This window comes from Shewanella sediminis HAW-EB3 (genome assembly GCF_000018025.1).
Lineage (GTDB): Bacteria > Pseudomonadota > Gammaproteobacteria > Enterobacterales > Shewanellaceae > Shewanella > Shewanella sediminis.
In genome coordinates this window covers 1960827-2422199 of the sequence record NC_009831.1, presented here as the reverse complement: position 1 = coordinate 2422199, position 461373 = coordinate 1960827, and the positions used below count along the sequence as shown (strand labels likewise).

Below are 461373 nucleotides of genomic sequence, written 5' to 3'. Positions count from 1 at the left end.
ATATCATTGGCCGTCGTCTCTTTATCGAAATCGATAACAACATCGGTGTCTATGAGTCGAGCCTTACCAAACGGTGCCTTACGCGTGATATAGCACAAGTTATTACTGCAATAGCTCATCAAATGTTCGCCATCACTTAAGATCATATTGAACACACCTAAGGCACGAATTTCATCGGCTAGCTTGGCTATATAATGATAAACGAGTGTAATATCCTCCGGCTCGTTATCGCCAAATTTTTCGACAACTTTCTCTAATAACCAGCAAAAAGCGAGCTCACTATCGGTATCACCGACCGGCTGATACCTTGAAACCTTAAATTTATCCTGGTATTCACTCAGCTGACCGTTATGCGCGTAGGTCCAATACCTTCCCCATAATTCACGGGTAAAGGGATGAGTATTCTCAAGGGATACACACCCACGATTAGCCTGCCGAATATGGCTCACCACCACTTCACTCTTTATTGGGTAGGATTGGATCAGCTTCGCAATTTGAGATTCGCTACTTGGGCAGGCATCTTTGAAGGTACGACTTCCCTTTCCCTCATAAAAGGTGATCCCCCAACCATCGACATGAGGGCCTGTGACACCACCTCTTTGAGCCAGGCCGGTAAAGCTAAAAACAATATCTGTCGGCACATTGGCACTCATCGCCAGTAGTTCACACATTCATACGCCCTATTCATCACTATCTATAATAATTCTAGTTTAACTACATGAAGCTAAAAGTGGAATCCTGCCATAAAACAAATTTTTTAAACGTTTGTTTGAAATATTACTTGTATTAAGTCACACATAGGGTTAAATTTTATGCGACACAGGTCTGACCACAACCTATAATTGTGATTATGATCAATAAAACATTTGGCCTTTGGTCAATATTCAGGTCGCATTTTAAGGAGAATAACAGTGACTACCCTACTTTGGATCCTTGCGATGCTTTTTACATTAGGCGCCTTAGCCTATTTAAGAGTATCTCTGCTTACATCAAGCATCATCGCCGCAGTCGTCATGACTGTAGGTTCAGCAACTGAAGTGATTAGTCCCCTTATGTGGATTATCTTTTTAGCTATCGCGCTCCCCCTAAACATTAGTGCATTTCGAAAAAACTATCTAACAAGACCTCTGTTAAAACTCTACCGTGGCATCATGCCTGAGATGTCTTCTACCGAAAAAGAAGCGATCGAAGCGGGCACAACATGGTGGGATGCGGATCTTTTTGCAGGTAAGCCTGATTGGAAGAAACTTCATAATTACCCTACGGCCAGATTGAGTGCCGAAGAGCAAGCTTTCCTGGATGGTCCGGTCGAAGAAGTCTGCAAAATGGTCAATCAACATCAGGTATCCCATCAACTTGGTGATCTACCTGAAGAAGTTTGGCAATATCTGAAAGATCACGGCTTCTTCGCAATGATCATTAAGAAAAAGTACGGCGGCCTTCAGTATTCTGCCTACGCTCAATCTCGCGTACTTCAAAAGTTAGCAGGTGTCAGCAGTGAATTGGCTTCAACGGTTGGCGTACCGAACTCTTTAGGTCCGGGCGAGCTTCTACAGCACTACGGTACTCCAGCCCAGCAAGACCATTATCTGCCAAGACTGGCTAAAGGTCTGGAAGTTCCTTGTTTTGCCTTAACGAGCCCGGAAGCGGGTAGTGATGCCGGTGCCATTCCTGACTTAGGTATCGTCTGTAAAGGTGAGTGGGAAGGCGAAGACGTTCTAGGTATGAGAATTACCTGGAACAAGCGTTACATCACCCTTGCACCCTCTGCGACAGTACTTGGACTGGCATTTAAACTGCAAGATCCTGATCACCTGATGGGTGATAAAGAGGAACTTGGGATCACCTGTGCTCTTATTCCAACAAATATTAAAGGGGTAGAAACGGGTCGTCGTCACTTGCCTCTTAACTGTATGTTCCAAAACGGTCCGACCACAGGTAAAGACGTATTTGTCCCGTTGAGCTTTATCATCGGCGGTCCGGAAATGGCCGGTCAAGGCTGGCGCATGCTGGTTGAATGCCTATCGGTTGGTCGTGGAATCACTCTTCCTTCGAACTCTGCCGGTGGAGTTAAAACCGCCGCCGTAGCGACCGGAGCTTACGCCCGAATTCGTCGTCAATTTAAACTACCTATCGGTAAACTCGAAGGTATCGAAGAGCCAATGGCTCGGATCGGTGGTAACGCATACCTGATGGATGCGGTAACAACCTTAACCACTACGGGTATCGATTTAGGCGAAAAGCCTTCGGTGATATCAGCCATCGTTAAGTTCCACCTAACTGATAGAATGCAGAAGTGTGTCATCGATGCGATGGATATCCATGGTGGTAAAGGCGTATGTTTAGGCCCGAATAACTATCTGGGCCGTGGCTACCAGGCTGCACCAATTGCAATCACAGTTGAGGGCGCGAACATCTTGACCCGCTCACTGATCATCTATGGCCAAGGGGCGATTCGTTGTCACCCTTATGTATTGGCAGAGATGGAGTCGGCATTTGATTCTGATAGCAATAGAGGTCTGACCGACTTTGATTCGGCTCTGTTCGGGCATATCGGATTCACAATCAGTAATCTGGTTCGCAGTTTCTGGCTGGGTCTGACCTCCAGCCGTTTCTCAAATTCACCGTATTCTGATAAGACAAAACGTTACTATCAACATATGAATCGTTTCAGTGCAAATCTGGCTCTGCTCTCTGACTTAGCCATGGCAACACTGGGGGGTGGATTGAAGCGTAAGGAGCGGATCTCGGCACGACTCGGCGATCTATTGAGCCAGTTATATCTGGCATCGGCTACCCTTAAGCGTTATCAAGATGAAGGACGTCAAACAGAAGACTTGGCGCTTGTACAATGGGCCGTAGAGGATTGTCTGTATAAGCTTCAAGATTCTCTCGATGACCTTTTAGATAACTTCCCTATGGGTCTGGGTCATGTTTTACGCCTGATTATCTTCCCATTTGGTCGCCCGCTGAAACGCCCGAGTGACGTGTTAGATCATAAAGTCGCTAAGATTATGCAAACACCTTGTGCGAGTCGAGACCGTCTGGGTAAAGGTCAATTCTGGACCGCATGTGAAAATAATGCCGTTGGTATTCAGGAGCAGACATTTAAAGACATTCTCGCTTGTGAGCCTCTGTATGACAAAGTGTGTAAAGCAGCCGGTAAACGTCTTCCATTCATGTGGCTGGACAAGTTAGCAGCCGAAGGTAAAGCACTTGGTGTCTTGAGCGAAGATGATGTGGCCTTGCTTGAGCGTGCAGAGATTGGACGAATGAAATCGATTAACGTCGATGACTTCGACCCCGACGAGTTACGAGCATTCACTATCACCAGCCCAAGCCATGAGCAAGCAGCTTAACCGTTAATGGCATGCAATAAGATGTGATAAGTAAATGAATTGAAGGAGGCGAAAGCCTCCTTTTTTTACTTTCGAATAAAGCCCATAAGGTTTTATACTGAGTTCACGGCAACCTCTCGACGTCACACTAAACGCTAATCCTTTGAATCGCTCTCAGCTTCATCCAGACTCTCCGATAACTTATCCTGCTCCCTAGCCAACGCCTGTGCCTCGACTGGTAAGAGACTGATCAACTCGATTCCGCTTGATAGCCGGGTATCCGAAGCGGTAAATATATGCACTTTCGTCCCCTCCAGATAGATAAGCGGCATGGCACTGTCTCCATAGCGGGTGCAAAAATCATTAAAGCTGAAGTTATCGGTAATATTGGTACTCTTAATCACTGCCCCTTTGGACATTAGACTCGCCAATTTAGCGTAAGAAACGGACTCACCAAATAAACAAAGCCTTTTCATATAGCTTTCGGATAGTTGGTGCCTCGCGCTTGTCTCTTCAGCGTTACTCAATCCGTATACTTTTTCACTACCAAGCAGATCTTGATAATGAAAACTCACCAGAGGATTGAGCTGCCGATAGGGAGAGATAACCAACAGGCGCCCTATTCCTGTCATATCGAGAAAATTCGTCGCATGCTCCGATGCGGGGTTTCCGAAATAGACGGGAATGTTGTCCATACGAGCCAATCTGATGTTGTTCCAGTTATTATCCGCCAGGATAACGCTAACCTGTTTAGATTTTAGAACTTTTGCCAGCTCCCTTGAGAACTGCGCAGCACCAAAAATCAATAAACCTTCGGAAGAGCCGGCATTGACTCCCAGATATCTGGCCCAGATCCCCGCAGTTAAACTTTGAATGACCACAGTTCCTATGATAATTAAAAATACCAAAGGCACAATTAACCCCGCTCCTTCGACCCCTAACCCTTCGAGCTTAATGGCGAAGAGCGAAGAAACGGCCGCCGCGACGATGCCCCGGGGTGCCATCCAACTTAAAAACCACTTATCAGCTCGACTTAAAGACGTGCCTATTCCGCAGCACCAGACACTCAGGGGGCGAGCAATAAACATTACAATCGCCAATACCCCTACTCCCTCCCATCCCAGACTTAACAGGGCATGAGAGTCCAGGCGAGCAGCCAGCAAAATAAATAACGCGGAGATAAGCAGAACCGTTAGCGTCTCTTTAAACTCGATGATATCGGCAATATCGACTCCTCTCATATTGGCTAAGAAGATGCCCATAACGGTGACACTCAGTAACCCGGACTCCTCCTGCAACAAATTAGAGCCGACGAACACGCCCAACATAATGGTCAATACCGCGGTATTCTTCAGATAGTGAGGCAGAAGGTTTTGCCTTAAGATCTGTCCGACAAAGTACCCGGCCAATGCGCCTAAACCTAAGCCGACCCCAAGCATATAGCCGAGTGCATAGATCATATGTGTAGTCGGATCGGCGGCCACGGCGATATATTCAAAAACCAATACGGCAAGGAGTGCACCTATGGGATCGATAATGATCCCCTCCCAGCGTAAAATGCTTGCCAGTTGTGACTTTGGCTTAACACTTCGAAGCATAGGCACGATAACCGTCGGACCGGTAACAACCACCAGGGCACCAAATAACATGGCCATCGTCCAACTAAAGCCTAAAAGCAGGTGAGTTGCGCCTCCAATACAGAGCCAGGTGATCAGCGCACCTATCGATACCAGGTGGGTGACCATACGGCCATGGTCTTTTATCTCTTTAAAGTTCAGCGTTAATGCGCCTTCGAAGAGAATGACGGCAACACCTAAAGAGATAATCGGGAAAAGCAGTTCACCGAAAAGCTCATCGGGATCCAGTACACCGAGCACAGGCCCCATGATTAAACCACATAACAGGAGAGGCAAAATCGCAGGTAATCGCATTTTCCAGCCTACCCACTGGCAAACAAGAGATAACACACCTACCAGTCCCAGCATGGCTGTGATCTGTTCGACCATATAATTCTTCCTCAAGAGGTGCCATCAGTTTCACTGTTACAAACGCAACCTCATCTGTCGAACAACCGCACCACAAGCATCTGAAAACTCAACCGAGAATGCTCTACTTAGCAGGCCTATTGACTTAAAAGCTGTAAATAACAGATTAGTTTTGATGAATGACATGAGTATGGCTCAAATTTGAGCTATGGATAGAAGAAACAGCCTATGCGCGTGATAATAAAATGATTTATAGTGTTTAATCCTTATTCACTATACGAACAACAACATGAATAGTAGAAATATCTTGTTAATGACGTTCTTTTCAACGTTATTTTTAACGGCATGCGGGCAACAAGTATCAAAAGTGCCAGCCACAGAAGTGAACCTAGATAATGCTCATCGCCATATAAAAATACTGGCTTCCGATGAATTTGCGGGTCGAGGACCACTGACTGAAGGGGAAAGAGTCACCATTGATTATTTGGCGAAACAATATCGCGAAATAGGATTAACCGGGGGCAATAAAGGAAGTTTCTTCCAAACCGTCCCCATGGCCAAGCTCACCTCAGATCAGTCCATGCTTTTAACCATTGGTGATCTTGAGTTTCAGGCGGGAAAAGATTTCACCGCCCGTACTCAGCAGATGAATACAGATATCAAACTCAATGATTCGCAGGTGGTATTTGTTGGGTACGGCATCAATGCCCCTGAATATCAGTGGAATGATTATCGTGACATTGACGTAACAGATAAAACGGTCATTGTTTTAGTCAATGATCCAGGCTTCGCGACACAAGACGATAATCTATTTACCGGCAACGCCATGACCTATTATGGACGTTGGACCTATAAGTATGAGGAAGCGGCCAGACAAGGGGCAAAAGCGGTATTGATAGTCCATGAAACAGCCCCTGCCGCCTATCCATGGAGTGTTGTAGAGAGCTCAAACACTGGCAGCAAATACACCTTAGTAGACGATGAGAATAACAAGAGTAAGCTGCCAATCATGGGCTGGTTACAGCATGAAGCCACGAAACAGGTTTTTGCTCAAGCGGGTCTGGATTTTGACACATTAAAACACCAGGCTATCAGCCGTAACTTTAAGCCTATTCCTTTTAAGCAAACTGCCAGGTTAAACCTGACAACGGCCATTGAACATGCAGAGTCAAACAATGTTCTTGCGTTAATTAAAGGCAGCAAAAGGCCCGATGAAACCATTATCGTCAGTGCCCATTGGGATCATTTTGGTACACAACAAACACCTGAGGGTCCCAAAATTTATAATGGCGCCATCGATAATGCCACCGGTGTGGCGGGCACACTGGAAATTGCACGCATACTGATGGAGCGCCACAAAATTAAGCCGTTTGAGCGTTCAATTCTCTTTGCCAATTTTACCGCAGAGGAAACGGGCATGATTGGGTCCGAACTCTTTGCTCGTGGCACCGTTTTACCCACTAAAAACATCGTAGGCTTACTGAATATCGATGGTATGAACGCCTTAGACGGAGTCGACTATGTATTACAATATGGCAAAAACATGTCAGAACTTGAGGGGTATCTGCAAAAGGCGGCCAGTAAACAGCAACGACACGTTAAGCTCGATCCAAGACCGCAAAACGGCCTCTTCTTTCGTTCCGACCACTTCTCATTAGCTAAACAAGGAGTTCCAGGTTTACTGTTTATGAGTCTGGGGGATACCGATCCTGACTATATCAGTCACAGATACCATAAAGAGGCCGACGACTATTCAGTTTCCTGGTCATTAGGTGGCATGCAACAGGAGATCGCCTTGATTGTCGATATCGCCAGTGAGCTGGCGACCAACGATGATTGGCCTAAGTGGAAAGCCGATTCTGACTTTAAGAAGCGCAGAGCCGAAGACATGAGCAAGATGTAATTTCATCTCATAAAACACCGCTATTCCCCCTCGTTCACCGGATTAAATCCTGAGCATTCGAGGGGGACTTATTGGTATTCACTAGCTGATATTTTGTTGACTGAGTAAACCAGGTATCGCGGTTAAAAATGCATTGACGGACTCTCTTGCGGACCCGCTGTGATAAATCGCATAAATATCCGCTGAAATGGTCTCTTTTAACGGAATAAAACACACATTTTGCCATTGATGTTGACGGTAACTTTGAGGAACAATCGACACCATAGTGCTCGTTGCCACAACCGCCATTAACGTCGTCGGTTCAATGACCTCCTGAGTCACCTTAGGGTAAAAGCCAGACTCTAAAAGTACCTCAATAATCATATCGGTGGATGCAGAGTTTGTACGGTCAATAAAGACAAACTCTTCATTAATAAGCTCATCCAAACTGAGACTTTGTTTCCTTTTCAATGGGTGCTCATCGGACACCAATACACACATGGGTTCTGCGTATAAAAGTTTTGCACTGAGTGGGTGAATATTTTGTGTATCAGCAAATCGAGCCAAGCCGATATCGATACGATGCTCGATTAACGCTTGTTTCTGCTTCTGTGGCGCCAACTCAATAAAATTAAAGGTATATTCCGGGTAACTCTTTTTGAACTCTCTCAGGGCTGCCCCGAAACCGGCCCAAAATATCGAGCTCATTAACCCTATGTTGATCGTGTTATCCAGCTCCCGGCCAGCCTGAGTCACCTTATTGATCGAGTCACGAAACAGTTCAAACAGTAGTGCACACTCCTGCTGCAATAACAGACCAACTTCAGTGAGCTGAACATGGCGGGTCGTACGCTCAAACAAGATCACATCCAGCACAGACTCCAGCTCTTTTATTTGAGCACTCAAGGGCGATTTTGAGATATTAAGCTGTTCTGCGGCTTGTCCAAAATGCATACATTGAGACACAGCATAAAAGTAACGAAGCATTTTCAATGTTATACGCCCATTTAGTACATTTTCATTAATATCCATTATCCGGTTCCCTGCGTTTAGACGCCTAGATTGTACGCCTAATCAGGATAATAGGGTGGAATTTAGTGATTAATTGAGAATAAAGCTTGGGGTAAATTAAACCTAAGATAATTATTCGGAAAGGAAGAGACCATGAAGACAGATCCTGTAGACAATGCACTAGCCACCATTTCAGCCCTTAAACCAAATTTCAGACCTAAAGCTGCATTCATCTTAGGCTCCGGCCTGGGGATCCTTGCGGACGAACTGGAAGAGAGAGTCTGCATCGCCTATGAAGAGCTTGATGGCTTCCCTATCAGCACTGTCGAAGGTCACTCCGGCGAGTTAGTCTTGGGGAGAATGAATGGTATCGACGTTGTTTGCATGAAAGGCCGCGGCCATTACTACGAACATCAAAGCATGAAAGTCATGACAAATCCGGTGCGAACTTTTAAACGTTTAGGTTGCGAACTGCTAATCGTTACTAATGCCGCCGGGTCTTTACGCCCCGAGAGTATCGACGTCGGCTCCCTCGTCATTTTCAATGACCACATCAATACCATGCCAGGAACCCCCATGACTGGTCGTAATGATGACACCTATGGCCCACGTTTTTTCAGTTTAGCGAATGCTTATGATAAATCCTTACGCATGGAAGCATTGGAGGTGGCCAAAAAAGAGAATATTCATGCCAATGAAGGGGTATTTGTCTCCTACAGTGGTCCGAATTTCGAAACCCCTGCCGAAATACGCATGATGCAGATCATAGGCGGAGACGTGGTCGGAATGTCTGTGGTACCTGAGGTCATATCTGCAGCCCACTGTAACCTTCCCGTGCTGGCTATCTGTGCTATTACTAATATGGCCGAGGGCTTAGGAGATGTCGCCCTGTCTCATGAACAAACACTCAAGTGTGCGAAGTTAGCACAGGATGACTTTATCAACCTAATCAAGGCATTTATGGCAAATCATTTTTGAGGCTAATACCAATTGGTATAACCTCCATGAATGAAGTGTATCAATGCCGGGAGCATTAATTGTCGAAGGACAAAAACTTGTTTACTTGTCGGGTCTCAAGTTTCAAATATCTTTTTTGATTGCTTCATTGGGCTAAAATAGGTACTGGCCCACGTACTAAGTACCATAGCTTCATATTTATCTATCACCTGCCGTGGGCTTTAAGTGCAAACACTTCTGTGACACAGCACCCTCTTTATTAACGGAAAGGGTCCCTATAGCTTCGGCCGTGACTTCCGTGTCACGGACGGTCACAGCCGCGTTTGCACCTGAGTGTATATTTCTTCGATTTAAAGTTTTCTGTTGTAACTCGTATCTGGACATTTCCAATTTAGCCAAAACAATCGAACCTCAATCGAAGAAAGAAATTAACCCAGTGCAGATGAGGCTGCGGACGTTGATGGCATGGATGCCATCGTCGAGCCCACAGGGACTGTGCTTGCGGCGTTTCGCAGAAGTATTTGCACATCACCCGCCGGGCAGGCGTTAGATAGATATGAAGATACGACCTTCAAGCACACGACTAAATACCAGTAATATAATAGAAAATGTAATCAGTCTTCATTCGAAGGCTAGCGAACTTTAGGGCAGAAATGAGTCAGTATATCTCTACCGGTTTGCGTTTTGAACGATAAAAGTGACAATCGTTTATCTAAATGATCATACTTTATTGTCTGCCTACATTAGCGGCACAACGAACAACGACGTGCATGGAAGCACTCAAGTCACCAAGGCCGTCATGAAGACCATAGATAGTCGAGAGTCTGAATTCTATCTACTAAATTTCAGATACAAAAAAGCCCTTGTCTTTCGACAAGGGCTTCGTTGTTTGGCGGAGCGGACGGGACTCGAACCCGCGACCCCCGGCGTGACAGGCCGGTATTCTAACCAACTGAACTACCGCTCCTAAACTTATTGCTTTGCAGCTATTTCATCATTATCTCACTAACAATAAAACTAAATTTAGTAACTTGATTGGCGGAGCGGACGGGACTCGAACCCGCGACCCCCGGCGTGACAGGCCGGTATTCTAACCAACTGAACTACCGCTCCACATCAAGTTGCGGTGAATAATATATAGGTCGGTAGGTCTCGTCAATCAATTTTTTTAAGAGTTAAACTGTTTAGTTAAAAAAGCAGCGATTCAACGGTATTCGCTGCTTTATCAAACGAAATGGCCAGATTTATGAGGGGGGATCTTCCGGCATAGTTAAATCAATTTCATCCAACGCCGGGCCAATCTCCTTCTGCTTTGCCTTCTCTTCGTCTAAACGTAACTGAGTTGCCGCTAACGCCTCTTTCAAGTTGCGACGTTTACGCCAGACAAGTAAACCTAGAATACCGAAGACTAATAACCCACAATTAACTAATATTATCCAAAAGACTGCGTCATCCTTGGCTTTCTTTTCGGCAATAGCCGCTTTCTTCGCCGCGATGGCTGCTAGCTCTTCGGCTGTTGGTGGCGGCTCCGGTGGCTCAATCAAATTGAAGAATCGCTCTGGCATACTGAGTAAGATCTCTCTTCCGCTAAGTGTGGTCGTTGCCGCGACGCCTTTAATCCGGTAGCTGCCAAACTCTGCAACTTCAGGTAGTAGCAACTCACTTTCTGTTTCTTCAAGCCCATTGATGGTGATAGGAAGTTGCAGTCCCGCCGGTCCAACTAATTCAAAATCTAAATGTGTCTCGTCTAACCTCACGGCCTCGTCATTGACCTTAACGAACAACTTCCACCTGTCTTTTAGTGGGTCTTCAGGTTCGATGACATCGACACTTATGGGAATAGGAGACAATACAAACTTATGATGAAAGTCCCTAGACAAAATATTATTTCGAGCATTTACATGAAGATCATAAGTACCCCAGGCTTGAGTTAAATTTATTTTCCCGGTGAACAGGCCGTCATCGGGACGTTCATCTAACCCTTCTCCATTATCTTTATAGGAGCCTACAATAATATTTCCCGTAGCAAAATTTTCTTCACCGACCTGATGGTCACTGACAAATTTAGCTGTCCACTCGACCAGATAATCTAACCCAGGCATTCTAATGCGCTGTTCATCGCCTAATAGCTGCGCCGTGACTTTTAAGCGTTCCCCTTGAAACAGAGGCTGTGGGAAAGGCTCGACAGAGATGTCTAACTTTGAGATTTTCTTTATTGTGGAGCCTTGCACGACGCGCCCGAGTAACTGCCACGGACCAGGCATAGGCTTCTCGATAGTCACAATGTCTCCACTGAGACCATCAACCCATTTGACATGCTTGGGATGGCGACTGGCATACCATTTACTACCATCGGGTAAAACGATAACAACGGGGCCGCTGCCGTACTTGCGTTGAATAACTAAAGTCAGGCTATCAACCATATGATCGATTCGAAAACGATTTTTGAGCTCATGGGCTTTATCTGACGGCACAACAGCGGCAACGGCTATAGTGCTAAAGCCGATACTTAGCGCTATAAGTGAGCCAATAAGTTTATTCTTGATCTTCATTAAAGTCATAAAGTGACGTCTATCCTCGCCAAATACATTGTCCTGATTTTGCAACTAAATCTAATCTTTCTTCATGCTTAGTTAGTTCATCGGCCGTTGCTCTGATCACTTTAAGATTTGCTCTATTACTGTTTAAACGAATGATACCTCCCTCACCTTCTCCAGCCTTATCACCGGAAAGGTTGAACTTAGTCTGACCACCCGTCATCATCAGGTAGACGTCGGCTAAGATCTCCGCATCGAGTAAAGCACCGTGGAGTTCCCGGCGAGAGTTATCTATACCGTATCGCTTACACAAGGCATCCAGGTTATTTTTCTGCCCCGGGTGCAAAAATTTTGCAATATCCAGAGTATCCAGAATCTGACAGATATCCGCCGTTTTCGGACCTCGCGGCTGCAGCAAAGAAAACTCGTGATCCATAAAGTTAACGTCGAAGCTCGCATTATGAGCCACCACTTCGGCGCCATCGATAAAATCGATAAAACTTTGTGAAATCTCGGCAAATTTGGGTTTGTTAGCGACATATTCATTGGTAATACCGTGAACTTCAATCGCTTCTTCATCGATGATCTGTTGCGGATTGATGTACTCATGATAATGGCGTCCGGTTAGGCGACGATTAATCACCTCCACACAACCAATTTCGATGATACGGTGTCCAAGGTAGATGGCGCCGGCCCCTTGGTTCATACCTGTGGTTTCTGTATCCAGAATAACCTGACGTTTTGCACTTGAAACGATATTCATAAGATTAATAGCACTTATTAAGTTTTTGGGTATACTCGCCCAACGATTCGACTATGGTAGCAACTTGATGATGGGTATGAAACAGCTCTCTATATTTACTGATGGCTCCTGCTTAGGTAATCCCGGGCCTGGTGGCTATGGTGTGGTGATGAAATACAAGCAGCACACCAAAGAGATCGCTGACGGTTTCCTGTTAACAACCAACAATCGCATGGAATTATTGGCGCCTATTATTGCATTAGAAGCACTAAAAGTACCCTGTAAAATCGTGCTTACCAGTGACAGCCAATATATGCGACAAGGGATCACTCAGTGGATCCATGGCTGGAAGAAAAAAGGCTGGATCACCTCGAGTAAGCAACCGGTCAAAAATGTCGACCTGTGGAAGCGCTTAGATCTGGCGAGTAAAGGTCATGAGATTGACTGGCGCTGGGTTAAGGGTCATGCCGGACATGTCGAAAATGAGCGCTGCGACACCTTAGCCAGAGAGGCCGCAGAAGCAAAACCTAAACAAGAAGATATCGGCTATCAAGCATAAGGTCTGTGGCTGATATGACCCCGATAAAGTAGACACGGGGTTTAATGTATTGGACTGCCCCGGGTCTTATGGACAAATTTCACCTAAGCTTGGACTGCCCCGGGTCTAAGTGGCCACATTGATAAAGCTCCTGCAGAAGTCGATAAAGGCATCGCACAAAGGTGTCGACTTTCGACTCTTATGGTGAATACGATAAAACTGACGCTCCAGCTCCAGCCCTTCAACTTCAATAATCGCTAACTCTTTTCGGCTTACCTCTTTCTCGAGCGTAAGCTCTGACAGTACGGCTAACCCCGCGCCCTGTTTTACCGCTTGCTTGATGGCATCTGGCGTTGAGAAGTTAAATCTTTCGATGGGCTGCATATCCAGCGCTTGAGCGGAGCTGATAAAATAATCTCGAGTACCGGAGCCCTCCTCTCTCATCACCCAAGGTTGCCCTTTCAAAGCTTGCGGGGCTACCCGTTGACCCGCAAGAGGGTGCGCCGGATGACAAAATACCAATAGTTTATCCTTGTGCCAGGCCTCGACTCTTATTCGACTATCCAGACATTGGCCCTCAATAAATCCAACTTCACTGCGAAACTCGAGCACTGACTTAATCACGGCAAGCGTATTCGTAATATCGAGGTCCACAAGCGCGCTGGTATGTTGCTGACAAAATGCAACCGAACTTTTTGCCATCAAATAATTACCAATGGTAGAACTGGCACTGACGTTTAATGTCCCACTGAGTTCTGCTTCGGGTGAAGAAAAAAGATGCTCAATTTGATCGAATTTTTGAAGTGCTTCCGTCGCTAAAGGCAGTAATAAACTGCCCTGAGAGTTAAGTCTCAACCGATTACCCACTCTCTCAAATAGCCTAGCATCCAATTGACTCTCGAGTTCCGATAATGCCATCGAGGTTGCCGGAGCCGATAAGTTAACCATTTCAGCCGCACGGGCAACTTGTCCACTTCGTGCTACCGCTTCAAAAATGGTTAGCTGTTTTAATGTTATTCGCATCTGCTTCTATTCTACAATTTACTTGATGATGATTTTTATACCAAGCGGCATTAACCGGTTGGCATAGATAAAAAATATGTGAATGCTCATTCCATTCAACAAACTCAGGTTAACTTTGTTGCTTCGAATGATGTCCCGCGCGTCCGGCACTTGGCGCCGTACTCCACTTGGGCTGCCTGATTTTTCGCTTCTCATGGATCGGCGTCAAGGGAGACTCAAGTTTTCTGGCAACGATAAGATATAAACTGCCGGACCCTGGCAACCATGCCTTTAAAGCATGTTGCCATATACTATCCTGATTAATATCACTTAACATATGGTGATATAACAAACGCTCATCACCAACGACCCGGTACCCTAACAATCCAAGCCAGTCTTTTACCCTCGAAGGCATAAAAAAGCGGCCACACCAGGGCAACGCCTCTTGCTGTTTCGGCAATATCTTACCAATAAAAGCGGGACTAAGCGGGTTAAAACCTATGATAAAGAGGTAGCCCCCCGATATCAAAACCCGGTCCGTTTCGCGCAGTAATTTATAGGGATCCGGCTCAAACTCGAGCAGCATATTCATAACCACCGCATCGATCACCCCGTTTTGAATCGGCAATTCGCTAAAATCTGCTCTAAGCGCTGCACCTTCACCATCAAAAAGAGAAAAGCGCCTGCCAATGGGAAGCCCCGGCATATCAAGCTCTGCACTCAAGGCCCCCAGACTCAACATATGGTAACCGAAGACCTTAGGCCACCAGGGAGCCAGCTCTTTTTCAATATGTCGCTTAATGGTATCGCCGTTAGGCAATTGGGACCATTGCTCGGGCAGCTGTGGCCTGGGATTAACTGACAATGTTAACTCCTGTGGATCACTCAAATAGCAACTTGATGAGATGATCTTGAAAAATACTAAGTAAATACAAGTAAAACAATATTAAAGATAAAACTATTAAAGCGTTAAAGCGCTATACAAGCAATAGCATTGCTAAGTAAACTGACCACAGTACAATTTTTGTTTGAATCGGGATCTAAGAATGCAAGACGCGCAATCGCTAGTACCACAATCCAGCTCTGATAGCATAACCGTTACGCCAATATCCGCGTTTGATGATAATTATATCTGGGTCATCTCCCAAGCATCACACTCTTTTGTTTATGTCGTCGATCCGGGTGATGCTGAGGTGGTAATAAGTCATCTGGAAGAGCACAAACAGGTCTTGGCAGGTGTATTAATCACTCACCATCATGAGGACCATACCGGAGGTCTTGAAAGACTCATCGAGTACACAGATCATGAATTTGATATTTTTGGCCCGAAAAATGAAAATATCGCCCATGTAACGACGCCTATATCAACCCAAACAGAGGTCACACTGTCAAAACTAACCTCGAAGGCAAAGATTATCTCTGTCCCGGGGCACACCTTAGGCCATATAGCCTATCTGATAGAAAGCCACCTATTTTGCGGTGACACGCTCTTCAGCGGAGGCTGCGGTCGAATATTTGAAGGAACGGCTGAGCAGATGCACCACTCACTGCAAGCATTTGCCAAACTGCCCCTCAATACTCAGGTCTATTGCGCTCATGAATACACACTTTCAAACCTTAAGTTTGCCCTCGCAGTCGACACGGAAAATGAGGCCTTGGCGGCTCATAATACAGACTGTATCGCACAACGAGAGCTAGGAAAGCCAACCCTCCCATCAAGTATTGGGCAGGAGCTTAGTATCAACCCTTTCCTACGCTGTCATACTCAGGCGATCCAGCGCTCAGTTTCCAACCATTTCGAGGTTAATCACTCAGATAATGTCACCGTTTTCGGGCTTCTCAGACAATGGAAGGACAATTTCTAAAAAATAAATTAGAATGATGCGCTAAATAAGTCCCCGTTTTATCAAGTTTTCAAAAAAACAGAGGGACAGAATTAAGGAATGTTTTTTAATGCGCATACAAACTATTGTAATTGCAGGGAGTCTCTCCCTGCTTTCGGCCTGTCAGTCACTTGACACCCCGGCTCCCGAAGCCGCTCAAAGCCAAAACATCAACCCGATCACAACTCCAATCACGAGCAAGAACTCAGAAACCTCTCCAAAAGTTGAAGTTGTCGAGATCACAGATGTCTGGGAACGAATTCGTCTTGGATTAGCGCTACCGGTTCCCGAGCACAAATTAGTGAAGCAATACCGGGAATGGTATATCAAGCACCCTCAACATCTTGCCAGAGTGTCTGAGCGGGCCACACCATTTCTCTACCTGATTGTCGAAGAGATAGAAAAACGCGATCTCCCCATCGAGCTGGCACTGCTACCCATAGTCGAAAGTGCATTCGATCCTTTTGCCTATTCCCATGGTGCAGCCTCAGGTTTGTGGCAATTTACCTCCCCGATGGCGAAGCATTTTGGTCTGCAGATGAACTGGTGGTATGACGGTCGCAGGGATGTTCCGGCCGCAACGGTGGCTGCATTGGATATGCTCGAATATCTGTATAAGAAAACCCATGGAAACTGGCTCTACGCCATTGCAGCCTACAACACCGGCGAAGGCCGTGTCAGAAACGCTGTTAAAAGAAACAAGAAAAATGGCAAGCCGACCGATTTTTGGTCACTGGATCTGCCAACGGAAACAGAGCGATACGTACCACAGCTTCTTGCCTTAGCCGATGTTATTCAAAACGCCGAGAAATATGGCATTAAGCTAAGTCCGATTGATAATGAACCTATTATTGAAGTCGTCAATGTAAAGGGTCAGATAGATTTAGCCTTGGCTGCTGGCTTTGCCAATATGACAACCTCAGAATTACATAAGCTCAACCCCGGATACAACCGCTGGTCTACGGCACCGGAAGGGCCACATAATTTAGTTCTACCGGTTGACAGAGTATTAGGATTCAACCTTGCTTTGGCTGATACAGACGCCGAAGAGAGACTAAACTGGGAACGTTATCAGATAAAATCCGGAGATAGCCTGGGGCTTATCGCTAAACGATATCGAACCACTCCCTCTGCACTGCGCGCCGTTAACGATATCAAGGGAAATACCATTATCGCCGGCAAGCACCTGTTGATCCCCGTGGCAGCTAAGAACCCTGAGCAATATGCCCTCTCTTTAGGGCAGAGACAGATCTCAAAGCAAAATGTTAAACGTGGCAGCCAAAAGATCACCTATCGAGTCCGCTCCGGTGACTCTCTGTGGAAAATAGCCAAAGCCCATAAGGTTAAGGTATCTCAACTCGCCAGCTGGAACAGCATGGCACCTAAAGATCAACTAAAAATAGGGAAAAAGCTGGCAATCTGGACCGGAAACAATAAGCAGAGTTCATCCTCTATTACACGTAAGGTCAATTACACCGTACGTTCCGGAGATTCCCTCGCTCGTATTGCTTCAAAATTTAAAGTCAGAATCAACGATCTCGTGCGTTGGAACTCACTCGAAAAGAGCAAATATATTCAACCGGGACAAAAGTTGAAGTTATATGTTGATGTCACCAACGTCCGGGCCTAAATCTTCATAAGCATGACCCTGTTTCAACTCTACAGGGTATCTGCACCTCTATGACTGCAGCGCAAGCCGTTGCAGTCATATCATATATGATTCAATCATCGCGACCTCCATCACAAGATTAAAAAAACATCTGAAATGTATCTTATAAGTTGCTGATAATCACAGTTTTAGCAAGTTAAATGTCCAATAATTCTCACCAATTAAAACTCGAGTCAACATAGATACCGATATTATGGACAATCAGAATCAACCACAACCAAACGAAGTAACCTACCCTGACAGTTACAAAATTCTATCGACAACGGATCTTAATAGTCATATCACTCACGTGAACAGTGACTTCATACAGACATGTGGTTATGAGAAGTCTGAGCTGATTGGTAAACCTCACAACATCATCAGACATCCGGATATGCCCAAGGCGGCGTTTAAGGATCTATGGCAAACGGTTCAAGGCGGTAGCTCCTGGATGGGGCTGGTCAAGAATCGCTGCAAAGATGGCCGGTATTATTGGGTCAATGCTTTCGTCACACCGATAAAGCACCAAGGCAAGATAACCGAGTATCAGTCAGTCAGGACCAAACCGGAACCAGAGCTGAAGGCAAGAGCCCAATCCTGTTATGAGCGTATCAACGCAGGAAAAACAGTGACTCCCAAGAATCGCCTCTCCATCATTCCAGCCTTAGGTCTGAGTTGGGCGATCTCATGTTTGATGTTCTATCTGACCACAATTTCGACTATGCCAGTTTCCCTGGTCTTAATTGCCCTTGGTTTAATCAGCTTTTTACTCCCTTTGAATCGATTAAACCAACGACTTAGCCATCTGATGAGCATGAGTAAAAAGGTTCATGATAGCGCTCTGAATCAGGTTATCTATACAGGCTACCAAGATGAGTTATCCCATCTTGAATTGAGTCTGAGAATGCAGAAAGCAGAGTGTCTTGCAATACTGGGGCGCGTCAAAGACAGCGGTGAAGAGCTTCAGGAGAGCATGGAGGAGCAAGATCAACAGACTCAATCCAATCAAACCCAATTAGTTGAACAATCATCGAACCTTGAACAGGTCGTCGTGGCCATTGGTCAGATGAATGAGGCAGTTAATGAGATAGCCCATAACACGACCAGCTCAGCCGATGAGATATCTACCTTGGTAGAAAAGATCCAAATGACACAATCGGCACTAGAGACAAGCCAGAAAACGACCTCAGAGATCACCGGCCTGTTAACTGAGTCCCAACAGTCAATCTCGGATCTCGAATTACAGTGCGTGAAAGTAAAATCGGTATTGGAGGTCATTGATAGTCTGGCCCAGCAGACAAACCTTCTGGCACTCAATGCGGCAATCGAAGCCGCTCGCGCCGGTGAAGCCGGACGTGGTTTTGCCGTGGTTGCCGATGAGGTTCGAAGCCTGGCTAACCACTCGCAAACATCGGCCCAGGAGATCCAGTCCATCATAGATACATTAAGCGATACAACGGCTCAGGCTGTCAGCCAGATGCAACAGAGCCACCAGTTGACATCAAAAAGTGTTCAATCGGATCAAATGTTATCTGACAGCCTACAATCTGTTAGTGAGGCACTGCACCAGATGGAAGCCAACGGAGAGCAAATTGCCGTTGCAGCTGAAGAGCAATCAACCGTGATTAATCAAGTCTACGTCAGTGCGATGGAGCTTGAATCCGGCACTAATACTTTCAGACAAAATTGTGAGCATGCAGCCAGCACCAGTCAGGAAGTTACAGCTCAAAGTAGCAGACAGCTGGAGTTGGTAAAACAGTTTGATAGCTAATACCAATTGCATCAAATAATTAACCAATTCAGAGCCCCTCAGGATTTTCAATTCAAGGCGCACTGATGAGGACAAGATAGGAAAAAAAATAGCCAGTGTCCACAAAGACACTGGCTATTTTGTACTTAGATTCTCTTTCACACTTTAATTCAATACTCAGACACCATTAATGGATATAGGGGTCGAGAGAGATAGTGACATCAGACATAGCCACCTGCTTGGACTCAGTCGCATGCCCCACATATTTTGCGACCAGCGAATAGCCTCGGCCTTTGAGGTTACTAAGCACACTTTCAGGCACGGTAAATTGTACTTTAACCACTTGACCCGATGCAATCGAGGTGTCTCTCAGGGCTTGAGTAAACATCATATCGTCTGACCAAGCCCAGACTTTTTCACCTTGTGGATCCACTATCTGCAGATCGGCTGTCATCCCCGAGCGGTATTGAATGAGCACGCCATAAGCTTGATTGTTGGTGATCGACAACAAGACACTCAAACCATTATCTGGTGTCACTTGCAGCTCACCCGTTAGCAAGCCTGTTTGTACCGCATCTTTTGGCTCAATCTGCTTTGGGATCAATTTGTCATCTCGCAACGCCAGATTTGACGGTACCTCTACCACACTTGCATTCACCTTTTCGGCTACGTCTTTCTCTGCGATGGCTTTCTCGGCGACAGCGTTCTTATTCGCCCCCTGAGAGCAGGCTGTTAACATGACCCCCCCAAGGGATAAGAGTAATAACTTGTTCATTAAAATCCACCCAGTTTCTTTAAGAGACTATCTTTTAATTTATCTTTTACCTTTTCAGTCTCCTGCTTCAACTTAGCATCGAACAGGGCTGCGGTATCCAGAGCGAACTTTGGCTCAGAGAATGTGCCAGAGATAGCAAATGGAATTTCGACGCCATGTAACGCCTCCCGTTCTCCTCCGCCTTGTCCCTCGAGGGAGCCGACTACCGAGGTGATCAGAGAGTAATCTAATGCCTCTGTGACAATATTGGCGGTTCCGGCACCAGAGAGTCGAATTAATGGGGAGGCCATGAGTAGATCAGGGTTAGAAGCAACACCATTAACAAGCGTAAATGATCCGGTTAAACTGGTAAAATCGGTTTTTTTCTCGACGCTAGCGGTTGAAGAGAGATCACCACTCAACTTGGCTTGCGCATCCCTGAGCATCTGAGGGATATTGACTCCATATAACGCGCCATCTGAAACTTCAAACTGACCTTTTGCGGCAAGATTTTTTTTCATATTAGCCGTTATTAAGCTTCGCCCTTTTCCTTTCACTGTAAAGTTTGCAGTGCCGGCCAATAGATCGATCTCTGCAGCATCTTTCAACAGTTCACGGATCTGAACCTTTTCTACCGATTTCTCAAAACTGTAACTCGGAACAGATTTTCGAGCGTCGACTTGCGCCGTGACAGACAGCTTACCTTTGTAAAGATTAGCACTAAGCTTACTCAGGTTTAATACGCCATCTTTTAATGCGAGGTTCATCACCCACTTGCTGGTGAGCATATTGGCGACCTTTATCGACTCTGCGGTCACACCCAGTTTGAAGTTAACTAACTTCATTGCCGACAGATCCGGTTCTTGAGCCGATGTTGCTTGCGTCTGTTTATCATCTGACTGACTCGGTGCATCGCTGGGAGGCATAAATTTATCTAAATCAATCTCACCGAAGCTCAATTGGCCGTCAATATTGGGCACCTTACCACCGTAGGCAACGCTAACCTCTCCTTTCGCCTCTATTTGATCGGCAATGAACTCCTCTAAAGAGAGTTTTAATCGTTTTTTATCTAATGCTATCGATACCTGAGTAAGTAGACTGATATCTAGCTTTTTATTCGGTATGCCTTCTCCTGCAACAGAGTTGAGGATCTTGAGATCTTTTAACTCAATCGCCTGCATGGAAGCGTCTACCTTAATCAGGCCTTCACCATGGCTTGATAGGGTCATATCCGGAAGCTCTGCATTAAACTGATATTCCAGTGGTGCGAACTCCCCTAATGCAAATTGACCTAAGGTTAACTTTTCCAGATTGAAGAGCTGCTCTGTCCCGGTCTTTTCATCCAGCATCCGGATTTGGGTATTAGTGATGGCAACACCACCGATATTCAAGCCAGCCAAACCTTTACCTGATTGAGAACTCGGTTCAGCAGCAGGCTTGCCTGCACTCTTGCTCCCCTCAAGACCATCGAAGCTGGTTTGACCATCGATACGCGTTTCCAGGTTCACCGTCAGTCCATCGACATTCAGCTGAGCAATTTCAACTTGCTTGCTGAACAAAGGCATCAGAGCGACCTCTGCCACAATTTCATTCACTTCCAACATGGAGCTGGTATCGAAGCCCGATGGGTTTGACAGAGAAACCTTGGAGAGTTTTATGCCAATCGATGGAAAGAATGTCCATGACAACTTATCTGCGACCACAAGGTCGCGCCCCGTATTCTCTTTTACGGCGTCAACAAGCTGAGGTTTAAAATCATTGGGATCAAACACCAGCGTCAAGTAGGCCGCCAATGAGATGATGAGAATAAAAAATACAACAAAAAACCATTTCAATATTTTCATAACAGGTTCCATCTGAATTTTTGAATAAGTTTATAACAAGAAAGAGAGATCTAATGCCTTAGGGGCGATTGCGATACCATTTTCATCCGAATATAGCATCATACCAGGCTCAATTATAACGCTGTCCATCTCGAGTGAAATATTGACCTCTCCCTGATCGAGCTTAACCGTCTTAATCGGGTTTGCACCAAGAGCCTTAATACCAAGGTCCATCTTCTTAAGCGCGCCCACATCCCTGACACAACCATTGATGACAACGCCTTCCCAGCCATTATCCACAGCACTTAAGGTGATTAAATCACCTAGGAGCGCCCTGTCCATGGAGGCATCACCATCGACAACGAGCACTTTCCCCTTCCCCTCCGTTGCCAGTATCTGCTTCACTTTGGAATTATCTTCAAAGCACTTAATCGTGACGACTTCGCCCCAGAATATCTCTCTCTTTCCATACTGTTTAAATTTAGCGGATAAAAGCGAAAGTTCACCAGCAAAGTGATCAAATAAATCGGGTAACAGGTCATTCATAGGGAGCTCCGGAGGATAATGAAAGTTCAGATTACCCGCTACATAAACGTCGAACAAGATGAAGCTATTATTTTTACTTGTTTTTCTTCGGCCTGATACAAAAAAACCAGGCTATAAGCCTGGCTCTCATCACTCACGATATTGTTGAATCTTTACATGGCTAAATCTTAAAACTTGATACTAAGCTGTTCAGCTCTGTTGAACCGTCCTGTATCTGTTGACTCGAATTGCCGATCTGGACACTCTTCTCTTGATTCTCTAACGAGATATCATTAATTCGAGTCACATTCATATTTAACTCTGCAATAACGGCACTCTGCTCCTCTGTCGCGGCTGCAATTTGAATATTCATGTCTGAAATCTGACGAATAGATGACTTAATGGTCTCCAGTGCATCCACCACTTGACCCGTTTCCTGAACCGTCTCACTGGAACGGAGCTTAGCCTTCTCAACAGACTGATTAACACTCACGATCGAATGTTTGATCGCATCGATGATGCCATTAATTTCCTGCGTAGACTCCTGTGTACGACTTGCCAACGTCCTCACCTCATCGGCAACCACGGCAAAACCACGGCCCGCTTCACCGGCGCGGGCCGCTTCAATGGCGGCATTCAGTGCAAGCAGGTTAGTTTGCTCCGCTATACCCACGATAACATCAAGAATTTGGCCTATTTTTCCTGAGCTCACTTGCAAGCCTTGCGCAACTTCCGATGTGGTTTCCAGCTCAACCGAAAGCTCATTAATCTTAACCATCGCACTACCAACGACACTCGTCGTCCTATCCGCTTCTGAATCCGCACTTCCGGCACTGTCTGCGGCAAGCTGTGCATTAGAAGCAACTTCTGATGCTGCCATGGACATCTCATTTATCGCGGTTGCGACACTTTCCGTCTCAGACTGCATATTATTGGTGACTTCATTTGCTTCCAAAGAGATGGCAGCCAGACCAGTGGCCAGCTCCTGACTATGGGAAACTGAAGCCAATACCGACTGCACAACGGCCTGAATTTTTACGATAAAGATATTGAAATTACTGGCTACCTCTTTGAGCTCATCACTGCCGGACTCTTCCAATCGCAGGGTTAAATCGCCTTCACCTTTAGCAATATTCTCAAATGCTGAAATTGTCTGCTGCATGGGCCTCGATATGCTTTGAATTATGATAAACAGAATAAAGATAACGGGTAACCAAACCAGCCCCCCGACAAATAGATACTGCCAGGCAAAAGCCGCTTCTTGTGTTTTAATATCATCCACGTACATCCCCGTACCGACAATCCATCCCCAAGGTTTAAAGCGCTTCACCACACTCATCTTAGGACTCGGGTCTGTGGCATTAGGTCGATTCCACATATATTCGATAAGCGCATACTCCTTACGCTCTGTACCTGACACCATCAATTCAAATAACTTGACCCCGTTAGGGTCTTTTATCCCCAATACATTGGTACCAATCAGCTTTTTAGCAAAAGCATGCTGAATCATCACCCCATTGGTATCTATGGTCCAATAATACTCCTTGCCCGCATATCTCAATTCATTCAGAGCTAAAATGGCACCTTGCTTAGCCTCCTCTTCAGTCATTTCGCCAGCTTGAGCACTTTGGTAATAACGAAATATCACTTTCTCACCAACATCGGCCAATGAGGACAACTTAGCCTCTTTCTCAGCCACTAACAGGTTTTCAATACTTATAAGGGCAAAGAGAAACATAAAAATGGTCGCAACGATAGATAACCCCAACATAATAAAGAGGCGAGTTGAAATTTTTACCTTTCGAAACAAACGATTAATACTGTCCATTGTCATTCCCTAAGCATTGATGAAATTGACCCTACTTATAACCTTCGAAGATAAAACCGGGTTTGTCAAAGATTTCCAACCATTAACAGGGGGAACTTTCTGAGACGTACATCACAAAACCCAACGGTGGCCAGCATAATTTGAATATAGCCTGCTACAAGGCCAAACTTTTTGGAGTCCTGTGCACTTACATGTTCAATCTGAGCTTCAACCAGGAGAGAGATTGAGATAACTTGGCAGATATTCTCAGCCTCAGCAGCAAGAGAAAACAGATAACGAGTATATAAATGCTGGGTTCTATCACTTCAGATTTAACTGACCAGTAGAAATGAACTGGCACTAATAGCGCTAAGAGGTATACCAGGTTATGCAGTTGCTGCCAGCGCTTACCCATTTTGCGTTTCAGTGATTTCAGCGAGGTGATTGAAAGCGCAATCAAGATGAGATAACAGATCATCCCCACCACAATATAAGGACGCTTAACCACCTCTTGCAGAAACAGTGACCACTCGAACAAGAGGTCCAGGCTGACAAATGCCATGACATGCAGCGAAGCATAGGCAAACACATATAAACCCAACATTCTGCGGGTTTGAATGAGTATCCCCTGTTTAAGCTTACGCGCCAGAGGCGACACCATTAACAAGGCAACCAAGGTATTTAACGCACCTATCCCGGTATAGTGAATGATGTACTGAACAGGGTCGCCACCCGCCCCATTCGTCATAACAAGAAAAATCAGATATCCAATCGGAAAAATAGCGATAAGGTGAATCACTGTCTTTAACCAAAAAAGATGTTTTGTCGTCAACCGCATTCACAACTCCAAATTAGAAATCACTCTTAAGATCCATGCCCTTATAGAGGTCAGCCACCTGTTCGCCATAACCATTGAAAGCTTGTGTCTTAATTCTCTTTGCTGAAAACAGCCCTCCTTCACCGATCCGCCGCTCCGTTGCCTGAGACCAGCGAGGATGATCCACTTGTGGATTCACGTTGGCATAGAAGCCATATTCATTCGAGGCTAACTGATTCCAGCTCGTCGGTGGCTGCCTGTCCGTGACTCGAATTCGCACAATGGATTTAATACTCTTAAAACCATACTTCCATGGAACGACCAGGCGGATGGGCGCTCCATTTTGTGGCGGTAACGTTTTCCCGTATAGGCCAACAGACAAAAATGACAGGTCATTCATCGCCTCGGCCATGGTGAGGCCTTCGACATAGGGGTAATGGATCCCTCCCCCCATCAATCTGCTTTTTTGACCCGGCATCTGCTCAGGTTCGAACAGGGTCTCAAAAGCGACATGGGTGGCTTTATTCTTCACTCCCGCCTTATTAAGTAAAGCCGCCAGCGGAAAACCAATCCAAGGGATCACCATGGACCAGGCTTCTACACATCTAAGCAGATGAGTCCGTTCTTCCAATGCAAATAGCTTCATCAGGTCGTCATAATCCAGTGTCAGAGGATTATCGACTAACCCATCTACGACTAACTTCCACGGCTCGACATTGAAGCCTTGTGCATTTTCAGCAGGATCAGATTTGGCAGTGCCAAACTCATAGAAATTATTATGTGTAATTACCTTGCTCTCGGGTGTTAATACACCGTTTAGCACAGAATCATATTGCGTATTTTTGCTGTGGGGTAAATCTGAACGTAAGAACTGAGGCTTATCTTTTTTATCACCAAACAGATCAAAAATACCGGCATTGGCATTCGACGACAATAATGCACCGGCACCGACAAACCCCATCTGCTTTAAGATGCGCCTACGATCATTAAACACCTGTTCGGGTGTGACATCACAATCTTTAAACTTGTCCCACGATGGTCTCTTATGAAAATGCATTCAACCCCCTTCTATTCTTCTTCCAACATAAGACCGTGATGAAACGTGATCTATTTCACGTCGAGTCACATTAGCTATGTGAGCAATGGCAACGGAGTTCCCGGTAGCCATATATATGCTACAGGGCAAAGATGATATCCACATAAATTTTCCTACCTCTACGTCTTTCCTGAATAGCTGAGACGAAAATGCTCAATAATCGATTAAGAGTTATTCATTTACCTCTAAGGCACTTGAAGATAGTGACTCTGCATGAGAATCTATGACTTTCCTTTGACTCCTATAACTATGGCCCTTCTCCTTATGCCTATCGATATCGCACTTTCTCTACCCGAAATATTAGTCTTGGCAGCCGTCTCTTTTCTGGCAATTTTAATCGGGGCGCTTCTGAATCAGAAACTCACTCGCCATAGATGGCAGAGTGTAAGAGAAGAATTGGTCGTTCAACATCAGCAAGCGATGGAGAAGATACAGGAGTCGCTAAAAAGCAGTGACACTTTGCTGGCCGACAAAGATCAGCAACTCGATCAATTTCAATTCAAATTAGAACAAAACCTGGCCGCATTTGGAAAGGCACAGGCCGAGGCGGGTCGTCTCCCCAAATTAGAGACTCAATTTAGCGAGTGCCAGCGAAAGCTGATGGAAACTCAGTTAGCACTATCAAAATCCAATGCGATGCAACAGACACTGACCGTTAAATTTACGGCAGAACAGGAAGCGATGCAGGATAGAGTTACCGTCTTACAAGATGCCGAACTCCGACTTAAAACCCAATTTGAAAACTTAGCCAACAAAATATTCGAAGAACGAAGCGAAAAACTTCAGCATCAAAATACTCATCAACTCGACAGTATTCTCGCGCCTTTTAAGCAGCAGCTGGAAGGGTTCAGAAAACAAGTTCATGAGTCCTACACTAACGAGCAATCTCAACGCAGTGCATTCAACCATCAACTGGAATCGCTTAAAACACTCAATCTGCAGATGAGCCAGGACGCTGTAAATCTGACCAATGCACTTAAAGGTGATAATAAACAACAGGGTAATTGGGGAGAGGTGATTCTAGACCGAGTCTTACAGGAGAGTGGATTGCGAGAGGGACATGAATATGACACTCAAAGCGATCTTAAAAATGATGATGGCAAACGCTTTAAGCCAGATGTTATCGTGCATCTGCCCGAAAACAAAGATGTGGTCATAGATGCGAAAATGTCACTGGTGGCTTATGAACGTTACTTCAATAGTGATGATGACAATGTTCGGGCTCAAGCCCTGAAAGATCATGTCCTTTCGTTGAGAGGACATATTAAAGGTCTGAGTCAGAAGGATTACCAAAAACTCCATGGATTAACCAGTCTGGATTACGTGTTAATGTTCATTCCGCTCGAGCCTGCGTTCCTGCTGGCTCTCGAGCATGACCCAAGTCTGGTCAACTATGCCTTGGAACAAAATATTATGTTAGTGAGCCCGACAAACCTGCTCGTGGCATTAAGGACAATTAATAATATCTGGCGTTATGAATATCAAAATCAAAATGCGCAACAGATCGCCAAACAGGCCGGGAAAATTTACGATAAACTGTGTGGATATATCGACGATATGGACAAGTTAGGCCGGGCACTGGAGGGAGCGGAGAAAACCTATGCCAGCGCCATGAGTAAACTCTCCAGCGGAAAAGGAAACTTGATCAAACAGGCGCACCAGATGCAGCAGTTAGGGGTAGATACGAGTAAGAAACTCGATCCCCGCCTGCTCGATAGGGCTCTCGCCGACTACCACATAGATGAAAAAAAGTTAAATTGATCCGGATCAGCCGAGTGAGTCAACCCTTGGCATTCAAGCGCTTTACAGGGATGTAAAACCAATTCTATCTGGAAGGAAGACTCAAAATGCATAAGTGGTTAATCGGCATTTTAACAAACAGATCGCTCGCTATTGTCACGACCTTAATGGCAATAACGGCCATTACTGTCACCTGGTCGGCTCATTCAAGCGACTATACTCCCGAACAGCAGAGATACTTAGACGCGCGTAAAGCGCTAGATAACAACAAGAGCAAGAGCTATAAACGATTGCGGTCTCAGTTAGACGACTACCCCTTAGCCGTCTATCTCGACTTTCATGCCAATATCAATAGCATTTTGACCCACAAGGGCGAAAAAGCACTGAAGGAACTCGCTCAATTTGAGGCGACCCCTCTGTACAACACGGCTAGATTTCGTTACCTGAAACGAGCGGGCTCCCGAAAACAGTGGCAAGATTTTTTAGTTATCAGTCCAAGCAGGCCAAACAACATCGCCCTTCAGTGCTACTTCTATCGTGCGCAACTCATCCAAGGCAATGAGGAAATGGCATTTAAAGGAGCCCAAGCACTCTGGTTATACGGAAAATCTCGCCCAGATGAGTGCGATCCCCTGTTTAAGGCATGGGAGAAGGCCGGCTATCGCTCACAAGAGTTAATCTGGTCACGCATGTTACTCAGCTTCAATGCCAACCAATACTCTCTACTGAAGTACCTGTCGAAGAAGGTCACAACACATAAGACAGAGGCGAAGAAGCTGCTTACGGTTTATAAAGATCCCAGAAGTTTAAGACATACCAAAAAATATAAAGGTTCTGCCAAGATATATGCCGATATCGTCGATTCAGGCTTAAGAAAGCTAGCCAGAAAAGACCTTAACCAAGCCGTAAAGCTCTATGTTACCTACCAAAAAGCGGATAGATTCAGTGACTATCAGGGGCGAAAACTCAGCCGTTACCTGATTAAGCGAGCGATTATCAAACAGGAGGACAAACTCAAAGGCTTTGTCGATTCGATGCTTCCCCTGCTGGACAGTGATGATCTAATCGAAGCCAGATTGAGATGGGCGTTACGTGAAAATGATTTTGTGTCGGTCAATACCTTCTTACCCCAGCTCAGTGATCAAAAAAGCGCTAATCCCAGATGGTTGTATTGGCAATCTAGAATCGATAGATCGGACAACAACACAGATCCCACTAAGTTAACTCACCTGAGTCAGCTTCGTAATTTTTATGGTTTTACCGCAGCCAACGAGCTAAAGGCTAACTTCACCTTAGAACACCAAGACACGGTGAGTGACGGGACATTAAGAGAAAAGCTCCACAATGATCTAGGATTAAGCCGTGTCATTGAACTGCTTGCTATCGATAAAATCATCGATGCCAGATCTGAATGGATACAAATGTTAAACCGTCACGGCAAAGCGATGCAAAAAGAGTACGCAACGCTGGCACTGGAAAACCAGTGGCATGACCTTGGCGTGCAGGCCAGCATTCAGGGCAAACTCTGGAACGACATGACACTAAGGTTCCCCTACGCCGCCGATACAGCCTTTATCAGAGCGAGCAAGAAGCAAAAAGTTAGCATAGATGAACTGAGATCCATAGCCCGAAGAGAGAGTGCGTTTTATCCCTATGCAACCTCAGGCGTCGGCGCCCGAGGTCTGATGCAATTGATGCCAGCGACGGCAAAAGAGACTGCCAGAAAAGAGGGGGTCAAGTACAAAGGCCGACGTAGCCTGTATCAGGCGGAGACGAACATTCGTCTGGGCAGCGCCTATTATGCCGGCTTACTCAAACAGTTTAACAATAATCGGGTACTGGCGACCGCCGCGTACAACGCCGGGCCTCACAGGGTCAAGCGTTGGCTAAAGCAGACAGAAGGTAAGCTGGATGTCATGACTTTTATCGAATCGATACCTTTTACTGAAACCCGGGAGTATGTGCAAGCTGTGCTCAGTTATCGCGTGATCTATCAAGTCAAACAGGGGAAATCACCTGAACTGTTTTCGGCTCAGGAGTTAAATTTCAAATACTAATACCGATTGGTATGGCCTCAGAGCGGGAGTCGCTTCACTCATAGTCGGTGAAAAGATCACTGGCTGTTGTCGATTGTTTAACCGAACGATGCTCTATATATGTAAAGGTTTTAGACTCATCGGCCATAATATGAATAATTACTATTTAGATTAAGTTATTTCGATTTTGGCACTACCACTGTTACTAAATGTCGCGATAAATTTTCTATCATTTACATTGCTTAACTGCACAATACTTTGCTATCAAAGAGAATGAACATTATTAACAAGGTGTGTCAGAACCAACATATATAAAAATACATAACTGTTATACCTTTTGCGCCGTAGCTTACCAATAAGGTTTCATTTCGTGTTGAAGTTTATAGTCGTGTGTATCTGTTGTCTTATCTCTTGTCTTATTACCGGTTGTTCATTTTGGGGTAGTAAACAAGAGTCCGGCGAGTTGTATTACCGGATTAATGAAGCCTATGATTTTGAAGTGACTCATTGTGATAGTTTTGCTATATCCAGAGGCAAGGGAACAGGCGAATTTGCATTAAGAGAAGCGAAAAATCAAGCGATGAAAAATGGCGAAGAAATAGGTGGTAGTCATATAGTATGGTTACACGTTGATAAAAGTGAAGAAACAAAAGTCGTAGCAGTTATTTACAAGTGCAAGCAATAATATCTTATGTTTTTATTAATGGGTTGGCTAATTTTGTCTGAAATCCATAACTCCCCCCCTCCCTTAAAACGACCCATTCTATAAATAATCAGCTTTGAATGTTCCGTTGACTTGTTCAGTTAGTTTTGTAGATAACTATAGAATAGTTGATAACTATCGGATCGTGAACTAAGGGGGGGACTTTTTATTTAGCGAATAACCAGCGTTAACCCTGCGTTTACCCTCATCTCTTTTATGATGTATGCATTAATATCAAAGAGGTGTGTTCATATGGTCCTTCGAAGTCTTCAAAACAGACCACTGAAGTTATCAAGTTTATGTCGAATGTCTGTGATAGGGCTTGTCGTATCGGGGTTACTTGGCTGTAGCACAACCAGTAGACCCTCATTTGATCAATTAGCTCAGGATGCAAAGACAAATTATCAGACTTGGAGTGAGGTGCAGCAAGATGCTTTACTGGCGAATGAGATCACCGAGCTTGTTGCAATACCTGAGCTAACTCAACTCGTAAGTCATGCTTTGAGCCAAAATCCAGGGCTGCAGCAAACTGCAATTGCGGTGAAAATTGCTTATCAGCAGCAAGGGTTGACAAATAGCGCTAGATTACCCCAAGTTTCCGCTGGCTTAACGAGTGAGAATAGTGAAGATAACGAGATCAGTTACAAATCTGATGTCACCGTAAGTTGGGAGTTAGATCTATGGCAAAAGCTCAGTGATGAAGTGAGCGCCGCAGAGATGGATTTAGCCGCATCCTCGGTAAACTATCAGGCTGCAAAAGATCTGCTTGCTGCAAATGTGATGCGCAGTTGGCTTAAAATAAACTTGCAGCAGCAGATAATACAAATTGAAGAACAGCGCTTAGAGAGCCAAGAAGCAAACGAGCTATTTATTCTAGAGCGTTATCGTTCAGGGCTTGGCGATTTAGAAGGATTAGATACAGCCAGAACTAATAGCGAGACAACACGTTCAACATTGGAGAGTTTCCGAGAAGATTTAACGAGAGAGCGACGTACCTTGGCGTTACAGCTTGGGTATAATGCGAACAATAAACTTATTCCTATTTCTGCTAGTTACCCTGAGGTTATTCAACCCTTAGCAAGTTTACCTGAGCAAGATTTGGGGCGACGTCCCGATTTACAAGCAGCCTACTTTACAATTTTAGCCCAGCAGTATCGTACCGATATAGCCTACAAATCCTTACTACCATCAATAAGTTTGACAGGTTCTTTGACTGAAATTGCTAGCAATCCAAGTGATGCCCTTTTCGGTGGAAGTGCATGGAAACTACTGAGTTCAATAACTGCGCCGCTGTTTCAAGGCGGTAAATTAAGAGTCGATATTGAAATTGCCAAGCTAACCACCGAAAAAGATTACTGGGCATATCAAGAAACCTTACTAACAGCTGTGAATGAAGTTGATAACGCCTTGAGCAATGAGAACTCAATCAAGCGTCAGCAGCAACATCTAGAGAATGCTTTCGATAGTGCAAAACGAAGTTCAGCAAATTACCAAGTTAAATATCGTCAGGGGTTAGTGAATATTCTCGATCTTCTCAGTGTACAACAACAAGCTTTTGATATTCAGACTCAGCTTGTTACCGCCCAATATAACCGTCTAGCGAACCGAATTGATTTAGGCCTGGCACTAGGCCTTGGAGTGTCTTCATGAAACTAAATAAACTGACTTTGATTATCACTGTAATATCTGCAATAAGTATTTTTGGCGCAATAGCCTATAACGGAGAAAAATCCGAACAAGCGTTAGAAGCAGAACGTAGTGTGGTATCAACCGTTACCGTAGCCGCACCAGAGGTGGCAATAGTTAATGTAGAGCCCAAAAGCTACCTTGCGAGTGTGACGGGTCACGGTGAAGCTTTGCCGAGATATCAATTGGCTTTAAGTAGCGAAGTGAGTGGGCGGGTTGATAAACTCAATGGTAATTTCGTGACAGGTCAACAGGTCAAACAGGGGGATACATTAGCTTATATAAATGACACTCTGTATTTAGAAGCCGTTGCTAATGCCAAGCTCTCAGTTGCTGATGCCAAGTTAGCTTTACTTGAAGAAGAGCGACAAGTTGTCCAAGCAAAATTAGAGTGGCAACGCTCTGGTGTTACGGGTGAACCTGCATCGCCTTTAGTGTTGCGATCGCCGCAACTTGATGCAGCAAAAGCCAAGCTCGATAAGGCAATGAGTGAACTGAAAGTCGCAAAGCAAAATTTAAGTAAAACAAAGATTCTTGCTCCTTTTGATGCTCTAATTGTTAGTACAGAAATTCAGCCTGGTAGCTATGTACAGGCAGGAACACAATTAGCAGAGTTATACAGTACCGATCGTATTGAAGTAACAGTTCCATTGTCAGAATATCAGTGGCAAAACCTACCTCCGGTAAGCACCTTGGGAGATAAATCTTGGCCAGTCACACTGACTGACTCTAATGGCCTAAAGCACTGGCAAGGCTTTGTCGGTAGAGTAGAAAATCACTTTGATAATACGAGTCGTCAACGTGCACTTGTTGTCATCGTCGAACGTCCATTAGCACTTGCTACACCGCTATTGCCTGGCACCTTTGTTGAAGCGCTTATTCAAGGAAGAAGCCTGAGCAATATGTGGCAGTTACCTGCATCTGCGGTATCTCAGTCGAGTGATATCTGGATTGTTAATGCCGAGAATAAACTCAACAGTCATAAAGCCAACAAGGTATTCGAGAAGGGTGAGTGGATCTATTTACAACCACTGCTCTCACAGTCATCGGCAAATGTCGTCGTAAGACCGCTGAATAGTTATGTATCAGGCACTTTTGTGACACCCAAAACTGAGATACTTATTGGTAGTAGTCTTTATTCTCAAGATATAGAAGCACTTGAAGAGATTGCTCAAAGTCATAGTGAGGTGAGCAGATAATGGCACATAAATCTCAACTAGCAGCACAGCAACCGGGAAACAATCCCTTAGAAGGAGTGATCACTTGGTTTGCTCAAAACCCAGTAGCTGCAAACTTACTACTGATTTCAATTTTAGCATTAGGTTTGTTTTCTCTTACATCACTCAGAAAAGAAGCCTTCCCTAGCATTGAGCCTAACAAGGTGACGGTGTCGGTCAACTATGACAGCGGAGATGCTAAACAAGCTGAAGAAGGTATCGCGATAAAAATTGAAGATGCGCTAGAAACCGTATCGGGTATTAAGCGTATCACCTCTAAATCCAATGCCTATGGTTCGACTGTCACCATTGAAAAAAAGACGGGCTATCCGCTGGATGACTTACTGAACGATGTCAAAACCAATGTTGATGCCATTTATAATTTCCCTCTAGCTGCAGAGAACCCTGTTATCGATAAAGCAAGGAAAAAAGATCATGCATTGTGGGTGCAGTTTTATGGTGATGCCGGTAGGACCACGTTTCAGCAATTAGCAGAAAAGCTAAAAAATGAATTGTTAGCACAATCTGAAATAACAGATTTAGAGATAAAAGCCAAGGTCAATCCTATGATTTCGGTCGAAGTCGATGAGATCAAGTTACAAGCTTACGGATTAACCTTATCTGATGTCACTGACGCTATTAATGCCGAATCTTTAACTCCAGTTAGCACTAGTTTACGTAATAAGAATAAGACAGTACGACTAAAAGCATCCGCACAGGCTTATCGACAGCTTGAATTTAGCCAGTTGCCGTTGATTACGACAACAGACGGCACCTTGATTACATTAGGTGACGTCGCATTGGTACAAGATACCTTTGAAGATGTTACCTATAGTTTGTCCCGGTATAATCAGCAACCAGGTATGGCGATTGAAATCGTTATGGGTGAGCAGGGGGATTTGATTAAAGCCGTTGAACAGGCAAGCGATGTCGTAAAAAAATGGCAAACAAATGGTGCATTACCGGAAGGAGTATTTCTAGAGACGTGGAGTGATGAGAGTATACTGATTAAAGATCGTTTAGCATTGCTTGCTGACAATGCATTATCCGGTGTGGCTCTGGTCTTTATCGTCCTTGCACTATTTTTGAATATCCGCGTTGCCTTCTGGGTCGCTGCCGGAATACCGTTTGTTTTCTTCGGTACACTGTATTTTATGACTGATAGCTTTATGGCGCTGAGCATTAATGAGTTAACCACCTTTGGTTTTATTATGGCGCTCGGTATCGTTGTTGATGATGCAGTGGTTGTTGGCGAGAGTATTTATACAACCCGGAGAGAGGCAGAGGATTCACTTGGTAGTACCGTCAAAGGTACCATGAAAGTTGCTATTCCGACGTTATTTGGCGTACTGACGACGGTTGCAGCATTTGCCTGTTTATCTAATGTAGCAGGTGATTTAGGCCAAATTTTTTCGCAGTTTGCAGCAGTGGTCACTATCTGCTTACTATTGTCTATGGTGGAGTCAAAGCTGATTCTACCTTGCCATTTAGCTCATGTTAATACCCATAAAAGCCCCCCTAAAGGTATTTTGGGATCATGGAGCCGTATTCAACATGGTGCAGATGCGGGTCTTGAATGGTTTAATAAGAAAGTGTATCGCAACATGATTGAGTGGGCACTTAAACTTCGATATGCCATCATATTTGGTTTTATTACTGTGTTTATACTCGTTATTGGTATGCCAATGAACGGCACTGTTCGTACTTCGTTCTTCCCAGAAATTGCAGGTGGTACGGTTACTTCCAATTTGGTTATGCAAAATGATGCTAGCTTTGGTCAAACTGATGCAAATTTAAGAACCATAGAAGCGGCCGCTATTCACGCTGACTTACTGTTACGTGAAAACAAGGGCGTAGAAGAGACTCAAATTGGTAGTTTACAGCTTATTGCTGATGCTGATAGCACTGGTAAAATTACTGTCGAGCTTATTGACAGTCCAGCATACAGCGCCGTCGAGTTTAAAAATGAATGGACACGTATGAGTGGAGAACTCGAGGGTGTTAAGAAGGTTAATTTTTTAGCCTATAAGCATATGGTTGATAACTTTAAAGTCGAGTTGAAAGCTGGAGACTATGCAACAGTTAAACAAGCCGGCGACCAACTTTTAGCTCGATTGAAAGCGATGCCTGCTGTCAGTGGTATTGATCATAATTTGAGTCCAGGACAACCTCAATTTCGCTTTACGGTGACAGAGCAAGGCCGAGCTTTAGGTATGAACAGTGCGAGTTTGTCCAAGCAAGTGTTAGAGTCTTTCGGCGGCGACATTGTTCAACGCTATCAACGTAATACCGATGAGGTAAAGGTAAGGGTTCGCTATCCGGAGCGAAAGCGCCAAACCTTAGCAGATATTATGCAAGCGCGTGTACGCACACCAGCGGGTACCTTGGTGCCTTTGAGCGTGGTGGCAAATATTACGAGTGAGTATCAACAAGATGAAATCACACGTATTAATAGCTTAAGAGCGGTATATATCACTGCCGCATTAGATAAAAACCAAATCTCGCCAAGTGAGTTGGTTGCGCAGCTCGAAGCGACTCTAGTACCAGAGCTTGAGAAGCAATTTAGTGACCTAAATATCTATTTTGCCGGGGAGGCTGAGCAAAAGGCTGATACCATGGCGTCTATGGCCGAGATGTTTATGTTGGCCTTGCTCATTATATACGTGCTACTAGCGGTACCATTGAAATCCTATACTCAACCCATACTTATTATGCTTGCGATTCCTTTTGGTATTGTTGGTGCAATATTAGGCCACTGGTGGAATGATCTTACGATTAGTATTTTGTCTCTATTCGGTATATTGGCATTAAGTGGTGTAGTGGTAAATGACAGTTTGCTATTGGTTTCTAGGTTTAATGAATTAATAAAACAAAAATCGTTATCGCTGCATGATGCAATTGTAGAAGCTTGCACTAGTCGCCTACGAGCCGTGTTCTTAACCTCACTGACAACATTCGTGGGATTATCACCTATTTTGGCTGAAACCTCTTTGCAGGCACAGTTTCTTATCCCCGCAGCGGCTTCGCTGGGTTACGGGATCGTATTTGCTACTGTAATTACTTTGGTATTGATTCCTGCATTACTCTTTATTCAAGTTGAAGTTGGTGTATTGTTAAGTACATTAAAGGTTAACTTATTTAAAACGAGAAAATTGGTGACTAAATGCTAAATTTATTACTTGTTGAAGACGACATAGATCTAGCGACTGCTGTAATCGAATACCTTGAGATGGAATCAATACAATGTGATAGTGCCTACAATGGTTTAACAGGCATGAATCTTATCGAGAATAATGACTATCAAGTCATTATTCTCGACCTCAACCTTCCTAAAATGGATGGGCTTGAAGTTTGTAAGAAGATGCGAGAGCTGGGAGATGACACACCAGTACTCATGCTAACAGCAAGAGATAGCCTTAATGATAAAGTCGCAGGTTTTAATGCTGGTACCGATGACTATTTGGTTAAACCTTTTGCAATGGAAGAGTTAATTGTAAGAATCAAAGCGCTGTCTTTACGCAGAAGCGGTCAAATAAATAACCTTAGCGTTGGTGATCTTACCGTCGATTTAGTGAGAAAAATTGCAGTTCGAGGAGGACGAGAGCTTAAACTTTCTCCCTCAAGTTTTAAATTATTAGAGATACTTATGAGGCAAAGTCCAATGCCCGTCTCAAGAGAACATTTGATGCAAGGTCTTTGGGGTGACGATCAGCCAGACTCTAATAGTTTAAAGGTGCATATCTACAAATTAAGGAAAGAATTAGAGACAAATGCTGACACGCCACTTTTACATACAGTTACAGGACATGGTTTTTCAATTAGAGAATCGTTATGAAAATTAAACCGAGTATAAAGGTCTCATTCCTTATCACCATGTTGTTACTGGGTGCAGGGGTTTCAACCATGTATTCGGGTCTTATGTTTCACTATTTTATTAAGGGGCTTAACGTTGCTACTCAGGACATCATGAAGCAGATAGGTAATATCAGAACAATACCAGACAAGCAACCCGTAGCGGGACAATTTTATGTTTCCGAGTTCTGGAATGATGTACCTGAACATATAAAAATAAAATTCGACTCCATTCCTACTATTGAAGAAGGATTAGCTGTCGAAGCAGAAAAGACTCTAACTGGCTATCCAACTGCGATATTTTTTTTAATGCAAGTTAAGAATAATTATGGTGATAAGAGGTTTGTTTATAGAGTCGTCTATAATACAGACCCTATGGTAAAAGAAATGGAAAATATTCATATTGACAGTATCAATATTATCCTCATGATATTTGTTTCCACTATATTTATTTTTTATTTGTTTACTCTATTCATTTTTAGGCGGATATCCAGACCAGTAGAAAAACTAGGTAACTGGGCTCAGTCTCTTAATGAGAAAAGCCTTGATGAGCCTCAGCCAACTTTTGAATACAAAGAGCTAAATCAGCTAGCTGAACTGATCCATAAAAGTCTGAATTCAGTCAAAGAAGTCCTTAACCGAGAACATGATTTTCTCCGATATGCCAGCCATGAGTTACGTACACCCATTGCTGTTATGAGAACAAACATTGAGCTGCTGACTAAAATGAATCGGGTCGAAGGGGCCAGTGACAAGCAGGTTACCGTATTAAAGCGAATAGATCGGGCTAGCATGACCATAGGACATTTAACTGAGGTGTTACTATGGTTAGGTCGAGATGATAGCTCTGAGCTAGATACTCAAGACCTTGATTTAGATAAACTTGTCAGCGAAATATCAGCTGAGCTAAAGTATTTACTTAACGGCAAACCTGTCAACGTACTACTGACAACCGAAGCAAAGCGGCTTAAATTACCTACAACCGTTTGCCGTATTGTCTTAGCTAACTTAATTAGAAATGCTTATCAACATACACAAAGTGGCATTGTTGATATTAGGCAAATTGGTGATCAGATTATTATTGAGAATACCAGTGATGAGGATGAAACTAACTCGGTGCAAGGTGAATTAGGTTTTGGTCTTGGTTTGCAACTGACTCAAAAGCTGATAAAGAAATTTGGCTGGCAGTATTCATCTCAGACCACTCAAGATGAAAGAAACCATGTATCAGTTGTCATTTTTTCATAATATTTCGGCTCTGTTGTGGCATTGTTGCTTAAATCGAATACAGGTCGCAACAAGCCTTCCCCTATTCCGATCAACTCATTTCTTGTCATACAGGCATGCCTGGACCGCACATATTGTTAAGTGCCCTGCCCCCAACCTGACCATTGTAGTCACGTAGTGAGGTTTGCAGTCCACAAGCTGGCATTCTATAGGCGACGTCCACGGATTTGGCTGGCTTGCTAATACAAGTATAATCAGGTAATTTTGTATCGATTGTCATCAACTCAAGAAGTGAGTTAAGAAAACCTTCAGTGGCTTGTAACCCTCCCCTAAAATAGTCTCATGCATAATTAGAGTTCTCCCGGTACACTGAAATCTCAAGGAGAACGACAATGAAGAAATCACGCTATACCGAAACTCAGATAATTAAGATCCTGAAAGAAGTTGAAGGTGGTCGTCTGATCAAGGAAGTCAGCCGAGAATACGGTATTTCAGAGGCTACCTATTACAACTGGAAGAGTAAGTTCGGTGGTATGGAAGCCTCAGACATTAAACGCTTACGCGAGCTTGAAGATGAAAATCGACGCTTAAAACAGATGTTTGCAGACATCAGTTTGGAACATAAGATCCTCAAAGATCTCGTCGAAAAAAAGCTCTGAAGCCAGCGGTCAGGCGTGAACTGGTTGATTATGTGCTCAATGTACATCAAACCAGTATCCGACTTGCCTGCCGCGTTGTTGGCATCAGTCCATCGGTATACCGTTATCAGCCTGATAAGTGCCGGGATGACCCCGTTATTGCCGCACTTCAGGAGCATGCCGAAAAATACCCGGCATACGGGTTTGGCAAGCTGTTTAAAGTCCTTAGACGCAAGGGAAAGTCATGGAACCATAAACGTGTTTACCGTGTGTATTGCGAGCTTAAATTGAACTTCCGTCGCAAGGGCAAGAAACGCCTGCCGAATCGCAATCCCGCACCGTTAGCGGTTCCTGAGGCAATGAATCAATGTTGGTCGATGGACTTTATGTGTGACAGTTTACACTGCGGGCATCGCTTCCGAACGTTTAATGTCATTGATGATTTTAACCGGGAAATATTGGCTATCGAAGTCGATTTAAGCCTCCCGGCCCAACGCGTTATCAGAGTGCTGGAGCGGATTATTGCCTGGCGTGGTATGCCACAAAAGCTGCGGATGGATAATGGTCCAGAGTTTATCTCACTGGCTTTAGCAGATTGGGCAGAGCATAACCGAGTTCAACTGGAACACATAAAACCAGGGAAGCCGACACAAAATTCGTATATCGAGCGATTTAACCGCACATATCGAACAGAAATTTTGGATATGTATTTGTTTAAAAGTCTCAGGGAAGTACGTGAAATTACTGATAACTGGATGAATGAATATAACGAAGAGCGGCCACATGATTCACTTGGAGATATCACTTCGTGGGTATATCTGGCGAGCAAGAAACAGGGAGGAAACTCTATTTTTAAGTGGAACTAAAATAGGGAGGTTTACATAATGCTGTTCAATCAGTTACAGACTAGTACCACACGGCTTAGCTAGTATCTCCATGCTTACTTCGCCTGACATCAACTGCCATGTAATATAAGTGTGGCATCATTGCAATAATAATGGACTATCTCCAATACTGCTTTTCACAAAGAACCAGGCCATGAGCGACTAAAGCAATAAAACTAAAAAAAGGCCTTAATAAACTAAGACCTTTTCCCGTATTCAGTAGTTTTTACCTACAAAGGCTACTTTCCATGGCAAGTCATACAGGCATAGGGTGCCGGGTAGGTTTTACTCATGTTGTAGTCGCTGTTATGGTTACTCTCTATTTCCTCGAAAGGAATCGGCTTTTGCTCCCGGTCTGTTGACACAGCCAGATAAGTCCGCTTTGAGTAAATCACCTCATCACCGCTTAGCAGCCGGCTGACGCTGGCATCACCATGGTTTTGCGGCACATACTCGCCTCGATTGCTATGACACCAGAAGCAGCGCGCACCGCGATTGTGCCCTTTAGGTGCGCCGTTGGCACCATGGCAGGTGGCACAATAGTAGGGTTGCTGGTAATCAAAGCCTTCGACAGCATTGGTCGGCCAGGACTGTCCTCCATGACCTAAGGGTTGCTTCTCTTCGTTGTGACAAAGAGTACAATCGGAGATCTTCCAGCCGAAGTGGTTTTCATCCAGAATTCGCGCCTTACCCACTGGCTCGGTAGCGGCATATTTAGCCGTTAATACCGCCGTTTCCTTGCCCTGCATGTCATAGGCATCCGGTACATCAGCCATTTCCAACATGTCATCAGTCACATACACTTCGGTGCGTGCATCAGGAAAATTGATCAGATCGACTTCAACCACGCCATTTAGCGGGGCCAGAACCGCTGGGCCGAGCAATAACATGTACTCCGGTGGGTAGGCGTGAAGATTATTGCCTGCGACTTCCGCAACGTTGTTTCCTTGAATAGGAAGTCGGGTTAACCACTCATCCGTACACTGCTCCTGCGTCAGGCGTCCCTCGCCATCCGGCGTGCCATCCAAGCCAAAATCACACAGTGGCTGTACCTGGTCAAAATCATTTGCTGAAGCAAACTCGCCCTGTCTTGGGGTGCTCGCGGTCCATCCACCATAGGTACCGGCAATGGGATCGTGGGAAAGTGCAAAGCCATTGACCATCGCGCCTGCCGATAGCGTTCCCCAGAAGCTGAAGCGAAAGTCCATGTCGTGCTCATGCGCCAGCGTCAGCCATACATCCATGGAGGTTATTTGGCCCTCAACAAACACATCCTTGCGTACATTGAACGGCTTAACCTCAAGGTTTGTAGCCAGGATGTTCATGGCCGGTGGGCGTTGACTGACATCCAGATACTGGATTTGTGGAATGATAAATTTGCCATCATTGGCGGCCAGCCGTTGCTGCTGTTGCTCCCATATCCAACGGGTGCGGCTGGTCATGGTATCCGAGTGGTTCTGGAAACGGACCACCTGCTTCGGACGCAACCAGGAATGGTCCATGCGTTTGTAGGTAAACATACCGGGGCTGATATATCCCAGATCACCATTACTGTTCAGGATGGTGAAAGACCAGTTCTGGCTCGCGCTGTACTCGCCATCATTGCTGAAGTCACCATCACCATTCTCATCCCAGGAAAAAAGGTACTCATAGGTATCTAATGCTGATTCCTGGTAGGGGGTTATGCTGTCAAACTGCATATCAGGTCGAGTCACAACCAGATAGCGCAACAGATCGAATACAGAGTAGTTTCCTTCCACAAAAACGTCTGGCCGCGAGGTTCCGGCCCCTAACCCATCAGGGTTGCTTGAGAGCACCTGCTTCATATCTTCGGTATCGATCTCAAGCTTAGGCAGCATCGGCCCGCCATTCTTTCGTGTGAGAAAAACATCTTCCGGCACGTCATATTGGTTGATTGCACCGTCGGCATTGAGATCGAATGCCAGATTAGCGCTGTTCTTAGCAATCCACTTAGTAACCCGATCATCAATTCCATCCAGCTCAACAAAGACCCGTCCGCTCAACTCGTTGCTATCGAATGGATTGTAGGGCGTCTCAATATAATCCCAAGCTACGTTGCGCTCTACTTGCTCATCTGGGGGGGGGAGTTGAACAGCATCGTTGTCATTATCATCAGAACCACACGCTGTTATCCCCCATATTAGAGGGAGTATTAATGCGGTTAGTTTTTTATTTCTCATCACATATCCTTGCCAGTGTCTGGCATATCGTTATTAATAGACCTCCCTATTTTCTGGTTAAAAAACAAAACAAAATACCGTGAGTATTACTGGGAAAAAGGAAAACCTTAGAGAATGTGTGAGCAGGTTAACATCTCCTGTCGTGCAACTAGATCAGGCAGCACTCTTTCGCGATTCTGACCAAGTCAGCCTTATTTGTAGCATTCAATAATAACTTTGCCCGATCGATGTGATAGTGAACCCCTCGCTCTGTCAGATGAAGCGCTTCACCGATGTCACGGTAATTCATACCCGCCGCAGTATGCTCCAATATTTTTAATGTTTTCTCCCTGATGCTTCCATTGTAAAGGTTAGGGTTTGTGAGACTCGGATACTTTCGCGTCATATAGAAATGGGTAAGTTCCAACAGAGCAGCGACCCAAGGCTGATTTATACTTTCTCTTAACGACTCTGTCAGCTCAGAACCCTGGTGCATTACAAAAAATAACCCAATAAAATTATCGTCAGGAGAAATACAGTAGTACTGTACGACTATCTTCATTGAGTCGTTCGCTGATTTGAGAGTTTTCAGCTTTTGATGAAACGCAGTATCACCTTGGAGATTGCTACCTGTATAGAATCCCTTGGGCCAGGCATTTCCATTAATCTGAAAATCAGGAATGACTTCTGGCCAGAGAGAGGCCATGTATTTGAGTGTCAGGAACATTTTTTTTGACTTATCTGAAGTGCAAAATAAAGGAGATTTACGGGTATTCGTGGCCATTTTGTTATCGGATACTCTCGAACCAGATAGTTTTTTTCTTATGCCCTGTTTTGGCAATACAACATAAACAAAATCAAAGTGTTCCACTACAGCTAATTTGCTGCGAAAATCATCAATAGCTGACATAAAAACTAATCCCTAAATGCTACCAGTCAGACCATTATCGCAGCTTAATTGTGAATAGTAACCACAAGAAGGGCAACATAAAACGGGGTTACGGACTGGGAAATAATGAGAGCATATTATTCAGTATCATCATCCTTTATGAACACTGTAGTTTCTACTAGGAAACTGAGAATTACAGCTAAAAGTTAGATGAAGGTCACCCGGCTAACCTCCTAGAACAGCAATAAATGGGGTAGGAACCTGATAAATCCCCACAAAATATATCAAATAAACAGTAAGACAAAATAATGAGGAAGCAACATTCGTGGTATTTTGTGATCTATCAAATAAAACAAGGTGAATCACCGGAACTGTTCTCGGCTCAGGAGTTAAATTTCAAATACTAATTATAAATGCTAGTTCTAAATATTAGTTCTAACGACCAGAGCGAGTATAGGAGAAGACTGTATTCAGAAGGCTCTGTCAAAAGGGCCTTGGGACCAAGCAACGTTGAACTGAATCTTTAAGGTTTTTTTGATGCGTTTGTCGAAAAATCCCCCTGTCAGCCCCCGGTAATGTAAAGATTTTAGACTCGCGGGCCATAATGTGAATAATTACTATTTACATTAAGTTAACGTCGGTTCCTGCTGATACGCCTATGATTGCACTAGACACGCTTTACTTAAGCGCAGAATACCAACCCTTGATAGCGACATCTGATCTTCAGATCTATGGATTTGAGGCACTGTCACGGTTTCGCGATCGACATGGAGTGTCAACGCCACCAAACATCATTTTTGAGCAGCTTCATAGCCAAACGAGTCTACTTTCAAACATAGAGATGAAAGCGAAACAATTCCAACTCGAGCACTCAGACCCTTCATTACCGCTGTTCATTAATTTAGATCCCCATGCAATAGAGAACAACGGCGACCATATGCTGGAGTTATTGTCGACACGTGCCGATCTCACCGTTGAGATCATCGAAAACACCTGCATCAACGATGCGAACCTATCGACCCGACTCGTTTCTCAACTTAAAGCCAAACAGATAGCCGTTGCACTCGATGACATAGGCGCGCCCCACTCCATGCTATCTTTAGCGTTATTGAGCCAGGTTAACGTATTAAAATTCGACATCGAATGGCTGAATCAATCCAGAAGTGTTGAGCAGCAACATTTAATGAAAGCATTGATCAAATTTGCAAAGGACAGCAATAAAAAGACAGTCTTAGAGGGCGTCGAAACAAAGGAACAACTCACACTGGCTCAAGAACTCGGCGTCGATCTGGTGCAAGGCTTTCTGTTTAAACCTCAATTTCAATATGCCAACAGCTCTGTTAAGTTGATTTAATTTAAATCAGAGATGCCTAAGGAAGTTCAACCCGATGTTTCCCCACTGACTCAAAAATTAACCTTGATCTGCTTATAGCGTAAACTGGATCAATGTGCCGTTTTATCGCATAGTAATATTTACACGCAAACAGCAAAGGGACTTCGATGACACAGCCACCTATCACAGAGCTCATAACCCAGCTAGGCCGTGTACTTTTAGGGAAACCTGAACAGATAAAATTGGCACTCACATGTATCTTGGCCAGGGGTCACCTTCTCATAGAAGATCTGCCTGGTATGGGGAAAACCAGCCTATCTCATGGCATTGCACAGAGTTTGGGGCTCAGCTATCAGCGCGTTCAATTCACCAGCGACATGCTTCCAGCCGACATCTTAGGTGTGTCGATATTTGATAAAGAACAATCCCAGTTTGTGTTTCACCCGGGGCCTCTCTTCAAGCAGATGATACTGGCCGATGAGATAAACCGAGCCAGCCCCAAGACCCAAAGCGCCCTGCTAGAAGCCATGGCAGAACATCAGATCACCGTCGATGGGATCACGCACCCTCTGCCCAGTCCTTTCTTTGTTATTGCGACCCAGAACCCCAGTGAACAATCGGGCACCTTTCCTCTTCCGGAGTCTCAGCTGGATCGTTTCATGATGCGCCTATCTATAGGTTATCCGAGCGCAGACGCCGAATTGGCCATGCTTAAGGGCCATGACCAATCCCCTCAGATGAATGCACTCCCTCAGTGCATCACTCAGCTGGAGCTGAGTCAACTGCAACAGGAGGTGGAAAAGGTCAGTGCATCAGATGCCTTACTGGGATATATCCTGGCGCTGATTGAAGCGTCCCGTACACAAAATGAGGGGTATGGCCTCTCACCCCGAGCCAGTAAAGCACTCCTGCAGGCCTCGAAAGCATGGGCTTTTATCCACAAACGTAGCTACCTGGTGCCAGAAGATGTACAGGCAGTATTCTCTGCGGTTGCCGAACATCGAATTCGCAGCAGCAGCCAACAACAAGGAGAAGCGCTATCCCAGAAAATCCTCAGCAACGTCAACCCGATACTTTGATGCAACCTTAGAGTCATGAAGAGAAACGGCACTAAGGAAAGCAGGTTTACCCTCTGGTGGGCTCAATGGCTCAACAGACGACTGCCTCCGGCTGCAAGAGTGACCTTAGCCCATAAAAGTATCTTTATACTCCCGACGGGCTTTGGTTTGTTCTGGATATTTCTGGTGTTAATTTTATTTGTATTTGGCACCAATTATCAAAATAACTTAGTCATAGGGTTAAGCATACTACTACTGAGTCTGTTTAATACCTGTATCATCTACAGCTACCGTAATCTTGCCGGGCTCACCTTAAACGCTTGTGCCTCTCCCCAGGCCTATGCCGGAGAAACACTCGTGTTTCCGGTAAAACTCACCTCCTCTCAGCCCCAGTTTGAAGTGCTGGTTAACTATCCTGACAACCAGATTAAAGTGATAAAAACTATCGGTGAAGAGCCTACAGTGACACTGGTTCCATTCGATAACCTTATCCGGGGCCGGGTCTCCCCGGGTCGTCTAAAAATAGAATCCCGGTATCCACTCGGGCTATGCAGAGCCTGGTCACATGTAAACCTTGATAATCCGCACATTGTTTTTGCCAAGCCCTTAGTGTCTCATTCACAGCTTAAATCGATCGATGCCGATAACCAGAACATCACTGGCGACAGAGGCATGCATATTCCCGGAGTCGATGAATTTAAAGGGCTTAAGCAACATATCCCGGGAGAATCCTTGAGACAGGTTGCATGGAAACAACTCGCCCAGGGACGAGGCATGCTGAGTAAAGAGTTTCAGCAGCCTCAGGGAGAGCCCCACTGGTTAATCATTGAAGATTTGAGCTCTCCCGATCTTGAAAAGCAATTGAGCGAACTGACCTGGGCAATCGACAAAATGAGCGGGCGAGGACAAGTTTTCGGCCTGGTTATTAGCCGGAAAAAAATTCCCCCCGCAGAAGGAGATGTACACCGCATACACTGTCTACAGGAGCTTGCCCTGCTTCCCCAGTTCGTAGGGGGAGACTCATGACACATTCGAGTCAGGAAGAGATCATCTCCCGCCATAGCTTGCTGTGGCTGCTTATCGTTAATATCGCGGTTCTTGCGCCCCTGTACGATAAACTCACCCCATGGAGCTTGGGAATATGTGGGATCTGTCTTGTCTGGCGCTTTGGGATCTTCATAGGAAAAGTCGCCAAGCCCCCCAGGTATCTCGTTACGGCTCTGGCAATCGCATCCGCGATTACACTGGCACTCGTCACCTCAGAGATAGGTTTACTGAACGGACTCATCAACCTGCTTATCTTAGGCTACGCCCTTAAGTATATTGAGATGAGAAACAGGCGTGATGTCAGAACCGTGGTACTGGTAGGGTATTTTCTTATCGCCATCACCTTCATCGACCAGCAATCCATTTTCTATGCCGTTAATCTCACCTTTGTCACCGGGATAAACACCTGCGTGTTGGTCAGCCTCTATAGAGAAGATGTGAAATTAAAAGAGACGGCCCGTATTGGCTTTAAACTTCTTCTGCAGAGCCTGCCTCTGGCTGCCCTACTCTTCCTGGTACTGCCCAGACTTCCTCCCCTTTGGATGGTGCCACAACAGAAATCCACTCAAACCGGCTTATCAGATGAAGTTAGCTTCGGTGATATTACTGAACTAACACGGTCGGCTGCATTGGCATTCAGGGCCGAATTTTCAATGTCCCCACCAAGCAATCAGCAACTCTACTGGCGAGCACTGGTGATGGAAGACTACGATGGCAGCCGGTGGACGCAAAACTCGAGTATTAAAGATATCGAAGATAATACGCCATTTACGACCTCGAGACGGCAACAACCAGAAGGCTCCCCAATACAATACTCAGTGATCGCCGAACCGAGTAATCAACATTGGTTATTTGGATTGGATGCCGCATTCAGTAGTGATATCGGCATCATCAACCTGCCCGATTACCGTCTATATTCTGCAAGAACTGTCGATCAAAAGTTTCAATACCATGTAGACTCCTATCCTCAATATGCAATGGATAAGACGCTAGATCCCACAGTCAGACTGCTTAATTTGCGGCTGCCGGATGACATTAATCCCCGTACCTTCGAGTTGGCACAATCCTTTAAGAAAGACTTGCCCGATCCGACAACCAGACTCCGCGCCATGATGAGATACTTCACCGAACAACCCTACTTTTATACACTCACGCCTCCCCGGGTTGGGCCGCAACAGATTGATGATTTCCTGTTCGAGAATAAAGCCGGTTTCTGTGTGCATTACGCCAGTGCATTCACTTTTATGGCCAGGGCCTCGGGCCTTCCGGCGCGTTTGGTAACCGGTTATCAAGGCGGCGAATTTAACCAAAGTGCCGGTTACCTGAGTATCTATCAATACATGGCACATGCCTGGACTGAAGTATGGATTGAGAATAGAGGCTGGGTAAGATATGACCCCACCGCCATGATCGCGCCAGAGCGAGTACTCGAAGGTTTTGACGCCTATTTTCAAGCACAAGAGAGCTACCTGTTAGACAGCCCATTTAGCCCATTAAGACTGAGAGAATTTCCGCTTCTCAATGAATTGAGGCTCACGCTGGCAAGTATTGATTACTATTGGAGCGTTTGGGTTCTGGGCTTTGACTCAAGCAAGCAGGAGCAGATCCTTCAAAAATTATTAGGAGAAGTTACACAGCAAAAAATAGCCATTTTCATGCTGGTGAGTATCACCTTTATCGGCCTTGTTATTGCCTATAGCGCGGGTCTGATCCACTTTCACAGAGATAAAGACAGGGTCGCTTCAACCTACCTTCATATGTGTCATTTACTCGAGAAAAAGGGGGTAATAAGAGATAAACAACAGGGGCCAACAGATTTTTGCTCTATCGTGGAGGACGCCTTTCCCGGTATCGCAACCGATTTTAGACGCTTCACTCACTATTATGTGGCACTTAAATACCAACCCCTCTCCTCACACAGAAGAAAAAAGACAGTCAAACTGTTTTCAAATCAATTCAGAAAGTTGAGATTAAAAATCTTAAAAGGTAAGACAAGCTAATATCGACGATAAAAAGTGACAAAAATGCCAAAAGAATACCCACTAATGAGTATTTATTATTACAGTACTTATTTCCCCCAAACGAAGCGGCGCGACAACAATTCAACAACACAGCGCTAACATGATAGGTGGGTTAAAAATGAATGTAGATGATTGAAATGAAGTGACAAACTTATTTATCACATGCCACATTCATATTTTGCCTCAATGAAACACTGCAATACTTTACTAAAAATGCGCGCGAACAACTTATTTGAACATAGCTAAGCACTACCCCTTAAGGGTAGCAAAATCAACAAAACAATAACAAACGAGAGTCCCAACCATACAGTTACACGCCATAACCAGACATTGATCACACAATCGGCGTGACACACCTCCAACATCAACTATATAGACCACATTCGTCATGCATTCGCAATAATCTTGATATAAATCAACAAACACTTGTATGAATAGCGCAAACTATCCCCAGTTACAAAAAAAATTAAAAATTAACATTTGCACTAAAATGAACATTTCTTCGTAATAACTTGATGGAGTTTATTAAATGTCTAACGAAGGGAAAATGAATCTGCTCAACTTTGCAGATCCTAAAATTAAAACACTTCACGTTACATGGTTTGCTTTTTTCTTAACATTTGTCGTCTGGTTCAGTCACGCCCCTCTGTTAGTTTTCATCAAAGAGGCTTTCGACCTAACAAGCGCACAAGTTAAGGCATTGCTCATATTAAACGTTGCTTTAACAATCCCGGCACGAATTATTGTCGGTATCTTAGTCGACAAATTTGGTCCCAGAATTATCTACTCTGGACTATTAATCTCTTCATCGTTCATCTGTATGGGCTTTGCAATGGCCCAAAGCTTCGAACAGCTTGCATTGTTCAGGTTCCTACTCGGGTTTGTGGGTGCCGGTTTTGTGATCGGTATTCGTCTCGTTGGTGAGTGGTTTCCGGCCAAACAGGTCGGCATCGCTGAGGGGATCTATGGTGGTTGGGGTAACTTCGGTTCGGCGGCGGCAGCAATGTCACTCCCGACAATCGCTTATGCGTTTGGCGGCGATGACGGTTGGAGATACGCGTTAGGTCTAACGGGTATCATTGCCGGCCTATACGGTTTCTTCTTTTACACCATGGCCCGTAATACACCAAAAGGCTCAACTTACTTTAAACCTAAGAAATCCGGCGGTTTAGAGGTCACCAGCAGGAAAGATTTTTACTTCTATCTGCTGATGAACATTCCAATGTATATCGCTTTGGCCGTACTCGCATGGAAACTATCTCCATCGGGAGTAAACCTGTTTACGACGCAAGTCATGTACCTAATGTGGTTTGGCTTGGTTGCTCTGTTCTTTATTCAAGTCAACTCTATCTGGCGTGTAAACAAAGATAACCTGACTAAAGGAGTTGCAGACATCGAGAAATATGACTTCAAACAAGTCGCTATCTTAGATGTCGCTTATTTTGTCACCTTTGGCTCTGAGCTTGCGGTTGTCTCTATGTTGCCACTGTTCTTCTTAGAAACATTCGAAGGCTTAGATCCGGTAAAAGCGGGTCTGCTTGCTTCAGGTTTTGCCTTTATGAATCTGGTCGCACGTCCTACCGGTGGTTGGTTCAGTGATAAGTTCGGTCGCCGCAAGAGCCTGATGATCTTCATCGGTGGCTTAGCCGTAGGTTACTCAGTATTGAGCCAAGTTGACGGTGGCTGGCTTATACCTATGGCTGTTATTGCAACCATGTGCTGCTCATTCTTCGTTCAAGCGGGTGAAGGAGCTGTATTTGCCATCGTACCTCTGGTTAAGCGTCGCATGACAGGTCAAATTGCCGGAATGGCCGGAGCCTACGGTAACGTTGGTGCAGTAACCTATCTGACCGTACTCTCCTTTGTAGATTACAGCACCTTCTTTATGGTGATTGCGGCTTCAGCTGCGGTAATTTTCTTTGCCGTGATGTTCCTCAATGAGCCTAAAGGTCATATGGCTGAGGTAAACGAAGATGGTACAGTTGAACTGATCGACGTTAACTAATTGCAATATTGATTGTTATTAGTTATAGATAACTGATAAGGTTTTCTATCTAAGTACCTATTAATAAAAAGATATTTATTATGACAAAATCCAATCGTCTAAGCATAAATCTGGCAAGCCATAGCGAAAAAGGTTTAAAGGAGATTAATGAAGATGCGGTTGGATTTTTTGTCCCCACCGAAGATAGGTTATTAGAGGGTAAAGGGATCATTCTTGCCGTCGCCGATGGTGTGAGTAGCGCCGAAGCGGGTAAAGATGCCAGTGAAACTGCGGTAAAACGCTTCATCGACGACTACTACCCTACCCCGGATACCTGGTCAGTAAAACATGCTGGGCAAAAACTACTCTCAAACATCAACATTACCCTTTTCAAACGTAGCCATGAGTTTGCCAATGAGGAGAAAGGTTATCTGACAACCTTCAGCGGCTTGGTGATTAAATCTCGTACCTGTCATCTCTTTCATGTCGGTGATAGTAGAGCCTACCTGTTCCGTAATAATGAACTCAAGCAACTGACAAGAGACCATGTTGCCAGCATTGCGACAGGGCGAAGCTTTTTAGCCCGTGCGGTGGGCATGGATAACTGTCTGCAGATAGATTACAGCACAGTGGATCTGGAAGATAACGATCTGTTACTGGCTACCTCAGATGGGATCCATGACTTTCTCGAATTGGATAAACTTACCGAAATTCTCTCGTTAAACATTTCTGAACAGGAAAAAATCGATCTGTTAGCCAAAACCGCATTCGATAATGGCAGCGACGATAATATCAGCGGGGTTATTGCTCAGGTCAATCAGCTTCCAAATGAAAGTCTCAACGATTACAACTCAAAATTATTGCGCTTACCTTTTCCGCCACCACTGGACCCGGGGGTGAAGCTCGATGGCTATAAGGTTATCAAGGAGTTATTTGCCAGTAGTCGCAGTCAGCTCTATCTGGTCGAAGACACGGATAGCGGCGAACAGATGGTGATGAAAACCCCGTCAATCACCTTTGAAGAAGACACTGGCTATATCGATAGATTTATACAAGAGGAGTGGATTGGCAAACGGATTAGTAGTGAATACGTCGTCAAGATAATCGAGCAAAAAAGACCGAGAACCTGTTTATATTATCTGATGGAGTATGTGCACGGCATATCGATGGATAAGTGGATGAAACAAAACCACTTTCCTAAGCCAAAGGTGGCGATCTCTATTATTGAAAAAATTGCGAAGGGATTAGCAGAGTTCCACAAAACAGAAACCATTCACCAGGACTTAAAGCCGGCCAATATCTTGATCGATACCCATAACAACATAAAGATTGTGGACTTCGGTTCGGTCTTTGTTGCTGGCCTTGCTGAGATATTTATTCCATTAGAGCATGAGGGAGTACTTGGAACCGCAACTTACTCAGATCCCAAATACCTGCTTGGTAAAAATACGGGTATCCAAGGCGATCTGTACGCCTTGGCCACCATCAGCTATGAGCTATTTTGTGGCAAACTCCCCTATGGTGAAAAGATTGAGGAGTGCCAAACGGCTTTTGAATACGACAGACTTCGCTACATCCCCGCCAATGAAGTCAACCCTGTTATCCCTATGTGGTTTGACAGAACACTTCAGCGAGGCGTCGCCTTCGATTTAGAGGAACGGTATGAAAATATCGATGAATTTTTAACGGACTTAAAAAATCCAAACCCGGTCTACCTGCGTGATGATCCCAAGGTGACTAAAAATAAGAGTCAGGTGTTATTCTGGCAATTATTATCAGGCTTCTGGATCCTCATGTTGATCCTGGTCATCGCCATGTTTAAGCAAGGGTGATGAATGATATTAACAACATTTAAAGACCAAACAGTAACAACCCGAAATAATAAGAATTATAAGAATGAATTTCTATTTAGAGTTTTTATTTCAATATATAGAAATATTATCATTCTCCTAAACCACCAGAGCAACAAATTTAGTTTAAAGTGAGAATTACATGATAAAAATGTTCAAAGAACTTCTCCAAATGACCAATGAACAATCGGCACCTCAACGTCTGATGTTCCTTTTTGCCAATGCTGAGTCGACCAATCCTAAGAAGAGCAAAAAACACCAGCGAGGGACCATCTCTCCAGTGATGTGCGTAGACAAACTGCCTTCTGAACTCACTACCTTCGATGCATTAGTCAAAGAAGCCGACTCGATTGCTAAACAATGGAATTTTGTCTTCATCGCCAGTCTGAGTGGCGAGAACGGTGTTGCGCCAACCACCGACGAAGCTGAACCATTTTTAAATAAGATGGCCAACGATATTGAAACCGGCAACGGCATCGGCCGTTACGTCATCTTCGACCGTGAAGAGAACCCCATTGAGCTGGAATCTAACGGTTAATTCAGCATATTGCATTTTTATGGGGTTAATATGGCTGGCCACCGCTTTCTGATATAATGATTGAATCAGATCAGTAGGTGCCAGCCTTTTGCTTTTATGCAAATGAATGAACTAAAACAAACAAATATAAGCCATTGAATATAAATGTTAATATCAACTTTTGAAGCCTAACACTACCCAAGCGATGCAAAACCTCATAGAGCAGATCAAAGCAGCCCTGCCTTTCGGAGTGCCTGAACACGAGATCTGTGCAGGCGTCTGCGTCGGTTGCCCAAAAAAGTTGATGGAATACATCAGCTCAGAGGTTGAGTACTGGGAATGCAAACTGGAAAATGATGAAAAACCCAGTTTACTGGACCTCTCAGATCTGGCCAGAGTGGGCTCAAAGGTTCACCGTTCCATGGTAAAAAATAAACTGGTTTAGGACTAACCACAACGGTACAAATTGAATATAAGTTTTCATAAATGAGTCAATCGGCTGTTCCGCTCACATTTATGTTTAACATTTATGGTGTTATGCTTATGTTAAATGCTCAAAGGGTAATTGCCTATGCCGATGAGAAAGATGTCCAATCGAGAAGTCTTCGCCTCAATAATCGGCGCATTCTTCGCGACATTATGCGCCTCTTTTTTCAGTAACAGCATTCTCGAGGCTGATAATATGCCAATGGTATTAGCGTCGACCGGAGCCTCGGCCATGCTAATCTTTGGGATCCCTCATAGTCCGGTATCTCAGCCCTGGCCGCTGGTCGGCGGGCACATCATCTCCGCTCTTATCGGCATTTCTGCCTACTATCTGATCCCCAACCCGGTATTAGCCTCATCAGTTGCCATCGGCATCGCCATGTTAGCCATGCACTGCACCGGATCTATGCACCCTCCCGGTGGCGCCACAGCGGTTACAGCCGTTATTGGTGGCAGCACAGTACATGAACTTGGCTACTACTTTGTCATCGTACCGGTATTTTTTAACTCGATAATATTGCTTTCGATAGCGATGGCCATCGGCACTTTCAGAGAGAAAAACCCCTTTGTCACCGAGGGGACGGAACAGGAAGCTTGGTTAATACAGCCGATGAATGGTGAGTCTTAAATGGTGATTGAAACAAGAGTGACCAGAATAGAGCTCTGAGACTCAATAATGCTCAGTTAAAAAACCACCAGCAATACGGTTACTCAGTAGTCGACTACCAAGGTAATATCTTGTTACCGTAAAATAAACTGATCGTACGGTGCAATCTCTTTAGCTGCCACCAGCATCAAATTGGCAGTGGTCTTCATGCAGCTGAGCCTCTTGAGCTTCATGATCATGCTGCAATTCATGCATATGATCTTTCTGTTTTACAGGAATTTGCTCGACAGCCTCCTCAAGAGCTATGGACAGAAGATCGCCAGCCTGACAGCTGATATCACAGTTATATTCTGAAGCGATAGCTTCCAACCCATGATATAGAGTGGTCGGTATGGGAGTTGTCACAGACTGAATCTGAGAGCTTGAAATATCACAATGAGGCTCACCTTCATCCCTTGCAGCACTGAGCTTTTCGATCAAGAGTTGGATTTTAGCTTTCATAGCTCGACTCTCTAAAAGTTTATTACAGATACACTTTTAGTGTATCGACAATATAAAAGAGTTTGTACAGCAGCACGGGACGAGAAAATCGCAATAAAAAACGGCATAAATGCCGTTTTTTTATATAGTTACACTATTACTGCAGAATCAGTAAACGCTATTAAACGTGAATATTCTCATCAGCAAACATCACTTTGATACCTGAAATATCAGCCTTTTGGACTAAGTTATGAATATAGGCTTGAATCGCAAGATGCGATGCTCTGTGAACCAGGTAACCGCGAACCTTGTCATAAACCATAGAATACTCGAGTGGCTTACCCTCAATTTTTCTCGCGATATTCACCACATGCAAGCCGTAGCGAGATTCGAGTGGCTTAGAGGCCAGGCCTTCGGGTAACAGCATCAGCTGTCGTTCAAACTCGGGAACCGTTTGTCCGTTACTGATCTGACCCAACGACCCTCCGGTTTCCTTTGAGGGGCAAGCCGAGTGGTGTTTAGCCAGATCAGCAAAAAGAGAGGGGTCGTCTTGAAGTCGGCTGATAATATCATTAGCATCTGTTTTAGCGTCATCTCTGCCTTTGATGTCATCTTTTGCGGCAGCTAGCAGAATATGGTCGACCTCCATCAGCGGCATAGTGGTGAACTTTGCACGATTATTATCAAAATAACGCTGACAATCGTCCTCTTTAGGGTCGTCATAAATAACCTGAGTCTCTAACAGTTTCTGAACCCCTTTCTCTTCATTATCACCTGACACATCCAGGTCTAGTTTTTTAGCCTGCTCAACCAGTAATTGCCTGATGACCAATGTCTGCCCGGCTTGTTGAACAACCACATCAAAATTCTTGTGTGCGTGATATTGAAGCTCATTAGCGAGTGCAGTCTCTTCAATAGTCACACGATTTACACAGATAACTGGCAATGATTCTTTAGATGGGGTTGTTGGGGTACTTGTGCCACATGAACTCATAATTACTACTCTTTTAATTATTGGTCATAAACCCAAAGGTTAACTTTATGGACTCTATGACTGGATTAAGTAAAGGTTTACACCTAATTTAATTTTGACAGAGATACAATTTTAATAGTTAAAATGATTCAGCCGTTAAGCCGTCATCAATAAATTTATTCAAGCATTCATCTAAACACCTATCTAAACATTGAATGCGCAATACAACTATCCATTTCAGTTATTAACTAAGGATTGAAATCAAGCTCCTTAATCTCAATCGTTAATTTTTACGCTAATTAAAACTTAATGAAAGCGGACAGACAATGCTGTCCGCTTATTTAACTTAAGCTACCACGATTAACGTTGGCGAACGATCTGATAGTTTCTCGCAAGATACTTCACCGGAACACTGATAACATGAACCAGGCGAGTAAACGGGAATATCATAATCAAGGTTAAACCAACCAGGATATGTAACTTGTAAATGATGTTAACAGACTCAATCGCCGCAGCCGCCTGTGCTCCCTGAAGAGTCGCAATGCTTTGCGTCCAGGTGCCCAAGAGTACCATTACAGAGCCGTCTAAGTGACTCATAGATACAACGACAGTTAACAAGCCCAGAGAGACCTGAACCAGCAACATATACAGCACGACCATATCTGAACGTCTGGTGTTAGCCTTAACCCGGTCATTGTTTAAACGACGTTTAATCAACATCACCAAACCTACCAGGCAGACAATCCCGAAGAAACCACCGCTCACCATCGCCAACAACTGCTTATTAGGGCTGGAGATGAAGTGATGATAGACAGACTCTGGTGTTAGCAAGCCAACAAAGTGTCCGGCGAGTATGAAAATAACTCCGATATGGAACAGGTTACTCGCAAGACGGAACCCTTTCTGATCGAATAACTGGCTCGAATCGGCTTTCCAGCTATAAGGTTCACGATCATAGCGAATCCAACATCCGACAAAGAACACTGTTATCGCAATAAAGGGATAAATCCCGAAAAGTAAAAAATTTAAATTTGACATAGTTTTCTCCTTACAATCCCGCCACTTCTGCAGCATCTGCATCGTGCCACTTGATTGGAACTTGATGAACGGTGTTTGGATCTAATGACTTTTGTGAGTTCTGCATACCAGCACTCGGACACTGTCCACCCGCGGGGTCATCAAAACGGATCTCTTTATCTTCCCATTCTTTATCTATGGCTTCGACGGTATCATCGCGCTCTTCCTTGCTGACAGCTTCAGCTATTTCAGCGCGATCAACTTCGACACCAGAGACTTCGATCAGTGAATCTAAGAGCACGTTGTAATAGCACTTTCGATCGATCAATCGCTCAGATAACATCGTTAAGATATGACTGATATCTCCCAACCATTCTTGAATAAACTCAGGCGATTGCTCGCTTAAGAACTCAAGATAGAGTGGAATGTAATCCGGCAATTGTGATGAATCGACTTCAAAACCATTGGATTTATATACATTCATCAGGTCAACCATCGCTTGACCACGATCACGTGACTCACCGTGAACGTGTTCAAACAAGAGTAGGGATAGCGCACGACCACGGTCGAACAACAAGTCATAGCTTTCCTGAGCGTCATATAAATCCCTTGCCGTAAGTTGGCGGATAAAATCCACCAACTCGGCACGGTTTTTAAGACTGAGTTCATCCGATTGATTCACAACGTCAACTATCTCGTCTGCCGCACTAAAAAGCTCAGCTGTTGGATAATCTAATAAACGTGAAACGACTTTGAGGATAAGCACAGTTTAATCTCCTACTTGTACGGTTTTAATCACATTACGACGAGTAATTTTCTTTCCGCCAAACATGTTTACACCGTTCTGGCCATCGCTGCAGCCGTTGCCAAATGTGAAGCCACAACCGCTCTTCTCGCCGTAGGCCTCGGGGACGTTCATCTCACGATGTCCGCTTGGGATAACGTAACGGTCTTCGTAGTTAGCGATTGCAAGGTAACGATACATCTCATCGGCTTGCTTCTTAGTCAGACCCGCTTGCTCAAGCACCTCTAAGTCTTCAACACCTTCTACATTTTCGGCGCGTTTGTAAGCACGCATCGCGAGCATACGTTCAAGAGCACGAACAACAGGCTCTTCATCACCGGCAGTAAGCAGGTTAGCCAGATACTTAACCGGAATACGCAGTGAACGTACATCAGGAATCACACCAGCTTTGCCTAAGGTGCCACCTTGAACCGCACTCTGAATCGGACTCAGTGCAGGGATATACCACACCATTGGCAAGGTACGATACTCAGGGTGAAGCGGCAGCGCCAGTTTCCAATCCATCGCCATCTTGTACACCGGAGACTTTTGCGCCGACTCGATAACTGAGTCCGCGATGCCATCTTTACGAGCCTGTGCAATGACGGCTGGGTCCATTGGGTCGAGGAACACTTCGAGCTGCTTCTCGTACAAGTCAGTTTCGTTGGCCGTTGAAGCCACCTCTTTGATCTTGTCTGCATCATAAAGCAGCACACCAAGGTAACGAATACGGCCCACACAGGTTTCAGAACAAACCGTTGGTTGACCCGCTTCGATGCGTGGATAACAGAAGATACACTTCTCTGATTTACCCGATTTCCAGTTATAGTAGATCTTCTTGTATGGGCATCCAGAGATACACATTCTCCAACCACGACACTTCTCTTGGTCAATCAAGACGATGCCATCTTCTTCACGCTTATAGATAGCACCCGATGGGCAAGAAGCCACACAAGCCGGGTTCAAACAGTGCTCACAAAGACGCGGTAAATACATCATGAATGTATTTTCGAACTCGCCATACATCTCTTTTTGCATGTTATCGAAGTTTTTATCTTTGCTACGCTTTTCGAACTCAGTACCTAAGATCTCTTCCCAGTTTGGCCCCCAAACAATCTTCTCCATTCGCTTACCGGTGATGACCGAGCGTGGACGTGCTGTCGGCTGATGCTCGACGATAGGCGCCGTATGCAGATGCTGATAATCGAAATCGAACGGCTCGTAGTAGTCGTCAATTTCTGGCATATCCGGATTAGCGAAGATGCTGGCTAACACACGATACTTACCACCGATACGGGGCTGAATATCACCGTTAGATTTTCTCTCCCAGCCGCCATTCCATTTATCCTGGTTTTCCCACTCTTTGGGATAACCTATGCCGGGCTTGGTTTCAACGTTGTTGAACCAGGCGTACTCGACGCCTTCGCGAGACGTCCATACATTTTTACATGTAATTGAACATGTATGGCACCCGATACACTTATCAAGGTTCAGTACCATACCGATTTGAGAACGTATTTTCATGGTCAGATCCTCTTAAGCTTCATCAGGGTTGGTAGGTAACGGACGCGGCAGGTCATCGGTATTTGAACCTTCTAACCAATCGACGTTATCCATCTTTCTTACCACAACAAATTCGTCACGGTTACAACCCACAGTACCGTAATAGTTGAAGCCCCAGGATTGCTGTGCATAACCACCAATCATATGTGTCGGTTTCATCACGATACGCGTCACCGAGTTATGGTGACCACCACGGGTACCCGTCATCTCACTGCCCGGTACGTTAACGATTCGCTCCTGAGCGTGATACATCATCACCATGCCCTGGTTGACTCGCTGTGAAACCACGGCGCGACAAGCGATAGCTCCGTTGGCATTGAAAACTTCAAGCCAATCGTTATCTTCGATGCCTGCATCTTTGGCATCTATCTCACTCATCCAGATAATCGGGCCACCACGTGAAAGCGTTAGCATCAAGAGATTATCTGAGTAAGTACTGTGAATACCCCACTTCTGATGTGGCGTGATCCAGTTAAGTACGATCTCTTTATTGCCGTTCGACTTAGTCCCTTTCACCATATCGATAGTCTTAGTATTGATAGGTGGACGGTAAGAGACAAACTGCTCACCGAAGGCCTGCATCCACTTGTGATCTTGATAGAACTGTTGACGACCCGTGATGGTTCTCCAAGGCACCAACTCATGAACGTTGGTATAACCCGCCGTATAGCTCACATGCTCATCTTCCAGACCCGACCAGGTTGGCGAAGAGATAATCTTACGTGGCTGTGCCTGTACATCACGGAAACGGATCTTCTCCTCCTGCTTAGGCTTCGCCAGATGAGTATGGTCAATTCCGGTAAACTCGCTCAATGCTTCCCAAGCTTTAACCGCAACGGCACCGTTGGTCTCTGGCGCCAGCGTTAAGATGACTTCGGCAGCATCGATAGCAGACTCGATAATCGGACGGCCTTCACTTATCCCTTCATCGGTATTGCGATGGTTCAGATCGCCAAGCAGTAAAATCTCATCATCGGTATTCCAGTTAATACCCTTACCACCATTACCTAGCTTGTCTAAAGCCGGGCCAAATGAGGTGAACTTCTTATAGGTATTTGGATAGTCGCGCTCTACCACAACCATGTTCGGTGCTGTCAGACCCGGTATAAGGTCACACTCGCCCTTCTTCCAGTCTTTCACATCGAATGGCTGAGCAAGTTCACCGGGAGTATCATGGAGCATAGGGACAGTGACTAAATCAGTCTCTTCACCTAAGTGACCCACACACACCTCAGAGAAAGCTTTTGCGATGCCTTTATAGATCTCGAAGTCTGATTTCGCTTCCCATGCAGGGTCCACTGCCGTTGATAACGGGTGGATGAATGGGTGCATATCTGATGTGTTCAAATCATCTTTCTCATACCAACATGCGGTCGGTAGGATGATGTCTGAGAACATACAGGTGGATGACATACGGAAATCCAGCGTCGTCACAAGATCGAGTTTGCCGGTAGCGCCCTCATCGACCCACTCCACCTCTTCAGGTTTGAATCCACCTCGCTTACCCAGATCTTCATTCATCACGCCGTTCTTAGCGCCAAGCAGGTACTTGAGCATATACTCATGCCCCTTGCCTGAAGAACCCAGCAGGTTAGAACGCCAGATGAACATGTTGCGTGGGAAGTTCTCTGGTGAATCCGGAGCTTCACAGGCAAATTTCAAGTCGCCGGATTTAAGTTGCTTAACAGCAAACTCTTTTGGCTCCATGCCCGCTTCTTTAGCTTGTTTAGCCAGACGCAGTGGGTTCATGTTCAGCTGTGGTGCCGATGGCAACCAACCCATACGCTCGGCTTTGATGTTGTAATCAAGCATATGCTCTGAGAACTGAGACTTATCAGCCAATGGAGACAAGACTTCATGAATACTCACTTTCTCATGACGCCACTGCGAAGAGTGGTTGTAGAAGAAAGAGGTACCGTTCATCTGACGTGGAGGACGAGACCAATCCAAACCAAATGCTAATGGCTGCCAACCTGTCTGAGGACGCAGCTTTTCCTGACCGACATAGTGAGACCAACCACCACCGGACTGACCCACACAACCACACATCATTACCATGTTGATCAGGCCACGATAGTTCATGTCCATGTGGTACCAATGGTTCATTGCAGCGCCAACGATGATCATGGCCTTACCGTGTGTCTTGTTTGCAGTATCGGCAAACTCACGTGCAACCTTGATTACCTTGTCACGAGAAACACCGGTGATCTTCTCCTGCCACGCCGGTGTACCCGGAATATCTTGATCGTAGCTATTGGCAACACCGCCACCACCCAGACCACGGTCCAGACCATAGTTAGCCATCATCAAGTCATACACAGTAGCGACGATGAGCTCTTCACCATTAGCCGCGATGACTTTTCTGCTCGGTACATTTCTGACCTGAATATCATCATGCTCACAAGAGACCCAATGCTTGTTGGTGTCGTCGGCAGCGAAATGCGGGAAGGCAACCGGAGATACGTCACCGCCAATTAATGACAGCTGTAGCTTAGTATCCTTGCCCTCTTTACCTTCACGCTCATTGATGTTCCACTTGCCCTTCTCACCCCAGCGATAACCGATAGAGCCCGTTGGAGAGACGAATTCATCGGAATTTTCATCGATACCAATCGTCTTCCATTCAGGGTTATTTCCCTGACCTAAATTATCGGCTAAATCAGAGGCACGCAGGAAGCGGGTCGATTTAAGCGACTCATCATCATGCTTGTCCAACACGACCAACATAGGGAAGTCGGTGTATTGGCGAACGTAATTAGTGAAATACTCACTCGGGTTATCGAGGTGGAACTCTCTTAAGATAACGTGACCGAATGCCATACCTAACGCCGCATCACTGCCCTGTTTAGGGTTGAGCCACTCATCGGTAAGTTTAGAAACTTCGGCATAATCCGGTGTAATTGAAACCGTTTTGGCACCCTTATAACGAACTTCGGTAAAGAAGTGTGCATCGGGAGTACGGGTCTGAGGTACGTTTGAGCCCCAGGCGATAATGTAGTTAGAGTTATACCAATCGGCAGATTCCGGAACGTCGGTCTGCTCACCCCAAGTCATTGGAGATGAAGGCGGCAGATCACAGTACCAGTCGTAGAAACTCAGACATACACCACCGATAAGAGACAGGTAACGAGCACCGGCCGCATAAGAAACCATCGACATTGCCGGAATAGGTGAGAAACCGATGACACGGTCCGGTCCATAGGTTTTAGTGGTATAGACGTTTGCCGCAGCAATAATTTCGTTGACTTCATCCCAGCTTGAACGAACAAAACCACCTAATCCACGCTTAGATTTATAGGATTGAGTCTTGGCTTTATCTTCAACAATGGATCCCCAGGCAGAAACAGGATCTTGGTTGGCACGGGCTTGACGCCATAACTTAAGCAGTGGCTTTCGAACTTTTGGATACTTAAGACGGTTAGCACTATAGAGGTACCAAGAATAACTTGCGCCACGAGGACAACCGCGAGGCTCATGATTTGGCAGGTCCGGACGAGTTCGTGGGTAGTCAGTTTGCTGAGTTTCCCAGGTTACTAAGCCATTTTTTACATAGATTTTCCAAGAACAGGAACCGGTACAGTTTACACCGTGGGTAGAACGAACGATTTTATCGTGCTGCCAGCGTTGACGATAACTGTTTTCCCATTCACGACTTTCATTGGTGGTATCACCATGGCCATCGCTAAACTCGCCCGTTTTCTTTTTTAAGAACTGTAAGCGATCAAGAAAATTACTCATCTTATTACTCCATTGACCTATGACTGACGGCGACTTAGTTTCAGAGATAAAACTAAACGTCAGTCACCAATTTTTATTATTTATAAGTTCGTAAAATAAGAGGGTCGTTCCAAGTTAACCCTCTTAACATAACAACCTGATAATTAAGGGTTATGATGCTCAGCACCTGGGCGTAGATAGAACCACCAGTTGATGACGATACAAACTGCATAGAACACAGCGAAACCATAGAGTGCATTTTCAGGTGTAGTCAGTTTTATCTGCTCACCGAGTACCTTAGGAATAATGAATGCACCGTAGGCAGCAACGGCCGATGTCCAACCCAATACCGGACCCGCCTGCTCTTTATCAAATACCATAGAGATGGTTCTGAATGTCGATCCGTTACCAATACCGGTAGCGGCGAATAAGATAAGGAACAGCACTAAGAAAGGTACGAAGAACTCTTGTGGTGTTGGCGACGCATAGGCAGCTTGCATAAAGTAAGCTACACCGATTGCGCTCGCGACCATCACAACGGCACAGATCTGGGTCACCTTAGCGCCACCCATCTTATCTGCAATCCAACCACCGACAGGACGAATTAACGCGCCGATGAAAGGCCCCATCCAGGCATACATCAGTGCACTAGGGCCGTCGGGGTTAGCCATATCATGATTCATGACACCGTCGACCAACACATGCTGGTAACCGAAGATGACTTTAATGGAGAGACCAAAACCTGCAGCAAAACCGATGAATGAGCCAAAGGTCATGGTGTAGATGATACTCATCACCCAAGTGTGTTTGTTATTAAAAATCTTATACTGACGAGATAGGTTACCCTTGATTTGACCCGGGATAAGCTTTAGCAGGAACACGGTCAGTGCGATAACGATAGGAAGTACTATCCACTTACTGACACCGAAACCCGAACCACCCACTTTTTCTGGAAGCATCAACCACAGACCGAAGATTGAGGTCAAAAAACCAATGGCAAGCATGCCAGAGATAATACCAAAAGACCCCGCTGGGCTTGGCAGATCCGGCGTAACGTGTGAGGCCTTAATGTTATTCATTCCCATCCAGCCAACTATCGCTAACGGAATTAAGAAGAGTAACCAGATGTAACCCGCGTTATGGATCCAGGCGTCACTACCCGCAGGAATTTTACCAATCAAGGTACCCGAAGTATTAACCAGCTCCATCGGCTCACCGCCGAAGATACCGAAAGTCATAAATAACGGTACTAAGATCTGCATGGTCGTTACACCAAAGTTACCCAGACCCGCGTTAAGACCTAAGGCTAAACCTTGCTGCTTCTTAGGGAAGAAGAAACTGATATTTGACATCGATGAAGCGAAGTTACCGCCACCAAAACCAGAAAGCAGCGCCAGCACCTGGAATACCCAGAGTGGCGTATTCTTATCCTGCAGCGCGATACCCGCACCGATGGCCGGGATCATCAACAATGCCGTAGTGAAGACGATAGTATTTCGTCCACCACACAGACGAATAAAGAAACTACTGGGAATACGTAATGTCGCACCGGTCAAACCCGCAACCGCCATCAAGGTGAACAGCTCAGACTTCGCAAACGGGAAGCCCAGGTTCAACATTTGAATGGTGATGATGCCCCAGTATAGCCATACTGCGAAACCACATAACAAACTCGGGATAGAGATCCAAAGGTTGCGGTTGGCAACTTTCTTCCCTTCACTGTCCCAAAACTTGGGATCTTCTACGTCCCATTTTTTGATATCAGACATTATTTTCTCCAACTGATCATAAGGTTATTCTCTATTTCGTGTCCTGATTGAATTAGAGGCGAAAACATTCTTAAATTTTTTGTTCTTTATTGAATGCGTTAATTTGTTAGTTGACATTCAAATATTGTTATTGCGACGATGAAGGTATCACTACGGCAAAAACGCAAGTTGATCCAGATCATGTTTAAACCTGCAACCTTGCACTAGCTCACACAAAACTACTACTAAAGAACTAGTTTGAACAACCTTATAAAATGTTGAATTTAAATGATTTATAATGATTTACTTACTTTTAGTGTGGGAATGTGAGTACGCTAAACTATTAAGTAGTAGTAACATAAAACAAACAAATAACCATTGACGCAACCAATGGTTAACAATGAAGTTGGCGATATGAAAATAAAACAAAACCTGGGCGAATCACTCTATATCGATGAGCCAACGAGTAGCTCATCACTCGTTGCCTCCGCCGGACAATTTATGGCCATTATTATTACTTTGGGCCTGTTTAGCATGATCTCTTCGATCTTAGTGGCCGAGAGTCTCAGCGGTGATGCCGAACGGATTAATCGAGCCGGCTCGATGAGGATGCAGGCAATACGGGTTTCACGCGCTAATTTGATAGATCAAGATGGTAGCCGGCCCATCCTTTCTCAAGAGATCCAGGTATTTGAAAACAAATTGTCGCATCTGTTCTTCGGAGGGATAGCCAGTACCATAGATGACCCGGAAGTGATCGCTCAGCATCAAAAAATATTGTCATCGTGGGACGCAATAAAGCAATCTCCCCAAACCACGTCAGTCGAAGATTTCGATCGCTTTACCATCAAAATAGACAAGCTGGTTAACTTGTTACAGATGGAATCGGAGAAAAAATTAAGCTTATTACGGTTAATTCAGGGGATCACACTCTTTTCAATTCTTATCGTCAGTGCCTTGGTATTATTCAAACTCAACCGCTCGCTGATAATACCGCTTAAACAGCTGGTCAGAGTCGCCTCAGAAGCGGGTAAAGGTAATTTTAATATCAAGGTAGACCATATCGCCGACAATGAATTGGGTCTGCTATCCCGCACCATCGCTCATATGTCGAAACAACTTGAGAATACCTATCAGGAATTTGAAGACCGGGTAGATAAAAAGACTCAGGAACTCACCCAGAGTAACCAGTCACTCGAGGTCTTGTATCGCGCAGCAAGTAACTTATCTAACTATGAATATCATCAGATCGATCAGAAGATAATTCAGGAACTGGTACAAGTACTTGGTTACGGAAAGGTCTCGATCGTGCTCTGTGAAAAGAGTATTAACAATCTTACTTTTTATAAAGCCAAAACCAACACCATAGATCACCAATATATGGATGTTCACCAGTTTGTGTTAGAGAAACGGGGCCGTTTTTTTGGCGATATCGTCTGGCAGGTGCCTAAACATGAAACGCCTGAAGACTGGCAGAAACAACTGCTTCAAGCCATGGCCGACATAGTCGCCACCGCCATCGAACTGGAGCAGAAGAAAAACACCGAAAACAGGTTACTCATTGCCGAGGAACGTGCCGTTATCGCCAGAGAACTGCATGACTCTCTTGCCCAGTCCCTCTCGTTTCTTAAGGTTCAGATGAGTCTGTTAACGCGAAAGATGCAAAAAGGGCTCCCCGAAGAACAGGTCAATGAAACCATCAATGATATTAAACAGGGGTTAAATCATGCCTACCTGCAGTTACGGGAATTACTTACCACCTTCAGGCTCAAACTCGATGATCCCTCTTTGGAAAATGCCCTGCAAGGTACCGTGGCCGAGTTTGCCGAAAAGTGCCAACATGCCATTGAATTAAACTTTGAAATACCGCAAAATTATCTGACAGCAAATCAAGAAATACACGTACTGCAGATCATTCGAGAGAGTTTATCGAATGTACACCGGCACGCAGAAGCAAGCTTAGCCGGAGTCAATCTGATTAAAGAAGATGACAAGATAAAACTGGCAATTTGGGATAATGGTAGGGGTCTGCCAAGTAACCTTGAGCAGCAAGGTCACTTTGGTTTAGGTATCATGAAAGAACGCGCAAAATCGCTAAACTCTGTCCTGGCCTTTGAACCCAACTCACCTAGCGGCACTAAGGTGCTGCTGGAGTTTATACATTAGTTTATACATGAGCCCGACTTTGTCGGAGACATTGAAGCTTTACTTGGATCTATCGCCTTCTAAGAGCCTGTTAATAAAATAAAGAAGATGAAACATGACTACAGCACAAATATTACTGGTTGATGACCACCCCACTCTGCGCCAAGGTTTGGCTCAACTTATCTCCTTAGAAGATAACCTGGACGTTGTCGCACAGGCAGGCTCGGGGGATGAGGCGATAAGCCTTGCCATAAAGCATTCACCGGATCTGATTTTACTCGATCTCAACATGAAGGGCTTAAGCGGCATAGACACCCTAATCGCCCTTAAACGCGCCGAAGTGCAGAGTAAAATCGTCATCTTCACCGTATCAGACAGTGAAAGTGATGTGTTGCAGGCCATCAAGTTCAATACCGATGGTTACCTCCTGAAAGACTCGGAGCCAGAAGAGCTTATCGAGAAAATCAATCTCGCCATCCAGGGGGAGTTTGTGATCAGCAACCCGCTAACCCAGATCATGGCAAGATCGTTGAGACCCAACAGTAAGAAAGTCTCACCACTTGAAAGCCTCACCCAACGTGAGCTGCAAAACCTCAAGCTTATCGCCGCAGGCAAGAGCAATAAAGATATCGCCAACAAGCTCGGCATCGCCGAGACGACGGTCAAGGTTCACGTGAAGAACCTGCTTAAAAAGCTGGGCTTAAAGAGCCGGGTCGAGGCGGCGGTATGGGCGGTGGAGCATAAGATCAGTCATTAAGTCTGCGGCCTTCGAATGAAGGCTGGTTACATTTTCTGATTTAGCTTTCGGCTGGGTTGGTATTGGTTAGTGTGTTTGAAGGTCTTACCTTCATTGTTATCTATCGCCTGCCCGGCGGGGGATGTGCAGCTACTTCTACGAGTCGCCGTGAACACCTCCATGTGGGCTCTGCCAAAACATCCATGTTTTGGAAGCTCGCAGCCGCATCTGCACTTGTTGTATTTTCTCTCTTCGATTTGGCTTTATCGCTAACTTCTAATTATGGTGGCTTTCATTCATATTTAGCCGTCATCCTGAACTTGATTAAATCCTTCTGCTGTCATCCTGAACTACTTTTGTTGGTAAAAAGTAGGATCCAGCTCTGATTTAGCTTTCGGCTGGGTTGGGATTATAAATCGCCTATTTAATCCCTTCAGCCGTCATCCTGAACTTTTCTTGTTGGTAAAAAGTAGGAGCCAGCTTGAAGGATTAGTAATGACAGGTATTGTTAATCTCAACCTTCATGGTTATCTATCGCATCCAGCGAAGGGATGTGCATATACTTCTGCGAGTCGCAGTGAACACCTCCATGTGGGCTCTGCCAAAACATCCATGTTTTGGAAGCTCGCAGCCGCATCTGCACTTGGTTATTTACAAGATGGTCCCCCTCTCCGATTAGGCTTTCATAACTTTTTCTCCCATATTTGATCTGGTTGGTTATTTAGCCAAATAATTCACAAATGTGCAGGCTTAGCCATTGAGCCCAAAGAAAAAAAGGAGTAGATTCAGGTAACTAAATGCTTAAGTGCCTATAACGTAAAGGGTACTTAAAGTAGAAATCGATGCTTCCCTCACGCCGCAGGGCGCTTCAAATAAGCCCCAAGGGCATGGAATATAGGCTCACGGATTGAGTAGCGATAACCTCCTCTCTCCGACATTAAATAGTATAGAGTAAGAACAACCCGTTACACGAGACCTTCTGCTCGTGAACCACGATCGTTATACCAATTTCTTAGTTGAGAGGACATTTTGGACGTTGACTCAGTAAAAAAGCATCTACAAGAGTTTTTTGTACAAAGCCCGCTAGTGCTTGTTGGCTCTGGATTATCTTTGGGCGAGGGTATATCCGGTATGTGGCACCTTTCTCAACATTTAAAAAAAGTAATTCCAAAACTCGTTGAAGGGAAATTGTTAGCAGAATGGAAACAGGTAGAAGAGCTAATTGATCAGGATGTTGGTTTTGAAGATGCTATGGCATCATTAAAACAAGGTAGTGATTTGGTTCCTTTTATTGTTTCGGAGACGACCAGACTTATAGGTAAAGATGAGAAATCAATAATTGAAGCTGTTGTTCTACAAGAAAAACAATTATCGTTTTCTCTTTTGTTAAATCACCTATTACACAATCAAAATGAACTAATTATTGTTACGCCAAATTATGATCGCCTCATAGAGTTAGCCTGTGAATCAGTTGGCCTCGATATAATTACTGGTTTCAATGGTTATTACTGTGGTACACATGACCCTAACGGCGAAAAAGACAAAATTTCAGTTATCGAAAGAAAAAGAAATTTAAGAGGTGGTTCTGGGGTTAGAGTTTCAGTAAAAAAGCATGCAAAAATATTTAAACCTCATGGAAGCCTAGATTGGTATGAAATCAATGGGAATATTATAAGGTTGCCTTACGAAAGTAGTGCGCGAAGATTAATTATTACTCCGGGTACAAGCAAGTTTAGAGAAGGCTACCAACACCCATTTGACTATCACCGAGAATTAGCAAATAGATATATTCAAGAAACCAAGTCGATATTGATTATTGGATACGGATTTAATGATGAGCAACTTGAGGTTCATTTGTTAAATAAGCTTCGTGAAGGCGTTCCTGCTTTAGTTATTACCAAGGTGCTAACACCTAAAGCAATAAGAATCTGTGACAGTCTAAATAACGTTACCTTGGTTTCAGTTGGTAGAAACGATAACGAGACCAAAATCAGAATCGGTGGGGTTGAAACTCTTCACGATGGCAATTGGTGGTCACTAAATGAATTTATAAATGGAGTTTTAAGATGACAACACAAGAGTATGTAGTATCAACGGAAGATGACTGTTATATAGGCAGAGTGGCTAGTGTCGATACAAATCGAGCTCTCATATTAGCTGAATCACCAGAAGTTATTCAAACACTTACAGTTTCAGATTTAGTTGCTATTCAAGGAGCTACACCTCAAGAGTTTTTGGTTGGCATCATTGAGAAAGTAAAACGAAGTATCGGTAGCCCTATATTAATAGAACCAGAGGATGAAGAAAGTGAAGAGGAAGACTTTGATGTTGTCGTTGATCATGACGTTGTTCAAGTTGCACTCATTGGTACTTATTGGGAGGTTCTTGGAGACAATCGTCAAATTTTTAAGCGTGGAGCAAAGTACTTTCCAAGAGTTGATAAAAAAGTTTTTTTAATAAAAGAAGACAGTCTTGAAAACTTGATGTCAGTTGTTGCTAGCGATACTCCAGAGGAAATTCAATTAGTACTTGGTACCTATGGGAATACCCAATCAAAAGCTGTTGCAAATGGCGACAAGCTTTTTCAACGACACGCAGCTCTCCTTGGTAGCACTGGTTCAGGGAAAAGCTGGACAGTAGCATCACTTCTAGAGCAAGCCGCAAAATTAGAACATACAAATATTATTCTTTTTGATCTTCATGGTGAGTATAAAACTCTAACTAGAGAATGTGTTGAAGATGGGAAGGAACCAATAGCAGAATATTATAAAATTGCAGGGCCTGCTGATATTGAAAATAAAAATTCTAGCTCTGTATTTGTTCCACACTGGTTGCTTAATAAAGATGAAATGTTAGCTTTGCTATTAGATCGGTCTGATAATAACGCGCCTAATCAGTCATCTCGATTTACTCACCACGTAAGAGAGTTAAAACAACAATACCTAGTTGAGAATGAACTCACAGAACTTACTGATGGATTAACGATTGATTCACCTATTCCATATTCAATTCGACACCTTTTAGACCGACTATCTACTGATGATAATGGTACAAAGCCAGGAGCAAATGCAAAGCCTGTAAAGGGGGATTGGAATGGGAAGCTAACAAGATTTATTGGCCGACTTGAAACAAAAATAGACGATAAGAGAAACTCGTTTTTATTTAAATCTCCAAATGGATCAAATGAGTACGAATGGCTAGCTACTTATGCAAACCAGTTTCTGGAAACAAAATCGGACTCATTCGGTATAAAAGTTATAGATTTTTCAGAAGTTCCTTCTGACATATTACCAATAGTAATTGGTGTGTTAACTCGATTCTTGTATAATGTACAGTTTTGGAGAGCAGAAGAAGATCGAACCCCTATTGCTTTTGTATGCGATGAAGCGCATATATATTTACCAACAAAAGATGCTAGTGATGCTGACTCTAGAATTGCTTTAGATACTTTTGAAAAAGTAGCTAAAGAAGGCAGAAAGTACGGAGTGTCTTTGCTAGTTGTTAGTCAGCGACCTTCAGATGTCAGCCGAACTATTTTGAGCCAATGTAACAACCTTATCGCATTAAGGCTAAGCAACCCCCAAGATCAACAAGTCGTACATAAAATGATGCCTGATTCATTAAGCTCTCTGACATCTGTTTTACCCATCCTGGATACTGGTGAGGCAGTAGTATTAGGTGACGCAGTATTGCTGCCGTCTCGTATAAAGTTAAATAAGCCTAACCTTGAACCAGCAAGTGCTACTAAAGACTTTTGGCGTGATTGGTCTAGCAAGGAATCTAAAGGAGACTCTATAATTTTTGCGGTTGAATCATTGCGACGACAATCGAGGTTAAGATAGGTATAAAGATAACCAAGACACCCATTGTTATTAGGTATCTCCAAATTTTAAAAGGTTTCTGGCTTTGCTGGAGATCAACGATTAACAAGCAAAGGCATGCGACGCAAAAGTCGCGCATGCTTTGGGCATTATGCCGTAGAAGGAATCATGCATGTCCCTTAATTCATATGTCTATTCTCATGGAAAGAGCTTTCTGAAGAATCCTGAATGCACCCACTCAGTTGGAAATATAAGAGGTCAGGTTTATGAGGCATCATTCTATGAATGGCTCATTACTAATATGGAAAAAGGGCAGTTTGAGGATTACAAACTTATTGCAAAGCCACCTTATTCTAAGCCTATAAATAAATGCATAGGTTTTCAGTTCGAAAAAGATGGCAGTCTTATCTATAGTAGTAATGGCATATCGTTGTTTGAATTTGATGCGATTATTAGTTCCAAAGATAAAATAATGTTCTACGAGTGTTTTTTGTCCACTTGGACACGTGTACGAAAGAACCATGAAAAAGATTGTTTACGCAAATTAAATTTCCTAGAGCAACTATTTCCTAACACCATTATTGAATGCACTGTTGTTAGTGACAACAAGAAAACATTAGATAGATTTTCTACCCTTGATAAATTTCACTCATTAATACACTCAAATCCAAAAATTGACTTATTGGAATTGGTTAAAAAGAATAAACCAAAGTCACTACCTCAGAAACATATAATGATTTCACCTTTAGAGCTTAACAAGAGGGCCGTTAGTTTTGATTACTTCACACAGCAGAGTAGGCTTTCAAATCGTCTGATTTCAGGTGCAAAACTAACTGATATTTCAAAAGAATAACATGGCCACCCATAATTATTTTACTTTCTAGAGTTAACCAAATAAGTAGGTTCACTTACCTCAAATAAATTTCCCACAAAAAAAACGTTAAACGTAATTACATACCAGTGACTGAAGTATCAGCTATTTGACCGGTAAACAGGCAGCACAAATGCCGAACATGAGTTCGGGGCTTTATTATCTAAATCATGGGTTTCAGTAATTAAGCTGGTTTGATTAAGCGCTATCTAGCCATTGATGGCAATTTGCAGCCCCTTGCCTTCGCTTACGTTCTAAGTGTTCGCAATAAGCATCAAGTTCTTCTAAGGTTCCCACTGGACCTTTAAATAATCGACTGAAATCGGTCGTGAGTTTTATCCAGTTTTCTTGTGGAATATTAAGTCTTTGGAGTAACCGCATAGATGTGCTGCTTATAGCACCTCGCTTGTCATCTCTAATGCTCCTGCCAGTATCATCTACCAATTGCAGGTAATCTTTGGCGCTGAACATTAACCCTTTGGGCATATCCTTTTGTTCATTTCCTACAAATGGGAGTAAAGCATCGGGCTGCTCACCATTTAAAGCGGATTTAATCCTAAGCTGAATACTTGTATGATCTGATAACTCTGGAGTATCAGCCGTCTTGGCACGAATTGGGTTAAGGTCGACATAAGCCATACAGGCCAAAACGGCAGCTTCATCCAATAGTGCCTGGCTTTTAAAGCGCCCTTCCCAGAAACGACCTGTGCATTTGTCTTCTTTATTAGCCATGCGAGCAATAGGTTCGTTAAGTGCTCGCATAAACCAACTGATATCACTTAATCGACTTCGATATTGAGCAATTGAATGCTTTAGACTGTTAACTTCAAATTTTTCAACCACTTGACCTTTAGCAAACTTCTGAGTGATATCTGTACCTTGAAATAACCTATGCCAATGCTCCACCACTTCTCTATCAGTCCAAGTATTTGCTTCATAGATATCCACCCTCAAAACCAAGTGCAAATGATTAGACATCACCGCAAAAGCACTAATGTCTACAGCAAAGGTATCGGCTAACTCAAGCAGTCTTGTTTCAACCCAATCACGACGATGTTCATATGACTGACCCGTATACTTGTCGACTCCCGTCAGCCAGGCTTTACGCACACATCTGGATATACAGTGGTAGAAAGGAGTGTCTTCCACGCTAACTAACGTACTTCTTGGTCTGGCCATAACAACCTCAATGCAACTTCGATTATTAAAGCTTAGTCACTGGTTGAAGATTCATCAAAAATTATGGGTGGCCTGTTAATAGCCTTGGTCTGGCCATAACAACCTCAATGCAACTGCGATTATTAAAGCTTAGTCACTGGTTGAAGATTCATCAAAAATTCTGGGTGGCCTGTTAATAATATCAAGCGGCTACAACCTGTGTAGATCCTGAGCTGCGTCGACTCAGCAGAAGGCCAGGCTAATGGGAAATAAGACGAGGAAACAGCAATCCGGATCCGGTGGCCCTTGGGAAAGATCTGGGCTACATCGTTAAGCTGCAGCTTTACACGATAGCGCTTGCCCGGTTCCAGCGGCATCGGCTTGGCATGGCTGTCCCTATCACCAACATGGCCACCCATAATTATTTCGCACAGCTACAAATGCTGAAAATAAGTCAGGTTATGATTTGAAAAACACTGAGCATTAATATCTCCTAGAAAACTAGATATGTTGTTGATTGTTAATGGCTGGCTTTGATTTTTTGATTTTTGGGCTTTGATTTTTCGTCGGGATAATTATGGCAGGGCGCTAAATGACGGATCTATTGGAGTGAGTAATTTGCCTAAAGACGGTCGTGGGTATTTATATCTCGTAGGCAAATAATTTTCACCCTCCGCAATTAAACTATTGATAATCAGCATAGTAAAGAGGTAAAGAAGGAACTATTAGATTAGGCGCTTATTGCTGAGGTTTAGCTGTAATGCTGTTCAGTAAGCCTGAACAGCATTAATGGCATAGGATTTTTGATTGTAAACTGAGTTTAGATAGGTTTTATTTGATTTTTAAAAAACAATTTCGGGTAGCTTATGTGCTATTCCTGAGTGGCAATCAATACAAGTTTTATCCTTTCTTCGTTTAGTCGAATGTTTACGTTTTGCTGTTCTTCCTTGCTTGTCTGTATCCATATTATCAAAATCATGGCAGCTCATACAGGTAGAGCTGTTTAAAGACCTAATGGTTTCTTTCGCATTATTTGCCATTCTTTCTCTATGCTCTGATTCGAAGTTGTCTAAATTAATATCTTTAGTTATTTTAGACCAAATATGTGTTGTTCCTGTACTGACTTTTGCAATAAGCTTTGGTAGAAGTGAGTCAGGTACATGACAATCGACACACTCAGCTCTAATGCCTGTTCGATTCATAAAATGAATTGATTGTTGATATTCTTCAACAACCGTATCTGAACCTATGTGACACGATTGGCAAAACTCTGTAGTACTGGTATAACTAATAACTTGCTGCATCGCAATAAGAATAAATACGCCTATTGCAAGGAAGATAAACCCACCTAATGGAATACCTAATAGCCAGCTGTTATTAGATTTAGCCCATATTCTATTATAAAGATTTTTTTTGTTCATGTTCAACTCACTTAAGGCTTGCGTAATAGGCGAGTAGGGCCTCTATATGTTTCTCTGATAAAGCTTGTAACTCTTCGACCATAGTGTCATCACCATAGCGTTCACCATTGATAAATGAGTTAATCGACTCTCTAAGATAAGGAGTCCATTGACCTGCAAGAATAAGTGTTTCGTCGTCAGCTAGAGTACCGCCTTCTGAATGGCAGATATCGCATTTTGCAAGATGAATTTTCTTACCTGCATTGACTAATGTTTTATCGTAAACTTGATTAGGCGTTTTAAAGAGCTTGTGTGAATAGTACAAGGAAATGTCAGATACCTCTTGTTCAGAGAGAGAGTTAGCCACCTTGGTCATGTCATTTCCATCGATATCCTTCGCTTCTCTTTCTCCATCTTTATACATGGAAAAGGCATCTTCAATATTTACTGCGGCTAAGCCTGAAATTATGGGTATGGTACTGTTCGTGCTAACACCGTTTTCCCCGTGACAAGTTTCACACTCCTCTATTAATTTATTCTCAACTGCTAGGCTGTAAAAGGAAAAAAGAATTATGGGTAAGCAAAATAATTTATTAAATTTCATTGAACTGCTCCTGATTGATACTCTTTGTAAGTGTTGGCGCATTTAATCACAGGGTAGTTAATATGGGCAAAAGTCACAAAAATGTTCCGCTTGACATATTTTGCTAATTATTGTTGCTGGTAGTTTGGAGTGAGTGCTGAATTTGTTGTTTCTGAAGTTATGGTTTTATTTAATAAGAGTTTTTAGTTAAATTTTCACATAACCTGCTATTAAAAAGTTACTGTGATTGATAAGTAATCGTTCAGAGTGAAACTGTATGTTCTACTAGTTTTTTAATATTCTATTCGTAAGAAATTAGTTTGCTTTCTTGTTGTGTAGACTGTTTTTTTTTGCGAATTCTATTTCTTTTAGCTTTAAATGTCGATTGGATCACAATAAGTTCGATTATGTATACTAGGGTTATATGTTGAGAGCTAGGCCAGTGCTGTAATGTTGGTAGTTTGATATTCAGTTTATTGGTTAAGTGTCCCAGTAATCTAGCTCGTCTGGTGATGGCGAGATCGGGCGGTCGTTTTCGGCCAACCTACTTAATTAATGATGTTATATTCTGGAAAATCTAATGAACGTTGGCTGATGCACTTAGAAGATGAATCTGGAAGGTGGATTATATGCCGGTTTTTCAATCAGAAAATGCAGAATATGATGTTATATGGCCTTGTTTCCTAAAACGAATGAGCCTTTTGCCGTTAGCGTGATCTGATCTCCCAAGATAGCGATGCGGAAGCTGCAAAATGGGAAAGTCTAAGCATAAAATAACCAACTGGTCTCAGTACAACAAAACACTCGTCAATCGAGGCTCTTTGACGTTCTGGATTGATGAGCAAGCCATTAAGTCTTGGCGATGTACCGAACACCATGGTCGTCGTGGTCGAGGATATATTTACTCCGACGATGCTATTGAAACGGCACTGGTTGTTAAAGGCGTATTCAACTTGTCACTGCTAGCATTAGAAGGCTTTACCAACTCTGTATTCCAGCTTATGGATGTGCCACTGACATCCCCGAGTTACAGCTGTATCAGTAAGCGAGCGAAGAGTGTTGAAATTAAGTATCGGACAAAGAGTCATGGTCCTGTGGCGCATGTAGTGATTGATTCAACAGGTCTCAAAATTTACGGTGAAGGTGAATGGAAAACCCGTAAACATGGCAAAGAAAAGCGCCGTACCTGGCGTAAGCTACACCTTGCGGTTGACAGTAGTAGGCATGAAGTTGTGTCAGCAGAAGTCACCTTGGTTAAAGTTGCCGATAATGAAGTGTTACCTACATTGCTCAACCCGTTGAGAAGACGTATAGCTCAGGTCTCAGCTGATGGTGCATACGATACCAAGGCAGGCCATAAGCTACTTCAGCGCAAGGGTTGCAAACCCACTATTCCACCCAGAAGTAATGCAGGGAAGAGGGAAGAGGGCACCCGAGAAATGAAGTAGTAAAAGCGCTCAAGACAAAGCAATTAGCACAATGGAAGCAGGATAATGCTTACCACCTAAGATCACTATCTGAGACAGCAGTGTATCGATATAAGCAATTGGTTAGCCCAAAACTTAGCCTTCGGGATTACAACACGCAGGTAGGTGAAGCTTTAGCGGGTGTAAAAGCAAGAAACAAAGTCATAGAACTAGGTCTGCCAATTAGGAAACAAGCTGCCTAGTTTGGTAAAACGCTCGGTACAGCTACATATAAAGCGAGTATTTGATCAACAACGCCACCTCGAAGCACTTTTCCATCGAAGGCTATTATGGGTTTTCCATTTATTGTACGTTGGTCATTAACCCAGTTGAGTAAAGCTTCAAGTAAAGTCTCTGCAACGATACTTCGTAGAATGCGAGCAATCGTGTGGCGGCGCGGGATACCATTCTCGAAAGCTCGATGATTCGACAACCAAGAAAATTTATTATCACCAAATGTTTCAATATTTTGCCATCCTTCAGCCCCAGATATAATTGCACTGATGACAAGGAATATTACATCAACTAAATCATGTTTACGGTTGGTATCTGAGCGAATATACCTGACTATGGTCAGGTGTACAATGAGTGTCATTTTCAGATTTTAGAAGTGAAAGGCAGGCTATTAGATCACAAGTGATCACTAAAAGTGCGATCCCGCGCTGGGGATAAGGACGCGGCTACGCGCGGTCTATCCTTATTAGTTATATTTGCAATGATTCCACAGTCTAAACCCAGAAAAACCAAATTGTGATTCCTATAACAACTAAGGAAAGATCAATTAGAGAAATAATTATTGGGACGGGGCCTACATTTTCCATGAGAGATTTTTCTTTCTGCTTAACATCCCACACTCCCGTGACATCTATTAGGAATATAATGCAATAAATCAATGAAGCAAAGAGAAGAGCCACATTAGATTCATAATCACCCACATAACAAATAGCATATGTTATTACTAGCCTAAAGATGAAGAGCATTCTAAGTGTACTTCCCCATTTTCTAAGCATTTCTCGAATATCTGAACGTTCCTCCCAAATACCTTCAGATACTTTTAGCTTGTTATTAACATCAAAAAAAAACGTATACATAATGAAACGAAATAAAGTCACGGCCGTAATGCCGACATTGATCCAAACTATACCACTCATAACTAATCCTTCCTCTATTCATCTAGAGCATTTGGAAATATAACGCCCAAAAATTACAAGTAAGACACCCACATCAACGGTGATTTGAGGAAAGTCCTCACACTTTCATTCATGGAACTATGTCAGTTTGCATTTTGATAAAGTTAGTAGGAAACATAGCCCCTGCCCTTTGGGTAGAGGCTGTAAAAGATAAACAGGCCTTGACATCAAACTAAATTACGCTTAATGCGAAGGTTCCAGTTTTGTGAATAAACTCGCTTGTCACCCTCATAGGCATCGAGTTCTGCATCCAGATAAAAATAGGACTCATCGCAGTGCAGTATGGTACGGGTGACGGTCTCTACCGACCAGTCATCTCGCTTAAATCCCCACCGCCAGAGAGTCTCGCCCTTCGGGGACTGGAAGTCATCGCACTGATAGGAGTACCACTCTTTCGTCTCGCGCTTTACAATCAGATCGATATCTTCAAGCCGGTAAGTACCACTGTCGTTAATGACCTCCAAGGTCGACAGATCCTTGTCCAACTCACGGATCACCCGCCAGTTATGATGCCCCTCATGAAGCTGCTGCTTGGCACCGCTGGCTGAAGCCTCTACTTCGGGGAAAGTGATAGCCTCTTTGCGTGGAGTTCGGGTAGGCAATATCAAGCAACTGCAACCTGTGTAGATCCTGAGCTGCGTCGACTCAGGAGAAGGCCAGGCCAATGGGAAATATGACGAGGAAACCGCAATCCGGATCCGATGGCCCTTGGGAAAGATCTGGGCTACATCGTTAAGCTGCAGCTTTACACGATAGCGCTTGTCCGGTTCCAGCGGTGTCGGCTCGCTATGGCTGTCCCTATGGGTCAAGTTCAGCAGGCCATAAGTTACCCGTGTGCTCTTGTTGTCAGGGTGCACATCAGATAGCCGCACAGCTACCATCGCCACTGGTTTACTGGCCGATAATACCAGCTCGATCACCGGGGCCCCCATGATCTCAACAGCAGTGTCGAGAGGATCGGTTGTGAAAATTAAAGCGCCGCCCTCTTCTTCACGCTGATCATGGGGCAGATCCGGAGTCGTGCTATATGAACACCATTTGCCGGCAAACAGACCATTACTCAATGGCGACTGCAAACACAACTCCTCCTCTTCAACCTCTGCGCCCTCGCCGACCAGACGATGTTTATCAAGCTTGAAGGCAAGTGTCCCGATATTGGGTGACGGCCAGGAGGGCTCACTGACCCAGTGGCCATAGCGCTGATGGTAAAAAGTCGACGGAGGCATACTGTCGAGCATCCATGTCCGCAGCATTGGCTCGTCCATAATGCCGGTCTCAATCCCCTTCAGCCATTTATCCCACCAACGCAGGCATTCCTGCAAAAATCCGATAGCCGGGCCGGGCACGCCAATATGGGGATACTTATGACTCCACGGGCCAATCAGCCCCTGCCTCGGACCAGTCAGATTGCTGATCAGGCGAAAAACCGCGTTACTGTATCCATCGGCCCAGCCGCTCACCGCCATAACCGGGGTCTGCACCTTGGAGAAATCTTCGCAGATGGAGCCATGTTGCCAGTACTCATCACGGTGCTGATGATTAAGCCAGGTATCGAGCCACAAGCCACTGCCTTTAAGGCGCTCAAACCACATCTCGCGCCACTTATCACCGACAATTTGCGGATCCGGCGGCAGGGAGTTGTAGGCAAACATAGTCGAAGCCCATGAAAGGTTATCACCCAGCAGGCAGCCTCCCATATAGTGCACATCATCGGCGTAACGGTCATCGGTAGAGCAAACGCTGATGATTGCCTTAAGCTGTGGCGGTTGCATCGCCGCAATCTGCAGGCCGTTGAATCCCCCCCAGGAGATACCGTACATACCGACGTTTCCGTCGCACCACGGCTGTTTTTCCAGCCACTCAATAACGGCTACACCGTCGTCGAGTTCCTGCTGCAGGTATTCATCGGTCAGCACGCCCTCCGAATCGCCGCTACCACGGATATCGACACGGATACAGGCATAGCCGTGCCCGGCAAAATAAGGATGCATGGTTTCGTCGCGTAATCTCGACCCATCACGCTTACGATAAGGAATATATTCAAAAATCGCCGGTACAGGCTTAGTTTCTGCGCCCTCGGGCATCCAGATACGGGCAGACAGACGAATGCCGTCGGCCATCGGGATCCAGCAGTGTTCGATCTGTCGGATTTTGTGTGTGAAGTGTTCGACAACCTTCATATTTACCCCTTATTCTTACTCGGCATGCGGCTTAGGAAAGCGATATAAGCTCCAGCGGCAACACCTGTTGCACATCACGGTATTTCTGCAACAACTCCTGCTCGCTGTCGCCGCCGATAAAAACTTCAGCGATCTCGTAGCTGTAACTGTCTTGATAATTAAGCTCAGACAGATGCATACCCTCTCGGATATGCAGCTGGATCTCAGTACCGGCGACGCGGCGGGTAACGGCCTGTACCTCTTGTTCTGTCGGCACCCTGTTAACCATAGCATCTGAATGTACCCGCCACATGAACTTGGCCGCGTACCGATATGGACCTTGACGATGGGGGAACACTGGCTGTTTCCCCAAGGCCAGAGCCAGCATTATCTGGTGGTGGGACATGCCATCGACGTTGCGGAATAATGGACAATGCGACTTTGAAATGCGGGTATTGATCTCCAGCAACCAAATCTGGTCACTCTCCTCCTCCCAGTAATACTCAATATTGAACGGGCCGTTATCAAAGCCGATATAGGTAAGAAAGCGCTCGGTGACGGCGATCATTTTGTCTTGGGTAGGCTGTGGGATCGATGATGGATACTGATAGCGAGAGAAGCTCGAACTATGCTTACCTTCGCGGATCGAGTCGACGGCCCCATAGACACATAGCTTTCCATCAAAGACATAGCCTTCGAGCGTGCATTGCTGCCCATGCGAGATAATCCCTTCTGCGATGCAGTGATACCCGTCGATAGCGGCGATATCATCAGGCAGATCAGCAAATTGCAGCAGGTAGTTGAACGGCGCTGCAAAGCAGTGGATTTTCTTGCGTATCTCCTCAATCACCATTTCGAGTTCGCTGTCATTACGCACCATAAACCCGAGGTGTGATGAAGCCGCTTTCACCGGCTTTAGCCAGAAGGGATAATCGAGGGTGATCTGCTGCTGATAATCATCCTTAAAAGGATCAACGGCACAAAAATCGGGGATAAATTCCGGAACCACCCGGCGTTGCTCCAGCCTGCTCCAATATTTATGCTCGCATTTGAGCACCGCTTCAAAGCAGGGAGAAGGCAAGCCTTGTGATTGACACAATATAGGAAGCATGGTGCTAACCGGAAAGTCCCAGTAGCCGACAATGGCATCCACAGAACCGGGGTACCTTTCCAGTCGTTCAAGAGCACCTTCGTACAAGGCTTTGACCGGAAGTTCCTTTCCTGTTTTTACCTCTGCATATTGATAAAGTTCATGAAAACAATACTCCCGGGCAGCCTCGAGAGACCGCATCAGAGAAAGATTGAATTCATCCGCACCAAAAACAAAAATATTTTTCACTGTACGGCCCTCTGTTTTCGTTATCTACCCCTTCATTGACATAAATACCGAGCACCACGCGTTCCCAGCGACATATCGTTTCCCCTGAACGATATATATGAGCATAGTTGGTGCCCATTCTTATGTCTATTACTGAAAAAATGGTTCTGTCCCATCTTGGAATCATTGTAAAAAAAGCCTAATTCCAAGCATCATTAAGCCTATATGATTTTGCTTATTTGAAGCTAATACCAATCGGTATAAGAAAGTGGTCAACTCAGAGTTATTTTTGGCTGCATACTTCAAGGCGAAAGAGTGAGGGAATGGTGATCCCTTTTGAACTCATTCAACACAGAAGTAGGCTGCCAAAAACACTCCTGAAAGGCGAGTTTTAGCACTTCCGATACTGCGTTAACGAGCTTAAACGTAGAATAACTATGTTCCTCACTCGTTGTCTTGCCTCACAAGCGCTAAACTCTCGCTGAGTGACCACACCTTTATACCGATTGGTATAACCCCTTCCAGTTTTATTAGACCATTACGACAAATGACTAAGACACACAAAATTGTCAGAGACAGATCCCTTGACTCAGCAAGTGTTAATTTTAAAAGATAGATATAAGCTGCCGGAGTTGAACGATAAGATACGGTATGCATTAATGAAGATATTTAACATTGTTAGGGTAAGAAAATACGCGACATAACAGGGCGTAATAGCGACAAAGGTCGGTTATGCATTCTGAAGTAAAATCCCTTCAGCCCCCCATGTTAGTTGCCCAGCTTTCGCATTGACATCTACACTTGAAGAAATTCTATTTTGGATGTTTCAGGATGCACGGCGAAGGTTGGTCGCCTCTAGAAAGTATTTAGGATAGGAGGGTAAAGATGGCTTTTATCTCTTCTGCCGCGAAGCAGCTTCGTTCAAAAGCGGGACTGCTAACAGTTGCGCTTAGGCCCCTTTCAAACCCACCCCAGTAGGCAATTTATAAATTGTGTTGGGTGCAGCTAGTGTAGTTTTCCCGGGTACACAAATTAATAGGGGTATGAATAAACTCATCGTAATCTAGATTTTTTACAATATTATGCAGGGTTAAAATGGCTTGCCTTCCCATCTCATAAGGGTTTTGGCCAACATTGGCATGAGCAAGCTGGTCTCGTAACATGATTAACTGCTGATCTGATGCATCAGAGATAACAACTATCACCTCTTTACGCTCAAGCTTCTCTTTAAAAGGGGCGATCATTTTTCGATAAAGGGCTTCATCATTTTGAGGCCAACCACCAACGGCAATAAAGGAGTCCGCTTTTAATCGCCTTCCCTGTACCACTGACTCCATCTGCTTTACCGCCCTTGAAAGCTGATCAAAATTAATAAAAGGCTCTCTTACTTCAGTCCAGCCACTATCATTTAGGAGCATTTTCCCGGGAGGAGTATTATATTGTTTGCCAGACAGAGCAGAACGGATCCCCATAATTCTAAGATTCAAATTTGGAGAGTCTGGGCGTCCAGTTTGAATAATTAATGTTCCTCCATTGGGGCGCTGTTTTTTTAGTTGTTCCCCTAAAGCTCTACCAAACTGAAAATTATCTGTCCCTATATAAGTTGAGCGTATCTTTTTATACTTTTCCAAGGTTTGAAGGTCAAAATCAGAGTCATAAGTGACAATAGGTATTCCAGCATTTCGTGCTTTTTGAATACTATTTTCTGCGAGGAATTTAGACTGTGTAACGGCTACAGCGATGCCATCAACCCCCTCATCGATCAGTTGTGAAATAATCTGATCCTGTACTCTAACACTCGCTTTTTCAGGGCCCCGATATATACACTCGACGCCTTTTATTTGAGTGGCTGCATCCTTACAACCATGTTTGCTCTGTTCAAAAAAAACACTGTGGTACTTAGGAACAACTGCGAACTTAAGATCTTTCCCACTGGCTGAAAATAGTGGCAACATGGTAAATACTAAAAGTATTATCGATAATCTCACCAAATTTTCTCCTATAAATAATGAGACAGTTAGTTAACCTTCAATTTTCAATCACACAGAGAAGCCAACTCTTCACAACACGCCAGTCACCAACACAGGTTAGCCTACGAGCCAATAGACTAGCCCAAAACAGCCACGGACACACCAAAATAGTTACAAATACACCAAGGCGGTCACAGGCGCATCAAGATAGCTACAAACCCCAAAAAGCTACAGAGATACTGAAGTCATTCTGTATCTCTAACAATACAAAAATGAAAAGAACGCATGCTCCACCCATGTTAGTTGGCCAGCTTTTTCATTGACGTCAACACTTGAAAGATTCGATTTTGGATGTTTAAGGAGGCGAAGGTCAAATGTCCGCATTGAACGTGTGGGGTGGCATTTATCGTGCGAGCTTGGAAGATACGGCCATTTATAAAACAACATAGACACCTGATAGACACCAGAAACTGTCAGTTGTTATCTCCCACCTTTACCAAATAACCCGATAAGTTTTCAATCATTTACATTGCTTGACTGTATATTACTTTGTTTTCAAAGAGAATAAACATTATTAACAAGGTGTGTCAGAACCAACATATATAAAAATTCATAACTGTTATACCTTTTGCGCCGTAGCTTACCAATAAGGTTTCATTTCGTGTTGAAGTTTATAATCGTATGTATCTGGTGCCTTATCTCTTTTCTTATTACTGGTTGTACACTTTGGAATAGTAATCAGGAGTCCGGCGAGTTGCACCACCGGATTAATGAAGCTTATGATTTTGAAGTGACGCATTGTGACAGTTTTGCTATGGCCAGAGGCAAGGGAACAGGCGAATTAGCATTAAGAGAAGCGAAAAACCAAGCGATGGAGTATGGCGAAGAGATAGGTGGTACTCATATCGTATGGTTACACATAGATAAATGTGAAGGTGAAGAGACAAGAGTCGTCGCGGTTATCTACAAGTGCAAGCTGTAATATCTTTTGTATCTATCAGAGATAGATACTTTCAATATTCAATCAAAAGCTATTTGAAAAAGCAAACAAAAAACCAGTAAATTCAATTAACTGACTTTAACCGTTTAAATCAAATTGCGGTGGACGAATCTTGAGCCTTAATTTGAACTCGTTAATCTTGTTCTAAAAAGTTATTGGCTATCGCCTCTCTCACCAGCTTCTGATGTCGCTCGGCTCTTAGCGCCAAGTACATCACCACCATACAGGTCGCCAACACACCATAGAGCAACATAAAGCAGGCACTATAGACGCCGATCAGATCGACGGCAAAACCGAACATGATAGGAAGCGTACATCCACCTAATGCACCGATGGCGGCGACAATGCCCCCAACACTGCCCATATGATGTGGATAGTAATCATAGATAGTCTTATACACGCTGGCTCGACCAAAGCCCTGGGCGATACCAATGATGAAAATCAACAGGGTAAACAGCCAGACATTCACTTCGAAAGAGACTTCAACATCTTTAGATACACCATGGATGATCATGGTCGTCGGCGGGTAACTCAAGAAAAACAGACACACCATACAGATCCAGAAGGCTGTCCAATTCACCGCCCTCGCCCCATAAGTATCGGCGAACCAGCCGCCCACGGCTCTGACCATGCTCGAGCTGGTGACAAAGAGTAAGGTCAACGCCATAGCTTGAGTCAGAGACAGCTCGTAAGCGGAGACATAATAATGGGGCAGCCAGAGAATTAACGCTAAGAAACTGCCGAATACGAAGTAATAGTAGAGCCCGAAACGCCACACCTGCAGATCTTTAAGGGGCGCCATATGAAACGCCATATCATGACTATCTCTCTGTTTCTGATAATACTCATTCACTTCAGGCGCCATCAAACGAAACAGCACCGCCATAAAGATCATGCCAATCCCGTAGGCGTAACCTATCTGTTGCCAACCAAAGATATCGACAATAAAAGGCACCAAAACCAGGGTGATTGCGGCGCCCGCATTACCCGCACCAAACACCCCCAGTGCAAAACCCTGACGTTTAGTCTCAAACCAGTCGGTGACATAACGAATGCCTATCGTAAACGAGACTCCAGTCAGCCCCAGCACGAAACCAATCAAGATATAACCCGAATAGGTTTCTATATGAGGCAGGTAGAATAACGGAGGGACGGCGAGCAACATCTGCCAGAAAAAGAGATTACGGCATGATACTTTTTCAGCCATAAAGCCTATAGGAACACGAAAGATTGCGCCGGTAAAAATGGGAGCAGCAAGCAGAAAACCGAACTCGGTTGCGCTCAAACCCAAACGCTCTTTGACCTCGATGCCGATGATTGAATAGAGTGTCCAAACAGAAAAACATGCAGCAAAAGCCAAGGTGGCAAGTGTTAAAGCCTGGTAAGAACGACGCAGTTGAATATCCATAGTCTCCCCGAAATAAATAGTCCTGAGATCTCTTGTCCTGTAAAACGCTTACGTCTCATTTGTATACCCAAACGACCTCGAAATGCAGGATTCAGCATGTCGAGAAGTGACAGAGTTCAAGGCATGAAGATAGTAGGACTAGTTATTCTAATTCAATATTTCATAACGCTGAAAAATGTTGCTTCTCGCCTTGCCCTTCGGGAGTTCCCGTAGAATATCTGCACTGCGTTAGTGATATTGAAAAGGGACTAACCATTCTCTTCAATCACTGCCTTGTTCAGCTATCCTACGGGAGCTCTGAAACGAGCATTTTGAAGTAGCTTGGGTATATATTAATTGAATCTGATTAAAAACCAACCCAATCAATTATCATTAACCTAATTTGATGTTCTAAATCAAATTTTACATATTATAAACATAATAAAACAGCTATTTCTATTAGATAAAATCACTCAGCGAACACGATAAACCGCCCTTTCTCCCGGCTTTAGTTCTATACATACTCGGTTAACCTCAATTACCGCTAGTTTCTGTGGACTTACCCATCCAAACACATAGAATATTAACTGTTTGCAGATATCGCCTACACGTCTATCGTTATTTTACCTGGGAATATTCATGCTCTATCTTGTACAGTCTAATCGAATGGAAGCACTCTCGGCCCAACTCGCGACCGAGCTACAGACGCCAATTCCCGGTATGCCACTGTTAATGCCCGAGCAGGTGTTAGTCCAAAGCCCCGGCATGTCCACCTGGCTGAGACTAGAGATTGCAAGACAGAACAAGATAGCCGCGGCGCTTGAATTTCCGCTGCCCTCAAGCTTTATCTGGCAGCTGTGCCACACCCTGTTGCCCGATGTGCCCAAGGAAAATGCCTTTACCAAGCCCTCCATGACCTGGAAGCTGATGGAGTTGCTGCCGGAGCTACTGCAGATCGATGAGTTTGCGCCGCTTAACAACTATCTCAATGCTGCTAACTGCCCGGATGAAGCGACAGAGGCTTTACCGGAGGATCCATTAAAACTGTTTCAACTGTGCGGGCAAATAGCCGATATCTTCGATCAATACCTGGTCTATCGTCCCGACTGGATAGCCGCATGGGAAGCCAATGAGCCGACCCTGCCGCCTAAAGATGATAAATTATCTCCGGCCCAGGCCTGGCAACCCATCTTGTGGCGCGCCCTTATCGAATTTAATAACCTGCGTCTCAACAAGAGTCGCTACCACAGGGCTAACCTGCATCAGTCGCTGTTTGATGCACTCGATGACCCCGATACCTGCCTCGATGGTCTACCCAGACGGTTATTCGTATTCGGTATCTCATCCATGGCGCCTCAAACCTTAGATGTGCTCTATCATCTGGCTAAGCGTATCGATGTGATCATGCTGAATTTAAGTCCCTGTCAGCACTACTGGGGCGATATTGTCGACCCTCGTTTACGCGCTCGTATGGCGCTTGAATACGCCAACAGGAATAAACTCGAAGCCCTATGGGAAGATAAGCTCGAGGTGGGTAACCCCCTGCTCGCCAATAACGGTAAGATGGGGCGTGAACTCCTGGACTTGATACTGGAGCTACCGGAGGAGCACACCAACTTTAATTTCGAGTGTTACCAAGACCCGCTGGAAAGTGCACCTCAGACACTGCTTCGTGGCGTTCAGCACGACATTCTCGAACTCAGTACCCGCAACAGAAGCTTAGGCCCCGATGCCTCTCTGTATCTGACACTGGATGATCGCCGCGTGCTCACTAAAGCTGACGACTCGCTGACACTTCGCAGTTGTCACAGTCCACTGCGTGAAATCGAGACCCTGCACGATCACCTGCTCGAGATGTTGTCCCGTGAACCTGCTGACCCAAGCGATCCCCTGCTTGCAAAAGATATCGTCATCATGCTGCCGGATGTGGCAGCTTACGCGCCTTATATCGATGCGGTGTTCTCGGCCAAACAGGGCGCTCACTACATCCCTTACGCCATCGCCGATCGCGGCGCGGCGCAGGAATCGCCCCTGATCAACAGCTTCCTGCATATTCTGGCCATCAATCAGAGTCGCTTCGCCCTGACCGATATCTTAGGGATCTTAGAGGTGCCTGCGGTACTCAGACGATTCGAGCTCGATGATGAAGCCCTCTCCATGATACGCCACTGGCTCGAACAAGCCGGCGTGCGTTGGGGGCGGGATGAAAACAGCCGTGCAGCCCAATCTATGCCCGCATTCGATAAGAACTCCTGGGCCTTTGGAATCAAGCGTCTGATCTTAGGCTACGCCTTCAGCGACGATGCTGAACTTTATCATGACACCCTGCTGGTCGAAGGCATCGAAGGACAATCGGCTCAGGCCCTGGGTAAACTACTCAACTTCATCGAAACCTTAGATGAGTATCAGCAGCAACTCGCTCAAAATTGCTCAATAGAGGAGCGCATGAGTCAGTTAGCTCAGCTTCTCGAAGACTTTTATGAGGTCGATGATGAGGAGCAACAACAGCTGCAAGCGATACGCGAGGCCATCAGCAAGCTTAAAACTGAGCTCGCCGATTCCGGACAAGTCACACCGCTGAATACTCAGGTGCTGCAAAACTGGTTTAACAGCACCTTGAGTGAATCCCGTGTCGGCCAACGTTATCTGGCCGGTAGCGTCAATTTTTGTACCTTGATGCCAATGCGCTCCATTCCCTTTAAATTGGTGTGCTTAGTCGGCATGAATGATGGGATCTACCCAAGGGTACAGCACCCGGTCGGTTTCGATCTTGTGGCCCAGTTCGGACCCCGTAAAGGCGATCGTTCACGTCGCTTAGATGACAGATACCTGTTTTTAGAGGCGATACTCTCGGCCAGAGAGCAACTCTACATCAGCTATATCGGCCACAGTGAGCGCGATAACTCGGAACGGATCCCCTCCATGTTGGTCTCAGAGTTGGTCGAATATTGTCAGCTATGTTATCTACCCGAGGGAGATCTTCACAATCCAGACAATGAGCCCGATATTCCAGCCATCGAGAAAGCAATCCATAAGCAGTTATTGATAGAACAACCTCTACAGCCTTTCGATGAGCGGCTTTACTTGCCTGACAATGGTGATGACCCCCAACTTAAACAAAGTTATTCCGCCCAGTGGTGTCCGGCAAGAACGAGCGATAATAGCGCTGAAACACCCCGCTTTATCGAACCTGGTCAAAAAATTGAACAAGAGAGTCTGGCATCGCCTTGCGTAGAGGAGAACGAGCTTGAGGTCTCGGCGCTTATCCGTTTCTTCAGAAACCCGGCGCAATACTTTTTCAATCGAAGCCTCAAGGTCGACTTAGGCCTGAACATTCAAGCCGATGATAACGATGAGCCCTTCAGTCTGAACGCGCTCGAGCGGTATAAACTGCAGGCAAACTTACTCGATAACGCCATATCTCAAGGTTTAGAGCTCCCGGGCGAAGAGCTGTTGCAACGATTAAAGGCCAGTGGCGAGCTGCCCCTGAAGCCTTTCGATGATCTCCTGCTTAACCAGTATCTGCATGACATTAAGCCCTTAATTGGCCGGGCGATCTATCTTCAGGGTGAGAACCAACACTCACTGGATATTGAGCTGCCCTTTGCTCTGGGCGATGGCACAGGCAATACCATCACTGAGCCCGTCACATTAGTGGGGCGAATCGATGATCTCTGCGCTAAGGGGCTGGTCAACTATCGACCCGGCACCGCCAATGGCCGGGATCTGATTAGAGTCTACCTAAGACATCTTTGTATAAGTGCTATGGGGACAGATGCTAAAGAGTCTGCATCCCGAAGCGATAAACCACATATCAGCTACCTTCTAGATATCGGCCACTTTCATGCCTTCCATGGCGTCGCGCCCGAGCAGGCGAACGTGCAGCTGAGTCTATGGCTGAGTTATTTCCAATCGGGACAAATCCATCCCTTGATGTTTATGCCCAGAACCGCCCTCGCCTATGTCGAAGCCGAGGGGGATCACAGCGATAAACTCAAGGAAGCTCAAAGCCAATGGAAAGATGAACAGAGCCAACTCGGTGAAGGCTTCGAGCCTCATTACCAGCGTCTGTTTAGTTTCCCTGAAGATTTCAAAGAAGATGAGTTTGGACAGGTTGCCATGTCACTGCTAAGCCCGATGCTCAGCCTCTATCACAAAGATAAGCTCAGCGAGCTTGCAAGTTTCGTCGAAGGAGGCTGTTAATATGTCATCGACTCATAGAGAAGCTAGCCCCGAAAACAGCCCTGCGCTTAGCCCTAAGGATGGCCCAGACGTGACTAAAGGCCGCTCTAAGCCCCTCGATACTCTCACCCTGCCCTTTGGCGGTAGCCGCTTAATTGAAGCCAGTGCAGGAACCGGTAAAACCTTCACCATCGCCGGTCTGTATGTGCGTCTGTTGCTGGGCCATGAGATAGAAAAGCCACTGAGCTGCGAGCAGATTCTGGTAGTCACCTTTACCAATGCCGCCACGGGAGAGCTAAGGGATCGAATTCGCCGCAAAATTCAGCTGGCCTACCGCCGCTTTATCGGCCTGGAAACCGATGATGATCTGATTGAATCTCTCTATCGACTCACGCCCGAGAGTGAACGCCATCTGGCACTTAAGCGTCTGGATTTAGCCCTCAAGTCACTCGATGAAGCGTCTATCTTTACCATACATGGTTTTTGTCAGCGAATTTTGGCCGACATGGCGTTCGAGTCATCCCTGCTGTTCGAGTCAGAGTTCACCTTAGATGACAGCGAGTTTCTGCACCACGCCGTGCGCGACTTCTGGCGTGAGCAGTGCTACCCATTGCCTGAGTATCTGGCCGAGATAATTCAGAAGAAATTTGCCGATCCCGATGCGCTATCCAAGCAGCTAAGGCCGCTGCTGGGCGCAAGCCAGGCCAGCGCTCAGCCGGTGCCGCAAGAGTTTACAAAACTGCAGCAAACGCTCACTCAAAGCTTAAGTCGTCTAAAACTTATCTGGCCCCGCGAGCGGGACGCTATCGAGACCTTGCTGCATGCTTTACCGCTGAGCGGCGTGAGATTCGGAAAAAAAGCTGACGCTTACCCTAAGCTCGCTATCATGCTCGATGCCATGGATAACTGGTGCAAATTCAGCAACAGTTTACCGCCAATGAAGGTGATGGAGAGTCTGTCGCTGAGTGAGCTTAAGCTTAACAAGGGGGGCGAAGTGCCCACGCCGGAGCAAGCGCCGGTACTCGATCATATCGAGCGCCTGTGTGCGCTTATCAAAGATTTTATTCCAAGCTTTCTCTTTTGCGCACGAAACGGTATCTCGGCTCGCTTTGCCCAGCAAAAATCTGAGCGTAACCTGCTGACGCCCGACGATCTGCTGATCACCCTGGAACAAGCCCTGCGTCCAAACCAGGAAGAGGTGAGTGGACAAGCAATAAGTCTGGCCAACACCATAGCCAAACGTTTTCCTGTGGCCCTTATCGATGAATTCCAGGATACAGATCCGCTGCAATTTGCTATCTTCAACCGGATATACCAACAGCCCTCTGTCGATGCAATGGGCTCTGATGACTCGCTGATAGCCATCGATGAAGCCACAGCAGGAACCTCATCGAAAAATCTGAGTCTCTTGATGATTGGCGACCCGAAACAGGCGATCTATGCCTTCAGGGGCGCCGATATACACACCTATATTCAGGCGCGCGAGCAAACATCCGAGCACTATAATCTCGATACTAATTACCGCTCCAGCCGTAACATGATTTTGGCGGTCAATGCCCTGTTTGAGAATCGTGATGATGCCTTTATCAGCCAGGCCATCCCATTTGAATCGGTGCTGCCCTCCCCCTTTGCCGACAACAAAGTATTAGTCGAGAAATCGACCACTACATCGGCCCTGAAAATTAAACTGCTTAGCGAAGATCCCGAAAAAGGCCTCAATAAAACCACCGCCAGAAAGCATTTAGCCGAAGATGCTGCCAGCGAAATCGCACGGCTTCTCACCGAATCGCAAGATGGTGAGTGTACGATTAGTGAAAAGCCGCTCAAGGCCAAAGATATCGCGGTGCTGGTACGTGACAGAAATGAAGCCGCGGTGATCAAAGAGTCACTGTCGAACAGGCAAATTGGTGCGGTATTCCTTAGCCGGGACAGTGTATTTAACACCCTCGAAGCCCGAGAAATGGCGCTGGTACTGCACGCCTTGGCCACCCCAAAAGATGAGCGCGCCCTGCGTTCGGCCTTGGCGACCTCCCTGCTCGGTTATAACGCCCTGGCTATTCATGGCTTTAATCAGGATGAGATGGTAAGACAAACCCTGCTGGAGCAATTTGATGGCCTGCATCATAACTGGCTAAGACGCGGCGTCATGCCCGCACTCTTGAATTTGGCCAACGAAACCAAGCTTATCGAACGCCTGCTTCAAAGCGAAGATGGTGAGCGCCGTCTGACCGATTTCAGGCACCTTGCCGAGCTGTTACAGCAAAAGGCCACCGAACTCGATGGGATCAGTGCCCTGGTCAACTGGTACGAGCAAGCCCTTATCGAGAACCATGCCAATGAAGAGGCGCAGCTCAGACTCGAAAGTGAGCAGAACCTGGTACAGATTGTCACCATACATAAGAGTAAGGGGCTCGAGTATCCTGTCTGTTTTATCCCCTTCGTCAGCTTAGCCCGGGATAATCGCCGTAAACCTGCGCCTATGCTCTACCATGAAAATAACAAGCTTGTGTGGGATATAGAGCAGAGCGATGAGGGTTGGGAGCGGCATAAGCGGGAAAATCTCGCCGAGGATCTGCGCCTGTTGTATGTCGCTATGACTCGCCCCGTCTATCAGTGCTATCTCTATATCGCCAACCACTGCCGCTTCACTAAAAAAGCGGGGATCACCAGTCAGCTCCATGAAACCGGTATAGGCTACCTGCTTGGCATAGAAGAAAAAGCCTGCGAGTTTTCGCTTATCGAAACATCTGCAAAACGTCTGATGAGTGAGGCGATTAGTGTCTGTGAGATGGCGGATGATGTCTCAAGCCAAGTCTTAGAGAAAATGTCGGATGACCAAGAGTTATTAGCACCTAAGGTGCTTAAACGTCGACTCTACACTCCATGGCGTGTCGGCAGTTATTCGGGCCTGGTAAAAGACTTGCCTCATGAGCGGGTGCTGCCGGGGGCGGATGATGAAGCCTTTCCGGAACTCGAGGAGATCAAGGATGAGCTTGACCCTCTGCCTTCTCGTTTCACCTTCGAGCGCGGTGCTAATGCAGGTAGCTTTATGCACTTAGTGCTCGAGCTGATTGACTTTACCCAAGCCGAAAATGGACTCACCGAACAGTTACCTGTCGCCATGGAGAGGTATGGCATCGATGAGTCCTGGCTCGACGTGCTGACTCACTGGTATTTGGATCTACTCGATGCGCCCATCGTACAGGATGGCTCACTCAAACTTGGGCAGTTAACCAATAACCAGAAACTGGTGGAGATGGAATTCTACCTCCCTATCGCGGCGCTAAAGGCCGATAAGCTCAATGCATTACTCCAAGAGTATGGCTACAGCGCGGGGCTTAACTTCGAGTCGCTCAAAGGCATGCTCAAAGGCTTTATCGATTTGACCTTCGAGCATCAGGGTCAATTTTATATCGCCGATTATAAGTCTAACCATCTGGGCGATGATTTCACCCATTATGGGCCCGATTCAATGCGCGGCGCGATCCGCAGCCATAGATACGATCTGCAGTACATCATCTATACCCTGGCGTTACACAGATATTTGAGCCTGAGAATGCCTGATTACGATTATGACCGACATATTGGCGGCAGTTATTACCTCTTCCTGCGAGGTATGTCCGTCGGTGCACCTATGTCTGGGGTTTTCTATGATAAGCCAGCTAAGGGGCTTATCGAGTCACTCGATGCTCTGTTCGACGATGAGCAAACTGAATCAGATGCTCCATCAGCCCAAACAGCACAAGCGCAAATAGAACAGACGGAGCTTAAGCTATGATCCAGTCAACACAGCCAATCAAAGCCCTGCTGAAAGTCTGGGAGTCTGAGCGATTAATTACACCACTGGACAGACACTTCGCACTCGAGATGGCTCAGCTACATAAGATTAAGCTACACAAGACAGAACACGCTGACCACACATATAGTGAACTATTTCTGCTTATCTGTGCCCTATTGAGTCGACAGCTTTCTCAGCAGCACACCTGCCTGCCGATACATCAGATTATGCTCGATAATCCGATGCAGGAGCCGATATCAAATTGTCAGATACTGTGCAGCCACAATGAAATCATTGAGATATTAGCGCAGTTCAATGCAATTAGTTCACCGGGTTTGGAGCAAGCCAGCTCACCTTCAACACCGATAATTTTAGACAATGGCGATCTGTACCTGCAGCGCTATTATCAGTTCGAGACTCAAGTCGCGAGTTACCTCACCCTGTTAGCCGATGTTGAAATAAATGAGCAGCCCACAGAGATCAATCATACCCGCAGCACATTAGAGATGCTGTTCCCCCAAAGCGATGAGATGGGTGCCACCGACTTTGACTGGCAAAAAATAGCAACGGCTACCGCCTTTACCAAACGTTTAGCGGTAATAACCGGTGGCCCGGGCACGGGTAAAACCACCACGGTAACTAAATTGCTGTTTTTACTGACACAGCAAGCGGCCATGACCATACGATTAGTTGCGCCGACGGGTAAGGCTGCCGCGCGATTGAGTGAGTCAATCAAAGCCTCGAAGGTGCGCCTGAAAATGGAACTGGCACCGTTTGCCGACCAAATTGATTTAACCAGCTTGAGCCGGGTACCGGAGGAGGCCTCCACCCTGCACCGCTTGCTTGGCGTGATCCCGAACTCCCCCAAATTCAGGCACCATAAAGATAACCCCCTCAGGCTGGATCTGCTCGTTGTAGATGAAGCCTCTATGGTCGACCTGCCCATGATGCACAAGCTGCTCTCGGCGCTCCCCACACATGCCAGACTCATTCTACTGGGCGATCAAGATCAGTTAGCCTCGGTGGAAGCCGGGGCCGTGTTAGCAGACATCTGTGCTGGATTAAAACAGAAAAATACCAGAACAAATGCCAGTGATGCCAAGTGGCAGATGCGATATTCGAGCGACTATGCCGGGTATCTTTCTACATTATCAGGGTTTGACCTTAGCCCCTTTATCAGCCAGTCACCTAAGATTGGCGATAGCCTGTGTATGCTGATGCACAGCCACAGATTTAAAGGAGATGCAGGCATAGGTCAACTGGCAGGTGCGGTCAATAACTCAGACAAAGGCCGAATTATGCAGGTATGGCAAACCGGATATGATGAGCTATTGTGGATTGAACACCTGAAAACCAATGCAGGCAATTCGGGGCTAGATGCACTACTCACCCAAGCGGTGGAGCATTATCGGCGATATCTCGAGATGGCTAAAGATGACAACAAAGATGCCAGTGAAATCATCGATTGTTATAACGAGTTTCGAGTATTATGTGCCATGCGGGCGGGCGAGTATGGTGTCGATGGCATCAATCAGGGTGTGACCGCCGCACTGAAGCAGGCCAAACTTATCAGTGCCGACACCGAGTTTTATCCGGGCCGCCCGGTGATAATCCAAAGCAACGATTATAACCTGGGGCTATTTAACGGCGATATTGGCCTTATCTTACCGGATGACTTAAACACGGTATCAGATCATTTAGCCCAAGATGGCGATACGGCGAAACACTCTGCCCGCCTGATGGCACACTTTATTCAGGCCGATGGCAGTATCTTAAAGGTGCTACCCGCACGCCTTCCAAGCCACGATACCTGCTTTGCCATGACGGTACATAAGAGCCAGGGCAGCGAGTTTGCCAATGTAGCGCTCGTGCTGCCCATCTGGCCCAGCCCGGCCCAAAAACAGTTGCTGACAAAGGAACTGGTTTATACGGCCATCACCCGCGCCAAGCTGCATTTTACCTGCCTGGGCTCACAAGCCGTTTTCGAGCATGCCAGCCTGCAGGCCACTCAACGCTCGTCCGGGCTTGCGAGACGTTTATGGGGATAGAGACCGACACATCTGGAGAGTTAATTGAGTACTAAAACAGAGGTTAATGGAGCAGATAGCCTTGTGTGGCAGGTGCCGACTCACGGCACCTATCTTTGATGATCCGGCACAGAGAGATAATACCGATTGATATAACGAAACTGCTCTTTCTCAATTCATCGGGTTAATTGAACGACACAGTTTCGACCATCTCGCTTAGCCGTATACAAGGCATTATCTGCGCGAATAAACATATCCTCGTCACTGTCATCCTTTATCGAAACTGTCACTCCGAAACTGGCGGTCACACTGCCGATTTCCGGAAAATCAGTGTCTTCGATGATTTTGCGTATTTTTTCAGCCAGATCTATCGCACCATCGATGGAGGTTTCGGGACAAATAAGCAGAAATTCTTCGCCGCCCCACCGGCCCAGCAGATCATTTTTACGGACACTCGAAGCCAAGATCTCTCCCATCTCGATCAGGACTTTGTCACCAACCTTATGACCAAATTTATCGTTAACCTGTTTAAAGTGATCGACATCGAGCAAGATCATACTAAATTGACGCTCATATCGATTGAAGCGATCAAATTCATTAATAAACAGCTCATCGAGTCGACGACGGTTATTGAGTCCGGTAAGTGTGTCCGTAACTGACAAACGCTCGATCTCCTTTCTATCCGTAATATCGTGACTTACCGAGGTAAAACCTACAATCTTGCCGTTATCGTCAAAATCAGGAGTGATCACATGGTTAAGCCAGAAGCTGTTGCCATTCTTAGCTTTATCTTTAATTTCCCCGTGCCATGTTTTTCCCTGCAGAATCGTTCGCCATATATCCTCATGGGTTTCGGCGGGAGTATCCGGGTGTTTTACAATATTGTGTCTCTTTCCCTTCATCTCTTCGGCCGAGAAACCATACACCTCGCTGCAGGCGGCGCTGGTAGACAAGATATGGCCCGCTCTGTCTGTCGATGATGTGATGACATATCTATTAATGATCTCGGCATAATTTTTAATTTTAAAATACGCGTCGGTCAGTTTTCTCTGTAACCTAGCAGGAATAATGGCTACTAAGCCCGACAGAACTAATGAAACCAGCAGCACAGTAAGCGCGGTAAGGCCCGCAGTTAACATGTTATTTTTCTTGAATTTAGCAAGCAGACTCTTGCGCGGGACGGCCATAACAAACGCTTCGTCATGGTTCTTAAGGATCTCGCTTATCTGGAAGGTGAAATGATCCCCCTTATGGGTATCTTTCACCTCTAAAACAGAATTTCCGAACTCAGGAAATTGCGTGAACACGTTAGAACGATTAGGAAGGTATCGACTCCAGCCCTGCTCAGGTAAGGGATGAAGAATAAACTCCCCCTCCTTATCTATGATATAGATATCGAAGTCGGATGATGCACCGAGTGTGGACAAGAGCGGATCGAGAGAGATGTTCGCAATGATCAAACCCGAAAACACATCTTGTGAAAATACCGGGGTCGCAATACGAAATGTTGGACGAATAGGTATCTCAATCTGACCGTGCTCCATATTCAGGTCAAAGTGTGAATGCCAATATGTCCCATCCGATAAGGGTGCAGCCTCTCTGAAGTAGTACCTATCTTGTTTATTCTGAAGCAAGGGTTTAGGGATGATGACTGGCGTATCTTCACCTTTAATTCGATCGACCCTGGCCGCCTCCATTCCCGATGATTCGATGAAACGCAGTTGCATAAATGAATCATTAGACATTGTGGCGGCAAGCAGAAGGTGATTGAGGTTACGATGTGCATCGGGACTGTTTGTCGTTACATATTTGATTGTTAACTCGCTAGCCGCGATTGCACCAACCACATTTTCTGCATGCTGCATAAATTCATAAAGCAAGTCATGTTTAATGGCCTTTTCTGCGGCCACCTTTTCACGGATCTCACTTTCAATATTGGTATATTGAATGTTGTAGTTAATCAAGGAGGTGATCACCGCAACTAAGCTACCAAACAGCAGGAAAAAAAGCGTAAATATCCAATAATACCGCCTTCGTATTATTGAGGTGGAAAAATTTGAACTGCCCGAAATCGCCTTCATATCAAGCTCTTTTACCGCTTAGTGCCATTGTTTTAACCCCTTAAAAATAGGTCTACTTTCAGTATGGATAATTATCCGCTAATTGAAAGTAAATATGTCATTGCCTGACGTCTCATAAATATGAATTGCTCCAGCATAATCTTAAAAAGCCTGAGAAGCATCACATTTGTAATAATAACCCATATTTATCTCTCCCATCTCCTCATGATTATTTTCAATATATTTCATCAGCCTGTACTAGTGAACATCTAAATCACGACGCTCATCATTCATGTTTTGCGAGAATTATCACAACAAAACAATAGCAAAAAACGTAAATTAACAACATAAATAGAGTAAATACTCTAACCAGCTAAAACTAGCAAATGTCGATCGATACTACACCTCCCCCTCATTTTTGTAAGGCAGGTGTAAACAAGCCGAATGACACTCGTTTGTTGGAACAGTTTCAGAATAAGGGGAAAATGATGGACACGTTTAAGACTCTTGAAATTAAAGAAAGCGTATTTGAAAACAACAATATTCAGGCTGACTTGTTAAGAGACGAATTGAAAGAGGAGAAAGTGTTTCTGCTCAACCTTATGTCGTCACCGGGCTCGGGTAAAACCACCACCTTAGTGAGAACCATCGAAGCGCTCGGTGAAGAAATGAATATTGGCATCATGGAAGCCGATATCGACTCGGATGTCGATGCCCACACCATAGCCCAAACCGGGACCCGGGTGATCCAGCTACACACCGGCGGCATGTGCCACCTAGATGCCGATATGACCAGACAGGGGCTGATCGGATTAGACACCGATAATCTGGATTTAGCCATACTGGAAAATGTGGGCAACTTAGTCTGCCCTGCCGAATTTGACACGGGCGCATCGAAGAATGCCATGATCCTCAGCGTACCCGAGGGGGATGATAAGCCCCTTAAGTACCCATTGATGTTCTCGATAGTGGATGTGTTGCTGATTAACAAAATCGATGCCATCGGCTTTTTCGACTTCGATATCGAAGCGGTAAAGCAGCGCGTCAGAAAACTAAACCCCAATATCACCATTATCCCTATCTCGGCCAAAACCGGTGAAGGCATTGCCGAGTGGTCTGATTGGCTGCAGCAACAGACCATAACGTGGAATCAAACATAACTGAAATCTATTGCAAGTGATATCACACGCAACTCATATCGAGCGCCATAGAGATTAAGCGCAATTGAGAGCAAGCATAAGTCAGTCGCCATTTATTGTTGGAGCCATAACCATGGTTAAAGAAAAAGTATTAGACCTCGCCAATAAGATCAGCCGAACCAAGCGAGGTTCAAGGAATGAAATTAAGCAAGGCGATCCCGAGTACCAAATCCTGGAGCCTATCGTTACCGAGCCCATGGCCGAAGTGGCACTTTGCTTAGCCTTGCGTAAGCCCCTTAGCGCACAAGAGGTCGCCCAGCAGTGCGGAAAATCGGAAGAGGAAACCGCCAAGCTTCTTTGGCAGGTCGCCATGGTCGGTGCCGCCTTTGTCAACGAAATCGATGGTGTCGATAAATACTGGATAGATGTCTGGGTTCCCGGTCATATGGAGATGATCGTCAACAACAAGGAGTTGATCCAAAAGTTCCCCCAACTCGGCGCCGCCTTCGATGCTTTTGGCAAGAAAAAGGGCCCACTCGCCGCAGGAAATATCCCCGTGGGCTCAGGGCCTATGCGGGTGATCCCCATTCAAACCGCCATCGATGGCGAGACTCGCAGCGCCTCCTATGAAGAGGTATCCAAATACCTGAATGACAACAGCCTCTTCTCGCTTTCCGATTGCGCCTGCCGCACATCGAGAGAGGCCATGGGTGAAGGCTGTGGTCACCTCAAAGAAGATATGTGCATCCAGATGGGACACGCCGCCGAATACTATATTCGTACCGGCCGTGGCCGAAAGATCACCCGGGAAGACGCGTTCGAGGTGATCAGAAAAGCCGAAGAAAATGGCTTGATGCATAGTATGCCAAACTTCGATGGCTCCGGGGAGACCCATGCCATCTGTAATTGCTGCGGTTGTGGTTGTTTCGCGCTCCGTCTTGCTGGCATGTGGCAAAATCCGGATATGGTCCGATCCAACTATGTGGTCAAAATCGATGCCGAGCAGTGCGTAGCTTGCGGCGAGTGTGTCGAGGTCTGTCCCACCAATGCATTGAAGTTAGGTCAAAAGTTATGCGAGATATCCCCCGCCAAAACGGCAAAGAGAGATTTGCCTCATGATACTCACTGGGGCCCGGATAAATGGAACCCCGATTACCGAACCAACAAACAAGTCGTACTCGATGGTGGCACCAGCCCTTGTAAGGCCGAATGCCCTGCCCATATCGGTATTCAGGGCTATATCAAATTGGCGGCTCAGGGAAAATACCGTGAGGCTCTCGAGCTGATTAAGCGAGAAAACCCCTTCCCCGCAGTATGTGGCCGGATCTGTCCGAAAAAGTGCGAGTCCGACTGTACCCGTGGAGACATTGATCATCCGGTTGCTATCGATGAGATAAAGAAGTTTATTGCCCAGCAAGATCTCGATGCTAAAACCCGTTTTATTCCCGAAATTAAGCATAGCCATGACAATAAAATTGCCATTATTGGCAGTGGACCAGCGGGACTCTCCTGCGCATATTTTCTGGCGATTGAAGGATACCAGGTCACCGTATTTGAAAAGCAAACTGCCCTAGGCGGCATGTTAACCCTGGGGATCCCCTCCTATCGACTCGAGAAAGAGGTCATCAATGCCGAAATAGAGGTATTAAGAGCCTTAGGTGTCACCTTCAGATGTGGCGTCGAAGTGGGCAAAGATATCAGTCTGAGCGAGTTAAGAGGCCAGGAATACCAAGCATTCTATCTCGCAATCGGGGCACAAGCTGGCAGACGCTTAGGTCTTATTGGTGAAGATGCCGTTGGCGTATCGACCGGGGTGGATTTTCTTCGCAAAGTAAATCTGGGCGAAACAGATAATCTTGATGGTAAGGTCGTTGTTATCGGCGGCGGCAATGTTGCCATCGATGTCGCCAGAACGGCGACGCGTGTAGGCGCCAGCACCGTAGATCTCTTTACCCTCGAAAGCTTGGATCAGATGCCTGCCCATGTCGAAGAAGTTGAAGAGGCGCTCAGTGAGGAAATTTCCATCAACAACTCCTGGGGACCCAAACGTATCATCACCCATGATGGAAAAGTGACTGGCGTCGCATTCGCCAAGTGTCTGTCCGTATTGGATGAAGAGGGCAAATTCGCTCCCCGCTTCGATGAACAGACCACCACACTGGTGGAGGCCGATCATGTGTTGATCTCAGTCGGACAGGCTATGGATTGGGGCAACTTGCTTACAGACAGTCGCCTGGAGTTAAATCCCAACCTAACTGTTCAGGCCGATCCAGATACCTTCCAGACCCATGAAGCGGACATTTTTGTCGGCGGAGATGTATTAACCGGACCTCAGTTTGCTATCGATGCTATCGCTCATGGCAAAGAAGGCGCCATCTCCATCCATCGCTATGTTCAGCACGGTCAGAGTCTGGTACTGGGGCGTATTAAGCGTGATTATCGTTCATTCGACAAAGATAAGCTGAATCTCGATGGCTTCGATAACACGCCGAGACAGGCACTCGATCATGTTGACGGTAAGGAGTCTAAGCAAACCTTCAGAGATCTGCGCGGCACCTTTACTCAGGAGCAGGTACAGCAGGAAACTGAGCGTTGTTTGGGATGTGGTGTTGCCGTTGCCGATGAGTTTATGTGTATCGGCTGCGGTGCCTGCACGACGAAGTGCCAGTTCGATGCTATCTCTCTGGTCAGGGCCTATGACGCCGATGGCGCCGACCTTCGCACGGTAAAAAAAGTCATCATAAAACACGCACTGAAACGTAAAGTCAAAATTGCGGTCAATGCGCCCATCAAGCGCATTAAAGCCCTGATGACTGACTAGAGATCTGGAACGGTCGGGTCATGAAACTATGTCCCGGCCGTTACTGTCGATCGTTTTCCCTCAAGAAAGGAGGCTGATATGCACGAACTAGGCGTTGTCATTGGAGTCGTTAAAAAAGTCATTCAAGTGGCAGAGAGTAATCAATTACAGAGTGTCGATACCATAGTGCTGCAAATCGGCCAGCTGTCATCCATGATCCCCACCTATATCCAAACCTGCTATCCGGCGGCGGTCGATGGCACAATGCTCGAGAAGACTAAGTTAGAAATTGAAATCTTACCCGCCAATGCACTCTGTAAAGCTTGCCATCAGGTGTTTAATATCATTGAAAATCGTTCACAATGTCCGCACTGCGACAGTGATGAGTGGGGATTACTCAGCGGCAAAGAGTTTATCATCAAAGAGATCATCGCTCAGTAAGCCTTTGTATCACCAGGGATAAGCTCACAATGAGCTACCCCAGCTCACTCTATTCGCAATTAATAGATGACAAAATTAGAGTACAACAGACAGATAAAGAACAATTATTTATCTAAGGTAGTGATATTTTTACGTTCGATGCTGCACTCGTAAGAGCCCATTTCAAACTCTCTGCAGATCCAGGGACGATTTTCGTAAATCGTACATAACAGGGTGTCGCGGTCGGCCGCGATACACAAACCGTCATCTAAACGCGCCATAACGTCACCATTAAACTCATCCGAGACTATGTATTCAGGCGGTACCCCCGTATCAGAGATAATCATCACTTCGAGGTGGCAACAACAAGCCTGGCAAGTTGAACAGGTCATCTGGGGATCGGGTAAATTTGTTACTTCAATAGTCATAAAGCTCAATAGTCAGAAATAGCGTCGCAATAATCGATTGGTATAATACCCTAAAGGAAGGACAATCAATAAATATATAATGGCCCCATAGCGTAAAAAAGCGCACCGGATGCCGATGCGCATTGCGTTTGAGCATTAGTATCAAAGCAAGGCCTGAGGAATGCTTACCCCTTGCCCGGCTCAGGAATAGTTAACCCTTGATCGTATAGTCCCCTTTGGTCGATAGGGTCACAGTGATCGGTGAGCTAGTCTTATTCTTCCAATACCAGCCGTGAGAACCGGCGAAAGGCGTGGTGAGCGAGCCCTTCATCTTATCTGAGGTGGTGATAGAGAAACTCTCGAAATAGCCTGTGGTATCGCCCTTTGGCTCACCGTGGAAATCGAAATACAGCGCTTCGCCACCCGTACTCCACTCATACTCTAAATGGACAAACTCATCCATCAACAACTTATACTCAAGCCCTTTGCCGGCAGGAATATCAATTTTGACGGTATCACTTCTCACTCCCGGCGTTTGACGCATCTGTGCTATCTCTGCCACAGAGGGCGCATTGGCAAGTGTTGCGCCCTGTTCGAAGGCGATAACCGTCTCCTCCTTTTGGACTGTTCCCGTACTAATTTTACTGATTGTATCTGTGCTTATTGCAGGCTCAGCAGATACGGAAGCAGCCTGTGCCAATGAGGTTAAACCAGACATCTGACCTATACCGGTCGGATCTATGTTGTACTCGGCAGGTAAAATTGCCGTGACGAACACTACAGCTGCAATAACCGTTGCCCCGATGCTCGCCTTGATTAAGGTCGCCGTCGAATGAACCGGGATCCCGTTGACTCTCTCACCGCCTGCATTCATGTTTGTACTCGTACTTGTATTCATATTGTTCGTTGTCATGCTAATTCCTTCGGCCCAGAGTTGAGCCCATTCTAATTCTGTTAGCCTATGGCCAACAGTTTGACTGAGTGGCCTGATTAAATGGCTTGATTAAGTAGCTTTAGTCAGAGTGCTAACCGGTAAAGTAGCCCGTTAACTGAAAGCCCACCAGCATCATGCCAGCGCTCATCAACAGGGTATTTGCCGCAGTAGAAAACTTAAGATAACTCCTGTGACGACGCCAAAAACTCATCAGGATAAGGACCACACCCAACGCCAGGAATTGACCGACCTCCACGCCGACATTAAACGCAAGAATATTGGGTACCAACCCCTCCTGGGGCAGATTAAACTCCTGAATTTTGGTGGCTAAGCCAAAACCATGGAACAGTCCAAAGATCATCACGGCCAGCTTAGTATTGGGCTGAAAGCCAAACAGTCGCTTAAAACCACCCAAGTTATCGAAACCTTTATAGACAATCGAGAAGCCGATGATGGCATCGATAAGGTAGGCATTGATCTGAATATCACTGAGAACACCAAATAGCAGAGTGATACTGTGCCCTAAGGTAAACAGGCTGACATACAGCAACACATCTTTACCTCTGAAGAGGAAGAAGATCACTCCCACAAGAAACAGCAGGTGATCGTATCCCGTCACCATATGCTTGGCACCGATATAGATAAAGGGAAGAATTGATACCCCTTCATTCAGGATTAAAAACTGCTTGGTATCCTCATCGACCCCGTGGGCCGACAGGGAAAACGAAGCAAATACTCCTAAGATAACCACCAATAAACTCACCATTAATTTCATGGTGTGGGCCAAAGATTGGCTCATTACACATACTCCAAAACGTCGGTTCAGTCCGTAAAATAGAGGACTAATCCGTTAAATGCAGGACAGTTGTCAGCGGTAAAGCGGCCTGAAACATGTCCATATAGTTTGCTATGGCGAGCGCCTTTCATTACAAATAAAGTCCACGATAAAGAGACTGCTTGGTATGAAAGAGAGAGCTCGCAAAAAAGAGTAGATGCTATGCGTGCGGAGGGGGGATCGGTGGCGCGTAACGCAGGTTAAGGTAAGAGATATCGTCGTCGATAAGCGTTTCAGACTGGAAAAAGCTCGTCATAAAAACAGCGTCTACCGGCGGATGCGACGGGGTATGGGAATGGTTCGCGTGCTCATGCTCCGCTTCCAAAGGCTCAGAGACTGGCTCTGAAAAAAAGTCAAAAACGGGTTCGGTGGCATTGAAGGCAGTATTCTCATGACCATGGACCAGACTATCACCAGATGAGCCTGAGCTTTCACTTACGCCATGAACATGATGATGATTAACATCTATGCCCATAGGGTGCTCGCCATCGGAATATTGAACGGAGAAAGCGGAGCCCGTCGCTAAAACCTGACACATTAAGACCACCAGCAAGATAGCCAGTGTTAACTTAGAATGCACTTTTTCCCTTGAATTCACTGGAAGCAAACTCGCTGTGTGCAAGGATTTGAGCGTTTTAGTGTGAAACAGGTCTAACTCCAATTAGTGCTTTTCTTCTGGGGAGCATGAGCTGATAACGAACGGCTCGAGGGCATTCGCTTTAAGCTTAGGTCCAATGCATTAAATCAGATCTCTACCGAAACATCCAGCGACTAAAACTGACTGTAAATAGAGTATCACGGTTCATACCTCAGTTTATGTCCCTGTTAATTCCGCTGTTTCTCCCTTCGCACAGACGTAACAAAACTTCACACAAACCCCGACAATTGTCCTGAAAATAATGCCAGGGACAAAGTAGCATCAGAGTTAATCAAATGTTTTTTAACTCACAATATTCTAAATACCATTTACAAAAACTTCATCAATTTAAAGAGAATAATAAAGGGGTCAACAGTGAAACATAAAGTAGTAAAAAGTCTGATATCGGCAGCCATTCTTGCAGCACTAGTCGGTTGTAATGACAGTGGTAACACCGACGTAGAAGAGGTCTGCGGTGAAGATAACTGTATAAAGTTTACCGTACTCCACACTAATGATAATCACGGGCGATTTTGGGAAAACAAACATGGCGAGTATGGCATGGCCGCCCGTAAGACATTAGTCGAACAGATCCGCAACCAGGTCTCTTCAGATGGCGGTGAAACCATCTTGCTCTCTGGGGGAGATATCAATACAGGGGTTCCCGAGTCTGATCTACAAAACGCTGAGCCGGATTTTCGAGGTATGAATCTCATCGGTTACGATGCGATGGCTGTAGGTAATCATGAGTTTGACAACTCGCTATCAGTGGTGGAGCAGCAAAGGAGATGGTCTGATTTTCCTTGGCTCGCCGCGAATATTTATAAAAAAGAGGTCAATGAAGAGGGAGATGAATCTCTGGTTCGCTATTTCGATGCATATAAAATTTTCGACATCAATGGGCTTAGAGTGGCTGTTATTGGTCTTACAACGGAAGATACCGCCACTATAGGTAACCCGGAGATAGTCGGCGATCTCACCTTTACCGATCCTAAAGATGAGATCAAGAAAGTCATCGCTGAGATTGAGCAGGACAACGCTGCCGACGTTATTTTTGCAACGACACACATGGGACATTACGCCGATGGACAAAGCGGCAGCAATGCTCCCGGCGATGTCGCGCTTGCCAGAGCATTATCTGAGGGGCAACTGCAAGCGGTCTTTGGCGGTCACTCACAAAACCCTGTGTGCATGGAATCCGGCACCAATGACTATGCCAACTTCCAACCCGGAGATGAATGTATTCCCGATCAGCAAAATGGCACGCATATAATGCAAGCCTATGAGTGGGGGAAGTATGTAGGGCAGGCAGATTTCGAATTCTATGGCGGTAAACTTCATCTGGCCAGTTACCAATTAATTCCGGTAAATTTAAAAGTAAAAGACGAAAACGGCGATCGGATTTTGGTCGGCGATAAGATTAAGCCCGATCTATATGTCAAAGCCTTCCTTAAGCCTTTCAAAGAGAAGGGGGAGGAACAACTCGATGAAAAGATTGCCTTCACCCAGGATACCTTGGCTCGTGGAAAAAGTGACAGGCAGATAGAACTTGGTCACCTTATCGCACGCTCAAATAGTTCCTTAGTCAATGCCGATTTTGCGGTTATGAATTCAGGCGGTATTCGTGCCTCTATCGAAGCGGGTGACATTACCTACCGGGACGTATTAACCGTACAACCCTTCGGCAATACCATCACCTTAAGCGAGTTCACGGGAGCGGAGGTGACAGAGTATCTCAATGTTGTTGCCACTAAACAGGTCGGCTCCGGCGGGTATGCCCAACTGTCAGGCATCAAGATGACTGTAGATTGTCAGGAGCAGCAGGTCGATATCAGCGATATCAACGGTAAGGGGTTTAGTAATGATGCAAGCTACACCTTCACTGTACCCAGCTACAGCGCCTCTGGCGGCGACAGTTACCCTAAACTCTCTACTGTGGATCTGGGGATCACAGATGAAAAAGCCCTGAAAGACTTCCTCGCCGACAGGGGGACGATATCCAGTGGCGAGTTCGCCCCGGTGCCGGGGGATATCGTTTATCAAAACTCCGAGAGTGTCACAGGTTGTAAAATTTCACAGTAACTGTGCTTATGCCATTTAGGGTATGTCTCTGAATGGTATTTTTGTCCTACCCACCCCTTTGCCACCTTCAACGGTGGCATTTTTTTAATATCGGATGCAGAGCAATACCGATGCCATTAGTGCGCTTGAAACCAAAAGCGCACTAATGGTTGTTAATCAATCCCTTATCGCCGTTTCAAGTGCCAATACCATCATCTGATCGAAGGTTGTCTGCCTCTCAAGCACACTCATCTCACCGCCTTTGACGACATGATCAGAGACTGTAATGATACTCAGAGCCTGCACACGGCTCTCTGCAGCAATGGCAAAGAGTGCCGCAGATTCCATGTCCATCGCCAAAATATTCATTTTCTGTAAAGCCGGAAGCAGATTATCTGGATCACCATAAAAGAAGTCGTTAGTAAAAATACCACCGACTCTCACTTTAGTTTGGAGCTCGTCGGCAGTTTGCCAGCAGTTTTTTAACATCTCAAAATCGGGAACCGAGGCGTAATCATAACCGGCAAACCTTGCCCTATTGGTCCCGGAACCGGTAGAAGCTGCATTAACGACAATAATATCCCTGAGGTTAATATCTTCGGCCACCCCACCGCAGCTCCCTACCCTGATAAGCTTCTTAGCGCCATATTCATGGATCAATTCATGAGCATAGATAGAGACGGATGGGATCCCCATGCCATGGCCCATCACACTGATCCTAACGCCTTTATAGAAGCCGGTGAAAGCGAACATGTTTCTTACATCGCTCACTAGCCTGGCATCTTCTAAATAGTTCTCTGCTATATACTTAGCCCGCAGGGGATCGCCCGGCATGAGTACGATTTCTGCAATATCATTTAAGCTTGCATTAATATGTGGAGTCACGGTTACACCTCTTTTTTTAAAGTTAGGATTTATGAGTTATCACGCATCAAATCGATGACTTGCTCAGAAGACCTGAGGGTTATCTCGACCAAATTATTTTTATCTTATCGATAACGTTATGCAGTTCTCAGGACATTTGTCTGGGTGTAATTGGCTTAGCTATGATTAAATAATAGGGTTAGGTCGATAAGGGCAATGTTGAGGTATAGATGGATTCAATAAACTCATTAGCAGAGCAAGGCTTTAAAATATTTTGTCGGGAAATTGAGCTACGCGCCCTTAAAACTAAGGTATTCTACCCTTGCGAATATCTACTTCATCAGGGACAGGAGATCCTTGAACTCTTTTGGGTTGAGTCAGGAAAGTTCACCATAGATTATACGGCTAACAACGGACGAATATATAATCTGGGGCTTAACGTCGTCGAACATCATCTTTTTGGCGAAGTGGAATACTTAACCTCAAGTCCATGCCAATTCAATGTGAAAGCAAGTGAAATTGTTCAAACAAAAGTCTTGCCCGCGAAATTAATGACCGAGATACTTCAAGTCGATCCAAGTGTTGGAATATGGATGAGTCAGGCCCTTTCCAGCCGTTATCAGGCCGGAATGACGATGACAATGAACCGCTTTCTTCATCCACTTATCTATAATATTGCATGGGACTTTCAGCAACGCTTTATCGGTGCAAAGCCTGCAGTCAGCTTTTCTCATGTTTACAAAGAAGCTGAACGTTTTGGCTGCTCAGAGCGTGTATATAGCCGGGTTGTGAACCAACTGCTCGATATGGCACTTATAGAGAAGGTTGAGAATCAACTACATGTGAAAGATATTGAGGCGCTAACCACTTTTCTATCGATGAACCAAAGTAATAAATAGACAAAATTCTTACAATAACGAACTAACGAAAATCTGACAGTTAGCTCGCGACTCAAAGCTAGCAGCTCGCAACTCGTACCTCCTATTGACCATACCGCGTCACTTCGAAGCTATTAAGCAGACGATGGATGAGATAGCACGCCAGCAGGGTCACGACGATGGCAAATAAAACACTGTTGATCCGATATAGCGCACTGAAGAAGAAATCGTTCTCCGGTGTCAGATTTTGGCCAAACAGAATAGCCAATGTGGTAAGTGCACCGAAACCGACACCGGAACCGCCGCCCTCTTTGACATGGGTATAGCTACATAACATTAATCCTATCCACAATAGCGGTAAAACTAATTCCAGCTCTCCCGACCAGTTGTAGAGGAAAAGCAGACCAATCATGCTTACTACCACACCTAAGATGGTGCCCATGGCGCGCTTTTTTGCATATCCCAACGTCCCGTTCCAATGCATAGGATATAGCAGGAGCACGCTAGTGGCTTGAGCGGACATAGAATCACTTAAGTTAAACACCTGAAACATGAGAAACGACAGGGTTGCAATAGTGGCTCCCATCAGCATTTCATGGCGAGTCTGATTACCGCTTTTGGGCTGAGGCAGAGGTTGTGGCTCAGGTTGAGCTTTAGTTTTATCCTCAGCTATGGCACCTGTGTCGGTTTCTATATTGGGAATAAGTACCGTCATTGCGAAGGCGATCATCACACTTAAGATGCTCGCACCGATATTAGTGAAAATCAGCTCATTTAGGTCAGTGGTGGGATAACTGGCAAAGTTCAGCATAATACTTAAAGTCAGCACACCGTTAGCCCCAAATAGAAACAGACTCCCCTTGGACATGCAGGCAAATTTATATAAAAAAAGCAAGAAGACGATGATAGACATCAGCACCGGATGACCGCCAAAGAAACCACCGAATATGCCCACTTCCAGCCCGCACACAAGCGCCGAAGCCAGGCACTGCCGGGCGGCGTGGCCAGTCATTTTAGGTATCATACCCAGGAGTAAAATGGGGGTTACCGTAAAATAAACGCCGTAATTCCAGTTAAAGAATTTACACAGGAAGAAGCCGATGCCCGCTCCCGTTGCAATACGAAGACATTGGCGAATGTCATTTTCAGATAGCGTGTGATGCCATAATTTCATCATCTCTCTCCCAGAATATAGATAAATAAAAGAAATGAGTCCATCGAGACCTTTTTATCTAAAGAGCCTGAACCAGGCGCATCAGAGTACGAGTCATGGACTATTTGGAGCCGATAATGCGCTGTAGCCAGAGTGAGTTAACCCAAGGTCTTCGAATAGACTGCTATCGAATAACAGAGGTTAATAACCGAATAAATGGAATTAACAATGAGTATGTTAGTAGATATAGTGCAGGTAACTCAGCAGGTTAATTTGAACTTTTGCAAGCAGACAAAAGACGGCATTATCAGGAAGTAACTGAACCGTGGCTTGGGCTCCCGATGGCAAGATGTCGGGATAAGGAACGTCAAGATCAAGGTGCAGACGCATGCGCTGGGCATCACGAACCCATCGATTAGATTCTGTCGGCGTTGCCAGTTGGCCATTGGCATCGAACTGGCCCACGCTCACCCCCGCATCCATGCTCGAAATAAGGGCCGTATATAACTGTCCAGGTTCGCCGTCAAAGGCGACCAAAGCGCGACTGCCATTGGATGCTCGTCGTGAACTCTTCTCACGAAAATCGGCGATGATATCTATCTTTGATGAGACCAGCGCGAGCAGAGGTTGTCCGGCGCTGGCGTAGGCTCCGGCCTGAAGCTGAAGATTGGTCACTGTTCCATCTTGCTTGGCTCTGACCTGAGTGTAAGACAGGTTTAACTTTGCTTGTTTAAGCTGATTCAACGCGACGCGTAGATTCACGTTGTTTTCATCGAGTTCGCCACGACGTACCGTTAACTCTTTCAGGCGGGCTTTACTTGCCAGTAGGTTCGCTTTCGCAGCCGTCGCATCGCTTTCCAGGCTGTCTTTTTGCTGCTGTGAGACGCCATTACGATCGAACAGAGAGTTAACCCGCTTGGCATCGGCCTGCTTCTGCAGCGCTATGATGCTGCTGGCCTTGACCTCGGCCGCCGCAGCCGCCAAAGATGCATCCAGCTCTTCATTGGATTTTCGCGTCTGCTCCAGGTTTAACGCCGCTTTCTCTACGTTAAGTTGGTAGGGGGTCGAATCGATATAAAACAGGACCTCCCCTTTGCTTACCACTTGGTTATTTTTAACATTGATTGCGACGATTGGCCCATTAATCCTAGGGGCAACCTTAGTCACATCCCTGGTTGCCATCGCCTGTTGAGTCAGTGGCATGTTAAAATCGGCTAAAATAAAATATGAAAATATCATCACAAAAAGTAACATTGATATCTTTATCCAGCGTGCAAATTTTTGATCTGGTGTCATCTAATTCCTCCCCCTACTTTTCACTAATATTTAGTCTTGTTCACTTTCGTTTAGTTGTGCTAACGCGTTTTGGGCAATAAGCTCGACGGTACGTTTAAATTGGTTCAGTTCCTCTTCACTGATCCCAGTCATCAAATCTCGGCGGATCTGTAAAATACGCGCTTCCACCTTTGTGATCATGGCCTTACCTTCATCGGTCAGGCTGACAATTCGCACACGCTTATCTGTTTCACTGCTGTAACGAACGATCAGGTTTTGATCCTCTAATTGACTTAGCGTGCGCATCAAGGATGCCAGTTCGATTTCCAGGGCTTTTGCCAACGCCTTTTGACTCACGTTGTCATTGAGATTTTGCAATTTCCACAGTGCCGTCCACCGCGGATGAGTGAGCCCTAACGGAGCCAATTCCTTATCGGCTACATTTCGCCATAAGCGAGCGACCCGCCTCAACTGCTCGGCAAGAGATAATTCCTTAAGAATTTTTATATCATCAACCATAAACGCCTCAATTTAGTTAGCATGCTAAGCATTGTATATTACTTCGCACGCTAAGTAAATAGCCCGAGTATACCCAACCGATACTCGTTCCAATGCCGTGGCTCCCGGCAGCCTCATTTCGGGATGTTTATTCGCCATTTAAATGCGAAGTTAGCGCTTCGAGGTTGCAATAAATATCGGTTAAGCCATAGTGAGCCTGCAAATACGTTTATATGTCGGAGATGAAGATACAATGAGCCAAACGAATCTACTTTTGTTATGTGGTGGTGGCGGAGATGAACACGCAATTTCCCTGCTATCGGCAAACTTTTTTGAAACTTCACTCGCCGACATTACTGGGTTTAATGTTTTACGGGTTGAGCTGGATGCCGATGGCCATTATCACACCAAAGATGGCGACATTTGCGAACTGACTAACCGAAAGCAGATAAGATTCGAAGATGAAAGCAAGCGCCCCTGGCCCGTTGATTACGTGATCCCTTGCATTCATGGTTATCCCGGAGAAACCGGTGATATTCAATCCTATTTTGAACTGATCAACCTGCCCTATTTTGGCTGTGATTCAGAAGCCAGCAGAAACTGTTTTAATAAGGTCACGGCTAAGATGTGGTTCAGTGCACTTGGCATTCCTAACACCCCCTATATCTTTCTTAACGAATTTAATGACGATGCGATATCTCAAACTGAGCAGGCATTAGAGACCTGGGGCTCTGTGTTTATCAAAGCTGCTTCTCAAGGTTCATCTGTGGGTTGTTATCGTGTCGACAGCATCGATGAGCTGGCGAGCTCATTGAAGGAAGCCTTTTCCTACTCGCCTTATGTTGTGGTCGAAAAAACCATTCACGCTCGCGAGCTCGAAGTCGCTGCCTATGAGCTGGACGGTGAGATCGTTGCAACTAAGCCGGGCGAAATCATCTGTGCCAGTAATACCTTTTATACCTTCGATGAGAAATATGCCGCAGACAGTCAGGCAGAGACCAAGGTCGAAGCCGATATCAGTGATGAATTGAGCCGAGAGATCCGCGAATATGCCGTTAAGGTATTTAAGGGGATGAAACTCAGCCATCTCTCCCGCATCGACTTCTTTCTGACCGATGAGAATGAAATTCTCCTCAACGAAATTAATACCTTCCCGGGACTTACACCTATTTCGATGTTCCCTAAGATGCTGCAAAATCATGGTGATGATTTTACAGAATACTTATATTCAAATATTAAGTCACAACTGATCTAGCCTAGCGATTTTTAAGACAAAAAAGCCAGACCGAGTCTGGCTTTTTTAGCTCTATTGGAAGCCAATTAACCAGAAGCGTTCATTGAGCCATTCAACCCGGCGCAATTCCTCTTACACAACTAGAGAAATTTAAATTTTAACTCCATACTCGAGGTAGAGGCGACTCATATAGCCGTCCCGATACATAGACTTAAGGGCATTTTCTAACGCTAAAGTTTGTTCACGCGGCATCTCTTTATTACACGCCATCGCGCGCAGAGAAGTATAGAAAATCAGTTCTGGCACACCAAAATTTATCGCCTGCTTCTGCATCTGTTCCTGGGCGCTGACAAGCTCTGCCGCCCAAAGCTCTATACGTGCTCGTTTAAGCTTACGTAAATTTTGTGCACTGACCGATGCCAACTCCACATCATAACCTAAGTCTGTTAAATACTCACCGATACCACTGCCCAGAAAACTGCCGATTTTATAGGGCTTTGCATCACTTAAACTGGTCAGCGGAATAGTTTGATTGCTGCGGCTGAAAAGCCCGTACCTTGACACTAACACCGGGCTTATCCAGTGAAAGTGGGCCTCTCGTTCCTGACTTCTGGCGACCGGCAACACACAGTGACCAGGCATTCGCTCTGTAGTGACGATCGCCCTTTTCAAAGGAATAAACCTGAGTTTATAGTCGAGTGAGGTTCGTGAAAACATCTCTTTAAGCATGTCGACTAATAAGCCGTGATGAGTTTTACCTACTTTCACCGCGAATGGAGACTCTTCATAGGTTAACACCTCAATGGTCTCGGCCCTCACACTCAAGCTGATTAATAAACTCAACCCTATAGCACTCAGCCATTGGAGGCTCACATAATCGCTACTTCCAAACATTGATCGCCTCCTCATAAGAAAGTGTCTTTCCCACTTGAGTCGCGGATATTTCGCGCTTAGGCGCCCCGGGAGCATTCAGCCAGAACTCCCTCTTCGAGATTGGATTTAATTTGGGGGCGCACTTCATATCAGCCCTTTTTCCAATACGCTTCAGTCGTTTATCCACGGCGGCAGCAAAGTTATCCATCCCTTTTTGTACCGTCACCTTGCCCTCGATTATCTGTGAAATATAGTGCCACCAGTAATTTGCCAGACCCGGATAGTCGGGCACATTGGTTCCCGTAGGCGTCCATACATCTCGGCCTCTACTACGATAGAATTCGACCAAGCCCCCCAGATAAGGCGCTCTTTGCGTCATCACATCCGATTCAATATCTGACAGGCGAATAGGTGTTAATCCCACTAAGGTTTTTTTAAGTGATACGGTTTTAGATACGACAAATTGGGCATAGAGCCATGCAGCCTGCTGTCTTTCTAACGGGGTATTTTTTAACAAGGTCCATGCACCGGTATCCTGATAACCCGACTTCATCCCATCTTGCCAATATTTCCCCACCGGAGAAGGAGCGACGCGCCACTTCGGCGTGCCATCGGGATTCATCACCGGCAAGCCAGGCTTAGTGAGATCGGCGACAAATGCCGTATACCAAAATATCTGCTGGGCGATGAGCCCTTTACCCGGCCACTCTCCGGCCTGAGTGAAGTTAAGCTCGATAGACTCCTCAGGCGCAAAACGATGTAGCCAATAGATAAATTTGTCGACCGCATACACGGAAGCTGGGCCATTTAAGGCGCCACCTCGCTCGACACTCGCCCCTACCGGACGGCACTGCTCGACTCTGATCCCCCACTCATCCACCGGCAGTCCATTAGGTAACCCCTTATCTCCCACCCCCGCCATAGAGAGCCAGGCATCCGACATTCTCCAGCCAAGTGATGGATCTGTTTTTGCGTAATCCATATGCCCATAGATCCGTTTCCCTTCTATCTCTTTAACATCGTCACTGAAAAACTCGGCGATATCTTCATAGGCTTGCCAGTTCTGCGGAACCCCAAGCTCATAACCGTATCGCAATCTAAAACGTTGCTTAAAATCTTCCCGGTTAAACCAATCGTGTCTATACCAATAGAGGTTAGCAAACTGCTGATCCGGCAGTTGATATAACTTGCCATCGGGCCCTGTGGTGAATTTTAGTCCGATAAAATCTTGCAGGTCCAATGTGGGTAGAGTGACTGCCGCACCCTCGTTCTTCATAAAGTCAGATAAGGGAAGGACGGCGTTGGACCTAAAGTGGGTGCCAATCAGATCGCTGTCGTTGATGTAGGCATCGTAGAGATTTTGATGGGTAAAGATCTGCGCCGAGAGTTTATTGATGACATCATCTTCACCGGTTAATTCATGGACGACATGAATACCCGTTATTTCAAAAAATGCTTTGGCAAGTACGCTGGCTTCATACCCGTGGGTGGCTATTCGCTCCGACACCACCCGGATCTGTAAGCCGAAATAGGGCTTACTGGCCTCGACAAACCAGTTCATCTCCTGCATCTGCTCGGCTTGAGTCAGGGTTGATGGTTGAAACTCATTGGTGACCCAATACTCTGCGGACTTTAACTGAGGCTCGAACAGCGCGTGCACATCCAAGCTTAACCATGCAATGGACAGCAACAGGAGAGTGAAAAGTTTATTCTGTCGGATATCGGACACTCGCGTACTCCACTGATTGTTAAAACTAACACCAAACCTTATAACTATGGATTAACAGTTATATTTCTGTCAATCAAAGCAGAATATTTAACGGCTTTCCCCCACTCAATAAACCCTCTATGATGGGAATGTGTCTGCTTATCCTAAATAACCAGACTACAAATTTACACCTCTCATCGGCCTTTTTCAGTGGCAATAGATTCCAAATAATGAAAGGTCAACGGTTCCTGAACATTCAGCTTAAGTTTATAAAATGGTAACAGATTGAAAAATTTTGACTTTAACCTGCTAAGCGTTCTTGAAGTTCTGCTGGAGGAGCAAAGCGTCACCGCGGCGGCTGCCAGACTTCATTTGAGTCAATCGGCGGTAAGTAAACAGCTCGCCAGATTGAGACTCACCTTCGACGACCCGCTCTTCGAAAGAACGGCTTATGGTTTGAGACCCACCCCTAAGGCGATGCTACTGGCCCCGGATCTGCGACAGGTACTCAACCAAGTCGCCCAATTAACACGACCTGATGAGTTTGAGCCTGAGTTAAGCCAGAGAAAGTTCAGGCTCAATATTGTTGAAACGGCTTACTCGTTAACCTATCCGCATTTTATGCCAGCGCTATTGCAACAAGCGCCCGGTATTAAAATGGATAGTCAAACCTGGCACACCGAAAGTATGGATAAGCTACTTCGCTGCGAAATAGATCTGGGGATCGCCTGCCGGGAGTGGGATAAACGCTCGCTATTGCACATGGATAATATTCCCGATGATCTTAACTATGTAGAGCTACTGCGTGATCATCCGGTATGCCTGGTCAGTAGTAAGCATCCCCTACTGAATGAGCCCTGGAATTTAGAGACCTTTCTCAAATACCGTCACCTTCAGGTTACTTTTGGTGGTTTTGAGCATTGGTTACTCGATGATGTACTTAATCTGGAACATCAAAAGCGAGATATTGCGGTAAATTTAACGGATTTTCACAGTGCCATGCACCTATGTGAAAATAGTGAGTTACTGCTTTGTTGCCCGGCAAAATACGCCGCACAGATGAGCCATCAATTTTCGCTGACGACCTTAGATATTCCCCTGAAACTGGTACCCGGTGCTTATGTTCTACTTTGGCACAAACATTTTGATCTAGATCCAAGCCATCGCTGGCTTAGAGAGATGATCATTGAATCGGTGCAGCAAGTCCATCCAGTCTAGGGCGCTAGGCATACATTATGACCTAACGCTAAGTTCAGTGAAGCGCTACGAATAAAAAGCCTGACTTTAATATTAAAGTCAGGCTTTTAGGTTTATTGCTTCTTTTATTTTTATACCAATCGGTATAAGTGCTTACTTATCTGATGTTTTGGAGAGAATCCAAATAGAGGCCGCAGCAACCACAGCAAATCCCGCTAATATAATGACAGGCATGGCGCTGTAGCCAAGAACATGCCAAATAACATTCTCTAATGTACTCATATAGGCTCCTTATTGCCAACCGTCAACTTTGTGCATATCTGGCAGTTTATGTGCGATACCTTTATGACAATCCACACAGGTCTTTTCACCACTGGCAAGCGCTGTAGAGTGCTGCCTAACACTACGGGGGCTCTGCTCAGAGAAGTCCATATAATCAAAGTTATGACAGTTACGACACTCTAAAGAGTCGTTCTTTTTCATTCTTGCCCACTCCCTTTCGGCTAAATGAGCGCGTCGCTCCTTGAACTTCTCCGGTGTGTTAATGGTTTGAGTAACAAAATAGGCAAACAGCTCTTTAGAAGCCTGAACCTTACGCACGATTTTATCCGTCCAAGCATGAGGTACGTGACAATCTGAACAGATAGCACGAACACCAGAGCGGTTTGCGTAGTGAATAGTTTCTTGAATTTCTGCCACAATTGGCGCATGACATCCAGAACAAAACTCTTCAGTGTTTGTCGCTTCCATACCTGTGTTAAATGCACCCCAGAATATGAGTCCACCTGCAAAGCCCATAAATAGAACGATACCTACGGCGGCTTTACTCGGCCGCCTCAATATGCCCCAGAAGCCTTTTAAGGCGTTAATAATCCATTTCATATTATTACCTGCCTATTTTGTTATTGCAGTGACTTAACACGTTCGAAGGTGTTACCCACTAACGGTTTCGCATCTGATTGTGTCACGTGGCACTGCAGGCAAAAGTATCTTCTGGGGGAAACATCAGCCAACACTTCATCGTTTCGATTAGTAAAGTGAGTCACACTGATTTTAGTGGCCCCCATCTGCTTGGCATTTTTCCAGCCATGGCATGATAAACACTTATTAGCATTAAGAGAGACTTCATAGCTTCTGATGTGATGCGGGATCAGTGGTGGCTGAAACACATAACTGCTTTCAATATCCACCTGATCACGGGGTACTCTTTTCAAAGGGTCAGCGGCTCTTGTCGTTTCTAACTCAGCACTCCCGCGTAAAGACTCAACGCCACCGATGCCACGTTCCTCACTGACAGCAAAACCACTGATCAGAGTTAAGGTAATGCTCAACGTTATTAAAATTGAATTTTTCATGTTAAACCCGCCTTATCCCACTTTAGTAATTTTTATTGGACACTTTTTAAAATCTGTCTGTTTTGACAGAGGGTCAGTTGCATCTAAAATCAGCTTGTTGACTAGAATACGAGCATCGAAAAATGGAACAAACACTAAGCCTTTTGGTGGACGGTTACGACCTCTTGTCTCAACACGCACACGGACCTCACCACGTTTGTTGCTCATTAACACTTCATCGCCACGGCGAACACCATGTGACTTAGCATCATCTGGATGCATGAAACAAACAGCATCTGGAACGGCCTTGTACAGCTCAGGTACACGGCGTGTCATGGTACCTGTATGCCAATGCTCTAATACACGGCCAGTACATAACCACAGGTTAAACTCATCATCTGGTGACTCTGGTGGCGCCTCGTAAGGTGCCGAGATAATCCATGCTCTACCATCTGGCTTACCATAGAACTCAAACCCTTTACCTTTACCTACATAAGGATCTGACCCCTCTTTAAAGCGCCACTTGGTCTCTTTACCGTTGACCACTGGCCAACGTAAACCACGCTCTTGATGGTAGCGGTCGTATGGGGCTAAATCATGTCCATGGTCTCGGCCAAAGCTTGCATACTCTTCGAACATACCTTTTTGTACATAGTAACCTTGATCTTTTGCATCATCATTGAGCTCTTGCGCTTCAGATAATGGGAACTTGTTCACTTGGCCGTTTTCAAACAGCACTTCGCACATGTTTTTACCGCGTACTTCAGGCATCTTTGCAATTAGCTCTTCACTCCACACCTCTTCAATTTTGAAGCGCTTCGCAAATTCCATTATCTGCCACAGATCCGATTTAGCGTCACCTGGCGCTTTAACCTGCTGGTACCAAACCTGTGTACGGCGTTCAGCATTACCATAAGCACCCTCTTTTTCTACCCACATTGCTGTAGGAAGAATCAAGTCAGCGGCTTGTGCAGTTGCTGTGGGGTAAGGATCAGAGCAGACGATAAAATTCTCTGGATTACGGTAACCAGGTAAGCGCTCTTCGTTGATATTTGGGCCTGCCTGCATATTGTTGTTACACATGGTCCAATAAGCATTAAGCGCACCATCATTAAGCTTACGATCTTGTAAAACTGCATGGAATCCTGGCTTTGGTGGAATCGTACCTTCAGGGATCTTCCATAGCTTCTCAGCAAGCTTTCGATGCTTAGGGTTGGCAACGACCATATCTGCAGGTAAACGATGCGAGAAAGTACCCACTTCACGTGCCGTGCCACAAGCAGAAGGCTGGCCTGTGAGTGAGAATGGACCGTTTCCTGGCTCTGATATCTTACCAACAAGCAAGTGGATGTTATAAACCAGCGAGTTCATCCATACGCCACGGGTATGTTGGTTCATCCCCATAGTCCAAAGTGACATCACCTTAATCTTTGGATCGGCGAACTGCTTAGCTAAGGTCACTAGCTCATCTTCACTAAGCCCCGTCATCTCGGCAGTCTTTTCGGCTGTGTATGGCGCTACTGATTTTTTGTACTGTTCAAAGTCGATAGCTTGAACTTTACCAACGTTGGGGTTAGCAGCCTTCTTTTGTAGAGGGTGTTCATCTCTTAAACCGTAACCGATATCAGTAGTGGCTTGTTTGAAATGAGTGTGCTTATTAACAAAGTCCCAATTAACCGCATCGTTTTCAATGATGTAGTTAGCAATAAAGTTGGCTATTGCAAGGTCAGACTGTGGCTTAAAGATGTAACCTTTATCAGCAAGTTCAAATGAACGGTGATAATAGGTTGATAATACGTTCACTTTCACATGGGGATGACTTAAGCGACGATCGGTGATGCGACTCCATAAAATGGGGTGCATCTCTGCCATATTAGAGCCCCATAACACGAAGGCATCGGCTTCTTCGAAGTCATCATAACAGCCCATAGGCTCATCAATACCAAAGCTACGCATAAAGCCGCCAACAGCAGAGGCCATACAGTGACGCGCGTTAGGGTCGATGTTGTTAGAGCGAAAACCTGCTTTCATCATCTTAGATGCAGCATAGCCTTCCATTACCGTCCACTGACCAGAGCCAAACATACCCACGCTAGTCGGACCTTTCTCTTTTAACGCGGCTTTCCACTTGTCAGCCATGATATCAAAGGCTTGATCCCAGCTTACTGGAGCAAAATCACCGTTCTTATCAAATTTACCATTAGTTTGACGCAACAGCGGCTGAGTTAGCCGGTCTGAGCCATACATGATTTTTGAAAGAAAGTAACCTTTAATACAATTAAGGCCTTTATTTACAGGAGCTTCTGGGTCACCTTGGGTGGCAACAACTTTACCTTCCTGAGTACCAACAAGTACGGAGCAACCTGTACCACAGAAACGGCAAGGTGCTTTATCCCAATGAATTTTTGACTCTTGGCTTGATGCGATTAAGTTCGTTGCAGTGGCAGGAAGAGTAACACCAGCAAGCGCTGCAGCTGAAGCTGCTGCATTTGCTTTGATAAACTCACGTCTAGACATTTTCATACTTGTTCCTCGATAACATTATCGTTTTTATCAGGGGTTAGATTGCTGGTATCTGGTTCGATATCAATTTGGTGATAAACCATTGTTGCACCGAGCACACCTGGCATATCGTTTATTTTTTCAATCACGTCAGTAATAAAACCTTGTGTTTGGGTCTCTAAGACAACAACAATTTTTCCGACTTCATTGACGCCATAAATTTCGGCCTCTTCAAACGCTTCTATCAGCTTTTTCGTTGTATTTAAGTGCTCAGGGCTAACCTGGACTAGTAGGCTTGAGATATGCGCCTCAGCTAACGACATGTGGGCGTTCCTTATCTATCTGGGGAAAATACTGAAATGGCGCAGCTTGGGCAGTGGAACTCATAACAACTCCAACTTAGGGCTTATACCCTTCGCAAGGTGAGCCATCAATTCAGGCACAAATTTGATGGTTAATATGTAAAATTTCAACCAAGCGATTAACTTAACGAAAATAGTACTCGTAAGGAGATAGCAAGCTGTATACCTCTAACTTGGTAAAGCCCACACAGCTTGATTCGCATCACAATTCTCGTACAAAACTTGATGCAGATCAATAAAAGCATCTATCTATTTTAGCTTAAAATTCAAACGTTCAAATAATTACCATGATCCAAGACAAGTTTTAGCGTGATCCATATCGCAATAGCTCCCTACCAGCTAGCTAACAAGATGTAAACCTATCGCTAAATAGATACAAGACTCACAGAAAGAGCGTATGAAAATCAAGCACTCAGAACTTAGGCTGAGCTTAGACAGAGCCTTGTAATGGCTAAAACCATAGAGAAATAATCAAAATGAATGTTTTGATAAAAAGCAGAGACGAAATCGCCTGGGGGAAACAAAAAAGCGCAGAGGGGTTTTCTGCGCTTTTATTGAATAAGATAGCCGCTTGCCAGAAGCGTTTCTTACCTCTTAGCTGAGGAGAGTTATGCCTCTTTAATTCGGTTCAGAATTCGCTTTTCAGAGATAGGATAAGCCGTGCCTAACACCTGAGCAAAACAGGAAACCCGGTATTCCTCAATCATCCAACGCGCGTCGAGCAGCGCCTCGGGCGTCGCCACCGATCTGGGGATCTTAGCCAGTTGTGCCTCAAGCTCCTTTTGAACATTATTTATACTTTGCATATGGAGTCGGTCTCGATTCGGGTCAACCGGAAGCTTGTCTAATCGGTTATCGATGGCCTTCAGGTAGCGCACCATATCCGGTAGACGCTGCCAGCCACATCGCTCAACGAACCCCTTAAATACCAACTGATCCAGTTGCGTTTGAATGTCACTCATCGCAAAGGCGATATCCAGACTGATCTTGCCCTTCAAACGCTTCTTAATCTTTTGATAAAGTGTCAGTATCTCTTCGACTTTTAACGCAAGTTTGGCAGCTGTTGGATTAAGCTCCTGCCTTACCCAGTCTTTCGCCTGTTCGAAACTGGCTTGTGAACGAACATCGACGCCTTTCTCATCAAGCAACTGTTGTACTGCGGCCGCTAAAATATCGTCGATTAAAATCTGTACCTGACCAAATGGATTGAAGTACATCGCCAACTTCGCCTTATTGGGCAAGGTTTTTTGCAGATGTTTCACCGGTGAAGGAATGTTGATCAACAAGAGGCGTTGCAGACCCGAGCGGTGTGCCCGAATCGCTTCATTCTCATCATCAAATAACTTGATTGATACACTCTCTCTGTCATCGACCAGAGCAGGGAATGCTTTGACCTCAAAGTTCCCCTTCTTCTGCTGAAATTGACTCGGCAGCTCGCCAAAAGACCACTCAGTGAGATCAGATTTTTCGATCCCCGAATCCGCAACCTGGCGAATAGCATGAGAGACTTCGCCCTGTAAACTGGCTTTAAGCTGCTCAATGTCACGAGACTGAGCAACCAACTTCCCTTTATCATCTTCTACTTTGAAATTAAACAGCAGATGTTTACTCAACTGAGTAACATCGAAGTCTTCTGCACTGACACGCACACCAGTCATGCGAAGCAACTGCTTGCACATGGCATCAATTAGGCTCATCTCGAAGGGCTTCATAGCCTGCATGCAGGCTTTGGCATAGTCAGGGGCTGGAACGAAGTTACGACGAATCGCTTTAGGCAGAGATCTAATCAGTGCGACGCACTTCTCTTCTCTTAGTCCCGGAACCTGCCAATCAAAATCTACATCTTGGATCTGGTTAAGCAGGGCCACCGGCACATGAATCGCGACCCCATCATCTTCAGCCGAGGGTTCGAAATGGTAGCTCACAGATAACTTAAGGTTCCCCTGATGCCAAAAGTCCGGGAAATCTAATGCTGAGACATGACTATCACCGCGCTGCATCAACTGCTCACGTTCGAAATCTAATAGATCCGGATTCTTCTTACGTTCGAGTTTCCACCAGCTGAAAAATTTTGGCGCATTGTATATCCCGGCGGGGATACGGGGCTCATAGAAGTCCACCAAAACCTGCTCATCAACCAGGATGTCTCGGCGACGTGACTTATGCTCTAAGGTTTCAACTTCTTTGAGTAAGTTTTGATTCTTGATGAAGAAAGATTCGTTGGTTCTGAGCTCGCCATCGGCTAAGGCGCTACGAATAAAGATCTCACGAGCCTCAATAGCGTTAACCGGCCCATATTGGGTCTTACGGCGATTAACAATAGTAAGGCCATACAAAACTTGATTTTCAAGGGCGACAACACTGCCCTGCTTAGCTTCAAAATGAGGCTCAAGGTAATTTTTCTTAACCAGATGTCCGGCTAACGGCTCGATCCATTCAGGTTGGATTTTGGCACAACAGCGGGCAAACAGACGCGAGGTTTCGGTGAGTTCTGCAGCCATGATCCATTTTGGTCCCTTCTTCGCCAGTGGCGAGCCGGGAAACACAAAGAATTTACGATTACGTGCACCTAAGTATTCGTTGTCTTTATCTTTAAAGCCCACATGGCTGAGCAAGCCTGTCAGCAAGGATTTATGCAGTAGTTCATAATCGGCAGGCTCGGTATTGAGACGCCATTTAAGGTCATGTACCGCCTGTTTCAGCTGAACGTAGAGATCTTGCCACTCACGTACCCGCAGGTAGGCAAGAAACTCCTTCTTACACTGCTTCCTGAATTGGCTGGAGGAATATTGCTTCTGCTGAACTTTAAGGTGGTCCCACAGGTTAACGAAAGAGACGAAGTCAGAGTTTTTGTCACTGTGCTTCTTGTGGACTTCATCCGCCGCCTGCTTCTTATCCATCGGACGTTCGCGTGGATCTTGTATCGACAACGCCGAGGTGATGACGAGCGCCTCATGCAGACAGCCATTTTGATTAGCCTGGATCACCATCCGCGCCAGACGTGGATCCACAGGGATATGAGCCAACTGCTTACCCAGTGGTGTTAATCCTAAACGACCTTTGGCTTTCTGAACGGCTTCCAACTCTTCGAGCAGCAGAAAACCATCCCGAATGTAACGCTGATCCGGTGGCTGAATAAATGGAAATGCTTCGATGTCACCAAGACCAATCGAAAGCATTTTAAGGATAACGGATGCGAGATTAGTACGCAGGATCTCAGGATCGGTAAATTCCGGACGACCGGTAAAATCGTCCTCGGCGTAAAGCCGAATACAGATCCCCGGTGCCACACGGCCACAACGCCCCTGCCTCTGGTTGGCACTGGCTTGTGAGATGGGCTCAATCGGCAGACGCTGAACCTTAGTGCGATAACTGTAACGGCTGATGCGCGCCGTACCGGGATCGATAACGTATCGAATGCCGGGGACCGTCAAGGAGGTTTCCGCCACGTTGGTGGCCAATACGATACGGCGACCCACATGGCTCTTAAACACTTTCGATTGCTCGCCGTAAGAGAGGCGCGCATAGAGAGGTAATATCTCGGTATCGCGATATTGACGTCGGTTTAACTGATCGGCCACATCGCGAATTTCACGCTCGCCGTTCATAAAGATGAGAATGTCACCCGGCCCTTCCGCTGTCAGTTCGTCGACCGCTTCGAATATCCCTTCGGTAAGGTCCAGATCTTCATCACTATCACGCACCAGCGGCCTGAACCGGGTCTCAACCGGATAGGTGCGCCCCGATACCTCGATGATAGGGGCATCGCCGAAGTGCTTTGAAAACTTATCGAGATCGATGGTTGCCGAGGTGATGATAACCTTAAGGTCCGGACGCTTCTTCAGGACCTCTTTCAGGTAGCCTAAGATGAAGTCGATATTGAGGCTACGCTCATGGGCTTCATCTATGATGATGGTGTCGTACTGGTCTAAGAACTTATCGTTGGTGAGTTCGGCCAGCAAGATACCGTCGGTCATCAACTTGATATAGGAGTCGCTATTGATAGCATCGGCAAATCGGACTTTAAAACCAACGGCCTCGCCCAGCGGGCTCTTTAGCTCATCGGCTACGCGACTGGCGACACTTCTGGCTGCCAATCGTCTTGGTTGAGTATGACCAATCAAGCCACGGCAACCTAGACCCAACTCGAGACAAATTTTTGGTAATTGAGTCGTTTTGCCCGATCCCGTTTCACCGGCAATAATAACCACCTGGTGACCCGCAATCGCCCTGGCAATCTCTTCACGTTTTTGTGAGATGGGCAGGCTTTCCGGATAGCTTATGTCCGGACGCCCTTGACGCCTCCGCTCTACCTTCTCAAAAGCTTCAACCGCTTGCGCTTCAAGCTTCTCGAGTGTGAGACGTTTCTTATCTGAATCGGCCTCTTTATTGAGCCTGTAAAGGCGCCGTCTTATACGAGAAGCATCGGATTGATAACACTGTTTTAGATAAGCATTCGATAGAGGGTGTTGTTGCGAACTCAAGTCCAGATTCCATTACCAGGATCAAAAAAGGGATCCTAGCAAGGATAAGAGGTTATTGGTATGGATAATTTTGGTTAATACCAATTGCATTAAGTACCTGACCATTCAGCGAGAATTCAAAGCTCTGTAGGCAAGTAGGATGATTGAAGCTAATAGTTATTCTATATCGAAAGCATCCAGTGCAGCATAAAGGGCTTTGAAACTCGCACTAAGTGAGCCCCTCAGGCTTTCCACTTCTGCTTTGCATTGACTTGAAAGGGAGTAACCATTTCCTCATCAATGCGCCTTGAATTGCAAATCCTGAGGGGCTCTGAATTGGTTAATTATTTAATGCAACTGGTATAATTAGCACAATGAAACAGCCCCTTCAGCTTGATGGATCAATCGGGCTCAACTCCCTCCAGATTGTATTGGGCTAAAATATCTTGAATGACGCCTGCCTGTTGTAACTTCATAAAACCGTTATTGAAGCGCTCTACCAGCTCCTTGTCGGCATGCTTACGGCCAAAGCCGATATAATAGTACAACTCTTCATTCGGGCCGGCATAACGAACATTTTTCAAATTATTATTAACAATTAATGTATTACCGACATCTCTATTGGAGTAGATCATCTCTATGTTTCGACCTTCATTATCTAGCATCTTAAACACCAGATTATTGTCATGGATCCCCTGAATACTGATAGGTTTAAGGTTTGACTCAATCATCTGCTGACGGATTTTAGTTAGATGGCTAAAGGTATTAGAAGATTCCAATACACCGACTCTAGCCCCGGCTAGGTCTGAGAGTGACAGATAATCTAGCGGGTTAGATCTGTTAACGAAGAATCCATACTGAGTTTTTAAAAGTGGAGGTGAAAAAGATAGCCATTGAGCTCGTTTATTATTCCATCCTATCACCAGCATTGCTTGCACATGCCCCCGCCTGACTTTAAATTGCGATCGTTTCCAGGGTAAGAGTTCGATGGGACAACTTATCTCTATCTCGCTGCATGTTTGACGCACAATATCGATAGCCGCTCCCGATAGGGTCCCGCCACTTTCATAACTAAAAGGAGGAAAGTCATGAGTGACAAACTTAAGCTCAGCTCCCTCTGCTGGCAATAACAGATTGATCATCAGAAATAGAAGAACATGAAGTTTGTTCATCATAGTCCTTAACACCACCGACTTTGACAATCCTTTCAAAAGAGGCTTTCGTAATTATTCAATGCGCAGGTCCAAGCATCATTAATTATGACAATGAGGAGAGGTCATTTTCCTCACCTTTCATCTAGCATAGCTTGGTATATCAGAGTTTGCCCTGACCGGATCACCTAACTAGCTCGCCACGACCAGAGAACTCACTAACCTATGAGTTTAAAAATTGTGGACAAAAGGTAGATTTGAGATATCGAGTGGGCGTTTAAATAAGGTGCTGCGAGCTAGCCCTAAAAAGAGCCGCTGTCGTCGGTCATACCTGAAATAGGGTTAACTCGCTATACCACAAGGTGCAGCGAGCCCCCTAGCTGAAAAAGTGAAGCTTAGTAATATTAGTGATGCTCGTGATATTCGTATGAAAAGAGCCTAAGCCGGGGCGAGATAGCATTGCTGCATATACTTATTGATGGCATTAAGTACATCGGTGCGATTTATAGTGCCAATCACCTTGCCCTCTTCTACTACCGGGTAAACTTTCGGTTTAGGCCCCAACATCTGTTCGGCCAGTCGTAAAACGCTGTCGTCTGGCGATACCCAGAGCACATCGCTGCGCATGCAGTCATTTACATTAGCCACTAAGTCACAGTGGTAACTGCTTTTTAGCATCACTGACATGCAGTCCTGTTGAGACAGGAAACCAACGAGCTGACCCGAAGCGTCCACAACGGGTGCTCCTAGTTTTTTCTTCTCTAATAACGCGTCGACCGCAGCAGCCAACGACATTTCGGGTGTAAGCAGCACGGGTTGACGGTCCATATATTCGGTAACTTTGATTGAATCCATTTTCTTCCCCTGTGGTTTATCTTAACTTCAGTTTACATAAGAAATTAACAAACTGTATATAAAATATTCGATAAGGCTAATCTAAATAATTAATTTTGTTGGGTTAGTGTAATAAATAACAAATAGACCAAGGGGTTAACATTTTAAAAACACTTATCACATGCATCTTTTGTTCACTCAAAAAAACAAGAACTTCTCCTTTAAACCACTAGATTTACTGATTTTTATTAATGTGAGCACCAACTAGTAAACTTTCAAGATGAGACATTTTGACCCACATTAAAGAGGAAAGATGATCTAGTTCATATTGATGAAATCTAATGCACGACTTTCGTCTCAAGCACGATAAAGCTTGATGTGAGTCAATATTCTTCATTTTTTTAGGCATAGACTTGTTGCTGCAAAGTGAGCAAAAACAATTCAACTCCATAACAACAACAAAGGTTTAACATGGACACACATGCAGCCCTATATCGACAGGGACAGGCGCGTTTGGATATGCTGCGCCAGCTCAAATCCCGAGACGGACAGTCATTAACTAGCAAAATGAAAGAACATGGCATCACACGCCGTGACTTTATGAAGTGGAGCGCATCTGTAACAGCGATGCTTGCACTTCCCCTTCCATTCAGTACGCTTGTCGCGGAAGCCGCGGAACTTGCCGATAGAGTACCGTTAATCTGGTTACACATGGCCGAGTGCACAGGTTGTTCTGAGTCTTTAATAAGAACCGATACGCCTAATCTGGATTCTCTTATCTTCGATCATGTTTCATTGGAATACCATGAAACCTTGATGGCCGCCGCAGGCTGGCAAGCTGAAGAGAACCTGGAACATGCAATGGAGGCCTACAAAGGCCAATATCTTCTTGCAGTAGAAGGCGCAGTTCCTACAGCAAACAACGGTGCTTACCTAACCGTAGGTTGTAAAGGTCACACTGGCCTTGAAATCGTCAAGCATGCTGCCGAAGGCGCTGCAGCGATTATTTCTGTCGGTACCTGTGCAGCTTTCGGTGGTATTCAAGCAGCCTCGCCTAACCCAACGGGTGCAAAAGGCATACATGAAGTAGTCGACAAGACAGTGATTAACTTGGGTGGTTGTCCTCCAAGTGAGAAGAACATTGTCGGAACACTGATGTATTTCATCATGTTTGGCAAACTTCCTGCTCTCGATATGTTCAATCGTCCTAAATGGGCTTACGGTGCACGTGTACACGATAACTGTGAACGTCGTGGCCGTTTCGATGCAGGTGAGTTCGTCGAAGAGTTTGGTGACCAAGGTGCTAAAGAGGGCTACTGCCTCTATAAGGTAGGTTGTAAGGGTCCTTATACCTATAACAACTGCCCTACCGAAAGATTTAACCATCATACCAGTTGGCCAGTGCTTGCAGGACATGGTTGTATGGGCTGCTCAGAGCCAAATTTCTGGGATGATATGGCTGACTTTGAGAAGCCACTTGGCAGACAACTCCTCCATGGAATTGATGCAACTGCGGACACCGTAGGTGCCGTTATTCTTGGAGCAACTGCAGTGGGTATTGGCGCCCATGCCGTTACCAGCATTTTCGCCAAGCCACTGGAGGAGTAATCAATGAGTAAGCGTGTAGTAATCGATCCCATTACCCGTATTGAGGGTCACTTGCGCGTCGAAGTCGAAGTCGACGAAAACAATGTAATTAACAAAGCTTGGTCATCTTCTACTCTTTGGCGCGGCATCGAAGTCATCCTTAAGGGTCGTACCCCTATGGATGTCGGACTGATCGTACAGAGAATTTGTGGTGTTTGTACTTATTCTCATTACCGTGCCGGTATTGAAGCAGTTGAAAATGCATTAGGAACTGAGATCCCTCTTAATGCGAAATATCTGCGTTCATTGATGCAGACATCACTGTATATGCATGACCATATCGTTCATTTCTATCACCTACATGGTTTGGACTGGGTAGATGTCGTATCTGCACTGAGTGCCGATCCTGCTGCTGCGGCGCAAGAAGCGCTCAAGTATACCGCCAATCCTATTTCAGCCGGTGAAGGTGAACTACGTGCCGTACAAGAGCGCGTTAAAGGTTTCGTTGAAACTGGTAAGCTTGGCCCATTCGCTAACGCGTATTGGGGTAATGGCACTTACAAGTTTACACCTGAGCAAAACCTGATCGCCCTATCTCACTACCTTAAGGCACTGGAAGTTCAACGTGTCGCGGCAGAGATGTTGGCTATCTTCGGTGGTAAGTCTCCACATCCACAATCTTTGGTTGTTGGTGGTGTGACTTCGGTTCGAGATATGTTGAGCCCTGCGCGTCTTCAGGAATGGAAGCAGAAGCATGCTATCGTGACTGACTTCATCCACCGTGCCTATAAAGCCGACATCGTTATGGCTGCAGCAGCGTTCGGTGGTGAACCTAGTGTACTTGGTGGCGTAAACGTGAAGAACTTCATGGCTACCAACGACTTCGTATTGGCCGATGGTCAGTACATGTTTGATCAGGGTGTGATCATGAACGGCGATCTTGCCGGTGTGACCGACATTAACCCAGATCTCATCAAGGAAGACGTGACCCACGCCTGGTACAAAGCCGACGGCGCACAGCATCCGTATGACGGAACAACGGTTCCAGACTACACAGGTTTTGTTGAGCGTGACACAGTCTACGGTAAGCTACCTACCCTTGATGGTGACGGTAAGTACTCTTGGGTTAAGTCTCCACGTTATGACGATGAGCCAATGGAAGTGGGACCACTTGCAAGTTTGCTAGTGAGTTACGCTAAAGGCAACAAGGTTGTTGTTGACTCGGTCAATGGTCTGCTTGAAGCCACTGGTTTGCCTATTGAAGCCCTGTTCACGACCTTAGGCCGTACTGCGGCGCGTATGTTACAGACTGTAATTGTCGCCGAAGAGGGTCTGAAGACGTTCGATGCGATGCTTGTCAACATGCAATCTGATGAGTCTACCTACGTTAAACCTGTAATGGATTCCAGTCAGGAGTACGTTGGACACTCGATGATCGAAGCGCCTCGCGGCATGCTAAGTCACTGGATACGTATTAAAGGCGGTCTTGTAGAGAACTATCAAGCCGTAGTACCGACAACCTGGAACGCAGGTCCCGTCGATGCCAACGGAAAGATGGGTCCTTATGAAGCTTCTTTGATTGGTCTGAAGTTGGAAGATCCAACTAAACCACTGGAAGTCATACGAATCATTCACTCATTTGACCCTTGTATGGCTTGTTCTGTACATGTTATGGACTTTAAGGGACAAGAGTTGGGTGAATTCCGTATCGATCCCAACGGCCAATAATCACTAAGGGAGGGATAGCAAAATGAATCATTCTGCGACCCATACTAGAGACTTGATCTTCAGCCCTGCGATCCGGATTTTTCACTGGCTCCGGGCACTGTCGATACTCGTTCTGGTTATCACAGGATTTTATATATCTTGGCCATTTTTAGTGGCACCTGAAACTAATGATATTCAGGTTCAGAGCTATATCCGCTTTGCTCACTTAGTGTTTGGCTTTGCGTTAACGGCCATCACCCTGGTGCGCTTTTACCTCTTCTTCTTCGGCAAGAGCGACATTGAACGTCGATCTTTCCGAGATGTGTCGAGTGTAAGTAGCTGGGTAAAAAACTTGAAATCATACTTATGGATGGGACACCTGAATAAAGCGGGTGTCTATGGACCATTACAGTTCACAACCTATGTATTGATCTCGTTGATGGCTCTGATTATCTGTATCACTGGCCTGGTACTGTACGCCAACGTCTACCACCTTGGAATGGGTGGCATGATGTGGGATGCAGCAGCTTGGATCACCGCACAGATGGGTGGACTGGCACAAGTAAGAATTTGGCATCACTACCTTACTTGGGTATTTATCATCTTCGTTCTTGTGCACGTATACATGGCCGTATGGTCAGGTATCAGGTTCAAGCATAACTCTGTAGATTCAATTGTCTCTGGTTATGATTACCACAAGAAGCACTAGTAGATATTGTAGTAATTAAGCAATATCAGGGTACGCCGATGTTTTTATCGGCGTACTTTTATTATTTTTAGACCATTATTATCTGATCACTGTATTTTCATGGATAGAAAGTGGTGTTAAAAGCAGGTATAAACCTTACTTATCGATGATGATAGTCACTAACAACAAGGCAAGGTTTTAATGAAGGTATTGCTACTAGGTATTGGCAATGTCCTGTACGCAGATGAAGGTATCGGTGTACATTTCGTCAATTATATCGCTGAAAATTATAAATTCAGCCATGAGAGTGACCAGCTGGATATTACAGATGGTGGCACCCTCGCCCAAGGTTTAATCCCGATTATCTGTCAATATGACTACTTAATCGTGGTCGATACCGTAAATGCCCATGATGTCGAACCCGGACAGGTCTATTTCTTCGATTTCGATAAGGCCCCGGCAGAGATCGACTGGCAAGGCAGTGCTCACGAAGTTGAAATGCTGCAAACATTGAACATGATGGATATGGTAGGCGATCGTCCTAAAACCTATATCTTAGGTGTCACTCCAACTGTACTGGAGCCGATGACATTAGGTTTAACCCCTATGGTAGAAGCTGCCGTTCCTTTGATGGAAAAAACACTTTTAGCACATCTTAATCAGCTTAATTTCAGCTGTGAACGAATCAACGAAACAGATATCAATACCTTAATCCCCGAGTCATACAAACGCGGTGTTAATTATAATGAAGAATATTAGGTTTGAATTTACCTGTTCGAAACAGGTTCCCCTTTATGCGCACCTGTGTAATCAATATCTTAATCATGACCAGCTGAATATCACTGTAGGTTATCAGGAGCAGGTCTATTTTATCGAGGCCCAGGGTGAGTTAAAGGAACTTGAATCCCTCGCCGATGCAATTGCACAAGATTTCCTTATTTCTGTGTGGCTAACAGATTCACGCATATCTCTGATAGATTCACGTATGGGTAGCCATCAACTATTACCCGATGCCAAGGTAGAGCAGGAATTTTGTCAACAGTGCCTGCCACTGTTCGGTGATAACCAATCTCCTCTGTTCGGCGATATCTCCTTGAAGTGCGACTGTTGCCATGGCCGAACCCGTCTCCATGAAAAGCATTTGGGCCTCTCCTATACCGATATTGTTTCAATTGCAGATTCCTTACTGAGAGATGGCGAAGCTCAACTTCCAAATAAAGATACCATCACATTCAGTCTTTCACCTTTAAGCAATACGGGCCGGGATAAGCTACTTATCTGTAATCCCAATACTCTCAACGCCCAGTTCCACCTCAAAGATCATCAAATCTTAGCCCTGTCGAGCATTGAAAAGCCATTAATCACCGCCCGCCCGGTTAACGATCACCCAAAACTGGATGCGCCTCTTTACGATATCTGCTTTGCCTATAATCGCGCCGTGGTCGTTCTGTGTGAAATATTAAGGCAGAAAGGGATCGATTGGGTCTACTTTCATGCCGACAATCTCAGCAAACCTATGGTTTGGATCCAATCGGCATGGAGTAAAATATCCAGTGAAATCGACAATAACGACCCCGTTGTCGTTTTAGAAAATGCCCCGGAACCTCTGCACGATGAGGCGAGTTTCAATGGCGTAGTCGCAAGGTGGAAGAAGGGACTGATCAACTGTTCTCAGTCGGATACAGAAGGAACTGGTGGCGAAAGAAGCGACGCCGGGATCTGTGCCCTTCACGCAGGAAATCTTGAGAGTGGTCAGTTTAAAAATAGCGCTGTGATCTACTTTAGCCAGGAGCAGACTGGCCAGATTGTGACTCAAGACAGAGATCAAAAATCTGAGTTATTCTTCTCTCTGCCAGCGCTTCCGACCACAGGTTATGACATCTACCATCACCTGGAACAGAGCCCGCAACGTGGCGTGGTTGAAAAGTTTAAACAGAAATATCCGGATGATTACCTCAGACTTCTGGATCTGAATTTAGCCTCGCCAACGGATAACCTACAGAGCCTTTGGGCTATTGCGGCGATCATCCTTGGGCTGCCAACCAAGGCCTTGACTAAAGATGCACTTTCCGATGCCTTAATCAGTTGCGCCATGGCTCACAGAGGGTCTAACTCACCTAGAATCGATTATCCCCTCACTAAAGGTGAAGCACATCGAAGCTTGAACTGGTGTAAAACATTGGGGTCACTGATAAGTTTCCGATTAGCCGATGATAGAGACTCATATAAGCTAGCATTCGGTATGCAGGATTCACTGGCCGACTTTTTGGCGAACTGGATTGAACATCTGGATCTTAATATTGGGGTCAATTCGGTCATATTAGCCGGTAGTGAATTTGCCAACGAAGTGCTAACTCAAAGGTTATCTCTGAGACTCGGTAAAAATTTCCCTCTGAAAATCAATCATAGACTGGATCTCGATGGTAACAACCTTGCCGTTGGCGGGCTTTACCTTAAAAAGCGAAGACAGTAGCCCATGATTGAAACAAGAGAAAATAACACTCTCTCTTCCTTACAGCCGAACTCGGCTGTAAGGGTTGAAATCATTGTCACAGGTATCGTTCAAGGGGTCGGCTTCCGCCCCTTCGTCTATCGCTATGCTAAGGATGAAGAACTCTGTGGTTTCGTGCTCAACAATGGCCAGGGAGTCACCATTGAAGTTCAGGGGAAATGGCGCAATATTGAAAGTTTTATCGCGCGTTTTGATACCTCTCCTCCCCCGCTCGCTCGTATCGATACGCTCAGCTCAAAGCCGATTGCCATTGTCGATGATTGCCAGGATTTCATCATAGTGGCCAGTGATGGTAACACGAGTGCTGTTGTGGCAGTCTCGCCCGATAAGAGTTGCTGCAGCGCCTGTCTGGAGGAGATCAATGCCCCGGATAACCGCCATTACCGTTATCCGTTTACTAACTGCACCAACTGCGGCCCAAGATATACTCTGATTAAGGCCTTGCCCTACGACAGAAAACACACCTCAATGGCAAGCTTTGCCATGTGTTCACGTTGTGAAGCTTCCTATCTCGATCCAATGGACAGGCGTTACCATGCTCAGCCCGTCAGCTGCCCGCAGTGCGGGCCACAACTGTCTCTGCTCTCGAGCGATGGAGATATCGTCTCGCATGCAGATATGGCACTGACCGAAACGGTTCAACGGCTATTACAAGGCGAAATAGTTGCAATTAAAGGGCTTGGTGGATTCCATTTAGTCTGTGACGCGACCAATCATGATGCGGTTCAGCGGTTGAGAGAGCGAAAGAGACGACCGGGTAAACCATTAGCAGTCATGGTGAGTAGTCTTGAGATGGCAAAATCCATCGTGACAGGTTCACAATTTGAGTGGGATCAGCTCACCTCGATTGAAAGACCTATCACCATCATGACCAAAAACCGCTCAAACACGGTCAATTTAAGCCCGGCAATCGCGCCAGGAATCGATAAGTTAGGGGTGTTTTTACCCTACACGCCTCTGCATTCCCTGCTTCTCAAAGAGTTAGATATTCCTATCGTAGCCACCAGTGCTAATCGCAGCGGTGAACCGATAATTTGTGATGGGAAAGAGATCATCGCTCAGCTTTCTGAGGTGGTAGATTCAATTCTGGATCATAACCGTCCCATCATCAACGCCTGTGATGACAGTGTCATTCAATGTATCGGCGATGAGGTTCAGGTGTTGCGTCTGGCCCGTGGCTTCGCGCCATTGAGCATACGCAATCCCACAGGCAGTGCGTCGCATCAGCTCGCTGTAGGTGCACAGCAAAAGAATTCTATCGCCTTTGGATTCGCCGACAAAATGGTATTAAGTCCCCATATCGGCGATCTGTTTAGCTTAGAAGCCGAAAGCTATTTTGAACATACATTGGCCACCTTTAAACGCCTGTATCAATTTAGCCCTAAAACCGTTATCCGGGATAAACATCCTGACTACGCCCCCTCTAAATGGGCGCAGCGCTTTATCGAACTGAACGAGGGAGTTAAACAGTTAGAAATACAGCATCATCATGCCCATATACTCAGTGTCATGGCCGTCAATCAGGTTAAGGATAAGGTACTCGGTTTTAGCTTCGATGGAACCGGTCTTGGTGACGACCAGTCCTTATGGGGTGGCGAGGCGCTTATCGCCGATGTGAATGGCTTCGAACGAGTCTGCCACATTAAACCTTTTATGCTAATAGGTGGAGAACAGGCAATTAAGGATCCGAAACGTTTGCTGCTGGCAATCCTGTTTCAGCAGTACTCCTTAGAGGAACTTGGTGCTCTTTCACTGCCCATTTTGACTAAAACCGACCCAAGACTCATAGAGAATCTGCATAAAATTTGGCAGAGCAAGAGTCGCTGCATCGAAACCTCTTCTATCGGTCGTATTTTCGATGCGGTCGCCGTACTACTGGGCTTGATAGAGAAAAACCAATTTGAGGGCCAGGCCGGTATGTTACTCGAAGCGGCGGCCAATCGATTCGACGATCACATAGCAACCGAGGAGTTTTGTTACTCACTACCTGTTATCGATGGCATGTGGCACCTCGATACCCTGTTTAAGCAGTTAGTCTCCAGCGTAACCCAAGAGACATTAACTGAACAGAGAGTCTGTGCTATTGCACGTGGATTTATGAATAGCCTGGGCGATGCCGTCGCCAAACTTGCAAAACAACACTCACCCCTGCCGGTGGTGTTATCTGGCGGTGTCTTTCAAAACCGGTATCTCTCTGAGCTATGTATCACAAAGCTAAACGAGCAAGGTAGTAAGCGTTTAATGCCCCATCATGTTCCGATTAACGATGGTGGTATTGCACTAGGCCAGCTCTGGTATGGCTTGCATCACAAATAACGACCAAAACAACAAGAATCAATAACTGACCTGATGGGAATCAAAGAAATTTTCACATTTTCAGACATTATTTAACATCAGGACTAAAAATGGAGTACAACAATGTGTAAAGATTGCGGCTGTTCACTGACTCGTCCCTCCCATGGCGAGCATTCCCATGACCATGAACATCACACTCACGGCGATCTACATAGTAATCCCCAACTGAATGATAAGAAAACCTTAGCGGTTATCCATAAAATACTCGATAAAAATGATATTGAAGCCGCCCATAACAGAGAACATTTTGAAGCTAATGGCGTCACGGCCTTCAACTTAATGAGTAGCCCGGGTAGCGGTAAGACAACTTTGCTTGAAAATCTCCATGAATACACAGATCTCAAATATGCTGTTATCGAAGGCGATCTCGAAACATCGCGCGATGCTGACAGATTAAAAGCCAAAGGGATCGACGCTTATCAGATCCAAACCGGCTCGGCTTGTCACCTCGATGCCTTTATGGTCCATGGTGCCCTGCATCATGTTGAACTCAACGATCTCGATATCTGCTTCGTGGAAAACGTCGGTAACCTCGTCTGCCCGGCCTCGTATGATGTGGGTACCCACCTCAATGTCGTCCTGGTATCGGTACCTGAAGGCGATGATAAAGTTGAGAAGTATCCGGTTATGTTCCGACGCGCCGATCTTATCTTGATCACAAAGTGCGACCTACTCCCCTATTTTGATTTCAGTGTCGAGGAAGCCCGCGCACAGGTTAAGAAGCTCAATCCTGAAGTTGAGGTCATTGAGGTCTCTATTAAGGATGGCGACTCGATGACTCAAGTTGCTAACTGGCTAAAAACTCACCGTAAAGGAGCGTAACCATGTGTTTATCTATTCCTTCTCAGGTCGTTGAGCTTCACGAAGAGGAGCAAAGCGTCACAGTTGAAACCATGGGCGTAAAGAGAAAAGTCAGCGCACACCTGATGCCTGAGCCCCTGGAAATTGGTGACTATGTCTTGATCCACATCGGATTCGTCATGAATAAAATCGATAAAGCCGATGCCTTAGAGAGCATCGAGCTTTATAACGAAATAGTCGAAAAAATGGCCGCGGCGGAGTAGTTGAATGTTAGCACTGAAATCACTTTACCAAGGGTTCAGAGACCCTAAAACCATTGCTAAACTGGCGGAGATGATCGCCATAGAAGCGGCAAAATGTTCAGAACCCATTAACATCATGGAAGTGTGCGGTGGACATACTCACACCATCATGAAATATGGTTTGAATCAGCTCTTGCCTGAGAACATTAAGTTCATCCATGGGCCCGGATGCCCGGTTTGTATCATGCCTAAAGAGCGTATCGACCATGCCGCGACACTTGCCAGTCTACCTAATGTCATTCTCGTCACATTAGGCGACATGATCAGGGTGCCGGGTTCGAAAGGCAGCCTCGCCGAGTTCAGGTCGAAAGGGTGCGACATTCGTCCGATCTACGATCCACTCGATACTCTGGCTATCGCCATCGATAACCCGGATAAAACCGTTATCTTCTTTGCTATCGGCTTTGAAACATCTACCCCTATGACAGCGGTTCTTCTCGAGCAGGCAGAAAAGAGAAATATCGATAACCTGCTGTTTCATATCAACCATGTGTTAGTGCCACCGGCAATGGATGCGGTCATGGCGGATCCCAAGGCGACGGTTAACGCCTTTATCGGTCCGGCTCACGTCAGCGTGATAAGTGGCGCTAAGGTCTATCGTCCTGCCGTTGATAATTACCATATGCCTGTTGTGGTATCGGGTTTTGAACCTGTCGACGTTATGGAGTCCATCTTAAGAATTACCAAGCAGAAGGCGCAAGGTGTGGCCGAGCTCGATGTGCAATATAGCCGAGCCGTGACCGAAGAGGGAAACCTTGCCGCACAGGAGAAGAACGAGCACTTCTTCGAAATAAGAGAAGATTTCCGCTGGCGTGGACTCGGCCCGATCCCAAATTCCGCCCTGAAACTCAGCTCACAATATGCCCACCGGGATGCTGAACTCATCTACGCCGACAGGTTGCCGGTAAAAGAGATCGACGACCATAAAGCCTGTCAGTGCGGTGATATCCTGCGCGGACTCGCTAACCCGAAAGATTGTAAAGTCTTCGGGCGAGGTTGCAGTCCTGAATCACCACTGGGCAGTTGTATGGTCAGCTCTGAAGGTGCCTGTAACGCTTACTACCGCTACAACGGAGTTTAACCATGTCGAATAAAATGAAGAGCAAAACCGTTCAGCTTAGCCATGGTGGCGGTGGTAAAGAGATGAACGCACTGATCCAGGATATTTTCTTCAGTGAGTTTCATAATCCGATCCTGAACAGCGAAGAGGATGCGGCACTACTGAACCTGTCCGGTGAGACGGCATTTACCACAGACTCGTTTACCGTCGCCCCTATTTTCTTCGCCGGCGGCGATATCGGCAAACTGGCTATCGCCGGCACGGTTAACGATCTGGCGATGATGGGTGCAGAGCCTCAATACCTGAGCTGTAGTTTCATCATCGAAGAGGGTTTCGAGGTTTCTAAGCTCAAAACTATCGCTGCGAGTATGAGTCAGGAGTTAGCCAAGAGTGGCACACGCATCGTCTGTGGCGATACCAAGGTGGTGCCGAAAGGTTGCGCCGATGGTCTGTTTATCAATACTTCCGGCGTGGGACGAGTGTTGCACAAGGGGATCTCGGTCAAGAACATTCAGCAAGGTGATGCCATCTTAGTCTCACGAGACATAGGACGTCATGGCGCCGCAATCTTGATGGCCAGAGAGGCACTTTCTCTCGAGTCGGAGCTTACCAGTGATTGTGCCAATTTATGGCCGGTTATCGAGCAGCTCATCGCCGCAAATATTGACATTCATGCCATGCGTGATGCAACGCGAGGCGGATTAGCCGCAGTTCTCAATGAGTGGGCAGTGGCCTCGAATGTCGGTATTAAGGTTGAAGAGTCAGCCATCCCTATCTGTGATGAAGTGAAAGGTTTGTGCGAACTCTATGGTTTTGAGGCACATGATTTAGCCAACGAAGGTACGTTTATCATCGCACTCCCTCAGGAGATCGCGGCAGGGGCGTTAGAGATAATGCAACGCTACGGTCACTGCGAGAATGCCGCCATCATAGGCACGGTGACCGATGAGCACCTTGGCAAAGTCGTTATCAAAACGCCATGGGGAAGTAATCGCTACCTGGATCTCCCTCACGGTGAGTTGCTACCGAGGATCTGCTAATCATGCATGAGTACTCTATAGTCAGCGCCCTGATAGAGCAGTGTGAACAACATGCCATCGAAAACCGGGCTAATAGCATTGCGCGAGTGGTCATAAAAATTGGTGTGATGAGTGGTGTCGAACCCGAGCTGCTTAAGACGGCGTTTGAGACGTTTAAACTCGATGGCATTTGCAAGAATGCCGAGCTCGAGATGCAGATCCAGCCGCTGGTGATCCATTGCAGTGATTGCGACACCCAGACTCAACTGGAAGAGAGAAATCTCATCTGTCCGCAATGCAAGAGTTTCAATACCCGGCTTACCGATGGTGAAGAGATGTTGTTGATGCAACTCGAACTCGAGACAGAATAGCGTTATTAAAAAATAGCAACAAATTGAAGAATTAAAGATTAAAACCTTTTGAAACTAAACCTACAACAAACAAAATGGAGTTACCTATGAAGACAGTATTATCTATGATCGCACTACTCGCTATGCCAACAATGGCATGGGCACATTCAGGACATGAAGGTGTAGGCATGTTCCACCACATGTTTGATATATTGCCGTTAGTAGCCGTTGTGATCATTGCTGCTGGTGCATTTGTCTGGAAAAAAAATCAATAACAACTAACGCCTCAGGCGAAAGTTTGTGTGTGATGAACAATGGGCTCTGAATTTCGAGACAAAAACTCAAAAGTATATTTGAAGTCCTTGTTCAAAAATGAAAAAGAGGAGGAGCCCCTCCTCTTTTATCACATAACTTCTCCCATCTTCCTTCTAGAAACAGAGTGTATATCTGTCGGCTAAGCCCGTTAAGGAGTCGAAATGAAGAGCATAGAGCTACTTTCTGAGATCACCTGTCCCGTATGCGGGCATCGTAAAACCGAAGAGATGCCGACCAATGCTTGCCAATGGTATTACGAATGTACGTCATGTAAAACGCTGCTAAGGCCGCTTAAAGGTCACTGCTGCGTATTTTGCTCGTATGGTACGGTGAAATGCCCTCCTGTGCAGGAAGGGAAACCGTGCTGCGGTTGATGGTTAAAAACGCGTAAATGCGGAAAGAGAAATACAGATACAATTACCGACCCATATTTCTCTTCTAAAGTCCTTATCTTTATCTCTTATACGACTAATAACCGGTTTGATTACCTACCTGAGCACGTAGCAGCTTGAATTTATGGAAACCTTTATCGCGCAGGCGCTGCAGGTCAAAATCAATCATGCCTTTACTTGTCCGAGCCTTTATCGGCTGTGAGCACTTAAACTCATCCCCGGTAAACTTATTCATCTTTGAGAAAGATTTATAGCAGATCCTGGCGGGACAGGTATAGGCGCATCCGGCATTGGCAAACAACCTAATCCGGCTCTTATCTTCGATACTGTCTAACAGGGCATCGTCATCGTTTGCAACCATAGGCAAGACGACCGTCGTGTAGATAGATAACGCATCTTCAATCTGGCTGGAGGTGGTGATATTTTTAATCACACTGGCTTCGATATCATAATCAGGAAAGTCGTTTCGGATCCATTGAGCCAGGTCATCATTGGTGCAGATAATGGAGTTAAGCGGGTTATGGTACTTCTGCAAGATGCGACTGTTTTGCTGAAATTCATCGCGGGTAGCAAAGTGATTTGTCATCGGGATCCTGACCCCAATCCCCCACTCATTGAGTTGTAATACATCGCTATTGGATAGTTGTCGTTGTTGAAAGGCCCGGCCACCATACAGGGTCGAACGCTCGACAAAACCAAAAATACTCTCAACCTGACTCAGGGGAAGTGAAGCGAAGTTTGTCTTAAGAAAGTTGCCGATTGGCTCCAGTCGGTTCTTACCTCTTGCCGAGACCGTAAAAGTAGAAAGTGGTGTAACGAGTTCTTGTTCAGTGGAATTTTTCATGACAACTTCTGTTTTAATTATAATTTGTCATCCACTATAAGAGAGAACGGTCACTTTGTCTTTATTAACATTAATAATAACATTTCAGATACATTAAAGGCCTACTACCTAAGCGACATACAGGCAAGTCACCCCAATTAAACTACGGGATTTATCAATATAAAATCAAATGATTACCTATAACTTGTCATGTACACAAAAGCCACCACAAACGGTAAAACGAAGTGAACAGCAGTTATCACCCCGAAAGATGTTAATCTGCTGTATATTAAATGGACTAATTAACTAACCAGAACCACCTTATCACTCTCGGCGCTTTGCTGAGCATTAATCGTTAAACCTCTTCCGGCAAACAAACCGAACACGGCGCAGAGTCCGCAACCGGATGCACATAGTACAAGAGGTGTCACCCAGCTGTTTGTCGCACTGTAGATAGAACCCACCAAGGCTGGCCCCATTGCCGCCAACAGATAACCGACACTCTGAGACATACCCGATAGCGCCGCAGCCTGATGTGGACTATCCGTGCGTAAACTGATAAAAGACAAGCCAAGAATTAAGCCCGCACCTGCACCGAATCCGAATATAAGAGTCCACAGCATCGCGAGTTCTGGGAAATAGAGTAAGCCCAGAATACCTAGCATGGAAGCAACTGATACACCGAATGCTAATCCGCGTTGATCTTTCATTCTTGCCAATAGAGGAATAAGCAATAACCCGGGTATCGCGGTAGATAGCTGCAGCAATCCATGCATTGCCCCCGCCTGTGAAGCCGAGTAACCGGCATCGATAAGAATAGTCGGTAGCCAACCGATTATGATGTAGGAGATAAATGAATTTAAACCGAGAAAAAAGGTCACCTGCCACGCCAATGGCGAACGCCAAACTTTTCCACCATGGGGAAGGCCCCGGGTATCTTCGGTCGGTTGTGTGTCATTTCTCATCTGTGGTAGCCAAACTGCCATCGAAAGCAGTGGGATCACGATGAAACTTCCCATCGAAAGAGCCCAACCGTTACCATCAAATTCTGCCAGGGGGACGGCAACGGCAGAGCTGATGGCGGAGCCTATTCCCATAGTTAACGCATAAACCGCTGTGAATGTTGCAATACGAGCAGGGAAATTACGCTTTAACAAACTGGGTAACAACACATTTCCAATAGCGATCCCACAGCCGATAATCACAGTCCCCAGATAGAGTGCCGAGACACTCCCCGATGAACGGATCAGGATCCCCAAGGCAATGACGCTTAACGCCCCCATAATCGAAGGCTCTAAACCATACTCTTTGGCCAGGTATGAGGCTATGGGTGACACTATCGCGAAAGCCAATAGCGGCAAGGTTGTCAGTAAACCCGCTTGCATTGTTGATAATTGGAGACTCTCGGAGATCATGGATAAAAGAGGGGCTACGCCCGTGATAGGCGCACGCAAATTTGCCGCAAACAGTAATATTCCGGCAACCAATAATCCGGTTTGAGTACTTCTTTTCATTGTTGAACCTGATGAATTAAACAGGTGGGTACTATAAATATTTCAGCGCCCGCTGAATTTAGATATAATGCCATTTAATAGCTAAAACCAGCCAAGATGATGAGTAATGAAAAAAAATACCGCTGACTTTGATCCGGACCGGTCTCTTCTCGATGTTGTAGGTCTCAGGCAAGATGCCATTAAGCCCGCCGATGAACTGCCCGTTCATACCCATCAAAAAGGTCAACTGATCCTCGCCCTGCATGGCTACATAACCTGTGAAATATCCGATGCAATATGGATAGCACCTCCCCAGAGTGCGGTCTGGATCCCGGCCGGGTTCCCTCACAGCAACAAGGTATCCGGTGATGCCTCCCTGTGTCTGCTTTTTATCGCCCCTCATGTGGCTCATTTACCTTCACGAAGCTGCACCTTGTCAATCTCTCCTCTGTTAAGAGAGCTCATTAAACACTTCTCTCAACTACCTCAGAGTTATGAAGCTGGTGGTCCCACCGACTTGTTAGTCAAGGTTCTGCTACACGAACTGACTCAGATGCCTACGAATCAACTGGAATTTCCGATATCGCAAAATAGTAAATTAAGAAAAATAGCTGAATCATTGATGGCGTCGCCAAATGACAGGAGTACGGTGGCGCAGTGGGGCTCGCGCTATGCCATGAGTGAACGAACTCTTACCAGGTTAATCAAAAAAGAGACGGGAATATCATTCGGAAGGTGGAGAACACAATTACATATTATTATTGCCATACAGCGACTATCGAGTCATCGCAGCGTTCAACAGGTCTCGGAAGAACTTGGTTATGAGTCTGTCAGTGCATTCATCACCATGTTCAAGAAAAAATTGGGCGAGTCACCCAAACGTTATGTGAATCAAAGGGAGTAAGTTGTCTATTTATACTCCCCTTATCGCTTATCCGTAAACTGACAAGTTTCAAAGGGGAAATATTTCATTTCACCAATATTATTCAGCGTTCACTATCTTCAAGACCTGCTCAAGAAAACCGGCGTAATCGACTTCACTCTGATTTACACAGGGTTATTAATGTCGACAAAGTGATGTTCTAGATTAAACTCTCTCGCTAAATGCTCACCCAGGGCCTGTATCCCATAACGCTCGGTCGCATGGTGCCCGGCGGCGAAATAGTGGACACCTAATTCCATGGCACTGTGGAAGGTTCGCTCCGATACTTCACCACTGATAAAGGCATCGACACCGAGATCGGCGGCGATATCGATATAATCCTGAGCGCCACCACTGCACCAGGCGATGGATTTGATTTCATCATTGCTCTGGCCAATATGCTGCGCTTCTCTGTTTAATACATGGTTTAATCGAGCGGAGAAAGCCTCGACAGACATAGGCGTATCAAGCCGCCCCTGCCAAATAAGTCCCTGAGCAACGTCCTCTACCGGCTCTGCATCCGAGATATCGAGTCTACGGCCGAGCTCTGCGTTATTGCCTAACATAGGGTGACCGTCCAGTGGCAGATGGTAACCGAACAGATTGATATCATGGGCTAGTAGTGCCTTGACCCTACGCTGCTTCATTCCCGTGATGACTTCAGGCTCCCCTTTCCAGAAGAAACCATGATGTACGAGAATCGCATCGGCATTTAACGCTATGGCTCGGTCGATCAATGCCTGGCAAGCCGTTACCCCTGTGACTATAGTGGCAATCTTTGAACGTCCTTCCACTTGTAATCCATTGGGGGCATAGTCTTTATAGTTGGAAATCTGAAGAAACTCTGAAAGATATCGGCTTAGCTCTGTACGTGTCATTGAAACGCCCTTGATTATTCTTTTGTGGAAGTGTAACCGATCAATAATACCAATTACATTGAATAACTGCTCATTCAGCGGGAATTCAAAGCCCTGTAGGCAAGGCGAGTACTTGATGCTAATAGTTATTCTCGGCAACAGGCTCCTGCGTTGCTCTACCTTCTGCATCCATGCAGTCGTATATCGAAAGTGCTTAACGCTGCATAAAGGGCTTTGAAACCCGCACTAAGTGAACGCCTCAGGACTTCCACTTCTACTTTGCATTGACTTAAAAGGGAATAACCATTTCCTCATCAATGCGCCTTGAATTGAAAGCCCTGAGGGGCTCTGAATTGAGCATATACTTAATGTAATTGGTATATAATGACACAGCCCTCATGCCCACCTGATTATTAACTAAACTAAGTGGTAACTAAATCGCCTGATTGTTACCGGGTTAGCTATGATTTTAGTCGCATTATGCTCATAAAATCGATTAAAACGTCAGATTTTCAGTGAAAATTGGACTTTATACCAGTTTCACCTATAAAATTGGCTCAAACCTTCAGGTAAACATTAAAATAAATAGGTTATAACTATGTCAAAACTGACCAAAGAAGAGGTTATCAGCGCGTTAGAGTCTGCCTTAGCCGACAAGCAAGGTAGTGCTGTAACAATCGAGCAAAAGGGAAGCTGGTACAAAATCGATGGCGGTAAGTCACTACGTTTCAGTGAACTCGAGAGCATGCTAGCCGAAATGAACGGCGAAACTTCACCTCAGGCAGCAACTGAAGCTAAAGCGAAACCTGTGGCTAAAACCACAAAGCCTAAAGCGGTAGCCAAAAAGGCTCCGGCAACGAAGAAAGCCAAGTCTGATAATGCTGGCGGTGGTAAAACACCGAAAGAGTTATGGCGTGAGAAACTTGCAGGAAAAGGACAGCTACCTCGCGGTTTCTAGTCCCGATTCTACTCGCTATAAATAAAAAGGAGCCAATGGCTCCTTTTTATTTATTCGGGTTTTGTACAATATCAATCCGCATAGCTAAAACCCATTACATGGCACGATCGACTCTTACGCCACCTTGAAGATAAACCACCCGGACTTCATCCCCTGCATTGAAAACCATTCCCGGGTCTAAGTCCTGAATAATCATCACTTGCTCGCCATCATCTTGCTTTATCATTAATTCAACCAATTTTAATTCCTGGACATAACTCGAGTCACCATGACGGTTGCCAATCCCGGCACCAATCAGTGCACCGAGTACGGTCGCAACATCCTTGCCGCTTCCACCACCGAATTGATGACCGACGACACCACCAATAAGGGCACCACCGAAGGTTTTCCAGCCTTGATTTCTATCCTCTACCAGCTGTTTCTGAGTGATATTCCTGACAGAAACAATACTACCGTAGACCACTTTCTCAACGGGTACAGCCTGGTTACGATCATAATCGGCATGCGCCGGCAAAAATATGCTAAAAAACAAGCAAACGTAGAATAAGCGACTAATACTAGGTTTCAACATAATCAGTTTTCCGCTAACTTATAAGAAGGTCTCATAAAGATAATATTACTCAATTGTGAACTCACTGTCCTATTTAAATCATGAGCTCGAAAGGTTTCCTTCACCGGAATATGCACTAACCGATCCTAATGGTCTGCTCGCTATCGGTGGAGACTTACATCCGACTCGACTGTTAAATGCCTATTACGAAGGTATTTTCCCCTGGTTTAATGCCGACGACCCTATTCTTTGGTGGTCTCCCGATCCACGGGCAGTGTTCGTTCCCGGCACGATGAAGGCCAGCCGAAGCTTGATCAAGTCGCTTAAGAAACAAACCTGGACCTTTACCATAAACCGCGCCTTTAAAGAGGTGATGATCGGTTGTGCTGCACCCAGGGCTGCGCAGGATGGCACATGGATCACCCAAGACATTCAACACGCCTACCTTGAGCTACACAAACAGGGGCTGGCACACTCTGTTGAGGTCTGGGATGAAGAGACACTGATTGGGGGATTATACGGACTGGCTATAGGGCAAGTTTTCTGTGGCGAGTCGATGTTTCATACACAGACAAATGCTTCTAAAGCTGCCATGCTGGTATTACATCAGTATCTTTTAAAACAAGGGTTCAAACTAATAGACGCTCAGGTGGTGAATCCGCATCTTGAATCACTAGGCGCTACCGCATTAAAGAGAAAAGATTTTATTAATCTACTTAAACGTTTTCGTGACGGTAAGGTCGCCTCGAACTCCTGGGTAGTAAAAGAGGTATTTCTTGAGCTTTAAATCACAGCCTATATCGGTCGGAATAACGAAAACCTTTCCCTGCAGCTATATCGAAACAGAGTTAGAACAGTTATTGGTCCTTCAGGAGGACAATATCGGGTTGGCACTATTCGAGCAACTCTTAGCGCTAGGTTTCAGGCGTAGCGGCGGTACCATCTATAAGCCCCAATGTCCACATTGTAACGCCTGTCTGCCAATTAGGATCCCCTCCTTTTTATTCACGGCTTCAAGAAGGCAAAAAAGAACCCTGAAGAATAACCAGGATCTCATTTGGAAAATTGTCGAAAAGCAAGCCGAGCACCATTATGAACTTTACGAGACTTACATCAATGTAAGACACAAAGATGGTCCTATGTACCCCGCTTCGAGGGAACAGTATAATCATTTTATCGATTCAGGCTGGCTCGATCCCATATTTATTGAACTGTGGAATAACGATAGACTCATCGGCGTTGCCGTTACCGATATACTGCCAAACAGTTTATCGGCCATCTACAGCTTTTTTGCTCCCGATGAACATAAACGCTCCTTGGGTTCACTACTGATTTTGATCCAATGCCGCCTGGCAAAACTCATGCACAAAGAGTTCATCTACCTTGGATATCAGATCGATGAATCCAGAAAGATGAACTATAAACGAGACTATATGCCATATCAGATTTTAACTTCATCCGGTTGGCAGCAAACTCCTGAAGAATAAAACCAATTAGCCAATCTTTACCCTTCGCCTCCCCTTGGCTATTTATCACGCTTAGGCTAACCTTTTCTTTACAGGAGCGGCAAATTGCGGCATGATACGCCCGTTTTTAATATTTGAAGGCTAACAGGATAACTGATTAATGGCGAAAGAAGACAACATTGAGATGCAAGGCACGATCCTTGAAACCTTGCCGAACACAATGTTTCGTGTAGAGCTAGAGAACGGTCACGTTGTGATTGCACACATCTCAGGCAAAATGCGCAAAAACTACATTAGAATTTTGACCGGTGATAAGGTCACAGTTCAGCTGACCCCTTACGATTTGAGCAAAGGTCGCATCGTCTTCCGTTCACGCTAAGTTAGCAATAACAGATTTTTAAAAACCGGCAAAGCCGGTTTTTTTATTTCAATCGTATTAAAAAAGGCTGCAGTTGCAGCCTTTTTTTTATTCCAATAAACACGGCAACATCAGCCGTTCACTTTCTCTGGACTCTTGATAGAGATAACGATTTCATCTTTATTGATATCGACATGGGCAACACCACCCTTCTCAAGGTCGCCGAACAGGATCTCATCGGCTAACGGCCGCTTAATCAATTCGGTAACGACTCTTGCCATAGGCCTTGCTCCCATCGACTTGTCATAACCTTTCTCTGCAAGTAAGGTTCTGGCTTCATCGGTGACATCTAAAGTCACGCCTTTATCATCGAGTTGAGCTTGAAGTTCGACGAGGAACTTATCTACAACCTTAGCAATCACCATCATATCGAGGTGGTTGAACCAGATGATCTCGTCCAAGCGGTTTCTGAATTCCGGTGAAAAGACTTTATTGATCTCAGACAGTGCATCCAGACTGTGATCTTGTTGCTTAAAGCCTATCGACTTTCTCACCGTCTCCTGAACACCCGCATTGGTCGTCATCACCAGCGTCACATGCCTGAAATCGGCCTTACGACCATTGTTGTCCGTTAAGGTACCGTGATCCATCACCTGCAACAGCAAGTTATAGACATCAGGGTGCGCCTTTTCGATCTCATCGAGCAATACCACACAGTGAGGCGTTTTAATCACAGCGTCGGTTAACAGCCCACCTTGATCGTAACCAACATACCCCGGAGGCGCACCGATAAGACGTGAGACCGTATGACTTTCCATATACTCAGACATATCGAATCGCACTAAGTTAAGACCAAGACATTTAGCCAATTGGCTCGTCACCTCGGTTTTCCCCACCCCCGTTGGTCCGGCAAACAAAAAGCTGCCCACAGGCTTCTGCTCTCCGCCTAAACCACTTCTGGACAAGCGAATCGCTGAACTGAGGCTCTCAATCGCATTATCCTGACCAAAAACCACCATCTTAAGGTTACGGTCAAGATTACGCAGAAGATCTTTGTCAGTTGCCGATACAGACTTCTCAGGAATACGCGCCATCTTGGCAATGATAGATTCAATCTCTCCCTGCCCAATCGTTTTCTTACGACGACTCGCGGGTTGCATCGCCATTCGAGCGCCCGCTTCATCGATAACATCGATTGCTTTATCCGGGAGATGACGGTCGTTAATATGTTTATCGGACAGCTTTGCCGCAACGCTTAATGCGGCCATCGTATATCTGACCCCATGATGCTCTTCATACTTAGATTTGAGCCCCTGAAGGATCTTGGTGGTTTCAGCCACTGAAGGTTCATTAATATCCACCTTCTGGAAACGTCTGGCTAATGCCCTATCCTTCTCAAAAATACTCTGGTATTCCTGATAAGTGGTCGACCCCATGCATCTCAGCTTGCCGCCGGACAACAAAGGTTTTAGCAGATTAGATGCATCCATCACTCCACCCGACGCCGCACCGGCACCTATGATGGTATGAATTTCATCGATAAACAAAATCGCATGCTCATCCTGTTCGAGTTCTTTAAGCAGACTCTTAAACCGTTTTTCAAAATCACCGCGATATTTAGTCCCGGCTAACAGGGCACCTAAGTCTAATGAGTAGACGGTTGCCCTGCTCATGATTTCAGGGACTTCCTCTTTTACAATTCGGTACGCCAACCCCTCAGCAATGGCGGTCTTGCCCACCCCCGCTTCCCCCACTAACAGGGGATTATTCTTTCTTCTGCGACAGAGAATTTGAATGGAGCGCTCTATCTCTTCACTTCGACCGATTAAGGGATCGATACTTCCTTTAAGCGCACGTTCGTTGAGATTGTCGGCAAACTGAGACAATTTGCTCTTCTCTTCCTCTGTCTCTGTTTGATCTTCGATCTGCTCCTGATGCAAACCGCTATCTATCTCATTTTTAGAGACACCATGAGAGATAAAATTGACCACATCGAGACGGGTCACTTCGCCATTACGCAGGAGGTAGACAGCTTGAGATTCCTGCTCACTGAAGATGGCAACGAGAACATTGGCACCGGTAACCTCATTGCGACCAGATGATTGAACGTGAAAAACGGCCCTTTGCAGTACTCGCTGAAAACCTAGTGTAGGCTGAGTCTCTCTATCGTCTTCGGGATCGGCGATAATAGGCGTCGTTTGTTGAATAAAACCTGACACATCTTCTCTTAACTTATCAAGATTTGCCCCGCAAGCCACCAAAGCTTCCTGTGCTGCAGGGTTATCAATCAATGCTAAGAGTAAGTGTTCAACCGTCATATACTCATGACGGGCATCTCTGGCCTGCTGAAACGCCAGATTCAAGGTGACTTCAAGATCTTTATTTAGCATAAGCACCCCCTAAATTTACAACGTAATTTACCCAATTCAGGCTTTCTCTAAAGAACACAGTAACGGATGTTGGTTTTGTCTTGCAAACTGATTTACCTGAGCAACCTTAGTTTCTGCAATACCAAAGGGAAATACTCCACAGATCCCTTTCCCCTGATTATGAATAGCCAACATGATGTCCGTGGCATCCTGTTCATTCTTTTTGAAAAAGAGTTGTAAAACCTCAATCACAAAATCCATCGGAGTGTAGTCATCATTGTTTAATATCACCTTATACATCGGTGGTGGCATTAATTCCGATTCAACACGCTCTTCTACATGTTCGATATTTACTGCTTTACCCATGTTTCAATATTAGCCTCTAGTATTGGCTTGTACCAATCAATGACAATTTAATTCCCATTGATAACTCAACATCTCATATATCTCGCACCAATTGATACAACTTTTTTATCGGTTTGTTGATTAATTGTTAATTTATTCTTGACATACAATCATACTGCTTTCATTCTGTTCAACAGGCGGTGAATTTTTCCCGCCTGTTAAGTTTTACTATCTTACTGGGAAGTAGACAACAGAAGGAAGTGGAAGTATGGCAAACGGAACTGTTAAATGGTTCAACAACGCCAAAGGATTCGGGTTTATTTGCCCTGAAGCTGGTGGTGAAGACGTTTTTGCACACTATTCTACCATCGAAATGGAAGGCTATCGAACTCTAAAAGCAGGCCAACCAGTCCAATTCGAAGTGGAAGCGGGTCCAAAAGGTATGCACGCGTCAGCAATTTCGCCAACAAATTAGTGGTGCGATGTAAGACAAAAAAGGCAGGGAATGTAATATTCCCTGCCTTTTTATTTTCTCAACATTCCTAAATTATCACAACGAAGCGGCGGACCACTTCATTGTTCAAATAGTGCTAAACCGTAAACAATGCATTTAATGTTGCACTCGGACGCATCTCTGCGGCGGCTTTATCTACATCGAGACGATAATAACCACCCAGGTCGACAGCATTACCCTGAGCGTTATTGAGTTCATCGACTATTGTAGTTTCACTGTTCGCCAGTGATTCAGCCAGCCCGGTAAACTGTGCTTTCAATTCTGTATCCTGACTCTGCTCTGCAACTGCCTGAGCCCAATACATTGCCAGATAGAAATGACTACCTCGGTTATCGAGCTGACCGACACGGCGCAATGGTGACTTATTCTGGTCCAGGAATCGGCCAATCGCGCTATCTAATGTATCGGCCAATACTTGTGCCTTAGCATTATCGGTCGTCTGGCTCAGATGCTCCAGCGATGCCGCCAGCGCCAAAAACTCACCCAGAGAATCCCAACGCAGGTGACCTTCCTTTTCGACTTGCTGAACATGCTTAGGCGCACTTCCGCCAGCACCGGTTTCGAATAATCCACCGCCATTCATCAAAGGGACTATTGAGAGCATTTTTGCACTCGTTCCAAGCTCGAGAATTGGGAATAGATCGGTCAGGTAATCACGCAGTACGTTACCGGTCACAGAGATGGTATTTAACCCATCTTTAGTTCGTTGTAGCGTAAACCGAGTCGCTTCAACCGGTGACATGATGTGGATCGCTAACCCGTCAGTGTCATGTTCAGGCAGATACTGATTCACTTTCTTAATGATTTGAGCATCATGAGCACGGCTTTCATCTAACCAGAACACGGCAGGAGTCGATGAAAGACGTGCGCGTTTAACGGCCAGTTTCACCCAATCACGAATTGGCGCGTCTTTAACCTGACACATTCTCCAGATATCACCAGCTTCAACGTCATGTGACAATAGTACGTCACCATGGTTATCTATGACTCGAACCGTACCCGCAGCCTGAATCTCAAACGTTTTATCATGGCTACCATACTCTTCAGCCTTTTGTGCCATCAAGCCCACATTTGGCACGCTCCCCATGGTAGAAGGGTTAAACGCACCATTTTCTTTACAAAATTGAATGGTCTCTTGATACACACCGGCGTAACAACGATCCGGGATCATCGCCTTAGTATCTTTAGGCTGACCATCTACACCCCACATCATTCCCGATGTACGAATGGCTGCAGGCATAGAAGCATCGATGATCACATCACTAGGCACATGGAGGTTAGTGATCCCTTTGTCTGAATCGACCATAGCAAGCTCAGGACGAGTCTGATAGATAGCTGCTATATCGGCTTCAACTTCAGCTTTTTGAGCCTCTGGAAGCGTGGCTATCTTCGCGTAGACATCACCAAGACCATTGTTTACATCCACGCCCAGTTGCTCAAACAGTTCTGAGTGCTTAGCGAATAACTCTTTGTAGTACACCTTAACGGCATGGCCAAAAAGAATGGGGTCAGAGACTTTCATCATGGTCGCTTTCAAGTGCAGAGAGAGTAGAACTCCTTGTGCCTTCGCGTCTTGAGTTTCACGCTCGAAGAACTCAACCAGTGATTTTTTACTCATGACAGAAGCATCGATGACTTCACCGACCTTCAAAGAGAGTGACTCTCTTAATACCATCTCACCGCCATCTTTCTTGGCCAGTACGATATGCACATTACTCTCTTTATCAAGCGTTAATGATTTCTCACTACCATAAAAATCGCCTTCACTCATATGCGCAACATGAGATTTTGAATCACGACTCCAGGCCCCCATCGAGTGAGGGTTCTTTTGTGCATACTTCTTTACTGAACCCGGAGCGCGACGATCTGAGTTTCCTTCACGAAGAACCGGATTAACCGCGCTGCCTTTAATTTTGTCATAGCGTGCCTGAATCGCTTTTTCGGCTGCATTTGCAGGCTCATCAGGATATGACGGAATATCGTAGCCCTTATTCTGTAACTCTAAAATACAGGCTTTAAGCTGAGGAATTGATGCACTGATGTTAGGTAGCTTGATAATATTCGCATCAGGCTTACCCACTAACTCACCTAATTCACCCAAGGCATCTGAAATTTTTTGTGCATCTGTAAGCTTGTTAGGGAAATTAGCAATAATCCGACCCGATAGAGAGATATCACGAGTTTCAACATTCACACCAGCGGCTTGAGTAAACGTCTTGATAATAGGTAATAAAGACAGAGTGGCTAAGGCTGGCGCCTCGTCTGTTTCAGTATAGATAATCGTTGATGATTTGTCGGTCATTTTTAGTCCTACATTGTTGTAAAATAAATAATTTATGATAATTTTAATTTATTCTTATACTGTTTTTTATTAATATACAGTTTCTTATAAGAGTTATTATACAAGCCTGCTAACGGCCCTCTAATCACTACTGAAGGTGGTCGGTGAAGAGCATAAAGCATTTGATAACATGAGTTTATAACTCATAAAATACAAGCTTTTCAGGCCTTAATAACGCATTACCACCCGCGTCGAGCTTCTCAAAACTTAATAACAACTTGGCGCAGATCACACTTTAATGGCGCATATCATAAAACATTCCAGACAATATTCAAATTCCACTAATGGCCAATGCGCAGTACACTAGTATCAATTAAGTCATACTATGCCAGAAGTTAGCCCAAGTGAGTCACACAAATTCTCGTCAAACAAGATCTAAAAGCGCCACTTCTCCTTCCTCGACAGATCGCAGAGGCAAAGTTACCAACAGATTTAATAAGGCAAAAAGCCCACACCTGGGGGCTGAAAAACACAAAACCCGTAAAACGGTTAAGCCCAGAGCAAAAGATCCCATCATCGTCTTGTTTAACAAGCCATTCGATGTACTTTGCCAGTTCACCGATGAGCAGGGACGACAAACCTTAAAAGACTACATTCCCATTCCGGATGTCTATGCTGCCGGGCGGTTGGACCGAGATAGTGAAGGCCTGCTTTTACTCACCAACGACGGGAAATTACAATCAAAAATTACCGAGCCTAAGAAAAAAACTTTCAAGACCTATTGGGCTCAGGTTGAAGGTGAACCCAATGAAGCAGATGTAGATAAGTTACGCCATGGTGTCGAGCTAAAGGATGGGATGACCTTGCCGGCAAAAGTCATGATAATGACTCAACCCGATGTATGGCCACGTACTCCACCTATCAGAGAGCGTAAAGGTATCCCGACGACTTGGCTCGAGATTCAAATCTGTGAAGGCCGAAACCGTCAGGTAAGAAGAATGACGGCAAACATAGGGTTTCCCACTCTCAGATTAATTCGCTATAAAATAGGACAATGGAGTCTTAACGATCTCCAATCCGGAGAATACCAGCGTATAGATATGGTTAACTTATGAGGAGATACAGAATTTAGAGCCAATGCTTAGGAGTCCTCTGGTATTATCCAGCCTCGGTGACTTTCGTAACAAAATTCACTATCCGCTGGAACTGCTTAATGGGGACCATCTGAGGTTAGCCCCGGGCTCGAATGCGTGATAGAATACGCCCCCGAAAATGTAGCTTATTTCCTGTATCACTTTGGATCTTTTCTGGATGATCACGGACAATAGGCTGCGAAGACACATTCAACGGTTTTAGGATCTATGGCATTAATCGAACCCACTGCTATTAACAATAAAAAAGTCATCGTCGGCATGTCTGGCGGTGTTGATTCATCAGTTTCGGCTTACCTGTTACTTAAACAGGGATATCAGGTCGAAGGTCTTTTCATGAAAAATTGGGAAGAAGATGACACCGATGAATATTGTGCTGCGGCAGACGATCTAAAAGATGCACAAGCAGTATGTGACAAGCTGGGTATCAAACTACACACAGTCAACTTCGCCTCTGAATATTGGGACAATGTGTTCGAGTATTTTTTAGCCGAATATAAAGCGGGCAGAACGCCAAATCCTGATATCATCTGTAATAAGGAGATTAAGTTTAAAGCTTTTCTCGAGTTTGCTGATGACATCTTAGATGCTGACTATATCGCTATGGGTCATTATGTTCGCAGAAGCGATGAAAGCGGTCAAAGCCAGATGTTACGAGGCAGAGATGGCAATAAAGATCAAAGCTACTTCCTCTATACCTTAAGCCATGAGCAAATTTCCCGCTCACTTTTCCCTGTAGGCGAACTCGAAAAGAGCGAAGTCAGAGAGATAGCGAAAGAGATGGGTCTTGTCACCCACGATAAGAAAGACAGTACCGGGATCTGTTTTATCGGCGAACGAAAGTTTACTGATTTCCTGAGCACCTTCTTGCCTGCACAGCCAGGAAACATCGAAACCGCCGAAGGTGAAATCATCGGCAAACACCAGGGTCTCATGTACCACACCTTAGGTCAGCGAAAAGGGCTCGGGATCGGTGGCATGAAGAACAGTAATGATGACCCTTGGTATGTGGTCGACAAAGAGATGGACAGAAACGTACTCGTTGTCGGTCAAGGCGGTCATCACCCAAGATTAATGTCGGTGGGCTTCTATGCCGATCAACTCCACTGGGTCGACCGAAAAGGACCTATCGATGGTGCTCAGATCACGGTCAAGACTCGCTACCGCCAAAGAGATGTTGCCTGCACATTAACTTATGAAGGCGATGATAGAATAAAAGTCATATTCGATGAGCCCGTAGCCGCTGTGACCCCTGGTCAATCGGCGGTGTTTTATGATGCCGAGCTTTGCTTAGGTGGCGGTATCATCGATTCATTAATTAGAGAATAACACGTGAGCGATCAGCTAATTGACCGTACTATGGCTTTTGCAGGAATTTTGCAGGCCGTGGCACAAGTGCAACACATAGCCAGACATGGAAACTCAGACCGAGATAGTCTCGCTGCCTGTTTAAACACTGTCTTAGTCACGAATCCAGACACGACCTCAGATGTTTATGCTGACAAGGTAGCCTTAAATAAAGGCTACCAACTCATCATCAATCAACTCGGTGATGCTAAAGATAAAGATGTCGAAGTGACTCGATACCTTGTCGGTATATTAGCCTTAGAGAGAAAGTTGGCTCGTGGCAATGCCATGAGCATTTTATCGGAAAGAATCAATCAGATTCACCGTCAGCTCCACCACTTTGAGATCACCGACGAGCAGGTCATCGCCAATTTCGCTGGTATCTATAGCGATATTATCAGCACCTTAGGTCCAAAAATTCAAATCTCGGGTAATCCGGAGTATCTGAAACAATCTCAAGTACAGGAAAAAATCCGTGCACTTTTACTGTCTGCCATGCGCAGCGCAGTATTGTGGCGCCAATTAGGAGGCAAGCGCAGACACCTTGTCTTCGCCAGAAAAACAATAGTCGATACGGCAAAAAAAAGCCTCACCCTATAAATAAGCTAAGTTCATAAAGGAGCTTCAAATGGAACTTTCCGCACTAACTGCTATCTCTCCCGTAGACGGTCGTTATGGTAGTAAAACCGCCTCATTAAGAGGGATTTTCAGCGAGTACGGCCTGACCAAATACCGTGTTCAAGTCGAAATTAACTGGCTAAAGCTGCTTTCCAGCTGTCCTGAAATTGAAGAAGTTCCCCCCTTTAGCGAGACAGCGCTTGCCCTTCTCGATCAAATTAAAGATAACTTCAGTGAAGAAGATGCGCTGCGCATTAAAAAGATTGAAGCGACAACCAACCACGATGTAAAAGCGGTTGAATACTTCATCAAAGAGCAAATCGCAGACAATGCAGAACTTGTTGCAATCGATGAGTTTGTGCACTTTGCCTGTACATCAGAAGATATCAATAACCTGTCTCATGGCCTGATGCTCAGCGAAGCACGTGAGCAGGTATTAGCCCCTTACTGTCAGCAAGTCATCGATGCGATCAAAGCCTTGGCTAAAGAGCACCGTTCAGTACCTTTAATGTCACGAACTCATGGTCAACCGGCCTCTCCTTCTACCTTAGGTAAAGAGATGGCTAACGTTGTCATTCGTCTTGAGCGTCAATTAAAGCAGATCAATTCAGTTGAGATCATGGGTAAGATAAATGGTGCAGTAGGTAACTACAATGCTCACCTGTCAGCCTACCCTGAAGTTGATTGGCATACGCTTTCACAGCGTTTTGTTACCAGCCTGGGACTTAACTGGAACCCTTACACCACACAGATCGAGCCACACGATTATATAGCCGAACTCTTCGATGCTGTTGCGCGTTTCAATACTGTTCTTATCGATTTTGACCGTGATATCTGGGGCTATATCGCTCTGGGTCACTTCAAGCAAAGAACCATTGCCGGCGAGATTGGTTCTTCAACCATGCCACATAAAGTTAACCCTATCGATTTTGAAAACTCGGAAGGTAACTTAGGTATTGCTAACGCACTAATGCAGCATCTGGCATCTAAGCTTCCGGTCTCTCGCTGGCAGCGTGATCTAACCGATTCAACCGTTCTTCGCAACTTAGGTGTTGGTATGGCTCATGCGTTAATCGCCTATCAAGCAACGCTCAAAGGGATCAGTAAGCTTCAAGTCAATGAAGAGCAACTGCGTGCTGAGCTGGATAAAAACTGGGAAGTATTGGCAGAGCCTGTACAAACCGTCATGCGTCGCTACGGTATCGAGAAACCCTATGAGAAGCTCAAAGAGCTGACTCGTGGTAAGCGTATCGATGGCGAACAACTCGCCCTCTTTATCGATGGTCTTGAGTTACCACAAGATGTCAAAATCGAACTTAAGAAGATGACACCTGCTAACTATATCGGTCGTGCGGAAGCCTTCGTAGACGAGCTATAGTCTTAGCCTTAATGGCGAGCTATCTTTAAGCTATGAGAAAGCGGTAAGTTGATACTTACCGCTTTTTTATATCTGATATCTAGCGGACTAATACCTGGCTTAATATGTGGCAGGTGAGAATAGCTCAGGCAGTATTATGAACAGCCAATAAAAATGGCACCATAAAAGGTGCCATTTTCATATCTCAAAACAGTAAACACAGAGAATGTGCTAACTGATCACGCCCACAACTTTTCGTCATTATGGATCTGATAGAGGCTTTCTGCCCGTGATACGAGTAGCTGTGCAAACTTCGCCTGCATAGGATCTTTGGTTGCGCCGGATTTATGTAAGTTTTCAGCCTTCAGCTGCCACATCATAGAGAAATGACGAATCGCCTCACGCGCCGTTCCGGCAACATTCACATCGACATAATCCGAGGGAAGATCGCCGGACATCACCCAAAATGTCTGCTTCTTCGGCTGTTTAGATTCCATTTTCCAAATTGCAACGTAAGGCGCTAAATAACGGCTTTCATCAACAATAACATTACTTGGGATCACTCCCTTTTCGGCGAGAAAACGATTCGCTTTTTGAAAATGTTCTCTGATCCACTCTTGTCTCAGCGCTTCCTGTTTTTCCTGATCAATCTCTTGAGATTGCTCGACTGCTTGCTCCGTCATACTTCATTCCTATCTTATTGTTATTCTGTACATCTGCGAGCGCTTTTCAAAAGTGTCCCGACCTTGACCAAAGAAACGGCACTCAACTTTACGTTAACGTAAAGTGGAAAGCTAAATTGCCACGCAGATCACAATTAATCCAAATCTTTACTTTGTTGAGGGTATCTCTAAATGCTATCGTTCTGCAATAAATTTAAATAAGTCGTCGAATGAACGTTTCATGTTCTCGACGTTTTCATTCCCCAGCGGAGAACTGTACGTGGCTGTATTCAATCATATCTCTTTTGACGAACATGAACAGGTTGTCTTTTGTCAGGACAAAGAAAGTGGCTTAAAAGCGATTATCGCCATCCACAATACAAAACTAGGGCCTGCTGTCGGTGGCTGTAGAATGTGGAACTACGAGTCTGACGACGAAGCCTTAAATGATGTATTAAGACTATCACGTGGCATGACCTATAAAAATGCCCTTGCCGGATTAGAGATGGGCGGCGGAAAGTCTGTGATCATCGCCGATCCTGAGACTGAAAACAGAGAAGCACTATTTCGTGCTTTCGGCCGTTGTATCCACGGCCTGGGTGGAAAATATTATTCGGCTGAAGATGTCGGTGTATCAACCGCGGATATTATGATTGCCCATGAAGAGACGCCATATATGGCAGGCCTTGAGGGTAAAAGTGGTGATCCATCACCTTTCACCGCCTTGGGTACATATTTAGGAATAAAGGCTGCCGTAAAGCATCAGCGCGGCCTTGACTCTCTCAAAGGGCTTAAAATCTCAGTTCAGGGTGTTGGCCATGTTGGTTATTACCTATGTCGTCACCTACACGAAGAGGGAGCCGAGCTAATCGTTACCGATATCCACCAGTCTTCATTAGACAAGGTAGCCACAGAGTTCGGGGCTACCGTGGTGGCCCCACAAGATATCTATAAGCAAGATGTCGATGTTTACGCTCCTTGTGCATTGGGTGCAACCATTAATGATGTCACCATCCCACAACTTAAAGCGACGATCGTTGCCGGTTGTGCCAATAACCAGTTAGCCGAGCCACGTCATGGTGAGAAGCTTAAAGAGCTCGATATCTTGTATGCGCCGGACTATGTGATCAATGCCGGTGGCATTATCAACGTGTCGTTCGAAAAAGATTATGACGTGACCTCATCGACTAAAAAAGTCGAAGAGATCTACGGCACTCTGATGAGAATATTTGCCCAGGCAGACGAGCAGGACAGAACGACAGGTTCTGTTGCCGATGAGATGGCACGTAACATCATTGAAGCCGCCAAAAGCTAAGTCTTTAGGAAAAATACTACACACATTTCCTAAACTTCTCTGAAGGGACGAAATATTAATTTCGTCCCTTTTTTTAATTAAATTTTTTTACCAGTGCAGCCAAAGGGATAGAAATTTGACACAGAAATTTCATCCTTTCGACTGGATAATGTCATATTTGTCTGCTTGACTTAGAGCCTCATTATCTCGCGTAGGAAAACGCTATGGTTACTTTCAAGTATGATCTCAACCAAGATATTGTCGAACTTCAAGCCAGCAACTGGTGCGGGTTAGAGCAAGTGTTTGTCAACGGGAAAATGGTATCTAGAAAACTGAACTTCAGTCAGAACAGCGAACATAAAATCAAGCTGAATGATGGTAATCCATGTCGTTTTCAATTACTTATAGACCCTACATCTGAACAGATGGTCTGCAGGATCTATAAGAGAAATAACCTGGTCACCAGTATCAACCAAGGCAAAGAAAATTTACTGCAGAGTAGAAAACTGCTTCAAAATATGACCATTTTCTTAACCCTTTCAGGTTTACTATTCTTACTTCTTAACTAAGCTAGACACGGCGTTGCCGGTTAACACAGGCCGATAGAATTGTCTTTAATGCAGATCTGATGACTGTCCTGGTAATTACCGCTTCCAGCCGTCACAGTCGTAATAGAAAGTTTCTGTTTATCTGTGCCATTCTCGATTAGCATCGCCTTTAAAATGGTGCCATCTCGGGGAAACGACACTGCGGCAGCAAAATCACCTACAGATAGATCTCGATACAGTTTTACAGTGATACTTCCTATGGATCGCGGCTCTAAGCTTCCTTCACTCACCACTAATGTGGCGCCACTAGCCAGTTCAAACCTTTCAAGGTAAACCCCGGATGAAGAGTGTATAGAGGTATCAGATTTGGACTTGGGTTTATTGATATTGATTGAACACGCGCTCACGGCGAAAGATAACAAGAGTAAAGGCAGATACTTGATCATAAGATCCTCTGATTGAACCTGGCGAATTTAATAACGGCATAAAAGAAAGTGATTCAAAATCACTAATCGATCATTCGGGGAATCGATTAATTTTATTGAGTAAGGCCATAAGGGCTAAGCGCTCATCACCCGAGAGGTTATCAAGAAAGTTGGCGTTGACTCGCTCGGCTTCGATCACAAGATCTTGCTCTAACGCCTTTCCGGCATCGGTAAGAAAAATGTGAAATGCGCGACGATTGTCAGCTTCTTGATGGCGGGTAACCAGGCCTTGTACCTGTAGTTGGTCGAGCAAGCGTGTCATCGTATAATGTGCAACGTCGCACCGTTTAGATAACTCAGTCTGTGTGATCCCCTCCTCTTGCCACAAGGCAAAAAGAACCGGCCAGAGTTTTATATCGAGTTGGTAACGTTTGAGTTTTTGATCCAATGCATTTTGTAGATCAATATTCAAATGCGACACCAGATACCCGAGGCTTTCATACTGTTTCAATCAGCATCTCCCATCCGTCAGCACCTGATTTAATACTACCACTTAGCCTGCAGGAAACTAGCATTAGTCATAACTAATTACGAATTAAAGCTTAAGCCTTTGATTAATTATTTTAATTTTCAGAAATTATGAACTGATTGATAAAGCGGTAATAGCAAGCACGGCCCAATTTAGCTTTGAGGCCTCTCTCTAACTCAAGGAAAATGCCTTCATCATTAAGTTCAAATGCCTTCACATTTTCCACCTTATGCTTCGTCTCAAGAGCAGAGTCTAGCAAAAATGCATGCTCTTTCTGTTCGTAACCCACGATGATTAACGCCGCATCAGCAACCATTACCCGTAACTTTTCAGCTGGAGTGATCAGGTAATATTGGCCGTCGATACAGTGTAAAATCGAGGAGAAGAGCCGGGCAAACTTGTTCGGTAATCGCTCTCCTCGATAATACCAGTCACCCTGAGTAGTGATATTAAACAGGGGGTCCTCAGAGCAAAGCGGCGCCCCTTTAGTCAGCTTAGCTAACTCACAATCAGCGGTCTTGCTACTTTCACTCATATCAACTCCTTAAAACAACAAAGCCAGGTAATACCAACCGGTACAACACCTGGCTTTTGTCGCTGTTAGCCAGATTAATGGTTTATAAAAGCGCCAATAACGCCTGAACCGGATGTCTGGGCTTAAAACCACCGAAACGTTTCACCTGACTTCGACAAGAGTAACCGGACACTAAGATCTGTTCACTGGGTAATGACTTTAACGTTTGCTCCCAGGACATGGAAAATAGCTCTCGAGATCTTTCTTGATTCTCGGCTTCATGGCCATAAGTACCAGCCATGCCACAACACCCCAGACTCACCGTCTCTAATTTTGCACCGAAGTGGTTAAATATCTTCTTCCACTCTGTCGCGGTATTAGGTTTTGCCGTTGACTCGGTACAATGGCTGAACCAGGTGAATTCATTTGAAGCATCTTGATTAACAGTCAGCTTATCGCAATGTTCGATAGCCTCTAAGAGCCATTCATTAGACAACTTGACATTAAAATCACCACAACTATCCCCAAGCACTTCACGATATTCATCCCGGTAGCAAAGCACCATAGCAGGATCGACACCCACCATCGGCATATTCAGCTCAAAAACCTGTGTCAAGAAATCGGCCGAAGACTGAGCCGTCTTAGCAAATTTACTGAGGAAGCCTTTAATATGTATCGGCTTGCCATTGGGTTTAAAGGGTAAAAGCACAGGCTTAAGGCCCAATTTTTCAATCAACTTGATAAAGTGATAGACAGTATCGGCTTCATAGAAGCTATTAAAGGGATCTTGTACCACCAACACATAGTTTTGGCGCTCACCCTGGGGGATATTCTGCAGCGCTTCGAGATCATAACCACGACAGGCGTGGCCATCGAGACGTTGTTTCAGTGTCGGTATCGATAGTGCCGGAGCATCCACATAACCCAAAGACCTCTTTATCACCCACTGACTTAACGGGTTCTGAGAAACGGCATTGGTTAATCTTGGAGCTATTGCCATTAACGGCAAGCTCTCTTCAATTCCCGCGACGAGATAGTCTTTCACCGGGCGCAGATACCTTTGATAATAGATATTAAAGAACTGAGCCCTGAACTTAGGTACATCGACCTTAACCGGACACTGAGATGTGCAGGCCTTACAGGCCAGACAGCCTTTTAATGACTCCATCACTTCATGTGAATAATCATACTCACGGCTCGCTTTTAATGTGTTTTGAGTGCGCTGCAACCAGCCCAGGGGCTTGGATTTGGCAAGCGCGTCGACATCGACGCCTTCGGATTCGAGTAAGCGTAACCATTCTCGCATCAAGCCCGCTCGACCTTTTGGAGACTGAACCCGATCCCCTGTAACTTTAAAAGATGGACACATGGGTGAATAGGCACTGTAGTTGAAACAAAGCCCATTGCCGTTGCAGTTCATCACATCAGGGAAAGCCTCTCTGGTTTCCATGGGAATTTGGCGATCGAAACTGCCGCGTTTAACACTATCGACATTATAAATCAGTGCACCTGTCCCCTTAGGAGCCACCAGCTTACCGGGATTTAATTTATTCTTAGGGTCAAACAACCCTTTAACCTCTTCCAGAACACCGTACAGCTCTTCACCAAAGACCGAGGGACCATATTCACCACGCACGCCTTTACCGTGCTCTCCCCACATCAAACCGCCATATTTTAATGTAAGCTCAGCCACTTGGTCCGAAACGGTTTTAAGCAACCTTTCATCATCAATATCACACATATCCAGTGCAGGTCTGACATGAAGTACGCCGGCGTCAACATGACCAAACATACCATATTGAAGCTGATGACTGTCGAGTAAGGCTCTGAACTCCATGATGAAGTCGGCGAGTTTTTCAGGGGGTACGGCCGTATCTTCTGCAAAGGCCAGCGGTTTTCTACGTCCTTTAGCCGCGCCAAGTAAGCCAACGGCTTTCTTACGCATGGCGTAGATCGTATTGATGCTCTTTTTATCATTGGTGACCTGATAGCCGAGCAGCCCACCGGCGCTTTCATCAATTTGTGTCTCTAATGCTGAGGTTAATGCAGCGACTTTAGCCTCGACCTCCTCCTGCTCGCCGGCAAACTCCACCATATTGAGTCCATCGATAACACTGCCGGGAACATCTTTTATCAGCTCAGAAACGGAGTGCCAGATGATGTCCTGTTGCGCCAGATTAAGGACTTTCGAGTCTATCGTTTCGACAACGGTCGCTTTGGCTTTCACGAGCTCTGGGGCATGACGCAGCGCCGATTCGAAAGAGTTGTACTTGATGTTAACCATCATTCGCACCGAAGGAAGCGGTGTAATATTCAATTTAGCTTCGGTAATAACGGCAAGCGTACCTTCAGAGCCAGTCAATATTCTCGACAGGTTAAATTCAGTTAACTCATCATTCCAGACATTCTTAAGGTCGTAACCCGTTAAAAATCGATTAAGTTTTGGAAATCTGGATTCAATGAGTGGACGTTTGTCACTGCAAATATTAGCTATCGACGTCAGCAAGGTTTGACCGAGAGGGTTAGATGTCACGGCATCAATATTCTCGAGTTCCTTGGGCGTGATTGAATAAGTATCGAGCACACTACCATCATATAGCACACTGGAGAGGCCGATAACATGATCTGAGGTTTTGCCATAAACCAGTGAACCGGCTCCCGAGGCATCGGTATTAACCATCCCCCCCATCGTCGCCCTATTTGATGTGGAGAGATCGGGACTGAAGAAATATCCATGGGGTCTCAAAGCGTCATTAAGCGCATCTTTGACCACACCGGCTTCGACCCTAACCCACGCTTCCTCAGGGTTAATTTCTATGACCTTATTCAAATATCGAGACAGGTCCAGGACTAATCCATGAGTCAACGCCTGGCCATTGGTTCCTGTACCGCCACCACGGGCACTGAATACCACTTGCGAAAATTCAGCACTGGTCGCCAGCATAAGTACTAAACGCACATCTTTCTGACTTCTGGGGTAGATAACGGCTTGAGGAAGGAATTGATACACTGAGTTATCTGTCGCCTGCGCTAAACGCGCACTGTAGCGTTTATCGATATCACCAGTGAAATCACTTTGCTCAAGCGCTGCCAGGAAGGCAAGATATACGGGCTCTAGCGTTTGTTCATGAGATAACTTTGGTAACTTATCGATAGGTAACATATCAGCTTCAGTCTACTTTAATTGTTAAAATTTTGATTTACAGTATATACCCAAACGACCTCGAAATGCAGGCTTCAGCATGTCGAAAAGTGACAGAGTTCAAGGTAGTTAACTGCTCCTCGGTAACAGCTCCATGCGTTACTCTACCTCCTATATCCATATAGTCGTGCATTAACGACATTCCCACCATCCGTGGTGGTCAGCATTAAATAGCAGCTAGTAATTCTAATTCAATATTTATTCTTATAAATAAAGAATGTAGAAACATGTTTCTTTTCGGCTTGCCCTTCGGGAGTTCCCGTAGAATACCTGCATTGCGTTAGTGATATTGAAAAGGGACTCATACCAATCGGTATAAGAAAGTGATCTACTCAGAGTTTTTTTGGCAAACTAATTCAAGGCGAATGGATGAGGGAATGGTGCTCCCTTCTGAAGTTATTCAACGCAGAAGTAGGCAGCCAAAAACACTCCTGAAAGGCGAGTTTTAGCGCATCCGATGCAGTGTTAACGAGCTTAAACGTAGAATAACTATGTTCTTCACTCGTTGCCTTGCCTCTGAAGCGCTAAACTCTCGCTGAGCGATCACATCTTTATACCGATTGGTATCATCTCTTCAATCACTGCCTTGTTCAGTTATCCTACGGGAGCTCTGAAACGAGCATTTTGAAGTGGCTTGGGTATGAACAAAAAAAAGCCGCTAAATAGCGGCTTTTGTGATGAACTTCTTCTATTTAAAGAATTATTGCGCGTGTTCTTTGCCTAGGTACAACCAAGTATCGATAACTGTATCTGGGTTTAGCGATACCGTATCAATGCCTTGGTCAACCAACCAGGCTGCGAAATCAGCATGATCAGAAGGTCCCTGACCGCAAATGCCAACATAGGCACCTTTAGCCTTGGCTGCTTTAATGGCCATTGCCATTAACGCTTTAACCGAATCATTACGCTCATCGAATAGATGACTGATGATGCCAGAGTCACGATCTAAGCCGAGTGTTAGCTGAGTCAAATCGTTAGACCCGATAGAGAAACCATCGAAGTGCTCAAGGAACTGATCGGCAAGCAGTGCATTTGAAGGCAGTTCACACATCATGATGACGCGAAGACCATCTTTACCACGCTCTAGACCTTCCTCTTTAAGCAGTTCGATAACCTGCTTCGCTTCATCAACCGTACGTACGAATGGGATCATGATCTCAACATTCGTTAAGCCCATCTCATTACGAACACGTTTAACCGCTTCACATTCAAGCGCAAAACAGTCACGGAAAGATTCTGAGATGTAACGACTCGCGCCACGGAAGCCCAACATAGGGTTCTCTTCCTCTGGCTCGTATCTGTCACCACCGACCAAGTTAGCGTATTCGTTAGACTTAAAGTCAGACATACGAATAATCACTTTCTTTGGATGGAAAGCAGATGCGATGGTCGCCATACCTTCAACAAGGCGTGCAACATAGAATTCAACAGGTGATTCATAACCTGCAATCATCTCGTGGATCTCTTCCTGAAGGGCTGCATCTTGCTGGTTAAACTCAAGCAAGGCCTTAGGGTGAATACCAATCATGCGGTTGATGATGAACTCAAGGCGAGCAAGACCAACACCTTCATTAGGAAGGCGGGCAAAATCAAATGCTCTATCTGGGTTACCGACATTCATCATGATCTTCATTGGCAGCTCAGGCATAGAATCTACACGAGAACGTACAACATCAAAATCTTGAATACCATCGAAGATAAAGCCAGTGTCGCCTTCGGCACAAGAAACTGTCACTTCCTGACCATTCTTAATGCGTTCAGTGACGTCACCACAACCAACAACAGCAGGAACCCCTAGTTCACGTGCAATAATTGCAGCGTGACAAGTACGGCCACCACGGTTAGTGACGATAGCGCTTGCGCGCTTCATGATTGGCTCCCAATCAGGGTCAGTCATATCGGTAACGAGCACGTCACCTTCTTTAATTTGATCCATGTCAGCAATTGATGACAAGACTTTAGCCACACCACTGCCGATCTTATGGCCAATAGCACGGCCTTCACATAGAACGTCACCCTTAGTCTTAAGATGGTAGCGTTCAATCAGTTGCACATCTTCACGAGAACGAACGGTCTCAGGGCGTGCTTGAACAATATAAAGCTTGCCATCATTACCATCTTTTGCCCATTCGATGTCCATTGGACGACCGTAGTGCTGCTCGATGATTATGGCTTGCTTAGCAAGCTCCATGACTTCTTCATCGTTCACTGAAAATTCGCGGCGCTTATCGGCTGCAACATCTTCAATTTTAACTTGTTTACCGTGGTCGAGATCGTCCGAATAAACCATCTGAATTAACTTGCTGCCAATATTGCGACGTACAACCGCTTTATGGCCCGCTGTTAAACTTGGTTTATGAACATAAAACTCATCCGGGTTAACCGCACCTTGTACCACCATCTCACCAAGACCGAATGAAGAGGTAATAAATACCACATCATTGTTCCCAGATTCGGTGTCCATGGTGAACATAACACCAGATGCTGCCGTGTCAGAGCGAACCATACGCTGAACGCCAGCAGACAGTGCGACGCCCTTATGGTCGTAACCCTGGTGAACACGGTAAGAGATAGCGCGATCGTTAAACAAAGAAGCAAAAACATGCTTTATCGCGACCAGTACAGAATCATAACCTTTAACGTTCAGGAATGTTTCTTGCTGACCCGCGAAAGACGCATCAGGCATATCTTCAGCCGTTGCCGACGAGCGAACAGCAAAAGAAGCTTCTTTGGTTTGAGAGGAAAGTGTATCGTAAGAGTCACGAACAACTTGCTCAAATTCGGGGTGGAACGGGGTGTCAATCACCCATTGTCTGATCTGTGCACCGGCTGTAGCGAGTGCGTTCACGTCATCTACATCTAGAGTATCTAGAATGTCGTATATCTTCTGGTTAAGTCCGCTTTGTTCAAGAAACTCATTGAACGCGTACGAGGTGGTGGCAAAACCGCCAGGCACTTGAACACCTGCATTAGCTAAGTTACTAATCATCTCACCAAGAGAAGCATTCTTACCGCCTACCTTGTTGACGTCACCCATGCCTAATTCTTGATACCAGAGTACATATTGCTGCACAGTTCTATCTCCGCAAGTTTATTTCAGTGTGGCCCCTTCACAGGAGGGCAGCGGCATTTTACACTCCAGCGCAGGAGCCGTAAATCTATAATTTTATTTGTAATTTTATTACTACAAGAGGTCAAAATGTTGCGTAAAGTATTTTATATCTCAGATGGGACCGCGATCACAGCTGAAGTGTTTGGCCATGCAGTCCTTTCTCAGTTTCCCGTTGAGTTTGATGCACTTACAATTCCTTTCGTCGAAACAGAAGCTAAAGCTCATGATGTAAAGCTTCAAATCAATGATTGTTTTATTACAACAGGTGAACGGCCATTAGTATTCCATTCGATCGTCAAAGCCGAGATCCGAGACATCATCTATAGCAGTGAAGGACTCGATTACGACTTTTTGAACACTTTTGTCGCGCCATTAGAGCTACAATTAGGAATGAAAGCCTCTCCGGTCGTTCATCGTACTCACGGTAAGGCTAATGAAGGCTATGAAGCACGTATCGATGCGATTAATTACACGATGGACAACGATGACGGGCAGACCTTAAAGAACATAGATAAAGCCGACTTAGTCCTTTTAGGCGTGTCACGTTGTGGCAAGACCCCAAGTAGCCTCTACCTTTCGATGCAATTTGGTATCAAAGCGGCTAACTACCCTTTTGTCGAAGATGATATGGATAACCTTAAACTCCCCACTGCCTTAAAAGAGAATAAGAGCAAACTATTTGGTCTAACCATCGATCCAGTGCGATTACATGAAATACGTAAGAGCCGAATGGATAACAGCCGTTACTCCTCTTTGAGGCAATGCCGTATCGAAGTGAAAGAGGTCGAGATGATGTATAAACGTGAGCGGATCCCCTTTGTTAATACAACCAACCATTCGGTCGAAGAGATAGCGACAAAGATTTTGGACGTCACCGGACTCGAACGTCACATGTTCTAAAATTCAACACGTTTTCGTGAAAAATCACGCTTTTTGTCAAAAAAATTGCACAGCTGCTTATAAATAGGGAGAGAATTCCCATAATTGGCACTGTGCAAGTCGCAACTATTAGTTATAATCGCAAGCAATAAGGCTAAATGCCCATACGAACGCTCGGTATATTGAATGACCATTAAAACAGATGAACTACGCACCACTTTATTATGTAAGGCTATTTCTCCCGCTAAATTGGCTTCAGAGTTTCCGTTAACACAAGATGCAGCCGATTACCTGGTCCAGCAAAGACGTGAAGTCGAAGCCATCCTTAAAGGAGACGATCAACGATTGTTGGTCATCATTGGCCCTTGTTCCATCCATGACACCAGCGCTGCAATCGATTATGCAAAGCGTCTGGCTGTTCTGCATCAAGAATTAAAAGACGATCTGTGTATCTTAATGCGCGTCTACTTTGAAAAGCCACGTACCACAGTCGGCTGGAAAGGCTTGATCTCAGATCCTGATCTCGATGGCAGCTTCAACGCCAATAAAGGCTTACGTCTGGCACGTCAGTTACTGCAAGAGATCACCGAACTAAAATTACCTATCGCCACTGAATTCTTAGATATGGTGAACGGACAGTATATTGCCGACCTGATCACCTGGGGTGCAGTGGGTGCCCGTACCACAGAGAGTCAAATCCATCGTGAGATGGCTTCAGCGCTCTCTTGCCCGGTTGGCTTTAAAAATGGTACTGACGGCAATATCAACATTGCCATCGATGCCGTACGTGCGGCGAAAGAGCCTCACATCTTCTATTCACCTGATAAAGATGGCGCTATGGCGGTGTATCGCACCACCGGCAACCCTTACGGTCACATCATTCTTAGAGGTGGTAAGCAGCCTAATTATCATGCAGAAGATATCGATGCCGCGGCTGAAAAGCTCGAAAGTGTCGGTGTATCTCATCGCATGGTGATCGATTTCAGTCACGGTAATAGTCAAAAGAAGCACCAGCAGCAGTTAACTGTTGCCGACAGTATCATGAAACAGATGAGTCATGGCTCGACTGCTATCGCCGGTATCATGGCCGAAAGCTTTATCGAAGAGGGCAGCCAGAAGGTGATTACCGGAGAGGAGCTTGTCTACGGTAAGAGTATTACCGATGCATGCCTGAACTGGAATGACTCTGAAAAACTGCTTCGCGATCTAGCTAAAGCCTCACGGAAAAGAATCAATAAACTTAAACAGTAGTTGAGCAATCGTTCCTGACGAAGGCTAGCTCCTATGCCATAGGCTTCACCGTTTTATACCGTGAAGCCTTTTTGTGTGGTTCAGCTTTATTTCGAGCTGCGCCCTAGCATAACTTCCTGTTCGAAACTCGGGCCCGACATCGAGTATGTCTTACTTGTTATGACAAATAAGTATGGCAAATCATCCATTTAACCCAATATATTTCGACGATGAGTATCGCCCTACTCACAACATTTTAATTGCATAACCTTAGGTTGCCGTATGCCACTCACTCAAACATCAGATCCTCGCTCCGATGCGATCAACAAACGTATAAAACACTCAGAAGCCAGAGTCATCAAAGCTATCTTTCCCTCTATCACCAACCACCACAACACCCTATTCGGTGGTGAAGCGTTAGCCTGGATGGACGAAACGGCTTTTATCGCAGCCACTCGCTTTTGTCGTAAACCATTGGTTACCGTCAGCTCGGACAGAATTGACTTTAAGAAGGCCATTCCTGCCGGCAGTCTCGCAGAGATCATCGCCAATGTTATCCATGTCGGCAACACATCCCTGAAGGTCGAGGTCAATATCTTTGTCGAAGATATGTACAAAGATCATCGAGAGCATGCCATACGAGGTGTTTTCACCTTTGTCGCCGTCGACGATAACAGACAGCCAACTAAGGTCTGGACGCAAGAGTAAGTAATACATGGCAATAGCAGTGATTGTCATCGGCTGCTATTGCCTCTATAAAAATTGAGTTCCCTACTCAATTTTCAGCCTTAATGGTTACTAGACTTAAGTCTAACAAACCGAATTCTAAAGCAAAATATTCCCCCTTTCTGATAAACCAATAGGATCCACTCTCCTTTTTCTGTTACATTGAGTTAATCTTCACGTGCAACTAACACAAACATAAAAGCCATGAAGCTAGAAAACTTAAATATAATCATTGCAGATGATCACCCGCTATTCAGAAATGCCCTACGCCAAGCATTAGCTGGATCCTTTACTAACACCCGCTGGTTTGAAGCCGACAGCGCCGAAGCATTACAGAGTCAACTTGAAAATGATGAAGTTGAATTCGACCTGGTCATGTTGGATCTACAGATGCCCGGTTCCCATGGCTACTCCACATTAATTCATCTTCGCACTCATTACCCGGATCTCCCCGTGGTGGTTATCTCGGCCCACGAGGACAACATCACCATTAGTCGAGCCGTACACTATGGCAGTGCCGGCTTCATTCCAAAATTAGCTTCCATGGAGACACTCGCTACGGCTTTATCAGCCGTGCTTGAAGGGGACATTTGGTTACCCGCGGATGTTGAACTGCAGTCAATAGATGAAGATGCAACCGATCTGATGGCCAGTAAATTGGCCGATCTAACACCTCAGCAATATAAGGTGTTAGGGATGTTTGCCGAAGGCTTATTAAATAAGCAGATAGCCTATGATCTCGGCGTCTCTGAAGCAACGATTAAAGCCCACGCCACTGCAATTTTCAGAAAACTTGGTGTGCGTAATCGAACTCAGGCGGTCATCTCACTTCAACAGTTAGAGATGGAAAAAGTCGAGCTATAATAAATTTGCTATGAAACGAGTCAAATAACTAAAAGCCGAACATCTGTTCGGCTTTTGATTTATGAGCCTAGGCAATCAGGCAATCAGGCAATCAGGCAATCAGGCAATCAGGCAATCAGGCAATCAGGCAATCAGGCAATCAGGCAATCAGGCAATCAGGCAATCAGGCAATCAGGCAATCAATTCAATCCCAAATAAAACGAGATATCACCTGAAATTTTCCATCATTCGATAATATAGCATGCCCATTGCCATTCCTTGATTTCCCAGCCATTCTCCGACAGGCAACCTTATCTGTCTCATGTCGGCAAACAGATCAAATTCCGTCAATTGGCCGATAATGGCATTCGCCATTATCTCTCCCATGATGTGAGAGGTTGCGACTCCGTGTCCAGAATACCCCTGACAATAAAAGACATTATCGGAAACTTTACCCAATTGAGGTATTCGATTCACCACTATTCCCGCCATGCCCGTCCACTCAAACTCGATATCGATCCCCTTTAGACGTGGAAAGGTCCGCTCGATAGCCGGACGCAATTCTTGAGCAACATTCTTTGAGTCTCGTCCTGAATAATTGGTCCCGCCGCCAAACATTAAACGATGATCGGCCGTCATCCGATAGTAATCCAACACAAACCGGCTGTCATACACTGCAATATCGTGGGGGTTGATGGCCTTAGCGACTTCGGCGGTTAATTTTACCGTTGCACAATTACCTAATGAGGCAGGAAACAGCAAACCACTGAGCTTCTTCCTGGCCAGCTTATGATATGCATTGCCCGCAATTAATACGCTATTGGCTGTTATTGAACCATGGGCTGTTTTTACCACGGGTAAGGCACCATCACAGATATCCAGTACCGGCGAATCTTCAAATATCATCGCCCCATGGCTCTGTGCCGCCCTGGCCTCTCCTATACACAGATTCACAGAGTGGAGGTGCATGTTACGCTTATTCAGCAGGCCGCCATGATAGAGGGGGGTGTCTAAATACTCCGGAATATCCTGTTTAGACAATAACATCAACTCACTGCCCATTCCGCGTTGCACAGCCTCATCATAGGTCTTCTGCATCTCCTGCATATGATTAGGTTTATAGGCGGTATGCAGATGACCAAATTTAAGATCGCAATCGATCTTATATTTATTGACACGATTTTTAATGATCTCGTGGCCCCGCCAGCGCAGATCCCAGATAAAGTTTTCCGCCTCCTTACCAAGCTTATTGCGAAGTTGCTTAACCATGGCCTCATCACCGGATAGACTCCCGGTTACCTGGCCGCCGTTTCGGCCTGTCGCCCCCCAGCCAATCTTATTGGCTTCGACTATGGCGACTTTTAATCCCCGTTCAGCCAATTCGACGGCCGTCGAGACCCCGGTAAAACCGCCACCAACAATAACTACATCGACTCGAAGCTCGCTTTCCAATCTAGGATATTGGGTTTCATCATTAATCGTCGCATTATAGTAGGAATCACAGCGTGTCTCTGGCATAAAAAGGGCTCCATCGATGTTCAATAAAATGACTTTTTGTTTTATATTTTTTACACTTTAGCTTTTGAGTATATAGATGGATAAATTATCGTCAATGACCATTCAACAATAAATAGTGTTTCGGCCCCTTAACAATAATAGGAAAGAGCAGGATGTTGGTATTCTTCAGGAGAGCGGGTAAACAGGAGAGAAGTAGAAATGAGTCATTAATTTTTTACAGATGAAAAAGTTGGAGGTGGGAAGAGAAACCCTATAGATCTAATCGACTCCCCCCCTCAGCAATTTAAAATCACAGACTAAAGGGCACGCCAGCTTGCTTGTGTCAGTATTGAACCATTATCGCTAAGTGTGACTTTAAACTCGTCACCCGCATTCACCTCTCCCACTCCTTTTGGCGTACCGGTCATAACAATATCGCCATCTTCCATGCTCATAAATGTCTGAATTTCATCTAAGATCTGCAAAGGCTTATTCATCATCAGTTCAATACTCCCTGATTGAGTCGGCTTATCATTAATAAACAACTCGAAGGTTAAACCATCACTGATATTTTGGATGTTAATAAATTCACTTATAACGGCGGAACCATCGAAGGATTTTGCCCGTTCCCAGGGAAGGCCTTTAGCCTTGAGTTTGCTCTGCAAGCCTCGTTTTGTGAGATCCAGCCCAAGTCCTACAGCAACAAACTCCCCACCTTCAACCAGAAAACACAATTCAGCCTCGTAATGAATCGCTTCGAGATGAAAGCTTAACAGTTCATCGGCAATAGCAGAGTTAGGCTTGATAAAAAGTACCATATCATCGGGTACCTCGTTATTCAGCTCTTCGATATGCTCAACATAATTCCTCCCCACACAGACCACTTTTGAGGGTGTAACGACTCGATTACCGACGACGACAGTGTTCACTTCTCTCTCCATCTATTTTTTAATTAAGCTTGAGATCAACGCCCTTAACGCTGCGGGTTTTACCATCTTAGCCATATAACGATAGCCCCGTTGCTGTACATCATCGATAAGATCTTTACGGGTATTTGCCGTGATCAATACGCCAGGAAGGTGGCTGCCATATAAAGCTCGGATCCCATCCATTGCATCGACACCATTTTGTCCGTCATCCAGATGATAATCGGCCAGAACTATGTCCGGGGCCACGCCTTTAAGCCCTAACTTAATTCTCGCATCGGCAAGATCTTTTGCGCAGATAACCTCACACTGCCAGCGACTCAGCAGACTCTCCAATCCGGCAAGGATGGCCTCTTCATTGTCTATGCACAGCACTTTAACACCGGCTAAGGGTTGTAACAGGGTGGAGATTTTCTTAGGTTGCGCCTCTTTCACCGTTTGACCCAGTGGCACACGAATAGAGAAAACCGACCCACGACCCAGCACCGACGTAACATGGATTTTATGATCCAGTACCCGGCTGATCCTATCCGCAATCGCAAGTCCCAACCCTAACCCACTCACACTTTTACTGGTTGGGTTATCTAAGCGTTTAAACTCTTTGAATATTTCCTGGGTCTCTTTTTCATCAATGCCGCAGCCGGTATCCAATACCTGAATTTCGAGTTCATCGCCTCGGTAGCGACAACCAAATAACACCCGGTTTCCGCGGGCATATCGATAGGCATTGGTTAAAAAGTTCTGTAACACGCGGCGCAGCAGGCTTAAATCTGAATTGATAGTTGCACTGCATGGCACCATATTGAACTTGATTTGGCTATCTTTAGCCATAGCATCAAACTCAACGGAGAGGCCATCGAGTAACTCAGACACCGCAAAGTCCCGTCTGTTTACCTCGACCATCCCTGAATCTAACTTAGAGATATCCAGCAGATCGGTGAGCAACTCCCCGGCGATCTTCAAGGAGCTATTAACATGTGAGAGCGTCTTCTTTCCCTCCTGATCTAAGTTGGGATATTGAGATAAAGATGCAGTGAATAATCGTGCAGCATTTAGGGGTTGCATCAGATCGTGGCCCACTGCGGCCAGAAACTTACTCTTAGATGCATTAGCCATCTCTTCCTGTGCCTTGGACTCTAATAACTGACTATTTAGCTTAGCCAGCTCATAGGTACGCTCCTTCACTCTGGCTTCTAGGGTATCATTCACCTCTTGCAACGCTTTGGCATGTTCACGATATTGGGTAATATCGGTAAACGTCATCACAAAGCCACCGCCCGGCATTGGATTACCCTGGATCTTGATCACCTTGCCATCTTTTCGCTCACGCTCTGAAACATGAGGCGTACCATTTCGCATATGTTGAACACGCTTCTGTACTTTCGCCTCAACATCTCCTGCCCCACAAAAGCCCCGTTCGGCATTAAAGCGCACGACATCACTGATCGGCATACCTTCTTGCAGAAATGATTCAGGATATTGATACAACTCAGAATATTTATAGTTCCAAGCGACCAGATTCAGATCCTTATCGACCACACTCATGCCTTCATAAGCGTGTTCAATGGCACCTCTGAGCATATCCTGGCTTAAGATAATTTTTGAAGAGGCTTCATCCACCAAACTGAATACTTCATCGAGTGCTAAGTCGCGCCCCTGCTGCACAGAGTCCATCACCAACGAAGCACTTGAGCCCCCTAAAACACCGGCCAACATATGTTCTGTATGTGCAATGAGCTCAGGCGGCGCCGATTTATGCCAACTGTCACTCTTTACCGCCTCATCTGAAAATCGTGAAAAGCTTTCGTAAGCCCGCGTCGGACTCACGAAGCGACTGGCAAGGATCAGTAAATCTTGCTGTGAAACCGGCAAGCCTTTTCGGCTGGTATTGCTCTTTAACTCACCCGGCGCCACGAACGCGCTGGCTTGCATACGCTCAGCCACACCAGCTCTGAACCAGATAGAGCCAAGTACATAACAGGCCAGATTGGCCAATAGCGCCGTTAAAATATCGCGAACATTAGGGGTTATCGCTTCAAGCAAGCCAAAGTCATTATTAAAGACACCAGATACATCACTCGCACCTTTTATCAAGATATAACACCAGAGTCCGAAGCCAACAGCCAGACCCAATAAGACACCGGAGCGATTACCATTTTTCCAATACATGCCACCAATTAACGCAGGAGCGAGCTGAGCAAAGGCACCAAACGACAACATACCAAGTCCAGACAATGAATCGCTATCAATAAATGAAAGATAACTGAAATAACCTAAACCTAAGATAACGATGATAGAGAGCCGGCGTGCATTGAGCAGAAATTGAGAAAACTGACTGAAATTTTTCTCTTTAATCTTACCTGTGCGTAGCATGACCGGTACAAGCCATTCATTACTCACCATCACACTGATAGTCACCACTGCCACGATGACCATACCGGTCGCAGCCGACAGTGTTCCGAGCAGGGCGATAATGGCCAGCACAGGCTGGTCCAGTGCCAACGGCAGATTTATCACGTAGGTATCGGCTGCGACACTATCACCCAGAATTAATTTTCCGGCCAGTGCCAGAGGCGCGACAAACAGACCAAATAGCAGCAGATACAGAGGAAATAACCAACGAGCCTTGAGTAAAGTTTTCTCGTCATTACATTCAACCATCATCACATGGAACTGGCGAGGCATACACAGGAAGGCGGCTATGCCGACCAAAAGCTGTGGCATTAATGATTCGACTCGTAATACGGGCTCACTGATCAGGTTTCGCTCACTGGCCTGTTGCCAGATATCACCAAAGCCATCGAAGAAACCAAAACTAATCACGATACCGACAATAAGAAAAGCGGCCAATTTAACCAGAGACTCGAAGGCAATCGCCAGCATCATGCCGGGGTTATGCTCGGTCGCATCCAGCTTTCGGGTGCCGAACAAAATGGCAAACATCGCCAGTACTGCGGTAATGATTAAGGATACTTTCGCGCCATCGAAGGGGGAATCGTCGGGTTGAAACAGATTAAGGCTAAATACCATGGCTTTCAGCTGTAGTGCGATATAAGGCATGATACCGAACAGTGCGATCAAGGTGACGATAGCGGCTAAGAGTTGAGATTTGCCATATCTGGCGGCAATAAAGTCGGCTACAGAGGTGATGTTATGAGCTTTGGAAACGATAACCATCTTTCGAAGTAAACCAAATCCAACGGTAAAAATAAGAATAGGGCCGATGAAAATGGGCAGAAAAGACCAAAGATCTTGCGCTGATTGACCAACGGTTCCTAAAAAACTCCAGGAGGAGCAATAAACCGCCAGACTCAGTCCATAAATCCAGACCTGCAACCTCTTTGTGATACGACTAAACCACCGCTCTGCTCCCCAAGCCAATAGAAAGAGCAGGAAAACATAAAGAACGGCAATCACGCCCACAAAGATGGTCAAATTCATAATATTCTCTTTTTTATGCCATTGTGCGTTAAAAAAAGAATTAAATCTAGCCATCAAATGTCTTACAACAGACTAAAAACAAAGAGAATTTTAACACTAGACCAAGGTCTAATAGAGCTGATAGCCCTTGAGACTCCATACTTCAGTTACGCATTATTAGATTAAGGGAAGCCCAATGAGCACGCAGTCTCTCTACAAAGTTTCTAGCGAAATAGCTGAAAACGCACATATAAACGAAGAACAATATAAAAAAATGTATCAAGAGTCGATTGTTAACCCTGAAGGTTTCTGGAGAGAACACGGGCAACGCATCGATTGGATTAAGCCTTATACAAAGATCAAGAAGACCTCCTTCGACGATCATAATCTCTCTATTAACTGGTTCTATGACGGCACGCTTAATGCCTCAGCAAACTGTTTAGACAGACATCTTGAGAAAGACTCCGACAAAGTCGCTATTATCTGGGAAGGTGATGACGCAAAAGATCAACGTACAATTACTTATGGCGAACTTCACTCAGATGTATGTAAGTTTGCTAACGCACTACGTAGCCAAGGCGTAAGACGTGGTGACATAGTTACCGTTTATATGCCTATGGTGCCTGAAGCCGCTGTCGTCATGCTGGCATGTGCACGTATAGGGGCCGTTCACTCGGTTGTTTTTGGTGGCTTCTCACCGGACTCCATAGCATCACGTGTTATCGACGGTAAATCTAAGGTGATTATCACTGCAGACGAAGGCGTTCGCGGCGGACGCATTATTCCGCTTAAGGCTAACATTGACGAAGCCTTGTCTCATCCGGATGTAGACTGTGTGGAAAAAGTCATTGTTTTAGAACGAACCGGCGGTGATGTAAACTGGGTCGAAGGTCGTGATATTAAGTGGGAATCACTGATGGATACCGCTTCCGAGCACTGTATCCCTGAAGAGATGGGCGCCGAAGATCCTCTATTCTTACTTTACACCTCAGGTTCTACCGGCAACCCTAAAGGTGTGCTGCATACGACCGGCGGTTACATGGTTTACGCAGCCATGACACACGAATATGTTTTCGACTATAAAGACGGTGAAGTCTATTGGTGTACCGCCGATGTGGGCTGGATCACCGGACACTCCTATATGGTTTATGGCCCTCTGGCTAATGGCGCAACCGTCCTGATCCACGAAGGTGTACCCAATTACCCGACCCCAGCTCGCTTGGGTGAGATGGTCGACCGTCACAAGGTCAATATCCTCTATACTGCGCCGACACTAATTCGTGCATTAATGGCCGAAGGTAAAGAGCAGTTTGCAGATTTCGATGGCAGTTCATTGCGCATCATGGGATCCGTGGGTGAACCCATTAACCCAGAAGCGTGGCGTTGGTATAACGAAGTTATCGGTCATGAACATTGCCCGATTGTCGATACCTGGTGGCAAACAGAAACCGGTGGTATTTTGATCAGCCCACTGCCTGGCGCAACCGATACCAAGCCTGGTTCTGCAACTCGTCCTTTCTTCGGCGTTCAACCCGCTCTGGTTGATAACATGGGGAATATCATCGACGGTGCAACCGAAGGTAACTTAGTTATTCTCGATTCCTGGCCAGGACAGATGCGAACGGTTTTCGGGGACCATGACAGATTTGCCCTCACCTACTTCAAGACGTTCCGTGGCATGTACTTCACAGGCGATGGTGCCAAACGAGATGAGGATGGTTATTACTGGATCACGGGTCGCGTCGATGATGTGATTAACGTATCGGGCCACAGACTCGGTACAGCAGAGGTCGAAAGTGCATTAGTGGCTCACGAGCATGTAGCCGAAGCTGCCGTTGTTGGCTACCCCCATGATATTAAGGGTCAAGGCATCTATGCCTATGTCACCTTAACCAAGGGAACCATCGAAACTGAAGAGCTTCGTCAGGAGCTCAGAAAGTGGGTACGTAAAGAAATTGGCGCCTTAGCAACACCCGATCTAATCCAGTGGGCCGGCGGTCTGCCAAAAACCCGTTCGGGTAAGATTATGCGTCGATTCCTGCGAAAAATTGCTGCCAATGAGGTCACAAACCTTGGAGATTCATCGACACTGGCCGATCCGGCAGTTATCGACACCTTGATTGAGTCCAGACTTAACCGTAGCGAATAAGTCAAAAATAACTCCCGCTAGCCCCTTATTTATTAGCAGTAATAGATAAGGGGCTTTTTTTTACCTCTCTCCATATATGTATATCTAGCCTGTTGCTTTGATGAGCAAGCTAAACTCTCCCGCCTATTGTCTATAGATACCCGCCCTTGTCACTGTTATCCTTCTAACCGGAAAGATTAAACCTATTAGGCGTTACGTGCAGTTAAGAGATTACCAACAACAAGCCGTCGATTCGGCAGTCAATCACTTTAAAAAAAGTACTGACTCGGCTGTATTAGTTCTGCCGACAGGTTCCGGAAAAAGTATTGTCATTGCCGAATTGGCTCGAATAGCCAATGGACGGGTGCTGGTATTAACGCATGTAAAAGAGTTAGTCGCTCAAAATGCCGAAAAAGTGGGAATGCTCACAGCCGAAGCGAGTATCTACTCTGCCGGGCTGAACCAAAAATCGACTAAGAATAAAACCGTGGTTGCCAGCATTCAGTCAGCCGTGAGAGCACCACAGCAGTTCAATGAAGCATTCTCTTTAGTGATCATCGATGAATGCCACAGGGTAAGCTCAGAAACTGACAGTCAATATCAACAACTACTGTCTCACCTACGCACTCAAAACCCCAAAATAAGGCTATTAGGCCTCACTGCTACGCCTTACCGTCTGGACAGGGGCTGGATATATCACCAACATTATCACGGAAAGATTGGTAACCCTGATAAAGCAGTATTTCAACAATGCATTTTTGAACTGCCTATGCGTCCGTTGATTAAACAGGGCTACCTGAGTAAGCCTAAGCTGTTCGATGGGTTATCGGTACAGTACGATTTTAGCGAATTAAAAACGTCATCCAGTGGAGAATACCGGGAAAAGGAGGTCAATGACCTGCTTAGTCACTGTGGACGAGCCACGACGGCCATTGTTAAGCAACTCACTGAGATAGGAGCCAGCAGACAAGGGGTCATTATCTTTGCCGCCACTGTTCGCCATGCACAAGAGATAATGCAGCGTTTAATGCACGAGACGGCAGCCCTCATAACGGCCGACACTAAAACTGTCGACAGGGACGAGATCATCTGTGATTTCAAGGCGAGGAAAATAAAGTATCTCGTCAATGTCGCCGTACTGACCACAGGTTTCGATGCTCCTCATGTGGATCTTATCGCCATTTTAAGGCCTACCGCCTCCGTCAGCTTATTTCAGCAGATGGTCGGCAGAGGGCTTAGGATCTGTGAGGGAAAAGAGGAATGTCTGATCATCGATTATGCAGCCAATGGCTACGATCTCTTTTTTCCTGAAGTGGGACAAAATAAGCCCAATAGTAAGAGTGTCCCCGTACAAGTGCACTGCCCCGTTTGCGACTTTGCTAATATTTTCTGGGGGCTTGTCGACGATGATGGCGACATCATTGAACACTTCGGAAGGCGATGTCAGGCACTCGTTGAACATGGCCGGCAAAAAACTCAATGCGACTTTCGTTTTCGCTCTAAATCTTGCCCTAATTGTGGTGAAGAAAATGATATTGCAGCAAAAATTTGTCATCAATGCGATTCGATGTTGATCGATCCCGACAAGCGCTTGAAAGAAGTATTACAGCAAAAACATCACCACCTCTTTAAGTGCCAGGCGATGTTACTGGAAAATGAAGCCGATAAATTAAAGGTGCGCTATATAGATATCGATGGTAATGACTACTGCCAATATTTCAGTTTACAGTCTAAGGCACAAATCCGAGCCTTCTACGCCCTCTTCGTTCTGACACACACTCGTACTCCGGGGTTGAAACATGAGCAATACCAAAATGCAGAACAGGTCATCGCAGCGGCAGAACAGTTCAGAAAACCGGATCTACTGCTCCTGAAACTGAACAAGAAACGATGGGATTTAGTGGAAACATTCTTCGATTATCAGGGCCGTTTTCAGGTTGAGAATAAGTTTAATCATTAGAGAATATGCAAATATGCTCCTCCTGTGGTATAAAGTACGCGTATAAATTCTCAGGAGCAAATATGTTTGTCGTAATTTTTGGCCGTCCAGGCTGCCCATACTGTGTTAGAGCGGTACAACTTTCAGAGCAACTTGTTGAAGCTCGAGAAGACTTTAAATTCAAGTATGTCGATATTCATGCCGAAGGGATCAGCAAGGCCGATCTTGAAAAAACGGTAGGTAAGCCTGTTGAGACTGTTCCGCAGATTTTCGTCGATAAAGAGCACGTAGGTGGCTGCACCGAATTCGAACAATTTGTAAGAGAAAATCAGCTTCTGACACAGCCAGCATAAGACATTACGTCTAACGGCTAGCTTCAAGAACAGATTTATTTTAGATGAAATAAAAAGGAGGCCTAAGCCTCCTTTTTTAATGGTGTAAATCTATTACCGATTGGTATGATTAAAGCACATATTTTACCGAGAAAATAACGCGGTTTAACTCGCCGCTATCACCGTTTTGCTTCGTGTTTTCTGCATACATATACTCAACACCGACGGTCAAAGGCTTAACCGGTGAATAGAGTAAGTTCACATAACCTGAATAGGACTCTTCATTCACTGCGCCACCAGTTAACGCGACATCATTATCGGCCTTAAAGCCGGAAACAGTGAAACTTGAACGCCACTTATCATTCCACCAATGGCGATATGAAGCAAAGCCACCGTAGGAGCTGATGGTCTGAATATCACCATTTTCATCTAAGACACCTGCATTAGCATAGTTAAGTGCCATATAGCGGCCCATACCGTCACCAGCTGTCGCTGAAAGTTTGATATCGTCACTACCAACCGGAATCACACCGGTAAAACTGACCCCATAACCCATCTCCTGAGTATCGAGGTTATCTTTCTCAATGTTAAGCTGCCTCGCTAAACCTGCAACGGTGAATTTAGCGCCCCCCTCTGTTTTAAAATTATAGCGAGCAACAAAATCCGGAACCATGCCACTGCCACTGGTGATGCGTGAACCGCCCTCAAATGGAGTAACAGTAGTCTCTGGGTTCTCTACCGCAAACTGGAAGCCACCATTGGTATAGCGAACCAAAGACTGACGCACAAACGGCGTACCTTCAGCCGCGCCGACAAAATCTAAGTTCTCAGGAAGCGCGCCGGGGTTTTGGAACGTACTCCAGGTCTGACCCACTGTCCAGTTATCGAAGCTTACAATGGCATGACGAATTCGAGGAGAGTAACTATTTGAAACACGCTCATTACCATCTGCATGAGTCATAAAATCAAGCTCGATGAACCCACTTAACTTATGACCATCAAGATCTGTGCTGGTTTTGAAGTTAAAACGTGACTCGCGGGCCTGAAAATCGACAACTTGCTCACCGTTACCACTGACACCATAAATGGTTCCGGGAACATAGAACTGCCTAGATAGATTTCCAGAGTCCGGGGCGCCATTACTGTAATCACTGAACATGACATCCGTTTTTACATATCCACCAAATTTGAATTCTGTATCTCCAGCTTGTGCACTCACACTTACAGCCATCATAGTCGCAACGGCTACAAGGCTTAAGTTTGCATGTTTCATTGTTTATCTCCCTCATCATTATATTATTATCAGAATCAATATGACGGAGTTAACAAGCAATCAACATTAGCAAAACGTCTATCAATCAAAAGTATTACAGAAGGTGCTAATTGACTATTGGCACTCTAAAAAGATAAAAACTGTAAGAGTAAGTGATGAGGAAATTGAAACTATTTTGTTTGGTAGTGATGACGTCAGATGGGGCTAACTTTCGAACAATGACTACAAAAATTGCAAGAAAGAGCAAGTCAACTGGGCTAACGACACATTTTCTGTTTAATGGAGATTACTATCTAATACCAATCGGTATAAGAGTTATTTAACTAAGATGAGGTAACTGGATAAATCTGAAGGATGTCACCAAAGTGGTGGGCCGTGAAGGATTCGAACCTTCGACCAATGTGGACTATTTATAAAAAGAGAGTAAGAGTAAAGCCAACTACGCTAACGATCTATATAGCTTTAAGGAGTATTTCTATTTGAGGGATTATTTAGCAGACTAGATAAAACTGAGGAGTGCCACCAAAGTGGTGGGCCGTGAAGGATTCGAACCTTCGACCAATTGGTTAAAAAAGTAAAGCCAACTGCCTGTTGTTTTTAAAAGAGTCAACTGAGCTAACAACCCGTACTTGGTATTGCGCTTTGAATCTAACGACTTATTACTAAAATCTGAGTATCGTACACTTTCTAAGAAGTGGTGGGCCGTGAAGAATTCGAACCTTCGACCAATGTGGACTATTTATAAAAAGAGAGTAAGAGTAAAGCCAACTACGCTAACGATCTATATAGTTTTAAGGAGTATTTCTATTTGATGGATTATTTAGCAGACTAGATAAAACTGAGGAGTGCCACCAAAGTGGTGGGTCGTGAAGGATTCGAACCTTCGACCAATTGGTTAAAAGCCAACTGCTCTACCAACTGAGCTAACGACCCGTACTTGGTATTGCGCTTTGAATTCTACGAAGACGTACACTTTCAAAGGAAGTGGTGGGCCGTGAAGGATTCGAACCTTCGACCAATTGGTTAAAAGCCAACTGCTCTACCAACTGAGCTAACGGCCCTTACTTGGTATTACATTTCTGAATTCATCTACTATAAAAATAGATCCACCTCAGAAAAAGTGGTGGGTCGTGAAGGATTCGAACCTTCGACCAATGTGGTAGTTAAGAGTAAAGCCAACTGCGCTCTTATTATAAAGCATCAACTGAGCTAACATCTTTCCAACCTTTCTTTATTTATAGCCACTTAAAGGAAGTGGTGGGTCGTGAAGGATTCGAACCTTCGACCAATTGGTTAAAAGCCAACTGCTCTACCAACTGAGCTAACGACCCGTACTTGGTATTGCGCTTTGAATTCTACGAAAACGTACACTTTCAAAGAAGTGGTGGGCCGTGAAGGATTCGAACCTTCGACCAATTGGTTAAAAGCCAACTGCTCTACCAACTGAGCTAACGGCCCTTACTTGGTATTACATTTCTGAATTCATCTACTATAAAAATAGATCCACCTCAGAAAAAGTGGTGGGCCGTGAAGGATTCGAACCTTCGACCAATGTGGTAGTTAAGAGTAAAGCCAACTGCGCTCTTATTATAAAGCATCAACTGAGCTAACATCTTTCCAACCTTTCTTTATTTTTAGTCACTTAAAGGAAGTGGTGGGCCGTGAAGGATTCGAACCTTCGACCAATTGGTTAAAAGCCAACTGCTCTACCAACTGAGCTAACGGCCCTTACTTGGTATTACATTTCTGAATTCATCTACTATAAAAATAGATCCACCTCAGAAAAAGTGGTGGGCCGTGAAGGATTCGAACCTTCGACCAATTGGTTAAAAGCCAACTGCTCTACCAACTGAGCTAACGGCCCTTCTGGTAAATCATCCTGAATTTGCTCATTCACCTTAATGATGAGTCCACTTTCGGAAGAGTGGTTTTGAATTTAATAACCAAAGCATGACTTAAGTTATTCACTTTCAAAGAAGTGGTGGGCCGTGAAGGATTCGAACCTTCGACCAATTGGTTAAAAGCCAACTGCTCTACCAACTGAGCTAACGGCCCTTCTTGGTATTACATGTCTGAATTCATCTACTTTCAAACGCTAAGTAGATCCACCTCAGAAAAAGTGGTGGGCCGTGAAGGATTCGAACCTTCGACCAATTGGTTAAAAGCCAACTGCTCTACCAACTGAGCTAACGGCCCTTCTGGTAAATCATTCTGAATTTGCTCATTCACCTTAATGATGAGTCCACTTTCAGAAGAGTGGTTTTGAATTTAATAACCAAAGCATGACTTAAGTTATTCACTTTCAAAGAAGTGGTGGGCCGTGAAGGATTCGAACCTTCGACCAATTGGTTAAAAGCCAACTGCTCTACCAACTGAGCTAACGGCCCTTACTTGGTATTGCGCTTTGAATTTAACGACTTATGACTCAAACCTGAGTATCGTACACTTTCAAAGAAGTGGTGGGTCGTGAAGGATTCGAACCTTCGACCAATTGGTTAAAAGCCAACTGCTCTACCAACTGAGCTAACGACCCATCGAGTTCCGAAGAACTTAATCTACAGTTAAAACTTCTTAATCCGTAGACCCTCAAGCGACTCTGCCGCTCTAAGGGCGCCTATAATACCTTTTTCATCTTCTCTTGCAAGTGCAAATTTTGCATTTTTTGTTGTTTGCATGAAAAACAGACTAAGAGTATGTTTCTTGAATAAATTCAGATTAAAGAGCAGCCAACTGCTGCTTCGCAATACGTGCTGCGGCACTATTTGCGTACTCTTTGACGACTTTCTGGTAATAAACTTTAGCCGAAGAGATATTTCCAGTCTTCTCAGCGATCATTCCTAGCTTAACCAAGCTGTCTCCGCGCTTATTAGACTCAGAAAATTGATTTACTACCGTTTCAAACGCCTTCTTAGCCGTGACAAACTCCCCTTTATTATATAAAAGCTGCCCTAACCAGTAATTAGCGTTAGCCGCATAAGTCGAATTTGGGTATTGCTTGATAAAATCACTAAAGGCCGGAATCGCTTCATCATACTTTCTTTGCTTAAGAACCAAGTTAACAGCATGCTCATAGCTCGCTGTTTCACCTAACGTAGATGATGCAGAAGGGTTAACCTCTGAAGATGAAGTGACTGCAGGGAGCTGCGTTGGCTTGGCCGATAGATTGGCAATATCTTCATAGAGCTGACGTTGACGCTGCAACATCTGTTCAATTTGATAGCTTTGTTGCTCATTCAGACCACGCAGGTCAAGCACCTCTTGCTGCAACACATCCAAGCGTTGCTGCGTCTGAAACTCAGATTGCTGCTTCGCCTTTAAGATCCTTTCTAAACGCGCAATTCTTTCATCGTTTGAACCACCGGTTGCATCAGCAACCGGAGCGGGTGCAGCAGTTGCCACACCGATACTGAGAAGAATTGCCGTAGTTAATACGGCACTTTTCATAAAAAACCTTAACAACTAAATTAATAAACTAAGACAGCTCTACGGTTAATGGCAAAACCATCGTCTGTACGAGACATATCGAGTGGTTTTTCTTCACCGTAGCTCACGATACTCATCTGACTTGGCAATACGCCCATACCTTGTAGGTACTTTGCCACAGCTTTAGCACGTCTTTCGCCAAGTGCAATATTGTACTCTGGAGTACCACGCTCGTCGGCATGTCCCTCAATCATTAAGCGAACATTAGGATGTTCTACCAGGTAGTTGCCATGAGCCTGTAATACTTCGGCAAATTGCATAGAAACAGAACTACGATCGAAATCGAAATAGATGACATGCTCTTTACGTAGCTCTTGGTACTTCAAACGCTGTTGTTCTTCTGGCGTTAGTATTGGCGCAACACCGCCAGTTTCTACTCCACTACCCGTTGATAATTCGCTTCCAGAACCTGAAGTTGAGCTAGTCGCATCGGTTTCAGACTCAGAAGTTGAACTACAAGCGCTGATAGCCATGATAGGAAGAGCAACCAGCATCGCTTTAAACAGCTTATTGAGATCCATTTTTAATCCTTATTATTCTTTATCGTTAATATATTAGAGAAAAGGTGACCAAGAAGGTGATTTAACTTCCCCTTGACCCGTTGGCAGTCGGGCTTTAAATCGTCCATCCGTTGAAACCGCTGCTAAAACTTGCTTACCTTGGTAGGTCGTTCCGTAAATCACCATAGTTCCATTTGGTGCTACGCTAGGTGATTCATCAAGACGTGTCGATGTCAGTACCTGCATAAAGCGTGTTTCCAGATCCATTCTGGCAATATTATATTTACCATTTGTTCTGTTCACAAAAATCATGCTTCGACCATCAGGTAGAATTGAACCACCTAAGTTCCACTCCCCTTCAAATGTCATTCTTTGCACCTTACCAGAGGCCAGTGTCACTTTGTAAATTTGAGGGCGACCGCCGCGCTCCGAGGTGAAGATCAAAGATTTTCCATCAGGAAACCAAGATGCCTCTGTATCGATAGCATAATGATTTGTGACACGTTTAAGTGCTTTAGTGCTGATATCAACGACATAAATCTCAGGTTGGCCGTCTTTAGACAGAGTCAAAGCCAGTTTTTTTCCATCGGGAGAAAAAACAGGGGCGCCATTGATTCCGGCAAAGCTGGTAATTTTACTTCTAGATTGCGTATAAATATCCTGTATGAAAATTTCCGCTTTTTTGTTTTCGAAACTCACATAAGCAAGCTGTCGTCCATCGGGCGACCATGATGGTGACATCAAGGGCTCCGGAGAGCGTAACAGCATCTGTTCATTATGCCCGTCGTAATCTGAAATCATCAACTGGTACGGTGACTTCTCACCATGCTTAACGACAACATAAGCAATGCGAGTCAAGAAAGCACCACGGATACCCGTTAGCTTTTCGTAGATAATATCACTAATGCGGTGACCATATTGTCTGAACTGAGCAGATGAAATAACGGTTTCGCGACTATCAATCAAGAACTCCTGTTTTGACTGAGGGCCCGTACCCGATTGCATCTGTGCTTTTACAAGATCGACCAGGTCGAAGCTCACCAAATATTTATCTTCGCCATAAGGCTTAATCGCCCCCATGACCACAGCTTCGGCACCAACATTCGCCCAATCTTTAGCTTGAAACTGAGAAATAGCACTAATGTTTCGTTGCGGCAGACTCAGCTCATCCAAGGTTTTAAACGTGCCACTTCGAGTCAGATCAGACATAACGACATCAGAGATCTGCTGCGGTGCGGGTCCCTGCCCTTGCCAGACAAAAGGAACCACTGCGATAGGCCTCGCCGCATCGATACCTTCGGTTATCACGATATCCAGTGCCGCTCTTACAGGTGAGCTTAATATAACCAGCCCTAAGACGAGCCATTTTCCAAAAGTCTTCATATGACTCCTTTTAATTAAATTCAGGTTGAACAGTTAAATTAATCTCTTTTAATTTGTTATAAACATCTGGCTCACTCGACACAGGCAACCGACCGGCTTTATTTATCGCCGTTTTAGTCGCTCGGCATACAACCGGATCACCCGACAATATTTTATTGGCGGTGACAAACCCGTCATTCGCTAAACGAATAAATATACGACAGCTCTTACCTCGCATCGACTCATCGACAACAAGGTTTCGCTGAATAGTCGCCCTAATCATGCTGGTATAACGCTGAACTTCAGTCATTACTTGCTTATTACGTGTCTGAGACAGTGCGGCCTGCTCGGCAGCTAAGGCATCTTGCATCATCTGCTCTTGCTGTTGACGAGCCTGCTCCTCAGCTTTGCGCTTACGCTCGGCTTCAGCCTTACGTTTGCGTTCCGCCTCCTCTTTACGCTTACGCTCATCGGCTGCTTTTTTCGCCGCAGCTTCTTCCTGCTTACGTTTTTCAGCGGCTTTTTTTGCTGCCACTTCAGAGGCTTTGCGTTCTTTCTCTTTCTGTTTTCTGTCAGCTTCTGCTTTTTGTGCTTTATCCTTGGCTTGCTTCTCTTTTAATTGAGCCGCCTTTGCAGCCGCTGCGGCATTTTTCGTTTCTATCTCTTTTTGCTTACGTTGTTTTTCGAGCTTTTTAATTTGAGCCTGTTCACGCTCTCGCTCCTGGCGAGCTTCCTTCGCCTTAAGCTCTAAATCATCTTGTCTGGCTTTCTCCTTGCGCTCAGTTTCTCTTTTTTCGGCTTTAAGTCTCTCAACGTGCTGAGCCACTTTTTTCTGATCCACCACAACGGCTTGTACAGCAGGGGCACTCGCCTGTGGCTGAGGTTTTGGGGGTTCAGAAAAATCGACACCCAATGCGAGAATAACTAACACGCCAATATGAATGCCAGCTGAAATCACCAGAGGTAACGTAAAATTTGCTTTATCTGTCACCGACTACTCCTCAGGTGAATCTGTCATCAACCCGACCGAAGGCACACCGGCACCTTGTAAGGTCACCATGAGCTGAATGACCTTCTCATAAGCGATGCTTCTATCGGCTTTGACCACAACCGGGCGCTCCGGCTCTAGCTGAATAATGGCCCCAACTCTGATTGCGATCTCTTCTAAATCGAGTGTTTGTCGATCGCTTGAGCTCCCTACATCCAGAAAATAATCCCCATCGGCATCGATTGAAGCCACAACGGGTGGTTTACTGTCTGCGGGTAAAGCCTCCGAAGAGGCTTGAGGAAGATCGACTTTAACCCCCTGAGTCACGATGGGGGCTGTCACCATGAAAATAATCAACAAGACCAACATCACGTCGATGTATGGCACCACATTGATCTCAGCCACCGGACGACGGCGCTTTCGCTGATAGCCCTGCTGCATTAGCCTTCATCCTTTTCGCTGTACGCTTGGCGGTGTAAAATACTTGAAAACTCCTCCATGAAGTTTGCATAGGACATCTCAATACTATCGACCTGAGTGGTAAAGCGGTTATAAGCAATAACGGCAGGAATAGCGGCAAATAAGCCCATCGCCGTAGCAATCAATGCCTCAGCAATACCTGGCGCGACCATGGCAAGCGTCGCATTTTCGACTGCACCAAGGGCGATGAAGGAGTTCATGATCCCCCATACCGTGCCAAATAAGCCGATATAAGGACTCGTTGAACCTATGGTCGCTAGCAAAGGAAGATGAGTTTCAAGCTTTTCCATCTCTCTTGACAGAGATACCCTCATCGCTCGATAGCTACCATCCATCACCGCCGCAGGGACCTTGCCATTTAACTTACTTAATCTCGCATATTCCTTAAATCCGGTATGGAACAGGGCTTCCAGACCTTCATTTCCATCTTGTCGAGCAGATATTTCTTTATAAAGCTTGTTGAGATCGACACCAGACCAAAATCTATCTTCAAATTTAATGGAGCTTTGCTTCGCCGTTGTTAACAAGCGGCGGCGCTGAATAATCACAGCCCATGAGATCACTGACAAACTCAGTAAGGTTAACATCACAAACTTGACCAACAAACTGGCTTGTAAAAATAATCCAATAAACGAAATATCAGCTTCCACCTGTAAACTCCTGAGCAATATTTTGGGGAATGGCACGAGGTTTCATACAAGATAAAGTGATACAAGCAACTAAGATGTTACCTTCACAATATAAAACGCCCTGCTTATCGACTAGACGTTGATTAAACATCAACGACGCTTTCTTAATCTTTGTGACAACAGTTTCTACAATAAGGTCCTGTTCGAACTTCGCAGGTTTACAAAAATCCAATTCGGCCTTCTTGACAACAAACGCAATATCTTCAGCTAACAGAGCGGTCTGTTTCACTCCCATATCTTTCAACCATTCGGTTCTGGCTCGTTCAAAAAAATTAAGATAATTTGAATGATAAACGACACCACCGGCATCGGTATCTTCGTAATAGACTGAAATAGGCCAGCGAAACATGAGTATAAATGCCAATCAATGATTTAAAACAGAGGGCTACTATACCTAGCCCAAATGAAATTGTGAATGCTTCTCAGCAGGCTAGGATCACTATCTTCGTAAATTTTTGTTCATAAAAAAGAGGAGCCATTGCTCCTCTTTTTAACTCATTTCACTTTTTAGTGACTATTGGTTAATTTTTGCCGGTATTTTCAGACCAAAGCTATCGAAAAGAAAACTATAAATATCGGCAAATTCATCAATCTTCATGGCTGTTGGTTTGCCCTTTCCGTGTCCGGCTTTCGACTCTATGCGCATGATGATGGGTGCATTGCCTTTTTGCTTGGCTTGCAGCATAGCGCCAAACTTAAAGCTGTGCAGAGGTACAACCCTGTCGTCATGGTCCGCAGTCATGACCATAGTCGCAGGGTATGCTCTCTCGGTAACATTATGATAAGGAGAGTAAGCCAGCAGTGCAGGAAATTGCTCGGCCACATCTGCACTACCATATTCGCTGGTCCAAGCCCAACCTATGGTGAACTTATGGAAACGCAACATATCAAGTACGCCGACTGCCGGAAGGACTGCCGCAAACAGTTCCGGACGCTGCGTTAGTGTTGCTCCCATCAACAAGCCACCGTTACTTCGGCCATATGCACCTAACTTACTCTTGTTGGTGTAATTTTGCTCGACCAGATACTCAGCTGCTGCATAGTAATCATCAAACACATTCTGTTTTTTATCCAGCATTCCGGCTTGATGCCAGCTCTCTCCATATTCGGCGCCACCTCTTAAGTTCGGCACCGCATACACACCACCAAGGTCCATCCACGCAATATTTGCAGGGCTAAATCTAGGCGTTAATGAGATAGCAAATCCACCATAGGCATAGAGTAAAGTGGGATTGTCTCCGGTTTTCTGCAACCCTTTCTTATAAGAGATCATCATAGGCACACGAGTGCCATCTTTGCTGTTATAAAAAACCTGCTCCGAGACATAATCATCGGGGTTAAATGACACTTTGGGTTCGGTAAATAAGGTCGAGCTGCCCGTCTTAAAGTCAAATCGGTAAGTCGTTTTGGCTTGAGCATAACTATTAAAGACATAATAGAAATAGTCTTTGCTGCGCTTCCCATAGGGACCGGCAACTTTACCTTTTCCGGGGAGAGTCACATCTTGTCTCTTATCACCGCTCAAACTGAAGATAGAGAGCTTGCCTAGTACATCGTGCAGATAACTGACAACCAGATGGTCGTTAATAATCGAGATACTGCTTATGGGATCGGTAGACTCAGGAATTATCGTGTGCCAATTAGACTTATCACTCTTATTCACATCTATCGCAATGACTTTACCATTCGGTGCATCGAGATCCGTTTTGAAGTAAAAAATCGACTTGTCATTTCCCAGGAAGCTATATTCAGCTTCCAGATCGATGATAAGCTCAACGACATCAGCGTCCTTCTCCAGGCTCTTGTAGAAAAAGCGGTTACGACTATCCGTTCCCTGAGAGATGGATAGCAACAGGTAGTCACCCGCTTCAGACACTTCGATTCCGAAGCCCCAATCTTTATTCTGTGGCCGCTCATAGACCAGTTTATCCTGACTCTGATCGGTACCTATTTTATGAAAGTACACTTTCTGATTAAAATTCACATCGGCAAGCAGGTTACCGCCGGCGGGTGCATCATACCGTGCGTAATAGACGCCACCGTTATCCTTACTCCACTCGGCACCCGAGAACTTAATCCACTTAAGTTCGTCATTTAACTTAGTTCCGCTGGCAATGTCGACAAATTGCCATTGCTGCCAATCTGAACCAGAATTTGAAACACCATAAGCTAAGGTATTACCATCGCCGCTGACGGAAACCCCTGATAAGGCAACCGTACCGTCAGAAGAAAGCGTATTCGGATCGAGAAGTACCTTCTCTTTCCCATCCGCTCCCTTTACAAACAAAACTGATTGAGCCTGGAGGCCATCATTTCGATAGTAAAAAGTATTATCACCGTGCTCGAAAGGCGCTGACACTTTTTCATAATTCCAAAGCTCGGTAATACGGTCGACAATCGCTTGCTTATTTTTAATTCCTGCCAGATAGGCATGCCCATCGGCCTGTTGCGCTTTTACCCAGTTTGTCGTTTCCTCAGACTCCACTTCGAGGTGACGATACGGATCCGCGACCTGTACACCGTGTATTGTCTCTATCGTGCTTGCCGGCGAGGGAATTTGAGGAGATGAGACTTGCTTCTCAGTCGTCGTTGCCTGACACCCCATTAACGCGATGCCGACTCCAGCCATTAAAATGTGCTGTTTTTTAAGTATTGATTTAAATACCATCATTGCCATCCTGATGCAGATATTATTGGAATTATAGATATTGTTATTATTGGAGGGAAAACCTCAATTAACGAAGTACTATACAAGCAAAAAAAATGATGGCAATGAAAGAAAAATTTTAAGGAAACCCTTGTTACCAAACCCGGATTAATAAATCTGTAACATGGATTATTTATTTGAACCGTCAAATTATGCAAAAATTCTGCTTAAACACCCGCAAACCAGCTTCACAATTGAATTTACCGACCAAGATCACACTTAGCAACATAAGAAAAACTAATGCAAGAATGCAATTTTTCTAGTTTGTTAGTTTAGAGGACGAACCCTATAATTCACCTCGTTTTCTGGAAGTGTCTGCCTGGCAGATATGAAAACAAGAACTCTTAATTCCCGTGTTTACACGTGAATTTTATCCCTGGTTCTTATGCTTGACTTCCTTCCTTCAATTTGTTGATTGCAATACATATTTTGCAGCCCATTTAATTTATTAAGTGGGCTTTTTTTTGTCTGAATTTTTGTATTGAACTCCCAACTCTTGAATAGCTCTCTACGAGCATAAAAAAGCCCAACGCTAAGGTTGGGCATTCCAAGTTGTAAAGCAGCCAGATAGATTTACCTGAGAAGCTCGCGATAAACGGGTCTACATAGGTTTACTAATTCTAATAACGACTCGCCTGTTTCGAGAGCGCTCATCGATGGTATCATTCGATGCCACATGGTGGCGCTCACCATGGCCAACGGTATGAATTCTCTCTTGTGTTATCCCCGCAGACAGGAAGAAGTTCTTTACAGAATCAGCTCTCTCCTCGGATACTTTTTGGTTAATTGAACGGCCACCGTAACTATCGGTGTAAGCATCGATCAATACCAGTTCAACCTCAGGATCATAGGCAAGGTACTCTTGAATTTTAGCAATCTGCGCCTTGGCGTAGCGCGTCAACTCTGCTCCACCAAATTCATAGGTCAAAACGGTAAACGCAATATCATCAAAACTGTATGGCAATAAACCGGCTAAGCAAGATTTAAACTCACCATATTTTCGGTTGAAGTTAACGGCCGATAGCCCAACAGCAATTTTATTCGATCGGTTATACCAGTCAGCATAATAGAAGGTGGGCTGCATCCCTCTCTCTAACTCGGCTAACATAGACCAGGCAGCATTTCTGGGCACTTCACCACTAAAATACTTCTGATAACTGAGCTCAGTTATCTCTTTAGAGAGAATTCCGGGGCGCCACGCCGGAGCCAGGCTCATTAACTTAGCCTGAGTCACTTGATCTGGCTTTACCCACATATCTAAACTGAAATTCAGATTATGATCTTTGCCTGCTGTGCTTGTGAATACCGCTTTACCATAGGAGGGAATATCATGCTCAAGGCGACATATAATGGGGGTACTATCACTGAGTTTCCATTGGGATTGATCGAGAGAGGCAACATAATGACGCAACTCTGCATTAGCAAACAAAGGCATACACAGTGTCAACGCCAACAATACTCTAAGCCACATACACAGCACTCTTATTAATTCCATTACTTAATGCTATCGGCACATTTTTCTATACCTTTAGCTCATAATATGAACATTCGAACATGACAGCAATACCCAGTTGCAGCATAATAGCGGCCTGCTAACTATTTGGACATTTTAATGAGCGAAATTTGCGACGCCAATAAATTAAATCACCGTTTTCGAGGCTATTTTCCCGTTGTCATCGATGTTGAGACAGCCGGGTTCAATGCCCAAACAGATGCGTTGCTTGAAATCGCCGTCACCATGCTAAAAATGGATGACGAAGGTGTACTCGGTTTAGACAAGACTCTGCACTACCATATCGAACCTTTTGAGGGAGCAAACCTGGAGCCCGAAGCACTCGCTTTCACCGGTATCGATCCAACTAACCCGCTTCGTGGTGCTGTCAGCGAAAAGGAAGCATTCTTAGAGATCTTTAAAGAAGTTAAGAAAGCGCAAAAAGCCGCTGGCTGTCACCGCAGTATAATCGTAGCGCATAATGCGGCATTCGATCATGGCTTTGTTTCAAAAGCTGTCGAACGTAACGGACTAAAAAGAACACCTTTCCATCCTTTTGCCACCTTCGATACCGCGACTCTTGCGGGATTAGCCATAGGGCATACCGTCCTTGCAAAAGCCTGTTCAATTGCCGGTATTCCCTTCGACAATAATGAAGCCCATTCTGCCTTGTACGATACCGAGCGCACCGCAGAGCTTTTTTGCTTAATCGTTAACCGTTGGAAGGCATTAGGCGGTTGGCCATTAGCCACGCCCGATGAGTCGACACTCGAAACGGAAAGTGAAGCGTAACTGAGTAACTATAGATATTGGCATATTAGCTATCTGGTTCCGTACACGAATGATGCACGCAAAAAAAGCCAGTGGATCCACTGGCTTTTTACTATCTAACTTTTACTGCCCAACTCATAACCATCTATCTCGACTCGATCTTTCCCACAAACGTGGCGCGCCCATATTAGCCCCCTGAATATTTCCATGAGGCGCTTTAGCGACGAGTTTTGCGTATTCCGTAGAGTTCAGTTTCAGCAAATTCTCATGATCGCCGGACTCAATATAGACAGGTTCAGCGGTTAACAAGCTGTCATCTACCAGCATTGGCATTTGATAAGCACGCCCAATCGCCGGTATCGCGCCTTTAACACAATCAGGAAACAGGTCCTGCAACTTGCGCTCACTGACTAAGTGATAATTTTTACCCATGAGATTGTCAACCTCGGGTAGTGACACCCGCTTATTGGCAGGCAGTGAAGCCATCAAGTACTCCCCATCATCATCTTGTAACACCACAGCTTTACTCACCCTAGCTGCGGGTAGATGGGCAGAACGAGACGAATCCAGTGATGTTTGGGTGCGACGATGCTCTACATGTTCGAAATGTACATGTTCTTTATCGAGGTACTCATTAAGTGTGATTGCAATGGCCATAAAAACCTCCTTCGCTATAGAAAGAATAAGCCCCACAGTGGATTTGATCAAGCTCAGCCCCCCAATATTCACCGAGGACTTACACCTCAAACGGGAAACAAATTAAGCAGAAAATCAGATAAAAAAAGCCAGTTGCGAAATACAACTGGCTTAATAAAAACGGTCCTGGTTTACTAAGACAATCCCATAATAATTACTCGATGAATATCAAGAAATTATAGGTCGTCAGCATTGTCAGTCAGGTAAGAAGCAACGCCTTCCGGACTTGCGTCCATACCTTTATCACCTTTCTCCCAACCCGCTGGGCATACATCACCGTGCTCTTCATGGAATTGAAGTGCATCGATCATACGTAGCATCTCATCAACGTTACGGCCTAGTGGAAGATCGTTAACGACCTGGTGACGAACCTGACCTTCTTTGTCGATAAGGAAAGAACCACGGAAAGCAACACCCGCTTCAGGATGCTCAACATCATAAGCTTTACAGATCTCATGCTTAACGTCTGCAACCAGTGTGTACTGAACAGGACCGATCCCGCCTTCAGCAACTGGTGTGTTACGCCATGCATTATGTGTGAACTGAGAATCGATAGAGACACCAATCACCTCTACACCACGTTTCTTGAACTCTTCAATACGGTGATCGAATGCAATCAGTTCAGATGGACAAACGAAAGTGAAATCGAGTGGGTAGAAAAAAACTACCGTTGGCTTGCCTTGAATCGCTTCGCTAAGGTTAAAGCTATCTACGATTTCGCCATTACCAAGTACAGCTGCAGCAGTGAAGTCAGGAGCCGGACGGCCTACTAATACGCTCATTTTATATCTCCATCTATGGATTGAAAAAACGTTTTTCGTTTATATCTTATGGCATTATAGGCAGTGTTTAGGCAGGCACAAGCTATTTGGGATCAATATCACCTTTTTTAAATGATTATTCATCTCGGCGTATAATAACTCGCCTTAATGACCTTACGCCTATTAATGTTATTCACAGTTCGCCTCACTATTTTCCACACAGACTTAACATTACCGAACTTTTGTCAGATAAATCCTCTCTATACTGGACAAGCCTGCTCGGGCAGGCAAAAATGGCGCTCAATCTAACGGTAATAAAGAATTTATTGATATGAACGCAGTTGTCATCGCTGTTTGCCTAATGCTGGGTCTGAGTTTAGCCAGGGTAAATGTCGTCATAGCACTCACCATAAGTGCGCTTGTTGCAGGTCTTGTTGGAGGCATGGATCTTCAACAAACCGTAGATGCATTCAACACAGGCTTAGGAGGCGGAGCGCAAATAGCATTAAGCTATGCCCTTCTCGGTGCCTTTGCCGTTGCACTATCTCACTCAGGACTCACGACACTGATCTCTAAAAAGGTCATTTCGACACTTGGGAAAAATCACAACTCAACCAATATGAATCGGGTACGTTGGACGCTATTATTGTCCATACTCGCAATGGCAGTTTCTTCGCAAAACCTGCTTCCTATTCATATCGCATTTATTCCTATCTTGATCCCGCCCCTACTCCATGTCATGTCGAAGCTACAACTTGACCGTAGATTGGTGGCCTGTGTTCTCACCTTCGGCTTAGTGACCACCTATATGATCCTACCGGTCGGCTTTGGTGGCATCTTCTTGAATGATATTTTGTTGGCGAACCTTAACAGCAATAACCTTCATGCCGTGCGAGAGCAGATCCCGACGGCAATGTTGATCCCGGCACTTGGAATGATCACCGGTTTATTGATAGCGGTATTCTTCTCATACCGTAAACCACGTGAGTATAAAGAGGAGTTAATTTTAGCCGCCGAGCCCGAGGAAGGGGTCAATAGTCGCAATATCGCCATTGCAGCGGTCGCCATTGTCTCAACACTCGCAGTACAACTGATCACCGGCTCGATGATTTTTGGTGCCTTAATTGGTTTTATCATCTTTAGCTTCTCCGGAGCACTCAAACATGTCGCCGATCAGGATGTCTTTAACCAAGGTGTGAGAATGATGGCCAACATCGGCTTTATCATGATCTCTGCGGCGGGCTTTGCCGCTGTGGTAAAAGAGACCGGCGACGTGAGCAGTTTAGTCAGCTCTTTGAGTGAAATTATTGGTGATAATAAAGCACTCGCCGCTTTCCTCATGCTACTGGTAGGCCTGCTTATCACCATGGGAATTGGTTCATCATTTTCGACGATTCCGATTATTGCGACCATCTATGTCCCGTTAGCCATGAGTTTCGGTTTCTCGGTAACGGCAACTATCGCATTAGTGGGCACCGCAGCGGCCCTTGGCGATGCAGGCTCACCGGCTTCAGATTCGACCCTAGGGCCAACGGCCGGTTTAAATGCCGATGGACAACACGACCACATCAGAGATAGTGTGATCCCTACATTCATCCACTACAACATTCCTCTGTTGGTATTTGGTTGGATAGCGGCCATGGTGCTTTAGTGCTAGGTGCTAGCAAGAGTGAAAAATAAAAAAGGAGCCAATTGGCTCCTTTTTATGCTTAACGAAACAATGTATTAAAAGAATGTATTAAAACAATTTTTCGATAACTATGTCTCGATAATATCTTTATTTCGTTCCGAAAATCTTATCGCCCGCGTCACCAAGACCAGGAAGAATATATCCCTGCTCGTTCAAACAACGGTCGATAGAAGCGGTATAAAGCTCTACATCCGGGTGTGCTTTTTGAAGTGCTTCAACACCTTCCGGAGCAGCAACCAAGACGAGTGCTTTTATCTCGGTACAACCACGATCTTTTAGAAGATCGATAGTTGAAATCATAGAACCACCGGTCGCAAGCATAGGATCGACAACCAAGGCGATACGTGAAGGCATATCACTGGCAAGCTTCTCGAAATATGGCACTGGCTCGAGTGTTTCTTCATCACGGTACATACCAACTACAGAGATACGTGCACTTGGAATGTTTTCAAGAACACCATCCATCATGCCAAGACCTGCACGAAGAATTGGTACTACGGTAACTTTTTTACCCTTTATTTGCTCAATCTCAACAGGACCGTTCCAACCTTCAATTGTCACAGTTTCTGTCGCAAAATCAGCTGTTGCTTCGTAGGTCAATAAACTTCCGACCTCAGCGGCTAACTCACGGAAACGTTTAGTGCTGATATCTCCCGCACGCATTAGTCCAATTTTATGACGCACTAAAGGATGCTTAACCTCAACAACTTTCATCTTCTTCTCCTGATTTTTGACGTGTATAACAAGCAAATTCATACGATTTTAGATGATTTGTTCAAAATGGAAAACATAAAGTTTCAAAAACACGATAAATCGTGACCAATGTCTGTTCTATATATGAAAAACTTCGCTTTCGAGGCCTGTCACAAACTGTTAGAATAGCGCCGCATAAAATCCAATAACTATACTGTACCTACTGTACCCGAGAGGATCTTCGTGAGCACTCCTACCCAGCTGAGCTATAAAGATGCAGGTGTTGATATCGACGCCGGTAATGCACTTGTTGATAATATTAAAACTGCAGTGAAACGTACCCACCGTCCAGAAATTATGGGCAACCTAGGTGGATTTGGTGCTCTTTGTGAGTTACCGACTAAGTACAAACACCCGGTTCTTGTTTCTGGTACCGATGGTGTCGGAACTAAACTCAGATTAGCCATTGACCATAAGAAGCATGACACCGTAGGTATTGACCTTGTTGCTATGTGCTCAAACGATTTAATCGTGTCAGGTGCTGAGCCACTCTTTTTCCTCGATTACTATGCCACCGGCAAATTAGACGTTGAAGCGGCCACTTCAGTCGTTAAAGGTATCGCCGAAGGCTGTGTACAATCCGGTTGTGCGCTTATTGGCGGTGAAACGGCCGAAATGCCTGGCATGTATGAAGGCGATGACTACGACTTAGCAGGCTTCTGCGTCGGCGTCGTTGAAAAAGCAGACATTATCGACGGTTCTAAAGTCGTTGCCGGTGATTCACTCATCGCATTAGCATCGAGCGGACCTCACTCAAATGGCTTCTCACTCATTCGTAAAGTGCTTGAAGTCAGCGAAGCCGATCCTCAACTGAACCTTGAAGGTAAACCACTGATTGACCACCTGCTTGAACCCACAAAAATCTATGTTAAGTCGCTATTAAAGCTACTCGAACAAACAGATGTTCATGCAATGGCCCATATTACTGGCGGCGGATTCTGGGAAAATATCCCACGTGTGCTTCCAGAAGATTGTAAAGCCGTAGTAAAAGGCGACTCATGGCAATGGCCCACCGTTTTCAACTGGTTAATGGAAAACGGTAACATTGCTGAATTTGAAATGTACCGCACATTCAACTGTGGCGTAGGTATGGTTGTCGCCCTACCTAGCGAGAAAGTTGATGCTGCACTAACGCTGCTCAATGCCGAAGGTGAAAACGCCTGGTTAATCGGTGACATTGCCAAGCGCAATGGTGATGAAGAGCAAGTGGAGATCCTGTAATGTCCAAAAGCTGTCGCGTATTAGTATTAATCTCTGGTAATGGTAGTAATCTACAAGCCATTATCGATGGGTGTGATGATAACCTTGAAGCCGATGTCGTTGGCGTTATCAGTAACAAATCTGATGCTTACGGTCTTATCCGCGCCCACCAAAATGAGATTGATACCAGTTGTGTGATAGCTCATAAAGACGAAACTCGTGTTGAGTATGGTGCTCGCTTGAAACTTGCCATATCGAAATACCAGCCTGATCTGATTGTTTTGGCTGGTTTTATGCGCATCTTGAGTGACGAGTTTGTACAAAGCTATGAAGGTAAGATGATCAACATTCACCCTTCTCTTCTACCTAAGTACCCCGGACTCAATACTCATCAACGTGCCATCGATGCGAGTGATAAAGAACACGGTGCCAGCGTACACTTTGTGACGCCCGAACTCGATTCGGGTCCTGTTATCCTTCAGGCTAAAGTGCCGGTCTACGGCGAGGATACCGCAGAGCTATTGGCTGAGCGCGTGAACCAGCAGGAGCTTGCTATCTACCCTATGGTCGTTAAGTGGTTTAGCCAAGGGCGACTAAAGATGACTGATGGCGCCGCTTATCTCGACGATATTCGTCTCGGTGAAGCTGGCTATGCGGCTGACTAGCCCTTCAGTGCAGTAACATTAAAACGCTATAAAGCTATAAAATAAAAAAGACCTGAGAATTAAATTCTCGGGTCTTTTTTTATCTCAGATTTTTCTCTAAGCGCTTTCTATAAGCTCAAGATATAAGCTCTTCATGTAAGTTCACTAAGACCAATAGTGATGTCTGATTTTAATTCTCCCTCTATTCTGACCTCATATTTAAGGCCAGAGCATTAGCAGAAGTATGTTTTCAAAGTTTAAAGATGCACTACCGGGCATGATGACGTTGAGACTCATCAACAGTTTTAATGAGATCGCCAGCCATTCCAGCAGCCATAACTCGAATACGCATTGGCAAAGCCTGGTCGATCATGGCTACAATTTTTTAATCTTCCCAAGCACAAGCAACCAATACCAGATAAGCAGTAGATATATCGATACAGAGCTCAGCCCCAGGGCATTTGGCGCCTATGTCAGCCTTCTGGTACTCAACCATTGGGCAACCAAGATGTATGAGATGGAGGACAACCGCTTATCTCAATACTTCAGCTACCACTTTCATGACTCTAAACGTTACTTAGTCGACCATTGCCATGAGCTTAAGATAGATGCCTTCGAAGCGAACCTGGTGATCCGATTAGTTGAATGAAACTCATGGTTTGTCACTAATGACTAAACATCTTAATGATGTCTGGTATCGATTCTTCCTGGATATTAGCCATATCAATTAACAACATCGGTAGGGATATGAGAGGAGTGAGGCTCCGATCATTACCAGGGGGAATAAAGTGAAAATATCCGGCATCACACAACTACTCGAGATGGGTTCATCGTTCGCAGCCTATTGAAGGTTATAAAGCTTCGCAATTAGCATAACTTTATAACCATCAATCAGGAATACAGACAATGAAAAAATCACTTATCGCATTATCACTCGCGCTTACTACTGCCTTTGGAGCTAACGCAACGGTCACTTATCATCAGCCGTACGCTCAGATGGAAACTAATCTTAATGCCTATGGTGCCGGCGTCGAGAATTGGGAAGAGGCAAGGCTCACTCAATTTACCATGGCCGACTCTCACCTTTATCATCACCACGCTGTGATCCCGGCACCTATCGATAAGATGCCGATAAAAGTTGTTGGCGGCTTAGATGTGTCATCTATCTATATCGATGATGTGGTCCCTGGAAAGAAGATCAGCCTCTATGACGTGATGCGTGACAGAGCCTCTATTCAAAACTATGTCGTAATGAACAAGAGAGGCGAGATCCTCGCCGAAGATTACTGGAACGGTACCGATAAAGAGACCAAGAATCACCTGATGTCGGCACATAAATCATTTACCTCTATGGCGCTGTTTATTGCTCAGGAACAAGGCCTTCTAAAACTCACCGACCCGGTCGGAAAATATATTCCCGAATTCAAAGGCACGAAATGGGAAAACATCCCACTGCAAAACTTTGCCGACATGAATGCGGGTATCATCGACCTTCCTGCCAACCGTGAAGGTTACCATTGGGGAGATTTCGGCGCCGGAACATCCGGTTCCTGGGACAGCTCTATGCCCTCTGTCGTTGGCTACAACGGCCTGGTGATTAATAAGGAGGGAAAGCTGGTTCCTAAGCCTGATGCCTTAGGCAACTTGGAGACCTTCAGCGATTATCTCAAGGCCTTTGCGGCACAAATAGAGCCTAAGTTTGAGCCCGGTTTCGCATACGAATATAAAGATCTCAATACTGAGGTGCTGGGTACAGCCATAGTGCGCAGCTCTGGCCTGACATTAGCCGAGTTCTTCGACAGATACCTCTGGTCGAAAGGCGGTTTTAACTCCGAAGCGACCATGTACGTCAATCAGGTACACGAGAGCGCGGCTTCAGGCTCAATGAATGCAACCGTACGTGATTTTGCAATCGGCGCCTGGTTGATGGTCAACGGCGGCAAGAACTTTAAAGGCGAACAGGTAATACCCAAGGCGTACATAGAGCAGATCATTAACGGCGATAAAATCGTAAAAGAAGCGTGGGATAAGGTCTCCTATGAGCATGGTATCTTCCCGACTGCATTTTACAAAAATCAGTGGAGAACGGCGACGCATCCTGTAAGTGGGCGCACACTCTCGACCATGATTGGTGTTAACGGCCAGTACTCGGCGTTCGACCACAAAACCGGAAATATCATCGCGATCACAGGCGCATACCGTCAGCCATCGGGACTACAGATGGTATCGCTATATATGTTGGATACCATCTTCAACATCTTCGACCATCTGGATAAGTGAGTCCGCTAAACCACTGTTGAAAGGGTCTCTCTAAAAATCGGTACACCTAAGCCCAAGCTCACCGAGTTTGGGCTTTCTTTTACCATCATTATCACGCCAACCTCTATCTAACGGATACAAGCAGATCTGCGGCTATCCACTACAACTAATTAATCTCTCTTGTGATGTGTAGTAATAAATAGATTGAAATAATGCAAACCATGTTACAGACCAATATCACTTTTCGCTTTTAAAATAACTTGAGAAAAGCACATATAAAGTCGGTCTGAGATTTACAAGGTTCCTGGATTATATAACGTGGTGAAAATAGAGGCATTTATGAAAAAATCAATTATCGTTTTATCAATATTATTCGCATTTGGTGCATCTGCAACGACTCAGCACGCACCAGACAAGGCGTTCTTGGATGCAGCGGCACAAGTTGGTATCACTCAAGCGAACTGGGATACAGGATCAAATGCCAAGCTGAATATGCAAAACGCGTATCGTTTCACTCATTACCTTGAGATGAAAAACGGCCCTTTTATCCATGATATGGGCAAGCCACAAGATTTCGACCTTACAAAAGTCCAAGGTCATGATATCGACGGGCCTATAGCTATGGATGAATTACTGCGAGATCGCCTTAACACCGAAGCGGTTGTTATCCTGAAAGATGGTCAGTTAGTTAACGAATACTACTGGTCCGGTATGGATAAAAACTCGACTCACCTACAAATGTCGATCACCAAGTCGTTCACCTCTATGACGCTTCAGACCTTAGTCGCCGAAGGTAAAGTCGATATGAACGCATTAATCACAGACTATTTGCCAGAGCTGAAAGCCTCTCCATCTTTCTCTGAAGCAACGGTCCAGGAAGTTGCCGATATGCGCTCTGGTGTCAAAATCAACTTCAGTGAAGGTAGACTTTGGGACGAAAGAATGACCAATGTCCAGGAGTGGAATGGTCCAAACCAATACCCTGAAATGAAATCAATTTTAGACTTTGCTAAAATTGTCAATGTTCGCACCGATTATAAACGGGGCGAGAAATACGACTATCAGGATATCAATACCGAAATGTTAGGTATGGTTGTAGCTCGTGTAACCGGCTCTTCCCTTGCGGAAAGCATGGAAGAGCGTATCTGGAAAAAGGTGGGATTCGAACATCATGCTCGCTTTATGTCGAATTCAACTGGTGAAGCAGTGGGTAGTGGTGGTTTAAACGCTACCGCTCGTGATGTCGCATTAATGATGGACTTACTGATCAACGACGGTAAAAACCGTAACGGTGAACAGGTTTTACAAAAATCATTTGCAGACAAATTACTCAATGGTAATGATGAAGTGAATCTTGCCTGGTCTAACGGTAAAGAGTCGGTAATGGCTCCTAACGGTTGGTACAAAGATCAAATTCGTACCTTCGATATCGAAGGTCACAAATTCCTGGCCTTTGTTGGTATCCATGGTCAAGTCACCATAGGTGAGCCATCAACTGGAATCGTCTTACAGTTCAACGGTGCTCAGGATGAAATGCAAGTTACCCGTACAGTTGCACTAACCTTCCTTAGCGTTGTTCCGACTCTACTCGATGCGGTTGAAATGCAAACACAGCAACCAATTGGTGCATATCTGGACGACAAAACCGGTGAAGTCGTTATCGTTGGTGAAAGTGAATAAATTATCTCAGCTTAAAATACAATGACGATTTATCAAAAAGCCAGTAGCCGACAGCCGCTGGTTTTTTCCATTTGTCCTTAGTTGGCCAAAAGTTGGCCAAATTTGCCTAAGTGCATACACGAAAGCTTAATACGATCTCTGAATTGATCTGTCGTCTAGTTGCTTGTGCTTATCTAAGCCACGACATCTGTCACGTAATACTCCAACTTAAATATTGTTGAATGTAGCTTTAATCTTGAGATATTCAGATAAATGCCATTGTAATTGTTGTTAAATTGGCATTATATAAAGCATTCTGGTTAAACAGTGAACTGATTTCCCAATTCAAGCGAGATCTATTAATGAAGAATATTATTTGCGATATCGACGGCGTTTTACTGCACAACAACAAACTGATCCCAGGGAGTGACAAGTTCATTGACCGTGTTCTGGGACAAGGCAACCCTCTGGTCATCTTAACCAACTACCCGGTTCAAACCGGCAAAGATCTGCAAAACAGACTCGGGGCTGCGGGCCTCAATGTCCCCGAAGAGTGTTTCTACACCTCGGCGATGGCAACGGCCGACTTTCTCAAGCATCAAACGGGCAATAAAGCCTTCGTTATCGGTGAAGGTGCCCTCACCCATGAGCTCTATAAAGCGGGTTTTACCATCACCGATATCAACCCCGATTTTGTTATCGTCGGCGAGACTCGTTCATACAACTGGGAGATGATCCATAAGGCGGCGCGCTTCGTCGTCGAAGGAGCCCGCTTTATTGCAACCAACCCCGATACCCATGGGCCATCCTTTAGCCCGGCCTGCGGAGCCTTGTGTGCCCCCATCGAGCGTATCAGTGGTCGCATGCCCTTTTATGTCGGCAAACCCAGTTCATGGATAATCCGTTCAGCCTTAAACCATATCGAAGGTCACTCGGAAAATACCATTATTATCGGCGACAATATGAAAACAGATATTTTGGCGGGTTTTCAGGCAGGTCTGGAAACCGTACTGGTCACCAGCGGCGTGAGTCAGCTCAATGATATCGAGCTGGAGCCATTCAGGCCTAACCATATCTTTAACTGCGCAGCCGATATAGACATAGTTTAAAAGCTTTCAGTTTAATACCTATGGGTATAATACTTAGCCCGTTGAGATCGTCCCGTTAAGATAGCCCGCTTTAATAAGCGGGCTATTGCCATTTATAAATTAAGCTACAGAGGTATTTTCCGGCTCTTCCATAGCCAATACCATTCCAAGTCATACTTCTCAAACTAACGATAACGAGCGATAACGAGCGATAACGAGCATTACTAAGACTCTTATTGATGTCTGGTCAAAGATACATTTGTAACATCTGCATATACTCTGAAGTTAGAGGTGTTTATGAGGAATTCTACATCTGTGTTTGGTTTTTTCTGGTCACTGTGTTCAATAGTCGCATTTTTTTGCGTCAAATATACGGCTCACGAAACGATGAATTTAGTTTCGTTAATTTGCGGCACACTGGTTGCCTGCATAGGGTTAGTGTTAATCACACTTAAGGGCGACTTCAGATAGGTTAATCCGCCGTAATAACATACTTGAACCAAATAAAGCACTTTATCGCTAGCATAGAGGGGGATATGAGTCAGCCTGCTCTATTTCGCTGAAGCAACACAAGGTAACACTTTTCTGCCATCCCCCTCTTGTCAAAGCCGGCAATTTTCCTTCATCATGTTCGCCGACTATTTTAATAAGTCATTCTAAGTCAGAATAACAATAATAACAGGACCAATGATGCGATTACTGCTTCCGCTATCGCTGCTTGCATTGCTCAGTGCATGTAGCCAACACCCTACACCCTCTCAAACTATCAAGTCGGAAATCGACCCACCAGTCGACACTGCAAGTGTCACTCAGGTTAGCTTCGATGAAGTCCAATTCAGAGAAGATATTAAAACCCTCTCCTCCGACGAATTTGAAGGTCGTGCGCCTACCACCCGTGGCGAGAAACTCACGCTGGATTACCTGACTCAGGCCTTTAAGGCGATTGGATTAACAGGCGCCAATAAGGGTGATTACCTGCAAGCCGTGCCTATGGTCAGTTACACTGCATCGGAAGCGCAAGAGGTTAACCTCGCCGGACTGACACTCAAATATCGTGAAGATGTAGTACTGGGCAGCCGCCATGATAACGGCGGTGTCGATATTAAAGATGCCCCTCTGGTGTTTGTCGGTTATGGCATCTCTGCCCCCGAGTATGACTGGAATGACTATCAAGGTATCGACATGACAGGCAAGATTGCCGTCATGCTGGTTAACGATCCTGGCTTTGCCCGCCCCGATTCAGGCCTGTTTAATGGCAAGGCAATGACCTATTACGGCCGATGGGACTACAAGTATCTGGAGGCCAGCAAACAAGGCGCCCTGGGTGCCATCATCATTCATGACACAGCGCCCGCTTCCTACCCTTGGTCTGTGGTGGAAAACAGCTGGACCGGCGCACAGCAAGATCTTGTGCACAGTAAAGAGAAACAGGCTGAGCGGGTTAAGGTTGAGGGTTGGATAACCCTCGACGCGGCAACTCTGCTGTTCGATAGATCCGGCATCTCTTTAGAAAACCTCAGCGACCGTGCGGCAAACAGTCCAATCAACCTGCCGCTTAAGCAGAGTGCCGACATTCAGTTTGCCAATACAGCTGAGTACGCCAACAGCTACAATGTTGTAGCTACCCTCCCCGGTGCTAAGGCCACAGACGAGCATATTTTGTTTACCGCTCACTGGGATCATATCGGCGTAGATGAAAATAGAACTGACGATAAAATCTATAATGGTGCACTCGATAATGCCTCTGGTACCGCAGGCATTATGGCCATCGCCCGCCAGTTTGTTCACCAGGCTAAGGCGGGGAATCCAGCAAAGCGTTCGCTCACTTTCATTGCAACAACAGGTGAAGAGCAAGGGTTGCTGGGGTCTCGCTATTACGCGGCCAACCCCATCTACCCCATAGATAAGTCGGTGGCCGTATTTAATCTCGACAGTACTAACATTTATGGCAGAACCAGTGACTACACAATAGTTGGCAAAGGGAAATCTGAGTTAGAGCAATACCTTATCGAAGCACTGGTACCTCAAAATAGAGTGGCAACATCAGAAAGTCGCCCTGAATCGGGTGGTTTTTTCCGCTCAGATCATTTCAGCTTCGCTCAAAAAGGCGTACCCGCAGTGTTTGCTGGGGGAGGCAGCCAACCTGTCGATGAGTCCACCAGAGCGTATAAAGCCAGAATGAAAGAGATAATGAAAGGGTGTTACCACAGCACCTGTGATGAATACCGTGATGATTGGGACCTTAGCGGTGCTCTGGAAGATATCGCCGTCTATTATCATGCCGCCGATTCGCTCGCCAACAGTTCTGATTGGCCCGGTTATTATCAGGGAACCGAGTTTCACTCTTTACGCGCGGCCAAATCTACTGAGAGCGAAGTGACTGCAAAATTAGAGGACTGATTGCCAGTCTGGTCGTAAAACAGGGCAGCTCATTGAGCTGCCCTACTCTTCTTAAGTTGCTCTCCTTGAATAGCCCTTCGTTCTACACTCTGCATCAAATAGCTGTAAAGCCGCCCCGCGCTATAGAAACCTGTACCTTTGTATCAATAATCATTGTTATGGACGCTTTGCATAAAGTCATAGTTCAACTTTTAGACTGCTCGGTATATAAATCGCGCTAAATCGCTGTTTTTAGATATTGTTTAAACAATAATATTTTCATTGCTAATAATTAAATTATTAGCCCCACAACGGCCGACAACTGAAGATAACACAACAAAATGCACCGCACTTTACGGTTTCTTTATTTTCACCCACCAAAAGTCGAGCTAATCAAGCTCAAAACCCGGGTTTTATCGAGGATTTGTCAATTCAGCATTTGGCAAAATGAAAAATTGCTGGCAAAGTAACACTCAATTGAGATTTACACCGTTTTGCTGGAGATAGCCTATGTGTTCAATATTTGCCATTTTAGATATTAAGTCTGATGCAACACCACTTCGTCAGGTTGCGCTGGAGATGTCTAAACTACTTCGTCATCGCGGTCCCGATTGGTCAGGGATCTACAGCTGTGATAAAGCTATTCTCGCTCACGAGCGTCTCGCTATTGTCGATATTGAACACGGTGCTCAACCTCTGATCAGCCAAGACGAAAGCATCATTCTTGCTGTCAACGGTGAGATCTATAACCACAAAGAACTCAAGGCCGAGTTAGGCGATAAGTACAGCTATCAAACCAACTCTGACTGTGAAGTGATCCTATCCCTCTATCAGGAGTATGGTGCAGAGTTTCTGGACAAACTTAACGGTATATTCGCCTTTGTTTTATATGATAAGAGCAAAGATCTTTATCTGATCGGTCGCGACCATATGGGGATCATCCCGCTTTACACGGGTCTCGATGCAGAGGGTAACTTCTATATCGCTTCGGAAATGAAAGCCTTGATGCCGGTATGTAAAACGGTAGAAGAGTTTAAGCCCGGTCACTATATGACCAGCAGCGAGGGTTACGTTCATTACTATCAACGTGACTGGCGAGAGTTTGATGCGGTAAAAGAGAACCCGGCCAGTGTCGAAGAGCTCAGAGATGCGCTTGAAGCCTCGGTAAAGCGTCAGTTGATGTCTGATGTCCCTTATGGTGTCTTACTCTCCGGCGGCCTCGACTCTTCGGTTATCTCAGCAATCACTCAGACCTTCGCTAAGCGTCGCATCGAGGATGATGGTGAGAGCAGTGCATGGTGGCCGCAACTTCACTCTTTTGCCGTGGGGCTTGAAGGTGCACCAGATTTGATTGCCGCCAAAAAAGTGGCCGATGCAATTGGAACGATTCACCATGAGATCACCTTTACCTTCCAGGATGGTATCGATGCGATCAAAGATGTGATTTATCATCTGGAAACTTATGATGTCACCACCATTCGCGCCGCGACACCTATGTACTTGATGGCAAGGAAAATTAAAGCCATGGGCATAAAGATGGTGCTATCAGGTGAAGGCGCCGATGAGTTATTTGGCGGTTACCTCTACTTCCATAAGGCGCCAAACGCTCAGGCATTCCACGAAGAGTTAGTACGAAAACTTGATAAACTGCACCTGTTCGATTGCCTGCGTGCAAACAAGGCGATGGCTGCCTGGGGACTGGAAGCACGTGTACCTTTCCTCGACAAAGAGTTCATGGATGTCGCAATGCGCATTAACCCGGAAGCCAAAATGTCTAAAGATGGCAAGATTGAGAAGCATATTCTTCGTCAAGCCTTCGAACACAAGTTACCTAAAGAGGTGGCTTGGCGCCAAAAGGAGCAGTTCAGTGATGGCGTGGGCTACTCCTGGATTGATGGTTTGAAAGAGCTGGCCGAAGAGAAAGTTGACGACCTTAAATTAGCGAACGCAAAATTCAGGTTCCCTTATAACACACCTGAAACTAAGGAAGCTTATTTCTATCGCAGCTTCTTTGAAGAGCTCTTCCCACTGCCTACAGCCGCTGAAACGGTTCCAGGCGGCAAATCGGTAGCCTGCTCGACACCTGAAGCCTTAGCATGGGATGAGAGCCTGCAAGGTATCATAGACCCATCGGGACGAGCGGTGCGCTCGGTTCATGAACAGGCCTATTAATCATTAAGCATGTTTAGTTAAGCGGTGGTAATCAAAATTATCACCGCTTTTTTATTAGTAACACCCAGTTAGTCGTACTCAGTTAGTCGATAAAATCAGTGACCACAGGTTAAGTGCTTAGCATAAGCCGCTGCATTAATATCTATCACCTCAAGAGTCAGGCTACACACACAAGTTGTTTCAGGGGAGACAGAATCATACACAGCCGACAGCAGATGTTGTTTCTGCTCATCGGTTCGTCCTGGCATGATTTTTATTGTGATATGAATGAAACTACCTAGATGGTTATCGCCCACCTGATAATCACCACAGCGAATCGCCCTTGTCTTAATAGCCGAGCGTTCAAACAAGCCAGAGTTTATCGCACCATGATGGACAAGTTGAACGAATTGCTTAATATCAATCTCGTGCGCTAATGGCGCCGAATATTCGATTATACAATGAGGCATAAGCGACTCCTGTTAAACGGCTCTGATTAACCTACTCTTACTTAACTACTCTTGCTGAACTACTGCGACCAAACCCCAAACTCATTTCCATTGGGATCTTTAAAGTGAAATCTTCTGCCACCAGGAAAGGAAAATACCGGCTCAGTGATAGTGCCGCCAGCGGCTTCAACACCAGTAATGGATTCAAGCAGATCATCTGAATAGATAACTATCAGCACCGAGCCTCTGTTTAGTTCGAACGAGTGAGGCGACAGGTAAAATCCCCCCGCGATCCCGGCTTGATTAAAACAGCTATATTCCGGCCCATAATCCGTAAAGTCCCAGCCAAATGCCCGGCTAAAAAAGGTTTTAGTTTGAGCCAGATTTTTTACAGGAATTTCCAGATAGTTGATTTTGTTATGCTGATCCATTTTAACTCCATTAATAACTTCACAGACTCTCTTATAGCATAGCTTTACGGATAACAAAAAGGGAGCCGAAGTTCCCTTATATTTAACTGAATATCAGATCTTTAGCATTGCCGCTATGAAGCCAATGACCCCACCAAAAACGCCACCCCAAACAACCAACCAACCGAGGTGTTCTTTTATCATCTCTTGAATGATCTCTTTGACTAATTGCGGTGTCAATTCGTTGAGTCGCTGAGTGACAATTTCATTGATTTTTGTGCGCATATCATTGAGCACGTCGGGCTGCTCTAACTCACTCTTAAGCAGGGCATAAAACTCTTCACTTTGGGATAGCTCAACCAAAGAGCTTTTCATCTTCTCGATAAATGGCTCCTTCAAGGGAGTAATGGCTTCACTTCCTCCAAACATGGCCAGCATGCCACCCAATGATGACTGCTCAACGGTTGTGACTAAGGCATCGAATGCCGGCGTCAAATCGACCTGTTCAATCACAGGTTGCAGATTGATATGAGATTCACCGCCACCTTGCTCCGACAAAAAGCGGTCTATATTTTCGTCGGTAAAAAACTGTTTCATCATCAAGTGAGAGATCCCGGCTTTGAACTCTTCGAAACGAGATGGAACGACACCTGAGCCATAAAGCCCCGGTACCTTCTCAAACAACATATGAATCGCAAGCCAGTTTGTGACGGCTCCGGAGAGTGCAAATAATCCGATACTGATGATAATCGGGGATGCAAAAAAATACCCAGCCATAACCAAAGCGGCTGCGATCAGGTTTGTAATAACGCTCTTATTCAAGCTACTAGCTCCAAAATTAACTAAGCTTGCCATAATACCATAGAGTATTCGGCATTAATCAAATGGAGAATGATTCAATAGGCACAAATCCATCCCCTTCCAACCTTTCCCGTCGAACGGCGAGGACCTGAGTTTCATCGGCAAGCTCTTTGGCTTTTGCGACCAAGTCTCTGGCAATCCCTTGGCCACGAAACGACTCGGCTACATAGAGGTCATCAAAATACCACAAAGGTTTTAGTAAGCTGGATGAAAATGACGGGTATAACTGAATAAAGCCAACCGGCTCACCACAACGTAGAGCAATAAAAATAACCGAGTCATTTTCGAGTAACCTGGACTCGATGAACTCTTTCCCTCCCTGAGGATCAGACTCCTTTCCTAAACTTTTTCTATACTCATCGAACATAAGTGCTAAAGATTCAAGATCTTCATCTATCGCTATTCTTATCTGCATTTTCATTCCTTGAAATGGTGACCAACAATACCTTAGGCACGGGCAAAAAAGGTAACTTTAATCTAACCGGTACCGGTAACTTCTCTTGCTGTTACATCAGCTTATCATAGGTTAATAATTTTATTAGCGAAAAACAATATACTCAGCTTTATTTTAAAAGTTTAAAGCTGAACTACACTTTATCCATATATGTTGCTCATTAAGGAGCTGAAGATGGGCTCACCTTTCACGACATCAGGTGCATTGAGTTGGCACGAGCTAACTTCAAACCATTGTGAAGACTCAATCACTTTCTACGGAGAAGTCTTTGGCTGGGAATTTAAAACCATACATCTGGGCCATGGCCCCTATCACATAATAGAAAATCAAGGCGTTGCAATCGGGGGGATCACACCCAACCCCTGCCCCAAACAGACAAGCCATTGGACAGGTTACATCACGGTAGAGGATGTGGACAGCGTCGCTATCAAGGCCAAGTCATTAGGAGGTGAGCTATTATATGGCCCGGAAGATATCCCTCGCGTGGGCCGGTTTTGCTGGATAAAAGATCCCCAAGGCGCAATTATCGCAGCAATCAGTTACCTCAAATCGGCAGTAGACGATGACAATAAGACTGTATAGCTAATCCCGTGCTCGACTCCTGAGATCTTTATAGTCGAAAGATAGCACGTGTACTCTATCCAATGGTGTGCCGTTTAAAAATATCGTCTCTTGTCCCTTAGAGACAAAGCTTGGCTCACCACACAGGTAAAAACGATTCTGACTATCGCAAGGTATACTCCTGTCGAACGGGTGTCGACTCATTGCCACGTCGAAGGGGTCGCCCTGAAGCACACGGCCAGAAAGGTGTTCTTCCCCCTCATTATCACTCTCTATACAGGCTTGATAAGTAAAGTTTCGATATTCCATCATCATCTTCAACAAGGTTGAGTGTTGATATAGCTCTTCGAAGTTTCTGGCACCATGATAGAGATATATCTCTCCCCTGTGGCCGCTCACCAATGCATCTCTGGCAATACCATACACAGAGCCCAAGCCGGTCCCGCTACCGATCAAGATCAAGGTATCGTCGACAAAATCTGTCGAATAACAGCAATCTCCCCATGGCCCCTGAATTAATATGTTTTCCCCGATGCTGGCATGGTTGAACAGCCAATCACTAAACTGGCCATTGTACTTTCTTCTGACATGCAGCTCTATGAACTCAGAATAAGCCCCATTGGTAATGGAATAACTTCTGGTAAGACCATCGAATCGGCGTAAATTGATGTGCTGGCCCGCCTTGTGTTCTATTTTCTCCGCAGCCTCGATCTTCAACTTAACGACAGAATCAGACAGGTACTCTTTAGAGTACAGTTTCGCCGGAATAAACAGATCCTGAGCTAATACAGATTTTAATTTAAGGCCCTGGGTTGGCCGGCACTGACAGGAACACAGATAATGATTCTCTTTTAAGCGGGATGTGAGCCCTCTTTGGGCTCCCGCCATTAACTCCCCTTCAAGGTGCTGCACTAAGCAGGTTTTGCACCTGCCTTTCTTACACGAGTAGTTAACCGGATGTCCCTCTCTGAGCAGGGCATCTAACACAGTTTCATCGGGTCGAGCATCGACCCCCTGCCCATCAAAATAAAATTTTGTCATCTGCTTTTATACCAATTGTATTAATTATTCCGCTTTGAAAATTGACTCGAATCCGAGCAAGTGAGCTTTTTTTACCAGAGATTTCTATTACAAATCTATCAAGTTAGCTAAACTAGCAAAAGGATCAAAGTTATTTATAGATGATAAGGTAAGTATGTCCGCTATTAGGGAAAAATTCAGTAGTCTGTCGAAGAAATATAAACAATTACCTAAGTATCAGCGATACCTCTCTGCTCTATTAGCTTCATATCTCTTCTTCGCCGGTATCTTAGGTCTGGTTGTTCCCTACGCCGTCGAAAAACAGCTTCCGGTGCAATTGGGCGCTATGTTAAAAAGACCTGTACAGCTCGATGAAGTCAAGATAAACCCCTTCACTCTTAACGTCTCCTTAACTGGCTTTAGAATCGATGAGACAGACCATGGTGACTTTATCGGTTTCGATAAGCTAAATTTTGAACTCTGTTTTTGGCACTCCCTATTTAATGGAGCGATCAGCATTGACCATGTGACATTGAACGCCCCTTTCGTTTTTATAGAACGCTTAAACTCGAAGCAAAAAATTCAGTTTAACTTTTCAGATATTCTGGCTGAGCTGGCAAAGTCTTCCGAAGTACCTCAAGCGCCACCAGATAAAGCGAATGCTTTACCCCATGTGATAGTTGAAAACCTGTCGATTGCTAACGCCGATCTTCTGTATTCGGATAACGTCACCAACGGCCAGATACATTACCCGGCTGTCAACCTGAAGGTGAAAGCGTTCGATACCTTAAATGAGATAGCAAGTGCCGCTTCAGGAAATCACTTTTCCATTCACTTTGTAGGAGATGAAGGGGGCGAGATTTCCACACAGGGACAGATACAGGTATCTCCCCTCAATATCGTTGGCGAATTAAAGTTAACCGCAATAAAATTGCCACAGTTTTGGTCTTTTATCTCCGATGATTTTCAAGCTAAGCTCGACACCGGACAGTTGAATTTTAAGAGCCATTTTGAAATCACGTCGCACGCAACATCGAATCAGGCGCCGATTCAAGTGGTCACCAACCAAGGGGCCTTTTCTTTAGAAAACATCCTGTTTTCCCATGAACAGCGTCCTCTGATGACCTTGCCATTACTGGCCCTCGAAGGCATAGAGCTCAACCTTGAAGATAAACTGGTAGTGGTTGAACGTCTGCATAGCGAAAAACTGGATCTGAACGCAGGTATAACACCTCAGGGAATCGATATCATTCCGCTATTTATGCCGAGCTTTATCTCTAAGGCCGATGACAGTGAGTCGAAGCAGGTAGATGAGCCTGAGGCGAATGAACAGACACCTTGGTCTGCGACCTTAGGTGGAGTCTCTGTAAAAGATTATGCGTTGAACTTACAAGAAAGTCTGCTCACCAAAAATACGCCCTGGCACATCGCTCCGATAAACCTGACAACAGGGGCAATACAGTCTGATTTCAACTCCCCTATAGAATACAATTTAGACTTGAGTATCAACGGTCAAGGCAAGTTAACCTCGACCGGCCAGGTAGAGGTCAATCAGCAGCACCTTAATGCAGAGCTGCAACTGGCAGGTTTCTCTTTAAAGCAATTGCAGCCCTATCTGGCCCCCTTTATTAATATCACGGTAAAAAATGGTGAACTCAACTCAAGCGGTCGCTTAGAGGCAAGTTCCGCCGATGATATAAGCTTTACCGGAGATATCACAGTCAACGAGCTGCTGGTCAAAGACAACCTGCACAAAAAGACATTGTTGAAATGGCAGTCAATGGCAATAGAAGAGTTAAGCTTTGATCAGGAAAAACAGCAATTAGCTATCAGTCAGATTAATTTATCTCAACCCTACAGCCGCATCATCATAGCTGAAGATAAAAGCACTAACTTCCAACAGCTGTTTGTGAGTACGGCCGAATCTGCTGCAGACAAGACAGAGACAGGTAAAAATGCCCCTGAGCAAACAGATGCCAGTCAACAAGCTCCTTTAGCGATACAGATAGGTAAGATCACAGTCTCTGACGGTTCGACCTTCTTTGCCGATAACTCACTGACCCCCAACTTTGCGGCAAGTATTGAACAGGTAGAGGGAAGCGTAAGTCAACTCTCCTCGTCATCGGACAAAGCCGCGGTTGTCGATATAAAGGGAAAAATTGACAAATATGCCCCCGTCACACTCAAAGGAGAGATTAACCCCTTACTCGAACAACCCTACCTGGATCTCGATCTTGACTTTAACAGTGTGGAGCTCACATCCGTTAACCCTTATTCAGGCACCTATGCCGGATATTATATCGATAAGGGGCAGCTTTCATTAGAGCTAAGCTACCTGCTAAAAGACAACAAGCTAAACGGCAGCAATCATATCGTCGTCAATCAGTTAAAGCTTGGAGAGCCCAGCGATAGTAGCCTGGCCACCAGCCTACCCGTAACGCTTGCGATAGCCCTGTTACAAGACAGACATGGTGTTATCGATTTAGGACTCGAGGTGTCGGGCGATCTGGACTCTCCGGACTTTAGTGTAGGGAGTATTGTGATGACGGCATTGACCAATGTGATCACTAAAGCCGTTACTGCGCCATTTACCCTGCTCGCCGGGATATTTGGTGACGATGAAGAGCTCGATAAGATTGAATTCAGTGCCGGTAACGCCCGGATATCGGATGATCAGAGCAGTAAGCTGGCAACACTTGCCACCGCCCTTCTCGACAGACCTAAGCTAACCTTGAGTATCGAGGGTGCCATCGACTCGGCCACCGACAGCCGTGTGCTGCAAGAGCAAGCTCTGTGGCACAAACTGGCTCAGCTGAGCCAGCTTGAGATTGAGGAGTTGCCGGAAGCACTCTCGCCGAGTACCTACCCGACACAAGGGCCACTCTCAGCAGCACTCATCACCTTGTATGAAACTGAATTAATGCAAGATGCCAACGAACTGAAACAGCAAATTAGCAAGAGTCATGAACAAGACTCTGCTCTTAGTGAGCCACAGCTACTGACTCAGTGGCATATCGCCCTCTACAACACCTGCCTTAACCGGCAGGTGGTAGATGACAATATGTTGGGCACCCTTGCCAGCGATAGGGCCAGAGCCGTGAAAACACATCTGGTCGATATCGATAAGGTGCCGGCAAATAGAATATTTTTACTCGACAGTCGCATCGATATCAATCAGGGCGCACAGGAGGCGCTACTGACATTAGGGGCTGATTAAAAGATTTGATAATTCTGTGACATGGGTTACACTCTGGCGGATTTTGACTTATTCAGAGGTAGCTCATGTTTATTGTTCGTTGGATTCTAGGCCGTATAATCCTAATTCTTAATTTCATTTTCGCCCCAAAGAAACGTAAACGTCCGCAGGATGAGCAGTCTAAAATCGATGCCGAAACGAAATTACTAGCCCTATACGAATACAAAGCCTGCCCATTTTGCGTCAAAGTTCGTCGCGCAATGCGTCGTCAAGGACTCAATATTGAGACTCTCGACGCAAAACAAGATGACCACAAGACAAGGCTTGTCAGTCAGGGCGGTCATGCTAAAGTCCCTTGCTTGCGAATAGAAGAGAACGGCGAGACCCGTTGGATGTATGAATCTTCAGATATTATCAATTATCTGGATAAACGATTCGCATAACATAAACGAACATAGCGAGCCTCCCGGCTCGCTATTTTTTCAACACTTTGCCATATCCCGCTGTTACTGCTTTTCAGCCAGCATCCCTTTAAGCACCAAATCATGATAACTCACTAAACCTAAGATTTTACCTGCCTCAATCACCGGCGCCTTTGTGATACGAAATCGTTCAAACAAACGAGCACAATAGCGGACATCCATCTCAGGGCTGACAGATAATACTGGTTTGATCATGATCTCATAGATATTCACCCGCTCTGGCGCTTTATCTTTTGCCAGCACCTTCTTGGCAATATCACTCATCAATACCATACCAAACTCATCGTCTTCATTACGTTTATTGACGAGCAGTACTCTCACGTCTTGGGCGCTGGCGAGCTCGATGGCATCGGCGACAGTATGAAGCCCGTCAACCATAACAAACTTCTCAGTCATCACATCTGAATTTCGGACTATCTTGCGGTGGCTCATAACTCATCCTCAATATCTTTACTAATCTTCTGAACCTGATGGGCAACCCCAACGGCATCTTCGACATCAATCTGAATTGCTATCCCTTGACCCGGGTTTATATCAAACCCACCGACTCGGTTGATTGTTTCAAGAATACTTCTGCTCTTATGTTCTTCGACCAGAAACAGAATCACATCCCGTTGAACATCTAAAGAGAGCCCCATAAAGGTTTTTTTCTTCTCTAACCCTTCGCCTCGGGCGTGATTGATTACTGTCGCGCCTGTCGCACCCGCCTTTCTAGCAGCGTCGACAATACTGTTGGTAGTGACATCATCTACAAATGCGATAATGAGTTTAAAGCGCATCTTTTTGCTCCTTTAACGAACGTCTCTTATTTAATTTTTCAACTATTTGTGCATATCCCATCACAGATATCATGGGAAATAAGCTGGCAAAAGCGATCAGACCAAACCCATCGATAAGCGGGTTTCGCCCCTCTACATTTGTGGCTAAACCTAAGCCCAAAGCCGCAACTAAGGGGACGGTAACCGTTGATGTTGTCACCCCTCCCGAGTCATAAGCCAATGGCACGATGAGCTTAGGGGCATAAAAAGTCTGGATAACCACAATGACATACCCGGCCATGATGTAATAATGAATCGGATCGCCAACGACAATCCGAAAACAACCTAACGCGATACCAAAAGAGACACCGATAGCCACCGATATCCGTAACCCCTGTACACCAATGGCTCCAGCCGATACCTCATTCGCTTTAATCGCAACCGCAATTAACGAAGGCTCGGCTATGGTCGTGCTAAAACCTATGGCTGCAGCAAATATATAGACCCATAAATAATCTTGCCAAACGGTAGGTGCGTGAACCCCGGCTTCAGGGTGAATAAATTCAGGCGACGTCAACTGCTCTGCCATGCTCTCACCTATGGGGAACAGTGCCAGCTCTAGCCCGACCAGGAAGAGGCTCAGGCCAACAATCACGTAAACAAACCCAAGCACAACCTGCCGTAGATTTGCTATAGGGCGTTTTAATACCCCGAGTTGGAAACCAAACAGGATAACCGCAATGGGGATCACATCCCTTGCAGTCAATAAGAAAGTGGTAAGCAGATTCGTTAGCATCTCCATCACAGCACCACCATCCCATAGATAAGCACGAATATCATCGGCGTTAAGCTGGCAAACGCGATTAAACCAAAGCCATCTAACATAGGATTACGTCCTTTAATGACCGTCGCTAAACCAACCCCTAAAGCTGTAACAAGAGGGACCGTGATCGTTGAAGTGGTTACCCCACCCGAGTCATAGGCGATGCCAATGATATTCTCAGGCGCAAAACTGGTCAGAATCATCACAGTGACATAACCACCAATGATAATATAATGAATCGGCCAGCCCTTAAGAATACGAACAACGCCGAGTAAAATGGCCAAGCCAACCGATATGGCGACGGTTAACCTCAGCCCCATCGCATAGCTGTCCATCGCCTCTTCTGTCATCGCAATGGCATTGGCCTCCGCTGCGACCTCCGCAGCCTCATTCGCCACAGCAGTTAACGCAGGCTCCGCTAATGTCGTCCCAAAGCCCAAAGAGAATGAGAAAATGACCAACCAAAACACGCTGCCCTTTCTGGCCAGGGCTTGTGCCAAAGATTCACCGATGGGAAACAAGCCCATCTCCAGTCCGAATACAAAAAATGTCAAACCAAAAACGATGAACACCAGGCCGATTAGAATAGAAAAGAGGTTATCAGGCGCTTGCTGTAGAACAAAAATCTCAAAAAATCCGACCACGAGAATGATAGGAATCAGGTCCTTAAAACTCGATAACAGGGATTGGAGCAGTTTTATAATTGCGGCCATCTAATCTCCGAATCATTCAATCTGAAAATGGAAAACTGAACACCAACATTCACCATAAACTCCCCTCTCCTTTGGGTTATGCCACATATAAATAGTGCCAGCGCCATGATAAATAGCAACAACTAAATAACAGAGTCACATCAATACTTGAGCGAAATCAAGTTGGCAGCAATTTTGATATAACTGCTCCATACCCGAACGAGTATCCAAACGAGGAGTGTAAAAAAATGTCAGTAAGCTGCTAACTTGCTTGCTTTTCAGTTATCCTGCTACCAATGGTGACATTTCATGGTAAATTTCTGCGCTAACTGTAAAGGTAACCCCTTTAGCGAAGATGTGAAGAATTAAAAGAGCGAATATGTTAAAAAATATAATAAAAATAGTGTCGGTACTCATCGCCCTCAGCACCATCTCGGCTTGTGCCAGCCACAAAACCGATCCCGACGATTTTAAAAATCGGGTTAAAGACAGGTTTAAAACGGACATAAGAAGTAATGGCATCAAGCTATTCACCTATAAAGCCAAACTCGAGATGCCTGAAGACGGCAATACCGAGCTGGCTCATCAGGAACGAATCAAGGAACTAAAGAAACAGAGTCGTTCTAAATCTGCCAAGCGCTCTATCTATACCCCGGACCTTTCAGATTGGACGGAACAGATAGAGCTGGGACTATCAAAAACATTGAACATGACGGGTTACTGTCGGGAAGGGTTTATGGAGTTAAGCAGAATGATTGAAGTCGGGCGCGGCGAAATCAGAGGCGAGTGCAATGAAGGCGCCACCGATGATGACAGAAAGAAGTTCTCCTCCTAGTAAAATCGGTGTGTTATATACCCAAGCTACCTCAAGATGCTCGTTTCAGAGCTCCCGTAGGATAGCTGAACAAGGCAGTGATTGAGAGAATGGTTATTCCCTTGTTGATATCACTAACACAGTGCAGATATTCTACGTGAACTCCCGAAGGGCAAGGCGAGAAGCAACATTTTTCTGCGTTATAAAATATTGAATTAGAATAACTAGTCCTACTATTTCATGCCTTGAACTCTGTCACTTCTCGACATGCTGAACCCTGCACCTTGAGGTGGTTTGGGTATACAAGGGGAAAGCATCGACCATAGTAGCGCCAATAGCCTTCCCTTTCAGCTTTTAACCCTTTTAAGTGCGCACCAGGTGAAAGCTGATCATCCACAGAGTCTCTATCTCACCATAAATCTCGGTAATAACCTCTCTTAATTCCGGTAATGTCATATTTTCCTGCTCGGCGTGAATAGAATTAAGTTCATCAAATTTGATGCACTCGACCGAATCGATCATCACATCACAAAACCAACGGTCGGTTTCATAGGTTGAAACACTCACACCTTGTCCCGCCTTGTAATGAGACTCAGAGGCATCCCTTAATGTAATGGTTTTCGCGCCAGAGAGAATATCTTTCTCAAACCTTTGAAAAAATGTGATTTTATTAGATGACATAGAGGCTCAATAAACTATTGATATGATAAATTGGGGTTCACTTTGCCAATAAGTGGCAAGAAAATCCATATTTAATGGCTTGACGGCCAAGATTAAGTTAAAATCCGCTCCCGGTTTACAACTGGCCGACACTTTTTGAAGGTCAGAGATATGAAAGCACATTGCTAGAGAGCTTATGAACAAAAAACAGAAAATGATCAAGATGACGGCGAAACGTGCCAAGGCTCGCCTGAACAAGCATACAGCTCCTACCATCAAAAAATATGTCTCTAAAGGTGACCGTGCAAAAGCATTAGCTCAAGAGCAAGCCGAAGCGGCACTATCGGCTAACAAGCCAAGCGACGAAGAGCAGAGCTCAGTCGAAGAGGTTCAGGACACACAAGTTGAACCAACGGATACGAAACAAGCTTAAGCTATATCTTTCTTGATATGATTTAAGACAATAAAAAGGGAGCTTAGGCTCCCTTTTTATTGTCTTAAATTAACATTTTCAGTTAACCGGCCCTGCTGTCTGTAGCCTTCAATGACTTAGTCAGTTCATTACTGGCTTCACAATCCTGCTCCTCCGTTATCTGAGCCATCTGAGCACAGGAAGAGGACAATGGGTTAGGGCTACTTGGAATAAGCTCGCCTTCCAGTAAATCCTCATCGGCTTTATTCACTGGCTCCGCATCTCCATACTGTAAAGACGTTTGTTTAACTTTTTCGATTAGCCTGAAGGCTGCTAACACCCCAAAAACAGCAAAAATGATAGACCCGATAACTTGCCCTATCAACACACCATATACACCAGCCCACTTAGCTCCGAAATAGACAAATGGTATGGTGCCGATCGTGGCTTTACCCACATTAAAGAAGGTAGAGTATTTAGGTTTACCTAAGTTGTTAAATGAAGCATTCGCCACGAAGAGCGCCCCGGAAAAGATAAAAAATACGGCGATATAACTACAGAAAAAACGAATGATGTCGGCGCCATCTCCCTGCATATCGAATATGGAGACAATCTGCTCTTGTAACAGCATCAAAATCAGAGAGACGCCGATGACATATAAGATGCAAAACTGCAGTGCCTTAGTGAGGCTCTCTCTTACCCGGCTAAATTCATGGGCACCAAAATTTTGACCCACAATGGGGCCAATCGCACCGGACAGCGCAAATATCATTCCGAATGAAACGGGAATTAAACGTCCTAACACTGCCCAGCCAGCCACATACCCATCACCAAAGTCGGCGATTGCCCTGGTTACAACGGCATTGCCTATAGGTGTCGCCACATTAGTCAACATAGCGGGGCCTGCAATGGCAAATATCGGCCTTAAATCGGCCTTAAAGCTATCGAGTTCAAACTCTCCGAAGAGTTTATGCTTTTTGATGACGCCACGAGCTGCGATGACGAGAACTGCAGTACGAGCCAGTACCGAGGCAACCGCGGCCCCCTCTATTCCCATTCCCAGTGCAAAGATAAATATCGGGTCAAAAACTAAGTTAACGCCACCACCGGCTAAGGTCGACATCATAGACAGCTTAGCATCACCTACGGCTCTCAACGCTGCACCTAACGCCATCGCCAGACAGATGATAGGAAGAGACGGCACCAGGATATAGAGATAACTGGCGGCCAGCTCAGCCGTATGGCCAGTCGCGCCGACTAAGGTAAGCACCTCAGGAATAAAGTAGGTCATGACAGCAGATACACATAAGCTCATGAGCAGAGTCACCACCGCACTATTGAGCAGTAGCCTCTTGGCCATATCTAACTGCTTCGCCCCGATTGCGCGGGAGACTAATGCACCCAGAGCGATGGACAGACCGATGCCGATAGATGTCGTAAAAAATGAGATGGTTCCGGCGTAACCGACGGCTGCGGCTAACTCTTGCTCGCCGAGCAGACTAAGAAAAAAGATATCGATTAAGTCGACCACAAAAAGCGCCGAGATCCCGACTGCGGCCGTGGAGCTCATCACCAATATGTGACGCATTATCGAACCTTGAACAAATTTAGCGACTGTCATCTCTTTCCTTAACTATATACCCAAACGACCTCGAAATGCAGGATTCAGCATGTCGAGAAGTGACAGAGTTCAAGGCATTAAATAGCTGAACTAGTCATTCTAATTTTATATTTAATAACACAGAAACATGTTTCTTCTCGCCTTGCCCTTCGGGAGTTCCCGTAGAATACCTGCACTGCGTTAGTGATATTGAAAAGGGACTAACCATTCTCTTCAATCACTGCCTTGTTCATCTATCCTACGGAAGCTCTGAACCGAGCATTTAGAAGTAGCTTGGGTATAACTATCTCATTAAATATCCTGTACCCGAGTTAGATAATCTGAACTCAGGTTAATATTTACCAGGCTAGATATCCCTCTGTAATTCGCTGCCACAATGGTCGCAATATTCAGCATCATTTTCATGCCCTTTCTTCAAGCAGTTGCTGCATCGTCGGAGATCTTTATTTCGTCCCATCTCCTGAGATATTTCTACGGTTAAAATGCCAGTCGGAATCGCAATAATTGAGTAACCGAGCAACATAGTAAATGCCGCGATAGCCTGACCCAAAGTGGTTCCGGGTGTGATGTCACCGTAACCCACGGTTGTGATAGTCACTATGGTCCAATAGATTGACTTAGGTATTGAGGTGAAACCATTTTCTGGGCCTTCGACCACATACATAATCGCGCCCAGCACCATGATAATCAGGCTTACAGAGAAGAAGAAGATAAAGACTTTACGCCCGGACTGTAACATAGCCCTCAGTAAAACATTGCCCTCACTAAGATATCGTAACAATTTAAGTACTCTGAAAATTCTAAAGAGCCTTAATATTCTGATGACCAAGGTGAAGTTGGCTCCGGGGAAGAACAGGGCCAGATAACTGGGCAAAACAGACAAGAGATCGACGACGCCATAGAAGCTTCGTGCATAGCTGACGGGATGGGTCGAACAATACAACCTCAGCGCATACTCTATGGTGAAAATCACGGTGAAGATCCATTCAAATATTCGTATGATTTCACCGTACTGCTCATGGATCCCAGCCATGGTGTCTAAGAAAACCAGAGAGACACTGATAATAATACAAATCATCAAGGCTATATCGAAATATCGCCCAGCCTTGGTATCGGTACCAAAGATGATTTCTCGCAGTTTATACCTCATCGAAGTGTCGGGTATTTGATGATTATCTTGCTGCATGTGGACACTCTTTCCTTGATTGAGAAGATGAGGCAACGCCAAATAGCGCAGCCAAGTATTTTGCCACTTCTCATGGAGAATACCAAACGGATTAAATTCCTCCCTCCCCTAAACTAATATTTAAGGTAAGATAACCATAACAGCGATTTAATCATCGGACCCTATTACTTGATGCACAGAACCTTTCGATTTTTCTTACTTGCCTGCACTATCGGCTTCTCTCTACAGTCGGTTGCGGTGACCTCGTTACAGAGTGCGAGTTACAGTTCATCTAATACCAGCATTGGCAAAATAGATCTCGTCGTTGTCGACAAATCACAATCGAGCATGGCATTGATGCGCAATGGACAGACCCTACGCAAATATCGTATCGCAATGGGTGACCGTCCTGTGGGGCACAAGGTAACCGAAGGCGATCAGCGCACGCCGGAAGGCCGTTATCTGCTGGATTACAAAAAGTCTGATAGTGCATACTACCGCGCAATCCATATCTCCTACCCCAATGAAGAAGACAGCCTCAGGGCAAAAGCATTAGGACTCGATCCCGGCGGGCAGATCATGATCCATGGGCAAAATCCAAATTCATCTTTATCACCCGAAGAGGCACAAAGGTTTAACTGGACCGATGGCTGCATCGCCATAACCAATGCGCAAATGGATGAACTTTGGCGCGCGATAGACGAAGGAACTCCTATCGAGATCTGGCCCTGACTCTAATTTCAAACTTTTTAAGCCCAACTTTTACTGGAAACATACCCCTATAATGACCTCTGTAATCTCATACCGGGATCTCGATGATACCTGGTCAAACTTTAGTGACAGCATCACCGACTTCATCTCCGAATTAGGCTTAACTCAGCTTAAGTTAACTTGTGATCATGTGGCCTTGAGAGTCAATAGCACGGAGTTAGCCAAACGTTTAAGCCAGGATTTTGAGCGCCTTGGCAATGTCATCTCCAACAATATCATCAATGGTCGCCCCATCTTAATCTTTGAACTTCACTCACCCTTAATCATTGGCGAGATGAACATAGATTGTGTCGAGCTGCCCTACCCGGGAGAGAAAGCGTACCCGGTCGAAGGATGGGAACACATAGAACTAATCCTGCCTTGCCAGGCAAAAACCTGTGAACAACTCAGAGACGAACTGCTCAAGATAGCGCCGCAACTCGAATCAGTCTTGAAGATGAAGACGGAGATTAAGGTGAAAATGAGCTCACCTCAGGGAGAGCATGAACGCCTCGCTAACCCTACGATAGCCTTTAAAAAAGGGAGTATCTGCATTAAGGTTCACCCACATGGGATCAAAGATGTTATTGCTTCAGAGCAAGCCTAGCTAGACCGGACTAGACTGGTCTTAGCTAAAAAACTGAGCGCTTATCCAAGTGCTCTCCTGTTTTCTAACCAAGAGTTTTAACTTGTTATCCATAGAGGGTAATAATATAGATTCAAGCGTTAATTAGATTCAGTTAAAATCATTTTACCCACGGTATACCCCTCCGTAATTCGCTAAATTTTCTGAACAAGCCACACGAGCGAAAGCTTGATGTAAAACCTCTTAGCTTTCAGCTCCTCTTAATATAGCCACTATTTCATCGTTACAGTCCTATCGTGATAAAGCTGCCTGTCTGCCACTTTGCAGACCCGCGCAATAGGTTGATTTTACTATTATTTTTATAACCATTCTGATTTCAGCTTTGATTCCCCATGAATTTCACCTTTTACTTTCACTTACCTAAGCTGACAGAGATGTTGTTTTCCTTCTTTCAGCTGTATAAATCGTAGTCTGTTGTGACGGTTTCCTATAGCGGTTCAGTCGATAGAAGAGTTGAAAATCGCGGTTTACTTGTTAATTTCTGCCGCGCCAAATGTTAATAATTTGCAGCTGCGCTCTTGAAGCATTTCAATATAAATGCGAAAATAGTTCGAACTCTAATCATTACGACTGTAACCATATTCAGTTCGTCTACAGGTAACCCCTTCATGTCTCAGGCATCCATACAAGTTAAGCAGTACACCCCGCAGATCCCCCTTAAGCTGGTCAAAAATAATAAAGAAGATAAGTTTGCTGACTACCAGTCACTGATGGACTTTGATGTTGCCAGCCGTCCCTGGCGGGAAACATTGGCTCACTCCTTTAAAACGGACAAGGAGCTCTCCAAAGTATTCGGTAATATCAATCCGGTCGAAGAGGACGTTTATAAGGTCATCGCCACCCGTATTACGCCCTATATTGCTCAGTTGATGGACAAGGACGATCAGGCATGCCCAATCCGCATTCAATACGTTCCTGAGCAAAATGAAATGGATGTAGCACCACAAGAGATGGGGGATCAGCTGGCTGAAGATGACATGATGCCTGATGGAACCTCTATCGTTCACCGCTATCCTAACCGCGTGCTCTTTCTGGTACACAATATTTGTGGCGCCTATTGTCGCCACTGTACCCGAAAGCGCATGGTGTCAGATCCCCTGAATGTTATCTCTATGGAGCGGATCCGCAAATCTGTGGAATACCTACGTGAACACCCGGAAGTACAGGATGTGCTGCTCTCTGGCGGTGATCCATTGTTGCTGACTGATGACAAGCTAGACCAGGTGTTGTCCATGATCCGTGAAGCAAGGCCTGATCTGAAAATATTGCGTATCGGCAGCCGCTTACCAACTCAGTTGCCTACACGTATTACGCCAGAGCTGTGTCAGATACTGGTTAAAAACCGCGTCACCCTGCTCAATACCCAAGTTAATCATCCCAAAGAGATCACTCCATTGTTTGTGAAGCATATGGCAATGCTGCGCACCAGCGGCATTATGCTTGGTAACCAAAGCGTGTTGATCAAGGGAGTTAACGACAGCGTTGAAGTGATGCGCGATCTGGTCATGGATCTGGTCTCCAATGGTATTCGTCCTTACTATGTTTACTCCATGGATCCCGCTCCCGGTAACAGCAAGTTTCAGGTCAGCTACGACCGTATGCTGGAGATCTACCATGGCATCCGGGGTTGGGTATCGGGGCCTGCCATTCCAACCTTTATCGTCGATGGCATTGGTGGTCTGGGTAAAATGCCGGTACAGCCGGAATACGTGCGCAAACAAGTGATCGATGGCGAAACTAAACTCTTAGCTACCAACTTTGAAGGGCGAAACGCCGACATGTCTTTCCTGCTGGGTGAGTAATAATGCATTATTTTGACTATGCAATTTTTGCCTGCTATTTGATTGGACTGTTAGCGTTTGGTTACTACCATTTTCGTCGTCACCAAAGCGGTGAAGATTATTATCTCGGTGGGCGAAATATTAAAGCCAGGCACGTGGGGTTCTCCATCGCTGCAACGGATGTTGGTGGAGGCTTCTCCATCGGACTCGCCGGGCTAGGTTTCAGTATGGGTCTTTCAGGCGCCTGGCTGCTATTTACCGGTTTGCTGGGAGCCTGGCTCTCAGCCGTGTGGTTGCTCCCCAGAGTTAAGTTTTTGGAAGGGAAACACGGACTGTCGACCTACCCGGAACTGCTCAAGATTAGATTTGGCACCAAAGTCGCCATGCTGGCGGCGATGATTTCCTGTATTGGTTATCTGGGATTCACCGGTGCGCAGATGCTGGCGGGGGCTAAGTTAGCTGCGGCAACCTTACTGACCGAACCGGCATTGGGTATATCCAACCTGCAACTCATGCTCTGGGTTATAGGCGGCGTGACCATTTTGTACACCGTATTTGGCGGCTTGAAGGCGGTGATCTACACCGACAGTGTGCAATGGCTCATTCTCCTTGCAGGCATGTCGTTGTTTGCTTTGCCCTATGCACTCGATGCAGTAGGTGGCTGGCAGGGGCTGATGGACTCCTTGCCTGCAAGCTACTTCTCATTAACGGCAATCTCTCCGGTTTTAGCCATAAACTGGTTACTGACCATTACCCCGATCTGGCTGATTGCCATGACACTGTATCAACGCATGTTTGCCTGTAGAGATACGCAAACGGCTAAGCGCGCCTGGTACCTTGCAGGCTTTCTGGAATTCCCCCTGATGGCTGTTAGCGGTGTCATCCTGGGGATGTGTGCCAGAGTGCTGCTGCCCGATATGGAGCCGGAGATGGCAGTGCCTGCGATGATCCGGGATCTGTTGCCCATCGGCATCACAGGGATCATAATTGCAGCCTACTTCTCTGCCATTATGTCGACTGCAGACAGCTGTCTTATGGCCGCTTCGGCTAACCTGACGCAAGACGTACTCAAAATTCCAGCCAGTCATTCCAGGACGGTTCGCATCTCAATGATTGCCACCGCACTGTTGGGGCTCGCCGCTATCTTGTTGGCGAGTCAGGCTAATCAGGTGCTGGATGCCATTCTGTATGCCTACGGCTTTATGGTTTCCGGTCTGGTATTCCCCACCCTGGCCGCACTGTTCTGGCCTAAGGTAGGAGCCGGCACGGCGTTGGCCTCAATGTTGAGTGGTGGGCTGTGCGCCATCGCCCTGATGACCGGCCTGTTGCCACTACCCGAGATCCTTACTGCCTTAGGGCTGGATGTGAGCATTTATGGTCTGGCTCTGTCGGCTCTGATCATGCTTATAGGCTACAAAATTTCACCCGAACTAACGGCCGATGTACAAGATGTGGAGGCCAATTATGAACGAAATTAATCGCAGCCTGTTTGATACCTGTGATCTACTCGAAGGTGCCAGTATTCAATATGGTCCAAACAGCAGCCGGGTTTATTTGATGTCGATGAAGCAAGGTGAACCGACCTGTCTGCCGGCCGCCATGTATCAATTAGCCAAAGCACAGGGTTATGGCAAATTAATAGCCAAGGTTCGCCAATGTGAATCGGAGCATTTTTTCAACCACGGCTTTACCGAGGAAGCACGCTTGCCAGGGTATTACCCTGCCATTGGACAGAGTGAAGGTGTGGGTGAATGTGCGGGCGCAAATGTGGGTGAAGAGGCAGGTGAAGATGCGTTATTGTTAGGTGCATATCTGGACTCTGAACGCCAGATAGATACCAAAACTGCAGAGCATGAAAAAGTACTCACTCTGGCCCGCAATAATCTCTCCAAGGTAACGCCAGCTCCTGATTGGCAGGTTATCCCATTGGATGAAGTGTACGTTGAAGAGATGGCCCATATGTATCGAGAGGTCTTCCCAAGCTATCCCTTCCCTATTCATGAGGCTGGCTATCTACGTGAAACCATGTCCGATAATGTCAGTTATTTTGGCATCAAACACCAGGGTCGATTGATCGCCTTAGCCTCTGCCGAGCAGGATTTGGATAATATGGCTGTGGAGATGACGGACTTCGCGACTTCACCTGAATTCAGAGGGCAGCAACTGGCGGCGGCGCTACTGAATAAGATGGAATCTTGCATGGAGCAGCTGGGCTTTCGTCAGGCTTTTACCATCGCCCGCGCGGGTTCAGTTGGTATGAACAGGACATTTGCCAAACATGGCTACCACTATCAGGGACGGCTGATTAACAACACTCAAATCAGTGGCCAGATAGAAAGTATGAATATCTGGTCTAAACCACTCAGTCCTGAATGCTGACTACTGAGTAGAAAAGAGAACCAGCCCACAAGGCCTATTAGCGGGCCTTGTGGGCTCTACCCAAACCTCTGGCCTGACGTTCCAGTTTCTAAAGACATTTCCCAAATCCATATGAGACAGATAGTGGAGATGCTGAAAAGTGTAAGATACATTTTCATCCATGTTTTGGAAGGTCACAATCGCGTTTACACCGGACTCAGGTTGCGAGAAAGTTGTCTCTTCGATTTAGGTTTACAATTTAGGTTTACACTCTCAAACTCATTTCTGGACATAAACGTTTCAGAGCTTAAGCTCTGAAAATGATTATTGGCATTAGGGAAAGTATGGCAATCGGGTATGCGGTAACGCCCGGCTCACAGAGCGAATTTTGGTTGGCGGATTTTGTGTGTTCTTGCACAAAAGGTGACAGCTAAAATTTGTCCAGTGCTGCCGCTTTTTAGCTTTCAATGTTTGTACGTATCTATATCTATAAACGCACCTATTTCACCTAAAAAAGATACCGTCTCCGGCTCGAAACCTATAGCCGGAGTCGAGTGTTCTTCGTTAACTGAAAACCACAAAACTACTTCGAGCCTCGGAGATACGTTAAAGCGTTCTTTAGCCTGAATTATAAGGTTTTTTTTAGGTTTGAGTATATTGATAATTTCCGTAGCCATTTCGAATACATCAATATGCTCATTTACAACGTTTTCTGTTGAAACTGACCAAGAATTTATTTTCGGTAGTTTACCGTCCACCTTGCTGCCTTTTCTCATAACTGAGGTTGGCTGAATGCCTAGAAACTTAGTAACTTCATCAGGGTCAAAATCATCCCCATCTAAAGCGAAATAAACTCTTCCTTCATTGGTATCCACTCACCCTCCCTTGAGAGCTAACGCCCTAATAATGGACAAAAAATTGTTGGCCCAAATAAGCGACGAAGGAGCCAAAGCCAACTGTTTTTTGTCCTTGTTGATTTTCTTGTTAGCTTAAATGTACATGGCTACCGCGTTGTTCAAAGCATGTATACTAAACGTTACTAGAAATGCTGCTTTGAACGATTGCTTGCGCCATGTGATGTAAGAAATTGAAAGCACAAAAAAATGAATGAACACACCTAGCCCCCAGATCGGTACAAATACCGAATGAAAACCAGCCCAAATAAGGGCGCTCAAAGTAGCAGTCCCTACTATTCTCAAGTTACAAAAAAACAGTAGCTTTAAAATAGGTGCCATTATCAATGTCTCAATGGCTGGCCCAATAAAGACAACAAATAAGAACGGTGAACTAATATTTGGAGTTTCATCTGGTTTAAGGAGGAAAAATACAACCATCAACAATGGAACAGTAAAAGCCATATGTAGTGAGTAAGCTTTTGTAATGTAGAGAAAATTACTCTGGTTTGTATGAAATAAAAACCGAAACATGCTCTTTCCTTGAGTTTTTAGCTAACGTCTTAGTATTTGTGCGTTGCGTTGTTTGCAAGGCACAAATCGCTTGTTGGACTTGGCCGATGCCTGTGGTAAAAGTGTGTAAAGCAATTTCCCGTAAAATTCAAATGAAAACAATTTGCTACCTTGAATCGTTATAAATCGTACCCAATACACTTTCGGGGAAAACTCAGTTGCACACCTTCATCCAACTGAATTTACACCTCTTTTTCTTTTCACTCAATAACAAACCGTGAACTGATTGCGCATAATTTAGAGATTAACCGCACAAAACCAATAATACTGTAAAAGTACAAGCACTGGTTAACTAAAAGGTTGTCGCTAGACGGAACCCATACCTTTCCGACTGATAAGAAAAAGTATTACAAAGAGGTAAATGCTGCATAGGACGAATTACTGGAGATAACACATAAAGGTCGGATAAGCGACACCTGTTGCCAGGTGCCGCTCTCCTAAGAACCGTACGTGCAACTTTCACTGCATACGGCTCAAGCCTCCACTAAGGCGTACTATGTTACCCGGTAACCACAGGGGTTACCTTTGCAATACTAATTCGAAGCTTTGATACTTTCAGCTCAATGACTCACCAATCGATGGAGTGTCATTGAGCAAAGCAAGGAGAGGCACTAACTTCAATCGAAGTCATCATTTGCGTTTCTCCATTAACAAAGTTCTTCTAATTTTCTTGCAACGGGAGACCAGCTGGAAGTAGGCTCACTTTCGTGCCAGACACAAGTCTGTATCTGCATCATTACAATGCAGCATTGGCTTTCTCCAGCCTCCTTTACCTGCACCACTATCGGCTATCTTCACAGATAACTTTCCCAATGGGAGCGATTCAGGCTTACCGTGTTCCGTATGAAGCGTAATGTCAGTTTAGATGCCCACTCTAGTGCGGAGAGCTATATGACCACGAAAGAGCATTGCCCAATCTCTTTCCAGCTCTCATTGCCTTTTTGGCTACAGCGTATTAACCACTTCCGCTGCTTCTCATATAACGCACCTTACGTGGATTCACATATGTTCATCATACTGACTCCCTAGCACTTACCCGACTTGTGGTTATCAGGAAGAACGTCTTCTCACGATTCTGTTCCCGTCCAATGGACTTCGTTACATTGTCAGACTCGCTACTTTATTCAGAGTCTTAGGGTCATCTGGTGATACAGATGGTTCACTCTTATCGTGGTGAACAACGCTTCATACGACTTCACGTCGCACGGGCAGAAATGAGTTACGAAACCTAACAACAAATCCAAATCGAAGAGATAAATAACAAGGTGTAGATACGGCAGCGGACGTTGATGGCATGGATGCCATCGTCGAGCCTCCACGGATGGATTCACGGCGTTTCGCTGAAGTATCTACACATCCCACGCCGGGCAGGCGTTAGATAACAATGAAGATATAATCTTCAAACAAACTATCCAATACCAACTAAGCCAGAAGCAAAATCGAAAATGTAACCAGCCTTCATTCGAAGGCTGACACACTTGTGGTATTAGCCGCTCAGCTTAAACCCTCCACACTAAAACTTATACTGAAAAGAGACCTTTACTGATCTCGGTGAGCCGAACATCGCGCTGTTATTACAGCCACCTCGCAGATAATCTTCATCGAACAGATTATCGATATTGATTGAGATAATGCCCTGCTGCTCATTGGCGAACTTGATGGTGTGGCTAAAGCCCATATCGACTTTAACGTAGGCATCTTTCTTGAAGTAATTGGGGGTATCGCCGAAGCGTTCACCTACATATATGGCTCCGACAGAGAGTTGACTCTTATCACCCACACGATAATTAAACCAGGTGCAGGCACTGAATTGAGGGGTGTCTTTCGACCGTTTTCCCGCATATATTGGGTCGCTGATGATCTTACCGTCGAGGTACATCATGGAAGTTAACACCGACAAATTGTCACTCAGCTGACCTTCGAGGGAAAACTCAACCCCCTTATGGCGAACCTTACCGCTCTGAGTCGTAATGGGGTTATCCCCACTCTTATCGGTGACCGCCTTATTGTTTTTTTCGATATCAAACACTGCCGTCGAGACATAGAGCGAACCATCGAGAAACTCCCCCTTAGCGCCAACTTCAAATGACTCGCCTCTTTCGGCATCCAATTTTTTACCGTAGTTGGTGTCTTCCGTGTTACTGACAGGATCTTTGGGCTCAAAACTCTCGCTATAGGTAGTATACAGAGTCGTATTTGGTGTCGGGTGATACATGACAGCAAGCTTAGGTAAGATGTTGTTATGCGTCGCCTCCTTACTCTCCTCTCTGTCCAACCTGACACCAGCCAACAGGTGCCAGCTGTCATTGAATTCGATAAGGTCCTGAATGTAAACGCCGTAGGTTTTTCGCTGAACCTGTTTCAGCGCTGTGCCATTGCGATAATCCAGCTCCTCTGGCTTGCCAATAGTGATTGCGTCGTTGATGTTTACCCTATCGGCTATCTTCATCTTTTTCTGCATACCACTTTTTTGATAATCGACCACACTCGAGCCGATGAGCATTCTGTGGTGAACGTCACCGGTATAGAACTCACCCTTAAAATCGAAGAAACCGGTCACCACATCGAACTGTTCATAGGTGTCTCTGCCACGCAGTGAATATTCACCAACGCCGAGATCGATACCCTGGACCTTGCCGTATAGGCTCTCTGTCGTCTGACGTTGATGACGCTGCCGATTAAAGCCAGCGCTGATAGTCCAATCATCATTCAGATATGAGTTGAGGGTGAACCCCATATTTTCTACGCTGGAGTCACGCAATGACCATGGCATATCCCAGATATAGTCTCGCTTTCCCGCGAGTTCATACTTACCACTTTTCTCGTTCTTGATATGTTGGGGACCCATGTCTATCCCCCCCTCATCTTCGGTGCGATCATAGTTAACACTCAATACCGTATCGTCACTGAGATCAGCCTCCAGCATCAAGGCACCGACAAAGCGCTCCTGAGTCGCCTTGCTGCCATCTTTATACTCACGCCAACCATCTTCGCTCGACCTGGACAGAATTGAACGGGCTCTGACGCTGCCACTCTCGTTCAGGGCTCCCCCCAGATCTAACAGCGACTTGTTATAGCCGAACGAGCCAAATTCCTGCTGAAAATTAAAGTGAAACTCCTCTTGCTGAGCCCGCTTTGTCACTAAATTTATCATGCCGCCCGGTGTCGACTTGCCGTATAGCAGTGCCGAAGGTCCCTTCAATACTTCGATACGCTCGTAGAGCTCTATGGGTTGCGAGTAGCGCGAAAGGTGAAATTGACCATCACGCAGATAGCTCTGATCGGGCTCCAGTACGAAGCCGCGCATGTAGAAACGCTCGCGCCCTCTCCTGACATTCCCCGTTGAAACACTCGCGTCATTCTTCAGCACCTCCCCCAGCGACACAGCACCCTGCGCCTCGATAAGATCCTGGTTATACACAGAGATGGAACCAGGAGTTTCAAGGTGACTCAAGTCCATCTTCATCGCCGAGCTATTTGTAGATTGAGCCTGTTTCGTCCCCATAACTGAGATTATTTCGATCTCACCATGGTGATCGTGTGCATAGACTGATGAGGAGGCCAGCGCCGAGAAAGCCATTAAGGCTGCGCTCATTTAAGCTCCTATAGATCGCTCACCAAGCGGTGAGTGGTGCGTAAAAAACGCCAGTTTGTCTGGTTATCTATCACTAATCTTTTCTAAGAGCTTTGTTGATGATTGGTAAATCAGATCTCCCTAAAATAGAAATTAAATTCTATAAGACTCAAGAACATGAACCCGACAATACGCAGAACCACTGTAAGCCTGTTAATCCTTCTCATCGGTTTGTTACTCAACCAGGCACCAAGCTTCGCCGGTGAGTTAATCAGCTGGAGCAGTGATGAGGGGATAAGCAGACTGGAGAAAGCCAGAGTGAAGAGCGATTTTTTTGCACTCAGTCCCCACTTCGAGGGACAATCGAATAAGGTCTTTTGCGGCGTAGCCTCTATGGCCATAGTGGCAAATGCTCTGAGAGTAGACAGAGATGCCACCGAAATTCCTCTCGATAGCAGCCGGATAAGTAAACAGGAGATGCGCTTCTTTCCCAAGGGAGATTGGAGCCCACTCTTTCATCGCTATACACAGGAATCGATTTTAACCGGACAGGGTAAGACCCGGATGCAGATCATGGGTGAGCCTTATGGGGCAGACTCTGAGGGTGACTACGGAATGAAGCTTGCTGATCTCGATGCTCTGGCGACATCGTTAAAACTCCAAACGCAGACCACATATGTTAACGAAGAGCTGCTCGCCAAGCAGAGCTACACGCAGGTAGTTAAACAACACCTCATCGATGCATTGAGCAACAATGAGCAATTCGTCATCATCAACTACTCCAGAAAACCCTTGAATCAAAGAGGCGACGGTCACTTTTCGCCATTAGCCGCGTACCATGCAGCATCTGATTCATTTCTTATCATGGACGTATCCAATACCTTCCAAACCTGGGTTTGGGTTGAGAGCAAACAGCTGATGCAGGCAATGGCAAGAATAGATAAGCAAAATAGCCGTGGCTTTATTGTTATCTCAGAAGATAGTTGAGTTGCCCCTAAATAACAACACGTTAAACAAAAGCTTTCTTAAGAACTGCAGACAAAAAAGTCGCCTCGATTTTCATAGAGGCGGCTTTTTCTTTAAGCTTTAGCTAAATCTTTTTAGACCAGCGTCATTGGCTCTTTTGCTGTTTAAGCACAGTGGCCATAGAGGGCACTATAGTCACGGGGTCTAATCGCATCTGATACCAGTTAACCCGCCAATCGAGGTGCGGCCCGGTTACACGACCGGTAGCGCCAACCTCGGCGATGGGTTGTCCCTGTTTAATCTCCTGCCCCTCTTTAACGTATAACTTACTGAGATGCAGGAAGCTCGAGCTCACGCCGTAACCATGGTCTAAGATGATGGTTCCGCCAGAGTAGAACATATCGGGCACCGAGAGGCTGATCTTCCCATCGGCGGGTGCAACCACAACCGTTCCGGTTTTAGCCGCAACATCGACGCCATAATGAGGGTTGCCCGGCTTACCGTTATAGACACGCTGACTGCCGTAAACTCCGGATATTCTGCCTGTCAGAGGCCAGATAAAATCCTGACTGAAAGCCGTTTTATCGGAAAATTGCGCCCTTGCCGCCTTAACCTGCTTACTATCTTTCGCCGCCCTCGCCTGCGCCTTAGGATCCGGCTTCATGATCTTCTTACTGATCCCGGTCAATCTGTCTATTTTGTACTCTTTGGCAAGAATCGACAGTGGCTTAATCTGTGTTAAACCATCGGGATAGACTAACCTTAATTCTTGTTTAAGTTCAGCATCACGAGAAAAACCAAAGGCAAAAGCCCCCTGAGGCGTCACCTTCAATGCTTCTCCATTTAAAGATGCAGTCGTGCCCGGTGTTACTTGGCCACGAATTAAGGCGCCTTGCTCCATTTGTCCAGTAAGTTGCACTTGTGCGCTTACCTCAGATGGGATTAGCAGACTCGTCGTCACCAAGGACAAGAGTGTCAGTGACACAGACCTCATTTTTTTCACTCTACGCTCCAACTCATATAAATCATAAATCAGGCTTTATTGCCCTTTACCGATATCGCGCCTTTGCCGATACCTTCATAAGCGATCACCTTAAACTCACTCTGGGGAGACTTTTCTACTAAGGTGCTTGCCATAAACTCTGCCAATAGCTCGACCGTTGTATCGTGTGGGATGATCTCACAACGCGTCTTAGGCATGGCCAACTGAAAGTCTCCCTGTGGCGCCTGATAATGGAATCCAAAATGAGTTTTATCGGACACTTTAGCCTGAGGTGAGAGAGTCAACTCACCGACGCTAACCACATCCTCTTCGCTGCCTAAGTAGATATCTTTCCAACGCTCAGCCCAATACTCATCCCATTTAGGAGCAGCCATGCCATTTTCAAACACATTTACCGGGCTTCTATGACCATGGGCTATGCGTTGGCAGTTTCCATCATGCTTTCGCAAACCGTGAGAGTAGTGATAATAGGGGGCATCATGTATCTCATTTCTCAATGTCAGGGCAATACCATCGACATTGTCGGGCAGGGCTTCCTTTAACGCCTTCTGCAGGAAGGTGTTCACACTATCGAAATCGATAATTTCACTCGGTATTAAGGCGAAGGCTTGTTGAGGGCAGGCTAAGTGAATGTCACCTTGTAAGCTGTTAAAATCCATCCATACCCGATCACCCTGCTGCTGCCAGCGGACTTCACTGTATGCGGTAGGAATGAGTAATCGATGATCGGCGATATCATCGATAGTATCTTTTATGGTGCGCTTCACTTTAGAAAAGTCCAAAACCATATTTTGCTCATCTAAGCCACCATCGAGGAGCACATCGACAGTCCAGCTTTCGCCCACCATACCGCGTATCGGGCATAAGTATGAAAAATCGATTACGGTTAAATCTCTGACAAAAAGTTGCATTTCCTCTCCTGGGCAGAAAAACAGTCTACCTGTATACGTCCTATCGGCGATGGCCAAGGGACTCGATATTCGTTGAATAGAGAAGAACGTCTCCTCGTTTCATATTTGGCAAGTTTACCTTGGTGAATCGATTTTTTCGACTGTTTACCAAGGTAATTTTAGTCCCTTTTGCAGATTTTAGTCCCGTCACAGAAAAATGCTCAAAATTTATCTTATCACTTCGAAAATAGCAGAGAACCGTTAATGAACAGTCACATCCAGTTGGGAAATGGAGTACAAGATCGAAAAGAGCGCCAAAGGGCGCTCTTTTTTAATAAAAATGACGGCAACCAGACCGCGATGTGTCAGTCAATTAACCGCTCTATCAATTACCGCCCTTAAGACGTCTATCGAGCTGATCTTTGAGATTTGCCGGAACGCCTTTGATCATGATGGTGTCAGAGATAGGGTCATACATCACACGCTCACCCAAGTGTGCACCATCGAAACTTAAGGTAACTCCGCCGCCGGTACCGGAAAACTTCTTCAACTGTCTTAAGGTTGGCTTGTCACCGGGGAACTCATCTTCCAGTTCATATTCCCCACTTTGGGCGAAATCATAGAAAGAGTCCATGCCGCTATCGGCAAGCTCATCGGCCAGATCTTTAATCTCGATATCGGCACCGATATCACAACGCTCGGTGCAATAATCGAATACTTTTTCACGACACTGCTGACGTTCGTCTTTGGTCAACTCGCTACCGGCTACAAAATCTTCAACCGCATTCATCAGTTGTTTGTTCTGCGCCTTAGTATTAACCCCTTCCACACACCCCATAAAGTCGAGGAAAAAGTCAGCAACTTTGCGCCCCGCTCTTCCACGAATAAATGAGATATATTTATGTGAGTCGCTATCGGCCTGCCATTCGGTCAAATCGATGCGAGCCGCAAGTTGAACATTGTTCAGATCCAGATGGGTATTTTGAGATAACTCCATATCATCTAATACCGTCATTGACGACTTTGCATTCAGCAATGAGACATAAAGGTAGTCACTCGTCATATGGGTATAACATGACATCAACAGGAAACCGCCCTGGCTAAAATCATATTTTGCGAGCTCCTCTTGCAGTAGTTTCCCTGCAAGACCTGAGAACTCGACAAAACCTAACTCTCCATTACGGTACTCAGTCAATGCCTCTTCAAATTTTGGATTTGCCTCACCGTCTTCACCATGAGTACCAAAGTGACCAAAACCTTTACCCGCTTTGGTGGTATAAGTTTGGTGAAGTTCTTCGAGCATGGTTTCAACGGCTTCGCTGTTAAGAAGCGGCTGTGGACGCAATCGACAGCTTAACTGTCCTTCACGGTCTTGTGAAATCGCGTGAATAATTGCTTGTTCGACGTTAATACTCATAAGCCTCGATAAAAATAATGATTGAGTAGCCGATAGCTGTGTTCACTACCGCTTGTAAAGCCTGAGACATTTAACCTTTAGCAAAACAGGTTAATGACACAATAGACACCGGCCACATAAAATGGAGTTTGTAGCAGACGAGTAAAAGCCCCATCCACAAACATAAAATTTGTGCCTATATTGCCCCAATTGAGATAGCGCTTCAAGCGCAAGATCTTGGATGTATTAACTCGAATACTAATTGAATACTCATTGAATACCGCCCCTCGATGTTCAGTGCATATACTCTGCGTATTGATATCGAGATCCTATGAAAATTCGGTTATCATAGACCCCAAATATCTTTCAAAGCGAAACAGTTTTAAATATGGCTATCCAATCTAAATATTCAAACACACAAGTTGAATCAATTATCGCCGAAGTCAGCGCCGTACTTGATAAGCACCAGGCCCCTACCGACCTGAGACTCATGGTGCTTGGAAACTGCGTCACCGATCTTTTGGCTCGCAAAGTTCCTCAAGAAGCGAGAGCTGCCGTTGCAGAGCAATTTTCTAAGGCACTTGCGCAATCTGTTAAAGGTTAATTCAGTCTTTACTGATTGAAAAACTAGCACATCACAGTAAAAAACACTTAAGATACATCAGCATCTAAATCAGTAAGCGGAGCCACATGGTCAAGCGTAAAAAAGAGATGGTACGCGATCGCGTATCACGACTAGTTAGTTGGGGACATTGGTTTGCCTTCTTCAACGGCTTTCTCGCAATGATCGTGGGGATCCGCTATCTCGATAGCGTCGGCTATCCGGAAACCTTGTTGGGTTGGTGTTACCTTGCCATCAGCACGATTGGTCATTTCAGTTTCTTAGCTTTCATCGTCTATCTGGTTCTGGTTTTTCCGGTCACGTTATTGCTGCCTTACTCCAAAATATTACGAGGGTTTGCTGCAGTCGTTGCCACGCTCAGCCTGTGTATCTTATTGTATGACACCATCATTTATGATGATTATGGGCTCCATCTGAGTCCCTTTGTATTTGATCTGGCTTGGGCCGATCTCAACGCATTGCTCCGTGGTACCTCCTATATTATTACCCCCCTTGGGATCATCGCTTTAGAACTCACCTTAGCCAACTTCCTTTGGAAACGAATTGAAAAAATTCATAAGGTGAATTGTGGTAATAAGGTGGTGGCTTTCGTCGGTATCTGTTTTGTCAGTAGTCATCTGATCCATATCTGGGCCGATGCAGCCGATATTTCCGAGATCACTCAATTGGACGACGCCTACCCACTCTCCTACCCTGCTACTGCACGCTCGTTTATGGAGAGCCATGGTATAGAGGGTAAAAACACGACTCGTCGCGGCTCAGATCTTAGAAGCAGCTTAAACTACCCGATAACACCATTGCAGTGTAGTGCTGAAGCACAACCAAATATCTTACTGATCACCATTAATAATCTCAGAGCCGACATGGTCGACGTCAATACCATGCCTTACCTGACCCAATACAGTGAAGACAATCAGTCTTTCCATCAGCACTTAAGCGGTGGCACTCAATTTGATAGTGGTATGTTCTCCATCCTCTATGGACTCCAGGGCAGTTACATCAATGCAGCCGGTCTAAACCATACAACCCCGGTATTGACGCAAACACTCAAGCAACAAAACTATCAATTAGGCCTGTTCGCAACCCAAGAGTCTGAGTTACAACCTGGTGCGATTTTCTCCGATTTTGAACCTACCACATCGAAAGTAAACGACAGTTATGCCGATGCGGACATTCAATCTGTTGCAGCATTTAAGAACTGGCAAGCCACCCAGACAACCCCCTGGTTTGGAATGTTAAACTTACGCTCTCCTGAAACCTACGACACTCCAGTCGGTTTCTTAGGCATAGAAACCGTCAAGGCCGATAAAAAGCTGAAACCCGCTCAACGGGTATTGTTCAATCAATACAGGCAGTCATTGAGCTTCATCGATCAGAAGCTAAAAGAAGTGCTCGAAGCCACTTCAGACGATACATTAGTCATCATTACTGGCGTTAGCGGCAAGCTGTTCACCAGTAATCCCGATGAAGCGAGAAGAAATATGTCTCCAGCCAATGTTCATGTACCTATGATCATTCATTGGCCAGGACAAGCTACGAGCAAACATGTCAACTACCGCACCAGCCATTATGGAATAGTACCGACATTGATGACCCAAGTGTTGGGCTGTACCAATGCGGCAACGGATTATAGCGCGGGTAGAAGCTTACTCGAACCGGATACCGAATCTTGGGTTTATATCGGGGATAGCCGTATCTTTGGTATCTATCAAAAATCTGAGATCACCGTGATCGACAGACACGGGCAATACCGTATCTATGATGAAAACTTCGATAAAAGATTGCGCAAAAAAATGAGTGCGCCTGAGCTTATCGAAGTGATGCGCGAAGGCCGTAGGATGTATCATCATTAGTCGTATCTTTCACAGAACCAGCACCGGTAACTCATGCCGGCGGTGATAGTGTGTATCACAGTGGATTTTACGACTAGATTTTACGGCTAAGGGCAAACGCACATCGTGGCATAAATAGCCGGAAACAAATAAAAAGTATACAAACTAAGCAATTAAATCATCAGTCATCACTAAGGGCTTGCAGAAGCGTAATTGAGTTGATAAAGTTCTGCCTCAACTAAGCAGCCCCCAAGTAAAACTGCTTAGAGGCAACTAAAAATTGCGAATTCGGGATATGGCCTAGTCCGGTAAGGCGCTTGTCTGGGGGACAAGAGATCGCAGGTTCAAATCCTGCTATCCCGACCACATTCTAAAAAGGCAGAATTCGAAAGAGTTCTGCCTTTTTGCTTTCTGGCCTAAAAGCCACATAAGTGCAGCAGGCATCTTCTATCGAGCAACCCCACCATTTTGTCTGTAACTTAAATTGATGGCCAGCCAGACCCTATTCTAAAAAGAACAAAATACGTTTACTTTTTATTCACCGCCTTTTACTATTCATCCCCTAAGTGCTTACTCTCCCCTTGAGACTGGCGCATCAATTTTCCTATCCTTATTATTGGAGTCTTCGCCTCGATGAACAACTAACTCTAAGTTTTCCATCTTAATTTTTATGGAACCTCAGGGTTAGAAGGCGCAGCTCAAGTATCTCTATTGTCCGTGTTCGGCTATTAACAGCTTAATAGTCGTCTCAGTCAGAAGATCCTTAAGGCATAAACAGATTGCTAAGAACGAACGATCTTTCTTATGCAGACAAGCCTCCCCTGATCCATCTTTTGTAAGTTGCTATCAGGAGGCACTATGCCAATCTTACATGCTCATCGAGTATCGTTTAAGTTAAACACAGGCGAGAGACTGTTCAGTGAACTCTCATTATCCATCGATTCTAAATTGACGGCTCTTGTCGGCCGCAATGGCGCAGGAAAGTCTGTACTGGCTTCAATATTGGCGGGAGAATGCCAGCCAGATTTAGGCTCAGTCTCTTGTCGCGCTAAGTTAGGCTACTTCAGGCAGCAAGGGCCAAGCGGGAAGAAACTGCAAAGTGTCGCGCAATTTATGGAAGTTGAGCATCTGCTACTGGCACTAAACAGAATAGAGCAAGGCCAGGCCTCCTTAGAGGATATCGACACCATAGGCGATAATTGGCATATCAAAGAGACTTTAGAGAGCCAGCTTAGTGCGATCAATTTAACCCACTCTCTCCAACGTCCTTGCGCTCAATTAAGTGGTGGAGAGATGGCTAAGCTACGCCTGCAAAAACTATTTAATTCAGATGCCGAACTGCTCATCTTAGATGAACCCTCAAACCATCTGGATAACCAGGGAAAAAGCTGGCTCATTGAGCAGATACACAAATCACGCGCACGGATACTCATCGTCAGCCATGACCGTGAACTGCTTAAGCATGTTGAAATAATATTTGAGTTAAATACCCTAGGCTTAACTCAATACCGTGGTAATTACACCTGTTATGAGGCCCAAAAGCGAGCCCAGTTAGCCGCCATAGACCGAAAACTTACTAACGAAAAACTTAAGCATAAGCAGATCAGGCAGCAAACTCAAACGAGTAGTGAAAAAGCACAAAAGAGAGCCGCAAGTGGTACAAGATTAAGAAGGTCAGGTAGTCAGGCTAAGGTGTTACTCAATAGCATGCGTGACAGAGCCGAGCAATCCGCCTCCGCCAGAGCGACACAAAGGGATAATCAACTCAGTCTGAATGCCACAACACTAGCTCAATTGACTCAACAGAGAGAAACGTTAAAACCCCAGGCGTTACACATGCAGTCGGTCATAGAGAAGCAACATCTCCAGCTCCATGTCGAGGAGCTAATCCTGCCCTATAGAGGTGTAAACCCATTAAACTTCTTATTGTCTACAGGGGACAAACTCCACCTGTCAGGTAATAATGGCACGGGGAAATCAACCCTGATGAAGGTTCTATTAGGCGAGCTTGCACCTGCAAGAGGTCGGGTTTACCGAAACGCCCCCCTCTTTTATCTGGATCAATATTTTGACCTGCTCAAACCTGAGATATCCCTGTTAGAAAATATCAGCCATTACTGCCCCACTATAGAAGAAACCCGGTCACGAACCCTACTGGCAGGAATTGGATTCAGGGGTCAGAGTGTTCATCGAAATGTGGCTCTTCTTAGTGGCGGAGAAAAGATGAAGCTCTGTATCTTGATTGTCACTCATCAAACACCTCTTCCTCTACTCTTGCTGGATGAACCCGACAATCATTTGGATATCGCTTCGAAACAGTTACTCGCTACCGCGCTTAACCAGTACCCGGGAAGCTTTATATTGGTCAGTCACGATAAAGAGTTTATCAAAGAGTCTGGTGTCACCGATACTCTAGTACTCTCCACTTACGGCCAATCCGTACATGGTGAATAAACGGCGGATAAAAGGGCAATAGCCCGGCTTTGGTGCACAAATCCACTGGATTTGATCAAGGCTGGATTGGTATCTGACTAACTTCATGATATTTTGTCTGCCACTGAATTTTTCGAGATCTTTATCATGCCCAAGGCTAGTGAAGTAAAAAAGAATACCGCAATCGAGTTTAACAATAATGTTTATCTCATCAGAGATATTGAACGTTCCGTGCCACAAGGTCGCTCCGGCGGCAGCTTATATCGTATGCGTATGTACGATGTGGCAACCGGGTCGAAACTCGATCATACTTTCAAAGCCGATGAGATGATCAATCTGGCAGACCTAAGCCGCCACGAAGTGAGCTTCTCCTATATTGATGGCGATGAATATGTTTTCATGGATATCGCTGACTATACTCCCTACCACTTCAATAAGGACTCGATTGCAGACGAGATCCTCTTTATTAATGAAGAGACTCAAGGGCTGCAAGTACTTACCGTCGATGGGACACCTGTGGCTATCGAGCTTCCCGCTAACGTCGAGCTGGTCATTGTAGAGACAGATCCTTCCATTAAGGGCGCCTCTGCCAGTGCGCGCACTAAGCCTGCCATCCTCTCTACCGGTCTTTCGGTACAAGTTCCTGAATATATTGCAAACGGTGAGAAGATTAAGATCAATACGGCCGAGCATAAATTTATGAGCCGTGCAGATTCTAAATAAGCTGATAAAAACCTGAGCCTTTATTAAGCTGCCTGCTTCCGAGTTGGCAGCTTACAGCAGCCATATTCTATCCAGAGACTCTCCGACTTTTTCCTTCAGCCCCTTCAACATCAGTCCTTTTAACTTCAGTAGATTTCACTAAACCCTCAGCAATTCAGAGGAAGGTCAAAGCCGTTTACTATTTAAGCAAAAACGTCCCGCGTGTTACATTTATGTTGAGTAACTTGGTTTTAGCCGCTAGCATCTATAATTAGCCATGATATGAATAATTATAAGGCTTTATGTTCAAAATCAATCGACAACATATACAGATATCTCTGGTACTAGGCTGCTTGGGTCTATTGACGAACCTATACCCTATCCCTCTCTTCGGTAATGTTCAGCTTATCTTAGGGAATATTGTCATCGTTATTTCGGCAATTCTGCTGGGGCCTTGGTTCGCCCTGCTCACGGCCGTACTTTGCGCAACCGGTCTTTTTATCGCTTGGGGTAGCTGGCATGTATTCATATTATTCGGTCTGGAAGCCATCTGGCTGGGCTACGCCCGCAGAAAAGACATTTATGCTCTTTATGCCGACATTGGTTATTGGCTGGTCATCGGTATGCCACTCTTTTACCTATATATCCTGCTGTTTTCAAAGCAACCCGAGAGTCACATATCATTTATTACGCTTAAACAAGGGGTAAATGGTTTAATCTACGCGGCACTTGGCTCACTCATTGTCACCCTGTTTTCTTCACTTTGGCATTTAGAAGGCAAAGTAAAAGATCAAAAACGCAGAACCTTTAATGCACAGCTCACCTATAGCTTCACCTTAGTGCTCACCATATCTCTGCTAGCCTCGACATTAATATTTAATCACCAGGTAATAGAAAAGCAGCAAGTTAGACTTCAACAAAGCTTACAGGACTCTGCAGCGCATTTAGGACTGGCCACAGAAGTATTTATCGATACTCATAAGAAAGCCATAGACAATGCATCAAGATGGCTCAGCCTGTCTCAAGCCGATTTTCATCGCTGGCAGAATAGGCTCGCTAAGCTTCACCAAAGCTATCCCGGCTTCATCACTATGTTAGTCACTGACGCCGATGCAAGGATCATAGCGGCAAGCCCACTCTCACGCCTTAAACCCGATGACGGAAAACTTGAGAATTTAAGTGTTAAAGACAGACACTATTTTCAGGAGGCTTTTTTCAACCAGATAACCTATGTCTCCCCGGTTTTTTTAGGAAGAGGATTTGGCAACGATCCCATCGTTGCGGTCAGTGCCCCAATCTATCAGAGTGAAAATGCTGACCAGCCCGTGGGCGTTATCGAAGGCTCATTGAACCTGAAAAAATTTGTGGATATCGATAGAGTAAGTACGCTTCACCACCACCAGCAATCAATGATAATCATCGACGAGAATAGCCGGGTGATCTATGCATCTGAGGAACTCGAGATCCCTCCACTATCCCAATTCACCAGGACTGAAAGTGGCAAGAGGTATAAGACCAATTTAGATATGCTCAACCTCCATGATATCGAGAACCCTAACCCTGAGTTCGTCTATGCCACCTACACACTCAACAATGGATGGCAGCTATATGTTGTTAAACCTTTCTCACCACTGTTGAAGACACTCGAGACTCAATACCTCACCACTTTTGCAATCCTGATCCTTTCACTTATCATCACTATCATACTGACCCGAGTGATCAGCCAAAGGTTAACCACCCCTTTGAGTGTTCTGGCAAATAAGTTTGCAGAAAAGGGGTATCAAGATGCGAGCGATTATAGTATCGATCAGGAATCTCCCCGTGAATTTCTGACCCTCTTTCAAAGCCTGCGTCAGAGTAAACAGCAACTGATAAGTCATCAGTTAGAGCTCGAAGAGAAAGTGGCGATACGCACTTTCGAGCTTGAGAAGGTGAATAAGAAGCTTCAATCTCTCGCCGAAAGAGATGAATTAACCGGGCTGTATAATCGCCGCTATGCCGAAGAAAAATTCCGGGCTACACAGGAGTTTTGTCACCGAATTGATGAAGCCATGGCGTTAGCGATACTCGATATCGACAACTTTAAAGATATCAATGACACCTATGGGCACCAAGGTGGTGATGAATGCTTACGTGTTATTGCCAGTAAGATGAAGCGTTTTTTCAAACGGGATACCGATGTCATAGCCAGGTATGGCGGGGAGGAGTTTCTGCTCATCCTGCCTCTATGCAATGTCCTCATGATTGAAGAGCACCTCAATGAGTTCAGGCGTACGATCCGTCAATTACAGATTGATAACCCGCAGGGTAATACCAGCATGGCCGTGACGGTCAGCATCGGCGCAATCGTTTCCAATGCAAGTTATAGTGATGCATTAGAAACCTGGTTTAAGGAGGCAGATCTGAATCTGTATAAGGCCAAGAACCAAGGAAGAGACCGTGTCATCGTCTCTATCCCCGAGCCCCAACGCCCAGGGTAAAAATATCAAGGTTCATTTTCCAGAGATAACAAGAAGTCATCCATTTTTTGGATAGTATATGGGAAGAAGGGATTCCATTTCTGTCTTAAAATCTCGGCCGCTGGAACACTTAAAACGCCTCTCTCCCCCCGAGATGATGCCGCACCGATTTGAACCCGCTCAATAAAATGCACTCCTTCCGGACCGTACAAACTATCTTCGATAGGAAACGGCAGAGCAACATGAGAGAGAGAATAAACATTTCTTGGCCACCTTTGCGTTAAGGAAGTGACTTTGAGTCCCATATCGGCAGAGTGAGTTGTCGCCTGAACACGTCGCCTATCTTCGTTTACAGCATCGATATTTTCGATCAAGGTGAAATCAAATGGTAAATTTTCCTTGTTTATCACGCCGCTGATGGGCGTTAAGGGATCGTGAGGGATTAACCCCATATTGACTTGAGTTCGATTGATATCGAACATCACCAATTGGTGACCATTATCGGGCAATCGCAGATAGAGATCTGAGATAACTGACAAACTCGAAACCGTAGCATCGGTAATAGACTGAAACGATAATATTGGTGGCATAGATAATAACTGCTCTGCCGACAGCATATCCATAATAGCTTGATTACGCTCGGCAAGCCGGTAGACCACATCACCAGCATTCACCGCAAAAGAGTTATATTTGAACGGATCATATTCCGTTTGAATACTATTCCAACTGAGTTTTTCTAACCCTAACATCTGCCCTAAACGTGCTTGCCACTTTGCTCCTGCTGCCACGGGCGGTAAACCTATAGCCGGAGAGATAAATATCATCCCGGCATAATCCCTCTCCTGGCTTTTCGAGAGTCGCTCCAATTCATGGTTTAACGCCAAGGCTGCCCCCGTCGAAAATCCAACCACATACAGTGGCCGCCCTTTCAGTACATCTCGCATATGCCTGGTGGCAAGCGATACCGCAGATGCCATATCTTGCCATTCAAGATCCACCAGCCCCGAAGGTATGGTGCCATGGCCCGGTAGCCTCAAACCAAGCAGATGCGCCTTCCCCTCAAAATGCTTTGCTACGTGGGATAAGGCGTAGGGAGAGTCAGACATGCCATGAAGCAGAAGGACACCAAATTTGGCATCATCCAGCGGCCACTCGTAAGTTCTATTCCAATCATTTCGCCACTTTTCAGGGGCGGCTAAACTGCCATGTACATAACGATTTAATATTGATGAATGTGGACCGGAGGTGTGACTGTAGATCTCGGACTCGAGTTCTTCAAAAAGCTGCTTTTCAAGTTTTTGATATTCTGTGAAATTAGTAAGTTCAAGGCTTCTGTTATACTGAGAAGTCAATTGTGTTGTATGCCAAATATCAAGTTCTGGCCTGGAATTTAACAACCAGACTCCCACGGCAAGCAATGCGACTGTTATTCCAAGCGAAGCATAAATGAGCGCCAGAATAAGGTGTTTAGTCGAACCGATAACGATCGTTTTCATTGCTCTCCTTGAAGTAAGTAAAATTGTAAGAGCGAACAAAGTCCATTTATTTGCATTAACTTACACGCTTTGAGTATCTTATACCAAACTCCTATAGCGCACCTGGATAGATAATGTGTGATCGCCCCATCATAAATAACTTAGGATCTCCCAGAGCAAAGTTTTGCTTTTATTTGCCCACCCCACCTGTAGCCCCTGACCACTGGCATTACAGCGATCAGGATGCCGTTTCAAAGCTCATCGAACTCAATGGGAATCATTGGCGCAAAATTCTCACTATCATGGCAAAGATTGCAGCGCCAGACACTAATTGGAAGCGCTACCGTGATACTCAACTGCTCAAACAAGATGAGCAGATCTTAGTTGGCTCCTCTCAATTATCACCTCAGGCGGAGTGGCACTTCATCGTTGGCGGTGTTTCACAGAAACTACTGGAGTCTGAGACGAGAGAAAAGCAGTTCATACCTCTCGATAGTGAAGAGAAGTTACATTTTGATGGTAAGCGAATGCTCAAGGTGCCCTACTTAGATTATCGACAATACCCGAATATTCTTATCGAAGTGACTCGAGAGCAAATAAAAAGGCGCCGATAGCGCCTTTCTCTATGGGTAACATCAAAACCGCCTAAGCTTGGAGGGCTAGTCGTAAATCGTCGGGATTGGCTGACGTTTGTGTTGCGTCGCTTTATAGATCCCAATGAGTCTATCATTGACAGCAGAATCAACCGGTTTCCCCTCTAAAAAGTCATCAATCTGATCATAGGTAACCCCAAGTGCTGCCTCATCTTCTAACTGAGGCTTATCACACTCAAGATCGGCCGTTGGCGCCTTGTGAACCAACAACTCAGGAGCACCTAGATAATCTGCTAACAGACGGACCTGGCGTTTATTCAATCCAAACAGCGGTGCCAGATCACAGGCTCCGTCTCCCCACTTGGTATAAAAGCCGGTAATATTCTCGGCACTGTGATCGGTACCCACAACCAGCCCACCGGTCAATCCGGCGATTTCATACTGCACTATCATGCGCATCCTGGCTTTGACGTTGCCTTTTACAAAGTCGATATTAACATTCTGAGCAAGATCAACGCCGGCAGCTTCGAGGCCATTAAGCGTGTTATGGTGGGTCCCCAGGACACCATCATGAATATTTACAGATACTTGCTTCGACGGAGAAATGAAATCACAAGCTAACTGTGCTTCATGCTCATCTTTCTGAATATGGTAAGGCAGACGCACGGCTATAAACTGGTAATCGGTCTGCTGGCTCTCCCCATTTAGCTCATCGACGGCCAACTGGCATAATCGACCGGCAAGCGTTGAGTCGACACCACCACTGATCCCAAGTACCAAAGTATGAGTGTACGACTCTTTCAGCTTAGACTTAATAAAAGCAACACGTCTTTGCACCTCATATTCAGGCTCGATAGCAGGTTGTACTTTCATTTCACGTAAAATCTGTCCTTTCACAAGCTGAGCTCCAATCATGTTTTCAAATTAGCCAGTCAGATATTATGAGCTATTTAATAATGAAATACACGGTTATCTGACCGGGTTTAAATCGCCACTGCAATTATTTACTAGAAGACCGCCTTAAGCTAACGTTAGAATGATTTATTAAAAGAGAGCAGATGAGTATCATGCACAAAGAGAGCATCCAATATTGGCATAACCCAATATTACCTGAGGTTGAGCTAAGCCGTGCAAACTTCAAACAATTCGAGTTTGACAGGCATGTACATCTCGATTATCACATAGGTGTGGTTTCAAGCGGTTGTCAGCAATATTCCCATAGAGGCAGTGCTTATCATTTGGGGCCGGGATTGATATCAAGCCTCAATCCCGACGAAACCCACAATGGTCAAAGCTATACCTCTGAAGGCTACCAAGTCCATGTGATGTCTGTTCCATACCACTATGTCTCTCAAATAAGTCAGGAGGTGAGTCAAACTGAGGGCTTCTTTCATACCCCCTTAATCGATGATAATCATCTATATCAGGCATTTTTAAAGCTTCATATGATGTTAACTCAGCATCAAAGCAACCTCAGTAGTTTGCAAATAGAAACCAGCATGCTGGCCTTTACCACCGAGCTTTTTCTACGCCACGGTAATGTACCAGAGCAGGCCACAGACAAAAATAACGCCCTGTCTCAGTCCCAAATCAAGGAGGTTATGGCCATGTTTCATGACGATCCTGGCCAGGAATTTCTACTCGAAACACTGGCAAACAGTGTTGGGTTAAGTAAATTTCAGTTTTTAAGGAGGTTTAAGCAATCGATAGGAATGACACCACATGCTTACCTCAAGAGAGTGCGACTCGAATATGCCAAAAAAGCCTTGATTAAAGGTGGAAATGTCGCGGATATCGCACATCGAGTCGGCTTTTTTGATCAGAGTCATCTCAACAAAGCATTTAAGCAAGCCTATCTGATAACACCAGCCCATTTCCAGCGGCGTGTACTGTGATGATACAGCCAAGCTCCACCCGAGTCGGTTAACCTGCAATTTTGTCCTATCGCGGCGCATCGAGACACGGCATGATGACTACAATAATGACTTTATGGATAATTTAATGGATCTTAGTTTACTCGTGTCTCTTGCCGTCATTCACAGCGTCGCATTGGCAAGCCCCGGACCGGATTTTGCTCTTGTAGTCAAAATGGCCAGCCAGGAGAGAAGAGTGACCGCCGTTGCCTCCGCTATTGGCATTTCAATTGCTATTTTGCTGCACACCCTGCTTAGCTTGACCGGAGTCAGCCTGATAATTAAAAGCTCAAATACCCTATTTATTATCGTGCAGCTGGCAGGGGCAAGTTATCTGGGCTGGATGGGGATAAACGCCATAATCAGTACTCTACAGAACTTTAAAGTGAGACACACCGAGTGCGAAACCGCTCAATTATTCCATAAATTAACGCCATCACAAGGGTTTATGCGGGGCTTATACACTAACCTGCTTAACCCAAAGGCCATGGTATTCTTCATTACTCTGTTCTCAGCCATGATAACCCCGGAAGTGAGCTTGGCGACTAAGGTTTGCGCAGCGATAATTTTACTTGTTTTATCATTAATCTGGTTTGTGTTTATTGCATTAGTATTGTCTAAGCCCTCCATACAAGAGAAGATCCGCAAGGCCACGCCTGTCATCAATCTGCTCACCGGGATCCTATTTGTCAGCGTAGCCTTTATTATTGTGTCAGGACTGTTCTGAGGCTAGGTTAACTCTTAATAGCGGAGCACTATCCATTGGGCTTCATCAATCAAGAAATGCGGCTTTAAAGAAGCCGAGCAGGTTAATGTTAAATTCCTCAGGTTTAATGCAGCGATCGATCTGATCTTTGTATTTTGAGCGGCTCAGATCCACCTCTTCCATCGCAATCGCTTGTTTTAATCGTGTGTTATAGAACACACGAACATAAGGGTGTAGCGGCTTCTTCCTGTTTAATCTGCTAATCAGGCCAAGCTTGCCACTGTTGAGTTCGACCAGTGTACCAACAGGGTAGACGCCTAAACATTGAATAAATTGCTCTACCAGAGCATCGTCGTAACAGGACGGTGACTCTTTGATCAGATTTTTAAACGCGGTGATCGGATGAAGCCCGGACCTATAAACCCGCTCGGCCGTCATGGCATCGTAACTGTCCACAATTGCGATCATACGGCCGAACTTTGAAATTGAGTCGGCGGTTAATTGTAATGGGTAACCGCTGCCGTCGATGCGCTCATGGTGTTCTTTTATCATACTCATCACCATATGGGAGATATGCGGCGTATCTTCTAAAATATTAACGCCAAGCGATACATGATTCTTTATGATCTCATATTCAGGTGATGTGAGTTTACCCGGTTTATTGAGGATCTCATCGGGGATCATCGCCTTACCTATATCATGCAAGAAAGCACCGAGGGCGAGTTGTTCAATCGTCGCTCTGTCGACATCCAGATGCTTTGCAAATATCGTCATTAAGATAGAAGCATTGAGTGAATGCTCGACTAAGTAGTCATCCTTAATCCTTAATCGTGATAAACAGGAGAGTGCATCTTGATTTCTGAATATCGAATCGACAATGGCATCGGTGCTTTCCTGTATTCCTTCAATATCGATCACCTTGCCATCGGTGATGGCGTGAATCATCTTCTGCTGCAAACTTTTCGCATTGTTATAGAGCTTATTCGCCGCTTTCATCTCCTGTTCCAGAGAGATCTCGGGCTTTTCTCTGCTCTTATCTAAAGCCCTCGCGCCGATATCCGGCAACACTTTATCAATTTTTTCTGTTTTCTTTTCTCTGGATGGATCGACGACGACATGGGATATCCCCGATTGGATCAGTTGATTAATACTGGCTGCATTAAGCACATACCCTTCAGATTTAACGCTGATACTCCCATTCTCACTCGAAATTGAGACGACATACATACCGGGTTTTAGCTTGGCTATGGGGATCTCTATATCTTGATGGTTTGAATCAAATCTATGATTTTTTGACATAACAATACTCTCTACCGATAGCTGAACATTCGATATTTGATTAAGCAAGCTTACTTGAATAAAAGTATAGCCAGCATCATTGAGTAATGAGGGTATTATTGAGGCTTAAAAGGACCCAACCGGAATTAAGGCGCAGATTTATCACAGGAGCATAGACGGGAATGCGGTTATATCATCAGGTATAACCGAATTTCCCCTCTTGCTGCAATATATCTTACACCAAATGATACTTCTCAAGCCGATACAGGAATGCCTTGTAACTGAGTCCCAGAAACTTGGCGGCCTTAGTTCGGTTGCCTTGGTGCTTATTCATCGCTTGCTCCAGGCAGTCTTTCTCGAATGCCTCCCATTCGATGCCGGTTTCGGGCAGTGAAAACTGGCTGGTGTTTATGGGTCGAGGTTGACCACTCAGTTCTTCAACCATCTCCTCTTCATCGCCAAGCAAAACGAAACGCTCGATACGGTTTGCCAACTCTCTGACATTGCCTGGCCAAGGGTAATCGAGTAACTGTTTCATGGTAGCCGCAGATAACTTGGGGGCATCCATCTTGTATTGGCTACTATTGAGTTTTAGGAAATGTTCGACCAACCTGCCAATATCCTCCTGCCTCTCGCGCAAAGGCGGCATATGGATCGGCACGACATTCAATCGGTAGTAAAGATCTTCCCGAAAGCGCCCCTCTTTCACCTCGTGTTGCAGATCTCTGTGGGTCGCGGCAATGACCCTGACATCCAACTTAATCTCCCCATTTTGTCCCAAACGACTGATCACCCCTTCCTGCAGGAACCTAAGCAAATTTGTCTGTTGCAGTAATGGCAGTTCGCCTATCTCATCGAGAAAGACGGTCCCGCCATCGGCGGCTTCAAGCTTGCCTATCTTCAATGCTGTTGCACCGGTAAAAGCTCCCTTCTCGGCACCAAACAGCTCGGCTTCTGCGAGTGACTCAGGAATGGCACCACAGTTAATCGCAATAAACGGTTTATGTTTTCTCTGTGAAAGCTGGTAAAGGGCCCGAGCCGCGAGCTCTTTTCCCGTCCCACTCTCCCCGCCGATGAGCACTGTTGCATCGGTGGCGCTGACACGCTGAACCCGAGTGTAAACCTTCTGCATACAGGGCGCTTTACCGACTAACCCCACCAGCTCCTGCTGTTGGGACAGTTCAGAGGTCAGCCTGCGGTTTTGTTTTTTCAAGACTAATGATTTAGCCACCTTGTCGATGGCTAATAACAGGGACTGCCTTTGATATGGTTTAGCCAGATAATCATCGGCCCCCGCCTGCATAGCATCGACGGCATGAGTTATCGTGCCGTAGGCCGTCGCTATGATAAAGCCCATGTCTGGATGCTCCCGGCGAACGTAGATCAGCAGATCCATGCCACTGAGTTGTCCGAGTTTCCAATCGGAGAAAACCAGATCCGGAAGATCCGATTTAATCATTACAATGGCTTCTTCGACACTCGAAGCACTGCTGACTTGATAACCGTTGGCGGCCAACATCTTGGTGATCAGGCTACGTTGATCGGGCTCATCTTCTACGACTAGAATTTTAAGTGGTTGCTGTTTCATTTTAATGTCTCATCAACAGTGGAATTAGCACTCGGTCTTTTGAAACTTATGGTCACTATCGTGCCCCCATCGGGATTATCATCAAACACTAAGTCACCACCGTAATGGCCCTTAAGCAGACGCTCTGCAATGTATATTCCCATCCCGGTGCCTTCCGCTTTCGTGGTGACATGGGGTTGAGACAAGCGTTCACGAACCTCTGGGAGGATCCCACTACCGGTATCGGTGACTATTACGTGATAAGCCTCCTCGTCGACTTTTAATCCGATACTGACATCGCCTTCGTCAGGCGTCGCCTCCACGGCGTTGATGATCACGGCGTGCAAGATACTGCGTAACTCGGATTCTGCACCAAGCACACTGATACCGGCATCATCACAGTCAAAACTGATCGCAGGTTTGGAGCCGTTGATGGACAGTTCCAGCAAGATATCCTGAATGATAGCGGTCAAAGGCACCGAACCGTTTCTGTTCACTTCATTACTCGACAAGGTCAATAACGACTGGATACTCTTATCCATCATGGATATCTTTTGTTGGATCTTAAGTATTAGCTGTGATCGCTCTTCGGCACTGTCGGCTAAGACCACTCCATCAGACAGTAAACCAACCGTGTGTAGCGGATTTCGCAGGCTATGAGCAATGCCACGAGTCACCTCACCCAGTTCAGCCAACTGCTGCTGTTGACTCATAAGGTGCTCTTTTTCACTGAGCAATGACAACTTTCGGCTCATGGCATTGAATCCGGCTAAAATCTGTTTCAGCTCTTTCACTCCCTCCTCTTTAAGCTGATACCCAAGCTCCCCCTCCCCGAGTTTTTGGTGTCCCACGGCAAGTTTTGAAAGTGGAGCACTGACGTAATGACTCAGAAGGTAAGCGAGCATCAAGGCCACTAAAGATGTCACCAGGATAAGCAGCAACATAGAATCGTTGAAACGTTCGAGTTCGGTATTTGTCTTCTCGTTAGAGAGGTTAAAGTCATTTGTCAGAGTAAGCGTGACATCTTTACCTCCTTCGACGATAGCGATACTGCCACTATCTAACCAATTATCTGTCTGAATTTCGACATCTCTGACCGCTTCATGCAACCGTTCCCGATATTCTCTGGCCGCCTCTTTACGGATCTCAATCTTATTTTGACGTTCAGCCCTCTCCATCTCTCGACCATGCTCAGCCATCGCTTTAAGATGCTCTTTTAGCTCCGCCTTCTTTTCCGATATTCCCCGCCGATACACCTCTCTGACCTTTGGAGGAGGGTTGGGGCTGGTAAGCTCCTGCTCCATATCGATTGACAGTTCATTAATTTCAGCCTCTAACTCACGAATATCTTCGGCAAATGAAACCGCCGCCTCCTCAATCTCGGCTAACTGTTCAACATCAAACTCGGACGGATACTCCACAAAAAATTCATTTTCATCGCCCACATTATCAATCAATACCTTCACTAAATTCTGAGACAAGGTTTTAGAGCTGTGACTGAGCTCAGTTTGAAGCTCAGACTTGAAATACTGAGAGATGAATAACTGACTTCCCGCCAGTAAGAGAATCAAAGCTCCAAAAAGTAAGAAAACGTAACGCTTTATCGACATGCAAACCTCAAAACAGTTCAGGACTCTATCTGGCTATACAAAAACAATACCAAACAGGCAAACCTCGCTATAGGGCGACCTCTGTTATGAAAGTTATCATATTTTTAACAAAAATCCTCAAATGCGGAAATTAAATACCGATATAAGGGAGTGCTATCCCCAAAAAACATCACGACCACACGATAACCCAATGTTTAACATGCACTTAGTGCTTTTGGCACAGTATTGGCTATTACTATAGAACGAAAGCAAGGTAACAAAAAGAAAGAGAACGAACATAAATACGCTAATACCGATTGGTACCTATTGGCATTAGTAGCTATTCGACAAAGCCTAATCCGTTATTAAACACCAAGCGCACACTTAAAGGGATGCATTATGAAATTGTCTAAACTCGCAACACTACTCACTTGTACCAGCCTGCTGGCATTCTCACTTACTGCTGCACCGACAAATTTGAGATACATAGAATTTGAAGACAGTGAAACCCTCGTCCATGTCAATCAGGATGAGAATGAGATGACTCAGGTATCTGTCCAGCTGAATAATGAGAAACATGAGTTCACATTAACCCCGGAAGAGTTGAAAGACGTTAATGTTATCGAGTCCCGACTCGCTCCCCTGCCTGAGGAGTCTCGCATTAAATTGGCAAAGCTATTGAGCCGGATGAATAAAGGCGGAGAACACAAGTTTCATATCATCCAGGCTCCCGAGCTAGAGCCAAAACTTGAGAAGAAGCTTCAGGCTCTGGCGATAAAAATGGAGGGCAAGGAAGCTGAAATGCATGAAATTGCCATCAAGCTAAAGGCCAAGGCCGCCGAGCTAGACCCAAAACTTGAGAAAAAGCTTCAGGCTATGGCGATAAAGATGGAGGGCAAGGAAGCTGAAATGGAAAAAATGGCCATCATGCTGGAAGCCAAGGCCGCAGAGATAGAGGCTCATGCCTTAGAATTTGAAGCGCTGCAGGAGTTCCATGAAGAGGAGTTTGACGTTGTTATCGAAGCACTCGAACAACACGTGAGTGAGATAGTGGCGGAGATCGATGATATTGACATCGATTTCGATGAAATTGGTTCCGATGGGAGCCACTACATTATTATCCGCAATGACAATGAAGACAAACATGTCGAGCACCTGATAAAGGCCATAAAAGCCAGTGAGTTGACCGACAAGGAGAAGCAAGCAATTAAAGAAGCACTAAATTAAAAATATGTGAACAAGGGTATAGATTATCACTTTGTCATTAACGTACTCTAGGTGCCATTAAAAATTTGACTGGATATCTGTATGTGGTGGCGTGTAACAATTATTACCTTGGCCTATCTACTTTTGGGTGCACACTTTATGCGCTATGGACAGGTCGTTTTATGTGCCGCCTATGCCTGCGCACCTTTATTGCTCTTCTTCAAACATCCGGTGATCACTAAGTTATTGCAAATCGTCTTAGTGATCAGTGCAGTGTTAGTTTGGGGAATGAGCAGTTATAACTACATTCAGATGCGCATCACCCTAGGGGAACCTTGGTATCGACTGGGGGCTATCATGAGTGCCGTGACCCTGTTTACCCTGGCTGCGGCATTGTGCTGCAACGGAATCATAACCAAAAGAGCGAAAGCCAATCCCTACGGCTAACCCTAATGGCGATCCCGGATAAACGCCGGTGGCTGTTCCGGATAAAAGTTACGTCTGATTCATTGAAGTTGTTTTAATAGCTTTACCGACTTAGACGTAATCATCTTACCTGCAAAGCCTGCGATTAAATCAGTCAATATAGATTTATATTTAACGTTCATCCTGCTCACTATTATATAACGTGCCTTACCCTTTGCCTTTATCTATTTAACCGACCTTATGGCACTCTCCCGGGCACAACTTATCTGAGTTCCTGTGTTTGCAGTCAATAAACGACGACTGATGATATCGACGACTATGTTTAGCAGTGCCGTGCATCCCATTAAAAACAGGGCCGAGCTGTATCGTATCTCAGAAAAACCACTGTCGATATAAAAGCCTAAACTTGCTATTCCCAGGATACCAAAAATGGCCGTCTCCCTTAGTATCACCTCGAAACGATAGAACAACAGTCCCATCAAATTAGGATAAATTTGAGGCAAGAGATCATAGCAATACCCATCGATTCGACCATTATAATGGGGACTGACCTGAGTCGTGTCCGACTGTCTTACCGTAAGGTAAGCAATTAATGCCCCGTTATGCAGCGCAAGCGCTAACATTGCAGGCAACATAGACGGTCCAAGCAACATCATAAACAGGAAGGCAAAGATATATTCCGGCACCGATCTCAAAACGAGGAGGCACAGATGAATCACCCTGGAAATAACCTTTCCAGTCAGCAAGTTTGACGCCAGTCCCGAACCCACAACCGCAACGCCATGAGCCATGGCCAAAGAAACCAGTGCTAACAAGAGTGTCACTATCATGCCGGGAAGGGCTTGCTCCACCAATAGATCCAGGCTCCAGTTCGATAGCGACTGCATGATCCCAAGATCGACCTGGGACCATGTGGACAGATTCTGTAAGGCGGGGGGAAGAATATCTTGTGTGATGAAACGCCACAGCAGCGCCCCTTCGACAGGTGGAATACTTGGTAAGGTGAACAATGCCACGACAAAATAGAGAGCAATCAACCTGGGACGGCACCAGAGCGATATCGTACCTATCAATGCAATAAACAGCATCAAGAGTGCGGCTCCCTCATGATAGTGACCTTGCCTGAACGCCGTTTCTAAATAGAAGCCCAGGGTCGGCATGCCAATAAACCCAAGCACCGCACTACTTCTTAATGCACATTCGAAACGATAACGGATATAGGCCATGATTGGCACAAGAACATGACTAATTCGACCGTAAAAATATCGACTTACCTTATCAGTACCATAAGGTAAGGTTTGAACTGTCGTTTTCGGTGACTGCAGCAAGATATCGTGAAAAACACGCGCAAAGGTTGCGCCATAAGGCAAACCTATGGCGAGAATACCCGTTATCGGAGAGAGACCAAAAATTTGAAGAAACAACAAGGCCCAAAAAATCTCATGTATTGATCGAGTAATGGCACATAGCATGGCAACGAAGCGATTAGAATAGATGAGTGCCAGCGGGGCTCCCCATAGCAGGCCAAACACCACCCCGAGCAGCGCAAAACTCACCGTCTGCCACAAGGCCTCCAGCAGATATTCAGTTGCGAAAAAATCAGGCCGGAGAAAGCCTTCAGCCATCAGCCGAAACTCACTCCAGGGATCTAGAGAGATGATCTCAGTATCTGCAAAATAGAAACACAGCGCCGCAATCAACCATAATGTGAAGGTCGTTTTCTGCCAGTAACCAATGAAAGGCAGAGACTTAAGCATCGCTTGCCGCTAAAACATGAATTGCTTCTGTAAGTGGAACATCAGAATAGAAGTCATCGACGAGTTCAGAGGTTAACTCATCCTGTCGGGCATCCAAGTGAAGTTGTCCCTGCTTTAAGCCGATGATTCGGTCGAAGTGCTCTAATGCTAATGACTTATCGTGGAGCACCATAATCACAGTGTTATGACGCTCAAAAACCATGTCGAGTAATCGTCTACTCATCAGAGGATCTAAAGCGGAAAATGGCTCATCGCCAATAAATATATCTTTTTGTTGATACAAGGCTCTTGCCAGGGCGACCCTTTGTCTCTGACCGCCAGAGAGCTCAGATAACTTCTTACTGACTGGGAAATCAAGCTCCAACTCCTGACAAAGCTGTGTCACTTGGTCCAAGGGCTGCTTAAATGGCGAGACTAAATTGAATAGATTGTAACTCCAATGATGCCTTGCAAGCGCTCCCATAAACACATTGTGATAGGTGCTGAGCCCCTCGACAAGTCCCTGCTTCTGAGAGCTATAGGCGGCCTCATTTTTTAAGCATTGATACAGGTGAGTCAAGAGTGTCGATTTACCAGCCCCTGAGGTACCGATAATCGCCAACTTTTCTCCGGCCTTAATTGACAAAGAAAGCTGACGAATCGCCAGCTTTTCTTCATATTTGAGTGTTAAATTTTCAATTCTGAGCATAAAGTACCGAGTATGACTAATCGATAAGACCGATAGCTTTCGCTACACTCTCAATAGGCTCATAATCTGCGTTCTCAGCCGGAACGAAAGAATGCCTGGGAAAGCTTTTTAATAAATCAGGATCTTTCATTCCAAGAAGCGCAGCTTCAATTTTCGCTTTAAAACCTGCACCGAATTTTTTATCGACACCCTCTCGTACGGTCCACTGATAATCCGGATAGGCTGGGCTCTGCCAAATGACATTCACTTTTTCAAGATCGACCGTGCCATTTTCAACAGCCGTCTCCCACACCTTATAATTCACTGCACCGACCTGATAAGCACCAGCCTGAACTTGCGTGATCGTTCTACTGTGATCGCCGGAAAATCCGATACGTGTAAACACATCTTCAGATTTCTTGCCCAAATTTCTTTCGATAAAGAACTGAGGCATTAAGCGTCCTGATGTGGAGCTTTTCGAACCGAAAGTGAAAGTGAGCCCATTCAAATTAGGAAAACTATCTGATGGAAGTAGATCGGCAGACTTATGAGCAATAAAATAACTTTTAAAAAATTGGTCTTCGTTACCCTGGGCAATCGCTGACGAGCCGGGGACTAAACGACGGGCCTGAACCCCTGATAAGCCGCCAAACCAGGCAAGCTGTACCTGATTATTTCTAAAAGCGGTGACGGCTGCCGAATAGGACTTTACCGGCACATATTTGACTTCTACACCTAGCTCTTTCTCTAAATACAGGGCCACTTTTTCGAAACGCGTTCTAAGTTGACTTTCATTTTCATCAGGAATGGCTGTAAAGGTAAAAACGGCAGACAGAGCACAGGTAGAGAGCGTGCTAAGCAGCACTAAACAGACCATTTGTAAAAGCCTCATGAAATGTTTCCTATTGGTAAAAAATTTTGCAGGATTTTAACCAAAAACCAACTACAAACATAGCCTTTTATGGTTTAAAGTGTGATGAATGCTGAACTCAGTGACGATTCCCCTATATTTAAGTCAGCTTAGGTTAAGTTAACTTCAAGTAAAATAATGCATTGAACAAAAATTCATATCATTTCAGGATAAGTATCTGGAGTGGTATAACACAGTTGGCACAGAGTACTTATCTGAGTAAACTGGCCTCAAGAATTATTAAGGCGTTTTAATTATGAGAATTTTGGTTGTTGAAGATGATCCCCTACTATCCCACCACCTTAAAGTTCAGCTGTCAGAACTTGGTAACCAAGTGCAGGTAGCCCTCACGGCCAAAGAGGGATTTTATCAAGCAACCAATTATCCCATAGACATTGCCATCGTCGATTTAGGCCTTCCGGATCAAGATGGGATTAGCTTAATTCAAAATTTACGGGATGCAGGCTTAAAGGCACCGGTATTGATATTAACTGCCCGAGTTAACTGGCAAGATAAAGTCGAAGGCCTCAATGCTGGTGCAGATGACTACCTGGTGAAACCCTTCCAGAAAGAGGAGCTGGTCGCCAGGCTCGACGCTCTTGTCAGACGCAGTGCCGGTTTCGTCAAACCTCAAATAACCAGCGGTGCGCTGGAAGTTGATCTCGCCGCCAAACAAGTTTCATTAAATAACGAGCCCATGGAAGTCACGGCATTCGAATACTTAATTCTTGAGTACTTAATGCGCCACTGCCATGAGGTCGTTGCTAAGCAGCGTCTACTCGATGTTATCTATGGTGATAAAGAGGGTGACCCGAATACTATTGAGGTGATGGTCTCCAGGCTGAGGAAAAAGCTCACGAAAGGGGGAATTGAAAACCCGGTAGTCACGATTCGTGGCCAAGGCTATAAATTTAACTTACCTTGTAGTTGATGCCGTTACTCTTGCCTATATATACAACACTAAGAACCGTCTAATAATGAGCACCTATTTATGAGGTTCGGTCTGAACTTTAAACCCAAGAAACGTCTGCTTACGCGGATGTTTCTCACCTCTCTGTCTATCATAGCTTTAGTCGGCTTTGGTCTGGCTTGGTTAGTTAATCTTCTTCATGCGCAAAATAATTATAATGAGGAGACGGCTCAGCTGATCGCCGAGATCCCCAAAGTCGCCGCTGAACTGAAAGAGCATGATCTCATCCCTGAAACCAGTGAGTGGCTCGATGAAAATAACACCCCGGAACGTTACGTCATAGCCAGCTGTGATCAAAACTTTAAACAGGTATGGACCTCTTCCCTTGCCGTAGATAGAGGGCTATTTGATACTTGTGAGCGTTTCGATGAGATCCGCAATGACTCCCCGCCCTATTATCTGAACCTTGCCGATAACAAAGGCTATTTCATCTATCTGCTGTCGGTTGAGATCGCCAGAAATCAATACAATTTATTGGTGATGAAAGACGCTGAAAAACTCGAAAAGGAGATGGATAAATTCAGTCGTCGAACCTATTTCAGGCTAGGTTTGGTGTTGGCTCTAGCGCTAGTGCTACTGATCAGTGCCGGATACTGGGGAATGCGTCCTCTGGTACGCATGAGAAATGAACTGGACAGCGTTAATAGCGGAAAATCGACGGAGTTATCTCAGGACTACCCTGTTGAATTAGAAGGCGTCACCCAGGCACTAAACCAACTATTGGTTCAATCCAGTGCTCAGCAACAGCGATATCAAAATGCGATGAACGACCTTGCTCATAGTTTAAAGACCCGATTGGCCGCAGTGCATGCCATTACCGATGACGCAACACTCGACAAGCAGGCCACCAGTGAAAAAATCATGGAGCAAGTGAGTCAGATGGATCAGTTGGTTAAGTATCAACTGAAACGCGCCATGTTGGGACGCAAAGGCTTGAAGCAGGAGCAAACCCAAGTCGCTCCCTTAGTTAACCAGCTCTCACAAATGTTGTTTAAAGTTTACCGTGACAAGCAAGTTGAGTTTACCGCTAATATTCCTATCGAACATGTATTCCCGGGGGATAAAGGTGATCTGATGGAACTGTGTGGAAACCTGATGGAAAATGCATTTAAACTCTGTATCAGCCAGGTTAGGGTTTCAGCCAGTTACAACGATGCCGGTGAATTTGAACTGATAGTCGAAGATGACGGCCAAGGCGTTGAAGAGAGTATCAGGAAGAAAATCATTGAAAGAGGTGTCAGGGCCGATACTCAAAAGGCCGGACAAGGGATCGGACTCGCGGTATGTAACGAAATCGTCATCAGTTACAACGGTAAGTTATCTATCGAAACTTCTGAATTGGAAGGCGCAAAATTCAGGATCACTATCCCTATTTAACCCTATCTCAATCGACAGATAAGCTTGAGGTGCTAACCCCCTTTATAGGGGCTTAGCACTGAACTATTAATTCAGTATCCCCCCCACCACAGATTTAACTCTTTACAGATTGGTATAACTGTTCTGCACGGTTAAACATCACCCAGGATGTGGCGATATATTTATCACCACTCTTAGGCGTATTACCGCGGTGAGAATGAGTAAAACCAGCAGGCGCTATCACCATAGTGCCGCGCTTGGGAGTCAGTTTGCGGTTTTGATAAAAGAATTCCGTTTCACCTCCCTCTTCCACGTCATTCAAGTAAAACATATATAACACGACTCGATGCAATGCTTCGTTGTGACCCGCTTGAGGAAACTGCTCAGAATGCCAATGGGGGTAGCCCCCCACACCTTTCTCATACTTCTGAACGTTTATCATGCCGCTACGATAAAGGTACTTAACTAAAGCTTGGCTTCTTTGTTCGCCGTAATCAGCAAAATTATCTGGTGTCAGTGTCACCGGCTTGCCATGTTCATCCGCAACCTGAACCGACACGCCTCCCATTAACGCCATAGAGTATTTTTTAAAGTATTCGGTAGAACAAGCTAGCGTATGGGCCAAAAGCTCACTTTTCAGAGGCTGCAGATCATCAAAATTATCGAGCATAAGATCGCGACTGTTTTTCTTTTCGATATCGACGCCATGACCCGTCCTACCTTCTGTTACCCCGTTATGACTCTCAAATGCCTGAATTAATCTCTCACACAGCTCATCCGGTAGTGCATTAGGGTATACTTCAATGAAATCCATTTTAACCATCTTTGCTTACTGACTAATCTAACTATGCTTACATATAGGTTAAGTAATTGTAAAGCCGTAGGGTTAAGTTAAAATACCACTACAACAAGTAATGAAATTCTGAAATAATTGTCCGTAGAAGTATTGAGACGTCCCATAAGACCTATAAGAATAATATGAACAAAAACCGTAAAGTCTCCGTCGAACAGTTACAAGTGGGCAATTTTGTCCGGCTGCCGGTTTCATGGAAAGATCACCCCTTTTTATTTAGTAGCTTTAGAATCAAACAACAGGCACAAATCGAACTTATAAAAAAATTAGGCATCACCCATGTTTTTGTCGATCTACAACGCAGCGACGTCTCTGTATTAAATGAGAGTGAAGCTAAAGAGCAGAAGCTCGAAATCAATCAAGAAGAACTCGATCGTCTGACAAAAAACATGAATAAATATAAAGGCGAGCGCATTGAAAGTTTGAAAAAAATGCGCCGGGATCTACAAAAAACTGAAAAGGAGTTTGACCGTTCGATCGCCAAGATGCGTAACTTAGTCTCTAAGCTGCGTAATCGCCCCCTCAATGCTATCGATGATGCCAAAGAGTTAATCAATGATCTCAGTGATCAATTACTTAATTCAGATAATTTAGTGCTTCACCTTATGGGCGAAGCCAAGAATGATGAGACCATCTACTACCATTCACTCAATGTGGCAGTCCTCTCGATGTTGATGGCAAAAGAGTTAGGCTGGACTAAAGAAGAGATGGAATTAGTAGGAATTGGCGCGCTTTTCCACGATACCGGTAAACTTAAAGTACCACCTCAGCTATTAAGAAAGAAAACACCGTTAACGGCGCCTGAAAATAATTTTATGAAGCAGCACCCGATCATGGGCGCAGATCTGCTTAAACTTGCCGATAACTTTCCTGCAGAGGCTCTGCCCATAGTCGTTAACCATCATGAATATCTCGACGGTTCGGGCTACCCTAAGGGGCTTAAGGCTGAAAGCTTAGACAAGTTATGCCAGTTAGTAACTGTCGTTAACCTTTATGATTCTTTATGTCACCCTAACTTTCAGAATAAAGCTCGCACCCCTTATGCTGCTCTGGGACATATCTTTAAGAACTTTAAAACGCAGTTGAATCAGGAAGTTACCGGTAAAATGATAAAAATGCTCGGGATCTACCCGCCCGGCAGCATAGTTGAGTTATCATCTGGTCAGTTTGCTATGGTGATGTCGGTAAACTTAGATAAGATCCTCTTTCCGAGAATTCTTGCTTACGATGCTCTGGTTCCGAAAGATCAGGCTCCTATCGTAGATCTCGAAGCCGAAGGACTCAGTATCGTTCGATGCCTCCCCCCCGCGGCCCTACCTGAGAAAATTTTTAAATATCTGAATCCCAGAGAAAGAGTCAGTTATTTCTTAGGTTCCGATAGTAAAGCCTAGTAGTAAACCGATTGGCTAAATAAGCCAATCGGCCAATCGCAAATTTAGTCCTTAGAACTAAAAATTGTATTAATCACCCTATTATTCTTAAGTTTTCTTGCCGAATACCAAACTATTCGCTAGGTTGAAAGTATCAGTATCTTCAATGAGGAGATGATATGACGCAACTTCCAAACTTCGATAGTTTAAAATGGCTCGCAGAAAACGAGCCGGATGAACTGGAAGAACTTCAAAGAAAACTCTGCAATGAAGCTATTGAACATTGCCCTGAAGCCAATAAGAAACAGTTGATATCGATGCAACATCACCTTGAGCAGCAATTATCTCGCTGCTCTAATCCTTATCACAGGTGTTATCTGGCGATGAGTATCATGAATGAAAAATTTCTTGCTTTAAATACAATAATTAACAATCCAATAGAGTTTCGACAGAATAGTGCCGAAATACTCGATTTGAATGCTAAGAAGTTATAACCAGCCTTTACGTTTAAAAAACAGATAGGTTCCGGCTGCACTCGCTATCATCATCAGAATTGCCATAGGGTATCCAAAACGCCAATCGAGCTCTGGCATATTGGTAAAGTTCATACCATAAGCACTTGCAATTACTGTTGGTGGTAGAAAAATGACCGCTGCAACTGAAAATATTTTAATGATCTTGTTCTGCTGTAAACCACTAAAGCCCATAGCCGCATCGAGTAAAAAGTTTAACTTATCGAAGATAAATTGGCTGTGCGGCATCAAAGATTCAATGTCTAACAACATCTCACGAAGATCTTTTAGATTATCATCGGTCAGCTGTCCACGATAATATCGTTGCATGTATCTTAACGAGCGCTGAGTATCAAGCAAACTCAGACGAATCTTACCGTTTGAGTCTTCCTGCAGTGTGATCAACTTAAATACGTCATCGAGTTCATCATTTTCGAATACCTGCTCGCTCACTCCATCTACAACAGAATAGACATCCTCAATGAGATCTGAGAGGTAATCCACTTTGAGATTAAACAGCTCAAGAAATAGCGCCTGAGGGGTCGTCACTTCTAGCCTGCCGAGTCTGAGGTAATTACGTAGTAAACGTATAAGCCCCACATCCTCTTCACGGATAGTAAGCAGAAAGTCCTTTCGCAAGTTGAAAGAGACGTTTACGCCACGAACATCTTGACCCACACGTTGAGGAAAAAGTGAGTTAATATGAAGACCATCGTTGTTCTGATAAAAACGTGCAGATGCTTCAATCTCATTGATATCATCTTCTTCAGGAACTTCTTCCACCGAATAATGACTTAACCATTCACGCTCGGAATCGGACGGTTTAAAAAGATCGAGCCATAACGTACCCGGAGGGACTATATCCTGAATATGTAGTTCATTAATCGTAAGTTTGCGATCTTGGTAGACATAAGCAGTTATCATGGAGGCCTCCTGAAAAAACACTTTGTCTGTAATAGTAGATGACAAAGCGCAGGGTAAAAAACGAGGCTATTCTACCTTAATAAACCCCATTGAAAAGATATAAAAACTTGAATAAAACTAAATTTTACTGTTTTTTGCTTTTCGCGATGATAACACGTTCTTGATTCGATAACCTGATGCTAATACCATCAACGGTTGTTAGCATATTGTTGGTTATATCTCTCTTTCTTACCTGATAAACTTCAGAACTCGCAATACTTGGAGAGACAATAGTAACATCTACAATTTGGTTTCCATCTTGCCAATTCCAGTACCAATACCCACTGCTTCCAAGTAGAGATAAGGCGATCAACCCATAAATCACATACCTGAATAAAATCTGTTTCCCGACATCAGAAGTTCTTTCAGCCTTTGCTGCCCTGGCAGGCTTTCGAATATAAAAAAGTGCGCCAGCGATCACGAGTAGAGTAACGAGTATTTTTGTAAGCACAACAAACTCCAATGGAAACAAACGTGACAGATTATAGCGCCAATTATCCGATAAAACTGTTATAAATCTCTAATCAAACAGACTAAATGTATTTAATTACTAATATATTCCGGCTAGTATTTTTTCCAACAAACTGTACTATTCTCTATACAAACCGCCCCGATACAAACTTCAGCATGAATATTTACCCCTGTATGTTGCGTCATCAAAGTAAAAACAGTTTATAGGGCGGTTTATCATGAAAATTACGAAAACTTAGGATTTGAAATGAAACACCTCACCTTATTGGCCAGTCTTTCCACAATCACAACATTACTCTTCGCCTCACAGGCTTGGGCAGAACCCACCATCAGTTTTCCAAATTCTGCAGAGTTATTGGTAGTGAACGGCAAAGCCGCTGAATCAGACTCTCCGATGACACTCCGTGAGGGTAAAAACCAGATAGTACTTAAATACAACACGAGCTTCAGACAACAGGGACAACAGAAAAGGTTTTCATCGGAAGCTATCATTGTAAGTTTTGAAGCTAGCAATCAAACCTACAAGCTAATCTTACCTAAATTGAAATCCAGTAGTGATGCCGACAAATTCAATTCAACTCCTGCTATTAAGCTCTCAGATAATAAAGGCCAGGCAGTAAACTACGACACAGACATTCTAACCAAAGAGGGGTTGCAGTTAGGCCGGGATTACAGCAATGAAATATCTGTCTATAACCAGAGTGGAGCGAATGCCGCTGTGAGTCACTTTGCTGTTATAAAGCAAAATACGAAGGTTCAGAGCGCCGCAGATGTTACAACCTCAGTCTCCACAACGTCTGAGACCATGGTAAACAAGCAAGCCACGACTCAAAACAATCAGATACCCGATCAGATTAATGTCGGTCAGATGCTCGACTTCTGGTACAGCCAAGCCGATGAAGAGACACGAAAAGCCTTCAAGGCTCGCATTAAAAATAAGTAACGGCAAAAAATACGCGATTCCCCTCTGTAGGAGCATGCTTTAGCCGCGAAGCTTGTATAACGAAATAACCCATTCCCGGCTAAAGCCGGTCCTACACAATCGAACAATGCCCATTCCCCATGTAGGAGCGTGCTTCAGCCGCGAAGCTTGTATAACGAAATACCCCATTCCCGGCTAAAGCCGGTCCTACACAATCGAAAGATGTCAGAGCCGAGAATGGTATATAGTACATTACGATAATAGCTATATAGCGAAGAGCGAAGGCGCCTGGAAATGCTCTACTCTCGTAGTCCACGAAGTGGACACATGGGGGTGAGATTATGGCGCTATAAATACGCAGTATTTAGCCCCAGTTGTTTAAGTAAAAAATGAACGCGGAAAATCCAGGATTCGTAGCGGGAAGCGACATCGGGAGTAGGCATTGCACGTACGTGCTTAAGTGGATAAGCCACCTGATTTCGTTGCAGATAAGTTCGAGACTTAAACTTTGATATTTTTTAAAAGCCCAAACGCAAAAAAGCCACCTTATTCAGGTGGCTTCTTCACTTTAAATTCAGGAGTGCGCCTGTCATGGTCAGCTTCGAGCAAGCTCTCCGCGTTACACCGCAGCATCAAGCTACGCTTGATAAGCGCAGCAGTTCCACCCTACTCTACATGAGTATTGAGCCTCACTGCGTTCGGACTCTTTATATTCCCCATGTTCGAGTGGTCATTTCCAAAAGCTGTTAAACGAAAAAATCCCCAACACGAAGTGCTGGGGATTTATCGTTTATTAGGCGCCTGGAAATGACCTACTCTCACATGGGGAGACCCCACACTACCATCGGCGCGATTGCGTTTCACTTCTGAGTTCGGGATGGGATCAGGTGGGGCCACAATGCTATGGTTTCCAGACTAATTTGGTAAAATTTAGAAAGCTTTTAAATAATTAAGTCACACTAAAATCAAGTACTGTATTCTTTTGAAGTAATCACACTAGCTTCATACAAAACCCATATGGGTTGTATGGTTAAGCCTCACGAGTCATTAGTACAGGTTAGCTCAACGCCTCACAACGCTTACACACCCTGCCTATCAACGTCCTAGTCTCGAACGGCTCTTTAGAGGAATTAAATTCCTAGGGATGACTCATCTTAGGACTCGCTTCCCGCTTAGATGCTTTCAGCGGTTATCGATTCCGAACGTAGCTACCGGGCAATGCTATTGGCATAACAACCCGAACACCAGCGGTTCGTCCACTCCGGTCCTCTCGTACTAGGAGCAGCTTCCTTCAATCATCCAACGCCCACGGCAGATAGGGACCGAACTGTCTCACGACGTTCTGAACCCAGCTCGCGTACCACTTTAAATGGCGAACAGCCATACCCTTGGGACCGACTTCAGCCCCAGGATGTGATGAGCCGACATCGAGGTGCCAAACACCGCCGTCGATATGAACTCTTGGGCGGTATCAGCCTGTTATCCCCGGCGTACCTTTTATCCGTTGAGCGATGGCCCTTCCATTCAGAACCACCGGATCACTATGACCTACTTTCGTACCTGCTCGACGTGTATGTCTCGCAGTTAAGCTGGCTTATGCCATTGCACTAACCGTACGATGTCCGACCGTACTTAGCCAACCTTCGTGCTCCTCCGTTACTCTTTGGGAGGAGACCGCCCCAGTCAAACTACCCACCAGGCACTGTCCTCAATCCCGATTCAGGGACCTGAGTTAGAACATCAAAGCTACAAGGGTGGTATTTCAAGGTTGACTCCAACAGAACTAGCGTCCCATCTTCAAAGTCTCCCACCTATCCTACACATGTAGGTTCAATGTTCAGTGCCAAGCTATAGTAAAGGTGCACGGGGTCTTTCCGTCTAGCCGCGGGTATACGGCATCTTCACCGCAATTTCAACTTCACTGAGTCTCGGCTGGAGACAGCGTGGCCATCATTACGCCATTCGTGCAGGTCGGAACTTACCCGACAAGGAATTTCGCTACCTTAGGACCGTTATAGTTACGGCCGCCGTTTACCGGGGCTTCGATCATGAGCTTCTCCGAAGATAACCCAATCAATTAACCTTCCGGCACCGGGCAGGCGTCATACCGTATACTTCCTCTTGCGAGTTTGCACAGTACTGTGTTTTTGATAAACAGTTGCAGCCACCTGGTATCTGCGACTCCCAACAGCTTAGAGAGCAAGTCTCATCACCGTCGGGAGCGTACCTTCTCCCGAAGTTACGGTACCATTTTGCCTAGTTCCTTCAGCCGAGTTCTCTCAAGCGCCTTGGTATTCTCTACCCAACCACCTGTGTCGGTTTGGGGTACGATTCCTGCTAACCTGAAGCTTAGAAGATTTTCCTGGAAGCATGGCATCAACTACTTCAGTCCCTTAGGACCTCGTCATCAACTCTCAGCCTTAATGTTCACCCGGATTTGCCTAAGTGAACAGCCTACAGTCTTAAACGCGGACAACCAACGCCGCGCTAGCCTAGCCTTCTCCGTCTCTCCATCGCAGTTAGCAGAAGTACGGGAATATTAACCCGTTTCCCATCGACTACGCCTTTCGGCCTCGCCTTAGGGGTCGACTCACCCTGCCCTGATTAACATTGGACAGGAACCCTTGGTCTTTCGGCGAGGGAGTTTTTCACTCCCTTTATCGTTACTCATGTCAGCATTCGCACTTCTGATACCTCCAGTGTGGGTTACCCCTTCACCTTCAACGGCTTACAGAACGCTCCTCTACCGCTTGCTAGTAAACTAGCAAACCCATAGCTTCGGTGTATTGCTTAGCCCCGTTAAATCTTCCGCGCAGGCCGACTCGACTAGTGAGCTATTACGCTTTCTTTAAATGATGGCTGCTTCTAAGCCAACATCCTAGCTGTCTAAGCCTTCCCACATCGTTTCCCACTTAGCAATAACTTTGGGACCTTAGCTGATGGTCTGGGTTGTTTCCCTTTTCACGACGGACGTTAGCACCCGCCGTGTGTCTCCCGTATAGTACTCATTGGTATTCGGAGTTTGCAAAGGGTTGGTAAGTCGGGATGACCCCCTAGCCTTAACAGTGCTCTACCCCCAATGGTATTCGTACGAGGCGCTACCTAAATAGCTTTCGAGGAGAACCAGATATCTCCCGGTTTGATTGGCCTTTCACCCCCATCCACAAGTCATCCGCTCATTTTTCAACATAAGTCGGTTCGGTCCTCCAGTTGATGTTACTCAACCTTCAACCTGCCCATGGATAGATCACCGGGTTTCGGGTCTACACCTTGCAACTAAACGCGCAGTTAACACTCGGTTTCCCTACGGCTCCGCTATTCGCTTAACCTCGCTACAAAATGTAAGTCGCTGACCCATTATACAAAAGGTACGCAGTCACGGTCTCAAGAACCGCTCCCACTGCTTGTACGTATACGGTTTCAGGTTCTATTTCACTCCCCTCACAGGGGTTCTTTTCGCCTTTCCCTCACGGTACTGGTTCACTATCGGTCAGTCAGGAGTATTTAGCCTTGGAGGATGGTCCCCCCATGTTCAGACAAGATGTCACGTGTCCCGTCCTACTCGTTTTCACGTAAAGTTAGTTTTCATGTACGGGGCTATCACCCTGTGCCGCTGTGCTTTCCAACACATTCCACTAACACCCTCTACGCTTAAGGGCTAATCCCCGTTCGCTCGCCGCTACTAGGGGAATCTCGGTTGATTTCTTTTCCTCCGGGTACTTAGATGTTTCAGTTCCCCGGGTTTGCCTCACATACCTATGTATTCAGTATGTGATACTCACTTATGTGAGTGGGTTTCCCCATTCGGATATCGTTAGCTCAAATGCTTGTTACTAGCTCGCCAACGCTTTTCGCAAGTTACTACGTCCTTCATCGCCTCTGACTGCCAAGGCATCCACCGTATACGCTTAGTCACTTAACCATACAACCCATATAGGTCTTTATTCGCTTGTTATTCAAGATGTTGTCTTTATTGTGAATCTCACTCGTCAGTTATGTAGTGAACTACACGCCCTTCTCATTCAAATCACGGCTTCGACATCAACATGACTAACTGCGCTTAAATCTCTAGTATTCAAACGGGTAAGTTTGAACGAGATGTATCGCAACTAATGGTGTTTACTTTCGCCAAAAGAATACTCATGAAACATATTGCTATGTTTCGGGCACTTGATTTTAAGTGTTTTGAGAACTCAATTATTTATTTTCGCATTAATGCTATTAACTAAAGCAGTTGTTATCCCTTGCGAGATATCTTCCACAATAGTCCCTTTCACATTAACACTATCAGCTTTCCAAATTTTTAAAGAACGGGCTTAAAAAAGCCAAAGATAAATTATTAATTTATCTTTGGCATCTCTATCCATGTGCATGTCTTACTTCTTGCTGGAAAAGTAAGTCTACTTAATTAATCAAAAAACCTTTTCGGATTAATTAGCAAAGTAAATGGTGGAGCTATGCGGGATCGAACCGCAGACCTCCTGCGTGCAAGGCAGGCGCTCTCCCAGCTGAGCTATAGCCCCATTTACATGCAGTTGAGAAATTATCACGTGACCAAATCGAGTAAGCCAAGACTTAAAAAGATTTGGCGAAGCCAATTCGAGTGAGACAAGGCTTGTAGTGAGGACGTTTAGCCTGCTAAACGACCAACTACATAACGCAGTATCACGAAGAATTGGTGGGTCAGAGTGGACTTGAACCACCGACCTCACCCTTATCAGGGGTGCGCTCTAACCAGCTGAGCTACAGACCCATTTATACTTGTTTCTTCACTCAATCACTCCGTTGCTTTTCATCGTTCAGTCGTCGTGTAGTGAACTACACGTCCTCCCTCACTCTTCAAGCGCCTTGTGCTAGAGCGAATTAACGTCGTCTAAATAGACACGTATATTTCTCTTTCTTCTATCAAGTAATCTGTGTGAACACTCAAGCACACGGATGTGCTGTGTGCAATAAACGCACGGATGCAGTTTATTGCCAACTCAGGTATCGAGTTAGTCGTATAGGTAAGGAGGTGATCCAGCCCCAGGTTCCCCTAGGGCTACCTTGTTACGACTTCACCCCAGTCATGAACCACACCGTGGTAAACGCCCTCCCCGAAAGGTTAAGCTATCTACTTCTGGTGCAGCCCACTCCCATGGTGTGACGGGCGGTGTGTACAAGGCCCGGGAACGTATTCACCGTAGCATTCTGATCTACGATTACTAGCGATTCCGACTTCACGGAGTCGAGTTGCAGACTCCGATCCGGACTACGACCGGCTTTGTGGGATTAGCTCCACCTCGCGGCTTTGCAACCCTCTGTACCGACCATTGTAGCACGTGTGTAGCCCTACTCGTAAGGGCCATGATGACTTGACGTCGTCCCCACCTTCCTCCGGTTTATCACCGGCAGTCTCCCTAAAGTTCCCACCATTACGTGCTGGCAAATAAGGATAAGGGTTGCGCTCGTTGCGGGACTTAACCCAACATTTCACAACACGAGCTGACGACAGCCATGCAGCACCTGTCTCAGAGCTCCCGAAGGCACTAAGCTATCTCTAGCGAATTCTCTGGATGTCAAGAGTAGGTAAGGTTCTTCGCGTTGCATCGAATTAAACCACATGCTCCACCGCTTGTGCGGGCCCCCGTCAATTCATTTGAGTTTTAACCTTGCGGCCGTACTCCCCAGGCGGTCTACTTAATGCGTTAGCTTGGGAGCCCAGTAACTAAGTTACCAAACTCCGAGTAGACATCGTTTACGGCGTGGACTACCAGGGTATCTAATCCTGTTTGCTCCCCACGCTTTCGTACATGAGCGTCAGTCTTTGTCCAGGGGGCCGCCTTCGCCACCGGTATTCCTTCAGATCTCTACGCATTTCACCGCTACACCTGAAATTCTACCCCCCTCTACAAGACTCTAGTTTGCCAGTTCCAAATGCAATTCCCAGGTTGAGCCCGGGGCTTTCACATCTGGCTTAACAAACCGCCTGCGTACGCTTTACGCCCAGTAATTCCGATTAACGCTTGCACCCCTCGTATTACCGCGGCTGCTGGCACGAAGTTAGCCGGTGCTTCTTCTGCGAGTAACGTCACAGCTGACAGTTATTAACTGCCAACCTTTCCTCCTCGCTGAAAGTGCTTTACAACCCGAAGGCCTTCTTCACACACGCGGCATGGCTGCATCAGGCTTTCGCCCATTGTGCAATATTCCCCACTGCTGCCTCCCGTAGGAGTCTGGGCCGTGTCTCAGTCCCAGTGTGGCTGATCATCCTCTCAGAACAGCTAGGGATCGTCGCCTAGGTGAGCCATTACCTCACCTACTAGCTAATCCCACCTAGACTCATCTAATCGCGAAAGGCCCGAAGGTCCCCTCCTTTCCCCCGTAGGGCGTATGCGGTATTAGCAGTCGTTTCCAACTGTTATCCCCCACGACTAGGCAGATATCTAGGCATTACTCACCCGTCCGCCGCTCGACGTCTGATAGCAAGCTATCTCCGTTTCCGCTCGACTTGCATGTGTTAGGCCTGCCGCCAGCGTTCAATCTGAGCCATGATCAAACTCTTCAATTAAAGTTTTGTTGGTTCCTAAGAACCGGCTCAATGAATTCTGATTTCGTTTAAAAGACTCGGAAGAATCTCAAAAACGTTTGTACATATTGCTATGAACACTCATCTTACATTGAGTAAAATTTTTGACTACTTCGTGAGAAGTAGTTTCGAATAACTCAACACCTGTGAGTGTCCACACAGATTACTTGATAAATTGTTAAAGAGCGTAGCATCAATTTTTCAGATGCCGCCGTTAGACGCTAGGTCGTTGGCTTGAGGAGGCGTATTCTACATCCTCCAGAGTCGGCGTCAAGCGCTAATTTCAAGAAGCTTTTCAAGCGATGATTTCTTAAGCACTAATGTGAAAATCAATCAAAACCCGAAGCCTTTAAAACGCTTGTCACCTGAGTCTAGTTCCGAAGAAGTTAAACTCTCTAACATTGCTACAAGTCCCGTACTATCTAACCTTTCGACTAGGTAGTTGGCCTGCTGCGCCGTGTCAGTGGTTGCGCATTATAGGGAGTTTAGTTCTGAGCGCAAGCGCTTATTTCAACAATATTATCGAGTGGGCAGTAAATAGGCGCGACGGTCATTTTTTATATCGCTAAAGTGCATTTAAACGGCAATCCAGATGAATTACTGATGATGCAGGGTGAAACGAAGGTGAAAAATATAGGTATTAACTTAATAGCAGCTTGAAGCTGGCAAGCTAAGCTCTAAAGAGTTAGCTCACCTATGGCTCAAGCAGGTATATAGATAGAAAAGGTTCGCTAGAGGCTTTTTAAATAGGCCGGAACATCGGCAATTGAATCGAGTACGACAGTGGATGCTGCAATAGCGTCATCGGTTACCGATTTTCCAGTGCGTACCAATATACGCGTCGGGATCCCTGCAGCCATGGCAGCCAACATGTCATCACGCTTATCACCGACCATTACAGACTCGCTAAGATCAATGTTAAGAAACTCGGCAGCGGTCAACATCATCCCAGGTTTTGGCTTGCGACAATCACAGTCCTGCTTATAGTCGCCTAACCCTTTTTCTGCGTGGTGAGGGCAATAATAGATGCCATCGAGCTCCACACCTTTATCTACGAAGTTCCAATCCATCCACTCGGTCAAGCTGTGAAATTGCTCTTCACTATACATACCACGAGCGATTCCGGACTGATTTGTCACTACAGCTAGTTTGTATCCCATCTCTTTAAGGGAACGACAGGCATCAAATACGCCTTCGACATATTCAAAGTCATCGACCAGATGAACATAACCATGATCGACATTGATGACACCATCTCTATCTAAAAAAACTGCAGGGCTCACGTGTTTAACTCCATAATCAGATATAAAATTATTATCCCATCCATTTGAGTAAATTGCACCGCGAAGTTATCTATTTTCATTATCTTCAATTGAAATGGATAAAGTATACAAATATAGTATAGGAAAATAATCAAATTCACTCACCGAGTGCTTTATCAAAACTTACTTTCGTAGCGATTGTTATGTATTTCACTCGTTATAGGTACAGTGCATTAAAGACTGAGTTATGAAGCCAGCGCATTTTAGCCCTACCTTTAAGCAGGTATTATCGGTGAACCAGAAAGAGCCTGTAATTATGACAAATATCTATCAGATAAGAAGAGAAGCTCTGTTTAAGCAACTACCGGAGAATAGCTTCGTTATTCTCTCCGGCTATCAACAAAAGATCAGAAGTAAAAATATTAAGTATCACTTCAGGCAAGATAATGACTTTCTCTATCTTACCGGCTTCGATGAACCAGATGCGGTGGCTATACTCGCAGCCGATAAGGGTGCAGCATCGGGTTTCAGCTTTACCTTACTGTGCCGCCCTAAAGATCCTAGCCAAGAGGTCAGCTTCGGTGAGCGTGCCGGTACTGAAGGTGCTATTGCAAACTTCGGCGCCGATGACGCCTTCGATATCGCCGAGCTTAATGAAGTTGTCTTATCAAAAATAGTCGACCATCAACATATCTATATCAGTGATGAACTCAGCCGTTTCTCTACTCAGATAGTGGGCTGGCTAAACCATCAAAGAATGACGACCCCTTTTGATACGGTCAAACAGTACCGCAGCCTGACTCCGCTGGCAAAGTACTTACACCCTATGCGCGTCATCAAGAGCGAGGAGGAAATTAACCATATAAAAGCCGCCGTAGCTGCATCGGTCGATGGCCATAAGGCGGTTATGCAAGCGTGTAAACCCGGTATCAATGAAGCGCTGTTATCTGCAACGTTTGATTTTACCCTCTCTCAATTCGGCAGTACCGATGTCGCCTACCCCAATATTGTCGCTGCGGGTAACAATGCCTGCTGTCTTCACTATGAGGAAAACTGCTGTACAGTAGAAGACGGACAGATGTTGTTGATCGATGCCGGTGGTGAGTTAAACCATTACGCCTCGGATATTACCCGCAGTTACCCGGTGAACGGGAAATTCACCGACGCACAGAAGCACATCTATCAACTGGTTTTAAGCGCACTCGACTCCGCCATCGCAAAAGTTCAGCCCGGTACCCCCTGGAATGAACTGTATGAAACCTGCATAGAGCTGATGGCCAAAGGGCTGTTAGAGCTGGGCTTCTTAAGTGGCAATATCGAAGAGGTAATGGAAAGCCAGAGTTATAAGCGTTTCACGGTACATAAGACCGGCCATTGGCTCGGCATGGATGTCCATGACGTCGGTCCTTATCACGACAGTGACGGTAATTGGCGCAGGCTCGAACCCGGCATGGTGTTTACCATTGAACCCGGAATTTATATCCCGCTCGATGCCATCGACGTCCCTTCGGCATACCGGGGTATGGGTATTCGTATCGAAGATGATATTTTAGTCACCGAATCCGGGCATGAAAATCTATCGGTTAATGCCCCACGTACCATCGAAGAGATCCAAGCTATTATGCTGAATTAGCCTCTCATTCACTAAAGCAGGAGGCTTGCCTATTAAAAGCCTCAACTAATTGTGGGTTCTCGGCCTTGAGCCGGTAACCCAAATGCAGCCCTCTTTGACTCGGTTTAACCTTTATTGCGCCATGTAGTCGTTGCACAATAAGGTTATATACGATCGACAACCCCAATCCGGTCCCTCCCTTGTCCCGAGCCGTGGTATAAAATGGTTCAAAAAGATGTTCGGCGCTTTTAGCGGAAAGCCCTAAACCATTATCGAAAAAATCGACCGCAATCTCATCTGCTGCGATCTGCTTTATCTCTATGGTAATGATATTGTTCTGCATACCACTAAAACCATGAAGTATGCTGTTATTGACAAGGTTAGTGATAATTTGTGCATGTAAACCCGGTAATGTTCTGATAAAAATATCCTCTGCGCTCGAAAGGACAACTTTTACATCTTTGGGACGACATAATGGTTCCAGCGTAGTTAACAGTTGCTGGTAGTAGTCTTTAATATTGATTGTTTCTACTTCAAGGTAGTGTTGTTCGGCTGCCATCCGTTTAAAAGATTCAATTAATTTTTTAGCCCTTATTAACGTCTCCCCTTGCAACTGTAACGCCTGACCTGTTTTACTCAGATATTGATTCATATCATCGACTGATAATTGACCTTGGGCAATTTTTTTATCGAGACGGCTTAGCTCAAGCTCCATCATGCTATGAGTGGTAATAGTTAACCCAAGCGGTGTATTCACTTCATGTGCGACGCCGGCAATCAACTTGCCTAGCGCCGCCATTTTATCGGCTTCGACCAATTGTTCCTGAGTCTGTCTTAACTGGGTTATGACTTTCGACAAGTCATCAGTACGCTGCTGAACTTTTAGATCTAAACTATCGTTGAGCCTTTGCAGTGACCTTTCATACTCGAGTCGTTCCATCTCTGCAGCGGCACGTCCCGAAAAAATTTGGAACAGGGTAATGACTGACTCTTGTTTGATAATTGGCGCCTTGTATAAGGCCACAATGATGCCCATGACCTTCCCTTTGGAGTCATGCAATGGCGTCCCTACATAGGCCTCTATCTCTAAGTCGATTAAAAACTGATCGTCGGGATAAAGCGAGCACACATTACTGGGGAAACAACAGACACTATTACTGGCCACATCGGCGCATGGGGTATCGGTTAACGAATAAATTAAATTGTTGGCTAACTTCCCATTTTCAACATAGGTAATAGTTTTGGATTCGTGCTTCTTCTCATCAATTTGAGCTATAAAAGTAAAATCGGCACCGATGACCTGGTCAAGCTTTAAAGTTAGCCTTTCAAAAAAATCCAGGCCGTAAGCATTAGATACACCTTCAATTATGTGCTTAACATGCTTTTCCATCAGTATTTCCTAATCGGGGTATTCTTGTCTGATCTTCATCAGAGCATCGAAATTTTCTACGGTTTTATCCACCAGAAGGGGTTCAAACTTTTTGCCCTTCTGATCCTTGATATAAGCCAGGATCTGTTCACACGACCAGGCATCCTTATAACTCCGGTTAGAACCCAATGCATCGATCACATCGATGATTGACATAATACGAGCTTCAAGCGGAATATTAGTATCACTCAGGCCTTCAGGGTAACCACTGCCATCCCAATTTTCATGGTGATAGCGCGCCAGTCGAGAACCTAATTTTGCTACCGGTAAATTTGACTTATCCAACAGCGTACCGCCCACAGCAGCATGGCTCTTCATCAACTCCCACTCACCTGAATTCAAGGTTCCCTGCTTATGCAAAATATTATCGGGAATGGCAACCTTGCCAATGTCGTGCAGTGGTGCAGCCACTTTCAGCGCTTGAACAAATGAGTGGGGTAAACCAAGAGAAACGGCAAGCAGTTCGCACATCAAAGAGACACGTTTTACGTGTAAACCCGTTTCTTTACTACGGGCCTCGATGGCATCACCAACGATATAGAGAAGTTCGCGCTGGCTCTTATGAGTTTGTTGCTGCTGGACCAGGCTTTCCAGAGTCAGCGCAATATTGGTGGCATACATCTCCATCAAGCCTCTTTTAAAGTGTGTCGGGGCATAATCAAACTCGATATATAGCACACTCGATGCCTCTGCAGACGCCTGATAGAAACCAATAAAATGTTCCTGATTAAACTTATTATCTTTGTTTGCAAATGCTTGCTGGATCTTATCGTTTACATTATCGGGGATGCTATCTAAGCTTTGGGGTGTTTCACCAAATCGGCCGGTGCACGCTAAATATGTCTCTTGGCAATCATCATAAAAATCGGTTTCCTGCCTGACGATGTAAACAGCTGAACTCTCTAACTTCATTAAGGTCAATAAATTATTGAGAGCCGCAGTGGCGAAATCTGCTAACTGCGTAACTTTCAGCACATTGGTGGATGATGTGATCAAACGCTGAAAGGCATTTTGGCTTTTTAAGATAGTCTTAATATCACGAAAGCCGCGAATACCAGCATAGACCGAAGTGATCATCTTGGTTGCCGTGAGTTCTGTCTTGGCTTTGTAGTCATTGATATCGTACTGGCTGATCACCTGCTCTTCGGGCGCTAAACCCGCTTGACCAGTGCGTAAGATAATCCGGATACTGATGTTTTTTAACACCTCCCTGATCCAGGTTACTAACTGTAAACCCGCGTCATCACTTTCCATCACAACATCGACAAAGGTCATGGCGAATGGGATCTCAGACTCGAGTAAAGACTTAGCTTGCGCCGCGGAATAGGCACTGTGAAGTTGAATTTTCCGGCCTAAGACCTCTAAATCAGCCAATATCAAATGAGTCACATCATGGACAGCTTGATCATCATCGACGACAAGAATATGCCAATACCGTTTTACAGGCTGGTCATTAACAGCATCAGAAACTTGCGAAACTGGCTGAAAAACAAATTTATTCATAGATATCCATATCGACAATAATTTGTACAGAATAAACATATTCATTGATGTACGCAAGCTTAAGATAAAATCCAAAAAACAGAGCTAGCCTGTTGAATTTAATTAGAATAATGAAAATCTAATTAATGATTTTTGAATTTTTTATGTAGCAGTTTAGTCACCTGAATTTTGGTCTTTATAAGAAAGAAACAGCTAAAGTTAAGGTGTTCTGAGTTTTTATCGATGCACATATCTCTACTCCCCCATAAACCCACGCGGCTATATCTCCACTTACGCTTAATTGCAGACAAAGCCTATGTACTACACTAAAAGGAGGACATTGAACAACAAATAGCTGTTTTAATGAATCATACCGAGACCGGCCCTAAAGAGCTCCCCCTGGCCAGACGTATCGGCCTGCCTTTACTGACATTTTATGGTCTGGGGACCATGCTTGGCGCGGGCATCTACGTTCTGGTGGGAAAAGTGGCTGCCAGCGCGGGTATGCTCACCCCCCTTGCTTTTATGGTCGCAGCAATCATCGCTTATTTTACCGCCCTGAGTTACTGTCAGCTGGTTGCTCGCTACCCCCTAAGCGCTGGCGAGGCCTGTTATGTGGAACATGGGTTTAACAGCAAAATATATGGCATTATCGTCGGCTATCTGGTCATTTTGACCGGAATAGTCTCCTCTGCCACCTTGATCAATGGCTTCGTAGGTTACTTGTCCCATTTTATCGAGCTACCCGACTACATGACCATAACCTCCATGCTCTTGTTACTAGGCTTTATCGCGGCATGGGGAATAGCAGAATCACTCTGGTTGGCGGCAGTGATCACCGTAATCGAAGTGCTTGGCTTATTGTTAGTCATTGTCGTAGCCGGTGGAGCTTTACCAGACTCAATCCCCTGGCAACAGGCCTTTATTCCCGACAATACTCTCGTCTGGGGGGGAATATTGAGCGGCGCATTTCTGGCTTTCTATGCCTTTATCGGCTTCGAAGATATGGTGAATATTGCTGAAGAGGTTAAGACCCCCGAACAGACCATGCCCAGAGGAATAATACTGGCACTCATCATCGCCAGCCTGCTCTATATCATGGTGGCATTTGTCGCCGTTTTCTCACTCCCCCAGAGTGAACTCGCCGCCTCAACTGCGCCGCTTAAAGATATCCTCGTACCCCACCACCCGATGGCTGGTACCTTGATAAGCGTAATTAGTCTGTTCGCCATCCTTAACGGCTTGTTGGCTCAACTGATCATGGCCTCCAGAGTGCTATACGGCATGGCATTTCAGGGGCGAGCTCCGGCTTTTCTCGCAGCAGTAGGAAAGAGGACGCAGACGCCAATCATTGCCACCATAATCATCACCGCTGTGGTGTTGATTTTTGCCCTTTGGCTGCCTCTGGTCACGCTGGCAAAGACCACCAGCTTTATCATTTTGATCATTTTCGCCCTCATTAACCTTTCTCTATGGCGAATTCAGCGAAAAGAGCCTGAAGATAAGGCTCATAAGAAAGGTGGCTGGCCCCTCATCGGTACCCTACTCTGTCTGTTCTTGATAGGCGTACAGAGTTATAACCTGCTATTTGCCGCCAATTAAATTCATTTAGCTGTTATTTAACTTCTAATGTTATGGCTCATAGTAATACCAATCGGTATAAGGTCTACAGATCACTCATATTTACCGTTAATGGCATTAAACACCTTACCATTACTTTGCCCCTCAACACTGGCTTGATAATAGGTAGCAACATCTTCGGCTGGTATTCCATAAGTGCTGTCCATTCTCAGCATCTCCATAGTCTCTTTTACAAAAGCCGGACTAACCGCGTTTAATCGCTTGTCATCTTTAAGCTCCAGTGCCGCCGCAACCGCAAAGGCATTTACCGCGGCTGTAGCCATGGAGATAGCTGCGGCACCCGGCATAGGATTAACGGACGATTGGCCCGAAGTTAAAGTTATAGAGCCGCCCTTATTCAGATACTCCAGGCCAATTCTGACCAGGTTAACCTGGCCCATCACCTTACTGTTTAGCACGGTTTGGTAACCTGAATCCGGCATATCCTCCAGACTTCCCATCTGGCCATTACCAGCCGTGCTCACAATGGCATCTATCATACCGACTCTCTCAAACAGGCTCCGTATAGACTCCTGACTCTCGGTATCGACAGTGATCTCACCTTGACTATGACCTACGGCAATCACCTCGTGCTCTTGCGATAACAGATCGACCACAGCTCTTCCGACAACACCGTTTGCACCTATTGCTAAAATTTTCATCATCTTTCCTTATTTATATGGATTGGTAATTAGTATGAAGTTTGTTGTAACCAGCAGCTCAAGCGCGTTGCCAGCAGCTTGGATTGATCTTCCTGTAGAAAGTGCGAGGCATTCTCTACCGTCATATGGGGCTGGCCCAATGCACCGCTGAAGTTCTTTTGAAACTTCTTGTCGTAGCCTTGATCCGCTAAGAAGGGATCTTTATCGCTAAACAGGGTCAGCATAGGTTTATTCCATCGCTTAAGTTTTTCCCAGTCGGCATTGACCTCATCGAGCTCAGATGCCACGATTTCAGGCATCTTTCTCGGGGCAGCATAGTATTGCGGCGTCGGAAATGGCGCATCATAGGCCCGCATCTCATCTTCGTTTAGCACTCTGGTCGTTAGTGACTGGATGATCTGACCGATCTGCAGAGACTCGGCGTGCCTGAAGTACCCCGCCCAATTGCCATAATTGATATTGCCCATGAATTTTTCCAGGCTCGGCTTGCCTGCCATAACAGCAAGAAGCTTTAATATCTTAGGCACCATAAACTTTTCCAGCTTACTCATCTCGGCCAGCGCCGTATTGGCCAATACCAAACGGTCTAACCACTGCGGCTGTTGCGCCAATACTCTTAAGCCAATCATGCCGCCCCAGTCCTGCATAAAGGCACTCGCATTATTTACGCCTAACTGCCTGACAAAGTCCCCCATCCACTTAACTTGATTCGCGTAGGTGTGGGTCTCTGAATCCATAGGTTTATCCGACTTACCAAAACCAATCAGATCAGGCGCAATCACACGATAACCTGCGTCGACAAGCAGCGGGATCATATGCCTGTAGAGATAACTCCATGATGGCTGCCCGTGAAGCAGGAAGATCGCCTTGGCATTTTCTTTGCCCTCGTCGATATAGTGAAGACGCATGCCATCGACCTGCCTATAGTTAGCTTCGAAGGGATAATCGTTCAATCCGACAAAAGCATCATCGGGCGTTCTTAAGGTATTGGGTTTTATGTTCATATCTTTGACCTACCTGTATCTCATTATTGAGCCCGTTCTGTTTCATCGGCTCGCTGAATAAGATCACTTTAAGGCAACAGACGTTCACAAAAAAGCATAGCTTTTAGCACAACACAGTCATATAATTTGACCATGGTAAATTTAGAACATCTACAGGTTATCGATAGCATCTGTGCAGAGGGCAGTTTTCAGAAGGCCAGCGAAAAATTGCACAAGGTACGTTCGGCTGTCTCCTATTCGGTAAAGCAGGTCGAATCTTATTACGACATTCAGATCTTCAATCGAGAAACCTACCGGCCAGAACTCACGGCAGACGGTAGACTGCTCATAGTACAAATTCGTCACCTGTTAAAGCAGGCGTCTGAATTTGAGACTTTTATCAATGAGATAAAGGGAGAGAGTGAGACAGAGTTGAGGCTTGGAGTAAGCTCCACTTTTCCGTTAGATAAAATCACCAGACTACTCATCGAGCTAAAGCAGGAGTTCCCCAAGACGACAATTCATCTGGAGATCGAGGTCGCCTCCGGCGAGAGAATGTTGCTCGATGGGAAGGTAGATATTGCCATCTATGGTAGCCCCTTTAAAAACAAGGCTATAGATTACAAGTTGATCGACACCATGAATGTTCCGCTGGTGATCTCCAAAAACTTGCCTTTAGTGGATATAAACAGAGTCAGTGAAGCCGAGCTCGCCGCCTACCCTCAAGTGATAATAAAATCGACGGACAGTAAGTCTCCGGATACCGGCATACTCGATGAGGCGCTGAAATGGTATGTGACCGATCTCCATACCAAGAAAACCTTAATCACTCAAGGGCTAGGTTGGGGAAGATTGCCACAACACCTGGTCGAAAAAGAGATAGAGAATAACGAGTTAATCAGCTTAGATACCTTGGGGGAATTCGAACTCCCTATCTATATCACCAAGCTTAAAAACAAAGCCTTAGGTCCGGTGGCTCTTAAGATCTGGAACTATTTTAAATAGATTTTGATAGGTTAAGCCTAATATTCGTTCCTCAACGGCAATCGGTAACTTTATGACTTACAGTCACTCGACTTGCCAGAAAATGTGAAACGAAGCAGACCCAAGCAAGCTTTTGGTGTCCGCTATTTAATGTTTCATGACCCACTCAAAATGCACTTTTCCATTGCTCAGTATCTACGAACCACCGTTCCTCGTAGATTTTGTCACCTTCGAACTTGAACAAGACTGACAGTTGAGAGCCGGCAACCTTATCGGATTTCCACTCAACAATCGAGACGACTTCATTTTCTCCTTCAATCTGACGAAGCCCAGTGATTTCGAAACCAGGCGGAAGGATCTGTCCAAGGCCATCCAACGCAGAGCGAAATGCTTGCCGCCCCTCGAGGACATCGGCTTGTCCCGGCATGATGAATGCCATCTCTTCCAGATAATCAGCCACTAAGGTATCGAAATCTCCTGCACCAACGGCTTCCCAACCACCTTGTACTATATCGGCTAAACTCATGACTTTTACCTCCTATATGGTTTAGTACGTTCTAATTATAGGAGGTATTGACTATTCTTTTGGCGACACTGAAACATAACGGTCATAGTTTATGAGCCGAAGACTTCATGTAACTGCTTGTTCTTTACTTAAGAGAGAGGAGGAGTTCGCTATTCGAACTCCAATCCAAGTGCCAACTAATACCTGGGCTATTTACACTGGCACGCCAATCGAAACCGGAACCTCTGAAACAGAAATATCTGATGCTCGGTGCTCCATCTGGTATCAGCTTCGCATCAAATCAGCCATTTCAAGCAACGACTGTTCGATATAGAGTTGCATCAGCTCGAGTTTGTCCTGCATTGCGCTTCGACTTGTCATATTAAAACAGATGGAGTCATTGCGATTAAAGTAGCGGATCCCATAACCGTCATCAACAATCGGTCCGTAACCCGCCAGCTCTACCCCATAATCTGACGTAGTGCTAGTACAAACTACGCTGTGATTAAGTGTGTGGTATCCCTTATCAGTAAATACTTCGGGCAGCTCAGTAATTCCAATGTTAAGGCCTGCCTCTTTATAACGGTACTTTAACGCCATAAAATGAGAGTAAACTCCTTGACCCAATCTGCACTCATTTGCCCTTTCGATGTGTTTTTGAGCAGCTTTAATGAGTGAGTCAATTTTAACCTGAGTACTGCAGTCCGCAGAGGCTATATTGTGAATGAATGCTGTAGACTCAGATGAAACGGTATGTAAAGCGTCGATGCGTCCGTCGAGAAACGTTCTGGTCATCACGGCTTCATAGGCACTGTAGCACTTTCCATAAAGCTTATATTCAGCGAGCTGTAATGCCAGCTGAACGAACGCATCGGGACTGACACCAAACTGCTTGATCTGATTTTTACCAAAGGCCGTAAAATTCAAAACCCGGGTTTGGGTAGCGGCGATGTGTTGACTAAACCAATCCACCGTAGCTCGGATGGTTTGTCTCAACGTATCATCTAAATCAAACTCAATTTCTTCCGCTGTAGGAACACTAGCTTTATTTTTCTCGGTAGAAATGTTCCCTTGAGTAAAAGAAACCTTATCAATCGTGTCATAGATATGTCCAATTAGCCGCAGCATCACTGAGCCGTCCACCCCGGTATGCTCAAAATTGATCCCGGTCTTACCGTTTTCGAAGACAACAAACTGCAGCGACTTGTCAAAGAAGCGATCCCAGCCCTCTCCATGAAGTAACTGTTTTGATACTTGGGTTATCTCTTCCGGGTTGCTTTCATCCAGGCATAAGACAAAAGCTGCTTCTTCGACAACTGTCATCGCGTTTTTATTATTAGCCGATATCTGAAGCAGAGCTGCCCGGCTTTCTGCCCAGGCATCTCGCGGCATGGTGGTTAGCAGACCTAAATTTTGCCCTTTCCCTTGGACAGAGAGAATGCATTCAAGATCGAATTCAATTGAAACTGGAGTTCTGACACTCCCTGCGGCATCGAGAATATCTAGCTTGTACATCCGCATATTGTGCATTACCACAATATGCTTTCTGGACGATGAAACCTTAAACTCATCCGTCCCTTGGCGCGGTATTCTTGTTGAGGAAAAAAGACTGCGATACTGATTCATACATAGCGGCAGGTCTTTCTGCATATCAAGCGTCAGCTCTTTTGTATCAATCAACGCGATAAAACGATAAACACTGCTAATCAGCGCTGCTGCAATATTTGCCTGTGAATGAGTTTTTTCGTCCAACTTACTTTTCATGTAATAAAATACGTTGCTGTTAATCACCAGAGATTCTGGGCATGCCAGGTAGAAATCGCGCCAAACGGGGGCAAACCAGTTCAAAACAGTGGGAGTCTGAGCCCATTCAACCAGCTCATTCTGCAGTTTTTCACCCTCTCCACCCGACTGCAAAAACGTCTCAATCACCTCTCTGGTCTTAATTGACTCTTCTTCCGTTATTAACGGCTCTGACCATTCAATGAGTTTACGGCAGGTTACATGTAAGTCCGGCACCGACATTACAGGTAACTCTTTTTGACTACTAAATGTGTTTCCAATCAAGCTCACAACTCCTTGGTACAAAATAAATATTTTATTGCGAACACTCACGAATGAACGATGACAAATGAACACTGATAGATGAACCCGGGCAAAATCACACCTAATTTATGTTTGAGTGATGAGCCGAGTTATTGGAAGTCATTCATAGAGCCTAGTTGATTACCCGGGGGCTCAATGAATGTAGCTGCGCCTACTGGCAGCAAAGACGGTGAGTGTTCCTCTTCATGTTAATCAGCGCAGCCAGAGTGGTTTGCTTGGAATAAAGCCTACTGTCGAAATCGAATGTTTATCTACCTCCCGACGAATAATTACAGCTAAAATAATTTTAGCTGTAATTACTGAGTTGTTTTCATTCCTACAAAAATGACCTAACCCCTGCTAAAACCCTGTAAGACAGCGCATTCCGACCTGTATATTACGCTTTATCTGTTCTATTTCCACTTTAGCTGTTTATTACTCAACACAGATCACGTTTGAGCAAACGCTTGATAGTTAGAGCACTAATCATTAGAATCGTTATTAATTGATCGTTCAATTAATCACGCATTCAAGAATAAAATGAAGCGTTTTATGCCGGGACCGCCTATGAAATGCGTCCGACAACAACAGCTTATTGATGATTAAAAGCAGGCGTTACAGATAAAGACGCCAGACAAAACACAGTCCCCTATAACAAGTTCAGGGTACACGGCCAGCCTAAGCGAAACAGATAAAATGGCCTACTTAGCCAGGTTCAATCTTTCAGGGTTTAAGTATCGTCATCACGATACTTAAGGGTTGAGGGAAGAAACCACCTTTAAAATTGCGCTTAGCAATTTTAAACCAACAAAACAGGAAGTTAACTATGCTTTCCAACAATATCTATCCAGGGGTCAAATAATGACTACTTGGTTATCAATCGGCATTCTATTTACCTTTGCCGCAATTGCGTTTGTTATTTATCGTTGGGGTAATATGAAGTGTATTGGTGTCACCCCAGTACGTAAATTTACCTTCATCGCCATTCTCTTTACCTCTGGGTTAGATGTAGGGTTAATCATGTTCCCGTTAACCGAATTTGCAGGTTATGCAGATTTGGCCGCCAGCCCTGAATATGGTTTTAGTAATCCATTAGCCATCGAATTTGGCTTTTGGGCTTTCTTCATCTGGGCATTCTACTTTTTAACCTGTTTCTACTTTTGTGTTATTGAACCAAGAGTTAAATTTTTCGAAATTCCGTTAATTAAGTTTATTAATAACCTAGTCATTATCGGCACCTGTGCCTTTACTGCCTACTTGTTACTCACTAACTTGCCTTGGTATTTACCTGGCTTAGGTGACGGTGAAACCATTGTCGGCAGTTTTTACTTAATTGTATTTCTTGTTATTGCCGCAGCCGTGTATTCGAGTACAAATATTCGTTACGTCAGAATTTTAAGCTTGGGCAGCAGCTGGTTATTTTTAGGTCTAATCGCAATAATGTGGGCAGGTGCATTTTTATCTGATAGCTCGAGTGTTGGTGAGTTCTTCACTACGTTCGCTTTATTAGGCGACTACTTCACCAATCTGCATAACTTTATATTACCGATTAATGATTACCATGAGTTTTACCTATTCTGGTGGTTTGCCTGGAGCATCATGATTGGCCAATTTACCGCACGTTTTGTTGGCGGAATGAGAACCTATCAGGTCTTAATCGCGATGATGGTATTCCCGTCCATACCGATCGCAATCTGGTTCACCGTACTCTATTACTACAGCGCGAACGCCATCCCGACGGCTGGCTTCTATAATCTGGCGATGGTGATTGTTGGTGTCACATTTGTCATCAACTCACTCGATTCATTAGTTCGCCTGTATACCGACAACTTGAACCTGACCGTACAGCGTTTCGGTAAAGTGCGTTATATCATCGGCAATATTGCTCTACTGAGCGGACTAACACTGCTGTTCAAATTAGATTTCCTACAAATTCAGTGGGTTGGCGCATTAGCGATAGGATTAATTTTAGGGTGCTTCGGTTATATCCTATTGACTCATTATCAAAAGGTCGTTGAGATTGAACGTTCACCAAAGGCGAACAAAATAGACTTTACTAAGATTGAACTTGCAAACTGACAAAGCTTATAGCAGTTGGGGTGTTGTTTTTTAAACTGCCGGGATAAATTAGACTTTAACCCGGCAGTTGAAGATAGAGGTAAGAGCAGTACTTTCTGCTTCACAAGCCTCTAGTTTATAAGCAAATTTTGCACATAGACTGAAAAATCAGAATAATGTCTGGCATTATTCTGTTTTTTTTAATTTTGCGCATGAGTCTTATGATAATTTCTGTTATTGTACGCAAAAAATCAGGGGGGGAATTATGGAAAAGTACGACCAACTATTAATTTCATTGCGCCGTGTGATCCGAGCTATCAGCATACATTCCAGGCAGTTAAATAAAGAGTCTGGATTAACCGGTCCGCAGTTAATGGTAATGCGCAAAATTGGTGAACTTGACGCACCGCTTGCAAAACAGGTTGCTAAAGAGATCACTTTAAGCCCGGCAACCGTTACTACGATTCTAGATAGACTCGAAAGCCGTCATTTAGTCATCAGAACACGCAGTGAAACTGATAAACGTAAAGTGCATTTATCGTTAAGTGAAGCTGGCCAGACGTTATTAGTCGACTCGCCAAGACCACTTCAAGAGCATTTTATTAAACGCTACCAAAACCTTGAAGAGTGGGAGCAAAGCCAGTTGCTTTCAGCCGTAGAACGTATTGCATCTATGATGGATGCCGACGAGCTCGATGCTGCACCAGTATTATTGGTAGGACAAATTCAAGCCGATGAGACTTTGTAATAGATATTACAATTCAACCATCTACTTATGCAGCGGGTAATACACCCGCTTCAGTGATTAACTGACTTCTACGTCCTTACCTCACCTTTGCCCATCAGACTGGCCACTAAAATGGTCTACCCAACACACTAATCCCTTCTTAAACAACGCGATACAAAACAGCGGCATGATTTTCTCGTTATATCAAGTTCCAAGCTGACCACGTTATTCTTGGTGTTGGCAGGAAAAAACCTCTCTATAGCGCTAAATAAAGCCTGCTTAAGGGGTCTTGAACTGACAATCATGGGGGTCTTGTTTATTTATTAGTTTTGTCTTTTAAACCTTGCTTTTGTCACTATTCGTAGCTTAAATATTATTTAACAACAATTTGCAAGGAAATGATTGTGCTTAAAAATATCATCCTCCTGTTACCTCTTTTCTTCTTATTTTCCTGTACCAGCCTGCCGGACAATACCAGCAGTAAAAGTTACGCGATAAGTAAATCTCAAGAAAGTCGATTAACAGTGGAGCTTGATGAGAAACGTAAGCAGCTCGGTTTGAACAATGATGAGACGTTAATGATCTTGCTAGAAGATGGTGTTGATGCTTTTGTAGCTCGAGTTTCCCTGATTAATGCGGCGCAAAAGAGCGTCGATCTGCAATATTATCAATATCACTCTGACTTAAGCGGAAGACTATTAACGGCAGCCTTATGGCGGGCTGCAGAGCGAGGGGTGCGCATACGTTTACTTGTAGATGATATGGATTTAGCCGGCAAGGATATTGATATAGCTAAAGTAAATTCTCACCCAAATTTCGAAGTGCGCATTTTCAATCCGTTTCTACGTGACAAAAAGCGCACTCGGCAATTAATTACAGGCTTTGGTGCAGTAACACGTCGAATGCACAACAAAACATTCACGGTAGACAGCAGCATATCCATTTTGGGCGGGCGTAATGTAGGTGACCAATATTATGGCGCGCACTCAGATGTAGCTTTTGGAGATTTAGACATTGCTTTTACAGGCGGCGTTGTACAAGAGGTTCAAACTTCTTTTGACTTATATTGGAACAGTGAAATCACCTACGGCATCAATTTATTAAATGATCACCAACCATCAAAAAATGACGTGCATGAAGTCAGTCAAATTTTAGAGTCCTTTATAGAGGAGCAGAAAAACTCTCAATATGCACGCGCACTACGTAAAAACGACTTATTAAGTTTAGTAAAAAAAAATAAAGTAAATGAATATATAGGTAATGCAGAGGTCTTATATGATGATCCATTAAAAATTGTCTCTTCACGTGACAAAACTGAATACCACTTAACTCCCAAATTACGCCCTTACGTGGAAAATGCAAAAGATGAAATCGTAATCGTTTCACCTTACTTCGTACCTGGGGATGAAGGTGTTGCACTATTTGGCGATCTGGTAAAAAAAGGCGTAAAAGTTAGAGTTTTAACCAACTCGATGAAATCTAATGATGTCACCATAGTGCACTCTGGATATTCAAAGTATCGACAAGAATTATTATCGCTTGGTGTGGAATTATATGAAGTAGACAGTGCCCGTATAGGTATATTAAAAAAATATACAGATGAAGCAGATTCTTCAACCGCATCGAAACTCACCTTACATGCAAAGTATTTTGTCATTGACCGCAAAATTACTTTTATTGGGTCAATGAATCTCGACCCTCGTTCACGCAGTGAAAACACAGAAATTGGTGTAATTGCAGAGTCCAAAAAATTAGGTGCTTTTATTGTTGAAGATTTTGACAGTATCGTTAAAGATGGTGCTTTTACACTATCACTTAAAGAAGGTGAGATTATCTGGACTCAAAAGGTTGGAGACGAAATAAAGACCTATGACAATGATCCTTACAGCAGTTGGTGGGATCGCTTCAAAAACGGTTTATTGCAATGGTTACCTGTCGAGTCACAACTTTAAGGTATTAACCGTCATGAAGGTAGCATTCTGTCGAGAGGCATGGCGAATGAGGTATCTGAACTTGTTTCTGCCTCGAACTCTTACCAAAGCTCCATAAGCTTTTCATCTTGATTTTCAAGTAGAAGAGCAACTATACGCCTTGCAACCTTTGGATTTTGTTATTCTTAAGCATGTTTTCCGGGTGAAATCACGCGAGCTGTTTTCTATTCATTCCCGAAATATAAAGACGACATTGGTAATGCAAAGAAGAGAAATACCCCCTAAAATCTACTTATAATGAATTTTATTTGATTAGGTAGAATAATGAAACTGCTAGTCAAGTCAGCGCAACACTTTGCAACCCAAGCTCACACCCAAATAAACCACTTAAGGAAGTATACAAAACAGCCTTATCAAATGCATTTGAAGAGGGTGGCACAAACCGTATCTGAAATAACAGATGACCCAGAGATCATTGCAGCAGCCTGGTTGCATGATACCGTTGAAGACACCCCAGCAACATTTGAAGATATTGAATTAAATTTTGGTTCTCGGGTTGTACAGTTTGTTTTTGATCTGACTGATGTGAGTCGCCCAAGTGATGGCAGTCGTGCCCTACGTAAAGCAATAGACCGCGAACACCTTAGCCAAGCATCCCCTGCAGCCAAAACTATAAAACTTGCAGATTTAATAGATAATTGCGCCGACATTTGTAAACATGATGAACGATTTGGACGAGTGTTTGTTGTTGAAATGCAGCAATTATTGCCTCATTTAGTTGACGGGGATGAACGTCTTTATCGACGGGCAGAGCGCCTTTGCAGTAAGTGGGCTGAAAAATGGTCAATACCACCTTCTGCCGGGACTACATGGGTAGAGCCCCCTGCTCTCCATGCGACGAGAGATCTATTTTCAAATCGTAAATTACAGCGGCTGTTCGGTGAAATGTTTTGCGCGCGGGATGTTGCTGAATCTCTCCCTTCTTATGACTGGAATATTTCCGAAAGGGAATTAGTGCACCTCCTGAGCAACGGCGATGTTTCTGTAATAGGTTTAAGGAGATCAGGGTTTGTTTATGGTTATGTTCTGTTGGATGAAACAAACAAAAAACCAACCTGTCTTAAACGACGTTTTATGGATGCCCAACTGGTTGATATAGATACCCCTTTATTAAATGTTATTGCCATTCTTGTGCATCATCAGTTTTGTTTTGTTAGCAGTATGGGACAGGTGGCAGGTGTTATTTCCAGAAATGATATTCAAAAACCAGCCGTACGCATGTGGCTCTTTGGTTTAATCACCTTAACCGAGCAATATATGGCCGAGCAGATTAAGCTTATTTGGCCTAACGAAGAATGGTTTAAGTTTACAAGCTCTGCTAGGCTGGCTAAATCCAAAGAACTTAAAGAAGAGCGAGAGCGTAGAGGGCAGAAGTGTGATTTGCTTGATTGCGTCCAGTTATCAGATAAAGCCCTTATTCTTATTGAAGACACAGGTTATATGGAACGATTCGGCTTTAGTTCAAGACGAGAAGCTAAAACCGCAATTAAAGAAGTAGAATCTCTGCGCAATAATTTAGCCCACGGACAAGATATTGTTTCATATGATTGGCCACAAATCATTCGAATGACATCACGAGTAAATGAAACACTGTCTAATCGTTAAGTTAAATATAGTGAATGACAGGGCTGCATAACAGTAATATCACCGATAGCATCAATTTCTCAAATGGTTACTAACAGTCAAAAATGACTTAAAGGAAGTCATACAAGAAAAGATCTTAGTAAGACACCTTATATTTATAAAATCAAATGGTTGTCTAGCACTACTTCTGTGATTTACGGTAGGCCTCTAACTCTGTTAAAAGCCAGTCCCGGCTTTTTACTGGAGATTTGTTGCCACAGTGAATTTTATAAAACTTACCAGACATCTTACTTTTTGTCGCTGAATACTTTATAAAGTCTTCAGTTGATTTAATATCGTCAGAAAAATATTCATACTTTTTATTTATATGTTCAACAGCTTCAGCCCCATTGTACATAGTACCATTTCTCTCATATTTGCAGTCCGTCGCAGCCACAAAACTCATAAGATGGTCAATTTCATCTTGAGTTGAGGCAAACAGGTTTAAAGAAAATATTGATAACATAATGAATAGTAATTTGTTCATCTTCAGCTCTCCATCTAGGCAAACTTTATCCGCAAAGTAGCCACAATGTATTATCGTACTTTAGCGGACTGTAAATCGTATTATAGTTTGAATGAAGGCAATCAGTTTGGCGTTGTTGTTCAAGTACTCTTGTTAAACGCTGCAGCCCCAATGGTTTTAGCTGGTTGTGCAGTTTTTCCTAACCGACACTCTTAATCCTATGACTTAGGTCATTACCTTTATATCGGCCAAAGCCCCCTCCTGTTCGTTGCGGTCTTGTAGGCTAATTCTCACGTTCATCAGTTGCTTGTATCGCACATGGCCGTTTCAATATGAAACTGATATGACCTACACCTGCAGTGGATTAAGTTTTACTGTTGCCATACGGCTGGACAATCAAAATAATTTTATCCACTTTATAACTGAATATATGACCTTTGAAGCAAGATCTGCTCGGTTTCGACGACAAGCTTTATCATATAGTTGATGAATACGTGCATGCTTCTTAGTATAGGGCAAATTCTCAAAGCGCAAAAAGCCGAACATTAAGAATATCCGGCTTCTTTAATATTTAGTTATGGTAACTTCTGAATGTTTGCATTTATCCGTTAAAATATCAGTTCATCATGTAAGTTATGTTGAGTGAATACATTTCACCTTCAAATCGAGACTCTGCGCTGTATTCTTTGGCGTAGTTAAACGCAAGGTTCCATTGATTATTGAACCAATATGCAGCCTGTATGCCCACTCCATGTACTTCTGATTTATTTCCGATATCAGTACCTAAGAGTTGATTCAAGTTGTTGAGGTTGGACGGCAGGTCATCCCTTTGCATTTGCCACTGACTGTAACCACGGATACCGACTTCAAATTGCTGGGTAAAATATTGGCTCCACCCATACTCGATGGTGAGGTGGTCACCCGGGGTCACTTTGGTCTCATCAACTTCGCTGTGAATTTCATAGGTAGCCGCAAGCATCAAGGCTGACGCCTGATCCATCATGTAATAATATCCGGCAAGTTGAAACTGAGTTGTCCACATATCTAAAGTGACGTCCTCATTACCCACAGGAGCGTATACACCGATCCCCAGAGTAACGTCGTAACTCTTATTCAACCAGCTAAGCCAAACCGGTTGAATGTACAGGTCACCCAAGCCCTGGTCTTCTTCGCCGTCTAAGTCGTTAGACAGGTAAACCGGATTGAAGTAAAAACTGTAACGTGCCCCCATCACTTCCCTATCCGTCACCCACAAAAACAATGGTGCAATACCGCCAGAGCTCAGATCTCCACTGACCTCTTTACCTGAGCTTGCAATGAGAGTGTCACTTGTATAGTAAAAATTGTATTGCTCATACACAAAACCGGCTTGGTCAGGCACCGTTAAGTCGCGGATATTGGCAATTGCCGGTGCATAATGGCCAGCGCCTACGATTCCATCAGCAAATGTAGGGCTGACAAAGCCTGTCATAGCTAAGGCGAGCAGCAGTTTCAATTGATGACTTTGAGAAGCGCGTAGTCCTTCCTTAACTTCTGTTTTTGCAAACTGCATATTAATTAAGTTCATACCTTTCCCTCAACATACTTAAGTGACCAGTTTAGTTTAAGTCATAATGAGGAAAGTATTAGCAAATTGAACGTTTGAAGAACATTTAATGGTTATATTATATTCTTACTTGTTGAAGTCACTTTATGCAGCCATATTTAACTGTCAGGGATAGACAATACCGAACCACAATCAAAGGTTTTATCTCAGAGAGTCATTTCTTTCAAGGGTATCTAGCTAGCGGGCTAAAGCGTAAAAAAGTTTCTTAAAGTGCGTCTTGAGCCTTCTCAAGACTAGCAATTAATGCAAATAGACTTGTGTTTGAGGTAAGTTATGAATGGTTGTTCTTTAAATAATAATTGGTACAAATTTATTTTTTCTAGTTTGTTAATTTTGATTTCCAACTCTTCTTTTGCCACTGAACCTTTGATGAAGCCTGAAAATAACAGCTATTTTTCCGTTACTGGTGGCTCAGGTGTCTCACAAGTTAATGAAACCGATAACCGTGAAGACAATCGACAGCATTTACGCTCATTTGATATCCGCTTTGGGCAACACTTTTCCCCTAAATGGCGAATAGACTTAGTTCACGCTAATGAAGGCCATCCTTACAATCATCATCGAGATGGTTTTGCCGGGCAAGCAACTTATGTATTTGATGCTTTTGAATCATTTCGTCTTGAAGTGGGCACGGGTCCATACCTCTCTTTTGATACTTACAATGATGCCAATGGCGTTGAATTAAACGAGAAACGTTTGGGTCTCATGAGTACTGCAGGATTTATCTTTCCAGTTGATTTTTTAGGGGAAAATGGACATTTAAAATTTCAATGGAATAACTATGTAATGTCATCAAGACCCAATGCCAACTCATTTTTATTAGGTGTGGGCTTTGATATAGATAATAGTAAGTTTCAATATAAACCCAACCGTAAGTCATTTTTCAATGAAGCATGGCTATCTATTCTTAACGCTAAAAATAACCATGGTGGTCCCGAAACAACCGTAGGCGCAAGTATTGATGTAGCAAAACGGTTTGATAGTAATATTGCATTATCCTTGGGCTACATATATGAGGGCGGATATAACGGCGCTACCGATCGCCAAGGTTTCTCAGCTCAATTTTGGAAAATTGTACCGTTAGCCAATGGTTTTGAAGGTCGTTTAGGGATTGGTGGTTACATTGCAAATGATAAAGTTGAAGATAAGCATGGGTATGATCTAAAGGGCTTATTTAGTTTTGGGATTAACTATTACCCTGAGTGGGAAGGCTACGATGGATTATATTTAGGTGGCAGCATAACCCGAGTAGCAGACCGAAAAGGATATGAAGACGATGCAGATTTATTCCGTTTTAGTCTGGGTAAAAAATTCTGAACTGCTGATTGAGTAATCACTTCGACACCTGACCAATTTCGAATTAAGTCACGCTCAATTCGTAACACCAGATGTAAGTGGTTACTCGCATTTGCTCATCAGATTGACCACTATAGTGGTCAACCCCAGTTAAATAAGCCCTTCGAAATTGCGGCAAAGCAATTCTGTTCGGGAAGCAAAAGAACACAAGCATACTATGTCTTAATTATATCCTGCATATGCTCCCGGCAATAACGTTATAAGGTTAACCTGTCCCGGTTATCACTTACCAAAATTACTTTGCTCGGCAAATGTCATGGCCTCTGCGCACAATTTGATTTTTTGCTCTTTATTTGAGGAGTCGAACTGTTGAATGAAGCTGTCTAATTCGGCGCTGGTTTCTGCCGTCATCATCATTTTATCTATACCAGCGTCTCTATGATCCGTTGCCGCTTGGCCAACAACAGAGCCTTCGACCAGCATATTCGATTCACTGTAAAAGGTGCTGCACATCATTAAGCTGGCCATACCAATCGCCACCTCTGATTCAAGATACTTTGCTGTCGCCGAACCGATAAATAGACAGCTGATAACACCGGCAAGTATTGCTTTTTTCATTAACTTTATTCCTTCCTCTATGAGATTATTTGGCCTGTTTTTTCCCAGCCTTGTTTACTGGAAGTTGCTTGAAATAGCCGCTGATGATGTTAGCACGAGCCTATTTTGGGGGTATGTTATCTTGCGCAGACTGGGGTTAGGCGAGTGATTTTTTCACAACAATTTAGATCTAAAAACTCCTGCCCCCCCCTTTTGACAAAAAATTGAGCTGTTTTTGAGGCGGAAGACAAATACAATATTGGGTATTACTTATTAGGAATACAGCCAGCCGAAAAACTTTAAAAAGAAATAGTAAAAAAATGCGATTAACATGCCTTTGACTGTTAACGAAAAAAGATACTCAACCGATAAATCGGTTTCGACCTGTACATCGAAATACCAATATATGCTTTGAGCCAAGCTTGAAGCAAAGATCATTGACATCGCATGAGTCAGCCAGTTGTTTGTATTGGTAGAATTATCCATTTCTCTCTAAAATCCCTAATGCCCTGCTAATAAATGAACCATGTGCCGACGGGCGATTTGCTCAGCAAATGGCATGACATTTTTGGTAAATCTTAATTCAGAGGCTTGCTAGATTTTTTAGCTACTACGAATCTGACGTTCCCTTGTTTCTCGTGAGTATTAGAACCAAGATTAGATAATAATTCATCACAAAAATCAGGGTATTCCTCGCCAAGAAAGAGGCTTAATTTATTCATTCTATTGAGCCTTGCTGACCAGCCCTCGATAATTTCCGATGCCGCGGATCCAGAAAAATTCAATTCAGGATCAGTTACATCATTATCGAAATATACAACCTCAAACCCAGCATCCTTCAACAGACCTTGCATTTTGGAACCAAAGTCAAAATCATATAAACCAAACCTATATGACTCTAATTCAAACCTTTTTACTCTATCGTAATACTTGCTATCTCTAGCAAGGTTACCTGAGATAAAGCAGGATACATCCAATAGTGCTACCCAGCCTTCGTCGTTCATTACAGAGTTTAAAACTTTTAAGTAATCTAATGGGTTACTAAGGTAGGATAAAGAAAAACTTCCCCAAATACCGCTAATATCGCCAAAGGATAAATAATCAGCACTTTGAAAGTCGCTAAGAACAAATGCTTCGTTACAGTTCCTCCTTGAATCACAGAATTCAATAAATTCCTTATTAATGTCTATGCCTATAACATTGTTTACTCGCAGCGAAAAAGCACGAGATACATCACCTACAGAACAGCCAAGGTCAATTACAGTGTCTTTTTGACTTAACGGTATAAACTTAAGGTAATTCTCCCAGCCTCTCCACTTCTGTTGTTTTTCATACTCTGCAAAAAGGCTCAATTGATACTCCGCATACTTTCTTGAAATCTAACAGCGTAATAGCGTGAATTCCGATAAACACCCGTGGACTTTTAACGACCAAGTCGCAAAAGTGCAACTTATTCACAATGATTTGAGTAACTTATCAGTAAGGTTTCTGTGAGGCAATGAGCATTTTGGCCGGAGAAATCGAGAATTATGATATTCGAGAATGACTTTGTCTCGTTATGTAAATATTTAAATAACTTTAAAACTCATGATTTCAACAAGATAGTTTATTGCTCTCAGGGGAACTGAGAATTTTCAATTTACATAACGAGAAGCCATATTTGCATTTGTGAAAGCAGGATGAACCGGGTGAAATAGAACATAGAAGATACTCAACAAGTGTCAATCGAAGAGGAGGCTTCTCTTCGATCAACAGGTGCCGATGCGGTTGTAAGCTTAGTTACGAACCAACTAACTAAACCTATCGATCCGATAGGGACTCAAGTCGATATCCGTTTGCTTACCTGTCACCTCTTGGGTGAGCAGTTCGGCAGTGATTGCCGACCAGGTGAGTCCCAGATGTTGATGGCCAAATGAGAAAAACACATTCGACTGTTTTTGACTGCGGCCCAGTACCGGCAGACTGTCTGGCAACGAGGGGCGAAATCCCATCCAGCGCTTACCGTCGGACGCAGACGCATCACGAAACAGCTCAGGCAAAAGCGCTTTACCGTGGGGGAACAGGCAATCGGCGCGGGCATCCACCGGCGGGGCCTTTAAACCGCCAAACTCCACGGTGCCTGCTAAACGGGTCCCCTCAGCCATAGGCGTGATGATAAACTTTCGCTCATAGGAGGTTACCGTACGGGACAGCTTACTCTTTTGCGGCATCATCAGATGATAACCCCGCTCCGTCTCTAGAGGCACAGAGTAACCCAACTGCCTGGCAAAAGGCTTAGACCAGGCGCCGGATGCGATGATAAGTCTGTCAGTATGCCTGCTGTCACCCGAACTCATCTCCAGCGCTATTGTCGAGTTAATTTTAGCGGCTTTAATCTGTAATAACTCATCAGTCACAACCTGCCCACCTATCTCTTTGAACTTGGCTTGTAGAGCCAGGCATAATCGATAGGGATCTTCTGTATGCCCTACATGTGTAAAATTGAATCCATGGGTAATATTTTCGCTTAAAGAGGGTTCGAGGGCTCTTACCTGGTCGCCGCTAAGAAGTTGTACCTCAACACCAGCATCGACATAGGCTCGAAACTCTTTTTCTACTTCCGCAACGGGCGTGCCTTCAAATACCAACAGGCCGCCATTGAGTGTCAGCAAGTGCTCACAACCACAGAACTTGGTCAATGATCTCATGGCATCGATGGCACCTAAGTTCAGCGCCTTAATCGCCGCACTATTATGTGCCCTTCGGCCCGGTAACATATTTTGCAAGAAGCGCATAAACCATGGCAGTGCCTTGAAAAAATAGCGGGGCTGGATTCGAAAAGGTCCGAGCGGATCGAGTAACATACCCGGCAGTTTAAGCAGCATAGTCGAATCGGCCAAGGGGAAGGTATGCTCGGTCGCAAAATGTCCCGCGTTGCCCTTCGACGCCCCGGCGCCAGCCCCCTCTTTATCTATAACCGTCACATTGAAGCCTGCACGCTGTAACTGTATTGCGGCCGACAGTCCCACTATCCCCGCGCCTATCACGGTCAGAGATCCAAGCCCACTGGTATTATTCATCTACTCTTCTCCACAGAATATTTACCACAAATTCTTCTGCACTTTTTTACCGCAGATCCTTTCCACTCTTCTTTGCCAAGTACTTTTACGATAGCTCTTTCCACTCTCTTTTACCAAGCACTGTTTGCGCTAATTCTTTCGACTAACTCATTCAACTAACGCTCTCCAGAACGATTAGATTAACGCAGCATAAAACCATCCTGAAACAGGTCGTCGGGATCGATAAGAAACTGATGACGGCCGGTGATAAAGGAGCGACCTGAGACCTCGGGGATCACCGCCTGCTTACCATGAAACTCCGACTTTGACAGGGCACTCACTATCATTCTGCCATCGACAATGCTCTCTATCATCAAGGGGGTGTTCAGTTCGACTTCCCCCTTAGCGTGCAGCAGCGCAATTCGAGCGGCGACGCCGGTACCTGTGGGTGAACGATCGACCTCGCCGTCGGCAAAGATACAGACATGGCGTGAGTGGGCCTCGGGGTTAGTCACCCTGTTTGAGGTAAATATCGTGCCATAGAGAAAACTCAGGTCCTCCTCGAGTGGATGCACTAACGGGTGAGCCGCCATCACGGCATGCTTAATCCGCCTACCCACATCGATAAGCTGAGCGACATTATCCTGTGCGCAACTGATCCCATGGTCATCGGCATCCACATAGGCGTAATAAGCCCCACCGAATCCTATGTCGTAACGCACCTCACCCACACCTTCTACTATAACGCTGCAATCGAGGGCCTCGGCCCATGAGTCCACATTTTGAAAGCTGGCGTGGATTTTACCTTCACTGTCGCGATGCGCCTTAGCGGTGATAAGTCCCGCAGGTGCATCTATCTTAATAACCCTGCCCTCTCCGGCCAGTTCGATAGCGCCCGTCTCACAAGCCACTTTTACCAGCGCCAGGATGCCATGACCGCACATGCTGCTGTAGCCTTCGTTATGTAAGAAGAGTACGCCGAAGTCGGCCCCTTCAGTAATAGGCGGTGTAATGATGGCACCGTACATATCGGCATGGCCTCTGGGCTCGTGCATCAATAACTTTCTATAACGATCCAGATGCTTGGTGACATATTGACGCATCTCAAGGATGTTATTGCCCTTAAGCTCTGGGTAGCCAGAGGTGATGATACGCAGGGGTTCCCCCTCGGTGTGGGCATCGAGCGTTATGAATTGTTGACATCTGTCGGTGATTTCCGTGGGCAAATGGTTAAGCAACATGTCCTGTTCCTTTCTTATCTTTTGTATGCAATATATAGTATTTGGCAGTTCTACATATAATTAAAAATGAAACGGGGTTTTCTTTCCTTAATTATTGTATACAATATACCATAAGTTTTTGGAAGAATCCAAAATTCGACATGAGTTAATCTGTTTATATAAAGCACAAATAGCGCAAAGAGGTCTTAAACATGAAAGTAAATTGGCAAGGTGTATTCCCGGCAATCTCAACACAATTTAACGATGATGGTTCTATCAACTATGAATCGAATGCACGCATGCTCGAAGATCTCATTAACGATGGTATCGACGGCATTATTGCGCTGGGAACGATTGGTGAAAATGCCTCTTTGAGCAGTGAAGAGAAGCGTGAATTTATCAAGCATACCGTTGAAACCGTCAACGGTCGTATTCTGGTACTCTCGGGTTGTACTGAAAACACTGCTGAGCAAGCCTCTAAGTACGCTCAAGATGTCGAGAAGTTAGGTGTCGATGGTCTGATGTTACTTCCAGCCATGGTCTATCGCGGAACGGATCGTGAAGTTGTCGCCCATTATCAGTACGTCGCTCGCTCAACTTCGCTGCCTATCATGATCTACAACAACCCTGTTGGATATGGCGTCGACATCAATCTTGAGATGACGGCCACTCTTGCCGAAGAGGAGAACATCGTCGCGATTAAAGAGTCGACGACCGATACTCGTCGTCTGACAGAACTGCAGAGCCGTTTCGGTGACCGCTTCAGTATTCTTTGTGGTGTGGATGATATTGCCCTTGAAAGTATCTTCCTCGGTGCAACGGGTTGGATCTCAGGCCTGACTAACGTCTTCCCTCGTGAATCTGTAACACTTTTCAAGTTGGCTCGTGCCGGCCGTATCGAAGAAGCCCGTGAGATCTACCGTTGGTTCATGCCTCTGCTACGCTTAGACACAATTCCGACTCTGGTTCAGTGCATCAAATTTGCAGAGCAAATCGTCGGTCGCGGCTGTGAAAATGTCCGTATGCCGCGTATGACCTTAATTGGAGATGAACGTGCATACGTTGAAACCCTGATCAAGGAAGCGATGGCAACCCGCATCGATCTGGATAAGTACAACTTAGACTGATTATTAACTTAATAATTCTGAATAAGTACAAAATTAGACTAATTCTAAAATAGCCAAAAGCCTGCTCCCCTCATTGAATTTTGGGTGAATAAAAAAGATAAACTATCACCCAATTTCACTGTTTACCCTACCTAAGGGGGAGAGGCAAAATGGAGTAAGAGTGAGATGTTAAAAGGTACCTTCTTTTGCGTCGATGCTCATACCTGCGGCAACCCGGTTCGTTTGGTCACCAGTGGCCATCCGAATCTTAAGGGTCGCAATATGAGTGAAAAGCGACAAGACTTTCTGAACCACTATGATTGGATCAGAAAGGCATTAATGTTTGAACCCAGAGGCCACGATATGATGTCGGGGGCTTTTTTGTATCCTCCCTGCAGTGACAATGCCGATGCCTCAATCCTCTTTATCGAAACCAGTGGTTGCCTGCCCATGTGTGGACACGGCACCATCGGCACCATTACCGCCGCCATCGAATCGGGTCTGTTAACGGCCAGAGAGCCGGGCAAACTGACGATAGATGTCCCCGCGGGTCAGATTAATATCGAGTATCAGCAAACCGGTGAAAAAGTCGACTGGGTCAAGATCTATAATGTCCCGGCTTACCTGGCTCACCGCGATGTGATCTTAGATATTCCAGGCCTTGGGCCACTTAAAGTCGATGTATCTTACGGTGGTAACTACTATGTCATCGTCGAACCTCAGACCAATTTTCCCGGTTTAAGACAGTGGACCGCCGCAGATATTCTTCGCTGGAGTCCCGTCGTTCGTCAAATTGCAGATGAACAACTCAGCTGTGTTCATCCGGATGATCCTACCGTCAACGGTATCTCTCACGTGCTTTGGACGGGTAATACCATCAGTGAAGGTTCCGACGGGGCTAATGCCGTTTTCTATGGTGAGAAAGCCATCGACCGCTCCCCTTGCGGCACTGGTACCAGTGCCAGACTCGCTCAGCTTTACGCCAAAGGTCAACTCGAGGTCGGTGCCCAATACACCCATGAAAGCATCATAGGCAGTCAGTTTATCGGCCGGATAGAAGCCGCTACAACCGTAGGTGACAACAAAGGCATCATGCCCAGCATTCAGGGATGGGCCAGGATCACCGGAAAAAATGCCATCACAGTCGATGACAGCGACCCCTATGCCTTCGGGTTTCAAGTGGTATAGGCAGCACTCATATTTCAGTCGACCCGACTACTCAAAAAGAATTATCAGGAACTATTATGACAGATGCAATAAAGAGAAGAGTTACCGGACAACACTTTATCAATGGTGCTTGGACAGGACAGGCCGGTGCCTTTAATAGCTTCGATCCCGTCACCAACGCAAAGATCGATTGGCAGTTTGCTAACGCCTCAGAGACTGAAGTTGCCCAAGCAGTCACGGCGGCACACGCGGCCTTCACGCAATATCGCTCGAAGACACCAAGCCAAAGAGCCGATTTTCTAGAGGCCATTGCCGATGAGATCCAGGCCGATATTGAGGCCATCACCGCTGCCGCGCACCGTGAGACCGGCCTTCCTATGGCGCGTCTGCAGGGTGAAACCGGCAGAACCTGTACTCAGCTAAAGCTGTTTGCCACTCGTCTGCGTGATCCCCTCGAGCCGCGCTTTGTCGACTTGGCAAACCCGCAGCGTGCCCCGCTCCCCAAGGCCGATACCCGCTTAAGTGTGTTGCCTCTGGGCCCGGTCGCCGTATTTGGCGCATCAAACTTTCCGTTAGCCTTCTCAACCGCGGGTGGCGATACGGCCTCGGCCCTGGCCGCCGGGTGCACCGTTGTCGTCAAGGGCCACCCGGCCCACGCCGCCACCAGTGAACTGGTGACACGTGCCATCGAAAAGGCCATTGAGCGCTGTGATATGCCGCAAGGGGTATTTAGTCTGATACAGGGCTGCACGCCGCAGGTATCGACGGCGCTGGTCAGCCATGGGGCAATCAAGGCGGTTGGCTTTACCGGTTCACTGAAAGTGGGCCGCATCTTGTCGGACTTATGTGCCGCCAGAGCCGAGCCGATCCCCTTTTATGGCGAGCTGGGATCGACCAACCCGCAATTCCTGTTACCAGGGCTTCTGTCTGCTCAGGCCGAGCAGTTGGCCACTACACAGGTGCAATCCATGTTGATGGGGCACGGCCAGTTCTGCACCAGCCCCGGCGTGGTTGTGGCACAAAAGGGAGAAGCGCTCAATCGCTATATCGCGACGATGACAGAAAACCTTGCCTCTCTGCCCGCTGCGGCTATGCTCACACCCGGGATTGCGGCAACCTATCAGGCTCAACTCGAAGCGCTACTGAACAATTCCGCCGTTACCCTTATCGCTCAGGGTCAATCCGCAGAGGCTGGACATCATACCCGTCCGAGCGCCATTCGTGTGTCGGCTGATGACTACTTAGCAAGCAGCGAACTACAACAGGAGATCTTCGGTCCCTGCGCCATCTTGGTTGAGTGTGAAAACACGGCGCAGATGTTGCAAATTGCCAATGCACTAGAGGGGCAGTTAACGGCGACCATTCATGGCGATGAAGAGGAGCTGGCGCAACAGTCTGAACTGATTGAAGCGGTCGCATACAAGGTCGGTCGTATTATCTTTAATCAGATGCCAACGGGTGTCGAGGTATGCCACTCGATGAATCACGGCGGTCCCTATCCGGCCAGCACCGATAGCCGCAGTACCTCTGTAGGTAGTGATGCGATGAAGCGCTTCGAGCGCCCAATTTGTTACCAGAATATGCCTCAGGCCCTGCTACCCGATGAGCTAAAGAGTGACAATCCTAAGGTGATCACCTTTTAATCTCACTTAATCCCTCTTCACAAGTATCAAAATAGATAAAGGGAACACTGTTTCCCTTTATTTATACTTGCTTTAACGGTAATCTTAGACGGACTAAATAGAATAACGAATAGATAGAAACGGAAAATATGAGCCGATCTACACCAATTATCCATAAAACGCGCACGCAAGTCGTTGTAGAGGTCCTAAGGGAAAAAATTCTATCTGGTGATATTGCCGCTGGTGAACCCCTTCGTCAAAGTGCTTTAGCCGATGAGCTCAACGTCAGTCGGATCCCCGTCAGAGAAGCCTTATTACAATTAGAAGCCGAAGGCTTAGTCAAATTTGAAGCTCACAAAGGCGCTACCGCCACAAAGTTATCGGTTGAACAAGCCACCGAACTTTTTGAACTTCGCGCACTTATTGAAACAGATCTTCTGGCAAAGGCGATTCCTAAGCTGGAAGATGAAGATCTGCTTAAAGCAGAAAAAGTACTCGATGAGCTGGAATCTGCATTTAAGCAAGAAGATGCCGTCAGTACCTGGAGCGAGCTCAATACTCGCTTCCACACCTGCTTATATAGCCCGGCAGACCACCCTCATACACTGGAAGTGGTGCATGGTCTGAACACAAATTGTGATCGCTATATCCGTTTGCAGCTACTCCTTGCAGGCGGAATACCACAAGCAGAACAAGATCATAGAGAGTTGCTTAGTCTTTGCAAGAATAAAGAAATCGATAAGGCTGTTGAATTGCTACGAGCGCATATTTTGCATGCCGCTAAAGCGATTCGTGAACTCGTCGCCCAACAAGTGGCTTAGATCACTGTTGGTTAGCTTACGACTTGCTAAGCTTAGTTAATTACGTTAGATAAGGCAGAGCCAAGGTTCTGCCTTTTTATTTGAGAGAACCACAGATGCAGTACGCCACTATCACAGGTTGGGGAAAATGTGTTCCGCCAGCAACCCTGACTAACCACGACCTTTCCACTTTTATTGAAACATCTGATGAATGGATCAAACCACGCACAGGCATCAGCCAGCGTCACATCAGCCATGTTGATACTTCTGAGCTCGCATCTGTAGCGGCGCAGCGTGCCTTGGCCGCAGCCGGAATAGATGGCAGCGAGTTGGATATGATCATCCTTGCTACCGCAAGCCCGGATACCTTGATCCCAAATATTGCCTCTACGGTACAGGCCAATGTTGGCGCAACATGCGCTGCATTCGATATCAACGCCGCCTGTAGTGGTTTCTTATATGGACTCGGTCTGGGTAGTGCTCAGATTAAGAGTGGCCAATGTAAAAAGGTTCTCGTTATCGGTGCCGAGCGCCTCTCTTTCTATCTCGATTGGTCGCGTCGTGAAACTGCCGTACTGTTCGGTGATGGCGCGGGTGCCGTTGTGCTTGAGGCGACAGACGAAGCTATCGGCATTTTAGGCTACGAGCTTAACAATGACCCTGCCGGTCGCGATATCCTCAAAGCAGGTTTCGGTACTGCAATGGACAGATTCAATGCCGCATCATTAGACTTCTATATCGAGTTTAACGGTCAGGAGATCTTTAAACGCGCCATCGCAGGCATGGGTAAGCTGAGTAAGAAAGTCCTCGAGAAGTGTGATACTTCGATAGATGATATCGATTGGGTTATTCCTCATCAGGCTAACGAGCGTATTATCGATACCCTTATCAGCCGTATGAAGATCCCGAAAGAGAAAGCGATTGTGAACATTGCCAATTACGGCAATACATCGGCAGCCACGATCCCTATCGCCATCTGTGATGCGCTTGAGCAAGGTAAGATTAAACCAGGTCAGACGATACTCTCATGTGCATTTGGCGCGGGGCTTACCTCGGCTGCGGCATTGATTAAGTGGGGCGATAGAGTCACTCCAATTAATGAAAGCGATGCTGAGCTTCCTCCATGCGATAAAACCGGCATAGAGTTAGTCAGTAAGGCTGTGAAGCACTTCTGCGGCTAATCTCGTAGCTCGTAGCTCGTAGCTCGTAAGCATAAAAAACACCAGCCTATGTGCTGGTGTTTTTGTTTCTGCTAATCGGTCCCGTCGCGTCAGTTATATCCACGTACGTAGATAGAGGTCACCTCATCGCTACATAGGGTTTCATTGAAAAGGGTCGCCAATATCGGCTCTTCGCTTTTAATCAGCGCACATTGAACAAACTCACTAACCTGATCGATTAAATGGTTATTCTGGTCATTTTTTAAAATATGCTTGTTTTCCATGGTATCGCCTCTTCATAAATTAACGCCTACTGATACCATCTCATTGATTCAACCAGGTTGATATCACACCAATTTAAACGTGAACTTAACTAAACAGCTCTTAAAAAGTCAGTAAAAACATCGTGAGTTCAATCAGTAACCGGACAAGTGTCGAAGTTCAATTAAACATCAATTATTCCACTCTTTAAATATAAATATTTAAAACTTTAGTTTTATTTAACTAAAACATATAGAGGTAAGTTTGAAAAAAGCCCCGCGTCTTTATCACTTATTTCAGCCCAAAAAAAATGCCAGTCAATCGACTGGCATTTGAGTTGGTTCTTTTGAGTATGCTAGATATTGGCTAAAATTTTGTTAACCGTTTCTTTAGCATCACCGAACAGCATTTCCGTGTTCTCTTTAAAGAAGAGCGGATTCTGCACGCCAGCATAACCTGTCGCCATAGAACGCTTGAAGACAACCACGTTATCAGCATTCCAGACTTCGAGTACCGGCATACCCGAGATTGGGCTACCAGGCTCTTTCGCTGCTGGGTTAACCGTGTCATTCGCACCAATAACCAATACCACATCGGTATCGGCGAAATCATCGTTTATCTCATCCATCTCCATCACGATATCGTATGGCAGTTTAGCTTCGGCCAATAACACGTTCATGTGACCAGGCAAACGCCCCGCTACCGGATGAATAGCAAAACGCACATTCACACCACGCTTACGCAGTTTCTGAGTGATCTCGGCAACCGGATACTGAGCCTGCGCAACCGCCATACCATAACCAGGGGCTATGATAACGTTGCGTGCATTTTTCAGCATATCGGCGACATCATCGGCCTGCACTTCGCGGTGCTCGCCTTGATCGGCAACCCGTTCTAGCACAGTGCCACCTTCGGTACCGAAGCCACCTAAGATCACAGAGATAAATGAACGATTCATCGCTTTACACATGATGTAAGAGAGGATTGCACCCGAGCTACCGACTAACGCACCGGTAATGATCAACAGATCGTTACCTAACATGAAACCTGCTGCCGCTGCTGCCCAACCTGAGTAGGAGTTCAACATAGAGACAACCACTGGCATATCTGCGCCACCGATGGCCGATACCAAGTTATAACCGAATACGAAGGCAATCAGCGTCATGATAACCAAGGCTCCAATCGCATCGGTTTGCATGTAATAGGCACCTAAGATAACAGATGCGGCTATCATGCCAAGGTTTAACCAATGTGCGCCAGGCAGTGATTTAGGCGCGCTACTGACCAAGCCACGAAGCTTAGCAAAAGCCACTACTGAACCGGTAAAGGTCACCGCACCGATAAAGATACCGAGAAACACTTCAACATCATGAATGGTTTTAGCCACGGGATCGATATGACCCGTCACCGCATCCATCAAGGCACCGTGGTCCAGTGTGCTCGAGAAACCAACCAGTACTGCCGCCATACCCACAAAGCTGTGCAAGATAGCCACCAGCTCAGGCATTTCGGTCATCTCAACTTTCAGTGCTAAACGCACACCGATAGCCGCACCTATGGCCATTGCACCGGTAACAATCCAGCTATTATCCCCAATTTGAGTACTGGCAAGGGTTGCGACAATCGCAATCACCATACCGATAATACCCAAGATATTACCGCGTTGAGCGGTTTCCTGTTTACTTAAGCCTGCAAGACTGAAGATAAACAGGACTGCAGCAACCAAATAAGCTGCACTTAATAATCCTATAGACATATTCGTCAATCCCCTTAGTCTTTACGGAACATTTTCAGCATACGCTGAGTCACGGTGAAACCACCGGCAATGTTAATCGAGGCAATGAGTATCGCAATGCCAGACAAGACCAGCACCGCCGTACTATCACTGTTCATCTGCACTAAGGCACCGACAACGATAATGCCACTGATCGCATTGGTTACGCTCATCAGAGGGGTATGCAGAGAATGGCTCACATTCCAAACGACGTAGTAACCGACGACACATGACAGCACAAATATGCTGAAGTGCTGTAGGAAGTCTGCCGGCGCCGAATTAGCGATTAAACCGAACAGGCCAGCTGCAACGGTTGCAATGACAGGTTTAACCCAAGGGTTCTTTTTCTTCTCGACCACTTCGACAGGCGCTTCCTCTGCTTTAGCCTGAGGCTGAGCACTGACCTGAATTGCTGGTGGCGGGAAGGTGATTTCACCATCTTTAACCGCAGCAACACCACGGATAACCTCATCGTCGAAGTTAATCTCATAGTTGCCGTCTTTCTCCGGCACCATTAACTTAAGCAAGTTGACTAAGTTAGTACCGTAAAGCTGGCTCGCTTGGGTAGGCAGGCGGCGTGAAAGCTCGGTATAACCGATAATGGTGACATCATTGACCACTGCGACTTCGCCGGGAACCGTCAGTTCGCAGTTACCACCGTTGGCCGCAGCCAGATCGACGATGACACTGCCGGGCTTCATTAAGCCAACCATATCTTCAAGGATCAGTTTAGGCGCGGGTTTGCCCGGGATAAGTGCCGTCGTAATGATAATATCGACATCTTTGGCCTGCTCACGGAACAGCGCCATCTCAGCATCGATAAACTCTTTACTCATAACTTTGGCGTAACCATCACCTGAACCCGATTCCTCTTCGAAATCAAGTTCCAGGAATTCGGCGCCCATAGAGTTAATCTGCTCTTTCACTTCCGGGCGAGTATCGAAGGCACGAACGATTGCACCTAAGCTACCGGCTGCACCTAATGCGGAAAGACCGGCAACACCGGCACCGATAATCAATACTTTTGCCGGCGGCACTTTACCCGCGGCGGTGATTTGACCGGTAAAGAAACGGCCAAAATGGTTCGCCGCTTCGATGACGGCGCGATAACCATCAACGTTTGCTAACGAGCTACGCGCATCGAGAGACTGGGCACGAGAAATACGTGGCACCATGTCCATTGCGAGCAGGTTAATCCCTTTAGCCTTAAACTTTTCCAATAGCTCTGGGTTCTGGGCTGGCCATACAAAACTTGCCACTGTCGAACCGCCTTTCATTAAATCGGCTTCGTCAACGCCAGTGTCTGCATTAATACCAGGTGCATTGACCTTTAGTATGAGATCAGCCTGAAACGCTTGTTCGAGGCTAACAACCTCAGCACCCGCTTCTTGATACGCCTCATCTTTGAAGTTAGCCGCCTCTCCGGCACCGCTTTGTACCACAACACTGAAGCCTAATTTCTTAAGCTGTATTACAGTGGCAGGTGTCGCGGCTACCCGGCTCTCCTGCGCGAGGATCTCCCTTGGTATTCCGATTTGCATAGTTATTTCCTGGTGTCGATAGTAATGTTTTCAACTGCTGTTACCGATAAACCTAACCCGGTAATACAATTGCTAATATTTATATTTTTATGACCAGCAACATAATAGGGCAAGTTGCTGCCGCCAAAAGTGACTAAGCATTCAGTCAAGCGCGTCATAAAACTTATCAACAATACCAAGATATTTGCGTCATGGGTCAATAATTTTCAATTTTTGAGGCTAAAATCAATTATTTTTATGTTCAGGTTTGTTAGTGAAGCCCTGTCAATCACCTTCTGGTCTTAGTTATTAACAATTGTTATCTTATTCATCTACATGCAGATGAATTTTATTTGGATTTTTAAACGTAAATCGATTAAAGAGCAGATTAACTCTGCCATTGTTCTCAAAATCAGGTCAATCGGGGCTTATGAGCAGCACTGAATAAAAAAGAAAAGAATTGAATAAATAATGAGTAGGGTATTACTCTGGTCACCCAGCGCTGCTATACCGGTTAGAGTAGCACTTCATCCCAATAAATTTGCTGTTTAAAATGCGCGGCAAGACGAAGGTTCAGATCATTAAAACTTGGGAGAGACTCCTCGAGCCCGGTTAAACATGACCAGACAAAACGATGGCAGTTATTGTCGAACAGATCATATTCCCGATATTGAAAAATAGCTGCTTCGGCGCGTTCGAGTACACCGGCATCGATGAGAGGTTGATGATCATGGCTGCAAGCGATATAGATTTTTGTCCCGGTTCTGCCCGCCAGAAAGCGGTTAGTTGAGACGGCGCGGATTAATCCGCTACCATGAAGTTCGATAAGAATATGGTCGTCGAGCCAGATACCTGTGTGTTCAATCATACCGTAGACGAAGCAGCAGATAATGGCGCCGGGTTGCGGCTTCACCTGCTTATGACCCGGATGCCACAGGCTCGGCTTCAGTGCGACATGCTGACCATCCTCAGGCATCGACGGGGCCCTCCCCATGCGGCGTTCATGCTCCAGCTTATGCCGTTTTTCACGTCTGTCAGCCAGCATCACAGCACCTAAGGTTGCCCCGCCAAGCCAGATTAAGGGTAATGCCATTCAGTCACTCCAACCGACTACACTTCCCCTGACAGTAAATCTTTAAAGGACGACTGTGAATGAGAAAAATGTAAGATATTTTTACTTGAGCATACTCAGCTCCGCTCAATGACCCGTTTCATCTCATCACCGAAAAATTGATAAAACAAGCGCTATACACTAGCTTTTACAATACAAGTTAATAATAGGAAGACTATGAAAGGCATAATTTTTTCAGAATTTATCTCGCTCGTTGAAGACAAATTTGGCCTTGAGACATGCCAAAGCATGCTGGATGCCAACGAAGATCCCGGTATCTACACCACTGTGGGAACTTACGATCATCGAGACCTGATAAAATTAATCAACAGCCTAAGTAAGTTAACCGGTATCTCCTGCGCCGATCTGCAACAGGTATACGGTGAGTCCGTATTCAACCAGCTGTTTAAAAGCATGCCTGAACTCGAGGGAAAATATGACAGTACCTTTAGCTTTATTAAAAGTGTCGAAGCATCGATTCACATTGAGGTGAAAAAACTCTACCCTCAGGCTAAACCACCCAGATTCAATTTCATCTCACAATCCGCCTCCGAGCTGGTGATGGACTATCATTCTGCACGGTGTTTGTCTCATGTCTGCTTCGGTCTGATTAATGGGTGTGCCAACCATTTCAACCAGACAGTCACTATCGACATGGCACCACTATCCCAAGATAACTCGGAAGTGCGTTTCACTATCACCTATGTTTAACCGCTCATTCGACCCTTACTAAAGTCAAGAGCACTAAGGTTGGGAGTCATCAATAGGGTCATTAAGTATGCTGGAAGATGAGAAAGCGGATTTACATAAACAGATAGCACTGCTCACCAAAAAAGTGCAGAGAGAGCATCAGATAAAGCTCGCGGCTGAAAAACTGCTGGAAGAGAAGAGTCGTGAGCTTTACCTGGCCCAACAAATATTAGAAGACAATCTACTCATCATTAAAAACCGTTCAGAGCAGGACATCGCCCTACTGCATTTGAAAACCCGTCTAGAATCGGTACTGCTCGACTTTACCCAGATGTTTCTTAAGCAGCACCTTTCAGGCGAACACCTCCAGCGGCTGGTCGATGAACTGGCCGACATTGAGCATATTCATTCGTGCCGGTTAATCTTAACCACATCCGACGGCTCACTCGTTAATGGCCGATTCATCGCAGGAAGTCCCACCAGCTGGCAACATGAAACAACCCAGGAAAACTCATGCCAATGGAGCGATGAGGGTCATCAACTCAGTGTGATCATTAAGGGAAGCGCTCGGCATATAGGGGCATTACAGATAGAGTTGAATACTCCAAAAACCTGGCAAGAGACCATAGAGAAACAGTTACTTCTGTTTTGCGATATGCTGCATTCTGCCTATCAACGTCAGGCACTATTGAATCGCACACTGGAGGAGAAGCGCAGAGCCGAGTACTCTGAGCGAACAGCAAGGGATTTTGTGGCCATGATAAACCATGAGCTACGCACCCCACTCAGTGGGTTACTGGGCAGCGCGGATCTGATGCGCGATACCCAAATGACAGCTCATCAGCAACAGCTGCTTAAGACGATGCACCAATCCGGAGAACTACTGGAGGTGATAATCAATGATCTGCTCGATATCAGTAAGATGAATGCTGGTATGCTCAAAATCATAGATACAAAATTCAGTCCCGAGCAGCTGTGCTCAATGATCCAAAACATATTTACAACTAAGACCGCTGAGTTAGGCCTGGCTTTTGAACTAACATTCGATGAACACATCCCCGCCCGGTTGCTAGGCGATCCGGACCGCATTAAACAGCTCTTTGTAAACCTGATAGGTAATGCAATCAAATTTACCGATCAGGGCAAGATATCGGTAAAGGTCGATTGGGTGCAGGAGATGTTTCATTTTACGATATCGGACTCCGGCTGCGGGATCCCCAAAGATAAACTGGCACACATCTTTGAACCTTTTGTTCAGGTTAACAATGCCAGCAATCGCCCCCATGAAGGCACAGGATTAGGTTTAGCAATCTGTAAACTTCTGGTCGACGAAATGAAGGGAGAGATAAGCCTCGAAAGCAGCGAAGATGAAGGTACACAGTTCTCGGTCAGGCTACCGCTAAAGGCAACAGACGATACGGAAGATGTCACCGTAGATGAAGAGATGGACGTCACTCTGGAGAGGCTGACCGTATTAGTTGTCGAAGACAGTGAAGTGAACCGATTACTTATCTCCATGATGCTCGATAAACTAAAGATCAAACCCTATCTCGTCAACAACGGTCAGCAAGCCATTAACTTTTTGGCCGATAAACCTGTCGATATAGTGTTGATGGACTGCAGAATGCCTATCGTCGATGGCTTCGAAGCAACCAGGAGGCTGAGGCACTCGGGATATCGTCAACCTATCATAGCGCTGACTGCGGGTACCACGACCCTAGAAATCGATAAATGTTTCGAGAGTGGAATGGATGAAATTATCAACAAACCATACAAGCTGATAGATATCAAAAGGGTGCTGATCAAATGGTATCAAAGAATCAACCAGCCATCAGGATAGCTGACACAGTTCAGCGACTGTCACCTGGTGCAAATCTCCTAAAGCTGCAACCTGAGCAAGCAGGAGTTCACCACAGGCTAAGGCATCGACCAAAGCGTTGTGAGCAGCATAAACGGGTAAACCATATCGCGCCCTGCATGCCCCCAACCTTAGCGTCCCCTCTTTCAATACATCTTGTTTGCGAAGCAGACGTTTACGTTCAAGGGCCAAGGTATCGATAGCCAGCAACTTTATCGACTCTCCCGTGACCTGTTTAATTGCCACCTGTAAGAAACCTAGATCCAATGGAGAGTGATGGGCAACCAACAATTTTCCTCTGGTACGATCCAGGAACCATTCAATAGCCGAATCGATAGAGACACCCGCTTGTAGCTGATGATCGACGATACCGTGAATGGTTGCACTCTGGCCGACACTGCCGTTTATCTGAATCAACTTCTGTTCGGCGCGACTAAGTTGCAACAGGCCTTTCTCTATAGGAATTAAGCCGATGCTCAGTATCTGATCGCTGTTAGGGTCTAAGCCAGTCATTTCAAGATCGACAGCCATCAAAGATGACTCAGAAAAGACCTGACCAACCGCGGGCATTTGAGAGCGATAATACTGTTTAGTCGAGTCCGAACGGCTCAAAAAAGCTCTCCAGCACAGTTGTGAGCGTAAAGCGAAACCCATCACCACCTAAAAGGTCCTCGTAAATTTAAGCTTTATCCCGGCCTGAGCATCATGCACCACCTTAAATGCATCCCGTAACTGATGACGAACCAGTGAGGAGAGATTCTGTGGTTTCAGGTAATTAGACAGTTCTATCGAGTGAGTGTACTGATAACCTTGATTGGATAGACGCATATGGGCGATAAACTCATGGGCATCGGCGAGATTCAGTGCGTCTTTACGATTAATGATATTACTCTCCATTAACGCACGAATGCGTTTTGCCGTATTCACCTCTTTAATGCCGGCCGACAGCGCATAAACCCGGGCGATATCATTTATCAAGGCATTTCCCTTGTGTTTCAGATCGATCCCCTTCACCTCTCGTCCGTCGCGTTCGAGTACAAACTGTTTGAAAAACCCTAACGGCGGCGACTCCAGCAATGAGTTATTGGTCATTCCGGCAAGGAAGATATCATTGTCTTTCGTTTCCGCTAACACCTTGTCCTGCAGACTATCGAAAAGAGAGCTCGGTCCGTAGACAGAGCGCATATCGAAGAAGATACTCGCATGCATTAACGCCTTAGGCTCCGGAGTATTCACCCACTTACCGAAGCGCTGTTGCCATTGAGATAGGGTCAGGCGCCACTTAGGATTCTGCGCCATGATATCGCCGGGGCAATAAATATAACCACATCTGTCCAGGCCGTTACATACCGCCTTGGTCAAGGCTTCAAAATAGCCGGCAGCCGCTTCATCGGGTTCATGAGCGAGCAACAAACCATTGTCCTGATCCGAACATGCCGCCTGATCTTGCCGTCCCTGAGAACCGAATGCCAACCAGCAGAAGGCCATGGGGGCTTCTCCCAGGATCTGTTGGTTCAGTACGATGAGACGCCGGGTCAAGGCATCGGTCACCGAGGTCAGTACCCGACCAATCTCCTCCGCCCTTGCATCTGCACTGATCAGATTCTGCAACAAGAGCGGGATCTGCTTACTGACACCGATTAAACTTTCAAGATCATTTTGACGCTCTATCTCACCAATCAAAAGCAGAGGTTGTGAGCTTTGGCCACGTAAGATGTCGGTACTGGTCAATACTCCCACGGCGCGCTCATCGTCAACGATAGGCAGATGATGAATACTATGCTCACTCATCAGCAACATGGCTTCAAATACCAGCGAATTTGATGTCAGGGTCTTGGGCTTTGTCGTCATGGCCTGATGAACGGGCAGACTTCCCTCTAACCCTTCGGCTAAGACTCGGTTTCTCAAGTCTCTGTCGGTTAAGATCCCACTAAGCTTATTATTATCTATCACTAAGACCGAGGAGACCCGCGTCGAGCGCATTTTTCGGGCGGCATCACTCACCGTCGCATTAACGTCGATAACCAGAGGGTCGCCTGACATCAATGAGCTGACCCGATTGGTGGTGGTTAGCTCTTTGGCCTTGAAACGGGTCTGATGACGCAGGCGTTTAGCGAAGGCGCGGTTAAAGAAACGATCGAATTGCCGACTCTCTACACGCAGGTAATCGAAAGTGTCGGGATCGAGGTGATACACCAGGCCATCTTCGAGGATCCGAACCCGGTTACTCACCTTTTCACCGGATAACAGGGAGGGAAAACCGAAGTAATCCCCCTCGCCTAATCTGTCCAGCAACTCGCCATCATTATCTCTCACCTCGAAAGCGCCGCTGCGTACGATATAGAGCTGAGGGTGACTCTCATCGAGGGGCACAAACGCAGATAATTTACTGTAGTAGCCTACGCTCAGGCTTTTACAGCAACGTTCGAGTGTCGCGAGGTCCAGTGTATCAAAAGGCACTTGCGCCTTGATAAACTCGGTAATGGGTTGAAGTTCACTTGCATCCATAGACTGTCACCAGAAAAAGCGGAAGTAGATACTGATAGTAAAACTATACCTAATTCAAAAAGGTACAGGTATTCGACTTATGGAGCAGTCAAAAGTTTATCAGGTTATGCTCACCTGGACATAGAGACTCGAGGGCTCACTATAAAATGCTGTGATTAACTAACAATCAAAATGAATAGTTGATGACTTGTAAGCAGGGGGAATTAGACACGGTAGGTTTATAGTTGTCTCCCAGTAACTCATAGAGTCTATTCTGAGCCAGATAAAATGTCTCAAGTCGCTCTAACGTATTGAAATATTTATACTGATAACCATAAAAATCAACTCGAGTACGGCTCTCTCTTCTTACGCAGACCCGCAGCGCGACGAGTAAATCACACAGGAATGCCGCATTTTCAACTGACATCTCATTGAAATCAGCCTCAGCTTGTTTGGGGCTTTTTTGCGTAGTAGCTAGAGCGAGAAGAGACTTGTAAATCCTTCCAGCGCTATAACCAAGTTGACGTAACATAGGATCGGTATAATGCTTAGTGATAAATACCTCAAAATCATCTCTCACTCCATTATGGTTTGAATCTATGCCTTCGAGAGGCTGAAGCCCACTTTTTTCAGTGATAATGAATGCCCCTTCATCATGGGAGGCCGACGCAAAGGTATTAACTGGCATTAACAGGAAACAAAGTAATATCCATATCATTTACAAATCCCTTTATAAAACTGTCCTTAATTGGTGGATAAGCGTTAATTTAATGCTTTTTTGCTCCATACATAGAAATAGTGCCCTCCGCTGATAAAGGCCATCACGATCAGAGACCACATGCCTACTTGAAAACTCTGCGGGGTAAGGAACGGATAAACCTGGTCGGTTAATAGTATCAGGGCAAAGGTTATCTGCACGAAGGTACTCGCCTTTCCCCAGAGACTCGGGGCTATCTCATAACGACCAAACTGCCAGTGATAGAGGAGTGCACCGCAGACGATTAAGAGATCTCTTATCACGACGACCGTGGCCACCCACCATGGCAGCAGGCCCACAATCGCAAAAGAGACATACACACTGACCAACAATACCTTATCGGAAATAGGATCGACAATCGCACCGTAACGACTGACGGCATTTAATTTACGGGCTAAGAAGCCATCGACGCCGTCACTGAGTCCGGCAATAAATGCAATCCATATCACGCTGCCATAGTCTTCATTCAGGATCATCAGGCAGATAGGTATAGCCAAGATCAGGCGCAATGTCGTCAACATATTGGGAAGCTGCTTGATTACTGAACTGGCCATAACTTATTAACCATCCTGGATTAAGTTTTCCTATCCTTAGTATATCTGCTCCGACTCAAAGTGCCCGTTTAACCGATTTAGTGATAAAAAATCTGAACTCAGTAGATCAACTTGCCCTCAAGCCGATTTTTCAGTGCCTGTACGGCAGGCATAGATTGGCGATGAGTTGGCATAATATTTATACTGTTCAAGCCGTTTTGATAAGCTGCTTGTGCATCGACAAAACACATCTGCAGGTAGTAGATATCTCCTTTCTTGAGTTGCCAACGAGGCAGAGCCTTGACACTATCCGGCAAGCGTTCGATGGCCGAGAGCGCCAGCGGAGTCTCGCCTTGCTCCAGATAACTGTCGATCAGAAGCTCTATTAAGGTGACGATCGGACCAAGCCTGTCTATTCCATCGTTGAGCCCCTCAATGGCCTTGCTAAGCCCCACGTTCTCTATCGACTTAGCCATCATCGCACGCTCAATAAACTGATCCGGCGTGGGCCTGTTTAACAGGCTCATAAAACTATCCATCTCATCGGTCGCCAAATCATACTCTTCCAGCGCTAAATAGGTTCTAGCGAGATTCAATCTGGCCGACTTATATCTGGGATCTAACGCTATCACATTAGATAGCAAGATCTTCGCCTCATCCGGCATCCCCGACTGCAGTCGCATGCGCCCCATATAAAACCAGATATCCAGACGTATATTATCATCATGGGTGTTCTTCAGGGCACTTTGAAAATCACGCCAGGCCAGCTCCCAATGCTGGTTTTCACTGTGCAGCTCACCTCGCTGCAGGTACAGATGAGGATCATTTGTCTGTGATAAGAGCAAGTCGTCATAGTGCTGCACACGTAGATCGACCTCTATGTGCGCCATAGAGACGCCGGGGCAACTCAGCGTCAGAAATAAAATAGCCTTATAGAGCACCTTCATGGCTAAGGCACCGTTACCGAACCCGAGGTCATGACATCGTTGAAGCTATCGCCTTCTCGCTCAATATTTGTGACGGTAAAAGCGAAAACGTCGCCGCTTTGAGCCGCCACCTTAGACAGCTTCAAACTTAGGGAACCGTTTGCCCCGGTAGTCCCTGATACCATCGACGTCGTACTGTCGGCTAAGGTCCAGTTACCGCTCACCTTGGCGCCCGCAGCTAGGCTTCCCAAATCATCTATCACGGATACCTGAGCCGTAATATCGTAGCTACGTCCCTTCCTCTTAAGAGAGAGTGAGACATCATCGGCCTGTAATACCGTAGGCGCAGAGATAGTCGTCACAGAGACCTCTTGTGAAACAGGCGACTCTTCGACGCCATCGCTGGCCGATATAACATAGTAATAGCGGGTATCAGGCGCTACCGAAATATCGAGATAATTCGTCACGTCCGATTGAACGGGCGAGTTATAGCCGCCGGAATCGAGCGAACGGTAGACGTTATAGCTGGTCGCTTGAACCACGCCTGACCAGCTCAGCTCAACCTGACTGCCATTGAAACTGGCACTGAGATCCGTTGGTGCACTAATTCCTCCACAGGCTGTGGCATCGGATTGAATACAGTCACTGGTCTCAATATTGTCACTCTCGAGGTAGGTGTAGCCCGTGAGGCTCAGAGAGTTGACGGTAAAGATAAATTGACCACTGCTATTTTTGTTTGCGTTACCCGAGCCGAAGTTGACCTTGCCCTCGCTCGATGTCACGCCAGATACAGACAGTGTCGACAGGCCTGTCCAACTCCCCAGCACCGCGACGTTACCAATACCTGAGCCCATATTATCGACGACCGAGATATCAGCCTGTGCCCTGAGTTTTTTCCTGTTTACCGACTCGATGGCCATGGCTATCTGCTCGACATGAACCGAGGCGACTATGGCGTTGGTCGTGACATTTAGTGGCGCGCTGGGAATAGATTCGTTATTGGCACCATCGAAAGCGATCACCTTATAGGCATAATCTGTTGCTGGTGTTAAACCACCATCATCGAAACTCGTTATCAATGATGTAGCTATCATCACATCGTCACGCAGTATCTTATAGCCGGCCACAGCGACATTATCGGTTGCCGCACTCCAGCTCATAGATGCACTGCCCGTGGTCACTGAACTGAGTTGCAGGTTTTCAACCCGGCTCGGTGCTTCGCTATCCCCCTCTGGCTCAGGTTGGGAGTAAACCAATGTTAATTTAGGGTGGAAATTCGTCGACTCGCTCGAATAAAAATCGGCACCATCTGAAGCCGACGTGTTTGCGATGACAAAGCCATTATTGTTGACGGCACCATCCAGCCAGGACTGAACGATAGCAATGCCGGCCTCATTGAGGTTAGCCGTGAACAGTCCAGTCGAGGGTGAAATTGAAGAGAGGGAAATCGAGCCGCGATCGCTTCCGCCCTGTCCACCAGCCGACGCCCAAGCCATACCGGCTCTATACTGCTGCCAGGTCACTTCAGCTTCGACCCAAGGAGAATAAAGCGCGAAAACATCATAGCTGCTACCCGATGGGTTAAACACATCTAAGGTGATCGCCGCCGACTCGACAGTGGCATTAACCGGAATTTGACTAATATCCCATCTAAGCAGACTCGAAAGATCGACTCCGCCGCCATCATCACCATCGATATAGAGGTTCGAACTCGTACCATAGTTAGCGCCACTATTGAGCTCACTGATATAGGCATCACTGGTACCGGCATAACCCGCGGCAGGACTGACTCCATCCTGAAATGCGACGGTGATTAGATTGATATAGGTAAATGTCTGCTGGGTATCGGCGACTATTGTGTTAAGCGAAATATCTTCGATGTCATTGACTGTCAGGGTGTAGAGCTGTGAAGGGATCAGGGCCGAGGTAGTTAAAGTGACTTCGCGCTGATTTGTACTCTGCTGAGCCGAGAGCGCAACGGCGTCATTATCAAGTTGGTAATTCAAAATATCAGTTGCACTAGCCAAGCCGATATTTTCTGAAAAATTAACCCTGATGTGTGTCGTATCAATCGCCTCAACCGACACCAATTCAGGTGGAAGAATATCCGGTCCCTTAGTGATGGTGAATGCATCTTGAACGGCATTGGTATTATCGATAAAAGTAGCCGTCAGCTCATTTTCTATCACCTCGACAACGACCGACCCCAGACTATTGATTGAAGCATACATGGCCGGGTGGTTAAGCGCTCCACCCGAGATCTTGCCTGAACTTCCCGCAACCACATAGACGGCGCCGTTATTGGCCTGTTGGATCTGAATTGCTTTCTGATAACTGCCATCTCCTGTTTTCTTACCATCGCCACCATCGAGTTTCATCACCTCACTGAACGTCGTTGAACTGCCATAGTGACTATCGATAAGGTATGAACGCTCATAGGAGTGGCTGTGACCGGACAGGACAAGATCCACGCCGTAAGACTCCAGGATTGGCAGCGCATTTTCTCGCATCTCTATCAAGCGATTTTCTGAGTCCGAGTTATGAGAGCCTTTAGTGTAGGGAGGGTGATGCCAGTAGGCGATGATCCAAGGCTGACTGGTGGCCTCAAGGTCATTCACCAGCCAGGTCAACATGGCACCGCTACTTGCCCTGTCTGTTTCGTGAGACTCGAGGCAGATAAAGTGGATCTGGCCATAATCGAAAGAGTAATAGGCTTCCGTTCCCGATGGAACGCCTCCCGCTTCAGCGTTGGTTGGCAAGGTAAAAATATCGTAATAGGGACCATCTTGTGAGGCAGAATCGGCGCTTGCCCCATCGTGATTACCTAAGGTTGCCCAGAGTGGAGATTGCTTCAACAGCTCAGGATAAAGATCAAACACCGCGGCCTGATACTCGCTGTCGGTGCCGGTTGAATAGGCATTGTCACCCAGCATGATCCAAAGGTCTGTGTATTCATTACCTGTCCGGGCTCGATAGGCATCTCGAACGGCTCGGGCATTACTATCCGCTGTGCCGGAATCACCGATAACCCATACTCGGGTAAGCTCTGTATTACCAATAATTGGGGAGGTATAGAAGAAATGGCTGCTATCGCCACCGGCAAGGACGCTCCCCGCTTCATCGAGCAGAGCATAGTAGTAACGGGTATCAGGCAGTAAACCCGAAATCAGCACACTATGATCCAACCCATCTGCCCCGGATGCATTACCACTTAAGTCATTCAGCTCTGTACCGTAGGTCACATTCGATGGGCTGGAGACATCGGTTCGCCACTTAACCGTCATGCTGTGTTGCGTGCCCAGCTGCAGATAGGGACCACGACTCAGGTTTTCCGCCCGCCCTTCAAATGGTGCAGTAACAAGCAGCGAACAGAGTAGCCCACTAAGAAAGAGTCTGTTAATCGTAGACTTACATGATAAGAACGACAGAAATGAACCAGGCATAAACACCACCGTACCTTGCGGCTCTTAAGCTATAAACACAAGCAAGAGCCATGAGCAATGTGATAAGTATATGCACTAATCCCCCGTTGTGCCTGAGCTTGCACCTGCTTAAAGATGTGGTATTGGGGGCTGTTGAAGCAAAAAAAAGAGCGCCGAAGCGCTCTTTTTAATCTAACTTTGACTCTGAATTTGAATCAGACTTTTAGTCAGAGATTAATGATCGTGCGCCTCGCCTGACCCTTTAGGGAAACGAATCGACTCAACCATATCAACAACATCCTGAGGTACCGCAGCCGTTACCTTGCTTACCGCAAAGGCGACACCAAAGTTAACCACCATACCCATCATACCGATGCCTTCGGGAGAGATCCCCATGAACCAGTTGTCGGCGTTATTCATCTCAGGATTCATGAACTTGAAGAACACGATATATGAGGCGGTGAATAGTAGACCAATCACCATGCCAGCAATAGCGCCCTCTTTGTTCATCGTCTTAGAGAAGATACCCATGATGATTGCCGGGAAGAGTGACGATGCCGCTAATCCGAATGCAATCGCAACGACCGCCGCAACGAAGCCCGGTGGATTAATACCGAAGTAACCCGCCATCACAATGCCTAAGGCTGCTGCGATACGTGCGAACATCAGCTCTTTCTTATCTGAAATATCGGGCATTAAGTTCTTCTTCAACAGGTCGTGAGAGACCGAAGTTGAGATAACCAGCAACAGACCCGCAGAGGTTGATAGTGCCGCCGCTAAACCACCTGCTGCGACTAATGCGATAACCCAAGCCGGTAAGTTAGCAATTTCAGGCGTTGCTAATACCATGATATCGCGGTCAATCTTCATCTCACTTTCAGCGCCTTTGGCATAATAGATCTTGCCATCGGCATTCTTATCATCCCACTTAATCAGGCCCGTCTTTTCCCAGTTCTTAATCCACTCAGGTGCAGTTTCATACGCAACACCTGTTGATTCGGGACCATTAATCGTCTCAATCATATTTACACGAGAGAACGCCGCCAATGCAGGAATCGTGGTGTACATGATAGCGATGAATACCAGTGCCCAACCCGCCGATATACGTGCATCTTTTACCCTAGGCACGGTGAAGAAGCGTACAATAACGTGTGGCAGACCAGCAGTACCGAACATCAAGGCACCAGTGATAAAGAACACGTCAATCATGCTCTTAGAGCCTTCGGTATATTGAGCAAATCCAAGCTCGGTCGATAGGCCATCTAACTTGTCGAGCAGATACACTCCTGTACCGTTACCCGCAGCGTCAATAAGCTCAGCACCGAAGCCAACTTGTGGCAAGATGTGACCCGTCATCATGACAGAGATAAATATTGCAGGAACCATGAAAGCGAAGATTAGTACACAGTATTGAGCCACTTGCGTGTATGTAATGCCTTTCATTCCACCCAAAACAGCATAGAAGAAGACCACGGCCATACCTATGTAAACACCGGTTTCGACATCAACCTCGAGGAACCTTGAGAACACCACCCCAACACCACGCATCTGACCCGCGATGTAGGTAAAGCAGATGAAGATGGCACAAATAACGGCTACGGTACGCGCTGCCTGGGAGTAGTAACGGTCACCGATAAAGTCGGGCACGGTAAACTTACCAAATTTACGCAGGTACGGTGCCATACACAGTGCAAGCAGTACGTAACCACCAGTCCAACCCATCAGGTAAACTGAACCATCATAACCAACAAACGAGACGATACCCGCCAGTGAAATAAATGACGCCGCCGACATCCAATCTGCCGCAGTCGCCATTCCGTTCATCACAGGATGAACACCACCACCTGCCACATAAAATTCTTTGGTCGATCCAGCTCTACTCCAGATCGCAATACCAATATATAGGGCAAACGTCACGCCCACGATTAAATAAGTTAATGTTTGTACATCCATCTCACGGCTCCTTTCTTAGGTTGAATGTTAGTCTTCGTGAACATCATATTTTTTGTCTAATGCGTTGGCCTTGGCCACATAGACAAAAATCAGCGCGACGAACACATACATTGCACCCTGCTGCGCGAACCAGAATCCTAATTTGAATCCCATGAAATGAACTTCATTTAGTACATCGACTAATAAGATGCCGCATCCAAATGATACAGCTGCCCAAATTGCTAATAACCCCAGGACTAAACGCAAATTCTCGCGCCAATACCCTTCAGCCTTTTCGTTACTTTCAAAACTCATAGTGACTCCCCTGTGCTGGTTTTTATATTAAAGTCATAGTTAATCTACCAAGCATCGAGGCAACAACAATCGCGACCTTAGTCTAACGTTGGCGGCAACTTAACTTAAAAAAACAGAGAACTCGATATTTAACAGCAAGTTGAAAGTTGACGCCGGCGTCAACCTGCAACAAAAGTACTCAACGACCTTAGACTAAGGTAGGAGGAAAATTAGAGGATAATGAACAACATTTTGTCGCTCGCAGCCTCAAATGAGAAAATATCCCCCTCTGTAGGAGCATGCTTCAGCCGCGAATAGCCATATTAGGGCTCAGATCAGATCAGGGTTTGGTGAGAGGTATTGGCTTTTAGTGCAGCGAACGTTTGCGTGTCCATCAGCCATTTGCCACCAGGTACTTCAAAGGGGCAACCATCTTTGGCAGCAAACTCACCATAGGACAGCAGCTGCACTCACGCTTTGTGGTTGTTGATATCGAACTAGTCCGTCTCGCCATCGAACGCGAACGTCAGTACAGCTATACTCACCGTCGTGGAGTAGCCTCTTTTGTGATAAATAGCCTTGACGGTTACTCTGTGCTGCAATGACGGCTAGCAGAGCCCTAATGATTAGTGTGATGTTCTTTACGGTGAGAGCGGAGAAGGTTTGAATAGGCTGGTGACGCCACCGAACTGGTGCGTGGTGGCATACTCTTCATTGCTACCAAGCTCGAGGCTATCCATGGTGAGCTTATCTTGGTGAGTTGAAAATGTAGCATGTCGGCCAGCGTACCCGACTCGGTGAGAATGCTATCGGTTCGCTCACCCTGTTGAATCTTTTGCTCATTGCGCACGATATCAAATTAACCGTCGCTGCTTTCTCGCCACAAACGCGGCTCGCTGTTCGGCAATGATCTGGTTAACTCTTCGCTCGGTGAGCCCATATTCACGAGACAACTGCTCCAGGTTATCACCTTCAAATTCACGCCAGATACGGATATCACGCAGGACATCTTTGAGGGGTTCGCCGTTGGGGATATAGATAACACGGTCACCAAGGTAAATACTTAATGTGGTGGCTAAGGCTTCGCTGATGGCCAGAGCATTGCGTACCTTCTGTCCCTCTAAGGTGACTCGCATCAGCTCACATAGGCTTTGTAGGGATGATGGCCAGCGGTTGATAAAATCGGAACGCTCATCAGGTTTGAGTGTTTGCAGGGTTTCTAATACTTGTTCCAGTTCAAAAGTACTGCTATGAATTAAATCCATTTGCTCTTCATGCATCATCTTATTCACAAGATAGCCCTCCGTTGGCTTGAGTTAAATATAGCTCAACAATCGCGGTGTAGCTGGCTAATTGTTCATATTGTACCGATACTGATTGCCCACGGTCATTTAGGCGTTGAAACAGCACACGTTTATCCCAGCTTTTAAGGCTTTCGAGTACCGTTTCGCTAATGTCGCGGTCGATTTTGTGTTGGTTAGTGAGCGGGATATTCTGAGGTGGGTATCAGGCCTGACAATAACTAAAAAGCCCGCAAGAATGCGGGCTTTACTCATTAAAGTCTGTCGATAGGCAGAACAGATAAACTTATTCTTTGTCTTCCAGCGACGACAGATAGCTCACCAACTCAGCCAGCTCCTCGGCCGTGCGATGCTTAGACTTGATCAGGTATCGACCATTAACCAATAACGAGGGTACGCCACGAATTCCGGCCAGTTGAGCCTGAGTGTCGTAATTAGAGAGTGCCAAACTGGCATCGGCCGAACTCATCGCTTTCTCAACCTTGTCGGCACTGACGCCTTGCTGCACGAAGTAATCTCTTAGCTGCTCCGGACGTGTAAACGCCCCCTCCTTCTCATGTATGCGCTTAAAAATATTGCCATGAACCTGAGGCGTTAATTTAAACTTTTGAGCCAGGTAGTAGGCTTCCTGACTTAAGATCCAACTCGGGCGACCGGCACCGATAGGTGTTCTGCTAAACTCCACCTTGTCACCGAGGAGCTCGACCGTTTTCTCGAACAAAGAATCCTGTCGGTAACAATGACCACAATTATATGAGAAGAACTCCCTGACTATGGGAGACTTAGCCTCGGGGATCCCTCTTATTTGCACATAGTCGACCCCTTCGACAAAGCTCTGAGCCTCTACTCGGTTGAACATCATCGTATTGACTGCAACGAAAAGCAGTAATGTGGTTAAGGGCCACTTTAAAAAATTCATCGTCTCTTCCTAAGTTAATAGTTAAATTTGTTGTTCAACATTCACAGAGCATAGCTAAAGGGTCGTTATAGCGATATTGAAAGCCTAATTCTGTAGAAATTTTAGTGCCGTCGATGCATTTACCGACTTGCGACTCATCGCTGAATGCCGGCGCGGTGAGAGATATGTCTTTAGCCGCCGCCGAATAGAAGCTTTCCCGGCCCGGATGTTGCCTCGCACAGATATTATAAACGGGAGATAGAGAACCAGCCGATAATAGACAGGACACGGCGCCGATGCAGTCGTCCAAATGCACCAGATTAACCGGTGACTCTCGGCCCGGTAAATTTTGTTTTCCCGCCAGGAAGCGTCCCGGATGCCTTTCTGGTCCGACTAAACCGGCAAACCGGATAATACAGGCATTAGGTAGCTCGCTGAACAGCTTCTCAGCTGCGAGCAATACCTCGCTCGATGCCGAATGCGGCGCGGCATCGCTTTCTGTCACTGGATGTACTGACGAAGGATAGACCCCCGTGGTGCTGACAAAGATGATCCTCATATATTCATGCTGAGCCATCAAGCGTTTGAGGAAACTCAAACGTTGCTGGTAAGCACCGGGAGATTTTACAATTGCAGGGGGAATATTGATGATGATGGCATCGGTACGAAGCCTTTGACGCAGCATAGCTAACGTCGATTCATCGAATCCAAGCTCAGACTCTCCAACCACATTCCCATTGAATTGCTGCTTATCGAGATCGAGGCCAAAGCCTGAAATACCATCATGAGTTAACGCAGCAGCCCCTTCCATTGAGCGCTTGCTACCGCTAACGATATAACCCTGTTTAACTAATGCCTTTGCCAGCGGTAATCCAAACCATCCACAACCCACAATACTGACCGTTTTAATCTTCAAGGTTACTCTTTCCTAAACGTTTATTATTATTTCCAGATATTTATAACATCATATATAAAAAAGGCGAACATCTTCACTATTTAGGCACGCCGCTGAAATAGAAACTGATCCCCATTTCGGCCTGCAGAGCTCTCATTGCTCCCTCAGAAAGCTCTTCAAGCTTTAAGACCTTCTCAACCATCACGTCCTCCTGGGTAAGAAAACGCAACGCCGGTTCGCTGCCATCGGTGTTACAGGCCCAGACTTGAGGCTGCTTAACCTCTTTGGTGGTCATCATCACTTTACCTACGGTCTGATCAGAAAGCTCTACGATCGTACCCGGCGGATAGATACCTAAAATTTTAACCAGGACGGCAATCAGTGACTCGGCGTGCTTACCAGCCCTATTCTTAAACAGATAGCCCAAAGCGACCTGTGGAGAGCGTAACTCATCTGTCCAAAGCTGCCTGTCATAATCGTTAGCCAGACTGACTATCTGAGTCACGATGGGGATTTTATTGCCTTTCAAGCCATCGGGGAATCCGGTTCCATCGATAAATTCATGATGATGCAGAATAATATTTAAGACCATCTCAGGATATAACCCCGTCTTATGGAGCATATCGTAGCCGAAATTAGGGTGTTGTTTCATGAAGTTAGCTTCATGCTCTGTCAATTGTCCCTTCTTGCGACGAATAATATCGGGCACCCTAAGCTTACCGATATCATGATAGAGGCAACCCAGGGCGATATCTCTCATATCCGATTTAGGCAGCTCCATCGCCTTGGCGATCATCAGGGCCACAACCGCTACCGAGATCCCGTGTTGGGTAATGCTGGCATCACTCTCACCGGCACTCACCAGAGCAAGAAATGGCGTTTCCACGTCATGCATATGTTCGAGCAAATCTTCAACCAGAGCAGCCGAGTTTCGATAGGCGCCTTCGGGATCACTCGCAATCTTGCTAAATGATGAGCGACTCTCGTTGACACATTTGATAAATCTCTGCTGACTGAGCCTTAATGACTTTCGGATCAGCATCTTGTGATCCACTTCAACCTTAACTTCTTCGACTTCCTCGACTTCGGCCTGTGCAGCATCGGCTTGCTCAATGATCTCTTCACCCGAAAGCAAGATCACATAGGGAACACCTAAACTTTTGATTAGCTCAATTTGCGCTTCTTCTTTAATTTCGACACGGTTAAACAGGAAAGGATGATTCTTCCAAGAGAGGGGTAATTTGACTGTGATCCCGATCTGTAGCTTATCTACGGGTAAATGTATCTGCTCGGCTTTAGCCACCAATGCAACTCCTTTGTAACACCTGTTCGAGAGACCCTAAATTAATCAAGGTATCGTTCCCTATTTCAGTTTCAGCATTAGGTTACGAGAAAAACCAGTTGTGAAAACCTACTGAACTTAATGACATAACTATAGAGCATTAACAAAAAATCTTAAGTAAAAGATATCAAATTTACTGCAAAAAACCACTTTTAGCGCCGAAAAAGAGCCTCTGATACCTTAAAAGTAGTTCATTGTGCCATCTAATACCGCTCTAATTGTTAAGACTTGGTAAGAGAGAAAGTCCATTTCGAAAATTCAGGCATGAGTTATTCCAACTCAAATAGGGGGAAAGTGGTAAATACTCCAAAATGGATATTGCATACAATATCCGGGATATATATAGTTAACTTATTCTTTGAGGAGGCATTGCACCCCGTCGATGTCCTTTTGAAGAGTGTTGCTGTCAATTGTCCTTTATTATTAAAAAGGCCCCTACAGCTAAAGTCAGGTGTTTAATTTAATAATTTTGATTGAAATCCTGGATCGAAGTACAAGTTCGTTGTCTGTATTACATGATTCTTTGGCGCTGCACTTTGCAGCGCCTTTTTTTATCTCACCTTCCTCCAGCAACCTTGCACCGAACGAAGCTGAATCGGATTAGCGGTGTGATTAGGTTTAAACCTTGCCCGGAAACCTCTCCTCTCTGGGCCAATCGGCGAAGTAATAACTCAACCTTTTCGACTTAAACAGATAGATCAGACTCCAGAAAAGCAGCAGTGCATCTAAACCCATGCTCCAGTTATAGAGATAGTGCGAGTTAATCGTTCGCTCAATTAACAAACCTGCATCTATCACTAACAAGAGCAACAGCACCCATTTTAACTGCCCAAACAACGGCCTCAACCAGAGGGGGGAACGTTTACGTTCGGCGATCACAACACCATAAACCAGTAAGGCACCAAACCCCGCCACCAGGGCCATGATGAAATCACTTTTTTGAGGGTAAAAGAGCGCCACCAGTGCGGCGCGGTCGCTCGATTGTGTCAATGACGCGATGAAGATACACCAGCCACGCGCAATATAGACCAATATCAGATAGAGATAGAGGGGAGGTTTAATATGCCCTTTGTCATCGAGCCAGGTGATATTGCTAAAATTCACAGAGTTGCCTTAAATTATCTTTCTACACAGTGATATGGAGTCATAAAAAGATAATTCAATGCTAATATTCAAAACAGGCCGATGAGGATGCCATTCATTGGCATCCTGACTAAAGATAACTGGCTGCGAACTACTCGCCAGCAAGCACGGCTAACAGACCATCCTCATCGAGCACCTTAACGCCCAAGTCCTGAGCCTTGGTCAGCTTTGACCCCGCCGCCTCGCCCGCTACTAAGCAATCGGTATTCTTAGAGACGCTACCGGCAACTTTAGCGCCAAGCGCCTGTAACTGAGCTTTAGCATCGTTACGATTTAGCTTGGTCAGGGTTCCTGTCAGCACCCAGGTCTGGCCCTTAAGAGACAATGCCTCTTCGGCTACCTCTTCGATCTCGGGCCAATGAACACCAGCTTGTACCAGGTTATCGACCACCTCTAGGTTGTGAGGCTGGGCAAAAAAGTAGGTCAGGTGCTGGGCGACAATCGCGCCGACGTCATCCACCTTAATAAACTCATCCGCATCGGCAGACTTTAACTTATCCAGGTTTTTAAAGTAGTTGGCCAAGTTCGCCGCCGTCGCTTCTCCCACTTCACGGATCCCCAACCCATATAGGAATCGGGCAAAGGTAGTTTGCTTAGCGTCTTCGATAGCAGCCACCAGTTTAGTGGCCGATTTCATCCCCATTCTGTCTAACATAGTCATCGCAGAGGCGGTTAATCTGAAGAGATCGGCGGGACTTGCCACCAACTCTTTATCGATAAGCTGCTCAACCACCTTATCACCCATACCATCGACATTAAGGGCCTTACGGGATGCAAAATGTTTAATGGCTTCTTTACGCTGCGCCTCACAGAACAGACCGCCGGTACATCTTGCAACCGCCTCTCCCTCGGTGCGTTCAACCATGCTGTCACACACAGGACAGGTCTGAGGAAACAGGATATCGTTTGCACTGACCGGACGCTTCTCGGCGACGATAGCCACAACCTGAGGGATCACATCACCTGCGCGGCGCACTATTACTGTGTCACCCACTTTCACGCCGAGTCTGGCAATTTCATCGGCATTATGCAGCGTCGCATTAGACACAGTCACGCCGCCGACAAACACGGGTTTGAGCCTGGCCACGGGTGTCACCGCTCCGGTTCGTCCGACCTGAAAATCAACGCCTTCGAGCAGGGTCATCTCCTCCTGAGCAGGAAATTTAAATGCCGTTGCCCATCGGGGGGCTTTCGCCACGAAGCCCAATTGCAGCTGATGCTCAATGCTATCGACCTTAATCACCACGCCGTCAATTTCATAGTCCAGCGCCTCACGGCGTTCGAGAATATCGGCATAATAATCGAGCACAGTTTTGACATCACCGCACAGCTTAACTTCACTGCTCACCGGGAAGCCCCAGGACTTAAGCTGCATCAACTGCTCGTGATGTCCCTTGCCTAAAGGCCAGCTCTCCGGCTCGACGACGCCCAAGGCATAGGCATAAAACCCCAGTGCACGACTCGCAGTTATCTTACTGTCCAGTTGACGTAGGCTACCGGCGGCGGCATTACGCGGGTTAACAAATAGCTTCTCACCTTTCGCTCTGGCTCTGTCGTTGAGTGAGTCGAAGGCTTTTTTCGGCATGATCACCTCGCCTCTGACTTCGAGCAGAGGTGGAAAATCGCTGCCACGTAACTTAAGCGGAATAGAGCGAATGGTACGCACATTTTCGGTGATATCTTCGCCGACACTACCATCGCCTCGGGTCGCCGCTCGTTCATAGACACCGTCGCGATAGAGGATACTGACCGCTAAACCATCGAGTTTAGGCTCACAGCAAAAAGTCGGCGTCTCACTGGTTTTGTCGCTGATACGCTTATAGAAGGCATCAAACTCATCTTCACTGAAGACGTTATCCAGACTCAGCATAGGTTTAAGGTGAGTGATTTGATTGAACTTAGCTAACGCCACGCCCCCGACTCTCTGTGTCGGTGAGTCCGGCAGGCAAAGCTCTGGATTTTCGGCTTCAAGCTGCTTTAATCGGTTGATTAAACGATCATATTCAGCATCCGGTACACTGGGTGCATCATCGACATAGTAGCGATAGTTGTGCTCATTAAGCACTGAGGTCAGTTGTTTAATCTCTTCTTGAATAGCGTGCATCTTGTTATATCCGAATAAACATGAGAAAGGCCGCGAAGGCGGCCTTTTATAAATAGGTCTTTGATTTTATTGCCCAATAAAACCGGCAGTTAAGAATTCTGTGTGCGAATACGCTGCAGATAGTTTTGCTTAGTGTTTTCACACCAGGCAACACGACCACCATCGAGAAGCTGACCACTCAGATCATCGGCCAATTGATGGGCTGAATTCAACATGATAGAGAAATTCCTCAAGGGATCGCCATGACAAGGCAGCGTCATAAATAATACAACGCCCTCGGTAGTGAACTGTTCCATATCATCTAGGTTAAACACACCAGGTTTCACCATATTCGCCAGTGAAAATAGTGTTTTGCCGGTACCGGCATTGTCTTCATGACGATGGAAGATACTCATGTCGCCAAACTTAAAGTTCAGAGACAACAGAGAGGGCAGCAGTTCTGCACCATTAAGCTCTTCACCTTCGGCCGCGACCACATGCAACACCAGTACATCTTGTGGCTCGGGCAATACTTCCGGCTCAGGGGCAACTGGCTCAGGCTCTGGCACAGACTCTAACACTGGTTCTGATACGGGTTCTGGTACTTCAATTGAAGGCTCTGGCTCAGGAGAAAGCTCAGGAACAGTCGACTCAAACAATGAACTTTGGTTAGGCGCAGCTTCTTGGCCCAGTCCCAACTCCATCTGATTGATCTCCTCTTGCTGCACTTCTGCAGACAACACAGGCTCCTGTCTCTGACGAGTGACTCTCTGTTTAGGCTGATCTGACAGAGAAAAGTCATCACCGGCTTCTGCAACATTCTCATCTTGACGAACAGAACTGTCCATCTGGCCCTCAGAGGTCAGAGTCGGCTCTTTTGGCGCAAAGTCAATTTCATCTTCAGCACGTTCGTCATCAGAAATGGGAGACCCTTTTCTGACTCTCACCTGCCCAATACCATCGGCATCAAACCCTTGGTGATCTCGAGTCGCGCCCTGATCTTTATAGAAGCCCGTCATGGGGCTCTCTTTTAATGATTTAGGTTGTTGTTTTCTAATGGACCAAAAACCATGCACAAGTACCGCGACGATTGCAATCGCACCTAACACAAACAATACCAGTTGCAAATTTTCCATTGGTTACCCTGTCTTTCCTATGGTTAAACAGCGTCGGCTAGTGCCACCGCTTCATCAATATCTACAGCGACTATGCGTGAAACACCCGGTTCATGCATAGTGACGCCTATCAGTTGGTCAGCCAATTCCATGGTGATCTTGTTATGACTGATATATATAAATTGCACACTTTGAGACATCTCTTTGACCAGCCGGCAGAATCTGTCGACGTTGGCATCATCTAAAGGTGCATCGACCTCATCCAACATACAAAAAGGTGCAGGATTCAGTCTGAAAATCGCAAACACCAATGATAAAGCGGTTAACGCTTTTTCTCCACCGGAAAGAAGATGAATCGTACTATTCTTTTTACCCGGTGGCCTCGCCATAATCGTCACTCCGGTTTCGAGCAAGTCATCATGGGTCAAAGCCAGATGTGCACTGCCTCCGCCAAATACTTTCGGAAAGAGTACACCTAAATCTTGGTTCACTTTATCAAAGGTCTCTTTAAAACGACTCTTCGTCTCTCTATCTATCTTACGAATCGCCTCTTCGAGGCTGGTCAGTGCCGATGTTAGATCCTCATCCTGACTATCTAAATATGATTTTCGCTCACTTTGCTGCTCATATTCCTCGATGGCGGCTAAGTTGATCGCCCCCAGATGAGTAATGCGGGCACGTACTCGCTCTAACTCTCTTTGGCGGGCCTGCGAACTCTTATTCATATCTAAAGAGAGCTTAACTTCATCGAGCTTAATCTCTTGCTCATTAAGCTGCATCAATTGGCTGTCTGCCTGACCTTTTAAACCTTCGCGACGTAACTTTAACGTGCTGATAGACTGAGTCAAGTGTTCTATCTTGCCAAGGTGTTGTTTTTTCGTTAATCCTGCGCTATCACTCGCTTCTTGCAGCCGGGTTTGCTCTTGACGCAGTGTCGACAGCTCGGTCTGCTTCTGTTCCTGCTTAGCCAGGGCTTTCGCAAGCTGTTCATTTAACGCACTAAGCTTGCCATCTTCGTTGTCAGCATCTTGCTTCGCCAACTGGTTTTCCAGTGCCGACTTAGCCAGGCTCAACTCTTCGATACGGGTCTGTTGCTGTGTGATGGACTGGGCATTGAGGGCAATTTTTGTCTTCAGTGCCTGCATCACAGAGTTGGACTCATTGAGTTTCGACTGCTGCGAAGCGCCCTGCTCTTTTAGCGCTTTTATCTGTTCGCCTTTCAGCTGAAGTTGCTGTACGAATCGGACTTGTTCGGTTTCTGCTGCCTGTAATTTGCCGAGTCCGCCGCCGAGCTTGTCGCTGAGCGCCGCTTGGGTGACCAAAAGCTCATCGAGCGTTAACTTATACTGCTCAAACTCCAGGTTCAGTCGCTTACCTCTCGCCTCACACTCCTTTGCCCTGTGCTCCGCGGCGCTTATCTGTGAACTTAACCCCGCAATAGAGAGTCTCAACTGCTGCAGACGTTCGTTACCCGACTGGAGCGATAATTTCAAAGGTTCGATAATGGCGTGCAGCTCATGATTCTGTGATAACAGATCGCTTAACAGGGCCTCGGAACCGGTAATGCTTAATTCAAGCGCATCCTGTTCCCGCTTTAACTGCACCAGAGAGCCCGAATCCGTGCCCTTTCTAATCACGAAACCTTTGCCAAGCAGATAACCGTCGGCGGTGGCGATACGTTCATTGTCACCTAAACCGACGAGTAGTGGCTTAGCAGCATCGATACTTTCCGCCCACTGAACATTAGATAGCCAAGGTGAGAGGTTGGCACTGCAGCTGACAACGGACCAGGTGTGCTGATCCCATGAGCTAAATCCTTCACGACCCTCTTGTGCTTCGACGTCGGCAGGAGTCTTAAGCAATCCATCAAACAGAAGTTCGACGGCTTTCTCCCAACCGGGTTTCACTTCGAGTAGCTGCCACAGGGCTTTTTCGCCCTCGAGTTCGGTCTCATCCGGCAGTAACTTAGAGACCAGGGCTAAACGCCCTCTCTCTTCGGCAAGAGACTGACTCAAAGCTTCCTGTTTGGCTCTGAGTTTGGCTTGTTCTTGGGTCGCGATAGTGAGTCTCGATTCTGACTCTTCATTGATCTCCTGCTGAAGATCCGCCTCGGTCATTAACTGCTCGAGTTCTGATGCCTGCTGCTGATGACTCTCACTGGATTGCTCGGCCGCAACTTCGTCGCTCTGTTTTCGATTATCTTCTATCTGCTGCTTTTTCTGCTCAACCATTACCTCAAGATGAGTCAGCTTTGAGCGTGAAACCTCATGCTCTAACCGATAAGCCGAGACCTGCTCTTTGTGCAGGTTTAAGAATGTGGAAAGCCGATCCCCTTCGCCTTCGAGTTCATTGAGCCGAACCGTTAAATCAGTCGATGAGGAGGCCAGAGTGTCGACTAAGGGAGTTTGATTATCAAACTCTAAGCTCAAGGCGCCCTTTAAGGCCTCATCCGCACTTAACTGAGCATTGTGGTTATCGAGCTTAATCACGATCGCCGAGATCCGTTGATCGATATGGGCGTCCTGCTGCTGCCTGTGCTTAAGATCTTGCTCGAGCTTACCTATCTGGTTTCCGCATTGGTAAAATCTTCTACCCGCTTGTGCTCTTCACGCTCGAGTTCCGCCAGCTGCACACTCAACTGGGTTAAGGCTAATTCGGTTTTCTCTTTTTCGGCATCAAGCTCTGCCTTATCCAGTTCAAGCTTGTTTACCTCCAGGGTCAACTTTTCGGTTTGACTGGTTAACTCAATATAACGGCTGACAGAAAGCTCTGAGTCCAGTATTCGTTCAGATTGCTTAAACTCGCGATATTGCTTAGCAGCACTCGCCTGCTCGGCCAACTTCTCCAGCTGACGCCCGAGTTCGGTGCGAATATCGCCGAGTCTCTCGAGGTTCTCTCTGGTGTGACGGATCCGGTTTTCGGTCTCGCGTCGCCGCTCTTTATAACGGGAGATCCCTGCCGCCTCCTCGATGAACACTCTCAGCTCTTGAGGCTTAGACTCAATCAGACGGGAGATGGTCCCCTGCTCGATAATCGCGTAGCTTCGAGGCCCTAAACCCGTGCCCATAAATAGATCGGTAATATCTTTGCGGCGGCATTTCTGCCCATTGAGAAAATAGGAGGAGTCGCCGTCTCGTGTCACCTGCCGCTTTACCGAGATCTCCTGATAGCTGGCATATTGCCCGGTAAGGCGGCCATCCTGGTTTTCAAACAGGAGCTCGACACCGGCGACCGATACGGGTCTTCGGGCACTGGAGCCATTAAAGATGACATCGGCCATGGAGTCGCCACGCAGATGCTTAGCCGAGCTTTCGCCCAGCACCCAACGCACGGCATCGATGACATTAGATTTACCACAACCATTGGGACCAATGATCGCGCTTAGCGGGTTGAGAAAAGGGATCTTAGTTGAATCGACAAACGACTTAAATCCAGCAAGTTTTATCTGTTTGAGTCTCATGGTGCCAGTTAGGTCGTTTTCAGCAAATACATTTTGCCGAACAGAGCTTATTTAGAGTTGATTTTCTGGGGCTACTTTACCAAAGCGGGCAGTATTTTGTAACGTTTTTATTAGCCATTGTTCCATATAACTCTTGTCATCGGAAACTGACTGGAACACAATTCAGATAGTTTTTTCTTATGCCTAACATAGACGTGTCTACTTATGAATCAAACAGCTAAAACATCCCGTAAGAGTGGGATGGACTACTTTCTCTTCGGATTTAGCCTGATAAAACAGAAAGGGCTGAGAAGTTTTGTGTTTATTCCACTGATGGTTAACCTGCTGCTTTTCTCCGGCGTTATCTATTTCGCCATTGGCCAGCTGGAAAATGCCTTCGGCTGGATCTCGGCCCAGCTCCCCGATTACCTGAGCTGGCTCAACTTCATCCTCTGGCCATTGGCCGTCATCACCTTATTGGTGGTGCTCTCATTTATCTTCAGCTCAGTGATGAACTGGATAGCCGCCCCCTTTAACGGCCTGCTCGCCGAAAAAGTGGAGCAGCACCTGACAGGCAAAGATCTCAACACAGGCACCACCGTCGACTTGGTTAAAGACCTGCCGCGGATATTCGGGCGGGAATGGATAAAGCTTAAATATTACCTGCCCAGAGCCATCATCTGTCTGATCCTGTTCTGGGTCCCCCTGCTGGGTCAAACCGCCGCCCCGGTTATCTGGTTCCTATTCAGCGCCTGGATGATGGCCATTCAGTACTGTGATTATCCCTTCGATAACCACAAGGTGGCCTTCACTGACATGAAGTTTGCTCTCAATCAGACCAAAGGCACCAGCTTCACCTTCGGCGCATCAGTCACCCTGTTCTCGATGATCCCGATCGTCAACTTTATCGTCATGCCGGTAGCCATTTGCGGCGCCACGGCGATGTGGGTAGATAAGTATCGTGAAGCCTACAAGCACCCGGAGATAGCGCCGGAGTAACGTCTCCGGTTACTTTTCTTATTGGTTTCAATTGGCGCTGTTGATGTTGGTGTGATTATTGATTGGCATGACCGTAATGGTGTTTATTACTTGCAGCAGTCCCACATGTAGATGCTTATGTGGGACGCTGTTACAGAGAGTAAGGATCGAGTGTGGTTCACTCTGCCGTGCAGTGGCTTCGTTCAACACGGTTTTGGACAAAAACTTGTTTACTTGTCAGATAACAAGTTTCAAATATCTTTTTAGATTGGGTTCATTGGACTGAACGCCTATTGCTGAAGACTTTAACTTCAGATTTATCTATCACCTGCGGCTAGCTGAATGTGCAAACACTTCTGTGACACGCTGTGAATATGTCCCTATACGCTCTGCGACATCATCCCTGATGCCGAAGGTCACAGCCGCGTTTACACCTGACTCTGGCTTCGAGAAAGTTGTTTCTTCGATTTGGGTTTACAAGTCACAGGGTTTACAAGTCCTTTCAAACTCATTTCTGGACATAAACGAGCTAGATCTTAGGCTTTAACTCATGAGATCTTGATATAGGTAAGGTATGGCAATCGGATATACGGTAACGCCTTGCTCAACAGTGTGCTGAAGATGGTTGCTTTTGTGAGGCCTTGTTGCACAAAAGAAGACTGCTTTACCACGTCCGATGCAGCAACTTGTGCATTTCACCAACTCTCAGTATTTCGTTGCATCCTTATCCTTATCACCATCAACAAGCCAGCCCCTGGCAGCCGATATCTCTGTCTCTCCGAAAAACTCAATAGGCACAGGCCTTAGACCTTTGGTGGTGAACGCATGAATCAAATCCTCCCATCGTTCTTTATCACCAACGATCGCAATTTTATCAATGTAAGCATCATTTTTTTCCGCAAAGCTTATATCCTCCCATCCTTGCGCTTTTTCCCATCCTTGAAAATCACTAAGAACTATCAAGATCTTTATATTGCCCACAGCCTTAATGGTCGATTCACACTTTCCTTGTGCATGGATCAGCTCTTCAATGCCCAGTTTTTTAGATACGTTGATCAAAAAAATATTAGAAGCTTCTTCAAGTCCAAATTCAATAGCCATTATTATCTCCTCTTAGATTTGTCATGCTTTAACTCTATTGTTTGCGTCATAACGCCAAGCTTTGCCTCCGATGGAACGGATCCGTTGTGTGCTAGCGTAGAGTTTAGCGCACAACGAGCGAAGTGTAGTCGGTTGGCAACAGCGCCTTGTTATTTGCGGGCTGGAGATGAAGCTTTTTGATGCTGCGATGTTCATTCCGCGCGATTGTTGTTTGTGGTATTACGGAACTACGCGCGATGGCATATGTGGCTAGATGCTGTTTGGAGCAATACAGGTGGGAGTGGCTAGCCCTATCAATCATTAAAGAGTTCGAGCTGATGAACAAGAACACCATATAAAAAGTAGAGTAGAACGGACAGCTGAGAGCGTGCGAGATTAAAGGCTGCAACTCATTTCGGGGCAGAGATGAGTTACTAAACCTAGCAATAAAGCCTAATCGAAGAGAAAAACAACGCAGTGTAGATACAGCTGTGACCGTCCGTGACAAGGCCGTTCTATGACATCCTTTTCACCACAGCATTTGTGAATCCATTCACATCAGATGTCACGGCCGAGACTATAGGGATACTTCTTATGAAATCAAGAGTCGTATCGTGTCACAGAAGTGTCTGCACATCCCTCGCCGGAGGCGATAGATAACTATGGAGCTTCGACCACCAGCATCTTATTCAACACAAAAAAATTAAAATTTATACTGCCTTAATTCGAAGGCAGATAACATTTGTAACAAATTCGACTCGCCTTGAACACCTCCTTTCTGTCACAATTCACACACAAAAATAACAATAAGAATTCAGCCATATAATAATGAAATTCAAGCCCCCCTTCCCCACTCAATTATCGAGCCTGTTACTGGCCGGTATTATCGGCGCTTGCGCTTCTTTTTCCACTTATGCCGGCAGCAGTCACCAGTTCAGCCTCAGCATACCGACACTCGAAGATGGCGCGACCATCGACGGGGATCTCGATGAGGCGCAGTGGCAAGATGCCGCCATCGCCGAGCTAAAATATGAGACCAGTCCCGGGGAGAATATTTTGGCTCCTGTGGGGACGACCGCCAAGATATTTTCGACCAGTGAGAGTCTGTTTATCTCTTTTATTGCCCGCGATCCCGATTCCAGCATCGATGATGATATTATCCGCGCGAATCTCAACGACAGGGACGATACCTGGGGCGACGATCTTGTCGGCATTAAGCTCGATACCTTCAATGACTCGAGGCTGGCTTATCAGTTCTTCGTTAACCCCTATGGTGTGCAGACCGACTCCATCGAGAATGAACTGACCGGTGATGAGAGTGATGCCTGGGATGGGATCTGGTACACCAGTGCCCGCAAGACCGAGCAAGGTTATCAGGTCGAAATAGAGCTGCCACTGAGGCTGTTTAACTTCGACAGTCAGCTGGGGGAGCAAACCTGGGGCGTCGAATTTATCCGCTTCTATCCCAGAGATCAGGTACGAAGATTATCGACCCATCAGATCGACAGAAATAACAGCTGCCAGCTTTGTCAGCTGGGTACAGCGACGGGGCTTGAGGGCCTTAAACCCGGCCAGGATCTCCAGTTGACCCCCTCTTTGGTGTTTAACCGAAACAGTCAGCGGGACGCTGAGCCCGGCGCCGATTGGGACAGTGACAACTCGGTCGAGCCCGGTCTGGATATTCGTTGGGGGATCACCCCGAGCACCCTACTAAGCGCGACCATCAATCCCGATTTTTCGCAGGTCGAGGCCGATGCCGGCCAATTAGATATCAACAGTACCTTTGCGCTGTTTTATCCCGAGAAGCGTGCTTTCTTTCTGGACAATAAAGATTATTTCGACACTCAACTTCAGCTGCTACATACCCGAAATATTGTCTCACCAGATTATGGTCTGAAACTCACCAGCAAGGTCGATAACCATACCTTCGCGGTGATGGCGAGCAATGACACCAAAACCAACTTTCTGATCCCCGGTAACCTGAGCTCTGATATTGCCAGTCTCGATGAGGAGAGTATTAACCTTGCCGGCCGTTACCGGGCAGATATCAGCAATGAACTCTCTATTGGCACCTTAATCACGGCTAAGCGCAGTGACCAGTATCATAACTACCTTGCCAGCGGAGATCTTAAATATCAGCCCACACCACAGGACACCTTCACGGCGCAATATGTGTTCTCCTCGACCCAATATCCGGATGAGCTCTACAGAGAGTTTTGCTCCGGGAGTGATTGTCTGCCGGACAGCAATTGTGAGCTCTCGGACTGCGGCGTCAATGAGCGGGTGTTGCGCACCAAGCAAGAGGGTGAATTCAGTGACAGCTTTTATCACCTCAAGTACAAGCATGAACGCCGAAACTGGTATGCGTTTACCCAGTATGAATCGGCGGGTGATGACTTCAGGGCAGATTTAGGTTTTATCAGTAGAGTCGATGTCAGTAAGTTGGTTGCTGGTGGCGGCTATACCTGGTACCCGCAGGACTCCTCGATTAGCCGTGTCGAACTCGGCGGCGATTGGGATATCAGCCACAATCAGGCGGGAGAGCTGCTGGAGCAGGAGATAGAAGCGAAAGTCGAATTTGAAGGTTCGATGCAGAGCTATACCGCCTTTGGCATCGTGGCCAGAGAGCGTGTGGGTAGACGACACGATAGCTCACAGCTTGCCATCGACGGCAACACCCAGCTATTTAATGAGACCAAGGCCTGGGGTTACAGTAAGATCATTCCAAGTAGAGCCCTGACTCTGGATCTCGACCTCAGCTATGGCGATAACATCGATTTTGCCAATGATCAGCTAGGAACAGAGCTGTTTGTGAATCCAGGTGTGGAGTGGAAGATTTCTGATTCTGTGTCGCTGGACGTCTCACATCTCTACCGTGCATTAGATGTCGACGATGGCCGACTCTTCACCGCTAACCTGAGTGACGTTCGCCTGAACTGGCACATCAATCTGCGTAACTTTATCCGAATATCCAGCATCTACACCCATATCGAGAGAGAGCCTTCGCTTTACCTCTATAGCTCACCGGATGCAAAAGAGCAGCAACTGGGTAATGAGGTGTTATACGGGTATAAACTCAATCCCCAGAGTGTATTTTATTTAGGCTATTCAGACGGTTTAAACCGTGATGATGAGATCGATGCATTGACCCGCACCGAACAGACCTACTTTATGAAGTTGAGTTACGCCTGGTTATTGTAAAGCTTGTCAATAAAGCAGCCTTGAGCGATAAAAACTGTCTTGAGCGAAAAACAGCCTTGGACGATAACGCTTCGCCCCCCTGTTTCAAGATGGCTTCGGGGCAGCTTCTTCATTAAACTAAGCGGCACAGCCCGGCTTGATAGATAAGCTGGGCTATGGTTTTCGCCCCCAAGACCTGCTTTAGCAGGCTGATGTGATAGTCCACGCCCCGCATCGTGAGCTTGAGCTTTCGGGACACATCCTCCCTGTCCTCCCCCGATGCCAGATAGCTAAGCACCATGGCCGAAACCGGCGTCACTATGTTGTAATCCACTAAGGGATTAATCTTGTCGCCGTAATTGATCACTATGTTCATCTGCAGCTCCATCAGATGTTTTTCGATATCGTCCATCCGCTCCAGCAACGCCTCGAGTTGTTCCTGACAGTCCAGCAACAACATAAATCGCCCCGACAACTTTGGGGAAAAGAGGCAAGGTAAAGAGATAGTCACCAGACTTGCCACCCCGGATTGTTCGATGCAAAGCTGCAACCTCGATGGCATCTTGCTTTTGGGCCACACATATACTGGCAGGGAGAAAAGCCTGGTGACCTCTTCGGTCATCTTATTGTAATAAAATGCCTTCTTGCGCCATAAACTGAGCGCCTTGGCTGAACTTGCAAACAGCTGCCTGCGTTTCTCGAACAGCTTCATCATTTTAACGCCGCTTTTTATGCGACAGCGCCAGTCATCCGGGCTATTGATATCATAGCAATAGCAGATATCACCCACGCCAAGATGATCCCGACTCTTTCTAAGCAGATCGGTTAATCCGTGTTCCAGTGATATCCGGGTCACGAGCCTCTCCTAGTGGATGGTTGGTCATAGAATGCCTCTTTAATACTCAACTGATGAAAACGGCCAAAAGATAGAAATCTTTAGCCGCAATCTTACGAGATCACACTCTTCTATTAGGCTGAATAAACTTCTGCCAGCTCATGACAAACAACACCAGGGCCGGCAGGCCGAATGAGATCAATCCCATTGCGCCCGATTGCGGCTCCCCCTCGGCAAACGAGCCCCAGGACCAGCCGATACAGATCCAGGCAAAACCAAAGGATGAAAATAAGCCCAAATTAGCTTTCCAGCCGAGTTGATAGCGACCTCGCAGGCAGAGAAAACCCCAGAGGGCAGCCGTCGTGCCCATCCCCATCAAAAACCACATTAAACCCATCATATGTTTTCTTCCTTAGGTGAAATCACCGCTAAAACCACTACGCCAGAATTTCTTGACCGCCTTCTCATCGTTGACATTGCCATAGCCAAACAGGATATCGGCTTGCTTCATCATGCTATGCACGGCGCCGCCGGTGAAGGTGTTGGAACCGTCGATCAGTCTGTGATGCCAGAAGTCAGGCTTGTTCCAGGGACAGGAGCTAATACAGGCACCGCAATCACCGCCGTTATCAGACCAGAACTTGAAACATTTCTTGGCATCGTTATGAAATTTGCGTATGCCTGGCTGGCCCTGCCAGTTGTAATCCGGGTCATCATGTCCTGGGAGTGTGGATCCCATAGAAGGTTTATCATCCATGCTGATAGCCTTGCCCGGACATGACTCGGCGCAACGCTTGCAATTTTCACAGAATGACAAGATGCCGAAGTCCCGCGGCTTGTCATAGGCGGCGTCATCGAGCTCAAGATTGGTATAAACCTTGGAAATACGCACTCTTGGGCCTAGGCCAGGCGCAATTATCTGACCATTACGCGCTCCCTCACCGAGTCCGGCGGAAATTGCATAGGCAACCGAGTTCCCTAAGTCATTACCGGAACCGACGGCCGGGTAACCAAGCCTTCGCAGGAACTTAGCCATAGCGCCGGCCTGCAAGGTATTATGGCTATAACCCATGGCCGCAGTAGCTGATGCCGGGATCATCGGAGCACAAGCCATTGCCTCATAGTCCATATCGGTTAGCATCACGATGACCGATTTAGGCTCGAACGGAAAATCCTCTTCCCAGCTAAGGGTTTTTTCTTGAATGGCATCATAGAGAGGGTCATAGTTCCAACGCTTGTCAGGCCGGCAAATACCCACTCTGACGGCGCCGAATGTTTTGGCCGCTGTCTTAATCGCGCTGATCATCTCTACCGAATCTTCAAACGGGTACTTATGATCTACGACATCGGACTGATCCCAGCCGAACATCCCTTGATTGGGGAAACCGAATGCCTGCATCGGCGCCATCCGGTTCATACCTTCCCAGCATGCTTCTTCGAGGGCATAATCCAGTTGGGTATAGCCAACCTTGGTATTATCGGCTCGCTCGGGTGCAGTAAGGAAATTCTGACAGTGCTGCTGGAAATTAAACGCTTTTTCGCCCGGCTTAATCGGACCCTCACTATCCAAACTAAAACTCAGGTTACGCTCTGGATGCTTTGCGGCCAATGCCGGACTGCAGGCAAAGGTAAGCAGCACATCGCGCTGATCTTTGGGTTTTAATTCAGGCGAAATTTCAACTGGATAGCCATCTTGCTCGACACCTTCAACTTTTTGTTTTATCCAAGTTCCTGCTCCTGCCACGACGCCGACACCGGCTATGGTGCCTGCACCGATTTTTAATAGCTGACGCCGACTCTCGTCGACGGCTTGTTTCTCTTGTTCGCTCATACTTATCCCTACATCTTTGAGAGTTGGTCGAAACCAAAAAACGGTTAATGTTGAGATAAATTGTATAGAGGCCATGGATCTTAATGTAGCGCAATATTCTGGAAGCACCTTCTCAAAAACTGCACAGTATAATTTCCTCTTTCAAGATATCTCTCACAAATACATATAAGAAAGTCATGCATCATCTCAAACACTTGAAGTTACGTTAGGAGAAAAACATATACCTTAATAAACAGCGCTGAGAAATGGATTATAAAATAACAATAAAATGAATGCGGATTTAAATTGTAAACCCATGAGCTTACGGTAAATAAATGACAGAGCATGATCTCTACAAGTTAAAAACTTTAATCTCATCAAACTAGACAGAACCCAACCAGGACAATAGGAATCAGGCCAATATAACTAACAACCAACAATCAAGAGTTAATAACTAACAGTAAAAACATTAAATACTTTTAAATGCCGCCATAAAATCACAATGATTTTATTCACAGTGGCAGTCAAGTCATGGACTTTAAATATTTCTAAAAACATTCTAACCAGGAGAGATAAATTGAAAAACTATAAACGTTCGCTGCTGTGCCTAGCCGGAATAACCGGTCTTGTTTTGAATGCCTCTGCCGCCGTTGCGGCGACCTCGGGCTCCCATTACCCATTGGGAGGAGAAGGCGTCGCCGCTGGTTCTCCGCCACCACCCGGCTTGCACTACCGTATGTACAACACCTGGTACAACGCCGATACCCTGACTGATAATAATGGCGATGATGTCGGCTTGGATTTTGATCTGAGCGCTTATGCTCAGATACATAGATTTGTTCATATAACAGAAAAGAAAATCTGGGGTGCAAACTGGGGCTATAACGTCCTTATTCCTATGGTGAGCAAAGACATCTCGATTGATCCCATTGGCGTCGATGACAACACATCTTTCGCGTTAGGCGATGTGATTCTGGAACCTCTGGCCCTGTTCTGGTACCGCGAACGTTATGATGCCATTCTGACATTGGCACTGATTGCACCCACTGGTGACTATGACTTTAGTGATGCGGCCTCACCCGGTTTAGGATACTGGTCTGGTATGTTGACCGCCGGCGGAACTTATTATCTGGATACTGAGAAATCCTGGACCATCAGTGCACTGACCCGCACACTGGTTCACACTGAGCAGGATGATACCCATGTTCGTCCGGGAGCCGAATTTACCATCGAAGGGGGTATAGGCAAGCAATTTATGGTCGACAACCAGTGGTTGGTTCGTCCCGGAATTAATTATTGCGCCACATGGCAGATTAGCGATGACAGCCAAGATGGTCCTGGAACCATTGCCGATGAACGTAAGGAAGCCTATGGCGTTGGTGCTGAGCTCAACATGCTGTATTTACCTTGGTTGCTGCAGGGTAACTTGCGCTATGTGCATGAGTTTGGTGCCAAAAACACCGCAGAAGGTTCTTCGTTCGTCTTTACCCTGACCAAATCGTTTTAGCCCCTAGCGTTTATCGGCATGGTATCAGCTTTCAAACCTGATACCACGCCACTACTGCATTTGCGACAGTTCCTGTTGAAAGAATTCCAACACCAGACGTACTCTGTGTGGCAGATAATGACGACTGGAGTAGAGTCCCCAAATGTCCACATCACAGGTAAACTTGTCACCAAAAACCTGTTGCAATCGCCCCTCATTGAGGTATTTCTGGCACATAGCCGGCGGCACCCAAGCCACTCCAGCGCCGTTAACGGCGGCGGTAATACACAGTTCGTTGGTTTCCGATTCCAGCGGACCATCTACCTCTACGCTATGGGACTGTTGCTGTTCACTCCACAACCAAATATTGGCAGGCTGCGCCCCTTTTGCCGAAAGCAGGCAAGGATAATCGCCCAGCTGGCTGGGATGAGTAAGATGTGGGTGTTTGGCAATAAAATCCGGACTAGCGATAAAACTTCGTTTTATCGATGTGAGTTTATGGCCAATAAATGAGCTGTCAGGCGGATTTCCATGACAAACAAACAGTACAAGATCGGCCTTCACATCCATTGGGTTTTGTCTGCTCTGATAGGAGATGAATCTCATTCTTAACTTTGGATGGCGCTGATGAAAGTCATTCAGTGCATCGCTGCAGGCTAGGTTGATAAAGTCCAGTGGAGCGGCGATGGTTACAGCACCTTCTGGCTTCAACTGTAACTGGCCCACACTCAGCTCCAGCGCTTCAACTGCGGCAAGAATGTCTTTGCTCCTTTCCAGCAATTCAATACCCGCTTCGGTCAGTGCCAGACTGCGAGTAGTTCGGTCCAGCAACCGGGTGCCAAGATGCTCCTCTAAATGGCAAATGTTGCGGCTAATTGTTGAGACAGGAATACCCAAGGCTCTCGCCGCCGCACTCTGGCTTTGATATTCGACAACCTTATTAAATAGTGCAAGATCTTCGGTTTTCATGGCAGCAATTGGCTTAGCGGTTAAAAATAAGTGTGGGTATTATCAAGATTTGTGTTCATAAATAACATGACCTGACTCAGGCTTTACTCGATTAAAAATATCATTTTTCTATTACCGGATATAAATCACAGGAGTTCATACCAAACCAGCATCATTACCATCAAGCCCCAAACACTTTTAATTCGACCACGAGCTACTCCAACGTATTAAAAATATAGAATGTCATATTGCCTGATAACAACCTGAGCTAGCATTAATTAAATTCAGGAAAAACAGTATAACAACATTGTCGATATAATTAGAGTAAGTGATGATTCGAACCCAATAAGTCCCTCACCTGATAAGAGTTGTATAGATGAATTCTGTATTTATCACTTTATGTAGGGACATCAATTATCTGATACTTTTATCTTTAGTATGTGTAATCAATACCAAACCTAAATAGACTGTAAATAATAAAATATAAAACACAGTAAGAATTTATCTTACTGAGCCTGAAAGATATCCTATGAATTAAGCCAAGAAGATAACAACGCCAGACAGTATCAGAGTTAGCATAGCAGGAACGCCGTCTTTCCAGGTGTCGAAACGCAGATGAAAGAAGATGGCTCCCAGAGATGTCGCCAATAACAGTGCAGCCCCCAGAACTCCTAATATACTGCTCTGTAACCAGATGCTTGTTGCCCCAATCAACTCGACGACTCCGACTACAGCCATGATCTGACGGTTTAGCCCGTAGGAGTGAAAAAACTCAAGCTGTTTTTCGAAGATCATCTTCTGCCAGCCAAGCAGCTTAATTGAGCCTGCGAAGATGAAAAAAACCGAGAGCAGACCGATGATCACTGTTACTAAGGTATCCATTATTTCTCCACCTGAATGCGACACAAATAGCCATAGGTATTATTCAAAACTTCAAGACAGTCCGATAGTTCAACAAAGGCTGCCGCACTCGCTTCATTTATTCCATTCAGGCAACGCATCGCGGTACAGGTAGTATGTTCCGTTTGTGTATGTTGTACCGCCATATCTCTGCCAAATCCGCTATTGGTGCCAGTGTTCAAAATATTCATATTGCTCTTTCTACTCTTGAGGAAAAATGCCTTGGAGGTTGAAAGTAGCTTAACTTCCAAGCATTATTAATTAAAATGATTACGACTAATAAATACTATGAATGAAAATAATTTAGCTAAGGTCGATCTTAATCTACTGAAATCTTTACGCGCGCTTATAGAAGAGCGTCATGTCGGACGAGCAGCACAAAAAATGAACGTCAGCCAGTCTGCGATGAGTCATACCCTTGCAAGATTGAGAGGGGTATTTGACGATTCACTTTTTATCAGAAATGCCAAAGGGTTAGAGCCTACAGCACGGGCTATCGAACTCTCAGATAAGCTAAGGTTCATTCTCAGAGAGATAGATAGTTTACTTGCCCCCAAAACATTAGAGCTTTCACACATTCACGCCCATTTCCGTATTCAGACCCACGACTTTATTCTTGCATCTTATCTTTCGAAGGCATTTAAAAGAATCAACCACGAAGCGCCGAATATTCTGATAGATATAAAAATATTAGATGAAACGGCCTACGATAAGTTAGATGATGGAGAGCTGGAGATGATTATCGGTGCAGGGTTACAGGCTAAACCCAGATTTATGCAAAAACGTCTTACGGATGAGAATTTAGTTTGTTTACTCGATAAGGGTAATCCGGTATTAAAAAACTGGACACCTGAAACCATTTTTCGATACCCCCACATTAAGTCAAGCCTGCTCGATGATCGGGACGATCCGGTTAGCAAATACGGAAAAGCGATGGGCTTACCCAAGCGTAAGATAGGCTTCTTAGCCGAGACCCTCAATTTTCAGCTGCCACTACTGTCCGACTCAGATTTAATCGCATTCTTACCCGATTCTATCGCAAAGAAAGGGAGCCAAGTCTATGGTTTAGTGGTAAAAGAGTGTCCATTTCCTCTACCACCTCTCACCATTCGCGCAATGTGGCATGAAAGGCATCAAAACGATGTCGTTCATCAGTGGATCCGTGAGAAAATCGAAGATGTGTTCACCGATGCCACTTCATGAATTCTACTCATGATCTGACTCGATACAGACGAGATTTCGACCCGCTTCTTTAGCATCATACAGGGCTTTGTCGGCGCGCTGGATAAGGGTATCTAAGCTCTCTTCGCTCTCATCATCGCTAAGAGACGCGATTCCTGCGCTGACGGTTACTGACAACTCTCCCCTACTGGTTGATATTGGTTTACTTTCCAGTTGAGAGCGAAACTTATCCATCAAAGCAAAGGACTTCACTTCATTCAGTCCTCTGAATGCGACAATAAACTCCTCTCCGCCAAAACGGGAAACGGTAAAATGTTGACCAAAAGAACGTTTTAACCGTGCGGCGAACTCCACCAAGACCTCGTCACCCACATCATGACCATAGGTGTCATTCACTCCCTTAAACAGATCGATATCGAGCAGAGCCAACGTCAAGGCCCCTCTTTTTTGTTTTTTCAGTATGATCAGCTCTTCATACTGACTAAAGAAATAGCGGCGGTTGTACACTCCGGTAAGATAATCGAGATTTGCCTGATCCCAGAGTTTACGGATCATATCCAGTGAATCTAAGGTGTTGAGCACACGACAGTGAAACTCTTCATGCACAAACGGCTTCTGCAGAAAGTCATTTGCCCCGTTTTTTATAAACCGGGCCGAGAGACTCTCGTCATCGTCACTGGAGAGGCCGATAATGGCGAGCTCCTCTCGACTGAATTTCTCTCTGACCTTTAAAATAAGACCAAAACCGTCCAGGCCCGGCATATTATAATCGGTGATCAATAGTTGAATATCCGGCTGATTTTGCAAGACCTCCCAGGCTGAGTTCCCATCATCGGCCTCTACCACCTGATAAAGATGCTGCTCGAGTAAGCTTCTGACAAATTTTCGACTGACCACTGAATCATCGGCGACCAACACCTTGACGGTTTGATTACGCTGAAGTCTATCGACCAGTCTCACCACATATTCATAGCTGAAACGGTTTTCTTTTAAAATATAATCGACGATACCCAACTGTAATAAACGCTTACGTTGCTGTGCATCTAAACTTCCGGTCAGTACTATGCAAGGAGTCTGCTTGGAAAGCACGAGCTTAACGATCTCACCTTCATTTGCATCGGGTAGGTTTAGATCTGTAATCGCGACAAAATACTCTTTTTGTTCTAATAGTTGTTTAGCACTGGCCAGATCTTCTGCGAAATCGACATCGCAGCCCAACTCCTGAGCGATAAGATGCTGTAAAATACGGGACACAACTTTACTGTCCTCAACCACTAAAATACGCAATCTTCTCTCCTAAATATTACAACGTTCAGATATAAACTGAACTTCATCACAGAGCCTTTACTTTGAGAAAGACAACTTATCTCAGATTTCATGAAACCGTTGCTAATCATTGCCTAATAACACTGCACTGATTTAAAACATCCCTATTTCAGACCGTTTTTTTAATCGGTTTATTGCATCAGCGCAAACGCAATAGTTTTCCCGACTACTGACTCTTAACCATAGAGCTTATCTTTCCAATCGACAACTCTGCTCCTGAAAGCAGCCATATAAACGTCTCGAATGGTTCTTAGTCTGCACTCAGTCAGTATGTTTCTGGTTAAATAATGGCTCTATATAGGAAAGTGTCACCATAGACTCATCCTTTTCTTTGGTAAGATCGACCACCACGGTAGCTGAGATCTTATCTTGTATGGCCTGCCTGTTGGCATCCCAATAGATCTGCAAGAAACCCAACAGTCCGGTAGCGAACCCTGCGCCATAGCCACCATATCGACCGAAAGCGTCCCACAAGGAGAGCCCGGTACCATCGAGTTGGATCACCCGAATACGGAATAACTTCTTGCCTAAGGTCTGCCCATCAAACCAGGCGGTAAACACAGTAAAATAAAATGCTGCCCACCCAAACCCTAAACCCAGATCATTTAAAATGCCTTTAGCCCAAGAGATGAGACTGTATTCTCCTTCAGCGTCATCTTCATCCAGCTTTTCAAGATGCGACTCGCCCTCCTCAGTTTGTTTCGCGATCCCGGTCAATGGGTAGGTTAACGCTTCTTCTGTATCAACAGGCTCCATTGATACAGGCTCCTCGTCTGTGAGAGGTTTCACAGCTTCATCCGGATGGATCCCGCTCATATCACTCTTTTGTTGAACGTCTTCTTGTTGAATGCCTTGTTCAACATCGGGTTCGACTTCTTGTTCGATAGTCTGTTCTGGATAGGCCTGGCTTATATCACGCTGCAGTTGCCCTTTCTCATCATCGGTTAGCGCCAACTCCTTGATAGCGCCGATGAGTATCGCCTTCTGTTCCGCTTCAGCCAGATTAGTCTGTTTAAGCACCTTAATTAAAGCGTCTAACTCCGTTTGTGCACAGCTCAGCTCTTCACACATACTGAATCTGATGATCTCAGGCAGATAACCTATTACCTCACCAACGGAGGGGGCCGTTATATAACTTTCTGACTCCTGAGTTTGTCCATCTGAACTGGTAGAGACCAGGTTCTCAAACGTCACCCACAGCATCATCACAAACATCGACAGATACAATCCCCACTTCAACACTTTGCCAAGCTCATGGCTTTTTCTCTGTATCAGTAGAGTTAACCCCACCAGCAGGATAAACACCCAACCCGCCTGCTCAGCCAAAACAGAGATCAACAGTCCGTCGACGGCCATTGCCATTCCGCGTTTAAGTGGAGAGGCCAAAGGGGTATAGAGCACCTGAGGAGCGATCTCAAATGCGAAGGGAGTCACCATTGTTTTTGGATCTGTCTCTTTAATCGTCTTAGTCATATCAAGCCGTTATCTTTTATTTTTGATTATTAACAGGTTAATTTACACACTGAGGGACTAACGGTTTTATCCAAAATGCTCTATATTCAACTATCAAGCTTTAGGTACTCATTCGCGTCAGAATAGTGCTTACAGACAAGAGGTTAACACTTTTGTCACATCCTTCACCCATGGTTTGTTAATAAAAATGAGTTTATTAATAACTAAATGGAATAACGAAGAACAAACAATCACTTCTAAAGCCGCTAAAGGCGATTATTATTTACTTACTAAATTGATTGGAGCAAGCAAGCCATGAGCAACATTTTCGAAGATAATTCTTATACCATTGGTAACACCCCTCTTGTTCGTCTAAAGCGCGTTAGTAAAGGTAATGTTTTAGCCAAAGTAGAAGCCAGAAATCCAAGTTTTAGCGTCAAGTGCCGTATCGGTGCCAATATGATTTGGGATGCTGAGAAAAAAGGCCTGCTTACTTCAGACAGAGAGATAATTGAGCCAACATCGGGTAATACCGGTATCGCTCTGGCTTATGTCGCTGCAGCCCGTGGTTACAAGCTAACACTCACCATGCCAAATACCATGAGCCTCGAGCGTCGTAAGCTTCTAAAAGCACTCGGCGCCAATTTAGTGCTGACCGAAGGTGCTAAGGGGATGAAAGGCGCTATCGATAAGGCGGAAGAGATCCGTCAATCGGCACCAGAGAAGTATCTGCTTCTACAGCAGTTCGATAATCCGGCTAACCCCGAGATCCATGAGAAAACCACTGGGCCAGAGATTTGGAACGATACCGACGGTGAAGTGGATGTGGTTGTCGCAGGCGTTGGTACCGGTGGTACTATCACAGGCGTTAGTCGTTACATAAAAAATACCCAAGGAAAGGCCATCACTTCGGTTGCCGTTGAGCCAGCAGACTCGCCAGTTATCCAGCAGACATTGTCTGGCCAAGCACTTCAACCCGGTCCTCACAAGATCCAGGGAATTGGTGCAGGATTTATCCCGGGTAACCTGGATCTCGAGATGATTGATCGCGTAGAAGCCGTTACGAACGAAGAGTCTATCGAGATGGCTCAACGTATCATGAAAGAGGAAGGTATTCTGGTTGGTATCTCATCGGGTGCGGCCGTTGTAGCGGCAAATAGAATTGCTGAGCTACCTGAGTTTGAAGGAAAGAACATCGTTGTTATTCTTCCTTCAGCTGCTGAGCGTTACCTCTCTTCAGTGCTTTTCCAGGGTGAGTTCAGCGACGCTGAGAATATCCAGTAGAGTATTTTGTACTAAGCTGTGAAGTTTAATGCTTTAACGAGTAAAACCCGAATCTGATTCGGGTTTTATTTTTTGGGCTTGCTGATGATTTCATCCTCTTGGGATAAGCGTGGTCATATACCCAAGCCACTTCAAAATGCTCGTTTCAGAGCTCCCGTAGGATAGCAGAACAAGGCAGTGATTGAAGAGAATGGTAAGTCCCTTTTCAATATCACTAACGCAGTGCGGATATTCTACGGGAACTCCCGAAGGGCAAGGCGAGAAGCAACATGTTTCTGCGTTATGAAATATTGAATTAGAATGACTAGTCCAGCTATTTCATGCCTTGAACTCTGTCACTTTTCGACATGCTGAATCCTGCATTTCGAGGTCGTTTGGGTATATACCAACCGGTACTATTCTATAGCATTAATAATATTGTGCACTGTAGAGGTCACGATATGCTCTAACTGCTGATCATCTTCATCAGCCCCCTCTATCAGAACATATTTATATTCCAGGTATTTGATCAAGGCCAATAACTGATGGGCATCGGCCATTGAGGTTTTCGACCCCAGCAATTCAAAAAATCGCTCAATCGTCGACAGGAAAGAGTCATCTAAGCGTTTAATCGCATCGGCCAATTGCGCATTTCTCAGGGCCTCCTCGTGGAACGCCAACTCTAAGATACGTTTATCGCGATGGCAGATCTGTTCACGAATATGTTCACTGATAAATTGAGCTAAATTGTCTATCAATAAATCGCTATTTTTGTCCTTTTTGGCCAGTCCATCGAGCTCTTTGAGTAACTCAAAGCTGCGATTTTCAAGCTCCTCATTCATCCATAATGTTTTTTCAGCAAAATAGGTTAACGAATCACTGATCAGATCTTTAATGTCTTTAAAGTAGTAAGTCGTCGACGCCAGTGGCACATCGGCCTCCTTGGCTACGGCACGATGCCGAACACCGCGGATCCCATCTCTAACTATCAACCTTAACGTCGCTTCGAGTATGACTAGCCTTCTGGCTTCACCATCACTACGGCTCGTCTGCCGTCCAACATAGGTCAATGGGTGTGTCATAATTAATCCTTTTCGCTGATTGCGATAACTTGTGGCTTCTCCCCCGAGAAGCTACAACATCTCTAACAAAATGTAACACTAAGCAACACTATTATATCCATAAACATGCCTTTTGATTTCATTACTTCTCACTTTTTATCCAACAAATGAATAAATTCCGTCTAATCTTATAAATGAAGGCTTAATAAATTAAATGAGCGACATCAATTATCTTAAGTACTTAGCGCATAAAATGACTGTGGTATGACGGGCAAATTCGTTAATTGCATTCAAGGAGTGAGATATGGAATCGATAAAAATTGCAGATTACATGAGCAAGCGTCCTGTTATTTTTACCGCCAACATGCCGATTGCACAGGCGGTTGAACTCTTTTTACAGGCAGGTCAAATTGGCGGTCCCGTTGTAGATGAAAACAAGCATGTTATAGGTTTTATATCCGAACAGGATTGTCTGATAAAGATGCTGGAAGCCACCTACCTTAATGAAAACCATTATACAGTGGGTGATGTCATGCATAGTGAACCACTAACCGCACGTCCGGAAGGCTCCGTTTTCGATCTGGCTCAGATCATGACTAGTGCCAAGCCGAAAATCTTCCCGGTGATTGACGAAAACGATCAACTCATCGGTATTATCACCCGCTCAGATGTACTGAGAGCCATCGATGATCAACTCAGGGCTATGTATAAGCAAGGCCATGAACGGCTGGTGTAAACTAAAAATGATCTAAACAGAGCATTCATATTGAGAACTGGTCACAGGAACTTTCATCTTTGGAAATGAAAGTTCCTACTTTTATAACCGATATTCGAAAACCGTTGCCCATTACCCCTTGCCCCTTAGGAATGGAGACCGTCGGTGAAATACCCTAAGGGGTTCACAAGTTCGAAAAATCCCCCCGGTTTCAATACAAATCTAGCTACTATTTTATTTCATCATGCTATCTTATGGCTACTTCCCGACGATGGTGAGTTTAACCAGCCTCTGCAGCTAATTTTCCTCTGTTGAGCTGTCAGTACCGTCGGAGAAATAGTACAAATAAATGCCAACTCAGCAATAAACCTTTCATTTTGAAAGCGCTTAGTTCAAACCAAGAAAACCGCTACTTACTACCGAGAATGAGCTAAAAATAATTATGTCTTTTTACCAGTCCCCGTTAGATGTCACCGCCTTCGATGCGAAGTTTGAAGCACAAAAGATTGCCTTCGCTCCAATCAGCTTTCAAGTTACCCGCTGCTTACTTAAATTTGGAATACTCGCTCACATCGATGAGGCAGGTGAAGAGGGCTGCTCACTCGAGGCTATAGTAGAGAGAAGTCAGCTATCTGAATACGCCTGCAGCGTGCTATTGGATATGGGGCTGAGCATGAGATTAATCTGGCAAAATGACACTCATTTTATATTAGATAAGATTGGTCATTTTCTGCTTCAAGATGATATGGCAAAGGTCAACTTAAACTTCGTCCATGATGTCTGTTATGAAGGGCTATTTGAACTCGAGTCTTCATTGAAGGAAGGTAAGCCTAATGGACTCAAGGTATTCGGTGATTGGGAAACCATCTATCCGACATTAAGCGAACTACCGGAGCAGGTTAAAAAGAGTTGGTTTGAGTTTGATCACTACTATTCAGATCATGCTTTTGGCCAGCTATTACCGCTAATTTTTAAGAGCCAACCTAAACATATTGTCGATGTCGGCGGTAATACCGGTAAGTGGGCATTAGCCTGTACAAACTACGACCCGGATGTTTACGTAACGATTATGGACCTCCCCGGTCAACTAAAAGTCGCCCTCAAAAATGCCGAGGAGAAAGGTGTAGGAGACAGAGTCGAGGGATACCAATGTGACTTGCTCGATGAAGAGCAGGCATTCTGCGATTCCGGCGATCTCTATTGGATGAGCCAGTTCTTAGACTGCTTCTCTAAAGCTCAGATCTTGAGTATCCTCAAGCGTACGGCTCAAAGCATGACTGCCAATAGTGAACTCTGCATCCTGGAAACCTACTGGGATCGTCAGCCCTTCGAAGCCGGCGCATTTTGTGTCAATGCAACTTCCATCTACTTTACAGCTATGGCGAATGGAAATAGCCGAATGTATCACTCCAAAGATATGCTAAGCCTTATCTCACAGGCAGGCCTATTTGTAGATGAAGATATCGATGACATAGGTCTGGGCCACACTCTGCTGCGCTGTAAATTAAAACCTTAGTTCGCCTAAGAAGCTTGGTTAAATAAAACTTATGACGAGATTAAACAGACTCAAATTTTCTTAATCATCTTATCCCCTTAACATAAGTGCATAAACTCACTTTAAGGGGAATAGGGATGAAAGCCACTATAACCAAACTCTCAAATCACGTATCTCGCCTACCAACACCTATGGCTGGTCTGGCTCTGGCTATCGCCAGTCTCGGCTGGGCATGGGACAGTATGCTACCCAATATGGATGGTCGCGGACAGATCATAGGCGCCGTTGTCGCAGCGGTACTACTCATCTCTCTGGTCGTAAAATTTGTTATTCACCCAAAGATATTAAAAGAAGATCTATCTCATCCCGTAGTGGGCAGTGTGATCCCAACGTTTGCCATGGGGCTCATGGTTGTATCTAATGCTTTAGGACAATACTTGCCAGCACAGGGACGTTATCTGTGGTTGTTCGCTATCATGGTCCATATCCTGTTTTTAGGCATGTTCATCTTCTACCGGGCTATCGACTTCAAGCTGGAACACATGGTACCAAGCTGGTTTGTGCCACCTATCGGTATCATAGTCGCTGCCGTTAGTTTTCCCGGGAGTCAATATGAATGGATCGCGAGCGCAACGCTCAACTTCGGTATGGCCTGCTACCTCATCATGTTGCCGGTCATGTTATACAGACTCATATTTTGTGCACCAATCAGCGACGCTGCCAAACCGACTATAGCTATCATGGCGGCGCCTGCCAGTTTATCTTTAGCCGGCTACTTAACTATTAACAGTAATCCATCAATCGTTATCGTTGCACTGTTACTGAGTATTGCGGTGTTGATGACCAGTGTCATTTACCTGGCCTTCTTTCACCTGATGAGACTCCCTTTCTCTCCAGGATATGCAGCCTTTACCTTCCCTATGGTCATTGGCGCAACAGCCTTGATTAAAGCGGGTCACTGGTTAATTCAAAGCTTCGGTGAGAGTCAGTTAACAGATTTAATCGAACAAGCCGCAAAGGGAGAGTTATTTATATCAACGGCTGTAGTCTTGTATGTCGTATACCGCTACTTGTCACATTATAGACCTATGACGCTAACGGCTTAACCCACTTTAAATGACACATGAAGGAAATAACTCCGTAACAAGTAAGTCGATTAACTATCCTATAAAACTGCACATGAAGATTTAAATGCTTATATATCAACCAACAAAATCATTTGCTTTCTGCCACGCAAAACCCGACCTTATTCACAAATATCGTGAATTTGTTTCACCGAGACATTTTTTTTAAATTTATTTGTTAACGCAGTTGTTAAGATAATACATTTAAGCAACAAGATTTTCATAGGCAAATCAATGTAAAGATGTTGGAATTTGTTTAAACATTCCAATCCAAACCTCAAAAACAGTGTAAGCCATTGATTAACCATTTGTTAACCCGCTCAAATGTTAATGCTTACGGATCAAATTGTTACGAGCGTGTTCCTTGCGGTAATAATTTGATCTGTATCTCTTTTATTGCAGATGTTAGTTTTGTGTGCTTATATCTGTCCCTTAGTAATATTCCTTAATAGTTATTAACATGTGTAAAGACTATTAAAGGAATTACTAAATAAAAATAAACAATTGAACATCTAATAATTATAAACAGATGATAAGTGTCAGGGAGAAAACAAAATGTTGCCTAATTCTAAATTGGCTAAAGCTGTACGTTTTGCATTAATTACTGGGGCAGCAACTGCCGCATTAAGTGCACCAGCAGTCTATGCCGCAAGTGATGATGAATCAGTAGAACGTATTCAAGTTACAGGTTCTCGTATTAAGCGTACCGATATGGAAACAGCGACGCCTGTTACCGTAATGAGCGCTGATGATATGGCGAAGCAAGGCTTCACCAATATTCAAGATGCACTAGAGAGTCTAACCTCTACTACAAGTGCGATGACAACCCAGTCAGTTCATGGTTTCACACCTGCAGCATCATCTATCAGTCTACGTGGCGCTGGCGCTAACCGCACACTAACACTTATCGATGGTAAGCGTTTAAACCAGTACCCTAAGCCTGCAGGCGGTACTGATAACTTCGTCGATACAGCAAACCTTCCAATGGAAGCCGTTCAGCGTATCGAGATCCTTCAATCAGGTGGTTCTGCAATTTATGGTGCCGATGCTGTCGGTGGTGTAATTAACATCATCCTAAAGAAAGATTTCGAAGGTGTTGCACTTAAATATCGCCATGGTGATACATTTGAAGGTGGCGGAGGAAGTGATCGTGTTGCACTATCTCTAGGTTCATCATCTGATCGTGGTAACGTTTCAACTTTCATCGAATTTACAACTAACGAACAGTTAAAAGCAACTGATCGTGAAAACTTCGGCCTTCATACCGATAAAGTTCCTTACAGCGAATACTCACAGTACAGTTCATACGGTGCACGTATCGCAGGTGGCAGTGGTGCTAAAGCTCTGACTCCTGAAGAGTGTACTGCAGGCGGTTGGTTCTGGGATGCAGCTCGCAGCATCTGTGGTTTCGATCGTTCACAGTGGCGTGACCTTGAGCCTGAAAGCACACGTTTCATCAGCTCAACAAATTTCAACTATGAGCTTGCCGATGACGTGACCTTTGTTGGTCGTCTTGATTTTGCAGAAGCAAAATCGACTACCCGCATCGAGCCTATGGCAATCAACGACTATGACATCAATGTCGCCGGTGACAACGTTACCGTTAGTGCAGGTGATCTCAGCAAGACATTCAACAATAAAGCAACCGCGCTAGGTGGTGACTTTGCCAATGCTGAAGATGGCGATTACTACTACGTCCGCCGTCTACATGAGTTTGGCAACCGTATGGGTGAAACAAAAACCCGTAACTACTTCTTCACAGCCGGTCTTCAAGGTGTTGTATTTGATGAATATGATTGGGACGCCTCAGTTAACTATGGCCGTACTAACGTCGACGTTTTCCGTGGTGGATACGCGACTATAGCTGGTATGTTTGACTACATCACAGATGGTGAAAATGGCAACTCACTGCTTAAGAACATGAATGCTGAAGATGTAGAGGCTGCTTCTTACACACCTTTCGAGCGAGCTCAGTCAACTCAGAAAAACGTACAGGCAAACATCACAGGTACTGCATTTGAAATGCCTGAAGGGGACGCACTGTTCTCATTTGGTGCAGAATACACAGAGCAAGATTACGAAACTGAGTCAGATTCTGAATCTGCCAAAGGTAACATCTTGACTACCGGTGGTTCTTCAGGTGCAGGTGATCGCTCTTACTGGGCAAGTTACGCAGAACTAAGCATTCCAGTACTTGACGTGCTGACTATCGATGCGGCAGTTCGTTATGATAACTACAGTGATTTTGGTGGTAATTTATCACCTCAAATCGCTATTGAATATCGTCCAATGGATGAGCTACTTGTTCGTGGTTCTATCAGTTCTGTATTCCGTGCACCAGATATGCACCGTGTGTATGGCGATTCGACCAATGGTTTCACTACAGTAATTGACTTCAAGCAGTGTCTGGCCATGGGCGGCACACCTGCTCAAACTCATCCAGATCCAAGGATCAACGAGATATGTAATGAACTACATATCGACACGACTACTGGTGCTAACAAAGAACTTGAAGCAGAAACTGGTTACACTGCAAACATAGGTGCGGTATGGGGCGGTGATTCACTCAATGCTTCATTCGACCTTTGGGAGTGGAAGCTTGACGATATGGTTAGCGATATTAGCGCCAGCAAAGCAGCACGTGAATATGAACAATATGAAGACATGATCACTCGTGATGATGATGGCACCATTACTCATGTTGACGCGGTTGCACAAAACCTTGCATTCCAAAAAGTTCGTGGTATCGACATGACTGCCGGTTACGCTTGGGATCTTAACGAGTTTGGTGAGCTAAAACTGAACTTCAATGGTACCTACATTCTATTGTCTGAAGGCCAACTAGCGCCAACGGATCCTGTAGAAGATGATATCGATAATGGCGGTCTACCTCAGTACCGTGCGAACTTAGTCCTTGGTTACTTCATCGAAGACTTCGAAACAACACTTGGCGCGTACCATACAGCTCGCATGCACGGTATGCAGTACAAGTCATTCAAAGAGTCTGCGGGTGATGACTTTGACGAAAGTGCACATGAAGTTGCTTCACAGACTAAGTGGAACCTGACTGCTGGTTATAGCATCACTGATGATATAAAAGTAAAAGCTGGTGTTGTTAACCTGTTTGACGCTGGTCCAAACTTTGATCCAACTGCAACTAGCTGGCCTCACTACCAGCGTTCAGTATATAACGCACGTGGTCGTGAGTGGTTCTTAGAAGGTGAAGTTAAGTTCTAATCAATAGATTAAACTAGCTTTATAGCAAGTATTCACTTGTATTAAAAACGGCATCATTTGATGCCGTTTTTTATGTTATTAAACCGTTACGAATATCGGCTCACATACTCTGTCACAACCTGATCAGTATTAACATTACCAACGACTATATGTTTAAACTCACCCCCAGAAACTGCCTCATACGTTCGTTATAACCCTTAAACTCTAATGTGTTTAATACTGATGCCGTTCGCGATGAATGAGGGCCGTAGTTAATGTTTAGCCCATAGCGCTAAAACTCGCCTCTCAGGCGTATTGCTAGAAGCTTCCTTCTGCGCAGAATAAACTCTGCAGGAGTCATCATTCGTTCTTTGAACCACCTTGAATTAATAGATAACATTAGATTAGTTCACTTTCTTAAACCTATTGGCTATGACTGATAAAGTACTAGTTTGGAAGATAATTTGACTGAAGACTAGCAACGTTCATTCATAAAAAACGGCATCGCAAGATGCCGTTTTTTTAGATATATTGAAACTTAGAGCTGTCAGGCTTAATTAACTAAACCCCATATAGTGGGCTCCCACAGCGACCACACTTGAAACGACAAACAGGGCTATCATCAACCTCAAGATGAACTTGAAGACATGATCATAGTCATTGCCCCACTGTTCGATGTTCTAATTAACTAAAACCGAGATAGTGTGCGCCCACAACGACCACACTGGAAACGACAAACAGTGCTAACATGAAGCGCCAGATAAACTTAAGCCAATCACCCCAATCGACCCGGCATACACCTAAGGTGGCCATAAGAGACGCCGATGTCGGCACGAGCACATTAGTAAAGCCATCGCCCAGTTGAAATGCCAACACGGCGACCTGTCTTGTCACGCCGACGATATCGGCAAGAGGCGCCATCAAGGGCATGGTCAAGGCCGCCTGGCCCGAGCCCGAAGTAACGAAGAAGTTAAACACCGCCTGAAACAGCAACATAAACCAGGCCGACAGCGCATCTGGCAGATAACCGATAACATTACCGGCACTGTTTAAAATCGTATTAAGCACACTGTTTTCACTCGGGCCGCCGCCTCCGAGCAGGATCAATATTCCCGACGCACAGCCGACCAGAACAGCCGGCTCAAGCATAGTCGCAGCGCCCTGTTTAAAGCTGACCGCCACCTGATTAACCGTCAAACCATTGAGTTTAAACAAGACACCTATTACGCCGATCACAATACCCATGGTAAAAAACTGACTGGCAATTTCAGGAATAAACCAGGCTTGAGCTACGACGCCCCAGATCACCCAAGCAACGGTAGCGACTATGGTGAATAGTACTAAAAAGTCCCCCAAGTTAAAGCGGCTATCTAAACTGGCTTTACTCTGGTTTTCCCGAAAAAAGGCATCGCTGTGATAACTATAGGAACGTTCGGGAGTAAGTCTGATCCTGTTGGCATAACGCATGGTGAAAATCAGCCCCATCAGGGTAAATCCAGCCCACATTATGACTCTCATTCCTGAGCCAGAAAGTACCGGCACACCGGCGATCCCCTGAGCGATGGCGACACTGAAAGGGTTCATCCAGGAGCTTGCAAACCCTACCTGAGTGGCGACATAGGTGACCATCACCGTGGTGATACCATCGTACCCGAGCCGTATCATCAAAGGACAGATGATGATAGCAAATGCGATAGCCTCCTCTCCCATACCAAAAACGGCGCCACCGAGAGAGAAGAGAATAAATATCACCGGAATAAACAGCATCTCATTGCCGCGGGTCTTATCGATAAGCTTCAAGATACCGTTATCTATGGTGCCTGTTGCCATCACAACGCCGAAGGAGCCTCCTATCACCAACATAAACATGATAACGCCGATGGCGCTGCCCCACTTCGACCCGGACACTAACCCCTCGAAGGCAAAGTTAAAGAACCCCGTTCCTCCTCCGCCTTCAAACAAGGCAACCGGTGCCAGCTTAGGCTCGCCCGCTTCATTTAACGCATATGAGAATGAGCTTGGGTCGATAACACTACGGCTTTTCTCTACGCCATCTGCGATATAGCTGACATCCTGGGTTTGAAACGATCCTGTCGGTACGATATAGGTGAGCAGTGCAGCAGCCAGTGCCACAAAAAAGATAATGACCAGTGTATCCGGCATCTGCCAACGACTTGCGTTGGTTAGAGAGTTATCGTGAGGAGATCTTGAAGCAGATGTGTCCATGGTGAGCCCATTGTTATTATTATGTGGCCGCAAATATAAACTAATTCTGTGTGGGTTCACAGCCTAAAGCGAGCAATTTACCTGGTCCATCGGACGCCGATAAGGCCCCTGCATCGGAATAGTGAATAGTGAGGATGCCCCCGTATACCTACGTACAAGGGGCGGAGTGAAAAGAGTACTAGCTTACAGTTTCAGCACTTAGCTTACGGCGAATCATCATTGTTGAAAAGTGTGACAGCAACATGACTGCAAGGGATAGTGACAGAGCCGGGACAATAGGATGAACCCCCCACATAGACTGAGGATTAAACTGCAAAGCTAAGTAACTGATTAAACCCGAAACCATAGACAAGAGTGCGCTATGACCTTTTAACTCTTTGAAAAAAACGCCGGCAATAATTGGCCAGAGAAAAACCGCCTGCAACGCGCCGAATGCAGCCAGATTAATCCAGACTATCATCTGTGGCGGCTCGATTGCCCAGTAGGTGGCAATGGCCGTGATAATCAACATAGCGACGCGCGTGAGCTGAACTTGTTTAGCGGGCCTTATTTCTGGACTTATCCTGACAGCTCCATCCCTCACTATACTCACTGCGGACTGGAGTAACATAGAGTCGACAGAAGACATAACTGCAGCGATGGGAGCGGCCAGTAGCAGACTTGCCCAGAACGGATTCATTAAGCCCGAAATCAATGTTGGCATGATCTCATCGGACACGGCTAAATCGGGATAAAGCGCCCTACCCAATACGCCACACACATGAGGAATAAACGTCATCAGAAAACAGATTATCGTCCCCCACACCATGCCTCTCTTGAGTGAAGCCTTATCCTTTACCGCCAACAAACGCACCAATGTATGGGGTAAGCCCATGGTACCGAAACAGATAAGTATCCAAAATGACAACATCATGGGCCAACCCAGATACTCATTTACACCGTGAGGGCTCAGCATCTCAGGGGACTGTTTACTGACCTCACCCATCAACTCAGGTAAAGAGCCCTGACTTAATACAACCGCCAACAACACGATTAAACCAAGCAACATGACCATACCCTGAAGTGCATCTGTGATGACCACAGCCCTGAAACCTCCCGTCAAGGTATAAGCCAGTACGGTGATAACAAATAATCCCAATCCTAGCTCATAACTAATACCACTGACCCCGGAGAACATTCTGGCTCCGCCGATAAACTGCACCGAGATCATTGCCACGAAGCCTACAACCAGGCTAGTTATGGCCAGCCAACTTAACCAGCGATTCTGATAACGGTCATCGAGCCATTCAATTAACGTCGAATGCTGCTTTTTTCGCTGGCTTAAAAACTTGGGGCCAAGCACGCCTAAGGTCAGTATCGCCACCGGAACCTGAATAAGGGCTAACCATACCCAGCCTAACCCCATCTTATAGGCGGCTCCCGGACCTCCGATAAATGAGCTGGCACTGGTATAAGTGGCGACTAAGGTTAGCGCCAACATGGGGCCATTGAGAAACTGGCCTCCGATAAAAAATCGTTTCGCTCTGTCCTGATATAGCGAGCCAGAGGCTTTAGCACCTGCAGCGCTCCACCAACGAGTGACGATGAGGCTCAAGATAAGGTAGATAAATACCGGCAATAGATTAATCATCAATTCTGCCTACGAGGTTTATGAGCAGAGCAATCAGCGTCAATGGTGCACCGATGCAAGACAGCCAGAACCAAACAGGCACGCCATACCATAGCGCACTAGCATCGAAAAACAGCGGGCCAGCGCACCATAAACAGAAGTAGATAAAGGTTAAGTTTAACGCCGTTTTGGAAAGTGAAAGCATAATGAAAACAGGAAATAAAACAGATTGACGATTCTAGTCAAAACAGGATACTCAGGCCAGTCTTATTCATCATATTTGAGAGGAGCTTCCCTATCCAGAATTTTGATAGTCGCATCCCCTCGGTATATCGAAAATTTGACGTTCCATTTTTTCGATAACCTACAGAAAAATTAAGATAAATTTAAGCTTCAGCCTCGATTAGACACTCGCAAGTCTAAAAAGAGTGAACCCTCTCTAACTTCTGCATTTCCGATATCGAGTTTACTTGTGAAGAGATGAAACAGGCTCTAAAATCAAAACTCAACAATATCAATTTTATTGATAGTTTCATTTTTCATAAATTTCATATAGGGAAGCCAAGTCCGCAGATGAAGTATTCACTCAAGCAAATCAGCGTTTTTGATGCCGTAGCTAGCCTAGAGAGCGTTAGTGCTGCTGCAAGAAAACTTTCAATGACACAGTCTGCTGTGAGTATGTCTCTGGGGCAGCTGGAAAATTTGCTCGGTCGACCACTTTTTATCCGCCAGGGAAACCGACTGACATTGAGCCACTGGGGAAACTGGCTGCGCCCTAAGGCGAGGCGTTTGCTTCAGGATGCACAACAAATCGAATTAGGCCTTCACGAACAACACCTTATAAGCGGTCGATTCCGATTATGTTCGAGTCAAACGGCAGCAGAGCACCTTTTACCCGAGCTCATCAGTAGAATTGATACGGATTTCCCGGAACTTCGAATAGATTTAACGGTAGAAAATACCGAAAATGTCGTCGAAGGCCTGTTAAATTATGAATTCGATCTAGGGATCATCGAGGGCCGTAATGATGACAGCCGTCTGCATCAGGAGCAGTGGGTAGATGATCATCTCGTCATTATCGCATCGCCTCACCACCCTTATGCCAATTATGAAAGCACGAGTCTGTCTCAACTAGAACAGGCAAAATGGGTATTACGCGAACAAGGCGCCGGTACACGACGAATATTTGAGGGCGCCATTCATGGTGTCATCGAAAAGCTCAATGTATGGAAGGAGTATGAGCATGTACCTCTATTGAAGTCTCTGGTTAAAAACGGATTATATCTGAGCAGCCTCCCCTTCCTCGATGTAGAAAAAGATGTGGCGAACGGCGAGTTAGTTATTCTTTCGACGCCTCAATTAAATATGCAGCGTCACCTCTCCTTCGTCTGGCGCAATGATTCAGGCGAGAATCCTCTACGTGATTGCCTTATTACCGAGGCGCGTCGCTTGAGCCGTAGTCGACAAATCAGAAATCAGGGGTAAAACAGCCGATAATTTTGTGCCATACGCATTTTATATGTTGAAGTACATGCACGAATGACGAATTATTTATCTATCGACATCACGATGAAATATGCAACGCCACCTCTCCTTCGTCTGGCGCAATGATTCAGGCGAGAACCCGCTACGTGATTGCCTTATCACCGAAGCGCGGCGCTTGAGCCGCAGCCGTCAGATTAGAAATCAAAACTAAGAAAAAGGGCTGCCGATATCAATCAGGCAGCCCTTGTTCCAGAGATAGCAGTTTATAACTTCAGTTCATTACATCTTATAGATATCACACACCTTCTGTGCAATCGCTTCACGTGTAATAACACCGCAAAGCACCCCCTTGTCTACTACCGGGAACACACTTGGCTTGCTCGCAGAGGCAAAACGCAGGCGCTCTTCATAACTCTTGTAGGTACTACCCATTAAAATACCGCTGTCATTAACAGGGAAAAGTTTACTGCGGTCGACCACCATCAACTCAATTAACTCTGATACCGAATCCTGAGGCGATACCGTTAACACTTCCGTCTGCATCAGGTCACTAACCTTATCAGACACGCCTCTGGCAAACTCTTCAGACCATAGACGGCGAAGCAGATCCTGCTGCGACACAAACCCAAGCAGGCGCTGCTTGTCGTCTAATACCGCCGCATTGCGACTATTTTCATCTGTAAGCTGCTTTAAACCCGCATAAACAGATAGCTCAGGTGAGATCGTCATAGGTTTAGGATCCATCAGATCTTGTACACGTAGTTTTTGAATTGTTTTTGGCATTTTTGGCTGTTCTCCAGAACTAGAAACGGAATATAGATGTGTAGGGCTAGTAAGTTGTGTAAAGCATTTAGCAAGAGGCTGTTGCTCAGGTTTAGCGGCATGTTCAATCAACCAATAACCTAACCCGACAAACGCCCCTCCCCCGACAATGTTTCCTAATGTCACGGGAATAAGATTGTTAAAAATAAAATGTTCGAGCGTTAAATCAGAATATTGTGCAGCCGTAACCCCTAAGGAAGTGAAGAACTCAGGGGATGCTAAATGTTGAATCGAGATCCCAAGCGGCACCATAAACAAGTTGGCAATACTATGTTCGAAACCACTGCTGACAAACATCGCCACGGGTAACATGAGGAGTATGGCTTTCGTCAGAGCATCACGACTGGCAAATGTCATCCAAACTCCAAGACAAACCAACATGTTACAAAGCACTCCCAGCACAAAAGCCTGGAACCATCCGTGGTGTAATTTATGTTGCGCTATGTTCAACGCATTCAAGCCCCAACGGCCTCCATCGAGTTCATACATACGTGCTGCCATGATGAGTGTCAGCATCAACAAGGCGCCCAAGAGGTTCCCCAGATAGACTCTCAGCCAACATTTAAGCAACTCTCGGGTAGACACTTGCTTCTGCGCCCAGGCAACACTACTTAGTACGGTGCTGGTAAACAGCTCACCACCACAGATCACCACAAGCATTAAGCCCAGACTAAACGCCAAACCACCTACCAGACGGACCATTCCCCAAGGACTGGTGCTGCTGCCAGTAGTCACTGTGATATAAAAAACAAAGGCTAAAGCGATAAAAGCACCCGCAAAAGCTGCAAGTCCAAACGACTGCCAGACCGCCTTGACCACTTTTGACTGGCCGTAAGTCTCTGCCTGTTGGTAGAGAGATAGCATTGGCTTCTTGCTCTCGACACCATTTGGTGTAACAAGAGGGATCGCGCTTACTTTCTGTTGAGACGTCATTTACACACCTGCCCGTGTAAATATTCGTGAGTGGTACTTCCTAACCGGCATAGATCTCTCCTGTTAATTCTTTAACCTGCTATGTAGGGCTAAAACGTTAACGTGAACAGAGAATAAATAAAATTTGATAATTGTGATAAACACTATCAAGTACATTGATGGGTGAGTTCAGATGTTTCAATTTGTTAAAGTTCCAACCATGAGAGGAATAGTCGCAACCAATTGTAATAAAAGCCTTTTACCTGCCAGGATTTAACGGTGGTTTGGCAGCCATTTTTGTAAGCAAGCCAAACGGTCCCTCGCCTTCAAGCTAGGATATCACCTGAAACAAGCTCAATTGCTGGGTTATAAGTTGTTTTGATGGAAAAGATGAGCAAGCAGTAACCCGCTGAAATACTGAAATTTAATGAAATATCCAGCCGAAAAAACCATAGAGTTGTGAGCATGATCGCAACTTAAGGCCGCTCCAGAGCGCTCACCCTCACACTTCAAGCTTGCATAGCGATCAAGCGCAGGTAAAGACACCAAAAACCATAGACTTCACAAACTTCTGTCCAATGTGAACCCGCAATAAGCAATATGCATGCCTATGCGATGATTATTTAGCGATCACTATATAAGTTGTTAAGTGGCTCCCAATTAGCCTAATCGACTGATTCAAGATTATTGATACTTAATGATGAGCCAGAACAGGTGTGTTAAAATCCATGAGGTAAATTGGTCTTACCAATTTAACAAGTTTGTAAGGGACTATAGCTGTATGGATGATAAATTCGAAGACATTCGTGTTTATCTGACATTGCAGATGAGTTAACTATGTCGATAAGTCAACTACACTTAATCGGACTGCTTAAGTTCACTCTCAAGGATCACTCAAAGTTGTCATCACATCAGATGAATCACTATGTTCTTCTCGGAGAATGAGAAACTATGTCAGAAACAGTGAAAAACGAAGAAACAGAAGCCTCAAATCAGACCTATAAAGAGCTTCATCGCCCAGCCTCCGAGTTTGAAACTCGTGAAGAGTATCTGGACCACGAACTAAAGATCATGAAACCCAAGCGTTGGGGATTAAACCTTCCGGGACGAGATTTCCGTTTTGAATGGGAAGATCTGGTACCAGCTATTGCCGGCACCATCGGCATTACCGTTATGTATTCAGCTGTGATGGCTGCCTGGGCTTCCGGTCTTACGGAAAAATGGGATCACATCAATCTGGGCGCAGAATTTGCGATTCAGGTTGTACGAGTAGAAATGCTTATCCCTGCATTACTGTTCTGCATCATCAGTTCGGGGTTTATCAACCCCAGAGCCAACCTTGCCGGTAACCATGGCCCGATGATCCCACTTATCGGTGCTATCGCACTCGCCGGAGCTCATCCGCTGGCTTTAGCCATTTTGCTGGGTATCTTTGGACTCCTGCTCAGTTACGTTAAAGGTGGTTCCCGACTGGTGAACCTCACCAGTAGCGGGGTAGCAGGCGGTTTGCTGGTCTTCTTGGGCTTTATGGGTGCCAAGAGTCAGATAACCTCTCTATTTGACTGGGCCGGAGGTTTGCAATCTAAACATGCACTCGATTACAGCCTGGGTTATGTCGCATTCTTCATTTTACTCGTTAATGTCATTCTTTATGCTTATCTTGCAAAAGTAGGTAAACGTTGGTTGGCAATTCCTTTATGTTCGATTGCCGCTATTGCGCTTGCATTCGGCCTGGGAGCTGGACTGGATCTACAATTTGTCACCGAGCCTGGTATCCCTAACCTTAACCCGGTTTACTGGTGGGGTTCGACCGAACAAGGCTGGCAACTAGGTTTGCCTAATATGGCTCACTTTATTGCATCACTGCCATTTGCCATTCTGGCCGTGGCCATGTGGTCTCCGGATTTCCTTGGACATCGAATTTTCCAAGAGCTTAACTATCCTAAGGGCACTGACAAAGTATTGATGGATGTCGATGACACAATGACAACTTGTTCACTACGTCAAATTGTCGGTACAGCGGTAGGTGGCGGTAACATCACCTCTTCATGGGGTACTTACATGATCCCGGCTGCGATTGCTAAACGTCCGATTCCGGCTGGCGCTATCTTACTCGGTTTATTGTGTATTATCGTTGCTGTACTAGGTTATCCAATGGATGTCACGGTATGGCGCCCTGTTATGTCTATCGCCCTTCTGGTTGGTGTTTTCTTGCCACTGCTTGAAGCAGGTATGCAGATGGTAAAAGACACTCAAAACAGCCAAGCGGCTGGTATCTGTATCTTTGCCGCATTTGTTGCCAACCCGGTATTGGCTTGGGCATTAACCATGTTACTGGACAATAACGGTCTGATTGGTGATAAAGAGAGAGCCAAAACCCTCTCGATAGCCGACCGCTTAATCATCCCGGGTCTTGCCTTCACTATCTGTCTTATCGCGATGCTTGCGGTAGGTATGATTAAAGGAATACCAGCTTTCCTATAACACTTTTGGGAACTGCTTCGGGCGAGGATGAATTGCTTCATTCCTCGCCCTTCTCTTCTATACTTAATATCAATTTTAATGATAACGACAATAAATGTTCGTTACATAGCCATACATAAAATAGCCAACTTTTTACCAATTCACTCTCAGATTCGAACAGACAAAAGTCAGAAATCGAATTTTCAGGCGAGTCGGAATGATTGATTTGCTATGTGATCAGCTTAATAACTGACATTAACTCTGTATGCAAACACTAATTTGAGTGAAAACTGTTGGCTAGCTAACACTTTTTGAATTAACTGACCAAAACTCGGCCTATTTAAGATGCGGCGAATGTTTGCGTATGTTAATATTAGCCTGGTTAATTGGTCTTACCAATTATCTGATAGCCGAAATTATCATAAATGACGAGCGTCATATTATCGGTTATCAAACAATCAGATTCTTCCGAAACTAAAACTTCGGAAAACAGTTCCCATCATCAGGGCGACACCATGAGGGGAGCTTTTTTAAGACTTAGCTATTGGTATATCGCTACCCTTGCTTTCAAAGCTTAAAGTCGATAACCAATAACCTCTATCTCAACGAGAAGGTATTTGTACGATGACCGAAAAAACTGAACAGTTTGCCAACGCATGGGCAGGTTTCGCTTCTGGCGATTGGAAAACTGAAGTCAACGTTCGTGACTTTATTCAAGCCAACTACACTCCATATGAGGGTGATGAAGCATTCCTGGCCGAAGCAACTCCAGCGACCACCCAACTTTGGGATAAAGTGATGGTTGGGATCAAACAGGAAAACAGCACTCACGCTCCTGTTGATTTCGATACTAAGAAAGTATCAACAATTACATCACACGAAGCGGGTTACATCGAGCAAGAGCTTGAAACTATCGTCGGCTTACAAACCGAAGCTCCACTAAAGCGTGCCATGCTTCCAAATGGCGGCATCCGTATGGTTGAAGGTTCTTGTAAAGCCTACGGCCGTGAACTGGACTCAGATGTTAAGTACGTCTATTCAGAGCTACGTAAGACTCATAACCAAGGTGTATTCGATATCTACACACCTGAAATCATGCGTTGTCGTAAGTCTGGTGTCTTAACTGGTTTGCCTGATGCTTATGGCCGTGGTCGTATCATCGGTGATTACCGTCGTATCGCCCTTTATGGTATCGATTACCTGATGGCCGATAAGTTTGCTCAGTTTGGCTCACTTCAGGCTGGCTTCGAAGCCGGTGAAGACTTGTCTTCAACTATGCAGCTTCGTGAAGAGATTGCAGAGCAACATCGTGCACTAGGTCAGATGAAGCAGATGGCAGCCAGCTATGGTTTCGACATCTCTAAGCCTGCAACTAACGCACAAGAAGCGATTCAGTGGACTTACTTCGGTTATTTAGCCGCAGTTAAGAGCCAAAATGGCGCAGCCATGTCTCTTGGTCGTACTTCAAGTTTCCTCGATGTCTTCATCGAACGTGACCTTAAAAATGGCACACTAACTGAAGAACAAGCTCAAGAGATGGTTGACCATTTCGTGATGAAGCTACGTATGGTTCGTTTCCTACGTACTCCTGAATACGATGAGTTATTCTCTGGTGATCCAATCTGGGCAACTGAATCTATCGCCGGTATGGGTGTTGACGGACGTACTCTGGTTACTAAGTCGAGCTTCCGTTTCTTGCACACTCTATACAACATGGGTGCGAGTCCAGAGCCAAACATCACTGTATTGTGGTCAGAGAAGCTACCATTACCTTTCAAAAAGTACTGTGCAAAGGTCTCTATCGACACTAGCTCAATCCAGTATGAAAATGATGATTTGATGCGTCCTGATTTCGCGTCAGATGACTATGCAATCGCATGTTGTGTTAGCCCTATGATTGTAGGTCAGCACATGCAGTTCTTCGGGGCTCGAGCTAACCTCGCAAAAACGATGCTTTACGCCATCAACGGCGGCTTGGATGAAAAACTTAAGACTCAGATCGGTCCTAAGTTCGATGCCATCACATCTGAAGTTTTAGACTTTGATGACGTTATGGGTCGCCTCGACACCATGATGGATTGGTTAGCGACACAATATGTGACTGCGCTTAACTCTATCCACTACATGCACGACAAATACTCTTATGAAGCAGCTCTAATGGCACTTCATGACCGTGACGTTCGTCGCACTATGGCGTGTGGTATTGCCGGTCTTTCTATCGCTGCCGATTCACTTTCTGCAATCAAGTTTGCGAAGGTTAAGCCAATCCGTGATGAGCACGGCATCGCTGTCGATTTCGACATCGAAGGTGACTATCCTAAGTTTGGTAACAACGACGCACGCGTCGATGACTTAGCTACTGAGCTTGTAGAGCGCTTTATGGCTAAGATCCGTAGCATGAAGATGTACCGTAACGCGATCCCTACTCAGTCAATTCTTACCATCACTTCTAACGTTGTGTACGGTAAGAAAACAGGTACGACTCCAGACGGTCGTCCAGCGGGCGCACCATTTGCTCCGGGCGCAAACCCTATGCATGGTCGTGACGAGAAAGGTGCGGTAGCTTCATTAACTTCTGTTGCTAAACTGCCATTTGCTCACGCTCAGGATGGTATCTCATATACTTTCTCTATCGTACCAAATGCGTTAGGTAAAGATGAAGACGGACGTCGCGCTAACTTAGCAGCTCTGATGGACGGTTACTTCGCTCATAATGACAGCCGCGAAGGTGGTCAACACCTGAACGTTAACGTTATGAACCGTGAAATGCTTGAAGATGCAGTGGTTAATCCAGATAAATACCCACAGCTTACCATTCGAGTATCAGGCTATGCAGTTCGCTTTAATGCATTGACTCCTGAGCAGCAGCAAGACGTTATCACTCGTACCTTTACTCAAGGTATGTAATCCCGACATCTTTATAGATGAACGGTAGATTATAAGCGTGATGTGGGCTGTACGGTAATTTAGTACAGCCCAATTTATAAAGAAGGAATCACAATGACAGTAAAAGGTCGGATCCACTCTCTGGAATCCTTTGGTACCGTAGATGGTCCAGGCATAAGGTTTATCACTTTTATGCAGGGATGTTTGATGCGTTGTCAGTACTGTCACAATAGAGATACATGGGACCTTCACGGTGGCCGTGAAATTGAAGTAGATGAGTTGATGACACAGATTATCAGCTATCGACCATTTCTCGAAGCCAGTGGTGGCGGCGTCACAGCCAGTGGCGGTGAAGCCATACTGCAAGCTGAATTTGTCTCCGCTCTTTTTAAAGCCTGTAAGAAAGAGGGTATCCATACCTGTCTCGATACTAACGGCTTTGTCAGAAAGCATACCCCAGTAATCGATGAACTTCTCGATAACACAGATCTTGTGTTACTCGACATCAAACATATTGACGATAAAAGACATATCGACCTTACTAAGGTCAGCAATCACCGCACTCTGCAATTCGCAGAATATCTAAGTAAACGACAACAAAAAACTTGGGTGCGTTATGTCGTTGTTGGCGGCTTTACCGATGATATTCCATCGGCAAAAAGGTTAGCCGAGTTTATCAAGCCGATGAAAAACGTTGAAAAAGTAGAGCTTCTACCCTACCACGAACTCGGAAAACACAAATGGGAAGCTATGGGTGAAGAGTATGAGCTTAACAACATATCTCCTCCCAGCAGTGAAACGATGGAACAGATTAAACAAGTATTTATCGATGCAGGCATCAACGCCATTTACTAAATGTTTTAGATAAAAATGTTGTCGAAAGATCACCAACTATAATAACTAAAGTTCTTCCCAATAATGTTCATCTAAACGTTCGAAAGCAGACTTTAAAATTAACGCCATGTCGAGATAACAAGCTCTCGGCCCCAGGGGACGACAATGGATCCCCATACTCGTTAGTTTAGTCGTCAGCTGATCGCACCAATCGAGCAGGGTTAACGGCAGAGGATGGCGAGCACGCCAGCCAAGCCAGAGCAAACCTTGAATTGGCAGGCTGATAAAAAATAGCGCGATAGTAATAGCTTGGGGCAAGAAAGCCCAACCATGAATATAGAGCTGACTCGATGCGGCCAACAGAGCAAAAAGTGGCATCAAGGGTACGGCTATCTGGGTAGCGCGAATGACGCGATACTCAGGAAAATAGAAACTAAGTTGTCTGACCATAGGCCAAGTCTTCATATATCGATGACCTTCGCCCAGAGTTTTGAAAACTTTAATGCTCAATTTTACACCTAATTTATTGGGATACTGCTTTTACCATAGCACAAGCTGCAATAGAGCCCCAAGGGCTTGTAGTTGCTTAGTGAGTAGTTCCCGGCTCTGTTATCAGAGCATATCTAGCGACTTCGACAATAATTGTCAATGAAGTCATTGTTGTTCAGTGGCTTTAAGCTCACTACTTTGCAAAAGGTTTAAACATGTCAAACAAACTGGTATTGGTACTTAACTGCGGTAGCTCGTCATTAAAATTTGCGATTATCGACGCCCTTACAGGTGATGACCAGATCTCGGGTCTCGCCGAATGCTTCGGTCTTGAAGACTCTCGTATCAAATGGAAAGTCGATGGCAAGAAACAGGAAGCGAGCTTAGGTGCATTCACCGCTCACCGTGAAGCTGTCGAATATATCGTTAACAATATTTTGGGTGATCACCCACAAATTGCTGAGCAAATCCATGCTATCGGACATCGAATTGTCCACGGTGGAGAGAAGTTCACTCAGTCTGTAATCATCGATGAATCAGTTGTTCAAGGCATCGAAGATTGTGCAGCCTTGGCGCCACTTCATAACCCAGCTCACCTTATCGGTATTCGTGCATCTCAAGCTTCTTTCCCTGAGCTTCCACAGGTCGCCGTGTTTGATACTGCGTTCCATCAAACCATGCCGGAAAAAGCCTTTATCTATGCTCTTCCTTACAAACTTTACCGTGAAAATGCTATTCGTCGTTATGGCATGCACGGTACGAGTCACTTGTTCGTTAGCCGTGAAGCGGCTAAAGCTATCGGTAAGGATATCGCAGACACTAATATTATCTGCGCTCACTTAGGCAACGGTGCTTCGGTTACTGCGATCAAAGGCGGAAAGAGTGTCGATACCTCTATGGGTATGACACCACTGGAAGGTTTGGTTATGGGTACACGTTGTGGTGATATCGACCCATCGATCATTCATCATTTGGTCAGCCGTCTGGGTTACACCTTAGATGAAGTTAATAACCTGATGAACAAACAAAGTGGTCTATTAGGTATTTCAGAACTGACCAACGATTGTCGTGGCATCGAAGAGGGTTATCAGAATGGCCATAAGGGTGCAACATTAGCACTGGAGATCTTCTGCTACCGTCTGGCTAAATACATCGCTTCTTATACTGTGCCATTAGGTAAGTTAGATGCCCTGGTATTCACCGGCGGCATTGGTGAGAACTCAGATCTAATTCGAGCTAAGGTGCTTAACCTACTTGAAATCTTTAACTTTGAAGTTGATGACGAGCGTAACAAGGCGGCACGTTTTGGTAAGCAAGGTCAAATTACCACAGACAATGGCCCAATTGCTCTGGTTATCCCAACCAACGAAGAGTGGGTTATCGCAGAAGACGCGATGAGCCTTCTAAGCAAGTAAAGTATATGCCGGCCATCAACACAATGGTCGGCAGCAAACAGTTAGGCGTATCAAAACTACGCCTTCAAAGCGTCACAAAGAGGTTTTTATGTCTCGCAACATTATGTTAATTCCTATCGGCACGGGTGTCGGTCTAACTTCTATCAGTTTGGGACTCGTTCGTGCTTTTGAACATCACGGCGTTAAAGTTCGTTTTTTCAAGCCTATTGCACAGCAACGTCCACATGATACTGGGCCAGAGCGCTCAACCACGATCTTAAGTAAGTCACCCACAGTTAACCCACTTGAACCATTTGAGATGGCGCATGCGGAAAGCTTAATTCGTGGCGATCAAACTGATACCCTGATGGAGCAGATCATTGCTCGTGTCACCGAATATGCAGATGAAAGCGAGACGCTTGTCGTAGAGGGACTGGTTCAAACCAGAAACCACCCATTCTCGAGCGAGATAAACTACGCCATTGCCAAGGCACTCGATGCGGATATCATTTTTGTCGCAACACCTGGTAATGAAAGTGCAACAGCACTAATGAACCGTCTTGAAATTGCTCATAATTCATGGGGCGGAAGCAAGAACAAACGTATTATTGGCGCGATTGTAAATAAGATTGGTGCACCGGTAGATAACGAAGGTCGCGCACGTCCGGATCTATCTGAAGTATTTGACCATGCAGATATACAGCGTCCAGATGCAGCGAGTATGTTCCAACTTCCAGGAAAGAGCTCACTTCGTATCTTAGGTAGCGTGCCATATAATTTAGATCTTGTTGCACCACGTGCATCCGATCTGGCTAAGCACTTGAGTGCTAAACTCATCAACGCCGGCGAAATGAACACGCGTCGCCTGCGTAAAGTGACTTTCTGTGCCCGAAGCATTCCAAATATGGTCACTCATATTAAGACTGATTCACTGCTCGTGACCTCTGGCGACCGTTCCGATGTCATCGTATCAGCCTGTCTTGCCGCCATGAACGGCGTTAAGGTTGGCGCACTATTGCTGACGGGTAGTTATGAGCCAGAGCCTGAGATCATGGCTCTGTGTGAACAAGCCTTCGAAACGGGTCTGCCTGTATTCTTAATCGATACCAACACATGGCAAACGTCGCTTAATATCCAACGTTTCGACCATGAAGTACCAGTCGATGATGCCGTACGTATCGAAGAGGTTCAGGAGTACGTTGCCAGCCATATTGACCAAAACTGGATTGCTACGGTCACTAAGAACTCACCTCGTGAACACCGTTTATCACCACCAGCATTCAGATACAAACTGACTGAATTGGCACGTGAAGCCCGTAAAACGGTTGTATTACCTGAAGGTGCCGATCCACGTACCATCGAAGCGGCCAGTATCTGTTCCGATCGTGGTATCGCTAAGTGTGTGTTACTTGGTAATCGCGAAGAGATTGAGCGCATTGCCGTACGCCAAGGCGTTGTGTTGGGTGAAGGCGTTGAGATCATCGACCCATTATCGGCGCGCGAACGTTATGTCGAGCCAATGCTTGAACTGCGTCGCCATAAAGGGCTGACTGAAGTCGTTGCACGTGAGCAGCTGGAAGACAACATGGTGCTGGGCACTATGATGCTGGCGCAAAGTGAAGTCGATGGCATTGTATCGGGTGCGGTTAACACTACAGCTCATACTATTCGCCCTCCACTGCAATTAATTAAAACGGCACCGGGCTCAAGCTTAGTCTCATCAATCTTCTTTATGTTGATGCCAGATCAAGTGCTTGTTTATGGTGATTGTGCGATTAACCCGGATCCAAACGCTGAACAGTTGGCAGACATCGCTATTCAATCAGCCGAGTCTGCTGCAGCCTTCGGTATCGAGCCAAGAGTTGCGATGATCAGCTACTCTACCGGTAGTTCGGGTACGGGATCGGATGTTGATAAGGTACGTGAAGCGACTCGTATAGCCAAAGAGAAGCGTCCGGATCTTATTATCGATGGACCGCTACAATATGACGCAGCAGTCATGCCAAACGTGGCTCAGTCTAAAGCGCCTAACAGCCCTGTAGCGGGTCAAGCAACGGTATTTGTATTCCCAGACTTGAATACGGGTAATACGACGTACAAAGCGGTTCAACGAAGCGCTGACCTTATAAGTATTGGCCCAATGCTTCAAGGTATGCGTAAACCGGTCAATGACCTCTCTCGTGGTGCCCTGGTCGATGATATTGTCTATACCATCGCACTCACAGCCATTCAGGCATCTCAACAGAAATAAAGGTCACTCTTTATTGTCTGAGAGCCAGACACAACGTCTATTTCATCCCTTCCCAGGGAAATAGACATAAATGTTCCAGACATAAAAAAGCCTGTCATTGACAGGCTTTTTTTTACGCTAAAATAACTTGAAGCTGTACAAATACTGAATAAAACATTCAAACAGATGAATGCGTCATTTTTTAACCAGGCAGTTAAACCCTTTAAAATCAATAGATTAAAAGTTATGCATCTAGTCTTCAACATAGTTGTCCACAGATTTTGTGGATAACCGTTAAAAGTTATTCATTCAGATATGCCTTATTTACCGAGCCGGGTCAAGCTTTAAAATGTTTTTTTACGTTAAAGCTTACTTGCCAATTCAAATAACAATAGCGATACTGGCTCAAACACATCCTTTAATAGACCTATGAGAATAATCGCCCTACTCTGCTTAACCTTTCTTTTCGGCTGTAGCCCTGACTCTTCAAATAGCGAGTCAAAACGAACTCCGGAAGATGTCTCTCTCGGTTTTTTTAATGCTATCTACGTCGATCGTGATGTCAACAAAGCACTTCAGTTTGTCGATGACCCAATGAAGAAAGTGTTAGCCCATTATCATATTGCTGCATCTGTTCAGCGCCATGTCCTTAACCTGTCCATGACTGAAGTTCAGATGGAGATCGAAGAGATTGACATCGATTTTTTCAGAAAGTTTACTGATGACGTCACCGTTATCGTCAAGATGCAAGGTTTGAAGGGAGGAGAGCCTTGGATAGACGATAGAACCATCAGACTCCACAAGAAAGGCACTAAGTGGGAGATTATCGAGATCTTGCCTGAAAAAGGTAACCTACATTAACGGCATAAGCTCATCTCCCCAAAAAGAGTCATAGCCGATAGCTCAAAAAAAATAGCAACCTAAGGTTGCTATTTTTATCTCAGCCGAGGCCGAACTAACTCTTGAATTGATGGATTAATCCTTAATCCAAAAACGCGTCTTCATCCATTTCCAGAGGCAAAGATTCAATCACTTCATCTTGTACTTGATAATATGCGCCTTCGTATTCTTGAATTTCCATAACAACTCCGAATTACTTTTGTAGGGTCTGAGGCATGTCATTTCTTCGATGACACTTTCCTGAGTAGGAAGAGATAGACATTCCACCAACTTCTTGAAACAAATTATATCAGGCATTCCGCAGGAGTTACACAAAACTTTCAGTTTAGTTCGTAGAAAGGTCCTAAATCACATCAAAACAAGCAATAACAGCCACCAAAACTGAAAGTCTTTCAGTTTTTTATGTGATTGCGGACTAAAAACAGTTTTTTTAACATCCAAAAGATCTAGCTTTCACCATTTAAACTGCTAAGAATTAAAGATACCTATCAAAAAGACGTTTTATTGCTAGGCATGAAATTGGAGGTACTGACAATGAATACACTTGTAGAATTTGAGGCCCAGAGGCTGACAGATCTGTTCAATCAGGGGGACACCCTGAACATCTACATGTTTATGGACATGATGAATATGCCCATAGATGTGCAAGATAGACTCTTCACCGAAATATCCTCTCTGAGAAATATCGATAAAGGTAAAATTGAGAACATCATAGAGTCACATGGGCAATCACTTATGGATGAGCGGCTCAACTACTAACACCGACGAAAGTAGCTCTCGTTTTATCTTGGCTTACCAATAACGCCATTAACCTTAAAACGAAAATCGCCTGCATTTAAAATTGCAGGCGATATCACTCTCTTTTACCGATGAGCATAATACCAATCGGTATAAAACAAGAATAAAGAGGTTTAAGCTAACTTATACCTAAGGACTTTGAGCGCCTTATTCCTGTCGATGTCTGCAAATATGGCAGGGTTTTCCAGCTGCTCTACGAACACTAATGTGGGGCTGAACTCTTCCACTTGCAGCTTCAGATACTCGATGCTTAACTCGGGAGCATTAAGGCATAAGAGTATCTCCCCGTCGGAGGTCAATAACTCAGGTGCACGCTTCAGTAGTCGAGAGTAATCTTTGGTCGCAACAAAGCTGCCCTTTTGATTACTCGGTGGATCGGCAATAATCATCTCGTAGGGTCCGAGTTTAGTCAGCTTGCCCCATGACTTAAAAATATCATGGCCAAAAAAGCGAGCGCCCGCCGGAAAATCGTTTAATAGATGGTTCTGCTTTCCTATCGACAGAGCCCCCTTGCTCATATCGATATTAACGACGCTGTCGGCACCGCCTTGCAACGCAGCAACAGAAAATCCACAAGTATAGGAGAAGAGATTAAGCACCTTCTTATTCTGCGAATGCTCCCTCACCCACTGTCGACCATTTTTCATATCGAGAAACAGGCCATGATTTTGGCCTCTCAACAGGTGGATATAAAATTCAGCACCGTTTTCTTTAACCTTATGCTTCTCGGGTACGCTACCTGCCACAAGCTCAGTATGAGTCTGCCCACCGCTTCGATATTGATAGACAAGGTTAAGCGCCTCTTCACCTCTGAGTGCCTGCCAACGTTGCTTGATGGTATCTACCGACAATGCTAACTCATCGGCTTCCAGAGGCTTGAAACTGGTCAGCAGTAATACGGGGGGGAACCAGTCTAGGCACAAATGTTCGGCTCCGGTGTAGAGCCCGCCACGGCCATGGAAAAGACGATTGGCCTCTTCGCCAAACGCCACTTTACTCACTTCATCAAAAAATAACTGCATTTAACTCACTTTGATACTAAAAAAAGAGATACATAATAGGTCGTTACACGGCCTCGGGACTGTCTTTATCATCTTGAGAGGGCGGCTTCACCTCGTCCACATCATCGGCCAACAGTATCGCCAGCCAGCTTCCGCCCTTACTGGACTCAAGCGCAATTTTCACGATCATAGTCAGCGGAACCGACAACAGCATGCCAACAGAGCCGAGTAACCAACCCCAAAAAATCAATGACAGAAATACAACCAGTGTCGAAAGACCTAAGCCTTTCCCCATATATTTTGGCTCTACCACGTTGCCCATAACCGTATTGGTACCTAGATAGAGCAGTGCGGTTCCGCCAGCGGCGGCAGGGCCTAATTGAATAAATGCCAACATGACAGAGGGGATCGCAGCAATAATGGAGCCAATATTTGGAATATAGTTAAACAGGAAGGCGACCACCCCCCATAAAAGCGCATAATCTACACCAATAATGGCTAAACCTGTGCCGATAATAACGCCGGTCGCTAAACTGACTAAGGTTTTAATCACCATATATTGATTAACTGAATGCAGGAACCGGTCAATTTGTTGCATTCTCATGTCCGGATCATCAAGCGCAAAGTGCAATTTCTTGGGCAAGGTTTCTGACTCAAACAACATAAATACGACGGTAAGAATAATTAAAAACAGATTTGCCATCACACTGCCGACGCCGGATAACATGTTGGTTGTCATGGATAGCGCAATGCCTGGATCGAAATAGGCTAAAATCTGCTCTTTGGTAATGATGATATTAAAAGTACGTAGCTTTCCGGTGATCCAACCAAACTGCTCAACGAGTTGATCCCGATAATGGGGAAGTTGGGTTGAAAATTCATTGATGGAGCTACCGACAATTTGTGCCAGCCAGAGCCCCATCATCACAATAAACACCATCATTAACAGGACCGCTAATGCTCTTGGCACTTTCAATCTGGTGAGACCGCCAATCATCGGATTACAGATCACGGCAATGAAGGCAGATAACACAAATGGCACCACTATAGGACTCGCCGCTTTTATCCCGGCCAAAATCACGACAATGAAAGCCATGATCGCAAATCCCTTATAGGCAACAGACTGGGTATCAATTCTCGGCATTTTATAAAATCCTTCTTGATGAACTAATATATTGATAGGTTCTGTAGCAACGAATAACCTGAGACTCTAAATTATCGCATGATAACGTAAATAAACATCAAATTAGTTGAAATAGCGTCATATTGAATCAAAAAATGAGCCATTTTGATCCGCTCGAGCCTACAATGCTTGAACAACTTCAGTTTTCATCAGCTTTTTGAGTCATAATTGTACTAGATCCACCTTTTAACTATCTGGGCATACTATGAATATTTTAATTACCGGAGCAAGTGGTTTTATCGGCCATCAACTCGTCAGAGCATTAGAAAGTAAGCACCAGCTAAGCCTGCTTTCAAGGCACCCGGCCCGGGCCAGAGAGAAGTTAGGTAGCCAACATCAATATCTGGCATCCCTCGATAGTTTATCTTCTCTGGATGAGTTTGATGCTGTGATTAATTTAGCCGGTGAACCCATAGCGGGTAAACGGTGGAGCATTGAACAAAAACAGCTGATCTGTGATAGTCGATGGAATATCACCGCTCGTTTATCTGAGCTTATAGCCCGGAGTCAAACCCCGCCTTGGGTCTTCATCAGCGCCTCTGCTATCGGACGTTACGGCCAACAGGGCCCAATTCCCATCGATGAGAGCTATTTTGACGATCCCAAATCATCCCAGAGCAATGATCTTGAATTTACTCAAACCGTTTGCCGGAAATGGGAGAGTTCAGCCTTAAACGCACAATCCGATAATACGCGGGTCTGCATTGTCGCAATAGGTTTAGTGCTTGGTTTAAATGGAGGAGCGCTGCCAAAGATGTTACCGGCATTTAAGCTGGGCTTAGGCGGCCCTATCGCCTCAGGCGAGCAAGGGATGAGTTGGATCCACCAGCAAGACCTTATCTCGCTATTTATCTATCTGCTGGAGCATGGTGAATGTAGTGGCGTCTATAACGCCACCTCCCCCAACCCGGTTAGCAACAAGGATTTCTCGACCAGCCTGGGGGCAGCCTTATCCCGACCGGCAATAATTCCTATGCCATCCTTTGTGCTCAATCTCGCACTGGGCGAGATGGCAGAGTTACTGACTCAGGGCCAGTATGTTATTCCTAAACGCGCTCTGGATGATGGCTTCACCTTTAAATACGCAAGATTAACCGATGCTTTTACCCAGATATTCGCCGGTAAATAACTATCCACTCCACAAAAAAGGCTGTCTCAATGAGACAGCCTCCTTATCAACACAGCATACAGTTAATGCAATGATCTTACACGGCTTTTAGCAAATCTGCACAGGATTTGCTAAGCAGTTGCCTGCAACGCCAGACGCCTAATAAGGCAACGGTCAATGCGCCACACACAGGCGCTATTCCCCACCAAGGCCAATGCATATAGACATTCAACTCAAACACCTGAGTCTTAAGCAGGTAGAGTGTAAACTCGGCAACGATCACCGCCAGAAAACCAGCAACGGTTCCCAGTAACGCAAACTCCAGCCCCGTGGCCATTCTCAGTAGCCAACCCGATGCGCCAAAGGTTCTCAGCACGGCAAGCTCCCTCTGCCTGGTGGCCATTCCTGCCTCAGTTTGGGCTATCATGACCAAACTACTGGCCAGTACCACTAGCACTAATACCAGCGTCAGTGACAAAGAAACCTGATCTACGATCTGCCTGAGCTGTTTAATCATAGTACCGACATCGATAATAGAGACCGTGGGGAACTGCTTAATAATATCCAGTATTATCCCCTGTTTATTCTCTTCCAGATGAAAGCTTGCCATCGAGGTATGAGAAAATGACGCCAGGGAAGCATGAGTAAAAATCATGAAAAAATTGGGCTGCAGTGTCTCCCAATGAACCGCTCGCAAACTCCCCACATTCACGACTAACCTTTGGTTATCGATAACGTAAGTCAAACTATCGCCAATCTTGATACCTAAGCGTTCGGCAACACCTGACTCAACCGAAACATCGCTCTCATTTAGATTGAACTCACCCTCGAGGATCTCATTATTGGGTGGCAAGGAGTCTCGCCAGGTTAGGTTTAATTCACGAGAGATCCCTAACCTCCCTTTGGCGCCGGCTTTTTCCTGTTCAGCCGAGATCAGTTTCTCACCATTGATCTCGGTTAAGCGTCCCCTGACGACGGGATAGATATCCGTAGTCTTAACCGTATTGGCTTTCAGATAATCTCCCAACGCTGCCTCTTCATCGGGAGAGATATTTACTAAGAAGTAATTAGGTGCATTCTCGGGTAACTGATTTTGCCATTCACTGAGTAGATCCTGTCTTAAAGCCAGAATAGTCAACAGCAAGACGAGTGCACTACTGAAGCCGACGAGTTGAACCGCATTTTGTTTAGCACGGCGGCGAAGCCCGGCTAGTGCCAATTGCAGCGGATTAGTCGTTTTCATCCCGATACTGTGACCCATACGGATCATCAGGAAACCCAAAATACTGAGTAACACGCCCAGCAAGAGCACTCCTGCAACCACAGTCAGGGTCAATGGAAGGCTTTTGGAGTAAAGATAGCCTAACAGAGCCATAGCACCAAGGCTAAGAAGCAAGTGCAACCACATTCCCAGCTGTAACCCCTCAAGTTGTCGTTGCAATACCCGTAATGGAGGGATAGAGAGCAGGCGCATCAGTGGGTAAGCTGAAAACATAAACGCACTGATAAAACCTGTCGCCAGTCCTAACAATATAGGACGAATATAGGGCGGTGAGTAAGCCGCTATCTCTTCGGGGAGGAAGGAGGTAATAAGGGCATCCAGTGCAAATCCCCCCATCAGGCCCAGAATTACGCCAAACAGGGTAACTAACAGCAGGTGCGTACCGAACAAAACGCGGATCTGTCTGGCCGATGCTCCAAAGGTTTTCAACATGGCCACGACATCATAGTGGCGATGACAATAGCGCTGTGCCGCAATACCAATGGCGGCACAAGCCAATGCTATACCTAACAAACTTGCCAATAGCAAAAATCGCTCGGCGCGTTTCACCGCATCGGCGATGGGAGATTCACCGGATTGTACATCGACCCAACGTTGACTGGAGGTCAATTTTGGCTTGATATAAGACTCAAACTGCTTTAATTGAGACGCATCGCCAGAAAATTGAGCCAAATATGTCACCCTGCTTCCAGGCTGTATAACCCCGGTAGCTACAACGTCTTCCAGCCTGATAAGCACGACCGGTGACGAGGCAAACGGGTTAAAACCTGCGTCGGGTAAGCGGGATATCTCCTCACTGAGCGTAAACTGCTTATTGCCCAGCTCCAGTGATTCGGGATAAGCCAGTAATCCGCCCAGACGGGTTTCAAACCACAACTGACCGGAACCGGGTAGACCAGTCTGATCGCCTGAGTGAGTCACTGAATCAGAATTAAGCTCAATTTTGCCTTTGAGCGGATACCCCTCTCCCACGGCCCTTACTGTTACGAGCTGAAACTTATCCTCTGCAAACACCATGGAGTTAAACTGCATGCTCGATACATGTGCTAGCCCCAACTCCTCTGCTTTTGCGATAAATGACTCATCAATCTCAACCGGAGAGTTAATGATCCTGTCCGCAGCGATAAACTTTGAGGCCTGCCCATTAATGGCAATCTGTAACCTTTCGCTGACTCTGGCTAAGCCGGTTACGGATAACACGGCTAATGTGATGGCTAAAACGATTAATAGTAGCTGTCCTTGCAGTAGTTCCCGCTTAAATAACCTCCAGGCTAAGCTTATCTCCATTAGCTCGCCTCCACACTGGCCAGATGACTCTGTGCCGGATTGTTCGATAAAGTCTTGTCCTTATTAGGCTCACCTTCAGATTCGGTTATCACGCCGGTATCCATTAACAGCTGACGCTGGCATCGCTTGGCTAATATCAGATCATGGGTGACTAACACTAAAGTTGTCTCACTCTCTCTGTTTAGCTCGAACAGCATGTCAGCGACCTTTTCACTATTTACCGCATCTAAATTTCCGGTCGGCTCATCGGCAAATAATACCTTAGGCTCGCATATAAAGGCTCTGGCAATGGCGACTCTTTGCTGTTCACCACCCGACAGTTGATTAGGGAAATGTGTGAGTCGATGGCTTAATCCGACTCTTTCTAACATGGCCTCGGCTTTCTCTTTTGCCTGATGGATACCTGCAAGCTCAGCAGGAAGCATCACGTTTTCCAACGCATTGAGAGTATCGACCAACATGAAAGACTGAAAAATAAAGCTGACCTTCTGCTTTCTTAAAGCCGCCTTCTTCTCCTCATCCAAAGACTGTAAAGCAACACCGTCGAGTATGATCTCTCCACTGGTCGGAGAGTCCAGGGCGGCGAGTAATCCAAGCAAGGTCGACTTGCCCGAACCTGATGGCCCGAGTATCGCAATACTTTGCCCCTGCTTGACATCCATATTAATGCCGTTGAGGATAGTAAGTTCTCCCTCTTGGGTAGCCACTGACTTAACGAGATTGTTTACTGTGATAGCACTGACTTCTGACATAAAACCCTTCTCTTCCATGCTTAAATCTGCTCTGGGCCTGTTTACCCTGGCGACTGTTTTCTTTTGCACTCAATTATCTGCTGCCCCTATATTAATCCTAGGTGATAGCCTTAGTGCAAGTTATGGTGTCGATGAAGATAAGGGCTGGGTGAACCTTTTAAGAGCTAAACTCCCCGAACATGAGATAATAAATGGCTCGGTCAGCGGTGAAACAACCGCGGGCGGATTGCGTAGACTGCCCGCTCTGCTTGAGTCTGCCAAGCCCGAGTTAATATTAATTGAGCTGGGTGGGAATGACGGATTGCGTGGTTTTACTCCTCAGCAACTGAAAGAAAATCTTACAAAAATAATTACTCTCTCTCAGGCTAAAGATGTCGAAGTGCTCCTCTCTGAGATTATGGTCCCACCAAACTATGGCCCCAGATACGCTTCAATGTTCTCACAGGTGTATAAAGATCTGGCGAACGAACATGAGATCACCCTACTGCCTTTTTTCATGACTCAGATAGCAACAAAACCGGAATTGATGCAACGAGATGGCATACACCCAAATGCTGAGGCTCAAGGCGATATCGCAGAGTTTATCCTTCCATGGGTCAAAAATGCGCTTTAGGTCAAAACACTTTGCCGAAAACACTATCCATTTGCTTTATAAAGAGTTATAGATAAAATATTGGCAACAAGATTTGAATGATGAACATTCCGGAAAAGGACTCATGAATAATAAGGCAAAAAAGACCATATTATCTAATATGACCTTAGGACTAAGTCTGGCCATAATGTTTACAGCCCAGGCGCAGACTCATATTGCCGAGGCTCCCGTTTCTGACAGGCTTGCTCCGGCCCAACTTCTTCCTCCCGCCGACTCATCCTTCGACTGGCTCCAGCTCACATCCTTCGAACTGCTTAAGGGGGAAATTAAAAACCTTTATGACGATAAGTTAGAATTTGAAAGTGATGAGCTAGATACTGTTTTTATCGACTGGGAAGACGTTAAGGTACTGCAAAGTCATGACCTTATTAGTGTAGGCTTTACAGATCTAAGTACCAAAACAGGCCTCTTGCGACTTCAAAATGGTAAGGTCTATATCGATGGGGAAGAGTTTGATCGCAACAGAGTGATGACACTCATCTCAGGTATTCAAACCGAATCAAACTACTGGTCGAGTAAGATATCTCTCGGTGCTAACCTTCGTTCGGGAAATACCGAACAGGTCGATTTTAGTACAATCGGCAATGCACATCGCCGTACAACCGAATCACGCTTTAACCTCGATTACTTAGGCAACTACTCAAAATCTGAGGGTCTGAATAATATCAACAATCATCGTCTGAACGCCTATTTCGACTGGTACCTCTCCAAGCAATTCTACCTGCGCCCGGTATTTGCCGAAATATACCTTGATCCGATAAAAAATATTCAATACAAGACCACACTCGGCTTCGGTCTGGGTTACGACATTGTGGACACACCAAAATCAAACTGGAGTATTTCAGGTGGTCCTGCATATACTTTTACCAAGTTCGATAATGTCGCCATCGATGAAAGCGAAGACGATGGCAGTGGCGCGTTAGTGGTGGAAACGGCATTTGATACTGAAATAACCGATGATATCGATTTCAATACCTTGTATAGAGTTCAATACGGTAATGAGAAGTCAGGTGGATATACCCACCACGCACTTGCAGGCTTTTCCATCGAGTTAACCGATATGTTTGATCTCGATCTCTCTCTGGTCTGGGATCACACCAACAAGCCTCAAGCCGACTCTAGTGGCACTGTACCTATACAAAACGATTATCAATTCATCGTAGGCTTCGGTATCGATATCTGACGACGCTAAAGCCGTGAGACTTAAAAGCGTTTTTTAAATTGGGTCCCAAACTGATACAAAAAAGCCTGCAAGATGCAGGCTTTGAAATACTAATCATGTTGAATCAATTCAATGACTGATTTTTCTCTGCCATTTTGTTGAAGATGGCATTGAATGATAACGATGCACCATGGGCGATCTTATCGGCAAAATTTTTCTTCAATTGGTAGCGGACTTTAATCACGGTTCGCTCTAATGCCAGCTTCATCACCACATCATCACTCGTTGCAATCTCATCAATAAGGCCTAGGTCTATCGCCTGCTGACCATACCAATGTTCGCCGGTGGCGACCTTACCCAGATCGAGCTCAGGGCGGTATTGAGCAATAAAAGATTTAAATAACTTGTGAGTCTCCTCAAGCTCCTCCTGGAACTTGGCACGACCTTCGTCCGTATTCTCACCAAAAAGGGTTAATGTACGCTTAAAGTCACCGGCGGTATGCTGCTCATAATCGATATCATGCTTTTTCATCAGACGATTAAAGTTAGGTACCTGAGCAACGACCCCGATAGAGCCCACAATGGCAAATGGGGCCGCATAGATTTTATTCGCCACACACGCCATCATATAACCGCCACTGGCTGCGACCTTATCGACACAGATAGTCAATGGCAGTTTAGCTTGGCGAAGACGATCGAGCTGACTCGACGCTAAGCCATAACCGTGAACCATGCCACCGCCACTCTCTACATTGACGATGACTTCATCACCAGACTCTGCAATGGCGATAATAGCGCTGATCTCTTCTCGCAGCGATGCAACTTCACTGGCATCGATGCTGCCTTTAAAATCGACAACAAACACGCGAGGCTCGATCACCTCCTCTTTTTGATTCTTTTGTGCCTTCTCTTTCGCTTTCTCTTCAGCCTTGAGTTGCTTCTCATAGGCTTTAAATTGCTTTTTACTCAGCAACTCCTCTTTAAGATCGTGCTTGAGTGTCTTGAGCTCCTCAGAGACATTCGTCATTCTAAGCTCGCCCTTTTCGCTCTTTTGTTTAACGGCTGACGCCAACACAACAATCACAACGGCAATAATCGACAAGACAACAGTGATCGCCTTAGCGAAAAACAATCCATATTCGTACAAAAATTCCAAAATATGCTCCGGCTTAATACATTTTTGTTTCAATCAAAAAATTACGGCTATTCTAACAGCCCTAACCTTAATAACAAATTAATACCAATCGGTATAAAGGTGTGATCGCTCAGCGAGAATTTAGCGCTTCTGAGGCAAGGCAACGAGTGAAGAGCATAGTTATTCTACGTTTAAGCTCGTTAACACGGCATCGGATGCGCTAAAACTCGCCTTTTAGGAGTGTTTTTGGCTGCCTACTTCTGCGTTGAATAACTTCAGAAGGGATCACCATTCCCTCATCCATTCGCCTTGAATTAGTTTGCCAAAAAAACTCTGAGTAGATCACTTTCTTATACCGATTGGTATAAGCAAAAAAACCCGGCTACTGCCGGGTTTTTATATCGTTCAATAAGTTAAGTGAAATTAGCCGGCCGGAACGGCGCAGGGCTGAATCACATCTTTATCTTGAACCAATATGGTCGCATCTCCCATGCCAGCTGTTGAGGCAAACGTGGCTACCTGTTGTTGCATCTCAACTGTTGCGGCCGCCGAACCTTCAGGTCCTTCGGGGCTGATAATCGAGCTGTGATGACCCTTAGTGAAACGAACGGCTCCCGAACCCGCGGTTGTCGTATCGATACACTCAAGACCAAGGTTAGCAATCAAGGGCTCGGTACCCGCAGTCGGGAAACCTTCGACGCTATTTGGCAATACCTGGTCCGGCAGGTTCTGATCGCCATCACCCACCACTTCGATTAAGTGGATAGGCAACTCGGTCGCTTTCAACACGGCTGCATGGTTAATCGGATCCGCACTGTCGACAGCCGTCTGTACGGCGAAGGCAAAGGTCGGTAAAAACTCGGCATAAACCGCCTGCACAAGCGCGGCGTACTCAGGTGTACCTGGCTCATATCCTTCTGTATTTGCCTCTTCGACTAATGCCTGGAACGTATCACTGGCCGTCACACTTTCAAACAGCATAGGACCGAAGGTTGCGGAGCCGATAAAGGTGCCGGCAAATCCGCCTGTCGGTGCCACAAGCGATACTGCATTAAGCTTGTAGACATAGCTCAGATCGGCACCGGAATCCGGGTGAGTCAGACCGGAACTGGCGTAAGTAGCAAAATTAGTACCTACGATACCGGCGAGGCTCAAGCCCTGTGCGCTCATTTTAGTGATGTCAAATATCTGAGGCATCTGAGCCTGAGCGAGCCCACCAGCAAGACCGGTTAATGACGCTCTCAAGGCCAGATGATCAAGAGTTGCCTGACGGAAATTATCACGCACACTCAAGGTGCTCTCGATATTGATAAAGACTAACGGGTTTCCATACTTAAACGCATCAGGGTTACCTATCACGGCGCCATAAGAGGGATCCGATGCAGAAACCTCATATACTCCGTCACCGTTAGCATCGAATGAACGTGCGCCATGCAGAGGCATATCGATTGCGATTGTCGCAACCCCCATTGCAGCATAAGTTCCCGCGTAGGCTAAAGCCGTTTCTTTACCACTACCTAGTCCATGCATGGCAAGGTTTGTTGGCCAGCCCGCGACGGGAGGCGTAAATGGCAAACCTTGAGCGGCATAGAAATCTGCAAGGCGCTCGGCATTAGGAATAGAGATCAAAACAGGTACAGTCTCACTGCCGGTAGGCTGTGGGATAGGGTTAAACTTAGTGAGGTGTTTAGCCTTATCAGCCGCGGTACCGTCATCGAGTAACCAGGTCTTACCGGCCAGAAGCGCCGGATTAGCGATACCTTCCGCCGGGTCTATTCCGTAAGCCATCGCTTGAGCGCCATAGGTCTGTTGACTCATGGTACCCGACTCAAGTGCGAGCAATACAGAAACAGGACTATCGCCAAGGGCTTTCCAGTAACCGCTTATGCCGGAGCACATAACAGAATTACACGTACCGTAAGTAGGCAAGGTCGCCTGGGCGGTATAGACATCGGCTAAACTCGATACTACATAGGCGGCGCCATCGGCGGGAGTCAAACCGGCGGCTTGAGCCACTGTGATCCCCAGAGGATGCTGAACCGGAACGGTAATAGAGGGGGCAAACGGATTACCCGGTGTCGGATCGACCATAAGTAATTTTGAGGTCTCATAGACATCAGCAACCGACTGAGTGGTAAACAGGCCAGAGTAACTGATCGTCACAGAATCCACACCGTGAGCGGCCGACATTCCCTTCTCGTAGCTGTTCACTAATGTTTGTAACATTAGCTGATCGGGTGTTTCGAGGGGTTTAGTCTCGATATCTAACTTAAGTAGTAAATATGTGCCCGATGGCGCGATGCTACGACCTTCGGAGTCTTGTATCAGATCGGTCGTCGCATAGATATATGACTGATTAGATTTGAGTGGCTTAAGCGGCACTATCGCAATCGTATTTCCAGAGCCCTTAGAGACAAAATCGACGCCGAATTGAAGTTCTGCACCGACTTTACATGCGGATACCGAAGGAGCGGTTTTACACTCAGGATCCATCGATAGCGGGCCACCGACAGTAGCCTCAAACACTCTTACCGCACCGGGTTGGAATACCGAGGCAACATCTAAGGATAGGACAGTGCCGTCATGATCGGTTGCCGGGTCGACGTTAATTGAGATAGGCGCCGTGGTAGACCAGCCATCGAGTGCGCCAAGCGCCATAGAGGGATCGGTATAATCACTCGACCCATCGGCTTGTTCACCCGGAATGTTAATGGTGCCATCGAGTGTGCCACTAAAGAGGAGATCGTTTGGCAAGGGAACGTCACCAACAGCAGGATCAGGATTAAATAAAATATGAGACTCAGGGATCAGAGGCTCAACCTTATCCGTGAGTTCGTCGACACTATCTTCACTACATCCTGTAAGCCCAAGCGCAGATGCAATAGCAACACCCAAAAGGAGTCTTTTCATCTTTTTTCCCCAAATCTTGTTGTAATAATTTTATTTTCAGCAAAAAATTGGTCACAATAGTCGAAATGTATGACCAAAGAGGACTTTTCTAAGTCCTTACCTAAGCTAAAGTTAACGTAAAAATATTGAGTTAGCTACAATTTTGTCACATTCGACTAACGAATAGGCGAACAATAATTAATCATTTGTTTTAAACAAGTGTTCATCACATCAGTGACTCTAGAGGTGACGGGCTTTTCCGTCGATAGGAAATATTGACTCATGTTGGAATATCAAGCTGCAAAAGATCTACTTATTAACAAAACGATACTCGTTACAGGCGCGGGTGATGGCATAGGGCGCGCCGCTGCGTTAAGTTTTGCTGAGCATGGAGCCACGGTCATTCTTCTGGGTAAGACAGTTAAGAAGCTCGAAGCGGTATACGATGAGATTGAGCAGGCGGGTTACCCGAAACCGGCGATAGTGCCCTTGGACCTGAAGGGCGCAACCGAGCAAAATTATCTGGATATGGCCGAAACTATCGAAGAGCAATTTGGTCATCTGGACGGCTTGCTGCATAACGCGAGCATGTTAGGTGTATTGGGACCATTCGAGCATATCTCTATGGACTCGGTAAACGAAGTCATGCAAGTCAATGTCATCGCCGAGATCATGATGACTAAAGCACTGCTGCCAGTGATGAAAAAGGCGCCGCAAGCATCGCTGGTATTTACCTCCAGTGGTGTGGGCAGACAGGGCCGAGCGTTCTGGGGCGAGTACGCCATCTCTAAATTTGCTACCGAAGGCATGATGCAATCCATTGCCCATGAATATGAGGGTTCTAATATTCGGGTCAACAGTATTAATCCCGGTGCGACACGTACAGCGATGCGCGCCAATGCTTATCCCGCCGAAAACCCACAAACGCTGAAAACTGCGGCAGAGATAATGGCCACCTACCTGTATCTGATGGGCAATGACTCTGTTGGCGTCAACGGACAGCAGCTTAACGCACAATAAAGTGCTTAGAGGGTGAAACCTCTGATATAAATTTACCCAGACCGCTTTCTTAAGCAGTTATACCCATAAATATAAGCCCTGTACTAATTATCTGTTCAGGGCATTACCCTTCATCTAGCCTGGTTATCCATTACCAGTCATCAATAAGGTGGCATGGCGAAACCAAACTGCTGTTCTGATAAACAGGTACAAAAAAAGCCGCATTAGCGGCCTTTCATCGGTAGAGCAAAAACGCGTCGTACTTAGCTTAAGTGCGTTGACGAGTGTTCTTGCCCCCAGTTGCTTTATGCTTATGTACTGCACGTTTAATCTTAGCACTCTTCACTTTAGAGCGAGCAACACTGTGCTTATCTGTGCCTAACATAGTGCGGTTTTCGATATCTAGTCCAGCCGTTTTTCTTAGGTAGTTGACCTGTTCAAGCTCCAACTCAATCCAACCACCACGAGGCAGTGATTTTGGCAACTCGATACTGCCATAGCGGATACGGATAAGACGACTGACTTGTACTTCCTGAGATTCCCATAGACGACGAACTTCGCGATTACGTCCTTCAGAAAGCGTCACGTGCCACCACTTGTTCATCCCCTCACCGCCGGCAGCTTTGACTTTATCAAAGTTTGCAGGGCCATCTTCAAGGGTAACGCCGGTACGCAAATGCTGAATACAGGCATCGCTCACGTCACCGAACGTACGCACAGCATATTCACGCTCAACTTCATTCGATGGGTGCATCAAACGGTTAGCCAACTCACCGTCTGAGGTAAACAGCAATAATCCAGAAGTATTGATATCCAATCGACCCACTGCAACCCAACGTGAATCACGGGTTTTAGGCAGGCGATCGAAAACCGTTGGACGACCTTCAGGGTCTTTACGACTACAGATCTCACCTTCCGGTTTATGATAAGCAATCACTCGGCAAACGATATCCTCTTCGGACTTAATTGAGATAGCACGGCCATCAATACGAATTTTCGCATCGGCTTCAATTCTGTCACCAAGGCTGGCTATTTCACCATCTATACTAATTCGGCCTGCAGCAATCCATGCCTCCATCTCACGACGGGAGCCATGGCCTGCACGGGCCAAGACTTTCTGCAATTTTTCACTCATTAGTAGACTCTTCTATGTTTTGTGTATTTTCAGGCCCAATCTCTTCTTGTGGTTTCTCAAGAGAATTCACATCAGAAAATAGGGCCGCTAATGACTCAGTATCCGTCAGCGGGGGTAAATCCGCTATGGTATCTAAGCCAAAGTAGGCTAAAAATTCTGTCGTAGTCGCATAAAGAGCGGGCCTTCCCGGCACCTCTTTATGTCCCACCATTCTTATCCATTGCCTATCGGCTAAACTTTTTATGGTATGACTACTCACCGCCACACCACGAACAAACTCTATATCGCCACGTGTCACCGGTTGACGATAGGCTATCACTGCCAAGGTTTCCAATGTGGCACGCGAGTATTTAGGCGCTTTTTCCTGCCATAATGGTTGAAGAAAAGGACTCAGGGACTCAATCGACTGAAATCGATATCCCCCCGCGACGCTCATCAACTCAATTCCTCTACCTTGGTAGTCTTGCTGCAACTCTTCAATGGCCAATTTAATCTTAGCTCTTGATACATTAAAGTTGACTAAAACCGTCTCTTTCAAACTTTTAATCGAGACCGATTTACCCATAACAAATAGGCTCGCCTCAATAAGTTGTTTAAGCTGATCAGGATTTATCTGCAGCTGTTTCTTCTGACTCAATCAATACGCCTTAACATATATGGTTGAAAATGGCTCATTCTGCCTTAAATCGACTAAAAGCTCTTTAATCAGCTCCATCAAAGCCAAAAAACTTACAACGACACCACTTCGCCCTTCACTGACATCAAACAATGCTTCAAACGGGAGGTACTCCTCACCATCGAGCATGGCTAATATCTGACTCATCCGCTCTCGCGTAGACAACACCTCACGCTTCACATGGTGATGCTCTGTCGCTTCAATCCGTTTCAGTACCGAGCCAAAAGCTCGGGCAATATCGGTCAAAGACACTTGGGGTGGCAGTAATATCGGTTTGATATTATCTGCAGGTGTCGCTTTAGCCTGAAACACATCTCTCTCGAGACGAGGGAGCTCATCCAATCGCTCCTGCGCTTCCTTGATGACTTCATAGGCCTTAAGCTGACGTATCAACTGAGCCCGGGGATCTTCTTCATCCTCATCTTCTAATACCGGCCTTGGTAACAATAATCGAGATTTAATCTCGGCTAAGGTTGCAGCCATCACCAAGTAATCGGCAGCCAGTTCGACCCTGCTGCCCTGAAGAAGATTAATATATTCCAAATATTGTTCGGTCACAGGCCAGATAGGCAGTTCAACCACATCGAGCTTCTGTTTACGGATCAGATATAAGAGAAGATCTAAGGGGCCTTCGAAAGACTCAAGAAAAACTTCAAGCGCCTCAGGCGGTATAAATAGATCCGCCGGAAATTGCTTTACCGGCTCACCTCTGACAATAGCCAAGGGTAAACTTTTTTGAGTCCCCCGCATCCACTGTCCTCAGCGTATCAATAATTCATATGGGCTAACCCGGATTTGGCGCTATGGCCCAAGTCCGAGAAAGCGCGCGATTATACCTTGTTAGGCAAGTAATGCACAGCCTTATATAAAGGGAGTCACATCGCCAGCCCCTTCACGCAGCACCTCAATATCCCCCTCGGACATATCGATAACTGTGGTGGGCTTCTCACCTAAATAACCACCATGAATGATCACATCCACTTGATGCTCTAAAATATCGCGTATATGTTCAGGATCTGATTCGGTAAACTCTTCCCCGGGCAAAATTAGACTGGTCGACATCAGAGGGGCGTCTAACGCCTCCAGTAGCGCGAGTGCTATAACATTGTCCGGAACCCGGATCCCAATGGTTTTCTTCTTGGGATTTTGCAAGCGCTTAGGCACTTCCTTACTCGCCTTAAAAATAAACGTATATGGACCCGGGGTATTATGTTTCAACACACGATAGGCCTGATTATCGACTCTGGCATAGGTCGCCAGTTCAGACTGGTCACGGCACATCAAAGAAAAATTATGATCATTATCAATCTGACGAATGCGCGCAATTCTGGCCATCGCATCCTTCTCACCCAGTAAACAACCCAGCGCATAGCCAGAGTCCGTAGGATAAACAATGACTCCACCATTCTTAATGGCATTCACCGCTTGATTGATTAAACGTGCCTGCGGGTTCTCTTCATGTACGTAAAAAAACTGACTCATCTCACTTCCATCCAATTATCCATTTGGCAAGCTCTACACGACAGAGCTGCATTTAGCCGGAAAACCTCTCCTGTTCACAGAAGTTCAGGCTCCCCTTCAGCTATTTATTTTCACATTACTAACACTTAAACACACTAAGTTGTCAGATAAAGTTGTCAGATAAAATGAGCTAACTTTATCACTGCAATGACACTCAATAATATTAAGCTTTAACCCAATTATCCATTTGCCAAACCCAATTGACACCTTTAGGTTGAAACATACTTTTCCCTAACTCAGTCCAGCTGCCGGGAAAATGGAAATCACTCCCAAGAGAGGCGAACAATTCATTTTTAAGACTCAGTGCAATCAGGTTATTTCTATCTTCGACCGTCTGCTGACTTACCACGACTTCCATGGCATCACCGCTCGCCTCTTTAAACTCCCTAACCAAGCGTTTAACCCACTTAGCCGAGAGTTTATAGCCACTGGGGTGTGCCAGAACAGCAACACCACCGGCTCGGTGAATGACCTCAATAGCCGTGGCCATATCCGACCAATTATTGGGCACATACCCGGTTTTTCCACGGGCTAAATATTTCTTAAACACATTAGCCATACTGGTTGCATAACCATGTTCGGCTAACCAACGAGCATAATGTCCCCGACTCAATGCAGCTTCTCCCGCTAAGGCCTTGGCCCCTTCATAGGCACCTTCAATGCCCGCTTTGCCAAGCCGCTCGCCAATCTCTTTCGCTCTTAGCTCACGCAGATGTCGCTGATTGGTCAAAAAGTCATCGAGCTGAATATCTTCAAGGTCAACATTAAGGCCCACAACATGGATATCATGGTTATGCCAACGGGTTGAAATCTCAACACCATTGATTAACTTCAGAGGTGTTTCATGGCGCTGGTTATAAGTATGTGCCTCGGCTAAACCAGCAGTGGTGTCGTGATCGGTTATTGCAAACATCTCGACACCATTACCTATGGCTCTTTCGATTAACTCAGAAGGAGTCAGTTGTCCATCGGACGCTGTTGTGTGGCTGTGAAGATCCGCCAATATATTTTCATCTGTCATCGGCTTATTCTACTTGAGTTTATTGATATATGATATCAACAAGGGAATAACCATTCTCTCAATCACTGCCTTACTCAGTTATCCTAAGGGAGCTCTGAAACGAGCATTTTTAAGTGGTTTGGGTATATATAGGAGAATAAACATAGGTGAGGGTTAAATTCTATTTCCTCTCCTTGTTACATACGCTAGAAACCGAAGGAATAAAGCTAATTTTTATCAAAATTGCCAAAATTAACAATATTCAATTGACAGGGTTCACCCGCAAATGCTTTTATATAACCACTTAGAGACAATTGGTGTCTTTAAGTACTACTTTCTACATGATTTTATTGAAGGGTTCGAATGAACACATTTTCACAAGCACAAAACATTAATTGGTGGTGGCACTTCCCAACTTAGCGGGTGGTGTGAAACTCTGTGCTCATGTAAAAGAGACAAGATTCAACAAGAAGCCCGCATAGAATGCGGGCTTTTTTGTACATGAAATTCAGTACCAAGATTAGCTAAGCAGCCTCTAATGCGATAAAAAACGATTAAGAAGCGAGAGACCAGATGAAGATAGCTCAAGTAAAGACGAGTAAAGAGAGGATCACCTATCATGCCGATCCTCTCCGCTTGTATCAGCATCTTACCCAAGACGCACCACACACAATGCTGCTCGAATCGGCAGAGATAGATAGCAAAGACCATCTTAAAAGCATTGTGATGACACATGCAGCCATGATGATCCGTTGCGATAGTTATCGACTGACCTTCACCGCCTTGAGCGAAAATGGTCACGATCTTCTCTCTGGCATTCAACACTTCTTCCATGAGGCAGACTCGAACTTAGAGGCTGGCATATTGACGCTCACCCTGAAAAAAGAGGTCGCTCAACTCGATGAAGATGCCAGACTAAAATCCACCTCCCCTCTCGATGGTCTCAGGGCATTAATCAAGGAGATAGATTGCGGCGACTCTCCAGCCTTTGAGGACCTATTCTTAGGTGGTGTGCTGGCTTATGACCTCATCGATACCGTAGAGCCGCTTCCCCAGGTTCCTCAAGGTGATAACACATGCCCCGATTACCTGTTTTATCTCGCTGAAACGCTAATTTTAATCGATCACCAAGAGCAACAAGCCGATATAGTCACTCATCAATTTAGCACCGTTGAAAAGCTCCCCTCTTCACCATATTCCGCGGTGCTGGAACAGAGAGTCCAATTACTGCAAACGATGTCAGTTCAAGAGACTAAGGTTGATGAGTTAGTCACACTGGATGTACAGACTCAGGTCAACATCAGCGATGACTCATTTAAAGCAACGGTTAATGAACTGAAATCACATATTGTCGCCGGGGACATCTTTCAGGTGGTTCCATCGCGCAGCTTTAGCCTGCCCTGCCCAAGTACATTAGGAGCATATCGCGCGCTTAGGCAGACCAATCCAAGCCCCTATATGTTCTATTTCAGAGGCGAAGACTTCACCCTGTTTGGGGCTTCTCCTGAAAGCGCACTCAAATATGAGGCTCACACCAATCAAGTCGAGATCTACCCCATTGCCGGGACCCGCAAGCGTGGAAAATCGGCCGATGGTGAGATAGATTTCGATCTGGATAGCCGAATAGAGTTAGAGCTTCGCCTGGACAAAAAAGAGTTATCGGAACACCTCATGTTGGTCGACCTAGCGCGTAATGATGTGGCTCGGATCAGTCAAAGTGGCTCGCGAAAAGTGGCTGAGCTGTTAAAGGTCGACCGTTACTCACATGTCATGCATTTAGTCAGTCGCGTTACCGGCCAACTTCGAGACGATCTCGATGCGCTGCACGCGTACCAGGCCTGCATGAACATGGGCACACTGACCGGAGCACCAAAGGTCAGTGCAGCCCAGTTGATCCGCGTCGCCGAAAAAACTCGCCGTGGCAGCTATGGCGGAGCGGTAGGCTACCTTAATGGCCTCGGAGATATGGATACCTGTATCGTCATTCGCTCTGCATTTGTCAAAGATGGTACCGCCTACATTCAGGCAGGTGCAGGCGTCGTATTTGATTCAGATCCACAAGCCGAAGCCGATGAAACTCGCCAAAAAGCGCAGGCCGTCATATCAGCAATCAAACTAGGAGGCGGACAATGAAACTGTACCTACTCGATAACTTCGACTCGTTCACCTATAACCTGGTCGACCAATTCAGAAGCCTGGGCTTTGAGGTTGTCATCTACCGCAACGATGTCGATGCCGATTTTATTGCAGGCAAAATTCTCAGCGAAACAGATAATGCTGCACTCGTGCTTTCACCCGGGCCGGGAGCCCCACATGAAGCCGGTTGCCTGATGGAGCTGATAGCTAAAGTTGCGGGCAAGGTCCCTATGTTAGGTATCTGCCTGGGCCACCAGGCGATGATTGAACATTTCGGTGGCAAGGTCGAACGCGCGCCACAGGTTGTGCATGGTAAAGCCAGCCCAACTTATCATAAACAAGAGGGGATATTCCACGACCTGCCATCTCCGCTCCCCGTCGCTCGATACCACAGCCTGGTCGCGACTCAGGTTCCAGACAGCCTCGATGTTATCGCGACAACGGAAAATATGCCTATGGCTATTTCACATCGACAATACAAAGCCGTCGGCTTTCAGTTCCATCCGGAATCGATACTCACCACCCTTGGCAGCCAGCTGCTGATCCAAACGCTTAATTATCTAACCAGCACTGAAGTAAAAGAGGGAGCAGGCGCATGAGCGACAGCACAGATCTACAACCACTTATCGACAAATTGTATCGAGGTGAGAGTGTCTCACGCAGCAAAGCCAAGCAACTGTTCAGCTGCATCATTAACGGTGAGATGAGCGAAGCGGCAATGGCAGGCATGTTAGTCGCCATGAAGATGCGCGGCGAAACCATAGATGAGATATCCGGCGCTGCAGATGCGCTTATATCGGCGGCAAAGGCATTCCCAACTCCCAGTGATGCGACTCGAAAACAGGGAATCGTCGATATTGTCGGTACCGGCGGCGATGGCCACAACACCATCAATATCTCCACAACGGCGGCCTTCGTTGCTGCAGCGTCCGGGGCTAAGGTGGCTAAGCATGGCAATCGCAGTGTATCGAGCAAATCAGGCTCATCGGATCTGCTGGCGCAATTTGGTATCGACCTTACCATGGCGCCGGAGACCGCCCGGGATTGCTTAGATGAATTGGGGCTCTGTTTCCTGTTTGCTCCACACTATCACGGCGGGGTTCGCCACGCAGTTCCCGTCAGACAGGCGCTCAAGACCCGCACCCTGTTCAATGTCCTGGGGCCACTCATCAACCCCTCTCACCCGGACTACATCCTGCTCGGCGTTTACAGCGAAGAGTTGGTTCAACCGATAGCTGAAGTACTCAAAGCACTGGGGATGAAGCGCGCGATGGTCGTTCATGGTAGCGGACTGGACGAAGTCGCTGTCCATGGCAATACTTCAGTCTGTGAGCTCACAGACGGCGAGCTCAAACAATACACCCTAACCCCTGAGGTGCTGGGCGTACCCAGGGCAAACCTGAAAGAGTTAGAGGGCGGCTCGCCCGAAGAGAATGCCGAGTTCACCCGCGCTATCTTACAGGGCCAAGGCCGGACGGCGCATACCAACGCGGTCGCGGTTAATGCAGGTTGCGCCCTGTACATTTCAGGCGTGTGTGATAGCGTCGAGTCGGGTACAGCACTGGCACTAGAGACGTTAGCCAGCACCAAGGCCTATACACTTCTTGAGCGGCTTGCCAGTGCAAGCGCTAACCAAGCAAAAGTCGGAGCATAAGCGTGAGCAGTTCATCCACACCAAAAGAGAGTAACGTGTTAACCAAAATAGTCGATACCAAAGCGGCGCACATGGAAGCACTGAAATTACGTTTTCCGGAAGCGATGCTCGAGCCTAAGATCTCCGACCGCAGTCTTTATGAAGCTCTCAAAGCCCCCAATGCCGGGTTTATTTTCGAGTGTAAGAAGGCCAGCCCTTCTAAGGGACTCATTCGTGAACAGTTCGACGTCGAAGCGATAGCGGATGTCTACAACGAATATGCCGCCGGGATCTCGGTCCTTACCGATGAGCAATTTTTTCAGGGTGATATGGATTATATCCCTAAGGTACGCGCCCGGGTTAAACAGCCTATCTTGTGTAAAGACTTCTTCATCGATACCTATCAGGTTAAGCTCGCCGCTCATCAGGGCGCCGATGCCATCTTGTTGATGCTCTCAGTACTCGATGACGAGCAATATCGCTTATTGGCCAATGAAGCCGAAAAATACCAGCTCGATATGCTCACCGAGGTGAGTAACGAGCAGGAGCTTGAACGCGCCATCGCACTGAATGCGGCGATAATCGGCATTAACAACAGAAATTTGCGCGACCTTTCAACAGACTTGTCTACAACCGAAGCACTGGCGCCCCACATCCCTGCCGACAGAGTCGTCATTAGCGAGTCTGGCATATACAACCAGGCACAGGTACGCCGTTTAAGTCCTCTGGTCGATGGTTTCTTAGTGGGCAGCTCCTTAATGGCCGAAGACGATCTGGATCTTGCCTGCCGCACCCTCACCCTGGGCCATAATAAAGTGTGTGGTCTGACGCGTAGCGAAGATATTCAAGCCGTTGCAAACTCGGGGGCTGTCTATGGCGGTTTAATCTTTTACCCTAAATCTCCCCGTAGCATTAGCCTTGAGCGCGCCACCGAGCTCCTCGAGCACCACAGAGCCACCGGGCCCGGGCTTAATTTCGTTGGTGTCTTCGTTAATGAAGAGCCACAAATCATCGCCAAGACCGCAAGCCAGCTCAATCTCTTTGCCGTACAACTCCATGGCAAGGAATCTGAGTATGAAATTGATCAGGTCAGGGCAGCCCTGAATACCATGAACTGTAATGCACAGCTCTGGAAGGCTGTCGCCGTCAATGCCGATGTTGAGAGCCAGAGTGAAATCACGGTGCCAGCGAACGTGGACCGGGTGTTGTTCGATAGTAAGAGCAGCAGATCCGGTACATCTCAGTTTGGCGGCACCGGCCTGACCTTCAACTGGCAGCAGGCACTACCGAATAAGCAAGCGGCCATGTTGGCCGGAGGTTTGACTGCGGAGCTTGCCCTGGAGGCGAGCCAACAAGGCTTTTATGGACTGGACTTTAACTCAGGCCTTGAAAGCGCACCGGGCATTAAAGATCACGAAAAAATAGCGACAGCGTTTAGTGCTCTGAGACAGTATTAACATCAGACAGTACTAATATCAAAAATAGAATTTTAAACAGAATTATTAACTTTAGAAATTATGGTCAACATTAGCTCAAGGAATTGGACTCGACATCAAGGTCGAGTCCAATAACCAGAGGTATTTTGAACCGAAATTAGGAATTATATTATGACCAAGCTCGACCCCTACTTCGGCGAATATGGCGGCATGTATGTCCCGCAGATCCTTATGCCGGCCCTCAAGCAACTCGAGACCGCTTTCGTCGAGGCTCAAGAGGATGAAGCGTTTAAAGCTGAGTTTAATGATCTGCTAAAAAATTATGCAGGCCGCCCAACAGCACTGACGCTGACACGTAACTTAAGCCCGAATCCTCTGGTAAAGATCTACCTTAAACGCGAAGACTTGCTTCATGGCGGAGCGCACAAAACCAACCAGGTTTTAGGTCAGGCTCTGCTTGCGAAACGTATGGGTAAGAAAGAGATCATTGCCGAAACCGGCGCCGGGCAACACGGTGTCGCCACTGCCCTCGCCTGTGCACTTTTAGATCTTAAATGTAAAGTCTATATGGGCGCTAAAGATGTCGAGCGTCAGTCACCCAACGTATTTAGAATGAAACTGATGGGCGCCGAAGTGATCCCTGTCACCTCAGGGTCTGCTACGTTAAAAGATGCCTGTAATGAAGCGATGCGTGACTGGTCCGGCAGCTACGATAAAGCCCATTACCTGTTAGGCACGGCTGCAGGTCCTCACCCGTTCCCGACTATCGTACGAGAGTTTCAACGCATGATAGGTGAAGAGACCAAGAGGCAGATTTTAGAGCGTGAAGGTAGATTACCCGACGCGGTGATCGCCTGTGTTGGTGGCGGCTCGAACGCTATCGGCATGTTTGCAGACTTTATCGAGGAGGAGTCGGTTAAGCTTATCGGTGTCGAACCCGCGGGACTCGGTATCGATACTCCTATGCATGGCGCGCCACTTAAACACGGTAAGACCGGGATATTTTTCGGTATGAAAGCGCCCCTGATGCAAGACAGCGAAGGGCAGATCGAAGAGTCCTACTCGATATCTGCCGGCCTGGATTTTCCTTCGGTTGGCCCACAGCATGCACACCTTGCTGCTACCGGCCGCGCGACCTACGAGTCGGCGACCGATGAGGAAGCACTGGAAGCATTCCAGCTACTGGCACGCAGCGAAGGGATCATTCCGGCGCTTGAGTCGGCCCATGCTTTGGCCTATGCCATCAAGCTGGCAAAAACTGCGACGAAAGAGACCTTACTTGTGGTTAACCTATCGGGCCGTGGCGATAAAGATATCTTTACCGTCGCTGATATTTTAAAGGAACGCGAGCAAGCGCAACAAAAAGCAGAGGAGAGTGGCGATGACCGAATCTAAACAAGCAGGCCGTTATCAGGCAACATTTGCCGCACTGAAAGCTAAAAACCAGGGCGCATTTGTCCCCTTTGTCACCTTAGGCGATCCAGGCCCTGAACTGTCACTGAAAATTATCGACACCTTAGTGGAAAACGGCGCAGATGCGCTCGAACTGGGCTTCCCGTTTTCAGACCCTTTAGCCGATGGCCCCGTCATTCAGGGCGCGAATCTACGCGCACTCGATGCAGGCACCACTCCGACGCAATGCTTCGAGATGCTTAGTGCCATTCGCGCTAAATACCCGGAGCTCCCCATTGGCCTGCTGTTATACGCCAACTTAGTGTACGCCAACGGTGTGGATACCTTTTATGCTAAGGCCAATGCTGCTGGCGTCGATTCGGTATTGATTGCCGACGTGCCCGTCGAGGAGGCCGAACCATTTATCCTGTCGGCCAAGAAACATGACATCGCACCTATCTTTATCGCACCACCCAATGCCGACAGCGAAACCCTTAAGCTTGTCAGTGAAAAAGGGGCTGGTTACACCTACCTCTTGTCCCGTGCAGGCGTTACCGGCACCGAATCAAAGGCAGGCATGCCCATCGGTGATATTCTGAATCGCTTAAAAGAGTTTGATGGTGCGCCGCCACTGCTTGGTTTTGGTATTGCCGAGCCTTCTCAGGTCAAGGCTGCCATACAGGCTGGCGCCGCTGGGGCAATATCAGGCTCTGCCGTAGTAAAAATCATCGATGCAAATAAAGCTAACGAAACGATTCTCTTAGCCAAACTTGGCGAGTTTACCCGTGATATGAAAGCTGCGACATAAACTCACATTGATGTTTCGGCAATAAAAAATAGCGCCTTCGGGCGCTATTTTTCTTCTAAGCGTTGATCGTTGCATTTATACCGATTGGTATTACCCCTCTTTAGCCAGATATTCAATAATCTGATCCATATCGAGATCGTAATCATCGGCCGTGACACATTTTACGATCAACTCATCTGTCGTCGAGGCCAGGTCGATATCGTTATCGACTTCAAAATGGTTCGGGTGCAGGGTATAAAATGGTTTTACTCTCGGGCGAATGGGGTCTTCGAGGTTATGGCTCTCGACTATTGCCAGTCTGTTTGAGTCTAACTCCACCAATGCCCCCACCGGATAAACCCCCATACACTTGATAAAGAGATCGACCAACTTGTCATCCAGTTCATTGTTTTTTGCCAGCGCCCGTAAGATGTTAAATGCCTTCACCTGAGGATACCCCTGCTTATAACAACGGTTCGAGGTCAGGGCATCGAAAATATCGCAGATAGAGATCATACGGCCATATTTTGAAATATCATCCGCCGAGACGCCATTAGGGTAGCCTTTACCATTGAGCTTTTCATGATGAAGCCTGGCAACCTCCAGGCTCAGGTCGTCGATATCCGGCGTTCTTTCGATGGTATCGATAGAGTGTTGGGCATGAGACTTCATCACTTCAAATTCATCGTCGGTCAGTTTTCCGGGCTTATTTAAGATGTCATCGGGGATCATGATTTTTCCGACATCATGTAAAAAGCCCCCCACCGCCAACTTCCTCACCATCTCCTTTTCAATCTTCAGATAAAAAGCAAAGATGGTGATCAACACAGATACCGCGACAGAGTGCTCGAGCAGATATTCATCTTTATGACGAATATTGATGACACAGGCAAGCGCATCCGGATTTTCGAAGATAAGATCGATAGACTCATCGGTGATATCACTCACAGGCCCTAAATCCAGAGGACAACCATTTTTAGCATCGTGAAACAGTTTTTTTTGAATATCTTTAGACTTGTCGAAAACGCGCTTGGCCTTAACCACCTCTTGCTGAAAACGTTTATCTGACCAACTGGATTTATGTCTGAATATTTTACCCTGATGGGGAGCACTGCTCGCTTTATCTATTTTGGCAACCACCTTGGTCTTACTGGTATCGATAAGGACTTTTTCAATCCCTTTTCTTTTCAATCCATCGATAATGCCTTCACTCTCGAGCCAATGCGCCTTAACCAGATGAAATTTTCCTTTCGGGTAGGTAATATCCAAGACATACATGCCAACACGGACTTTAGAGATATCCTGTTCAACAATCATAAATAGAAACTCCATTTCACCATCATCATTGCCCAACCTCAAACAAAACCAAAATAAAGGGATCAGTCCATATGAGTATGGTTCAAAAAACCATCAAAACTCAAGTATTCGGCTTCAGAACAATCAAAATTTGAGAACTTGCTCGATAATAAGCTGCACTCATTGCCTCCGGGCGATATTGGTTTTCCCTTTGAAGGAGGTCATGGAAAGATGTCGTGGAAGCAAGTAGTGTCGAAGACAGTGCCAATCATGACATTGATTGACACTGTCACTATGATTCAGAACTCTGGTTATCCAGTCCAATTGAGCACGTCATCACAGACCAGATTAAGTAGCTCTTCATCGTGAGAAATAACCAGCAAGCCCAGTCTGCGTTGACCGGCCTCCTCACCCAAAGCCAGCCAGATCTGTTGTTGAGTGATCATGTCCAGATGCGCCGTTATCTCATCGCAGATCAAATACTCGGTCGAAGGAATTATAGCTCTGACCAGATTAACCCGTTGTAGTTGTCCACCGGATACCTGTAAAGGGCGTCTGTTCAGCCACAGGGGATCGACCCCATAACGGTCGAGCACTCCCATAAAATCATCATTTCTCCAACTCTCTCGCAAGGATTGCCTAATCGATAAACGAGGATTGAAAGCGAACTCACTCTGCTGAATAACCCACTGCACCGGATTAGCGCTCCCTTGAGCAAAACCAGGCAGGGTTAATTCGCCCTGGCTCAAAGGCTCAATACCTGCAAGCACCTTAGCAAGCGAAGATTTTCCCAGACCACTGGGACCAAATAATCCCAACCTTTGCCCCGGCTCAAGAGTAAGGTCGGGAAAACTAATATGAGTGTTACCGTAATCTAAACCGGCATTACGCAACTGCAGCATCTGTCCTCCCCCAGTTACCGGGTATGGCCTGCCAAAGCGCATAAGTATAAGGTGCACACAGTCCCTTGAGTATCTTCTCCGGGGTCGTTTTCTCGACCAGTTGCCCCTCTTTTAACACTAAAATATCATCGGCCACCGTCAACAAGTGCTTAAGGTTGTGGCTGATAACCAGTACCCCCCGGCGCTCTTGTGCTGCAAGCTTTGCCAGATACCGATATAGCTCAGTGGCGCTGGAAGTATCTAACCCACAACATGGCTCATCGGCAACAACAAAATCAGTCTGCTGCCAGGTCGCTTGGGCCAATAGCGCTTTTTTAGCCATCCCACCGGAGAGTTGATGGGGGTAACAGGCGGCGATCTTCCGGCTAATATTCACCCTCTGTAGCTGAGAAGTTCTCTTACCCGCCCCCGGGGATACACGCCTCTTTAACTGTGAAATAACCGTACGCAAAGGATCCAGTACACTTGCCGACTGCGCCGACAGGGCGACCCGTTGGTCTTGGGGTAAACTGACCTCTCCCGAAAGTGTGAAACCGCGAGGGACACTCCCGAGCAAGGCTTGCGCCAACAGACTTTTACCACTGCCACTGGCGCCAATAACTCCGGTTAATTGACCCGCTGTTAACTCGAAACTCAGTGGTGCCAGCAGATTAACCTCTTCTGATTGAATCGATAACTCATTAACCTTAAGCAAACTCACCTCCGGACACATGGGTTTGAGGACCTCGGCGCAACGCTGTAATTAACGCGTTGGCGATATAAGACAAGATAAGCAGGCAGATTAACAGTAATCCTCCCGGACATAAGGCTAACCACCAATGTCCCGTCAACAGATATTGACTGGCTTGGGATAGCAATGCTCCCATAGAAGGGTTTACCGGATCCAGACCAAATCCTAAGAAGGTCAGCGCCGCCATATGGGTTAGTGCATGGGGAAACAATAACATCCCCCCCACTAACCACTGTGGGATAACATGAGGCAACATGTGACGCCTTATCGCTGTCAGCGGGGATTGACCGAACTGTTTCGCCAACTGAAAATAGGGGGCATTAGCGACAGCCTGCATCTCGAAACGCAGCAGCCTTGTCAGCCTGGGCCAGTGGCTCAAGGCTATGGCCATAATCAATCCGTGCTCAGCCCCGCCGAAGACTAACGCCAGAAGAATAAGCAACAAGAGATGAGGCAGAGACATAAACACATCCACCAGCAGATCTACACACCAACGAGCGGCGCAGTTGACCTGAGCAAACATGGCTAACAACAAGGCGATAGAACAACTTAACGCCACGGCGAGCCCTCCGGTATAGAAGCTGGCCAGCAAAGCCTTGAGACTACGACTGAAGAGATCCCGGCCCAGCCAATCGGTACCAAACAGGTGATTGAGGGACGGTGGCAAATTTTTATCAAGCAAGGAGAGTTCTGAGCCCGATGATGGCCAAAAAACCGCCAAAAGCAATAAGGCAAACAGGCACAGTGACAGTCCAAGCACTGTTGGCTGAGTAAAGACTTTTTTCATCTTTGCTCTCCGGCCAACAGAGACTTAGATAGGCCGTTGGCGACCAGGTTCCCAACGAAGACTAAAACCGCCGATATTAAGGTACAGCCCATCAGCAACGCCGTGTCATTTGCCAGTCCGGCTTTTACCAAGGTTGCACCCAATCCGGGAAAATTAAACACCGTCTCAGCCAGAATCGAGCCACCGAATAACTCGGCAAAACTGGCAAAATGTAGGACCACAGCAGGCAATAAGCTATTTTTAATCACGTGATAGCCTATAACTGAGGCTTTGCTGTCTCCATGAAGTCGTGAATACTCGACAAAATCACTATCGAGCACATCGATCACCTTTTCCCGGGTATGCAGCACAATTGGTGCCATATGCACCAAAGCTAAGGTCAGTACCGGAAGTAAGAGATGATACGCCATACTCAACAGGTTTTGCTCATTAAACTGCATCCCAAGCGGCGCCGAGCAGCACACAGGCGTCAACCTCAATGCCACGGAAAACAGACTGATCAATAACATGCCTAACCAAAATGAGGGAATACACGCCACTAACCAGGCAAAATTACGGATAAATTTATCGAGCCAGCGCCCCTGATAGACTCCAGCCAACAGACCTAAACCATAGCCAAAAATCAGAGAGCAAAGCCAACTCAGGCCAATAAGCAGCAAGGAGATAGGAAGACGTTCTTTAATAATGTCAAACACACTCTGCTGATAGAGAGGTGAAAATCCCAAGTTTCCCTGGGCTAGCTCACACACCCAGTGCCACATGCGTTGAGCCACCGATTGGTCAAGGCCTAAGGAGGAGATCAACGCCGATTTCTGCTCGACTGAAATTCCAAAAAGATTGCCATTCAAATAACTATTTATAGGATCCAGCGGTGACCAGGCAAGCAACAGATAAGCTAAGAGAACGACTAAGATCAGCTGCAATGCCAGTCTTAAGCCTGCCGCCACCAAAGAGGGGAGCTTACTGGAAAATGGGGAGCTTACTGGCATGTCCAGCGCCACTTGCTGATGTTATTGGCTAAAGGCCAACCATGCCCATGGGGTTCGACTCCCGGCTCGGCGAGATCGAGGCAGCGATTTGCTGCGTAGAGATGCCTAAGATTAACCAGCCAGGTCCAGGGAAGATCCTGACGTATCAATGCCTGAGCGTGCCTCCAGTATGGCAGTGACTCCTCCCATGAAGCCGCATGCTGCGCACTGTCGAGCACAGCATCTAACTCAGCATTAATGTAATAACCTGCATTGTAATAGTCCCGGCCCCGATATTGGCTGTGATGCACAAACCTCACTTCACTGGCCGAATGGCTACCGAAGCCAAACAACACAGGTTGGTTATGCATATGCTTATAGATATTCTCCCAGCTTTCCCCCCTCGGATGTATCTCAATACCTAAAGGCTTCACCATCTGCGCAACAGTTAAGGCCAGCTGCTCACGGATACTGTCGCCGGCAAGGTAGTAGAGTGTCATGCTCGCCCTAAGACCCTGTTTTTGACGTGTGCCATCGACAAGCTTCCAACCCGATTTATCCAGCAGCGCTAACGCTTCAGACAACTGCTTGTCGGAAGACACCTGTAGGGGAGTCTCAACCGGGCCCCAGGGCAAGCCGTCGGCAATAGAATATGCCGCCGTGGCGTGGCCATCGAGTAACTGGTTCACGAGTACATCACGATCTATCACCCTATCTATCGCCTGACGTATCACTAATTGAGATGTGACATCATTGCCGATATCGTCACTTTGTACACCCGGCATGGGCCAGGAGATCCCACGATTGTCAACCGACTCGATACTCCAGAGTTTAAAACCGGCAGGTAAAGCCTGTGCGTAGCGCGGCGCTATGGCCGCCAAGTCCAGTTGGCCGGTAACTAAGCGCGAATAGCGGCTCTCCTCATCGCTGAACACTATGATCAGTTTTTCAAAAAATGGTTTCTGGCCGTAGTAATATGGATTAACTTTAACAATTAACTGTTGCCCCTTATCCCAACGTACCAGCTTAAATGGCCCACTGCCGGTAGGCATTTGACCATAACCTGAATTATAAGAGTGTGCGGGAACGATCGCGAGGTTAATAAAGTTGTCGATAAAGTTTATATCTGGCTTTTTTAATTTAAATGACAATGAATTATTGGAGGTAATAATTACTTTTGACAAGTTAGTTAAGTCATGAACACTTGCAGCAGCTTTAGCAGTGTCGAATGTAAACTTAATATCTTCAGCCGTTAACTGAGTTCCATCACTAAATAACACTCCATCTCTTAGATTTAAATCCCAAGTGAGTTTGTCTTTAGATAAAACCCAGGATAAAGCCAAGTCCGGAGTTAATTTTAATTTATCATCTCGTTTTATTAACGATGACTGAAATAGAGGGTTATTATACTTACCCCAACCATAAACAGGATCGAAGCCACTATCTGGTTCGGCACCTAAAGCTATGGTTAATGTATTAGGCTGAGCATTTGCTGAATTAACAAAAACTGAAATACAAAACAGACCGATAATAACAAATAATGTTCTCACCTATGATGCTCACCTCTGAAAAACGATGAGTAATACTACTTTTAGATTCGTAATACTACAACTATTCAACTCCCCTTAACGACTTATTTATCAAGATAAAATAAGCATACTTGACAGAGATCACAGTTCAATTAATGCATTGGTACAATATGTATAGGATACTAGCGTTACATTAGCATTTAAGTATCTATCGATTATGTCCGACGAAACTATCCGCTTTACCGTATCCCTGCCAGAGTCACTCTTTAAAGAGATTGAGTTAGATCAACAAGAGCGTGGTTACCAGTCTCGTTCTGAGTACATCCGGGATCTATTCAGGGACCGTATTGTCGATAAACAGTGGAATAACAGCAAGGAAGATGTGGTTGGTGTACTCACATTAGTGTTCGATCACCACCAACGCGGACTGTCAGAAAAGCTCATAGAGATCCAGCATAATCACCTGGTGCATGTGCTTTGCAGTACACATGTGCATGTGGACCATCATAACTGTTTAGAAACCATCATCATCAAGGGCCAAGCATCCGAGGTCAACTTATTGGTTAACCAAATTTCTGCGCTTAAGGGAGTGAAAGTCGCTCGCCTAAGCCGAGCCGGGATTGTGTAAGTCGCTAGGATTATCTGAATAGATTCATCATGAAGGCGGTACTTATTTATATAGTATCGCCTTTTCAATAAAGCACATATCACCAGTAATACTTTTATAATTTTTTTCACATCAAACGATGCAATAATGATCTGGCGCAATTTTTAAACTATCCAAGTATTTATAATTCCGCAAAAAAAAATACTACCCAGCAGTATCTAACGTACAAACAGATTAAAGGGATTATAATGTCTAAATTAAAAATAAGTTATGCAATAACTCTACTCTTATTATCTAACTATGTTATTGCCGATGATAAAATTGAAAAAATATCGGTTCATGGAATTGAATATCAAACGGAAGGAACTTATAACAATGTCGCTCTTGGTAGCGACGTTACCATTATAAGTCAGGAGATGATTGTTCAAGCCGGTAGTGTAGACATTAATAAGATTTTAACTCAGTTTGTACCGGGGCTTTTTGCTAATGGTCGCGCGGGTCGTCACACCGATACCGATTACTCTCTTCAGGGCAGCCGTCCGAAAGATATTCTCTGGCTGATTGATGGTAACAGGCTAAATAACCGTCTCTATGGCTCAACCTATACAGACACGATAAACCCCATGATGATCGAGCGTATTGAGGTGATCAAAGGGGGACAAGGTGCTATCTATGGATCCGACGCCATAGCCGGGGTTATCAATATAATAACCAAGCAATACCAAGGCCATGATCAGGGAGAGGTATCCCTATCTGCCGATTCACTGCCAAGCTATGATGCCGGAGCCTTCGTCAATGCCGAGGTGGGTGACTTTCAATACACGCTAAGCGCCAGCAGCAGCCAATCTGAAGGATACCAACTCTGGCCAGATGAAGAGTACTCACCGACGGCCGCTTTAGATAAAGAGCGTGGCTACCAGATGAATAACTTCAGTGGCAAGCTCCGTTGGCAACCCAATAAAAGCCATAGTGTCAGCATATTTACTCAGCTAAACAAGGGAAAGCTCGAACGCCCGCTCGCTTACAATGCAATCTTAAGCGAGAACGATAGAGAGCAGCAACTCTCCTACCTCGACTGGCAATATCAAGCCAGTGAGCAACTACTGCTACAAACCAAGGTTCATTATCAAGAGTGGGACTCACATTACAGTGAGATAACGAAAGATAAACAAGGTAATACAGAAATAGCTTACTGGAACTCCTACTGGGGATTTACCGATATAGGTGCGACAATATCGGCAAATTACCTTACCGATACCGGATCGCAGCTCCTCACCGGTGTCGAGTTTCAGCAGTATGATGGCGCCGATGAAGTGATGGAGTTTGTCGCAGTAAAAGATGACAACTATGCTGCATTTGTCCAATACCAGCCCACATTTAATGCTCTGCCCGATACGGCTCTCTCACTGAGTGCAAGATTCAACCGTATTTCAGACAGCGACCAACACTGGGTTGGCTCATTAGGAATTACCCATCTGTTGAACCAAAAGTGGCAGCTTAGGGGCTCTATAGCCAATGGATACCGTCAACCCACGGCTGAAGAGTCACAATCTCAAGTCGGCACCTTAGGTAATCCTGATCTTGAATCTGAAACGAGTCAAAACATTAATCTGGGTGTCACCTTTCAGGGAGAGGCAAATATCACTTTCGATGCTTTCTGGCGAAATATCGATAACCTGATTGAAGCGACCGATCTCGGTAATGCGGTTTGGCAATACAATAATGTGGCAGGAGACGTCACCAGCTTCGGCGCAGATTTTCATCTTGTCACTGACTTGACTGAAGCTCTGGAGTTTGAGCTTAGTGCGGGTTATGCCAATGCCGAGCGACAGGATACGGGTGAGCAGATCTCACGCGTACCGGAGTTCACCGGATTTAGTATGCTCAATTATCACACTTCAGATGAACTTAACTTCTGGCTCAGCGGAAAGTATGTCGGTAAATTCCTGGATTACGGGCTAACCGCAGGCGACTACGTTATCGCGAGTCTGGGTGCGCAATACTGGTTAACATCAGATCTTAATCAACAAGTCTCATTCACCATAGATAACCTTTTCGACAGTGAAGTGACACAAAGTATCTTCAAGCACGGCCACCGCGCCGAATACCCTATCGCATCGATGGGTGCCCCTCGTACACTACAGCTTCAGTATCGTTACCTGTTTTAATCTCTCCCCAAGCCTTGCCGGGTAAGCGGCAGGGCTAAATACCGTAACAGGATTTGGAGTCTATACATTAGTACTTCCCTCTCTTATCCACCGCAAATAGTTTCATTAACGAAATTCGCTCTCTTTGTATGAGATTTGTTTTCGTTTTGTATTGATTAAAACTATAATGCCCGACCAGATCAAGATGACCACATTAATAATAAAGATAACCGGAGTCATTATTTACATGAACAACAAGATAAAACATGCCAAACATGCTTTAGCGGTAGCAATCGGTCTGCTGAGCTTTTCGGCTTCAGCAAGCGAAGCGATCACGGCGGAAGAGTTGGCAACACTTCAACAGGTGACTCAGGTACAGGTCAGCCCTGACGGCGACAGCGTAGCATTTACCCGTTCGGTACCGAGAAAACTTTATCAGGACAAAGATGGCTTGAATTGGGGCGAGCTATACATTGTCGACGATAAAGGCGTTGAACGTCCTTACATCACGGGCGAAGTGAATATCAAGCAGATCCAGTGGTCAAAAGACGGCACTTTGATCTATTTTCTTGCCAAGATGGGCGATGATGAATTCGTCACCCTATACCAGATCCCATTCGATGGTGGTCAGGCCCTGAAAACCATGGCTCTCGATGGTACCGATATCGGACACTTCTCATTAAGTGAAGATAATAAGCAGATCGCGTTATTGGCCATGCCAGCCAAAGAGAAATCAGAGAAGAAACTTAAGGAGCTGGGTTTTAAGGCTGAGATCTACGAAGAGAACTTAAAGAACAAGCAGCTATTTGTTGTCGACCTCGCCGTTACCGACAAACCACTAAAGCCAATAGCGTGGGAGATAGAGGATTATGTCTCGGATATGCATTGGTCTCCTGAGGGAGAGACGCTGTTAATCAAGACTCAGCCAACTGCTCTGATCGATGATAAATACATGAAATCGAAGTGGCAGATAGTCAATATCGCCACTCAACAAACCGTGACGACCTTTATTACCGAAGGGAAATTAGGTGCAGCCGAGTTTTCCCATGACGGTAAATATATCGCCATCCATGGCGCCGAAGATAAGCATGACCCGGCAACCGGACGTCTGTTCCTGGGGAATGTTAAAAGCGGTGAAGTGACCGATTGGTTGCCTGACTTCAAGGGCCATGTAGCAGATTTTGAGTGGGCTAACGATGAGAACACTCTGTATTTAATCGCAAATGTGGATACTCAGTCGGTAGTCGCCACCATCAAGCCCGGTAAGACTAAATACAAGGAGGTGGTTAAGGGCGGCAAGTTTATCGCCGGCAAGCTGAGCATCTCAGATTCGGATGCAACGGTAACTTTAAAAGGCAATACAGCCGAGCATCCCAACGAAGTGTTTATGCTCCGTGGCAGCAAACATAAGCAGACTCGTCTTACTCACTCAAACAGCTGGTTAGGCGATAAACGCTTCGCTAAGCAAGAGAGCATTGAGTTCAAGGCCCGTGATGGCGTGGAGATTGGTGGAGTGTTGATCTACCCATTAGATCATAAGGAAGGTCAACGTTACCCGCTCATCATGTCGGTACACGGCGGCCCCGAGAGTCATGACAAAGATGGTTGGGTCACCAACTACTCACGTCCGGGTCAGATGGCTGCAGCGCAAGGCTATGCCGTCTTCTATCCCAATTATCGCGGCAGTACGGGTAAAGGAGTCGACTACTCTAAACTTGGACAAAACGATTATGCGGGTAAAGAGTTTGATGATCTGGTGGACTTTAAAGATCACTTAGTCGACATGGGGTTAGTAGACAGTAAGAAAGTCGGTATTACAGGCGGCTCTTACGGCGGTTATGCTTCGGCATGGGCGGCAACAAAACTGACCAAACATTTCGCCGCAAGCGTAATGTTTGTCGGTGTGACCAACCAGTTGTCTAAGTTTGGTACCACAGATATCTCTAACGAGATGCACTTAGTACATGCCCGCTCATACCCTTGGGACAAGTGGCAATGGTATCTGGAGCGCAGCCCTATCTACTGGGCGGGTCAATCAGAGACACCACTACTGATCATGCATGGTAAAGATGATCCTCGCGTTCATCCGGCTCAATCTATGGAGCTTTACCGCTACATGAAAGTTCAGGGGAAAGATGTACGCCTGGTCTATTACCCGGGTGAAGGTCACGGTAACAAAAAAGTCGCTGCCCAGTATGATTACAACCTGCGTCTGATGCGCTGGATGGATCACTATCTGAAAAATGATGGTAAAGAGATGCCCGACTACAAGCTTGATCATGAGGCTAAATTAGAGCAGATAACCAAGGCTGACGCAGAGTAACTCCCCAAGAGAGTCAAGCTGTTTATATAGGCCTGATAGCTTTGTCGCTATCAGGCCTTTTATTTTATACAAATTGAATAGAGTTCAATTTATAGATCGACCTTTCTTCTCTTCTACCGGTCACTTGCTAAAACTCAAAATGCCACTTATGCTTTTAACTTCCCAAAAGGCGTTGATAACCCTTTAAATTTGTAAAAGTGTGAAAAATTATTTGAGTGTTTAACTGACGCTGAAGGCTCTTAACCTTTATAAAGAAACGTTGATGACTTTACATTTACAGCAGACGTTGAGGGCTCTCTACCTTTAAAAAAGACGTTGATGACTCTACATTCATAACTGACGCTGAGGGCTCTTATGTTTCAAGCGTTTTACCGGCTCAATGAAAACCCATTTTCGAACGAAGTTTCTTCTAGTAACCTGTTTCTCAGTGAGCATCACAGAGAGGCCCTGACCTGTCTGAATTACGGTTTAAATGAAACCGGCGGATTCGTGCTGTTAACCGGCGAAGAGGGTTCGGGTAAAACGAGTGTAGTCAAAGCGTTTCTCAAACAGGTATCAACCACCCACGATACGGCCTTCATCACTAACCCTTCGATAAGTGAACATGAATTATTGGCGAAGGTATGCAATAAACTCAATATTCCTTATGAAGGAACCCCCAGCCTAAAGTGCTTTACCGATCTTCTCTGTCAATTCTTGCTCAATAACGATGCTCAGGGCCGTAGCACACTGGTTATCATAGACGAAGCACAATACCTGAGCAGTGCAGTACTGGAACAACTCAGACTACTGACAAACTTAGAGACTGACACAAAAAAGTTACTCCAGTTGATTTTGGTTGGCAGACCCGAGTTAATTCAGATGTTGAGGCAAGAGGAGCTTAGACAAGTCTCGCAAAGGATCACGGCAAGGCTTCATATCCCTTCGCTTTCCCAATCAGAAACAAGTGCGTATATACAGCATCACCTGAGGGTGGCAGGCCATCACGATCCGCTGTTTGCTCCCGCAGCCTTAAAGGCTGTACATAGATACAGTGGAGGGCGGCCCTCTATGATTAACCAGCTCTGTGAACAGGCTTTGATGATTGGCCATGCTCAATCAAAAAACACCATAGATTCAAGCATCATCTCTACTGCCGTCAGTCAAATTCCGGCGATTAAAATAAAGCCACGCAATGACCGCTCCCTTTTCGCTACGCTAAGCGCAATGGCGGTCGCGACTGTGGCGGTGTTAATGATACTCACGCTGACATTAACCCACAGCGTTCCAAAAAAGCCAACTGACCGAGTCGAACAAGAGACTATGACAGAAACCGCTATGATGGCAGGCCGCCTCCCCCAAGAGCAGTTGGCATTGGATGGAGAAGAAAGCTCCAGGCTCAAAGAACGAGACCCGATAGCAGCGCAGAACTTCCAGCTCCCCCCGAAACATTTCAATGAAGCGCAAGGTGCTATCAACGCCGAACATAGTGCAGTGGATGGGCCCAGCGAGCAGGAAAAGACGCCAATCATCGAACAAGAAACTGAGCACGCTCTTATCGCTCAATCATCCGAAATGGATGCAGATGCTAAAGCTTCATCAAACGTGGACCGTAATCAATCGACCAAGCCTCTGGTCCGGGTTCAACCGAACTGGTATGTACTACAGATCTATGCAGGACGTGCCCGTCCCGATGACATAACCAAGTTTCACTGTGAGAACATTAATTTACTTATCAGACATCACAATGAGACCTATTATCTCACCTCAGAACACCTGACCTTACCTCAGGCAAAACAGACGAAACGGCTAATGACAGAAAAGTGCCAAATCGATACCTGGATTAAACCCCTCCCGAAGGGCTGGCAAGCTCTGGTGGCATCTCAGAACTAGGCAGATCCAATGTGTGTGTCATCGCAGATACGCCACAGCATTGGTAACTGAGCAATGACGTTTATCAAACCTGGCTTGCGTGTTACACTCGGCCTCACTTTTTGAATACTTAATTTAATAAAACTCCTATGAAACAACTGCTCGATTTTCTGCCGTTAGTGATTTTCTTTGCCGTCTATAAGTTATTCGATATCTATGCTGCCAGCGGTGCATTAATTGCCGCCACAGCCCTGCAGTTGATAGTGACCTACCTGCTTTACAAAAAAATAGAGAAGATGCACCTTATCACCTTCGTTATGGTGACGGTTTTCGGTACCCTCACTCTGGTCTTTCATGATGATGCATTTATCAAATGGAAAGTCACCGTCGTCTATGCCCTATTCGCCATAGCCCTTGCCGTCAGTCAATTGATCAACAAGCCAATTCTCAAGAGTATGTTGGGCAAAGAGTTAGTTGTTGAAGACAGAATTTGGGCTCATGTCACCTGGTACTGGGTCTCTTTCTTTATTACGTGTGCCCTGGTCAATATTTATGTAGCATTTAGCCTGCCACAAGAGGTTTGGGTCAACTTCAAAGTCTTCGGCTTAACGGCTCTCACCTTAGTCAATACGGTCATTACCGTAATTTATCTCTATAAGAATATGCCAGAAGAACATAAGAAAGAGTTAAATAATAAGTAAGGGTAAGCTCCCTTAAATATCATTAATTACGTGCCAGAACAGATAAAAGGAACAATAACCATGTGGTATATGATCTCCTCTCAAGATGTTGAGAACAGTTTAGAAAAGCGCCTAAGCGTGCGATCTGAGCATTTAGCTCGTTTGCAACTGCTTGCCGATGAAGGACGTCTCTTAGTGGCCGGGCCTCACCCTGCTGTCGACAGTGAAAACCCAGGTGAAGCAGGCTTTACCGGCTCTTTAGTCGTTGCCGATTTTGCATCACTCGAAGATGCTCAAGACTGGGCCGATCAGGACCCCTATATTGCGGCTGGCGTATATGAAAATGTGATCGTTAAACCATTCAAACGTGTATTGCCGTAAGGTTAGCTCAGGAACATATATCAGGAACTTTGATTGATGAAAATCGTCTCTTTTAATATCAATGGTATTCGCGCCAGATTACACCAACTACAGGCGCTGATTGATAGCCACCAGCCAGATGTGATCGGCTTACAGGAAACGAAGGCCCATGACGATGTATTCCCTGTGGCAGATGTCGAAGCCATGGGGTACAAGGTGCACTATCATGGTGGCAAGGCCCATTACGGTGTCGCCATGTTATCTAAGCTTGAGCCTGTAAAAGTACAAAAAGGGTTTCCAACCGATGATGACGAGGCGCAACGCCGCATGATCATGGGCACATTCACCCAAGAAAATGGCCGACCGCTGACGATATTAAATGGCTACTTCCCTCAAGGCGATAATATCAGCCATGAGACCAAGTACCCGGCTAAGCGCAAGTTCTATAAAGACCTGATGGTGTATCTTAACGAGCACCACACCCCGGATGAAGATATCGCTATCATAGGTGACATCAACATCTCACCGGTAGATCTCGATATCGGCATCGGCGCCCCTAATGCCAAACGCTGGCTAAAAACCGGCAAGTGCAGTTTTCAACCCGAAGAGCGGGAGTGGCTGAAGACATTGATGGACTGGGGCCTGGTAGATACCTTCCGTGAGCTTCACCCCGAGCGCAGCGAGCGCTACTCCTGGTTCGATTACCGCAGCAAAGGCTTCGTTGATAACCGTGGACTACGCATCGACGTCGTGTTAGCGACTAAGTCATTGGCAGAACGTCTGGTCGAGTCAGATGTAGATTACGAGCTTAGAGGCATAGAAAAGCCTTCCGACCATGCCCCGATTTGGAGCACGTTCAAGTAAGGATATTTTCATATCGAATGAAACATCTGCGGGGTTTATAGCCAGTTTCAATCACCGGCTATAGACCCTCTCTTTTAAACATCCAGCCTTAATCTTATTCCCTCAAATATTGATCAACTCAATTAAAAGCAGCTGGTTAACCAACACGCCTAATCATCACCAAATGTTGAGTTTCCCGCAGAAACAGTCGTATTCAGTCAACTGATTAAAACGATCGTTTGCTTGGGGTACTAATTTGTCATCTTGGGTCACTTCTCACCACTTCTCATCACTTAGAATTTGAGTGATAGTCGTCATACAAAAGTAGATTTCGAGACGAGCATCACAGGTAAGCGTGTTCGTTGACTCAAGAATAAAAAGCAGATGACGAGCTGAGAGGGAAATATGGAAGCATCTTTTTGGGATGGTAAACGCGCTTCAGGAATTAAAGATAAAATTAATTTCAATGAATACAGCTCGGCAGTTCAGGCCATCGAGGAAGCATTTGTTAAATATGCTGACAGACCCGCATTTACCAGCTTAGGCCATACATTAAGCTTCCAAGAGATTGACGCATACAGCGCCGCGTTTGCTCATTACCTGCAAAATCATACTTCACTACTTCCGGGCGATGCCATCGCCATTCAGATGCTCAACACCTTGCAATACCCTATTGCCGTATACGGTGCGCTCAGAGCCGGCCTTAGAATCGTCAATACCAACCCCCTATATACTGAGCGGGAGATGATCCACCAGTTTAACGACTCCGGGGCAAAAGCCCTGCTCTGTATGGATATTTTTGCCAAGTCTGTAGAGAATATTCAGGAACAGACGGATCTGGAGCTGGTCATGGTTGCCAGCCTCGCCGATATGCTACCCAGCGTGAAACGCGTGCTAATCAACTCCACCGTCAAACATATCAAGAAGATGGTACCCAAATATCATCTGCCTGAAGCCATCTCATTTAGAAAAGCTCTGAAACTGTGTAAGGGTAAAAGCTTTACGCCCGCTCACCTTCCAAACCCAGATGACACCATCGTTTTGCAATATACCGGCGGTACCACTGGGGTGGCAAAGAGCGCCGAGCTCACCAATGCCAACATCATCGCCAACATGCTTCAGGCAGGCTCCGTAGTCGCGCAGACCGATGAGCAAGGTAATCCTCTTATAGAAGATAACAAACAGTCGATCATGGTCGCCCCCCTGCCGCTCTACCATATCTACTCGTTTACCGTACACATGATGGCGTTCTTCAGGTTAGGTGAACACAGTGTTCTGATAGCTAACCCCAGAGACACAGAGACCTTTATCAAGGCGATGAAGCCATTTAAGATCACCGGCCTCATGGGGCTCAATACACTGTTTGTCTCCCTGATGGAGAGTCCTAGCTTTAAAGAGCTGGATTTCAGTGAGTTGATTTTTACCCTATCGGGCGGAACGGCACTGATCGACGACACAGCCAATAGATGGAAAGAAATAACCGGGGTCGGCATCTCAGAGGCCTATGGATTGACCGAGTGTTCTCCTGCGGTATGTATGAACCCGATTAATGGTCTGGAGCGACAGGGGACAGTTGGTCAGGCCCTGCAGGGAACAGCACTAAAATGCATCAATGCCATCGGCGAAGAGGTGCCTATCGGTCAACGCGGTGAGCTGTGTATTAAGGGGCCTCAGGTGATGAAGGGCTACTGGAATCGCCCCAAGGCGACGAGAGAATCATTCACGGAAGATGGTAAATGGCTACTCACCGGAGATATTGCCATCATAGATGATGACGGCTATGTCAGTATTGTCGATCGCGTGAAAGATATGATCATCGTCTCCGGATTTAATGTCTTTCCAAATGAAATTGAGGCAGTTGTGGCCACCCACCCGGATGTTATCAATTGTGCGGCGATAGGAGTGCCGGATCCTAAACGTGGAGAAGTCGTCAAACTCTATGTTGTAACGAACAATAACACCAGCCTCAACGGCGATGAGATCAAGGCCTTCTGCCAAGATAAGCTTACGGCCTATAAGATCCCACGCCTTTATGAGTTCAGAGCTGAACTGCCTATGTCTCCCGTAGGCAAGATATTACGCAGAAAACTAAAAGATGAGACCGAACCCGTTAAAATGTCAGCCTGACTCATAGGTGAGACCAGGCTGATAATAATTTATTCGTTTGAAGCCTGCTTTAATCTGAATCTTCCCGGCGCTTCTCCGGTCCAACGTTTAAATGCACGCTGAAATGCCGTGGGTGAGCCAAACCCCAACAGGTAGGCGATCTCCCCGAGTGTCAGCGCAGTATCTCGCACATAGGAGATTGACAGATCACGACGGGTCTCATTGAGTGTCTTTTGAAAACTCCCCCCCTCATCGACCAGCTTGCGCCTGACCGTCCATGGCGCCATATTCAGCTGCTCGGAGACCTGCTCCAGAGTCGGTGTAGTTCCGTCAAGCAAGGGCCCGATGGCACGACTGACCTTTTCATTAAAACTCAAGCCTAATCGAGCCTTCTCAAGATTTTCATCTGCTCCTCGTCTTAACAACTCAAATGTCGGTCCACTGCGATACTGGCAGGGCCAATTCAGCGCCTCAGCATTTAATACCAGGTAATTATCAGCCTGTTCGAACAGGACTTCGCAATTGAAGTACTCGCTATATTTATCCGCATAGGCCGGGGCCGGGAATTCAAAACAGACCTTAGCAACCGCATCTTCCCGACCGGTTAATGCTTTAATGACCCTATGCCAACCGGATAGTACCGAGTCGACGACGAAATGATTGTATTCATTATAGGGATTGATCGAGTAAAACATTAACACGCCCTGGCCATCTTCGATGCCGTAATCGCGACACAACTCCCGACTCTTCCCCTGCTCCATACCGAAAGAGTGACTCACGTAGAACCGGGATTGTCCTCTGGAGTTATACTTGTTCAGCAACTCATAGGTGCTAATTTGTTCACAAGCTTGCTTCAGGTTTTGCGCCGACAGTGCCAGCAGGCCTGCAATACCTAAGTTCGTCGGCGTAGTCACCTCCCCCATCACCAACCCAAGCCAGGGGGCACCACTTTTTGTAATGCAGTCATGACCTATGCGCATAAATTTTGGAATGGTTACTCTTGCATCGGGTGAAGAGAGAGCCGCCTGATTGATGGAATATTTAGCTAAAATATCATCGACATCGATATCCAGGTGCTTCATTGCCTTAATCACAATCTCGATATATGAAACAGAAATATCACCTAATTTCATCAGACATCCCTATGCAAACTACAATCATCAATTTGTAATACTTGGTCATTGGCCAATCCTATCATTCGCTCTATCTTTAACCAAACGATAATTATCAGGTATTACACGATGAGCAAATCCTACCCCCATTTAATGGAGCCATTAGACTTAGGCTGTCGAACAATTAAAAACCGCGGCTTGATGGGCTCGATGCACACCAATTTAGAGGAGGCACCGGGCGGCTTCGAACGTATGGCCGCCTACTATGCCAGACGAGCGGCTGGTGGGATCGGCATGATAGTCACGGGAGGATTTGCGCCTAACGTCGAGGGTGGCGGCATGCCTAATGCGGCCATGATCGCCACCGATGAAGATATCAAAAAACACAGATTAATTACCGATGCCGTACACAAAGAAGATGGAGTTATCTGTCTGCAGATATTGCATACCGGCCGCTACGCCTACCAGCCTCAATTAGTCAGCTGCTCCCCCATACAGGCACCGATAAATCCATTTGTTCCAAAGGAGCTCGATGAAGCTGGAATAGAGAAACAGATCCAGGACTTTGTCACCTGTGCGCTGAACTCTCAAATTGCCGGTTATGATGGCGTCGAGATCATGGGCTCAGAAGGTTACTTCATTAACCAGTTTATCTGTAAGCGCACCAATCACAGAACCGATCGTTGGGGCGGCAGTTATCAAAATCGTATTCGTTTAGCATTGGAGATTGTCCGCCGAACCCGAGAAGCCGTCGGTAAGGAATTTATCATCATCTACCGCCTCTCGATGCTGGATCTGGTCGAAGATGGCAGTACATGGCAGGAGGTCGTCGAGCTGGCGAAAGGGATAGAGGCGGCCGGTGCCACCATCATTAACACAGGCATAGGTTGGCATGAAGCCAGGGTTCCAACGATTGCAACCAGTGTTCCCCGCGGTGCTTTTACCGAGATAACCAAGCGAATGAAGAGGGAGGTGACAATCCCTTTGTGTACCACCAACAGGATCAACACCCCCGAAGTCGCCGAGGAGATCCTGGCACAAGGTAATGCCGATATTATCTCTATGGCCCGCCCTATGTTGGCCGATCCTGACTTTATGGTTAAAGCCGAAGCGGACAGGGCCGACGAGATCAATACCTGTATCGGTTGTAATCAGGCTTGTTTAGATCATATCTTCCAGATGAAATTAGTCTCCTGTCTGGTTAACCCACAGGCCTGTCATGAAACGAAATTAATCATCGAACCCGCCACTGAGCTCAAAAATATCGCCGTGGTGGGCGCAGGGCCAGCCGGACTCGCAGCGGCAACCACTGCCGCTAAACGTGGCCATAGCGTCACACTCTTCGAAGCCGATGATAAAATTGGGGGACAATTCAATATCGCCAAGCAAGTACCGGGCAAAGAGGAGTTCAGTGAAACACTAAGGTATTTTCAAAGGCAGATAGAGCTTACTGGCGTCGAGCTTAAGCTCAACACTAAGGCTGAACCGGAAAACCTAACCGGTTTCGATGAAGTTATTCTGGCAACGGGGATCGTCCCCCGTCAACTTGATATCCCCGGAATCGACGACCCCAGAGTGATGACCTATCTGGACGTATTGAAGTATAAGAAGCCTGTGGGAAAACGAGTCGCAATTATCGGTGCGGGCGGCATTGGTTTCGATGTGGGTGAGTACCTGTCCCATCAGGGCCAATCGTCTAGCCTCGACAAGGAGCGCTACATGAAAGAGTGGGGAGTCGACCTTACGGTTTCAGCACCTGGCGGTCTGATTCAACCTCAAGGTGAACCCTCCCCACGCGAGATATTCCTTATTCAACGCAAGAAGACAAAAGTTGGCGACGGTTTAGGTAAAAGTACAGGCTGGATCCACCGTACCGTATTGAAAAATAAAGGGGTCAAGATGATCAAGGGCGCCCGCTACGACAGAATTGATGAGCAAGGACTTCACATCACTGTCGATGGTGAAAGCCAAGTTTTAGCGGTAGACAATATCATCATCTGCGCCGGACAGGACTCACACAGGGAGCTTCATTCGAGCTTAATAGCCGAAAATATTAAGGTGAGTTTAATAGGAGGCGCCGATATCGCATCGGAGCTGGATGCCAAGCGTGCCATTAAACAGGGTACAGAGGTCGCCGCGGCGCTTTAATACCAATCAGTATAAGAAAGTGATCTACTCAGCGTGTTTTTTGGCAACTAATTCAAGGCGAATGGATGATAGAATGGTTGCTCCCTTGTGAGGCCATTCAACGCAGAAGTGGGCAGCCAAAAACACGCCTAACAGGCGAGTTTTAGCGCATCCGATGCTGTGTTAACGAGCTTGAACGTAGAACAACTATGTTCTTCACTCGTTGCCTTGCCTCTGAAGCGCTAAACTCTCGCTGAGCGATCTCACCTTTATACTGATTGGTATAATCTCGATGCGCTTTGGAATACCTATCAACCAAAATAAAAACGCCCCTTGTTCGAAAGAAACAAGGGGCGTTTTTGCTCGCTAAACTGAGACTAACTTTACAAGCAGGCCTATTAAGCTAACCTGTATTGTCCCAAGATAGTCTCGAGCTCCACTGAAGATTGGCTAAGCTCGGAGGCTAACGCGACTGAACGTTGAGCCGTTTGTTTAATCGTCTCAGATTGTTCACGAATATCATTAAGCTGCGTAGCGATATCTCTCGCCGAAACACTCTGCTCTTCCGCCGACGCCGCAATCTGAGAACTCATATCGAAAACATCATTGGTAGACTTGGCCATAGAGTCTACATCTTCACCCACTGAGACAATCGCATTACGGCCCTGATCGGCCTGCTCAACAATTTCATGGGTCACAGTCGATAACGTCGACGAACCCGTCTGTAACCCTTCAATCATAGATTGAATTTCTACGGTGGCCTGTTGAGTACGTCCCGCTAAGGTTCTTACCTCATCGGCGACCACGGCAAAGCCTCTGCCCTGTTCACCTGCTCTGGCAGCCTCAATCGCCGCATTAAGTGCAAGCAAATTAGTCTGTTCAGAGATCCCATTGATGGTTGTCACCACTGCGCCAATCTCCGACGCATTTTGAGAGAGCTGTGAAACCGATTCTGATGCCGAATCAATCTTATTAACTAAGGTTGAAATACGTGCAACGGCCTCAGAGATCTGCTTCTTGCTCATTTCCGCCTGATTGGAGTTATCTTTTGTTTGATCTGAAGTATTGGCCGCATTACGCGACACCTCCTCAATAGCGGCAGTCATTTGATCCATAGCAACAGCGACCGTATCGAGGAACTGATGCTGGAAACCAATCAACTCATCACTCTGTTTCGCTTGCTGATTAAACTCATCAGCTGCCTGAGCGAGTGTACCCGCGTTATTTCCGATCGCCGTTACCATCTCACTCATATTATCGGCACTGCGGTCTATCTCTTTGGCTATCATACTAAAATCATCAACACCAAAAAAATTGAGACGCTGGGACAGGTCGCCGTCGGCCAGACGTTTTATGGCGATATACATATCCCATAAACCGCCACCGAGTGAGGTCGATGTCCAGTAACTTAGCTGGAAAAGCGGTAATAATCCTATCAGAGCAACCCACAACATCATGCTCGCATCAGATAGTGCCTGTTTTTCCCACTTCTTCACATTTACATCTAATTGAAGGTAATCACGACCCACGGGCGCAGCGACGCTCACCTGCTCACCCTGACGATAAGCCTTCATCTGACCAGTGAGGCGCAAGCCTTGCTGATCCGCAAATGTTCTCAAATCATTCCCGCTCAGGTTTTGATTCGAGGCGACTTTCGCAAAACTATCGACCATTGCCTGTGCTCTTGCCAGAGAGCTGTCGGCCGCATTTTGCTTAGCATAATTTAAATTCACCAAGGCTATGCTTGTGGTAATGACGGCAACTAACGCACAAAGCACAAAAAACTTTCCGTTCAGGCTGAGCTTGATCATCAGCGCATCAATTTTTCTAAATTCAATCTGTTTCATATTAATTACCAACACGATTATCTTAAGAGAAGATAAGAGCAAAGATCCTCTGCAGTTACCCAGATCGACATTAACAGTCTATTTTAGATATTTCAGTTGTTATAATCGTCGACATAAAGAGGTGTTCGCTCAGCGAGAAGTTAATGCTAAAGCTCGCTTTGCTGGAGTTTTCTGGCAGCCGTCTTCGGCGTTGAATAAGCTTGAAAGGGATCACCATCCCTTCCCTCATTCACCTTGAATTAAACAGCCAGATAACGCTCTAAGTAGATCACTTTCGTATGCCGATTGGTATTAAGTATAATACCAATACAAAATTATTCAGTGCTTGTGCCTGAACTTGTTGTGGCAGCTGAGCTTGTGTCTCTAAACTCAAGCCATTTCAGTTTGATAGTGATGAGTTGTGAGGTGAGCAATGTCATGCTGTAGCCTAATAATGCACCAAGAATTAATGCGGGCAGGATATTAGCCAGATCGCCCCCCATGGCAAACGTTGTACAACAACCGATAAACGCGCCGGGAATGAAAGAGAGTTTTTGATAACTTGCCTGTAAGCACATCGCTGATGTTGCAATGCCGGTAAACAGATACCCCATTAATGGTGTATCAAAATAGCCGCTACCAGTGATGATCAACCAAGCCCAGAAGACACCTGACAGATTGGTACACCAGGTGACGACCACCCCCTGAAAGTTAGCCTTAGGTTGTGCGAAATAGGTACTGCAACCTAAAAAGCCAATCCAGGTAACCAGATGAAATGTGTCTGCTACACCGCACCAGACGGCTGCAAGCAATCCTGCAGATATGGCAATTTGCCAACGATTTTCCATGTATGACCCCTCATTACATAGGAATATTATTTATAGTTAAATTACTCCCTTTTCGTTAACAAAAATAGGATCTAGGCCATATTTTTGGAATTTGCGGTTAAAAAACACGCGATAATTGAAAGAAATATATTTAATGTAGTAAAAATACCAACAAACAGACAACTAAACGAGTCATTGATAAGCCACTTTAAACAGTCAACAACGAAGAGTTATCTCAGGACGGGACAGACAAAAAAAAGCCATAACTCACAAGTCATGGCTTATCTCTGGTATATCAATCGAATACGCAATGTTCTTATACCAATCGCTATAAGCATATACGTCAACTGAGTCGGTTAATAAAAAAGCTGATCAGCAACGAAGGGGTTTTGATCCCTTTCATTGCCAAAGGTAGAGATTGGACCATGACCCGGCACAAACTCAACCTCACGACCTAAAGGCCACAGTTTTTTAGTGATCGAATCGATAAGGTCCTGATGACTGGAACGCGGAAAATCAGTTCGGCCAACCGAACCATGAAACAGTACATCTCCAACCCATGCCCTCTTATCGGCTTCTGAATAGAAAACCACGTGACCGGGGGTGTGGCCCGGGCAATGAATGACCTGTAATGTCTGCTCGCCTACAGTCACGCTTGCACCATCTTCAAGATACTCGCCGGGTATAAGAACTTCACAGGCCGGAAAACCAAAATCACTGCTTTGATCCGGCAGTGTTTCGAGTAGGAAGGTGTCGTCCCTGTGCGGACCTAAGACCGTGATACCAAGGTGGTCTGCTAAGCGCTTCGCCGCACCGACATGATCGATATGACCATGGGTAAGTAGTACTTTTTCTACTGTTACGCCAAGCTTATTGACTTCGGCCAGAATTCGCTCCAGATCGCCACCGGGATCGATCACCGCTGCTTTCATCGTCTTATTGCACCAGATCAGGCTGCAATTTTGCTGGTAAGGAGTTACGGGAATAATCTGATACTTCATTGATTCATGCCTGCACTTATTCATCATTTAGGTTGCGCTTCTGCCAAAGGGTTCGTTTAGCTAACTGAGTAAGTTTTGTTTCGCTAAAGTATTAAGCTTGCATCGGCTAAAAGTAAAGATTACGTCAACTGCATCAATTTCTCTAATAACTCTTCACAAAAGTTTGAACTGAGATAAGCCCAACCATAAAAACTCGCATTTGTTCTTCGCCCATTTTTGTATACAATCCCATCTATTATACCAATAACGATAACGACCAAGGCCTAAATGAAACCTGACCTCACCCTAGCAGGCTTAACCGCCATAAAGCACACATTTACGCTACCCCTTGACTACGCCAAACCTGATGGAAAGCAGATCCAGGTATTCGCCAGAGAGCTTTCCAGCCCTGAAAACTCAAGCAAAGCCCTCCCTTTCATCGTCTTCTTTCAGGGGGGACCCGGCTTTGGTGCGATTCGCCCTGCCGCAAACGGTGGCTGGATAAAGCGCGCCCTGAAAGAGTATAGAGTGCTGCTTTTAGATCAGCGAGGTACCGGGCTTTCAACCCCGGTAAACCATATCAGCCTGGCCCATTTGAATTCGGAGCAGCAGGCCGAATATTTAACGCATTTCAGGGCCGACAATATCATTCGTGACGCCGAAGCGATTCGAGAAAAACTCTGTCCGGGCGAGAAGTGGAGCATCTTAGGTCAGAGTTTCGGCGGTTTCTGTGTACTGAAATACCTGAATGATGCTCCATCGGGCCTGAGTGAGGCCTACATTACAGGCGGGCTACCCTCGCTGACACGCCATGCAGACGATGTCTACCGGGCGACGTACAAGCGGGTATTAGCCAAGAACGAAGATTTTTTCACACGCTTTAGCGATACCCAGCACTTGGTGAGCCGACTGGCGAAGCATATCAGCCAAAATGAGGTAAGAATTGCCACCGGCGAGCGACTCACGGTCGAGATGCTACAGTTGCTGGGGATCAATATCGGCATGGAGCAGGGGCCCGAATCTGTCTATTACCTGCTCGAGCAAGCCCTGATTGAGACCGAAGCCGGTACTCGGGTCAACCCACTGTTTTTGGCCCATTTTTGTCAACTGCTGGACTTTAACACTAACCCTATTTTTGCCCTGCTTCACGAGAGTATCTACTGCCAGCAGTCGGCATCGAATTGGTCGGCTCAGCGCGTTCGAGCCCAGTATGATGAGTTTAACTACGAAGATGGTAAACAATTCCTGTTTACCGGAGAGATGGTCTACCCCTGGTTTTTCGAACAGTTCACTAACCTTAAACCACTCAAGCATGCCGCTAATCTTTTAGCCACCAAAGAGGATTGGTCCGGACTCTATGATCTCGATACTTTAGCCAACAACTCTGTGCCCGTTGCCGCCGCTATCTATAGCGAAGATATGTTCGTCGAGATGAACTACTCTCTGGAAACGACTAAGCAGGTGGGTAAGCTGAAATACTGGCTCACCTCAGAGTACGAGCATAACGGCATCCGTATGGATGGCGAGCATATTCTCGACAGGCTTATCGCCCTCAACCGGGGAGAGAAGTTGCGATAACTCGCCGGATAATAAGGTCTTAAGCATTACATAGGCTTCAAAGACCGGACATTTCCCATATCCATATGAGTTAGATGTGGGGAATGCCACCAACGCCCCCGCCGCATCTACAGCTGATTCCCCACCTCTTCGAGTAGGCTTGATTCGTTAACACGCTTTTGGAGAAAAACTTGTTTACTTGTCCGATAACAAGTTTCAAATATCTTTTGGATGATTCATCTGACAGTGTCGGTATTTGTTTGGTTTATGGAATGGCATAGTTTTCTTGTAGTTAATTGCTTGCAGCATGTGCAGTGTATGGATGCACAAATGTCGTGATCACACGATTTCAAGTCTTCTTGTAACTCATTTTTGGACAAAAATTGGTTTACTTGTCCGATAACAAGTTTCAAATATCTTTTAAAATTGGGTTCATTGGACTGAATACGTATTGGGTTAGCTTTCTGAAGCCTTTAACTTCAAATTTATCTATCACCTGCGGCTAGCTGAATGTGCAAACACTTCAGTGACACAGCACAAGTATGTCCCTATAGCTTCGGCCGTGACATCCATGTCACGGACGGTCACTGCCGCGTTTACACTTGAATGTTTATCTCTTCGACTTTGGTGATCACAATTTGAGTTTTCGGGTTGCTGCTCATTTTTGGACAAAAATGTTTTAGCGCTGAGGCTCTAAAAGAGACTACTGGGATTAGGAAATGTATGGTAATCACATAAAGTTTACACTGACCCCTACATACCCACGCTTGTTATGATGCGCAATGTATAAGAGGCTAATGCCTAGCTCTTAGGTCTAAGAGTTTCGATGATTTGAGCATCTACCCAATAGATATCAATATTGCCATTATCATCAATCCCTCTGTTAAATAGGATGTATTTACCGTCTGGCGTTACGCTTGCGTAAGCATCCCATTTGTCAGAGTTGACGCTTTCCCCCATGTTAATAGCAGGGCCCCAAGTAGCATCATCTTGTCTGAAGCTGATATAGAGATCAGAACCCCCAAACCCTTCAGGTCGCTCGCTGTCCCAAATAAGGTAACTTTCATCTGGTGCTATGAAAGGGTGCGCCGTCCACTCTCCGGTATTGAAATTGTCACTCATCAGTTGTGGCTCTGTGCGCTTTCCATTTTCGAGTGTTGATATTCGCAGCACATCGCCACCTTTATAATCATCATGCACATAGGTTTCTTTGGCGGAAGCCGATAGGCGCATAATGCCCCGATCTTCCCTATCAAACATGGGTCCAAGGGTATTACGCTCGCTCCAACCATCGTTGAGCCGATCTTTATAGCCATCAGCCATATACATGCGTGTGCCGTCTGGGGAGAAGGTCACTTCGCCATTACGGGGAAACTGTAAGTATTTCTTCCAGACGTCGTCTTGTTGACGAAATCCGATCACGATTATTTTTTTGCCATCGGCCGCTCTGGTTGTGTAGTAGAACTCTTTCATGCCGGGTGCAAAGACGCCTTCGATTTCCCATCCGTCCTTGGAGATCACACCAGGTGCAAAAGGCTGGGCTACCAAACCAGGAGTTTTTTGCCCCATATAGGGCCCTTTTAAGAGAGGGAAGTTGCTTTGAGCAAAACTACTGCTACTCAACACACATGGGAGTAATAGCGCTATAGAGATAAAAAATCGTTTCATTTGAACTCCGTTTCAGACCATTAATCATTAACTGTAGTGGTCTAGCGGCAGAATGACTGCCGTAAGGTGTTAGCCCTCAGTATTGACTGAAAGGGTGATAAGTAAGTCCAAAATAGTGAATTTTCTGCACCAAAGCCATACTGTATCTGTAACAAAAAAATACTGAGTCACAGGGTTGTATGAGAAAACCAATTCAGGGTCAGATCTTGTATTTTGCGCTTCACATTATCTGAATTATCGCAAAACTGATAAGCAGGGCGTAAACAAACTAAGTCTGTAGCAAGCTTTGGGGCATCCATACACGGCGCCCACCGCAGGTGATAGATAACAATGACGGTCAAAGTTATAACCACACTTCCTAATACCAAAAACTCACAGAGAAAATGTAATCAGCCTTCATTCAAAGCTAACACTTTTTCACCATAAATTGCTCATCTCACAGTGAGATGATGGAAATATCAACAAATAGGTCTCATAGTTAAGTGATATAGGCGCGTACGATGCCGGACTCACACTTACTATTTCCCTGTCAGAGGTGAAGCATGATCAATATTCCGAATTTAGAACAGCTGCCTGCGGAGATCCTCGTCGGCATCGCCAACGAACACCTCAGACATAACTGCAAGGACAGGCAGTCTCTGTTCTATGATCTGGATATCCCCAGCACAGTATTGGAACAGAAGCTCAGCGACTCCGGGTTTGAGTATGATATTCTGGCGAATCAATATCGCTCGATAAAATAAGCTTGCCCCTTAGCCCTTAGCCCTTAGTTTGAGTTTTACTGCTCGCCCGTTTTTTTGTGGCTGAGGTACGGGAAGTAGAACCCGTTGTCGACTTTTTGCGGCCACTGCCAAGCGACTTACTGTAGCGTTTTTTCCTGAAACTGTTAGCCGGCGCCTTTACCCCCTGCAATGCAGAAGGCAACTGTGAACCTGCCTGAGTAATTAACTCAGACAGTGAAGCGATTAATGGTGACATGAAGCTTAAATACTTCGCCTCTTTTCGACAGATAGCGTCTAAGTTACTCTCCCACAGTGCCGTCATATCGGGCGTGGTCGCACTCATAGGCAGGCTATTGATTAAGCCTTGGCCTACCTCAGTTGAGAGAATTGATTTCCCCTGCCTCGACAGAAAACTTCGCTTGAATAACAGCTCAATAATCCCCGCTCGGGTAGCTTCGGTTCCCAGGCCATCGGTGTCTTTAAGAATTTTTCGGATCTCGGGGTCGGTGACATAACGACTGATCCCTGTCATCGCACCTAGCAGAGTCGCATCGGTAAAGTGTTTAGGGGCCTGGGTGTGTTTCTCGACAAGCTCCCCCATGCCCGAGTGAAGTTGCTGACCTTTAACTAAGGGCGGTAGTACCTGACTCGACTCTTCATCATCATCACTGTTATTCTTACTATCAGGGCCATTCGATTTTTGCTTGTCGCTATTTCGACCGAAAAGTTGCTTCCAACCCAGTGCTCTTTCCTGCTTCGCCTTAGTCTTGAAATTCCCGCCCTCGATCAAGACATGAACCTCTGTTTCACTATAGAGGTATGGGGGATAAAACTGCGCCAGGTATTGACGGGCAACCTGCAGATAGATCTGCCTTTCACGGGCCCCCAATTGAGACAGATTAGCGGTTTTCTCGGTTGGAATGATCGCGTGGTGAGCGTCGACCTTCTTATCATTCCACGCCTTGGATTTTATCTTGGTATCGGGGGCAGTCATCCCCTCTAGCAGTTCGGCTGCGCCGGAGCTTACCGCTGAAACGACCTGGGACGCTTGTTGAAACTGTTCGACTGGCAGGTAGCGACTGTCTGATCTAGGGTAGGTGATCAATTTGTGCCGTTCATATAGAGTCTGACAGGTATCGAGGACCTCTTTTGCGCTCATGCCGAAGCGTTTGGCAGCATCGATCTGCAGTGATGATAGGCTGTATGGCAGCGGTGCATTCTGTTTCTTATCTTTCGCCAGCACTTGCGTCACTTCGGCGGGCTTATTCGTAATTCGGCCGACGACGTTTTGCGCTAAGCCTTTAGCCAGCACTCTTCCCTCTTCGTCCATGTAAGGCTGACATGCCGCACTGGGCTGCCATTTCGTCTTAAACGCCTCCTTGTTATCCGTTGTCAGATTCGCCAACACCTCAAAGAAGGGCTTAGAGACAAAATTCGCGATCTCTTCATCGCGCCTGACCACCAAACCAAGCAGCGGCGTCTGTACCCGACCTACCGAGAGCACGCCCTGATAACCCACCTTGCGCCCCTGAAGCGTGTAGGCACGGGTCATGTTCATACCATAGAGCCAGTCCGCTCTGGAGCGGGCCAAGGCTGAGGTGGATAAGGGAATAAACTCTCGATTACTGCGCATCTGACCTAATGCACGTTTGACCGCCTGAGGGTTCAGATCACTGATAAGCAGACGCTGGGTGTTATTGAGTTTTTCACCCTTGACGCCAAGATGAGCTATCACTTCATCGACCAGTAGTTGCCCCTCACGGTCAGGGTCACCGGCATTGACAAGCTGTGAAGCCTTTTTCACTAAGCCCCTTAGCACGGTGAGTTGTGAGCGTGTCTTAGGTTTAGCTTTCATCTTCCATTGCTGCGGGATGATGGGAAGGTGTTCGAACTTCCAGGACTTAAATAGAGGGTCATAATGGTCGGGTTCGGCTTGTTCCAGCAAATGACCAATACACCATGAGACACAATCCCCATTGGCGGCCATGATATGACCATCGCCTTTCTTATGGGGCTTAGGCAGTACATCGGCAATAGCACGGCCAAGGGAGGGTTTTTCGGCAATATAGAGGATCATCTGACGAGAGGCACCAAACACTGTATAAATTACCAGTAACTTTAGCCTAAACTCTTGATTGCTGCAAGCCTGCAGTTTAGTGCCTGGATGTTAGTCTGGCTGGCTCATCTAATTGATTCAGTGATGAACTAATAGATATAAACAGTCAGTCATTAGGGTAAACCATCACCTCATCTGTTTTTGCTTTATGTGTTCAACATGCATGATCAACCCATCAACGGTCTCTTTCAACAGATCCAGTTCATCGATAGACAGCTCGTTTAGCTGCTCGAGGTTGTACTCTATCGTGTCGATGATCTGTTTATGAGGCCCCTGCATTGGCCTCATAAAATAGGCGGTAACTGTCGCGACTATGGTGCCAAAGAACAACATGGAACCCATAACTATCCAGATCCCACCGATAAAATGAGCGGCACCGGAGACAGGAGCATCGGCGATTCCCGCCGTGGAAAATGCGGCTATGCCCCAATAAAGCGCATCTCCATAAGTTTGTATTGACGAGTTTTCGACATTTGATTCAAAAAAATACAAACCGGCAGAAAAGATGAGCCACAGCAGGATCAACAGAGCCAGCATCTCCACAAAAGGGGTATGAATAGAGATATCCTTGATAAATCGAGTTGAACGTTTGGTTTTTTTCATGAGCGGCACCATCTGATATGAACGAGTCGATTCATCTATAACTTTAGAAGTTAGGTAAATTTTCACCAAACTTATCCGTAAACATCCAGAAGATACTCATTCAGAGGCTTGGACCCAATCGGGCTACTCAACGCCCCTAAAGAACCGATTTTCCAAAAATGGGGCATTAAAAAAGCCAGCTCCGATTAAGGAAACTGGCTTTACTTAACTCACCTCGCCTTCAGCTAGAGTAAGCTGAGATGGGATGGTGACCCTTCATCCTTTTAGGGATGGCAGACGTTGTGTAGTTCTATGTTAGTGCCGATATCTTTACTGCGATTGGCCTTAGCATCGTCGTTACGCAACTGAGTGATATGATCGAGATAATCCTGATCGACATCGTTGGTAATGTAAATGCCGTCGAAGACAGAGGTCTCGAAACGTTTAATCTCAGGGTTTTCCATGCGAACGGCTTCCACCAGATCTTCCAGATCCTGGAAAATCATCCCATCGGCACCAATCATCTTGCTGATCTCATCCACATCGCGACCATGAGCAATCAGCTCTGCGGTCGTTGGCATATCGATACCGTAGACGTTAGGAAAACGTATCTCAGGGGCCGCCGATGCGAAATAAACCTTCTTAGCACCCGCTTCACGAGCCATTTCGATGATCTGTTCAGATGTCGTACCACGAACCACCGAATCATCAACAAGGAGAACGTTCTTACCCTTAAACTCGACGCCTATGGCATTGAGTTTACGACGAACAGACTTCTTACGCTCCTGTTGACCCGGCATGATAAAAGTACGGCCAATATAACGATTCTTAACGAAACCCTGACGGTAAGGCAGGTCCAGATTACGGGCAATTTCTAACGCGGTATCGCACGAGGTTTCCGGAATAGGGATAACCACATCGATATCGTGATCTTCCCACTCTTTCTTAATCTTCTCGCCAAGCATAGAGCCCATGTTGACACGGCTGCCATAGACAGAAACCTTATCAATCGTCGAATCCGGGCGAGCAAAATAAACAAACTCAAACAGACAGGGGGCGTAGCTTGGAGACTCGGCACATTGGCGGGTAAATAACTGGCCATCGAGAGTGATATAGATAGCTTCACCCGGTGCCACATCACGCATCAATTCGAAACCTACGGCATCGAGTGCAACGCTTTCAGAGGCCACCATATACTCGGTACCACTTTCCGTTTTATGCTTACCCAATACGAGCGGGCGAATGCCAAACGGGTCTCGAAATGCAACCAGCCCCTGACCTACGATAAGTGCAGCAACCGCATAGGCACCACGAGTCAATGAGTGAACGTTAGCAATGGCATCAAACACTTCATCTTCAGATAAGACTTGGCTATCGCAGTGCTGCAACTCATCGGCTAACAGATTCAACAACACTTCTGAATCAGATGTGGTGTTGATATGGCGGCGCTGTTTAACCAAACGCTCTTGTAACTCAAGAGTATTTGTTAAATTACCATTATGAGCCAATGTAATACCAAAGGGTGAGTTAACATAAAAAGGCTGAGCTTCTGATGCGCTAGAGCTACCGGCAGTTGGGTAACGGACATGCCCGATCCCCGTAGTGCCTTGCAGACGTTGCATATGTTTAGCTTCGAATACGTCTTTTACCAGACCATTGGCTTTACGTAATCTAAACGCACTACCATCGACAGTCACGATACCAGCAGCATCTTGTCCGCGATGCTGGAGTACAGTTAATGCATCATAGATAGTCTGATTAACCGATGTTCGGCCAACTATTCCGACGATACCACACATGGGTAGGCTTCCTCATTGTAAGATGTTCTGATAATTATAATCTTGAGTTACTAAAAGCCTGACAGAGCGCTGGCAGTAACATGATAATGCTTATATGCATTTTATATTTTGGGTACAAAGCTAGACGTGTTTTCTATGTAGTCAAAAAACCACTGAATAACGACGCCGAATTCGGGCACGAGTTGCGAACTCTGCCACCAATCTGTATTGGGTGCTCCAGTAAAAGCATCCATAAAAAAGAGTAAAGCACTCACAATTAAGGCGCCCCTTAAGGCACCAAAGCAGAGTCCGAGGACTCTATCAGTTCCCGATAAACCGGTTTTATCGACGAGCTGACCGAGAAGATAATTCACCAAGGCACCAAGGATCAGTGTCGCGACAAAAAGTATCGCTATAGCGACACCATTGCGGAGCATCTCATCTTGCATTTGGGTTAGGTATACAGCGAGGTCCTGATAAAACTGACTCGCAACGAAAAAAGCAGCAAACCAAACCACGAGGGACATGGCTTCTTTTGCAAAGCCGCGAAGCAGACTAATTAAAGTCGAGACTCCGATAACGGCGATTATGGCGTAATCAATCCAAACCATTGAAAAGGTGATCCAGCATAGGGTTTAAGACGGCGCGATCTTACCAGAGACGGAGCATATTCTCACCCCATTGATGAGAATATATTGTTTCTGTCTCTGATTTCAGATTTTGCTTAAGAAGCCGTTGGTTCGTAGGCGACGATACGGCCTTTCAATTTTGTCAGCTTTTCAATACCCGATTGAAGAGACTGCAATTTTGATTTCGAGAGTTCAGGTCCAACGAACACCTTAGTGAGCTTGCCATCTATCGGCGTTACAGGAAGTGTATAGGCATTAAAGCCCTTCCCTCTTAACTGCTTTACCAGCCCTCTAACATTAGCCGCATTATTAAAGCTACCCAGCTGCAAGGTATAGGCTGATGAAGGTTTAATGGTAGGTTTTTTCTCTGCTTTTACAATGGATTTTGACTCTGTTTTTGCCACTACTTTAGATTCAGCCTGTGGCTCGGCACGTTTGTCCGCACTTACCGCGCCTGTAGCAGGTTCGATGGCAGGTGCCGCTGAGTCAGACTCAACACTTGATGACTCAAATGCTTTTGCTTTTTCACTCAGGTCTAACGCCACTAAGGCTTCATCGGGAAGGGAGGCTGATTCAACCTCAGGCCTGAGTGGGATCTCTGAGAATTGCTCCACTTGGTGCTCTTTTTTACCATCTAAAATATCGGGCAGAAAAATGACACCTAAGGCTACGAGCACTATGATACCAACGAGACGATTCTGAAAATGACTAGACAATTTTTTATCCTTTAATAGAGATGCGTAACATCTCTATTTATGCCACGATGTGGCGTTATTGTAAGTAAATTTTTATACACCTTTATTCAAACGAATTCAATCACACATCTAACCGGAAAAACCACTGACGAAGACATTCACACCGTTCCTATCTGAAGGCCTTTAAATTCTGCAACAGTGTAAAAAGAGCCAAAGACGATAACCATATCCTCATCATGAATCTCAGATGATATCGCCTGCCAGGCTAAATCTACACTCTTGTATGTATGCGCATCACACTGAGTCGTTAATGCTCCTCTCAATGTATCGGCCGACGCACTTCGTTCGGTTCGCAGCCTGGTAAACGACCAATGATCGACAAGAGGAGCGAGGGTCTGAATCACTTCGGTGCAATCTTTATCTTTTAGCATGCCACATAACGCAAATACGCGCTTAGGTTTATACGCTTCGAGGCGGCTCGCCAGATAGCGTGCGGCGTGGGGGTTATGAGCCACATCGAGTAGAACCAAAGGGGCCTGGCTGACGGTTTCTAATCGGCCACCTAGCCTCGCCTCTCCAATCGCCTTTTTAATGACATCGGCCGACAATTCCGGCCAACCATGCTCAATAACCGCCAAGGCTGTAGCCGCGTTAGGTAGCGGTAATTGAGGTAGAGGGATGTTATCGAGTGTCAGTCTCTGGCCATTAAATTTCCAGGCCTGAGAACCAGCGTCGGCCTGATAAGTAAAGGCTTGATTAACTTGGTAAATATTTGCCCCGACCTCTTGTGCCACATCAAAAATTGAATCCGGCATATTGGGTTCACCGACAATAGCCGGCTTTGAGTTGCGGAAAATTCCCGCTTTCTCACGGCCAACCAAGTCGCGCGTGTCCCCGAGGTATTCCTGATGATCGATATCAATCGACGTCACCACACAAATATCGGCATCGATAATATTGGTCGCATCTAAACGGCCACCTAAACCCACCTCCAGCAAGATAACATCGGGGGCGACAGCTTTGAATATGTAGAGCCCTGCCAAAGTGGCAAATTCGAAGAAGCTCAAAGAGATCTCATTTCGCGCACGATTGATGGCTTCGAAGGCTTCAATCAAAAACGAGTCGGCGACATCTTCACCATTGATACGGACTCGTTCATTATAATTGAGCATATGCGGCGAGCTGTAGACGCCAACACTTAAGCCCGATGCAAGTAAGATCTGCTCGATGAAGGCGCAAGTCGTCCCCTTACCATTGGTCCCTGCAACGGTGACCACTTGAATTCCGGGCAGTTCCCGCAACTCCAGACGTTCGGCAACCTCAGATACCCGAGTCAGCCCCATCTCAATTTCGGTAGGATGGATAGCTAAAAGATAATCTAACCAATTATCTAAACTTGTGTCTTTTACAGGAGCTTTTGGCATAACTTAATTATTCTTAATTAATCACTGAAAAGTAACACCACACAGTGGTATGAATAGCGATGCAGAGCCGACCTATTAATCCAACATAAACAGCGGACCCAGGGCGAGCTTAGGCAGCTCGTAGCGCTCAGGATACGTGACATCGACCATATATAACCCATTAGGTTTGGCCGTTGGTGCCGCCTGGCTCCTGTCTTTTAGATCCAGTAGTTGGGGGATCCACTCGGGACGCTGATTACCCAAACCAATTTCTAACAGAGTACCGACAATATTACGTACCATATGGTGAAGAAAAGCATTCGCCTTAATATCTACACAGATATACATGCCTTGACGGGTAACATTTACCTCATGAACACTTCTGAAAGGGGTCTTAGATTGACAATGGAGCGCCCTGAAGCTGGTAAAATCGTGCTCTCCAACAAACTGCTGTGCAGCCTGGTGCATGATATCGGCATCGATATTGCCTCGATAATGACTCACACCCGAGCGTAATATACCGGGGCGAAAATCATAGTTATAAATCATGTATCGGTAGCGTCTCGCTGTCGCCGAGAAACGAGCATGAAACTCATCATCGACAATCTTTACCCACCTTACGGCGATATCATCGGGTAGATTAACATTGACACCTAAGGTCCATGCCGAATCTTTACGTATCGCATTTGTTTCAAAATGAACAACCTGGCCGGTGGCGTGGACGCCCGCGTCGGTTCTTCCGGCGCAGTGAACCCTAATAGGCTCATTGGCCACCTTAGATAGGGCGCGCTCTAACTGAGCTTGTACTGAGTCAACTTCAGCCTGTCGCTGCCAACCAAAATACTGACGGCCATCATATTCGATACCTAACGCTACTCGCATACAACCTCTTTGAACATTTTAACCATCGACCCGAAAATCGAGTCAACAACAATATTACTATACCCAAGCCACTTCAAAATACTCGTTTCGAGGTCGTTTGGGTATAACCTAATTTGGGCGCTGGATTCTAGCATATTGTCCCATAATAAAAAACGGCGCGTTAAGCGCCGTTTTTAGAAAGAGTAAGACAATTTAATCTAAGGTTTTAAATAAGCCATCGGCTTCACTTTGTTGTCTTTCGTTGCCGTCCAGCTGAACCTCTTTAAGCAGGGCTTTTGCACTATCGGTATCATCGATTTCAATGTAGGCGCGAGCTAAATCCAATTTCGCATTAACGGAGTTTTCCTCATCATCGACATCGACCATTGAGGCGTTGCCCATCAGACTATCGAGCTCACCCATATCGACATCGAGTTCTTTATATTGATCCGTTTCGACGACATCTTCATCTGCTTCATTGAGTAAGCGATCAATATCGATAAAGCCATTGTCACTCTGGAAGCTGGTAAGGTCGTGCTCCGCAACCTCTACCGCTGGTGACACGGTTTTTTCTTTGGCATCGAGTGCAGCCAGGGCTTCATCGACGGTTAACTTCTCTTCAACCTCCTCTGGTACTAACTCCAGGTCTTGGCTAACATCGGGACTTACCTCTTCCGGCGAGTCGGTGAGTTCATCATCGTTTAATAGTGGACTCTCATCTTTACCACCAAAATCGGCTAACGAGCCATCCCACTCTAAGCTGTTATCATCGACCTTCTTACTGCCTTTAAGATCTGCAAACATGCCGCTGCCTCCCTTCGAAGCAACAGGATCCATTTTCGGTTTATTATCCACCGACTCTAAATCGGCTAATAGTGCATCGAGCGCTTCATCTTTACCCGAAGCGGTATCGGCTTCTGCTTGGCTCTGAGTAAGGTCTTCATCTAACTCTGATTCCGGGCTGGGTTCGAGGCTAGGCTCGATATCTTCTCGAGTCATGTCGAAATCAGCCAGCAGAGAGTCCAGTTCCTCTTCATCGGCCTTTTCATCCGGGCTTTCGCCACTCTCTAACTCGGCCGCAATCTCATCGGTTAGCTCAGCTTCTGGCTCGGCTTCAGCTGCCGGAGCATCGAAGCTTGCCAGCAGTGAGTCCAGATCCTCTTCATTGACATTGTCATCCGGACTTTCTTCACTCTCTAACTCGGCCGCAATCTCATCGGTTAGCTCAGCTTCTGACTCGGCTTCAACTGCCGGAGCATCGAAGCTTGCCAGCAGTGAGTCCAGATCCTCTTCACTGACAGTGTCATCCGGACTTTCTTCACTCTCTAACTCGGCCGCAATCTCATCGGTTAGCTCAGCTTCTGGCTCGGCTTCAGCTGCCGGAGCATCGAAGCTTGCCAGCAGTGAGTCCAGATCCTCTTCACTGACATTGTCATCCGCGCTATCGGCCTCTAACTCGGCCGCTATTTCGTCACTAAGATCCGGTTCTGTCCCCAGTTCGGTTTCATCGACCTCTGGCTCATTTTGAGGGGCATCGAAGCTGGCAAGTAGTGAGTCCAGATCCTCTTCACTGACATTGTCATCCGCACTATCGACCTCTAACTCGGCCGCAATCTCATCACTGAGATCGGTTTCAACTTCAGTGGCAGGTTCATCTAAGTCCGCTAATAAAGAATCTAAGTCATCTGCAGATACGATTTCGCCATTGCTTTGCGCTACCGTCTCAACCGGCGCAGGCTCCTCATCGAATCCGGCAAGCAATGAGTCTAAATCATCCTCATCGGCACTCGCATCGGGACCAGGCTCCTCTTCGTCCTGCTCTCCCATCGCCTCGGCCCAAAGGTCATCTAACGACTGTCCCTCCTCTTCAACGGCTTCTTCAAGGGCTTGCTCCTCGGTACCAGACTCTCCGGAATCGACGAACACATCCTGCTCCGTCGACAAGTCGACCTCGGGTTGTAGCTCACTCGAGTCAATGTTCATCAGAGAATCTATCGATTCCTCTTCATCGGTGTCGAGATGTACCGCCATGGCCTCTACATCATCGCGGGCTTCCAGGTTTTCAGGTGCCGGTGTTGGCTGTGGCGCCTCAGATTCAGATACTGGCTCCTCCTTATCATCTTCACTCTCGCCCTCACTACGGCGACGCTTGAGGAATAACCAGAACAGAATAAGTACTAACAGCGCCGGAATGGCAGCACCAAGGATCAACAGCAATGGGTTACCCATTAGGCTGCGCCAAAGATCTGAGTCCTCTTCGACCTCTGGTTGCTGCATTGTGGCAACTTGTTCTTTTAACATCTGCACTTCGGCATTCAGCGATTCATTTTGCTGCTTACTTATCTGAAGCTGCTCCTTTAAAAGCGAGATCTGCTCATTTAACTCATCGATTTTACCTTGCAGTGAATCTGTATCCCGGCTGCCAATATTCAATTGGTCTTCGGCTCTGGCCAACTCATCGGTCAGTTGTAACGCTTTTTCTTCGGCGGCCTCAAGCTTAGCGGTCAAACCTTCGAGGTCTGCGGTATCTGCAGTGACAGGCGTAGCCGTAGTAGAGATTGAAGGAGAGGTCGTTTCTGTAACGGGCTTAGTTACACTCGGGGTTGTTTCCGGAAGGATTACCGGCTTAGGTTGAGATGTTTTTGCCGTAGCGGTTGCCTTTCTCCAGCCTTTATCATCTCGGGCGGCGCGTTCCTTTGCCATGCTCTTAGGTATCGCTAACATCACCTCTTTAGAGGGGATGAGTAGTATCATGCCTCTCTCAAGACTATTGTAGTTCGCGTTTGAAAAAGCATGGGGATTAGCATCATAGATTGCCGCCATCACTTGGTAGATATCGACGCTATTATCTGGCCGTACCCGCTGAGCTATGCTCCAAAAAGTATCAGACGACTGAGTCGGTCCATATTGCCGGTTCGTCTTCCTCACCTCGCCGTCGGGGCCGGTGATCTTCAGAGGGTCAGCGGCATAGGCGTGATTTAGCGGATTAGCAGTAAAAACGAGTAGAGCTGAGGCCATCAGACCGACAAGATACGAAGTGCGAAAGTTCATTAATTCTTCCCTTTCAAGCGCAATGGTTCTGCCATTAAACAGCATAGCTTTAGGCAATTGTATTTATTGAGATTACTATAAACCAGAAATCACGGGTCTGCTACTGTTCACAATTCAAAAACATGTGCTAATACAAAAAAAGCCTGCAAGTTGCAGGCTTTTTCATCTAAATAGGCCGATTTATGGTTAAATCTGGCCTATATGGGGCGTAGATCAATAATAATCACGGATTAGCACTTCGGCAATCTGAATGCTGTTTAGTGCCGCACCTTTCCTAATGTTATCAGAGACAACCCATAGGTTAATGCCATTATCATGTGAAATATCTTTACGAACACGTCCCACATAAACGGGATCGGTTCCGGCGGCATCGGTCACAACCGTAGGATACTCTTCGTCGGATTCAAATAACTCAACCCCTTCTGCGCCGCGTAACACTGATTTAACATCTTCGGCATCGACAGGCTGTAGCGTCTCCAGATGAATCGCCTCAGAGTGACCGTGGAAAACGGGAACACGTACCGCAGTCGGGTTAACGACGATATTGTCATCACCGAAGATTTTCTGAGTTTCCCAGACCATCTTCATCTCTTCTTTGGTATATCCGTTATCCATAAACTTATCGATCTGCGGTAAAGCGTTAAACGCTATCTGCTTTGGATAAGCTTTTGGCTCTACCGGAAGGCCTTGAAGTAACTTGGCGCACTGACTGGCCAACTCTTCGATCGCCTGCTTACCCGAACCCGATACCGACTGATAGGTCGCGACGTTAATTCGAGAGATCCCATAGGCATCGTAAATCGGTTTCAAGGCAACCAACATCTGAATGGTCGAGCAGTTAGGGTTAGCGATAATATTTCTGTTACGGAAATCTGCAATCGCCTCCGGATTCACTTCAGGTATCACTAACGGAATATCGATGTCATATCTGAAGTGAGAGGTATTATCGATAACCACACAGCCATTTTCGGCTGCTATCGGCGCCCATTTAGCCGAAACATCACCACCAGCAGAGAAGAAACCTATCTGTGCTTGAGACCAGTCAAAGGTATCAACATCAAGAATTTCTACCTGTTTACCGTGGAAGGTGACCGTATCACCAGCACTACGGCTACTGGCTAGAGGGTATAAATTAGCAACGGGGAAATTGCGCTCTTCGAGGATCTCGATCATTGTCTGACCGACTGCGCCCGATGCACCTAAAACGACAACATTGAATTCTTGTGACATAATTACCGACCAACTCCTGAAAATCCTAAATTGAGCAACCAATCTACATCAGATTGCCCCGCACTTGCTAGCTTTAACGCACTAAATTCGCGTCTGTGCTTGTGATTTTTTCTCATAAGGTCAAACCCATTGTTATTAGCGGAATTTTCACCCGCTTTTATTGAAGAATCATCAAGCAGCGTTTTTCTAAACAGCTCATCGTCGTCACGCAGATCGTAGACAAAACGAGACAGTTGAAGCAATGCCTTCTCTGAGGGGAGCTCATCCAGCGACACCTGCTGAGACCATAGCGTGGGCAACAGAGATGTCATCGACTTATCTGCATCGATGCCCAGTACTGCCATCAGCTTCTGATATAGCATATAAGTACCGCGCGCCTTCCCCTCCAGACTGTAACCCGCAATATGGGGCGTCGCTAACTCGACAAAGGGCACCAACTCAAGCATAGGTTCGGGCTCACCTTCCCATACATCGAGCACGAGTTTGATATCCGGCCGTTGCGCCTTTATCTTTATCAAGGCGCGATTATCGATAACCTCCCCTCGGCAACAGTTAAGCAGCCAGGTATCAGGCTTTAAGTTTTGCAGCCTCTGCTCATCGAACAGATACCAAGTCTTATGCGCGCCATCTTTAGTCAATGGAACATGCAAGCTGATCACATCGGCTCTTTCGGTTAACGCCTCGAGAGAGACAAATGTACGAGGATCATCGGCTTCGATTAATGGGTCGTTAAGCAACACCTCGACCCCATAGGCCTCAAGACACTTAGCCACCGCCGAGCCGGTATTACCCGCACCAACAATCCCCACAACCTTGCCTTTAAGCTCGGTATCGAAACGCTTCGCCAGTTCCAGCATGGCGATGAAGGCAAACTCCCCCACCGCCGTGGCATTACAGCCCGGTGCATTGGTAAACGGGATCCCTTGGCTGGCAAGATAGCTCTGGTCGATATGATCTGTGCCTATGGTGGCACTACCGACAAACTTAAGATTAGTATTGAGCGACAACAGTGCCTGATTAACCTTAGTCACCGAACGCACCAAGAGCACATCGGCATCTTTAACCTGTTCAGAAGTTAATGTACGGCCATTAACGGCTTCAATCGTACCAAGATCACCAAAAAGCTGTTCCACATAAGGCATGTTTTCGTCGGCAAGGATCTTCATATTGTTCCTAAAAAGTAACCTGAATAAGTGAGATGGCGCATTCTAGCAAGATGGGTACAGCTTGAGAATGAAGCTGGTTCCATTTTCTGTATTGGTTTATTTGGAATTGAGTCGGACTGTTTAATCAAATCCTTTCATTTTTTCAATCACCTTTTAATCTGTTTATTTTTGAATTTATGTTTAATTCTTTATTTTTATTTAAAAAACAGATTAAGGTCAAAGTTATCTTGTTAAAGAGTTGAGTAAGTCAGCGACTTAGTAGAAAGTCATATTAATAAAAACTTATGGTCTAATCAGGTGTGTTAATGCTCAAATTCGCAGACATTCGTCTTCGTCCCAAAATGCTTGGATTGTTACTTATATTTGGTATTTTACCTATGATTGCAGTCGCAATTCATAGCAGTCGATTGAGCTCAGAAGCACTGATTGAAAAATCATATCAAGGGCTCAGTTCAATACAGTCATTGAGAATCTCTGCTATCGATGATTTTTTCCGCGAACGCTTATCTGGGTTAGATACATTAGCTCATACGGGACAACTTAGTGAATTTATAGAACAGGTGGGTAGTGAACACGAAATATTACCCTCTATCATAGCTTCCCGTTACGATCCCTTTTTTACCTCCTTTGTAGACGATTATGGCTACGATGATCTGGTTATTCTTAAGCCTGAATCAGGAGAATTACTTTATTCATTAACTAATAGAAACCGGGTTGGAATCAAGCTCAGTGAATATACCGGTGATCCGGCTCTCAAGCAGGCTTGGTCAAAAACAATGAATACCCGCAAGCCCATTTTTTCAGACTTTGGCGTATTTAACGTAAACGACGAATCGAAGCGTCAGCAAAATGCTTACTTATCCAGCCCTATTTGGAACAGTAATGGTGAAATGACTGCCGTAATAGCAGTGAGAATTCTACCCGATTTAATCAATGATATTGTCAATTCACGGATTGGAATGGGGGCAACGGGTGAGTCATACATTATTGGATTAGATAACCAAGATAGCCAAATAGAGTTACGTAGCGATATTACTACGATGGGCAATGGCAGCTATCGCGTAGGGTATCGCTTTGAAAAGGATTTAGATTATTGGAACGATGCGATAGATGCTGGCACCAGTGGGGGAAAAGATACCTATGTTGATAGTTCAGGCCATCCTGTTTTAGTCGTTTTTAATCAACTCAATGTACCAGGGTATCAATGGTTTCTAATTTCAAAAATCAATGAAGATGAAGTTACCCACCCTATTACATCGCTTTATCAAGCAGTGATAGTGGCAACTGCTGCATTGATTTTATTAGTGATATTTGTAGCCGTGAAATTTTCTCGTTCAGTCACAGAGCCACTTATTGAATCGATGAAGTTTGCCAAAGATATCTCTGCTGGCACCTTAAGTTCAAAATTGACCTTACAACGTAAAGATGAACTTGGTGATCTTGGTATTGCCTTAAATGGTATGGCCGTACAACTGCGTGAGCTTGATTGGATTAAGTCAGGTAAAGAAGGGTTAGATGATAAATTACGTGGTGACATTGAGCTATCAGAACTCTCCAGCTTGTTTATTAATTTCTTTACTAAACATATGGGTTGTCAGCTAGGGGCCTTATACCTATTTGAAGAGGAAAAATTACACCTCAGAGCCAGTTATTGCTTTACGGACAGACAAGGCAATTTCAACCAACTTGCACTTGGGGAGGGCATGGTAGGGCAAGCAGCATTGGAACAGGAGACCATTATATTCTCTGACATGACTCATGCTGCCCCCACATTAAACTATGGTGTTGGAGAAACAAGCTTAAAGAGCTTTATGTCGGTCCCCTTAATTGTGGATGGTCATCTCGTTGGCGTAGTGCTACTTGGCTCAACGGCACCTTTTACCTCACTGCAAAAGCAATTTGTAAAGGATGTGATTAATAGTGCCGCCATACTTTTTGATGCTGCAAATGCTCGCTTAGTCATTCGTACATTATTAGAACAAGCGCAAAAACAACAAGAGAACCTAAGTAAAGCCAATGATGGCTTGAAAGAATCTGAACAAGCATTGCAAAACCAACAAGAAGAGTTACGAGTCACCAATGAGGAGCTGGAAGAGCAAACCAAAGTGCTTAAAGAGTCAGAAGCTGAGCTACAAGCTCAACAGGAAGAACTTCGCGTTACTAACGAAGAGCTGGAAGAGCGAACTAAAGCACTGGAAGAGCAGCAAGTTGAGATGCAGGGGAAAAATGATCAACTGCATTTAGCTCAAAATGTCGTGGAAGAAAAAGCGAAAGAGTTAGCAAGCGCAAGTAAGTACAAATCTGAATTTTTAGCGAATATGTCCCATGAACTGAGGACCCCACTCAACAGTATTCTCATTTTATCCCAGCTACTTGCCAGTAACAAAGCGGGCAACTTAAATGATAAACAGATTGAATCAGCCAAAGCCATTAACTCATCTGGATCTGATCTGCTATCGCTAATCAATGAAGTTTTGGATCTGTCCAAGGTTGAAGCGGGTAAGGTCGAACTGCAAATTGAAGATGTGAGCTTTCAAGAGATAGAGCAAGATATTAATCGCTTATACCAGGATATCGCTGTTGATAAAGGACTGTATTTCGATATTGCTCTTGCAGCCGATCTGCCGAATGAGATCAAAACTGACTCGTTGCGATTACAACAAATCTTGCGCAATCTACTAACCAATGCGTTTAAATTTACCCATGAAGGCGCAGTAACTCTTAGCATTACTCAGCCAACAAATGAAGTTGCAGCACGCATGCAACAGCCTAAACAATCATTAGTCGCCTTTACGGTAAAAGATGACGGAATAGGAATTAAAAAAGAGAAGCAATTAGGCATCTTCCAAGCGTTCCAACAGGCTGACGGTAGTACAAGTCGAAAATATGGCGGCACAGGTCTAGGATTATCGATATCTAAAGAGCTTACTCATCTATTAGGTGGGACTATTTTACTGAAAAGTGACGAAGGCAAAGGTTGTGCGTTTACCGTTGTGCTGCCTCTTGAGTTTCAACCCAAAGATGAAGAAGCTGATAAGAGCATTTTTGGTATTCCTATCATGGAAAAAAGGGCACTAGAACCAGAAGAGCTGCAACCACTAAATAGCCAAGTTAAAAGTGATGCCGATATTAACACTAATAAACAGGCAGAAAACACAGATCTACAGCTGATATCCCAAGCGGCTGCAATCCCTAGTGTAAAGCTAAACGTAAAAGACGAAAGTTATATCGATGACGACAGGTTATCGATTGCCGCCGAAGATCAAACTTTGCTGATTATTGAAGATGACCGCGCCTTTGCCGGTGTGATGCGTGATTTTGGCCGCGAAAGAGGCTTTAAGTGTATTGTCGCTGAAACAGGCGAAACAGGATTACATTTCGCCGATTATTATAAACCGAGTGCCATTATTTTAGATATTGGGCTACCCGGTATTGATGGTTGGACAGTGATGGAGCGACTCAAAGAAAACTCAGAGTTACGCCATATACCAGTGCACTTCATGTCGGCGAGCGATAATAATCTCGATGCAATGAGAATGGGAGCAATTGGCTATCTAACTAAGCCGGTAGACCTGAACAAACTGAATAAAACGTTTGGCGATATTGAGGAGATAATTGCTAAGTCAGTTAAGAAATTACTGATTGTCGAAGATGACGAAATTCAAAGGGAGAGTATTCGCCAGTTACTGGGTGAAGGTGATATTCACATTGTCGGCGTGGCAACAGGAAAACAAGCGCTACAAGAGCTAGAGACAAATCGATACGACTGTATGATCTTAGACTTAGGCCTTGAAGATCTATCCGGATTTGAGTTGCTCGATAAAATTCGACGCAGTGATTCAGCAGCCAGAGTACCGATTATCGTCTATACGGGCCGAGAGTTAACCGTAGACGAAGAGAAAGAGCTCAGCCGTTATGCGGAAAGCATCATAATTAAAGGGGTTAAATCGCCAGAGCGCCTGTTAGACGAGTCAGCCCTCTTTTTACATCGAGTAGAGTCTCGCCTGCCGGCAGAGCAACGGGGTATGTTGAAAGCCGTGCATGATAAAGAAACCGTGTTGGCTGGTAAGAAAATCTTGTTAGTCGATGATGATATGCGCAATGTTTTTGCGTTATCAAGCATTTTAGAAGACAAAGGTATTGAAATCGTTGTTGGTCGTGATGGTCTGGAAAGTATCGAAAAATTGGACCAACATCCGGATATAGCCCTCATCTTAATGGACATAATGATGCCAAAAATGGATGGTTATGATGCAATGAAAGAGATCCGTAAAAAACGTAAATACAAGAAACTACCTATTATCGCCCTGACAGCTAAAGCGATGAAAGGTGACCGAAGTAAGTGTATTGAGGCTGGAGCCAGTGATTATTTAGCTAAACCGGTCGACACCGATAAATTACTATCTATGTTACGAGTGTGGTTGTACTGATATGTTTGAAGAGAACAAAACAGCGAACGAATATCTAGAAATCCAACTCTTGCTAGAAGCGATTTACCGTAAATATGGTTATGATTTTAGAGAATATTCTGTAGCACATACCCGTAGAAGGCTAGAATACCGACGAGCCCGGGAAGGGATGACAAATTACTCATCCATGCAGCATAAGGTGATACATGAGCCAGCTTTTTTTGAGCAGCTGTTATTGGACTTGTCCATTAACGTCACTGAGATGTTTCGTGACCCTTGGTTTTATCAAAAAGTCAGAGAATTAGTTTTCCCTCACTTACAAACTTATCCATTCGTCAAAGTGTGGCATGCGGGCTGCTCGGCAGGACAGGAAGTATATTCGATGGCGATTATGCTTGAAGAGGCCTTAATGCGGGAGCGAACACAGTTATACGCCACTGATTTTAATGAGGCCATATTAGAAAAAGCCAAAAATGGGATTTATCCCATGGATGTGGTACGCCAATATACGACCAATTACCAGGCGGCAAATGGCGCAACATCATTATCAGACTATTACACTGCGGACTACGATAGCGTCATTATAAAATCACAATTAAAAGAGAAAATTTTATTCTCGCCTCATAATCTGGCAACCGATGGAGTTTTTGGCGAGATGCACTTAATATTTTGTCGCAATGTGCTTATCTATTTTAACCGTGAACTACAAAATAGAGTCTTTAACCTGTTTTATGAAAGCCTGGTTCCCGGTGGATTTTTGTGTTTGGGTTCTAAAGAAAGTCTACGATTTTCTGATGTTGCATCTAAGTTTGAGTTAGTTTCAGAAAGAGAAAAGATTTACCGGAAAAAAAGAGAGGGATAACTGATGAACTGTAATGGTACACATTATCGAGCGGTAGTGATTGGTGCGTCCGCAGGAGGTTTGGCAGCCGTTGAAAAGGTACTTAGCCAGCTTAAAGCATCATTTTGTTTACCTATTCTTTTAGTGCAGCATATTAGCCCACATACACAAAGTTATTTAGCGACTCACTTTGAAGACAAGTGTGCTTTAACTGTTAAAGAAGCTGATGATAAAGAGCCAATCAAGCGAGGCTATTTTTATATTGCGCCACCAAATTATCATTTATTGGTTGAATATGATGGTTGCGTTGCACTATCCATTGATCCACCAGTGAATTTTTCAAGGCCATCCATTGATGTGTTATTTGAAAGTGCCGCAGATTACTTTGGCAAGGAACTCATTGGTATCGTACTCACCGGGGCCAATTCTGATGGTGCTTTAGGGCTGAAAAAAATCAAAGAACATGGTGGTTTAACTGTTGTACAAACCATTGAAACTTCTGAGGCACAGGCTATGCCAGCTGCTGCAATACAGACTGGTTGCGTTGATCATATTCTTTCTCTGGAAGTGATCGGCGATTTTTTAAATGAAATATGCGAATGCTAATGAAAAGTAACAACCCAAATATATTGATTGTCGATGATAAGCTCGAAAACCTCATAACATTAGAGCGGTTACTTGAGCACTTTGATGTGGATTTGATAAGAGCGTCTTCTGGTAAAGAGGCTTTGGCACATTTGTTAGATAATGACTTTGCGTTAGTGCTACTGGACGTAAAAATGCCAGATATGGATGGTTACGAAGTCGCCGAATTAATGCGGGGAAACAGTAGAACCAAACAAATTCCAATTATTTTCGTTACGGCTGAATCCAGGGGCGACGCACTGATCTTCAAAGGGTACGAAGCGGGCGCAGTGGATTACTTATTGAAGCCACTGAATGCGAGTATTTTTCGTAGTAAGGTTGGTGTTTTTGTTGATTTATACAACCAAAAACATGCACTTAAGCTTAAAACGTTAGAGTTCGATCAGAAACTGGCCGAATTGGAAGAACTGCAGCAGCAGTTGGAAGAAACCAATGAACAGCTTCTTATGTTGTCTACAACGGATGGGTTAACGAGTTTGTATAATCGTCGTAAATTTGATGATATTTACTTGGAAGAATGGCAACGTGCATCACGCTCACAAAACCCTATTTCTCTGGTAATGTTAGATATAGACCATTTTAAACTCTATAACGATACCTATGGCCACCATAAAGGTGATGATTGCCTGCGTACTATTGCGAGTGCGCTGCAAGCGATGGATATACGTCATTTAGATAAAATTGCAAGAATTGGCGGTGAAGAGTTTGCGGTAATATTGCCAGACACCGATGGCGATGGTGCAATGTTGGTTGCTGAGCGCGCCCGCATCGCTATTGAAAATTTGAATATTCCCCACGAGACACAGTTTAGCAAAGTCACTGCAAGTTTCGGTGTTAGCTCTGTAGTACCAAAGCGTGAATTGACCCCAAAATTTCTGATGAAAGCCGTAGATGAAGCCTTGTATGAATCGAAGAAGAGAGGCCGAAACGGTTCTACATTAAAGCTTTTAAAATACGGAAAAGAGCAGCCGTTAGCCATGTAGTGGCGCATCGATTCGTTTTGGATTCAATCCGAATAGATGACCAGATATAAGGTCAATTTATCCCCATCTCTGGACTCTTTTTACGAGAGAGGACGTAACTGTTTATAACAAGAAGTCCATTTTTAGCAGTCCATAGCACTCCTTATTACGAGAGTGGACATAACGGTTTATAACAAGAAAGCCGGACACAAAAAAGGGAGCCTAAGCTCCCTCTCTATGCCGCGTTAGCGGCTAACAACTTTGCTCAACTTTCAAATAGAAAGCACTTGTACGAATTATTTATACTTACGCATAACCAAAGTGGCATTGGTGCCACCGAAACCAAAACTGTTACTCATCACAGTATTTAGCTCGGCTTCGCGGTATTCAGTCACAACCGGCATACCGGCAGCTTTCTCATCCAGGTTATCGATGTTGATACTCGGTGCGATGAAGCTATCCTCCATCATGATCAAGCTGTAGATAGCCTCATGAGCGCCTGCAGCACCCAGTGCGTGACCGGTCAGAGACTTAGTCGATGCGATAGCCGGCAAGTTTTCACCGAAAGTTTCACGCAACGCTTCAAGCTCACGCATATCACCAACTGGCGTCGATGTACCATGAGTGTTGATGTAATCGATAGGCGTATCGACATCGGCAAGAGCCATCTGCATACAACGCACCGCACCTTCACCCGATGGTGCTACCATGTCATAGCCATCTGATGATGCGCCATAACCAATGATTTCGGCATAAATTTTAGCACCACGTGCTAAGGCATGCTCAAGCTCTTCGACGACAACGATTCCGCCGCCACCAGAGATAACAAAACCATCACGGTCAGCATCGTAAGTACGTGACGCCTTTTCAGGTGTGTCATTGTACTTAGTCGACAACGCGCCCATGGCGTCGAAACCCATAGTCAGGGTCCAATCGACCTCTTCAGAACCACCGGCAAAGACCATATCTTGCTTACCCATCTGGATAAGCTCGGCCGCATGGCCGATACAGTGTGCACTGGTTGCACAGGCTGAACTTATTGAATAGTTCATACCCTTGATTTTAAACGGTGTGGCCAAGCAAGCACTCGAGGTACTCGACATGATGCGAGGTACGATATAAGGACCTACACGCTTAACGCCCTTTTCACGTAGCGTATCGGCAGCTTGTACCTGGTTGGCAGATGAAGCGCCACCAGTACCGGCAATAATACCGACTCGAGGGTCGGAGTACTGCTCTTCGGTTAGCCCGGCATCTTCGATGGCTTCAGCCATGGCGATATAGGCATATGCCGCCGCGTTACCCATAAAGCGCAATGCTTTACGGTCAATATGTTCTTTAGGATCCAGTTTGATGTCGCCCCAGACGTGGCTGCGAAGCTTCATTTCCTCAAACTGATCTGAATGAGTGATACCACTGCGGCCAGCTTTTAGTGACTCAGTGACTTCTTGCTTGTTGTTACCAATACTTGAAACGACGCCAAGTCCGGTGATCACGACTCTTTTCATTATTCCTATCCATTCTGTACATTTAGTACGTCTAGTACCAATTTGCTGCCGCTATAATATCGCTTTTATTGCAATTAAGTGGTCAGCTTTCCATAAAGACGGGTAAAATAATGCCTAATATGAGACATAGAGTAAATTCATTGACTGAAGAACATGAAGAAAATATGCAAATGAGTAAGTTAACTGGTCATTTATCCTCAATTTCCACCCTTTTTCCCGTCAAAAACGATGCCAGCCAGACTCTCACTTTAGGTCAATTGGGCTTAGGTTGCCCGTGCCAGCTAGTCTCATTATGGCATTATTTACGAAAAAACAGCCCTTCGAGAGCCGTAAACATAAAAATTTTCGAATCACAATTCGATGCTCTGGCCGATTTCAATCTAAAACTTGCTTCACTCACCTCCCCTGACCCAAGACTCCCCCGTGACGATGAGCAATCGACCATGGTAGAGGCACTACTTCGAGCGGATATTGTTGCTATCGAAGGCTGCCAGCGACTTATCTTCGATGATGGCCGCGTCATACTCGATATCTATTTAGGTGACACGCTGAGTCAACTTAAGTGCATTTTACCGACTTCAGTCAAAGGGGATATGACGGACAATTCGGCGCTTATCGCCCACTGGAACATCACAGAAAAGGTTAAAGCCGGCTCACTCGACCAAGCGATGCTCTGGCAGATAGCCAAATTAAGCCGCGATAATGCAGCACTATCCTTTACCGATCCCGAAAGCAAAGAGACCCGGCAGATGATGGCTTTGGCACGAAGCGTCGGTCTGCGGACCTTAGAAACCACAGTATCTGAAACCACAGTACCTGAGACTCAGCAACAAACAGAAAATAAGAACCTCGATACGGCAAGTGATGCTATCCCACTACAGGAACGGCGTGCGTTAAGGCACGCCCAATCAGACAAGTTTCAGTACTGCCCTGTTTCTGCGGCCAATGAAGGTGATGAGGATTGTGACGGTGAGATCGCGATTATCGGCGGCGGTGTTGCCAGCACACATCTGGCGCTCTCGCTTGCTCAGCGCAATAAAAAGGTACGCATTTTTTGTAGTGATGCCAATTTTGCGCAGCAGGCGTCCGGTAATAAACAGGGCGCCGTCTACCCCCTTCTCACGCCAGACAACGGTCATTTGAGTCACTACTTTCAACAGGGGTACCTATTTACTCGCCGCCGTCTGCAAGCGCTGGTCGATGACAAGTTTGCTGTCTCCTATGATTTTTGCGGCGTACTGCAAACGGGTTTCGATGACCGCAGCAGCGCACGACTGGATAAGATCATTAATGGTCAGAGCTGGAATGAGAAGATGGCTTACCCCATAGATGCAGCCTCGGCCACTCAAATAGCGGGGATAGATATCGATAAAGCCGGAATCTATTACCCGCTAGGCGGCTGGATATGTCCTCACGAATTTACCCGTGCTGCGTTCGATAAGGCGGCTCGGCTCAGCGATGTCAGCGTAGAGTTTAATGCCGACATTACACGCATAGAGCAAAGAGAGGGGCTCTGGTATCTGTACAAGAGTGTGAACGTTCAACACTCTTGTACAGATAGTCATACGCCAGATGATTCAGAAGAGCTTGAAATCGGCCCCTTCGCCAATCTGGTATTAGCCAATGGTCAGGGACTGACTCAGTTTAAGCAGAGCGAAAAGCTCCCCGCCACAGGGTTTCGTGGACAGGTCAGCCATATTCCATCTCGAAATGCGTTAACCAAACTGAGCACTGTGCTTTGCTCCCACGGTTACCTGACTCCGGGGAATAATAACTTTCACTGTACCGGTGCCAGTTATGTGAAAAACCCGACAAACCTCGATTACTGCGCAACAGAGCAGGTAGAAAACCTACATAAAATCAGACATAGCTATGTCGATAAACCCTGGACTGAAGATGTAGATATTACCGGGCACAGTGCACGGGTCGGCGTTCGTATGGTGACCCGGGATCATGCACCTATGATGGGGTGTGCTCCCGATACCGACTCGATGCTGGCTCAATATGAACAGCACCAGCATACCAAGGAGAGCATTAAATTCTGGAAAGAGACCCCCGCTCCGACTCATAAGGGGTTATTTATTCTCGGCGGGCTGGGCTCGAGGGGTCTCACCTCTGGCCCGTTAGCGGCAGAGGCGTTAGCTGCACAGCTGTGTGGAGAGGTAATTCCTCTTAGCATGCCTATGCTTGAAATGCTCAATCCCAACCGTTTTTGGATGAGAAAACTCATCAAAGGCAAAGCGCTCTAAATCATAAAGCCTCTAGCTCATAAAGCACTCTCGTATGCCACGGTATCAGATAAACAAAACCCGGCTGATTAGCCGGGTTTATTTCTGTACTCTTATCTATGTACTCTTATTTTTTACTCTGACTCGATTATTAGTATCACGGCTTTCTCTGATCAGATCGTCATTGGCTATGGTTTGAGCCGACTTAGATAACCTGTCGTACAGCAAGACATTGACCGATGCGGCCAAATTCATACAGCCGACGGTAGGGACATAAACAACGGCATCGGCTCTGTTGATCACCTGCTGACTTATGGTGCCATCCTCGGGGCCGAAGACGTAGATGGCCTTCGCGGGATGTTCAAACTCAGGAAGTGGTATTGCACCTTCAACCAAGTCGACACAAATAATCTTCACGCCATCAGGACCTGCATCTATCAAAGACTCCACACCGCTTAGCGGGATCTGCTGACCTGCCCCTTTGGTATCGGTATTGTATTGCGCCGTGCCATTACTCGCGGCCAACGGGTACCGCTTGCCGGTGTAGAATACTTCATCAACACGGTAACAACCCGCAGCGCGCATGATCCCACCCACATTAGTCGGGCTCTTGGGGTTAACTAACCCGATACTGACATAACTTTGTTTCATTTTACTACTCAAACGATTAAGCCTTGATGACTTTACTTAACTCAGACCAGGCATTTTCAACGAGTGAATAATCTCTGTCATCTAACTCTTCTCTGGCCAGGACCAGACAGGCTTGCATCTTTTCATTAAGGGCATCGAACCCCTGATCGTCTTCAACTTCCAGCTGAGACAAGACAACCGCAAAATGTCCTTGAAGGTAACCACTGGCGAAAAGCGCATCATCATCACCCTGTTCAACGATGCTTGAGATCCAATTTTCTGTCGCCAGCTCATACTTCTCTAACATACCCACTCCACTCATTTAGTGTAATTTTGATTTAAAACAAATTTGTTCTTTGGTCAATTGCGACTCAATCTAAATCCGGATTTGCGACCTGATACATCACATAATCATGATAGCCAGTGATCAACCGGTAGTAGCCACATAGTTCGCGATCCAATTCAGGGTCGCCACTATCCACAATTAACGGCCTGCCTTCAAGTGCTTTTAACTTAGTTTTTGTCGCCAGAATAATAATATTCTCTTTTCCAATCCGCCTGACCAGTTGTGGTGACAGCTGTTGATTGCCTCTCCCCAGAATATGCCCCTGCCCACCGATAAGGGTTATCACTAACTTAGTCGGTAACTCATCCGTCATTTCTATGAGCTGCACAGTCGTCAAATCTGATCCCAGAAGCTGATTAGATTTAATAAGATCGACACCCAGTAAGGTGTTATCAAGATTAAGCTCGGCCATCACCGCTGCGACCGTACTGCCCGAGCCCATGATGAAAAGCTCCTCATCCATGCTCTCAATCACTTCGGCAGCGATATCGGCGAGCACCAGCTCATCGCTCTCTATTCCGCCCATCTTAACGGCCTGTATATATCTGGGCTCGGCAGGCACTAACATCTCACCAAAGCGGCGCGCCTTAACCACCCCTTCCCGAAAAGCGACCTCATCAATATCCATCACATCGGCATCCATCAGACTCACAAGCTCGCCATCGAGCAACATCTTGACCACCATGCCCGACGCATGAGGAGTGATGCCATATACCCCCGAATGTATTTTGACTCCGGCAGGTACACCAAGCACAGGCATGTCGTCATGGGCTACAGCAAAGATATCGCGCGCCGTCCCATCGCCACCGGCAAACAGTAAGAGATCTAATGTTTCATTGAGTAGGACTTTAACCACGGCCTGGGTATCTTCAGCCTGCGTTTCATCACCCACCTCATGCACGACTCGAACATGAAAGCCCATCTGCAATGCTAAGGCTTCGCCCATAGGGCCGGAGGCCGTGATAATTTCAACCTCATCCCGGTACGGTAAGATCACCTC

359 protein-coding genes, 16 tRNA genes, 3 rRNA genes, 5 pseudogenes and 1 other annotated feature (2 of these 384 running past the window's edge) are annotated in these 461373 nt (G+C 45.7%); of the genes and pseudogenes, 172 read left to right on the top strand and 211 right to left on the bottom strand.

Going from position 1 to position 461373, the window contains the following annotated elements:
• Nucleotides 1–671: the 5' portion of a class II glutamine amidotransferase gene (locus tag SSED_RS10390; RefSeq protein ID WP_012142344.1), read on the bottom strand. Its footprint begins 109 nt before the window's first position; the window shows 671 of its 780 coding nt (coding positions 1–671); its start codon is at nt 669–671; its stop codon lies beyond the left edge, outside the window.
• A 240-nt stretch (nt 672–911) separates the two neighbouring features.
• On the opposite strand from SSED_RS10390, the gene fadE reads away from it, so the two are divergent.
• Nucleotides 912–3359 (top strand): acyl-CoA dehydrogenase FadE, encoded by a 2448-nt coding sequence (gene fadE, locus SSED_RS10385; protein WP_012142343.1) that lies wholly within the window; start codon nt 912–914, stop codon nt 3357–3359.
• A gap of 134 nt (nt 3360–3493) precedes the next feature.
• Here fadE and SSED_RS10380 read toward each other — a convergent pair whose 3' ends face one another.
• Entirely contained in the window at nt 3494–5344 is a 1851-nt protein-coding gene (locus tag SSED_RS10380) for a cation:proton antiporter (RefSeq protein WP_012142342.1), read from the bottom strand.
• 268 nt (nt 5345–5612) lie between these two features.
• Between SSED_RS10380 and SSED_RS10375 the strand changes: the two genes are divergently transcribed.
• Nucleotides 5613–7226 (top strand): M28 family metallopeptidase, encoded by a 1614-nt coding sequence (locus SSED_RS10375; RefSeq protein WP_012142341.1) that lies wholly within the window; start codon nt 5613–5615, stop codon nt 7224–7226.
• Nucleotides 7227–7307: 81 nt separating this feature from the next.
• On the opposite strand, the gene SSED_RS10370 is transcribed toward SSED_RS10375, so the two are convergent.
• Entirely contained in the window at nt 7308–8237 is a 930-nt protein-coding gene (locus tag SSED_RS10370; RefSeq protein ID WP_012142340.1) for a LysR family transcriptional regulator, read from the bottom strand.
• 132 nt (nt 8238–8369) lie between these two features.
• Between SSED_RS10370 and xapA the strand changes: the two genes are divergently transcribed.
• Nucleotides 8370–9194, top strand: a complete 825-nt coding sequence (xapA, locus tag SSED_RS10365) for a xanthosine phosphorylase (protein WP_012142339.1) — start codon at nt 8370–8372, stop codon at nt 9192–9194.
• An 869-nt stretch (nt 9195–10063) separates the two neighbouring features.
• Here xapA and SSED_RS10360 read toward each other — a convergent pair.
• The 4 genes from SSED_RS10360 to dnaQ form a co-directional block, all read right to left on the bottom strand.
• Nucleotides 10064–10140, bottom strand: a tRNA-Asp gene (locus SSED_RS10360).
• Between the two features lie 69 nt (nt 10141–10209).
• Nucleotides 10210–10286 (bottom strand) — tRNA-Asp (locus SSED_RS10355).
• Nucleotides 10287–10417: 131 nt separating this feature from the next.
• Nucleotides 10418–11725, bottom strand: a complete 1308-nt coding sequence (locus tag SSED_RS10350) for a TIGR03503 family protein (RefSeq protein WP_223295969.1) — start codon at nt 11723–11725, stop codon at nt 10418–10420.
• Nucleotides 11726–11744: 19 nt separating this feature from the next.
• Nucleotides 11745–12473: a DNA polymerase III subunit epsilon gene (dnaQ, locus tag SSED_RS10345; protein ID WP_012142337.1), complete on the bottom strand. Its 729-nt coding sequence runs from the start codon at nt 12471–12473 to the stop codon at nt 11745–11747.
• Between the two features lie 67 nt (nt 12474–12540).
• On the opposite strand from dnaQ, the gene rnhA reads away from it, so the two are divergent.
• A complete protein-coding gene (rnhA, locus tag SSED_RS10340) occupies nt 12541–13011 on the top strand; it encodes a ribonuclease HI (RefSeq protein WP_012142336.1) in 471 nt (156 codons plus the stop codon).
• A gap of 105 nt (nt 13012–13116) precedes the next feature.
• Here rnhA and SSED_RS10335 read toward each other — a convergent pair whose 3' ends face one another.
• Both SSED_RS10335 and SSED_RS10330 read right to left on the bottom strand, forming a co-directional pair.
• Entirely contained in the window at nt 13117–14013 is an 897-nt protein-coding gene (locus SSED_RS10335) for a LysR substrate-binding domain-containing protein (RefSeq protein WP_012142335.1), read from the bottom strand.
• 109 nt (nt 14014–14122) lie between these two features.
• A complete protein-coding gene (locus tag SSED_RS10330; protein ID WP_012142334.1) occupies nt 14123–14857 on the bottom strand; it encodes a class I SAM-dependent methyltransferase in 735 nt (244 codons plus the stop codon).
• A 181-nt stretch (nt 14858–15038) separates the two neighbouring features.
• Between SSED_RS10330 and gloB the strand changes: the two genes are divergently transcribed.
• From gloB to SSED_RS10315, 3 genes are all read left to right on the top strand, one after another.
• Nucleotides 15039–15857: a hydroxyacylglutathione hydrolase gene (gene gloB, locus SSED_RS10325; protein ID WP_012142333.1), complete on the top strand. Its 819-nt coding sequence runs from the start codon at nt 15039–15041 to the stop codon at nt 15855–15857.
• Between the two features lie 88 nt (nt 15858–15945).
• Nucleotides 15946–17505, top strand: a complete 1560-nt coding sequence (locus tag SSED_RS10320) for a LysM peptidoglycan-binding domain-containing protein (protein WP_012142332.1) — start codon at nt 15946–15948, stop codon at nt 17503–17505.
• A gap of 232 nt (nt 17506–17737) precedes the next feature.
• The gene (locus tag SSED_RS10315) at nt 17738–19294 is read left to right on the top strand and encodes a methyl-accepting chemotaxis protein (RefSeq protein ID WP_012142331.1); all 1557 of its coding nucleotides are present in this window, start codon (nt 17738–17740) and stop codon (nt 19292–19294) included.
• 166 nt (nt 19295–19460) lie between these two features.
• Here SSED_RS10315 and SSED_RS10310 read toward each other — a convergent pair whose 3' ends face one another.
• The 6 genes from SSED_RS10310 to msrP form a co-directional block, all read right to left on the bottom strand.
• On the bottom strand, nt 19461–20048 hold the full coding sequence (locus tag SSED_RS10310; protein ID WP_012142330.1) for a BsuPI-related putative proteinase inhibitor: 588 nt from the start codon (nt 20046–20048) through the stop codon (nt 19461–19463).
• Nucleotides 20048–21871, bottom strand: a complete 1824-nt coding sequence (locus SSED_RS10305; RefSeq protein WP_041421636.1) for an AsmA family protein — start codon at nt 21869–21871, stop codon at nt 20048–20050. Before SSED_RS10305 ends, SSED_RS10310 begins: the two co-directional genes overlap by 1 nt.
• Before the next feature lie 30 nt (nt 21872–21901).
• Entirely contained in the window at nt 21902–22396 is a 495-nt protein-coding gene (locus tag SSED_RS10300) for a putative 4-hydroxy-4-methyl-2-oxoglutarate aldolase (RefSeq protein ID WP_012142328.1), read from the bottom strand.
• Between the two features lie 160 nt (nt 22397–22556).
• Entirely contained in the window at nt 22557–24203 is a 1647-nt protein-coding gene (locus SSED_RS10295; RefSeq protein WP_012142327.1) for a methyl-accepting chemotaxis protein, read from the bottom strand.
• Nucleotides 24204–24390: 187 nt separating this feature from the next.
• The gene (gene msrQ / locus SSED_RS10290) at nt 24391–25020 is read right to left on the bottom strand and encodes a protein-methionine-sulfoxide reductase heme-binding subunit MsrQ (RefSeq protein WP_012142326.1); all 630 of its coding nucleotides are present in this window, start codon (nt 25018–25020) and stop codon (nt 24391–24393) included.
• A 13-nt stretch (nt 25021–25033) separates the two neighbouring features.
• The gene (gene msrP / locus SSED_RS10285) at nt 25034–26056 is read right to left on the bottom strand and encodes a protein-methionine-sulfoxide reductase catalytic subunit MsrP (RefSeq protein ID WP_012142325.1); all 1023 of its coding nucleotides are present in this window, start codon (nt 26054–26056) and stop codon (nt 25034–25036) included.
• A gap of 303 nt (nt 26057–26359) precedes the next feature.
• Here msrP and rmuC point away from each other — a divergent pair, with 303 nt between their 5' ends.
• From rmuC to SSED_RS10245, 8 genes are all read left to right on the top strand, one after another.
• Complete coding sequence (rmuC, locus tag SSED_RS10280; RefSeq protein ID WP_041422094.1) at nt 26360–27856, top strand: DNA recombination protein RmuC; 1497 nt, start codon at nt 26360–26362, stop codon at nt 27854–27856.
• 86 nt (nt 27857–27942) lie between these two features.
• On the top strand, nt 27943–29892 hold the full coding sequence (locus SSED_RS10275) for a transglycosylase SLT domain-containing protein (protein ID WP_012142323.1): 1950 nt from the start codon (nt 27943–27945) through the stop codon (nt 29890–29892).
• A gap of 349 nt (nt 29893–30241) precedes the next feature.
• Entirely contained in the window at nt 30242–30556 is a 315-nt protein-coding gene (locus SSED_RS10270) for a hypothetical protein (protein ID WP_012142322.1), read from the top strand.
• A gap of 270 nt (nt 30557–30826) precedes the next feature.
• Nucleotides 30827–32224: a TolC family protein gene (locus tag SSED_RS10265; RefSeq protein ID WP_012142321.1), complete on the top strand. Its 1398-nt coding sequence runs from the start codon at nt 30827–30829 to the stop codon at nt 32222–32224.
• Nucleotides 32221–33459 (top strand): efflux RND transporter periplasmic adaptor subunit, encoded by a 1239-nt coding sequence (locus tag SSED_RS10260; RefSeq protein WP_012142320.1) that lies wholly within the window; start codon nt 32221–32223, stop codon nt 33457–33459. The genes SSED_RS10265 and SSED_RS10260 overlap by 4 nt, the downstream gene beginning before the upstream one ends.
• A complete protein-coding gene (locus SSED_RS10255) occupies nt 33459–36647 on the top strand; it encodes an efflux RND transporter permease subunit (protein ID WP_012142319.1) in 3189 nt (1062 codons plus the stop codon). The genes SSED_RS10260 and SSED_RS10255 overlap by 1 nt, the downstream gene beginning before the upstream one ends.
• Nucleotides 36641–37312 carry a response regulator transcription factor gene (locus SSED_RS10250; protein WP_012142318.1) on the top strand — a complete coding sequence of 224 codons (672 nt, stop codon included), beginning with the start codon at nt 36641–36643 and terminating at the stop codon, nt 37310–37312. The genes SSED_RS10255 and SSED_RS10250 overlap by 7 nt, the downstream gene beginning before the upstream one ends.
• Nucleotides 37309–38577 (top strand): sensor histidine kinase, encoded by a 1269-nt coding sequence (locus SSED_RS10245; protein WP_012142317.1) that lies wholly within the window; start codon nt 37309–37311, stop codon nt 38575–38577. The genes SSED_RS10250 and SSED_RS10245 overlap by 4 nt, the downstream gene beginning before the upstream one ends.
• Before the next feature lie 85 nt (nt 38578–38662).
• Here the strand turns inward: SSED_RS10245 and SSED_RS25145 are convergent.
• Nucleotides 38663–38869 (bottom strand): annotated as a pseudogene (locus SSED_RS25145) (hypothetical protein); the annotation flags it as partial.
• A gap of 79 nt (nt 38870–38948) precedes the next feature.
• On the opposite strand from SSED_RS25145, the gene SSED_RS10235 reads away from it, so the two are divergent.
• A protein-coding gene (locus SSED_RS10235) for an IS3-like element ISSse3 family transposase (protein ID WP_086022447.1) occupies nt 38949–40060 on the top strand; the annotation gives its coding sequence in 2 pieces (ribosomal slippage) (nt 38949–39210 and nt 39210–40060; 1113 coding nt in all).
• A gap of 257 nt (nt 40061–40317) precedes the next feature.
• Here SSED_RS10235 and SSED_RS10230 read toward each other — a convergent pair.
• Complete coding sequence (locus tag SSED_RS10230) at nt 40318–42279, bottom strand: hypothetical protein (RefSeq protein ID WP_012142314.1); 1962 nt, start codon at nt 42277–42279, stop codon at nt 40318–40320.
• A 148-nt stretch (nt 42280–42427) separates the two neighbouring features.
• Complete coding sequence (locus SSED_RS10225) at nt 42428–43168, bottom strand: helix-turn-helix transcriptional regulator (protein WP_041421634.1); 741 nt, start codon at nt 43166–43168, stop codon at nt 42428–42430.
• Between the two features lie 637 nt (nt 43169–43805).
• Between SSED_RS10225 and SSED_RS10220 the strand changes: the two genes are divergently transcribed.
• From SSED_RS10220 to SSED_RS10180, 9 genes are all read left to right on the top strand, one after another.
• Entirely contained in the window at nt 43806–44501 is a 696-nt protein-coding gene (locus tag SSED_RS10220) for an EAL domain-containing protein (RefSeq protein WP_012142312.1), read from the top strand.
• 146 nt (nt 44502–44647) lie between these two features.
• A complete protein-coding gene (locus tag SSED_RS10215; protein WP_012142311.1) occupies nt 44648–45559 on the top strand; it encodes an AAA family ATPase in 912 nt (303 codons plus the stop codon).
• A gap of 15 nt (nt 45560–45574) precedes the next feature.
• Complete coding sequence (locus SSED_RS10210; RefSeq protein WP_012142310.1) at nt 45575–46564, top strand: DUF58 domain-containing protein; 990 nt, start codon at nt 45575–45577, stop codon at nt 46562–46564.
• Nucleotides 46561–48585 (top strand): transglutaminase TgpA family protein, encoded by a 2025-nt coding sequence (locus SSED_RS10205; protein ID WP_012142309.1) that lies wholly within the window; start codon nt 46561–46563, stop codon nt 48583–48585. Before SSED_RS10210 ends, SSED_RS10205 begins: the two co-directional genes overlap by 4 nt.
• A 550-nt stretch (nt 48586–49135) precedes the next feature.
• On the top strand, nt 49136–50611 hold the full coding sequence (locus SSED_RS10200) for a NarK family nitrate/nitrite MFS transporter (protein ID WP_012142308.1): 1476 nt from the start codon (nt 49136–49138) through the stop codon (nt 50609–50611).
• 80 nt (nt 50612–50691) lie between these two features.
• The gene (locus SSED_RS10195) at nt 50692–52422 is read left to right on the top strand and encodes a bifunctional protein-serine/threonine kinase/phosphatase (RefSeq protein WP_012142307.1); all 1731 of its coding nucleotides are present in this window, start codon (nt 50692–50694) and stop codon (nt 52420–52422) included.
• A 190-nt stretch (nt 52423–52612) separates the two neighbouring features.
• A complete protein-coding gene (locus tag SSED_RS10190) occupies nt 52613–52978 on the top strand; it encodes a ribonucleotide reductase subunit alpha (protein WP_223295968.1) in 366 nt (121 codons plus the stop codon).
• Nucleotides 52979–53138: 160 nt separating this feature from the next.
• Nucleotides 53139–53402 (top strand): hypothetical protein, encoded by a 264-nt coding sequence (locus SSED_RS10185; protein ID WP_012142305.1) that lies wholly within the window; start codon nt 53139–53141, stop codon nt 53400–53402.
• Between the two features lie 141 nt (nt 53403–53543).
• Complete coding sequence (locus SSED_RS10180) at nt 53544–54071, top strand: HPP family protein (protein WP_223295967.1); 528 nt, start codon at nt 53544–53546, stop codon at nt 54069–54071.
• A gap of 150 nt (nt 54072–54221) precedes the next feature.
• On the opposite strand, the gene SSED_RS10175 is transcribed toward SSED_RS10180, so the two are convergent.
• From SSED_RS10175 to SSED_RS10145, 7 genes are all read right to left on the bottom strand, one after another.
• On the bottom strand, nt 54222–54551 hold the full coding sequence (locus SSED_RS10175) for a hypothetical protein (RefSeq protein WP_012142303.1): 330 nt from the start codon (nt 54549–54551) through the stop codon (nt 54222–54224).
• Between the two features lie 160 nt (nt 54552–54711).
• Nucleotides 54712–55524 carry a peptidylprolyl isomerase gene (locus SSED_RS10170; protein ID WP_012142302.1) on the bottom strand — a complete coding sequence of 271 codons (813 nt, stop codon included), beginning with the start codon at nt 55522–55524 and terminating at the stop codon, nt 54712–54714.
• A 339-nt stretch (nt 55525–55863) separates the two neighbouring features.
• Entirely contained in the window at nt 55864–56541 is a 678-nt protein-coding gene (narI, locus tag SSED_RS10165) for a respiratory nitrate reductase subunit gamma (protein ID WP_012142301.1), read from the bottom strand.
• A 10-nt stretch (nt 56542–56551) separates the two neighbouring features.
• Nucleotides 56552–57286, bottom strand: coding sequence for a nitrate reductase molybdenum cofactor assembly chaperone (gene narJ, locus SSED_RS10160; RefSeq protein ID WP_012142300.1), 735 nt, complete (start codon nt 57284–57286; stop codon nt 56552–56554).
• Between the two features lie 3 nt (nt 57287–57289).
• On the bottom strand, nt 57290–58828 hold the full coding sequence (narH, locus tag SSED_RS10155; RefSeq protein ID WP_012142299.1) for a nitrate reductase subunit beta: 1539 nt from the start codon (nt 58826–58828) through the stop codon (nt 57290–57292).
• Nucleotides 58829–58840: 12 nt separating this feature from the next.
• Nucleotides 58841–62605, bottom strand: a complete 3765-nt coding sequence (locus SSED_RS10150; protein ID WP_012142298.1) for a nitrate reductase subunit alpha — start codon at nt 62603–62605, stop codon at nt 58841–58843.
• A gap of 143 nt (nt 62606–62748) precedes the next feature.
• Nucleotides 62749–64353: an MFS transporter gene (locus SSED_RS10145; protein WP_012142297.1), complete on the bottom strand. Its 1605-nt coding sequence runs from the start codon at nt 64351–64353 to the stop codon at nt 62749–62751.
• 393 nt (nt 64354–64746) lie between these two features.
• On the opposite strand from SSED_RS10145, the gene SSED_RS10140 reads away from it, so the two are divergent.
• The 5 genes from SSED_RS10140 to SSED_RS10115 all read left to right on the top strand — a co-directional run bounded on the left by SSED_RS10140 (nt 64747) and on the right by SSED_RS10115 (nt 71887).
• On the top strand, nt 64747–66498 hold the full coding sequence (locus SSED_RS10140) for a histidine kinase (protein ID WP_150104326.1): 1752 nt from the start codon (nt 64747–64749) through the stop codon (nt 66496–66498).
• Between the two features lie 94 nt (nt 66499–66592).
• Complete coding sequence (gene narL, locus SSED_RS10135; RefSeq protein WP_012142295.1) at nt 66593–67234, top strand: two-component system response regulator NarL; 642 nt, start codon at nt 66593–66595, stop codon at nt 67232–67234.
• A 1008-nt stretch (nt 67235–68242) separates the two neighbouring features.
• Nucleotides 68243–69283: an SIR2 family protein gene (locus tag SSED_RS10125; protein ID WP_041421632.1), complete on the top strand. Its 1041-nt coding sequence runs from the start codon at nt 68243–68245 to the stop codon at nt 69281–69283.
• On the top strand, nt 69280–71055 hold the full coding sequence (locus SSED_RS10120) for an ATP-binding protein (RefSeq protein ID WP_012142293.1): 1776 nt from the start codon (nt 69280–69282) through the stop codon (nt 71053–71055). Before SSED_RS10125 ends, SSED_RS10120 begins: the two co-directional genes overlap by 4 nt.
• A 151-nt stretch (nt 71056–71206) precedes the next feature.
• The gene (locus SSED_RS10115) at nt 71207–71887 is read left to right on the top strand and encodes a hypothetical protein (RefSeq protein WP_041421631.1); all 681 of its coding nucleotides are present in this window, start codon (nt 71207–71209) and stop codon (nt 71885–71887) included.
• A 216-nt stretch (nt 71888–72103) separates the two neighbouring features.
• Here the strand turns inward: SSED_RS10115 and SSED_RS10110 are convergent, their stop codons facing one another.
• The 4 genes from SSED_RS10110 to SSED_RS10100 form a co-directional block, all read right to left on the bottom strand.
• A complete protein-coding gene (locus SSED_RS10110; protein ID WP_012142292.1) occupies nt 72104–73084 on the bottom strand; it encodes a transposase in 981 nt (326 codons plus the stop codon).
• 122 nt (nt 73085–73206) lie between these two features.
• Nucleotides 73207–73482, bottom strand: coding sequence for a CocE/NonD family hydrolase C-terminal non-catalytic domain-containing protein (locus SSED_RS24000; protein ID WP_083758934.1), 276 nt, complete (start codon nt 73480–73482; stop codon nt 73207–73209).
• A 423-nt stretch (nt 73483–73905) separates the two neighbouring features.
• Complete coding sequence (locus SSED_RS10105) at nt 73906–74484, bottom strand: NapC/NirT family cytochrome c (RefSeq protein ID WP_012142291.1); 579 nt, start codon at nt 74482–74484, stop codon at nt 73906–73908.
• Between the two features lie 7 nt (nt 74485–74491).
• Nucleotides 74492–75067, bottom strand: coding sequence for a c-type cytochrome (locus SSED_RS10100; RefSeq protein WP_012142290.1), 576 nt, complete (start codon nt 75065–75067; stop codon nt 74492–74494).
• 731 nt (nt 75068–75798) lie between these two features.
• On the opposite strand from SSED_RS10100, the pseudogene SSED_RS10095 reads away from it, so the two are divergent.
• Nucleotides 75799–76715: pseudogene (locus tag SSED_RS10095) on the top strand (IS5 family transposase).
• A gap of 56 nt (nt 76716–76771) precedes the next feature.
• Here SSED_RS10095 and SSED_RS10090 read toward each other — a convergent pair.
• The 5 genes and pseudogenes from SSED_RS10090 to SSED_RS10070 form a co-directional block, all read right to left on the bottom strand.
• Nucleotides 76772–77107: pseudogene (locus SSED_RS10090) on the bottom strand (ISAs1 family transposase); the annotation flags it as partial.
• Nucleotides 77108–77240: 133 nt separating this feature from the next.
• Nucleotides 77241–77663 carry a hypothetical protein gene (locus SSED_RS10085; RefSeq protein ID WP_041421630.1) on the bottom strand — a complete coding sequence of 141 codons (423 nt, stop codon included), beginning with the start codon at nt 77661–77663 and terminating at the stop codon, nt 77241–77243.
• A 206-nt stretch (nt 77664–77869) separates the two neighbouring features.
• Complete coding sequence (locus SSED_RS10080) at nt 77870–79882, bottom strand: CocE/NonD family hydrolase (protein ID WP_012142288.1); 2013 nt, start codon at nt 79880–79882, stop codon at nt 77870–77872.
• A 31-nt stretch (nt 79883–79913) separates the two neighbouring features.
• On the bottom strand, nt 79914–81152 hold the full coding sequence (locus SSED_RS10075; protein WP_150104325.1) for an ATP-grasp domain-containing protein: 1239 nt from the start codon (nt 81150–81152) through the stop codon (nt 79914–79916).
• Between the two features lie 1010 nt (nt 81153–82162).
• The gene (locus tag SSED_RS10070; protein ID WP_041421629.1) at nt 82163–83170 is read right to left on the bottom strand and encodes a substrate-binding domain-containing protein; all 1008 of its coding nucleotides are present in this window, start codon (nt 83168–83170) and stop codon (nt 82163–82165) included.
• A 640-nt stretch (nt 83171–83810) separates the two neighbouring features.
• On the opposite strand from SSED_RS10070, the gene SSED_RS10065 reads away from it, so the two are divergent.
• Entirely contained in the window at nt 83811–84131 is a 321-nt protein-coding gene (locus SSED_RS10065) for a hypothetical protein (protein WP_012142285.1), read from the top strand.
• Between the two features lie 151 nt (nt 84132–84282).
• On the opposite strand, the gene SSED_RS10060 is transcribed toward SSED_RS10065, so the two are convergent.
• On the bottom strand, nt 84283–85557 hold the full coding sequence (locus tag SSED_RS10060) for an MFS transporter (protein ID WP_012142284.1): 1275 nt from the start codon (nt 85555–85557) through the stop codon (nt 84283–84285).
• Nucleotides 85558–86175: 618 nt separating this feature from the next.
• On the opposite strand from SSED_RS10060, the gene recC reads away from it, so the two are divergent.
• Genes recC through recD form a run of 3 tightly spaced genes read left to right on the top strand, consistent with a single transcriptional unit; the run spans nt 86176 to nt 95544 of the window.
• Complete coding sequence (recC, locus tag SSED_RS10055) at nt 86176–89739, top strand: exodeoxyribonuclease V subunit gamma (RefSeq protein WP_012142283.1); 3564 nt, start codon at nt 86176–86178, stop codon at nt 89737–89739.
• A 1-nt stretch (nt 89740) separates the two neighbouring features.
• Complete coding sequence (gene recB / locus SSED_RS10050) at nt 89741–93496, top strand: exodeoxyribonuclease V subunit beta (RefSeq protein WP_012142282.1); 3756 nt, start codon at nt 89741–89743, stop codon at nt 93494–93496.
• Nucleotides 93493–95544: an exodeoxyribonuclease V subunit alpha gene (gene recD / locus SSED_RS10045; protein WP_012142281.1), complete on the top strand. Its 2052-nt coding sequence runs from the start codon at nt 93493–93495 to the stop codon at nt 95542–95544. The genes recB and recD overlap by 4 nt, the downstream gene beginning before the upstream one ends.
• 155 nt (nt 95545–95699) lie before the next feature.
• On the opposite strand, the gene SSED_RS23625 is transcribed toward recD, so the two are convergent.
• Nucleotides 95700–97604: a sensor domain-containing diguanylate cyclase gene (locus tag SSED_RS23625; protein WP_012142280.1), complete on the bottom strand. Its 1905-nt coding sequence runs from the start codon at nt 97602–97604 to the stop codon at nt 95700–95702.
• 467 nt (nt 97605–98071) lie between these two features.
• On the opposite strand from SSED_RS23625, the gene hypB (SSED_RS10035) reads away from it, so the two are divergent.
• The 3 genes from hypB (SSED_RS10035) to SSED_RS10025 all read left to right on the top strand — a co-directional run bounded on the left by hypB (SSED_RS10035) (nt 98072) and on the right by SSED_RS10025 (nt 101963).
• Nucleotides 98072–98743, top strand: a complete 672-nt coding sequence (hypB, locus tag SSED_RS10035; RefSeq protein WP_012142279.1) for a hydrogenase nickel incorporation protein HypB — start codon at nt 98072–98074, stop codon at nt 98741–98743.
• A gap of 112 nt (nt 98744–98855) precedes the next feature.
• Nucleotides 98856–101543 carry an FAD-dependent oxidoreductase gene (locus SSED_RS10030; protein WP_012142278.1) on the top strand — a complete coding sequence of 896 codons (2688 nt, stop codon included), beginning with the start codon at nt 98856–98858 and terminating at the stop codon, nt 101541–101543.
• 78 nt (nt 101544–101621) lie between these two features.
• The gene (locus tag SSED_RS10025; protein WP_012142277.1) at nt 101622–101963 is read left to right on the top strand and encodes a hydrogenase maturation nickel metallochaperone HypA/HybF; all 342 of its coding nucleotides are present in this window, start codon (nt 101622–101624) and stop codon (nt 101961–101963) included.
• A gap of 104 nt (nt 101964–102067) precedes the next feature.
• Here the strand turns inward: SSED_RS10025 and SSED_RS10020 are convergent, their stop codons facing one another.
• The 4 genes from SSED_RS10020 to SSED_RS10005 form a co-directional block, all read right to left on the bottom strand.
• Nucleotides 102068–102370 (bottom strand): YkgJ family cysteine cluster protein, encoded by a 303-nt coding sequence (locus SSED_RS10020; RefSeq protein WP_012142276.1) that lies wholly within the window; start codon nt 102368–102370, stop codon nt 102068–102070.
• Nucleotides 102371–102560: 190 nt separating this feature from the next.
• Nucleotides 102561–103262 carry a hypothetical protein gene (locus SSED_RS10015; protein ID WP_012142275.1) on the bottom strand — a complete coding sequence of 234 codons (702 nt, stop codon included), beginning with the start codon at nt 103260–103262 and terminating at the stop codon, nt 102561–102563.
• 112 nt (nt 103263–103374) lie between these two features.
• Nucleotides 103375–104082: a HupE/UreJ family protein gene (locus tag SSED_RS10010; RefSeq protein WP_012142274.1), complete on the bottom strand. Its 708-nt coding sequence runs from the start codon at nt 104080–104082 to the stop codon at nt 103375–103377.
• A 196-nt stretch (nt 104083–104278) separates the two neighbouring features.
• On the bottom strand, nt 104279–104698 hold the full coding sequence (locus SSED_RS10005; RefSeq protein ID WP_012142273.1) for a hypothetical protein: 420 nt from the start codon (nt 104696–104698) through the stop codon (nt 104279–104281).
• 432 nt (nt 104699–105130) lie between these two features.
• On the opposite strand from SSED_RS10005, the gene ushA reads away from it, so the two are divergent.
• Nucleotides 105131–106837, top strand: a complete 1707-nt coding sequence (ushA, locus tag SSED_RS10000; protein ID WP_012142272.1) for a bifunctional UDP-sugar hydrolase/5'-nucleotidase UshA — start codon at nt 105131–105133, stop codon at nt 106835–106837.
• Between the two features lie 156 nt (nt 106838–106993).
• Here the strand turns inward: ushA and deoD are convergent, their stop codons facing one another.
• A complete protein-coding gene (gene deoD, locus SSED_RS09995) occupies nt 106994–107701 on the bottom strand; it encodes a purine-nucleoside phosphorylase (protein ID WP_012142271.1) in 708 nt (235 codons plus the stop codon).
• Nucleotides 107702–107910: 209 nt separating this feature from the next.
• Here deoD and SSED_RS09990 point away from each other — a divergent pair, with 209 nt between their 5' ends.
• Nucleotides 107911–108579: a Crp/Fnr family transcriptional regulator gene (locus SSED_RS09990; protein WP_012142270.1), complete on the top strand. Its 669-nt coding sequence runs from the start codon at nt 107911–107913 to the stop codon at nt 108577–108579.
• An 82-nt stretch (nt 108580–108661) separates the two neighbouring features.
• Here SSED_RS09990 and SSED_RS09985 read toward each other — a convergent pair whose 3' ends face one another.
• From SSED_RS09985 to SSED_RS09975, 3 genes are all read right to left on the bottom strand, one after another.
• Nucleotides 108662–109732 (bottom strand): DUF2955 domain-containing protein, encoded by a 1071-nt coding sequence (locus SSED_RS09985; protein WP_041421628.1) that lies wholly within the window; start codon nt 109730–109732, stop codon nt 108662–108664.
• 216 nt (nt 109733–109948) lie between these two features.
• Nucleotides 109949–111007, bottom strand: coding sequence for an HlyD family secretion protein (locus tag SSED_RS09980; protein WP_012142268.1), 1059 nt, complete (start codon nt 111005–111007; stop codon nt 109949–109951).
• Nucleotides 111008–111037: 30 nt separating this feature from the next.
• Entirely contained in the window at nt 111038–111505 is a 468-nt protein-coding gene (locus SSED_RS09975; RefSeq protein ID WP_012142267.1) for a MarR family transcriptional regulator, read from the bottom strand.
• Between the two features lie 232 nt (nt 111506–111737).
• Between SSED_RS09975 and SSED_RS09970 the strand changes: the two genes are divergently transcribed.
• Complete coding sequence (locus SSED_RS09970; RefSeq protein WP_012142266.1) at nt 111738–112739, top strand: D-alanine--D-alanine ligase; 1002 nt, start codon at nt 111738–111740, stop codon at nt 112737–112739.
• 129 nt (nt 112740–112868) lie between these two features.
• Here SSED_RS09970 and SSED_RS09965 read toward each other — a convergent pair whose 3' ends face one another.
• Together SSED_RS09965 and SSED_RS09960 are read right to left on the bottom strand one after the other, a co-directional pair.
• A complete protein-coding gene (locus tag SSED_RS09965; RefSeq protein WP_012142265.1) occupies nt 112869–113612 on the bottom strand; it encodes a substrate-binding periplasmic protein in 744 nt (247 codons plus the stop codon).
• Complete coding sequence (locus tag SSED_RS09960; protein WP_012142264.1) at nt 113599–115320, bottom strand: ABC transporter substrate-binding protein; 1722 nt, start codon at nt 115318–115320, stop codon at nt 113599–113601. The genes SSED_RS09965 and SSED_RS09960 overlap by 14 nt, the downstream gene beginning before the upstream one ends.
• 264 nt (nt 115321–115584) lie before the next feature.
• On the opposite strand from SSED_RS09960, the gene SSED_RS09955 reads away from it, so the two are divergent.
• A complete protein-coding gene (locus tag SSED_RS09955) occupies nt 115585–116517 on the top strand; it encodes a LysR family transcriptional regulator (RefSeq protein ID WP_012142263.1) in 933 nt (310 codons plus the stop codon).
• A gap of 132 nt (nt 116518–116649) precedes the next feature.
• On the opposite strand, the gene SSED_RS23990 is transcribed toward SSED_RS09955, so the two are convergent.
• The 8 genes from SSED_RS23990 to SSED_RS09920 all read right to left on the bottom strand — a co-directional run bounded on the left by SSED_RS23990 (nt 116650) and on the right by SSED_RS09920 (nt 127163).
• Nucleotides 116650–116778 (bottom strand): TIGR02808 family protein, encoded by a 129-nt coding sequence (locus SSED_RS23990; protein WP_012142262.1) that lies wholly within the window; start codon nt 116776–116778, stop codon nt 116650–116652.
• Nucleotides 116779–116787: 9 nt separating this feature from the next.
• The gene (locus SSED_RS09950) at nt 116788–117378 is read right to left on the bottom strand and encodes a NapC/NirT family cytochrome c (RefSeq protein WP_012142261.1); all 591 of its coding nucleotides are present in this window, start codon (nt 117376–117378) and stop codon (nt 116788–116790) included.
• 20 nt (nt 117379–117398) lie between these two features.
• Nucleotides 117399–117851: a nitrate reductase cytochrome c-type subunit gene (locus tag SSED_RS09945; protein WP_012142260.1), complete on the bottom strand. Its 453-nt coding sequence runs from the start codon at nt 117849–117851 to the stop codon at nt 117399–117401.
• Nucleotides 117852–117863: 12 nt separating this feature from the next.
• Nucleotides 117864–120353, bottom strand: coding sequence for a periplasmic nitrate reductase subunit alpha (gene napA, locus SSED_RS09940; RefSeq protein WP_012142259.1), 2490 nt, complete (start codon nt 120351–120353; stop codon nt 117864–117866).
• A complete protein-coding gene (locus SSED_RS09935; RefSeq protein WP_012142258.1) occupies nt 120350–120655 on the bottom strand; it encodes a chaperone NapD in 306 nt (101 codons plus the stop codon). The genes napA and SSED_RS09935 overlap by 4 nt, the downstream gene beginning before the upstream one ends.
• 647 nt (nt 120656–121302) lie before the next feature.
• The gene (hrpA, locus tag SSED_RS09930; RefSeq protein WP_041421627.1) at nt 121303–125184 is read right to left on the bottom strand and encodes an ATP-dependent RNA helicase HrpA; all 3882 of its coding nucleotides are present in this window, start codon (nt 125182–125184) and stop codon (nt 121303–121305) included.
• Nucleotides 125185–125558: 374 nt separating this feature from the next.
• The gene (locus tag SSED_RS09925) at nt 125559–126332 is read right to left on the bottom strand and encodes a substrate-binding periplasmic protein (protein ID WP_041421626.1); all 774 of its coding nucleotides are present in this window, start codon (nt 126330–126332) and stop codon (nt 125559–125561) included.
• Between the two features lie 414 nt (nt 126333–126746).
• Nucleotides 126747–127163, bottom strand: a complete 417-nt coding sequence (locus SSED_RS09920; RefSeq protein ID WP_012142255.1) for a CBS domain-containing protein — start codon at nt 127161–127163, stop codon at nt 126747–126749.
• A 450-nt stretch (nt 127164–127613) separates the two neighbouring features.
• Between SSED_RS09920 and hyaA the strand changes: the two genes are divergently transcribed.
• The 13 genes from hyaA (at nt 127614) to SSED_RS24965 (ending at nt 140212) form a co-directional block, all read left to right on the top strand.
• Nucleotides 127614–128750, top strand: a complete 1137-nt coding sequence (hyaA, locus tag SSED_RS09915; protein WP_012142254.1) for a nickel-dependent hydrogenase small subunit — start codon at nt 127614–127616, stop codon at nt 128748–128750.
• Between the two features lie 3 nt (nt 128751–128753).
• Complete coding sequence (gene hyaB, locus SSED_RS09910) at nt 128754–130457, top strand: nickel-dependent hydrogenase large subunit (RefSeq protein WP_012142253.1); 1704 nt, start codon at nt 128754–128756, stop codon at nt 130455–130457.
• Nucleotides 130458–130479: 22 nt separating this feature from the next.
• Nucleotides 130480–131145 carry a Ni/Fe-hydrogenase, b-type cytochrome subunit gene (gene cybH / locus SSED_RS09905; protein ID WP_012142252.1) on the top strand — a complete coding sequence of 222 codons (666 nt, stop codon included), beginning with the start codon at nt 130480–130482 and terminating at the stop codon, nt 131143–131145.
• A 180-nt stretch (nt 131146–131325) separates the two neighbouring features.
• Nucleotides 131326–131883 carry a HyaD/HybD family hydrogenase maturation endopeptidase gene (locus tag SSED_RS09900; protein ID WP_012142251.1) on the top strand — a complete coding sequence of 186 codons (558 nt, stop codon included), beginning with the start codon at nt 131326–131328 and terminating at the stop codon, nt 131881–131883.
• Nucleotides 131870–133597 carry a hypothetical protein gene (locus SSED_RS09895; protein ID WP_012142250.1) on the top strand — a complete coding sequence of 576 codons (1728 nt, stop codon included), beginning with the start codon at nt 131870–131872 and terminating at the stop codon, nt 133595–133597. The genes SSED_RS09900 and SSED_RS09895 overlap by 14 nt, the downstream gene beginning before the upstream one ends.
• A gap of 3 nt (nt 133598–133600) precedes the next feature.
• Complete coding sequence (gene hypF, locus SSED_RS09890; RefSeq protein WP_012142249.1) at nt 133601–135952, top strand: carbamoyltransferase HypF; 2352 nt, start codon at nt 133601–133603, stop codon at nt 135950–135952.
• 102 nt (nt 135953–136054) lie between these two features.
• Nucleotides 136055–136813 (top strand): hydrogenase nickel incorporation protein HypB, encoded by a 759-nt coding sequence (gene hypB, locus SSED_RS09885; RefSeq protein ID WP_012142248.1) that lies wholly within the window; start codon nt 136055–136057, stop codon nt 136811–136813.
• Between the two features lie 2 nt (nt 136814–136815).
• On the top strand, nt 136816–137055 hold the full coding sequence (locus SSED_RS09880) for a HypC/HybG/HupF family hydrogenase formation chaperone (RefSeq protein ID WP_012142247.1): 240 nt from the start codon (nt 136816–136818) through the stop codon (nt 137053–137055).
• A gap of 4 nt (nt 137056–137059) precedes the next feature.
• Nucleotides 137060–138175 (top strand): hydrogenase formation protein HypD, encoded by a 1116-nt coding sequence (gene hypD / locus SSED_RS09875; RefSeq protein WP_012142246.1) that lies wholly within the window; start codon nt 137060–137062, stop codon nt 138173–138175.
• 2 nt (nt 138176–138177) lie between these two features.
• Entirely contained in the window at nt 138178–139194 is a 1017-nt protein-coding gene (gene hypE / locus SSED_RS09870; RefSeq protein ID WP_012142245.1) for a hydrogenase expression/formation protein HypE, read from the top strand.
• A 2-nt stretch (nt 139195–139196) separates the two neighbouring features.
• Complete coding sequence (gene hypA / locus SSED_RS09865) at nt 139197–139544, top strand: hydrogenase/urease nickel incorporation protein HypA (RefSeq protein ID WP_012142244.1); 348 nt, start codon at nt 139197–139199, stop codon at nt 139542–139544.
• An 86-nt stretch (nt 139545–139630) separates the two neighbouring features.
• On the top strand, nt 139631–139798 hold the full coding sequence (locus SSED_RS24590; protein ID WP_012142243.1) for a hypothetical protein: 168 nt from the start codon (nt 139631–139633) through the stop codon (nt 139796–139798).
• Nucleotides 139799–139999: 201 nt separating this feature from the next.
• On the top strand, nt 140000–140212 hold the full coding sequence (locus tag SSED_RS24965) for a GDCCVxC domain-containing (seleno)protein (protein ID WP_012142242.1): 213 nt from the start codon (nt 140000–140002) through the stop codon (nt 140210–140212).
• A gap of 94 nt (nt 140213–140306) precedes the next feature.
• On the opposite strand, the gene SSED_RS09860 is transcribed toward SSED_RS24965, so the two are convergent.
• Nucleotides 140307–141074, bottom strand: a complete 768-nt coding sequence (locus SSED_RS09860) for a hypothetical protein (RefSeq protein ID WP_012142241.1) — start codon at nt 141072–141074, stop codon at nt 140307–140309.
• A 281-nt stretch (nt 141075–141355) separates the two neighbouring features.
• On the bottom strand, nt 141356–142567 hold the full coding sequence (locus SSED_RS09855) for a CynX/NimT family MFS transporter (protein WP_012142240.1): 1212 nt from the start codon (nt 142565–142567) through the stop codon (nt 141356–141358).
• Between the two features lie 106 nt (nt 142568–142673).
• Here SSED_RS09855 and SSED_RS09850 point away from each other — a divergent pair, with 106 nt between their 5' ends.
• A complete protein-coding gene (locus SSED_RS09850; RefSeq protein ID WP_012142239.1) occupies nt 142674–143450 on the top strand; it encodes an AraC family transcriptional regulator in 777 nt (258 codons plus the stop codon).
• A gap of 143 nt (nt 143451–143593) precedes the next feature.
• Here the strand turns inward: SSED_RS09850 and SSED_RS09845 are convergent, their stop codons facing one another.
• Entirely contained in the window at nt 143594–144346 is a 753-nt protein-coding gene (locus SSED_RS09845) for a Nif3-like dinuclear metal center hexameric protein (RefSeq protein WP_012142238.1), read from the bottom strand.
• 577 nt (nt 144347–144923) lie between these two features.
• On the opposite strand from SSED_RS09845, the gene SSED_RS09840 reads away from it, so the two are divergent.
• Nucleotides 144924–145283, top strand: coding sequence for a hypothetical protein (locus SSED_RS09840; RefSeq protein ID WP_012142237.1), 360 nt, complete (start codon nt 144924–144926; stop codon nt 145281–145283).
• 94 nt (nt 145284–145377) lie between these two features.
• Here the strand turns inward: SSED_RS09840 and SSED_RS09835 are convergent, their stop codons facing one another.
• Entirely contained in the window at nt 145378–145854 is a 477-nt protein-coding gene (locus tag SSED_RS09835; protein WP_012142236.1) for an outer membrane lipoprotein, read from the bottom strand.
• A 55-nt stretch (nt 145855–145909) separates the two neighbouring features.
• Between SSED_RS09835 and aat the strand changes: the two genes are divergently transcribed.
• The 3 genes from aat to infA all read left to right on the top strand — a co-directional run bounded on the left by aat (nt 145910) and on the right by infA (nt 147678).
• A complete protein-coding gene (aat, locus tag SSED_RS09830) occupies nt 145910–146620 on the top strand; it encodes a leucyl/phenylalanyl-tRNA--protein transferase (protein WP_012142235.1) in 711 nt (236 codons plus the stop codon).
• Nucleotides 146610–147320, top strand: coding sequence for an arginyltransferase (locus tag SSED_RS09825; RefSeq protein ID WP_012142234.1), 711 nt, complete (start codon nt 146610–146612; stop codon nt 147318–147320). Before aat ends, SSED_RS09825 begins: the two co-directional genes overlap by 11 nt.
• A gap of 139 nt (nt 147321–147459) precedes the next feature.
• Nucleotides 147460–147678: a translation initiation factor IF-1 gene (infA, locus tag SSED_RS09820; RefSeq protein ID WP_011865366.1), complete on the top strand. Its 219-nt coding sequence runs from the start codon at nt 147460–147462 to the stop codon at nt 147676–147678.
• Nucleotides 147679–147788: 110 nt separating this feature from the next.
• Here infA and clpA read toward each other — a convergent pair whose 3' ends face one another.
• Nucleotides 147789–150047 (bottom strand): ATP-dependent Clp protease ATP-binding subunit ClpA, encoded by a 2259-nt coding sequence (gene clpA / locus SSED_RS09815; RefSeq protein ID WP_012142233.1) that lies wholly within the window; start codon nt 150045–150047, stop codon nt 147789–147791.
• Nucleotides 150048–150083: 36 nt separating this feature from the next.
• Nucleotides 150084–150392, bottom strand: a complete 309-nt coding sequence (gene clpS / locus SSED_RS09810; protein ID WP_012142232.1) for an ATP-dependent Clp protease adapter ClpS — start codon at nt 150390–150392, stop codon at nt 150084–150086.
• A gap of 247 nt (nt 150393–150639) precedes the next feature.
• Here clpS and cspD point away from each other — a divergent pair, with 247 nt between their 5' ends.
• Nucleotides 150640–150846 carry a cold shock domain-containing protein CspD gene (gene cspD / locus SSED_RS09805; protein ID WP_012142231.1) on the top strand — a complete coding sequence of 69 codons (207 nt, stop codon included), beginning with the start codon at nt 150640–150642 and terminating at the stop codon, nt 150844–150846.
• Between the two features lie 115 nt (nt 150847–150961).
• Here cspD and SSED_RS09800 read toward each other — a convergent pair whose 3' ends face one another.
• Complete coding sequence (locus SSED_RS09800) at nt 150962–153187, bottom strand: NADP-dependent isocitrate dehydrogenase (RefSeq protein WP_012142230.1); 2226 nt, start codon at nt 153185–153187, stop codon at nt 150962–150964.
• A gap of 383 nt (nt 153188–153570) precedes the next feature.
• Here SSED_RS09800 and SSED_RS09795 point away from each other — a divergent pair, with 383 nt between their 5' ends.
• The 4 genes from SSED_RS09795 to purB all read left to right on the top strand — a co-directional run bounded on the left by SSED_RS09795 (nt 153571) and on the right by purB (nt 157660).
• Entirely contained in the window at nt 153571–154281 is a 711-nt protein-coding gene (locus SSED_RS09795) for a pseudouridine synthase (protein ID WP_012142229.1), read from the top strand.
• 246 nt (nt 154282–154527) lie between these two features.
• Nucleotides 154528–155646: a tRNA 2-thiouridine(34) synthase MnmA gene (gene mnmA / locus SSED_RS09790; RefSeq protein WP_012142228.1), complete on the top strand. Its 1119-nt coding sequence runs from the start codon at nt 154528–154530 to the stop codon at nt 155644–155646.
• Between the two features lie 3 nt (nt 155647–155649).
• Nucleotides 155650–156264, top strand: coding sequence for a high frequency lysogenization protein HflD (gene hflD, locus SSED_RS09785; protein WP_012142227.1), 615 nt, complete (start codon nt 155650–155652; stop codon nt 156262–156264).
• 28 nt (nt 156265–156292) lie between these two features.
• On the top strand, nt 156293–157660 hold the full coding sequence (gene purB / locus SSED_RS09780) for an adenylosuccinate lyase (RefSeq protein WP_012142226.1): 1368 nt from the start codon (nt 156293–156295) through the stop codon (nt 157658–157660).
• Nucleotides 157661–157878: 218 nt separating this feature from the next.
• Here purB and SSED_RS09775 read toward each other — a convergent pair whose 3' ends face one another.
• A complete protein-coding gene (locus tag SSED_RS09775; RefSeq protein ID WP_012142225.1) occupies nt 157879–158322 on the bottom strand; it encodes a DUF4826 family protein in 444 nt (147 codons plus the stop codon).
• A gap of 259 nt (nt 158323–158581) precedes the next feature.
• On the opposite strand from SSED_RS09775, the gene SSED_RS09770 reads away from it, so the two are divergent.
• Nucleotides 158582–159616, top strand: coding sequence for a Leu/Phe/Val dehydrogenase (locus SSED_RS09770; protein ID WP_012142224.1), 1035 nt, complete (start codon nt 158582–158584; stop codon nt 159614–159616).
• A 203-nt stretch (nt 159617–159819) separates the two neighbouring features.
• Nucleotides 159820–160164: a hypothetical protein gene (locus SSED_RS09765; protein ID WP_012142223.1), complete on the top strand. Its 345-nt coding sequence runs from the start codon at nt 159820–159822 to the stop codon at nt 160162–160164.
• A 20-nt stretch (nt 160165–160184) separates the two neighbouring features.
• Here SSED_RS09765 and SSED_RS09760 read toward each other — a convergent pair whose 3' ends face one another.
• The 5 genes from SSED_RS09760 to ppsA form a co-directional block, all read right to left on the bottom strand.
• Nucleotides 160185–160589 (bottom strand): PliI family lysozyme inhibitor of I-type lysozyme, encoded by a 405-nt coding sequence (locus SSED_RS09760; RefSeq protein WP_012142222.1) that lies wholly within the window; start codon nt 160587–160589, stop codon nt 160185–160187.
• Nucleotides 160590–160659: 70 nt separating this feature from the next.
• The gene (locus tag SSED_RS09755; RefSeq protein WP_012142221.1) at nt 160660–161079 is read right to left on the bottom strand and encodes a MarR family winged helix-turn-helix transcriptional regulator; all 420 of its coding nucleotides are present in this window, start codon (nt 161077–161079) and stop codon (nt 160660–160662) included.
• Nucleotides 161080–161191: 112 nt separating this feature from the next.
• Nucleotides 161192–161632, bottom strand: a complete 441-nt coding sequence (locus SSED_RS09750; RefSeq protein ID WP_012142220.1) for a DUF1285 domain-containing protein — start codon at nt 161630–161632, stop codon at nt 161192–161194.
• Nucleotides 161633–161714: 82 nt separating this feature from the next.
• Nucleotides 161715–164774 (bottom strand): D-2-hydroxyglutarate dehydrogenase YdiJ, encoded by a 3060-nt coding sequence (gene ydiJ / locus SSED_RS09745; protein ID WP_012142219.1) that lies wholly within the window; start codon nt 164772–164774, stop codon nt 161715–161717.
• A gap of 739 nt (nt 164775–165513) precedes the next feature.
• Nucleotides 165514–167886 (bottom strand): phosphoenolpyruvate synthase, encoded by a 2373-nt coding sequence (gene ppsA, locus SSED_RS09740; protein ID WP_012142218.1) that lies wholly within the window; start codon nt 167884–167886, stop codon nt 165514–165516.
• 126 nt (nt 167887–168012) lie between these two features.
• Here ppsA and ppsR point away from each other — a divergent pair, with 126 nt between their 5' ends.
• From ppsR to SSED_RS09720, 4 genes are all read left to right on the top strand, one after another.
• Nucleotides 168013–168825 (top strand): posphoenolpyruvate synthetase regulatory kinase/phosphorylase PpsR, encoded by an 813-nt coding sequence (ppsR, locus tag SSED_RS09735; protein WP_012142217.1) that lies wholly within the window; start codon nt 168013–168015, stop codon nt 168823–168825.
• A 165-nt stretch (nt 168826–168990) separates the two neighbouring features.
• Nucleotides 168991–170055, top strand: coding sequence for a 3-deoxy-7-phosphoheptulonate synthase (locus tag SSED_RS09730; protein ID WP_012142216.1), 1065 nt, complete (start codon nt 168991–168993; stop codon nt 170053–170055).
• A gap of 261 nt (nt 170056–170316) precedes the next feature.
• Nucleotides 170317–170742, top strand: a complete 426-nt coding sequence (locus tag SSED_RS09725) for an acyl-CoA thioesterase (protein WP_012142215.1) — start codon at nt 170317–170319, stop codon at nt 170740–170742.
• 222 nt (nt 170743–170964) lie between these two features.
• Nucleotides 170965–171624 (top strand): response regulator transcription factor, encoded by a 660-nt coding sequence (locus SSED_RS09720; protein WP_012142214.1) that lies wholly within the window; start codon nt 170965–170967, stop codon nt 171622–171624.
• A gap of 207 nt (nt 171625–171831) precedes the next feature.
• Here SSED_RS09720 and SSED_RS09715 read toward each other — a convergent pair whose 3' ends face one another.
• The 3 genes from SSED_RS09715 to SSED_RS09705 form a co-directional block, all read right to left on the bottom strand.
• Entirely contained in the window at nt 171832–173121 is a 1290-nt protein-coding gene (locus tag SSED_RS09715) for an NAD(P)/FAD-dependent oxidoreductase (protein WP_012142213.1), read from the bottom strand.
• A 296-nt stretch (nt 173122–173417) separates the two neighbouring features.
• Entirely contained in the window at nt 173418–174029 is a 612-nt protein-coding gene (locus tag SSED_RS09710; protein ID WP_012142212.1) for a fumarylacetoacetate hydrolase family protein, read from the bottom strand.
• Between the two features lie 12 nt (nt 174030–174041).
• A complete protein-coding gene (locus SSED_RS09705) occupies nt 174042–177467 on the bottom strand; it encodes a hybrid sensor histidine kinase/response regulator (protein ID WP_041421625.1) in 3426 nt (1141 codons plus the stop codon).
• Between the two features lie 175 nt (nt 177468–177642).
• Between SSED_RS09705 and acs the strand changes: the two genes are divergently transcribed.
• The 3 genes from acs to SSED_RS09690 all read left to right on the top strand — a co-directional run bounded on the left by acs (nt 177643) and on the right by SSED_RS09690 (nt 181866).
• Entirely contained in the window at nt 177643–179595 is a 1953-nt protein-coding gene (acs, locus tag SSED_RS09700) for an acetate--CoA ligase (protein WP_012142210.1), read from the top strand.
• A 196-nt stretch (nt 179596–179791) separates the two neighbouring features.
• The gene (gene radD / locus SSED_RS09695) at nt 179792–181534 is read left to right on the top strand and encodes a DNA repair helicase RadD (protein ID WP_012142209.1); all 1743 of its coding nucleotides are present in this window, start codon (nt 179792–179794) and stop codon (nt 181532–181534) included.
• A 62-nt stretch (nt 181535–181596) separates the two neighbouring features.
• On the top strand, nt 181597–181866 hold the full coding sequence (locus SSED_RS09690) for a GrxA family glutaredoxin (RefSeq protein WP_012142208.1): 270 nt from the start codon (nt 181597–181599) through the stop codon (nt 181864–181866).
• Nucleotides 181867–181975: 109 nt separating this feature from the next.
• On the opposite strand, the gene SSED_RS09685 is transcribed toward SSED_RS09690, so the two are convergent.
• The 21 genes from SSED_RS09685 to SSED_RS09585 form a co-directional block, all read right to left on the bottom strand.
• Nucleotides 181976–183118: a DcaP family trimeric outer membrane transporter gene (locus SSED_RS09685; protein WP_012142207.1), complete on the bottom strand. Its 1143-nt coding sequence runs from the start codon at nt 183116–183118 to the stop codon at nt 181976–181978.
• A 528-nt stretch (nt 183119–183646) separates the two neighbouring features.
• Nucleotides 183647–183743 (bottom strand) — tRNA-OTHER (locus tag SSED_RS09680).
• Between the two features lie 232 nt (nt 183744–183975).
• A tRNA-Lys gene (locus tag SSED_RS09675) sits at nt 183976–184051 on the bottom strand.
• A gap of 52 nt (nt 184052–184103) precedes the next feature.
• Nucleotides 184104–184179 (bottom strand) — tRNA-Lys (locus tag SSED_RS09670).
• Between the two features lie 194 nt (nt 184180–184373).
• Nucleotides 184374–184449, bottom strand: a tRNA-Lys gene (locus SSED_RS09665).
• Nucleotides 184450–184500: 51 nt separating this feature from the next.
• Nucleotides 184501–184576 (bottom strand) — tRNA-Lys (locus SSED_RS09660).
• Nucleotides 184577–184770: 194 nt separating this feature from the next.
• Nucleotides 184771–184846, bottom strand: a tRNA-Lys gene (locus SSED_RS09655).
• A 60-nt stretch (nt 184847–184906) separates the two neighbouring features.
• Nucleotides 184907–184982, bottom strand: a tRNA-Lys gene (locus tag SSED_RS09650).
• A 115-nt stretch (nt 184983–185097) separates the two neighbouring features.
• Nucleotides 185098–185173: transfer RNA gene (locus SSED_RS09645), tRNA-Lys, on the bottom strand.
• A 65-nt stretch (nt 185174–185238) separates the two neighbouring features.
• Nucleotides 185239–185314: transfer RNA gene (locus SSED_RS09640), tRNA-Lys, on the bottom strand.
• Nucleotides 185315–185429: 115 nt separating this feature from the next.
• A tRNA-Lys gene (locus SSED_RS09635) sits at nt 185430–185505 on the bottom strand.
• Between the two features lie 70 nt (nt 185506–185575).
• A tRNA-Lys gene (locus SSED_RS09630) sits at nt 185576–185651 on the bottom strand.
• A gap of 182 nt (nt 185652–185833) precedes the next feature.
• Nucleotides 185834–186562 (bottom strand): tol-pal system protein YbgF, encoded by a 729-nt coding sequence (ybgF, locus tag SSED_RS09625; RefSeq protein WP_012142206.1) that lies wholly within the window; start codon nt 186560–186562, stop codon nt 185834–185836.
• Between the two features lie 20 nt (nt 186563–186582).
• A complete protein-coding gene (gene pal / locus SSED_RS09620; protein ID WP_012142205.1) occupies nt 186583–187122 on the bottom strand; it encodes a peptidoglycan-associated lipoprotein Pal in 540 nt (179 codons plus the stop codon).
• A 33-nt stretch (nt 187123–187155) separates the two neighbouring features.
• Nucleotides 187156–188484 carry a Tol-Pal system beta propeller repeat protein TolB gene (tolB, locus tag SSED_RS09615; protein ID WP_012142204.1) on the bottom strand — a complete coding sequence of 443 codons (1329 nt, stop codon included), beginning with the start codon at nt 188482–188484 and terminating at the stop codon, nt 187156–187158.
• 10 nt (nt 188485–188494) lie between these two features.
• On the bottom strand, nt 188495–189454 hold the full coding sequence (gene tolA / locus SSED_RS09610) for a cell envelope integrity protein TolA (protein ID WP_012142203.1): 960 nt from the start codon (nt 189452–189454) through the stop codon (nt 188495–188497).
• A gap of 3 nt (nt 189455–189457) precedes the next feature.
• The gene (gene tolR / locus SSED_RS09605; RefSeq protein ID WP_012142202.1) at nt 189458–189892 is read right to left on the bottom strand and encodes a protein TolR; all 435 of its coding nucleotides are present in this window, start codon (nt 189890–189892) and stop codon (nt 189458–189460) included.
• Nucleotides 189892–190581, bottom strand: a complete 690-nt coding sequence (gene tolQ, locus SSED_RS09600) for a protein TolQ (protein WP_012142201.1) — start codon at nt 190579–190581, stop codon at nt 189892–189894. The genes tolR and tolQ overlap by 1 nt, the downstream gene beginning before the upstream one ends.
• Complete coding sequence (ybgC, locus tag SSED_RS09595) at nt 190571–190969, bottom strand: tol-pal system-associated acyl-CoA thioesterase (protein ID WP_012142200.1); 399 nt, start codon at nt 190967–190969, stop codon at nt 190571–190573. The genes tolQ and ybgC overlap by 11 nt, the downstream gene beginning before the upstream one ends.
• Before the next feature lie 165 nt (nt 190970–191134).
• Nucleotides 191135–193288, bottom strand: coding sequence for a prolyl oligopeptidase family serine peptidase (locus tag SSED_RS09590; RefSeq protein WP_041421623.1), 2154 nt, complete (start codon nt 193286–193288; stop codon nt 191135–191137).
• Between the two features lie 640 nt (nt 193289–193928).
• Nucleotides 193929–194798, bottom strand: coding sequence for a flagellar protein MotY (locus tag SSED_RS09585; RefSeq protein ID WP_041421621.1), 870 nt, complete (start codon nt 194796–194798; stop codon nt 193929–193931).
• Nucleotides 194799–194939: 141 nt separating this feature from the next.
• On the opposite strand from SSED_RS09585, the gene rnt reads away from it, so the two are divergent.
• Entirely contained in the window at nt 194940–195611 is a 672-nt protein-coding gene (gene rnt, locus SSED_RS09580) for a ribonuclease T (protein WP_012142197.1), read from the top strand.
• 114 nt (nt 195612–195725) lie between these two features.
• Here the strand turns inward: rnt and SSED_RS09575 are convergent, their stop codons facing one another.
• Together SSED_RS09575 and SSED_RS09570 are read right to left on the bottom strand one after the other, a co-directional pair.
• The gene (locus tag SSED_RS09575; RefSeq protein WP_012142196.1) at nt 195726–196247 is read right to left on the bottom strand and encodes an aminoacyl-tRNA deacylase; all 522 of its coding nucleotides are present in this window, start codon (nt 196245–196247) and stop codon (nt 195726–195728) included.
• Between the two features lie 215 nt (nt 196248–196462).
• The gene (locus SSED_RS09570) at nt 196463–197068 is read right to left on the bottom strand and encodes a peroxiredoxin C (protein WP_012142195.1); all 606 of its coding nucleotides are present in this window, start codon (nt 197066–197068) and stop codon (nt 196463–196465) included.
• 310 nt (nt 197069–197378) lie between these two features.
• Between SSED_RS09570 and SSED_RS09565 the strand changes: the two genes are divergently transcribed.
• Nucleotides 197379–198698, top strand: coding sequence for a Na+/H+ antiporter family protein (locus SSED_RS09565; RefSeq protein ID WP_012142194.1), 1320 nt, complete (start codon nt 197379–197381; stop codon nt 198696–198698).
• Nucleotides 198699–198824: 126 nt separating this feature from the next.
• Here SSED_RS09565 and upp read toward each other — a convergent pair whose 3' ends face one another.
• Complete coding sequence (gene upp, locus SSED_RS09560) at nt 198825–199451, bottom strand: uracil phosphoribosyltransferase (RefSeq protein WP_012142193.1); 627 nt, start codon at nt 199449–199451, stop codon at nt 198825–198827.
• Nucleotides 199452–199673: 222 nt separating this feature from the next.
• On the opposite strand from upp, the gene purM reads away from it, so the two are divergent.
• The 8 genes from purM to asnB all read left to right on the top strand — a co-directional run bounded on the left by purM (nt 199674) and on the right by asnB (nt 210891).
• Nucleotides 199674–200711, top strand: a complete 1038-nt coding sequence (purM, locus tag SSED_RS09555) for a phosphoribosylformylglycinamidine cyclo-ligase (protein ID WP_012142192.1) — start codon at nt 199674–199676, stop codon at nt 200709–200711.
• Complete coding sequence (gene purN / locus SSED_RS09550; RefSeq protein WP_012142191.1) at nt 200711–201355, top strand: phosphoribosylglycinamide formyltransferase; 645 nt, start codon at nt 200711–200713, stop codon at nt 201353–201355. The genes purM and purN overlap by 1 nt, the downstream gene beginning before the upstream one ends.
• Before the next feature lie 223 nt (nt 201356–201578).
• Nucleotides 201579–201983, top strand: a complete 405-nt coding sequence (locus tag SSED_RS09545) for a hypothetical protein (RefSeq protein ID WP_012142190.1) — start codon at nt 201579–201581, stop codon at nt 201981–201983.
• A 257-nt stretch (nt 201984–202240) separates the two neighbouring features.
• Complete coding sequence (locus SSED_RS09540; RefSeq protein ID WP_012142189.1) at nt 202241–203614, top strand: serine hydrolase domain-containing protein; 1374 nt, start codon at nt 202241–202243, stop codon at nt 203612–203614.
• Nucleotides 203615–203932: 318 nt separating this feature from the next.
• The gene (locus tag SSED_RS09535; RefSeq protein ID WP_012142188.1) at nt 203933–205273 is read left to right on the top strand and encodes a serine hydrolase domain-containing protein; all 1341 of its coding nucleotides are present in this window, start codon (nt 203933–203935) and stop codon (nt 205271–205273) included.
• A 341-nt stretch (nt 205274–205614) separates the two neighbouring features.
• Nucleotides 205615–206361 (top strand): HAD-IIA family hydrolase, encoded by a 747-nt coding sequence (locus SSED_RS09530; RefSeq protein WP_012142187.1) that lies wholly within the window; start codon nt 205615–205617, stop codon nt 206359–206361.
• Between the two features lie 669 nt (nt 206362–207030).
• Nucleotides 207031–208740 (top strand): M28 family metallopeptidase, encoded by a 1710-nt coding sequence (locus SSED_RS09525; protein WP_012142186.1) that lies wholly within the window; start codon nt 207031–207033, stop codon nt 208738–208740.
• Nucleotides 208741–209229: 489 nt separating this feature from the next.
• Nucleotides 209230–210891, top strand: a complete 1662-nt coding sequence (asnB, locus tag SSED_RS09520; protein WP_012142185.1) for an asparagine synthase B — start codon at nt 209230–209232, stop codon at nt 210889–210891.
• A 95-nt stretch (nt 210892–210986) separates the two neighbouring features.
• On the opposite strand, the gene SSED_RS09515 is transcribed toward asnB, so the two are convergent.
• The 4 genes from SSED_RS09515 to SSED_RS09500 form a co-directional block, all read right to left on the bottom strand.
• A complete protein-coding gene (locus tag SSED_RS09515; RefSeq protein WP_012142184.1) occupies nt 210987–211340 on the bottom strand; it encodes a 5-carboxymethyl-2-hydroxymuconate Delta-isomerase in 354 nt (117 codons plus the stop codon).
• Between the two features lie 59 nt (nt 211341–211399).
• Nucleotides 211400–211750, bottom strand: coding sequence for a VOC family protein (locus tag SSED_RS09510; protein WP_012142183.1), 351 nt, complete (start codon nt 211748–211750; stop codon nt 211400–211402).
• Between the two features lie 93 nt (nt 211751–211843).
• Nucleotides 211844–212551 carry a DUF445 domain-containing protein gene (locus tag SSED_RS09505; RefSeq protein ID WP_041421618.1) on the bottom strand — a complete coding sequence of 236 codons (708 nt, stop codon included), beginning with the start codon at nt 212549–212551 and terminating at the stop codon, nt 211844–211846.
• Nucleotides 212552–212609: 58 nt separating this feature from the next.
• A complete protein-coding gene (locus SSED_RS09500; RefSeq protein ID WP_012142181.1) occupies nt 212610–213005 on the bottom strand; it encodes a GNAT family N-acetyltransferase in 396 nt (131 codons plus the stop codon).
• Between the two features lie 213 nt (nt 213006–213218).
• Here SSED_RS09500 and SSED_RS09495 point away from each other — a divergent pair, with 213 nt between their 5' ends.
• The gene (locus tag SSED_RS09495) at nt 213219–213626 is read left to right on the top strand and encodes a VOC family protein (RefSeq protein WP_012142180.1); all 408 of its coding nucleotides are present in this window, start codon (nt 213219–213221) and stop codon (nt 213624–213626) included.
• Here SSED_RS09495 and SSED_RS09490 read toward each other — a convergent pair whose 3' ends face one another.
• Complete coding sequence (locus SSED_RS09490; protein WP_012142179.1) at nt 213627–214646, bottom strand: 2Fe-2S iron-sulfur cluster-binding protein; 1020 nt, start codon at nt 214644–214646, stop codon at nt 213627–213629.
• Nucleotides 214647–214800: 154 nt separating this feature from the next.
• Between SSED_RS09490 and SSED_RS09485 the strand changes: the two genes are divergently transcribed.
• Together SSED_RS09485 and SSED_RS09480 are read left to right on the top strand one after the other, a co-directional pair.
• Nucleotides 214801–217842, top strand: coding sequence for a DUF748 domain-containing protein (locus tag SSED_RS09485; protein WP_012142178.1), 3042 nt, complete (start codon nt 214801–214803; stop codon nt 217840–217842).
• 65 nt (nt 217843–217907) lie between these two features.
• Nucleotides 217908–218264 (top strand): glutathione S-transferase N-terminal domain-containing protein, encoded by a 357-nt coding sequence (locus SSED_RS09480; RefSeq protein WP_012142177.1) that lies wholly within the window; start codon nt 217908–217910, stop codon nt 218262–218264.
• Nucleotides 218265–218327: 63 nt separating this feature from the next.
• Here SSED_RS09480 and SSED_RS09475 read toward each other — a convergent pair whose 3' ends face one another.
• The 4 genes from SSED_RS09475 to SSED_RS09460 are packed head-to-tail and all read right to left on the bottom strand — an operon-like array spanning nt 218328 to nt 220597.
• Nucleotides 218328–218735, bottom strand: a complete 408-nt coding sequence (locus tag SSED_RS09475; RefSeq protein WP_012142176.1) for a CBS domain-containing protein — start codon at nt 218733–218735, stop codon at nt 218328–218330.
• On the bottom strand, nt 218732–219082 hold the full coding sequence (locus tag SSED_RS09470; RefSeq protein ID WP_012142175.1) for a P-II family nitrogen regulator: 351 nt from the start codon (nt 219080–219082) through the stop codon (nt 218732–218734). Before SSED_RS09470 ends, SSED_RS09475 begins: the two co-directional genes overlap by 4 nt.
• On the bottom strand, nt 219072–219863 hold the full coding sequence (locus tag SSED_RS09465; RefSeq protein WP_041421617.1) for a DUF1538 domain-containing protein: 792 nt from the start codon (nt 219861–219863) through the stop codon (nt 219072–219074). The genes SSED_RS09470 and SSED_RS09465 overlap by 11 nt, the downstream gene beginning before the upstream one ends.
• Nucleotides 219863–220597, bottom strand: coding sequence for a DUF1538 domain-containing protein (locus tag SSED_RS09460; RefSeq protein WP_012142173.1), 735 nt, complete (start codon nt 220595–220597; stop codon nt 219863–219865). The genes SSED_RS09465 and SSED_RS09460 overlap by 1 nt, the downstream gene beginning before the upstream one ends.
• 358 nt (nt 220598–220955) lie before the next feature.
• Here SSED_RS09460 and SSED_RS09455 point away from each other — a divergent pair, with 358 nt between their 5' ends.
• Nucleotides 220956–221411: a hypothetical protein gene (locus SSED_RS09455; protein WP_012142172.1), complete on the top strand. Its 456-nt coding sequence runs from the start codon at nt 220956–220958 to the stop codon at nt 221409–221411.
• Between the two features lie 342 nt (nt 221412–221753).
• Here the strand turns inward: SSED_RS09455 and yqfB are convergent, their stop codons facing one another.
• Entirely contained in the window at nt 221754–222071 is a 318-nt protein-coding gene (gene yqfB, locus SSED_RS09450) for a N(4)-acetylcytidine aminohydrolase (RefSeq protein WP_012142171.1), read from the bottom strand.
• 175 nt (nt 222072–222246) lie between these two features.
• Between yqfB and SSED_RS09445 the strand changes: the two genes are divergently transcribed.
• On the top strand, nt 222247–222483 hold the full coding sequence (locus tag SSED_RS09445; protein ID WP_012142170.1) for a DUF2986 domain-containing protein: 237 nt from the start codon (nt 222247–222249) through the stop codon (nt 222481–222483).
• An 82-nt stretch (nt 222484–222565) separates the two neighbouring features.
• On the opposite strand, the gene SSED_RS09440 is transcribed toward SSED_RS09445, so the two are convergent.
• Entirely contained in the window at nt 222566–224083 is a 1518-nt protein-coding gene (locus SSED_RS09440) for an MATE family efflux transporter (RefSeq protein WP_012142169.1), read from the bottom strand.
• A 346-nt stretch (nt 224084–224429) separates the two neighbouring features.
• Complete coding sequence (locus tag SSED_RS09435; RefSeq protein ID WP_012142168.1) at nt 224430–225269, bottom strand: ion transporter; 840 nt, start codon at nt 225267–225269, stop codon at nt 224430–224432.
• A 171-nt stretch (nt 225270–225440) separates the two neighbouring features.
• Between SSED_RS09435 and SSED_RS09430 the strand changes: the two genes are divergently transcribed.
• From SSED_RS09430 to ablB, 5 genes are all read left to right on the top strand, one after another.
• Nucleotides 225441–225980 carry a L,D-transpeptidase family protein gene (locus tag SSED_RS09430; RefSeq protein ID WP_012142167.1) on the top strand — a complete coding sequence of 180 codons (540 nt, stop codon included), beginning with the start codon at nt 225441–225443 and terminating at the stop codon, nt 225978–225980.
• A gap of 52 nt (nt 225981–226032) precedes the next feature.
• The gene (locus tag SSED_RS09425; RefSeq protein ID WP_012142166.1) at nt 226033–226605 is read left to right on the top strand and encodes a VOC family protein; all 573 of its coding nucleotides are present in this window, start codon (nt 226033–226035) and stop codon (nt 226603–226605) included.
• Between the two features lie 647 nt (nt 226606–227252).
• Nucleotides 227253–228446 (top strand): KamA family radical SAM protein, encoded by a 1194-nt coding sequence (locus SSED_RS09420; RefSeq protein ID WP_012142165.1) that lies wholly within the window; start codon nt 227253–227255, stop codon nt 228444–228446.
• Nucleotides 228447–228448: 2 nt separating this feature from the next.
• Complete coding sequence (locus tag SSED_RS09415; protein WP_012142164.1) at nt 228449–229903, top strand: sodium:solute symporter family protein; 1455 nt, start codon at nt 228449–228451, stop codon at nt 229901–229903.
• Nucleotides 229890–230804, top strand: coding sequence for a putative beta-lysine N-acetyltransferase (ablB, locus tag SSED_RS09410; RefSeq protein ID WP_012142163.1), 915 nt, complete (start codon nt 229890–229892; stop codon nt 230802–230804). The genes SSED_RS09415 and ablB overlap by 14 nt, the downstream gene beginning before the upstream one ends.
• A gap of 443 nt (nt 230805–231247) precedes the next feature.
• Here ablB and SSED_RS09405 read toward each other — a convergent pair whose 3' ends face one another.
• The 3 genes from SSED_RS09405 to SSED_RS09395 form a co-directional block, all read right to left on the bottom strand.
• Nucleotides 231248–231658, bottom strand: a complete 411-nt coding sequence (locus SSED_RS09405) for a DUF4279 domain-containing protein (protein ID WP_012142162.1) — start codon at nt 231656–231658, stop codon at nt 231248–231250.
• A gap of 114 nt (nt 231659–231772) precedes the next feature.
• Nucleotides 231773–232210, bottom strand: a complete 438-nt coding sequence (locus SSED_RS09400; RefSeq protein WP_041421616.1) for a hypothetical protein — start codon at nt 232208–232210, stop codon at nt 231773–231775.
• Between the two features lie 1552 nt (nt 232211–233762).
• Nucleotides 233763–235844, bottom strand: coding sequence for a TonB-dependent siderophore receptor (locus tag SSED_RS09395; protein WP_012142161.1), 2082 nt, complete (start codon nt 235842–235844; stop codon nt 233763–233765).
• A 156-nt stretch (nt 235845–236000) separates the two neighbouring features.
• On the opposite strand from SSED_RS09395, the gene SSED_RS09390 reads away from it, so the two are divergent.
• Nucleotides 236001–236810 carry a phytochelatin synthase family protein gene (locus tag SSED_RS09390; RefSeq protein WP_012142160.1) on the top strand — a complete coding sequence of 270 codons (810 nt, stop codon included), beginning with the start codon at nt 236001–236003 and terminating at the stop codon, nt 236808–236810.
• A gap of 124 nt (nt 236811–236934) precedes the next feature.
• Here the strand turns inward: SSED_RS09390 and SSED_RS09385 are convergent, their stop codons facing one another.
• The 3 genes from SSED_RS09385 to yejK all read right to left on the bottom strand — a co-directional run bounded on the left by SSED_RS09385 (nt 236935) and on the right by yejK (nt 240099).
• Complete coding sequence (locus SSED_RS09385; RefSeq protein ID WP_012142159.1) at nt 236935–237783, bottom strand: M23 family metallopeptidase; 849 nt, start codon at nt 237781–237783, stop codon at nt 236935–236937.
• 38 nt (nt 237784–237821) lie between these two features.
• Complete coding sequence (locus SSED_RS09380; RefSeq protein WP_012142158.1) at nt 237822–238703, bottom strand: 6-carboxytetrahydropterin synthase; 882 nt, start codon at nt 238701–238703, stop codon at nt 237822–237824.
• A gap of 364 nt (nt 238704–239067) precedes the next feature.
• Nucleotides 239068–240099, bottom strand: coding sequence for a nucleoid-associated protein YejK (gene yejK, locus SSED_RS09375; RefSeq protein WP_012142157.1), 1032 nt, complete (start codon nt 240097–240099; stop codon nt 239068–239070).
• Between the two features lie 367 nt (nt 240100–240466).
• On the opposite strand from yejK, the gene SSED_RS09370 reads away from it, so the two are divergent.
• From SSED_RS09370 to SSED_RS09345, 6 genes are all read left to right on the top strand, one after another.
• Complete coding sequence (locus tag SSED_RS09370; protein WP_012142156.1) at nt 240467–240682, top strand: YejL family protein; 216 nt, start codon at nt 240467–240469, stop codon at nt 240680–240682.
• Between the two features lie 86 nt (nt 240683–240768).
• Nucleotides 240769–242553: a DUF3413 domain-containing protein gene (locus SSED_RS09365; RefSeq protein ID WP_012142155.1), complete on the top strand. Its 1785-nt coding sequence runs from the start codon at nt 240769–240771 to the stop codon at nt 242551–242553.
• A 268-nt stretch (nt 242554–242821) separates the two neighbouring features.
• Nucleotides 242822–242898, top strand: a tRNA-Pro gene (locus SSED_RS09360).
• A 492-nt stretch (nt 242899–243390) separates the two neighbouring features.
• Complete coding sequence (locus SSED_RS09355) at nt 243391–244986, top strand: ATP-binding cassette domain-containing protein (RefSeq protein ID WP_012142154.1); 1596 nt, start codon at nt 243391–243393, stop codon at nt 244984–244986.
• 126 nt (nt 244987–245112) lie between these two features.
• Complete coding sequence (gene efpL / locus SSED_RS09350; RefSeq protein WP_012142153.1) at nt 245113–245688, top strand: elongation factor P-like protein EfpL; 576 nt, start codon at nt 245113–245115, stop codon at nt 245686–245688.
• Between the two features lie 281 nt (nt 245689–245969).
• Nucleotides 245970–248147 (top strand): diguanylate cyclase, encoded by a 2178-nt coding sequence (locus SSED_RS09345; RefSeq protein ID WP_012142152.1) that lies wholly within the window; start codon nt 245970–245972, stop codon nt 248145–248147.
• Nucleotides 248148–248152: 5 nt separating this feature from the next.
• On the opposite strand, the gene SSED_RS09340 is transcribed toward SSED_RS09345, so the two are convergent.
• On the bottom strand, nt 248153–249622 hold the full coding sequence (locus SSED_RS09340; protein WP_012142151.1) for an alpha/beta hydrolase: 1470 nt from the start codon (nt 249620–249622) through the stop codon (nt 248153–248155).
• Between the two features lie 113 nt (nt 249623–249735).
• Here SSED_RS09340 and SSED_RS09335 point away from each other — a divergent pair, with 113 nt between their 5' ends.
• The gene (locus tag SSED_RS09335) at nt 249736–250215 is read left to right on the top strand and encodes a DUF6942 family protein (protein ID WP_012142150.1); all 480 of its coding nucleotides are present in this window, start codon (nt 249736–249738) and stop codon (nt 250213–250215) included.
• A 45-nt stretch (nt 250216–250260) separates the two neighbouring features.
• On the opposite strand, the gene nadE is transcribed toward SSED_RS09335, so the two are convergent.
• Entirely contained in the window at nt 250261–251091 is an 831-nt protein-coding gene (gene nadE, locus SSED_RS09330) for an NAD(+) synthase (RefSeq protein ID WP_012142149.1), read from the bottom strand.
• Nucleotides 251092–251252: 161 nt separating this feature from the next.
• On the opposite strand from nadE, the gene SSED_RS09325 reads away from it, so the two are divergent.
• Both SSED_RS09325 and SSED_RS09320 read left to right on the top strand, forming a co-directional pair.
• Entirely contained in the window at nt 251253–252089 is an 837-nt protein-coding gene (locus SSED_RS09325; RefSeq protein ID WP_012142148.1) for an AraC family transcriptional regulator, read from the top strand.
• 106 nt (nt 252090–252195) lie between these two features.
• Complete coding sequence (locus tag SSED_RS09320) at nt 252196–252834, top strand: LysE family translocator (protein WP_012142147.1); 639 nt, start codon at nt 252196–252198, stop codon at nt 252832–252834.
• Nucleotides 252835–252879: 45 nt separating this feature from the next.
• On the opposite strand, the gene SSED_RS09315 is transcribed toward SSED_RS09320, so the two are convergent.
• The 3 genes from SSED_RS09315 to SSED_RS09305 form a co-directional block, all read right to left on the bottom strand.
• Nucleotides 252880–254112 (bottom strand): HD-GYP domain-containing protein, encoded by a 1233-nt coding sequence (locus SSED_RS09315; RefSeq protein ID WP_012142146.1) that lies wholly within the window; start codon nt 254110–254112, stop codon nt 252880–252882.
• Between the two features lie 214 nt (nt 254113–254326).
• Nucleotides 254327–255679 (bottom strand): sigma-54-dependent transcriptional regulator, encoded by a 1353-nt coding sequence (locus tag SSED_RS09310; protein ID WP_012142145.1) that lies wholly within the window; start codon nt 255677–255679, stop codon nt 254327–254329.
• The gene (locus SSED_RS09305) at nt 255676–257229 is read right to left on the bottom strand and encodes an ATP-binding protein (RefSeq protein ID WP_223295965.1); all 1554 of its coding nucleotides are present in this window, start codon (nt 257227–257229) and stop codon (nt 255676–255678) included. The genes SSED_RS09310 and SSED_RS09305 overlap by 4 nt, the downstream gene beginning before the upstream one ends.
• Nucleotides 257230–257646: 417 nt before the next feature.
• Here SSED_RS09305 and SSED_RS09300 point away from each other — a divergent pair, with 417 nt between their 5' ends.
• Entirely contained in the window at nt 257647–258474 is an 828-nt protein-coding gene (locus SSED_RS09300) for a hypothetical protein (RefSeq protein WP_012142143.1), read from the top strand.
• Between the two features lie 81 nt (nt 258475–258555).
• On the top strand, nt 258556–258900 hold the full coding sequence (locus tag SSED_RS09295) for a hypothetical protein (protein ID WP_012142142.1): 345 nt from the start codon (nt 258556–258558) through the stop codon (nt 258898–258900).
• Between the two features lie 203 nt (nt 258901–259103).
• Here SSED_RS09295 and SSED_RS09290 read toward each other — a convergent pair whose 3' ends face one another.
• From SSED_RS09290 to SSED_RS09280, 3 genes are read right to left on the bottom strand one after another with little or no spacing between them, the layout of a single operon-like run.
• Nucleotides 259104–260636: a PhnE/PtxC family ABC transporter permease gene (locus tag SSED_RS09290; RefSeq protein WP_012142141.1), complete on the bottom strand. Its 1533-nt coding sequence runs from the start codon at nt 260634–260636 to the stop codon at nt 259104–259106.
• Nucleotides 260629–261324 carry an ATP-binding cassette domain-containing protein gene (locus SSED_RS09285; RefSeq protein ID WP_012142140.1) on the bottom strand — a complete coding sequence of 232 codons (696 nt, stop codon included), beginning with the start codon at nt 261322–261324 and terminating at the stop codon, nt 260629–260631. The genes SSED_RS09290 and SSED_RS09285 overlap by 8 nt, the downstream gene beginning before the upstream one ends.
• A 16-nt stretch (nt 261325–261340) precedes the next feature.
• A complete protein-coding gene (locus SSED_RS09280) occupies nt 261341–262195 on the bottom strand; it encodes a putative selenate ABC transporter substrate-binding protein (protein ID WP_012142139.1) in 855 nt (284 codons plus the stop codon).
• A gap of 274 nt (nt 262196–262469) precedes the next feature.
• Between SSED_RS09280 and SSED_RS09275 the strand changes: the two genes are divergently transcribed.
• Both SSED_RS09275 and SSED_RS09270 read left to right on the top strand, forming a co-directional pair.
• Nucleotides 262470–263144, top strand: a complete 675-nt coding sequence (locus SSED_RS09275) for a response regulator (protein ID WP_012142138.1) — start codon at nt 262470–262472, stop codon at nt 263142–263144.
• Nucleotides 263145–263204: 60 nt separating this feature from the next.
• On the top strand, nt 263205–264560 hold the full coding sequence (locus SSED_RS09270) for an ATP-binding protein (protein ID WP_012142137.1): 1356 nt from the start codon (nt 263205–263207) through the stop codon (nt 264558–264560).
• Nucleotides 264561–264654: 94 nt separating this feature from the next.
• Here SSED_RS09270 and SSED_RS09265 read toward each other — a convergent pair whose 3' ends face one another.
• Nucleotides 264655–265353, bottom strand: coding sequence for a 2OG-Fe(II) oxygenase (locus SSED_RS09265; protein WP_041421615.1), 699 nt, complete (start codon nt 265351–265353; stop codon nt 264655–264657).
• Between the two features lie 164 nt (nt 265354–265517).
• Here SSED_RS09265 and SSED_RS09260 point away from each other — a divergent pair, with 164 nt between their 5' ends.
• Both SSED_RS09260 and SSED_RS09255 read left to right on the top strand, forming a co-directional pair.
• Nucleotides 265518–266783, top strand: coding sequence for an HD-GYP domain-containing protein (locus SSED_RS09260; protein ID WP_012142135.1), 1266 nt, complete (start codon nt 265518–265520; stop codon nt 266781–266783).
• Between the two features lie 158 nt (nt 266784–266941).
• A complete protein-coding gene (locus SSED_RS09255; protein WP_012142134.1) occupies nt 266942–267256 on the top strand; it encodes a DUF3135 domain-containing protein in 315 nt (104 codons plus the stop codon).
• On the opposite strand, the gene corA is transcribed toward SSED_RS09255, so the two are convergent.
• The gene (gene corA / locus SSED_RS09250; RefSeq protein ID WP_012142133.1) at nt 267251–268198 is read right to left on the bottom strand and encodes a magnesium/cobalt transporter CorA; all 948 of its coding nucleotides are present in this window, start codon (nt 268196–268198) and stop codon (nt 267251–267253) included. The genes SSED_RS09255 and corA overlap by 6 nt on opposite strands.
• Before the next feature lie 124 nt (nt 268199–268322).
• Nucleotides 268323–268688, bottom strand: coding sequence for a hypothetical protein (locus SSED_RS09245; protein WP_041421613.1), 366 nt, complete (start codon nt 268686–268688; stop codon nt 268323–268325).
• A 267-nt stretch (nt 268689–268955) separates the two neighbouring features.
• On the opposite strand from SSED_RS09245, the gene SSED_RS09240 reads away from it, so the two are divergent.
• Nucleotides 268956–269651, top strand: coding sequence for a YccT family protein (locus SSED_RS09240; protein WP_012142131.1), 696 nt, complete (start codon nt 268956–268958; stop codon nt 269649–269651).
• A gap of 778 nt (nt 269652–270429) precedes the next feature.
• Here SSED_RS09240 and rrf read toward each other — a convergent pair.
• The 6 genes from rrf to gmhB all read right to left on the bottom strand — a co-directional run bounded on the left by rrf (nt 270430) and on the right by gmhB (nt 277481).
• Nucleotides 270430–270545: ribosomal RNA gene (gene rrf / locus SSED_RS09235) — 5S ribosomal RNA — on the bottom strand.
• A 111-nt stretch (nt 270546–270656) separates the two neighbouring features.
• A 23S ribosomal RNA gene (locus SSED_RS09230) occupies nt 270657–273552 on the bottom strand.
• 525 nt (nt 273553–274077) lie between these two features.
• Nucleotides 274078–274153 (bottom strand) — tRNA-Ala (locus SSED_RS09225).
• 153 nt (nt 274154–274306) lie between these two features.
• A tRNA-Ile gene (locus SSED_RS09220) sits at nt 274307–274383 on the bottom strand.
• A gap of 254 nt (nt 274384–274637) precedes the next feature.
• Nucleotides 274638–276180, bottom strand: a 16S ribosomal RNA gene (locus SSED_RS09215).
• Together the 16S, 23S and 5S rRNA genes with 2 tRNA genes alongside form the textbook arrangement of a ribosomal RNA operon.
• Before the next feature lie 749 nt (nt 276181–276929).
• The gene (gene gmhB / locus SSED_RS09210; protein WP_012142130.1) at nt 276930–277481 is read right to left on the bottom strand and encodes a D-glycero-beta-D-manno-heptose 1,7-bisphosphate 7-phosphatase; all 552 of its coding nucleotides are present in this window, start codon (nt 277479–277481) and stop codon (nt 276930–276932) included.
• A gap of 295 nt (nt 277482–277776) precedes the next feature.
• Between gmhB and SSED_RS09205 the strand changes: the two genes are divergently transcribed.
• Nucleotides 277777–279093: an aminopeptidase P N-terminal domain-containing protein gene (locus SSED_RS09205; RefSeq protein WP_041422067.1), complete on the top strand. Its 1317-nt coding sequence runs from the start codon at nt 277777–277779 to the stop codon at nt 279091–279093.
• 4 nt (nt 279094–279097) lie between these two features.
• On the opposite strand, the gene SSED_RS09200 is transcribed toward SSED_RS09205, so the two are convergent.
• Together SSED_RS09200 and SSED_RS09195 are read right to left on the bottom strand one after the other, a co-directional pair.
• Nucleotides 279098–280462 carry a sensor histidine kinase gene (locus SSED_RS09200; RefSeq protein ID WP_012142128.1) on the bottom strand — a complete coding sequence of 455 codons (1365 nt, stop codon included), beginning with the start codon at nt 280460–280462 and terminating at the stop codon, nt 279098–279100.
• Between the two features lie 9 nt (nt 280463–280471).
• On the bottom strand, nt 280472–282004 hold the full coding sequence (locus SSED_RS09195) for an HD domain-containing phosphohydrolase (protein ID WP_041421612.1): 1533 nt from the start codon (nt 282002–282004) through the stop codon (nt 280472–280474).
• A gap of 342 nt (nt 282005–282346) precedes the next feature.
• Between SSED_RS09195 and SSED_RS09190 the strand changes: the two genes are divergently transcribed.
• Nucleotides 282347–283585 (top strand): APC family permease, encoded by a 1239-nt coding sequence (locus SSED_RS09190; RefSeq protein WP_012142126.1) that lies wholly within the window; start codon nt 282347–282349, stop codon nt 283583–283585.
• Between the two features lie 71 nt (nt 283586–283656).
• Here the strand turns inward: SSED_RS09190 and SSED_RS09185 are convergent, their stop codons facing one another.
• Both SSED_RS09185 and SSED_RS09180 read right to left on the bottom strand, forming a co-directional pair.
• Nucleotides 283657–284265: a short chain dehydrogenase gene (locus tag SSED_RS09185; protein ID WP_012142125.1), complete on the bottom strand. Its 609-nt coding sequence runs from the start codon at nt 284263–284265 to the stop codon at nt 283657–283659.
• Between the two features lie 29 nt (nt 284266–284294).
• Complete coding sequence (locus SSED_RS09180) at nt 284295–285269, bottom strand: haloalkane dehalogenase (protein WP_012142124.1); 975 nt, start codon at nt 285267–285269, stop codon at nt 284295–284297.
• A gap of 132 nt (nt 285270–285401) precedes the next feature.
• Between SSED_RS09180 and SSED_RS09175 the strand changes: the two genes are divergently transcribed.
• A complete protein-coding gene (locus tag SSED_RS09175) occupies nt 285402–286253 on the top strand; it encodes a LysR family transcriptional regulator (protein ID WP_012142123.1) in 852 nt (283 codons plus the stop codon).
• Between the two features lie 145 nt (nt 286254–286398).
• Here the strand turns inward: SSED_RS09175 and SSED_RS09170 are convergent, their stop codons facing one another.
• The gene (locus SSED_RS09170) at nt 286399–286758 is read right to left on the bottom strand and encodes a nuclear transport factor 2 family protein (protein WP_012142122.1); all 360 of its coding nucleotides are present in this window, start codon (nt 286756–286758) and stop codon (nt 286399–286401) included.
• A 264-nt stretch (nt 286759–287022) separates the two neighbouring features.
• Entirely contained in the window at nt 287023–288810 is a 1788-nt protein-coding gene (locus SSED_RS09165; protein WP_398355697.1) for a choline/carnitine O-acyltransferase, read from the bottom strand.
• An 873-nt stretch (nt 288811–289683) separates the two neighbouring features.
• Between SSED_RS09165 and SSED_RS09160 the strand changes: the two genes are divergently transcribed.
• From SSED_RS09160 to SSED_RS09145, 4 genes are all read left to right on the top strand, one after another.
• On the top strand, nt 289684–290901 hold the full coding sequence (locus tag SSED_RS09160; RefSeq protein WP_012142120.1) for a BCCT family transporter: 1218 nt from the start codon (nt 289684–289686) through the stop codon (nt 290899–290901).
• 244 nt (nt 290902–291145) lie between these two features.
• A complete protein-coding gene (locus SSED_RS09155) occupies nt 291146–291628 on the top strand; it encodes a MarR family winged helix-turn-helix transcriptional regulator (RefSeq protein ID WP_012142119.1) in 483 nt (160 codons plus the stop codon).
• A gap of 383 nt (nt 291629–292011) precedes the next feature.
• Entirely contained in the window at nt 292012–293559 is a 1548-nt protein-coding gene (locus SSED_RS09150; protein ID WP_012142118.1) for a phospholipase D family protein, read from the top strand.
• Nucleotides 293560–293862: 303 nt separating this feature from the next.
• The gene (locus tag SSED_RS09145; RefSeq protein ID WP_012142117.1) at nt 293863–295203 is read left to right on the top strand and encodes an HD domain-containing protein; all 1341 of its coding nucleotides are present in this window, start codon (nt 293863–293865) and stop codon (nt 295201–295203) included.
• Between the two features lie 160 nt (nt 295204–295363).
• On the opposite strand, the gene SSED_RS09140 is transcribed toward SSED_RS09145, so the two are convergent.
• Together SSED_RS09140 and SSED_RS09135 are read right to left on the bottom strand one after the other, a co-directional pair.
• Complete coding sequence (locus SSED_RS09140) at nt 295364–295708, bottom strand: DUF5329 family protein (protein ID WP_041421609.1); 345 nt, start codon at nt 295706–295708, stop codon at nt 295364–295366.
• A 595-nt stretch (nt 295709–296303) separates the two neighbouring features.
• Complete coding sequence (locus SSED_RS09135; protein WP_012142115.1) at nt 296304–297254, bottom strand: SphA family protein; 951 nt, start codon at nt 297252–297254, stop codon at nt 296304–296306.
• A gap of 312 nt (nt 297255–297566) precedes the next feature.
• On the opposite strand from SSED_RS09135, the gene SSED_RS09130 reads away from it, so the two are divergent.
• A complete protein-coding gene (locus SSED_RS09130; RefSeq protein ID WP_012142114.1) occupies nt 297567–298610 on the top strand; it encodes a hypothetical protein in 1044 nt (347 codons plus the stop codon).
• Between the two features lie 261 nt (nt 298611–298871).
• Here SSED_RS09130 and SSED_RS09125 read toward each other — a convergent pair whose 3' ends face one another.
• From SSED_RS09125 to SSED_RS09105, 4 genes are all read right to left on the bottom strand, one after another.
• On the bottom strand, nt 298872–299207 hold the full coding sequence (locus SSED_RS09125; RefSeq protein ID WP_012142113.1) for a hypothetical protein: 336 nt from the start codon (nt 299205–299207) through the stop codon (nt 298872–298874).
• A 557-nt stretch (nt 299208–299764) separates the two neighbouring features.
• Nucleotides 299765–300538 carry a class I SAM-dependent methyltransferase gene (locus tag SSED_RS09115; protein WP_012142112.1) on the bottom strand — a complete coding sequence of 258 codons (774 nt, stop codon included), beginning with the start codon at nt 300536–300538 and terminating at the stop codon, nt 299765–299767.
• A gap of 438 nt (nt 300539–300976) precedes the next feature.
• Nucleotides 300977–302245 (bottom strand): NAD(P)/FAD-dependent oxidoreductase, encoded by a 1269-nt coding sequence (locus SSED_RS09110; protein ID WP_012142111.1) that lies wholly within the window; start codon nt 302243–302245, stop codon nt 300977–300979.
• A gap of 179 nt (nt 302246–302424) precedes the next feature.
• Nucleotides 302425–303465, bottom strand: coding sequence for a proline racemase family protein (locus SSED_RS09105; RefSeq protein WP_012142110.1), 1041 nt, complete (start codon nt 303463–303465; stop codon nt 302425–302427).
• 191 nt (nt 303466–303656) lie between these two features.
• Here SSED_RS09105 and dapA point away from each other — a divergent pair, with 191 nt between their 5' ends.
• From dapA to SSED_RS09080, 5 genes are all read left to right on the top strand, one after another.
• A complete protein-coding gene (gene dapA / locus SSED_RS09100; protein WP_012142109.1) occupies nt 303657–304571 on the top strand; it encodes a 4-hydroxy-tetrahydrodipicolinate synthase in 915 nt (304 codons plus the stop codon).
• Nucleotides 304572–304736: 165 nt separating this feature from the next.
• Nucleotides 304737–305738: a 4-hydroxyproline epimerase gene (locus tag SSED_RS09095; protein WP_012142108.1), complete on the top strand. Its 1002-nt coding sequence runs from the start codon at nt 304737–304739 to the stop codon at nt 305736–305738.
• A 56-nt stretch (nt 305739–305794) separates the two neighbouring features.
• Nucleotides 305795–307360 (top strand): aldehyde dehydrogenase (NADP(+)), encoded by a 1566-nt coding sequence (locus tag SSED_RS09090; RefSeq protein ID WP_012142107.1) that lies wholly within the window; start codon nt 305795–305797, stop codon nt 307358–307360.
• A gap of 128 nt (nt 307361–307488) precedes the next feature.
• Complete coding sequence (locus tag SSED_RS09085; protein ID WP_012142106.1) at nt 307489–308160, top strand: GntR family transcriptional regulator; 672 nt, start codon at nt 307489–307491, stop codon at nt 308158–308160.
• 95 nt (nt 308161–308255) lie between these two features.
• Entirely contained in the window at nt 308256–309320 is a 1065-nt protein-coding gene (locus tag SSED_RS09080) for a ketoacyl-ACP synthase III (protein WP_012142105.1), read from the top strand.
• An 89-nt stretch (nt 309321–309409) separates the two neighbouring features.
• Here the strand turns inward: SSED_RS09080 and SSED_RS24825 are convergent, their stop codons facing one another.
• The 4 genes from SSED_RS24825 to SSED_RS09065 all read right to left on the bottom strand — a co-directional run bounded on the left by SSED_RS24825 (nt 309410) and on the right by SSED_RS09065 (nt 313947).
• Nucleotides 309410–309583, bottom strand: coding sequence for a hypothetical protein (locus SSED_RS24825; protein WP_190273198.1), 174 nt, complete (start codon nt 309581–309583; stop codon nt 309410–309412).
• 332 nt (nt 309584–309915) lie between these two features.
• Nucleotides 309916–311316, bottom strand: a complete 1401-nt coding sequence (pntB, locus tag SSED_RS09075) for a Re/Si-specific NAD(P)(+) transhydrogenase subunit beta (RefSeq protein ID WP_012142104.1) — start codon at nt 311314–311316, stop codon at nt 309916–309918.
• A 14-nt stretch (nt 311317–311330) separates the two neighbouring features.
• On the bottom strand, nt 311331–312875 hold the full coding sequence (locus SSED_RS09070; RefSeq protein ID WP_012142103.1) for a Re/Si-specific NAD(P)(+) transhydrogenase subunit alpha: 1545 nt from the start codon (nt 312873–312875) through the stop codon (nt 311331–311333).
• A gap of 493 nt (nt 312876–313368) precedes the next feature.
• Complete coding sequence (locus SSED_RS09065; RefSeq protein ID WP_012142102.1) at nt 313369–313947, bottom strand: lecithin retinol acyltransferase family protein; 579 nt, start codon at nt 313945–313947, stop codon at nt 313369–313371.
• A gap of 195 nt (nt 313948–314142) precedes the next feature.
• Here SSED_RS09065 and SSED_RS09060 point away from each other — a divergent pair, with 195 nt between their 5' ends.
• Together SSED_RS09060 and SSED_RS09055 are read left to right on the top strand one after the other, a co-directional pair.
• Nucleotides 314143–314676, top strand: a complete 534-nt coding sequence (locus SSED_RS09060) for a heme NO-binding domain-containing protein (protein WP_012142101.1) — start codon at nt 314143–314145, stop codon at nt 314674–314676.
• A 67-nt stretch (nt 314677–314743) separates the two neighbouring features.
• Nucleotides 314744–316495, top strand: coding sequence for an ATP-binding protein (locus SSED_RS09055; RefSeq protein WP_012142100.1), 1752 nt, complete (start codon nt 314744–314746; stop codon nt 316493–316495).
• On the opposite strand, the gene SSED_RS09050 is transcribed toward SSED_RS09055, so the two are convergent.
• The 8 genes from SSED_RS09050 to SSED_RS09015 all read right to left on the bottom strand — a co-directional run bounded on the left by SSED_RS09050 (nt 316487) and on the right by SSED_RS09015 (nt 326885).
• On the bottom strand, nt 316487–317167 hold the full coding sequence (locus SSED_RS09050) for an exonuclease domain-containing protein (RefSeq protein WP_041421607.1): 681 nt from the start codon (nt 317165–317167) through the stop codon (nt 316487–316489). The genes SSED_RS09055 and SSED_RS09050 overlap by 9 nt on opposite strands.
• A 6-nt stretch (nt 317168–317173) precedes the next feature.
• Nucleotides 317174–319021: a DUF294 nucleotidyltransferase-like domain-containing protein gene (locus SSED_RS09045; RefSeq protein WP_012142098.1), complete on the bottom strand. Its 1848-nt coding sequence runs from the start codon at nt 319019–319021 to the stop codon at nt 317174–317176.
• A gap of 166 nt (nt 319022–319187) precedes the next feature.
• Nucleotides 319188–319718: a hypothetical protein gene (locus tag SSED_RS09040; RefSeq protein WP_012142097.1), complete on the bottom strand. Its 531-nt coding sequence runs from the start codon at nt 319716–319718 to the stop codon at nt 319188–319190.
• A gap of 44 nt (nt 319719–319762) precedes the next feature.
• Entirely contained in the window at nt 319763–320311 is a 549-nt protein-coding gene (locus SSED_RS09035; RefSeq protein WP_012142096.1) for a CDP-alcohol phosphatidyltransferase family protein, read from the bottom strand.
• A gap of 98 nt (nt 320312–320409) precedes the next feature.
• On the bottom strand, nt 320410–321237 hold the full coding sequence (locus tag SSED_RS09030; RefSeq protein WP_012142095.1) for a tetratricopeptide repeat protein: 828 nt from the start codon (nt 321235–321237) through the stop codon (nt 320410–320412).
• Nucleotides 321238–321239: 2 nt separating this feature from the next.
• The gene (locus tag SSED_RS09025) at nt 321240–324659 is read right to left on the bottom strand and encodes a DNRLRE domain-containing protein (protein ID WP_012142094.1); all 3420 of its coding nucleotides are present in this window, start codon (nt 324657–324659) and stop codon (nt 321240–321242) included.
• A 213-nt stretch (nt 324660–324872) separates the two neighbouring features.
• Nucleotides 324873–326591 (bottom strand): sodium:solute symporter family protein, encoded by a 1719-nt coding sequence (locus SSED_RS09020; protein WP_012142093.1) that lies wholly within the window; start codon nt 326589–326591, stop codon nt 324873–324875.
• 27 nt (nt 326592–326618) lie between these two features.
• The gene (locus SSED_RS09015) at nt 326619–326885 is read right to left on the bottom strand and encodes a DUF4212 domain-containing protein (RefSeq protein ID WP_012142092.1); all 267 of its coding nucleotides are present in this window, start codon (nt 326883–326885) and stop codon (nt 326619–326621) included.
• Between the two features lie 362 nt (nt 326886–327247).
• Here SSED_RS09015 and SSED_RS09010 point away from each other — a divergent pair, with 362 nt between their 5' ends.
• Nucleotides 327248–327469 carry a hypothetical protein gene (locus tag SSED_RS09010; RefSeq protein ID WP_041421606.1) on the top strand — a complete coding sequence of 74 codons (222 nt, stop codon included), beginning with the start codon at nt 327248–327250 and terminating at the stop codon, nt 327467–327469.
• 249 nt (nt 327470–327718) lie between these two features.
• Here the strand turns inward: SSED_RS09010 and SSED_RS09000 are convergent, their stop codons facing one another.
• The 8 genes and pseudogenes from SSED_RS09000 to SSED_RS08965 form a co-directional block, all read right to left on the bottom strand.
• Nucleotides 327719–328147, bottom strand: coding sequence for a Mor transcription activator family protein (locus SSED_RS09000; RefSeq protein ID WP_012142090.1), 429 nt, complete (start codon nt 328145–328147; stop codon nt 327719–327721).
• A gap of 304 nt (nt 328148–328451) precedes the next feature.
• Nucleotides 328452–329027, bottom strand: a complete 576-nt coding sequence (locus tag SSED_RS08995; protein WP_223295992.1) for a thiol:disulfide interchange protein DsbA/DsbL — start codon at nt 329025–329027, stop codon at nt 328452–328454.
• A gap of 91 nt (nt 329028–329118) precedes the next feature.
• On the bottom strand, nt 329119–329979 hold the full coding sequence (locus SSED_RS08990) for a Rossmann-fold NAD(P)-binding domain-containing protein (RefSeq protein ID WP_012142088.1): 861 nt from the start codon (nt 329977–329979) through the stop codon (nt 329119–329121).
• A gap of 76 nt (nt 329980–330055) precedes the next feature.
• The gene (locus tag SSED_RS08985; protein WP_012142087.1) at nt 330056–331261 is read right to left on the bottom strand and encodes an HD-GYP domain-containing protein; all 1206 of its coding nucleotides are present in this window, start codon (nt 331259–331261) and stop codon (nt 330056–330058) included.
• A gap of 657 nt (nt 331262–331918) precedes the next feature.
• The gene (locus SSED_RS08980) at nt 331919–332404 is read right to left on the bottom strand and encodes a DUF2919 domain-containing protein (protein ID WP_012142086.1); all 486 of its coding nucleotides are present in this window, start codon (nt 332402–332404) and stop codon (nt 331919–331921) included.
• A 130-nt stretch (nt 332405–332534) separates the two neighbouring features.
• Complete coding sequence (gene ligA, locus SSED_RS08975) at nt 332535–334547, bottom strand: NAD-dependent DNA ligase LigA (RefSeq protein WP_012142085.1); 2013 nt, start codon at nt 334545–334547, stop codon at nt 332535–332537.
• A gap of 89 nt (nt 334548–334636) precedes the next feature.
• Nucleotides 334637–335662: a cell division protein ZipA gene (zipA, locus tag SSED_RS08970; protein WP_012142084.1), complete on the bottom strand. Its 1026-nt coding sequence runs from the start codon at nt 335660–335662 to the stop codon at nt 334637–334639.
• Between the two features lie 23 nt (nt 335663–335685).
• A pseudogene (locus SSED_RS08965) lies at nt 335686–339101 on the bottom strand (chromosome segregation protein SMC).
• Between the two features lie 204 nt (nt 339102–339305).
• Between SSED_RS08965 and cysZ the strand changes: the two are divergent.
• Nucleotides 339306–340079, top strand: coding sequence for a sulfate transporter CysZ (gene cysZ / locus SSED_RS08960; RefSeq protein WP_012142081.1), 774 nt, complete (start codon nt 339306–339308; stop codon nt 340077–340079).
• 684 nt (nt 340080–340763) lie between these two features.
• Here cysZ and SSED_RS23620 read toward each other — a convergent pair.
• Entirely contained in the window at nt 340764–341159 is a 396-nt protein-coding gene (locus SSED_RS23620) for a SpoIIAA family protein (RefSeq protein ID WP_012142080.1), read from the bottom strand.
• A gap of 807 nt (nt 341160–341966) precedes the next feature.
• On the opposite strand from SSED_RS23620, the gene SSED_RS08950 reads away from it, so the two are divergent.
• The gene (locus SSED_RS08950; RefSeq protein ID WP_012142079.1) at nt 341967–344339 is read left to right on the top strand and encodes a carbohydrate binding family 9 domain-containing protein; all 2373 of its coding nucleotides are present in this window, start codon (nt 341967–341969) and stop codon (nt 344337–344339) included.
• Between the two features lie 112 nt (nt 344340–344451).
• Here SSED_RS08950 and SSED_RS23615 read toward each other — a convergent pair whose 3' ends face one another.
• From SSED_RS23615 to SSED_RS08935, 3 genes are all read right to left on the bottom strand, one after another.
• Entirely contained in the window at nt 344452–345174 is a 723-nt protein-coding gene (locus SSED_RS23615) for a helix-turn-helix transcriptional regulator (RefSeq protein ID WP_012142078.1), read from the bottom strand.
• Nucleotides 345175–345274: 100 nt separating this feature from the next.
• The gene (locus SSED_RS08940; RefSeq protein ID WP_041421604.1) at nt 345275–345553 is read right to left on the bottom strand and encodes a VcrB family reductive dehalogenase putative membrane anchor; all 279 of its coding nucleotides are present in this window, start codon (nt 345551–345553) and stop codon (nt 345275–345277) included.
• Nucleotides 345554–345565: 12 nt separating this feature from the next.
• Nucleotides 345566–346984: a reductive dehalogenase gene (locus SSED_RS08935; protein ID WP_012142076.1), complete on the bottom strand. Its 1419-nt coding sequence runs from the start codon at nt 346982–346984 to the stop codon at nt 345566–345568.
• A 556-nt stretch (nt 346985–347540) separates the two neighbouring features.
• On the opposite strand from SSED_RS08935, the gene SSED_RS08930 reads away from it, so the two are divergent.
• Nucleotides 347541–348470 (top strand): SphA family protein, encoded by a 930-nt coding sequence (locus tag SSED_RS08930; protein WP_223295963.1) that lies wholly within the window; start codon nt 347541–347543, stop codon nt 348468–348470.
• 51 nt (nt 348471–348521) lie between these two features.
• Here the strand turns inward: SSED_RS08930 and SSED_RS08925 are convergent, their stop codons facing one another.
• The 3 genes from SSED_RS08925 to SSED_RS08915 form a co-directional block, all read right to left on the bottom strand.
• A complete protein-coding gene (locus SSED_RS08925; RefSeq protein WP_012142074.1) occupies nt 348522–349418 on the bottom strand; it encodes a LysR family transcriptional regulator in 897 nt (298 codons plus the stop codon).
• Nucleotides 349419–349931: 513 nt separating this feature from the next.
• Nucleotides 349932–350279 carry a DoxX family protein gene (locus SSED_RS08920; RefSeq protein WP_012142073.1) on the bottom strand — a complete coding sequence of 116 codons (348 nt, stop codon included), beginning with the start codon at nt 350277–350279 and terminating at the stop codon, nt 349932–349934.
• The gene (locus tag SSED_RS08915) at nt 350279–350488 is read right to left on the bottom strand and encodes a hypothetical protein (protein WP_041421603.1); all 210 of its coding nucleotides are present in this window, start codon (nt 350486–350488) and stop codon (nt 350279–350281) included. The genes SSED_RS08920 and SSED_RS08915 overlap by 1 nt, the downstream gene beginning before the upstream one ends.
• Before the next feature lie 97 nt (nt 350489–350585).
• Between SSED_RS08915 and SSED_RS08910 the strand changes: the two genes are divergently transcribed.
• Complete coding sequence (locus tag SSED_RS08910; protein WP_012142071.1) at nt 350586–351500, top strand: LysR family transcriptional regulator; 915 nt, start codon at nt 350586–350588, stop codon at nt 351498–351500.
• Nucleotides 351501–351503: 3 nt separating this feature from the next.
• Here SSED_RS08910 and SSED_RS08905 read toward each other — a convergent pair whose 3' ends face one another.
• Nucleotides 351504–352766, bottom strand: coding sequence for a response regulator (locus tag SSED_RS08905; RefSeq protein ID WP_012142070.1), 1263 nt, complete (start codon nt 352764–352766; stop codon nt 351504–351506).
• A 300-nt stretch (nt 352767–353066) separates the two neighbouring features.
• Nucleotides 353067–354278: an RDD family protein gene (locus SSED_RS08900; protein WP_012142069.1), complete on the bottom strand. Its 1212-nt coding sequence runs from the start codon at nt 354276–354278 to the stop codon at nt 353067–353069.
• 294 nt (nt 354279–354572) lie between these two features.
• On the opposite strand from SSED_RS08900, the gene cysK reads away from it, so the two are divergent.
• Entirely contained in the window at nt 354573–355541 is a 969-nt protein-coding gene (gene cysK, locus SSED_RS08895) for a cysteine synthase A (protein WP_012142068.1), read from the top strand.
• A gap of 395 nt (nt 355542–355936) precedes the next feature.
• Here the strand turns inward: cysK and SSED_RS08890 are convergent, their stop codons facing one another.
• Entirely contained in the window at nt 355937–356602 is a 666-nt protein-coding gene (locus SSED_RS08890) for a TetR/AcrR family transcriptional regulator (RefSeq protein WP_012142067.1), read from the bottom strand.
• Between the two features lie 283 nt (nt 356603–356885).
• On the opposite strand from SSED_RS08890, the gene SSED_RS08885 reads away from it, so the two are divergent.
• The 4 genes from SSED_RS08885 to SSED_RS08870 all read left to right on the top strand — a co-directional run bounded on the left by SSED_RS08885 (nt 356886) and on the right by SSED_RS08870 (nt 363152).
• Nucleotides 356886–357317: a CBS domain-containing protein gene (locus SSED_RS08885; RefSeq protein WP_012142066.1), complete on the top strand. Its 432-nt coding sequence runs from the start codon at nt 356886–356888 to the stop codon at nt 357315–357317.
• 421 nt (nt 357318–357738) lie between these two features.
• Entirely contained in the window at nt 357739–358812 is a 1074-nt protein-coding gene (locus tag SSED_RS08880; RefSeq protein WP_012142065.1) for a methyltransferase, read from the top strand.
• Between the two features lie 116 nt (nt 358813–358928).
• The gene (locus tag SSED_RS08875) at nt 358929–359897 is read left to right on the top strand and encodes a TDT family transporter (protein ID WP_012142064.1); all 969 of its coding nucleotides are present in this window, start codon (nt 358929–358931) and stop codon (nt 359895–359897) included.
• A gap of 573 nt (nt 359898–360470) precedes the next feature.
• The gene (locus tag SSED_RS08870; protein ID WP_012142063.1) at nt 360471–363152 is read left to right on the top strand and encodes a TonB-dependent receptor; all 2682 of its coding nucleotides are present in this window, start codon (nt 360471–360473) and stop codon (nt 363150–363152) included.
• A 663-nt stretch (nt 363153–363815) separates the two neighbouring features.
• On the opposite strand, the gene yfcC is transcribed toward SSED_RS08870, so the two are convergent.
• Nucleotides 363816–365357, bottom strand: a complete 1542-nt coding sequence (yfcC, locus tag SSED_RS08865) for a putative basic amino acid antiporter YfcC (protein WP_012142062.1) — start codon at nt 365355–365357, stop codon at nt 363816–363818.
• A 178-nt stretch (nt 365358–365535) separates the two neighbouring features.
• Nucleotides 365536–366987 (bottom strand): sodium/pantothenate symporter, encoded by a 1452-nt coding sequence (gene panF, locus SSED_RS08860; RefSeq protein WP_012142061.1) that lies wholly within the window; start codon nt 366985–366987, stop codon nt 365536–365538.
• Nucleotides 366988–367007: 20 nt separating this feature from the next.
• On the opposite strand from panF, the gene SSED_RS25070 reads away from it, so the two are divergent.
• From SSED_RS25070 to SSED_RS24960, 3 genes and pseudogenes are all read left to right on the top strand, one after another.
• Nucleotides 367008–367130: a hypothetical protein gene (locus SSED_RS25070; RefSeq protein WP_263053386.1), complete on the top strand. Its 123-nt coding sequence runs from the start codon at nt 367008–367010 to the stop codon at nt 367128–367130.
• A 409-nt stretch (nt 367131–367539) separates the two neighbouring features.
• A complete protein-coding gene (locus tag SSED_RS08850) occupies nt 367540–368451 on the top strand; it encodes a LysR family transcriptional regulator (protein WP_012142059.1) in 912 nt (303 codons plus the stop codon).
• Nucleotides 368452–368539: 88 nt separating this feature from the next.
• A pseudogene (locus SSED_RS24960) lies at nt 368540–368662 on the top strand (LysR family transcriptional regulator); the annotation flags it as partial.
• A gap of 68 nt (nt 368663–368730) precedes the next feature.
• Here SSED_RS24960 and focA read toward each other — a convergent pair.
• A complete protein-coding gene (gene focA, locus SSED_RS08845; RefSeq protein WP_012142057.1) occupies nt 368731–370206 on the bottom strand; it encodes a formate transporter FocA in 1476 nt (491 codons plus the stop codon).
• Between the two features lie 930 nt (nt 370207–371136).
• Between focA and SSED_RS08840 the strand changes: the two genes are divergently transcribed.
• The 3 genes from SSED_RS08840 (at nt 371137) to pflA (ending at nt 376389) form a co-directional block, all read left to right on the top strand.
• Nucleotides 371137–372669, top strand: a complete 1533-nt coding sequence (locus SSED_RS08840; protein WP_012142056.1) for a DUF3360 family protein — start codon at nt 371137–371139, stop codon at nt 372667–372669.
• Nucleotides 372670–373272: 603 nt separating this feature from the next.
• Nucleotides 373273–375555: a formate C-acetyltransferase gene (gene pflB, locus SSED_RS08835; RefSeq protein WP_012142055.1), complete on the top strand. Its 2283-nt coding sequence runs from the start codon at nt 373273–373275 to the stop codon at nt 375553–375555.
• A 93-nt stretch (nt 375556–375648) separates the two neighbouring features.
• Complete coding sequence (gene pflA, locus SSED_RS08830) at nt 375649–376389, top strand: pyruvate formate lyase 1-activating protein (protein ID WP_012142054.1); 741 nt, start codon at nt 375649–375651, stop codon at nt 376387–376389.
• 45 nt (nt 376390–376434) lie between these two features.
• On the opposite strand, the gene yfbV is transcribed toward pflA, so the two are convergent.
• A complete protein-coding gene (gene yfbV, locus SSED_RS08825) occupies nt 376435–376878 on the bottom strand; it encodes a terminus macrodomain insulation protein YfbV (protein WP_012142053.1) in 444 nt (147 codons plus the stop codon).
• Between the two features lie 194 nt (nt 376879–377072).
• On the opposite strand from yfbV, the gene ackA reads away from it, so the two are divergent.
• The 4 genes from ackA to SSED_RS08800 all read left to right on the top strand — a co-directional run bounded on the left by ackA (nt 377073) and on the right by SSED_RS08800 (nt 382140).
• Entirely contained in the window at nt 377073–378272 is a 1200-nt protein-coding gene (gene ackA / locus SSED_RS08820; protein ID WP_012142052.1) for an acetate kinase, read from the top strand.
• Nucleotides 378273–378360: 88 nt separating this feature from the next.
• Complete coding sequence (gene pta, locus SSED_RS08815) at nt 378361–380502, top strand: phosphate acetyltransferase (protein WP_012142051.1); 2142 nt, start codon at nt 378361–378363, stop codon at nt 380500–380502.
• Between the two features lie 408 nt (nt 380503–380910).
• Nucleotides 380911–381342, top strand: coding sequence for a hypothetical protein (locus SSED_RS08810; protein WP_012142050.1), 432 nt, complete (start codon nt 380911–380913; stop codon nt 381340–381342).
• 573 nt (nt 381343–381915) lie between these two features.
• Nucleotides 381916–382140: a hypothetical protein gene (locus tag SSED_RS08800; protein ID WP_012142049.1), complete on the top strand. Its 225-nt coding sequence runs from the start codon at nt 381916–381918 to the stop codon at nt 382138–382140.
• Nucleotides 382141–382292: 152 nt separating this feature from the next.
• Here the strand turns inward: SSED_RS08800 and SSED_RS08795 are convergent, their stop codons facing one another.
• Together SSED_RS08795 and SSED_RS08790 are read right to left on the bottom strand one after the other, a co-directional pair.
• Complete coding sequence (locus tag SSED_RS08795; RefSeq protein WP_012142048.1) at nt 382293–383201, bottom strand: class I SAM-dependent methyltransferase; 909 nt, start codon at nt 383199–383201, stop codon at nt 382293–382295.
• 43 nt (nt 383202–383244) lie between these two features.
• Nucleotides 383245–384324 carry an AI-2E family transporter gene (locus SSED_RS08790; protein ID WP_012142047.1) on the bottom strand — a complete coding sequence of 360 codons (1080 nt, stop codon included), beginning with the start codon at nt 384322–384324 and terminating at the stop codon, nt 383245–383247.
• Between the two features lie 244 nt (nt 384325–384568).
• On the opposite strand from SSED_RS08790, the gene SSED_RS08785 reads away from it, so the two are divergent.
• Nucleotides 384569–385492 (top strand): TIGR01777 family oxidoreductase, encoded by a 924-nt coding sequence (locus SSED_RS08785; RefSeq protein ID WP_012142046.1) that lies wholly within the window; start codon nt 384569–384571, stop codon nt 385490–385492.
• A 76-nt stretch (nt 385493–385568) separates the two neighbouring features.
• Here the strand turns inward: SSED_RS08785 and SSED_RS08780 are convergent, their stop codons facing one another.
• Together SSED_RS08780 and SSED_RS08775 are read right to left on the bottom strand one after the other, a co-directional pair.
• Nucleotides 385569–388040, bottom strand: a complete 2472-nt coding sequence (locus SSED_RS08780; protein WP_012142045.1) for an ABC transporter permease — start codon at nt 388038–388040, stop codon at nt 385569–385571.
• Nucleotides 388040–388792, bottom strand: a complete 753-nt coding sequence (locus SSED_RS08775; RefSeq protein ID WP_012142044.1) for an ABC transporter ATP-binding protein — start codon at nt 388790–388792, stop codon at nt 388040–388042. The genes SSED_RS08780 and SSED_RS08775 overlap by 1 nt, the downstream gene beginning before the upstream one ends.
• A 16-nt stretch (nt 388793–388808) precedes the next feature.
• Between SSED_RS08775 and SSED_RS08770 the strand changes: the two genes are divergently transcribed.
• Together SSED_RS08770 and SSED_RS08765 are read left to right on the top strand one after the other, a co-directional pair.
• The gene (locus SSED_RS08770) at nt 388809–389405 is read left to right on the top strand and encodes an arylesterase (RefSeq protein WP_012142043.1); all 597 of its coding nucleotides are present in this window, start codon (nt 388809–388811) and stop codon (nt 389403–389405) included.
• A gap of 103 nt (nt 389406–389508) precedes the next feature.
• The gene (locus tag SSED_RS08765) at nt 389509–390627 is read left to right on the top strand and encodes a DUF481 domain-containing protein (RefSeq protein WP_012142042.1); all 1119 of its coding nucleotides are present in this window, start codon (nt 389509–389511) and stop codon (nt 390625–390627) included.
• A 103-nt stretch (nt 390628–390730) separates the two neighbouring features.
• Here the strand turns inward: SSED_RS08765 and sohB are convergent, their stop codons facing one another.
• Nucleotides 390731–391762: a protease SohB gene (gene sohB / locus SSED_RS08760; RefSeq protein WP_012142041.1), complete on the bottom strand. Its 1032-nt coding sequence runs from the start codon at nt 391760–391762 to the stop codon at nt 390731–390733.
• A 402-nt stretch (nt 391763–392164) separates the two neighbouring features.
• Nucleotides 392165–394651, bottom strand: a complete 2487-nt coding sequence (locus SSED_RS08755) for a VolA/Pla-1 family phospholipase (RefSeq protein ID WP_012142040.1) — start codon at nt 394649–394651, stop codon at nt 392165–392167.
• 261 nt (nt 394652–394912) lie between these two features.
• Between SSED_RS08755 and SSED_RS08750 the strand changes: the two genes are divergently transcribed.
• Nucleotides 394913–395650, top strand: coding sequence for a YciK family oxidoreductase (locus SSED_RS08750; protein WP_012142039.1), 738 nt, complete (start codon nt 394913–394915; stop codon nt 395648–395650).
• Nucleotides 395651–395897: 247 nt separating this feature from the next.
• Here the strand turns inward: SSED_RS08750 and rluB are convergent, their stop codons facing one another.
• From rluB to rnm, 5 genes are all read right to left on the bottom strand, one after another.
• Entirely contained in the window at nt 395898–396764 is an 867-nt protein-coding gene (gene rluB / locus SSED_RS08745; RefSeq protein WP_012142038.1) for a 23S rRNA pseudouridine(2605) synthase RluB, read from the bottom strand.
• A complete protein-coding gene (gene scpB, locus SSED_RS08740) occupies nt 396757–397383 on the bottom strand; it encodes an SMC-Scp complex subunit ScpB (RefSeq protein ID WP_041422058.1) in 627 nt (208 codons plus the stop codon). Before scpB ends, rluB begins: the two co-directional genes overlap by 8 nt.
• Nucleotides 397384–397401: 18 nt before the next feature.
• Nucleotides 397402–398190, bottom strand: coding sequence for a segregation and condensation protein A (locus tag SSED_RS08735; protein ID WP_012142036.1), 789 nt, complete (start codon nt 398188–398190; stop codon nt 397402–397404).
• A 111-nt stretch (nt 398191–398301) separates the two neighbouring features.
• A complete protein-coding gene (locus SSED_RS08730; protein WP_012142035.1) occupies nt 398302–398922 on the bottom strand; it encodes an L-threonylcarbamoyladenylate synthase in 621 nt (206 codons plus the stop codon).
• A gap of 202 nt (nt 398923–399124) precedes the next feature.
• Entirely contained in the window at nt 399125–399982 is an 858-nt protein-coding gene (gene rnm / locus SSED_RS08725) for an RNase RNM (protein ID WP_012142034.1), read from the bottom strand.
• A 369-nt stretch (nt 399983–400351) separates the two neighbouring features.
• Nucleotides 400352–400460: a sequence feature (Trp leader region), on the top strand.
• A 74-nt stretch (nt 400461–400534) separates the two neighbouring features.
• Here rnm and SSED_RS08720 point away from each other — a divergent pair.
• The 6 genes from SSED_RS08720 (at nt 400535) to trpA (ending at nt 407366) form a co-directional block, all read left to right on the top strand.
• Entirely contained in the window at nt 400535–402094 is a 1560-nt protein-coding gene (locus SSED_RS08720; protein ID WP_012142033.1) for an anthranilate synthase component 1, read from the top strand.
• Entirely contained in the window at nt 402091–402696 is a 606-nt protein-coding gene (locus SSED_RS08715; protein ID WP_012142032.1) for an aminodeoxychorismate/anthranilate synthase component II, read from the top strand. The genes SSED_RS08720 and SSED_RS08715 overlap by 4 nt, the downstream gene beginning before the upstream one ends.
• The gene (gene trpD, locus SSED_RS08710) at nt 402693–403751 is read left to right on the top strand and encodes an anthranilate phosphoribosyltransferase (protein WP_012142031.1); all 1059 of its coding nucleotides are present in this window, start codon (nt 402693–402695) and stop codon (nt 403749–403751) included. The genes SSED_RS08715 and trpD overlap by 4 nt, the downstream gene beginning before the upstream one ends.
• A 2-nt stretch (nt 403752–403753) precedes the next feature.
• The gene (gene trpCF / locus SSED_RS08705) at nt 403754–405187 is read left to right on the top strand and encodes a bifunctional indole-3-glycerol-phosphate synthase TrpC/phosphoribosylanthranilate isomerase TrpF (protein WP_012142030.1); all 1434 of its coding nucleotides are present in this window, start codon (nt 403754–403756) and stop codon (nt 405185–405187) included.
• A gap of 150 nt (nt 405188–405337) precedes the next feature.
• Complete coding sequence (gene trpB, locus SSED_RS08700) at nt 405338–406561, top strand: tryptophan synthase subunit beta (RefSeq protein ID WP_012142029.1); 1224 nt, start codon at nt 405338–405340, stop codon at nt 406559–406561.
• The gene (gene trpA, locus SSED_RS08695) at nt 406548–407366 is read left to right on the top strand and encodes a tryptophan synthase subunit alpha (protein ID WP_012142028.1); all 819 of its coding nucleotides are present in this window, start codon (nt 406548–406550) and stop codon (nt 407364–407366) included. Before trpB ends, trpA begins: the two co-directional genes overlap by 14 nt.
• Nucleotides 407367–407456: 90 nt before the next feature.
• Here the strand turns inward: trpA and SSED_RS08690 are convergent, their stop codons facing one another.
• From SSED_RS08690 to SSED_RS08665, 6 genes are all read right to left on the bottom strand, one after another.
• On the bottom strand, nt 407457–408662 hold the full coding sequence (locus SSED_RS08690; protein ID WP_012142027.1) for a cyclic di-GMP phosphodiesterase: 1206 nt from the start codon (nt 408660–408662) through the stop codon (nt 407457–407459).
• 290 nt (nt 408663–408952) lie between these two features.
• Nucleotides 408953–409543 (bottom strand): ATP-binding cassette domain-containing protein, encoded by a 591-nt coding sequence (locus SSED_RS08685; protein ID WP_012142026.1) that lies wholly within the window; start codon nt 409541–409543, stop codon nt 408953–408955.
• Entirely contained in the window at nt 409527–410243 is a 717-nt protein-coding gene (locus SSED_RS08680) for an ATP-binding cassette domain-containing protein (RefSeq protein ID WP_223295962.1), read from the bottom strand. Before SSED_RS08680 ends, SSED_RS08685 begins: the two co-directional genes overlap by 17 nt.
• Entirely contained in the window at nt 410230–411060 is an 831-nt protein-coding gene (locus SSED_RS08675; RefSeq protein WP_012142024.1) for an ABC transporter permease, read from the bottom strand. Before SSED_RS08675 ends, SSED_RS08680 begins: the two co-directional genes overlap by 14 nt.
• A complete protein-coding gene (locus SSED_RS08670) occupies nt 411057–412049 on the bottom strand; it encodes an ABC transporter permease (RefSeq protein ID WP_012142023.1) in 993 nt (330 codons plus the stop codon). Before SSED_RS08670 ends, SSED_RS08675 begins: the two co-directional genes overlap by 4 nt.
• A complete protein-coding gene (locus SSED_RS08665) occupies nt 412040–413578 on the bottom strand; it encodes an ABC transporter substrate-binding protein (protein ID WP_012142022.1) in 1539 nt (512 codons plus the stop codon). Before SSED_RS08665 ends, SSED_RS08670 begins: the two co-directional genes overlap by 10 nt.
• A 196-nt stretch (nt 413579–413774) precedes the next feature.
• Between SSED_RS08665 and nikR the strand changes: the two genes are divergently transcribed.
• The 8 genes from nikR (at nt 413775) to SSED_RS08625 (ending at nt 424495) form a co-directional block, all read left to right on the top strand.
• On the top strand, nt 413775–414185 hold the full coding sequence (gene nikR, locus SSED_RS08660; protein ID WP_012142021.1) for a nickel-responsive transcriptional regulator NikR: 411 nt from the start codon (nt 413775–413777) through the stop codon (nt 414183–414185).
• A gap of 227 nt (nt 414186–414412) precedes the next feature.
• Nucleotides 414413–416332, top strand: coding sequence for a TonB-dependent receptor plug domain-containing protein (locus tag SSED_RS08655; RefSeq protein WP_012142020.1), 1920 nt, complete (start codon nt 414413–414415; stop codon nt 416330–416332).
• A 226-nt stretch (nt 416333–416558) separates the two neighbouring features.
• Nucleotides 416559–418634: an alpha/beta hydrolase family protein gene (locus SSED_RS08650; protein ID WP_012142019.1), complete on the top strand. Its 2076-nt coding sequence runs from the start codon at nt 416559–416561 to the stop codon at nt 418632–418634.
• Nucleotides 418635–418988: 354 nt separating this feature from the next.
• A complete protein-coding gene (locus SSED_RS23610; RefSeq protein WP_012142018.1) occupies nt 418989–420506 on the top strand; it encodes an ExeA family protein in 1518 nt (505 codons plus the stop codon).
• 128 nt (nt 420507–420634) lie between these two features.
• Nucleotides 420635–421186, top strand: coding sequence for a septation protein A (locus SSED_RS08640; protein ID WP_012142017.1), 552 nt, complete (start codon nt 420635–420637; stop codon nt 421184–421186).
• Between the two features lie 60 nt (nt 421187–421246).
• A complete protein-coding gene (locus SSED_RS08635) occupies nt 421247–421546 on the top strand; it encodes a YciI family protein (protein ID WP_012142016.1) in 300 nt (99 codons plus the stop codon).
• 36 nt (nt 421547–421582) lie between these two features.
• Entirely contained in the window at nt 421583–422389 is an 807-nt protein-coding gene (gene xthA / locus SSED_RS08630; RefSeq protein ID WP_012142015.1) for an exodeoxyribonuclease III, read from the top strand.
• A gap of 384 nt (nt 422390–422773) precedes the next feature.
• Nucleotides 422774–424495 carry an AMP-binding protein gene (locus tag SSED_RS08625; RefSeq protein ID WP_012142014.1) on the top strand — a complete coding sequence of 574 codons (1722 nt, stop codon included), beginning with the start codon at nt 422774–422776 and terminating at the stop codon, nt 424493–424495.
• Between the two features lie 29 nt (nt 424496–424524).
• Here the strand turns inward: SSED_RS08625 and SSED_RS08620 are convergent, their stop codons facing one another.
• The gene (locus tag SSED_RS08620; protein WP_012142013.1) at nt 424525–425607 is read right to left on the bottom strand and encodes an AraC family transcriptional regulator; all 1083 of its coding nucleotides are present in this window, start codon (nt 425605–425607) and stop codon (nt 424525–424527) included.
• A 108-nt stretch (nt 425608–425715) separates the two neighbouring features.
• Between SSED_RS08620 and SSED_RS08615 the strand changes: the two genes are divergently transcribed.
• Nucleotides 425716–427734, top strand: a complete 2019-nt coding sequence (locus SSED_RS08615; protein ID WP_012142012.1) for an NADPH-dependent 2,4-dienoyl-CoA reductase — start codon at nt 425716–425718, stop codon at nt 427732–427734.
• Between the two features lie 377 nt (nt 427735–428111).
• Here SSED_RS08615 and SSED_RS08610 read toward each other — a convergent pair whose 3' ends face one another.
• The 3 genes from SSED_RS08610 to SSED_RS08600 form a co-directional block, all read right to left on the bottom strand.
• Entirely contained in the window at nt 428112–429560 is a 1449-nt protein-coding gene (locus SSED_RS08610) for a methyl-accepting chemotaxis protein (protein ID WP_012142011.1), read from the bottom strand.
• Between the two features lie 314 nt (nt 429561–429874).
• Nucleotides 429875–430387 (bottom strand): DUF1097 domain-containing protein, encoded by a 513-nt coding sequence (locus tag SSED_RS08605; protein WP_012142010.1) that lies wholly within the window; start codon nt 430385–430387, stop codon nt 429875–429877.
• Nucleotides 430388–430722: 335 nt separating this feature from the next.
• Complete coding sequence (locus tag SSED_RS08600) at nt 430723–431367, bottom strand: MBL fold metallo-hydrolase (RefSeq protein WP_041421602.1); 645 nt, start codon at nt 431365–431367, stop codon at nt 430723–430725.
• 267 nt (nt 431368–431634) lie between these two features.
• Between SSED_RS08600 and SSED_RS08595 the strand changes: the two genes are divergently transcribed.
• On the top strand, nt 431635–432924 hold the full coding sequence (locus SSED_RS08595) for an alpha/beta fold hydrolase (protein ID WP_012142008.1): 1290 nt from the start codon (nt 431635–431637) through the stop codon (nt 432922–432924).
• A 780-nt stretch (nt 432925–433704) separates the two neighbouring features.
• Here the strand turns inward: SSED_RS08595 and SSED_RS08590 are convergent.
• The gene (locus SSED_RS08590) at nt 433705–434571 is read right to left on the bottom strand and encodes a TolB family protein (RefSeq protein ID WP_012142007.1); all 867 of its coding nucleotides are present in this window, start codon (nt 434569–434571) and stop codon (nt 433705–433707) included.
• A gap of 542 nt (nt 434572–435113) precedes the next feature.
• On the opposite strand from SSED_RS08590, the gene SSED_RS08585 reads away from it, so the two are divergent.
• On the top strand, nt 435114–435314 hold the full coding sequence (locus SSED_RS08585) for a DUF4250 family protein (protein WP_012142006.1): 201 nt from the start codon (nt 435114–435116) through the stop codon (nt 435312–435314).
• A gap of 16 nt (nt 435315–435330) precedes the next feature.
• Here the strand turns inward: SSED_RS08585 and SSED_RS08580 are convergent, their stop codons facing one another.
• The 10 genes from SSED_RS08580 to SSED_RS08535 form a co-directional block, all read right to left on the bottom strand.
• Complete coding sequence (locus tag SSED_RS08580) at nt 435331–437370, bottom strand: DNA topoisomerase III (RefSeq protein WP_012142005.1); 2040 nt, start codon at nt 437368–437370, stop codon at nt 435331–435333.
• A gap of 165 nt (nt 437371–437535) precedes the next feature.
• Entirely contained in the window at nt 437536–438012 is a 477-nt protein-coding gene (locus SSED_RS08575) for a hypothetical protein (RefSeq protein WP_012142004.1), read from the bottom strand.
• A 263-nt stretch (nt 438013–438275) separates the two neighbouring features.
• On the bottom strand, nt 438276–439790 hold the full coding sequence (purF, locus tag SSED_RS08570) for an amidophosphoribosyltransferase (protein WP_012142003.1): 1515 nt from the start codon (nt 439788–439790) through the stop codon (nt 438276–438278).
• A gap of 101 nt (nt 439791–439891) precedes the next feature.
• Complete coding sequence (locus SSED_RS08565) at nt 439892–440380, bottom strand: CvpA family protein (RefSeq protein WP_012142002.1); 489 nt, start codon at nt 440378–440380, stop codon at nt 439892–439894.
• A gap of 113 nt (nt 440381–440493) precedes the next feature.
• Nucleotides 440494–441114, bottom strand: a complete 621-nt coding sequence (locus SSED_RS08560; RefSeq protein WP_012142001.1) for an SPOR domain-containing protein — start codon at nt 441112–441114, stop codon at nt 440494–440496.
• A gap of 137 nt (nt 441115–441251) precedes the next feature.
• Nucleotides 441252–442517 carry a bifunctional tetrahydrofolate synthase/dihydrofolate synthase gene (gene folC, locus SSED_RS08555; protein ID WP_012142000.1) on the bottom strand — a complete coding sequence of 422 codons (1266 nt, stop codon included), beginning with the start codon at nt 442515–442517 and terminating at the stop codon, nt 441252–441254.
• 75 nt (nt 442518–442592) lie between these two features.
• Nucleotides 442593–443378, bottom strand: a complete 786-nt coding sequence (gene truA, locus SSED_RS08550; protein WP_012141999.1) for a tRNA pseudouridine(38-40) synthase TruA — start codon at nt 443376–443378, stop codon at nt 442593–442595.
• 192 nt (nt 443379–443570) lie between these two features.
• Nucleotides 443571–446408, bottom strand: coding sequence for a FimV/HubP family polar landmark protein (locus tag SSED_RS08545; RefSeq protein WP_012141998.1), 2838 nt, complete (start codon nt 446406–446408; stop codon nt 443571–443573).
• 213 nt (nt 446409–446621) lie between these two features.
• Nucleotides 446622–447638: an aspartate-semialdehyde dehydrogenase gene (locus SSED_RS08540; RefSeq protein WP_012141997.1), complete on the bottom strand. Its 1017-nt coding sequence runs from the start codon at nt 447636–447638 to the stop codon at nt 446622–446624.
• A 2-nt stretch (nt 447639–447640) separates the two neighbouring features.
• Nucleotides 447641–448804 (bottom strand): 4-phosphoerythronate dehydrogenase, encoded by a 1164-nt coding sequence (locus tag SSED_RS08535; RefSeq protein WP_012141996.1) that lies wholly within the window; start codon nt 448802–448804, stop codon nt 447641–447643.
• A 305-nt stretch (nt 448805–449109) separates the two neighbouring features.
• Between SSED_RS08535 and SSED_RS08530 the strand changes: the two genes are divergently transcribed.
• Genes SSED_RS08530 through SSED_RS08515 form a run of 4 tightly spaced genes read left to right on the top strand, consistent with a single transcriptional unit; the run spans nt 449110 to nt 455682 of the window.
• Entirely contained in the window at nt 449110–453234 is a 4125-nt protein-coding gene (locus SSED_RS08530) for a response regulator (RefSeq protein ID WP_012141995.1), read from the top strand.
• A 1-nt stretch (nt 453235) separates the two neighbouring features.
• On the top strand, nt 453236–454075 hold the full coding sequence (locus SSED_RS08525; RefSeq protein ID WP_012141994.1) for a CheR family methyltransferase: 840 nt from the start codon (nt 453236–453238) through the stop codon (nt 454073–454075).
• A 3-nt stretch (nt 454076–454078) separates the two neighbouring features.
• Complete coding sequence (locus SSED_RS08520) at nt 454079–454660, top strand: chemotaxis protein CheB (RefSeq protein WP_012141993.1); 582 nt, start codon at nt 454079–454081, stop codon at nt 454658–454660.
• Entirely contained in the window at nt 454660–455682 is a 1023-nt protein-coding gene (locus SSED_RS08515; protein ID WP_150104320.1) for a GGDEF domain-containing response regulator, read from the top strand. Before SSED_RS08520 ends, SSED_RS08515 begins: the two co-directional genes overlap by 1 nt.
• A 275-nt stretch (nt 455683–455957) precedes the next feature.
• Here SSED_RS08515 and fabB read toward each other — a convergent pair whose 3' ends face one another.
• Nucleotides 455958–457169, bottom strand: a complete 1212-nt coding sequence (fabB, locus tag SSED_RS08510; protein WP_012141991.1) for a beta-ketoacyl-ACP synthase I — start codon at nt 457167–457169, stop codon at nt 455958–455960.
• 170 nt (nt 457170–457339) lie between these two features.
• Here fabB and mnmC1 point away from each other — a divergent pair, with 170 nt between their 5' ends.
• A complete protein-coding gene (gene mnmC1 / locus SSED_RS08505) occupies nt 457340–459418 on the top strand; it encodes an FAD-dependent 5-carboxymethylaminomethyl-2-thiouridine(34) oxidoreductase MnmC1 (RefSeq protein WP_223295961.1) in 2079 nt (692 codons plus the stop codon).
• A 96-nt stretch (nt 459419–459514) separates the two neighbouring features.
• Here mnmC1 and SSED_RS08500 read toward each other — a convergent pair whose 3' ends face one another.
• The 3 genes from SSED_RS08500 to SSED_RS08490 form a co-directional block, all read right to left on the bottom strand.
• Nucleotides 459515–460048, bottom strand: coding sequence for an RNA methyltransferase (locus SSED_RS08500; RefSeq protein WP_012141989.1), 534 nt, complete (start codon nt 460046–460048; stop codon nt 459515–459517).
• A gap of 16 nt (nt 460049–460064) precedes the next feature.
• Nucleotides 460065–460334 (bottom strand): YfcL family protein, encoded by a 270-nt coding sequence (locus SSED_RS08495; protein ID WP_012141988.1) that lies wholly within the window; start codon nt 460332–460334, stop codon nt 460065–460067.
• Between the two features lie 64 nt (nt 460335–460398).
• Nucleotides 460399–461373: the 3' portion of an ATP-NAD kinase family protein gene (locus SSED_RS08490; RefSeq protein ID WP_012141987.1), read on the bottom strand. The gene runs 150 nt beyond the window's last position; 975 of the gene's 1125 nt are visible here — the last part of the coding sequence; its start codon lies off the right edge, out of view — the gene reads right to left on this strand; the stop codon is at nt 460399–460401.

Bases quoted from the DNA above. Each gene is read 5' to 3' on its own strand.
- ligA (WP_012142085.1), bottom strand. From the start codon at position 334,547: ATGCACGCTATTCAAGAAGAGATTAAACAACTGACCTCAGTGCTTAAT.
- SSED_RS09400 (WP_041421616.1), bottom strand. From the start codon at position 232,210: ATGTTTCGGTTTTTATTTCATACAAACCAGAGTAATTTTCTCTACATT.
- SSED_RS09415 (WP_012142164.1), top strand. From the start codon at position 228,449: ATGCATTATTTTGACTATGCAATTTTTGCCTGCTATTTGATTGGACTG.
- SSED_RS09170 (WP_012142122.1), bottom strand. From the start codon at position 286,758: ATGAGTTTAGCCGATATAGTACAAGGTGGTTGGGAAGCCGTTGGTGCA.
- SSED_RS09585 (WP_041421621.1), bottom strand. From the start codon at position 194,798: ATGTGGCTTAGAGTATTGTTGGCGTTGACACTGTGTATGCCTTTGTTT.
- SSED_RS08565 (WP_012142002.1), bottom strand. From the start codon at position 440,380: ATGGTTTGGATTGATTACGCCATAATCGCCGTTATCGGAGTCTCGACT.
- SSED_RS10140 (WP_150104326.1), top strand. From the start codon at position 64,747: ATGAAAATAAAACAAAACCTGGGCGAATCACTCTATATCGATGAGCCA.
- hypE (WP_012142245.1), top strand. From the start codon at position 138,178: ATGTCGAATAAAATGAAGAGCAAAACCGTTCAGCTTAGCCATGGTGGC.
- SSED_RS09335 (WP_012142150.1), top strand. From the start codon at position 249,736: ATGTGTGATCGCCCCATCATAAATAACTTAGGATCTCCCAGAGCAAAG.
- SSED_RS09325 (WP_012142148.1), top strand. From the start codon at position 251,253: ATGAGTATCATGCACAAAGAGAGCATCCAATATTGGCATAACCCAATA.
- SSED_RS09490 (WP_012142179.1), bottom strand. From the start codon at position 214,646: ATGACAAAATTTTATTTTGATGGGCAGGGGGTCGATGCTCGACCCGAT.
- SSED_RS09860 (WP_012142241.1), bottom strand. From the start codon at position 141,074: ATGAAAAATTCCACTGAACAAGAACTCGTTACACCACTTTCTACTTTT.
- SSED_RS09030 (WP_012142095.1), bottom strand. From the start codon at position 321,237: ATGAAGGTGCTCTATAAGGCTATTTTATTTCTGACGCTGAGTTGCCCC.
- msrQ (WP_012142326.1), bottom strand. From the start codon at position 25,020: ATGCGGTTGACGACAAAACATCTTTTTTGGTTAAAGACAGTGATTCAC.
- SSED_RS09385 (WP_012142159.1), bottom strand. From the start codon at position 237,783: ATGAGGTCTGTGTCACTGACACTCTTGTCCTTGGTGACGACGAGTCTG.
- SSED_RS10175 (WP_012142303.1), bottom strand. From the start codon at position 54,551: ATGAAAGCTAAAATCCAACTCTTGATCGAAAAGCTCAGTGCTGCAAGG.
- SSED_RS08690 (WP_012142027.1), bottom strand. From the start codon at position 408,662: ATGATTGTTGAACAGGATATCTCTAAAGTCCGTGTTGGCATGTATGTC.
- SSED_RS10115 (WP_041421631.1), top strand. From the start codon at position 71,207: ATGTCCCTTAATTCATATGTCTATTCTCATGGAAAGAGCTTTCTGAAG.
- hypF (WP_012142249.1), top strand. From the start codon at position 133,601: ATGATTGAAACAAGAGAAAATAACACTCTCTCTTCCTTACAGCCGAAC.
- fabB (WP_012141991.1), bottom strand. From the start codon at position 457,169: ATGAAAAGAGTCGTGATCACCGGACTTGGCGTCGTTTCAAGTATTGGT.
- ackA (WP_012142052.1), top strand. From the start codon at position 377,073: ATGTCAAACAAACTGGTATTGGTACTTAACTGCGGTAGCTCGTCATTA.
- clpS (WP_012142232.1), bottom strand. From the start codon at position 150,392: ATGGGTAAAGCAGTAAATATCGAACATGTAGAAGAGCGTGTTGAATCG.
- SSED_RS09775 (WP_012142225.1), bottom strand. From the start codon at position 158,322: ATGACGGAGCAAGCAGTCGAGCAATCTCAAGAGATTGATCAGGAAAAA.
- SSED_RS08585 (WP_012142006.1), top strand. From the start codon at position 435,114: ATGATCAATATTCCGAATTTAGAACAGCTGCCTGCGGAGATCCTCGTC.
- SSED_RS09000 (WP_012142090.1), bottom strand. From the start codon at position 328,147: ATGATGCATGAAGAGCAAATGGATTTAATTCATAGCAGTACTTTTGAA.
- SSED_RS08885 (WP_012142066.1), top strand. From the start codon at position 356,886: ATGGAATCGATAAAAATTGCAGATTACATGAGCAAGCGTCCTGTTATT.
- SSED_RS08800 (WP_012142049.1), top strand. From the start codon at position 381,916: ATGAATACACTTGTAGAATTTGAGGCCCAGAGGCTGACAGATCTGTTC.
- SSED_RS08715 (WP_012142032.1), top strand. From the start codon at position 402,091: ATGAAACTGTACCTACTCGATAACTTCGACTCGTTCACCTATAACCTG.
- SSED_RS08890 (WP_012142067.1), bottom strand. From the start codon at position 356,602: ATGACACACCCATTGACCTATGTTGGACGGCAGACGAGCCGTAGTGAT.
- SSED_RS08785 (WP_012142046.1), top strand. From the start codon at position 384,569: ATGAATATTTTAATTACCGGAGCAAGTGGTTTTATCGGCCATCAACTC.
- SSED_RS09185 (WP_012142125.1), bottom strand. From the start codon at position 284,265: ATGAAAATTTTAGCAATAGGTGCAAACGGTGTTGTCGGAAGAGCTGTG.
- SSED_RS09130 (WP_012142114.1), top strand. From the start codon at position 297,567: ATGAATGGTTGTTCTTTAAATAATAATTGGTACAAATTTATTTTTTCT.
- SSED_RS09470 (WP_012142175.1), bottom strand. From the start codon at position 219,082: ATGCGCTTTAAACTCATTATCGCATTTGTAGATGATGTCACTACCAAC.
- SSED_RS08910 (WP_012142071.1), top strand. From the start codon at position 350,586: ATGAATGAAAATAATTTAGCTAAGGTCGATCTTAATCTACTGAAATCT.
- SSED_RS08535 (WP_012141996.1), bottom strand. From the start codon at position 448,804: ATGAAGATCCTTGCCGACGAAAACATGCCTTATGTGGAACAGCTTTTT.
- dapA (WP_012142109.1), top strand. From the start codon at position 303,657: ATGAAAGTAAATTGGCAAGGTGTATTCCCGGCAATCTCAACACAATTT.
- rnt (WP_012142197.1), top strand. From the start codon at position 194,940: ATGAGCGAAATTTGCGACGCCAATAAATTAAATCACCGTTTTCGAGGC.
- SSED_RS08520 (WP_012141993.1), top strand. From the start codon at position 454,079: ATGAACTGTAATGGTACACATTATCGAGCGGTAGTGATTGGTGCGTCC.
- SSED_RS09950 (WP_012142261.1), bottom strand. From the start codon at position 117,378: ATGAAATGGATTATTAACGCCTTAAAAGGCTTCTGGGGCATATTGAGG.
- SSED_RS10245 (WP_012142317.1), top strand. From the start codon at position 37,309: ATGAAAATTAAACCGAGTATAAAGGTCTCATTCCTTATCACCATGTTG.
- SSED_RS09495 (WP_012142180.1), top strand. From the start codon at position 213,219: ATGGGCTCACCTTTCACGACATCAGGTGCATTGAGTTGGCACGAGCTA.
- ppsR (WP_012142217.1), top strand. From the start codon at position 168,013: ATGTTGCGTAAAGTATTTTATATCTCAGATGGGACCGCGATCACAGCT.
- SSED_RS08625 (WP_012142014.1), top strand. From the start codon at position 422,774: ATGGAAGCATCTTTTTGGGATGGTAAACGCGCTTCAGGAATTAAAGAT.
- SSED_RS10210 (WP_012142310.1), top strand. From the start codon at position 45,575: ATGAAGAGAAACGGCACTAAGGAAAGCAGGTTTACCCTCTGGTGGGCT.
- SSED_RS09485 (WP_012142178.1), top strand. From the start codon at position 214,801: ATGTCCGCTATTAGGGAAAAATTCAGTAGTCTGTCGAAGAAATATAAA.
- SSED_RS09135 (WP_012142115.1), bottom strand. From the start codon at position 297,254: ATGAACTTAATTAATATGCAGTTTGCAAAAACAGAAGTTAAGGAAGGA.
- SSED_RS10265 (WP_012142321.1), top strand. From the start codon at position 30,827: ATGGTCCTTCGAAGTCTTCAAAACAGACCACTGAAGTTATCAAGTTTA.
- SSED_RS09205 (WP_041422067.1), top strand. From the start codon at position 277,777: ATGACAAATATCTATCAGATAAGAAGAGAAGCTCTGTTTAAGCAACTA.
- SSED_RS10120 (WP_012142293.1), top strand. From the start codon at position 69,280: ATGACAACACAAGAGTATGTAGTATCAACGGAAGATGACTGTTATATA.
- SSED_RS10080 (WP_012142288.1), bottom strand. From the start codon at position 79,882: ATGAAGGTTGTCGAACACTTCACACACAAAATCCGACAGATCGAACAC.
- SSED_RS09055 (WP_012142100.1), top strand. From the start codon at position 314,744: ATGCTGGAAGATGAGAAAGCGGATTTACATAAACAGATAGCACTGCTC.
- SSED_RS08595 (WP_012142008.1), top strand. From the start codon at position 431,635: ATGAAACCTGACCTCACCCTAGCAGGCTTAACCGCCATAAAGCACACA.
- SSED_RS09730 (WP_012142216.1), top strand. From the start codon at position 168,991: ATGACCATTAAAACAGATGAACTACGCACCACTTTATTATGTAAGGCT.
- SSED_RS10205 (WP_012142309.1), top strand. From the start codon at position 46,561: ATGACACATTCGAGTCAGGAAGAGATCATCTCCCGCCATAGCTTGCTG.
- SSED_RS10260 (WP_012142320.1), top strand. From the start codon at position 32,221: ATGAAACTAAATAAACTGACTTTGATTATCACTGTAATATCTGCAATA.
- SSED_RS08545 (WP_012141998.1), bottom strand. From the start codon at position 446,408: ATGAACTTTCGCACTTCGTATCTTGTCGGTCTGATGGCCTCAGCTCTA.
- recB (WP_012142282.1), top strand. From the start codon at position 89,741: ATGTCATCGACTCATAGAGAAGCTAGCCCCGAAAACAGCCCTGCGCTT.
- SSED_RS09430 (WP_012142167.1), top strand. From the start codon at position 225,441: ATGCACAGAACCTTTCGATTTTTCTTACTTGCCTGCACTATCGGCTTC.
- SSED_RS09685 (WP_012142207.1), bottom strand. From the start codon at position 183,118: ATGAAACATGCAAACTTAAGCCTTGTAGCCGTTGCGACTATGATGGCT.
- focA (WP_012142057.1), bottom strand. From the start codon at position 370,206: ATGACGTCTCAACAGAAAGTAAGCGCGATCCCTCTTGTTACACCAAAT.
- SSED_RS10010 (WP_012142274.1), bottom strand. From the start codon at position 104,082: ATGAGCCAATCTTTGGCCCACACCATGAAATTAATGGTGAGTTTATTG.
- pta (WP_012142051.1), top strand. From the start codon at position 378,361: ATGTCTCGCAACATTATGTTAATTCCTATCGGCACGGGTGTCGGTCTA.
- hypA (WP_012142244.1), top strand. From the start codon at position 139,197: ATGCATGAGTACTCTATAGTCAGCGCCCTGATAGAGCAGTGTGAACAA.
- rmuC (WP_041422094.1), top strand. From the start codon at position 26,360: ATGCCTATCGATATCGCACTTTCTCTACCCGAAATATTAGTCTTGGCA.
- cybH (WP_012142252.1), top strand. From the start codon at position 130,480: ATGAATCATTCTGCGACCCATACTAGAGACTTGATCTTCAGCCCTGCG.
- folC (WP_012142000.1), bottom strand. From the start codon at position 442,517: ATGCCAAAAGCTCCTGTAAAAGACACAAGTTTAGATAATTGGTTAGAT.
- purN (WP_012142191.1), top strand. From the start codon at position 200,711: ATGTCCAAAAGCTGTCGCGTATTAGTATTAATCTCTGGTAATGGTAGT.
- SSED_RS09295 (WP_012142142.1), top strand. From the start codon at position 258,556: ATGTGGTGGCGTGTAACAATTATTACCTTGGCCTATCTACTTTTGGGT.
- zipA (WP_012142084.1), bottom strand. From the start codon at position 335,662: ATGGAAAATTTGCAACTGGTATTGTTTGTGTTAGGTGCGATTGCAATC.
- SSED_RS10295 (WP_012142327.1), bottom strand. From the start codon at position 24,203: ATGGACAGTATTAATCGTTTGTTTCGAAAGGTAAAAATTTCAACTCGC.
- SSED_RS24000 (WP_083758934.1), bottom strand. From the start codon at position 73,482: ATGGGTGGCCATGTTGGTGATAGGGACAGCCATGCCAAGCCGATGCCG.
- SSED_RS10275 (WP_012142323.1), top strand. From the start codon at position 27,943: ATGCATAAGTGGTTAATCGGCATTTTAACAAACAGATCGCTCGCTATT.
- SSED_RS09315 (WP_012142146.1), bottom strand. From the start codon at position 254,112: ATGTCAAAAAATCATAGATTTGATTCAAACCATCAAGATATAGAGATC.
- SSED_RS08735 (WP_012142036.1), bottom strand. From the start codon at position 398,190: ATGCGGGGGACTCAAAAAAGTTTACCCTTGGCTATTGTCAGAGGTGAG.
- SSED_RS09435 (WP_012142168.1), bottom strand. From the start codon at position 225,269: ATGCAGCAAGATAATCATCAAATACCCGACACTTCGATGAGGTATAAA.
- SSED_RS08925 (WP_012142074.1), bottom strand. From the start codon at position 349,418: ATGAAAACCGAAGATCTTGCACTATTTAATAAGGTTGTCGAATATCAA.
- SSED_RS09535 (WP_012142188.1), top strand. From the start codon at position 203,933: ATGAAAAAATCAATTATCGTTTTATCAATATTATTCGCATTTGGTGCA.
- SSED_RS09465 (WP_041421617.1), bottom strand. From the start codon at position 219,863: ATGGAGATGCTAACGAATCTGCTTACCACTTTCTTATTGACTGCAAGG.
- pntB (WP_012142104.1), bottom strand. From the start codon at position 311,316: ATGTCTATAGGATTATTAAGTGCAGCTTATTTGGTTGCTGCAGTCCTG.
- hypB (WP_012142279.1), top strand. From the start codon at position 98,072: ATGGACACGTTTAAGACTCTTGAAATTAAAGAAAGCGTATTTGAAAAC.
- SSED_RS10060 (WP_012142284.1), bottom strand. From the start codon at position 85,557: ATGGATATTCAACTGCGTCGTTCTTACCAGGCTTTAACACTTGCCACC.
- SSED_RS09105 (WP_012142110.1), bottom strand. From the start codon at position 303,465: ATGTTGCTTAACCATTTGCCCACGGAAATCACCGACAGATGTCAACAA.
- SSED_RS09065 (WP_012142102.1), bottom strand. From the start codon at position 313,947: ATGGCATTACCCTTAATCTGGCTTGGCGGGGCAACCTTAGGTGCTGTG.
- SSED_RS09040 (WP_012142097.1), bottom strand. From the start codon at position 319,718: ATGATATGGATATTACTTTGTTTCCTGTTAATGCCAGTTAATACCTTT.
- SSED_RS08605 (WP_012142010.1), bottom strand. From the start codon at position 430,387: ATGGAAAATCGTTGGCAAATTGCCATATCTGCAGGATTGCTTGCAGCC.
- SSED_RS08575 (WP_012142004.1), bottom strand. From the start codon at position 438,012: ATGAAAAAAACCAAACGTTCAACTCGATTTATCAAGGATATCTCTATT.
- rnm (WP_012142034.1), bottom strand. From the start codon at position 399,982: ATGACAGATGAAAATATATTGGCGGATCTTCACAGCCACACAACAGCG.
- SSED_RS09380 (WP_012142158.1), bottom strand. From the start codon at position 238,703: ATGCAACTTTTTGTCAGAGATTTAACCGTAATCGATTTTTCATACTTA.
- SSED_RS09525 (WP_012142186.1), top strand. From the start codon at position 207,031: ATGCGATTACTGCTTCCGCTATCGCTGCTTGCATTGCTCAGTGCATGT.
- SSED_RS09320 (WP_012142147.1), top strand. From the start codon at position 252,196: ATGGATCTTAGTTTACTCGTGTCTCTTGCCGTCATTCACAGCGTCGCA.
- SSED_RS09240 (WP_012142131.1), top strand. From the start codon at position 268,956: ATGAAACACCTCACCTTATTGGCCAGTCTTTCCACAATCACAACATTA.
- SSED_RS10030 (WP_012142278.1), top strand. From the start codon at position 98,856: ATGGTTAAAGAAAAAGTATTAGACCTCGCCAATAAGATCAGCCGAACC.
- SSED_RS08670 (WP_012142023.1), bottom strand. From the start codon at position 412,049: ATGCCAGTAAGCTCCCCATTTTCCAGTAAGCTCCCCTCTTTGGTGGCG.
- msrP (WP_012142325.1), bottom strand. From the start codon at position 26,056: ATGCATTTTCATAAGAGACCATCGTGGGACAAGTTTAAAGATTGTGAT.
- SSED_RS09425 (WP_012142166.1), top strand. From the start codon at position 226,033: ATGACCTCTGTAATCTCATACCGGGATCTCGATGATACCTGGTCAAAC.
- SSED_RS08685 (WP_012142026.1), bottom strand. From the start codon at position 409,543: ATGCTGCAGTTGCGTAATGCCGGTTTAGATTACGGTAACACTCATATT.
- SSED_RS08530 (WP_012141995.1), top strand. From the start codon at position 449,110: ATGCTCAAATTCGCAGACATTCGTCTTCGTCCCAAAATGCTTGGATTG.
- SSED_RS09300 (WP_012142143.1), top strand. From the start codon at position 257,647: ATGAAATTGTCTAAACTCGCAACACTACTCACTTGTACCAGCCTGCTG.
- SSED_RS09570 (WP_012142195.1), bottom strand. From the start codon at position 197,068: ATGAGCGTATTAGTAGGCCGTCCGGCTCCTGACTTCACTGCTGCAGCT.
- SSED_RS09715 (WP_012142213.1), bottom strand. From the start codon at position 173,121: ATGCCAGAGACACGCTGTGATTCCTACTATAATGCGACGATTAATGAT.
- SSED_RS09720 (WP_012142214.1), top strand. From the start codon at position 170,965: ATGAAGCTAGAAAACTTAAATATAATCATTGCAGATGATCACCCGCTA.
- SSED_RS09590 (WP_041421623.1), bottom strand. From the start codon at position 193,288: ATGGTATTTAAATCAATACTTAAAAAACAGCACATTTTAATGGCTGGA.
- cysK (WP_012142068.1), top strand. From the start codon at position 354,573: ATGAGCAACATTTTCGAAGATAATTCTTATACCATTGGTAACACCCCT.
- pflB (WP_012142055.1), top strand. From the start codon at position 373,273: ATGACCGAAAAAACTGAACAGTTTGCCAACGCATGGGCAGGTTTCGCT.
- SSED_RS24965 (WP_012142242.1), top strand. From the start codon at position 140,000: ATGAAGAGCATAGAGCTACTTTCTGAGATCACCTGTCCCGTATGCGGG.
- SSED_RS08500 (WP_012141989.1), bottom strand. From the start codon at position 460,048: ATGAAACAAAGTTATGTCAGTATCGGGTTAGTTAACCCCAAGAGCCCG.
- SSED_RS10085 (WP_041421630.1), bottom strand. From the start codon at position 77,663: ATGAGTGGTATAGTTTGGATCAATGTCGGCATTACGGCCGTGACTTTA.
- SSED_RS10255 (WP_012142319.1), top strand. From the start codon at position 33,459: ATGGCACATAAATCTCAACTAGCAGCACAGCAACCGGGAAACAATCCC.
- SSED_RS09975 (WP_012142267.1), bottom strand. From the start codon at position 111,505: ATGGTTGATGATATAAAAATTCTTAAGGAATTATCTCTTGCCGAGCAG.
- SSED_RS10250 (WP_012142318.1), top strand. From the start codon at position 36,641: ATGCTAAATTTATTACTTGTTGAAGACGACATAGATCTAGCGACTGCT.
- SSED_RS09980 (WP_012142268.1), bottom strand. From the start codon at position 111,007: ATGACACCAGATCAAAAATTTGCACGCTGGATAAAGATATCAATGTTA.
- SSED_RS09460 (WP_012142173.1), bottom strand. From the start codon at position 220,597: ATGGCCGCAATTATAAAACTGCTCCAATCCCTGTTATCGAGTTTTAAG.
- SSED_RS09845 (WP_012142238.1), bottom strand. From the start codon at position 144,346: ATGACACGTACAGAGCTAAGCCGATATCTTTCAGAGTTTCTTCAGATT.
- SSED_RS09510 (WP_012142183.1), bottom strand. From the start codon at position 211,750: ATGGATCAGCATAACAAAATCAACTATCTGGAAATTCCTGTAAAAAAT.
- SSED_RS09880 (WP_012142247.1), top strand. From the start codon at position 136,816: ATGTGTTTATCTATTCCTTCTCAGGTCGTTGAGCTTCACGAAGAGGAG.
- SSED_RS09095 (WP_012142108.1), top strand. From the start codon at position 304,737: ATGTTAAAAGGTACCTTCTTTTGCGTCGATGCTCATACCTGCGGCAAC.
- ydiJ (WP_012142219.1), bottom strand. From the start codon at position 164,774: ATGTTACCTATCGATAAGTTACCAAAGTTATCTCATGAACAAACGCTA.
- SSED_RS10375 (WP_012142341.1), top strand. From the start codon at position 5,613: ATGAATAGTAGAAATATCTTGTTAATGACGTTCTTTTCAACGTTATTT.
- SSED_RS09060 (WP_012142101.1), top strand. From the start codon at position 314,143: ATGAAAGGCATAATTTTTTCAGAATTTATCTCGCTCGTTGAAGACAAA.
- SSED_RS09145 (WP_012142117.1), top strand. From the start codon at position 293,863: ATGAAACTGCTAGTCAAGTCAGCGCAACACTTTGCAACCCAAGCTCAC.
- trpD (WP_012142031.1), top strand. From the start codon at position 402,693: ATGAGCGACAGCACAGATCTACAACCACTTATCGACAAATTGTATCGA.
- yqfB (WP_012142171.1), bottom strand. From the start codon at position 222,071: ATGTCATCTAATAAAATCACATTTTTTCAAAGGTTTGAGAAAGATATT.
- SSED_RS09285 (WP_012142140.1), bottom strand. From the start codon at position 261,324: ATGCTCAGAATTGAAAATTTAACACTCAAATATGAAGAAAAGCTGGCG.
- rnhA (WP_012142336.1), top strand. From the start codon at position 12,541: ATGATGGGTATGAAACAGCTCTCTATATTTACTGATGGCTCCTGCTTA.
- SSED_RS08950 (WP_012142079.1), top strand. From the start codon at position 341,967: ATGAAATTCAAGCCCCCCTTCCCCACTCAATTATCGAGCCTGTTACTG.
- SSED_RS08540 (WP_012141997.1), bottom strand. From the start codon at position 447,638: ATGTCACAAGAATTCAATGTTGTCGTTTTAGGTGCATCGGGCGCAGTC.
- recC (WP_012142283.1), top strand. From the start codon at position 86,176: ATGCTCTATCTTGTACAGTCTAATCGAATGGAAGCACTCTCGGCCCAA.
- SSED_RS08620 (WP_012142013.1), bottom strand. From the start codon at position 425,607: ATGAAATTAGGTGATATTTCTGTTTCATATATCGAGATTGTGATTAAG.
- efpL (WP_012142153.1), top strand. From the start codon at position 245,113: ATGCCCAAGGCTAGTGAAGTAAAAAAGAATACCGCAATCGAGTTTAAC.
- SSED_RS08840 (WP_012142056.1), top strand. From the start codon at position 371,137: ATGTCAGAAACAGTGAAAAACGAAGAAACAGAAGCCTCAAATCAGACC.
- SSED_RS09190 (WP_012142126.1), top strand. From the start codon at position 282,347: ATGAATCATACCGAGACCGGCCCTAAAGAGCTCCCCCTGGCCAGACGT.
- SSED_RS09545 (WP_012142190.1), top strand. From the start codon at position 201,579: ATGTTTTCAAAGTTTAAAGATGCACTACCGGGCATGATGACGTTGAGA.
- SSED_RS08650 (WP_012142019.1), top strand. From the start codon at position 416,559: ATGAACAACAAGATAAAACATGCCAAACATGCTTTAGCGGTAGCAATC.
- napA (WP_012142259.1), bottom strand. From the start codon at position 120,353: ATGAAAATGTCTAGACGTGAGTTTATCAAAGCAAATGCAGCAGCTTCA.
- SSED_RS08940 (WP_041421604.1), bottom strand. From the start codon at position 345,553: ATGATGGGTTTAATGTGGTTTTTGATGGGGATGGGCACGACGGCTGCC.
- asnB (WP_012142185.1), top strand. From the start codon at position 209,230: ATGTGTTCAATATTTGCCATTTTAGATATTAAGTCTGATGCAACACCA.
- SSED_RS09565 (WP_012142194.1), top strand. From the start codon at position 197,379: ATGAACGCAGTTGTCATCGCTGTTTGCCTAATGCTGGGTCTGAGTTTA.
- SSED_RS10225 (WP_041421634.1), bottom strand. From the start codon at position 43,168: ATGTCAGCTATTGATGATTTTCGCAGCAAATTAGCTGTAGTGGAACAC.
- SSED_RS09290 (WP_012142141.1), bottom strand. From the start codon at position 260,636: ATGCTTAAGTCTCTGCCTTTCATTGGTTACTGGCAGAAAACGACCTTC.
- SSED_RS09390 (WP_012142160.1), top strand. From the start codon at position 236,001: ATGAACCCGACAATACGCAGAACCACTGTAAGCCTGTTAATCCTTCTC.
- SSED_RS09275 (WP_012142138.1), top strand. From the start codon at position 262,470: ATGAGAATTTTGGTTGTTGAAGATGATCCCCTACTATCCCACCACCTT.
- SSED_RS09760 (WP_012142222.1), bottom strand. From the start codon at position 160,589: ATGATCAAGTATCTGCCTTTACTCTTGTTATCTTTCGCCGTGAGCGCG.
- SSED_RS08875 (WP_012142064.1), top strand. From the start codon at position 358,929: ATGAAAGCCACTATAACCAAACTCTCAAATCACGTATCTCGCCTACCA.
- SSED_RS08750 (WP_012142039.1), top strand. From the start codon at position 394,913: ATGTTGGAATATCAAGCTGCAAAAGATCTACTTATTAACAAAACGATA.
- SSED_RS09155 (WP_012142119.1), top strand. From the start codon at position 291,146: ATGGAAAAGTACGACCAACTATTAATTTCATTGCGCCGTGTGATCCGA.
- SSED_RS08915 (WP_041421603.1), bottom strand. From the start codon at position 350,488: ATGAATATTTTGAACACTGGCACCAATAGCGGATTTGGCAGAGATATG.
- SSED_RS09500 (WP_012142181.1), bottom strand. From the start codon at position 213,005: ATGCAGATAAGAATAGCGATAGATGAAGATCTTGAATCTTTAGCACTT.
- SSED_RS09015 (WP_012142092.1), bottom strand. From the start codon at position 326,885: ATGAGTTTTGAAAGTAACGAAAAGGCTGAAGGGTATTGGCGCGAGAAT.
- SSED_RS08880 (WP_012142065.1), top strand. From the start codon at position 357,739: ATGTCTTTTTACCAGTCCCCGTTAGATGTCACCGCCTTCGATGCGAAG.
- tolR (WP_012142202.1), bottom strand. From the start codon at position 189,892: ATGCAGCAGGGCTATCAGCGAAAGCGCCGTCGTCCGGTGGCTGAGATC.
- SSED_RS08720 (WP_012142033.1), top strand. From the start codon at position 400,535: ATGAAGATAGCTCAAGTAAAGACGAGTAAAGAGAGGATCACCTATCAT.
- SSED_RS09540 (WP_012142189.1), top strand. From the start codon at position 202,241: ATGAAAAAATCACTTATCGCATTATCACTCGCGCTTACTACTGCCTTT.
- SSED_RS09935 (WP_012142258.1), bottom strand. From the start codon at position 120,655: ATGTCGTTAGCTGAGGCGCATATCTCAAGCCTACTAGTCCAGGTTAGC.
- SSED_RS08795 (WP_012142048.1), bottom strand. From the start codon at position 383,201: ATGCAGTTATTTTTTGATGAAGTGAGTAAAGTGGCGTTTGGCGAAGAG.
- cspD (WP_012142231.1), top strand. From the start codon at position 150,640: ATGGCAAACGGAACTGTTAAATGGTTCAACAACGCCAAAGGATTCGGG.
- SSED_RS10300 (WP_012142328.1), bottom strand. From the start codon at position 22,396: ATGAATGACCTGTTACCCGATTTATTTGATCACTTTGCTGGTGAACTT.
- SSED_RS24825 (WP_190273198.1), bottom strand. From the start codon at position 309,583: ATGGAAAACAAGCATATTTTAAAAAATGACCAGAATAACCATTTAATC.
- SSED_RS08655 (WP_012142020.1), top strand. From the start codon at position 414,413: ATGTCTAAATTAAAAATAAGTTATGCAATAACTCTACTCTTATTATCT.
- SSED_RS10195 (WP_012142307.1), top strand. From the start codon at position 50,692: ATGACAAAATCCAATCGTCTAAGCATAAATCTGGCAAGCCATAGCGAA.
- SSED_RS09310 (WP_012142145.1), bottom strand. From the start codon at position 255,679: ATGAAACAGCAACCACTTAAAATTCTAGTCGTAGAAGATGAGCCCGAT.
- SSED_RS09085 (WP_012142106.1), top strand. From the start codon at position 307,489: ATGAGCCGATCTACACCAATTATCCATAAAACGCGCACGCAAGTCGTT.
- ybgF (WP_012142206.1), bottom strand. From the start codon at position 186,562: ATGAAAAGTGCCGTATTAACTACGGCAATTCTTCTCAGTATCGGTGTG.
- SSED_RS10100 (WP_012142290.1), bottom strand. From the start codon at position 75,067: ATGAAATTTAATAAATTATTTTGCTTACCCATAATTCTTTTTTCCTTT.
- SSED_RS08635 (WP_012142016.1), top strand. From the start codon at position 421,247: ATGTGGTATATGATCTCCTCTCAAGATGTTGAGAACAGTTTAGAAAAG.
- SSED_RS09945 (WP_012142260.1), bottom strand. From the start codon at position 117,851: ATGAAAAATTCAATTTTAATAACGTTGAGCATTACCTTAACTCTGATC.
- SSED_RS08495 (WP_012141988.1), bottom strand. From the start codon at position 460,334: ATGTTAGAGAAGTATGAGCTGGCGACAGAAAATTGGATCTCAAGCATC.
- SSED_RS09045 (WP_012142098.1), bottom strand. From the start codon at position 319,021: ATGGATGCAAGTGAACTTCAACCCATTACCGAGTTTATCAAGGCGCAA.
- ybgC (WP_012142200.1), bottom strand. From the start codon at position 190,969: ATGTTTCGCTGGCCTATTTCAGTCTATTACGAAGATACCGATGCCGGT.
- ablB (WP_012142163.1), top strand. From the start codon at position 229,890: ATGAACGAAATTAATCGCAGCCTGTTTGATACCTGTGATCTACTCGAA.
- SSED_RS09750 (WP_012142220.1), bottom strand. From the start codon at position 161,632: ATGAGTGAAAGTAGCAAGACCGCTGATTGTGAGTTAGCTAAGCTGACT.
- SSED_RS09895 (WP_012142250.1), top strand. From the start codon at position 131,870: ATGAAGAATATTAGGTTTGAATTTACCTGTTCGAAACAGGTTCCCCTT.
- SSED_RS09690 (WP_012142208.1), top strand. From the start codon at position 181,597: ATGTTTGTCGTAATTTTTGGCCGTCCAGGCTGCCCATACTGTGTTAGA.
- SSED_RS10200 (WP_012142308.1), top strand. From the start codon at position 49,136: ATGTCTAACGAAGGGAAAATGAATCTGCTCAACTTTGCAGATCCTAAA.
- SSED_RS09175 (WP_012142123.1), top strand. From the start codon at position 285,402: ATGGTAAATTTAGAACATCTACAGGTTATCGATAGCATCTGTGCAGAG.
- SSED_RS08755 (WP_012142040.1), bottom strand. From the start codon at position 394,651: ATGAAAAGACTCCTTTTGGGTGTTGCTATTGCATCTGCGCTTGGGCTT.
- SSED_RS08615 (WP_012142012.1), top strand. From the start codon at position 425,716: ATGAGCAAATCCTACCCCCATTTAATGGAGCCATTAGACTTAGGCTGT.
- panF (WP_012142061.1), bottom strand. From the start codon at position 366,987: ATGATTAATCTATTGCCGGTATTTATCTACCTTATCTTGAGCCTCATC.
- SSED_RS09765 (WP_012142223.1), top strand. From the start codon at position 159,820: ATGGTTACTTTCAAGTATGATCTCAACCAAGATATTGTCGAACTTCAA.
- SSED_RS09515 (WP_012142184.1), bottom strand. From the start codon at position 211,340: ATGCCTCATTGTATAATCGAATATTCGGCGCCATTAGCGCACGAGATT.
- narH (WP_012142299.1), bottom strand. From the start codon at position 58,828: ATGAAAATACGTTCTCAAATCGGTATGGTACTGAACCTTGATAAGTGT.
- SSED_RS09195 (WP_041421612.1), bottom strand. From the start codon at position 282,004: ATGAATAAATTTGTTTTTCAGCCAGTTTCGCAAGTTTCTGATGCTGTT.
- SSED_RS10020 (WP_012142276.1), bottom strand. From the start codon at position 102,370: ATGACTATTGAAGTAACAAATTTACCCGATCCCCAGATGACCTGTTCA.
- SSED_RS10145 (WP_012142297.1), bottom strand. From the start codon at position 64,353: ATGTCTGATATCAAAAAATGGGACGTAGAAGATCCCAAGTTTTGGGAC.
- hypD (WP_012142246.1), top strand. From the start codon at position 137,060: ATGTTAGCACTGAAATCACTTTACCAAGGGTTCAGAGACCCTAAAACC.
- SSED_RS23625 (WP_012142280.1), bottom strand. From the start codon at position 97,604: ATGAAGGCGATTTCGGGCAGTTCAAATTTTTCCACCTCAATAATACGA.
- SSED_RS09050 (WP_041421607.1), bottom strand. From the start codon at position 317,167: ATGGGTTTCGCTTTACGCTCACAACTGTGCTGGAGAGCTTTTTTGAGC.
- SSED_RS09025 (WP_012142094.1), bottom strand. From the start codon at position 324,659: ATGCCTGGTTCATTTCTGTCGTTCTTATCATGTAAGTCTACGATTAAC.
- SSED_RS25070 (WP_263053386.1), top strand. From the start codon at position 367,008: ATGAGCAGAGCAATCAGCGTCAATGGTGCACCGATGCAAGACAGCCAG.
- SSED_RS08995 (WP_223295992.1), bottom strand. From the start codon at position 329,027: ATGATGTTCAACCGAGTAGAGGCTCAGAGCTTTGTCGAAGGGGTCGAC.
- hyaA (WP_012142254.1), top strand. From the start codon at position 127,614: ATGGACACACATGCAGCCCTATATCGACAGGGACAGGCGCGTTTGGAT.
- SSED_RS08730 (WP_012142035.1), bottom strand. From the start codon at position 398,922: ATGAGTCAGTTTTTTTACGTACATGAAGAGAACCCGCAGGCACGTTTA.
- SSED_RS09840 (WP_012142237.1), top strand. From the start codon at position 144,924: ATGTCAAAACTGACCAAAGAAGAGGTTATCAGCGCGTTAGAGTCTGCC.
- SSED_RS09365 (WP_012142155.1), top strand. From the start codon at position 240,769: ATGGTCAAGCGTAAAAAAGAGATGGTACGCGATCGCGTATCACGACTA.
- SSED_RS09355 (WP_012142154.1), top strand. From the start codon at position 243,391: ATGCCAATCTTACATGCTCATCGAGTATCGTTTAAGTTAAACACAGGC.
- nikR (WP_012142021.1), top strand. From the start codon at position 413,775: ATGTCCGACGAAACTATCCGCTTTACCGTATCCCTGCCAGAGTCACTC.
- SSED_RS08765 (WP_012142042.1), top strand. From the start codon at position 389,509: ATGAATAATAAGGCAAAAAAGACCATATTATCTAATATGACCTTAGGA.
- SSED_RS09125 (WP_012142113.1), bottom strand. From the start codon at position 299,207: ATGAAAAAAGCAATACTTGCCGGTGTTATCAGCTGTCTATTTATCGGT.
- SSED_RS10150 (WP_012142298.1), bottom strand. From the start codon at position 62,605: ATGAGTAATTTTCTTGATCGCTTACAGTTCTTAAAAAAGAAAACGGGC.
- SSED_RS08515 (WP_150104320.1), top strand. From the start codon at position 454,660: ATGAAAAGTAACAACCCAAATATATTGATTGTCGATGATAAGCTCGAA.
- clpA (WP_012142233.1), bottom strand. From the start codon at position 150,047: ATGCTAAATAAAGATCTTGAAGTCACCTTGAATCTGGCGTTTCAGCAG.
- SSED_RS23610 (WP_012142018.1), top strand. From the start codon at position 418,989: ATGTTTCAAGCGTTTTACCGGCTCAATGAAAACCCATTTTCGAACGAA.
- SSED_RS08775 (WP_012142044.1), bottom strand. From the start codon at position 388,792: ATGTCAGAAGTCAGTGCTATCACAGTAAACAATCTCGTTAAGTCAGTG.
- SSED_RS10350 (WP_223295969.1), bottom strand. From the start codon at position 11,725: ATGAAGATCAAGAATAAACTTATTGGCTCACTTATAGCGCTAAGTATC.
- SSED_RS09970 (WP_012142266.1), top strand. From the start codon at position 111,738: ATGAGCCAAACGAATCTACTTTTGTTATGTGGTGGTGGCGGAGATGAA.
- SSED_RS09445 (WP_012142170.1), top strand. From the start codon at position 222,247: ATGAACAAAAAACAGAAAATGATCAAGATGACGGCGAAACGTGCCAAG.
- SSED_RS08900 (WP_012142069.1), bottom strand. From the start codon at position 354,278: ATGACTAAGACGATTAAAGAGACAGATCCAAAAACAATGGTGACTCCC.
- SSED_RS09265 (WP_041421615.1), bottom strand. From the start codon at position 265,353: ATGGATTTCATTGAAGTATACCCTAATGCACTACCGGATGAGCTGTGT.
- corA (WP_012142133.1), bottom strand. From the start codon at position 268,198: ATGATAACTGCTTATGTCTACCAAGATCGCAAACTTACGATTAATGAA.
- SSED_RS09480 (WP_012142177.1), top strand. From the start codon at position 217,908: ATGTTTATTGTTCGTTGGATTCTAGGCCGTATAATCCTAATTCTTAAT.
- gloB (WP_012142333.1), top strand. From the start codon at position 15,039: ATGCAAGACGCGCAATCGCTAGTACCACAATCCAGCTCTGATAGCATA.
- SSED_RS08920 (WP_012142073.1), bottom strand. From the start codon at position 350,279: ATGGATACCTTAGTAACAGTGATCATCGGTCTGCTCTCGGTTTTTTTC.
- SSED_RS23990 (WP_012142262.1), bottom strand. From the start codon at position 116,778: ATGAGTACATTAGAGAATGTTATTTGGCATGTTCTTGGCTACAGCGCC.
- SSED_RS09255 (WP_012142134.1), top strand. From the start codon at position 266,942: ATGACGCAACTTCCAAACTTCGATAGTTTAAAATGGCTCGCAGAAAAC.
- SSED_RS10190 (WP_223295968.1), top strand. From the start codon at position 52,613: ATGACCAATGAACAATCGGCACCTCAACGTCTGATGTTCCTTTTTGCC.
- SSED_RS24590 (WP_012142243.1), top strand. From the start codon at position 139,631: ATGAAGACAGTATTATCTATGATCGCACTACTCGCTATGCCAACAATG.
- SSED_RS08780 (WP_012142045.1), bottom strand. From the start codon at position 388,040: ATGGAGATAAGCTTAGCCTGGAGGTTATTTAAGCGGGAACTACTGCAA.
- SSED_RS08810 (WP_012142050.1), top strand. From the start codon at position 380,911: ATGAGAATAATCGCCCTACTCTGCTTAACCTTTCTTTTCGGCTGTAGC.
- SSED_RS10110 (WP_012142292.1), bottom strand. From the start codon at position 73,084: ATGGCCAGACCAAGAAGTACGTTAGTTAGCGTGGAAGACACTCCTTTC.
- SSED_RS10230 (WP_012142314.1), bottom strand. From the start codon at position 42,279: ATGAGAAATAAAAAACTAACCGCATTAATACTCCCTCTAATATGGGGG.
- acs (WP_012142210.1), top strand. From the start codon at position 177,643: ATGAGCACGCAGTCTCTCTACAAAGTTTCTAGCGAAATAGCTGAAAAC.
- mnmA (WP_012142228.1), top strand. From the start codon at position 154,528: ATGGCATTAATCGAACCCACTGCTATTAACAATAAAAAAGTCATCGTC.
- SSED_RS09920 (WP_012142255.1), bottom strand. From the start codon at position 127,163: ATGGATTCAATCAAAGTTACCGAATATATGGACCGTCAACCCGTGCTG.
- SSED_RS08675 (WP_012142024.1), bottom strand. From the start codon at position 411,060: ATGAAAAAAGTCTTTACTCAGCCAACAGTGCTTGGACTGTCACTGTGC.
- SSED_RS09835 (WP_012142236.1), bottom strand. From the start codon at position 145,854: ATGTTGAAACCTAGTATTAGTCGCTTATTCTACGTTTGCTTGTTTTTT.
- tolB (WP_012142204.1), bottom strand. From the start codon at position 188,484: ATGAAGACTTTTGGAAAATGGCTCGTCTTAGGGCTGGTTATATTAAGC.
- SSED_RS08590 (WP_012142007.1), bottom strand. From the start codon at position 434,571: ATGAAACGATTTTTTATCTCTATAGCGCTATTACTCCCATGTGTGTTG.
- SSED_RS09900 (WP_012142251.1), top strand. From the start codon at position 131,326: ATGAAGGTATTGCTACTAGGTATTGGCAATGTCCTGTACGCAGATGAA.
- pal (WP_012142205.1), bottom strand. From the start codon at position 187,122: ATGGATCTCAATAAGCTGTTTAAAGCGATGCTGGTTGCTCTTCCTATC.
- SSED_RS09420 (WP_012142165.1), top strand. From the start codon at position 227,253: ATGTCTCAGGCATCCATACAAGTTAAGCAGTACACCCCGCAGATCCCC.
- SSED_RS09160 (WP_012142120.1), top strand. From the start codon at position 289,684: ATGACTACTTGGTTATCAATCGGCATTCTATTTACCTTTGCCGCAATT.
- upp (WP_012142193.1), bottom strand. From the start codon at position 199,451: ATGAAAGTTGTTGAGGTTAAGCATCCTTTAGTGCGTCATAAAATTGGA.
- rluB (WP_012142038.1), bottom strand. From the start codon at position 396,764: ATGAGTGAAAAATTGCAGAAAGTCTTGGCCCGTGCAGGCCATGGCTCC.
- SSED_RS10320 (WP_012142332.1), top strand. From the start codon at position 15,946: ATGCGCATACAAACTATTGTAATTGCAGGGAGTCTCTCCCTGCTTTCG.
- SSED_RS10105 (WP_012142291.1), bottom strand. From the start codon at position 74,484: ATGAACAAAAAAAATCTTTATAATAGAATATGGGCTAAATCTAATAAC.
- SSED_RS08600 (WP_041421602.1), bottom strand. From the start codon at position 431,367: ATGAAGTATCAGATTATTCCCGTAACTCCTTACCAGCAAAATTGCAGC.
- SSED_RS09985 (WP_041421628.1), bottom strand. From the start codon at position 109,732: ATGAAATTATGGCATCACACGCTATCTGAAAATGACATTCGCCAATGT.
- SSED_RS09080 (WP_012142105.1), top strand. From the start codon at position 308,256: ATGCAGTACGCCACTATCACAGGTTGGGGAAAATGTGTTCCGCCAGCA.
- SSED_RS23620 (WP_012142080.1), bottom strand. From the start codon at position 341,159: ATGGCTATTGAATTTGGACTTGAAGAAGCTTCTAATATTTTTTTGATC.
- SSED_RS09530 (WP_012142187.1), top strand. From the start codon at position 205,615: ATGAAGAATATTATTTGCGATATCGACGGCGTTTTACTGCACAACAAC.
- SSED_RS09035 (WP_012142096.1), bottom strand. From the start codon at position 320,311: ATGGCCAGTTCAGTAATCAAGCAGCTTCCCAATATGTTGACGACATTG.
- SSED_RS09020 (WP_012142093.1), bottom strand. From the start codon at position 326,591: ATGGATGTACAAACATTAACTTATTTAATCGTGGGCGTGACGTTTGCC.
- SSED_RS10025 (WP_012142277.1), top strand. From the start codon at position 101,622: ATGCACGAACTAGGCGTTGTCATTGGAGTCGTTAAAAAAGTCATTCAA.
- SSED_RS08640 (WP_012142017.1), top strand. From the start codon at position 420,635: ATGAAACAACTGCTCGATTTTCTGCCGTTAGTGATTTTCTTTGCCGTC.
- truA (WP_012141999.1), bottom strand. From the start codon at position 443,378: ATGCGAGTAGCGTTAGGTATCGAATATGATGGCCGTCAGTATTTTGGT.
- yejK (WP_012142157.1), bottom strand. From the start codon at position 240,099: ATGAGTATTAACGTCGAACAAGCAATTATTCACGCGATTTCACAAGAC.
- narI (WP_012142301.1), bottom strand. From the start codon at position 56,541: ATGTCAAATTTAAATTTTTTACTTTTCGGGATTTATCCCTTTATTGCG.
- SSED_RS09370 (WP_012142156.1), top strand. From the start codon at position 240,467: ATGGCTATCCAATCTAAATATTCAAACACACAAGTTGAATCAATTATC.
- SSED_RS09140 (WP_041421609.1), bottom strand. From the start codon at position 295,708: ATGAACAAATTACTATTCATTATGTTATCAATATTTTCTTTAAACCTG.
- SSED_RS10380 (WP_012142342.1), bottom strand. From the start codon at position 5,344: ATGGTCGAACAGATCACAGCCATGCTGGGACTGGTAGGTGTGTTATCT.
- SSED_RS08525 (WP_012141994.1), top strand. From the start codon at position 453,236: ATGTTTGAAGAGAACAAAACAGCGAACGAATATCTAGAAATCCAACTC.
- SSED_RS09110 (WP_012142111.1), bottom strand. From the start codon at position 302,245: ATGAATAATACCAGTGGGCTTGGATCTCTGACCGTGATAGGCGCGGGG.
- SSED_RS09705 (WP_041421625.1), bottom strand. From the start codon at position 177,467: ATGAATTTGACCATCTTTGTGGGCGTGATTGCCGTTCTTTATGTTTTC.
- SSED_RS09340 (WP_012142151.1), bottom strand. From the start codon at position 249,622: ATGAAAACGATCGTTATCGGTTCGACTAAACACCTTATTCTGGCGCTC.
- SSED_RS08850 (WP_012142059.1), top strand. From the start codon at position 367,540: ATGAAGTATTCACTCAAGCAAATCAGCGTTTTTGATGCCGTAGCTAGC.
- SSED_RS08610 (WP_012142011.1), bottom strand. From the start codon at position 429,560: ATGAAACAGATTGAATTTAGAAAAATTGATGCGCTGATGATCAAGCTC.
- SSED_RS09850 (WP_012142239.1), top strand. From the start codon at position 142,674: ATGAAAAAAAATACCGCTGACTTTGATCCGGACCGGTCTCTTCTCGAT.
- SSED_RS09475 (WP_012142176.1), bottom strand. From the start codon at position 218,735: ATGAGCCACCGCAAGATAGTCCGAAATTCAGATGTGATGACTGAGAAG.
- SSED_RS09280 (WP_012142139.1), bottom strand. From the start codon at position 262,195: ATGAGGCTTTTACAAATGGTCTGTTTAGTGCTGCTTAGCACGCTCTCT.
- hypB (WP_012142248.1), top strand. From the start codon at position 136,055: ATGTGTAAAGATTGCGGCTGTTCACTGACTCGTCCCTCCCATGGCGAG.
- purF (WP_012142003.1), bottom strand. From the start codon at position 439,790: ATGTGTGGTATCGTCGGAATAGTTGGCCGAACATCGGTTAATCAGACT.
- SSED_RS09345 (WP_012142152.1), top strand. From the start codon at position 245,970: ATGTTCAAAATCAATCGACAACATATACAGATATCTCTGGTACTAGGC.
- infA (WP_011865366.1), top strand. From the start codon at position 147,460: ATGGCGAAAGAAGACAACATTGAGATGCAAGGCACGATCCTTGAAACC.
- SSED_RS10215 (WP_012142311.1), top strand. From the start codon at position 44,648: ATGACACAGCCACCTATCACAGAGCTCATAACCCAGCTAGGCCGTGTA.
- SSED_RS08770 (WP_012142043.1), top strand. From the start codon at position 388,809: ATGCTTAAATCTGCTCTGGGCCTGTTTACCCTGGCGACTGTTTTCTTT.
- narL (WP_012142295.1), top strand. From the start codon at position 66,593: ATGACTACAGCACAAATATTACTGGTTGATGACCACCCCACTCTGCGC.
- SSED_RS09395 (WP_012142161.1), bottom strand. From the start codon at position 235,844: ATGAGCGCAGCCTTAATGGCTTTCTCGGCGCTGGCCTCCTCATCAGTC.
- SSED_RS09990 (WP_012142270.1), top strand. From the start codon at position 107,911: ATGGATTCAATAAACTCATTAGCAGAGCAAGGCTTTAAAATATTTTGT.
- SSED_RS10075 (WP_150104325.1), bottom strand. From the start codon at position 81,152: ATGCGGTCTCTCGAGGCTGCCCGGGAGTATTGTTTTCATGAACTTTAT.
- SSED_RS10310 (WP_012142330.1), bottom strand. From the start codon at position 20,048: ATGAACAAGTTATTACTCTTATCCCTTGGGGGGGTCATGTTAACAGCC.
- pflA (WP_012142054.1), top strand. From the start codon at position 375,649: ATGACAGTAAAAGGTCGGATCCACTCTCTGGAATCCTTTGGTACCGTA.
- recD (WP_012142281.1), top strand. From the start codon at position 93,493: ATGATCCAGTCAACACAGCCAATCAAAGCCCTGCTGAAAGTCTGGGAG.
- yfcC (WP_012142062.1), bottom strand. From the start codon at position 365,357: ATGGACACATCTGCTTCAAGATCTCCTCACGATAACTCTCTAACCAAC.
- SSED_RS09800 (WP_012142230.1), bottom strand. From the start codon at position 153,187: ATGACCGACAAATCATCAACGATTATCTATACTGAAACAGACGAGGCG.
- SSED_RS10335 (WP_012142335.1), bottom strand. From the start codon at position 14,013: ATGCGAATAACATTAAAACAGCTAACCATTTTTGAAGCGGTAGCACGA.
- xthA (WP_012142015.1), top strand. From the start codon at position 421,583: ATGAAAATCGTCTCTTTTAATATCAATGGTATTCGCGCCAGATTACAC.
- SSED_RS09725 (WP_012142215.1), top strand. From the start codon at position 170,317: ATGCCACTCACTCAAACATCAGATCCTCGCTCCGATGCGATCAACAAA.
- SSED_RS09200 (WP_012142128.1), bottom strand. From the start codon at position 280,462: ATGGAAAAGCATGTTAAGCACATAATTGAAGGTGTATCTAATGCTTAC.
- mnmC1 (WP_223295961.1), top strand. From the start codon at position 457,340: ATGAGTAAGTTAACTGGTCATTTATCCTCAATTTCCACCCTTTTTCCC.
- SSED_RS09270 (WP_012142137.1), top strand. From the start codon at position 263,205: ATGAGGTTCGGTCTGAACTTTAAACCCAAGAAACGTCTGCTTACGCGG.
- trpA (WP_012142028.1), top strand. From the start codon at position 406,548: ATGACCGAATCTAAACAAGCAGGCCGTTATCAGGCAACATTTGCCGCA.
- purB (WP_012142226.1), top strand. From the start codon at position 156,293: ATGGAACTTTCCGCACTAACTGCTATCTCTCCCGTAGACGGTCGTTAT.
- xapA (WP_012142339.1), top strand. From the start codon at position 8,370: ATGAAGACAGATCCTGTAGACAATGCACTAGCCACCATTTCAGCCCTT.
- SSED_RS10180 (WP_223295967.1), top strand. From the start codon at position 53,544: ATGTCCAATCGAGAAGTCTTCGCCTCAATAATCGGCGCATTCTTCGCG.
- SSED_RS09575 (WP_012142196.1), bottom strand. From the start codon at position 196,247: ATGGCCATTGCAATCACACTTAATGAGTACCTCGATAAAGAACATGTA.
- SSED_RS09965 (WP_012142265.1), bottom strand. From the start codon at position 113,612: ATGTTTGGAAGTAGCGATTATGTGAGCCTCCAATGGCTGAGTGCTATA.
- SSED_RS09855 (WP_012142240.1), bottom strand. From the start codon at position 142,567: ATGAAAAGAAGTACTCAAACCGGATTATTGGTTGCCGGAATATTACTG.
- SSED_RS09440 (WP_012142169.1), bottom strand. From the start codon at position 224,083: ATGACAGTCGCTAAATTTGTTCAAGGTTCGATAATGCGTCACATATTG.
- SSED_RS08580 (WP_012142005.1), bottom strand. From the start codon at position 437,370: ATGATCCTCTATATTGCCGAAAAACCCTCCCTTGGCCGTGCTATTGCC.
- SSED_RS09925 (WP_041421626.1), bottom strand. From the start codon at position 126,332: ATGATGAACAAACTTCATGTTCTTCTATTTCTGATGATCAATCTGTTA.
- SSED_RS10370 (WP_012142340.1), bottom strand. From the start codon at position 8,237: ATGGATATTAATGAAAATGTACTAAATGGGCGTATAACATTGAAAATG.
- SSED_RS10305 (WP_041421636.1), bottom strand. From the start codon at position 21,871: ATGAAAATATTGAAATGGTTTTTTGTTGTATTTTTTATTCTCATCATC.
- hyaB (WP_012142253.1), top strand. From the start codon at position 128,754: ATGAGTAAGCGTGTAGTAATCGATCCCATTACCCGTATTGAGGGTCAC.
- SSED_RS08870 (WP_012142063.1), top strand. From the start codon at position 360,471: ATGTTGCCTAATTCTAAATTGGCTAAAGCTGTACGTTTTGCATTAATT.
- SSED_RS10315 (WP_012142331.1), top strand. From the start codon at position 17,738: ATGGACAATCAGAATCAACCACAACCAAACGAAGTAACCTACCCTGAC.
- SSED_RS09090 (WP_012142107.1), top strand. From the start codon at position 305,795: ATGACAGATGCAATAAAGAGAAGAGTTACCGGACAACACTTTATCAAT.
- SSED_RS10015 (WP_012142275.1), bottom strand. From the start codon at position 103,262: ATGACAACGAACAATATGAATACAAGTACGAGTACAAACATGAATGCA.
- SSED_RS09070 (WP_012142103.1), bottom strand. From the start codon at position 312,875: ATGCAAATCGGAATACCAAGGGAGATCCTCGCGCAGGAGAGCCGGGTA.
- SSED_RS09180 (WP_012142124.1), bottom strand. From the start codon at position 285,269: ATGAACATAAAACCCAATACCTTAAGAACGCCCGATGATGCTTTTGTC.
- SSED_RS09260 (WP_012142135.1), top strand. From the start codon at position 265,518: ATGAACAAAAACCGTAAAGTCTCCGTCGAACAGTTACAAGTGGGCAAT.
- SSED_RS10170 (WP_012142302.1), bottom strand. From the start codon at position 55,524: ATGAGTTCATGTGGCACAAGTACCCCAACAACCCCATCTAAAGAATCA.
- SSED_RS09455 (WP_012142172.1), top strand. From the start codon at position 220,956: ATGTTAAAAAATATAATAAAAATAGTGTCGGTACTCATCGCCCTCAGC.
- SSED_RS08790 (WP_012142047.1), bottom strand. From the start codon at position 384,324: ATGCCGAGAATTGATACCCAGTCTGTTGCCTATAAGGGATTTGCGATC.
- dnaQ (WP_012142337.1), bottom strand. From the start codon at position 12,473: ATGAATATCGTTTCAAGTGCAAAACGTCAGGTTATTCTGGATACAGAA.
- cysZ (WP_012142081.1), top strand. From the start codon at position 339,306: ATGAATCAAACAGCTAAAACATCCCGTAAGAGTGGGATGGACTACTTT.
- trpB (WP_012142029.1), top strand. From the start codon at position 405,338: ATGACCAAGCTCGACCCCTACTTCGGCGAATATGGCGGCATGTATGTC.
- SSED_RS10220 (WP_012142312.1), top strand. From the start codon at position 43,806: ATGATTGCACTAGACACGCTTTACTTAAGCGCAGAATACCAACCCTTG.
- SSED_RS08935 (WP_012142076.1), bottom strand. From the start codon at position 346,984: ATGAGCGAACAAGAGAAACAAGCCGTCGACGAGAGTCGGCGTCAGCTA.